The sequence below is a fragment of the Cryobacterium aureum genome (genome assembly GCF_002954245.1).
Classification (GTDB): Bacteria; Actinomycetota; Actinomycetes; order Actinomycetales; family Microbacteriaceae; genus Cryobacterium; species Cryobacterium aureum.
This window is the reverse complement of the sequence record NZ_PPTG01000009.1, coordinates 1-459,679: the sequence shown is the minus strand read 5'-3', so window position 1 is coordinate 459,679 and position 459,679 is coordinate 1. Positions and strand designations below refer to the sequence as shown.

417 protein-coding genes, 2 tRNA genes and 9 pseudogenes (1 of these 428 cut by a window edge) are annotated in these 459,679 nt (G+C 64.7%); 254 read left to right on the top strand and 174 right to left on the bottom strand.

Annotation, left to right across the window (positions count from 1 at the left end; genetic code table 11):
- The 3 genes in view from CJ028_RS05120 to CJ028_RS05110 are tightly spaced (at most 7 nt apart) and all read right to left on the bottom strand, a layout consistent with a single transcriptional unit that may run on beyond the window.
- Positions 1-1,087 carry the 5' portion of a class I adenylate-forming enzyme family protein gene (locus CJ028_RS05120; RefSeq protein ID WP_105034174.1) on the bottom strand. The gene continues 446 nt to the left of window position 1, outside the view, so only the first 1,087 of its 1,533 coding nucleotides appear in the window; the start codon lies at positions 1,085-1,087; the stop codon falls past the left edge of the window.
- A complete protein-coding gene (locus CJ028_RS05115) occupies positions 1,084-2,643 on the bottom strand; it encodes a class I adenylate-forming enzyme family protein (protein ID WP_105034173.1) in 1,560 nt (519 codons plus the stop codon). The genes CJ028_RS05120 and CJ028_RS05115 overlap by 4 nt, the downstream gene beginning before the upstream one ends.
- Positions 2,644-2,650: 7 nt before the next feature.
- Positions 2,651-3,499: an enoyl-CoA hydratase/isomerase family protein gene (locus CJ028_RS05110; RefSeq protein WP_105034172.1), complete on the bottom strand. Its 849-nt coding sequence runs from the start codon at positions 3,497-3,499 to the stop codon at positions 2,651-2,653.
- A gap of 155 nt (positions 3,500-3,654) precedes the next feature.
- Here CJ028_RS05110 and CJ028_RS05105 point away from each other — a divergent pair, with 155 nt between their 5' ends.
- The 6 genes from CJ028_RS05105 to CJ028_RS05080 all read left to right on the top strand — a co-directional run bounded on the left by CJ028_RS05105 (position 3,655) and on the right by CJ028_RS05080 (position 9,123).
- Positions 3,655-4,470: an enoyl-CoA hydratase/isomerase family protein gene (locus CJ028_RS05105; RefSeq protein WP_105034171.1), complete on the top strand. Its 816-nt coding sequence runs from the start codon at positions 3,655-3,657 to the stop codon at positions 4,468-4,470.
- Positions 4,467-5,120, top strand: coding sequence for a carboxymuconolactone decarboxylase family protein (locus tag CJ028_RS05100; protein ID WP_105034170.1), 654 nt, complete (start codon positions 4,467-4,469; stop codon positions 5,118-5,120). The genes CJ028_RS05105 and CJ028_RS05100 overlap by 4 nt, the downstream gene beginning before the upstream one ends.
- Before the next feature lie 201 nt (positions 5,121-5,321).
- Positions 5,322-5,783 (top strand): MaoC/PaaZ C-terminal domain-containing protein, encoded by a 462-nt coding sequence (locus tag CJ028_RS05095; protein WP_105034169.1) that lies wholly within the window; start codon positions 5,322-5,324, stop codon positions 5,781-5,783.
- Between the two features lie 107 nt (positions 5,784-5,890).
- The gene (locus CJ028_RS05090; protein ID WP_205683939.1) at positions 5,891-7,579 is read left to right on the top strand and encodes a class I adenylate-forming enzyme family protein; all 1,689 of its coding nucleotides are present in this window, start codon (positions 5,891-5,893) and stop codon (positions 7,577-7,579) included.
- 31 nt (positions 7,580-7,610) lie between these two features.
- Positions 7,611-8,672 (top strand): MBL fold metallo-hydrolase, encoded by a 1,062-nt coding sequence (locus CJ028_RS05085; RefSeq protein WP_105034168.1) that lies wholly within the window; start codon positions 7,611-7,613, stop codon positions 8,670-8,672.
- A 193-nt stretch (positions 8,673-8,865) separates the two neighbouring features.
- Positions 8,866-9,123, top strand: coding sequence for an FAD-dependent oxidoreductase (locus CJ028_RS05080; protein WP_105034167.1), 258 nt, complete (start codon positions 8,866-8,868; stop codon positions 9,121-9,123).
- 139 nt (positions 9,124-9,262) lie between these two features.
- Here CJ028_RS05080 and CJ028_RS05070 read toward each other — a convergent pair whose 3' ends face one another.
- Together CJ028_RS05070 and CJ028_RS05065 are read right to left on the bottom strand one after the other, a co-directional pair.
- The gene (locus tag CJ028_RS05070; RefSeq protein WP_105034166.1) at positions 9,263-10,042 is read right to left on the bottom strand and encodes an SDR family NAD(P)-dependent oxidoreductase; all 780 of its coding nucleotides are present in this window, start codon (positions 10,040-10,042) and stop codon (positions 9,263-9,265) included.
- 87 nt (positions 10,043-10,129) lie between these two features.
- A complete protein-coding gene (locus CJ028_RS05065; RefSeq protein ID WP_105034165.1) occupies positions 10,130-11,299 on the bottom strand; it encodes an LLM class flavin-dependent oxidoreductase in 1,170 nt (389 codons plus the stop codon).
- Between the two features lie 300 nt (positions 11,300-11,599).
- Between CJ028_RS05065 and CJ028_RS05060 the strand changes: the two genes are divergently transcribed.
- From CJ028_RS05060 to CJ028_RS05040, 4 genes are all read left to right on the top strand, one after another.
- Complete coding sequence (locus CJ028_RS05060) at positions 11,600-12,124, top strand: nuclear transport factor 2 family protein (protein WP_205683938.1); 525 nt, start codon at positions 11,600-11,602, stop codon at positions 12,122-12,124.
- A 302-nt stretch (positions 12,125-12,426) separates the two neighbouring features.
- Positions 12,427-12,837 (top strand): AMP-binding protein, encoded by a 411-nt coding sequence (locus CJ028_RS05050; protein ID WP_105034163.1) that lies wholly within the window; start codon positions 12,427-12,429, stop codon positions 12,835-12,837.
- A gap of 214 nt (positions 12,838-13,051) precedes the next feature.
- Positions 13,052-13,465, top strand: a complete 414-nt coding sequence (locus CJ028_RS05045; RefSeq protein WP_105034162.1) for a nuclear transport factor 2 family protein — start codon at positions 13,052-13,054, stop codon at positions 13,463-13,465.
- Between the two features lie 85 nt (positions 13,466-13,550).
- Complete coding sequence (locus tag CJ028_RS05040) at positions 13,551-14,672, top strand: LLM class flavin-dependent oxidoreductase (RefSeq protein ID WP_205683937.1); 1,122 nt, start codon at positions 13,551-13,553, stop codon at positions 14,670-14,672.
- Positions 14,673-14,734: 62 nt separating this feature from the next.
- Here CJ028_RS05040 and CJ028_RS05035 read toward each other — a convergent pair whose 3' ends face one another.
- Positions 14,735-15,925 carry an acetyl-CoA C-acyltransferase gene (locus CJ028_RS05035; protein WP_105034160.1) on the bottom strand — a complete coding sequence of 397 codons (1,191 nt, stop codon included), beginning with the start codon at positions 15,923-15,925 and terminating at the stop codon, positions 14,735-14,737.
- 144 nt (positions 15,926-16,069) lie between these two features.
- Here CJ028_RS05035 and CJ028_RS05030 point away from each other — a divergent pair, with 144 nt between their 5' ends.
- The 8 genes from CJ028_RS05030 (at position 16,070) to CJ028_RS04995 (ending at position 24,371) form a co-directional block, all read left to right on the top strand.
- Positions 16,070-16,852, top strand: coding sequence for an electron transfer flavoprotein subunit beta/FixA family protein (locus CJ028_RS05030; protein ID WP_105034159.1), 783 nt, complete (start codon positions 16,070-16,072; stop codon positions 16,850-16,852).
- Between the two features lie 15 nt (positions 16,853-16,867).
- On the top strand, positions 16,868-17,842 hold the full coding sequence (locus tag CJ028_RS05025) for an electron transfer flavoprotein subunit alpha/FixB family protein (protein WP_105034158.1): 975 nt from the start codon (positions 16,868-16,870) through the stop codon (positions 17,840-17,842).
- Between the two features lie 9 nt (positions 17,843-17,851).
- Positions 17,852-18,757 (top strand): cytochrome b/b6 domain-containing protein, encoded by a 906-nt coding sequence (locus CJ028_RS05020; RefSeq protein WP_105034157.1) that lies wholly within the window; start codon positions 17,852-17,854, stop codon positions 18,755-18,757.
- 132 nt (positions 18,758-18,889) lie between these two features.
- Positions 18,890-20,389, top strand: coding sequence for a CoA-acylating methylmalonate-semialdehyde dehydrogenase (locus CJ028_RS05015; RefSeq protein ID WP_105034236.1), 1,500 nt, complete (start codon positions 18,890-18,892; stop codon positions 20,387-20,389).
- A 1-nt stretch (position 20,390) separates the two neighbouring features.
- Positions 20,391-21,533: an acyl-CoA dehydrogenase family protein gene (locus CJ028_RS05010; protein WP_105034156.1), complete on the top strand. Its 1,143-nt coding sequence runs from the start codon at positions 20,391-20,393 to the stop codon at positions 21,531-21,533.
- Positions 21,530-22,636: an enoyl-CoA hydratase/isomerase family protein gene (locus CJ028_RS05005; RefSeq protein ID WP_105034155.1), complete on the top strand. Its 1,107-nt coding sequence runs from the start codon at positions 21,530-21,532 to the stop codon at positions 22,634-22,636. The genes CJ028_RS05010 and CJ028_RS05005 overlap by 4 nt, the downstream gene beginning before the upstream one ends.
- 23 nt (positions 22,637-22,659) lie before the next feature.
- Positions 22,660-23,598 carry a 3-hydroxyisobutyrate dehydrogenase gene (gene mmsB, locus CJ028_RS05000; protein WP_105034154.1) on the top strand — a complete coding sequence of 313 codons (939 nt, stop codon included), beginning with the start codon at positions 22,660-22,662 and terminating at the stop codon, positions 23,596-23,598.
- Positions 23,595-24,371 (top strand): enoyl-CoA hydratase, encoded by a 777-nt coding sequence (locus CJ028_RS04995; RefSeq protein ID WP_105034153.1) that lies wholly within the window; start codon positions 23,595-23,597, stop codon positions 24,369-24,371. Before mmsB ends, CJ028_RS04995 begins: the two co-directional genes overlap by 4 nt.
- 63 nt (positions 24,372-24,434) lie before the next feature.
- On the opposite strand, the gene CJ028_RS04990 is transcribed toward CJ028_RS04995, so the two are convergent.
- Positions 24,435-24,971, bottom strand: a complete 537-nt coding sequence (locus CJ028_RS04990; RefSeq protein ID WP_240607093.1) for a MarR family winged helix-turn-helix transcriptional regulator — start codon at positions 24,969-24,971, stop codon at positions 24,435-24,437.
- Between the two features lie 72 nt (positions 24,972-25,043).
- Complete coding sequence (locus CJ028_RS04985; protein WP_105034152.1) at positions 25,044-25,754, bottom strand: riboflavin kinase; 711 nt, start codon at positions 25,752-25,754, stop codon at positions 25,044-25,046.
- Positions 25,755-26,038: 284 nt separating this feature from the next.
- Between CJ028_RS04985 and CJ028_RS04980 the strand changes: the two genes are divergently transcribed.
- Both CJ028_RS04980 and CJ028_RS04975 read left to right on the top strand, forming a co-directional pair.
- A complete protein-coding gene (locus CJ028_RS04980; protein ID WP_105034151.1) occupies positions 26,039-27,370 on the top strand; it encodes an MFS transporter in 1,332 nt (443 codons plus the stop codon).
- 130 nt (positions 27,371-27,500) lie between these two features.
- Positions 27,501-28,724, top strand: coding sequence for a flavin reductase (locus CJ028_RS04975; protein ID WP_240607092.1), 1,224 nt, complete (start codon positions 27,501-27,503; stop codon positions 28,722-28,724).
- A 159-nt stretch (positions 28,725-28,883) separates the two neighbouring features.
- Here CJ028_RS04975 and CJ028_RS21320 read toward each other — a convergent pair whose 3' ends face one another.
- The gene (locus CJ028_RS21320; protein WP_240607091.1) at positions 28,884-29,234 is read right to left on the bottom strand and encodes an acyl-CoA-like ligand-binding transcription factor; all 351 of its coding nucleotides are present in this window, start codon (positions 29,232-29,234) and stop codon (positions 28,884-28,886) included.
- A 90-nt stretch (positions 29,235-29,324) separates the two neighbouring features.
- Positions 29,325-29,507: pseudogene (locus tag CJ028_RS21885) on the bottom strand (TetR/AcrR family transcriptional regulator); the annotation flags it as partial.
- A 133-nt stretch (positions 29,508-29,640) separates the two neighbouring features.
- On the opposite strand from CJ028_RS21885, the gene CJ028_RS04965 reads away from it, so the two are divergent.
- Both CJ028_RS04965 and CJ028_RS21145 read left to right on the top strand, forming a co-directional pair.
- Positions 29,641-30,417 (top strand): SDR family NAD(P)-dependent oxidoreductase, encoded by a 777-nt coding sequence (locus tag CJ028_RS04965; RefSeq protein ID WP_105034148.1) that lies wholly within the window; start codon positions 29,641-29,643, stop codon positions 30,415-30,417.
- 85 nt (positions 30,418-30,502) lie between these two features.
- Positions 30,503-31,224: pseudogene (locus tag CJ028_RS21145) on the top strand (SDR family oxidoreductase); the annotation flags it as partial.
- A 111-nt stretch (positions 31,225-31,335) separates the two neighbouring features.
- Here CJ028_RS21145 and CJ028_RS04955 read toward each other — a convergent pair.
- The 6 genes from CJ028_RS04955 to CJ028_RS04930 all read right to left on the bottom strand — a co-directional run bounded on the left by CJ028_RS04955 (position 31,336) and on the right by CJ028_RS04930 (position 37,342).
- A complete protein-coding gene (locus CJ028_RS04955; RefSeq protein ID WP_105034147.1) occupies positions 31,336-31,917 on the bottom strand; it encodes a hypothetical protein in 582 nt (193 codons plus the stop codon).
- A 7-nt stretch (positions 31,918-31,924) separates the two neighbouring features.
- Positions 31,925-32,359 carry a single-stranded DNA-binding protein gene (locus CJ028_RS04950; RefSeq protein WP_105034146.1) on the bottom strand — a complete coding sequence of 145 codons (435 nt, stop codon included), beginning with the start codon at positions 32,357-32,359 and terminating at the stop codon, positions 31,925-31,927.
- 197 nt (positions 32,360-32,556) lie between these two features.
- Positions 32,557-34,368 carry a type IV secretory system conjugative DNA transfer family protein gene (locus tag CJ028_RS04945; RefSeq protein WP_105034145.1) on the bottom strand — a complete coding sequence of 604 codons (1,812 nt, stop codon included), beginning with the start codon at positions 34,366-34,368 and terminating at the stop codon, positions 32,557-32,559.
- A gap of 4 nt (positions 34,369-34,372) precedes the next feature.
- Positions 34,373-35,356 carry a DNA-processing protein DprA gene (gene dprA, locus CJ028_RS04940; RefSeq protein WP_105034144.1) on the bottom strand — a complete coding sequence of 328 codons (984 nt, stop codon included), beginning with the start codon at positions 35,354-35,356 and terminating at the stop codon, positions 34,373-34,375.
- Positions 35,357-35,426: 70 nt separating this feature from the next.
- Positions 35,427-36,917, bottom strand: coding sequence for a putative type IV secretion/conjugal transfer ATPase (locus tag CJ028_RS04935; protein WP_105034143.1), 1,491 nt, complete (start codon positions 36,915-36,917; stop codon positions 35,427-35,429).
- 23 nt (positions 36,918-36,940) lie between these two features.
- Positions 36,941-37,342 carry a hypothetical protein gene (locus CJ028_RS04930; protein ID WP_129590386.1) on the bottom strand — a complete coding sequence of 134 codons (402 nt, stop codon included), beginning with the start codon at positions 37,340-37,342 and terminating at the stop codon, positions 36,941-36,943.
- A gap of 274 nt (positions 37,343-37,616) precedes the next feature.
- Here CJ028_RS04930 and CJ028_RS04925 point away from each other — a divergent pair, with 274 nt between their 5' ends.
- Positions 37,617-37,883 (top strand): hypothetical protein, encoded by a 267-nt coding sequence (locus tag CJ028_RS04925; RefSeq protein ID WP_129590385.1) that lies wholly within the window; start codon positions 37,617-37,619, stop codon positions 37,881-37,883.
- 53 nt (positions 37,884-37,936) lie between these two features.
- Here the strand turns inward: CJ028_RS04925 and CJ028_RS04920 are convergent, their stop codons facing one another.
- From CJ028_RS04920 to CJ028_RS04865, 12 genes are all read right to left on the bottom strand, one after another.
- Positions 37,937-39,400 (bottom strand): SCO6880 family protein, encoded by a 1,464-nt coding sequence (locus CJ028_RS04920; protein ID WP_105034140.1) that lies wholly within the window; start codon positions 39,398-39,400, stop codon positions 37,937-37,939.
- Between the two features lie 2 nt (positions 39,401-39,402).
- Positions 39,403-40,764 carry a TrbL/VirB6 family protein gene (locus CJ028_RS04915; RefSeq protein ID WP_105034139.1) on the bottom strand — a complete coding sequence of 454 codons (1,362 nt, stop codon included), beginning with the start codon at positions 40,762-40,764 and terminating at the stop codon, positions 39,403-39,405.
- Between the two features lie 29 nt (positions 40,765-40,793).
- On the bottom strand, positions 40,794-41,063 hold the full coding sequence (locus CJ028_RS04910) for a DUF6112 family protein (protein ID WP_105034138.1): 270 nt from the start codon (positions 41,061-41,063) through the stop codon (positions 40,794-40,796).
- A gap of 377 nt (positions 41,064-41,440) precedes the next feature.
- Positions 41,441-43,210, bottom strand: a complete 1,770-nt coding sequence (locus tag CJ028_RS04905) for a DUF4209 domain-containing protein (RefSeq protein ID WP_105034137.1) — start codon at positions 43,208-43,210, stop codon at positions 41,441-41,443.
- A 158-nt stretch (positions 43,211-43,368) separates the two neighbouring features.
- Positions 43,369-43,896 carry a hypothetical protein gene (locus tag CJ028_RS04900; protein ID WP_105034136.1) on the bottom strand — a complete coding sequence of 176 codons (528 nt, stop codon included), beginning with the start codon at positions 43,894-43,896 and terminating at the stop codon, positions 43,369-43,371.
- 256 nt (positions 43,897-44,152) lie between these two features.
- Positions 44,153-44,419 carry a DUF6112 family protein gene (locus CJ028_RS04895; protein WP_105034135.1) on the bottom strand — a complete coding sequence of 89 codons (267 nt, stop codon included), beginning with the start codon at positions 44,417-44,419 and terminating at the stop codon, positions 44,153-44,155.
- Between the two features lies 1 nt (position 44,420).
- Positions 44,421-45,548, bottom strand: coding sequence for a M23 family metallopeptidase (locus tag CJ028_RS04890; protein ID WP_105034134.1), 1,128 nt, complete (start codon positions 45,546-45,548; stop codon positions 44,421-44,423).
- A gap of 3 nt (positions 45,549-45,551) precedes the next feature.
- The gene (locus CJ028_RS04885; protein WP_105034133.1) at positions 45,552-46,205 is read right to left on the bottom strand and encodes a hypothetical protein; all 654 of its coding nucleotides are present in this window, start codon (positions 46,203-46,205) and stop codon (positions 45,552-45,554) included.
- Between the two features lie 9 nt (positions 46,206-46,214).
- Positions 46,215-47,252 (bottom strand): ParB N-terminal domain-containing protein, encoded by a 1,038-nt coding sequence (locus CJ028_RS04880; RefSeq protein WP_105034132.1) that lies wholly within the window; start codon positions 47,250-47,252, stop codon positions 46,215-46,217.
- A complete protein-coding gene (locus CJ028_RS04875) occupies positions 47,249-48,058 on the bottom strand; it encodes a hypothetical protein (RefSeq protein ID WP_105034234.1) in 810 nt (269 codons plus the stop codon). Before CJ028_RS04875 ends, CJ028_RS04880 begins: the two co-directional genes overlap by 4 nt.
- Positions 48,059-48,114: 56 nt before the next feature.
- Positions 48,115-48,507 (bottom strand): hypothetical protein, encoded by a 393-nt coding sequence (locus CJ028_RS04870; RefSeq protein ID WP_129590384.1) that lies wholly within the window; start codon positions 48,505-48,507, stop codon positions 48,115-48,117.
- A 66-nt stretch (positions 48,508-48,573) separates the two neighbouring features.
- Positions 48,574-49,458, bottom strand: a complete 885-nt coding sequence (locus tag CJ028_RS04865; RefSeq protein ID WP_105034130.1) for a bifunctional DNA primase/polymerase — start codon at positions 49,456-49,458, stop codon at positions 48,574-48,576.
- Between the two features lie 265 nt (positions 49,459-49,723).
- Here CJ028_RS04865 and CJ028_RS04860 point away from each other — a divergent pair, with 265 nt between their 5' ends.
- The 4 genes from CJ028_RS04860 to CJ028_RS04845 are packed head-to-tail and all read left to right on the top strand — an operon-like array spanning position 49,724 to position 52,853.
- Complete coding sequence (locus CJ028_RS04860; protein ID WP_105034129.1) at positions 49,724-50,185, top strand: hypothetical protein; 462 nt, start codon at positions 49,724-49,726, stop codon at positions 50,183-50,185.
- Between the two features lie 15 nt (positions 50,186-50,200).
- Entirely contained in the window at positions 50,201-50,665 is a 465-nt protein-coding gene (locus CJ028_RS04855; protein ID WP_105034128.1) for a hypothetical protein, read from the top strand.
- The gene (locus tag CJ028_RS04850; protein ID WP_105034127.1) at positions 50,662-51,672 is read left to right on the top strand and encodes a DUF6545 domain-containing protein; all 1,011 of its coding nucleotides are present in this window, start codon (positions 50,662-50,664) and stop codon (positions 51,670-51,672) included. Before CJ028_RS04855 ends, CJ028_RS04850 begins: the two co-directional genes overlap by 4 nt.
- Entirely contained in the window at positions 51,672-52,853 is a 1,182-nt protein-coding gene (locus CJ028_RS04845; protein ID WP_105034126.1) for an alpha/beta hydrolase family protein, read from the top strand. The genes CJ028_RS04850 and CJ028_RS04845 overlap by 1 nt, the downstream gene beginning before the upstream one ends.
- A 98-nt stretch (positions 52,854-52,951) precedes the next feature.
- Here the strand turns inward: CJ028_RS04845 and CJ028_RS04840 are convergent, their stop codons facing one another.
- The 6 genes from CJ028_RS04840 to CJ028_RS04815 form a co-directional block, all read right to left on the bottom strand.
- Positions 52,952-53,272, bottom strand: coding sequence for a hypothetical protein (locus CJ028_RS04840; protein WP_105034125.1), 321 nt, complete (start codon positions 53,270-53,272; stop codon positions 52,952-52,954).
- Between the two features lie 400 nt (positions 53,273-53,672).
- Positions 53,673-57,038 (bottom strand): DUF499 family protein, encoded by a 3,366-nt coding sequence (locus tag CJ028_RS04835; RefSeq protein WP_105034124.1) that lies wholly within the window; start codon positions 57,036-57,038, stop codon positions 53,673-53,675.
- Positions 57,038-59,857: a DUF1156 domain-containing protein gene (locus CJ028_RS04830; protein ID WP_105034123.1), complete on the bottom strand. Its 2,820-nt coding sequence runs from the start codon at positions 59,855-59,857 to the stop codon at positions 57,038-57,040. The genes CJ028_RS04835 and CJ028_RS04830 overlap by 1 nt, the downstream gene beginning before the upstream one ends.
- A 75-nt stretch (positions 59,858-59,932) precedes the next feature.
- A complete protein-coding gene (locus CJ028_RS04825) occupies positions 59,933-61,204 on the bottom strand; it encodes a type II toxin-antitoxin system HipA family toxin (RefSeq protein ID WP_161498894.1) in 1,272 nt (423 codons plus the stop codon).
- The gene (locus CJ028_RS04820; protein ID WP_105034121.1) at positions 61,191-61,475 is read right to left on the bottom strand and encodes a helix-turn-helix domain-containing protein; all 285 of its coding nucleotides are present in this window, start codon (positions 61,473-61,475) and stop codon (positions 61,191-61,193) included. The genes CJ028_RS04825 and CJ028_RS04820 overlap by 14 nt, the downstream gene beginning before the upstream one ends.
- A gap of 59 nt (positions 61,476-61,534) precedes the next feature.
- Complete coding sequence (locus CJ028_RS04815) at positions 61,535-64,972, bottom strand: helicase-related protein (protein WP_105034120.1); 3,438 nt, start codon at positions 64,970-64,972, stop codon at positions 61,535-61,537.
- 369 nt (positions 64,973-65,341) lie between these two features.
- On the opposite strand from CJ028_RS04815, the gene CJ028_RS04810 reads away from it, so the two are divergent.
- The 3 genes from CJ028_RS04810 to CJ028_RS21705 are packed head-to-tail and all read left to right on the top strand — an operon-like array spanning position 65,342 to position 65,925.
- Positions 65,342-65,662: a hypothetical protein gene (locus CJ028_RS04810; protein WP_105034119.1), complete on the top strand. Its 321-nt coding sequence runs from the start codon at positions 65,342-65,344 to the stop codon at positions 65,660-65,662.
- Positions 65,649-65,843 (top strand): relaxase domain-containing protein, encoded by a 195-nt coding sequence (locus CJ028_RS22050; RefSeq protein ID WP_129590383.1) that lies wholly within the window; start codon positions 65,649-65,651, stop codon positions 65,841-65,843. The genes CJ028_RS04810 and CJ028_RS22050 overlap by 14 nt, the downstream gene beginning before the upstream one ends.
- Entirely contained in the window at positions 65,791-65,925 is a 135-nt protein-coding gene (locus CJ028_RS21705; RefSeq protein ID WP_276309367.1) for a hypothetical protein, read from the top strand. Before CJ028_RS22050 ends, CJ028_RS21705 begins: the two co-directional genes overlap by 53 nt.
- Positions 65,926-66,213: 288 nt before the next feature.
- On the opposite strand, the gene CJ028_RS21315 is transcribed toward CJ028_RS21705, so the two are convergent.
- On the bottom strand, positions 66,214-66,624 hold the full coding sequence (locus CJ028_RS21315) for a hypothetical protein (RefSeq protein WP_240607089.1): 411 nt from the start codon (positions 66,622-66,624) through the stop codon (positions 66,214-66,216).
- Between the two features lie 60 nt (positions 66,625-66,684).
- On the opposite strand from CJ028_RS21315, the gene CJ028_RS04800 reads away from it, so the two are divergent.
- Positions 66,685-67,455 carry a hypothetical protein gene (locus tag CJ028_RS04800; RefSeq protein ID WP_105034118.1) on the top strand — a complete coding sequence of 257 codons (771 nt, stop codon included), beginning with the start codon at positions 66,685-66,687 and terminating at the stop codon, positions 67,453-67,455.
- Positions 67,448-68,587 (top strand): helix-turn-helix domain-containing protein, encoded by a 1,140-nt coding sequence (locus CJ028_RS04795; protein WP_105034117.1) that lies wholly within the window; start codon positions 67,448-67,450, stop codon positions 68,585-68,587. Before CJ028_RS04800 ends, CJ028_RS04795 begins: the two co-directional genes overlap by 8 nt.
- A 215-nt stretch (positions 68,588-68,802) precedes the next feature.
- Here CJ028_RS04795 and CJ028_RS04790 read toward each other — a convergent pair whose 3' ends face one another.
- A complete protein-coding gene (locus CJ028_RS04790) occupies positions 68,803-69,429 on the bottom strand; it encodes an NPCBM/NEW2 domain-containing protein (RefSeq protein ID WP_161498892.1) in 627 nt (208 codons plus the stop codon).
- 585 nt (positions 69,430-70,014) lie between these two features.
- On the opposite strand from CJ028_RS04790, the gene mobF reads away from it, so the two are divergent.
- The 4 genes from mobF to CJ028_RS04770 all read left to right on the top strand — a co-directional run bounded on the left by mobF (position 70,015) and on the right by CJ028_RS04770 (position 75,628).
- A complete protein-coding gene (gene mobF / locus CJ028_RS04785; protein WP_105034232.1) occupies positions 70,015-73,533 on the top strand; it encodes a MobF family relaxase in 3,519 nt (1,172 codons plus the stop codon).
- A 101-nt stretch (positions 73,534-73,634) separates the two neighbouring features.
- Positions 73,635-74,027 carry a sulfate permease gene (locus CJ028_RS04780; RefSeq protein ID WP_240607088.1) on the top strand — a complete coding sequence of 131 codons (393 nt, stop codon included), beginning with the start codon at positions 73,635-73,637 and terminating at the stop codon, positions 74,025-74,027.
- A gap of 93 nt (positions 74,028-74,120) precedes the next feature.
- Positions 74,121-74,387, top strand: a complete 267-nt coding sequence (locus tag CJ028_RS04775) for a hypothetical protein (protein WP_105034115.1) — start codon at positions 74,121-74,123, stop codon at positions 74,385-74,387.
- 8 nt (positions 74,388-74,395) lie between these two features.
- Positions 74,396-75,628: a hypothetical protein gene (locus CJ028_RS04770; RefSeq protein ID WP_105034114.1), complete on the top strand. Its 1,233-nt coding sequence runs from the start codon at positions 74,396-74,398 to the stop codon at positions 75,626-75,628.
- Positions 75,629-75,701: 73 nt separating this feature from the next.
- On the opposite strand, the gene CJ028_RS20890 is transcribed toward CJ028_RS04770, so the two are convergent.
- Positions 75,702-75,851 carry a hypothetical protein gene (locus tag CJ028_RS20890; protein WP_161498891.1) on the bottom strand — a complete coding sequence of 50 codons (150 nt, stop codon included), beginning with the start codon at positions 75,849-75,851 and terminating at the stop codon, positions 75,702-75,704.
- A 712-nt stretch (positions 75,852-76,563) separates the two neighbouring features.
- On the opposite strand from CJ028_RS20890, the gene CJ028_RS04765 reads away from it, so the two are divergent.
- Complete coding sequence (locus CJ028_RS04765) at positions 76,564-77,628, top strand: protein kinase domain-containing protein (protein ID WP_161498890.1); 1,065 nt, start codon at positions 76,564-76,566, stop codon at positions 77,626-77,628.
- 494 nt (positions 77,629-78,122) lie between these two features.
- Complete coding sequence (locus tag CJ028_RS20885) at positions 78,123-79,157, top strand: hypothetical protein (protein ID WP_205683935.1); 1,035 nt, start codon at positions 78,123-78,125, stop codon at positions 79,155-79,157.
- 212 nt (positions 79,158-79,369) lie between these two features.
- Here CJ028_RS20885 and CJ028_RS04760 read toward each other — a convergent pair whose 3' ends face one another.
- The 3 genes from CJ028_RS04760 to CJ028_RS04750 all read right to left on the bottom strand — a co-directional run bounded on the left by CJ028_RS04760 (position 79,370) and on the right by CJ028_RS04750 (position 81,055).
- Positions 79,370-80,440, bottom strand: coding sequence for a tyrosine-type recombinase/integrase (locus CJ028_RS04760; protein WP_240607087.1), 1,071 nt, complete (start codon positions 80,438-80,440; stop codon positions 79,370-79,372).
- Positions 80,441-80,561: 121 nt separating this feature from the next.
- Complete coding sequence (locus tag CJ028_RS04755) at positions 80,562-80,801, bottom strand: helix-turn-helix domain-containing protein (protein WP_240607086.1); 240 nt, start codon at positions 80,799-80,801, stop codon at positions 80,562-80,564.
- 177 nt (positions 80,802-80,978) lie between these two features.
- Positions 80,979-81,055: transfer RNA gene (locus CJ028_RS04750), tRNA-Pro, on the bottom strand.
- 120 nt (positions 81,056-81,175) lie between these two features.
- Between CJ028_RS04750 and CJ028_RS04745 the strand changes: the two genes are divergently transcribed.
- Positions 81,176-81,676 carry a DUF6328 family protein gene (locus tag CJ028_RS04745; protein WP_105034111.1) on the top strand — a complete coding sequence of 167 codons (501 nt, stop codon included), beginning with the start codon at positions 81,176-81,178 and terminating at the stop codon, positions 81,674-81,676.
- Positions 81,677-81,772: 96 nt separating this feature from the next.
- Here the strand turns inward: CJ028_RS04745 and CJ028_RS04740 are convergent, their stop codons facing one another.
- Positions 81,773-82,780 carry an NYN domain-containing protein gene (locus CJ028_RS04740; RefSeq protein WP_105034110.1) on the bottom strand — a complete coding sequence of 336 codons (1,008 nt, stop codon included), beginning with the start codon at positions 82,778-82,780 and terminating at the stop codon, positions 81,773-81,775.
- Positions 82,781-82,926: 146 nt separating this feature from the next.
- Here CJ028_RS04740 and CJ028_RS04735 point away from each other — a divergent pair, with 146 nt between their 5' ends.
- The 3 genes from CJ028_RS04735 (at position 82,927) to CJ028_RS04725 (ending at position 85,464) form a co-directional block, all read left to right on the top strand.
- Complete coding sequence (locus CJ028_RS04735; RefSeq protein ID WP_105034109.1) at positions 82,927-83,847, top strand: pseudouridine synthase; 921 nt, start codon at positions 82,927-82,929, stop codon at positions 83,845-83,847.
- 74 nt (positions 83,848-83,921) lie between these two features.
- Complete coding sequence (locus CJ028_RS04730) at positions 83,922-84,614, top strand: class I SAM-dependent methyltransferase (protein ID WP_105034108.1); 693 nt, start codon at positions 83,922-83,924, stop codon at positions 84,612-84,614.
- A gap of 94 nt (positions 84,615-84,708) precedes the next feature.
- Positions 84,709-85,464, top strand: a complete 756-nt coding sequence (locus tag CJ028_RS04725) for an MOSC domain-containing protein (protein ID WP_105034107.1) — start codon at positions 84,709-84,711, stop codon at positions 85,462-85,464.
- A gap of 68 nt (positions 85,465-85,532) precedes the next feature.
- Here CJ028_RS04725 and CJ028_RS04720 read toward each other — a convergent pair whose 3' ends face one another.
- Positions 85,533-86,264 carry an SDR family oxidoreductase gene (locus CJ028_RS04720; RefSeq protein ID WP_105034106.1) on the bottom strand — a complete coding sequence of 244 codons (732 nt, stop codon included), beginning with the start codon at positions 86,262-86,264 and terminating at the stop codon, positions 85,533-85,535.
- 297 nt (positions 86,265-86,561) lie between these two features.
- On the opposite strand from CJ028_RS04720, the gene CJ028_RS04715 reads away from it, so the two are divergent.
- Positions 86,562-87,440: a helix-turn-helix transcriptional regulator gene (locus tag CJ028_RS04715; protein ID WP_105034105.1), complete on the top strand. Its 879-nt coding sequence runs from the start codon at positions 86,562-86,564 to the stop codon at positions 87,438-87,440.
- A 4-nt stretch (positions 87,441-87,444) separates the two neighbouring features.
- On the opposite strand, the gene CJ028_RS04710 is transcribed toward CJ028_RS04715, so the two are convergent.
- Both CJ028_RS04710 and CJ028_RS04705 read right to left on the bottom strand, forming a co-directional pair.
- Positions 87,445-88,422 (bottom strand): aldo/keto reductase, encoded by a 978-nt coding sequence (locus CJ028_RS04710; protein ID WP_105034104.1) that lies wholly within the window; start codon positions 88,420-88,422, stop codon positions 87,445-87,447.
- A gap of 110 nt (positions 88,423-88,532) precedes the next feature.
- Complete coding sequence (locus CJ028_RS04705; protein WP_105034103.1) at positions 88,533-89,600, bottom strand: NAD(P)-dependent alcohol dehydrogenase; 1,068 nt, start codon at positions 89,598-89,600, stop codon at positions 88,533-88,535.
- A 311-nt stretch (positions 89,601-89,911) separates the two neighbouring features.
- On the opposite strand from CJ028_RS04705, the gene CJ028_RS04700 reads away from it, so the two are divergent.
- The 7 genes from CJ028_RS04700 to arfB all read left to right on the top strand — a co-directional run bounded on the left by CJ028_RS04700 (position 89,912) and on the right by arfB (position 96,363).
- Positions 89,912-90,940 carry a LacI family DNA-binding transcriptional regulator gene (locus CJ028_RS04700; protein ID WP_105034102.1) on the top strand — a complete coding sequence of 343 codons (1,029 nt, stop codon included), beginning with the start codon at positions 89,912-89,914 and terminating at the stop codon, positions 90,938-90,940.
- Position 90,941: 1 nt separating this feature from the next.
- The gene (locus CJ028_RS04695) at positions 90,942-92,456 is read left to right on the top strand and encodes a sugar ABC transporter ATP-binding protein (RefSeq protein ID WP_105034101.1); all 1,515 of its coding nucleotides are present in this window, start codon (positions 90,942-90,944) and stop codon (positions 92,454-92,456) included.
- Positions 92,457-92,466: 10 nt separating this feature from the next.
- The gene (locus CJ028_RS04690; protein ID WP_105034100.1) at positions 92,467-93,438 is read left to right on the top strand and encodes an ABC transporter permease; all 972 of its coding nucleotides are present in this window, start codon (positions 92,467-92,469) and stop codon (positions 93,436-93,438) included.
- A gap of 89 nt (positions 93,439-93,527) precedes the next feature.
- Positions 93,528-94,439, top strand: a complete 912-nt coding sequence (locus CJ028_RS04685; protein ID WP_240607085.1) for a substrate-binding domain-containing protein — start codon at positions 93,528-93,530, stop codon at positions 94,437-94,439.
- Positions 94,436-95,398: a ribokinase gene (locus tag CJ028_RS04680; protein ID WP_105034098.1), complete on the top strand. Its 963-nt coding sequence runs from the start codon at positions 94,436-94,438 to the stop codon at positions 95,396-95,398. Before CJ028_RS04685 ends, CJ028_RS04680 begins: the two co-directional genes overlap by 4 nt.
- Positions 95,395-95,778, top strand: a complete 384-nt coding sequence (gene rbsD / locus CJ028_RS04675; protein WP_105034097.1) for a D-ribose pyranase — start codon at positions 95,395-95,397, stop codon at positions 95,776-95,778. The genes CJ028_RS04680 and rbsD overlap by 4 nt, the downstream gene beginning before the upstream one ends.
- A gap of 162 nt (positions 95,779-95,940) precedes the next feature.
- On the top strand, positions 95,941-96,363 hold the full coding sequence (gene arfB / locus CJ028_RS04670; RefSeq protein WP_105034096.1) for an alternative ribosome rescue aminoacyl-tRNA hydrolase ArfB: 423 nt from the start codon (positions 95,941-95,943) through the stop codon (positions 96,361-96,363).
- Positions 96,364-96,398: 35 nt separating this feature from the next.
- Here the strand turns inward: arfB and CJ028_RS04665 are convergent, their stop codons facing one another.
- From CJ028_RS04665 to CJ028_RS04650, 4 genes and pseudogenes are all read right to left on the bottom strand, one after another.
- Positions 96,399-98,267 carry an FAD-binding monooxygenase gene (locus CJ028_RS04665; RefSeq protein ID WP_105034095.1) on the bottom strand — a complete coding sequence of 623 codons (1,869 nt, stop codon included), beginning with the start codon at positions 98,265-98,267 and terminating at the stop codon, positions 96,399-96,401.
- A 475-nt stretch (positions 98,268-98,742) separates the two neighbouring features.
- Positions 98,743-99,630 (bottom strand): 1,4-dihydroxy-2-naphthoyl-CoA synthase, encoded by an 888-nt coding sequence (locus tag CJ028_RS04660; protein ID WP_092339566.1) that lies wholly within the window; start codon positions 99,628-99,630, stop codon positions 98,743-98,745.
- 9 nt (positions 99,631-99,639) lie between these two features.
- Positions 99,640-99,975, bottom strand: a complete 336-nt coding sequence (locus CJ028_RS04655) for an NAD-binding protein (RefSeq protein WP_105034093.1) — start codon at positions 99,973-99,975, stop codon at positions 99,640-99,642.
- Between the two features lie 66 nt (positions 99,976-100,041).
- Positions 100,042-100,350, bottom strand: a pseudogene (locus CJ028_RS04650) (acyl-CoA dehydrogenase family protein); the annotation flags it as partial.
- On the opposite strand from CJ028_RS04650, the gene CJ028_RS04645 reads away from it, so the two are divergent.
- The 4 genes from CJ028_RS04645 (at position 100,328) to CJ028_RS04630 (ending at position 108,162) form a co-directional block, all read left to right on the top strand.
- A complete protein-coding gene (locus tag CJ028_RS04645) occupies positions 100,328-100,606 on the top strand; it encodes a MarR family winged helix-turn-helix transcriptional regulator (RefSeq protein WP_105034091.1) in 279 nt (92 codons plus the stop codon). The pseudogene CJ028_RS04650 and the gene CJ028_RS04645 overlap by 23 nt on opposite strands.
- A gap of 273 nt (positions 100,607-100,879) precedes the next feature.
- Positions 100,880-107,488 carry an Ig-like domain repeat protein gene (locus tag CJ028_RS04640; protein WP_105034090.1) on the top strand — a complete coding sequence of 2,203 codons (6,609 nt, stop codon included), beginning with the start codon at positions 100,880-100,882 and terminating at the stop codon, positions 107,486-107,488.
- A 1-nt stretch (position 107,489) separates the two neighbouring features.
- Entirely contained in the window at positions 107,490-107,714 is a 225-nt protein-coding gene (locus tag CJ028_RS04635; RefSeq protein ID WP_105034089.1) for a hypothetical protein, read from the top strand.
- A gap of 169 nt (positions 107,715-107,883) precedes the next feature.
- A complete protein-coding gene (locus tag CJ028_RS04630; protein ID WP_105034088.1) occupies positions 107,884-108,162 on the top strand; it encodes a cupin domain-containing protein in 279 nt (92 codons plus the stop codon).
- Positions 108,163-108,170: 8 nt separating this feature from the next.
- Here CJ028_RS04630 and CJ028_RS04625 read toward each other — a convergent pair whose 3' ends face one another.
- From CJ028_RS04625 to CJ028_RS04615, 3 genes are all read right to left on the bottom strand, one after another.
- The gene (locus CJ028_RS04625; protein WP_105034087.1) at positions 108,171-108,323 is read right to left on the bottom strand and encodes a helix-turn-helix domain-containing protein; all 153 of its coding nucleotides are present in this window, start codon (positions 108,321-108,323) and stop codon (positions 108,171-108,173) included.
- Between the two features lie 113 nt (positions 108,324-108,436).
- The gene (locus CJ028_RS21700; RefSeq protein ID WP_276309366.1) at positions 108,437-108,568 is read right to left on the bottom strand and encodes a hypothetical protein; all 132 of its coding nucleotides are present in this window, start codon (positions 108,566-108,568) and stop codon (positions 108,437-108,439) included.
- A gap of 239 nt (positions 108,569-108,807) precedes the next feature.
- Positions 108,808-110,274 carry a helix-turn-helix domain-containing protein gene (locus tag CJ028_RS04615; protein ID WP_105034086.1) on the bottom strand — a complete coding sequence of 489 codons (1,467 nt, stop codon included), beginning with the start codon at positions 110,272-110,274 and terminating at the stop codon, positions 108,808-108,810.
- Between the two features lie 98 nt (positions 110,275-110,372).
- Here CJ028_RS04615 and pxpA point away from each other — a divergent pair, with 98 nt between their 5' ends.
- The 5 genes from pxpA (at position 110,373) to CJ028_RS04590 (ending at position 114,701) form a co-directional block, all read left to right on the top strand.
- The gene (gene pxpA / locus CJ028_RS04610) at positions 110,373-111,110 is read left to right on the top strand and encodes a 5-oxoprolinase subunit PxpA (RefSeq protein WP_105034085.1); all 738 of its coding nucleotides are present in this window, start codon (positions 110,373-110,375) and stop codon (positions 111,108-111,110) included.
- Between the two features lie 69 nt (positions 111,111-111,179).
- A complete protein-coding gene (locus CJ028_RS04605; protein WP_105034084.1) occupies positions 111,180-111,416 on the top strand; it encodes an acetyl-CoA carboxylase in 237 nt (78 codons plus the stop codon).
- Between the two features lie 69 nt (positions 111,417-111,485).
- Positions 111,486-112,856, top strand: a complete 1,371-nt coding sequence (locus CJ028_RS04600) for an acetyl-CoA carboxylase biotin carboxylase subunit (RefSeq protein WP_105034083.1) — start codon at positions 111,486-111,488, stop codon at positions 112,854-112,856.
- Positions 112,853-113,746: a 5-oxoprolinase subunit B family protein gene (locus CJ028_RS04595; protein ID WP_105034082.1), complete on the top strand. Its 894-nt coding sequence runs from the start codon at positions 112,853-112,855 to the stop codon at positions 113,744-113,746. Before CJ028_RS04600 ends, CJ028_RS04595 begins: the two co-directional genes overlap by 4 nt.
- The gene (locus CJ028_RS04590) at positions 113,736-114,701 is read left to right on the top strand and encodes a 5-oxoprolinase subunit C family protein (RefSeq protein ID WP_105034081.1); all 966 of its coding nucleotides are present in this window, start codon (positions 113,736-113,738) and stop codon (positions 114,699-114,701) included. Before CJ028_RS04595 ends, CJ028_RS04590 begins: the two co-directional genes overlap by 11 nt.
- Before the next feature lie 180 nt (positions 114,702-114,881).
- On the opposite strand, the gene CJ028_RS04585 is transcribed toward CJ028_RS04590, so the two are convergent.
- Together CJ028_RS04585 and CJ028_RS04580 are read right to left on the bottom strand one after the other, a co-directional pair.
- Positions 114,882-116,432: an HNH endonuclease signature motif containing protein gene (locus tag CJ028_RS04585; protein ID WP_439099028.1), complete on the bottom strand. Its 1,551-nt coding sequence runs from the start codon at positions 116,430-116,432 to the stop codon at positions 114,882-114,884.
- A 548-nt stretch (positions 116,433-116,980) separates the two neighbouring features.
- On the bottom strand, positions 116,981-117,496 hold the full coding sequence (locus CJ028_RS04580) for an FBP domain-containing protein (protein WP_439099026.1): 516 nt from the start codon (positions 117,494-117,496) through the stop codon (positions 116,981-116,983).
- Between the two features lie 99 nt (positions 117,497-117,595).
- Between CJ028_RS04580 and CJ028_RS04575 the strand changes: the two genes are divergently transcribed.
- Positions 117,596-118,567 carry an NAD(P)-dependent alcohol dehydrogenase gene (locus CJ028_RS04575; protein WP_105034078.1) on the top strand — a complete coding sequence of 324 codons (972 nt, stop codon included), beginning with the start codon at positions 117,596-117,598 and terminating at the stop codon, positions 118,565-118,567.
- Here the strand turns inward: CJ028_RS04575 and CJ028_RS04570 are convergent.
- A complete protein-coding gene (locus CJ028_RS04570; protein WP_105034077.1) occupies positions 118,545-119,129 on the bottom strand; it encodes a CGNR zinc finger domain-containing protein in 585 nt (194 codons plus the stop codon). The genes CJ028_RS04575 and CJ028_RS04570 overlap by 23 nt on opposite strands.
- An 85-nt stretch (positions 119,130-119,214) precedes the next feature.
- Between CJ028_RS04570 and CJ028_RS04565 the strand changes: the two genes are divergently transcribed.
- Positions 119,215-120,243, top strand: coding sequence for an EamA family transporter (locus CJ028_RS04565; protein WP_105034076.1), 1,029 nt, complete (start codon positions 119,215-119,217; stop codon positions 120,241-120,243).
- Between the two features lie 257 nt (positions 120,244-120,500).
- A complete protein-coding gene (locus tag CJ028_RS04560) occupies positions 120,501-121,154 on the top strand; it encodes an IMPACT family protein (RefSeq protein ID WP_105034075.1) in 654 nt (217 codons plus the stop codon).
- A 2-nt stretch (positions 121,155-121,156) separates the two neighbouring features.
- On the opposite strand, the pseudogene CJ028_RS21305 reads toward CJ028_RS04560, so the two are convergent.
- The 4 genes and pseudogenes from CJ028_RS21305 to CJ028_RS04540 form a co-directional block, all read right to left on the bottom strand.
- A pseudogene (locus CJ028_RS21305) lies at positions 121,157-121,291 on the bottom strand (manganese catalase family protein); the annotation flags it as partial.
- Between the two features lie 53 nt (positions 121,292-121,344).
- Complete coding sequence (locus CJ028_RS04550; protein WP_105034074.1) at positions 121,345-121,983, bottom strand: hypothetical protein; 639 nt, start codon at positions 121,981-121,983, stop codon at positions 121,345-121,347.
- Between the two features lie 40 nt (positions 121,984-122,023).
- Positions 122,024-122,680 carry a response regulator gene (locus CJ028_RS04545; protein WP_105034073.1) on the bottom strand — a complete coding sequence of 219 codons (657 nt, stop codon included), beginning with the start codon at positions 122,678-122,680 and terminating at the stop codon, positions 122,024-122,026.
- On the bottom strand, positions 122,671-123,951 hold the full coding sequence (locus CJ028_RS04540) for a sensor histidine kinase (protein WP_105034072.1): 1,281 nt from the start codon (positions 123,949-123,951) through the stop codon (positions 122,671-122,673). The genes CJ028_RS04545 and CJ028_RS04540 overlap by 10 nt, the downstream gene beginning before the upstream one ends.
- A 127-nt stretch (positions 123,952-124,078) precedes the next feature.
- Between CJ028_RS04540 and CJ028_RS04535 the strand changes: the two genes are divergently transcribed.
- The 4 genes from CJ028_RS04535 to CJ028_RS04520 all read left to right on the top strand — a co-directional run bounded on the left by CJ028_RS04535 (position 124,079) and on the right by CJ028_RS04520 (position 127,661).
- Positions 124,079-124,975, top strand: coding sequence for an ABC transporter ATP-binding protein (locus CJ028_RS04535; RefSeq protein WP_105034071.1), 897 nt, complete (start codon positions 124,079-124,081; stop codon positions 124,973-124,975).
- Complete coding sequence (locus tag CJ028_RS04530; RefSeq protein ID WP_105034070.1) at positions 124,972-125,763, top strand: ABC transporter permease; 792 nt, start codon at positions 124,972-124,974, stop codon at positions 125,761-125,763. Before CJ028_RS04535 ends, CJ028_RS04530 begins: the two co-directional genes overlap by 4 nt.
- An 80-nt stretch (positions 125,764-125,843) precedes the next feature.
- A complete protein-coding gene (locus CJ028_RS04525) occupies positions 125,844-126,473 on the top strand; it encodes a DnaJ family domain-containing protein (protein ID WP_240607084.1) in 630 nt (209 codons plus the stop codon).
- A 156-nt stretch (positions 126,474-126,629) separates the two neighbouring features.
- Positions 126,630-127,661: an NADPH:quinone reductase gene (locus CJ028_RS04520; protein WP_105034069.1), complete on the top strand. Its 1,032-nt coding sequence runs from the start codon at positions 126,630-126,632 to the stop codon at positions 127,659-127,661.
- A gap of 167 nt (positions 127,662-127,828) precedes the next feature.
- Here CJ028_RS04520 and CJ028_RS04515 read toward each other — a convergent pair whose 3' ends face one another.
- Positions 127,829-129,706 (bottom strand): DEAD/DEAH box helicase, encoded by a 1,878-nt coding sequence (locus tag CJ028_RS04515; RefSeq protein WP_105034068.1) that lies wholly within the window; start codon positions 129,704-129,706, stop codon positions 127,829-127,831.
- 277 nt (positions 129,707-129,983) lie between these two features.
- Here CJ028_RS04515 and CJ028_RS04510 point away from each other — a divergent pair, with 277 nt between their 5' ends.
- Complete coding sequence (locus tag CJ028_RS04510; RefSeq protein ID WP_240607083.1) at positions 129,984-130,301, top strand: VOC family protein; 318 nt, start codon at positions 129,984-129,986, stop codon at positions 130,299-130,301.
- Here the strand turns inward: CJ028_RS04510 and CJ028_RS04505 are convergent.
- Complete coding sequence (locus CJ028_RS04505; RefSeq protein ID WP_105034067.1) at positions 130,298-131,074, bottom strand: alpha/beta fold hydrolase; 777 nt, start codon at positions 131,072-131,074, stop codon at positions 130,298-130,300. The genes CJ028_RS04510 and CJ028_RS04505 overlap by 4 nt on opposite strands.
- 374 nt (positions 131,075-131,448) lie before the next feature.
- Between CJ028_RS04505 and CJ028_RS21140 the strand changes: the two genes are divergently transcribed.
- The gene (locus CJ028_RS21140) at positions 131,449-132,198 is read left to right on the top strand and encodes an aggregation-promoting factor C-terminal-like domain-containing protein (RefSeq protein ID WP_205683934.1); all 750 of its coding nucleotides are present in this window, start codon (positions 131,449-131,451) and stop codon (positions 132,196-132,198) included.
- A gap of 142 nt (positions 132,199-132,340) precedes the next feature.
- Here CJ028_RS21140 and CJ028_RS04495 read toward each other — a convergent pair whose 3' ends face one another.
- The gene (locus CJ028_RS04495; protein ID WP_105034066.1) at positions 132,341-132,973 is read right to left on the bottom strand and encodes a hypothetical protein; all 633 of its coding nucleotides are present in this window, start codon (positions 132,971-132,973) and stop codon (positions 132,341-132,343) included.
- 131 nt (positions 132,974-133,104) lie between these two features.
- Here CJ028_RS04495 and CJ028_RS04490 point away from each other — a divergent pair, with 131 nt between their 5' ends.
- Complete coding sequence (locus tag CJ028_RS04490) at positions 133,105-133,506, top strand: ankyrin repeat domain-containing protein (protein WP_205683933.1); 402 nt, start codon at positions 133,105-133,107, stop codon at positions 133,504-133,506.
- 55 nt (positions 133,507-133,561) lie between these two features.
- Here the strand turns inward: CJ028_RS04490 and CJ028_RS04485 are convergent, their stop codons facing one another.
- The 3 genes from CJ028_RS04485 to CJ028_RS04475 all read right to left on the bottom strand — a co-directional run bounded on the left by CJ028_RS04485 (position 133,562) and on the right by CJ028_RS04475 (position 136,135).
- The gene (locus tag CJ028_RS04485) at positions 133,562-134,104 is read right to left on the bottom strand and encodes a hypothetical protein (RefSeq protein WP_105034065.1); all 543 of its coding nucleotides are present in this window, start codon (positions 134,102-134,104) and stop codon (positions 133,562-133,564) included.
- 245 nt (positions 134,105-134,349) lie between these two features.
- A complete protein-coding gene (locus CJ028_RS04480; RefSeq protein ID WP_105034064.1) occupies positions 134,350-135,210 on the bottom strand; it encodes a 3-methyladenine DNA glycosylase in 861 nt (286 codons plus the stop codon).
- 37 nt (positions 135,211-135,247) lie between these two features.
- Positions 135,248-136,135 carry a dihydrodipicolinate synthase family protein gene (locus CJ028_RS04475; protein WP_105034063.1) on the bottom strand — a complete coding sequence of 296 codons (888 nt, stop codon included), beginning with the start codon at positions 136,133-136,135 and terminating at the stop codon, positions 135,248-135,250.
- A 179-nt stretch (positions 136,136-136,314) separates the two neighbouring features.
- Between CJ028_RS04475 and CJ028_RS04470 the strand changes: the two genes are divergently transcribed.
- Positions 136,315-137,313, top strand: a complete 999-nt coding sequence (locus tag CJ028_RS04470) for an LLM class flavin-dependent oxidoreductase (RefSeq protein ID WP_105034062.1) — start codon at positions 136,315-136,317, stop codon at positions 137,311-137,313.
- A 20-nt stretch (positions 137,314-137,333) separates the two neighbouring features.
- Positions 137,334-137,702 carry an MmcQ/YjbR family DNA-binding protein gene (locus tag CJ028_RS04465; RefSeq protein WP_105034061.1) on the top strand — a complete coding sequence of 123 codons (369 nt, stop codon included), beginning with the start codon at positions 137,334-137,336 and terminating at the stop codon, positions 137,700-137,702.
- Between the two features lie 75 nt (positions 137,703-137,777).
- Here CJ028_RS04465 and CJ028_RS04460 read toward each other — a convergent pair whose 3' ends face one another.
- Both CJ028_RS04460 and CJ028_RS04455 read right to left on the bottom strand, forming a co-directional pair.
- Positions 137,778-138,440 (bottom strand): histidine phosphatase family protein, encoded by a 663-nt coding sequence (locus CJ028_RS04460; RefSeq protein ID WP_105034060.1) that lies wholly within the window; start codon positions 138,438-138,440, stop codon positions 137,778-137,780.
- 63 nt (positions 138,441-138,503) lie between these two features.
- Complete coding sequence (locus tag CJ028_RS04455) at positions 138,504-138,797, bottom strand: putative quinol monooxygenase (protein WP_105034059.1); 294 nt, start codon at positions 138,795-138,797, stop codon at positions 138,504-138,506.
- A 232-nt stretch (positions 138,798-139,029) separates the two neighbouring features.
- Between CJ028_RS04455 and CJ028_RS04450 the strand changes: the two genes are divergently transcribed.
- On the top strand, positions 139,030-139,356 hold the full coding sequence (locus tag CJ028_RS04450) for an antibiotic biosynthesis monooxygenase family protein (protein WP_105034058.1): 327 nt from the start codon (positions 139,030-139,032) through the stop codon (positions 139,354-139,356).
- A gap of 57 nt (positions 139,357-139,413) precedes the next feature.
- Here CJ028_RS04450 and CJ028_RS04445 read toward each other — a convergent pair whose 3' ends face one another.
- The 3 genes from CJ028_RS04445 to CJ028_RS04435 are packed head-to-tail and all read right to left on the bottom strand — an operon-like array spanning position 139,414 to position 141,355.
- Positions 139,414-139,851: a hypothetical protein gene (locus tag CJ028_RS04445; RefSeq protein ID WP_105034057.1), complete on the bottom strand. Its 438-nt coding sequence runs from the start codon at positions 139,849-139,851 to the stop codon at positions 139,414-139,416.
- Complete coding sequence (locus CJ028_RS04440) at positions 139,848-140,861, bottom strand: DUF6545 domain-containing protein (RefSeq protein WP_105034056.1); 1,014 nt, start codon at positions 140,859-140,861, stop codon at positions 139,848-139,850. The genes CJ028_RS04445 and CJ028_RS04440 overlap by 4 nt, the downstream gene beginning before the upstream one ends.
- A complete protein-coding gene (locus CJ028_RS04435) occupies positions 140,861-141,355 on the bottom strand; it encodes a hypothetical protein (protein ID WP_105034055.1) in 495 nt (164 codons plus the stop codon). Before CJ028_RS04435 ends, CJ028_RS04440 begins: the two co-directional genes overlap by 1 nt.
- A gap of 372 nt (positions 141,356-141,727) precedes the next feature.
- Between CJ028_RS04435 and CJ028_RS04430 the strand changes: the two genes are divergently transcribed.
- Entirely contained in the window at positions 141,728-142,156 is a 429-nt protein-coding gene (locus CJ028_RS04430) for a hypothetical protein (RefSeq protein ID WP_105034054.1), read from the top strand.
- Between the two features lie 53 nt (positions 142,157-142,209).
- The gene (metH, locus tag CJ028_RS04425) at positions 142,210-145,839 is read left to right on the top strand and encodes a methionine synthase (RefSeq protein WP_105034053.1); all 3,630 of its coding nucleotides are present in this window, start codon (positions 142,210-142,212) and stop codon (positions 145,837-145,839) included.
- A 43-nt stretch (positions 145,840-145,882) separates the two neighbouring features.
- Here metH and CJ028_RS04420 read toward each other — a convergent pair whose 3' ends face one another.
- From CJ028_RS04420 to CJ028_RS04385, 8 genes are all read right to left on the bottom strand, one after another.
- On the bottom strand, positions 145,883-146,509 hold the full coding sequence (locus tag CJ028_RS04420) for a maleylpyruvate isomerase family mycothiol-dependent enzyme (RefSeq protein WP_105034052.1): 627 nt from the start codon (positions 146,507-146,509) through the stop codon (positions 145,883-145,885).
- A gap of 12 nt (positions 146,510-146,521) precedes the next feature.
- Positions 146,522-147,538: an acyltransferase family protein gene (locus CJ028_RS04415; RefSeq protein ID WP_161498886.1), complete on the bottom strand. Its 1,017-nt coding sequence runs from the start codon at positions 147,536-147,538 to the stop codon at positions 146,522-146,524.
- 203 nt (positions 147,539-147,741) lie between these two features.
- A complete protein-coding gene (locus tag CJ028_RS04410) occupies positions 147,742-149,436 on the bottom strand; it encodes an HNH endonuclease signature motif containing protein (RefSeq protein ID WP_105034050.1) in 1,695 nt (564 codons plus the stop codon).
- An 80-nt stretch (positions 149,437-149,516) separates the two neighbouring features.
- Complete coding sequence (locus CJ028_RS04405; protein ID WP_105034049.1) at positions 149,517-150,365, bottom strand: ECF transporter S component; 849 nt, start codon at positions 150,363-150,365, stop codon at positions 149,517-149,519.
- Positions 150,362-152,425, bottom strand: coding sequence for an ATP-binding cassette domain-containing protein (locus CJ028_RS04400; RefSeq protein ID WP_105034048.1), 2,064 nt, complete (start codon positions 152,423-152,425; stop codon positions 150,362-150,364). Before CJ028_RS04400 ends, CJ028_RS04405 begins: the two co-directional genes overlap by 4 nt.
- The gene (locus CJ028_RS04395) at positions 152,425-153,009 is read right to left on the bottom strand and encodes a hypothetical protein (protein WP_105034047.1); all 585 of its coding nucleotides are present in this window, start codon (positions 153,007-153,009) and stop codon (positions 152,425-152,427) included. The genes CJ028_RS04400 and CJ028_RS04395 overlap by 1 nt, the downstream gene beginning before the upstream one ends.
- Positions 153,010-153,029: 20 nt before the next feature.
- Complete coding sequence (locus CJ028_RS04390) at positions 153,030-154,397, bottom strand: O-acetylhomoserine aminocarboxypropyltransferase/cysteine synthase family protein (protein WP_105034046.1); 1,368 nt, start codon at positions 154,395-154,397, stop codon at positions 153,030-153,032.
- Between the two features lie 68 nt (positions 154,398-154,465).
- Positions 154,466-155,650, bottom strand: a complete 1,185-nt coding sequence (locus CJ028_RS04385; protein WP_105034228.1) for a MalY/PatB family protein — start codon at positions 155,648-155,650, stop codon at positions 154,466-154,468.
- A 129-nt stretch (positions 155,651-155,779) separates the two neighbouring features.
- Between CJ028_RS04385 and CJ028_RS04380 the strand changes: the two genes are divergently transcribed.
- Entirely contained in the window at positions 155,780-156,592 is an 813-nt protein-coding gene (locus CJ028_RS04380; protein ID WP_105034045.1) for a DMT family transporter, read from the top strand.
- On the opposite strand, the gene CJ028_RS22045 is transcribed toward CJ028_RS04380, so the two are convergent.
- The 6 genes from CJ028_RS22045 to ccsB all read right to left on the bottom strand — a co-directional run bounded on the left by CJ028_RS22045 (position 156,567) and on the right by ccsB (position 163,010).
- Positions 156,567-157,151, bottom strand: coding sequence for a YkvA family protein (locus CJ028_RS22045; RefSeq protein ID WP_105034044.1), 585 nt, complete (start codon positions 157,149-157,151; stop codon positions 156,567-156,569). The genes CJ028_RS04380 and CJ028_RS22045 overlap by 26 nt on opposite strands.
- A gap of 481 nt (positions 157,152-157,632) precedes the next feature.
- Positions 157,633-157,863: a hypothetical protein gene (locus CJ028_RS04370; protein WP_105034043.1), complete on the bottom strand. Its 231-nt coding sequence runs from the start codon at positions 157,861-157,863 to the stop codon at positions 157,633-157,635.
- Between the two features lie 126 nt (positions 157,864-157,989).
- A complete protein-coding gene (locus CJ028_RS04365; protein WP_105034042.1) occupies positions 157,990-158,772 on the bottom strand; it encodes an ABC transporter ATP-binding protein in 783 nt (260 codons plus the stop codon).
- A gap of 40 nt (positions 158,773-158,812) precedes the next feature.
- Entirely contained in the window at positions 158,813-161,194 is a 2,382-nt protein-coding gene (locus CJ028_RS04360) for an ABC transporter permease (RefSeq protein WP_105034041.1), read from the bottom strand.
- A 566-nt stretch (positions 161,195-161,760) separates the two neighbouring features.
- A complete protein-coding gene (locus CJ028_RS20600) occupies positions 161,761-161,964 on the bottom strand; it encodes a DMT family transporter (RefSeq protein ID WP_129590379.1) in 204 nt (67 codons plus the stop codon).
- Positions 161,965-161,981: 17 nt separating this feature from the next.
- Positions 161,982-163,010 (bottom strand): c-type cytochrome biogenesis protein CcsB, encoded by a 1,029-nt coding sequence (gene ccsB / locus CJ028_RS04350; protein ID WP_205683932.1) that lies wholly within the window; start codon positions 163,008-163,010, stop codon positions 161,982-161,984.
- Positions 163,011-163,499: 489 nt separating this feature from the next.
- Here ccsB and CJ028_RS04345 point away from each other — a divergent pair, with 489 nt between their 5' ends.
- Positions 163,500-163,910, top strand: coding sequence for an SDR family oxidoreductase (locus tag CJ028_RS04345; RefSeq protein WP_105034040.1), 411 nt, complete (start codon positions 163,500-163,502; stop codon positions 163,908-163,910).
- 154 nt (positions 163,911-164,064) lie between these two features.
- Here CJ028_RS04345 and CJ028_RS04340 read toward each other — a convergent pair whose 3' ends face one another.
- The 5 genes from CJ028_RS04340 to CJ028_RS04320 form a co-directional block, all read right to left on the bottom strand.
- A complete protein-coding gene (locus tag CJ028_RS04340) occupies positions 164,065-164,733 on the bottom strand; it encodes a DUF4166 domain-containing protein (protein ID WP_105034039.1) in 669 nt (222 codons plus the stop codon).
- Positions 164,730-165,338, bottom strand: coding sequence for an SRPBCC family protein (locus CJ028_RS04335; protein WP_105034038.1), 609 nt, complete (start codon positions 165,336-165,338; stop codon positions 164,730-164,732). The genes CJ028_RS04340 and CJ028_RS04335 overlap by 4 nt, the downstream gene beginning before the upstream one ends.
- Before the next feature lie 364 nt (positions 165,339-165,702).
- Positions 165,703-166,065 (bottom strand): ArsR/SmtB family transcription factor, encoded by a 363-nt coding sequence (locus CJ028_RS04330; protein ID WP_105034037.1) that lies wholly within the window; start codon positions 166,063-166,065, stop codon positions 165,703-165,705.
- Positions 166,062-166,532 carry an SRPBCC domain-containing protein gene (locus tag CJ028_RS04325; RefSeq protein ID WP_240607082.1) on the bottom strand — a complete coding sequence of 157 codons (471 nt, stop codon included), beginning with the start codon at positions 166,530-166,532 and terminating at the stop codon, positions 166,062-166,064. The genes CJ028_RS04330 and CJ028_RS04325 overlap by 4 nt, the downstream gene beginning before the upstream one ends.
- A 239-nt stretch (positions 166,533-166,771) precedes the next feature.
- On the bottom strand, positions 166,772-167,617 hold the full coding sequence (locus CJ028_RS04320; RefSeq protein ID WP_105034035.1) for an alpha/beta hydrolase family protein: 846 nt from the start codon (positions 167,615-167,617) through the stop codon (positions 166,772-166,774).
- Positions 167,618-167,826: 209 nt separating this feature from the next.
- Here CJ028_RS04320 and CJ028_RS04315 point away from each other — a divergent pair, with 209 nt between their 5' ends.
- Positions 167,827-168,048 (top strand): hypothetical protein, encoded by a 222-nt coding sequence (locus CJ028_RS04315; RefSeq protein ID WP_105034034.1) that lies wholly within the window; start codon positions 167,827-167,829, stop codon positions 168,046-168,048.
- A gap of 50 nt (positions 168,049-168,098) precedes the next feature.
- Here CJ028_RS04315 and CJ028_RS04310 read toward each other — a convergent pair whose 3' ends face one another.
- The 3 genes from CJ028_RS04310 to CJ028_RS04300 all read right to left on the bottom strand — a co-directional run bounded on the left by CJ028_RS04310 (position 168,099) and on the right by CJ028_RS04300 (position 170,856).
- Positions 168,099-168,563 (bottom strand): MarR family winged helix-turn-helix transcriptional regulator, encoded by a 465-nt coding sequence (locus CJ028_RS04310; RefSeq protein ID WP_105034033.1) that lies wholly within the window; start codon positions 168,561-168,563, stop codon positions 168,099-168,101.
- Positions 168,560-169,213 (bottom strand): alpha/beta fold hydrolase, encoded by a 654-nt coding sequence (locus CJ028_RS04305; protein ID WP_240607081.1) that lies wholly within the window; start codon positions 169,211-169,213, stop codon positions 168,560-168,562. Before CJ028_RS04305 ends, CJ028_RS04310 begins: the two co-directional genes overlap by 4 nt.
- Positions 169,214-169,446: 233 nt before the next feature.
- Entirely contained in the window at positions 169,447-170,856 is a 1,410-nt protein-coding gene (locus tag CJ028_RS04300; RefSeq protein ID WP_105034032.1) for an aminotransferase-like domain-containing protein, read from the bottom strand.
- Between the two features lie 28 nt (positions 170,857-170,884).
- Here CJ028_RS04300 and CJ028_RS04295 point away from each other — a divergent pair, with 28 nt between their 5' ends.
- Together CJ028_RS04295 and pip are read left to right on the top strand one after the other, a co-directional pair.
- The gene (locus CJ028_RS04295) at positions 170,885-171,820 is read left to right on the top strand and encodes a DMT family transporter (protein WP_240607080.1); all 936 of its coding nucleotides are present in this window, start codon (positions 170,885-170,887) and stop codon (positions 171,818-171,820) included.
- A gap of 234 nt (positions 171,821-172,054) precedes the next feature.
- Positions 172,055-173,014: a prolyl aminopeptidase gene (gene pip / locus CJ028_RS04290; RefSeq protein ID WP_105034030.1), complete on the top strand. Its 960-nt coding sequence runs from the start codon at positions 172,055-172,057 to the stop codon at positions 173,012-173,014.
- 341 nt (positions 173,015-173,355) lie between these two features.
- On the opposite strand, the gene CJ028_RS20590 is transcribed toward pip, so the two are convergent.
- The 7 genes from CJ028_RS20590 to CJ028_RS04255 all read right to left on the bottom strand — a co-directional run bounded on the left by CJ028_RS20590 (position 173,356) and on the right by CJ028_RS04255 (position 179,890).
- On the bottom strand, positions 173,356-173,601 hold the full coding sequence (locus CJ028_RS20590; RefSeq protein WP_129590377.1) for a hypothetical protein: 246 nt from the start codon (positions 173,599-173,601) through the stop codon (positions 173,356-173,358).
- Between the two features lie 341 nt (positions 173,602-173,942).
- A complete protein-coding gene (locus CJ028_RS04280; protein ID WP_105034028.1) occupies positions 173,943-174,659 on the bottom strand; it encodes a hypothetical protein in 717 nt (238 codons plus the stop codon).
- A gap of 320 nt (positions 174,660-174,979) precedes the next feature.
- Complete coding sequence (locus CJ028_RS04275) at positions 174,980-176,263, bottom strand: LCP family protein (RefSeq protein WP_105034027.1); 1,284 nt, start codon at positions 176,261-176,263, stop codon at positions 174,980-174,982.
- A gap of 368 nt (positions 176,264-176,631) precedes the next feature.
- Positions 176,632-177,078: a GNAT family N-acetyltransferase gene (locus CJ028_RS04270; protein WP_105034026.1), complete on the bottom strand. Its 447-nt coding sequence runs from the start codon at positions 177,076-177,078 to the stop codon at positions 176,632-176,634.
- 188 nt (positions 177,079-177,266) lie between these two features.
- The gene (locus CJ028_RS04265; protein ID WP_240607079.1) at positions 177,267-178,124 is read right to left on the bottom strand and encodes a VanW family protein; all 858 of its coding nucleotides are present in this window, start codon (positions 178,122-178,124) and stop codon (positions 177,267-177,269) included.
- A 256-nt stretch (positions 178,125-178,380) separates the two neighbouring features.
- Complete coding sequence (locus tag CJ028_RS04260) at positions 178,381-179,112, bottom strand: Type 1 glutamine amidotransferase-like domain-containing protein (protein WP_105034025.1); 732 nt, start codon at positions 179,110-179,112, stop codon at positions 178,381-178,383.
- A 166-nt stretch (positions 179,113-179,278) separates the two neighbouring features.
- Positions 179,279-179,890, bottom strand: a complete 612-nt coding sequence (locus CJ028_RS04255; protein ID WP_105034024.1) for a GrpB family protein — start codon at positions 179,888-179,890, stop codon at positions 179,279-179,281.
- A 66-nt stretch (positions 179,891-179,956) separates the two neighbouring features.
- Between CJ028_RS04255 and CJ028_RS04250 the strand changes: the two genes are divergently transcribed.
- Positions 179,957-180,484 carry a hypothetical protein gene (locus CJ028_RS04250; protein ID WP_205683930.1) on the top strand — a complete coding sequence of 176 codons (528 nt, stop codon included), beginning with the start codon at positions 179,957-179,959 and terminating at the stop codon, positions 180,482-180,484.
- A 191-nt stretch (positions 180,485-180,675) separates the two neighbouring features.
- Here CJ028_RS04250 and CJ028_RS04245 read toward each other — a convergent pair whose 3' ends face one another.
- The 5 genes from CJ028_RS04245 to CJ028_RS04225 form a co-directional block, all read right to left on the bottom strand.
- Entirely contained in the window at positions 180,676-181,173 is a 498-nt protein-coding gene (locus tag CJ028_RS04245; protein WP_105034022.1) for a hypothetical protein, read from the bottom strand.
- Positions 181,174-181,252: 79 nt separating this feature from the next.
- On the bottom strand, positions 181,253-181,774 hold the full coding sequence (locus tag CJ028_RS04240; protein WP_105034021.1) for an RNA polymerase sigma factor: 522 nt from the start codon (positions 181,772-181,774) through the stop codon (positions 181,253-181,255).
- Positions 181,771-182,526 (bottom strand): hypothetical protein, encoded by a 756-nt coding sequence (locus tag CJ028_RS04235; RefSeq protein ID WP_105034020.1) that lies wholly within the window; start codon positions 182,524-182,526, stop codon positions 181,771-181,773. Before CJ028_RS04235 ends, CJ028_RS04240 begins: the two co-directional genes overlap by 4 nt.
- A 131-nt stretch (positions 182,527-182,657) precedes the next feature.
- Positions 182,658-183,467 (bottom strand): aminoglycoside 6-adenylyltransferase, encoded by an 810-nt coding sequence (locus CJ028_RS04230; protein WP_105034019.1) that lies wholly within the window; start codon positions 183,465-183,467, stop codon positions 182,658-182,660.
- A 115-nt stretch (positions 183,468-183,582) separates the two neighbouring features.
- Positions 183,583-184,224 (bottom strand): hypothetical protein, encoded by a 642-nt coding sequence (locus CJ028_RS04225; RefSeq protein WP_105034018.1) that lies wholly within the window; start codon positions 184,222-184,224, stop codon positions 183,583-183,585.
- Between the two features lie 674 nt (positions 184,225-184,898).
- Between CJ028_RS04225 and CJ028_RS04220 the strand changes: the two genes are divergently transcribed.
- The 7 genes from CJ028_RS04220 (at position 184,899) to CJ028_RS04190 (ending at position 197,422) form a co-directional block, all read left to right on the top strand.
- On the top strand, positions 184,899-187,124 hold the full coding sequence (locus tag CJ028_RS04220) for a UvrD-helicase domain-containing protein (protein WP_105034017.1): 2,226 nt from the start codon (positions 184,899-184,901) through the stop codon (positions 187,122-187,124).
- A 192-nt stretch (positions 187,125-187,316) separates the two neighbouring features.
- Entirely contained in the window at positions 187,317-188,870 is a 1,554-nt protein-coding gene (locus tag CJ028_RS04215) for an HNH endonuclease signature motif containing protein (RefSeq protein ID WP_129590376.1), read from the top strand.
- A gap of 61 nt (positions 188,871-188,931) precedes the next feature.
- Positions 188,932-191,028 carry a S9 family peptidase gene (locus CJ028_RS04210; protein WP_105034015.1) on the top strand — a complete coding sequence of 699 codons (2,097 nt, stop codon included), beginning with the start codon at positions 188,932-188,934 and terminating at the stop codon, positions 191,026-191,028.
- Between the two features lie 59 nt (positions 191,029-191,087).
- Positions 191,088-192,608: a DUF3375 family protein gene (locus CJ028_RS04205; RefSeq protein ID WP_161498885.1), complete on the top strand. Its 1,521-nt coding sequence runs from the start codon at positions 191,088-191,090 to the stop codon at positions 192,606-192,608.
- Complete coding sequence (locus tag CJ028_RS04200) at positions 192,601-193,281, top strand: DUF4194 domain-containing protein (RefSeq protein WP_105034013.1); 681 nt, start codon at positions 192,601-192,603, stop codon at positions 193,279-193,281. Before CJ028_RS04205 ends, CJ028_RS04200 begins: the two co-directional genes overlap by 8 nt.
- The gene (locus CJ028_RS04195; protein WP_105034012.1) at positions 193,278-196,640 is read left to right on the top strand and encodes an ATP-binding protein; all 3,363 of its coding nucleotides are present in this window, start codon (positions 193,278-193,280) and stop codon (positions 196,638-196,640) included. Before CJ028_RS04200 ends, CJ028_RS04195 begins: the two co-directional genes overlap by 4 nt.
- A gap of 164 nt (positions 196,641-196,804) precedes the next feature.
- Positions 196,805-197,422 (top strand): hypothetical protein, encoded by a 618-nt coding sequence (locus CJ028_RS04190; protein ID WP_105034011.1) that lies wholly within the window; start codon positions 196,805-196,807, stop codon positions 197,420-197,422.
- Positions 197,423-197,471: 49 nt separating this feature from the next.
- On the opposite strand, the gene CJ028_RS21135 is transcribed toward CJ028_RS04190, so the two are convergent.
- Both CJ028_RS21135 and CJ028_RS22130 read right to left on the bottom strand, forming a co-directional pair.
- Positions 197,472-197,663: a hypothetical protein gene (locus tag CJ028_RS21135; RefSeq protein WP_205683929.1), complete on the bottom strand. Its 192-nt coding sequence runs from the start codon at positions 197,661-197,663 to the stop codon at positions 197,472-197,474.
- Between the two features lie 162 nt (positions 197,664-197,825).
- The gene (locus CJ028_RS22130) at positions 197,826-197,996 is read right to left on the bottom strand and encodes a DUF8730 family Cys-rich protein (RefSeq protein ID WP_500681172.1); all 171 of its coding nucleotides are present in this window, start codon (positions 197,994-197,996) and stop codon (positions 197,826-197,828) included.
- A gap of 159 nt (positions 197,997-198,155) precedes the next feature.
- Between CJ028_RS22130 and CJ028_RS04180 the strand changes: the two genes are divergently transcribed.
- Positions 198,156-200,450: an FdhF/YdeP family oxidoreductase gene (locus CJ028_RS04180; protein WP_105034010.1), complete on the top strand. Its 2,295-nt coding sequence runs from the start codon at positions 198,156-198,158 to the stop codon at positions 200,448-200,450.
- 83 nt (positions 200,451-200,533) lie between these two features.
- Here CJ028_RS04180 and CJ028_RS04175 read toward each other — a convergent pair whose 3' ends face one another.
- From CJ028_RS04175 to CJ028_RS04165, 3 genes are all read right to left on the bottom strand, one after another.
- The gene (locus tag CJ028_RS04175; RefSeq protein ID WP_105034009.1) at positions 200,534-200,851 is read right to left on the bottom strand and encodes a DUF6457 domain-containing protein; all 318 of its coding nucleotides are present in this window, start codon (positions 200,849-200,851) and stop codon (positions 200,534-200,536) included.
- A 94-nt stretch (positions 200,852-200,945) separates the two neighbouring features.
- Positions 200,946-201,434, bottom strand: coding sequence for a DUF427 domain-containing protein (locus CJ028_RS04170; RefSeq protein ID WP_105034008.1), 489 nt, complete (start codon positions 201,432-201,434; stop codon positions 200,946-200,948).
- Positions 201,427-202,731, bottom strand: a complete 1,305-nt coding sequence (locus CJ028_RS04165; protein ID WP_105034007.1) for an MFS transporter — start codon at positions 202,729-202,731, stop codon at positions 201,427-201,429. Before CJ028_RS04165 ends, CJ028_RS04170 begins: the two co-directional genes overlap by 8 nt.
- A 368-nt stretch (positions 202,732-203,099) precedes the next feature.
- On the opposite strand from CJ028_RS04165, the gene CJ028_RS04160 reads away from it, so the two are divergent.
- Positions 203,100-203,933 carry an aldo/keto reductase gene (locus CJ028_RS04160; protein ID WP_105034006.1) on the top strand — a complete coding sequence of 278 codons (834 nt, stop codon included), beginning with the start codon at positions 203,100-203,102 and terminating at the stop codon, positions 203,931-203,933.
- A 59-nt stretch (positions 203,934-203,992) separates the two neighbouring features.
- The gene (ligD, locus tag CJ028_RS04155) at positions 203,993-205,015 is read left to right on the top strand and encodes a non-homologous end-joining DNA ligase (protein ID WP_105034224.1); all 1,023 of its coding nucleotides are present in this window, start codon (positions 203,993-203,995) and stop codon (positions 205,013-205,015) included.
- Positions 205,016-205,041: 26 nt separating this feature from the next.
- Here the strand turns inward: ligD and CJ028_RS04150 are convergent, their stop codons facing one another.
- Complete coding sequence (locus CJ028_RS04150; protein ID WP_105034005.1) at positions 205,042-206,043, bottom strand: glutathione S-transferase family protein; 1,002 nt, start codon at positions 206,041-206,043, stop codon at positions 205,042-205,044.
- A 24-nt stretch (positions 206,044-206,067) separates the two neighbouring features.
- On the bottom strand, positions 206,068-206,382 hold the full coding sequence (locus CJ028_RS04145; protein WP_105034004.1) for a hypothetical protein: 315 nt from the start codon (positions 206,380-206,382) through the stop codon (positions 206,068-206,070).
- A gap of 123 nt (positions 206,383-206,505) precedes the next feature.
- Between CJ028_RS04145 and CJ028_RS04140 the strand changes: the two genes are divergently transcribed.
- Positions 206,506-206,922 (top strand): VOC family protein, encoded by a 417-nt coding sequence (locus CJ028_RS04140; protein WP_105034003.1) that lies wholly within the window; start codon positions 206,506-206,508, stop codon positions 206,920-206,922.
- 48 nt (positions 206,923-206,970) lie between these two features.
- Positions 206,971-207,774, top strand: a complete 804-nt coding sequence (locus CJ028_RS04135; protein WP_105034002.1) for a DUF1206 domain-containing protein — start codon at positions 206,971-206,973, stop codon at positions 207,772-207,774.
- A 33-nt stretch (positions 207,775-207,807) separates the two neighbouring features.
- Here the strand turns inward: CJ028_RS04135 and CJ028_RS21695 are convergent.
- Together CJ028_RS21695 and CJ028_RS04120 are read right to left on the bottom strand one after the other, a co-directional pair.
- A pseudogene (locus CJ028_RS21695) lies at positions 207,808-208,248 on the bottom strand (phosphatase PAP2 family protein); the annotation flags it as partial.
- 584 nt (positions 208,249-208,832) lie between these two features.
- Positions 208,833-211,319 (bottom strand): ATP-dependent DNA ligase, encoded by a 2,487-nt coding sequence (locus tag CJ028_RS04120; protein WP_105034001.1) that lies wholly within the window; start codon positions 211,317-211,319, stop codon positions 208,833-208,835.
- A 71-nt stretch (positions 211,320-211,390) separates the two neighbouring features.
- Here CJ028_RS04120 and ku point away from each other — a divergent pair, with 71 nt between their 5' ends.
- A complete protein-coding gene (gene ku / locus CJ028_RS04115) occupies positions 211,391-212,224 on the top strand; it encodes a non-homologous end joining protein Ku (RefSeq protein ID WP_105034000.1) in 834 nt (277 codons plus the stop codon).
- A 67-nt stretch (positions 212,225-212,291) separates the two neighbouring features.
- On the opposite strand, the gene CJ028_RS04110 is transcribed toward ku, so the two are convergent.
- From CJ028_RS04110 to CJ028_RS04100, 3 genes are read right to left on the bottom strand one after another with little or no spacing between them, the layout of a single operon-like run.
- Positions 212,292-213,134: a carbon-nitrogen hydrolase family protein gene (locus CJ028_RS04110; protein ID WP_240607078.1), complete on the bottom strand. Its 843-nt coding sequence runs from the start codon at positions 213,132-213,134 to the stop codon at positions 212,292-212,294.
- 25 nt (positions 213,135-213,159) lie between these two features.
- Positions 213,160-214,524, bottom strand: coding sequence for an APC family permease (locus tag CJ028_RS04105; protein ID WP_105033999.1), 1,365 nt, complete (start codon positions 214,522-214,524; stop codon positions 213,160-213,162).
- A 1-nt stretch (position 214,525) separates the two neighbouring features.
- On the bottom strand, positions 214,526-215,428 hold the full coding sequence (locus CJ028_RS04100) for a carbon-nitrogen hydrolase family protein (protein WP_105033998.1): 903 nt from the start codon (positions 215,426-215,428) through the stop codon (positions 214,526-214,528).
- Between the two features lie 116 nt (positions 215,429-215,544).
- On the opposite strand from CJ028_RS04100, the gene CJ028_RS04095 reads away from it, so the two are divergent.
- Positions 215,545-216,300, top strand: a complete 756-nt coding sequence (locus CJ028_RS04095) for a FadR/GntR family transcriptional regulator (protein ID WP_105033997.1) — start codon at positions 215,545-215,547, stop codon at positions 216,298-216,300.
- Between the two features lie 219 nt (positions 216,301-216,519).
- On the opposite strand, the gene CJ028_RS04085 is transcribed toward CJ028_RS04095, so the two are convergent.
- Complete coding sequence (locus tag CJ028_RS04085) at positions 216,520-218,001, bottom strand: maltokinase N-terminal cap-like domain-containing protein (RefSeq protein ID WP_105033996.1); 1,482 nt, start codon at positions 217,999-218,001, stop codon at positions 216,520-216,522.
- Positions 218,002-218,270: 269 nt separating this feature from the next.
- On the opposite strand from CJ028_RS04085, the gene CJ028_RS04080 reads away from it, so the two are divergent.
- Positions 218,271-218,951 (top strand): GntR family transcriptional regulator, encoded by a 681-nt coding sequence (locus CJ028_RS04080; protein WP_105034222.1) that lies wholly within the window; start codon positions 218,271-218,273, stop codon positions 218,949-218,951.
- A 40-nt stretch (positions 218,952-218,991) separates the two neighbouring features.
- Here the strand turns inward: CJ028_RS04080 and CJ028_RS04075 are convergent, their stop codons facing one another.
- From CJ028_RS04075 to CJ028_RS04050, 6 genes are all read right to left on the bottom strand, one after another.
- Positions 218,992-220,224, bottom strand: coding sequence for a M20 family metallopeptidase (locus CJ028_RS04075; protein WP_105034221.1), 1,233 nt, complete (start codon positions 220,222-220,224; stop codon positions 218,992-218,994).
- A 24-nt stretch (positions 220,225-220,248) separates the two neighbouring features.
- Positions 220,249-221,445 carry an aminotransferase-like domain-containing protein gene (locus CJ028_RS04070; protein WP_240607077.1) on the bottom strand — a complete coding sequence of 399 codons (1,197 nt, stop codon included), beginning with the start codon at positions 221,443-221,445 and terminating at the stop codon, positions 220,249-220,251.
- Positions 221,446-221,500: 55 nt separating this feature from the next.
- Entirely contained in the window at positions 221,501-222,673 is a 1,173-nt protein-coding gene (locus tag CJ028_RS04065) for a M24 family metallopeptidase (RefSeq protein ID WP_105033994.1), read from the bottom strand.
- 79 nt (positions 222,674-222,752) lie between these two features.
- On the bottom strand, positions 222,753-224,237 hold the full coding sequence (locus tag CJ028_RS04060) for an NAD-dependent succinate-semialdehyde dehydrogenase (RefSeq protein WP_105033993.1): 1,485 nt from the start codon (positions 224,235-224,237) through the stop codon (positions 222,753-222,755).
- The gene (locus CJ028_RS04055; RefSeq protein ID WP_105033992.1) at positions 224,234-227,191 is read right to left on the bottom strand and encodes an FAD-binding and (Fe-S)-binding domain-containing protein; all 2,958 of its coding nucleotides are present in this window, start codon (positions 227,189-227,191) and stop codon (positions 224,234-224,236) included. Before CJ028_RS04055 ends, CJ028_RS04060 begins: the two co-directional genes overlap by 4 nt.
- A 34-nt stretch (positions 227,192-227,225) precedes the next feature.
- Positions 227,226-228,512 (bottom strand): aspartate aminotransferase family protein, encoded by a 1,287-nt coding sequence (locus tag CJ028_RS04050; RefSeq protein ID WP_105033991.1) that lies wholly within the window; start codon positions 228,510-228,512, stop codon positions 227,226-227,228.
- 133 nt (positions 228,513-228,645) lie between these two features.
- Between CJ028_RS04050 and CJ028_RS04045 the strand changes: the two genes are divergently transcribed.
- From CJ028_RS04045 to CJ028_RS04020, 6 genes are all read left to right on the top strand, one after another.
- Complete coding sequence (locus CJ028_RS04045) at positions 228,646-229,638, top strand: D-2-hydroxyacid dehydrogenase (protein WP_105033990.1); 993 nt, start codon at positions 228,646-228,648, stop codon at positions 229,636-229,638.
- A gap of 171 nt (positions 229,639-229,809) precedes the next feature.
- Positions 229,810-230,703, top strand: coding sequence for an ectoine/hydroxyectoine ABC transporter substrate-binding protein EhuB (ehuB, locus tag CJ028_RS04040; RefSeq protein WP_105033989.1), 894 nt, complete (start codon positions 229,810-229,812; stop codon positions 230,701-230,703).
- A 113-nt stretch (positions 230,704-230,816) separates the two neighbouring features.
- On the top strand, positions 230,817-231,527 hold the full coding sequence (gene ehuC, locus CJ028_RS04035) for an ectoine/hydroxyectoine ABC transporter permease subunit EhuC (RefSeq protein WP_105033988.1): 711 nt from the start codon (positions 230,817-230,819) through the stop codon (positions 231,525-231,527).
- Entirely contained in the window at positions 231,524-232,180 is a 657-nt protein-coding gene (gene ehuD / locus CJ028_RS04030; protein WP_105033987.1) for an ectoine/hydroxyectoine ABC transporter permease subunit EhuD, read from the top strand. The genes ehuC and ehuD overlap by 4 nt, the downstream gene beginning before the upstream one ends.
- On the top strand, positions 232,164-233,048 hold the full coding sequence (gene ehuA / locus CJ028_RS04025; protein WP_105033986.1) for an ectoine/hydroxyectoine ABC transporter ATP-binding protein EhuA: 885 nt from the start codon (positions 232,164-232,166) through the stop codon (positions 233,046-233,048). The genes ehuD and ehuA overlap by 17 nt, the downstream gene beginning before the upstream one ends.
- Positions 233,048-233,854, top strand: a complete 807-nt coding sequence (locus tag CJ028_RS04020) for a maleate cis-trans isomerase family protein (protein WP_161498884.1) — start codon at positions 233,048-233,050, stop codon at positions 233,852-233,854. Before ehuA ends, CJ028_RS04020 begins: the two co-directional genes overlap by 1 nt.
- Positions 233,855-233,954: 100 nt before the next feature.
- Here the strand turns inward: CJ028_RS04020 and CJ028_RS04015 are convergent, their stop codons facing one another.
- Complete coding sequence (locus tag CJ028_RS04015; RefSeq protein WP_105033985.1) at positions 233,955-234,689, bottom strand: maleate cis-trans isomerase family protein; 735 nt, start codon at positions 234,687-234,689, stop codon at positions 233,955-233,957.
- 149 nt (positions 234,690-234,838) lie between these two features.
- Here CJ028_RS04015 and CJ028_RS04010 point away from each other — a divergent pair, with 149 nt between their 5' ends.
- On the top strand, positions 234,839-236,242 hold the full coding sequence (locus CJ028_RS04010) for an amidase (protein ID WP_105033984.1): 1,404 nt from the start codon (positions 234,839-234,841) through the stop codon (positions 236,240-236,242).
- Between the two features lie 8 nt (positions 236,243-236,250).
- Positions 236,251-236,754: a DUF3830 family protein gene (locus CJ028_RS04005; protein ID WP_105033983.1), complete on the top strand. Its 504-nt coding sequence runs from the start codon at positions 236,251-236,253 to the stop codon at positions 236,752-236,754.
- Between the two features lie 63 nt (positions 236,755-236,817).
- Here the strand turns inward: CJ028_RS04005 and CJ028_RS04000 are convergent.
- A pseudogene (locus tag CJ028_RS04000) lies at positions 236,818-237,375 on the bottom strand (FAD-binding protein); the annotation flags it as partial.
- Between the two features lie 137 nt (positions 237,376-237,512).
- Positions 237,513-237,746: pseudogene (locus tag CJ028_RS21880) on the bottom strand (IclR family transcriptional regulator domain-containing protein); the annotation flags it as partial.
- A 324-nt stretch (positions 237,747-238,070) separates the two neighbouring features.
- Here CJ028_RS21880 and CJ028_RS03990 point away from each other — a divergent pair.
- The gene (locus CJ028_RS03990) at positions 238,071-239,891 is read left to right on the top strand and encodes an HNH endonuclease signature motif containing protein (RefSeq protein WP_105033980.1); all 1,821 of its coding nucleotides are present in this window, start codon (positions 238,071-238,073) and stop codon (positions 239,889-239,891) included.
- A gap of 637 nt (positions 239,892-240,528) precedes the next feature.
- Positions 240,529-241,077 (top strand): DUF1003 domain-containing protein, encoded by a 549-nt coding sequence (locus tag CJ028_RS03985; RefSeq protein WP_338064124.1) that lies wholly within the window; start codon positions 240,529-240,531, stop codon positions 241,075-241,077.
- Between the two features lie 16 nt (positions 241,078-241,093).
- On the opposite strand, the gene CJ028_RS03980 is transcribed toward CJ028_RS03985, so the two are convergent.
- Both CJ028_RS03980 and CJ028_RS03975 read right to left on the bottom strand, forming a co-directional pair.
- A complete protein-coding gene (locus CJ028_RS03980) occupies positions 241,094-241,594 on the bottom strand; it encodes a GNAT family N-acetyltransferase (protein WP_105033979.1) in 501 nt (166 codons plus the stop codon).
- A 41-nt stretch (positions 241,595-241,635) separates the two neighbouring features.
- A complete protein-coding gene (locus tag CJ028_RS03975; protein ID WP_105033978.1) occupies positions 241,636-242,610 on the bottom strand; it encodes an ornithine cyclodeaminase family protein in 975 nt (324 codons plus the stop codon).
- 99 nt (positions 242,611-242,709) lie between these two features.
- On the opposite strand from CJ028_RS03975, the gene CJ028_RS03970 reads away from it, so the two are divergent.
- From CJ028_RS03970 to pflA, 3 genes are all read left to right on the top strand, one after another.
- Positions 242,710-244,431, top strand: a complete 1,722-nt coding sequence (locus CJ028_RS03970; protein ID WP_105033977.1) for an AMP-binding protein — start codon at positions 242,710-242,712, stop codon at positions 244,429-244,431.
- A 68-nt stretch (positions 244,432-244,499) separates the two neighbouring features.
- A complete protein-coding gene (gene pflB, locus CJ028_RS03965) occupies positions 244,500-246,764 on the top strand; it encodes a formate C-acetyltransferase (RefSeq protein WP_105033976.1) in 2,265 nt (754 codons plus the stop codon).
- Between the two features lie 7 nt (positions 246,765-246,771).
- Positions 246,772-247,563, top strand: coding sequence for a pyruvate formate-lyase-activating protein (gene pflA / locus CJ028_RS03960; RefSeq protein WP_105033975.1), 792 nt, complete (start codon positions 246,772-246,774; stop codon positions 247,561-247,563).
- Positions 247,564-247,569: 6 nt separating this feature from the next.
- Here pflA and CJ028_RS03955 read toward each other — a convergent pair whose 3' ends face one another.
- Genes CJ028_RS03955 through CJ028_RS03945 form a run of 3 tightly spaced genes read right to left on the bottom strand, consistent with a single transcriptional unit; the run spans position 247,570 to position 249,317 of the window.
- A complete protein-coding gene (locus tag CJ028_RS03955; protein ID WP_240607076.1) occupies positions 247,570-248,421 on the bottom strand; it encodes a TIGR00645 family protein in 852 nt (283 codons plus the stop codon).
- 54 nt (positions 248,422-248,475) lie between these two features.
- Positions 248,476-248,802: an AfsR/SARP family transcriptional regulator gene (locus CJ028_RS03950; protein WP_105033973.1), complete on the bottom strand. Its 327-nt coding sequence runs from the start codon at positions 248,800-248,802 to the stop codon at positions 248,476-248,478.
- Positions 248,799-249,317: an AfsR/SARP family transcriptional regulator gene (locus tag CJ028_RS03945; RefSeq protein WP_129590375.1), complete on the bottom strand. Its 519-nt coding sequence runs from the start codon at positions 249,315-249,317 to the stop codon at positions 248,799-248,801. Before CJ028_RS03945 ends, CJ028_RS03950 begins: the two co-directional genes overlap by 4 nt.
- A 165-nt stretch (positions 249,318-249,482) precedes the next feature.
- Here CJ028_RS03945 and CJ028_RS03940 point away from each other — a divergent pair, with 165 nt between their 5' ends.
- Complete coding sequence (locus CJ028_RS03940) at positions 249,483-250,307, top strand: caspase family protein (RefSeq protein ID WP_105033971.1); 825 nt, start codon at positions 249,483-249,485, stop codon at positions 250,305-250,307.
- Here the strand turns inward: CJ028_RS03940 and CJ028_RS03935 are convergent.
- A complete protein-coding gene (locus CJ028_RS03935) occupies positions 250,240-251,853 on the bottom strand; it encodes a gluzincin family metallopeptidase (RefSeq protein WP_105033970.1) in 1,614 nt (537 codons plus the stop codon). The genes CJ028_RS03940 and CJ028_RS03935 overlap by 68 nt on opposite strands.
- A gap of 150 nt (positions 251,854-252,003) precedes the next feature.
- Between CJ028_RS03935 and CJ028_RS03930 the strand changes: the two genes are divergently transcribed.
- Both CJ028_RS03930 and CJ028_RS21690 read left to right on the top strand, forming a co-directional pair.
- Entirely contained in the window at positions 252,004-254,304 is a 2,301-nt protein-coding gene (locus CJ028_RS03930) for a caspase family protein (RefSeq protein WP_105033969.1), read from the top strand.
- A 389-nt stretch (positions 254,305-254,693) separates the two neighbouring features.
- The gene (locus CJ028_RS21690) at positions 254,694-256,379 is read left to right on the top strand and encodes a flotillin family protein (RefSeq protein ID WP_105033968.1); all 1,686 of its coding nucleotides are present in this window, start codon (positions 254,694-254,696) and stop codon (positions 256,377-256,379) included.
- 61 nt (positions 256,380-256,440) lie between these two features.
- On the opposite strand, the gene CJ028_RS03920 is transcribed toward CJ028_RS21690, so the two are convergent.
- Positions 256,441-256,962, bottom strand: a complete 522-nt coding sequence (locus tag CJ028_RS03920) for a PKD domain-containing protein (protein WP_129590374.1) — start codon at positions 256,960-256,962, stop codon at positions 256,441-256,443.
- Positions 256,963-257,324: 362 nt separating this feature from the next.
- Positions 257,325-257,891 (bottom strand): hypothetical protein, encoded by a 567-nt coding sequence (locus CJ028_RS03915; protein WP_129590373.1) that lies wholly within the window; start codon positions 257,889-257,891, stop codon positions 257,325-257,327.
- A 371-nt stretch (positions 257,892-258,262) separates the two neighbouring features.
- Here CJ028_RS03915 and CJ028_RS03910 point away from each other — a divergent pair, with 371 nt between their 5' ends.
- Together CJ028_RS03910 and CJ028_RS03905 are read left to right on the top strand one after the other, a co-directional pair.
- Positions 258,263-260,200, top strand: coding sequence for a DUF222 domain-containing protein (locus tag CJ028_RS03910; RefSeq protein ID WP_105033965.1), 1,938 nt, complete (start codon positions 258,263-258,265; stop codon positions 260,198-260,200).
- A 33-nt stretch (positions 260,201-260,233) separates the two neighbouring features.
- Positions 260,234-261,961: a YhgE/Pip family protein gene (locus tag CJ028_RS03905; protein WP_105033964.1), complete on the top strand. Its 1,728-nt coding sequence runs from the start codon at positions 260,234-260,236 to the stop codon at positions 261,959-261,961.
- A gap of 3 nt (positions 261,962-261,964) precedes the next feature.
- Here CJ028_RS03905 and CJ028_RS03900 read toward each other — a convergent pair whose 3' ends face one another.
- Positions 261,965-263,044 carry a carboxylate-amine ligase gene (locus tag CJ028_RS03900; protein ID WP_276309368.1) on the bottom strand — a complete coding sequence of 360 codons (1,080 nt, stop codon included), beginning with the start codon at positions 263,042-263,044 and terminating at the stop codon, positions 261,965-261,967.
- Between the two features lie 199 nt (positions 263,045-263,243).
- On the opposite strand from CJ028_RS03900, the gene CJ028_RS03895 reads away from it, so the two are divergent.
- Entirely contained in the window at positions 263,244-265,484 is a 2,241-nt protein-coding gene (locus CJ028_RS03895; protein WP_129590372.1) for a transglycosylase domain-containing protein, read from the top strand.
- Between the two features lie 30 nt (positions 265,485-265,514).
- On the opposite strand, the gene CJ028_RS03890 is transcribed toward CJ028_RS03895, so the two are convergent.
- Positions 265,515-269,024: a DNA polymerase III subunit alpha gene (locus CJ028_RS03890; RefSeq protein WP_105033961.1), complete on the bottom strand. Its 3,510-nt coding sequence runs from the start codon at positions 269,022-269,024 to the stop codon at positions 265,515-265,517.
- Positions 269,021-269,293, bottom strand: a complete 273-nt coding sequence (locus CJ028_RS03885; RefSeq protein ID WP_105033960.1) for a hypothetical protein — start codon at positions 269,291-269,293, stop codon at positions 269,021-269,023. The genes CJ028_RS03890 and CJ028_RS03885 overlap by 4 nt, the downstream gene beginning before the upstream one ends.
- A 223-nt stretch (positions 269,294-269,516) precedes the next feature.
- Here CJ028_RS03885 and CJ028_RS03880 point away from each other — a divergent pair, with 223 nt between their 5' ends.
- The 7 genes from CJ028_RS03880 (at position 269,517) to fdhD (ending at position 279,102) form a co-directional block, all read left to right on the top strand.
- Positions 269,517-270,641, top strand: a complete 1,125-nt coding sequence (locus CJ028_RS03880) for a CdaR family transcriptional regulator (protein ID WP_161498882.1) — start codon at positions 269,517-269,519, stop codon at positions 270,639-270,641.
- A 75-nt stretch (positions 270,642-270,716) separates the two neighbouring features.
- A complete protein-coding gene (locus CJ028_RS03875; protein WP_105033958.1) occupies positions 270,717-271,898 on the top strand; it encodes a glycerate kinase in 1,182 nt (393 codons plus the stop codon).
- 18 nt (positions 271,899-271,916) lie between these two features.
- Positions 271,917-273,275, top strand: coding sequence for a GntP family permease (locus tag CJ028_RS03870; protein WP_105033957.1), 1,359 nt, complete (start codon positions 271,917-271,919; stop codon positions 273,273-273,275).
- 108 nt (positions 273,276-273,383) lie between these two features.
- The gene (locus tag CJ028_RS03865; protein WP_105033956.1) at positions 273,384-275,489 is read left to right on the top strand and encodes a PhoX family protein; all 2,106 of its coding nucleotides are present in this window, start codon (positions 273,384-273,386) and stop codon (positions 275,487-275,489) included.
- 181 nt (positions 275,490-275,670) lie between these two features.
- Positions 275,671-276,888, top strand: a complete 1,218-nt coding sequence (gene fdhA / locus CJ028_RS03860) for a formaldehyde dehydrogenase, glutathione-independent (RefSeq protein WP_105033955.1) — start codon at positions 275,671-275,673, stop codon at positions 276,886-276,888.
- An 82-nt stretch (positions 276,889-276,970) separates the two neighbouring features.
- Complete coding sequence (gene moaA / locus CJ028_RS03855) at positions 276,971-278,089, top strand: GTP 3',8-cyclase MoaA (protein ID WP_105033954.1); 1,119 nt, start codon at positions 276,971-276,973, stop codon at positions 278,087-278,089.
- Between the two features lie 161 nt (positions 278,090-278,250).
- Complete coding sequence (gene fdhD, locus CJ028_RS03850) at positions 278,251-279,102, top strand: formate dehydrogenase accessory sulfurtransferase FdhD (protein ID WP_105033953.1); 852 nt, start codon at positions 278,251-278,253, stop codon at positions 279,100-279,102.
- Positions 279,103-279,108: 6 nt separating this feature from the next.
- Here fdhD and CJ028_RS03845 read toward each other — a convergent pair whose 3' ends face one another.
- Complete coding sequence (locus tag CJ028_RS03845) at positions 279,109-281,409, bottom strand: FdhF/YdeP family oxidoreductase (RefSeq protein ID WP_105033952.1); 2,301 nt, start codon at positions 281,407-281,409, stop codon at positions 279,109-279,111.
- 207 nt (positions 281,410-281,616) lie between these two features.
- Between CJ028_RS03845 and CJ028_RS03840 the strand changes: the two genes are divergently transcribed.
- The 4 genes from CJ028_RS03840 (at position 281,617) to CJ028_RS03830 (ending at position 287,025) form a co-directional block, all read left to right on the top strand.
- Positions 281,617-283,011, top strand: coding sequence for an OFA family MFS transporter (locus CJ028_RS03840; protein WP_105033951.1), 1,395 nt, complete (start codon positions 281,617-281,619; stop codon positions 283,009-283,011).
- Positions 283,008-283,109 carry an MFS transporter small subunit gene (locus CJ028_RS22040; protein WP_439099025.1) on the top strand — a complete coding sequence of 34 codons (102 nt, stop codon included), beginning with the start codon at positions 283,008-283,010 and terminating at the stop codon, positions 283,107-283,109. Before CJ028_RS03840 ends, CJ028_RS22040 begins: the two co-directional genes overlap by 4 nt.
- 293 nt (positions 283,110-283,402) lie before the next feature.
- Complete coding sequence (locus CJ028_RS03835) at positions 283,403-285,715, top strand: glycosyltransferase (protein WP_105033950.1); 2,313 nt, start codon at positions 283,403-283,405, stop codon at positions 285,713-285,715.
- Positions 285,712-287,025: a glycosyltransferase gene (locus CJ028_RS03830; RefSeq protein ID WP_105033949.1), complete on the top strand. Its 1,314-nt coding sequence runs from the start codon at positions 285,712-285,714 to the stop codon at positions 287,023-287,025. Before CJ028_RS03835 ends, CJ028_RS03830 begins: the two co-directional genes overlap by 4 nt.
- Before the next feature lie 48 nt (positions 287,026-287,073).
- On the opposite strand, the gene CJ028_RS03825 is transcribed toward CJ028_RS03830, so the two are convergent.
- Positions 287,074-287,826 (bottom strand): nucleotidyltransferase family protein, encoded by a 753-nt coding sequence (locus CJ028_RS03825; protein WP_240607075.1) that lies wholly within the window; start codon positions 287,824-287,826, stop codon positions 287,074-287,076.
- 777 nt (positions 287,827-288,603) lie between these two features.
- Here CJ028_RS03825 and CJ028_RS03820 point away from each other — a divergent pair.
- Positions 288,604-288,801 carry a hypothetical protein gene (locus CJ028_RS03820; protein ID WP_205683928.1) on the top strand — a complete coding sequence of 66 codons (198 nt, stop codon included), beginning with the start codon at positions 288,604-288,606 and terminating at the stop codon, positions 288,799-288,801.
- A 284-nt stretch (positions 288,802-289,085) separates the two neighbouring features.
- On the opposite strand, the gene CJ028_RS03815 is transcribed toward CJ028_RS03820, so the two are convergent.
- The 4 genes from CJ028_RS03815 to clpS form a co-directional block, all read right to left on the bottom strand.
- On the bottom strand, positions 289,086-291,905 hold the full coding sequence (locus CJ028_RS03815) for a molybdopterin-dependent oxidoreductase (RefSeq protein WP_105033948.1): 2,820 nt from the start codon (positions 291,903-291,905) through the stop codon (positions 289,086-289,088).
- A complete protein-coding gene (locus CJ028_RS03810) occupies positions 291,902-292,738 on the bottom strand; it encodes an FAD binding domain-containing protein (RefSeq protein WP_105033947.1) in 837 nt (278 codons plus the stop codon). The genes CJ028_RS03815 and CJ028_RS03810 overlap by 4 nt, the downstream gene beginning before the upstream one ends.
- 142 nt (positions 292,739-292,880) lie before the next feature.
- Entirely contained in the window at positions 292,881-293,441 is a 561-nt protein-coding gene (locus CJ028_RS03805) for a DUF2017 family protein (protein ID WP_105033946.1), read from the bottom strand.
- The gene (clpS, locus tag CJ028_RS03800; RefSeq protein WP_105033945.1) at positions 293,438-293,722 is read right to left on the bottom strand and encodes an ATP-dependent Clp protease adapter ClpS; all 285 of its coding nucleotides are present in this window, start codon (positions 293,720-293,722) and stop codon (positions 293,438-293,440) included. The genes CJ028_RS03805 and clpS overlap by 4 nt, the downstream gene beginning before the upstream one ends.
- A gap of 109 nt (positions 293,723-293,831) precedes the next feature.
- Here clpS and CJ028_RS03795 point away from each other — a divergent pair, with 109 nt between their 5' ends.
- Positions 293,832-295,172 (top strand): aminotransferase class V-fold PLP-dependent enzyme, encoded by a 1,341-nt coding sequence (locus CJ028_RS03795; RefSeq protein WP_105033944.1) that lies wholly within the window; start codon positions 293,832-293,834, stop codon positions 295,170-295,172.
- Entirely contained in the window at positions 295,169-295,672 is a 504-nt protein-coding gene (sufU, locus tag CJ028_RS03790) for a Fe-S cluster assembly sulfur transfer protein SufU (RefSeq protein WP_105033943.1), read from the top strand. The genes CJ028_RS03795 and sufU overlap by 4 nt, the downstream gene beginning before the upstream one ends.
- Positions 295,673-295,702: 30 nt before the next feature.
- Here sufU and fliW read toward each other — a convergent pair whose 3' ends face one another.
- The 4 genes from fliW to CJ028_RS03770 are packed head-to-tail and all read right to left on the bottom strand — an operon-like array spanning position 295,703 to position 299,015.
- A complete protein-coding gene (fliW, locus tag CJ028_RS03785; protein WP_105033942.1) occupies positions 295,703-296,101 on the bottom strand; it encodes a flagellar assembly protein FliW in 399 nt (132 codons plus the stop codon).
- Positions 296,098-297,039, bottom strand: a complete 942-nt coding sequence (flgL, locus tag CJ028_RS03780) for a flagellar hook-associated protein FlgL (RefSeq protein WP_092339702.1) — start codon at positions 297,037-297,039, stop codon at positions 296,098-296,100. The genes fliW and flgL overlap by 4 nt, the downstream gene beginning before the upstream one ends.
- 3 nt (positions 297,040-297,042) lie before the next feature.
- A complete protein-coding gene (gene flgK / locus CJ028_RS03775) occupies positions 297,043-298,494 on the bottom strand; it encodes a flagellar hook-associated protein FlgK (protein WP_105033941.1) in 1,452 nt (483 codons plus the stop codon).
- Positions 298,495-298,529: 35 nt separating this feature from the next.
- Positions 298,530-299,015, bottom strand: coding sequence for a flagellar protein FlgN (locus CJ028_RS03770; RefSeq protein ID WP_105033940.1), 486 nt, complete (start codon positions 299,013-299,015; stop codon positions 298,530-298,532).
- A 307-nt stretch (positions 299,016-299,322) separates the two neighbouring features.
- On the opposite strand from CJ028_RS03770, the gene CJ028_RS03765 reads away from it, so the two are divergent.
- From CJ028_RS03765 to csrA, 33 genes and pseudogenes are all read left to right on the top strand, one after another.
- A complete protein-coding gene (locus tag CJ028_RS03765; RefSeq protein ID WP_105033939.1) occupies positions 299,323-300,156 on the top strand; it encodes a sigma-70 family RNA polymerase sigma factor in 834 nt (277 codons plus the stop codon).
- A 67-nt stretch (positions 300,157-300,223) separates the two neighbouring features.
- A complete protein-coding gene (locus CJ028_RS03760; protein ID WP_105033938.1) occupies positions 300,224-300,565 on the top strand; it encodes a flagellin in 342 nt (113 codons plus the stop codon).
- A 247-nt stretch (positions 300,566-300,812) separates the two neighbouring features.
- Positions 300,813-301,178, top strand: a pseudogene (locus CJ028_RS20800) (flagellin N-terminal helical domain-containing protein); the annotation flags it as partial.
- 1,263 nt (positions 301,179-302,441) lie between these two features.
- Positions 302,442-302,708: pseudogene (locus tag CJ028_RS21280) on the top strand (flagellin); the annotation flags it as partial.
- A gap of 114 nt (positions 302,709-302,822) precedes the next feature.
- Positions 302,823-304,202, top strand: coding sequence for a flagellar filament capping protein FliD (gene fliD, locus CJ028_RS03750; protein WP_105033936.1), 1,380 nt, complete (start codon positions 302,823-302,825; stop codon positions 304,200-304,202).
- 5 nt (positions 304,203-304,207) lie between these two features.
- On the top strand, positions 304,208-304,636 hold the full coding sequence (fliS, locus tag CJ028_RS03745; RefSeq protein WP_105033935.1) for a flagellar export chaperone FliS: 429 nt from the start codon (positions 304,208-304,210) through the stop codon (positions 304,634-304,636).
- Entirely contained in the window at positions 304,629-304,940 is a 312-nt protein-coding gene (locus CJ028_RS03740; RefSeq protein ID WP_129590371.1) for a hypothetical protein, read from the top strand. Before fliS ends, CJ028_RS03740 begins: the two co-directional genes overlap by 8 nt.
- A 181-nt stretch (positions 304,941-305,121) precedes the next feature.
- Positions 305,122-305,463: a flagellar basal body rod protein FlgB gene (locus tag CJ028_RS03735; RefSeq protein WP_092110173.1), complete on the top strand. Its 342-nt coding sequence runs from the start codon at positions 305,122-305,124 to the stop codon at positions 305,461-305,463.
- Positions 305,460-305,849 carry a flagellar basal body rod protein FlgC gene (locus CJ028_RS03730; RefSeq protein WP_105033933.1) on the top strand — a complete coding sequence of 130 codons (390 nt, stop codon included), beginning with the start codon at positions 305,460-305,462 and terminating at the stop codon, positions 305,847-305,849. The genes CJ028_RS03735 and CJ028_RS03730 overlap by 4 nt, the downstream gene beginning before the upstream one ends.
- A 44-nt stretch (positions 305,850-305,893) precedes the next feature.
- Entirely contained in the window at positions 305,894-306,154 is a 261-nt protein-coding gene (gene fliE / locus CJ028_RS03725) for a flagellar hook-basal body complex protein FliE (protein WP_500681173.1), read from the top strand.
- A complete protein-coding gene (fliF, locus tag CJ028_RS03720; protein WP_105033931.1) occupies positions 306,154-307,770 on the top strand; it encodes a flagellar basal-body MS-ring/collar protein FliF in 1,617 nt (538 codons plus the stop codon). The genes fliE and fliF overlap by 1 nt, the downstream gene beginning before the upstream one ends.
- Complete coding sequence (fliG, locus tag CJ028_RS03715) at positions 307,767-308,783, top strand: flagellar motor switch protein FliG (protein WP_105033930.1); 1,017 nt, start codon at positions 307,767-307,769, stop codon at positions 308,781-308,783. The genes fliF and fliG overlap by 4 nt, the downstream gene beginning before the upstream one ends.
- Complete coding sequence (locus CJ028_RS03710) at positions 308,773-309,390, top strand: FliH/SctL family protein (protein WP_105033929.1); 618 nt, start codon at positions 308,773-308,775, stop codon at positions 309,388-309,390. The genes fliG and CJ028_RS03710 overlap by 11 nt, the downstream gene beginning before the upstream one ends.
- The gene (locus CJ028_RS03705; RefSeq protein WP_105033928.1) at positions 309,387-310,724 is read left to right on the top strand and encodes a FliI/YscN family ATPase; all 1,338 of its coding nucleotides are present in this window, start codon (positions 309,387-309,389) and stop codon (positions 310,722-310,724) included. Before CJ028_RS03710 ends, CJ028_RS03705 begins: the two co-directional genes overlap by 4 nt.
- Positions 310,721-311,170 (top strand): flagellar export protein FliJ, encoded by a 450-nt coding sequence (gene fliJ, locus CJ028_RS03700; protein ID WP_105033927.1) that lies wholly within the window; start codon positions 310,721-310,723, stop codon positions 311,168-311,170. The genes CJ028_RS03705 and fliJ overlap by 4 nt, the downstream gene beginning before the upstream one ends.
- Positions 311,167-311,832: a C40 family peptidase gene (locus CJ028_RS03695; RefSeq protein WP_105033926.1), complete on the top strand. Its 666-nt coding sequence runs from the start codon at positions 311,167-311,169 to the stop codon at positions 311,830-311,832. Before fliJ ends, CJ028_RS03695 begins: the two co-directional genes overlap by 4 nt.
- Positions 311,829-313,241, top strand: a complete 1,413-nt coding sequence (locus tag CJ028_RS03690; protein ID WP_105033925.1) for a flagellar hook-length control protein FliK — start codon at positions 311,829-311,831, stop codon at positions 313,239-313,241. Before CJ028_RS03695 ends, CJ028_RS03690 begins: the two co-directional genes overlap by 4 nt.
- Positions 313,242-313,254: 13 nt before the next feature.
- Complete coding sequence (locus tag CJ028_RS03685) at positions 313,255-313,737, top strand: flagellar hook capping FlgD N-terminal domain-containing protein (RefSeq protein WP_439099024.1); 483 nt, start codon at positions 313,255-313,257, stop codon at positions 313,735-313,737.
- A gap of 63 nt (positions 313,738-313,800) precedes the next feature.
- A complete protein-coding gene (locus CJ028_RS03680; RefSeq protein WP_105033923.1) occupies positions 313,801-315,012 on the top strand; it encodes a flagellar hook protein FlgE in 1,212 nt (403 codons plus the stop codon).
- Positions 315,013-315,130: 118 nt separating this feature from the next.
- Positions 315,131-316,054, top strand: a complete 924-nt coding sequence (locus tag CJ028_RS03675) for a putative endonuclease domain-containing protein (RefSeq protein WP_129590370.1) — start codon at positions 315,131-315,133, stop codon at positions 316,052-316,054.
- A gap of 132 nt (positions 316,055-316,186) precedes the next feature.
- Positions 316,187-316,420, top strand: a complete 234-nt coding sequence (locus tag CJ028_RS03670; protein WP_104090704.1) for a flagellar FlbD family protein — start codon at positions 316,187-316,189, stop codon at positions 316,418-316,420.
- Positions 316,420-317,286, top strand: coding sequence for a motility protein A (locus CJ028_RS03665; RefSeq protein ID WP_105033921.1), 867 nt, complete (start codon positions 316,420-316,422; stop codon positions 317,284-317,286). The genes CJ028_RS03670 and CJ028_RS03665 overlap by 1 nt, the downstream gene beginning before the upstream one ends.
- Positions 317,283-318,140: an OmpA/MotB family protein gene (locus tag CJ028_RS03660; protein ID WP_105033920.1), complete on the top strand. Its 858-nt coding sequence runs from the start codon at positions 317,283-317,285 to the stop codon at positions 318,138-318,140. The genes CJ028_RS03665 and CJ028_RS03660 overlap by 4 nt, the downstream gene beginning before the upstream one ends.
- Positions 318,141-318,212: 72 nt before the next feature.
- The gene (locus CJ028_RS03655; protein WP_240607074.1) at positions 318,213-319,124 is read left to right on the top strand and encodes a flagellar motor switch protein FliM; all 912 of its coding nucleotides are present in this window, start codon (positions 318,213-318,215) and stop codon (positions 319,122-319,124) included.
- A complete protein-coding gene (fliN, locus tag CJ028_RS03650; protein WP_105033918.1) occupies positions 319,121-319,828 on the top strand; it encodes a flagellar motor switch protein FliN in 708 nt (235 codons plus the stop codon). The genes CJ028_RS03655 and fliN overlap by 4 nt, the downstream gene beginning before the upstream one ends.
- Positions 319,829-320,284, top strand: a complete 456-nt coding sequence (gene fliO / locus CJ028_RS03645) for a flagellar biosynthetic protein FliO (protein WP_105033917.1) — start codon at positions 319,829-319,831, stop codon at positions 320,282-320,284.
- A complete protein-coding gene (gene fliP, locus CJ028_RS03640) occupies positions 320,281-321,159 on the top strand; it encodes a flagellar type III secretion system pore protein FliP (RefSeq protein WP_240607073.1) in 879 nt (292 codons plus the stop codon). Before fliO ends, fliP begins: the two co-directional genes overlap by 4 nt.
- Positions 321,156-321,431, top strand: a complete 276-nt coding sequence (fliQ, locus tag CJ028_RS03635; protein WP_105033916.1) for a flagellar biosynthesis protein FliQ — start codon at positions 321,156-321,158, stop codon at positions 321,429-321,431. The genes fliP and fliQ overlap by 4 nt, the downstream gene beginning before the upstream one ends.
- Position 321,432: 1 nt before the next feature.
- A complete protein-coding gene (locus CJ028_RS03630) occupies positions 321,433-322,191 on the top strand; it encodes a flagellar biosynthetic protein FliR (RefSeq protein ID WP_105033915.1) in 759 nt (252 codons plus the stop codon).
- Entirely contained in the window at positions 322,192-323,337 is a 1,146-nt protein-coding gene (locus CJ028_RS03625) for an EscU/YscU/HrcU family type III secretion system export apparatus switch protein (RefSeq protein WP_105033914.1), read from the top strand.
- Positions 323,334-325,385: a flagellar biosynthesis protein FlhA gene (locus CJ028_RS03620; protein WP_105033913.1), complete on the top strand. Its 2,052-nt coding sequence runs from the start codon at positions 323,334-323,336 to the stop codon at positions 325,383-325,385. The genes CJ028_RS03625 and CJ028_RS03620 overlap by 4 nt, the downstream gene beginning before the upstream one ends.
- On the top strand, positions 325,360-326,367 hold the full coding sequence (locus CJ028_RS03615) for a hypothetical protein (protein WP_105033912.1): 1,008 nt from the start codon (positions 325,360-325,362) through the stop codon (positions 326,365-326,367). Before CJ028_RS03620 ends, CJ028_RS03615 begins: the two co-directional genes overlap by 26 nt.
- A 9-nt stretch (positions 326,368-326,376) precedes the next feature.
- Positions 326,377-326,682 carry a carbon storage regulator CsrA gene (gene csrA, locus CJ028_RS03610; protein ID WP_105033911.1) on the top strand — a complete coding sequence of 102 codons (306 nt, stop codon included), beginning with the start codon at positions 326,377-326,379 and terminating at the stop codon, positions 326,680-326,682.
- A gap of 32 nt (positions 326,683-326,714) precedes the next feature.
- Here csrA and CJ028_RS03605 read toward each other — a convergent pair whose 3' ends face one another.
- From CJ028_RS03605 to idi, 8 genes are read right to left on the bottom strand one after another with little or no spacing between them, the layout of a single operon-like run.
- Positions 326,715-327,092 (bottom strand): RNA-binding S4 domain-containing protein, encoded by a 378-nt coding sequence (locus CJ028_RS03605; RefSeq protein WP_105033910.1) that lies wholly within the window; start codon positions 327,090-327,092, stop codon positions 326,715-326,717.
- A gap of 33 nt (positions 327,093-327,125) precedes the next feature.
- Complete coding sequence (locus CJ028_RS03600) at positions 327,126-328,025, bottom strand: prenyltransferase (protein WP_105033909.1); 900 nt, start codon at positions 328,023-328,025, stop codon at positions 327,126-327,128.
- On the bottom strand, positions 328,018-328,338 hold the full coding sequence (locus CJ028_RS03595) for a lycopene cyclase domain-containing protein (RefSeq protein ID WP_105033908.1): 321 nt from the start codon (positions 328,336-328,338) through the stop codon (positions 328,018-328,020). Before CJ028_RS03595 ends, CJ028_RS03600 begins: the two co-directional genes overlap by 8 nt.
- A complete protein-coding gene (locus tag CJ028_RS03590; RefSeq protein WP_105033907.1) occupies positions 328,335-328,658 on the bottom strand; it encodes a lycopene cyclase domain-containing protein in 324 nt (107 codons plus the stop codon). The genes CJ028_RS03595 and CJ028_RS03590 overlap by 4 nt, the downstream gene beginning before the upstream one ends.
- On the bottom strand, positions 328,655-330,325 hold the full coding sequence (gene crtI / locus CJ028_RS03585; protein ID WP_105033906.1) for a phytoene desaturase family protein: 1,671 nt from the start codon (positions 330,323-330,325) through the stop codon (positions 328,655-328,657). The genes CJ028_RS03590 and crtI overlap by 4 nt, the downstream gene beginning before the upstream one ends.
- A complete protein-coding gene (locus CJ028_RS03580; protein WP_105033905.1) occupies positions 330,322-331,230 on the bottom strand; it encodes a phytoene/squalene synthase family protein in 909 nt (302 codons plus the stop codon). The genes crtI and CJ028_RS03580 overlap by 4 nt, the downstream gene beginning before the upstream one ends.
- Positions 331,230-332,276, bottom strand: coding sequence for a polyprenyl synthetase family protein (locus tag CJ028_RS03575; RefSeq protein ID WP_161498881.1), 1,047 nt, complete (start codon positions 332,274-332,276; stop codon positions 331,230-331,232). The genes CJ028_RS03580 and CJ028_RS03575 overlap by 1 nt, the downstream gene beginning before the upstream one ends.
- A complete protein-coding gene (idi, locus tag CJ028_RS03570; RefSeq protein WP_105033903.1) occupies positions 332,269-332,808 on the bottom strand; it encodes an isopentenyl-diphosphate Delta-isomerase in 540 nt (179 codons plus the stop codon). Before idi ends, CJ028_RS03575 begins: the two co-directional genes overlap by 8 nt.
- A 159-nt stretch (positions 332,809-332,967) precedes the next feature.
- Here idi and CJ028_RS03565 point away from each other — a divergent pair, with 159 nt between their 5' ends.
- From CJ028_RS03565 to CJ028_RS03535, 7 genes are all read left to right on the top strand, one after another.
- Positions 332,968-333,447 (top strand): MarR family winged helix-turn-helix transcriptional regulator, encoded by a 480-nt coding sequence (locus CJ028_RS03565; protein WP_161498880.1) that lies wholly within the window; start codon positions 332,968-332,970, stop codon positions 333,445-333,447.
- A complete protein-coding gene (locus tag CJ028_RS03560; RefSeq protein WP_240607072.1) occupies positions 333,444-333,998 on the top strand; it encodes an adenine phosphoribosyltransferase in 555 nt (184 codons plus the stop codon). Before CJ028_RS03565 ends, CJ028_RS03560 begins: the two co-directional genes overlap by 4 nt.
- 56 nt (positions 333,999-334,054) lie before the next feature.
- The gene (locus tag CJ028_RS03555; protein WP_105033901.1) at positions 334,055-334,570 is read left to right on the top strand and encodes an NUDIX domain-containing protein; all 516 of its coding nucleotides are present in this window, start codon (positions 334,055-334,057) and stop codon (positions 334,568-334,570) included.
- Positions 334,571-334,599: 29 nt separating this feature from the next.
- Positions 334,600-335,217 carry a CDP-alcohol phosphatidyltransferase family protein gene (locus CJ028_RS03550; RefSeq protein ID WP_240607071.1) on the top strand — a complete coding sequence of 206 codons (618 nt, stop codon included), beginning with the start codon at positions 334,600-334,602 and terminating at the stop codon, positions 335,215-335,217.
- A 190-nt stretch (positions 335,218-335,407) separates the two neighbouring features.
- Positions 335,408-335,842 carry an FHA domain-containing protein gene (locus CJ028_RS03545; protein WP_105034214.1) on the top strand — a complete coding sequence of 145 codons (435 nt, stop codon included), beginning with the start codon at positions 335,408-335,410 and terminating at the stop codon, positions 335,840-335,842.
- A 29-nt stretch (positions 335,843-335,871) separates the two neighbouring features.
- On the top strand, positions 335,872-336,570 hold the full coding sequence (gene ftsR / locus CJ028_RS03540) for a transcriptional regulator FtsR (protein WP_240607070.1): 699 nt from the start codon (positions 335,872-335,874) through the stop codon (positions 336,568-336,570).
- A 288-nt stretch (positions 336,571-336,858) separates the two neighbouring features.
- Complete coding sequence (locus CJ028_RS03535) at positions 336,859-337,410, top strand: MerR family transcriptional regulator (protein WP_105033900.1); 552 nt, start codon at positions 336,859-336,861, stop codon at positions 337,408-337,410.
- A 133-nt stretch (positions 337,411-337,543) separates the two neighbouring features.
- Here CJ028_RS03535 and CJ028_RS03530 read toward each other — a convergent pair whose 3' ends face one another.
- Positions 337,544-338,356, bottom strand: a complete 813-nt coding sequence (locus CJ028_RS03530; RefSeq protein ID WP_105033899.1) for a ParA family protein — start codon at positions 338,354-338,356, stop codon at positions 337,544-337,546.
- Between the two features lie 78 nt (positions 338,357-338,434).
- Here CJ028_RS03530 and CJ028_RS03525 point away from each other — a divergent pair, with 78 nt between their 5' ends.
- Genes CJ028_RS03525 through CJ028_RS03515 form a run of 3 tightly spaced genes read left to right on the top strand, consistent with a single transcriptional unit; the run spans position 338,435 to position 343,755 of the window.
- The gene (locus CJ028_RS03525; protein ID WP_105033898.1) at positions 338,435-341,839 is read left to right on the top strand and encodes a pyruvate carboxylase; all 3,405 of its coding nucleotides are present in this window, start codon (positions 338,435-338,437) and stop codon (positions 341,837-341,839) included.
- Between the two features lie 36 nt (positions 341,840-341,875).
- Entirely contained in the window at positions 341,876-343,210 is a 1,335-nt protein-coding gene (locus tag CJ028_RS03520) for a MinD/ParA family ATP-binding protein (protein ID WP_240607069.1), read from the top strand.
- Positions 343,211-343,263: 53 nt separating this feature from the next.
- Complete coding sequence (locus CJ028_RS03515; RefSeq protein WP_105033897.1) at positions 343,264-343,755, top strand: peptide deformylase; 492 nt, start codon at positions 343,264-343,266, stop codon at positions 343,753-343,755.
- A gap of 108 nt (positions 343,756-343,863) precedes the next feature.
- Here the strand turns inward: CJ028_RS03515 and CJ028_RS03510 are convergent, their stop codons facing one another.
- Positions 343,864-345,696, bottom strand: coding sequence for an AMP-dependent synthetase/ligase (locus CJ028_RS03510; protein WP_105033896.1), 1,833 nt, complete (start codon positions 345,694-345,696; stop codon positions 343,864-343,866).
- A gap of 174 nt (positions 345,697-345,870) precedes the next feature.
- Between CJ028_RS03510 and CJ028_RS03505 the strand changes: the two genes are divergently transcribed.
- The 3 genes from CJ028_RS03505 (at position 345,871) to CJ028_RS03495 (ending at position 349,093) form a co-directional block, all read left to right on the top strand.
- Positions 345,871-346,815, top strand: coding sequence for an ROK family glucokinase (locus CJ028_RS03505; protein ID WP_105033895.1), 945 nt, complete (start codon positions 345,871-345,873; stop codon positions 346,813-346,815).
- 118 nt (positions 346,816-346,933) lie between these two features.
- A complete protein-coding gene (locus CJ028_RS03500; RefSeq protein WP_105033894.1) occupies positions 346,934-347,623 on the top strand; it encodes a lysophospholipid acyltransferase family protein in 690 nt (229 codons plus the stop codon).
- 99 nt (positions 347,624-347,722) lie between these two features.
- Positions 347,723-349,093, top strand: a complete 1,371-nt coding sequence (locus CJ028_RS03495) for a class II 3-deoxy-7-phosphoheptulonate synthase (protein WP_105033893.1) — start codon at positions 347,723-347,725, stop codon at positions 349,091-349,093.
- 634 nt (positions 349,094-349,727) lie between these two features.
- Here the strand turns inward: CJ028_RS03495 and pknB are convergent.
- Positions 349,728-351,710: a Stk1 family PASTA domain-containing Ser/Thr kinase gene (pknB, locus tag CJ028_RS03490; protein WP_105033892.1), complete on the bottom strand. Its 1,983-nt coding sequence runs from the start codon at positions 351,708-351,710 to the stop codon at positions 349,728-349,730.
- Between the two features lie 82 nt (positions 351,711-351,792).
- Positions 351,793-353,121 carry a lytic transglycosylase gene (locus CJ028_RS03485; protein WP_105033891.1) on the bottom strand — a complete coding sequence of 443 codons (1,329 nt, stop codon included), beginning with the start codon at positions 353,119-353,121 and terminating at the stop codon, positions 351,793-351,795.
- Positions 353,122-353,321: 200 nt separating this feature from the next.
- Between CJ028_RS03485 and CJ028_RS03480 the strand changes: the two genes are divergently transcribed.
- Positions 353,322-353,663 (top strand): Rv2175c family DNA-binding protein, encoded by a 342-nt coding sequence (locus CJ028_RS03480; protein ID WP_105033890.1) that lies wholly within the window; start codon positions 353,322-353,324, stop codon positions 353,661-353,663.
- 77 nt (positions 353,664-353,740) lie between these two features.
- Here CJ028_RS03480 and CJ028_RS03475 read toward each other — a convergent pair whose 3' ends face one another.
- On the bottom strand, positions 353,741-354,919 hold the full coding sequence (locus tag CJ028_RS03475) for a polyprenyl synthetase family protein (RefSeq protein WP_105033889.1): 1,179 nt from the start codon (positions 354,917-354,919) through the stop codon (positions 353,741-353,743).
- A 118-nt stretch (positions 354,920-355,037) separates the two neighbouring features.
- Here CJ028_RS03475 and CJ028_RS03470 point away from each other — a divergent pair, with 118 nt between their 5' ends.
- The 12 genes from CJ028_RS03470 to murC all read left to right on the top strand — a co-directional run bounded on the left by CJ028_RS03470 (position 355,038) and on the right by murC (position 369,161).
- On the top strand, positions 355,038-355,415 hold the full coding sequence (locus tag CJ028_RS03470) for an SCO2097 family morphological protein (RefSeq protein WP_105033888.1): 378 nt from the start codon (positions 355,038-355,040) through the stop codon (positions 355,413-355,415).
- 291 nt (positions 355,416-355,706) lie between these two features.
- Positions 355,707-356,138: a division/cell wall cluster transcriptional repressor MraZ gene (gene mraZ, locus CJ028_RS03465; protein WP_092339873.1), complete on the top strand. Its 432-nt coding sequence runs from the start codon at positions 355,707-355,709 to the stop codon at positions 356,136-356,138.
- 114 nt (positions 356,139-356,252) lie between these two features.
- Positions 356,253-357,209, top strand: coding sequence for a 16S rRNA (cytosine(1402)-N(4))-methyltransferase RsmH (gene rsmH / locus CJ028_RS03460; RefSeq protein ID WP_205683944.1), 957 nt, complete (start codon positions 356,253-356,255; stop codon positions 357,207-357,209).
- Positions 357,206-357,772, top strand: a complete 567-nt coding sequence (gene ftsL / locus CJ028_RS03455; RefSeq protein WP_105033886.1) for a cell division protein FtsL — start codon at positions 357,206-357,208, stop codon at positions 357,770-357,772. The genes rsmH and ftsL overlap by 4 nt, the downstream gene beginning before the upstream one ends.
- 27 nt (positions 357,773-357,799) lie before the next feature.
- Positions 357,800-359,617 carry a peptidoglycan D,D-transpeptidase FtsI family protein gene (locus CJ028_RS03450; RefSeq protein WP_105033885.1) on the top strand — a complete coding sequence of 606 codons (1,818 nt, stop codon included), beginning with the start codon at positions 357,800-357,802 and terminating at the stop codon, positions 359,615-359,617.
- A gap of 15 nt (positions 359,618-359,632) precedes the next feature.
- On the top strand, positions 359,633-361,177 hold the full coding sequence (locus CJ028_RS03445; RefSeq protein WP_105033884.1) for a Mur ligase family protein: 1,545 nt from the start codon (positions 359,633-359,635) through the stop codon (positions 361,175-361,177).
- Positions 361,178-362,587 (top strand): UDP-N-acetylmuramoyl-tripeptide--D-alanyl-D-alanine ligase, encoded by a 1,410-nt coding sequence (locus CJ028_RS03440; RefSeq protein WP_105033883.1) that lies wholly within the window; start codon positions 361,178-361,180, stop codon positions 362,585-362,587.
- Positions 362,584-363,675, top strand: a complete 1,092-nt coding sequence (mraY, locus tag CJ028_RS03435; RefSeq protein ID WP_105033882.1) for a phospho-N-acetylmuramoyl-pentapeptide-transferase — start codon at positions 362,584-362,586, stop codon at positions 363,673-363,675. Before CJ028_RS03440 ends, mraY begins: the two co-directional genes overlap by 4 nt.
- Positions 363,675-365,177, top strand: coding sequence for a UDP-N-acetylmuramoyl-L-alanine--D-glutamate ligase (gene murD / locus CJ028_RS03430; protein ID WP_240607068.1), 1,503 nt, complete (start codon positions 363,675-363,677; stop codon positions 365,175-365,177). The genes mraY and murD overlap by 1 nt, the downstream gene beginning before the upstream one ends.
- Positions 365,178-365,386: 209 nt before the next feature.
- Positions 365,387-366,595 (top strand): putative lipid II flippase FtsW, encoded by a 1,209-nt coding sequence (gene ftsW / locus CJ028_RS03425; RefSeq protein WP_240607067.1) that lies wholly within the window; start codon positions 365,387-365,389, stop codon positions 366,593-366,595.
- On the top strand, positions 366,592-367,665 hold the full coding sequence (locus tag CJ028_RS03420; protein WP_105033880.1) for a UDP-N-acetylglucosamine--N-acetylmuramyl-(pentapeptide) pyrophosphoryl-undecaprenol N-acetylglucosamine transferase: 1,074 nt from the start codon (positions 366,592-366,594) through the stop codon (positions 367,663-367,665). Before ftsW ends, CJ028_RS03420 begins: the two co-directional genes overlap by 4 nt.
- A gap of 74 nt (positions 367,666-367,739) precedes the next feature.
- Positions 367,740-369,161 carry a UDP-N-acetylmuramate--L-alanine ligase gene (gene murC / locus CJ028_RS03415; protein ID WP_105033879.1) on the top strand — a complete coding sequence of 474 codons (1,422 nt, stop codon included), beginning with the start codon at positions 367,740-367,742 and terminating at the stop codon, positions 369,159-369,161.
- On the opposite strand, the gene CJ028_RS03410 is transcribed toward murC, so the two are convergent.
- Positions 369,132-369,743: a hypothetical protein gene (locus tag CJ028_RS03410; RefSeq protein ID WP_129590368.1), complete on the bottom strand. Its 612-nt coding sequence runs from the start codon at positions 369,741-369,743 to the stop codon at positions 369,132-369,134. The two genes, murC and CJ028_RS03410, sit on opposite strands and share 30 nt — an antisense overlap.
- On the opposite strand from CJ028_RS03410, the gene CJ028_RS03405 reads away from it, so the two are divergent.
- The 10 genes from CJ028_RS03405 (at position 369,730) to CJ028_RS03360 (ending at position 380,234) form a co-directional block, all read left to right on the top strand.
- Positions 369,730-370,428: a cell division protein FtsQ/DivIB gene (locus tag CJ028_RS03405; protein ID WP_129590367.1), complete on the top strand. Its 699-nt coding sequence runs from the start codon at positions 369,730-369,732 to the stop codon at positions 370,426-370,428. The genes CJ028_RS03410 and CJ028_RS03405 overlap by 14 nt on opposite strands.
- A 150-nt stretch (positions 370,429-370,578) precedes the next feature.
- On the top strand, positions 370,579-371,790 hold the full coding sequence (ftsZ, locus tag CJ028_RS03400; protein ID WP_105033876.1) for a cell division protein FtsZ: 1,212 nt from the start codon (positions 370,579-370,581) through the stop codon (positions 371,788-371,790).
- Positions 371,791-371,880: 90 nt separating this feature from the next.
- A complete protein-coding gene (locus CJ028_RS03395; RefSeq protein WP_240607066.1) occupies positions 371,881-372,600 on the top strand; it encodes a YggS family pyridoxal phosphate-dependent enzyme in 720 nt (239 codons plus the stop codon).
- Positions 372,601-372,635: 35 nt separating this feature from the next.
- The gene (locus CJ028_RS03390) at positions 372,636-373,169 is read left to right on the top strand and encodes a cell division protein SepF (RefSeq protein ID WP_105033875.1); all 534 of its coding nucleotides are present in this window, start codon (positions 372,636-372,638) and stop codon (positions 373,167-373,169) included.
- 8 nt (positions 373,170-373,177) lie between these two features.
- Positions 373,178-373,480, top strand: a complete 303-nt coding sequence (locus tag CJ028_RS03385) for a YggT family protein (protein ID WP_174776441.1) — start codon at positions 373,178-373,180, stop codon at positions 373,478-373,480.
- Positions 373,481-373,628: 148 nt separating this feature from the next.
- The gene (locus tag CJ028_RS03380; RefSeq protein ID WP_105033874.1) at positions 373,629-374,246 is read left to right on the top strand and encodes a DivIVA domain-containing protein; all 618 of its coding nucleotides are present in this window, start codon (positions 373,629-373,631) and stop codon (positions 374,244-374,246) included.
- Positions 374,236-374,868 (top strand): signal peptidase II, encoded by a 633-nt coding sequence (lspA, locus tag CJ028_RS03375; RefSeq protein WP_105033873.1) that lies wholly within the window; start codon positions 374,236-374,238, stop codon positions 374,866-374,868. The genes CJ028_RS03380 and lspA overlap by 11 nt, the downstream gene beginning before the upstream one ends.
- A complete protein-coding gene (locus CJ028_RS03370; RefSeq protein WP_240607065.1) occupies positions 374,865-375,815 on the top strand; it encodes an RluA family pseudouridine synthase in 951 nt (316 codons plus the stop codon). The genes lspA and CJ028_RS03370 overlap by 4 nt, the downstream gene beginning before the upstream one ends.
- A gap of 111 nt (positions 375,816-375,926) precedes the next feature.
- On the top strand, positions 375,927-379,394 hold the full coding sequence (dnaE, locus tag CJ028_RS03365) for a DNA polymerase III subunit alpha (protein WP_105034208.1): 3,468 nt from the start codon (positions 375,927-375,929) through the stop codon (positions 379,392-379,394).
- Positions 379,395-379,436: 42 nt separating this feature from the next.
- Positions 379,437-380,234 (top strand): lysophospholipid acyltransferase family protein, encoded by a 798-nt coding sequence (locus CJ028_RS03360; RefSeq protein ID WP_105033872.1) that lies wholly within the window; start codon positions 379,437-379,439, stop codon positions 380,232-380,234.
- 7 nt (positions 380,235-380,241) lie between these two features.
- On the opposite strand, the gene CJ028_RS03355 is transcribed toward CJ028_RS03360, so the two are convergent.
- A complete protein-coding gene (locus CJ028_RS03355) occupies positions 380,242-380,763 on the bottom strand; it encodes a flavin reductase family protein (protein WP_240607099.1) in 522 nt (173 codons plus the stop codon).
- Between the two features lie 157 nt (positions 380,764-380,920).
- On the opposite strand from CJ028_RS03355, the gene hisD reads away from it, so the two are divergent.
- The 7 genes from hisD to CJ028_RS03320 all read left to right on the top strand — a co-directional run bounded on the left by hisD (position 380,921) and on the right by CJ028_RS03320 (position 387,804).
- Complete coding sequence (hisD, locus tag CJ028_RS03350) at positions 380,921-382,225, top strand: histidinol dehydrogenase (RefSeq protein WP_105033870.1); 1,305 nt, start codon at positions 380,921-380,923, stop codon at positions 382,223-382,225.
- A 121-nt stretch (positions 382,226-382,346) separates the two neighbouring features.
- Positions 382,347-382,877 (top strand): transcriptional regulator NrdR, encoded by a 531-nt coding sequence (nrdR, locus tag CJ028_RS03345; RefSeq protein ID WP_105033869.1) that lies wholly within the window; start codon positions 382,347-382,349, stop codon positions 382,875-382,877.
- A 6-nt stretch (positions 382,878-382,883) separates the two neighbouring features.
- Complete coding sequence (locus tag CJ028_RS03340; RefSeq protein ID WP_105033868.1) at positions 382,884-383,924, top strand: quinone-dependent dihydroorotate dehydrogenase; 1,041 nt, start codon at positions 382,884-382,886, stop codon at positions 383,922-383,924.
- A gap of 223 nt (positions 383,925-384,147) precedes the next feature.
- Positions 384,148-385,233 carry an ABC transporter substrate-binding protein gene (locus tag CJ028_RS03335; protein ID WP_105033867.1) on the top strand — a complete coding sequence of 362 codons (1,086 nt, stop codon included), beginning with the start codon at positions 384,148-384,150 and terminating at the stop codon, positions 385,231-385,233.
- A gap of 110 nt (positions 385,234-385,343) precedes the next feature.
- Positions 385,344-386,189, top strand: coding sequence for an ABC transporter ATP-binding protein (locus CJ028_RS03330; protein ID WP_439099023.1), 846 nt, complete (start codon positions 385,344-385,346; stop codon positions 386,187-386,189).
- Between the two features lie 20 nt (positions 386,190-386,209).
- Complete coding sequence (locus tag CJ028_RS03325) at positions 386,210-386,998, top strand: ABC transporter permease (RefSeq protein WP_240607064.1); 789 nt, start codon at positions 386,210-386,212, stop codon at positions 386,996-386,998.
- The gene (locus CJ028_RS03320) at positions 386,995-387,804 is read left to right on the top strand and encodes an ABC transporter permease (protein WP_105033865.1); all 810 of its coding nucleotides are present in this window, start codon (positions 386,995-386,997) and stop codon (positions 387,802-387,804) included. The genes CJ028_RS03325 and CJ028_RS03320 overlap by 4 nt, the downstream gene beginning before the upstream one ends.
- Before the next feature lie 37 nt (positions 387,805-387,841).
- Here CJ028_RS03320 and CJ028_RS03315 read toward each other — a convergent pair whose 3' ends face one another.
- Positions 387,842-388,864, bottom strand: coding sequence for an App1 family protein phosphatidate phosphatase (locus tag CJ028_RS03315; protein ID WP_105033864.1), 1,023 nt, complete (start codon positions 388,862-388,864; stop codon positions 387,842-387,844).
- Positions 388,865-389,012: 148 nt separating this feature from the next.
- On the opposite strand from CJ028_RS03315, the gene CJ028_RS03310 reads away from it, so the two are divergent.
- The 5 genes from CJ028_RS03310 to CJ028_RS03290 all read left to right on the top strand — a co-directional run bounded on the left by CJ028_RS03310 (position 389,013) and on the right by CJ028_RS03290 (position 393,146).
- Positions 389,013-389,690: a TetR/AcrR family transcriptional regulator gene (locus CJ028_RS03310; protein WP_105033863.1), complete on the top strand. Its 678-nt coding sequence runs from the start codon at positions 389,013-389,015 to the stop codon at positions 389,688-389,690.
- 178 nt (positions 389,691-389,868) lie between these two features.
- Entirely contained in the window at positions 389,869-390,804 is a 936-nt protein-coding gene (locus CJ028_RS03305) for an ABC transporter ATP-binding protein (RefSeq protein WP_105033862.1), read from the top strand.
- 62 nt (positions 390,805-390,866) lie between these two features.
- The gene (locus CJ028_RS03300) at positions 390,867-391,487 is read left to right on the top strand and encodes an ABC transporter permease (RefSeq protein ID WP_338064123.1); all 621 of its coding nucleotides are present in this window, start codon (positions 390,867-390,869) and stop codon (positions 391,485-391,487) included.
- Positions 391,484-392,239 (top strand): ABC transporter permease, encoded by a 756-nt coding sequence (locus CJ028_RS03295; RefSeq protein ID WP_105033860.1) that lies wholly within the window; start codon positions 391,484-391,486, stop codon positions 392,237-392,239. Before CJ028_RS03300 ends, CJ028_RS03295 begins: the two co-directional genes overlap by 4 nt.
- Positions 392,223-393,146, top strand: coding sequence for an ABC transporter substrate-binding protein (locus CJ028_RS03290; RefSeq protein ID WP_105033859.1), 924 nt, complete (start codon positions 392,223-392,225; stop codon positions 393,144-393,146). Before CJ028_RS03295 ends, CJ028_RS03290 begins: the two co-directional genes overlap by 17 nt.
- 11 nt (positions 393,147-393,157) lie before the next feature.
- Here CJ028_RS03290 and CJ028_RS03285 read toward each other — a convergent pair whose 3' ends face one another.
- Entirely contained in the window at positions 393,158-394,153 is a 996-nt protein-coding gene (locus CJ028_RS03285; RefSeq protein WP_240607063.1) for a M56 family metallopeptidase, read from the bottom strand.
- A gap of 25 nt (positions 394,154-394,178) precedes the next feature.
- A complete protein-coding gene (locus tag CJ028_RS03280) occupies positions 394,179-394,565 on the bottom strand; it encodes a BlaI/MecI/CopY family transcriptional regulator (protein ID WP_105034206.1) in 387 nt (128 codons plus the stop codon).
- Between the two features lie 132 nt (positions 394,566-394,697).
- Between CJ028_RS03280 and CJ028_RS03275 the strand changes: the two genes are divergently transcribed.
- The 4 genes from CJ028_RS03275 to cydC are packed head-to-tail and all read left to right on the top strand — an operon-like array spanning position 394,698 to position 400,541.
- Entirely contained in the window at positions 394,698-396,110 is a 1,413-nt protein-coding gene (locus tag CJ028_RS03275; protein ID WP_105033857.1) for a cytochrome ubiquinol oxidase subunit I, read from the top strand.
- A gap of 21 nt (positions 396,111-396,131) precedes the next feature.
- On the top strand, positions 396,132-397,136 hold the full coding sequence (gene cydB, locus CJ028_RS03270; protein ID WP_105033856.1) for a cytochrome d ubiquinol oxidase subunit II: 1,005 nt from the start codon (positions 396,132-396,134) through the stop codon (positions 397,134-397,136).
- Between the two features lie 35 nt (positions 397,137-397,171).
- Positions 397,172-398,848: a thiol reductant ABC exporter subunit CydD gene (cydD, locus tag CJ028_RS03265; RefSeq protein ID WP_105033855.1), complete on the top strand. Its 1,677-nt coding sequence runs from the start codon at positions 397,172-397,174 to the stop codon at positions 398,846-398,848.
- Positions 398,841-400,541, top strand: coding sequence for a thiol reductant ABC exporter subunit CydC (cydC, locus tag CJ028_RS03260; RefSeq protein ID WP_105033854.1), 1,701 nt, complete (start codon positions 398,841-398,843; stop codon positions 400,539-400,541). The genes cydD and cydC overlap by 8 nt, the downstream gene beginning before the upstream one ends.
- A gap of 3 nt (positions 400,542-400,544) precedes the next feature.
- Here the strand turns inward: cydC and CJ028_RS03255 are convergent, their stop codons facing one another.
- Positions 400,545-401,180, bottom strand: coding sequence for a DedA family protein (locus CJ028_RS03255; protein WP_105033853.1), 636 nt, complete (start codon positions 401,178-401,180; stop codon positions 400,545-400,547).
- A gap of 86 nt (positions 401,181-401,266) precedes the next feature.
- Between CJ028_RS03255 and CJ028_RS03250 the strand changes: the two genes are divergently transcribed.
- The 5 genes from CJ028_RS03250 to holA all read left to right on the top strand — a co-directional run bounded on the left by CJ028_RS03250 (position 401,267) and on the right by holA (position 409,795).
- Entirely contained in the window at positions 401,267-402,745 is a 1,479-nt protein-coding gene (locus CJ028_RS03250; protein ID WP_105033852.1) for an anthranilate synthase component I family protein, read from the top strand.
- A 94-nt stretch (positions 402,746-402,839) separates the two neighbouring features.
- A complete protein-coding gene (leuS, locus tag CJ028_RS03245; protein WP_439099022.1) occupies positions 402,840-405,425 on the top strand; it encodes a leucine--tRNA ligase in 2,586 nt (861 codons plus the stop codon).
- Between the two features lie 133 nt (positions 405,426-405,558).
- Positions 405,559-406,272, top strand: coding sequence for a helix-hairpin-helix domain-containing protein (locus CJ028_RS03240; RefSeq protein ID WP_105033850.1), 714 nt, complete (start codon positions 405,559-405,561; stop codon positions 406,270-406,272).
- The gene (locus tag CJ028_RS03235) at positions 406,269-408,701 is read left to right on the top strand and encodes a ComEC/Rec2 family competence protein (protein WP_105033849.1); all 2,433 of its coding nucleotides are present in this window, start codon (positions 406,269-406,271) and stop codon (positions 408,699-408,701) included. The genes CJ028_RS03240 and CJ028_RS03235 overlap by 4 nt, the downstream gene beginning before the upstream one ends.
- 38 nt (positions 408,702-408,739) lie before the next feature.
- Complete coding sequence (gene holA, locus CJ028_RS03230) at positions 408,740-409,795, top strand: DNA polymerase III subunit delta (protein WP_129590366.1); 1,056 nt, start codon at positions 408,740-408,742, stop codon at positions 409,793-409,795.
- Between the two features lie 30 nt (positions 409,796-409,825).
- Here the strand turns inward: holA and CJ028_RS03225 are convergent, their stop codons facing one another.
- The 4 genes from CJ028_RS03225 to CJ028_RS03210 all read right to left on the bottom strand — a co-directional run bounded on the left by CJ028_RS03225 (position 409,826) and on the right by CJ028_RS03210 (position 412,992).
- Positions 409,826-410,455 carry a hypothetical protein gene (locus CJ028_RS03225; RefSeq protein WP_105033848.1) on the bottom strand — a complete coding sequence of 210 codons (630 nt, stop codon included), beginning with the start codon at positions 410,453-410,455 and terminating at the stop codon, positions 409,826-409,828.
- Positions 410,456-410,692: 237 nt separating this feature from the next.
- The gene (rpsT, locus tag CJ028_RS03220) at positions 410,693-410,956 is read right to left on the bottom strand and encodes a 30S ribosomal protein S20 (protein ID WP_092339797.1); all 264 of its coding nucleotides are present in this window, start codon (positions 410,954-410,956) and stop codon (positions 410,693-410,695) included.
- A gap of 218 nt (positions 410,957-411,174) precedes the next feature.
- Positions 411,175-412,203, bottom strand: a complete 1,029-nt coding sequence (locus tag CJ028_RS03215; protein WP_105033847.1) for a S66 family peptidase — start codon at positions 412,201-412,203, stop codon at positions 411,175-411,177.
- A gap of 60 nt (positions 412,204-412,263) precedes the next feature.
- A complete protein-coding gene (locus tag CJ028_RS03210; RefSeq protein WP_105033846.1) occupies positions 412,264-412,992 on the bottom strand; it encodes an alpha/beta fold hydrolase in 729 nt (242 codons plus the stop codon).
- 63 nt (positions 412,993-413,055) lie between these two features.
- On the opposite strand from CJ028_RS03210, the gene CJ028_RS03205 reads away from it, so the two are divergent.
- The 5 genes from CJ028_RS03205 (at position 413,056) to hemW (ending at position 418,629) form a co-directional block, all read left to right on the top strand.
- Positions 413,056-414,279, top strand: coding sequence for an amidohydrolase (locus CJ028_RS03205; RefSeq protein ID WP_105033845.1), 1,224 nt, complete (start codon positions 413,056-413,058; stop codon positions 414,277-414,279).
- Between the two features lie 81 nt (positions 414,280-414,360).
- Positions 414,361-414,738 (top strand): YciI family protein, encoded by a 378-nt coding sequence (locus CJ028_RS03200; protein WP_105033844.1) that lies wholly within the window; start codon positions 414,361-414,363, stop codon positions 414,736-414,738.
- 138 nt (positions 414,739-414,876) lie between these two features.
- Complete coding sequence (lepA, locus tag CJ028_RS03195) at positions 414,877-416,727, top strand: translation elongation factor 4 (protein WP_105033843.1); 1,851 nt, start codon at positions 414,877-414,879, stop codon at positions 416,725-416,727.
- A gap of 5 nt (positions 416,728-416,732) precedes the next feature.
- Complete coding sequence (locus tag CJ028_RS03190) at positions 416,733-417,383, top strand: DUF1990 domain-containing protein (RefSeq protein ID WP_105033842.1); 651 nt, start codon at positions 416,733-416,735, stop codon at positions 417,381-417,383.
- A gap of 22 nt (positions 417,384-417,405) precedes the next feature.
- The gene (gene hemW, locus CJ028_RS03185; protein WP_105033841.1) at positions 417,406-418,629 is read left to right on the top strand and encodes a radical SAM family heme chaperone HemW; all 1,224 of its coding nucleotides are present in this window, start codon (positions 417,406-417,408) and stop codon (positions 418,627-418,629) included.
- Between the two features lie 14 nt (positions 418,630-418,643).
- Here the strand turns inward: hemW and CJ028_RS03180 are convergent, their stop codons facing one another.
- Positions 418,644-419,015, bottom strand: coding sequence for a DUF4870 domain-containing protein (locus CJ028_RS03180; protein WP_240607062.1), 372 nt, complete (start codon positions 419,013-419,015; stop codon positions 418,644-418,646).
- Positions 419,016-419,106: 91 nt separating this feature from the next.
- Positions 419,107-419,589 (bottom strand): DUF4870 domain-containing protein, encoded by a 483-nt coding sequence (locus CJ028_RS03175; protein WP_105033840.1) that lies wholly within the window; start codon positions 419,587-419,589, stop codon positions 419,107-419,109.
- A gap of 239 nt (positions 419,590-419,828) precedes the next feature.
- On the opposite strand from CJ028_RS03175, the gene hrcA reads away from it, so the two are divergent.
- The 8 genes from hrcA (at position 419,829) to era (ending at position 426,981) form a co-directional block, all read left to right on the top strand.
- Positions 419,829-420,848, top strand: coding sequence for a heat-inducible transcriptional repressor HrcA (hrcA, locus tag CJ028_RS03170; RefSeq protein WP_105033839.1), 1,020 nt, complete (start codon positions 419,829-419,831; stop codon positions 420,846-420,848).
- Between the two features lie 69 nt (positions 420,849-420,917).
- On the top strand, positions 420,918-422,024 hold the full coding sequence (gene dnaJ, locus CJ028_RS03165) for a molecular chaperone DnaJ (RefSeq protein WP_105033838.1): 1,107 nt from the start codon (positions 420,918-420,920) through the stop codon (positions 422,022-422,024).
- A 1-nt stretch (position 422,025) separates the two neighbouring features.
- Positions 422,026-422,766, top strand: coding sequence for a 16S rRNA (uracil(1498)-N(3))-methyltransferase (locus CJ028_RS03160; protein ID WP_105033837.1), 741 nt, complete (start codon positions 422,026-422,028; stop codon positions 422,764-422,766).
- Positions 422,767-422,849: 83 nt separating this feature from the next.
- On the top strand, positions 422,850-423,227 hold the full coding sequence (locus tag CJ028_RS03155; protein WP_105033836.1) for an HIT domain-containing protein: 378 nt from the start codon (positions 422,850-422,852) through the stop codon (positions 423,225-423,227).
- Between the two features lie 28 nt (positions 423,228-423,255).
- Entirely contained in the window at positions 423,256-424,269 is a 1,014-nt protein-coding gene (locus CJ028_RS03150) for a PhoH family protein (RefSeq protein WP_105034203.1), read from the top strand.
- The gene (ybeY, locus tag CJ028_RS03145; protein WP_105033835.1) at positions 424,266-424,730 is read left to right on the top strand and encodes an rRNA maturation RNase YbeY; all 465 of its coding nucleotides are present in this window, start codon (positions 424,266-424,268) and stop codon (positions 424,728-424,730) included. The genes CJ028_RS03150 and ybeY overlap by 4 nt, the downstream gene beginning before the upstream one ends.
- Positions 424,730-426,067 carry a hemolysin family protein gene (locus tag CJ028_RS03140; RefSeq protein ID WP_105033834.1) on the top strand — a complete coding sequence of 446 codons (1,338 nt, stop codon included), beginning with the start codon at positions 424,730-424,732 and terminating at the stop codon, positions 426,065-426,067. The genes ybeY and CJ028_RS03140 overlap by 1 nt, the downstream gene beginning before the upstream one ends.
- Positions 426,064-426,981 (top strand): GTPase Era, encoded by a 918-nt coding sequence (gene era, locus CJ028_RS03135; protein ID WP_105033833.1) that lies wholly within the window; start codon positions 426,064-426,066, stop codon positions 426,979-426,981. The genes CJ028_RS03140 and era overlap by 4 nt, the downstream gene beginning before the upstream one ends.
- A gap of 134 nt (positions 426,982-427,115) precedes the next feature.
- On the opposite strand, the gene CJ028_RS03130 is transcribed toward era, so the two are convergent.
- Positions 427,116-428,981, bottom strand: a complete 1,866-nt coding sequence (locus tag CJ028_RS03130; protein ID WP_105033832.1) for an HNH endonuclease signature motif containing protein — start codon at positions 428,979-428,981, stop codon at positions 427,116-427,118.
- 333 nt (positions 428,982-429,314) lie between these two features.
- Between CJ028_RS03130 and CJ028_RS03125 the strand changes: the two genes are divergently transcribed.
- Positions 429,315-429,533, top strand: a complete 219-nt coding sequence (locus tag CJ028_RS03125) for a hypothetical protein (RefSeq protein WP_148666432.1) — start codon at positions 429,315-429,317, stop codon at positions 429,531-429,533.
- 2 nt (positions 429,534-429,535) lie between these two features.
- On the top strand, positions 429,536-430,933 hold the full coding sequence (locus CJ028_RS03120) for an MFS transporter (RefSeq protein ID WP_105033830.1): 1,398 nt from the start codon (positions 429,536-429,538) through the stop codon (positions 430,931-430,933).
- Between the two features lie 25 nt (positions 430,934-430,958).
- On the opposite strand, the gene CJ028_RS03115 is transcribed toward CJ028_RS03120, so the two are convergent.
- Positions 430,959-431,807: a GNAT family N-acetyltransferase gene (locus CJ028_RS03115; protein ID WP_105033829.1), complete on the bottom strand. Its 849-nt coding sequence runs from the start codon at positions 431,805-431,807 to the stop codon at positions 430,959-430,961.
- 22 nt (positions 431,808-431,829) lie between these two features.
- Here CJ028_RS03115 and CJ028_RS03110 point away from each other — a divergent pair, with 22 nt between their 5' ends.
- The 6 genes from CJ028_RS03110 (at position 431,830) to leuA (ending at position 442,436) form a co-directional block, all read left to right on the top strand.
- A complete protein-coding gene (locus CJ028_RS03110) occupies positions 431,830-432,426 on the top strand; it encodes a DUF2975 domain-containing protein (RefSeq protein WP_129590364.1) in 597 nt (198 codons plus the stop codon).
- Positions 432,426-432,674 (top strand): helix-turn-helix domain-containing protein, encoded by a 249-nt coding sequence (locus CJ028_RS03105; RefSeq protein ID WP_105033827.1) that lies wholly within the window; start codon positions 432,426-432,428, stop codon positions 432,672-432,674. Before CJ028_RS03110 ends, CJ028_RS03105 begins: the two co-directional genes overlap by 1 nt.
- Positions 432,671-436,438: an SCO7613 C-terminal domain-containing membrane protein gene (locus tag CJ028_RS03100; RefSeq protein ID WP_105033826.1), complete on the top strand. Its 3,768-nt coding sequence runs from the start codon at positions 432,671-432,673 to the stop codon at positions 436,436-436,438. Before CJ028_RS03105 ends, CJ028_RS03100 begins: the two co-directional genes overlap by 4 nt.
- Before the next feature lie 208 nt (positions 436,439-436,646).
- Positions 436,647-437,960 carry an alpha/beta hydrolase gene (locus CJ028_RS03095; protein WP_105033825.1) on the top strand — a complete coding sequence of 438 codons (1,314 nt, stop codon included), beginning with the start codon at positions 436,647-436,649 and terminating at the stop codon, positions 437,958-437,960.
- A complete protein-coding gene (locus tag CJ028_RS03090) occupies positions 437,957-440,491 on the top strand; it encodes a bifunctional lysylphosphatidylglycerol flippase/synthetase MprF (protein ID WP_105033824.1) in 2,535 nt (844 codons plus the stop codon). The genes CJ028_RS03095 and CJ028_RS03090 overlap by 4 nt, the downstream gene beginning before the upstream one ends.
- A gap of 178 nt (positions 440,492-440,669) precedes the next feature.
- On the top strand, positions 440,670-442,436 hold the full coding sequence (gene leuA, locus CJ028_RS03085; RefSeq protein WP_105033823.1) for a 2-isopropylmalate synthase: 1,767 nt from the start codon (positions 440,670-440,672) through the stop codon (positions 442,434-442,436).
- A gap of 93 nt (positions 442,437-442,529) precedes the next feature.
- On the opposite strand, the gene CJ028_RS03080 is transcribed toward leuA, so the two are convergent.
- A complete protein-coding gene (locus CJ028_RS03080) occupies positions 442,530-443,207 on the bottom strand; it encodes a hypothetical protein (RefSeq protein WP_240607060.1) in 678 nt (225 codons plus the stop codon).
- Between the two features lie 171 nt (positions 443,208-443,378).
- On the opposite strand from CJ028_RS03080, the gene recO reads away from it, so the two are divergent.
- The 15 genes from recO (at position 443,379) to CJ028_RS03005 (ending at position 459,556) form a co-directional block, all read left to right on the top strand.
- Positions 443,379-444,119 (top strand): DNA repair protein RecO, encoded by a 741-nt coding sequence (recO, locus tag CJ028_RS03075; RefSeq protein WP_105033821.1) that lies wholly within the window; start codon positions 443,379-443,381, stop codon positions 444,117-444,119.
- Positions 444,116-444,949, top strand: coding sequence for an isoprenyl transferase (locus CJ028_RS03070; RefSeq protein WP_240607059.1), 834 nt, complete (start codon positions 444,116-444,118; stop codon positions 444,947-444,949). Before recO ends, CJ028_RS03070 begins: the two co-directional genes overlap by 4 nt.
- Before the next feature lie 70 nt (positions 444,950-445,019).
- Positions 445,020-445,724: a DsbA family oxidoreductase gene (locus CJ028_RS03065; protein WP_240607097.1), complete on the top strand. Its 705-nt coding sequence runs from the start codon at positions 445,020-445,022 to the stop codon at positions 445,722-445,724.
- Between the two features lie 279 nt (positions 445,725-446,003).
- Positions 446,004-447,176 (top strand): tRNA dihydrouridine synthase DusB, encoded by a 1,173-nt coding sequence (gene dusB, locus CJ028_RS03060; RefSeq protein WP_105033820.1) that lies wholly within the window; start codon positions 446,004-446,006, stop codon positions 447,174-447,176.
- A complete protein-coding gene (locus CJ028_RS03055) occupies positions 447,169-448,419 on the top strand; it encodes a deoxyguanosinetriphosphate triphosphohydrolase (protein WP_105033819.1) in 1,251 nt (416 codons plus the stop codon). The genes dusB and CJ028_RS03055 overlap by 8 nt, the downstream gene beginning before the upstream one ends.
- Before the next feature lie 138 nt (positions 448,420-448,557).
- Complete coding sequence (gene dnaG / locus CJ028_RS03050) at positions 448,558-450,429, top strand: DNA primase (RefSeq protein ID WP_105033818.1); 1,872 nt, start codon at positions 448,558-448,560, stop codon at positions 450,427-450,429.
- A gap of 217 nt (positions 450,430-450,646) precedes the next feature.
- Complete coding sequence (locus CJ028_RS03045) at positions 450,647-452,281, top strand: ABC transporter substrate-binding protein (protein ID WP_105033817.1); 1,635 nt, start codon at positions 450,647-450,649, stop codon at positions 452,279-452,281.
- Between the two features lie 100 nt (positions 452,282-452,381).
- Complete coding sequence (locus CJ028_RS03040; protein ID WP_105033816.1) at positions 452,382-453,473, top strand: ABC transporter permease; 1,092 nt, start codon at positions 452,382-452,384, stop codon at positions 453,471-453,473.
- Positions 453,474-453,475: 2 nt separating this feature from the next.
- On the top strand, positions 453,476-454,564 hold the full coding sequence (locus CJ028_RS03035) for an ABC transporter permease (protein ID WP_105033815.1): 1,089 nt from the start codon (positions 453,476-453,478) through the stop codon (positions 454,562-454,564).
- Positions 454,564-456,267, top strand: coding sequence for a dipeptide ABC transporter ATP-binding protein (locus tag CJ028_RS03030; protein WP_105033814.1), 1,704 nt, complete (start codon positions 454,564-454,566; stop codon positions 456,265-456,267). Before CJ028_RS03035 ends, CJ028_RS03030 begins: the two co-directional genes overlap by 1 nt.
- 5 nt (positions 456,268-456,272) lie before the next feature.
- Positions 456,273-457,175 carry an ATP-binding cassette domain-containing protein gene (locus CJ028_RS03025; protein ID WP_105033813.1) on the top strand — a complete coding sequence of 301 codons (903 nt, stop codon included), beginning with the start codon at positions 456,273-456,275 and terminating at the stop codon, positions 457,173-457,175.
- Positions 457,176-457,406: 231 nt separating this feature from the next.
- Positions 457,407-457,479 (top strand) — tRNA-Asn (locus CJ028_RS03020).
- Between the two features lie 123 nt (positions 457,480-457,602).
- On the top strand, positions 457,603-458,478 hold the full coding sequence (locus CJ028_RS03015; protein ID WP_105033812.1) for a sensor histidine kinase: 876 nt from the start codon (positions 457,603-457,605) through the stop codon (positions 458,476-458,478).
- Positions 458,475-459,254, top strand: coding sequence for an AzlC family ABC transporter permease (locus CJ028_RS03010; RefSeq protein ID WP_240607058.1), 780 nt, complete (start codon positions 458,475-458,477; stop codon positions 459,252-459,254). Before CJ028_RS03015 ends, CJ028_RS03010 begins: the two co-directional genes overlap by 4 nt.
- Positions 459,251-459,556, top strand: a complete 306-nt coding sequence (locus CJ028_RS03005; protein WP_105033811.1) for an AzlD domain-containing protein — start codon at positions 459,251-459,253, stop codon at positions 459,554-459,556. Before CJ028_RS03010 ends, CJ028_RS03005 begins: the two co-directional genes overlap by 4 nt.
- Positions 459,557-459,679: the final 123 nt, after the last annotated feature.

The following is a 459,679-nucleotide window of genomic DNA, read 5'->3' as shown; positions in this document are numbered from 1 at the left end:
CGCAGATCTCACCCTCCCGTCCGGGAGCAACTGGATCGGACGATCCCGGTTCGCAGGTGCGAACCTCGTTCCCGGGCAGCGGAGCGCCGTGCGTGGTTCTGCGGACGTCCGCCGTCTCCCGGAAGTCGTGCATCGCGAACGCCGTCGCGGTCTCGGTCATCCCGTACATGTTCACACCCTCGTCGAACGGCAGCCCGAGTCGCGTCAACGTGCTCGGATCGATGATGAGGCCGCGGTGCATGCGACGCAGGTCCTCAGCAAAGAAGTCCGGAGAACTGGCGATGGCGTCGAATCCGTCATGCCAGACGTTTCTTGCGGTGCATCGCCTCGAGCGGATGAGCCGGGCGGCGGAGGCGGGTTCGTACCTCGCCTGGGTCACGAGCTCTGCTCCCACGGAAGCCGCAGCGGAAAGCGAGTTGCAGAGTCCACCACTAAAGAACATCGGAAAGTACGAGTAGATACGGCTCGATTCGTCGAGACCCATTCGAGCGGCGATGGCCGCGCCATTCCCACGAACGGTGCCCTGACGAAGAATGACACCCTTCGGTAAGCCGGTACTGCCCGAGGTATAGAGGATCGTAAGATCGGCTTCGTCTGAGCCTGCCGCACCCGCGCGGTCCCAGCGGTCCTCCGAACATTCGAGGCCCATCTCGACGAGTTCCTCGACGGAGCGGAGCGGTCCTCCCCGACTCACATTGAACATCCGCCGGAGGCCGGGACCGACTCCTTCTGCCGCTAGCGCGGCAAATGATTCGAGCTGGGTGCCGAGGAAATTGGAGGTAATGACGAGGTCCGGCGCGGCCGCGGCCAGGATCCGGTGCAGCTCTGGCCCGGTCGCCCAAGTACTGATCGGCACGAAAGTGACGCCGATACGCGCGCAAGCGTAGAGAGCGATGGCGAAGTCTGGCCCGTTCGGAAGTGCCACCGCCACGCGTGCCGGCCGTTCGATTCCCGCACCGAGCAAGCCCTTCGCGAGTCGTTCGCCTCGCTCAGCCCAGTCCCGGTAGGAAAGCTGCTCGGTATCGGTCGTCAGCGCGATGCGCTCGGTGTTGCGCCAGGTGTCCACGATCGAGACGTAGCCGCTCATTCGAGTTCCCGGGCGATAACTCGACCGCTTCCCGTTCTGGGAAAGGAAGTGCGGAGACGGATCTCGTCAGGCACACCGCGCTTGCCGAGAGTGGCGCGACACCAAGCAATGAAGCCCTGTTCGGTGTAGCCGGTATCGGGTATCACGTGGGCGACGACGAGCGCGTCGAGACGGTCGTCCGCCTTGGCCGTGACCGCGACGTCTGTCACGAGCGGGCACGCTTGCAAATCCAGCTCGAGCGCATAGGTGGAGAGATTCTCGCCCCCACGGCGGATGATGTGCATCCGACGTCCACGGAACTGGAACCGGCCGTCCGCCTGCCGAACCATGATGTCGCCGGTGCGCAACCATTCGCCGTCGATGAGCGTTTCGGCGGTTGCCTCCGGGGCGTCGAGGTATCCGAGCATCAGGGTCGAGCCGGGCTTCCCGCGTACCCACAGCTCGCCGGGCTCGCCGTCGTCCACGTCCTCGCCGTCGTCTCCGACGAGTCGAACGCCCGGCACTCCGACTAAGGGACGACCGATGGCGATCCGGTCGTCGGTTTCCCACGGAGAGCCACCGAGCACCCCGGTGACGGATTCGGTCTGGCCGTAGATCTGGCGCATCTCGATGGTGGCGAAGCGGTCATCCCACTCCACCCAGTCGGCCGCAGAGAGCGTCATCCCATACTGGATGAGGCGGAGGCCACCCGAATCGGCCTCACCCGCATCGATCGCCTTCTGGAGGGCAATTCGCAGGGGGGGAGCGACCATCGAGCTCACGGTCGCGCCCGTGGTCCGCGCCGAAGTGAAGTAGCCGCTCGCACTGAAACGCGGCACGATAGCCATCGAGCCCCCGGTGACGAAGGGGGGCGCACACAGGTAGAGCTGCGCATTCGTGTGGAAGAACGGTGAGCAGAGGTAGTGCCGGTCGGAGTCGAGGTACCCGCTGTTCCGCGAGAGGCGCTCCGCCGCCATCACGAAATTCTCCTGGGTCAGCTGCACCCACTTGGGCAGCCCCGAAGTTCCGGATGTGGGGAGCACTGCAGCCACGGATGCTGAAGATCCGGCGGCAGGTTCGGCTCCTAGCCGGCTGAGCCCCTCGATGGAGCCGTATTGCCCGCCGAGCCCCAGGTCGGTTGGGACGATCAGGCGCGCAGCGGATCCCGTCCGCGCTATGGCCTCGGCGGCCTGCGCGGCGTTCGCAGTGCAGGCTATGACGACGGCTGGATTCGTCGCCGCTATCGCGCGTTCGAAGACGAGCACCCCGGATTCGACGTCGATGGCCTGCACGATCGCGTCGTTGGCGAGGATCGCGAGCCACACCGCAACGTTGAGTGGGGAGTTCGGGAGTGCCAGTAGCGCCGCGCGCTGATCTGTCACTCCGACCGCGGCCAGCCGGCGACGAAGTTCTGCGGTGTCGGTGACGAGGCGCTCCCAGGTGGTCGCTCGAAGGATGCTCGGGTCGGCCGGGTTCGGGAGGTCGACGATCACGTCCTCGCCCGAACGGCGATCGGCCCAGTGCTGGGCGAGTGACCAGATGGTCTGACCGGAAGCGGTATTGAATGTGGGGTCCACGGTGAGCCTACGGGTGCGAAAGATCGGTAGTCGGTGGCACGCGGTACGATTCCATCACCGGTTTCAGCCCCTCATCAAGGATCCTCTGGCGGATGGTGAGAACGTCGGGAGCGAGATGGAGGAGGGCGTCGGCATCCGCGACCGCAGCCGCTGCATTGCGCATCCCCATCGCCTCCATCGCCCGGTTGATAGAGAGTTTTTTCATCGCGAGCACGTCGGGTGGCGTGAGCGCCATCCGTGCGGCAAGGCTCCGAACGGCGTCGAGCAGGTGGTCGACGGGAACGGCGTGATTGGCCCAGCCCCATTCGACCGCAGTCCGCCCGTCGATGCTGTTGCCCGGCACGAAGGCAAGTTCCTTCGCCCGTTTCGGACCGACGAGGGGAGCCCACAGTGGCGCGATGTACCCACCCCCGATAGGGATGGTCGGTTCGCCGATCTTGGCGTTCTCGGTGACGATCGTGATGTCCGCGAAGACGCACAGCTGGGTTCCGCCGGCGATGCAGTACCCGTGCACGGCTGCGATGACCGGTTTCGGGTGGTCCCAGATCGCCAGAAAGCGATCGAGGTTGCGCTGCAGACGGCTGCGGTCGGCCACCGGGTCTGCTTGGCGCGGGACGCCGACTTGGCCGAGGTCGTAGCCGGAACAGAAGCCCTTGCCTTCGCCGCGAATGGCAAGGATCGGTCCACCGTTGGTCTTCAAATAATCGAGCGCTTGGGTGAATTCATTCAACATTTCGGTGGACAGTGCGTTTGCGCGGTCCGGACGATTCAGCACGATCCACGACAACGGTCCGTCATGTTCGATGCGGATGTGGTCGAAGTCGACCGGGTTTGTGTCTTCGGGAATGGTAGTCATGGATGTTCCGCCTTTGGAATTCCGCCTCGATGGAAGAAGCCTGTACTCCGCGAGCCTATGAGTCTCTCCCCCGGTCGTCAACTTAACCGTTGACTTAAGGTCGTCCTTCGTGCAAAGTGAGGTGCGCGGTCGGTGTGGCCCGCCAGAGGAGGACTATGACTGCCAGCTATGTGGACATCGCGGTTGATTGCTCCGTTCCTGGAGTGCTGGTCGCGACTCTCAACCGCCCAGATAGGCGCAATGCCCTCACTGACGAGATGTTTGATGACCTCGCGAGGCTCCAGTCCGAGGTCGAGGCGGCGAGCGATGTGCGAGCCGTCATCATCACGGGCGAAGGGCGGGGCTTCTGCGCGGGACTTGATCTGGACATCGCGGCGACACTTCCCGGCCTGTCCGTCGAAGAATTTCTCCTCGCCCAGGAGCGCTGGTCGGCCGCGCTAGTCGGATTCAGCGCCCTGAGCGTGCCGGTGATCTGCGCGATCAATGGTCCGGCCGCGGGGGCGGGATTTGCGTTGGCCCTAGCCTGTGACATCCGGGTCGCGAGCGTCTCCGCGAAATTCAACGCGGCGTTCGTGCGGGTGGGTCTCTCCGCCGGCGATTGCGGCGCCTCCTGGTTCCTACCGCGGATCGTGGGGCTCGGTCGGGCGACTGAGATTATGCTCACCGGCAGGTTTGTGGATTCCGCTGAAGCACTGGCGATCGGGCTGGTATCCGATGTCGTGGCGGATGGTGCTGTGCTCGACCGCGCGCTCGCGACCGCTGCGGCAATCAGCGCCAATAGCCCATTTTCGATGAGAATGAGCAAGCAGGTCATCGTCGCGAACTCCGCTGCGTCCTCTCTGGGCGCGGCAGTGGCGCTCGAGAACCGAACCCAGGTACTTGCGAGCAGGACAGAGGACATGCGAGAGGCGCTCACGGCATTCCGTGAAAAACGCGCTCCGGAGTTCAGCGGGCGCGGGGCTCGAGCGTGAAACAACCGGATGTGCACCAGGCTGATATCGATCGGCAGTCGGCTGCTCTAACGGCCGACCTTCCCGAGGGCGAGCCTCTGGATTCGATGACAGAGACAATGATCGGGCTCGGAATCCGCGCATCGGCGATGTCCCTAGACGTCGACGGAACCCGTGAATACATCGAGCGCGCTCTCTGTGGCGGAGCGACGTCCGCGCAAGTCCAGGAGGTCATCACTCTAGTGTCAGGCACCGGGGTGCACAGCTTTTTCGAAGCGACCCGGATCCTCGACTTGCTGGTGACAGAGCCAGATGGGCCGCCCTGGGATAACGAGCGCCAAAGGCTTTGGGACATGTATGTCGGGGATGGCGGTTACTGGACCACGATGCAGGACGAAATCCCGGGGTTCCTCGCTGCACTGAACCGGATGTCGCCTGAGGCGTTCGAAGCCTTCTTCCTGTATTGCGCGGTGCCGTGGCGTTTGCATAATCTCACGGATCTAACGAAAGAACTCATCTCCGTTGCGGTAGATGCGACGCCGAGCCACCGGTACCTTCCCGGCATGCGCCTCCACCTGCGCAATGCGATCAAGCTCGGAGCGGGCCGCAGTGCGCTCGAACACACCTTGCGCATCGCCGCCGCCGGACCCACGCCGAAGGGAGTGCTTTAGCTGAACCGTGGTTCGGTGAAGAGTGTGCGCACGATGTGAATTTCGATGGTCACAAGACGTTGTTCTACATAAGTGTTGACTGAGCGTCATGCCTCTGTCATCCTGAGGGCTACGATGTGAGAAATCCATGTCGAATTTGGTGGACGACGTGGTCGCCTGAGGTGGTACGCGTCGAAGTCCTGAGGCGAAAGCGAGTTGTTCATGGCTTCACTCAATGCGGTGTTCGCAGGCGACTTGGTCGTCGGTGAGTCGTACCCCATCGGCAGCTATTTGATATCACGTGAGGCGATCCTCGAATTCGCGGGGGAATGGGATCCGCAACCCATTCACATGGATGACGAGATCGCGGCCCGTGGCTTCTACGATGGCATCATCGCCAGTGGGCTGCATACACTCTGCATTTTCCAGAAACTCGCGGTGACGCACGTCTATCGCGATTGGGAGATCATTGCGGGGCGGGGCATCCGGGACCTGCAGTTCCTTAGGCCGGTGCGACCGGAAATGACCCTCACCGGGACCGTAACCATCACTGCGATAGAGCCACGAGATGAGTCCCGCAGTCTCGTTCACAAGTTCGGAGAGCTTTTCAATGACGCCGGAGAACTTGTCTTCACTATGCGAGCGGAGGCCTACATGCGCGTGAGAATCGATCCTACGGGCTAAAAAAATATATCCATTCAACGATCGTGTTGACAAATGGTCGGACGTCCACGTATTTTGGACTACGTCGACGGTTTCGCCAACAGAGTCGCGGCAACTCCACAAAGAAGATGGGACGCAATGATGCGTACGGTATTCGGCATGAGCTCGAAGCGATGAACGTTTTCAGTGACACCGTTCCGATCGGCGACCTGCTCGTCCGCAGTGCGGCGCGGCATCCCGATCGGGTGGCGCTTGCCTTCCCCGACCACGAGCTAACCTACGCGCAACTGCTCGCCGGGTCGGTCCACACAGCCCGCGGACTCTATGCGCTCGGCGTGCGGCGCGGCGACCATGTTGGCCTGCTTATGCCGAATTCACCAGAGTTCCTCGAAGGCTATTTTGCGATCGCTCTTCTTGGCTGCGTCGTGGTGCCACTCAATGCGCGGTTCCGCAGCGCCGAGCTCGGGTATGTGATCGACCATTCCCGCCTGCGAGTGGTGCTCACCACGGACCGGATTTCCGATCGCACCGACTTTCGCGCCATCCTGTCAGAGAGCCTGCCGTCGTTGGCCGGAGCCGTCGCGGGTGCGCCGCTCGATCTTCCCGAGGCGAAGACTCTTTCTCACATCGTGATGCTCCGCGGATCGGACAGTCCTGGATTTGTCGGCCAGGATCGTTTCTTCGCCAGAGCATCCGAGACACCGGCTGAACTCATCGAAGCCATTCGCACGACGGTTCGCGTCAGGGATGTTGCGATGATACTTTACACGTCGGGCACGACCGCGCACCCGAAGGGCTGCCTGATTTCCCACGAAGGGATCAGCCGGGGAAGTATGGGGCGGATGCGCCAGAACGTGCCGCTTGTCGACCACAACGTCTACTGGTGCCCGGGACCGCTGTTCCACATTGCGGCGATGCAGGTGATGATTGGGTCGATCGGCCTCGGAGGGACCTTCGTCTCGGATACCTATTTCGACGGCCCGCGTGCTCTCGAGCAGATCCGGAAACACCGCATCACCTCGCTCTGGCCGTGGTTTCAGGCGATCATGAACGGGCTGACAACCGCCCCGGGATTCATGCCGGATGATCTCGCGAGTGTCACCTCGATCATCCTGATCGGGCCTCCGAGTTTTCTTCGCGGTATCCAAGCTATGCTGCCGCAGGCGATCCACGTCAATGGGTCCGGGATGTCGGAGCTTTCGGGATATTACGCCATGTCTCCCCTCGATGACTCCGCGGAGATGCGGGCGACAACTGGGGGCAAACCGGTGAGTGGCGTCGAGGTGCGTATCATCGACCCGGAGACGGGACTCGACGCCCCCCGCGGAATTATCGGGGAGATCCTTGTGCGCGGATACCTGCTGATGGAGGGGTATTACCGCGATCCGGAGAAGACCGCCGAGGTGATCGACGCGGACGGGTGGCTGCATACGGGGGACCTGTATGTCCAGGACGAACATGAACACATCACGTATGCGGGGCGGCTGAAGGACATGCTCAAGGTTGGGGGCGAGAACGTGCCGGCGATCGAGGTCGAGGCGTTCCTCTGTACCCACCCGTACGTGATGTTGGCGGAGGTCATCGGTCGACCAGACGAACGGTTGGATGAAGTTCCGGTCGCTTTCGTCGAGATTGCCGCGGGGGCAATGGTTACCGAGGATGAGCTCATTGAATATTGCCAGGGGAGGATCGCCAGTTTCAAGGTGCCTCGTTCCATCTTCTTTAAGACCACATCCGAGTGGCCAATGTCGGCCACAAAAGTCAACAAGGTAGCCCTGCGCCGGGAACTGAGCGAACTGGCGCTCCACGACGCATGAGGGACAAGCAGGCCGGTCCCGAGATGAGAAAATGGATGCCATGCTGATCACGGGAGCGGTACAGAAGCAAGCCTGGATGGATCGCACGATGCCTCCGGTCGAGCACGTGCGCGGGGATATCTGGTCGATTCCCGTGGACTTCAGCCAAGCCCCAGTGCGCTATACCTTCGCCTATCTTGTGATGAATGGTGCGGGCCAGAGTCTCCTCATCGATCCGGGTTTTGATAGCGCAAGGGGTCGTTCACAGATTGCAATCGGCCTCGAGCGGGCTGGTATGACAATCGAGTCGATTGTCGGCATCGTCTCTACGCATCTGCATCCCGATCATCTCGGAATGGCCGAGCACATCGCCGGGCAGTCGGGGGCATGGATTGGCATGCATCCGCGTGAGAGTGCGTTGCTCGCCCTCTACGACGACGAAGCATCCGTTACGGAAGTTGACCAGCGCTGGCTGGAGGAGATTGGAGTTCCACCCGAGCGGATGGGGGAGCTCCTCACGCCACCGGCGACCATCCGGTATATGCAGGGGCTTGCGCGTACTACGCTTCCGCTCGAGGACGGCGACTTCTTGCCCCTTCCCGGACGATCCCTTCGGGTCGTGGCGACGCCTGGCCATACTCCGGGACACGTGTGCATCGTGGATGAAGACAATGAGATCGTCTTCAGCGGTGATCACATCCTTCCGCGCATCACTTCCAACGTCGGTCTCACATCCACCGGGACCCGTAGGGGGGCGTTGGCGCAGTACTATTCGTCGCTCGATCGGATGAAACAGTGGCCTGACTTCGAAGTGCTTCCGGCGCACGAATATCGTTTCAGTGGCCTGGCTCACCGAGCCGACGATCTCGCCCGGCATCACCGGGAAAGAGCACAGGAGATCGTTAACGCCGTGGGAAGCAGCGAAGGCTATTCGGTGTACTCGATCGCCCAGCGGATCAGCTGGTCCCGCTCCTGGGAGAGTCTGCACGATGTCAACCTGCGCGCCGCCCTCTCGGAGACGGAGGCGCACGTCGACTTCCTCATTGACGCCGGAAAGCTCGAGATCGGCGGCGGCGAAGTCATGCGTCTGGTGCGCCGCCATGCCGCCGTGTGACCAGTCGATCCTCGAACCTTTAGGAAAGGTGCGGACCGCGTGACGACGGATGCGCGAACCACGCCGTCCATCGGGCCGGCAGGAGGTTCGCCAGTGGACCGGTTGCGGCCACCAATCAACGCTTGTATTGACAGTTTCTATGGGCTGGTCATAGGGTGGCGTCTACCTGCAATGTGGCGAGGATGAGGCGAGTATGACTCAACAGATTTGGGACGTCGAAACAGATGTGATCGTAGTTGGCGCTGGAGCCGCCGGATTCGCGGCGGCGATCACGGCGGCTCGAACCGGCGCTAGCGTGCTCCTGCTGGAGAAGGCCGGAATGCCCGGAGGCACAACGTCGAAGTCTGGCGGGACGATCTGGGTCCCGAATAATTCGTTCATGCGTGCGGCTGGTTTTGAGGATTCCCGCGACGATGCGCTCCGTTATATCAGTTCGGTCTTCCCGAGGTGAAGGCGGGCATCATCGGCGAATCGGGTGTAATGCACCGCGCGATTCGTCAGCTGCCCCGTCACGTCGCGATGGCCCTGATCCTGCCGGGAGCGGAGCATTCGCGCCGATCCCGGCAGGATCTTCGCATGCGCTGGTTCAGTCAGCGTACGGAGATCAGGCCGCCGTCGACGGGAAGCAGCTGACCGGTGATGAATCGTGAATCGTCGCTGGCGAGAAACACGAGCACGGGAGCGAGATCCAGATCCGCGTCTCCAAACCGCCCACCAAGGGGGATCTGTGCCGCCGTCGACACATCGTGGGCGGCCAGTTCCTCGGGGGTGAGGGCGGCTCGAAACTCCGTGTACATCGGGGTGGCGACGTAGGGAAGTACCGCGTTGACGCGAATTCCCGCTGGTCCCCAGTCTCGAGCGACGCTGCGAGTCCAGTTGTGCACCGCTGCCTTGGTCATGCCGTAGGTCGCGTTGTTCGGCTCCGCCGTGAGTCCGGATTCGGAGCCGAAGTTGATGATCGCGCCCCCGCCTCCGGCAGCCATGTGGCGGAAGGCCGCCGAATTCGTGTAGACCGTGCCGTAGACATTGATTCGAAAGATCCGGTCGATCAGGTCGTCCGGGATGTCGTGTACGGCAGCGTGCTTCTGAATGCCCGCGACGTTCACGAGCACGTCGAGACCGCCCAGGTGATCCACGGCCGCATCGATGGTCGCATCGATTCCGGCTCGATCCGACACATCCCCGTGCAGAAATCTGACTGTGCCCGGCCCTGCCTCTGTCGCTTCGGCGGCGACGGATTCTCCGGGTTTCTGATTGAGATCGATCGCCACCACCGCCGCGCCGCTGCGGGCGAAAGCTCGTACCGCTGCTTCGCCGATGCCTCGGGCACCTCCGGTGACGATAATTTTTTTTCCGCGTAAATCCGTCATGACCCTATTGCTTTCCTGTTAAGCACGAACGGGGCGGGTGAATCAACGAATCGCCCGCCCCCGTTCGTGGAAGTGCGTTGTTTGTGACTACGCGAACTCGTGAACTGGGGACTTGGATCCCGCGACCTCGATGTTTGCCATGACCTCTGTGGCGAACAGACGCAGGGATTCGACCCAGGGTGCGGGGTCATCGAGCGCATCGTGCGTGTTGACCGCGATCTGCCCGTAACGAAAGCCGGTCTGTTCGAAGGTGCGCTCGATCTTGGCCATGACGGTCTCGGGGGAGCCGCAGAGCCAGACGTGATCGGCGAGGTAGTCGAGGTCGACATCGTTGATGTCGACCTTCACATCGGCGTCGTCGATGAAGCCCTGCAGGATGCGGTACTTCTTGTACACGGGCATCAGGTACTTGCTCCAGGCGTGGCCCAGTGCTCCGTTCTTGGCCTGTTCCTTCGCCTCTTCGTCGGTCCTGGCAACGAAGACGTCGCGAGCAACCTTGAAGCGGGATCCGTCGGGCACGTCGCCACGCGCTTCGACGGCTGCGGAGTAGACGTCCCACTGCGACCGAAGCAGCGTAGAACCGCCGTAGAACGAAATCGGGGTCCACCCACGCTGACCGGCCAATACGTGAGACGGAGAACCCTTACTGAGGCCCGTGATGGCGATTTCGAGGCCGTCGGCGCCGCCATACGGGGAATGGTCGGCCAGGGCGTGGTACTCCTCACCGTCTTTGAGGTCGAAGGCGTCATGGTGATCCACGGATCCGGCATCGATGCCCGACTCGAGCCACGCGGCCTTGTAGTATTTGCCCTCGTGCGCGAACGGTTGGCGGCGCCAGACCTTGTCCATGACCTCGAGGCCCTCGAGGAGTCGCGGGTGAGCTTCGGAGAGATCGCCCGGCTGGCCCCGGAGAACGGCTTCGTTTTCCCAGGATCCCGCACCGACGCCGAGAAAGTAGCGGTCCTGAAGCAGCTGTGAGGTGTAACCGACCTGCACCGCCAGCGACGAGGGATTGTGCAGCGGCACGATGTGCGCCATCGGCGCGAATCTCATTCGCTCGGTCACCTGCGCGGCCGCGACGATGAGCAGTTCAGGGTTCGGGATGTTCTCCCACGCCTGCATGCCGTGCTCACCGACCATGAAATCACGATAGCCAAAGCTGTCAGCAGCCTTGGCGAGCATCATTGAGTATTCGAAAGTCTCTTTGTCCGTGCGTCCGGGCCGCATATACGGCGTGTGAAAGATTCCGCATTCCATCTGGTCTCTCCTTTGAGATATGCCTTGTCCGCCCGAAATTGACTGCTGTTGTGGGTAAAAATCGTCGGACACAGGTGTCGATGCATTCGAAGGTTAGGCCCGTCTGCGATTGTTTGTCAACGAGTGCGTTGAAAAGTCAACGGAGATGTTGAGAAGATCCGCTCTTTCCTTGACCCCGCACAAATGTTCCTAGTAGCGTTCAGGTGTCGACGCGGATGTTGAAATTGATCCCGGTTGCTGTCGGCCCTTAGCGAGCCGAAGTGCCGAACTTGCGAGGAACTCACCGAAAGGAATCTCGCCGTGACCACCCTGGAATCGACAAGCTTGGAATCCCGCATTCGGCGGCTGGAAGATCGGGGCGAGATCCATGATCTCGCGGTGAGGTATTTTCTTGCGTCCGATTTCGACGATTACGACGCCATCGCCGCGAGCTTCGCCGAAACATCCTCATTCGCCGCGGGCGGGTTTGAGGGTGCCGCTGGCGGGGCAGGAATCGCGAGCATGATCAAGGGTGCGAGAACGGCCTTCGGAACGACGATTCACACCCCGCACTACGTGCTGATCGACTTCCAGGACGAAGACCATGCGACTGGTCTGGTGGGTGCACACTTGGAGATCGCCGTGGGAGGAACGAGCGTGTTCGGCGCCGTGCGCTACGAAGATGAGTACCTGCGCGAGAACGATCGTTGGGTCTTCGCTAAGCGCAATATGCGCACTATCCATGTCGGTGATTGGGCGGACGTACAGACGTCGTTGACGAGCGAGACGCCCGTGCGCTGGCCCGGGGGTGCGCCCGCCGCGTCCAATTACCCACCCACGCATTAGGCCGTCGTTGCCTAACGCGATCAAGTTCGGCGCGGGCCGTACGGCGCTCGAGCGCACCGTGCGCATTGTCGCCGTCGGGCCCCGCACCCCACGGCGTACTCTGACGGTGAGTGAACGTGAAGTCGTTCTACGGTGATTGGTGCCCGGGGCCGCTTTTTCACATTGCCGCAATGCAGGTCATGCTCGGGTCGATCGGGCTCGGCGGCACCTTCGTGTCGGATACCCATTTCGACGGCCCGCGCGCTCTCGAGCTGATTCGTCAACACCGTGTGACCTCGCTCTGGCCATGATTTCAGGCGATCATGAACGGCTTGGGGACCGCTCCGGGATTCAGCCCGGACGATCTCGCGACCGTCACCTCGATCAGCCTGATCGGGCCTGCGAGTTTTCTTCGTGAAGTCCAGGCGATGTTGCCGCAGGCGACCCACGTCAATGGCTCCGGCATGTCGGAGCTCTCGGGTTACTACGCGATGTCCCCTCTCGACGGCTCCGCGGAGATGCGCGCGACGACCGGGGGTAAACCGGTAAGTGGCGTCGAGGTGCGCATCATCGACCCCGAGACCGGGCTCGACAGCCCTCGCGGAACCATCGGAGAGATCTTGGTGCGCGGGTACCTGCTGATGGAGGGGTGCTGCCGCGATCCGGACAAGACCGCCTCCGAGTGGCCCATGTCGGCCACGAAGATCAACAAGGTGGCCTGCGGTGGGAATTGAGCGAAATGGCGCTGAACGACGCGTAAACGGCGCCACCGGATCAGTGCCGAGACTTGAATTTTCAACGTTTCCGTTGACAGGGTCAACGTACCTGTGAAAGGGTTTATACATCGAGGCGCGGGGGCGGTAATACTCCCCGCCGGTGCCTCAGGAGCAGGAGCGGGGGTCCCCGGAACGATGACGTTCTCCCCCGAGGCACGTAAAGGAGCGCGACATGACCATAACCAGGACAACGCCGGAGCAGAACGTGGAGTTGGCCAATCAATTCGCCGCGGTTTTCTCTACGGGAAACGTGGCGGACATTCTGGAACTGCTGCATCCCGACGCCACGTACTGGGTATCAGGTGGCATTGAGGGAATGTCCGGTACCTACACGAAAGCGGCCTTTGGTGAGCTCCTCACCGGCGTCACCTCGGTGTATACCCTCGGGGCGCTGGCGATGACTCCGACCTCCGCGATCGCCCAGGGAGACAAGGTTGCCGTTGAAGCGGAGTCTTTCGCCGAGCTGAACAACGGCCGCGTCTACCAGAACAGCTACCACTTTCTGTTCGAGATGTCCGAAGGCAAGATTCTTCGGGTCAAGGAATACATGGACACCAAGCACGCCTACGACATCTTCTTCGCGTAGCAAGCCGGCTGCGCGCACGCACACGACTTTCACCGAACACCGATTTGCACCAAACTACTTCAACGAAGAGGGCAGAAAAATGGCAATGGAAACTGGTTTGATCTTTCACCCGTACATGCGGCCGGAGCACACGGCTCGAGAGACGTTCGAGTGGGGCGTGCAGAGTGCGATCGCCGCCGACAAGGCGGGCCTGACGTCGATGATGATCTCCGAGCACGCCTCGCAGCAGTGGGAGAACATCCCTAACCCGGAACTCATCATCGCTGCGGCGGCGCTGCAGACGGAACACATCAGATTCGCGCCGATGGCGCACATCCTCCCGCATCAGCACCCGGCCAAGCTGGCCATTCAGATTGGCTGGCTGTCACAGATCCTGCAGGGCCGCTACTTCCTGGGAATCGGCGCGGGGGCCTATCCTCAGTCCTCCTTGATCCACGGGATCAAGAATGGTGCGGACACCGAATTCACCAACACGATGGTGCGTGAGTCGCTCGAGATCATGGAGAAAATCTGGAAGCGGGATCCGTTCTTCTTCGAGGGCAAGTTCTGGAATGCCGGCTACCCGGAGCAGACGGTTTCAGACGATCCAAACGATGAGCAGCACCTGCTCGCGGACTTCAGCCCCTGGGGCGGAGTCGCCCCGGAGATCGCCGTCACCGGATTCAGCGCGAAGTCTCCGTCGATGAAATTCGCCGGGGAGCGGGGATTCCGCCCGATCTCCATCTTCTCTGGGCTGGACGCGCTCAAGACTCACTGGGAGACCTACTCCACCGCAGCGCTCGCCAATGGGCACGTGCCCGACCGGGCCCGCTACCACGTGTCGCAGACCGTCTTCGTGGGCGACACCGACAAGGAAGCCAAGCGCGAGGTCATGGAGGGCCCTATCGGATACTGCTTCGAGCACTACCTGATCCCGATCTGGTTCCGCTTCGGCATGATGGACGGTTTCATCAAGGACGCCGGCGCCGAGCGAGGCGACGTCAACCTTGAGTGGATCGTTGACAACGTCTTCGTGGTCGGCTCGCCCGACACCGTTGTGGACAAGATCAGCACCCTCTTCGAGAAGAGTGGCGGCTGGGGAACGCTGCAGGTCGAATCCCACGACTACTACGACGACCCCGCTCCGTGGTTCCACTCGCTGGAGCTTTTGTCCAAGGAAGTGGCACCGCGCATCAAGCTTCCCGAGAAGGTCGGCGCTACCGCCTAGGCTCGCCCGTCCGCCAAAAAGAGTACACCGTCCGCGAGGGCGGTGTACTCTTTTGGTTTCCGTCAGTCGTTGCGGGGAACGCGAATGATGAGTGCGTCTCCCTGGCCGCCGCCCCCGCAGAGGGCGGCGGCGCCGATGCCGCCGCCGCGACGCTTCAGTTCGAGAGCCAGGGTCAGCACGAGGCGGGCACCACTCATCCCGACGGGATGGCCAAGGGCGATCGATCCTCCGTTGGGATTGACCCGGTCGATGTCGAGCCCCAGCTGCCGAGTCGATGCGAGCGCGACGCCGGCAAATGCCTCGTTGATTTCCACGACATCCAGGTCACCGATCGCGAGCGAACCCGAGCGACGCAGTGCGTCCCGAATCGCACCGGCGGGCTGCAGCAGCAGCGACGCATCGGGGCCGGCGACCGTACCGTAGCTGACGATCTCGGCCAGCCAGTCGAGCCCGCGACGGATTGCTTCGTCCTTGTCCATCACGACGAGGGCGGCGCCGCCGTCGGAGAGCTGAGCCGATGATCCGGCCGTGATCGTTCCGTCAACGGCGAACGCTGGGCGCAGGCCGCTGAGTTTCTCGGCAGTGGCACCCCCGCGCACTCCTTCATCGGTGTCGACGATGGTGTCGCCCGCGCGCGTCGTCACGGTCACGGGTGTGATCTCACCGGCGAAACGACCGGCCGCGATCGCTGCGGCAGCCTTTTGATGGGATGACGCGGAGAATTCGTCCTGTTCGGCGCGGCTGATGTTCAGGGGGGCCTGGTGCTGTTCAGTGGATGCCCCCATGCTCTGCTGTTCGATGCCACAGGTCAGCGCGTCCCGGTCGAGAGCGTCTTCAAGCGCGGTGGGGCCGTGTTTGAAGCCCTTGCGCGCGCCGCGAAGCAGGTAGGGAGCGTTGGTCATCGACTCGAATCCGCCGGCGACCACGATGGTGCTGTACCCGGTGCGAATGGCCTGGTCGGCCTGTGCGAGAGCGGTGAGGCCCGAAAGACAGAGTTTATTGACGGTTGTGGCCGGGACGGACAGCGGGATGCCCCCGCTGATTGCCGCAAGCCTGGCCGGGTTAGCGCCGACGCCGGCCTGCACCACGTTTCCCATGATGACCGCGTCAACCTCGGTAGCGGCGATCCCCGCCCGTTCCAGCGCTGACCGCACGGCAACGCCGCCGAGCTCCGCGGCGGTGAGCGAGCCGAGCGAGCCGAGCAGTTTTCCAATCGGTGTGCGGGCGCCGGCGACGATGACGGAATTCTTCATTTCTTGCTCCAAAGGTGAGAGGTGTCGTAGGTGGATTCTCTAAAAAATATATAACTAAGTCCTAGTAAATGCTAGACCTTCCTAGTATATTACTGAGGAAGCTGTACTTGCTGCCTGGCTCGCCTATATATAAGGAGTGAAAAAGTGAAGATCATTGTTCTCGTGAAGCAGGTGCCGGATACATATGGCGAGCGAACCCTGGACCCAACGACCGGCTGGATCGATCGTGCGGGCAGCGACGCCGTCATCGATGAGATCGACGAGCGCGCGCTCGAAGTGGCGCTGAGCTACAAAGACGCCCACAAGGGCACCGAAGTGGTCGTGCTGTCGATGGGGTCGAAAGCGGTCACGGTGGGCCTGCGTAAGGGGTTGGCCATGGGTGCCGACTCGGCCGTTCACGTTCTGGATGCCGCGCTTGAGGGTGCTGATGCCGGCTGGACCGCTGCCGCGATCGCGGCCGCGCTCACGAGCACCGGATTCGACCTGGTCATCGCGGGCAACGAGTCGACGGATGGCGGTGGCGGCGTTGTGCCCGCCATGGTGGCTGAACACCTGGGCCTTGCGCACATGACATTTCTGGAGTCCGTCGACATCTCCGCTGACCAGGTGGCCGGGGAGCGCGCGACCGGGCAGGGAACTCTGCGCGTGCACGCGTCCCTGCCGGCAGTCATCTCGATCACCGAGAACCTGCCGGAGGCCCGTTTTCCCAACTTCCGAGGCATCATGTCGGCCAAGAAGAAGCCTTTTCGGGTGGCATCGCTCGGCGACCTCGGCATCGACCCGGCCGTCACCTTCGCCGGTGTGGGGCGTTCTGTGGTGCTGCAGGCGACCAAGCGTCCGGCCCGCACCGCGGGCACAAAAATCGTTGATGAGGGAAACGCCGGCGTCGAGCTCGCGGATTTTCTCGTCGCTGGCCACCTGATTTAGGAAAAGGACTCGTCCATGTCGAACATTCTTGCGCTCATCGAAGTTTCCAGTAACGGCGACCTGAGGGACTCGACCTCATCGCTGCTCGCTGCCGCCGCCCGGATTGGCTCTCCGGTCGCCGTCGTGGTCACCACGCCGGGGGCGGGAAGCGCACTCGTCGAACGACTCGGTAATCTCGGAGCCGCTCAGGTGTTCCTGGCCGAGATCGACCAGGGGGGCACGCTGCTGGTCGCGCCGCAGGTCGACGCCCTGGCCGCGGCCGTGTCGACCCTGGCACCCGGAGCAATTCTGACGGTGAATTCGGTCGAAGGCCGTGACGTTGCCGCCCGCCTGGGGGTGCGAATTGGTGCCGGACTCGTGATCGATGCGGTCAACTTGCGCTCCGAGGGCCTGACCATCGTCGCCACTCACTCGGTGTTCGGCGGCGCGTACACGGTCGAATCCACCGTGCAGGGCGGGCCGATGATCGTGACCGTTCGCGAAGGTGTGATCGAAGGGGCAGCGGATGCCGCGGTGCCCGTCGTCACGACCGTGTCGCTGACGAGCGACGCCAGCAACTCGGCCGTGATCGATGAGGTCATTGACGTCGTCGTCGCGTCGACCCGGCCGGGGCTGCGCGGTGCGACCCGGGTCGTGTCCGGAGGCCGAGGGCTCGGCTCGCAGGAGAAGTTTTCACTCGTAGATCAGCTGGCGGATGCGCTCGGCGCCGCCGTAGGGGCCTCCCGTGCGGCGGTCGATGCCGGTTTCGTCGCGCAGGCGTGCCAGGTCGGTCAGACCGGTGTCACCGTCTCGCCGCAGCTCTACGTGGCACTCGGCATCTCGGGCGCCATTCAGCACCGCGCGGGAATGCAAACCGCCAAGACGATCGTGGCCATCAACAAAGACGCGGACGCCCCCATTTTCGACATCGCCGACTTCGGCATCGTCGGGGATGTCTTCACCGTGGTGCCGCAGCTCATCGCGGCGATCGAGTCCCGCGGCAAGAAGTAGGCCACGCCCATGCGCACGAGCAAGTGGTTCAAGCTGGTCTGGATCGTTCCGGCGGTGCTGGTCGGGCTAGCCGCCGTCGTTCTGGTTACGCAGGGGCTGCGGACCTTGCCGGGGGTCCAGTCGTTTCTGGCCGAGTATCCCGGTGAGGCAGCAGTGCCGGCCGGGGCTCCCGTCGGGTTTCCGGCCTGGCTCGCCTGGCAGCACTTTCTGAGCTCGTTCTTCCTGCTGCTGATCATTCGCAGCGGGTGGCAGGTGCGCACGACCACCCGGCCAACGGCGAACTGGACGCGTAACAACACGGGCCTGATGCGAACCAAGAATCCTCCGGCCAAGATCAGCCTGACCCTCTGGTTTCACCTCAGCCTCGACGCGCTCTGGGTGCTCAACGGGCTCGTCTTCTACGTGCTGATCTTCGCGACCGGCCAGTGGCTGCGCCTCGTGCCTATAAGTTGGGACGTATTTCCCAATGCGCTGTCCGCCGGCCTGCAGTATACCTCGCTGAACTGGCCCACCGAAAACGGGTGGATCAACTACAACAGCCTGCAGCTTCTGGCCTACTTCGTCACGGTGTTCATTGCGGCGCCGCTGGCCGTCATTACCGGGCTGCGGCTGTCCGGTGCCTGGCCCAAAAATGCGGTCGCGCTCAACCGGGCCTATCCGTTGGAACTGGCCAGGGCCATCCACTTTCCCGTGATGCTCTACTTCGTCTTCTTCATCGTCGTGCACGTGGCGCTGGTGTTCAGTACCGGCCTGTTGCGCAATCTGAACCACATGTACGGGGGAAGCGACAGCGAGAGCTGGGTCGGTTTCTGGATATTTGCCGTCTCGGTGATCGTCATGGTCGCTGCCTGGTTCGCCGCGCGGCCGCTCTTTCTGCGCTCCATCGCAGCCCTGACGGGATCCGTCACGCGCTGATTCCGCTGCCGACTACCATTTCATTTACTTGTGCTACCTAGTAAATACTTGTACTTCCTAGTATATTGTTCGTGAGCGAGTCACCATAGCGGTGACCGGAAAGCAGGAGATTCGATGGTTCAGGAATTGACGCTGGTTCGAGAATTGACCCACTTCGTCGGCGGAAAGCACATCGAGGGCACCTCCGGTCGCTTCGGCGATGTCTTTGACCCGAGCACGGGAGCCGTGCAGGGACGCGTGCCGCTGGCCTCCCAGGCCGAAGTTGAAGCCGTCATCGCCAATGCAGAAATTGCACAGGTCGAGTGGGCCGCCTGGAACCCCCAGCGCCGCGCCCGCGTGCTATTGCGCTTTCTCGCACTCGTTGAGCGCGACATGGACTCACTCGCCCGGCTGCTCTCCTCCGAGCACGGCAAGACCTTCGAGGATGCGAAGGGTGACATCCAGCGCGGAGTCGAGGTCGTCGAATTTGCTGTGGGCGCTCCGCACCTGCTGAAGGGCGACTACACGACCGGCGCGGGAACCGGAATCGACGTCTACTCGATGCGCCAGCCGCTCGGCGTCGTCGCCGGCATTACGCCCTTCAACTTTCCCGCGATGATTCCGCTGTGGAAGGCCGGCCCCGCCCTCGCGGCCGGTAACGCGTTCATCCTCAAGCCGTCGGAGCGTGACCCATCCGTTCCGCTGGCCCTCGGCGAGCTGTTCATCGAGGCCGGACTGCCCGAGGGGGTGTTCAACGTCGTCAACGGCGACAAGGAAGCCGTCGACACGCTGCTGAATGACGATCGAGTCAAGGCGATCGGCTTCGTGGGGTCGACCCCGATCGCCCAATACATCTACGAGACGGCCGCGGCCCAGGGCAAACGCGCCCAGTGCTTCGGTGGTGCCAAGAACCACATGATCATCATGCCGGACGCAGATCTGGATCAGGTCGCCGATGCCCTCATCGGTGCCGGATATGGTTCAGCGGGGGAGCGCTGCATGGCCATTTCCGTCGCGGTGCCCGTGGGAGAGGCCACGGCTGACGCGCTCGTGGCCAAACTCGTCGAGCGGGTCAGAAGCCTCAAGGTCGGCCCGGCCCTCGACCCAAACTCCGACTACGGCCCCCTCGTGTCGGAGGCCGCCGTGGCGAAGGTCTCCGAGTACATTCAGATCGGCATCGATGAGGGTGCCGAACTGCTCGCCGACGGGCGCGGTTTCGTCGTCGACGGCTTTGAGAACGGTTTCTATCTCGGCCCGACACTCTTCGACCACGTGACCCCGTCGATGAGGATCTACCTGGAAGAGGTCTTCGGCCCGGTGCTCATCGTCACCCGTGCCGAAGATTATGAGGCGGCCCTGCGTCTGCCGTCGGAGCACATGTACGGCAACGGGGTGTCCATCTTCACCCGCGATGGTGACACCGCCCGCGACTTCACGGCCCGCGTCAACACCGGCATGGTCGGAGTGAACGTTCCGATTCCGGTGCCCATCGCGTACCACAGCTTCGGGGGGTGGAAGAAGTCCGGCTTTGGCGATCTGAACCAGTTCGGTACCGATTCGTTCAAGTTCTATACGAAAACCAAGACGGTCACGTCGCGCTGGCCCTCCGGAATCAAAGAGGGCGCGAGCTTCGTCATGCCCCAGATGCACTGACATGTACGACCTTACTGAGGACCAAGAGGCACTCGTCGGCGCCGTACGGGATTTTGCCACCTCCGCGCTGGCCCCCCACGCGATCGAATGGGATCAGACCAAGCACTTTCCGGTGGACGTGTTGCGCGAGGCCGGTGAACTAGGTCTCGGCGGCATCTACGCGCAGGAAGACGTCGGCGGAGCCGGCCTGACCCGCAGCGACGCCGTGCTCATCTTCGAAGAGATTGCCAAGGGTGATACGGCTATTGCGGCGTACATCTCGATCCACAACATGGTGGTCTGGATGATCGACACCTACGGCAACGAGGAGCAGCGCCAGCAGTGGGTTCCCGCCCTCGCCTCGATGGAGCAGCTCGGCAGCTACTGCCTCACCGAGCCGGAGGCCGGATCCGACGCGTCCGCGCTGACGACATCCGCTGTGCGCGACGGCGACGAGTACGTCATCAACGGGGTGAAGCAGTTCATTTCGGGTGCCGGCTCCTCAAGCGTGTACATCGTGATGACACGCACCGGCGGGCCGGGACCGAAGGGCATCAGCGCCATCGTCGTGCCCGACGGCACTCCGGGGCTCTCGTTTGGCCCCAATGAGAAAAAGATGGGCTGGAACGCACAGCCCACCCGCCAGGTGGTGTTCGACAACGTGCGCGTTCCGGTCGCCAACCTGCTCGGCGAGGAGGGAACCGGCTTTCACATCGCCATGAAGGGTCTCAACGGTGGCCGCGTCAATATGGGAGCGTGTTCCCTCGGTGGCGCCCAGTGGGCCCTCGATCAGGCCGTGCGGTATCTCAAAGAGCGCAGGGCCTTCGGCAAACTGCTGGTGGAACAGCAATCGCTGTTGTTCACGCTCGCCGACATGGAGACCGAGCTGCAGGCCGCACGGGGGCTGCTGCGACGCGCCGCCTGGGCCCTCGACACGAACGCCCCCGACGTCGTCTCGCTGTGCGCGATGGCCAAGCGCTTTGCCACGGATGTCAGTTTCACCGCGGCCAACGCCGCGCTGCAACTGCACGGCGGCTACGGGTATCTGGCGGACTACGGCATCGAAAAGGTCGTGCGCGATCTGCGGGTGCACCAGATTCTCGAGGGGTCAAACGAGATCATGCGTCTCATCGTTGGCCGTGCCCTCGTGGATGACGCGGCATGACCGCGCTGGCGCCGGCGGAGCCCGAGGGACACTTCGTGCCAGAGGTGCTTTTCGCCCGCATCGGGCAGGTCGGCCACATCACCCTGAACCGGCCGAGAGCGATCAACGCGCTCACCCACGGCATGGTGACCGCCATCCAGTCGATGCTCGACGACTGGGCCGACGACCCCCAGGTGCGTACCGTGCTGCTGACCGGAAGCGGCGACCGTGGGCTCTGCGCGGGCGGGGACATCCTCTCGCTCTACCGTGACGCCACCACCGGTGACGGCTCGGCCGCTGCTGCCTTCTTTCAGGATGAGTACCGCCTCAACGCCAACATCTCGAGGTATGCGAAGCCCTTTGTAGCGATCATGGACGGACTCGTGCTCGGCGGCGGCATCGGGCTGTCCGCGCACGGTTCGCATCGGGTCGTGACCGAGCACTCGTCGCTCGGAATGCCCGAAACCGGAATCGGTTTCGTGCCGGACGTCGGCGGAACCTGGCTGCTCTCCCATGCGCCGGGCGAGCTGGGCACATTTCTCGCGCTGACGGCCGGTTTTGTGCGGGCGGCAGATGCGATCACGCTCGGTCTGGCCGATTCATTCATCACGTCCGATCGGATTGCGCAGTTCATTGCGCTTCTGGCAACGACGGATGCCGCCCCCGCGATCGCAGCGCTCGCCCAGGCCGCACCCGCCCCGCCGCTCAGGGCTCAGCGGCCTTGGATCGACCACGCCTTCGAGGCCGACAGCGTTGCGGCCATCATCGACCGATTGAACACCCTCGCTACCGACGAGGCGCGGGCAGCGGCGGAGGCGATGGGCGCAAAGTCGCCAACGGCGTTGGCGGTCACGCTCGCTGCGCTGCGCAGCGCCGCGCACCTGCCGAGCCTTGAAGCCGCCCTCGAGCAGGAGTTTCGAGTCTCGGTGCGGGCCCATCGCTCGCACGATTTCTCTGAGGGAGTACGTGCTCAGGTGGTCGACAAGGACCGCCAACCGCGGTGGTCACCACCGACGCTTGACGGCGTGATGCCTGCCACGATCGCTGGCTATTTCTCGCCGCTCGAACAGGGCGAGCCGCACCTCACATTTTCTGATCACGTACCGGGCCCGTCAGTCTTCTGACGGCGCCGAAGAAAAGGACGACGATGAACACCTCCATTGCATTTCTCGGCCTCGGGCACATGGGCTCCCCGATGGCACTCAACCTCGTCACGGCGGGTTACACCGTGACGGGATTTGACCTCAGCCCGGCCGCCGTCGACGCAGCGCGGGCGAGCGGGCTGACCGTGGCCGAGACCGCGGCAGAGGCCGTGACCGGCGCGGATATTGTCATCACCATGTTCCCGGCCGGGCGCCACGTGATCGACGCCTACCGGGGCAGCGCAGAGAACCCTGGCTTTCTGACGATCGCCAAGCCGGGCACCCTCTTCATCGACTCGTCGACGATTGCCGTCGACGACGCCAAGGTCGCCCACGATATGGCTGTCGAAGCCGGTCATCGAAACATCGATGCTCCAGTCTCGGGCGGTGTCGTCGGCGCGACCGCCGGTACCCTCGCGTTCATGGTGGGCGCGCTGGAGGCGGATTTCGCCCTCGCTGAGCCCGTTCTCGCCGCAATGGGTGCCCGCATCGTGCACTGTGGGGCGCCGAGCGCCGGCCAGGCCGCCAAGATCTGCAACAACATGATCCTGGGTGTCTCGATGATCGCCGTCAGCGAGGCCTTCGTGCTCGGGGAGAAGCTGGGCCTGACCCACCAAGCCCTCTTCGACGTCGCGTCGACGGCATCCGGTCAGTGTTGGGCGCTGACCACCAACTGCCCCGTTCCCGGCCCGGTGCCCGCCAGCCCGGCAAACCGTGACTACCAGCCCGGGTTCGCCGGGGCGCTGATGGCCAAAGACCTCGGGCTGGCCCTGGACGCGCTCGAATCGACCGGTGTCGCGGCCGAACTCGGCCCGATCGCGGCCGAGATCTACCGCCGTTTCGCCGATGAGAACGGTGGAGGACAGGACTTTTCGGCGATCATCAAGGACATCCGCCTGCACAGCGATACCAAACCACGTAGCGACGCAAAGGACGCATCATGACCGAGTACGACAACATCCTGGTGGAGCGACGCGGACGCGTCGGCATCATCACGCTCAACCGCCCGAAGGCGCTCAATGCGCTCAACGAGGCCCTCATGCACGAGGTGGTGCAGGTGGCCAAGGCATTCGATGCCGACATGGACATCGGAGCCATCGTGCTCACGGGTTCTGAACGCGCCTTCGCGGCCGGCGCTGACATCACTGAAATGTCGAGCAAGAGCTACCAGGACGCCTACGTTGGCAACATGTTTGCCGGCTGGGACGGCTTCACCTCTGTGCGCACGCCCACGATCGCTGCGGTGTCAGGGTACGCCCTCGGCGGTGGCTGCGAGCTCGCCATGATGTGCGACTTCATCCTGGCGAGCGATACGGCGAAATTCGGCCAGCCCGAGATCAACCTCGGAGTCATTCCCGGTATGGGCGGAACGCAGCGCCTCACCCGGGCGATCGGTAAGGCCAAGGCCATGGAGCTGATTCTGACCGGGCGCATCATGGGCGCCGAGGAGGCCGAGCGCGCCGGGCTGGTCGCTCGCATCGTTCCAGCCGCAGACCTGCTCGACGACGCCATCGCCACCGCGACTCTGATCGCTGGCAAGTCACTCCCCGTCGCGTACGCCGCAAAGGAATCGGTGAATGTCGCCTTCGAGTCAACGCTTGCCGAGGGGGTGCGCTTCGAGCGGCGGGCGATCCACGCCACGTTTGGACTGAGCGATCAGACCGAGGGCATGGCAGCGTTCGTCGAGAAGCGGGAGCCCGTTTTCAGCCACAGCTAACCCTGTGCGTGGTGTCGCACGGCCCTTCAAGGTGCGCGCGGCACCGCGCGGTGGCGCGGTGCCTTACAACGGTTCGGGTTGTACCTGCGGGTCCAGGAAGTCGCCCGCGCTCCGTCGAAAGCGGGCGAGGATGCGGATGAGATTCGTCATGTCGTCCTGCTCCAGACCCAGCTCGGTGAAGACCTCACCGTTGAGGCGGGCGGTCGTCTCGGCAACCAGCTTGCGGCCGGCGTCTTGCAGCACGATCAGGGTGGCCCGGCCATCCGTCGGATGCGCTGTGCGACACACCAGACCGTCGCGTTCCAGCCGGTCGACCGTGTTGGTCACACTCGTGGGGTGAACCTGCAGTCGCGCACTTGCGCTGGCCATCGGCAGCGCTCCGTCGCGGGTGAAGCTCAGAAGGGCCAGCATCTCGTACCGCGCGAATGACAGTCGGTAGGCTTTGAGCGTGGCCTCGACGCGAGCGAGCATGAGTTGCTGAACGCGCATGATCGAGGTCAGTGCTGCCATGCCGTCTGCGGCGTCTGCCCACCCGTGCTCCGCCCACTGGCGACGCGCCTCCGCAATCGGATCGATCGTGAGTGGGGTCGAACTTGACACAGTGCGTCCTTTGATTGAGTTCTTCAAAGATACACGCTCGCTCTTAGCCAGACGGGCTGGGAGATCGTCAGATCAGCTGGGCGCCTCCGAGTCGGATCCGACCGCGAGCAAGGCCTGGCAGTCCGAGTAGGCCCACATCAAATAGTTCAGTGGGATGCCGGACAGCTCCGCTATCCGGTCGTGCGTCACCTCATCCGGCGCCAATACGGCGACCGCATCGCGAACCCGGTTCTCGCGATTCATTCGTCGGCGTTCCTGCACGTGTGCGTAGGAGGCCGGACTTGGGTTCTTGCGGCTGGTCGGCCCGAACCGCCCGCGGCGCACGTCGCCGGGTTGGTAGCTGTTTCCTGCCCAGGCACGGGTCGCGGCGACATCGTCGCGCAGCTGCTGCACGAGTTCCTCTGAATTCGCGAACCGTCGTTGCGGGCGGATGCGCTGCCGGAGGGAGACGATTAGATGCCTCTCATAGAGGTTCCCGGTGAAGTCCAGCAGGAAAGCCTCGAGTAAACGGATGCCCGCACCACCGTAATACGTGGGTCTGCGACCGATCGAGATGGCGGCAGGGTGGCTTTCCAACACCCCGTCAGAGTCGGTCCAGGTCGCCACACCGGCCCAGACGCCATCCGCGAGGCCGAGCTGATCAAGGGCCAGATTGGCCGTGGGAAAGCCGAGGGTGCGTCCACGCTCATCGCCGTGGATGACCCTGCCTTCGACGGTCCAAGTTCTGGCAGGCTCGCGAGAGTCCGTGTGCGGGAGTCGAATTATCGAGGAAGAAATCGTCATTGAGTGCGCCCTCCGGAGACTGTTTTTTCTCGTGCCGTGTCGCCTACGAGTCGTGTTGCTGTGAAGTCTAGGTTCGATCAGTCGGGTCGTCAACTGCAACGTTGACTAATTTCACGGACGAGGGGTGCTTTGAATTTTCCCATTTTCTACACAAGCGTTGACGACATCCGTTCTTCGTGCAACCCTAGAGCGAAGGTGAGGGCTTCTCCCCGCCGACAGCCACCCGACGATGACGTCGCCTCCCATGGCCACGCTTCCGTCTCACGATCGAGAGAGAGTGCTCCATGGCACAAGAATCTGCAGTGCTGTCGCCGACAGTACGGGTCATTGACCTCAAGGCGTCTCGCAGAGCATTGATCGCTGGATCCCTCGGCAACGTGATCGAGTGGTACGAGTACGCGATCTACGGCTTTATGGCCCCGATCATCGCTCCACTCTTCTTTCCGAGTGCCGATCCCACGGCAAGCATCCTCTTGACCTTCATGGTCTTCGCGCTAGCCTTCTTCCTGCGCCCGATCGGTGCGGTCATCTTCGGTCGGCTGACCGACTCGCGCGGCCGCCGCCCGGTCCTGGTCGCCATTATCCTCATCATGTCCATTGCCACCACGGCCATCGGCCTGCTTCCCACAGTTTCGGAAATTGGCATGTGGGCAACGGTAATCCTCGTGCTCTGCCGGATCGCCCAGGGCCTGTCGGGCGGAGGCGAAATGGGTGGAGCCGTGTCGCTCATGATCGAGAACGCCCCCGAGGGAAAACGCGGACTGTATGGGTCCTGGAGCTTCTTCGGTACGTCCATCGGCTACGTTCTCGGTGGCGGCGTGGCGACGTTTCTGGCAGTCACGCTGTCCGCGGAGGATCTGGCCGACTGGGGCTGGCGCATCGGGTTTCTGCTGGCCGCACCGATGGGCATCTCCGCCCTGATCATCCGCCTCAAGGTCGACGAGACCCCCCACTTCAAAGAGGTTCTGGCCCGGCGTGCGGCTGGTGAAACGACCGCGCTGGCGCCGTCTCGCATCCGCTACACCCCCTCGTATCTCATGATCACCGTTGCCGTGCTCGTGGTCTACAACGCACTGGGGAATACTTTCCAGGTGGGCATGCCCACATTTCTCTCCTCGGGTTATGGGATGTCGTTCGTGGAGGCCTATGGGTTGTCACTGGTCACCGGCCTAGTTGGCGCCTGCTCCATGCCCATTTTCGGTGCTCTGTCGGACCGGGTTGGTCGCGCCCCAGTGCTGCTCTTCGGCACAGTGGCCACGCTGGTGCTCTCATACCCCCTGTATCTGCTCATTGGGCTCGGGTTCGTCGGTGGTCTGTTCAGTCTGTTCGTGGCCGGCCTGCTCATCGGCATCATCGGCGGCCCCATGCCGGCCTTTCTGTCGGAGCGTTTTCCCACGCGAGATCGTGCGACAGGCGTTGCCGTGGTCTATGCGGTGGCGGTGGCAATCTTCGGCGGCTCAGCGCCGTACATCATCACCTACATCCTGCTGGTCACCCAGAATCCGCTCGCGGCATCCTTCTACACAATCTTTGTGGCCGCCATCAGTTTGGTCGGACTCATCGCGCTGAAGAGAAGTCAGCATCAGCACGAGCACCTCAAGCCCCTGGAGGATTGATTGACATGACTTCAGTACGACTCCTCCCTGCGTCACCCTTGCTGATTTTCAACGAGAACGTTGACAGGTTGGGCGAGAGAACTTACGCTGACGAGTGTGGCGATATTGCCACCACGATGAGCACGAAGAGGTGATCACGGTGACATCTGCAATTACAGACCAGCCAATGGACGCGCGGCATTTCAGAACCGTGCTCGGCCACTTTCCAACGGGGGTGGTGGCGGTGACTTCACTGAATAGCGACGGGCATCCCGTCGGGATGACCGTGGGATCCTTCACGTCGGTGTCGTTGGACCCGCCTTTGGTGGCCTTTCTGCCCGATAAGCGTTCATCGACCTTTCCCGTGATCCGCGAATCGGGACGCTTTTGCGTCAATATTCTGAGCGCCGCCCAGGAGGGCGTCTGTAGACAGTTGGCTCGTAAACAGGACGAGAAATTCACCTCGATTGACTGGTCGATGTCGCCTGCGATGACACCACGCATTGCGGACAGCATTGGTTGGATCGAGTGTGAGATCGACTCGGTGATCGATGCCGGTGACCATGACGTGGTGATCGGCAAGGTGCTGGCACTGGACGTGCATGTTCTGCACTCGCCCCTGATCTTCTTCCAGGGTGGATATGGCCGATTCGCGTCGACGTCGCTGACCGCTCCCGCCGAGGCCGATCTATTTCATCCGCTGCGAATTGTTGACCAGGCGCGCACAGAAATGGGTGCTGCGGCCAACGAGCTCAACGCCGAAATCTGCGCATCAATTGTGATCGGGGACCAGCTTGTCCTGATCGGAAGCAGTGTTGCGAACAGTCTGGGTACGGCTCCGCACATTCGCCTCGGCCAGCGGATGCCGTTCGCTCCGCCTCTGGCCCTGCCGCTCATCGCGTGGAAGGATGATGCGGCCATTGATACTTGGGTGGCCTCTGCCGGGCCAGGTATCGATAGCACCCTGGTGCGAAACGCCGTGGACCGGGTGCGTTCTCGAGGCTGGTCCCTAGTGCTCAGGAGCGACGAACAGGTGCGGTTCGAGCGCGCTGTGGCGGCCCTGCCCCTCCGCAATGCGACTAGGGAGCAAACGGATGAATTGATGGCCGCGGCCGGGAGCTTGGTTCTCGACGGATACGAGCCGGCCGAACTCGAGGGAAACCAGCAGTACCACGTGCGTGTCATCAGTGCGCCGGTGTTCGACGAGGCGGGCGACGTCGTGTTGCTTCTCAGCGTTTACCAGCTTCCTCGCCTGCTGAGCGGCGATGACGTAAAGCGTTACCTCGACCGGTTGATGCATGCAGCGGCGCAAGTGACGGCGACAATCGGTGGTACAGCTCCCGCGACTATAGAAAGCAAGGTAGTCGCGGCCTGAACTCCTGACCGCTCGATTTTCGACAGTGTTCTGGGGCACCCCCGCACGATACTGTCGCTAGATCGTGCGTCAGGCAGGTTGCAGAGCATCAGCACTCCTTTGCTGATGGTCTGCAACCTAAACAAACGGCGCTCATGGTGCGAATACCTCCAGGATTCTCTATTCGTCAATCCAGGACTGCATGACTCGACAGAGGGGCATGAGGTCGTCGTCGAGCTCGGACATGAGATCGATCGTCGGATTCGCGTGCGTCAGCCAGCGCCTTAACACTGTCAGGAAGGCGCCCTGCACGGCTCCACCGATACTCTGCGGCAGCACATCGCCCACGTCTCGCCCGGTCGATTGGGCAACGTACTCGGCAACCGCCGCGCCCCAGCTGATCCAATGCGCTGAGACCTCGGAACGTAGTTCGGGGGAGGAGTCCAGAATCTGGAACCGGCGCGTCCACAGTCCCTCAACGTCGACGGAATCCCGCAGGTTGTCCACGACGTGGTGCCTGACGACGTCCATTACCGGCCGAAGGTCAGCGTGCGAGGATTCAAAACGCCGCCGAAGGCGTGCCGTGTGCTCATCGAAAGCGGACCAGATGATCTCGGATTTCGAGGAGTAGTAGCGAAAAAAGCTGGTACGGCTGACCCCGCTCGCCGCTGAAATCATCTCAATCGTCGTCTCGGCAAACCCGTGTTCATGAAACAGCTGGACGGCGTGATTTTCGATGGCGGAACGCGATAACACTGCCGGCCGACCGGGTAAACGCCGCTTGATATCTCTCGTGTCGTGCATGTCCCCAACTCTGCCATGCCGGCACTCAGCCTAGTTCCGGTACTAGGTGCCATAATTGGAAGCGGGCGGCTGAAGCGCCTCAGTCCATGCTCGGTTTCGAGCGGGGCGGTTCCATCAATGGAGAGCAAGGACCATGAAACTCACCAACAAACGCATCATCGTGACCGGCGGAGCCCAGGGAATCGGCGGTGCGACCGTGGCCGCTTACGCTGCGGCTGGTGCGATCGTCACCAGCTTCGACCTCAACGAGGAGGCCGGCCAGGCAGTCGCCGCGACTGCCACCGCCGCGGGTCCGGGACGAGTCACCTTTGCCCGCCTCGACATCAGTGATCGGGCATCCGTTGACGCAGCCTTCGACGCCGCAGCGGCCGACATGGGCGGTCTCGACGTGCTCGTGAACGTCGCTGGTATCCAGCGTTTCCAGGACGCCCACGATGTTGACACCGCATTTCTCGAGCTCATCTTTCGTATTAACGTCTTCGGCACCATGTACACCAATGGCGCGGCCTATCGCATGATGAAGCCCGCCGGTGGCGGCGCCATCGTGAACTTCGGCTCCGAGGCCGGCCTGACCGCAGAACCCAACAACGCCGTCTATGGGGCGACCAAGGGCGCCATCCACACTTGGACACGCAGCGTCGCACGCGAGTGGGGACCGGCGGGCGTTCGCGTCAATTCGGTCATGCCCTACATGGTGACCCCGATGTACCAGGCCTTCCGCGATGCGATGACCACGGAAGCCCTCGCCGCCCACGACGCCGAAACGGCAGTGCAGATTCCATTGACCGGTAAATTTGGCGACGCGACCAAGGATCTCGCCCCGGTCATGGTCTTTCTCGCCAGCGACGATTCCCACTTCATCACCGGCCAGATGCTGCCCGTTGACGGCGGCCTCGTTAGCGTCCGCTGACCCGCTCCACCGCAACCTCAAAGGAAGAAGACTCATGAAGCTCGAGAACAAGAGAATCATTGTGACCGGTGGCGCCCAGGGCATCGGTGAGGCGATTGTGCGTGCCATTGCGCGCGAGGGTGCGCAAGTGCACTCGTTCGATTTGAACGCCGAAGCGGGCATCCGCGTTGCCGCCGCGGCCACCGCGACCGGCCCCGGCAGCGTCACCTTCCGGGCCGCTGACATCTCAGACAAGGGGGATGTCGATGCCGCCTTCGAGGAAGCGGTGGCAGATCTCGGCGGCTCGACGTACTCGTGCACGTTGCCGGGCTGCAGCGCAGTGCCGCCGCCGTGGACATCACTCCCAAGCTCTGGGACACGATTTACCGTGTCAACGTCTTGGGCACCATGCTCACCAACCAGGCCGCATACCGGGCGATGAAGCCGGCCGCAACTGGTGCGATCGTGAACTTCGGTTCGATGTCGGGCTTTACCGGGGAGTTGACCAATGCCACCTATGGTTCGTCAAAGGCCGCCGTGCACACATGGACTCGCACCGTCGCGAGGGAATGGGGACCCGACGGCATCCGCGTCAATGCCGTCCTGCCGTACGTCAATACGCCCATGTTCGACAAATACCGTAGCTCGTTGAATTCGGACGAGCTCGCAGCCTATGACGAGCAGATCCGACAGTCAATCCCGTTGGGTGGAAAATTTGGCAACGCCGACACGGACCTTGCTCCGGTGCTGGTGTTTCTCGCCAGCGATGCGTCCCATTTCATCACCGGACAGCTCCTGCCGGTTGACGGAGGCTTCGCGTCCGTGCGCTAAGACTCTGAGTCACCCGGGCAAAGGGGCGCTGTGTTACTTCGGGCGTTGTCGGATGCCATCAATCGTGATCCGGTGGCTCAATTTTCACCGTCGTTTTTGGCTCAATTTTCAACCGTCGTCGACACAGAAAAGATCAGGGCGAGCGCAAATCGTGGCCTCGGCCTCACGCCGTCTTGCGACGTCGTCGACAACGAACTGCACGAAGTCCTCGTCGCGGTCGCCGATGACCACGTCTTCGACCGTGCCGGCCGGCGGTTCTCCCGGCCAAGCGGTCTGCCGAGTAGGCCGGTCGCGTTCCAGCCGCGTACCCGAAACTGCCACCCAGTCGCGGAGCCGCTGGCGGGCATCCGCAAAGTCGCGATGCCAGCCGAGCGGGGCGGAGCCGTGCTGGTCGGGGTCGTAGGCGCCGAGCCAGTGCAGGTGCAGGGCGGAGAGTTCCCAGACGAGTTCGGGGTGCCGGTGCCAGAATGGTGGCACGACGGATGCCGACAGCCCGTAGGTGCGCCGCAGCCAGTTCACCCACCGGTTGAGTTCGATCCATTCGGCCTCAGCGTCGTCGGCGCTGAGCCGGTTCCAGTTGATCGGATGTGGTGGCTCCGGCGTAAGCGGCCCGTCGAGATCGTCCAACGAGCTTTCTCGAAAGGCGTCGTCGTGATCGCCGGATGCCCACTCCGCTAAGGACTCGGCCATCCGTGGTTCACCGCCCCGAGCCGGTGTGTGCCGCTTCCGCTTCGTGTTTTACTTCGGTATCCCGCGCGGTGTCCGAAGAGTCGAGATGGGTACGGTCGACCTGATAGTTGGTGCGAGCGAGATCATGGCCGATCTTCTTGGCAACGAACTCTTCGCGTTGAATGACTTCGCCGTCGCGCTCGACCTGGAAGGTGTGCACATACCCTTCGGCGATAAAGCTGTCACCTTTGGCAAGTCGGTTGAGAGCCCGTTCGGCGGTGGCGCGGTAGGCGACGAGGTCGTGGAACGTCGGCTCGAGCGCGGTAAAGCTGCCGCTGTATTCGTGACGGAAGTGCGGCTGGCCGATGCGCACGTAGAAGCGGGCGTCGCCGTTCTCGGTGACCGACTGCTGCGGGTCGGAAGCGATGAAACCGGACAGTGATTGCTGGATGTGAAATGCCATGGGACTTAACCTCCTGTAATTGGGACAGACCATCGTGGTCCGCGCTCACTAGGAGGTGCGCAGAACACTCCATGCCGCTAGCCTGCCGGATCGGTGAATATTTTCAATTGTCAGAGGGCTCGAGAGGATGCATCAGGTCACCGCCGCTGACAGCATCTGCTTGCGAGGGCGCAGCCTAGCGACCTCGACTTAGATCGTCAGTCCGGATGCTTAGCAGGGTCCGATTCTGGCAGGCCCCGCGTCGGTAACCGCATCAAACCTTCGATTTCCTTGCGATTGCCGCGCAGCTCCTTGGCATCCGAGCGGGCCGTCCACATCTGCAAGCTCGCGATGATCGGCGGGGCCGCGCGGAGCATGATCAGGCCGGTGCCAAACGGGAGGGTGCGGATGGTGTCGGGCGGCATGATCGGTACGCGGCGGATAGAACGTTGCGATGATCGCGACCCGCGATCGCCAATGGTCGTCGAGTCGGTTGATTCGTCGCGGTCACCGATGAGGGTGGAGAGATCGTGCAGGTCACGCGAGTTGGATCCTCCGCCGAGCACGATCTTGACGATGGACGAGTCCCAGATAGTGCCGGCCGCGTTGTCGCTCCACTTCGTGCGCGCCTGCGCGAGTGACTGCAGCACCGGCATCGTGGTGATGCCCGTGCCACCACCCTCCGCCATCAGTGTTGGGAGGGAGGGGAGTGGCGCGAGGTTGCCGATCTCATCGAGCGCAAGCAGCAGGGGCGGGTCGAGCCTTGCACCGGCGCTTCGGGCGGCGATGCGGCGCGCGGTCTCGACGAGGTCCTCGACGAACGCCGAAACGAGTGCGGCCGAGTTGTTCGACCCGGCACCGGTGGCGAGCAAATACAGGGTGCCGTTGCTGCGCAAGAACCCTTCGGGGTCGAACTCCTCACCCTCCGGCGGCGAGACGGCATCCAATACTCGAGGGTCAGCCAAGGCTCCCAGCGACAGGGACACTCCCTGCCAGATGGAGTCGCGCGTGCGCGGGTCGGCTTCGAGCGTGGCCCGGAGCGAGTCGCCCCAGCCGGTGGCCGCCGCGGGGGTACTCAGCAGGATGGATACGGCGTCGTGTGCGGCAGCCGGGTCAAGGGTCCACCGGAAGAGGTCAGCAGGCGAGCAGTGGTCGAGCGCTGCGGCGTGGAGCATTGATTGCAGTGCCGTGCGGGTCTTGGCTTCCCAGAATCCGCCGCCGTCGACGCCGCCCGCGGCCAGTCCGGTTCCGGCGGCGAGTCCGGCCGCGCGGATCATCGCGGTTAGCGGGTCTTCGCAGCCGCGGATCGGCGACCATCGCAGTCCCACCGGTACGCCCGCCGCCAGCTGCTGCGGATCAAAGACCGCGACCGGGCCCATCCGTTGCCGGGCGCGCAGCGTCGTGGTGAGGTTGTCGGGACGCGTCGAAGTTGTCACGACCGGGCCGGGGGCATCGAGGATTGCGTTGATCACGATGTGCGCCCCTTTGCCGGAGCGCGGCGGGCCGATGACGAGGATCGAGTCTTCGACGCTCGCCCAGACTGCGGTATTGCGGGATCGCCCGATTCGATACCCGACATCGCTGGGGCTTGCCTTTGCGAGCGACGGTCGAAGATGCGCGGCGCGCTTCATGATGGCCGAATGCGACGCGGCACGAGATACCTCGGCCCGGGTTGCGATGCCGGCGATGCGGTGCGGATCGATCTTCGCCGTGAGCCCCGCACCTCGAAACACGCGCCACAACCCAATTGCCAAAGCAGATGCCAGCCCCACCAGCAGAATCGCCGTCAGCCAATACGCGAATGCGTTCAATCCCGGCGCCTTCAGTGCTGCCGCTGGGCTACCCGGGTTGAGAAAAACCGCGAGCCCGGTCGCTGGACCGCCAGCCGGTTGCGCAATGCCCGTCGCCCAGGCCGCAACAACACCGGCGGCGCGCAGTAGGAGGGCCAACGCTGCCCCACCGATCAGGAGTCCGATTCCAAGGTTGGACAGCTCGTCGCCGAGAGCGGTCTGCGGTCGCGGGGTGGACATCCGCTTAGAATTTCAGGTCCGGGCCGGTGCGACTGAACCGTCGCGTGGGGGAGTAAGCGAATGTGCGATCGCCGGAGAAGCCGGCGGTGGAGTCCAATAGGTCGGTCACGTCCTGTGCGTCGATGATCAGGTTCGCAAGACCCTCCTGGATCAGTCGGTGGCAGCCGGCGCTCGCCGGGCTCGTCACCGGTCCGGGGACTGCACCGACCGGCCGGCCCAGCGCGTGGGCCTGCCCGGCGACGTTGAGGGAGCCGGATCGATGGCCTGCCTCGACCACGACGGTCGCGCCGGAGAGGGCTGCGAGCATCCGGTTGCGTTGGAGGAAACGCCACCGCGTCGGTGCGGAACCGGGCGGGAGTTCGCTGACGAGCAGGCCGCCGCTTTGTTCGATGCGTTCGAAGAGTTGCTCGTGGCCGGTCGGGTAGAGCCGGTCGAGGCCCGTGGCGAGCACGGCGATCGTCGAGCCGGGGAAGGAGACGGTGGCTGCTCGGTGTGCTGATCCGTCGATGCCGTAGGCGCCGCCGGACACAATCGTGCGGCCCTGCGAGGCGAGTTCTGAGGCCAGCTCCGTCGCCACTTGGCTCCCATACGCCGTCGACGCGCGGGCGCCGACGATGGTGACGCGGCCGGGGAGTGGCGTGGAAAGTTGGCTCGGGTCGCCCTTGAGCCAGAGGGCGATCGGCGCGCTCGTGCCGAGCTGCTGCAATTCGCCGGGCCAGTCGAGGTCCTCGGGAGTGAGCAGGCGCAGGTCGTGGCGTTCCATGTCGGACAAGATCCGGTCGATCTGGCCTGGGTTGATGCGCGGGGCCAGCCGTCGCAGCCAGAGTTCTCCCTCGGCCGGGTCGATGCCGTTGGGCAGTCGATCGCCCGAGGTGATGAGATGCACGGTCTCCGCGGCACTGAGCCGGGCGACAAGTGTTCCCGTGATGGTGTCGCCGGGCTCCGACAGCGCGGCAAGGGTCATGCGTGCTTCACGTTCTTCATCCATGGCCAGGCCTCCTCAATCAAATACAAGGTGCGCAGTTATTGCCCAGAGTGTGAACCCGTGGGTTCCTGGCCTATGCGGTTTCAGAAAACGTGAACTTACGGGAATCTGAGGTCATCCGTGCTGTCGTATCAAAGGCCGCGAGCTCATCAGGATGCAGCTGATGCTGCACGACGAAACTGCGATCCTTCACCCGCCACAACCCCTGACCGGTGCCAAGCGCGGGCAGCAGTTTCTGCTCGGTTCGGCTCAGCCCGAGTGCGCTCGCCGTGGAGCCGAGCTGGTCCGGTTCCTGCCGGTAGACGATTCGCGTCTCGGCGTTGGCCAGCAGCGATGACGCGAGCGCGCGCATGGCGGATCCGGAGTCGCCGACGTTGTCGAGGTCGCTGAGTTTGTGGAAGATGAGCATGTTGGCGATGCCGAAGTGGCGGGCGAGCCGCCACTGGGCATCCATTCGGCGCAGCAGCGCCGGATATGCCATGAGCCGCCACGCCTCGTCGTAGATGACCCAGCGCTGGCCGCCGTCCGGATCGGCGAGGGCGGACTCCATCCAGGCCGACGAGCACGTCATCAGCACCGAGATGAGGGTCGAGTTCTCCGCCACTCGCGACAGGTCGAGCGAGACCATCGGAAGCGAGGGGTCGAAGCGCACGGTGGAGGGTCCGTCGAACAGTCCGGCGAGGTCGCCGGCCACCAGCCGGCGCAGCGCGTGCCCGACAAGGCGGCCGTCGTCCGCGAGGCGGCCTTCGTCGTCCTCGGGGTTGGGGGAGAGGATGCGATCCACCACCATCGGCAGGATAGGCACCTCGGCGCTGCGCACGGCATCGGCCAGGGCAAGGTCGATCGCCGTGTGCTCAAGTGGACTGAGGGCCCGATCGAGCACGGTTTCAGCGAGGGCACCAATCAGATCGCGACGCCGGGCGGCCAGCTGCGCCGACCACTCAGCATCCGAAACGGATGCTGCCCGATGGCCTTCGTCGAGGGGGTTGAGCCGGTTTCGGAGACCGTGCCCGAGGATGATGGCCTTGCCACCGACGGCCTCGGCTACGGCGGTGTGCTCGCCCTTCGGATCGCCCGGAACGTAGACGCGGCGACCGAAAGGGAGTGAGCGGGTGTAGAGCGACTTCGCCAACGACGACTTGCCCGAGCCGACGATGCCGGCCAACACGATGTTGGGAGCGGTGATCATTCCCTGTTGATAAAGCACCCAGGGGTCGTAGACGAAGGATCCGCCCGAGTAGAGGTCCTGCCCGACGAAGACGCCGGCCGAGCCGAGTCCGGCCTCGGCGAGAAAGGGGTAGTGGCCGGACAGCGTTGCCGTGGTGTCTTGGTGTTTGGGCAGCCGGAGCAGGCCGTGCGTTCGCAGTTGCGCGGGGCCAGCTTCGCCACCTTTGGGCAGGTACGCGCCTGATCGTGCTTCGTCCCGCTCGGCGTGCCAGCGGGTGCGGGCGGCGACGGTCTTGGCCTTCTGGGCATCCGCTTCGATTTTCGCGGCCTCTCGCCGGCGGGCTCGACGGTCGCTGCGCAGCTCGCCGCGCGGCTCGACCAACGCGGCCGTGTGCATCCGCTCGGTGACGGCGGTGTCTTTCACAGCGTGACCGTGCGCTCGGCCAAGCGAGTTGAGCGCGGGGCGGCCCAGATGTCGTCGTCCCGACGGGGAGCCGGCCGTGCAGGTCCCGCTTCAGATTCAAGCGGATGCCACCGCAACAGCGAAACGTACCGGTACGTCCTGCTGTAGGTCAGCGCGTACGGAGAGCCGTCATGCTCAATGATGTGGTCGGTGCGGCCGGCCGGGATGTGGTCGTAGACGTACCCATTCTCGAGGGCTGCATCGGTCGTCGGAGCGCCGAAGTCCCGTAGTTGCAGGTAATCGAACGCAGCGGATGCTCCGCTCCGGTCGATCAGGCCGATGACCTCGTCGGCTTGCAGTCCTTGCAGGAAGACGACGCCGATCCATCGGTAATCGCGGCCTCTTGCCTTGTCGAACATGTTGGCTCCCATCGCTTTGCAAGACAGGAGCGCACCAACCACACGATGCCGCACGGGGGATCACACCAGCGGCGCCTACCTGGAATGTCGCGCAGGTGTCGAGGCAGCGGGTCCACTAGAACCAAGTTGCTGGAGACGTGCGTCTGCGAAGATGTTGACAGTTGGGCGGGACTTTCCCTGCTCGGAGTCACAGGCAGCCGCCAAGCTGACAAGTCGACCGCGGAGGAACGCCATAAAGAAGAAGAAGATCAGCAGCGCCACCAAGAAGATCTCGATGGATGCTCAGCAGGCTTGGGATGAGGGGAAGTCCTTCTACGCACCAAGTTTTATTGACTTTGCGGGTAAGGGCGTGGAGCAGATTTTCGAGTCGGCCGATGAACCCTTTCGGATGGCTCAACGTCATGTGGACTGGGAGTCTGCGCTCGAAGGAATTACCGCAATCGGGTGGCAGCTGAACACCTGGTCGGTTCAGCGCCCAGTTTCTGAGAGCCAGCTGAAGATGTCGACCGACCGGGCGTTCGCGCTGTTTGTTCGCAGATGAGAGAACTTCGCGACGTCGAGACGCTAACAGACAAAACCTGAGCATTGAACGTCTCACACGCTCCGACACAACGGCAGCGCCGCCGCAGTGAACGCCTGCGCCTGCTGCCCCACGAGCCGGCGCGTCTCGCACGAAGCCTGGATCGCGGCCTGCTCGATTGACGCCACCGCGGCATCGAGCTCATCAACAGTGCCTGCGGTCACACACACGAGTCCGGTGGTACGCAGCACGCCGTGGCCGGCGGTGAGGTCGGCTTCCTGGTGCAGGAGGTCGTCGTACTCGGCGGTGGCGCCGGCATCCTCTATTTGGCCGATTCGGGTGCGTTGGTGGGCGTCGCTGATCAGTTCGGTCTTCTTCTTGCGCAGGTCGCGCGCGGCCTGGTCGGCGCGCACGGGCAGGTAATGCAGAGACACCGTGCGCAGGATGCCGTTGGTGAAGACCAGCGGTGACAGAAAGCCAGGGAACACCTGCGACCGGGGCCATTCGCTGATCCACAGCACTGCATGAAAGGCACTGTCGGTGCGGAGATGATCCCAGCTTTCGGCCACGGCGACCGGTCCGGCCGTGGCCAGTGAGCGCCCAACCAAAGGATGCCGCTCCAGGTCGTCGCCAACGACGGGATCGTACGCCGTGCGTAGGATCACCGCGAGCTCGTCGGCGGTGAGCCAGCCACCCACGGTGAGGTCCGCTGCGCGAAGCGCCCCGGTCAGGGCGGTCATTTCCTGGCGGAGCACGGTCGCCGAGCCGCGCATCCCGCCGCCCTGCGTGCGCACCTGCCGGGAGGCGGCGCGGAGATCAAGGGACAGCGCGATCGTGGTCGCATGGCGTTCACCGGCAGGCCCGGCGCGCTCGATGAGATCGCGATAGGTATTTGCGGCCCAGCTGTCGTCGTTGGTGCCGTGCCGTTCCCACCATTCGGACAGTCCGGTTCCGGACTCGGGTAGTGTGCGTTCCGACACTTGCAGCCGCGCGATGCGTCCCGACCGGCAGGCGCCGGCCAGTACGCGCCCCCACCCGACTACGCGTCGGTGCTGTTCGTCTGGGTCGAGCAGCGCGAAGGCCGGGTGCGACACCGCCAGGACCGCGGTGAGGGTTTGGGCGTGTGGGTCGTGGATCATGACCGCGCCCGATTCGGGGTCGTTCCACTCGCGTAGCGCGGCCGCGTCGCCCGGCAGCGATAGGGTTCCGACCGGGCGCGGGCGGATGATGCGGCGCCGGTAGGTGAGCTGCTCATGGCCTGACCGCCACAGCCAGCGGGTGACGACCGGCATCCACTCGACGATCTTTCGGCCACCGATCGGGATGCCGGCGATCACCGCCGCAGTACCCCACAGCGGGCTCGTCCAGGCGATGCCGGAGGCGCCGGCCGTGTAGAGGGCGGCGACGATGGTGAGCGTTCCGATCGACAGGGCGATCAGTTGCGGCAGCGACAGACCGAGCATGATCCCACGCTTCGTCAATCTCGAGAACTGCACGGGTGCAAGTCGGTAGTCGGAGCGGTTCGTGTCGGTGACCATGGCTACTGGCCCTTTCCTGGTTGTCCGGCTGCGGGAGCTGGCGGTGAAGCGGATGCCGATGGTCGCGTCGGCGGGGATGCCGACGGAGATGTGCTCGGTGCGGCTCCGCTGCCGGTGGTGTGGGCATCCGCTGTTTGACCGACTGTGTGGCCGATCTTCGGGCCGGCCTGGGCTGCGCCCTTGATGACGGCTGCGGCGACGGAGACTCCCGCGGTGGCTGCCCCTGCTGCGGCACTGGCGCCGGCCGTGCCAGCCTTGGCCGATGCGCCCTTGCTGGCGGCGCCGGAAGCACCCGATCCGCCGCCCGACGACGTGGGCCCAGGGCCTCCGCCGGTTGAGGACGGCGTCGGTGCTGGGCCGCCTTGCGGTGCCTTCCCGTTCGCACCATCCCCCTTGGGCTCCAGGACCTTCTTCGCGTTGTCCATCATCGGTGCCTTCGGAACCGGGACCGGCCGGTTCAGCGCCGACTTCGCCTCCTGCTCGCTGGACATCGCGTGGTACATATCGACCCCCACAAAGTTGAGGAACTTATAGGTGATGTACGGGGCGAAGGCGGCGATGAACATCAAGACGATGCCGGCGATTGGATCGCTGATCGAGGCCAGGTCCGCATCTATCGGAGCGGAGATCTGCGCGACTGCCACCAGGAAGATCACGACGAGCACGAGTTTCGAGAGGATGAGCGCCATCACGAATGCGACCCATTTCGAGAACCAGCCTTTGGCGGCATCCCAGGTCGCGCCGGCGAGGGCGATCGGTCCGAAGACGATTGCCACCAGCAGCAGTGCCTTGCGGATGAGGAGGGAGAACCAGACGATGGCCGCGGCGGTGATCGCGAGCGAGGACAGGAAGATTGTCACGATTGCACCAACCCCGGGGGAGGCGAAGGTGATGGCGGTCAGGCCGCCGCCGAGCAGGGCGATGCGGTCGCCCATGCCCTTCATCGTGTTGCCGCTGGCTTCGACGACCCCGATCGTGAGCTGGTCGGTGATTTCGAGGAGCAGGCCGGTGATGGTGATGATGACGAAGGATCCGAGCACCGATTTGGCGACGCCGATCGCGGCGCGGGAGAGTGCCGTGGGGTCGCGGTGCACGAGGCCGGTCAGAAGCTGTAGGCAGAACAAGATCAGGGTGACGAAGATGGCGACGCCGAAGAGCACGTTGAAGACTGCGATGTAGCCCGGGTCGGTCAGGTCGATGAGCGTCGTCGAATCAAACACGGCCCACACCGACTCAAAGAGCCAGGCGGCGGCGGATCCCATCGTGCTCGCGAGCCAATCGAACGGTGCCGCGACGAGTGCGACGGCGCCCTCGCCGACGGTGTTGCACACGTCGGCGATTACCGGCACGTCGCATACGCTCATTTGCAGCCCCGTTCACGTGGGGATCGGGGTCAGACGGATTGGCCGACGGTCCAGAAGAAGTTGACCAGGGTGACGGCTGAGCCGCAGATGATGGCGGCGCCGCAGGCCACGAGTACGCCCACCTTGCCGCGCGAGGCGAGGTGCGGGTTGGACGAGTTGGCGCCGAACCCCCAGACGATCGCCGCGATAATCAGGGCCAGAACGCTCAGGATGAGCCCAACGGTCATCACCGCCCCGACAATGATGCGCAGCTGTTCGATGCCGGGAAGACCCGTGCCGTTCGGAGTGATGTCGATCATCGCGGGGCTCCCTCAGTCGTTTGATGTTTACGACTGGAAGGAGCGCACCATGACCCCGCGTCCGCCGGGGCGGAGTGGGTTCAAGTTTCGTAGGCCCCATTGCGGCGGCAACTGTGATCGGTATGGAACACGTCTTCGTTTGGAGAGATTCCGCCCGCACGGAGTTCTCGGCGGACCAATCGAAGTTGGGTAGCAGAGGTCGAGCTAGAGCTCCGCGTATTTAACGCGTCGCCGGTGGGGTAACGCGTCGGCGAAATCCGCGACACGCTCTAACGAAGCGGCCATTAGGTCTGATTCCCGTTCCGTTGGGTGGCGATTATCGCAGGGGTCGAGTGCATGTTTGATCTGCGATTCTGCAGTCGTGTGGTACGTGGAGCCTACGACCACACCCACCCAAAGCGTCGCCTCAATCGCAGCCGGGACCAAGTGGTCGGCGCGTGAAGGTCGGATTTGTCGACGCCGATGGGCATCGTGCAGAAGAGTCCTGCTAAGCGAAGCAACAGCGCTGATTGGTTCTCGGAGAATGTCAGAACGAATCCGTGTGCGGAAAGGTTACGGAGGTTCATGCCGGTCGACAGAAGTGTAAGTCGAAGCGCTCGCACCCAGTCCGGGTCCAGATCCTGATTCGCGAGTGTCTCAACGTAGTAGTCCATCGCGGGAAAACGGCCTTGGGATTCGCCGCGCTGCGGGCGATAGAGCGGTGCATCGAGCTTGAGGAGCAGGTCACGTGCGGCTCTCTCTATTAGCGGAATAGACAGTCGAGCCGAGTCGGAGAACCTTCCAGCCCAATGCAAGGTGACAGACTCGGAGAAATGCTCGGCAAGCGTCTCGTCAGCCAAGAAACAATCCATGATCCACGCGGCAATTTGGGGGGCAGGCGGGGGGAAAAAACGGTCGCGAACATAATCCAGCTCGAGTGCGAGAAGGATCGCGGAGACGTCGAGAGCGATTGTCTCAGTCCGGGCGACTTCTTCGACCATAAAATCTACGTCAGTGCGCTCCGGAAGTCCATGCGCACCGTAGACCGTTTGAGAGACCAGTGCCCGTATCGAGCCGGTCGCCGCCCGCTCGGCCGCCTTAATATTGACGGCGTGATCTCCGGATGGGGACTTGCCGGCGAAGAAGACCATCAGCGCATGGTTCCAGCTGCGTGCCCGACGGTATTTCCGCAGATGGGCCCGAAAAGCATTCTTGGGCACTGGGATTTCCACGGCTGCGGTTTTCCACCCCATGGAATCCTGGGTCACGGACTGCATGATTAACACTGCGGCGTCCTTCAGATCAGGTAGCCCGTAGGAGGTTGCCAACTTTTCCGCAGTTTGCGCGTGGTGCATCTTGCGCATCCCGTGATCGTCAGATTCGGCGAACATCAGGTATTGCATTACGTGCCATCGCCGGCTGGCTGCCAGTTCCGTGGGACCCTCCGACAAGCGAAACATCGTCCTGGCGACTTCATCGACAAAGGCTGCCGACGAGTCTCCGAGGGCGATGATCTGGTTGCGCATCGATTCGCGTTCAGCGGGCTCGAACTCACCGCTCCGAGGGGGCGCCGACAGCGCGGCCAAGAGCGTGAGTGCTGGGCCGATCGTCGTTGAGGTGTTACTCAGAGTATCGAGCCGACGGTGCATAGCAGCGCGCACGAGGCCTTCCTCGGCCATGCCGCGCGAGCGAGCGATATAGTTTGCTCGTGCGAGCGATAGCGCGGCCAGGTGACCCAAGTCTTCGCCAAGTTCGGCGAACTGAAGATACAACTCAATTGTCGAAGCGGCGTGTACAGGTGTCGTCTGCACCCGAGCGGTGAAGAGCATATCGGCTATGTGAGCAGCGAGAAGCGGGTTCAACAGGATTGCACCGACCTCGGACCATAGTGTCCACGCACTTGCCGGAGACGCCAACATCGGACGCGTGGCAGTGATCGGCAGCCCCGATTCGACGAGCCTTACTTCACCCGCGCTTTCAAAGTTTTCCTCTAGCTCACACGTGAAGAGGAAATCGGTCTCGATCCGCAGGCCCTCATCCAAGTCCTTGTATGCCTCGTCGCCCCAGAGGCGTTCCCAAACGCTCATGAGGTCATCTTCGGGACGCACATTTCTGTCAAGCAGGGATGCAATTACTTGAACATGCGACGGGTCAAACTCGTAGGCCATAATTCTTCCTCTCGCCCGCTGTCAAGAGCGGAGTGTTGACGACTTTCAGCTGCCGTCGAGTACCTGAAAGCAACTTACCGTCCTACAGCGCCTGGACTGGCAAGGTGCGCAAACGGAGCTGTGCGTCTGCCCACGGACTTTTGAACGGTCTAAGGGCCTCAGCCGATCGCGCGGGAATGAGCGAGATCCGCGCTGAGCCCTTCGATTAGCGTCACGATCGGTGCCGACTGATCGGCGGCATAGCGATTGACGCCACTTTCGACAATCTCAATCGAGTCGGGGAGGCGGGGGTAGGTCAGAACAAGATTGAGCGTTCCGGGCCACTCATTGGAACGGCGATCACGCGTGTCGATCCTCTCGGACGCGCTGAGCTTCATGCCGACCAACGAACCGCGCGGAACTGAGCGAGCGACAGGAACGACATCCGCATTGGGGTCGACGTCGGCGACGACGACGAGGTTATTAGTAAACACGACAATGCGGACATCGGTTTTGGGCACCCCATAGTTACTGTGTGCGTAGATGACTTCCTCATCGGCGACCAGGAGAGCCACGGTGCTGAGGAGCGTTGCGTACCAAGGCTGGTACTTATGCTCTGAGGTGAGGGAGACTGCATCGAAGTTGTAGTTGCTGAGGTGGAGGTCGATCGCCGTAGAGATGTCGAAATGCTTAGACTGCTGAGCCATTGTGAATGCCCTTTCGTTTCCTTCTATGACTATCAGCCACCTCCGACACGACCTCGCGACAGGCGGCTCTGGTGCCCTCTCGCGGCGACTTCGAAGGTTGAAAGCGCACCCAAAGTCGGCCTTGAAACGTTAGGGATACCGGACGTTTAGGGTATTCACCGCTTGCATGAACGTGCTGACCAGTAGCCGTGCGACACCCCGGGCGGCGAAATGGAAATCACTCTGATTTCAGCGCATAGTCGTGGATGATGGTCCGTCACAGCGTGGAGCCGACGTTCAGTAAGAAATTCACCCAACCGACACCGGCGCCCGCGAGGGCCGCAGCCCCACAGCCGACGAGGAGTCCGAGCCGCGCCCGCGTCGCGGTATGAAAGTTGCCGTTTGCCGAGGCGAGCGCCCAAGTGACCCCGCTGATGATCATCATCAGCACCGCGATGATGAGCACGAACGTCAGCAGCGCGCCGACGATGCTTTTCAATTCTGAAGCGCCACCGACGGCGCCGAAGTCGGGGAAGACGTCCATGTCATGCCACCGTTCCGGCTAAGCATCCGCTGGTTGCGGCCGTCAGGTCGGCGGCACCGTGGGCAGTGAGCCAGTCGACCGCATTGACGGCCGGTTGGCGCGACCCGCCCGGGTGGATCTCGAGGTGGAGGTGCGGACCGGTCGACTTGCCGGCTGAACCTACGTCGCCGATGTGCTGGCCAGCGACCACGCTGTCGCCTGCCGTGACGTGCATGCCCTGCTCGTACATGTGGGCGTAGTACGAGGTGACGCGCTGGCCACCAACCGTATGCTCGATCGTGATTAGCCCGCCGTAAGTACCTCGCTGTCCGGCGAAGCTGACCACACCGTCGGCGACCGCGTGGATCGGCGTGCCCAGCGGTGCCGCGAGGTCGCTGCCGGCGTGGAACCGTCGTTGGCCCGTGTAGGGATCGATCCGCCACCCGAAGCTGTCGGTGTTTGTGTAGGTCCCGGCGGGGAGCGGGAACACGACGAGCGAAGTCTCGAGAACCGTTGACGAGGACCGAGTCAGCGCGGTGAGTATCGCTTCCGCGACGGGCTGGAAGTTCTGGTACCGATCCGGGTATGCGCTGACCTCGACCGTCTGTGCAGCCGCGCCTGGGTTAAGCAGCTGCCAGCCATCGATATCGAGCAGGCCCCGCGGGGACCCGGCGTTGGGCCCCGACGATCCACCAAAGAATGCCTGCGCCTGATACTCCGGGTCCATGAGCTCGCCAACCGTTCCCCATCCGGTCAAAGGCCGCATCTGAAACATCCCCAGTGAGTCGTGATCGGAGCCAACCCCGTCATTCGGGTAGCCCGCCGACTCCGGATACGCACTGGTGTTGGCGAGCATCCGCAGCGTCGACTCCGTGAGCGCAGCCATCAACGCCACGACTATGCCCTCGCGCCCGACGCCGGCCGTCTGCCCGCCGATCGTGATGATGGTTCCAGAATGGGTCAGCTGCCGCTTGTCGAGGGTGACCGTTCGGCCATCCAACGTTTGGGCGCTGAGCGAGTCCGGAATGCTGCCAACGACGAGCGACCCGCACGATGGCAAGGTAGGGACCACGAGCGCGGCCACGCCCACCAGAACGACCAGCGGGCTGGCGAGCACAACCACCGCGAGCAGGCCGATGAGCTTGTTCACCGCTCACTCCAAGGGGTGGTCGAGCTTCGAGAGCCGCAGAAACGTGCACGCCTCATCGACCGGGCACACGACGAAGACCGTAAACGACACCTTTCGCTCTGTGCGAATGACCTCGGTGTTCTGCGTTCCTTCGCGATGGCTGGTTCCCACCACAGTGAACGCCGCAGCACCGCGCGGAATCTGCCCGGGTGACGCCTGCGTGAGCGCGGTCGCCCATGCACCGGGTACGGTTATCGACTCGATGTCGAGCCACTGCCGCGTGCCGTACGTGCGCAGTCGCGTCCACATCTCGGAGCCGGGCAGGTAAGTCCGAACATCGGCTGCAACGGCGGGCGCTTCATCGGCATCGGCGACGTCGACCAGCACCTGCGCCCAGTCGGCGAGGCCCGCTTCCTGGCGGGTGTCCCAATTGAACAGGGCGCCCGCAACGCTGCGGGCAAACTCTTCCGGGCTTGTCGTGACAGGCAGCGGCTGCAGTTGTTCGGCCTGGGCTGGCGGTGTCGATAGAGCGGATGCTGCGGGCGCCGGCTGCTCCGGCTGGCTCTCTTTCGCAGGTCCGCGGAGCATTCCATACACGCCGATGATCACGACGATGGCGAGGGCAGCAGCACTGCTGATGATCGTGATGACCAGGCGGTGCCGGTGGATGAATTCCATTGTGGGCTCCTATCTGATGGCGGAAATGGTGGCCGATACCTGTTTGACGGGCAGGTCGCGCAGGGAGCGCATCCGCTCGAAAAATGCGGTGCTGCCGGCGATCGTAGCTTCGAACTGCTCCCACTGGTCGTTGGTGAGTTCGGTCGCGATCTCGGCGTAGTCGTAGCGGAGCCACCATTCGTGCAGGTCGTTCCAGAGAAAGACGAACGAGCGGACGGGCAACTTCGTGTCTGGGGTGGCAACACGCCTGGCCGTCTTGGCCCGTGTGGCTGTCTTTGCGCGAGCGAGCGCTTCACGAGCCAACTGCTCGAGATTGGGTGAATCGCTCTCATCGGTGTGGACCAGCGCGAGACCCACGGGTGCCTCTTGGCGGATGGGCTCCGCGGCATCCGATGACAGCCGGTCAAGTTCGGAGGTTATGCGACAGTGTGCAGCCGCCACCGAGCCGCCGTTCTGAATCAACTCCAGCTCCTCGATCGCGCGACTGCGGAGCGTTTGGTCGAGACTGTCGTCGTGCGCCATCCGCTGGAGCTGGCCGATGCGTTCGAGCGTCGTGTACGAGCGCTTCCCGGTCACGAGGAGCGCGGCCTGTGCCCGGGAGTAGCCATCCAGCGGTGCTGCCACCGTGGCAGCACCGTCCGATCCCGCCCGAGAAGAGCCGAACCGTGTTGCTTCTTGCCGGCGCCGGGCATCCTCAGCGAGAAGCATCTTGACCTCGCGATAGAGCGTGGCCGCTTCGGTCGGGCCGAGGGTCTTGTGGAGTGCGTTGTCGTCTTGCTCGGCGAGCAGCTGGGCCAGTTGGTCTGAGATGCCGGCGCGCACCCAGACATTGAGTTTGCGTACCCCGAGTTGCCGGAGCGCGGCCAGGCGGCGGGCGCCGCACACAAGTGTGCCATCCGGTGTCACCGTGATCGGCTGCAGGAGTCCCTGCCGTTCAATTGAAGCGGCGAGGGCGTCGATGTCGCCCAGATCGTTGCGATGACGCGAACCGATCCGGATGGAGTCGATCGACCGCTCCAACTCGAAGTGACCCAGGGTAGAGGTCATGCGAACACTCGCGGGGCGTTGACGACGATGTCGGCGACGAGGTCATCGTCGCGAAACAGGGAGCGAAGCGGCTCGCCGACGAGCAGACGAAGCAAGATTCCGTGGCCGGCCGCGGTGTGGGCCAGCAGCGGGTTGCCGCAACCAAGGAGCGTTCGGAGCATCGCCATCCAGGCCCGCTGTGAAACGTCGAGGCGCGCGCGGGCAGCGTAGTCGCGGCGCAGAAGCTCGAAAGCGGATTCTCGCGACGTGGCATCGGCGAGCCGGCCGCAGATGTACTCGACGCACGTTCGAGCGTGGTCTGCCGGCCAGTCGAGCAGGGTGAACAACATGATCGCGTCCTCGACTGCAGCCTTCACCTGGACCAGCGGCGCTGTTTCGGTCTGCGCGTCGGCCGGATTGATTCGGAACGCGGGGTGATAGTCGGTGAGGGCGTGCTCGCGGTCGCTGAAGCGTTCGGCGTCGTGGAACGCGGAGGTCTTGGGCCGCCGGGCTTGATGCACCGAGCAGAGCAGTCCCTGGGCGCGTTCCTCAGCGATGCAGGTTACTTGCACGGCTCGGGTGACCATGGCCCACGGGTCGTCGGCACGCAGCGTCGACGGCGCCCGCATCGCGTCATAGGCTGCCGCGGCGGCCTCCCAGGGATCCAGCCGGTGCTTGCGCGCCAACCCGGCGTAGCGCTGGGCGGTGAACTGCATGAGTTCGGCTGCCTCTGGGTCCGTGCGCCAGCTGCCCCCGCCATCCGCTTGAAGTCGGGCGAGCAGCTTGCGCAGGCCTTCGGACTCGCGGAAACCCGTGGTCGTTTTCATCGCGGCACCTCTCGTCGGATCGGTGTGTGTTGTCGTGTTCACCAGCATGCTCATGATCAGCTCCGCTCGAGCCCGTTGCGAGCGATCTGTGGACTCTTGCGCTGTGACCCGAACTCGGAGAGGGGAGGCAACCGGTCGGCCCGATCGCGCATCGCACGAACGGCGGTGACGGGGGCGCGCCGAATCCGCCGGGCCAGTTCGGCTTGATGGTCGATGCCCTGGCCGGCGATGTGCCCGCTGCCCATGCTGAGCAGATCGGAGGCGCGAACCCAGGTGATGCCGGGGCGGGAGGCGGCCGCACTGGCGGGCGTGGCACCCAAGGTGCTGTCCCGCATGCGTGCTGCGAGCCGCGATTTTTCATCGAGTACGGCGTGCAGCGGATGCGCCTCGCCGCCAGTCTCAACGCTGGCTGCGCGGCGTGACTCGTGGAAGTCGTCTACGTCCATCACTTCATCTCCTTCAGATCGATGGTTCAAACAGCAGGAGTGTCAACGCGTTCCGAAAACCGTCGCCACTCACGACATGCAGGGCGCGTCTCCCCGACTGCTTCCGGGAGCGATTCGCTGGCCAAACGGCGCCCCCGGTACGCCTGCCCGACGGCTCGCCGAGCTGATCGTCATGACTATCTCCCTCTCATCGAGGCCAGCGACCTTTGCGTACGGCCCCAGCGCAGCCTCGACATCTGCCGGCCCGTAGCCCGCCTCAACCAGTCGGCAAGCCGCCCAGAACAACCCGCTGTTGCGCTCGCCCTCCTGCAGGTTGCTCACCCATTGCGCGAGCCGGCTCGGCTCTGGCGACCTAGCCGCGGTTGCCCGAGTCCCCATTCGCGGCGGCCGCGGGTCGATGAAGCTGCGGAGCGCGACGGCGTCGACCGGTCGCGAGCCGGTCGCCGACAGCGCATAGAGCCGGTAGCCGACTCGCCCGCGGTCCGTCGCTAGGGTTGAGGGCGGCACGATGACATAGCCGCCGTCCCCACGAAAGTCGATGTGCGCGGCCGCGGCCTGCCAGCAACGCTGAGGCCGGGCCTGGTTCGCGGAAAAATACACGTGCAACCCTCCTGACGGAGTGCGCACTCGGGCAAGGTCACCTTCAACCAGCCCGGCGGAGCTTGCACGCTCGAACGCCGCGAAGCCCGAATCCTTACTCGTCACGTCAATGTCGACAACGTCAATCCCCGACGCGCTGCCCGTCGGCATCCCGATATTCGCGCCCGGCCACCGACCCCACCATCCGCGCAGCTGGTCGAGGTCTCGGCTCGCATCGTGAAACCCAGCCGGCGTAAGCGGATGCTTGCCATCCGTCACGCACGGAAAGACGGGGATTCCCGCCCGCGCGAATGCGATGGCGGCATCCCGCAACTGCAGCCGGCTCGTAGCCTGAAGTACCTCAGCGATGCTCATCAGAGGCTCCGAGTATTTTCACTGACATGTCGATCACCTTCCCGGGGGACTGCCACGCGAGCGTGGGTAGATGCCACAGAGGTGCGCCTCGCCGTGCCGCTGCGGCCGGCGATGTGAATTCATGTTGAGCATGCTCAATTCCATTTCACGGTACGTTTTAGCACCACATTTGAGCATGCGCAACCCTTGCCTTGATCATGCTCAACGAGTAGATTGAGCACTCTCAACGACCTGAGTAATCATCAGTCCGGGAGAGTGAAAGTACATGACGGAAGATACGAGCACGACAGCTGCAGAGGACCTCGCGAAGCGCCTCCGGCTGCTGCTCGACGTCGCCGAGGCGGAGACGGGCAGCGAGCCGACGTTCGCCCAAATCGCCTCGTTTCTCGAGGCGCGCGGCACCAACCTCTCGAGATCGCGCTGGACATACATCGTCAACGGCCACCGGTACGTTCAAGACCCTCCACTTTTCGAAGGCCTGGCGGCGTTCTTCGATGTTGACCCGGCGTTCCTTGCCGGCTCAGCCAGCGCAGTGACTCCAGCCAAGGTAAGTGCTCAACTCGATTTAGTGCGTTCGATGCGTGCCGCCCGCGTGAAATCGTATGCGGCACGCACCCTGGGAGATATTTCCCCCAACGCACTGCAGGCGATTAGCCAATTCCTGGACGCGGAGGTCTCCCAGACTATGCCGCCAGCGCACAAAGCCGAAGGTCAGCATCCGTTCTAAGGAAGGTGAGAGGCGATGACGAACGTAGTGAACGTGTCGACGGCAGTCGACGGACTTGCGCTGGGCGAGACCTTCACGTTCGACGAACTCGTCAGCGCCGTTCAGCGACGCCGGGGACGTCCCCTGCGAATAGTTGAACTGGCGGGCATCACCGGTCGTGACGGCCTGTGCGCCGTTTGCTTCATGAAGGATGGCAAGGATGTCATCCTTCACGCCCACAGCGATTCCGCGCTGCACAGACAGCAATTCGTGCTGCACGAACTTGCGCACATGATCCTGGGCCACGAGTTTGAGGATGCCCCCGACGCTCCCGACGTTCTGCTGCCCGACATTCCGCCGCAGACTCTGCGCCGACTACTCAGGCGCCAAGATCTCAGCACCGACCAGGAAGTGCAAGCGGAGACCCTCGCGGACCACCTCGCCGCTGGGATCAGGGGATCGGCACTGCATAGCTCTCGGTACCTGGAGATCTTCGGATGATTGTCATCCTCGTCGCTGCCCTCATGTGGCTTCTCGTCGCGAGCTTGCTGATCTTGCGGTGGGGTCGTGCCGAGCGCAACATCACGTATGCGGCGCTGACCATCGCGGTCGCAATGACGCTGAACACCGACGAGGCCTATCGGCCACTCGACCGGCTCGCCGGCGGTACCAACCTCGTGACGCTCGTGGCGGATGCAACGCTAATGGTCGGCGTCTTTTGCTTGGGTCGCGGAGTGATGAAGGCCTCCGAGCATCAACCGGGGGCCGTGCGGGTGGCCCTCGGCCCGGTCGCACTCATGGCCGCACTCGTCGCCGTCATCTGTACCTTCCTGCTCATCGACCGCGGCAGCACCACGACCAACTTCATGCTTGAGCTCGGTGCGCAACCCGCCGCCACCGCCTACTCGACGATCCAATTCACCTACTACGCAATCGTCCTCGCAGCGATGGCCGCGCTCGCTGCGCGGCAGCTCCGAAGCAGCGTAGGTGCCCAGCTGTTGCCACCGGCATCCCTGCTCCTTGGAAGCATCTCCGGCGTCGCGCTGAGCGTCGTCGTCATCACCATGGATCTCGCCCATGTCGTCGGCAACCTCAATCTGATGGCCGCCGTCGCCATCGCGTATGAACCCCTGCACCTGCTGACCTTCCTTCTCCTCTGCCTCGGGTTCGCCCTCCAGCCCGCCGCCCGCACTCTGCAGGCGAGATCTCGGGAGCGCAGATCCCGGATGCTCGCCGAAGAGCTTGAGCCGATCTGGGCCAAAGCGACTGCTGCACGGCCGGGAATCCGCCAGAACCAGCGGGTCACGTTCAACGCCGACGAGCCCGACACGCTACTTCATCGTCGAGTCGTCGAGATCCGCGACGCGATGATCGATACGCGGGTGTCCTTTGACGTCAGTGACGAGACGCGGGAACTCATCGAGCGCGCCGAACGGCACTTGCTGGGAGCCGGGTCTATCAACTCGGTGCCCGTCGTTTGGCCAGCCCGAGACGGCCAGCGGCAGTGATGAAAGCGGCTTGGGCGGTGGCCGGAGCGTTGACCGCAAGCTCCGTGGTGCTCGGAGGACTCGGGCTGGTGATCGCAAGAAGGCTAACCGCTCCGGTAAGCGGGCGTAGGTACGACCTCACGATTCGAAGCCTGGACAACTCCGTCGAGCGACCCATTGTCATCCTCGATCGCACGCCGCACACCGCCGCGCCCGGCGACTACTGCCTCATCCTCGAGAACGGCGGCTGGGTTCGCCTGGCGCCCGGAGTCGAGGACCGCGGACCGTGTCTCGTCGGCCGCGAGGTCGTAGGGGAGTCGGGGCCAGCCGTAGCTGCCGGCCAGCGAGCATCCTGGAGCGGCATATATTTCCAGAGCCCAGCCGATGCCGGCCTCCAGTCGACCGATATCGAAATACAAACGGATGTCGGCCCCGCGCCCGCCTGGCTCATCCCGCCCCAAGGCTCCCCGTCGACCACATGGGCGATTCACATCCACGGACTCGGAAGTACGCGCGCCGGAACACTACGTGGCGTGCAAGTTGCCGCCGAGGTCGGGATGACCTCGCTCGTCGTGACATATCGGAACGACGGTGAAGGACCGAGGGTCGGGACTGGCAGATCCGAACTCGGTGCCGCCGAGGTCGATGACGTGCGCTCGGCCGTGCATTACGCCCGTGAGAACGGCGCAAGCAGCGTCATCCTCTTCGGTTGGTCGATGGGCGCGGCCATCGCATTGCAGCTTGCCGCCGATCCAAAGCTTCGTGGCGTCGTCGCCGGGCTCGTGCTCGAGTCGCCGGTGCTCGATTGGGTCTCGACCATCAATGCAAACTGCGCGCGGTCGGGCCTGCCCGCGTGGACCGGCACGTTAGCCGTGCCATGGCTCAGCTCCAGGCCGCTCGTCCGGCTGGTGGGTCTCGCCAACCCCCTCGATCTGCGCAGCTTCGACTGGATTGAGCGCGCCGGCGAGCTGACCGTGCCAACACTCATCCTGCACGGCAGCCTCGACACGTCGTCGCCATTCGGGCTCTCGACCCGGCTCCGAGCCTTTCGTTCGGACATAATCGCAATGGAGGCATTCCACGCAGATCACGCGCTGAGCTGGAACTCGGATCGCTTGCGCTGGAATGGACGACTCTCCGTGTGGCTGGCATCGCAAACGGGATATACGAAGTCGGCGGCTACCCAAGCCTTCAGGTCGTGATCCACGGGGGTAAATGCTAAGGCGTCCCGGATAGGTTCCAAGGAAGACCACCAAGACTGCACTTTCCCCGCGTTTGCGCATTCCGAGGAGATTCGGTGTCAGAGCTTGTCGATCCACGTGTCTTCGTCTCGGTCTGCCCAGGTGTCACCTGTGTTCTTCTTGTGGGCATTCTTGACGCGGCTTCCGAGGAAGTGTAAGAGTGTCCGGGCAGTCGATTCCTGGAGGTCGTGGACAGACCGAATATGCACTCCGGTCAATTCCTCGACGACAGCGAACTGTTCTTGCGCGTTCTTTAGTCCGAGCAGGTCGAACGCATCCCGTATCAGGCGACGTTGGGAGTCGGTCATGGATTTCGGTAGCGGCTCGCCGACGACGTCGGGGCCTCCGCCGTCCCCAAAATCAAATAGCAATTCGCCCATATATCGATTGTCACAGTGAGGAGGCATTGGACAAAATCCGAGTGTCAGCAGTCCCAAATACGTAACCCAAGAATCGAATGCAGGCCTTCAGTGCGCGCCGGAAACGCAGCACGCGTGTCGAGTCGGTCTCGCCAAACCCTTCGATCTGCGCAGCTTCGACTCGATCGCGCGCGCCGACGAGTTGTCCGTGCCGACACTAATCTTTCATGGCACTCGGACGCGTCATCGCCGTTCCCGCTCTCTGCTCGCCTCGGAGCCCTGCGTTCAGGCATCGTCAACCTCGAGCAATTCAAATCCGATCACACGATGAGCTGGAACTCGGATCGCGAGCACTGGAGGGCGAGAAGTCTTGGCGGCGTGCTACGGAGAGACACAGCGTGACGATCCGCGTTCGAGCACGTCAATCACTCTCGAACTCGTTCGTTGTGAACTTCAAGGTGGAGGCATTCTCGCGAATCGTCCGGACCTGCTGCTCGGTAAACCCGTCGGGCGCGATCGCGTCAATCGAGACGTTGAGAGTGAGTTTCACGCCGGGGACGGCGGCTAGGTTCGCGATTACCTCGGCGGCAATCTTCGCGAAGTCGCCGGAGTAACGGTCGCCGCTGATCGGCGCGCTCCCCACGAAGCGACGGGCGGTTTGTTTCGGCGGGGCGACCGGCACCTGAGTCGTGGCGCCCGATCGAGTTGCCGCATCCGCTCCAAATGACGTGGAGGTCGTGCTCAGGTCGTCGTCGGGAATGGCCGGGATCGGCGTTTCAGCTGCCCTCTGGGTCTCGGCGCGCTCAGGCTTCACGATGAGTGTCGCGTCTGTGATGCTTGCGCGACCCGTCTCTCCGGGGAGCCACAGACCCGAGTAGGTGTCCAAATCCGAGTCATAGCTGTCAGCGAGGGCAAATCCCTCGGATTGCCAGAGCAGCGGCTGGTTATCGAGCGCATCCACCAGCACCTCGCGTCCGCGCAGCCGAGGCATATAGGGGTAGTGGGCGTAGAGTCCCCACAATGCACCAACGCTCACGTGCCCATCGGTCCATGCCGCTGGCACCTTCACGTCGAGTGACAGGCGGATCGACCGCGCAGCGTGCTGCGAGCTAAATGCACCTGCGCTACCAAGCTTCTTGGCGACACGATCCGCGAGGGATGGCGACTGCCCGTCGGTCTTGATCTCTTCGATCTCGAAAGGCCCGCCTGGCACGGGCGACGTCGGATTCAGCACCCACTGGTACGTTAGCGGTAGGCGGTCGTCAATCGTGCGGCTAGCCTGATCGCGCTTCTCGCTCGCCTGCGCGAGCTGCTGTGGAGTGAGATTGAGCTCGTTTGATTTCTCGACGATCTCCTTCCACGCCAAGTATGTTCGTGCCGCTTGGTCGAGCTCGGCCAACCGGTCCTCATCCGGCGCCAAGAAGATGACCATGTTGCGATTCGTGCGATTCGCAGTTCCCCGCCGTTCCGTCGCTTGCTGCGCGAACGTGAATGCGGCCGAGCTGGTCGCGCGCCGCTTGTGACTGAACTTGGGGTGAAGGATGATGAGGCGGGCCTGGTCGGTGTCAGGAATGTCGCCAGAGTCAGCGGGACCAACATGCACCCCCGCAAAGTCGCCACGCGAACGTTCCTCGACGCGCAGCCGGCGCACGATCTCCGCCCAAACATCTTCGCGGTGCAGCGCTTCGGCAGCATCTTTGGCACGCCGAGTAATGTTGGCTTCGGTGTCGTACCAGTGCTTTCCGGCGCTCGAGTAGAAGTAGGTCGCACGGTCCCCGAGCTGGGACAAGGCCGAGTGGAAGTTGCCCACGATATCGCCAGGGACTGCTGCGCCCAGGAAGACGCGCGCAGTATCGACGCCCTTGTGCGAGGTGCCAATCGTGGGAGCCGCGCCGAAGAACACCGTGCGGGCCAGCCGCTTCGTGATCGACCGCTGCCCCAGCACTGGCTTCTCGGCGTCGATGCGAGCCGGTTCCGAGTTCGGACCGTCGACGTCTGCGTCGATCACGGCTTTCCATGAGTCCTGAAGGTACTGGGTGAGTTCGGCATTGACGGATGCGACGGAGAGCGGCATCGAGCCGGGCATGATGAGCGGTGCCTGGTCTTCGCCCAGCCACAGAGCATGGATGACTGCATTCATCAATCGCAGCACGCCGCGCGTCCGCTGGAATCGTTCTAGTGACGACCAGTCTTCATATAGACGATCGAACAACTCTGGGTGTAAAGGATAGGTCTGACGGATGCGCGCACCATACTGAGGATCTCGCGCCTCCTTCGGGAATTCACCTGCGTTCTGGCCATAGAAATCAGTGAAGGCCTTTGCCGTCGCGTTGATCTGGGCGAGCGCCGTCGCATCTTCGGTTTCAAACAGTCGCTGCTTCACGATGCGATAGGCTTCGTCGCTCGACGCCGGGCGCCACTGGTCGGCGATGCGGCGCACGACGTTCTGCAGGCGCTTGAGCGCCTCCATGCCGTTACTGCCGCCGACCTCCTCGGCCGCGCCGACGACGTCTTCGCTGTCGTCACCATCGTGCGACGCCGGAATCGAGATCGCGAGCAGCACGCCCGGAGTCGACTTCACCGCTTCGGTGAGCGACTGGGCGAATGTGAACTGCGTGTCGAAGGTTCCGCCCGCGAGATCCTCGCGCCCATAGAGCTGGCGCGCATAGGCAACCCACTCATCGATGAGGATCACAGCCGGCGCGTACTCCGCGAGGAGCTTGTGCATGTCGGCGCCCGGATTGGTACGCGCCTGATCGTGCTCGGCCACTATCGCATAACCGTCGGCACCGCCGAGTTGCCAGGCGAGCTCGCCCCACAATGTGTTGATTCGCGTACCGTCTGGCTTCTCTTCACCCTGTGGCGCAAAGTGGTTACCAACAAGAGCAACTCGGCGTGCGGAAATGCCATCCGATGGGTAGCCGTTGGCCCCAAGCAAATCCTGGGTCTCCTGCGGAAACGCACTGAGCTTCAGCCCGCTAGCGAGGTGCCAAAGGCCCAGCATCGAGTGCGTCTTACCGCCACCGAAGTTGGTTTGCAGGTTGATGACCGGCGATGCATTGGTGTCGCCGGAGAGCCGCTTGACGGTTCGACCGATCAGGTCTCGCAGGCCTTCTGTCAGGTAGGTACGGGCGTAGAACTGCGCCGGGTCAGAGTATTCATCGCTGGTAGATCCGTCGTCCCTCGCCACCTTATAGAGGTCGGCCGCAAACTCGGACGATTGGAAATTGCCGGTGGCGACCTCATCCCGAGGTTTGAGCACATCACGCCATGGTGCAACGCCCGCAGCGCCGGGAACGACAGCCGATGACTTGAGATTCTTCTCGTCTTGCTTGCTCGTGGTGATACGTCGGAGGTTTAGACGGATCTCGTCGACTTGACCTGCGACAGCGGTCGCGCCAACCGCAGCGAGCAGTAGCCGGGCGTAGTCCAGCGCCCGGAGTGCGGAATCGTCGTCGAAACTGCCGTTGTGTGCCCAGGTATCGCGCATTCCCCGCAGCAGGCTCGCATAGGCCTCGTGCTCCCTCGAGAGAACCGCTCGGAATGGATACCATCCCGGTTTCACTCGGCCAGTGATGCCCTCGGTCAGCATGCGAAGCTGAACCTGCGGATCCATCCGGTCATACTTCTTGTCGTTGATGCCCTTTGCCTCATCTGCGAGCTTGACGATCCCCGCCCAATCGCTGTCACCGATTTCCGGCGAGAGCGTCTCCGCGATAAAGGCGTCAAGCGCCGGGGAGAGCAGCTCGAACATGCGCCCGATCCGGTCGCGGTTTGATATGGCCATTATTGGTCCCCCTCAAAATCAAGCGTTACGGACGTGTTCACGCTTGAAACGGGTGGCTCCGCTTGAAGCAGGTCGCCCCACGATGTCGCGATGTCATTGAAACTCTGCGCGTCTTTGCTCCATCCACTTTTCTCCGCGACCTGGAAAACGAGGTAGGCGAGTTCCTTGACCAGATCTAGGTCGACTGCACCATCTGCTCGCTGACTTGCCGTTTGTAGGAATACTCCGGCCGCACTGATGCCAGCTATATCAAGGACTCGGATTGCGTGGTGCAGGGCCTCCCATGCACTCGTTTGGCTATCGGCAATCACGTCGTATTCGGGATCAAGGTCGGAGGGGCGAAAGAGTTGCACTCGTCCAGCGCGAGCGGTGAGAATTCCACTGCGCTCCATGACGGATACCGCGGTCCCGCGGGCTCGAGCAAGGTCTTCGGCATCTCCATAAGCCGCAGATTCGTAACCGTGTCCTCGGTACCATGCAAGTGCGAAGCGAGTGATGGCATCGAAGTCACCCTCCTGCTCAGTCAGGACTTCGTCAAGCATCTCGTTGATGTGTGCCAGCGCAGCGCGAACTGGCATGGCTGATCCGTCTGACTCGATGACGGATGCATATCTGGAGAAAACTGCCATGCCTGGACCGATTGCCGCTTGTGGAAGATCGACCGGCGCAATGCCACCCGATTGCAGATCTCGGAGCGCAGGGGCGAGCTCACGCTTCAGCGCCGCAATGAAGCCACGCCGGTCAGTCGTTGCGGCTCCATCGGGCCGAGGACGTAGGGCAAGCACGACAGAAGATGCAAGTGCATTCGTACCTGACGCGATCATCCGGTTACTCAATTCTGAGCGCATCGGCCAAGTTGCGGTTACGGTCCACCCCGCACGTACCATGCTCCCCAAAATGGTCTCCCAGCCCGTCGATGCTGTCGCACCGTCCTCAGATTCAGATTGTTTGAACGCGTAGTAGACAGTGATCGGGAAATCATTTGTTGCTGCGGCGCGCGCACGTTCAAACACACTCTCGAATCCAGTCTCGAAGAATTCCCGTGCGCCATGTTTCCCGCCGTGCCGAAACGGATTTGCTACAAGTTCCTCCGCTTTAGGCACCAAAATTGTGCCTAACAGAGACGGGTGGATATCGCGGAGAGATCGCCTTAGCCACACGTAGAAGAAGTCGGAGAGATCTGAGTACCCGATGTTGTCGTAGTACGGCGGGTCAGTGGCTATCAGGAATCCGTCGTAAGACCTCGAAGCTGCGTCGGCTTGCTCGGCAACCGCCACGGTCTCCCCGGCAATATCTATCGCTTCGGCGGTCCAACGCACAGCGCCAGCAAAGCTCCCAGTTCCCTCAGCGAACTGGTTGGGCTCGACGTAGTCCCACGTCATTGGGATGGCCTGGCGAGCGAATGTGTTCCGCGTCGACTCTCGACCGATAAACCAAGTCACGATGCTCGATCCGCGGTCCGCGACCTTGGAAACCGCGAATGCCAGGTAAGTCGCGATCGCGTCTGCGTACGCGGCGGCATGGATCCCTCCCTGGTCCAGTGACAGCCCTATCTCCATACCGGCCGAAAGGGCATCGCGCATCACAAGTTCACGCGCCTCGCTTATCAAATCGCTAAATGCAGTGAGTGCGTTCAGCTGACGATTCGTAAAAAGGTCAACCCATTCCGTCATTCCATACGCTTGCACCCGGAAGCTCAGTGCTTTGTCGGGGATCTCTCCCGGCGGAAGGTTCTCGGGTCTTGGTACGTCGGCCGCCGCGACATGAATTCCGTCTGGCGGCAAATAAACGCGTTCCCGATTGCCCTCTGCAACTACAGCCATTAGTTGTGCGCTTAGCCTCCCAGAGCGACCTTCGGCGCGTATATATGCAAGATCAACCGCCGTTCCGCAAGAGACGCAGGTCGCACCGGTTCGCCCGACCGTCCCGACGTCGGTAGCCTTCGGCGCAAATCTTGGATCATTGCCGATCGTAAACTCGACCCGGCCGCCCAGGACAGTAGGGACAATGTAAGCCTCTCTACCCTTCTTATTGCGGAGCCACCACGAACGAACTAATGGCATCTCAATCTTGCAAGCCGGGTTGGGGCAAGTGACAGTGCGCGCCCAAATCCATGCGACGACCAAAGCGTTAGCTCCACCGCCAAGCTTCGCCGATGGATACATGTGCCCAATGCGTTTTTGTGCTTCATCCTTCATCCAAGTCCCGTACCGACGAACATCCTCTGCAAGACCCGTCACGCCTAGCCATGAGTTCTTCTGCTCGACGGCTCCAGGGAATACTGGCGGGCGGCCAACAAACTTTGGCGGGAACTCCACGAGCGCTTTGTTAATGAGCACTGCAACCGGGTTCAGGTCGCTTGCGTACGCCTTGAGACCTAACCGTTGCGCCTCGACTGGGATTGTCCCGCCACCGGCAAATGGGTCCAAGATGGCCGGTGGATTCCCGTTCGTCGAATTTAAGATCTCAGCTCTGATCTCGTCGAAGAGCGCGTTGTCGTTTAGATTGTCCCAATCAACCATCCGAACGATAAGGCCGAAAAGACGCTCGCGCTCGGTTGAGATTCGACTTTGCACCCATTTCTCTACATCACTTTCACCACGCGCATTCGCTTCGGCCCGAAATTCCTCTGCGTGCTCGCTCGGATCATCGACAAGCTGCGAGAAAAGGACCGCACGCGCGGAAGCGTGGGGTCTCCGCGCCCACCACATGTGAAGCGTGGAGGGATGGCCGTGCTTTATAGACTTCTCGCGGGCGGACTGCTTATTGATCGCAGCGAGGGGGATCGCGACCTCGATCAATTTGCGTTTGTAAGCCACTTCAGGGATTCCTTCCGGCCAAGGACGCGACGAGTTTGAGCGCGGTACTTGTGATTAGAGACATCGGATGATGCATCACTTTTTGGGCTTGCTGATCTCGGCGCCGGATCGGAGCCTACTGACGTTCCAGTCGATCCTCTCGGGCATGCCCTGTGATGCGAGTTTGGGCGGTGAGATCGCTCGCACCGCCGATTCAATGGCGGCAAGCGTTTCCTCGACTACCTTCGGCACCAGTTGTCGAGGAAGCACCCCCCACGACAAAGCCTCCCTTGTCAGAGCATCTACGGAGATCCTGCGCTGGTCGAAGATCCCTCCAACGGAGAGTGCGAGATTCCAGTCGATGCGCCTTTCTTGGAAGAGGTTCGGCACAGCGTCATAGATCTCGCTCAGCTGCGTCCCCGTGGCGAGATGAAGGAGCGCGACGTTTTTGGCGTGCGCATCGTTGTTGCCGATTGCGACATGGTAAACGAGTTGACGCAGCCACTGTTCGGCGGCGGGCCCGCCGCCGGGGATTGAACCCAGCAGCTCGCCGATGAGGCGCGCCGAGGGGCGCCCGCTCCTCGATGGCAGCCGGTGGTCTTGGAACTTGGCGTCACCATCGCGCCAGTCAAGTCCGAGCGCCTGTGCGAGATCTTCCTGATGGTGCAGCACGACATTGCCGCCGACCACCTGGCGATCGAAGCGTTCAATTGCCAGATAATTCATCGTGCCTGCCTTGCGCATCGTGCTCTGAAACCGAGACAGGCCGGCGTGACGAGCGAGTTCATGGCTGTAAAACTCGTCGAAGATTGCTTCAGGGCGCGAGTGCAGTTGAGGTTTGAGGATGTGGGTCGAGTGCGCTCTACCGTGGGGTTCAAACCATGCGTCATCGAATTGAGCGACCAGGAGTTTGGGCTGGAATCCAGGCAGCATGGAGCGGCTGTCGTCGCGCGCGCCGAGGTCGTGCTCATCGATGGCTTGTTGGAGCCGAGACGCGACCGCGCGCTCCGGCAATTCATCGTAGTTCGGGTGATAGTTTGTGTGCTCATCGGGGTCGCGGAGCGTGACTGCGCCCGCGATCGAGCCGCCGAATTCGCTCAGAATCCCGTAAAGGTCGTCGGGGTCGATCCCTCGCTTTGCAGCAAGCGCTGTGCGTTGGTTACCCTCTGGCGTGTATCCACCGAGAAAATTTGATGCGAGCTCCGCATCGGGCGCACGCGTGGGTATGAATCCAAAGGACTCGGTCAGGGTCGGAGCCCCTCCTTGGTATGTGCTGTCCCACTCGATCGCGACGCGATGCCGAGCTCGGGGGTCTCTTTGCACAGCGCCAATTCGACGGTCGTGCAGGTAGAGGTCAAGTGTCGACATTGCTCGCCTTGCCATCTTGCGCTTCGTATGTCAACGTCACGGTGATACCCAGCTCGTTTAGGGTTCGGAACAGCCGCGTGATGTAGAGGCTGCCCTTGCCCTTCTCGAGATCGATGAGATAGTCGCGCGAGAAGGCGAGCCGCTCAGCCAGGTCTTCCTGACGTACCGCGTGGCTCTCGCGCACGGCCTTAATGACAGGGCCAATGTCGCGGAACTTTCGCACTTGTACCGTAGGCATGATGGCGTCCTCCGTGTCGGGATAATCCCACATCCAGCAAAGTGGCGATATCCCCACATTAGTGCATGTCGGGATAATCCCACAAGCACAGATCAGAAGGGTTTTCCACCGCGTGCCCACCACTCGGCCCACGCGAGGTTCTGTGAGACGACGTCGAAGTCCGTAAGCCATGCTGGCTCGACGCCTTGGAACGCGTCGCCGACGTAGGAAATCTGATCGTGCTCCGGACCATCCAGACTCACGGAGACGAGGGCGAGTCGATGGTCGTGCTCGGTATTGAGGGCAGTGAGCACCTCGGTACGGGTGATCGTGAACGTGTCCGAACCGATGATGCGAGCCTTGACTTCAATGCGAATACTCGGCTCTCCCGTGCCACGCGACAGGATATCGAAACCGGGGTTGTTGTGCGCCTGCTCCATCGGGGTTCGACCGAGTCTGCGTTCTGCTGCGAGCACAGCATCGACTCCGCGGCGCTCGACGGCTGCAGTATCCCGCGCAAAAGTCTGCGGATCAGAATCTGGGCCAACTTCTGGATCAACGTGTTGAGGCAGAACGAGGGCGATCGCCATGATGCGTGGAGGTACTGGAGCCATTGCGAGCTGCCGTCCTATGAGCGAGAGCCTGATCTGAAGTCGCTTTGCGAGCTCATCTGCTTTGCGGCGAAGGCTGTCACTCGAAACGCGCACCCGCTTGCCAGCTCCCGAGGCCGCGTCTGCCTTGAGCGCATCTGTCTCTAGCCGATTCACCTCGCGAGTGAGTCGGGTGGTCACACGTTCGCGGACGCGCTCGAACTCCCTTGTACGTCGGGTGGTCACCTCCTCGGCAAAAGTCGGTAGCTGTTCCGCGATAATCCAGGACATTGCGTCGCGCTCCCGCTGGCCGAGCCATGCAAGTGCTGCTCCTGTAACCCGCTGATCGGCATTCGCCACCGCGAAGTCGAGATAGGGGGCGGGGCCGGCGTCAGAAACGGTGCCGTCTTCACTGATGAAGGCGTATCCGAACCGCTTGGCAATTGAGTTGTGGTTGGCGTCTTGCACCTCGTTGAGCACGCCCACGAGAAGGACGGGAGCGTCCATCTCTGCGGAGGTCAAGACTGCCCCGCGATCAAGCACGGATCCGAGTCGGTCGACGGCGAGCCTAAGAACAGCGTCGTGCAGTGGATGCCCGGGGGCTAATAGTTCAGCGTGGGGTGTATCGGACTGGTCGATGGTTTTTGGATCGAAGGTGATTCGCTCGTATCGTCGGGAGACGGGCGCGCGGCCGGCGCGGTCACGCACGTCCGCAGGCACGTGTGTGATCTCGAATCGACCGCGTTCCCTGCGTTCTATCCGACCGCCGAGTCGCTCGAATGCCTCTAAGAACGCGTCGCGAATGAAGTGGGGCTGCAGACGTCGGGCCCGCGCGTCCTCCATCTGCGCGCGAAGTGATTCTAGGTCGCTCGCTCCCATTGCCTCGTTGGCCAAGGCCTCGTCATCCATGAGTTCTTTGAGCCCTGCTGCGACACCCGCGTCGATCGTCTCGAACATCTTGGCTCGCACCTCAGGCTGCTCGCCGTAGCGGATTGCTTCGCGCAAAAGCCGAGCAAGGGAGAGTTCGCCGAGAGACGTGCCGAGCACGTTGAAGACCTTGCCGCCGTAGGCAAGGCGTTGCTCTTCGATTTTGTCGAGCAGTCGTTGGAAGACCTCGCCTTCGCGGGTGTCCTCTGCGACGAGGTTCCAGAGCCGACAGACTTCGGTTTGACCGATGCGATGGATTCGGCCGAAGCGCTGTTCGATGCGGTTCGGGTTCCACGGAAGGTCGTAGTTCACCATGAGGTGGGCGGCCTGCAGGTTGAGCCCCTCGCCGGCTGCATCCGTTGCAACAAGTACTTGCACTTCAGGATTGTTCGTGAATTCCGCCGTGATGCGGCGCCGCTCGTGCCGCGCGACACCGCCATGGATTGCGACGACAGCTTCCGCGCGACCGATTAACGATTCGATGCGCCGCTGGAGGTAGTTCAGAGTGTCGCGGTGCTCGGTAAACACGATGAGCTTGTGCGCGGATCCATCATCTTGGGCCAGCACTTGGCTCTCGATGACTCCGCGGAGCTCGCGCCACTTGACGTCTTCTTGGCTGGCGACGACACGACTGGCAATGTCGGTGAGTCGGCGAAGATCGAGTATCTCGGTCGCAAGCTCGGCCGCAGTGCGCGCAGCCGTCGCCGAATCAACGAGTTCATCCTCGGCATCCTCGAGATCGGCAGAGTCGAGTTCATCGACATCCGGATCGTCCTCCACCAGCGCGTCAGGTGCGGCTTTCGTCGGAGGGCCAACGACTCCGGTGAGGAGATCGACGCGAACGCGATCCAGCCGTTCCGTGCGGCGGCGCAGCGATTGGAAGATCGCTTCTGGGCTCGATGCCAGGCGTCGCTGCAGCACCGTGAGTGCAAACCCGACAGTGTTCTTTCGCTTGCCATCGAGCCGATCGGCGAGGTTCATGCCGTGGCGCACGTACTCGGTGACTTCTTCATAAAGGTGCTGCTCAGCGGGCGACAACCTGTAGGAGACTGTCTCGGCTATGCGCTCTGGGAATAGTGGTTTTCCCTCGAATGTCAGGAGGTCTTCTTTAACCATGCGCCGCATGATCCCGTCGACGGTCCCCTGTGCATGCTTCTCACCGGGGCCAGCGAACCTATCTCGGTCCAGTAACGATAGGAAGGTCTGGAAATCCTCATCTTTACCGTTATGCGGCGTGGCCGTCATCAGGAGAAGGTGGCGCGCACGCTCGCTCAACAGTTCGCCGAGCTGGAACCGCTTCGATGCCTTCAACTCGCCCCCGAACCAACTTGCGCTCATCCGGTGCGCCTCATCGACCACGATGAGATCGAACTCGGCCTCCGCGAGCTGGGCTTGCAGAACCTCGTTTCTAGCAAGCTGATCCATTCGTGCGATAAGCAGGGGCTTGCTCTCAAATACGGATCCGCCGGGAACGGCATCTTCGGCACCCGGCGCGAGAATTTCGAAGTCGAGGCCGAACTTCAGCCGAAGCTCGTCCTGCCATTGCTCGACTAATCCACCAGGTGCGACGACCATACATGAGTGAACATCGTCCCGAAGGATGAGCTCCTTTATATAAAGGCCAGCCATGATTGTCTTGCCTGCGCCAGGATCATCCGCGAGCAGGAACCGCAGGGGCGTTCGGGGCAACAATTCCCCGTAGACCGCGCGAATCTGATGCGGCAGCGGCTGGACATCGCTCGTCGCCACGGCAAGCATCGGGTCGTGCAAACCCGCGAGAAGGATGCGCTGAGCTTCCGCTGCGAGCCGGAAGTCCTGAGCATCGGCATCGAAGGGACGACCCTCGTCAAGATGAGGCTCAATGCGGCCCTCGTCCGCGCGATAGAGAATCACGGCGCCGAGCGTCCCAGTGTCATCGCGAAAGGTGACCTCATAGGCGTCGTCGCCGTGAGCGACAACCGCAACGACAGAAACGGGCCGTCCGGGAATCAAGCCCATCAACCGCGTCGTCGGAGTGATGTCCTCGAGGCGCACAGACTTCCTTTCATTGCGTCGGTTACTTGGAACTCACCATACCAATGTCCCCGTTTCTCCTTTCCCGAAACGGAAGCTCGGCCCCGCCAGCCTCAGTGGGCCAGTTTCCACGGAACGTGCGTGAGTAGTGTCTGAAGAATTAGGACTCAGAAGGTTGTCCCACGCCTCTTGCAGATCGAGGCGGACTAGGCATTATCGCTGCAGAAGTCACGGGCCAAGCCGTTGTTGGCCACGACGTTCTCGGGATGGATGTATCGGGTGCCGTGTGGTTGTTGGGCTAGTGACCCACGCTCAGACCGTGTAGCCGCCCAACCTAGGGAACCACGGATAGACGCCTCGATGCGCCGTGGAATGTGGCATCGTTTACCTATGACCAACGCATCGAAATCCATCATCGTCGACGGCCTCGGCGCCTATGCAGTCACGTTCTTTGAGATGGGAGATTCCCGCGAAGTCGCTCGAGGGAAACTTCTCGCGGAGTGGCAACGTTTTGGGGAGCCGGTGGGAGTATTCCATATGGCAGCGAAGGCAATAGGGGAATTTCCGCAACCAGTCTTGGAGTCAGTTGCGGCTTCCGAACGAAAGGGCCTGATTCGGGAGATGCTCGGAGCTCAGTCTCCCGAGCAACAACTTGTGGCGACGCTGCGGGCTCGCGAAGTCCTTGAGAAACTTGGCAATGAATTCGGTTAGGCCTGGTGCCGTGGCGGGCTTTGACTTCACGTTTTCGATTCCGAAGTCGGCGAGCGTACTGTGGCATAGGCCTACGTGGCCACGCACGCACGCGCGCATCGCGGCGCGGCGCGGTGGCGCAGGTGGATGTGACCGGCCTGATCGCGACGGCGTTCGACCATTTCGTGGTAGCCGCCGATGAAGAGTCCATCGCCATGATATTCATGCAAGGCGCTGGAATCGACGCATCGCAACCTAAAGCTTGCGAAACGTCCGGTGATTGAGGATCCTATCCATGCGGATTCGCATAGATAGCAGCTCGTTCAGATGGCGTATCTCGTCGCGTGGTCGGCGAAGGCGCCCGTCGACCGTCACGCGCACAAAGAGCCTGCGCAGAATGACACACGATATACCTGAGTGAACGCGATCCAGCTCGAGTGCCCAAGGACCAAGTGGTCAAACAGCGAAACCCCCGAGTTCGTGTGTGCAGGGGGCTGCACTTGTGTCCATACGCGAGGTGATGACGTTTGTCGAGATGTGCGCCCCCGCATCGGGAGCGCACATCTCACCTCCTACTTCTTGCTGGTGCCGTAGGGGCTCTGGTTCGTCGGCTTCAGCGACACCCCGATGTCCGCAGCGTGCGACTGGACTGCGTTTGGGGTGCGTCCCATGTGAAGTCCGATCACGCGGGTGGGCGTGTTGCCCTTTGCCTCCGTGCGCAGCTTCGCGTTGTCTGTCGGTGTCCAGGGTTTGTTGTGATTCTTCGGCGCGGTCATCATGACCCCTTCGTTTTGGCGAACCGTTTCAGTACATGCCGGCTTAGAATCGAGGGTGTTCTTCCCGGAACTCGCGACCCCGCACGGCACGACCGTGGCGGGGTCGCTGCGTTTTGCCTCGGTTGAGACCTCATAAGAGTACATGATGTGCGCGTTTCTTGCGACAAACTGAAGTTGTTGATGTTGAATCGGTTTCTCAATGAACATTTGAGGTACGATTAGTGCAATCGCCTCCTCTTCTGGTCGGCGCAAACTTGAGGAGTCTCGGTGCACCAATATCCCGACTGGATCATCGACATGCTCGGTAAGGTCCCGCAGAACATCATCGAGTTGATCTCTGTGGGTATCCAGAACGCTCACGGGCGTGGTCGCAGCGCCCAGGACGCCAGCGGGCTGCGACAACTCAATCCGTACGGCAACACGCTGTGGCTGGCCGTGCACGACGAACTCTCCACCAGCATTGGCGCATTGCCGGGTTGTTCGACGTTCAAGCCGGACGGCGCTTCATACTCAGTACCGGTCGTCGGCGAGACGGCGATTTACGCTTATCGGCAAGGATCTAAACTCAGAGGAGACCTCCAAGCTGCCGCGCTGGAGCCCAGAGCGGTTCGCGACGCACTCGTCGCGTTGTCGAACCGGGTGACTGCAGAAGACACGCTCGACTTCGACAGCCTCACTGTTGGGGACGCGTCGTGGGCCACGCCAGAGCTTCGGGCATCACGATCCGCACCCCGGCGAACACTGCTAGTTCCGTTCATTGACAATGCCGATGCCGGCCTCATCGCCGCCGGCCTTGGAGAAGGACGCCTCCAAAGCGGAGGAACCATCGACTGGGCGCACTTCGTCGACCTAGATCTAAACTTGTACCGTTCTGCGCCGCGCGCCGTTGTCGAGGTAACCGAGGAACGCCGCTTTGACAACGCCGTGATCCCCGAGCCCGACATGATGCCTCGTCGACAGCGGACCACCACTCCCGACGAGGAGGGCGAGAAGGCCCGCCAGCAGTCGGACGAGGCCAGGAAGCGGACGAATGGGTAACTCAGTTCCTACGCGCGTTGAGGACGTCGCAGCGCTCTTCGATTCCGCGCGGCTGCGCCAGGCCAGGCGGCTTGCGGTGAAGACAAAGCAGGCGCTGGCTATTGAATTGGGGGTTTCCGCAGCCGCAGTAGGTCAGTGGGAGTCCGGCGTTAATGCACCGCGCCCCGCCGTGCTGGAAGAACTCGCACGCGCCCTTATGGTGCCGGTAGGTTTCTTTGCAAGCGGTCGGCCTCACGCTGCCCTTGACACTGCCGACGCGCATTTCAAGTCCCTACGTGCGACGACCGTAGGCCAGCGCGAAAAGGCCTTGGCGTATACCGAGCAGGTCTGGGAGCTTATGCACGCGCTTGAGAGATGGGTGCAGTTTCCTCCCGTCAATCTGCCGACCCCGCCGCCGATCAATGGTCCCCGCGATCGAGCGGTTCTGCGCGAGGCCGCGGAGTCATTACGCCAACAGTGGGGCATCAAACTTGACGAGCCTTTCCCACACCTCACTCGCACGGCAGAGACAAACGGTATCGTCGTCGTCTTCGCGAGCTTTGCGAATGACGCCGAGGTCAAGCGCATCAGCGCGTTCTCGACGAGCAAGCTCTCGCGGCCGATCGTCGTAACACCGCCGGACAGAATCGACGACGTCTATAGGCATCGCTTCAATCTCGCGCACGAGCTCGGCCACTTCGCCCTTCACCAAGACGAGGTCCACGGCGAAATCGAGATTGAGCGCGAAGCAGACGGATTCGCGGGTGAGTTGCTTCTTCCCGAAAGGGCGATGCGCACCCTTCTGGGAACTCGTGTCGAATGGGATCGGATTGCGCAACTCAGTCAGACGTGGGGCGTGGAGATGAAGGCAATCGTTTATCGCGCGCGTCAGCTTGGCATGCTTTCCGATGCTTCTGCACGCCGTGCATATCAGCGGCTCGAGATGATGCGCAGCGCCGGCATGGTGAAGCCGTCACCGACGGCGCGGTTTGAAGGCGAAATGCCCATCCTGCTGCGGCGCGCTTTCGAATATGCTCAAAACGAGAACGTCACGACTGCATCGCTTGCGGACGAACTCAAATGGAACGAGTCAACCGTGGCGCGATTGGTCGGCACGGGCGACACCCGGCCACAGCTGCGTGCTCTCTTGTAACCACACGCTACGAAGCAGGAAGCCGAACAGTCGACATGAACGCGTAAGTCGAATCGCCGATTTCACGCATCGCCTTCGGCTTCAAATCGCCTGACGCCCTGGTCGCCCTCGCCATGCTCAGCCTTGGCGGTCACAAACCAGTGCTACCGGACGGAACTAACCCACGGAAGAGTCAGGAGAGCACAATAATTCCGGCTGTTCCGCAAATTCCTCAGTCATCGAGAAAGCGTTGGTTCGCCCCAAACAACTAGCCCAGCTCGGCTGCACTGGCCCATGTTGCCTTCCAAAAAGCTAAATTTGAGCCGCAAAGAAAGTACTCCCGCGACCTGGATCGCTGTCGAGTAGCTTTCACCGTGCACAAGGTTGTCACTTTCGAATACGGGGTTGCCGTCTGCAAAGATTTTCGTCTCCGCAACTGCATCAAGGTCGCTGGTGTCATCCAGCCCAACGATTAGGTTCAGTTCGGTCCAGTCCTTGCTCAGGTTATAGACGATGCTGCCGTCCAGGTCGCAGCCACCGAGGTCCTTGAATATGGAGTGGGGCAGCGTCTCTCCGCCTACTTCGCGCACGCCGTTCCCGGCGTATCCTTCCATCGGGTCCAGTTCAGCCAGATACTGCGTGACGGTCCCTCCAACGCTTTCTGGTGGGGGCATTGCTAAGACGTCGGACTCCGGTACGGACGACCTCGCAGCAGGTAGAAGACCAGCCAGCGCAGCCTTTCCCGTCGACGCTGAGTAGAAGCCGGACGCTACCGCGACAACGAGAGCGACAACTAGGCCAGCGATCACCGCACCGAGCACGACGTACCAGAATCCACGCTTTGTAGGTAGCGACTCGGGCATGGGCTCATTATGCCCGTCGGTGGAGCATTTAAGAGGACTTCGGGTAAATCGCCACGACTCATTGTGGCGTGATGGTTTCAGCTGAACCATCGAGACTGCCCGAGCGCACATCACTGGCGCAGCTCGCTCCGGGTTAACGTCTTCGCCGGACAAGCTTGTTTTGAGTCCGTTGCTGCACGGGGCTGTCGATCCCGCCTTGGACCTTTGTCGCCCTGCCCGAGGTCGATGTCACGGCTTCGCGCGGCGCTTGGCGTGATTCCGTCGCGAGTATGCGGCCGCGATCGTCGCCTCAGGAATGCCTTTTCTCAGCCAGTGAGTTGGCGAAGCCGCGTCGGTGCTCCGAACTGTCATAGAGATGCGACCCGCACTCCTGTGCGCGTCTGGGGCTCGCTCTGCTTTCTCGGGGAGGGCGAACGGGTCATATCCGGACAATCCATGCCGATATTGGCAATGGCTGAGGGCTGGAGTCGGCCTGACAACGGAGAATGGAAACGAATGCTCCTCAAACTCTTCCCACCTGATCCGAATCACCACGCTTCCTGGGGATCGAGGACGCGCACCTTCGTGACGACGGAGGTGACCGCGATGACGGTTTCGATGCGGGTGATGAGCGCCGGCGACGGGTACAAGTACCTCCTGCGCACGGTCGCCGCCGGCGACGGCAAACGCCTGTTGTCGACTCCGCTGACTCGCTACTACACCGAGGAAGGCACACCGCCGGGTCGCTGGATGGGCGGCGGACTCCGCGGCCTCGGCGAGGGACTCGTCGTTGATGGCGATGTCGTCACGGAGGCGCAGCTGCAATTACTCATCGGGCTGGGCCGCGACCCGGTCACCGGTGAACCCCTCGGTCGCGCTTACCCGGTGTATAGCGCCGCGGCCGACCACGCCCTGGACGGGAAACACGATGACGGTGGCGGCCTTACCGAACGGGCCGCGGCATCCGCTTTGGAACAGCCGGACGAAAAGCGGCGGCGGGCCGTTGCCGGCTACGACTTCACATTCTCGATTCCGAAGTCGGCGAGCATCCTCTGGGGTGCGGGTGACGCGGCCACGCAGGAGCGCATCCTGCGGGCGCACCATGCGGCGGTGGCCGAGGTGCTGGCGTACATGGAGCGGGAGGTCGCTGCGACGCGCACCGGCACGACAGCGCAGGGCGGCGCCGTCGCGCAGGTCGATGTGACCGGACTGATCGCGACAGCCTTCGACCACTTCGACAGCCGGGCCGGCGACCCGCACCTGCACACGCACGTCGTGATCAGCAACAAGGTGCAGACCGTGCTCGACGGCAAGTGGCGCTCCCTCGACGGCCGGCCGATGCACGAGGCCGTAGTGGCGCTCTCCGAACTGCACGAATCCCTGTTCGCCGACGAGCTCACGCGATCCCTCGGCGTGCAGTGGCAGCGGCGGGAACGGGGGCGAGACCGCCACCCCGCGTGGGCTCTGACCGACGTGCCTGAGGCGCTCGTGGCGGAGTTCTCGACCCGGTCCCGACACATCGATGTCGAGACCGACCGATTGATCGAGGAGTATATGACCAGTCACGGGCGGCGTCCGAGGCCGGTGACGATCATGAAGCTGCGAGCGCAGGCCACGCTCGCCACGCGGCCGGCGAAGCAGGTGCACTCGCTGGCGGACCTCACGGCGGCGTGGCGAGAACGCGCTGCACGCGTGCTCGGGCACGACTTATCGACGGCCGCCGGGACGTCGCCGGTATTGCTGCGAGCGGAGGACCTGCCGCGCCAGGCAGTGGATGCGCTCGGGGTAAGCGTGATGACGGCCGTCAGCGAGAAACGCGCCACCTGGCGGCACTGGAATCTCACGGCCGAGGCCGCGCGCCAGACGATGCCGTATCGGTTCGCGTCGGCATCCGATCGGGAAGCCGTCGTCGGCCTCATAGTGGATGCTGCCGAGCGCGCGTCCCTGCGCCTCACGCCACCCGAGCTCGCAGCGAGCCCTGTGGAGTTTCAACGCGATGATGGGACGTCGGTGTTTCGGCCGAAGCACTCCGTCGTGTTCACTTCGACTGGATTGCTCGATGCCGAGTCTCGGTTGCTCGAGCGAGCTGCGCTTGTGACGGCGCCACGGGTGGCGCTTGGGTCGGCTGCTTCGTCTCGGTTGCCGGGTGGCGGCTGGCTTGCCGATGACCAGCTCGCGGCGCTTTCCTCGGTTGCTGGTTCGGGCCGTGTCATCGATGTGCTCGTAGGACCGGCCGGTGTGGGCAAGACGACGGCGATGAACGCCCTCCGGCGAGCGTGGGAAGCAGCGCACGGAGCTGGCGCCGTGGTTGGGTTGGCGCCTTCGGCCGCCGCCGCGACGGTGCTGGCGACGGATCTCGGTATCGCGACGGAGAACCTGGCGAAGTGGTGGCAGACGCATGTCGACCAGGGGTCGTCGTTTCGGGCCGGTCAGCTCGTGATCATCGACGAGGCATCCCTGGCGGGCACGATGCCGCTCGACCGGGTCACCGCCCTGGCCCTGGATGCGGGCGCGAAGGTGCTGTTGGTCGGCGACTACGCCCAGCTGCAGTCGGTCGACGCGGGCGGAGCGTTCTCGCTGCTCGTGCACGACCGAGCGGATGCGCCCGAGCTCATCGACGTGCACCGCTTCGTGAACGAGTGGGAGAAGAACGCCTCCCTTGGACTACGCCAGGGCCACCCCGACGTGCTCGACCTGTATTCCGCGCATGACCGACTGCGCGATGGCAGCACGGAGGCGATGGCGGATGCTGCCTACGAGGCGTGGCGGGCGGACATCCGCTCGGGAAAGTCGACCGTGCTGATCAGCGACTCGAACGAGGCCGTCGCGGCGCTGAACGTGCGCGCTCGCGCCGAGCTGATTCTGGAGGGTCGGGTCGACGCGCTGCACGAGGTGGCTCTGCACGACGGAACCCGCGCCGCCGTCGGTGACACGGTCATCACCCGGCTCAATGATCGGCGGCTGTATGCGTCGCGCAGCTGGGTGCGCAACGGCGACCGGTGGAATGTGATCGGCGTGCACCGGAACGGCTCGGTCGAGGTGCGGCGGCAGGGTCGGCGGTGGGGGAGCACGGTGCTGCTGCCCGCCTCGTACGTCGCCGAGCATGTCGAGCTGGGCTACGCGGTCACCTCACACCGGGCGCAGGGGATCACGACCGACACGGCGCACGTTGTCGTCGCGCCGAGCATGCCGCGCGAGAATCTGTACGTCGCGATGACGCGGGGTCGCGAGGCGAACACCGCCTACGTCGCCGTCGACCGGCCCGATGTCGCCCACGTGGGGCCGCGGCCGGGTGACGCTGCGGACGTTACGGCGCGCAGCATCCTCTATGGCATTCTGCAGCACGTCGGCGCCGAGCTGTCGGCGCACGAGACTCTGGCGGCGGAGCAGGATGCGTGGGGATCAGTTGCGCAGCTCGCCGCGGAGTACGAGACTCTCGCGGCGGCCGCGCAGCACGACCGGTGGGTGTCGGTGGTGAGCGCGAGCGGTCTCTCTCCGGGTCAGGCTGATGAGGTCATCCACTCGGATGCCTTCGGTCCGTTCACCGCGGAGCTACGGCGAGCCGAGGCGCATTTTGTCGACGTTGCGAGCCTGCTGCCGCGGGTGGTGGCGGCTCGCGGGTTCGAGGACGCGCAGGACATTGCCGCTGTCTTGCAAGCCCGAGTCGTGGCGGTGGTTTCGCGGGATACCGGTGCGGGACGCACGCGTCGGGCGCCGCGGCTCGTCGCCGGGCTAATTCCTCGTGCGCTCGGGCCGATGGATGCCGTCATGCACCAGGCGTTGGTCGAGCGCAGTGACCTGATCGAGTCGCGTGCGAGCGCGGTGCTCGACCAAGCGTTGCTCGCGGGGGAGCCCTGGACTCGAGCGCTTGGCGCTGCGCCGCGGGGGACAGCGGCCGTCGCATGGCACCAAAACGGATGCGCGGTCGCGGCCTACCGGGACCGCTACGGCATCGTCGGTGCTAAGTCGCTCGGTGCACCACCAGAGTCAACGGCTCAGAAGCTCGATGCCGCTCGCGCTCACGCTGCACTCATTGCGGCGCAGCAGCTGGCGGATAGTCAGGCCTACGACCCACGCAGGCCGACTGCCACCGTGGGGCTTCCGCCCGTGGGCATCCAGTTCTAAAGTGTTCTTAGGCAACCTCTTACACGCGCCGTCGCTCGTTGCGATGGTATGACTCGCAGTCCTTTCAGGTTCTTGTTGCCGAACATCTGAAAGGTTGCGCCATGTTTGAATTCATTCTGGCCGCCACGGCTCGCAGCTACTTTTTCTTGCGTCGGTTCATGCCGACCGCCATCGTGATCGACGCGATCAATACCCGGCGCGGCCTGAAGTGGGGTGTGCCCGCGATGCTGCTTGCCGTTCCGTATGCGGTCGCTGCGGAGTTTTGCCGCGCGCAGGTCGAAGCCGGTGGTCCAGGCTGGCTGAACCTTTTCGTGTTGGTCTGTCTTTGGAACACGATCAAGTTTGTTCTGATCGGGCCAATCAGCCTGCTGAAGTTGATCGCAGTGCGCGTCCGGGAAGCGGTGGCGCGGCGTCGGATGGCGCGGGCGCTGCCCGCCGACAAGTTGAGTCGGGAGCGCCTTCTCGACCCGGTGCTTACGTCGAAGAGCAGCTGACCGCTGCGTCTGATTTACCCGCCGGTGCTGCCGGCATACCTAGTGATAGCGGCATGATTGGCTGACACGCATTCGCCCACAGGAGGTTTCACCATGACGATCCGGCAGGAACAGTTCGACGACCTGCTCAGCCGCACCGCGTTGGCTGCGTTGTTCTACTATCCGGAGATCGCCGTCGATGATGATGGCCACAACCTCCAGAACGACATCGCGTACTGCCTGGAGCCCATCGCCGGGATCGCGGACGAGGACGCCGAACGACTCCGGGTCGCGGTCGGGCGTGTGATCACGAATCCGACGGCACATCGCTCTGGACTCCTTGCTCTGGCCATCGAGCTGGCTCCGCCGCCTGCCGAGTAACGCCGATCATGAACGCCCCATCTGAGGAAGGTGCCGCGCCGCGGAAGGCGCTGGCGGAGCATCCGTCTCTTGATGAAGAGGCCGAGAAACGGCACCAGTATGTGGCGGCCAACCGCGACCGGATCCGCGAGCTGAATCGGCTCTGGCGTGCGGAACATCTCGACCGGGCGCGGGAGCTGAATCGCGACTCGATGCGGCGGGCCACCGCGCGCCGACACCGCGAGGCCGAGGTGCGTGCTCGGGGGAGGGAGCGTGCGAAGCGGTGGCGATTGGAGCACCCGGAGCGCAAGCGCGCGTATCAGCAGCGATGGGTGGCGGAGAATCGCGAGAAGGTGCATGAGTACTACAACCGCTATTACGAGGCCCACCGCGACGAGGTGAACGCTCGGGCTGCCGCGCGACGGGATGCGGACCCCGACCGCACGAAGCAGATCACTCGACAATGGGCCGAGCGCAACAAGGAACGCCGTGCTGAGTTGCAGCGCAACCGGCGCAGCAACCCGGAGATCTACCAGTCTGAGCTGGAGGCCAACGCTGCCTCGCGACGGCTGAAACGCAGCCTGAGTCGGGCTGGCCTCCCGCCGAAACTTCTTCACGCGACGACTGCGGCCGAGCGCCGGGCCAACGAGCGCGAAGCCGACGCCTATTTCAATGACCCGTCGCGGTCTGAGCATCTGCGGCAGTTCACCGTGTTCGCCGAGTCGCTGACCGAGCACATGCTCAAGAACGGCGCCCGCATGCGCGAGTTCGCGGAGGCCTATGTATCGTCCAGGGCGCGCATTGGTTTACGACCGGTGTCGGTGGAGGACGTCGTCTACGCCCGAGCCGTCGAGCTAGTGGCAGAGCGGATGCGCCGAGTCGACCTGCTGACCAGCCGCGACGTCGCGGCGGCTGTGCGGAGCACGAAGACTGAGATTCGACGCGCGGAGCGGCAACGGCAGTTCGATGGGCTTGTGAAAGCAATCGTCACGCAGTTACACCGCGACAGTGGGCGATACGGCGTCGAGTCGGCGATGGAAAACAAGGCCAGGGTGCGCCGAGGGAAGCCGCTCGCGCCCGTTGGGGCACTCGTTGTGCAGCTCGCGACTCGGGAGGTCGCTGAGCGCGTCCCGACGAGCAAATTAACGGTCGGCGATGTGCGGAGTGCTGCCGAACTCGCGAAGCTTCATGTCGCGGGATCATTCAACATCGTCCACAAGAACCAGACAGTTGGATTAACCATTCGTCAGTTAGGTTCCTGAAGCTCCTTCCGATCTCTCCCGAGCCACGCGAACAAAGCTTCGGCGGTTAGGGGCTACCGGGGCGACGCTCGAGTCATCCACGGCGTCCTTGGTCTGCCGCGCGGCGAATTCCGTTGATGATGATGATGGCCAGCCCCACCACGATGCCGATGACTCCGAGCACAGGGTTGAATATCGCCACGACCATGCCGCCGAAGAGTAGCGCCACCATCAGCGCGAACATCAGGCTCCGGCTTGCGTGGATTCGTTGGACTTTGCTGTCGCCACAGCGATCACAACGATTTGTTTTTGATCTGTCTTATCGTTCATGCCGTGAGCTTATCGATCTCTACATGGTGCTTCAGCGACACTGGCCTACCGCACTACGGGCGGGAATCTCGATCTATCTAGACACTCCGACCGCATCGGGGGGTCACCGGCCACCGTCCGGGTCCGCCCGAGCCTTGGGACTACCAGCGCGCATCCGGTTCGCAGATTGCGATCGCTCGTCCGAGCGACACAGGAGGCCCGGAGGCCGCCTCGACATCGCGGACTGCCCGGCCCCAGCGGCCGACGCGTAGCAGCAATAGCCTGTGACGACATAACTGCGCCGGTGGCTCAGGGCTCTCATCGGGAGGCTGACAAGACGGGCGAGTGGGTGGCTGTCGGGACCGTTTCACTCAGAGTACTGCGCGGGTAAATGCGACGGAGGAAGGCATCGAGTCCCGTCTCGAAACTCGAGCGCGTGGAACAGCCGCACACAAGAAATCCGAAAAATCCGCTAGTGCAGCGCCAAACGCCCATGCATGTCTGGAAGGGCAGATACGATCGCAGATAGCGACGGATACCGCGAAATGCCTTTGTCGCCAACGTCATTTCTCGGAATCGTATGCCGCGCCTGCCAAATTTCACGGCCGAAGGGTTGAAATCAATTGAGGATTAGCGGAGACCACAACTTGGATCCCAATTACAACGCGCTGAATGCAGCCGTGAACCTCGAGGGCCTCGAACTCGAAGGCGGTTGGAAGGTCGGACCGCTAAATGGGAAGGATCCAAGCGCCATAGGTGGCTTGTTTAGCGTCTCCTACACGGTGACTCGCGCCGATGGTAAGCATGCGTTCCTTAAGGTGATCGATTTGATTCGGGTATTCGGTGATATCGATGCCCTTCAGATGGCCGTCAACGAGTACATCTCAGAGCGCGACCTCTTACTGATGTGTGGCGAACGCCGCCTCTCGCGCGTGGTCACTGCAATGGCTCACGGGCAGCTAAATGTCCCTGGGTTTCTGGTAGGGCAGGTGAATTACATCATTTTCGAGCTGGCTACCAATGATGTGCGAGTTGCTTTGAGTCAATCAAAGACCATTGACGTCGTTTTGAAACTTGAGATGCTTCACGACGTGGCAGTTGGTTTGCAACAGCTCCATCGTCATCGCGTGGCGCATCAGGATCTAAAGCCTTCAAACTTCCTCTTGTTCGCCGACGACGAAACCCGCGGCGCGCACGGGAAAATCGCGGATCTTGGACGTGCATACCGCGATGGTCACCCGTCGATGCACGATTCCTATACCCGGCCGGGGGATCGCGGATACGCCCCGCCAGAACAGCTGTACAACTACGAGTACGGAGACATCGACGTACGACGTTTTGCTGCAGACCTATACCAACTCGGTAACCTCGCGGCCTTCATCTTTGGTGGTGTTACGCTCAATGCCCTCCTTGCATCGGAACTTGCTCCAGAGCACCATTGGGACCAGTTCGGCGACGGTTACGAGGGTGCATTGCCGTATGTGACGGATGCATATGGCCGGGCTCTTTCCCGGCTCCGCGACGAGTTTCCCCGTGAAGTTAACGAATCGCTCGTGCGCATAGTTGAGTATTTGTGCGTTCCTGACGCGCCGCGCCGTGGGCACCCGGCGGCCCGACGGGGGCACGGATCTCCGTTTGCTCTCCAGCGAGTTGTGAGCGAAATAGATTTGCTTGCTCGACGCACTTCAGTGGATTTGGCTCGAACCAGATGACCGTTCAACATGGGAATGACGACGACCGTCAGGTAATCCCGCGGTGGCGAACATTCCGTGCGACGATACAGACCTCTGAACTTGCCTCGCTGCGCGCAAGCGTGAGTGAAAATATCGAGGCGGAGCTAGCGACTCTTCGGGTCTCCTTCGACAGTGATCCCGGTGTTTACACGGCGGCCGACTTGTTCAGCTCACTAATTGCTGATGGACGCCGAGACTCCGAGACTCGGCGATTGGCGGAGTTTATTTCGGGCTCCTCGAACGTTCCCAAGCCCTTGGCATCGTTCCTGACCCGGGTCTGCCGACTGGAACCAGAGTCTTTCGAGTCTGGTCCTGAGCACGTCTTTGATTCAGAACAGTCCCGTCACGACGCCGTACGCCGTGTACGTCGTCTGCGAAGTCTCCTGGATACGGAGCCCAGAAATGCGGTGCGGTGGGTGGACATTGCATTGGCACACGCGACCCTCGGCAATGTCGGTAAGGCGACTCGAGACATGAGGACAGCGCTTTCGCTGGCGCCAGAAAGCCGATTTGTTCTGAGATCAGCGACACGGTTTTATATTCACATCGAAGATCCGGAACAGGCGAATTTCATCCTGCAACGCAGTGAGCGTCTTCGCTCGGACCCCTGGCTCTTGGCCGCTGAACTCTCAACATCGCAACTCGCATTTGGCAAGTTCAACAACGAGCGTGCTGCCCGTGAACTACTCATTTCAGACAATCTAAGTCCCCACTCACTCAGCGAATTGGCTAGCGCGCTTGCTACAAACGAAATTCGAAGTGGACGGGACAGTCGGGCCAAGAAACTATTCGCGATCGCACTCACTGCTCCTACGGAAAATGCGGTTGCGCAAGCGGCATCGGTTGCCGAACATGGTGACATTCAGATTGCGCCTGAGTTGCTGACCATTGAGAGAGGGTTCGAAGCGCGAGCAATTAACAACTCCCGTTCGGGGGCTTGGGATCTGGCTGCCAAAGAGGGGCAAGACTGGCAATTTGATCAGCCTTTTGCGCTCGAACCGGCACTCTTCACCTCATACGCGGCCGCTATCGGCACTGCAAATTTTCAACTCGCCTACGATGTGGCCGTGAACGGGCTGAGGACTCATCCTTACGACGCTATGCTCCACAACAATGCGGCTTTTGCGCTAGGCAACCTAGATCGGCCGGCGGAGGCTCGGGAGCATCTGACGTTCGCGCACGATACAGACGATGACGAGGATTCATATGTACATAGGGCGACGCTGGGATTGATTCTATTTAGAGAAGGCAACCCGACAGGTGGTCGTGAGAAATACCTGAGCGCAATCGAGGCGCTCATCGCCACAAAGAAGGAAATGGCTGCGGTCGCCACTGTTCTTTGGGCGATCGAAGAGAGCCTGGTCCAGTCCGATGTCGCCAAGGAATCGAAAGGGCTGGCTGGGGAGGCGGTTCGCCGCTTCCCCAGCCCGGAAGGCACCGCAGTTCTTGCCAGGCTGAACCGTCTTGATGGCGTTGATTTGCGGGCGTTCCCAGTGTCCGTCAAATAAACCACGCAAGCCGTTTGGCCAGTTGGCCGCAGCGGCAGCAAGGGTTGGGTTTCGTCGAGTCGGCTCGATCGCATCTAGAATCCGGACCAAGACCCGTTCCTCCGATTACGTCGTGGATGTGGTCTTGGATCTAGAAAACTGCTCAGTAGGACTGGCCCGGCGGGACGCTAGTTTGGGCGCCGTATCTGTCTTCAGTCCAGCGTAAACGGCGCCTACCTTTTATCCCGCGCAAACGCCCGATCGAGCAATTCCGCGGTCGCCGGGTTGACCACCTCGCTCCGCCGGATATAGTGCTGCACCGTGATCTTCGTATCCGTGTGCCCGAGCAACTCCGCGGCCAGCTCGACGTTGGCGTTGTCATTGACCGCGGTGGCCACCGTGCGGCGGAACAGGTGCGGCGTCACTCCGGCGATCCCTGCCTCACCAAGAACGCTGCGCAGTTGGCGACGCACGTTCGCGGTGGTAAGCGGGGTTCCGTCGCGAGACTGAAACAGCAGGCCATCGGGGGAGAGGTCGCGAGACATCGCAAGCCGTCGCAGCACCGCGTCCGACGTGAACGTCGGCAGCGCCACCACGCGCCTCGACTTCGCCGTCTTGGGGTGATCCTGCCGAAAGGTCAACTCGCCCTTGCGGCTTATGATCGTGCCGGCGAGACGAATCGATGGGACGACACTCGTGACATCGACGTCGAGCCGACGAATGGCCAGCACCTCTCCGATTCGAGCTGACGTGCCGAGCATGACCTCGACGATCGAGCCGAGCTGTCCGTCTGGACGGGGACCGGAGACGTAGCCCACGCCGCCCTCCCAGTCGGCGATCGCGGTGCGAATTTTGTTGACCTCGGCCGAGGTGAGCGCATCGGGAATATGGGGTTCGCGATGCAGGCGGCCTACGTGGTCCATGGGATTGGTCGGGAGGATCTCGTGCCGCACCGCCAACTCGAGCGCCAGGCGCAGCACGACCCGCGACTGCTTGGCCCGGCTGTAGGAGAGCTTCGCCATCTGCTTGATGAATTGGTCACAGCGCACGACGCCGATCTCGCGCAACGCGAGATATTGAAAGACCGGCAGCACGAGCGTGCGCATGTTGCGCTCATACAGATTGCGGGTGGTCTTCGAGATGCGATCCTCCGCGTCAATGTCGTCCAGCCAGTACGTTACCAAAGCGGTGAACAGGCTGTCTGGAGTCAGGTATCCGTTTGTGGGCTGCACTTGGTTCCTCTCAGCTAGCTTGCCCCTCAACGCGCGTTCGGCCGCCTTGGCGGTGCTGCCGGTGGCCTGCACTTGGCGAGATTGGCCATCCCAATCCCGGTAATGGGTTCGGGCTTCGAACTGGCCCGACGGCCTGATGCGGGTGATGATGTCGCCGAAGGTGCCGATCGTCTGACGTGGCCGCGACATCAGTTCACCGCCGAGCAGGTGTACCGGGCTGCCCCGACGGTTCGCGCTGCTGGGCCATCCAGGCTTGCACGTCGGAGATCGCAAATTTCAGGTGTTTGCCGAACCGGTACGCGGCGGGGCCTTTGCCGTGCACGCGCCAATCGTAGACAGTTGAGACCGGGATGCCGAGGTAGGCCGCCAGCTCGACGACATCCATCAGCGGTTCCAACGAGACGGCGGTTGAATTGTTTTCGTTCGTGTTCATATTCCGTAGGTGCGACCGGCGTACCTAAGCAATCAAAGGGGACCAAATGTGACGTGGTCGCCTCGCACGGCTGAGCCACCAGAAGGCGTTCTCGGAGGGGTTTTTGATGGGTTTTTGATGGGGTGATCAATTGTTTAACCTAAAAAGTCCCGGAAACCCTTGAGTTTCCGGGACTTTTGGTCGGGCTGACAGGATTCGAACCTGCGACCCCTTGACCCCCAGTCAAGTGCGCTACCAAGCTGCGCCACAGCCCGCCGTTCTCCACAACGCGATTTCAACGATCAAAACCTGCGGAAGACAACTGTAAGAGCTTACCGCCAAATAAGGACGCCATTGAACACATCGCTGGCAGCGCGCAGCGCTAGCATCTGGACATGACTGAGACACCGGACGCGGATCCCAACGACGGTCGAGATGAATCGCCCGTTGAGCGCCTCGATCGCAACTGGAACGACACGCTCCAGGAACTCCGAGTCACACAGACCGGTACCCAAATCATCACGGGCTTTCTCTTGACGCTGGCTTTCCAGAACAGATTCACCGACCTCGACCGCGAACAGGTCAGCATCTACCTCGTGCTCGTAGTGCTGGCTACCCTGAGCACGATCCTGGGGTTGGCCCCTGTGAGCCTGCATCGAACCCTGTTTCGTAAGAAGGCCAAGGCCGAGCTGGTTGCCACAGCCCATCGACTCCTCATTGCCACCCTGGGTGTGCTCGGGCTCGTGGTCGCCGGCGTCGTGTTGCTTATCTTCGACGTTGTCATTTCGACCGCCGCCGGTTTCATCGCGGGCGGTGCAACACTCCTCGCGATCATCGCAATCTGGGTGCTCCTCCCGAGAGCCGCCCGCCCCGATCGAACCTCACAACATCGTTGAGCGGATGCTGGGGGAGCTGGGCACAAACCCGCCCGCCTCGCTCGGCCTCGCCATCTAGAAGCGCGGCTATTCGGCAGGCTGCGCGCCCCGCCGGACTTAGCGCCTGCTTTCTGCTTCGGGGCGCAGCCGGATGAGCCGCTGCGGGCCATCCTCTTTCAGCTCGGCCAGGTCGCTGCGCGAGGAGAGAAAGTCGGTGAAAGACCGAAAGCCGAGCGGCTTCTCGTTGAACGAGGGGTCCATGCGGCGCATCTGGTTCTTGATCGTGCCCGTGTTGAGCCACTCGTCGGCGTCACCCTTGGCGTGACCGATCTGCAGCGCACGTACCAGAAGCTCGGTGGCCAGTGTCTGTGGATCAATGTCGTCGCCGGCCTCAGGCTCGTCGAACTGCGCGTCCTCGGTGTGCGAAAACATGGGATTAGTGGCGAAAAGACGGGCCTGAATGGGCGCCGGCTCGGGTGTAATCTCGGCAGCTTCCGGCGCCTTCCTACTGGTCTTGGGTCGCTCCGCAGTGGTCGTGACGGTTGCTTTGCCAATTCCGGGCAGCGAGTCGTAGTCCTCGAACTCGTCGCACGCAGCGGCGAGTGAGGTGCTCGTTGAGCCCGCAACGCCGATGCCGACCACAAAGCGACCCAGCCGCTTCGACTTCTGGGCGAGAGCGATGTAGTCGGAGTCGCCAGCGATGATGATCACGTGGGTCAGGTCAGGCAGTCGAAAGAGGTCTTCGACCACGTCGACGGCCAAACGGATGTCGGCACCGTTCTTGGTTCCGCGGGTGGTCGTGGTGAACAGCTGGGTTAGGTCCACCGCGCGAGACATGAGCTGGCGCTGGTAACTCGCGTTCACGGGCACCGACCAGTCGGCGTAGGCACGGTTCACGACCAGGGTGCCAAACGACGCGGCAAAGTCGATGATGGCGTTGAAATCCACCGTCGCGGAGGCGAGCCGCGCGGCGACCTCGGGGTCGGCATTCGGACTCGACTTATTGAAATCACGGATGCCGTCACGCTGAAAAGCATTGCGCCCGTGCAGCTGCTGATAACGCGAGATGACGATGTTGTCGAAGTCGATATAGAGGCCGACGCGCGCATCGTTCGGTTCGGTCATAGTGAGCTCCTTAGCCACAGGCGGAAGACTCAGTTGCGATCCGGTATCTCCAGTCTGCGCCGCGCGGCGGGGGCAAGGCAACTCGGCTTCCCACTTGCACCAGCAATCGACTGCGGCGAAAGAGCGGGGCCACGTACCATCAGTGCATGCCACCACGTTCTCCGCTCCCGCAACGACACGGGCTCGATGCCGCGTGGGTGTGCACGCCGGAACGGGCGCAGCATCCGCCTTGGCAGACCATGGGAACTTGGCTCGACGAGCGGTTGTCGGAGTTCGTGGACGTGACTGGTTTTCTGGCCGAGGAGCGTTTTGTCTATGCCACCGGCGCCGCAGTCGACGGCCGCGACCCATATCAGCCGTACACCTTTGTGTGGTTCCACCGAGATCTGGCTGAGGAGACGGTTGTTCCGGGGCCCATTCATATGATCTATCGCGACGATCGGATAGTGGTGATCGACAAGCCCGCCTTTCTCTCGTCCATTCCGCGCGGGCGTCACGTCGTGCAGAGCGTGGTGGTGCGTCTGCGTGCGGAGCTGCAGCTCCCTGAGCTCTCCCCGCTGCATCGGCTGGACCGGGTGACGTCGGGGCTGCTGGTTCTGTCGACCGAGCGACGTTGGCGCGGGGCGTATCAGTCGATGTTCCAACGCCACGAAGTGGAAAAGACCTACCGTGCGCTGGCGCCGCTGCTGCCGGGCCTCGACCTGCCCGTGACGGTGCGCAATCACCTCACGACGCGCCGTGGTCGGTGGCAGGCCGAGGTACTGCCGGGCGCGCCGGCCAACGCCGAGTCGTTGATCGAACTCGACTCGGTGATCGACGGCCTGGGCAGCTACCGGCTGACACCCCGCACCGGTCGCACCCACCAATTGCGCATGCACATGCTCGGTTTGGGAATTCCCATCAGCAATGACCCGCTCTACCCCGTCGTGCAGGATGTCGCGCTCGACGATTTCACCCGCCCCCTGCAGTTGCTCGCAAACGAGTTGCGCTTCACCGACCCCATTCACGGGGGAGTACGGAAGTTTGCCAGTCTGCGCACGCTTCCGTTGCGCAGTGAAGTCTCCTAAACGAGCAGTTCCGCGGCCCCCGGTTACCGCCACCAGAATTTGTCGTGAACCCGTGAAAGACGGATGCTTGAACCATGGAGCACACGAACGACACCACACCCGCCGAGACCGACCATGACAACGCGGAGGCGGCATCCGCTGCTCACGCCCCGCGCGATCCCGGCGCGGTCGAGGAATTCTGGGACGAACGCTACTCCGATATGGCACAGCTGTGGAGTGGACAGCCGAACGCGACACTGCTGACCGAGGTGCAGGGATTACCGGCCGGGCGCGCGCTGGACGTCGGCTGCGGCGAAGGAGCGGATGCCCTCTGGCTGACGGAACACGGGTGGCGTGTCACCGCCCTGGACGTGTCGCGGGTAGCACTCGACCGGGCAGCCGCCCAGGCCGCCGTTCGCGGAGTGCAGGTGAACTGGCTACACGCTGGCCTGGTCGAGGCGGCGCTACCGCCGGCGTCCTTCGATCTGGTTTCTGCGCAGTACCCCGCGTTGTTGCGCACCGACGAGAACGTTGCCGAGCACGCGCTGCTCGCGGCGGTCGCCCTCAACGGTGTGCTGCTCTTTGTGCATCACCCCGCTCCGACGGAGGAGGAGGCCGCGGCCCACGGTTTTCATGCCGACGACTATGTGGGCCCGGCCCAGGTCGCTGCGCTGCTGGACGACAACTGGCAGGTTGAGGTCGACGAGACCCGGCCGCGCCATGTAGCGACCGGCGCCGGGTCGCATCACACCCACGACGTTGTCCTGCGGGCTCGACGACTGCGCTGATCGTAGATTGTGGCCGGCGTTCCGCGGCCGCCGCGAAGTTAGTAATTCGGTCAGCCCCGCCCGTGAGCAGTCGGCCGGTAGGGTGATCACTATTATGCAGATTCGCGACATTGGCCTGTCGGCGCTCAAGGGCGGCCCACACACGACGCGCAAAAACGTGCTGCTCGAAGCAGACGGTCCGGTGGGGGACCGGCTCTTCGCGGTCGTTGACCTCGCGAACGGGCGCGTGTTGAAGACCGTTGAGCATCCGTTATTGATCACCTGCCGAGCCCAGTGGCAAGACGGGGTGCTGTCGGTCGACATCGGCGGGCAGCAGATTGCCGCGACACCCGAGTTCAACGATCAAAATGTCACACTCGACTACTGGGGTCGCGCCGTTGGCATGCAGGTGGTTGACGGGCCCTGGGCCCTGGCATTCTCTCGTTTGCTCGGGAAGGATGTCGCTGTGGCACAGATCAACACCCCGGGCGGCGTGGTCTACGGCGACTCCGTCACCATCCTGACGACGAGTTCGCTTCGCCGGCTCGCCGATGAGGCGGCCACGACCGTTGATGCTCGCCGGTTTCGGGCGACGTTCACAATTGACACGGGCGACGCGGCTGCACAGGTTGAAGATTCCTGGGCTGGTCGTGAACTCGACGTGGGGAGCGCGCGTCTGCGCGTGGGCGTCGGCATTCCTCGCTGCGCGGTCATCGATCTGGAGCCCGACACCGGCGCTCGCGGCACGAATCTGTTGAAGACCCTCGCCCGCTTGAACGGGAGTGACATTCCGTTCGGCGTCTACGCCCAGGTCATTCGCCCGGGAAGTGTCGGCTGCGGCGACCAGGTGCGATTACTCCCGGTTAGCTGACGGGAGGCCGGGCTGACAGCGACTCTGTCCGTGGATCGTATCGGCGCCGGCCTCGAAGCTGCAGCAGGTCAGGGGGCGATCTGCTTGACCGGGCGCATGAGAATCTCCTGGATGAGCACATTGGCCGGCTGCGCAAAAGCGAAGACCAGGGCCTGGGCTACGTCTTCGGACTGCATCGCTTCTAGCTGGGTGCGGCGGGTCAGTAGCGCATCGCTGACGTTCTCGCCGAACTCGGTCCAGACAGCGCCCGGTTCGAGAACCGAGACGCGGATGCCCTCCTCGCCAAGTTCCTTGCGCAGGGCATCGTGAAAACCGACGACGGCATACTTCGTCGCGCTGTACACCGACCAGGTGGCTGTGCCGTAGCGTCCACCGACGCTCGAAACGGAGCAGATCATTGCGCCAGCGCGACCGCGCATAAGGGGGATGGCCGCCTGGGTGCAGTTCAGCACGCCATGCAGATTTGCATCGATCATTGACTTCCAGTCAGCGGGGTCGCTGCTTTCAAATGGCGAGCTGATGCCCAGGCCGGCGTTGTTGAAGAGTAGATCCACCCCACCGAAACGACTCTTGATCGTGGCGAACATCGCAGTGACTGCGGCGGCATCCGCGACATCGAGCTGCATAACCGTGGCGGAGTCTCCAAGTTCGGCGGCCAGCTCCTGCAGCCGTTCCACGCGCCGGGCGACCAGGATAACGTGGGCACCCTCTTCGACCAGAAGACGCGCTGCGGCGGCTCCAATTCCGCTGGAGGCTCCCGTGATAACAGCGATTTTTGCGGTCAGATCCTGCATTTTCATGTGTGTGGCTCTCTTGCTCGTGATGAGGCAAGAAAGGCGACCCGGCGCTGATCCATCAGGTTGTGGAAACAGAAGACATGGTGCAGCTATACACCCGACAGACGCTGGAGAACCCAGACTTGCACGAATACTCAATTGTACAGTTGATGACCTCAGCAAGCAGCGCTCGCCGCTGCTCATACGCTGAGCTCCTGATCGACGGCGGGCGGGCCGCCGTGTCGGCATTTTCGGAGCATAAACTCCAGTTGTCGGGCCGCCTCCCAACTTCGACGCGCGGTGGCGGGAGATACTGGAGGGATGGACGACAAAGATACCCTCGCTGATTTTCTGCGCTCGGCCCGGGCCCGACTGACGCCGGCCGATGTCGGCCTGCCGGTAAACCCCCACGCGGCCGCCCGGCGGGTACCCGGACTGCGCCGCGACGAAGTAGCCGGCCTAGCCGGTGTGAGCGTTGATTACTACGCGCGTATGGAACAGGGCCGGGTGACGCAGGCATCCGATGCCGTTGTCAATGCGCTCGCCGGAGTGCTGCACCTGAATGAGGCGGAGCGCAGCTACCTGTTCTCGCTGTTATCCGCCTCGACCGGCGGCCGCATCCAGCAGCGGCGACGCACCCACGCGGTTCGGCCGTCGGTGCGCACCATCATGGATTCCTTCACGACGCAGCCGGCCTTCGTGCTCGGCGTCGGCATGGATGTGCTGGCCATGAATGACCTCGCCAAGCTGCTGCTGAAGGATTTCACGAAGAGCGCGGGACTCGGGCGCAGCATGGCCAGATGGACTTTCCTCGACCCGTCGGCGCGCACGCTGTATCTGGACTGGGAGATCGTGGCGTGCGATGTGGCGGCTATGCTCCGCCACGACGCGCGGTCTCACCCCAACGATCGGGCCCTGAATGAGCTGATCGGTGAGTTGACCGTCAAGAGCGACGAATTTCGCGCGTGGTGGAGTCAGCACCGCGTGTGGGAGTGCACGTTCGGCGTGAAGCGCTTCGTGCACCCGATCGTGGGCCGGATCGACGTGGACTACGAGACCTTCCCGGTTCCGGGCGAACCAGACCAGCAACTCTTCGTTTACAGCACTCAACCGGCGTCGGCCTCAAGCGACGCGCTGCGCATTCTGGCCTCCTGGCGCACAGATCAGACGGATACCGCCGCGCTCGAGTCCTTTCGCTGAAGGTCTAGAATCCTTCGGGCAAACGCGGAACGTACGATGCCTCAAGCCGCGCGCGCTCGTCGGCGCTGAGCTCGAGGTCGAGCGAGGCGATGGCATCGTTTAGGTGCTTCGGCTTCGTGGCGCCCACGATCGGCGCCGTCACGGCGGGGTTGCCCGACACCCAGGCCAAGGCGACCTGCGCTCGCGGCACGCCGTGCTCGGTGGCGATGTCGGCAACAACTGAAGCAACAGCACGATCGCCGTCCTCTGCCTGTGCGTATAAGGTCTGGCCGAACAGGTCCGTCTCGGTGCGGGCGGTCGTTTCGTCCCAGTCCCGAGTGAGCTTTCCACGCGCAAGCGGACTCCACGGGGTGAGGGCGATGCCGGCATCCACTGCGAGGGGGAACATCTCCCGCTCCTCTTCTCGGTTGATCAGGTTGTACTGGCTCTGCATCGACGCGAACGGGGTCCAGCCGTTCACCTGCTGCAGGCGCAGCGCCTTGGCAAATTGCCAGGCAAACATCGAGGAGGCGCCCAGGTAGCGTGCCTTACCCGAGCGCACCACGTCGTGCAGGGCTTCAAGCGTCTCCTCGAGGGGAGTGAATGGGTCGAAACGGTGCACGATGTAGAGGTCCACGTAGTCGAGGTCGAGCCGGCGCAGGCTATTGTCGATTTCCTGCAGCACCGCCTTGCGCGACAGGCCACGCTGGTTGGGACCCTCGCCGACGGGCGCGTAGACCTTGGTCGCTACAACGACCTCGTCCCGGTTCGCGTACTCCTTGAGTGCTCGGCCGAGGATTTCTTCACTCGACCCGGCCGAGTACCCATTCGCGGTGTCGAAGAAGTTGATCCCGGCTTCAACGGCCTGACGGATGAACGGCCGGCTGGTCTCCTCGGTCAGTGTCCAGGCGTGGTTGCCGCGTTCCGGCTCGCCATAACTCATGCACCCCAAGGCGATCGGGGAAACATCCAGGCCGGTGCTGCCGAACTTCACATACTTCATGGGACTCCTTTAATGACGGATGCCCCGGGCCTCCTCAACAGAGTCGGCCCGGGGCAGTTCGTGCCTGGTGTTTATCGACCCGCGGCGTGGACCGCGAGCGTTAAAGCGTCCTACGCGTCGACGCGGGTCTCGTTCGCAAACGTGGCCACGTCGATAACGAAACGGTAGCGCACGTCGCTGCGGATAACACGCTCGTAGGCCTCGTTGACCTGATCAACCGAGATGATCTCAATGTCGGCGCCGATTCCATGGGCGGCACAGAAATCGAGCATTTCCTGGGTCTGGCGGATGCCGCCGATCTTGGATGCGGCGATGGAGCGACGCTGGGAAGCGAGCCAGACCATCTTCACGCTGTCGGGCTCGGTGGGGATTCCGACGTGCACGAGCGTGCCGTTGAGGGCGAGCAGCTTGAGGTAACTCTCCAGTTCGAGGTTTGCGGCCACGGTGTTCACGATGAGGTCGAAGTGGTTCTCGAGCTCGGTGAAGGTGGTCGGGTCGCTGGTGGCGTAGTAGTGATCTGCGCCGAAACGCAGCCCGTCTTCCTTCTTGCTGAGGGTCTGGCTGAGCACGGTGACCTCGGCGCCGAGCGCGTGCGCGATCTTCACACCCATGTGTCCGAGGCCGCCCATTCCGAGGATGGCGACCTTCTTGCCGGGGCCGGCCTTCCAGTTCGTGAGGGGGGAGAAGAGCGTGATGCCGGCGCAGAGCAGGGGAGCGGCCTCGGAGAGCTCGATGCCGTCTGGGATGCCGAGCACGTAGTTCTCGTCGACGACGATGGCGGTGCTATAGCCGCCGTTGGTGGGGGTGCCGTCGTGGTTGCGGTCGTTGTAGGTGCCGACCTCGCCCTTCAGGCAGTACTGCTCCTCGCCGGCGAGGCAGTTAGCGCACTCCCGGCAGGAGTCGACGAAGCAGCCAACGCCGACCCGGTCGCCCACGCGGTAGCGGGTGACGTCGCTGCCGATGGCGGAGACGATGCCTGCGATCTCGTGGCCGGGAACCATCGGGAACAGGCCCACGCCCCACTCGTCGCGAGCCTGGTGGATGTCGGAGTGGCAGATGCCGGCGAACTTGATGTCGATCGCCACGTCGTGGGCGCCGGGAGTGCGCAACTCGATCGTGGTGCGAACGAGGGGCTGGTTGGCAGCGGGGGCGGCGAGGGCAGGAACGGTGGTCGTCATAGAAAAATCTTTCAGTACCGGTGGTGGAATGCGGGGGAACCCCGTGCCGTGGCACGTGTCGACGGTGACATCCGCTCGCACAACGTTACGCGGTGCCACCGACCTGATCGTGGCTGGAACGTGGCACTGTCTGACCTACCCAAGGCATCCGCTGATCGCGCGGGCAGGACAACCGGGCGGGTGCACGTGCGATCCGAAGTAGAAGGCAGTCTTGAGTCCTTCGCCGGGTCGCATTGACACGCGTTCGCTCACTGACCTAATATGGAATCGATTCCATGGAATCGATTCCACGACCACAATGAGGTGAAAATATGGCGGACATCACGATCAAGGACGTAGCCGCGCGCGCTGGCGTTTCTGCGGCCACCGCGTCCCGCGTGCTCTCTGGCAACCCGGCCACCTCTCCCCAGGCGCGGGAGAATGTCGCCGCTGCCGTCATCGAGCTGGACTACCGGCCCAACGCCCAGGCCAGAGCGCTGCGCTCGACCCACAGCGACTCGATCGGCCTGCTGGTGCCGGACGTGCGCAACCCGTTCTTCGCCGACCTCGCCCATACTGTCGAGCAAGAAGCACTCTCCGAGGGCTACGTCACCCTGCTCGGGAATGCCAACGAGCAGAAGGACCAGCAGGACCGGTACCTGGACACGCTCATCTCCCGGCGGGTAGACGGCATCATCGTGGCGCCGCTTGGCGACGGTGGCGGCAGCATCCGTTCCCTGATCGAGCGCGAAATTCCCACAGTCTTCGTGGACCGCACCGTCTACGGCATCGACGTGCCGAGCGTGACCACCGACAGCACAGGAGGCATCCGACAGACCGTCGAACACCTCGCCTCCCTCGGGCACACCAGAATCGGGTACATCTCTGGTCCGCAGGCGACCTCGACCGGCCGCGACCGGTTCGCTGCCTTCACCGCGACCGTGGCCGCCGCCGGTCTCAGCCAGGACCCCGACCTGGTCTACTTCGGTGACTTCCAGGCGGCGAGTGGCTCGGCCGGCCTGCACGCGTTGCTCGGGCTGAACGACCCACCCACGGCACTTCTTGCCGCGGACAGCCTGATGGCCGTCGGCGCTATTGCCATTCTGCACAAGCTGGGTCTGCGCATCGGCACTGACCTCGCGCTGGTCGCTTTCGACGACATCGAATGGTTTGCCCTGCTTAACCCGGCACTCAGCGTCATCTCGCACAGTGTGGAGGACATGGGCCGGATCGCCGTCGAAATGCTGCTCGAGGTCATCGCTGGTAACTCCCCCCAATCGGTGGTGCTGCCCAGCGAACTCGTCGTCCGAGCCTCGTCGTCGTCGCCCATCCTGCCCGCAGCCAGCCGAAGGAAGAACTGACATGACTCAACAACCACTGCTGACCCTGCAGAATGTGGGGAAGGTTTTTGGGCCGGTCACGGTCATTAACGATGTCACGGTCAGTGTCTACCCCGGCCAGGTTCAGGTGTTGCTCGGGGAGAACGGTGCCGGAAAGTCCACGCTGATCAAGATGATGGCGGGTGTCTACCAGCCGGACTCCGGCCACATCGTCGTTGATGGCAAAACGGTCACCCTGCCGAACACCCGAGCGGCCGAGGCGGTGGGCATTGCCACGATCCACCAGGAACTGAACCTCGTTCCTACCATGAGCGTTGCCGAAAACGTCATGCTCGGGCGGATGCCGACCAGGCACGGTCTCGTAGACCGTCGCGCCCTCCGCCAGCAGGCCCGTGCCGCTCTGGCCCTGATCGGGTTGGATATTGATGTCGACGTCCTGGTCGGAGACCTCGGCATTGCCCGGCAGCAGCTGGTCGAGATCGCCAAGGCGCTGAGCATCAACGCACGCATTTTGATCCTCGACGAGCCGACCGCGGCGCTGACGCGCCATGAAACCGAAAATCTGTTCGCCGTCATGGCCGACCTGCGCCAGCGGGGCGTCGGCATGCTGTTTATTAGCCACCACCTCGACGAGATCGCCGAGGTCGGAGACACCGTCACAGTGCTGCGCGATGGCGAATTCATCGGAGAGGTTCCGGCCTCAACATCCGAAGACGAGCTCGTGAAGCTGATGGTCGGCCGCGGTATTGAGGACCAGTTTCCCCGGGTATCCGAAAACCTGAGTCAGGCCGCCGAGGTGCTCACCGTGGAGAATCTCACCTCGACCGGCCTGTTCAGCGACATCAGCTTCACCGTCAAGGCGGGCGAGGTGCTCGGCATCGCTGGCCTGGTCGGCGCCGGACGCACCGAACTTATCCGGGCCATCGCCGGCGCCGACCGGTACACCTCCGGCACGGTCGCCGTGCGCGGCCAAATTTTGCCGAGGGGCAACATCACGGCCGCCATCGCCGCGGGTATCGGGCATGTGCCGGAGGACCGCAAGGGACAGGGGCTGGTGCTCGACGCATCCGTTAATAACAATCTCGGCTACGCCACCCTTGCGTCCACTGCGAAGCTTGGACTGGTCGACTTTGCCGGCCAGCGCAGCCGGGCAACCGCGGTCGCGAAGAGACTGCGCATCCGCATGCACACCATCGATCAACCGATCGGCGCACTCTCCGGTGGGAACCAGCAAAAGGCCGTCTTCGGCCGCTGGATCATCGCCGCCTCCACGATCTTGCTGCTCGACGAGCCAACGCGCGGTGTGGACGTAGGAGCCAAGGTCGAGATCTATGAATTGATGAACACGATCACGGCGGCCGGGGGAGCGATTCTCATGGTCTCTAGCGAGCTGCCCGAGATTCTCGGCATGAGTGACCGCATCCTGGTGATGCGTGACGGCCGCCTCGCCGGCGAGCTCAGCGCCGCCGAGGCCACCCAAGACGCAGTCATGACACTCGCCGCCCGCGATGTCGACGAGACGCACGAACAGAGATAGGGAAGTCATCATGTCCACCACCACCCTGCCGACGCCGCGCCGCGGCGTCGACTACAAGAAGTTTCTCGCCAACAACGGCGCCCTGGTCGGCCTGGTTGTTCTCTGCCTCGCCCTGTTCATCGCAACCCCGGACTTTCTGACCGGGCCGAACCTTCTCAACATCGGTATCCAGGTATCCACCGTGGCCGTACTGGCCTTCGGGATGACCTTTGTCATCGTCGCTGGCGGGATCGACCTGTCCGTCGGCAGCGTGGCGGCCTTATCGGCCATGTCCTCCGGGTGGATGTTCGCCAGTGCTGGTCTCCCCGGTTGGCTCGCCCTCGTGGGCGGTCTGGTAGTCGGAGCACTCGCCGGAGTGATCAACGGTTTGGCGAACGCCTACGGAAAGCTGCCATCCTTCATCGCGACCCTCGCCATGCTCAGCGTTGCCCGCGGACTGACCCTGGTCATCTCCGACGGCCGGCCGATCAAGACCGCGCCGGAGGTCTCCTTTCTCGGCGGAAACCTGGGACCGGTGCCGATGCCGATCGTCATTCTCGTGATCGCTGCCCTGGCCGCGTCCTTTTTGCTCAACCGCACCGTGATCGGCCGTTCGATGTATGCCGTCGGCGGTAACGCAGAAGCTGCCCGGCTCTCGGGTCTGCCGGTCAAACGCATCCTCGTCACCGTGTTTGCTCTGGCCGGACTCTTCGCTGCCCTCGCCGGGCTGCTGCTCGCCGGCCGCCTCGATTCCGCGCAGCCTCAGGCTGCCGCCGGGTATGAACTCGACGCTATCGCGGCCGTCGTTATCGGTGGTGCCTCGCTCTCCGGTGGGCTCGGGCGCATTTCGGGCACCCTCGTGGGCGCCCTGGTTCTGGTCGTTATTCGCAATGGCCTGAACCTGCTCAATGTCACCTCGTTCTGGCAACAGGTCGTGATCGGTCTCGTGATCGCTCTCGCTGTGGGTATCGACGTGCTTCGCCGCAAGACTCGCAATAGCTGACTCACCGGCTTTTCAGCAAAATTTCCCCTCCATCCGCCTCATCCAAAGGAAAACCAATGAAGTCATCCTCGTTCCTCAAAATTGCGGCAGTGACCGCAACAGCCGCCTTGATCCTGGTCGGAACCACTGCCTGTGGGCGTGGCGGCGGCGCTGAGGCCTCCGGCGACAAAATCGTGATGGCCATTTCCACCCTGAACAACCCGTTCTTCGTGGAATTGCGCGACGGAGCAGAGGCTGCAGCCAAGGAAGCCGGAGTGCAGCTGAGTATCGTTGACGCCCAGAACGACTCGGCCACGCAGGCTAACCAGCTCGCGACGGCCGCCTCGAGTGGTGCCAAGGCCGTTATTGTGAATCCGGTGGACTCGGATGCCGCCGTCTCGGCAGTGGATGCCTTGATCACGTCCGGAATCCCGGTCATCGGAGTCGACCGCACCGTTACCGACGTCGACCTGGCATCACTCGTCGCGAGCGATAACGTGGCCGGCGGCCGTCAGGCAGCCGATGAGCTGGCCAAAGCCATGGGCGAAACGGGCACCGTTATCCACCTGCAGGGCGTAGCTGGAACGTCGGCTAGTCGGGAGCGCGGCGCTGGCTTCGACGAGGGCATGCAGGCATACCCCGACATCACCGTGGTCGCCACGCAGACGGCCAACTTCGACCGCGCCGCCGCGCTCGACGTCACGACCAACCTGCTGCAGGCCAACCCGGGCGTCACCGGTATTTTCGCCGAGAATGATGAGATGGCCCTCGGCGCTATCCAGGCGTTGGGAGCACGGGCCGGCTCCGAGGTCGTCGTCGTCGGCTTCGACGGCACGGCCGACGGACTTGCTGCCATCGAGGCTGGCACCCTGGTCGCCACCATCGCCCAGCAGCCGGCCGAACTCGGCAAGCTCGCCATCGAATTCGCCATCAAGGCCATCAAGGGCGAGACGATCGCGAAGACCGTTCCGGTCGAGGTCGTCTCCGTCACCAAGACGAATGTCGGCGACTTCGCCAAGTGAGTCACCTTGCCAGTAGTGCCCTCACCCCACCCGCCAGTACTGCCGCTCCCGGCTTGGTCGTCGTCGTTGGCTCCATCAACGTCGATCAGCTGATCCGCGTTCAGCGCCACCCGAAGCCGGGCGAGACTCTCATTGGAACGTCAATGGAGTACTTACCCGGCGGCAAGGGGGCCAACCAGGCCGTGGCCGCGGCCCAGCTCGGCGCCAGCGTGCGCCTGGTTGGCGCGGTCGGTCGGGATTCGCAGGCCGGCGTCGCCACCGCGATCCTGACCGACGCTGGTGTCGACCAGTCGGCCGTGCGAACGGTCGATGAACCCACCGGGCTGGCCCTGGTCAGCGTGGATGATGACGGCGAAAACACGATTGTGGTCATCCCCGGTGCCAACGCTCTGATGGGTGCCGAGGCCGTTCAGGCCAGCGCGGGCATCATCGCTGCTGCTGCCGTGGTAATTCTCCAGGGTGAGATCCCGCCCGACGGAATCACCCAGGCGGCGCGCCTGGCAACGGGACGCGTGGTGCTGAACCTGGCCCCAGTGATCGAACTGGATGCCGGCACGATCCGGCGCGCCAACCCGCTCGTCGTCAACGAGCACGAGGCTGCCCTCGTGCTCGCGCAACTCGAACCGCACCGCGTTGTCCCATCCGAGGATGCCGAGCTGGTGAGCCGGCTGCTGGAGTCGGGCGTCGCATCCGTTGTGCTGACGCGCGGCGCCAAGGGGGCCATCTGCGCCGACCGGGATGGCACGACCACCGTGGCATCACCGACGGTCGTGGCCGTGGACAGTGCGGGGGCTGGCGATGCATTCGTGGGAGCGCTGAGCGCGCAGCTGGCGGCCGGGTTGAGCCTGCCTGAGTCCGTTCGCCTGGCCGTGCGGGTCGGGGCCTTCGCGGTGCAGAGCCGCGGGACTCAGACTTCGTACCCGACTCTGGTGGACGTGCTGCCGGCGGTGAACGCATGAAAAAGCGCGGCATCCTGAACGCTGAGCTGTCGGGGGCCCTGGCCCGGCTCGGTCACACGGATGTCGTTCTGCTTGCGGATTGTGGCCTGCCGATCCCGCGCGGGGTTCCCGTCATCGACCTCGCTGTAGTGCACGGTATCCCGAGGTTCGAACAAGTTCTCGACGCGCTGCTCGATGAGATGGTGTTCCAGGGATGCGTCGCGGCGGAGGAAGCCAAAACCGCCCCCGCTGGAGCCTGGCTGGCCGAACGATTCAACGAAATCGAGTACATCAGCCACGCGGACTTGAAGGCGTTCTCGGCCACCGCGAAGCTGTTCATTCGCACGGGGGAGGCAACGCCGTTCGCCAATGCGGCGCTGGTCTGCGGAGTCTCGTTCTGACAGCGGCCATCTATTTCGTCGCGGATTCGAATGGCACATTCTCGGGCTGCTGCAGACGATGGTCTGGCTGCTGTTCTGAGCTCGCCCTGGTCCCAGAGCCGCAGCGAAGGGTTGTGATATTTATCGTGCGCGGGGGATCGTGGGGTGTGCAACGCTAGGGGCATGGATCTTGAGGTGTCGGCGGTGCTGACCATTCCCGAGCGCGAACTCGGCTGGCGCTTCTCCCGGTCGTCGGGCCCCGGCGGGCAGCACGTGAATACCTCCGACAGCCGGGTCGAACTGTCCTGGAATATCGCCGAGTCGAGCGTGCTCTCCGACGACGAGCGGATGCTGCTGCTCACCCGCCTCGGGCACCGCCTCGTTTCCGGCGTGGTCACCATCGCCGCCAGCGAGCAGCGCTCCCAGCTGCGCAATCGTGAGATCGCCCTGCGCAAGCTCGCCGACCTGGTGACCGTCGGCCTGGCGGCGGAACCGGCCGCGCGCCGCGCGACCAAACCCACGCGGGGTTCGGCGCGGCGGCACCTCGCCGTCAAACAGCAGCGCTCCGCCACGAAGCAGAACCGCCAGCGGCCGGCGGCCGAGTAGGCCAGCGACCCACCGGCATCCGCTCACAGCGACCGCTACTGCACGAGCAACATCTGCCGAAAGTACGCGGCCAAATCCGCGGTCGCCGTCAGCGGCAGCACGTGGGCGACGTACTGGTCGGGGCGCACGATCACCACGACGCCGTCGCGGTCGAGACCGCGTTGTTCGAAGATGTCGTGCGCGGGGTCGGCGGCGTAGACCTTCTCGTAGTCGATCAGCCCGAATGGGCCGGTCTTCGGCAGGAACGCCGGGTCGACCTGGCCGAGGTCCACCTCGGTGTGCGCCTGCTGGAAGATCACCTTGACGTCGAAGACACTGTCAATGTCGGTGCCGGCCGGAGTGTGGGCGAGCAGCGGCGAATCGGGGGAGGTGCGCATCCACTCGGCCCATGTGGTCAGTGCTTCAGCGGAGGCGTCGGCAAACGCGTACACGCGCCAGCGGCCGTCGGCACGGTGGTGGTGACCCAGCTGCACCGGGTTGGCGTCGCCGACGCGCACGACCGGGGCAGATTTGAAGCGTTTACCGATGGGGAACCCGGCGGCGAGCGCCTGGTGGGTGGCTTCGCCGATCAGCATCGACGGCGGGTACTGCGTCATGAAGCCGGAGGGGAATTCCGCCGTCTGAGTGTAGAAGTCCTCAAGCGGCACCTTCAGGTCCTCGGGTTTCGCGGCCATCAGCGAAGACCACTCCTTGTCGAAGTCGATCAGGTTCTTCGCGATGACCTGGCGTTCGGCGGAATAGGTACTGAGCAGGCTTTCGGGGCTGCGACCTTCGAGCACGTAGGCGAGCTTCCAGCCGAGGTTGAAGCCGTCCTGCATCGAGACGTTCATGCCCTGGCCAGCTTTGGCGCTGTGCGTGTGGCAGGCGTCACCGGTGATGAAGACCCGCGGCGAGCGGAGGCCGATTTCCTCCGGCAGTAGGTCGTCGAAGCGGTCGGTGAGGCGGTGGGCGACCTCGTAGACGCTGTGCCAGGCCACATTTTTCACGTCGAGTGTGTACGGGTGCAGAATCTCGTTCGCTTTGACGATGATCTCGTCGATCGTTGTCGTGCGCACGGCGCCGTTGTCGTCGGCGGCCACTTCGCCGAGGTCGACATACATGCGGAACAGGTAGCCGCCCTCGCGCGGAATGTGCAGAATACTTCCGCTGGCTCCCTGGATAGCGCACTTGGTGCGGATGTCAGGGAAGTCGGTGACGGCCAGCACGTCCATGACGCCCCAGGCGTGGAAGGCGGCGTCGCCGGCCAGCGTGCAGCCGATGGAATCGCGCACGGCGCTGCGGGCACCGTCAGCGCCGACCACGTACTTGGCGTGCACGATGCGCTCCTGGCCGGTCAACTCCCCGCTGGTGTGTCGCAATGTCACGGTGACGGGGTAGTCGCCCTCGTTGGTGTTGGTCAGGCTGAGCATTTCGAAACCAAAGTCCGGCACCATTCGGGTGGGCGAATTGGCCATTACCTCGGCAAAGTAATCCAGCACGCGCGCCTGGTTGACGATGAGGTGCGGAAACTCGCTAATACCGGTGGGGTCATCGATGGCGCGGGCCGTGCGAATGATATTGGCGGGATTGCTGGGGTCTGGCTTCCAGAACGCCATCTCGGTGATGCGGTAGGCCTCGGCGATGATGCGCTCCGCGAAACCGAAGGCCTGAAAGGTTTCGACGCTGCGGGCCTGGATTCCGTCGGCCTGTCCGATCGGAAGACGACCGCCACGGCGCTCCACGATGCGGGTGGTGATGCCCGGAAACTGGGAGAGCTGGGCGGCGGTGATCATGCCGGCTGGGCCCGTTCCCACGATGAGAACGTCGACGTTGTCGGGGAGCTCGTCGGGGCGATCGATGCCGACTCCGGCCGCATCCTGGGTGCGGGGATCGGTGGACACGTATCCGTGGTGGTGAAACTGCACGGCTTCCTCACTTCTCTGTGTGGTTAAAACGAGTGTGGTCTGACGAGTGTGATCACGCTGTTCGATAATAGAACGTCATGTTCTATTATCGCTTCCTAATCATATACGTTCTGAGCGGCTTCGCAATGCGAGAAGTGCGGGTAGCGTGCTGACAGTTGCACCGGCTGACGACCGGCGAGCCGTTGGCGCCCTGGGCGACTCGGTTCGTCTACCCATTCCGCTGGTTCTACAGCGTGCTGAGCGCGGCGGATCACTTTCGAGACTCGACCCTGCACGACGGCAGTGCCCCCGATCCCCGAATCGCGGGAGCGCTTGAGGTGGTGCCTGCCCGTTTTACTGGCAGGTTTGGCGAGTCCCGAAAAACGATAGCCGTGGCCCGGTAGCGCTTTGTGGTCGGGGTAGGCGCTCACGGCGTCGAGCGAATCGAGGTAGTTCGCGAGGGGATTCGTCGCACTGGTCTCGCCTGTTGTGCCGGCTAGAACTGCCAAGGAAAGGGGGACCAGTCGGGTTCGCGGTGTTCGAGGAACGCCTCCTTGCCTTCGACGGCTTCGTCGGTGCCGTAGGCGAGGCGGGTGGCCTCACCGGCGAAGAGTTGTTGGCCGACCAGTCCGTCATCGATGGCGTTGAAGGAGTACTTGAGCATGCGGATCGCGGTCGGTGACTTTGTGAGGATGGTGTTCGCCCAGTCCAGCGCGGTCGTCTCCAGTTCTGCATGCGGAACCACCGCGTTGACAGCGCCCATCTCGTAGGCGCGCTGCGCGTCGTACGGTCGGGCCAGAAAGAACACTTCCCTGGCGAACTTCTGCCCCACGTGCTGGGCGAAGTAGGCGCTGCCGTAACCGCCGTCGAACGACCCGACGTCGGCATCCGTTTGCTTGAACATGCCGTGTTCCTTGCTGGCGATCGACAGGTCGCAGACCGAGTGCAGCGAGTGGCCGCCGCCGGCCGCCCAGCCCGGAATGACCGCAATGACGACCTTCGGCATGAAGCGGATGAGACGCTGCACCTCGAGAATGTGTAACCGACCGGTGCTCACGGTTCCGTCGCGGTACTGGTAGCCGTCGCGGCCGCGGATTCTCTGATCGCCACCCGAGCAGAATGCCCAGCCACCGTCTTTGGGGCTCGGTCCGTTGCCGGTGAGGAGCACGACGCCGATTTTGGTGTTCTGCATGGCGTCATCGAGCACCCGGTAGAGCTCGTCGACCGACTGCGGGCGGAAGGCGTTCCGCACCTCCGGCCGGTTGAAGGCGACGCGGGCGACCCGGCCGGCGTTGTCGTGGTGGTAGGTGATGTCGGCCAGCGCGGAGAAGCCGTCGACGGGCTTCCACAGGGACGGATCGAAAATTTCGGAAACCTGAGTCATGATTTCAGCTTAGGTGTGCTTGGAGTTCGCACGGATCTCGGTGATGATGCCGGAGAAGTCCCGGCCGCCGCCATCCGCGTCGGCGTAGCGGCGATAGATCTGAGCGGCGAGCGGTGCGAGTTCGGCGGCGACCCCGGTGGCTTCGAGGGCGTTCACGGCCAGGCCGAGGTCCTTCGCCATCAACGCTCCGGCAAAGCCAGGCTGGTAGTTGTGGTTGGCCGGGCTGGTCGGCACCGGTCCGGGCACCAGGTCGTAGCCGATGACGGTGTGTCCGGCTGTGACCAGGTTGGCGGCCATCGGGCCGCCCATGTGGCCCAGGCCGATGAAAGCGATTCGGTTGCTCATCTGTTTTTCCTCCTGCAGGGTGTGGTGGTAAGAACTGTGCTCAAACAGTGCGCCAGAACGTGGCGGTCACGAGCCATCCGCCAAGGAACGCCCGACGATGAGGTGCATGATCTCGTTGCTGCCCTCCAGGATCTGGTGCACGCGCAGGTCGCGCACGACTTTCTCGATACCGTATTCGCTCAGGTAGCCGTAGCCGCCGTGCAGCTGGATGGCGCGGTTGGCCACCGAGAACCCGGTGTCCGTGGCGACGCGCTTGGCCATGGCGCACAGCTTCACCCGGTCGGGCGCACCGCGGTCGAGGGCGTCCGCTGCCCGCCAGATCATGGTGCGGGCCGTTTCGAGCTCGGTGTCCATGTCGGCGAGTTCGAACAGCAGGGTCGACCGGCTCGAAACGGCGGGACTCGTGCGCCGAGTGGCTCACCCCACCGATGGACGGGCCACGCTGATCGAGCTCACGCCGCTGGGCCAGACCGGCGTGCTCGCCGCCACTGACGCGCTCAACGCGCGGGTGTTCACGCAGCCGGGGCTGGGTTCCGGCGAGGCTCAGAATCTGATCAGCGTGCTGACCGGCTTTCGCCGTGACGCCGGTGATTTCGTGGACCCCGACGTGGGCGGTCACGGGCGGGACTGACCTTGTCAGCCTGCCCGTTTGAACAAGCATGTTGGCGAGTAAATAGACGCGATCGCCGCCGAGAACGGCCCGGACGCCTACCGGGGGCAGCAGTCGACGGTGCCCGACTTGGGGGTGGCGCGGACTCGAACGGGGGCGGGACGTCGACCGCGAGTGTTAGTACGGTATTACTCGGGGAATCGCGAATAACCAGCTGGGTTGAACGAGTTGTACCCAGCACCGTACAAGCCTGATGCAGGGCAACAGAGGTGCCCGACGTTAGGTTCAACACCCATGCTTGCCACACTCTTTTTCGGCACCAAGGATCGCCTGCGCATCAGCTTGCGGCCGTCGACGCTCGCGCGATCGCTCTTCACTGCCGCGGTCGTCGTTGCGATCATGCCGGTCATCGCTGTGGGCATGTTCCTCCTGGTGAGCCTGGCGACTCCGGCTCTCTCTGCAACTGCGGTCGGCGCCGTTCTGCTCGGCGTGAGCAGCACCGTCGTTCTCTATGGAACCGCCGGCATCCTGTTGCTGTTCGGAGTGTTGCTGGCGAGTTTCGTGCAGGTGGGGGCGCATGCCGATAGCCCGCGCCTGCTGCGACTCTCCTGGGCGCGGGCGATTCGGGCATTCCCCCGTCTCGTCGGTGCAATCGTCGCGCTCTGCGCCACGTTCATCGCTGCCACTGCCTTCTGGCCGATTATCACCCTGGGCATGTTGGTCATCGCCGTGGTGGTCTTCGTGCGCGCGGAACGGGGCGCATCGGTCGCGCCGGTGCGGTCCGGAGTGAAGAGCTTGTGGCGGCGAGTGCCAGCGAAGTCGCGTCGAGCTCTGGTCTGGGCGATACCGCTTGTGCCTGCGCTGGTGTCGCTGGCGTTGCTCGTGGCCGTGCTTCCCGCGAGTCTCGCGGCACCGACTTCGTTCCGCCAGCTGTTCGCGTTGGCGTGGGCGCGCATGCGCACCCTACAGCTGCTGGCCATTACCATCGTGGGCGGGGTCGTCACAGCCGGCGCCAGCCTCGGCGGCGTGTATGGGGCAGTGGCTCTCGATCCCACGAATGGCTTGAACGGAAACGGCCCGTTCCTGGCCTCGCTCGCCGTGCTCATCGGTGCTGTGCTGGTCGTGCAGGTCGTCGTCGGGGCTACCGTCGCAATCTTCACAACGGATGCCACCTCCCGGCTGCCGCGCGCGCGCCCGCGCCTGAGCATCCGCTCGGTTGGTGCACTGATGTCGCGCGGTACGAAACCGGCGATCGGTCGAGTGGCCATGGTCGCGATCACGGCCCTGGTCATCACCATCGCCCCGATGCCCGCCTACGCCGTCGGCGAGGCAGCACCCGGCACATCCAGTACCGGTGAAACGCCGCAACCGGTCGCGCCTGAGTCGACGGCAGCCCAGCGGGTGGCGGTGTCCGATGCCAGTATGCAGTCCGCCGGTACCGAAGCGACCGTTGTCACGGCCACCCTCTACAACCTGCCCGCGGAGCTGGGTGGCTTTCTGGACATTGTTGTGCAGGTTACGGCGCCCAATGCGCCGCAGGGCACCGTCGTGCCGGGGCGAGTGAATGTCTGGGCCGGTGAACAGCTGCTCGGCAACATCGAACAGTCGGCGTATGGCGCGTTCTGGTCGCTCAATACGACCGGCATGACGCCTGGTGATGTGCAGCTGCGCATTGAATACCCCGGCCAGGATGGCTTCGCGCCGTCTGAATCGTTCATTGACATTACCCTGGGCAAAGCCTGGACAAACGTGACGGGCTTCGTTTTCGGCGACGATGAATTGACCTGGGGTGACACTCACACCCACGCCCTCACCATCTGGGCGGCCTACGACGAACCGCGGGTCATGGATACCTTCCTCGTCAGCAATAACCTGGAGACCCTGATCTCGAGCGTGCCCTTCACCATTGTCGACGGGAGGGGCGATGTGCTCGTTGACCTCACGGGCCTTCTACCCGGTGGAACACCCACCTACACCCTGCGTGTTCGGGAAACTGATCACGCGCGGACCGGCTACGTTGGTGACTATTTCACCAAGACGGTCTCTTCTGCGACGACCGCTCTCGCCCTTTCGGCGACCGACCCTTCCGGCGCGGTCACCCAGGGCAAAGTCGGCGAGCCGATGACAATCACCGCAACGGTCGCCTCACCGGCCTCGTCGTCCACGCCGGGTGACGGCACCGTGCGCTTCACTATTCCTTACCAGAACCTCGACCCCGTGGCCGTGAATGATCAGGGCGTAGCAAGCATCACGTTCACCCCGACGAATCGCCAGAGCATCACCTTCTCGGCGGAGTACCTCCCGAACTACACGCGGAAAGCGTACTCCGGGTCATCAGCGACGCTCACGGTGAACCCCGGTGGGGCCGTGACCGGTGCTCCCACAGCTTCGTGGAACGGAAAACTGAACCTCACTGACACGCGCTTGAGCGTTGCCTACCCGTCATCTGGCGACTTCGCCCCACCGACCGGAACGGTCACGATCCTGGACGCCGCCGGCCAAGCGGTAGCGACCACGAGGGGTTGGGGCGAGCCCCAAACGCAGTTCGAGCTGAGTGCGGGGGCGATTACCCTGATCGTGCCCGTCGGTGTGGGAACCCACCAATATTCAGTCTCCTACTCGGGCGACAGCAACTATTCTCCCCGCGCCGATGCACTTCCCGTCGTCGTCGTGACGCCGCCCGTCGTCACCCTGACCGCGCAGACTCCCACCTACTATTCTGAGTCGACCCAGTACCTGATTCAGGTAGCGGATGTCGCGCTCGGGCTCGTGCAGGGCGTCACCATCTACGCGACCGATTCCGACCAGAATCGCACCGTGGTCGGAACGGCCACCTACAGCTCGTCAACCGGCATCGGGTATCTCCGCGCAGTGCTCGCACCTGTCGGGTCGGTAACGCTCACGGCGGAAGTGGTCTTCACCGCGGCCAGTGCTGTGACGTCGGTATCGTCCACGCCGCAGACCATTGTCGTACCGGCACCGTTTGCGCCCGACGTGCAGGTGAGCATCGACTCGTCCACGGTCTGGAGCGCGAGCCGCCGCACCGTCGGCGTGAACGTGCAGGCGCTCTCGGCCGGGCGGTACGTTGACGTTCCGTCGGGCACGGTGGCGGTAATTCGAGATGACCTGGGCGTCCAGGTCGGCACGGTGACCCTCACCGGCTCCGAGCCACGTGGTTGGGTCAATATAGAGCTCACCCGATCGGGTACCACCGGCCTGACCGCCTCGGTGCCGTATGGCCCGTTCGGTGGGATTGCGACCAGTGTTCTGGCGGAACTTCCCGCAGTGGTGAACGGAAACGCCACGACATTTGCCGTGTCGTCCGACACCATCGGCGGCGACGTCAGCATCGATCTCACCGCCACCGTCTGGGGGTCGCCGCTTGATTCCACACGAGCCGTGACGGTCGTTGCTACCTTCGACGGCACGGAGAAAACGGTCACGCTCACGCGCCGGGACACCGAGATTGATCGCGGCTGGCTCGGGACGGTGGTGTTTTTCGACGGCACCGCGACTTTTGCCAGGCCCACTTCCGGGTATCAACCTCTCACGGTGACCAGCGCGGGCAACGGTGCTGATGTCAGCGCGATCGACTACCGCGGCAGTATCTTCATCGGCACGAGCGCCACAGTGTTGACGGTGCCGCCGATCTCCGGTGCAGTCGGCGGTGAGCCGCTGGAGGTGACACCCATCGTGACCGCCGTCGAGGAGGGCGGACCGAACCCGACCGGAACGGTGAGGTTGCTGCTCAAACCGTCCTATGCCACGTGTGAAGCGCCGGTCGAAAGCGGTTGTGTCTTTCCCGGTGACGCGGTACGCGGGGGCACGAACATCCTCTCTGCCAGCTATCTGGGCGACACCTCGAACTCGCCCACGGGCTCGTCCACCGTGTTCTCCGCGCAGGAGCGCACCACCGTACTCGAGGCCACCTTCAGTGTCGCCCCCGACCAGTGGATCGTCGGCGAGTCCGTGACCGCGACCTGGACCACCACCACCTCCGGCCGACCGGCCGTCGGATTAGTCACCGTGGTGGCCGGTGATGCCACGTGCAGCGGAATCGCCCTGAGCGGCAGCTGTTCCTTCGCGGTCGCACCGGACGCAGTGATCGCCTCCGCGACGGGACAGCCGTACTCGGTCATGTTCGACTCTTTCGACGACGCGCCCGATCAGCTGATCACCGGCTTCGCCGTCCCCCGGACCTGTGTCGTCCTGCGGTACTGGGACGCGTCTACGGAGATTGACCTCGACGGAGCAGAGCCCTGCCACACTCAGGGCCAGCTGGGCGTGATTGCCGGGAGCACGGTGAAACTCACCGCCCAACCTCTCCCGACCCACTATGTTTTCGGCCGTTGGCAGGTGAACGGTATTGATGCTGTCACCGAAAAAATCGGTGATTTGTCAGCCTCGACGATCGTGACCCAGTCGGGTTATTATTCGTACACCACCGATTACGCACCCCGGTGTTTCACCCTCACGGTGTCGCCCAACGCAGAAATCGCCACCGGACCCTTGACCCGAGATGACCTCAAGGGCAATTTGCTGGTCTATACCAAGCCGAACTGCTCAAGCCCGGATACTGCGACGGACGCCGATCTGGTCGAATTCGATGCTGGCACACCCCGTTACGCCACTGGCACGATTGTGGAGATACGCGCCGAACCCGCCTACGAGCGAACGACCAGTCAGCCCTATGCCATCGAGACCTTCGATGGTGTTATCCGCGCCGAAACCAATCCTGAATTCGGCACCGTCACAATGGATGCTGACCACACAGTCTCCGCCACGTTCGCCGTTGCGGGGTGCGTGCCGTTTCGACTGCACCAGAGCGCCGGAGGCAGCGCTTCCATCCTGTCGGCAAATCGCCCGGAGTCCAGCCGCGCCCTCAAACCGGCGACGGGAGATTGCACTGACCCGGTCGGCGGCCCCGGATACGTGCGCGGCACATCCGTTGTCATCGAAAGTATTCCCGATCCGGAATACGCCTTCACCAGCCTCGCCTACACTCGCGAAATCCCCACGGACGATCAGCTGACGGCGGCTGCCCTCGCGCAGAAGCCCGAAACGACGGGCTCGACGCGGACCACCGTCATTATCGGTGAAAAGTCGGACAGGCACGTGCGCCCCGTGTTCTCCCATCAGGACTGCGTCAGCGTCATGGTGCGCGTGATCGGTCCGCGGGCGCACGTGACGCGATCCGATAGCGGAGTGAGTCTGCAGGGCGGCAGTGGCGACGAGGAATGCGCTCCACCGCGCACGGTCGCGGCGGAGCAGTTCGACGACTACATCACGGTGGAAACGGTGTATTCCGTGCTGTCCACCTCCGTTCTCGTGGCAACGCCCAAATACGAGTGGTGGCCTCTGCGTACTGATCGGGCCACGATCACGTGGTCGACGAGCTACGGGGCGACGACCGTTCCCTCCCGAAAAATGGCAGGCGGGGGCGAAGTGGCCGATCTCGTCGTGCGCAGTCCGGGTATGGATTACTCCACCTGGGGCCCGATCGTTGCATTGGATCAGTTGCCGAGCACCGACCGGGAGGTGCTCATCACCGCCACCTATGTGTCGCGCGAATGCGCCACGCCGACCGTAGTGAACCCATTCGGCGCGCCGTACCAAATGCGTCTCACGCCGGGACTGACCTCGGTCTGCTCGCTGCCCACCGAAGCCGACCGGTACCAGACCGTCGAGGTGCGGGCGGCGGATTCGGACATCCCCACTCTGAAACCGGTCTTCTCCATCGAGCGGAGCGCAGCCAACAACGACGGTCGCGCCTACCTGCCCAACCCGGCGACGGTGCCCGGTACCCAGACCCTGGCCCTTGAATACTGTGCTCCACTCAACCTCACCGTGACGATGCGAGATGACGCCGGTACCGTGCGCACACTGGGCTCGGCGGAAGCGGCCAGAATTGTCGTGGATGACGGAGGCTGCGCGCCCCTGAATACGCGGCCAGCCAAAACGGTCACGACGTCGCTCACCGTCGAGGCCGCTTACGCGAACTCGATCATTGACACGCCGTCGGTCATGCCTACTTTGGCGGTGGACGCGCGCGGCATCTCGGCACCGACCACGCTGAATCTCCGCGTCAACTGCGTCTCAGTGGATGTCGGCGACCGCACGACCCGCAACACCCCCGCGAACTGCCCGGGTGGTGCCGCCAATCGCTATATCAAGGGAACCGTCGTGCAGTTCACCGGCGAGGTGCACGACGATGAGGGACTCGACGGCTGGAACGGTGTCGATGAGCAGAATGGCGTGACGGCGTGGGTCATCGCAGAAACAGACCGGTACGCGGCAGTAGATATCGACTACCCGAGCGTGTGGGACAAAATCTCCAATGGACTCAGTGGTCTGGCTCAGCGCATCGTCTCGGCCGCCGTCATCGTCGCCACCGGCATCGTGCTGGCGAAAATGATGCTTGCCAAGATGGTCACGGCGGCGCTCAAATCCGTGGGTACCATCGTGGCGATTTCGGGCGGTGGCGATGGCATGCTGAATGCGATGACCAAGGTCGACAATGCGGTGACGGCAGTGATGAACACGGTGGAACTATTCAGTAAATGCATTAATACCTCAGCAGCGGGTACAGGTACGTTGACGGCGCTTCCGAGCAGCACACTGACCGAACCGGGCGCTAATGGCGTCAATGACGCGATTTCGAACACGGAGTCTGCTTTCGACGAGCTGGCCGACAATCTCAACGGCAACGGCAGAAGCGTGGGAGGGACCGCCGCCCAGGTGATCAGTTCGGGGCGCGGCCTCGTGGACCTGTTCGGTAGCAACACGAGCCTCTACGGCCGGGATGCCGGCCAAGCCTGGACCTCGATGGGAACAAGTCTTGGTGGCTGCATGCTCACGGGCCTAGAGGACAACGCTCACCTGCTGCTCAGTCACGAGAGGTAGCTTGCCGGCAAGCGCGGCGGCCGAACCCGGTGTGGTCCCGGCCGCCGGGGTTGAACGTCAGGCCGTACTCGACACCGGGCGTAGTGCGATGGTCATCGAAACCGGATGCGCGGCTCCCGATCTCAAATTCGGCGGTGAGCGCGTCGCCGGTCGCCTCGTGCACCTCGCGTTCGCGTCGGCCCGGCGCGATGCCGGTGCCGCGGCAGTGACCTGGCCTCTGGGCTGAGGCGTGCGGGTAGCCATCCGCTCGAACAGGGTCGATGATTGCTCTGTGAGAACACACGGCATGCGGAGCGGGTCGTGAACTCGACGGCCCGGCGTGTGCAGCGTGTCTACCTCACCCTGATGCTCGGCAACACGCTGTTTCTGCTCGACGCCGAGAGCAAGGGAAACTCATGGCCACCGGTGAGACGCAGATCGACAATGGTATTTTTCGCGTGACCAAGTGGACGATTGAACCCGGAGATGCCATTCCCATGCACGTTCATGAGTATGAATATGCGGTTGTGCCCCTCGTCAGTGAAACCATGCACGTCGTCAACGCCGACGGTTCAGAGATCGTCGCGGAAATTCGTAGCGGGCAGAGCTACACGCGGCCATCCGGTGCCGAACACACCGTCGAGAATCGTGGGTCGCGGGCCATCGAATTCGTCGAGGTTGAAAAACTCGCCTGAAACCCCACCTATTCGGCCTGGTAGTCAATCTGATCCTGCAAGGCCAGGACATCGTCCTGAAAGGCCAGAAAAAGGTTGGCGATGGTGGCGGCGCTGCTGATCGACGTGCCGAGCGATTCCTCGCACTTTCGCAGTCGGTACCGAACCGTGTTGTCATGCACATACCGACCAGTATCGAGGCGGAACCCACGTCAACGACGTGAGCTTTATCCGCCCGATCTTCTCGGGCGGTGGGGTCATCGCTTTCGCCCAGAACAAGGGCCACTGGCATTCACTACGACCGGGCCGGATCGGCCCCGGTCGTGGCGACGGCCGTCGCCGCCGACATCCGCCCGGGGGGAACGGTCGTCAACGCGGGCTGGCCGAACGCCGTGACCGGCTTCTGCTCCGGACCGTACGAAAACATGAACGGTAACTTCGAGATTTGGTCCAAGATCATGCCTGAGCGGGCCTGGCCTGCGCCGGACCTCGCCGGGGTCGGGGCGACGTGGGGTCCGATCCTGACCGCTGTCGTCGCATCCGCTGTGTACGCCGGCTGTGGAACACGACGACGTCGAAGACTGCGCTGGTCGCCACCACCGCCTGATTCGGCCGCACGGAACGGCGTGAGAGTGCTTCGGCGCTGCCACGCTGTTCTGCGTCGGCCTATTGGTCTCCGACATCGACCAGTCGCAGGGCGAACAGACAGGTGGCCTGACCCTCGACCGAATTGAGGTTGAGCAGCAGAAGTGTCTCAATCTTGCGCAGCCGATAGTTGAGCGAGTTTCGGTGGATGAACAGGGCGTTGCAGGTCTTCGACGGCTGCGCGTCGTTGTCGAGATACGTGCGCAGGGTCTCCAATAACGGGCCATCGCGCTTCGAATCGTGTTCCCGAAGCGGCACCAGTAACTTACGAGCCGCTTCTTTCGCTCCGCGCCCGGCGGTCGCGCTGACCACCGCGCTGAGACCCAGCGCGGGAGCGAGGTGCGGGCGGTCGATGCGTCGGACCAGTTGCAGGGAGTGCACCACTGACAGACGCAGCTCGAACAGGCTCAACGTCGCGGTCGTCAGCACGAGGGGTTGCTTATCGTGGATCTGCAGCAGGCGCTCGGCAACGGCGTCGAAGTCTTCGCGCGGATTCTGCGCAAACGCCACGAGTCGATCGGTGAATTCGGTCACCCGAACGGTATGAAACTTCTCGTGAAGCGCCACCCGCAGCTGCCACGACGTCGACGCGAATTCCCCGCTCATATCGGCAACCAGAACGGATGTCGCGACCCGCGGATCCAGCCCGATGTCCTGAAATGCACGACGTACATCGAGGTGTGTTGCCTCTTCCCACGACTCGCAGGCCAGGACGAAGCTTTTGATCTCCTGCTGGCGGCTGGCATCGACACTGACCGAGCGGTTCAGCTGCAACGCGATAATTGAGGCGACCGGGCCGAGGAGGGAGGCTAGGGGGTTGTCGCTGTCCGTCTCCCGAATGGCGAGGCGACACGGGTTGTTGAGCCCCATGGGCAGAGGAATGTTCAACACGCCGGCTTGTGGCTTCGTCCGGATTCCGGACGTCCACGTGGCCAGGGCTGGATACTGAGCGATGACAGTGCCGTAGGCGTCATAAACGGCTAGTGGCGACTGAACGACGTTGTAGACGGTGGCCAACAGGGTGACGATCTCGGCATCCTGATTGGCGAGGCGAGCGCACTCGTCGGCTAGGGTCCAGCCACGATTGACGACAGCCAGTCGCTCGGCTTGCATGACACTTTCGATGAAGCGATCCACCTGCAACGGTGGAACAGCCGCCGGAACCTCCAGCAGGGGGACATCCCGCCGTGTGCACGCGGCAATGAGTCCGGGCGGGAGTACGTGGTGAGCCATCCCCGTCGCAAAGACGATCGCTGAAACGGGCACGTCGACCAGGCGTTCCACGAATGCATCCCAGGTGCGTTCGTCGGAGAAATTCATTCCGATCCCACTCGTGAGCAGTAGTGCAGCGGGATCCAGAAACGGGGTCGGATCCATCAGCTCTGTGGGGGCGCATCCGCTGAGTTCGGTCGCCAGCCGCGTTTCGGATGAGGGGGTTTGCAGCAAGAGTTGCAGTGAACGCTCCAGGAGCAGATCGACTACTCGCATACGAATCCTGTCTTTTCGGGCGATTTGCACAAATATTGTTGCAAGGTTAGTGCATCTGCCCACTGGGCCCGTGCCCGGTGGCACCGTAGCGTGGAGACATGGACGATGGCAACAGCAACTCGAACATCACAATAAACTCCGACCTGGGCGAGTCCCTCGGCATCCACAGCTTCGGCAACGACGAGGCGCTGATGGCGCTGATCGACGTCGCCAACGTTGCCTGTGGCTTTCATGCCGGGGACCCCGATGCGATGGAGACCACCGTCGCGCTCGCCAGTGAGCACGGAGTGCACGTCGGAGCTCACCCGGGATTGCCTGACTTGGTTGGTTTTGGGCGCCGCGAGATGAAACTCACGCCTTCCGAGGCGGAGTCCATCATTCGGTACCAGGTGGGCGCGCTGGTCGGTTTCCTGAACAAGTACGACCTGCCGCTGAACCACATCAAACCGCACGGCTCGCTCTTCGGGATGCTCGCGCGGGACGAGGCACTCATGCAGGGCGCGGTCAACGTTGCCAAGTCGTATGGCGTGCCGATCTTCGGTCTCGCCGGAAGCGCCCACCAAACGGTGGCAGAACGCAACGGCGTTGAATTCGTCGGTGAGCTGTACGTAGATCTCAACTACGACGCGCAGGGCGGCCTCATTATTCTGCGGCGCCCGGAAGACACGGACCCCGAGAAGGCCGCAGCTCGGGTACGTCGTGTGTTGCAGGACGGCAAGGTTCTGGCCACCGACGACACCGTTCTCGACATTCCCTTCTCGACAATCTGCGTTCACTCCGATGCACCGAATTCTCCGGCCGTCGCCCGAGCCGTCGGCCAAGCCCTTGGCCGGTAGCACCGCAGGTCGTACAGTACTCACCCGATGGCGTGGAATCACGCTGACCAGTCCGACGAAAGTGAACTCATGAGCCACCAGATCATCTCCCCCCTTCCCGGCATCTTCTATCGCAAGCCCGGCCCGGGCAAGGAACCCTACGTGAATGAAGGCGACATGATCTCGGCCGGGCAGACGATCGGCCTCGTCGAAATCATGAAGCAGTTCAGCGAGGTCCGCGCCGAGTTTGACGGCGTCCTGGAGAAGTTTGAAATTGACGACTTTGGAGTCGTCAACCCTGGCGATGTGATCGCCATCACGTCCTGATGGATCCAGGGTGTCCCTGGGCACCCGTCATGCCTTTCCAACGTTTCACTCGACTCACTGGAAGACTCAATGCAGAAACTACTCATAGCCAATCGCGGCGAAATCGCCGTTCGAATCATTCGCACCGCGCGAGAAATGGGCATCGTCACCGTCGCTGTCGTCAGCGAAGCGGACAAGACGTCCTTCGCGGCCGACCTTGCTGATGAGGTCATCATTGTCGGTCCTGCTCCGGCCGGACTGAGCTATCTCAATCACGCTGCCGTGCTTAAAGCCGCCCTCGACAGCGGAGCGGACGCCGTGCACCCCGGCTACGGATTCCTTTCGGAGAATGCCGAATTCGCGCGCAAGGTGATTGCCGCCGGGTTGACCTGGGTAGGGCCTTCTCCGGAATCGATCGAACTCATGGGTGATAAGTCGAGAGCGCGCCGTGCCGCGATCGACGCCGGTGTGCCCACCCTGCCCGGTACCGAATCCGCGCTGCAGGCCGGCGACGACATCGACGCCATCGCTGCCAGGATCGGATTCCCGCTCGTCGTCAAGGCATCTGCGGGAGGCGGGGGGCGAGGCATCCGTTTGGTGGAAGACCCGACGCAGCTTCGCGGAACGGTCGACATCGCCCAGGCCGAGGCCCTCGGCGCCTTCAATTCTTCGGACGTGTACTTCGAGAAGTTCGTGACCCGGGCGCGCCACGTCGAGGTGCAGATCCTCGGCGATGGTGAGACCTACCTTCACCTCGGCGATCGCGACTGCTCGATGCAACGCCGGCAACAAAAGATTCTCGAGGAAGCCCCGGCTCCCGGGCTGCCCGATCACGTTCGCGAGCGGATGCGCGACTCCTCCGTGGAGCTTGCCCGCATTGCACACTACGTCGGAGTGGGCACCGTCGAGTTTCTCTACGACCCGACCAGTCACGAAGTTGCATTCATCGAGATGAACACCCGCATTCAAGTTGAACACACCATTACCGAAGCCATCACCGGGATGGATCTGGTTCGTGAACAACTGCGGATTGCCGCGGGGGAGAAGCTCTCCATCACCCAGGACGACGTTCACTTTTTCGGGCATGCCTTGGAATTCCGCATCAACGCGGAAGATCCCGACAACAACTTCATGCCGAGCCCAGGCACGATCAAGACGATGAACCTTCCCGGGGGGGTCGGCGTGCGGTCGGATTTCGGCTTCATCGCCGGCAAGACGGTAGCACCCTTCTACGACTCCCTCCTGGGCAAGATCATTGTCTGGGCACCAACCCGTGACCTGGCCATCGCGCGGTCAGCGCGTGCCTTGAACGAAGCACACATTGACGGAGTCAAGTCGACGATTGGGCTGCTCAGTTCCCTCGTAGCCCTGACCGACTTCGCGCAGGTCAATCACCACACCAAGTACATCGAATCGTTGCTGGACTCAACGATTCCGGACTCAACGGGAGATGCCGAATGACGCAGCAAACCACGGCCCGATATACCTGGGGCGGCGATGAGTTTCTCTTCGTAGAAATCGCTGAGGGCATGTCCCTGGAAGCCAACTTCATCTCGAACAGCATCGCCAATGCCCTCGAGGCTCGCGGACTGGCTGGCATCGTCGACATCTGTCCGGCCAATGCCTCCCTGCTGGTGCGCTTCCATCCGGACCTACTGCCGTGGCAGGACTTGGAGCGGGCCGTGCGCGCGCTTGAAGAAGAGGTGCGAGCATCCACCGAAAAGGTGCTCGACACCCGCATCATTGAAATTCCCGTTTGGTACAACGATCCGTATACCAATGAAACGGGTGCCCGATTTCGCGAGGGATACCACCAGCGTCCGGAGGGTAACGACCTCGACTACGCCGCCGAGGTCAACGGCCTGGCCAACGCCGAGGAATTTATCAAGCGCCACCACGAATCCCCCTGGCTAGTGTCAATGGTGGGCTTCGTCGCCGGCTTGCCCTTTCTCTTTCAGCTGGTGGAACGTGAGAAACAACTTGAGGTGCCAAAATACCTGAGTCCACGCACGGATACTCCCGCCCTGACCGTGGGATACGGCGGCTGCTTCAGCTGTATTTATTCCGTGCAAGGTGCCGGTGGATACCAGATGTTCGGGGTCGCGGCCGCTCCGATCTTTGACCCGTCCCAGGCGTTGGACGATTTCTCCGACTTCATGATTTTCTTTAAACCGGGGGATATTGTGAAATTCAAGCCAATCGACGAAACGGAGTATCGGCGCATCCGCGCCGAGGTCGACGCCGGAACGTTCCGATATCGCCAGGCACCAATTGCGTTCGACCTGGGTGAGGCATTGGCCGACCCAGACGGTTACAAGCTGTCGCTTCTGGAGGCGCTCAATGGCATTTGACATTCTCGAACCCGGCCTCTCCACCACCGTGCAGGACCAGGGACGAATTGGCTACTACCGGTTTGGCATCCCGCAGGGTGGATCGATGGATCAGTATTCGGCGACCCTGGCCAACCGACTCGTCGGCAACACGGCGCGCGAGGCCGTGCTCGAGTGCACCTACATCGGCCCCAAGCTCGTAACCACGTCGGATGCCGTCATCGCCGTGACCGGTGCGCCGGTAGACGTTTTCGTCAACGGAGAACTCGTACCCGAATACGAACGACTCGAGCTGCTCGCCGGCGATGAACTGAAGTTCGGGGTGATCAAGGGTGGAACGAAGTATTTCATCGCTGTGCACGGCGGAATCGATGTTCCCGAGGTGCTCGGTTCTCGTTCGACCTATCCGATCGGAGCGATCGGTGGAGTCGAGGGGCGTGCGCTCGCCGCGGGTGACCTCGTTCCGGTCGGTGCAGCGATCGACAACGGCCTGCCCGTGCTGCAATCTATTGAAGTCGACGACCGTCCGGCCTTCTCCAAGGACGTGACTGTGCGGGTCATGCTCGGCCTGTACGACCACCTCCTCTCTCACGCGGGACTGGACAGCCTGCTGAACAGCGAATGGATCCTGACTCCGGTCGCTGACCGCATGGGACTGCGCTACAGCGGACCCGGCGTCGAATGGAAGGAGCGCGAACAACCGTTTGGTGCCGGTCAAGACCCGTCTAACATCGTGGACGCCGGGTACGCCGTCGGCTCCATCCAGATTCCCGGAGGCACCCAGCCCATCATTCTGCACCGTGACGCCGTGTCCGGCGGGGGCTACGCCATGGTCGCTACGGTCATCTCCGCGGACATGGACCTGGTGGCCCGCTGTTCTCCAGGCACGAAGACCCACTTCGTGGCCGTGACGATGGAGCAGGCGCTCGCTGCACGGAGGGCAAACACTGTCCAAGCCGCCAGGATCTGGTCGTAGCGGCCCACTCCTCAACTGGGCGCAGGTTTGGTAACTGGGCCCATGCTCAATCGGGCAGCGCCACAAGTAGGTATCTCCGAGTGGACGCGCATTCCGGCGGAGTTGGAATCTCATCTGTCCACGATGAGCTTGCTGCGCTGAATTGGCTGCGGTGAACCGGCTGGGTTCGCTACGTCGGTGTTACTTGTTCCAGTTGAGTTTTTCGGTGGGGGTGGCTGCGCGGTTTTGTGCGGCGGGGCGCCAGGTTTGGGTGGGGTCGAAGATGAGGGGTCCGCGGATCCAGGGGCGGCCGTCTCTCATGTCGATGTCCCAGCCGGAGGTGTCGATGCTGGCATGGCCGGCGTTGCAGAGCAGGACGGCGTTGTCGATATCGGTGGGGCCGCCCTGGCGCCACGGGACGACGTGGTGCACTTGGGTGAGATGGGGTGGCATGGTGCAGCCGGGGATGACGCAGCCGCCATCTCGGGCGGCGAGTGCTCGGCGTTGTTGGGCGGTGAAGAAGCGGTTGCTGGTGCCGAGGTGCAGGATCTTTCCGTTGTGGCCAAACAGCACCGGTTGATACCCGCCGGCGCAANGGATCTTTCCGTTGTGGCCAAACAGCACCGGTTGATACCCGCCGGCGCAAATGAGTTCGTCGACTTGGTTGGTGGTGAGGGGGCCGTCGAGGCCATCGATCCAGCCGGCGCCGCGGCCGGCGAGGAGGTCGTTGATGTTGATGTGCACGAGCACGGTGGGGGCGGCTCCGCCCATGGTCGGGGTGCCGGGCTGCCGGGCGGCGGCTGCGAACACAGCGCGGAGGATGCCAGCTTGCTTTTCGCTGCGGGAGCGGGTGTCGTCGGGTTGCTGCGAGCACGGACTCAAGGGGTTGGGTGGGTCGTTATCCTCGACCTCGACCTCGACCTCGGTTTCGGCTTCGGCTTCGACCGTGGTTTCGGTCTCATCGGCGTCGCCATTGCCGTCTGTCTCGCTGGTACTGGAGTCGGCAGGGTCGGTCTGACGAAACTCCACGGTGGCGCGCGATCTGCGTTCGGTGCCAGGAGTAGCTGCGGTGGCGTTGGCTCCGGGGACCGGGTTGGACGCGGCGGCGGACAAGTACGCGTCAAAGACGTTGCCGATGATGGCGCGGTCGAGGGTGGTGAACCAGCCGTTGAGGCTGTAGCCGCCGTTGCTGAGGGTGCCGAAGGTGAGCCAGCTGCGCCGCTCCGGCGGCGTCTCGCCGGGCGCCGTGCCGTCGGGGGCGAGGCGGGCCTTCCACTGGATGCCCTGCTGCCGCAGCCACTCCGGCGCAAACGCGATACCCGCACCGGGCAGCCCCTCGGTTTCGGGGGTGATCGCGCCGGAGCCGCTGGCGACGAGGGAGCGTTCGACCCGGTCGAGGTCTTCCACCAGAACTGAAGAGCGCAGGCCGTCGAGCACCGTGACGATCACCCGGGCCTGCTCGAGACCGAGTTCCCCACCTTGCAGGGCTTCGCCGAGAACGGGGTAGGTGGGAGTGAGGGGGCGACCGAGCAGCATCCGCTGGCCGGCTTTCTCACCGAGCGCTGACCGCTGCCGCACCTCCGAGCGAGACAGCCGGGCCAGGGTGCAGACCAGCTCGACGCCGCTGCGGCAGCCCAGCCGACGGGCCAGCGTCGGCGCACCCAGAGTCGGCGCACCCAGAGCCGTCGCACCCAGAGTCGGCGCTCCCGAACCAGCCTCGCCCGGGCCGGTCGGCGGGGCGCTCCCCGCCATCGGAGACGCAGCAGCAGCAGTACTCGTAGCAGAGGCCTTGGCTGCAGATGACTGAGCAGCGGCCTGGGCAGCGGCAGCATCGAAATATTCGGAGCGGCGCAGCACATCGGTCGTCGAGAGCACCCGGGCCCCGTCGACCACCCGGCCCACACTCTCCAGCGCCAGCAACATGGTCAGCGACTCTTCATCACCGAGCAGCCCGAACGACACCCCACGCAACGCCGCCAACAGAATCTCCCGAGCCTGCTCCACCGCCACAATGACGGGGTGTGAGCTGAACTCACTCGGGTTTTCCATGAACATGGGTGCCATTGCCTCCTTCATGCCAATTCTACCGCGAATCGAACACAAAGTCGATAGAATCTCAGATAGATTCCCAGCAGCAGATATGACCGCCTGATCCGAATTCGTCGACACTGGTGCCACTGCTACGAGACAGGACTTGGTAACAGCTCGTATTTCGTCGCCGCAGCGATTTAGTGCCAACGTGGTGATGTCGAAGTAATGAGCGATTTTTCATCAAGCTCGAAGGACTTCGAAACTCATCACTAGCCGTCCCGCACGTCCTGAAGAAAATTGCGCACGTGCTCGCCCAGCGCTTCAATGCGTTGCTGGCGCGCGGCCTCAACGTCGAAACCGATGTAGGCGACCGAGGGGAGTTTGCGCACGTTCGCCGAACATTCGAAATTGGCGCAGGCGAGAATGCCGATGGTGTCGCCGTTTCGCCCAGCCTGCCCGGCGCGTTTGGTGCTGAAGAACGCCACATCGTTGGGAAGCTGTACGTCATTGCACCAGGAGCACTGCGGTCGGGTTGTCATTTTTCCCTTGCGCTCGCGAAGCAGGAGCCCGACTGGGCTGTCATCGAGGCGGGCGATGACATAACCGATTCCCGGAATCTTGGGGTCGCGCCAGCCGAGATAGTCGAGCTTGTCCCAAGCCAGTGCGGCCAGGTTCGGCGGCAGGGTTACGGCCTTGCGCTCACTCAGGGAAGCGTTGATGAACGCGGCCCGGATATCCGTTTCGGTGAGCGGGAACATGAGAAGCCTTGTCTTTCGGGTGCGCATTTGGGCAGTTTGTCTAGACTACGCTCGCGGTCGCCACCCGTGCAGCGGTGCCCGAGGTCGTTCGGGAGCGATTTTTCGTTCGAGAGTAGGCTGTGCCGCATGAAAGCCGCCGTGTACCGCCATTACGGACCCCCGAGCGTCGTTCACGTCGAGGATGCGTCGCCTCCGGTGCCGCAAGCCGGGGAGCTGCTCGTGCGGGTGGTTGCCAGCACGGTCAACCGCACGGACTGCGGGTTTCTCAGCGGCAAGCCCCACGTGGTGCGGCTGTTCAGCGGACTGCGAGCGCCTCGGGCGACGATTCTGGGCTGCGAATTCGCCGGCGAGATAGTGGGTGTGGGTACCGGCGTCAGCGCTTTCGCGGTCGGACAGCGAGTGTTCGGCTACAACGGTGTGAAATTCGGGGGCCACACTGAGTACCTGACCATCGCCGAGACGGGCCTCGTCGCCGAGATCCCGGCCGGGACGTCGTACGAGCAGGCAGCGCCGACCATCGAGGGCGCCCACTACGCGCTCAACATGATTCGCGCGGCACGGGTCACGGCCGGACAGAATGTGCTGGTCAACGGCGGCACGGGAGGAATCGGGTCGGCCGCCGTGCAGCTGCTGGTGCAGCTCGGCGTCCGTGTCACGGCTGTCTGTGCCACCGCGCACCTGGCCCTGGTGGAATCGCTCGGCGCCGAACGAGTCGTGGATTACCTCCGGGAGGACTTCACCGCGCTCGATAATGAGTTCAACGTGGTGCTCGATGCTGTCGGGAAAAGCTCCTTCGGGCGGTGCCGGCGCGTCCTCGTTCCGGGCGGACTCTATGTTTCCTCGGAACTCGGCACCCTGTGGCAGAACCCGGTTCTGGCACTCACGACGCCGCTGCTGCTGCGCCGGAAGCGGGTGCTATTTCCCATTCCTCGGGACACGCGCGAGGACGCGCTATTCCTGCAAGCGCAAGTCGCAGCGGGTGCGTTTCGGCCGGTGATCGATCGAAGTTACCCGCTCGAGCAGATTCGTGAGGCCTACGAGTACGTGGCGGCCGGCCAGAAGATCGGTAACGTCGTCATTCGCGTGCGCGAGGAGTGACCTCAGGAGTAGCTCCGGCGGCCTGGCGCTCACGGAACGCGATCATGTTCATGCGGTTGCCGCAGCGCACGCTGCAAAAACGCTTGGACCCGTTGCGGGAGAGGTCGAGAACCAGGCCGGTGCAGTCATCCGCTTCGCAGATTCGCAGGCGTCGCATTTCGTCGCTGCGAATCACGTCGATCAGCGCGAGGGCAGCCTCCACACGCATCCGCTCGCCGAGTGGCGCCTCGGGCACGGTCGCGTGCAGGTGCCAGTCCGAGGCATCATGGCGTGCTAGCTGGGGGAGGGCTCTGGCTTCGCGCAGGATGCGGTTGACCTGGATGACCGCATCATCGCGATCGAGGGTCCAGACCCGGCGAAGCAGGGTGCGGGTCTGCCGCACATCGAGGAGTTCGGCGGCGTCCCCGTCGATGCGACCGGTGAACGGAATGGGGGCGAGCATGGCGGTGAGGTCGGCGAGCGTTTCGAGTTCGTCACGGCCACTGCGCGAAGCTCCAGGATCGGTGTCGCCAAGCAGAACCACGAATTCGAGAGCCTCCTCGGTGTCAGGGGCAAAATGCAAGTTGACTCCTTAACAAATCAGTCCTACTGTCAGTGGCATAGGCCAGTTTAGACCATGACGGGCCCGTGTCGTCTGAAGGAGAAGCATGAAGATCTCGTCCCTGCCCGGAGGCCTGATCGTCGCCGCCATTGCTGCCATTTCGTTCGGAACCTCCGGCGCGCTGGTCAAGCCGATGCTCGAGGCCGGCTGGTCACCGACGGCCGCAGTGACTGCCCGCGCGTTAACCGCCGGGCTCGTGCTGCTGCCGCTCGCGCTGTATTCGCTGCGCGGGCGTTGGGCGGCCCTGTGGCTGGGCCGCTGGCGGGTGCTCGGGATGGGGATCGTCGGTGTCGCGTGCACGCAATTGGCCTATTTTGCCGCGCTGCAGACCATTCCGGTTTCGACCGCGCTGCTGATCGAATTTCTCGCACCGCTGATTTTGGTCGGCTTCGTCTGGGTGACGACCAAACGGATGCCGCGCCGCACGGTGCTGCTCGGCTCGGCTCTCGCCGTCGGGGGGCTGCTGCTCGTGATCGGGCCCGGTGCCATTCGGGCCGTCGACCCGGTGGGAGTGCTGTTCGCGTTCGGCGCGGCCATCGCCTGCGCGGTGTTCTTCGTGGTGGCCGCCCGCCCCGCCCGTGGACTACCGCCGATCGCGTTGGCGGCTTTCGGGCTGCTGGTCGGGGGAGGTGTGCTGGGCTTGCTCGGTCTGACCGGCTTGCTCCCCTTCACCGCATCGCTTCGTGATCTGTCGCTGCTCGGCACGCTCGTGCCCTGGTGGGTGCCGCTGCTCGCCCTCGCCGTTATCAGCACCGCGATCGCGTATGTAGCGGGCATCACGGCGGCGGGAATCCTCGGGTCGAGGCTCGCCTCGTTCGTCGGCCTGCTCGAGGTCATCTTCGCGTCGCTGTTCGCCTGGCTGCTGCTGGACGAAGTGCTGGCGCCGCTGCAACTGCTCGGTGGGCTGCTTATTCTGGGCGGCATTGCGGCAGTGGGGGAGGAACGCGTTGAGCTGGCCGCCGAGGCGCTGCCGCCCGACGAGCCGGAACTGCCGCACGTTCACGGCGACACTCACGGCGATGATGACGAGGCCGCTGCCTCCAATGAGACGACGGCCGCGGCATCCGCTCACTGAGCGCTCAACCACCGAAGCCAACGGGGCGGTGACGTCCTCTGTCTCGGCCGCGAGGGCCAAGTACGACCGGTGCGGATGTCGTGCAGAAAGTTCTCGGCGTGGGCTAGGAATCGGTTTCGCGCTAGTGCAGGAGATCGTAACCCACGCGGGCACAATCGCGGCGACATCCGTCGTTGGTGAGGGGACGATGATCACGATTTCGTTGCCCGGCACCGATCCCATTCCGGGCAGCATCAGACATGCGGGAGACTGGACGCATGTCTGATCTCACTCTGCGTGGCGGCGTTGGCAGCCGCGTTGATACCGAGATCGAGATCAAACGGTCCCGGTTCCTCTGCCGTCTAGTGCGAACCGAAACCGAGGATGCCGCGCACGCTGTCGTCGACACAGCCCGCGCGGAGCACTGGAAGGCGCGCCACCACTGCTCGGCGTTCGTGCTCGGGCCGAGCGGCGCTCCTAACCAGATACGACGCTCGAATGATGACGGTGAGCCTTCGGGAACGGCGGGCCGGCCTATGCTCGAGGCACTGGACGGGCGTGGCTTTGTCGATTGCGCGGCTGTTGTCTCGCGCTATTTCGGGGGTACCTTGCTTGGGACCGGCGGCCTCGTGCGTGCTTACTCAGATGCCATGCTGACCGCGATCGACGTGGCGCAGTCCCGCGGGCTCGTCGTGAGGCGTGAACGCCGCCAACTCTTCAGGCTTGCCCTGTCGCACGGGGATGCTGGCCGCATCGAGGCCGAACTGCGCCAGCGGGGCGTTCTCGTGCTCGGTACGGACTACGGACGTGAGGCGGTGCTGCGACTGGCCGATGATGACGCCGAGCGGCTGGCCGCCGTTGTGGCGGGCGTAACTGCCGGAGGCGCCGAACTCGAGTCGGTCGGCCACGAATGGGTCGACGTCGAAGCCTGACCCTGCTCGGTGGCGTCGAGTCGTGTGCCGTCCTTCGACGGAGACATGCCGCGGTAGATCTTGCCAGCCTCTGACTGACCGGCAAGGTCGAAGGTGTATTGCTTGCTTTGCCGGCCCCGGTCGACGAGGCGCTTGAGTAAGAAGGACGATCTGGCACGCGACACGGACAAATAAGCCAGACATTGCCTCGTCAGGCGATCAGCACCGGGGCAGGGTCGTCGATGGTCGGCGGGTTCAGCACGACCTCGAGGGCGTCGGCCCGGCCGAGCGCACCGGGATAGTTGTAGCGAGCGAAGCGCCCGCTGGGATCATTGGGGGTCTGCGGAACGGCGATCGACGAACGGCGAATGATCTCCGCAACGACGTCGGTCACCGCGGCGGGGAGTGTCTGTGCGGTGCGACCGCGCAGGCGAACGGATGCCCGCGGCCCGCCCTCCGCGCCGAACCGCAGCGTGAGCATCCGGGTGTGGGCGCGCTGACGGTCGAACATATCGAGGCGGGCCCAGATGATGTCAGCCAGAGGCACGACTCGGTGACCGGCTCGCAGTTCGCTCGTATCGAAGTTCACCCACGGCTGCGGGTAGCGCAGCCGCTGCACGAGGTAGAGCAGCAGGAACACCGGCACGACAGCTCCGAGGGCCATCAGAAAGCCCCACCAGATCGAGATATCGAGGCTTCGAGCGGTCGTAGTTCCGGCGTTGATCGGCACGATGCCGAGCATGATGCCGTTCAGCGGAGTCACCGCGAAGGTGCCCCACCAACCGGCCCGGTCCAGGCGCAGCCAGCCGGAGGGAACCGTCGCCGGGTTCGGCGCGGTTAATTCGCTCATCTCAATAACATACCATTCGCCCCGCTTTGCGGGGCGGATGTCAGACCAGGCCGGCGTCGTGAACGCAGCGGGCGATGTGCACCCGGTTGGCGGCGTTGAGCTTGGTGAACAGGTGCCCGACGTGCGTCTTGACCGTCGCGACGCCCATGAACAGCTCGGCGGCGATCTCCGCATTTGAGAGCCCGCGCCCGATCGCGATCGCCACTTCGGTTTCGCGTTCGGTCAGCTGGCCGAGCACGGTCTGCGCACGCTGCTGCCGGTCATCCGGGGCACGGATCACGGTCGCGATCAGCTGAGCGGTGACGCTCGGCGACAGCATCGGTTCTCCGCGGGCGACCCGGCGCACCGCTGCGACGAGCTCGGCCGGCGGGGTGTCCTTGAGCAGAAAACCGGTGGCACCGTGCCGCAGTGCAGTGAGCACCATCTCGTCGGTGTCGAACGTGGTCAGCACGATCACCCGGGCCGGGTCGCCGCGCTCCTGCAGGGCGCGGGTGGCCGCCAGCCCGTCCATGAGTGGCATGCGGATGTCCATGAGCACGACATCGGGTGTCGCCCGGCCGATCAGGTCGAGCCCGGCTCGGCCGTCGCCAGCCTCGCCGACGATCTCGATTGCCGGGTCTCCGCCCAGAATGAGCCGCAGGCCGGTGCGCACCAGGGCGTCGTCGTCCACGATCGCGACTCGCACGGTCAGGTCCATGGCAACCATGCTTGCAGAAGAAAAAAGCCGTCCGGTTCGATGCTGTAGCGGATGCGTCCACCGACGAGGTCGGCGCGTTCCTGCAGGCCGATCAGCCCGACGCCGCTTCCGGGCGGGCCGGCGGCATGTTCCCGGGGATCGATCGGATTGCGCACGCCGAGTGTCAGCAGGTCGCCGGAGTGCTCGATCCGAAGGGTGACCGGCTGACCGGGCGCGTGCTTGCGAGCGTTGGTGAACGCTTCCTGCACGGTGCGATAGGCGGTGCGGGAGACCGTTTTCGACAGCCCCTCCGTGGTGGCGTCTGACCAGGCCGAGCCGGAGGCACCCGTCTGGAGGGTTATGGTCGTGCCGGCCTCGCGCGCCTCGGTCAGCAGCGCGGGCAGGTCGGCCAGTGTCGGCTGGGCCGGTTCGGGGTGGCCAGAATCACCGGTCTCCTTTCGGCCGCGCAGTACGCCGAGCACCTCTCGCAGCTCGCTCAGGGCGAGGTGGGCGTTGTCCTGGATGATGCCGGCGGCCTGCGCCGTCTCCTCCCGGGTGAGGTCGGTTCGGAAGGTGAGTGCGCCGGCGTGCAGGGCGACGAGGGAGATACGGTGGGCCAGCACGTCGTGCATTTCGCGGGCGATGCGGGTGCGCTCGGCGCCCCGGGCCGACTCGTCGCGCAGGGTCTGCTCGCGTTCGGCGTTCTCGGCGCGCTCCCGCAGGCTGATCAGCAGGTCCCGGCGCGCGCCAATATAGAAGCCGGTGGCGACGGAGATGGCGTAGATCGCGATCGCCACCGCAATGGACACCCACGGCGCAGGGTACATCGCGATGCCGGACACGCTTGCCCGCACGATGGTCTCGTAGACGAACGTGGCCACGGCCCAGATCCCACCGACGACGACCACGCCGCCCCAGCGGCGCTGGGTGCTTATGGAGATGGCGGCCCAGATGGCCGCGGCGAGCGCGGATGCCGACACGGATGACAATGCGGCTGTGACGACAGCGATCAGCAACGGTCGGCGGCGACGCAGCGGGAGCAGGCACAGTGCGACGACGCCGAGAACCAAGTCCAGGAGAATGAGCCCTCCGAGCGTTGCTTCCGCCAGGTGGGAGTCGGAGGAGGCGCTCGAGTAGTCGGCGATGACCAGGGCCAGAAAGACGATGGCAGTCGCGATGCTCGCGAGGTAGCGCCAGATGCGCGACCAGGGCGCCAGCCGCTGATTGTTCGACGCCGGCACGGGAATGATGCGCGGCTCGTCGGTCAGGGTCGGAGGGGGCCAGGGGATCATTCTCTCAGCGTACGGGTGGGCTGCCGACCCCGCCTCCACCCGGCGTCTGAGTGCCTGCGACTAAAGGGGGAGACGATCGAGACTCCGGGGCGATCCGCCCCGGCGCGGTGGCCGCAACCATGGGGGAATGATCAACGCAGAACACCTCACCAAGCGCTACGGCTCCCGGCTGGCCGTCGACGACGTCTCCTTCAACTGCCGCCCGGGCCGGGTCACCGGCTTCCTCGGCCCGAACGGGGCCGGCAAATCCACCGTACTGCGCATGCTGTGCGCACTCACCACTCCGACCACGGGGCGCAGCCTCGTGCTCGGGCATCCGTTTCGAGAGCTGCACAACCCCGGCCGCCAGGTGGGCGTGCTGCTCGACGCGAGTGCCCAACACGGTGGACGCACCGGCCGGGAAATGCTTTCGGTCTCAGCCCAGCTCATGAGCGTGCCGGCTGGCCGGGTGCAGCAAATCGTCGACCACGTCGGCCTGACCGCGCGTGAAGCGGATGCTCGCACCCGCACCTACTCCCTCGGTATGCGCCAGAGGCTCGGGCTCGCGCACGCTCTGCTCGGTGACCCGCGGGTGCTGATTCTGGACGAGCCGGCTAACGGACTGGATCCGGCCGGCATCCGCTGGATGCGAGGCCTGCTGCGCTCCTTTGCGGATACCGGTGGCACGGTTTTGCTGTCGTCGCACCTCCTGCACGAGGTTGAGGCCATGGCCGACGACCTGGTGATCATCGGTAACGGGCGCATTCTGGCCCAGGGCAGCGCGAACGAGCTGCTGGCCGCCCCGGGCACTCGGGTGCAGAGCCTCGACGACGACGGCCTGCTGGCTGAGCTTCTCGCAGCCGGCCATGCGGCCGACGCGACGGCCGACGGGGTGTCGACCGGGGCATCCGCACCGGAGGTCGGTCGTATCGCGCTTGCCGCCGGCATCGTGCTGACCGACCTGCGGTCCGCCGAAGCCTTCGGGCTGGAAGAACTGTTCTTTGACATGACCGCCCAGCACGGGCGAGAGGAAGTCGCAGCATGAGTACCCTGACCGAACCCGCCCGGCCCATCGTTCCAAGCAGGGTCGAAGCCGCTGGAATCCCGTTCACCCGACTCTGCCTGGTGGAATTTCGCAAACAGATTGATACCCGCGCGGGGATCTGGCTGCTGATAGTCATCGCGCTGGTGAATACCGCGCTCATCGTCCTGACCCTGACCACAGCGCCACCAGTCGCGCTCACCTGGCAGAATCTCACCATCGCGGCGTCGTTCGGGCAGCTGATGCTGCTGCCCCTGGTTGGCGTGATGGCTGCGACGGGCGAATGGTCCCAGCGCACGGCGATGACGACCTTTGCCCTGGAACCGCGGCGAACCCGCGTGAACCTGGCGAAGCTGGCATCCACTGGCGTGCTCGCGCTGATCGTTATGGGGCTGACGCTGATTGTCGGTGCCCTGCTCAACGTCGTCGGTCTGGTCTGGCGCGATGGTGACGGCGACTGGGCGCTGGACTGGGCGGTGCTCGCGGGAACGACCCTGGCCCTGCTGCTCGTCGTGGTGCAGGGGGTCGCGTTCGGGCTGGCATTTCTCAGCACGCCGGTAGCGATCGTCGCCTATCTGGCTCTGCCCACGCTGTGGTCTGTTCTCACGGGCTTTATCGCCGCGCTCGCGGGGCCGGCGCAATGGCTAGACATGAATTTCACCCTGTTCACCCTCTCGGCCGGGGAAATGACGGGGTCGGACTGGCCGCGCCTCGGTGTTTCGGTAGCGGTCTGGGTAGGACTGCCGCTCGCCGCCGGCTTCTGGCGTACCGCGCGCCGCGATGTGGCCTAGCGGTATTTCTCGGGCCGGGGAACGCTTGGCGCGGGCTGGGCTAATGCCGTGGGGCGTGTTTGGCATCTAGGCTGGCAGTCATGACCGGCAAGAAGGACCGCGGTGACGCGCAACCCAGCGACGCCCGACTCAACGTGGCCCGATACCAACTCAAGCGGATGCTGCCGCCCGATCAGGCAGACACCGCCGCGACAGAAGCGAACGAGCCGGAGCAGAACTCCGCCGGGCAATCCATGATGGAAGCCCGCGCCCAGTACGTGGAAATGGCCATTCAGCAGGCCATCCGGCGCGGCGAGTTCGACAACCTGCCCGGGGCCGGCAAGCCGCTGGCGAACCTCGAGCGTGGCTATGACCCGGACTGGTGGATTCGCCAGAAGATCGCGAGCGAGAAGATCACCGGGCTCGGTCCGCCCGCGCTCACCCTGCGCACCGAGAATGCCGAGCTCGACGCCCGGCTGGACAGCGTGCAGTCTGAGGCTGCGGTGACCGAGATTCTCAAAGATTTCAACAGCCGAGTGGTGGCGGCACGACGGCAGTTGCAGGGCGGGCCGCCCGTGGTCACCCCCACTCGCGATGTGGCGGAACAGCTCGCCCTCTGGCGTGAACGCCGCGCCGCGCGGAGCGAGGCGGCCCGGTGGCAGCGCGAGAGTGAGGCCGCGGCGCTCGCCGCTATGCCCTGGCGGGAACGCCGCCGCGCCCGCTCCCGGTGACCGCGGGAGTCGCCTCAACCGTTCTGGCCCAGAAAGTCCGTGATCGCCGCTGCCATTACCGGTGACTGCGTCCAGTGTAGGTAGTTGCTGGATGCCATTTTTAAGCGCGCCCGATCCCCAAGGAAACATTTCGGCACCTCGAGCGTTGGCTCTCACATGAAGACAATTGTGTACAGCGAAACCGGTGACCCGTCCGTGCTCCATCTTGTTGATCGACCGGTGAGCGAACCCGGTTCCGGAGAGGTGCGCGTTCGGATCGTGGTGAGCGCGGTCAACCCCACCGACTGGAAGTCGCGTCGTGGCACCAAATCGGGCGAGGCGCTGGCCTTCACCGACGTGGTCCCGAACCAGGACGGCGCGGGTTTCGTCGATGCAGTCGGCCCTGGTGTGTCGAACCTTGCCGTCGGCGATCGCGTCTGGTTAGCCCTCGCCGCCTACCAGCGGGCGAATGGCGGAACTGCCCAGGAGTACGCGGTGCTTCCGGCCGAACGCGTCTTTTTGCTGCCCGCCCCGGCCACGTTCGACCAGGGAGCCAGCCTCGGCGTGCCGGCCATCACCGCCTACCGGGCCCTGACTGTCGCCGAAGATGGGCCAACGCGCCTGCATCCCGGGGCGCTCGACGGCAAGATCGTGCTCGTCGCGGGAGGGGCCGGCGCCGTCGGCCACGCCGCCATCCAGCTCGCCCGCTGGGCCGGCGCCACCGTGATCACGACCGTGAGTGGGCCAGTCAAGGCGACGCTGGCGACAGCTGCCGGGGCAGACCACGTGCTTACCTACACCGAGTCCGATGTGGCAGCCCAGATTCGACAGCTTGCGCCCGACGGCGTCGACCTGATCGTCGAGGTGGCTCCCGCCCAGAACTCCGAACTCGACCTCGCGGTCATTCGCAATCGCGGATCCATCGCGGTCTACGCCAACAACGGCGGCGACCAGATGGCCCTCGACGTGCGCAAGCACTTCAGCCTCAACGTGCGATACCAGTTCCTACTGCTATACACCGTCGGCATCGAGGTCGTGCAGCAGGCGGCCGCCGCGATCAATGAGGCACTCGTCGACGGCGCATTGCCCGTCGGAGCGGATGCGGGTCTGCCGTTGCACCGCTTCGACCTCGCCGACACAGCGGATGCCCATGCTCTCGTCGAAAGCGGCGTCACCGGCAAGGTGCTGATCGACGTCTCCGCGGGCTGACCCGCGGTGGCTAGATCAGGAAATCCCGGCGCTGTGCGACTTAGCCTGCCCGGGATTGGGCGGTTCGGGCTGCCGGTTCTCCTGAATTAGCCCGGCGACAGTCTGCGTGTGATGCCAGAAGCCCCCTCGCCGCGAACGGTAAGGGGGCTTCTGGCCGGTAGCAGGGTTTAGTACTCGCGGCGCGGAGCGCGCGGCGGACGGTCGCCCTGCTCGGCGGAGCGAGAGGCGCCGCCCTTGTCGGCACGCAATTCGATGAGCTTGCCGCTGATGCGGGTGTTCTCAAGCTTCGAGAACACGTCGCCGGCCAGGTCGGCGGGCAGCTCGACCAGCGAGAACTCCGGCAGAATCTTGATGTGACCGAAGTCGTCGCGGCTCAGGCCACCCTCGTTGGCAAGGGCGCCGACGATCTGACGCGGCTCCACCTTGTGACGCTTTCCGACCTCGATGCGGTACTGCGCCATCGGCTTACCGCTCGAACGCACCGGGCGTTCACTGCGCACCGGACGGTCATCGCGGGCGCCGTAGCTGCCTCGGTCGTCGCGGCTGCCGCCTCGGTCATCGCGACCGAAACGGTCTGAGCGGTCAGGCCGGTCTGAGCGGCCGCCGCGCTCTGGGCGATCGCCGCGCTGCTCCGAGCGCTCAACACGCTCGTCGCGTTCGATACGCTGCTGCGCCCGAACATCCTCGGCGGAAAGCAGCAGGGGAGTCTCTCCCTGCCCGACGACGGCGAGGGCTGCGGCTACGTCAACCTCGGGCACATCGTGGTGGGACACGTAGTGCGCGATGATGTCGCGGAACTTGCTGATGCGGTCGGTCTCGTCGAGCGCCGCCGTGATGGCATCGTCGAAGCGAGTCAGGCGCGTCACGTTGACGTCCTCAACGCTCGGCAGCTGCATCTGGGTGAGCGGCTGGCGGGTGGCCTTCTCGATCGCGGAGAGCAGACGACGCTCGCGCGGCGTGACAAAGCTGATCGCTGCGCCCGAGCGGCCGGCCCGGCCGGTGCGGCCGATGCGGTGCACGTACGACTCGGTGTCGATCGGAATGTCGTAGTTGACCACGTGGCTGATGCGCTCCACGTCGAGGCCGCGAGCAGCGACATCCGTTGCGACGAGAATGTCGAGCTTGCCGCTCTTAAGCTGGTTGATCGTGCGTTCGCGCTGCACCTGCTGCACATCACCGTTGATCGCCATGGCCGAATAACCGCGCGCACGCAGCTTCTCGGCCAGCAACTCGGTCTCGTTCTTGGTGCGGGCGAAGATGATCATGCCCTCGAAGTTCTCCACCTCGAGAATGCGGGTGAGCGCATCGAGCTTCTGCGGGTAGGACACCATCAAATAGCGCTGGGTGGTGTTGGCGCTGGTCGTGGTCTTGCTCTTGACCGTGATCTCTTCGGGATCGTGCAGGTACTTCTTGGAGATGCGGCGAATCTGCGCCGGCATCGTGGCCGAGAACAGCGCGACCTGCTTGTCATCGGGGGTGTCAGCGAGAATGGTCTCGATGTCCTCGACGAAGCCCATGTTCAGCATCTCGTCGGCCTCATCGAGCACCAGGAACTTCAGCTCCGAGAGGTCAAGGGTGCCCTTGGCGAGGTGGTCCATGATACGACCGGGAGTACCCACAACGATGTGCACCCCACGACGCAGCGCCGAAAGCTGCTGGCCGTAACCCTGTCCGCCGTACACCGGCAGCACGTGCACGCCGCGCATGTGGGCGGCATACTTCTCGAACGCCTCACAGACCTGCAGCGCGAGCTCACGCGTTGGCGCGAGCACGAGGGCCTGCGGGTTCTTCTGGGAGAGGTCGAGACGGTTCAGAATCGGCAGCGCAAACGCGGCCGTCTTGCCGGTACCGGTCTGGGCGAGTCCGACAACGTCGCGACCCTCCAGCAGTGGGGGAATAGTGGCGGCCTGAATGGCCGAGGGGGTTTCGTAGCCGACGACTTTGAGCGCCTTAAGCATGGCGTCATTGAGTCCGAGATCGGCGAATGTCTTGGTTGCAGTGGCAGTTTCTGCCTCGTTCTGCGCTGTGGTGTCTGGTGCGGTCATAGTATCAAAGGTAGCCGACGTGGCCGCCCCCGGTGTAAAAGCCGGTCCGGCAACTTTCACGGCGGATTCCCGCGGCCGCAGCATCCGCTTGCGTACTGCGCTGGTAGGCCATGCGTCCGCCCCCGCTGATCCACGCTCAGGGCGGGCTGCAACACTGGTCTCATGGAACAACGCGTGAACTTCATCACCCTGGCCACCAGCGACCTCGAAGCTGTTCGCACTTTCTACCGCGACGGCCTGGGCTGGACTCCACTCATGGACGTTTCCCGGTGAGATCGTGTTCTTCCAGGTTGGACCTGGCCTCATGCTCGGCCTGTTCGACGCTGAGAAGTTCGACGAAGATCTGCAGCGCGAACACACGAGCGTCGGTGCGACCGGTATCACGCTCTCGCACAACCTCGGAAGCCGCGATGAAGTCACTGCGACGATCGCGGCAATGAAAGCCGCCGGTGGTACCGTGCTCAAACCCGCTCAGGACGGCGCCTTCGGAGGTATCTTTCACGGACACGTCGCCGATCCGAACGGCATCATTTGGGAGGTCGCGCACAACCCCGGCTGGCACGTTGACGATGACGGAACCGTGTCGCTGGGCTAAGCCTTCAGGAACTGAATCGCCGCCTCGCGGAACGGCCGCGATGTGGGCGCATTGAAGTGGTTGCGACCGGGGATCTCAAAGAAAGCGCCGTTCGGAGTGGCCTCGGCCAACGACCTGGATGCATCGAGAATGCTGTCCTCACTTCCGGTCGCGAACAACACCGGTTGGCCGGGCGCGTTGGCCGGGCCGGGCTGTGGGCCGCCGCGCATGCCCTCAACCAGGGCGACAAGCGCCGCGAGATCGTTGCCCGGCAGTGCCTTCGCCATCTGGAGGTAGACGCCGGTGAGTCGATCGGCCACTTCGGCACCGTGTTCCAGGTGGGCGCGGGCATCCGCTATCTGAAAACGTTTCAGCGGATCACCGTCGGGAATACCGCCGAGAACCACCTGTGTGATGCGGCCGCCCATTTCGCGGGCAGCCTGCCAGCCGACCCGGGCGCCGAGAGAGTAGCCGATGTAGCGTACCTCGGTGAGCAGGTAGGCGTCGAGCACGGTCTCGACGTCGCCGACGAGCAGTTCCATCGTGTACGCGTCGGGGGAGTGCGGCTTGTCGCTCGCGCCGTGGCCGCGCTGGTCGATGCCGATCACGTGGAAACCGGCGCGCGTCAGGTCGCGCGTCCAGCCGGTGGCATGCCAGTTCGCGATCGCGCTGGAGGCGAAGCCGTGCACCATGAGCACGGTGGGATGGTCGGGGTCGCCCAACTCGTAGGTGGCCAGTTGCACCCCGTCGAGAGACGGGACAAAACGGTGCTCGGGGGCGGTTCGGTGCAACATGCCCCTATCTCACCACGGATGCTGGGCCGCGGGCGGCCACCTGCCCCGCCAGCACGGTATCTCGGGATGGCGACGGCTGCGCTAGCGACCGGCACACCAAACATGAGGAAGTGTTCAGGAAAGCCGTGCATACTGGAAACTTCGCCCCGCGACGCCGCCTGTGGAGTATCGATCCAGAACCGCTAGTGCGACCGCCAGCGATTCGTCCTCTGAAAGCTAGGCCTATTTCTTCTTCAACCACGCCCACCACATCCCTTGAGACCGACGGCAGCCGCCTTCAGGCTACGCGTCGTCGCCGCAGCCGGAAGCGGAGCCGCTTTCTCGTAGCCGGCGCCACCATCGCCATCGCCTCCGTTGTCGGCACAGGCTTCGCGGTGCAGTCCGCTGTCGCAGACCAGAACGCACGCACAGCCGTCATGACGGCGTTGGTCTCCAGCGGTGCTGGCCATGCCGAACAGTTGAAACTCAACACGGAGCGCTTGCGAGACCGTGCCGAACTCGCCTCTGAAACGGCCGTGACGGGGGCCAGCGTCGTAATCGCTGCAGCGCAGGGCAAGACGGATGCCACGGGCCTGTCGGAATCCGTAGCAGCGCTCTCCCATGTCACCCTGCTTGCTCCGGAGCGCATTTTCGAGCTCGTCGACGTAACGACAACCGAAACCGCGAACGTGCAGGCTTCCACGACGGAGGTCGATCGCGTTGCCGCCGAGCAGGCAGCGATTGCCCAGGCTGACGCGGCTGCTGCTGCTGCTGAGGCTGAGGCTGCAGCTGACGCAGCCGTGCCGGCGACACCGGCCCGCCCGTCCGCTCCAGCTGACCCCAGCGCGGCGCAGCAGATCGCCCGTCAACTCATGGCCAGCCAGTACGGCTGGGGTGACGATCAGTTCGGTTGCCTGGTGAGCCTGTGGGACAAAGAATCAGGCTGGAACGTGAACGCCTACAACGCCTCCAGCGGTGCCACCGGCATCCCGCAGGCACTGCCCGGAAACAAGATGGCCACGGCCGGAGCCGACTGGCAGACCAACCCCGCCACCCAGATCACCTGGGGCCTGGGCTACATCGCGAGCCGGTACAGCACACCCTGTGACGCCTGGGACAAGTCCGAAGCGTCCGGCTGGTACTAGAGCGCGAGAGCGGTACGTCATAGCCAGGTGGCTAGGAGGTTTTCGATGTGTCGCGTTCTGGTCAGGCAGGAACCAGAGCTTGACCGCGGCTCGAAGGTGAAGCGGAACCGGCGCCACCGCGGGGCGATCCGCACCGGCGCGCTCAGTTGGCGGGGAGCAGGGCGGACTGCACTATGACGACGTCCTGGCCGTACTGCTCGTCGACGTACGTCTGAATGGTGCCGTCGTCGTAAGGCACGGATACCCACAGGTAACCGTTCCTGGTTTCGGACGAGAGCACCTGCGGTTGATTGAGTGCGGCCTGAATCTCCGTCAGGGTGGCCTCGTCGCTCGCACCAGCGTTCTCCGGGTCCTGGCGTGGGTCGGGTGAACCAATCGGCGAATACAACGACAACGGAATCGGCGGCTGGGTCTGCGTGAAGGCGGTGTCGTCCCAGGTGCCGAACACCGCGTAGGTACCCCACGTCACCGACCCGGCGGTTTCGGAGTACTGCGCCAGGGACCAATCCCAGCCGAGAATCGTCGGACCGCTGCACTGAGGCGGGAACGACTCCATGATCGGGCCCAGGCAGAGCTGCGGCTCGGCGTCGCCCTGCTGCAAGACCGTGCCCTGGCCGACGAGTTCGTCGCTCGTCAGCGTGGTTTGTGGAAAAGCGGCGTACGGCGGAAGGGTTCTCGGAACCTCTGCGCCGGGTACCGCGTCGCCCGCGCATGCGGCCAGCGTGAGGAGGCCAGTGGCGGCGAACGCGGCGAAGACGAACGATCGAGGGCTCATGCTCTGAGTGTGGCATCGACCAGAGAGCGTGGCCAGCGCCGTTGGTGTTGGTCGCCGAATCGTGACATTTTCGCGGTCGCACCGTGGCGCCGGTTACGCTGGGCACATAGAAAAGTGAGCGGGAGCAGTTAGTGGACGAGAACACATCCGGGCTCAGCCCCGAAGTCATCGAGGGCGTTTTCGACCTCGCCCGCGACGGCCTCACCGGCCCAGTGGGCGAAATGATCGACGCCGGAGTGGGCCTCGATGTCGTGAACGCCAGCGGGGACACGCTGCTGATCGTCGCGGCGTACCAGCAGCACGCCGAGACCGTCGGTGAGCTGCTTCGGCGCGGCGCGGACGCATCCGTGGTCAATGCCATGGGTCAGACTGCCATCTCGTGCGCGGTGTTTCGCAACAATGAGACGATTCTGCGGTTGCTGCTCGAAGCGGATGCCGACCCTCGCCTCGGCACTCACAGCGGCGTGGCCATCGCCGACCAGTTCGGACTGCCGCGCATGCGCGAGATCATCGAGTTGTACCCGCGCGACTGAGAAACCAGAAACAGGGCGCCTCCCGAGGGGAGACGCCCTGTTCTTCTCAGTCTGGTTAGCGGCCGAGTCCGAGTCCGAGGTCACCGAGAACGTCGTTGACGATCGAGTCGACCGAGCCGTCGATGTTCTCGACGTCGACGTCGCCGACATCGGTGCCGTTACCGGCGTCAACGGGGGCGTCAACCGGGGCGGTGACGGGTGCCTCGATCGGTGCGACGACGTCGTTGCCGCTTCCGACGGATGCGTCGTTGCCGACCTCGTTACCCGACGCAACATCACCGATGTCGCTGTTGAGCGAGTCCTCCACGAGCGGTCCGTTGACGACTCCGCCGTTGAGGATGCCGCCGACGGAGGTGTCGTTGCCGAGCACGCCGTTGCCGGTCGCCTCGTTGCCCGAAAGGTTGAACAGGTCGCCGATAACGTCAAGGCGGTTCTGCTCAGACGAGCTGTCGGTGCTGGTGCTCGTCGTGGTGCTGTCGCCGTCAAACGCCTGGGCGGGGGCGACAAAGCCTCCAATGATGAGAGCGGATGCTGCGGCGCCGGTAATTCCCAGCGCGGTGATCTTGCGAACGTTCGTGTGCTTCGTATTCGTGTTCATGGGAGCTCCTATTCGTTGTTCTGTTCCGGCCTCGTTGTGTTCTCGGGCCGCACAGATGGTCCGGAGCCGGGACCGTTGTGGTTTGGTCCCCGTGCCCCAAATGGGTGCCGTCGGACAGTTTGGGCGAGCGTCACGCTCGTGGCAACACGTTGAGATCGCCGCAACGAGGGGCATCCGCTCGCCGCGGTAGCACAACCTGAGAAAAGACTGGCAACCGGTGCTCGATGGCAATCGACGGAGCTGCTCTAGACGAGAAGGCCCAGCACACGGTCGCGCAGCACGTTGCTGCGTTCGGTGAAACCACGCTGGCGGCGCACGTACTCGGCCCTGCCTGCGGCAGTCTCGACCGCAACCGGCGCGTAGTCCCAGTCGCTCAGGTCATACGGGGAGGCCTCCATGTCGAGTCGGCGAATGTCGCGGGCGAGTTCGAAGGAGTCGAGCAATACCTCGCCGGGAACCAGCGGGCCGAGCTTGATCACCCACTTGTAGATGTCCATGCCGGCGTGGAGGCAGCCGGGCTGCTCCATCGCCGGCTGATTCTCTCGCGTGGGCGCCAGCTGGTTGAGGGGCAGGGCGGCGGGGGTGAAGAACCGAAACGCGTCGAAATGGCTGCAGCCGATGCGATTTCCGTCGACGACGGCATCGGTGTCAGCCTGGCCGAGCCGGAGGGGCGCCATATGGCGGTGCTCACCCTGCCGGTAGACCATCGCCCATTCGTGCAGGCCGAAACAGCCAAAGTGCGCCGGCCGCTGCCGGGTCGCCGTGAGCAGTGAATCGATGAAGCGGATGACGCGCGCGTTCTTCTCGCAGAAGGCGGCCGTATCCACTTGACTGGCGCAGCCCTCGTTGCGGTACCACTTCCAGCTTGCGCGGGGCTGGTCGGCGGCACCCTGCAGCAGCACACCAGCGCCAGGATGCCAGCGGCGCAATAGGCCGGGACGAAACGGGTAGTACGTGAACAGAAAATCATCGACCGGATGGCTCTGGCCGATTGCCGCGCGCTCGCGGCGGCCGAGAGTGAACGCATCAGCGCGTTCCTCATGGGCTTGCTCGCGGCTTCGCCAGTCGGCGGTCTCGAGCACCCGGGTCAGGTCTGTAAGTTGCACCCAACGACCTTACGCCGTCATCCGTAGGGCCCCGTCCTCAGCCTCCGAGGCCCAGGTCGCGCAGCGTCGCGTTGAGTTCGGTGCGGGCGGCAGGGTCGAGGCCGAGCAGCGGCAGCGGCAGGTTGGGCGAGGCGACGAGACCCAGAGTTTCGGCCGCAGCCGACATGACGCGCAGGCTGCCGTACCGGCGAAAGAGCGCCCAGAGTGGTTCGAGTCGGTCGGAGGCTGTCACGGCCGCTGCGCTGTCGCCGGCCTGGGCGGCACGCGTGATCGCCACGGCGGTCTCGGGAAAAAGCCCGCCAAGCACGCTGTACCACGCGTCAGCACCGCCGAGCAGTCCGCCGGTGGCAAGCCAGTCCCCGGAGACACCGATCGTGACGTGCGCGGGAATCAGACGGCGGAGGGCTGCGATTCTGGTCGGGGCAGCAACGGCAGTCACACCGGGGATCTTGATCGAGCCGATGTTCGGCAGCGCGGCAATGCGACCGTGCAACTCGTCGCTGAACGTCACGTGGGTCGTGCCCGGGTTGTCGTAAACGACGAGTGGAATCTCCAACTCGGCCGTGACGGCCTCGTACAGGCCGAACACTTCGCGGTCGGTCAACGGCTGGTAAGTCATCGGCGCGAGCAGCACCGCGGCAGCGCCGGCTGCCTGCGCATCCGCTGCGTGGTGAAGAACGAGGCGGGTGCGGAGCGCACCGATTCCCACGATGACCGGGATTGAGCCGGCCGCCTCGACCGCCGCCGTGGCCGCCCGGGCACGCTGTTCGCGGCTGAGGTAGGCGTAGCCGCCGGTCGAGCCGAGCGCGCCGATCGAGTCGACGCCAGCCGCGGCGAGCCGGGAGACGAGGCGCACGAAGGCGGGTTCGTCAATACCGTTCTCAGTGGTCGGCGTGAGGGGAAAAGCGCTGAGCCCCGTGAACATGGGTGTGCCCCTTCGTTGGTGCGCCCGTAAGCGGCGCTCCCACCATCTTCCCGCACGGCCGAACGCAGCAGAAGCCAGGCCCGGGCGCAGCGGTCATGGTCGTTCCACTTCAGCGGGGCAATTTCGTGTTCGTCGGCTGAACCGGGTAACGATTTTGGCTCGGCGGTGTTGCCCCCAGTATGACTATTCCGCTCTCCATACTTGATCTCGCTCCGATTGCCCCTGGGCACACCGCTCGGGAAAGCTTCGCGGCCAGTGTCGCGCTCGCCCAGACCGCCGAAAAACACGGGTACGAGCGCGTTTGGTATGCCGAGCACCACAATATGCCCACCATCGGATCGTCGGCGACGAGTATTCTGATCGGCCACGTCGCCGGGCAGACCAGCACCATTCGGCTCGGATCCGGCGGCGTCATGCTGCCCAATCACTCACCGCTCGTGATCGCCGAGCAGTACGGAACCCTCGCGGAACTCTACCCCGACCGCATCGACCTCGGCCTTGGCCGGGCGCCCGGAAGCGATCAGAATACCGCTCGGGCGATGCGCCGCGACCCACGTGCCTCCGACCAGTTTCCGCAGGACGTCATGGAGTTGCAGGCCTACCTGCGCGGGCAGTCGATCGTGCCCGGCGTGCAGGCCATTCCCGGAGCCGGCACCAATGTGCCGCTGTACATTCTCGGATCGTCGTTGTTCGGAGCCGGGCTCGCCGCCGCCCTCGGCCTGCCGTACGCCTTCGCGTCGCATTTCGCGCCCGATGCGCTGCACGAAGCCATCGCGCTTTACCGCCGCGACTTCACGCCGTCGGAGCAGCTTGCAGCGCCGCACCTGATCATTGCCGCCAACGTGATCGCTGCCGACGATAAAGCGGATGCCGTAGCCCAGTTCGAGACGACCCGCCGCACCCGGGTGCGCGGCATGCTCTCCCGCGGACCGGCAACCCCCGAATACGACGACGACCAGATCGACGTCTTCCTGACCACGCCGGAGGGCCGCAATATCGCCAACATGATGCGGTATTCAGCGGTCGGAACCGCCGACGAGGTACGCGTCTACCTCGAGGAATTCGCCGCGGGAACCGGGGCTGACGAGCTCATTCTCGCCCACCAGTCGCCGCTCATCGAGGGCCGCCTGCGCTCGGTTGAGCTCACGGCCGACGCGATGAACCTCGTCGAGGCATAGCTCAGGGGTAGGTTGGCGGCATGACTCCTGACACGCTCGTCGACCTGTGCCTGAGTCTGCCGCAGGCGGTGGAAACCTTTCCGTTCGGCGAGGAGACGAGCGTGTTTAAGACCAGCGGCAACGGCAAGATCTTCGCGCTCTCGGCCCTGGGCGGCGAGCCGTTCACGGTCTCACTCAAGTGTGATCCGGAGGAGAGCCGCGCCCTGCGCGAGGAGTTCCCGGCGTGGATCACCCCCGGATATCACCTCAATAAGAAGCACTGGATCACAGTCGTACTCGACGGCGACGTGCCCGCTGAGCTCGTCGAACAGCTGGTGCGCGACAGCCACGCGCTCGTGCGCCCGCGGGTTCCCCGCGCGCAGAAGCGTCCCAACGTCGCCGAGACGTGAGTGTTAGGCCATTGAATCGTTCAAATCCGCTGGAGACTCACGGGTCGGTGCCCGAAACTCACGGCTCGACCCGCCTCAGGTCTCGCGGAGTGGGTCGCCCAACGGGTCGGCAGCACTGAGGTCGGCCAGGGCCATTCCGCCCACCGGCAGACCGGCCCAGGACAACAGGGTCCAACCCTCCTCCGGGGAACCGGTCAGCTCGACGACACCGGTGTTGTCAAGCTCGTTGTCGCCAGCAAAGGTCGCAGGCACGTTCTGCGCGCGGGCCGCGGTCCAGACGCGAATGGCCGCGCCGTGGCTGAACACCGCGGCGACCTCTGAATCGGCGGCAGCGAGTGCGATGTCGGTGTCGAACCGACGGAAGAAGTCGTGACCGTCGTGCGCGCCCGGCATCCGCTTGGCGAGGTCGCCCGAGCCCCAGGCCACGGCGGTTTCCAGATAGGTGCGCACGGATGCCTGATCGCGCAGCCCCTCGAGCGCGCCGGCTTCGATCTCGTGCAGCCCGGTCGCCACCTGCAGTTCGAGGCCGCGATCGGCGGCGAGCGGATGCGCGGTCAGATGCGTGCGCAGCAGCGTCGACACAAAAATGGCATCGATCGGGTCGGAGCGCAGGGCGTCGGGTATTGCGGCGGCCTGGCGCAGGCCGAGATCGGTCAAACCTGGACCGGGACGAGAAGTGTCGAGGCGTCCGAGAACGTTGCCGGGAGTCTGGCCATGGCGGATCAGGAGTAGTCGCATATCTCTTTCAGCATAGGGAACCCGGCTGGGCAATGGGAGTTGGATGCGCCCACGGCTGCAGCGTCAGATGTCCGTGGCGATCTCGAACTTGGTCAGCACGGGCGGGCCAGACAGGATCGCTCCCAAAGACGATTTACCCGGTCCCGCACGATAGGTGCGATACGCGGTGTCGTGCTCCAGCGATATCCACTTTTCCACGAGAACGAAGTGGGTAGAGTCTTCGGTGTCGACGAGCACATCGACACCGAGGCATCCATCGAAGGCCCGGGTGGCGAGGAGAGTGTCGTGTAACACCGCGGGAGCCTGGGCGAGGGTCTCGGGCTTCACATGAATATCGAGAAAAGCGGTGATGGGCATAGTAGCTCCAAACAGGTGAGGTCGTGGGTCAAAATCGGTTACGACTGGTCGATCGTGTCGGCAGTCCTGCACCGCCTTGACGGATCAAGAGAAAAGTCGCATTTTTCCAGCATAGGGAACTTGGTCCGGCGGGGGAGAAAGCCTGGTCGTGGCGGGCCCTCGACTCGGCCATACAGCGGACAGTGGCAGCATGGAGGAAATACCTTCGAGAGTGCGAACAGAGAGCAGTTTCATGACGATCATCAAAATCAACGCCATCACCGTGCCGAGCGACGGCGGCGACGAGCTCGCCCAACGTTTCGCAGCTCGCGCCGGTGCTGTCGACGACCGCCCCGGTTTCGAGGGGTTCGAGCTGCTCAAACCGACCGATGATCGCCTGACTTGGCTCGTCGTGACGCGCTGGGCCGATGAAGAGTCGTTCCAGGCCTGGTTGAGCTCGCCGTCCTTCGCCCACGGCCACCGCAGCGAGACTCCGAAAGAGGGCGAGCCGAAAGCGCGCCCCGTCGATGTGAGCAGCGAGCTGTGGTCCTACGCGATCGCGGGTGGTACCGCCAACTAAGGCATCGGGGCCAGCGCGATGGTGCCCGGCTCCCCGTGAATGTCGGGCCTGCCCGCACTACGCGGGCGGGCCTGCCTCGGGGGTGTTGTCCTGAAGCAGCTCGGTGATCGACCGGAGGGTCTCGGGAGAGACGTCGCCGAGCATCCGTGCGGCAAAGCTCACCACGCGGGCAACGCGGAGGCTCTTCACGAAGGCGAGTTGCGCGTCGACGCGTTCCGGGAGGTCGCCGCCACCGCCGAGCATGTATTCCGGTGGGATGCGGAAGAACTCGGCAAGGCCGGTCAGAAGCGCGGGATCGGTGACGAGGGGACCGTCGCCGGTGATCATGTAGGCCCAGCGGGCTCGCGAGAGCGTCAGGCCGCGCTCATTCAGTCCCGCCTCGATTTGGCGGTAGGTATACGGGGTGTTGCCCTCGGCTACGACGACATCGAGCAGCAGGTTGAGCTTGCGCGCCAGTTCCAGCTGTGGGCTGACGGAATCCTGCGGCGAGCTCATCGTGTCGGCCCGACGAGGGTGGCGGTCGCTGGCGAACCCACCTGGGTTCGTTGTTCGGCCAGCGCGATTATGGCCAGCTCGGCCGGGGTGACGGCCTGCTCGGGGCGAAGTAGCAGGCTGTCGCGAATCTCGACGTGTCGTCGATACAGGTGCGCGCCAGGTCCACTTACCGTGAGCAGCTGCCGAGGTGAGAGCTGCCGCTCGATGCTGAGGTACGGCGTGTCGCGCAGAAGCCGCTGCCACAGCGGCGTGATGCGCCAGAGCAGCACGCGGTCGCGGTAGTTCTTTCGGCCGGCGGCCAGGGCATCGATGGCCGCCGAGAGTCCGAGGCCGACGACCAGGCTGATGGGAGACAGCAAGAGGGTCAGGGTATAGGCGGTACGCGCCCAGCCGACCAGCAAAAAGTCCGGGTAAAGAACGGCAAGTATGGCACTGATCAGGCTGATGACAGCGTAGGTCAGAACGCCCAGGCAAGCGAGGAGCACGAGGCTCAGTGAGATAGACGTAACTGGGCGGCGCTGCCGCCGCAGGTCCGCCAGACAGGCAAAGGCGAAAGACACCGCAAAGATACCCATCGCGATCCACGTTGTGGCAGCGTACGCGGTAAAATCCCAGCGGGGAATGAATGACGCGGCGATGTCGTCTGTCACGCGCCAGTCGCTTCCAAAGAACAAAATAGCCTGGGCAAGTACGATCGCCGTGGTGATCAGGACAGTGGCACGTTTGCGAGCCCGGGTGAGCCCGCGAGGAGACATGGCCTCTTGCACAATGACGTCGAGTAGCGCGATGGCCACAACGGTGAGAGCGTGGAATATGAAATAAGTCACGTTGCCGTTGCCCAGCAGCGCGTCGACGGGCCTGTACACCGGTTGGGGCATGAGCGTCATTGTCAGCGCGAATACCGCGAGAAACAGCAGGAGCGGTCGGCGGCGTCCACGAATGGCAGACGGCACGCATAGTGCCGCGGCGATCCAAAAAATGGCCGAGAGCGTGAACAGAGCCGTTTGCACTAGAGAACTCGTCCAAATCCGGTTTGGGTGCCGTGGGCAGCCAACGGCCCGTCGTGCAACATCATGAGGGCGAGCTGATCAGCGACGGCCTCGGCCAGGGCCTCCTGCTCGTCAGAGAAGCGGGTGCGAGATAACGCATAGACGATGGCATCCAGGGGAATCAGGGGTGCAAGCAGAGCCACTCGCTCCGCAGACAACAGCTCTTGTTCCTGATTGAGAATCATGTGGCCGAATTCATGATTGATGAACTGTTGTCGGTGCACCGCTGAGGTAGTCGGTGCATGGTGGATCCGCTCAAAACTTTCTCCGGCGACGGCAATCCACAACCCGCAGAGACCGGCCTCGAGTAGGCGCGGAGTCGCGCTCTGCACCACGATCCTTTTACCGCGCACTGTTTCCATGTGCCGGTGCAACAATTCGGCTGTGAGCGGCCGGGGCAGCCCGAGTTCGGCCACCATGATGTGCGCCCGCTTCTGTCGCGACTCGTAGTTCATCGGATGCCCCCTGTTTGCCCAATCAGCCTACCCTTCGCCGGGAACGGCCAGCCACGGCGCGCGCCGCGCCCCTCCAATGGGTTACGATAGACATGTCTAACGTGGGCCTGTGGGGGAAGATCGGCAATGGCATCGCTCGACAATGGCGGCAATGCGGGGGCTCTGATATCGGTGTTGAACACGTGGTACAGGCGGCCATCGCTCGAGTGGGCACGGCGCTCCACGTGGAATTTGCGCAATCGGCGCCCTCGCATCGGGGGCGCCGAGCGGCAGATTTCCGGGGGCGGGTCGCCACGTCGTGTGGTCAGTGGCGTGGTCGCCCTCTGGCTGCGTTCCCGATCACCTCGCCCTAGAGCCCGACCTGACCGTCTCGTGCAGTCGTGGTTGCTCGGCATACTTCCAGCGGGAGTCAGCCCGCGCGTCATCCTCACCTTCGACAGCTGGCACAACGCCCGAACGAGCACGGAAATAACCAGGGATGCCCTCGGAACCGTGACCGTCGCGAACCTGGCTACGGTGCGCGCGGCGCTGAAAATCATGGACGCCGGAAACAGCGTGGTGGTGCAGGTCTGTTCCATTCCTGAGCAATCGGAAGACGCCCTTCCGACGATTAGGGTGTGGGTGTGCAATCGAAACGATGCCAGAGCCATCGATGCTGCAACCCTGGAACAGAACCGACGAGGCATGCGCCCCGTTGAGGCCTCGCGCGCGGCAGCACGATTCGAGACCGGATGGATCGTGACCGGGGAACCCGGCGGAGCACGCCCCACTCGTAAGCGCGCCGAGCGGCGCACACGCTAAGAAACGTTACTTCGGGGCAGAGCAGTGTTCGAGGCCGCCGTTAAGCTGATTCAATGAGCACCGATCAAGAGCCCGAGCGAACGACTGACACCGAAACATCCGTCGCCCGCGCGCGCCCGGCTCGATCCGAGGCCCTGCTGGACGCGGTCAGATCGAGCGTCGTCATCGCTGACGGTGCCATGGGCACCATGCTGCAGGAACACAACCCCACCCTGGACGACTACCAGCAGCTCGAGGGCTGCAACGAGATTCTCAACGTGAGCCGGCCCGACATTATCGCCGCCATCCACGACGTCTACCTCGAAACCGGCATCGACGCCATCGAGACCAACACCTTCGGCGCCAATTGGTCGAACCTCTCCGACTACGGCATCGAAGATCGCATCGAGGAGCTCGCCCGACTCGGCGCCGAGATCGCCCGCGCCAGCGCCGAAAAATTCGAAGCCCGCGACGGCCGGGTGCGCTGGGTACTCGGCTCGATGGGTCCAGGCACCAAGCTGCCGAGCCTCGGGCACACCACCTACGCCAACCTCAAGGCCACCTTTGCCGAGCAGGCACTCGGCCTCATCCGAGGCGGCGCTGACGCGTTCCTGATTGAAACCTCGCAAGACCTGCTGCAGACCAAGAGTGCGGTGAACGGATGCAAGCAGGCCGTCGCCGAGACCGGCATCCGCTTGCCGATTTTCGTCGAGGTGACGGTGGAGACCACCGGAACCATGCTGATGGGCAGCGAGATCGGCGCGGCCCTGACCGCACTGGAGCCGCTCGGAATCGACGCGATCGGCCTGAACTGTGCGACCGGACCGACCGAGATGAGCGAGCACCTGCGTCACCTCTCCAAGTTCTCCCGCGTGCCCGTCATCTGTATGCCCAACGCCGGCCTGCCGCAGCTGACCAAGACCGGCGCGAGCTACCCGCTGACCCCCGACCAGCTGGCCACGGCGCACGAACAGTTCGTGAAGGAGTTCGGGCTGGGCCTGGTCGGCGGATGCTGCGGCACGACTCCCGCACACATGACCGCCGTGGTCGAACGGTTGCGTGGTGTCACGGCGAAACCCCGCACGCTCGAAGCAGATCCCGGGGTCGCGAGCCTGTACCAGCACGTCAGTTTCGACCAGGACAGCGCATTTCTGGCCATCGGGGAGCGCACCAACGCCAACGGCTCGCGGGCTTTTCGCGATGCGATGCTCGCCGAAAACTGGGACGAGTGCGTCGATATCGCCCGCAGTCAGGTGCGTGACGGCGCCCACCTGCTCGACGTCTGCATAGACTACGTCGGTCGCGACGGCGTCGCCGATATGAAGCAGGTCGTCTCCCGACTGGCCAGCGCCTCGACCCTGCCGCTCGTCGTCGACTCGACCGAACCGGCCGTGCTGCAGGCCGGCATGGAACTCATCGGTGGTCGTCCGGTCGTGAATTCGGTCAACTTCGAAGACGGCGAAGGGCCGACCTCACGGTTCGGCCGCATCATGCCGCTGGTCAAGGAGCACGGTGCCGCCGTGATCGCCCTCACCATCGACGAGGAGGGACAGGCCCGCACCGCCGAACGCAAGGTGCGCATCGCCACCCGCCTGGTTGAGACCCTGGTCAACGTGTGGGGTATGCGGGTGGAGGACATCATCGTCGACGCTCTGACCTTTCCGATTGCGACCGGCCAGGAAGAAACCCGCCGCGACGGCATCGAGACCATCGACGCGATCCGCCAGATCAAGGCCAAGTACCCCGGCATCCACACCACGCTCGGCGTCTCGAACGTGTCCTTCGGCCTCAACCCCGCCGCCCGCTCCGTGCTCAACTCGGTCTTCCTGCACGAGGCCACGGAGGCCGGCCTCGACTCCGCCATCGTCAACTCGGCCAAGATCGTGCCGCTCGCCTCTGTACCAGACGACCGGCGCAAGGTGGCTCTCGACCTGGTCTGGGACCGTCGCGAATACGACGCCGAAGGCACCCTCACCTACGACCCGCTTGTGGCCCTGCTCGACCTGTTCGCCGGCGTCGACTCCGCCGCCCTGAAAGACGAGCGAGCCGCCGAGCTCGCCGCCCTGCCGGTGGGTGAACGACTGGAACGCCGTATTATCGACGGCGAGGCCAAGGGCCTCGAGGCTGACCTCGACCTCGCCCGCGCTGGGGGACTGAGCGCCCTCGATATCGTCAACGTGCACCTGCTCGTTGGCATGCAGGTCGTCGGCGCCCGCTTTGGCAGCGGTGAGATGCAGTTGCCGTTCGTGCTGCAGTCGGCGGAGGTAATGAAAGCCGCCGTGGCCCTGCTTGAACCGCACATGGAGAAATCCGAAGCGGCCGGTAAGGGCACGATCGTGCTCGGCACCGTGCGCGGTGATGTGCACGACATCGGCAAGAACCTCGTCGACATCATCCTCACCAACAACGGCTACGACGTGATCAACATCGGTATCAAACAACCGATAGCCGAGTTCATTCGCGTCGCCGAAGAGAACAACGCCGATGTCATCGGGATGAGCGGGCTGCTCGTGAAATCGACCGTGGTGATGAAGGAGAACCTGCTCGAGCTTGAGTCGCGCGGCCTCGCTGGTAAATGGCCGATTCTGCTCGGCGGCGCTGCCCTCACCCGTTCCTACGTCGAAGACGACCTCGACAGCGTCTTCGCCGGGCAGGTGCGCTACGCCCGCGATGCCTTTGAGGGCCTTGCCCTGATGGAACCGCTCGTGGCCATCGCCCGCGGCGCCGACCCTCTGGCGGTGGGTCTGCCGCCGCTGAAGAAACGCATCCACAAGAAAAGCCTGCTCACCCTGACCGAGCCGGAGGAGATGCCCGCCCGCTCCGAGGTGGCGAGCGACAACCCCATTCCGGTGCCGCCGTTCTGGGGTACCCGCATCGTCAAGGGCGTCACCCTGGCCGATTTCTCGGCCTTTCTCGACGAACGCGCCACCTTCATGGGCCAGTGGGGGCTCAAGCCCAGCCGGGCCGAAGACGGCGCAAGCTATCAGGAACTGGTCGATACCGTCGGTCGGCCGCGCCTGCGCTACTGGCTCGACCGCATCCTGGGCGAGGGCATGCTGGACGCCTCGGTGGCCTACGGCTACTTTCCCGTGGTCGCCGAAGGTGACGACATGGTCGTGCTGCACCACGGCGATGACCCCACCGGCTTGGTCGGCCAGGCCGGACTGCTTGCGCCCGACGGTGGCTCGGGGGGCGTGCTCGGCACCGATCGCCTGCGGTTCAACTTTCCCCGGCAGCGCCGCGACAAGCACCTGTGCCTGGCCGACTTCGTGCGCGGGCGTGAGTCTGGCCAAACGGATGTCGTCGCCCTCCAGCTGGTCACCGCCGGCGCGAACGTGGACTCAGTGACGGCCAAGATGTTTGCCGCGAACCAGTACCGCGACTACATGGAACTCAATGGACTGACCATGCAGCTGACCGAGGCCCTTGCCGAGTACTGGCACTCGCGCATCCGCTCGGAATTCGGTGTGGGCGGCGAAGACCCCACCGATATCGCCGGCATGTTCAAGCTGGAGTATCGCGGCGCACGGTTCTCGCTCGGCTACCCGGCCTGCCCGGAGATGGAGGATCGCCGCAAGGTGGTTGAGTTGCTCAAGCCCGAGCGGATGGGCGTCGTATTGTCAGAGGAGCTGCAGCTGCACCCCGAACAGTCAACCGACGCGTTCGTGTTCCACCACCCGGAGGCGAAGTACTTTTCTGTGTAGCTGTACGGCACGTGCTGCACGGCGCAGTGTAGTTAGCCGCTCATCAGGCCAGGCGGGACCGGAACTCGTCAGCACCAGCGCCCGCTAAGTCCTCCGCGGCCGCACGACGACGGGTGAATGCGCTGAGGAGAGCGGCGACACCGCCGCTGACTCCGGGTCCTTCACCCCGCGCCCAGTCGGCGTCGGTGGCTTCGAAGCGCAGCCCGCGCAGGAGTTCGTCACTCACCGAGTGCTTGCCGCTCGTTAGCTCGTTGAGCACCATCCCGCCCGCTTCAGGGGCGATCCGACCGGCCAGGCCGAGCGGTCGACGAACGTCTCCGGCGTGAATGGTCAGGTGGGCCAGTGGGGCTAGTTTTCCCGCGCCGGGGACCGCGAAACCGGCGGCACTGGTCGTAGCGATACAGCGTGTCAGCTCGGCCCCGGTGCGACGGTCGGTCCGAGCCCAGCGGTCGGCGAGCTTGTCGAAGTTGAACCGTGCTTGCGCGAGACCGACAATGAAGCGGCTAAACCTTAGCTCGTATGGCATGAGCAGATGCGCACACAAGTCCCGCACTGTCCACCCTTGGCACAGGCTCGGCGTCTGCCAGGCTGCGTCATCGAGCCCGGCTAGATCCTCAACGAATCGGTCGCGCTCAGCGGTGTAAAGCGCCTCTATGTCTGTCGTTGTCATGGCTCACTGGCCTTACGAAACGTGTGGTGAAGCTAGTGGTCGAGGTGTTCCAGGCTGGAGAGTCGCCGCACGGTGAATTTTGTGCGCCAGGGCACGTTTTTCAACCAAATGCCACGACAGCGCTGCGATGATAGCGGTCACGAGCACGACGATAGCGATGTTCACGAGCCAGGGCAACACTCCGAACTGCTCGATAACGAGCTGCTGAACCAGAAATCCCCATAAATACATCCCGTACGAGAGATCACCGAACCGGCCGGCCCGGCACACTCCGGGAGTCGAGGCACGTCCGGCTGCGATCATGACGAACGGGAGAGCCAGCCAGGCGAGCACGAGCGCCAGGCCAGGAGCGAGCATCGCAGTGATAATCCACAAGGGGACAACGATAATGAGGCCTCGTGGCCTGAGCCAGCGGGTGGCAACCCGGCTGAGAAGCGCGCCGACTGCGAAGAACACCCAGGTCGTTCCGGCCGGCCCCATCCAAACAAGCCCGGGCGCCTCGCCGGGCATGAGGGCCAAGACAACCGCGATGATGCCGAAGACGAGGTAGCCCCAGCACGAGTGCGAACGGAGGAGGAGGCCACTGGCGGCCACGACGAGATAACAGACGAACTCAAGACCGAGGGTCCACAGGACTCCGTTCACGGCGCTCGAGCGATGCCCTGACTCGAAGACACCGGGTAGCTCGTACTGGGCCGTCAGCACGAGATTGAGCAGGTACTGGTAGACCACGTCACTTCGGAAGTACTGCGCTGTCTCGAGCACGGTCACCGATGGACCGATGAGGACGACAGTGACTAGAACCACGACCATGAGAGCGGGAAATATGCGCAAACTTCGATTCACGAGGTACGGCAGCAGCATAGGATTTCTCTGCCAACTCGTTGCAATGAGGTAACCGCTTATGGCAAAAAACGCGTACAGACCCAGACTATGAATCGGAATGCCGGCGACGCGGGGCGCTGCGACGATGCCGGTCAGCGTGAAGGAGTGCCCAACGATTACGGCCAGAGCTGACAAGAGACGCAAGGCATCCAGATTGTTCGTAGTCCTGATAATCGCTCCCGACGATTCGTCCACAAGGCGACTTGGCCCCTGAACGAAGTATGGCAGTGAGCATGCGCCGCCCGTCAGCTCGTCTCAGCACTCAAATTCATGTCGCGATTTTGGGTGCTCATCGAGGCGAACACGGGCTTGGATCCCCAGCAGCTCGAACCGAGGGCCGGTGTGGGTTAGAACGTGGCGGTATTCCAGTCATGTTCCTGGTCGGCGAGGCTGGGATCGGCGAGGCTGGGGTCGGCGAGGTCAGCCCAAACGTCGACCGGCCGTTTCGGGGAGTCTTCTGCTGGGCCGCCTTCGCTGGCGGCGGCGGCGGGGCCCGGGACGAGGCGGGTGGCGGGGTGGGTGGCGTAGTGTTTACCGGCGGGGCTGGTCCAGTGCATAACACCGTCGTTGCTTTGCTGCACGTCCCAGCCGGACTCTGTTTTCAAGCGGTGTCCGCGTTTGCAGAGGTGGGCGAGGTTGTCCCAGCGGGTTTCGCCGTTGTATTGCCAGTCGTGGGTGTGGTCGACTTCGCTGTGGCGGGCTTGTCGGGTGCAGCCGGGGAATCGGCAGGTTCCGTCGCGGATCTCTAGCCATTTCTTCAGGTCGGCGGGGACTTTGTAGCGGGTTTTGCCGACGCTGAGTACGACGCTGGTTTCGGGGTGGATCAGGATGCGGGTGAAGCTTTTCGCGGTGGCGGCGACGCGGCGGGCGGTGGCGGCGTCGATCGGGCCGAATCCGTCGAGGGTTCCGGGCTCTTCGCTCAGACCCATCAGGGTCAGTACCGGCACGGTCACGTTCACCAGGCCTTGTACTCCGGCCCCGAGCCCGGTTTCGGTCACTCCCGTCAACAGGAGGTCAACGGCGACGTCGAGGCGTTGCTGGCCGAGGGTGCGAGTGTCGACGGGTTCTTGCCCGGCGGCGTTGTGCAGGCTGCGGGCGAGGGTGTCGACGCGGTCGTTGATGGTGGCGGCGTCTTCCTGGCTGAGGATCAGCTCCAGGCAGGCCATGCCGTCTTGGGCGGGGATGACGGAGAACCATCGCTCGCTCAGGGCCTTCTTGTGCCGCTTCCCGATCGACTCGGGGTGGGAGAGTTCCCGCACGGTGATCGCCCGCTTCTTCAACTGCCCCACCGTCAGATCTTCCACCCCGGCGAGGGCATCGCCCTCAAACCGGGACCAGGCGTCGCCTGGCAGCGACAGGGCGTTATTGACGATGATTTCCGCGTGGCGGTAGCTGATTGTGCCGTCGGCGAGCTTGGCGCGGGTGGCCGGCAGTTCGTGCTGCAACATCTTGCTCATGCAGAGCAGGTTGCGGGCGGTGTTTTCATGCACGCGGAGCAGGCAGCCGAGTTCGGCGACGAGGCCTTCTGCGGCCGCTTGCTTCTCTGACCAGCGCTGCAATGGCTGGCAGGTCTCCCCGGCGTCTTGCGCTTCTTGCGTCAGCATCGCCCGCGGCAAGGGCCGCCCGGTGACCGCGGTGCTGGCCACCCACCGGGCGACGTCGTCAATCGCGGCCGCCCGCGCCGCATGAGCCCGGTTGATCGCGAGGTCACACTCCCGCACCACGTCAAGCAGCCGCACCTGCTCCACATCAACGGGACGCGCCCGCCAATCTTGCAAGGACGCCGCAACCACATAATCCAGGGCCTTCACCCCAGAGATCGGGATGGTTCTCGCCGAATGTCGCGTTTGCGCGGGCTTTCCCGGCTTGATCTCCGCCGCCGCCATCTCAGTCGCCCACTCCACCCGGGCTGCGGCACGCTCGATCGCCGCGGCGTCAACCGCATCGTTCTCCGCCGCGAGGGCGTCGGACTCGACGCGGTCGGACTCGTGACTCGCGCTCGTAGATTCCGGTTCCGGAGGTGGATCCGCGTTGATCTCCATACCTAATTTATCTCATTTATCGAATACAAAAGCGAGACTCGCTCACGTTCATTCCCGATAAATCTTGTCGAGTCTCGTATTTAAAGACGATGACTCCGTTTTTCGCTCCGGGGGTTCAGTTTCGCCCGCCGCAGGGCGGCGAGCACGGCGGGTCCGACCAGAGCGATACCGACCACGGTCGTGATTGCGCGCACGGTATCCCAGGTGAGGGTCGACGTGACGAGCGAGTAGAGCACGAATGAGGCGAGGTTCTGGCCGGGGCCGACTCCGGCCGTGTAGGAGATGCCGGTGCTGCTTCCCACGGCGAACGGCCAGAACCAGAGGTTCATCATGAGCCCGAACGCGTACGCGGCGACCACGCCGTAGGCGGCCAGTAGAGCGATTTCCCAGCGGAGGCGCCAGCGCTGTGCCGTCGAACTGCGCGCAGGTTCGGTCGGCGGAGACGCTTTTGGCCAATGGGGCAGCAGGCCGGCGCCGGCGCCGACCCAACCGCAGGCGAACATCTGAAACGGGGTCCACGGCCCAAAACCGCCCCAGAGCAGGGAGGACACCGCAATGGTGAGCAGCCCGAGCAGAAAACCGAACCGGGCGCCGTAAACCCGCCCGGCCAGAATCAGCAGCACGAACACCGCCTCGACCCCGCCGACGCCGGTGCCCGCGATACGCACCGCAGCGCCGACGGCCGAGAGCACGCCGAGCAGCGCCACGGTCTTGGCCGTGTACATTTCCCGGTCGAGGGTGAGCGCGAGGGCCACGATGAGCGCCGGAATGAGCGCGAATGCCACGATCGGAACCGCGACCTGGGCATCGGCTGGCACCGCCCCGACGAAGAACGGCCAGGCGAAGGCAGCTGCCGCGAGCACGCTGCCGCCACCGAGAATCCACGATGTCCAGCGGATGCTTCGGCGCGGTCTGGTCAGAACAGTCACGAGAGCACCTCGATCGGGGAACTCAGCCGGCCGGCCTCCATGCGCAGGGTTCGCGTGGCAAGGCCACGCGAAAAGTCATCGTCGTGGGTGGCGAAAAGCACCGCTGAGGTACGGTCGGTGGCCGTCAACAGCGCCGCGCTTACCAGGGCCCGCGCCGCCAGGTCGAGCCCGCGGGTGGGTTCATCGACGAGCAGCAGGGCCGGGCGGGCCGCGAGCTGAATGGCCATCACGAGGCACAGACGTTCGCCGGTGGAGAGGTCGCGCGGATGACGCTCGAGGAGGTGCGCGGCATCCGTTATGGCGTCAAAGCCGAGCAACTGCGCGAACAGCGCCGCGGTGACTGGCTCCCCGTGCTCGGGCCCGGTGCGAGCGGACTGCGCGAGGTGCAGCCTACGATCGGCCCTCCGGCATTCCTCGGCCACCGTGATCGCGAACAGCAAGTCGTCGACGTTCTCGGGCACGAGCGCCACGGACTGACGACGAGTGCGACGCTTGAGGGAGTGGACATCGTGCCCGGCTATGATGACCGTGTCAGCGGCCATGGGCAGCGCGATCGCGCGCAGCAAGCTGCTCTTGCCGGCACCATTGCTGCCGCGCAGGGCGATCACGTCGCCGGCCTGCACTTCGAAGGACACGTCGTCGACGGCGAGATCTGTTCGATGCCGCACGCTCAGCCGACGGATGCTCGCGAGTGGTTTCGCAGGCATGGTTGCGATACTGCGAGTCGCGCCCGGCGCCGCCGCTGCGCGGCCCGAAGCGCTCCCGAATGATGCCGGTATTCTGCCCCACGAGGGCGAATCGGCGGGCTTCGGCACGGGAATCTCGACCAATTTGGGCTGGATTTCGGCGGACGAGAGCTGGTGCACTCGGCTGCGGCGAATCTGGAGCCAGGCATCCGCTATCACGTCGAACTCGCGCGTGTTGTGCTCGGCGATCACGACGCAGACGCCGGCCTCGTGCGCCAGCTGGCCGAGCACGGTGCAGACGCGGTCCCTGGCGGCAGTGTCGAGGTCGGCGAGTGGCTCATCCACGAGTAACAGGATGGGGCTATTAACCAGCGCGGCGGCAATCGCGACGAGGCTCGCTTCGCCGGCCGAGAGCTGGTCGATCGATCGGTCGACCAGGTGAACGATCTGCAGCCGGGCAGCCACTTCGAGTACGCGAGCGTGCACGATGGTCGGGGCGACGTTCCGCACCGCGAGGGCGAATCCGATTTCGTCGTGCACGGATTCGGCGGCGAACCCCAGCCGCACGTTTTGCGCCACGAGCCCGACGAAACCGGCGGTGTCGCGTGGGAGAGTCAGCGCGCGGTCGGCGCCGGCAATGTCGATACGCCCGTGCTGGGTGCCGTCGTAGAAGTGCTGGAACAGTCCGCTCATGCTGTGCAGCAGGCTGGTTTTGCCCGATCCGGTCGCGCCGACTATGACCGTCAGGGTGCCGGGCTCGAGCGTGACGTTGAGCTCGTCGAGGTGCCAGTCTGCGCCGAAATCCAAGCTGGCATCCGCCAGCAGCACGGGTGTCTCGCAGACGCCGGGGATGACGCGGACGGCCGCAAATCCGCGGGTCTCCATTGACGCAGCCAGCGCGAGAGCGCGCTCGATGGTCTGTTCAAAAACGGGTACGAGCAGTGATGCGATCGATCGTTCACCGCGTAGGGCGCGAGCGACCCGCACCCGCCGCACCGACTCCAGCAGTGCCGGAAAGGTGGCCCAGGCGATCACGAGCGAGCGCGAAATTGCCCGCAGCGGTCCGCGGCCAGCGCCGCGGGCAAACAACGCCTGCACATTGACGACGGCGTTGAGAAGGCCGAAGAACACGATCACGGCGGCGACCGGGAGTGCGCTGAGCGCGGCGTTGCCCAGCCCGACCAGGGTGATCGGGCCGAGCAGCGTGATGTGGCTGAACGGTCCGTCGAGCCGCAGCTGGGGAAGGTTCAGCAGCAGCGGGCCCGCGCCGGCGCCTGCGCCGCCGAAGACCACCCGGTAGACGACCCGCAGCAGCACGAAGCCGACCGCGAGTACGGCTGCCGCGCGTAGCGGGGCCAGGCGCAGGCGAAGCACTAGCTGCCGGGCGTCGGCGTTTCGGTACCCGTGGTGTAGACGAGCCCGACGGACTGACCGGGCTCGACCTCGAGCGTGCCGAGGCCCTCCTGGGCGTACTCCCAGTCGGCGTTGGGGGTGGCCTTCACCCAGAGCGCCCAGTACGCGTACGCGGGCGGCATCGAGGCGCAGCTCTCGGTGAACGATTCCTGGCCCTCCACCACGACGGTTTCGTCGGCAGCCGGACGGTCGTTGACGCGGCAGACAATCTGGTCGCCGTACTCCACGCTGCCCGCGGTCGTGACACCGGTTGTGGCCAGGGCCTCGCTCGCGGCAGTCGCCGCGGACGCATCGACGCACTCGGTGACCGAATCGGCATCGAGGGTACCGAAGTCGACGACAACGTTGACGCCGGCGCAGCTCTCGGTTGAGCCTTCCGCTTCAGCGGTAGCGGATGTCGTCGAGCCAGCACCAGCGCCGGAATCGGCGGTGGCGCATCCGCTCAGTGCAGCGAGCAGAACGAGCGCGCCCAGGGCAACAGAGGTGCGGGCCCCCGCACTGCGGGAGAAAATGGACGCAGAAAAAAATGGCGCAGTGAGGTTCATGAATTCAGAATACCTAGCGTTTAGAGGATGCCGGCGACTCGGTCGAGCCCGCCGCGGAGATCGAGCAGAAGGTCGTCCAACGATTCGATGCCGACCGACAGGCGAAGCATTCCGGCGGTGATGCCGAGGCGTGCATTCAGATCGGGGGCAAACGACGCGTGGGTGGTGGTGAGCGGATGCAGCACCATCGAGCGCGTGTCGCCGATACCGGTCATCCGGCTGAATACCCGCAGACCGTTCGTGAACGCTCGGGCACCCTCGGTACCGCCCTTGACGGTGACGGCGAACACCGATCCGGTACGGCCGTTGTAGTACTTTTGCGCGATCTCGTGCAGCGGGCTGCTCGGCAGGCCGGCGTAGTCGACGACCTCCACCTCGGGCTGCTCCTCGAGCCAGTGCGCGATGGCAATGGAGTTGTCGACGTGGCGTTCCATGCGCAAGGAGAGGGTTTCGATGCCCTGGTGCAACAGAAATCCGTTGAACGGCGAGAGCGACGGTCCGACATCGTTCACGACGGCCTCGCGCACATACTGGGCGTAGGCGGCCGGGCCGAAGCGCTCGAGCAGCGACGGCAGGCCCGGGCGCAGCGAGTCGGTGAGCAGCGGGTAGCGGCGAGAGCTCGCCGCCCAGTCGAAGGTGCCGCCGTCGACGATCGCGCCCGACACTCCGGCGCCGTGGCCGCTGAGAAACTTGGTGGTCGAGTGCACGACGATGTCGGCGCCGTGCTCGAACGGACGAATCAGGTATGGCGTGGCCACGGTGTTGTCGACGACGAGCGGAATGCCGTGGCGGCGCGCGACCGCTGCAACGCGGGCAATATCGACGACGTCGTTGCGCGGGTTAGGAATGGTTTCAGTGAAGATCGCCTTGGTTTCCGGCCGAATCACCGCGTCCCAGGCAGCATCGGAATCGGTGTCCCAAACGTAGTCGACCTCGATACCCATGCGGCGAAAGCTCCGGCCGAGCAGAATGCGGGTACCGCCGTAGATGCTCGCGGTCGAGACGATGTGCTCGCCCGATTCGGCCATGGCAAACAGGGCTGCGCTGATCGCGGCCTGTCCGCTCGACACGGCGACGCAGGCGGTGCCGCCCTCCAATGACGCGAGGCGCTGTTCGGCGACCGCGTTGGTGGGGTTGCCCTGCCGAGAGTAGATCGGTTCGCGCGAACCTCCGTTGAACCGAGCAGCTCCGTCGTCGAAGGAGTCGAAAACGTAACCGGCGCTCAGGGTGAGCGGCGGAATGCGCGCGCCGCGGTTCTCATCGGCGTATTCGCCCACGTGCACCTGGCGGGTGTCGAAGCTGAAGCCGTCCCAGTCGGTGATCGGCTCCACGACCACGGTGGCGTCAGAATTCAGTAGCGAAGCGGATGCTGGTGCTGGGGTGGGCATGGAACTTCCTGTTGCGTCGGGCTGTGAGCGGGTCGGGGATTGGAGCGGGGCATCCATTGTTTGGGGCATTAGTCGGCCGTGACCGTGGGGGGAGCGGCGGCTTCCCGCGCGACGAGTGCCGCAATGCGGGCGACGGCCTCGCGCAGGGTGTCGGGCGAGCAAGCTAGGTTGAGGCGGGCGAAGCCCGCTCCGCCGAGCCCGAACGACGCCCCGCTGTTGAGGGCGACGCGCGCATCGTCGAGAATGCGCTGGTACGGATTGTCCCCGAGACCGACGTGGCGAAAATCCATCCAGGCAAGATAGCTGGCGCGCGGCCGGTGATAGATCACGGCGGGCAGGTGTTCGCTGAGCAGTTCAGAAAGCAGCAGATCGTTGGCGACAATTTGATCGATGGCATTGTCGAGCCAGTCGGTACAACCGAACGCAGCGATGTTCGCGTGCAGGCCGAGAATGCTGGTGCGACAGGCGACTTCCTCGGGTAGCCGGCCCAACAGCTCGTTGGTCGCGTCATCGGCCGCGACCACGATGGCGCACTTGAGCCCGGCGATGTTCCAGCCTTTGCTTGCCGAGGTCACGGTGACCGCGCGCGCGCCGGCGGCCAGAGCCAGGGGGGCAAACGGAGTGAAGGTGGCGCCGGGGAAGGTGAGCGGAGCGTGGATCTCATCGGAGATGACGAAGACGTCGTAGCGGGCAGCAAGACGGGCGAGTTCTTCAAGCGTTGCCCTGGCCCAGACGATCCCGTGCGGGTTGTGCGGGTTGCAGAGGAGGAATGCATCGACGCCGGATGCGAAACTGTTTTCCAACGCCGCGAAATCGAACAGCCAGGTGTCACCGTGCTCGATGAGTGGGGTTTCGATGACGGTAGCCAGGGCCTCCTCAACGAGTTCGTAGAACGGCGGGTAGACCGGCGGGGTGATCGCGACGCGACCGCCCGCAGGCACGGCCAGTCTCAGGGCTTCAACGATGCCGACGCTCACGTCGGTCGCGAGGTGCACGTGGCTCGGGTCGACGGTCCAGCCCCAGCGGTCCAGGGCGAAGGCGGCGAAGGCCGGAGCGAGCGGGCCGGGCCCGTCGAGGTAGCCGGTGTCGGAGGCCTGCACGCGTTCCACCAGAGTGGCGACGATGGCCGGTGCCAGTGGATAGTCCATCTCGGCAACAAACAAGGGAAGTACGTCGGCGGGAAACCGAGTCCACTTGATGCTGCTGCGCTCGCGCCGGATATGCTCCAGCGGTGCGACCTTGATGACTGACATGACCACAGCATGTTCCAGCCGCCACGAATTAGCGAACACGTACGTAAACATTCGACACATGAGCGGATGCCCGCAACCCAGTGTTCCTTCGATCATTCATAGAGTCTGCTGCGGCGATCTGGCATTCGAGTGTGGAGCCATCTGACCGCGATCGGAGCGATCATGTGCGTCGCCCCATTCCTTCTATTCTCCTGGGCCGCCCAATACCTGCCGTCGGGGCTATCGAGCATCTACAACGCAACCACCCCGATCGCCACGATGCTCGTAGCACTGGCGATCCTTCCCGACGAACGGCTCACCAAGATCAAGACGGCAGGACTGTTTGTCGCTGCGGGCGGTGTGATCGTGGTCGCGGCCCCATGGGACACCATTGCTGATACAGCCAACGGCATGTTCTTTTGGGCGCAACTAGCCTGCTTGGGTGGGACAACCTGCTACGGCCTCGGCTTCACCTACACACGGAGATTCCTGCGTCACTACGACTATGACGCGGTCACCGTCTCCGCCTCGCAGATCGGAGCCGGAGCGGCAATAATCCTGCTGCTCACGCCGTTTATCGGTATGAGTCCCGTCTCGGTCACGCCCGCTATCGTCGTGAGCGTGGTCGTTCTCGGTGGCATCGGAACCGGTATTGCCTACGTCTGGTACACCAACGTTATCATTGCCTGGGGTGCCACCAGCGCCTCCACCGTCACCTACCTCACCCCGATCACCGGCATCATCCTCGGAACACTGATCCTCGGCGAGACGATTTTCTGGAATCAAATCGTCAGCGGAATCGTCATCATCATTGCCATCCTGGTCGGCCGAGGACGACTCCGACCGCCTCACCACAAACAGCAGAAGATGCCCAAACTCCCCGAGAGACGACCTGCGGTCGCCGCGTTGACCTTATCTGACCCAGAAAGCCAACGCCTCAGGTCCGTCGGTGGTGACACTTAACGGCGCCAGCGCCCGACTGTCGCTTGCGTGCTCGCCAGTACGGTTCGTTCAGCCCGCCATTGTCCTGCGAACTGCGTCCGTATGCGGAACGGCGGGACGACTGCTCGACGGGTTTCGCATCGGTCCGCGAACGAGCATTACGGAGAGGGTTCAAGCCTGACAGTCGGAGCACGGCTGAGAGCCCTTCGGGTGTTCCCGGCCGATGTCGCTTGACCGCATCGCTGCCTGCCCGACGCGTCGCGAATCGTAGAGCGATCGCGACTACGATGGCGTCGTCGGCGTAACCGAGAACGGGTATGAAATCCGGAATGAGGTCGATCGGCGACAGCAGATAGAGAAAAAGTACCGCGAGCCAGATTCGAACCCCGATCGACACGGTTCGATCGGCGGCGAGGCGTTTCAGTAGCCGGGCGACGTCGGGCGCGAGGCGCAGCAGATCACGCAGTGAAGCACCGCCAGGATGCCGGCGTTGCTCGATCCAGAGAACCAGAACAAGGGCCAGCCACAGCATCAGCAATCCGCCGAGCACGCTCAGAACGACGTCCCACCGGGTCGTCATGAGCTGCCCCCGTTCGAACGAAAAATACTGAGGGCCTCGCGAGCCGTGTAATAGACGATGACGTAACCCGCGAGCGGGTCGGCACCCAGACCGCAAGCACGATGAAAGTCACCCCGATCATCCGCAGCGCGCGGAGCCTCCGCGCCTCGCCCGTCCCGGAGAGCTCCCAGAGGGCGACCGTGCTGGCGCCGGTTTCGATCAGACTGTCGAGCCCAAAGCCGACCAGGGCCCCCGAAGCCGCCGCCGCCGTCGCGAGGGAGGCCAGCACGATGACGCCGACGAGGTTCCACCCCAGCACGATCCATTCCAGAGCCTTCCCCCCGCCCAACGAGCATCGCCCCGTGATCGATGGAGGTCATGCACTGATTCTTGCAGTCCACGATCGGATTCGGTTGCTGACAAGACAGCCGCGCTTGCGCTGCAGCCAAACGTCTCGGCCGTCAGAAAAACGACCGCATAGGAGTGCCTCTGCCACATCGCGCTATCTGCCGTGTGAATTGCGAACGCGGGGAAGTGCCCCGCTTTGCGTGGAGGACGTAGGCGGGTCGAACTGCCGCGCCACGACGAAATCCAACAGTGCCACGATCACAGTGGGACCGATGAGAAGTCCGACAGCGACCATGATCACGATCGCCGGATGGCCCACCGACAGATGCGGGCTGGCAACAACGAGCGCACAGTGGCAAATCAGGTAGAGCTCGTGCAGCATCATTCCCCCCCCCCTCACGCACTTCTCTTATCGCTCGCCGTACCCGTTGCGGCCACGGTCACATGTATCCGTAGCCGGAACGCTGAACGGGGCGGATCTGGGCCGGGTCGTGGTGCGGTGGCACGATCCTTAGAAGTCGTGGTCGCGCAGCCAGGAGAGGAGCTCGCCATCACGCCGGGAGGTGTCGGCCTGGTGCCAGGTGCCGAGGTCCAGCTCATCGACGAGGAGGCCGTCGCGCAGATAGACGACGCGGTCGGCGCGGGCAGCGCACGCGGGGTCGTGGGTGACCATCATGATCGTGGTGCCGTCGCGATGCACGCCGGTGAGGGCGTCCAATACGTCGAGGGTCATGCTGCTGTTCAGGGCCCCGGTGGGCTCGTCGGCGAAGAGCACGGCGGGCTTGGTGGCCAGAGCCCGGCAGATCGACGCGCGTTGCAGCTGGCCGCCCGACACCTGGGTGATGCCGTGGTCGGCGACGTGCGCGATGCCGAAGCGCTGGAGCATCGCGTCGACGCGGGCTTCGACTTCCGCGCGTTCTTTGGGCTGTGCCTTGAGCGCGGGCAGCAGGATGTTGTCGCGCAGATTGAAGTTGGACAAGAAATATGCCTGCTGGAAGATGAAACCCATCTTCGTGAGCCGGGTGCGACTCATGTCGCGATCGCTCAGCTCTGTGAGGTCGAGGTCGCCGAGGCGCACGTTACCCGCGGTCGGCCGGTCCATGCCGCTGATGCAGTACAACAGCGTCGATTTTCCAGAGCCCGAGGCACCCATAACGGCGAGGAATTCGCCCTGGCGGACGGCGAGATCGATGCCGTTAAGCACCCGGGTGGGCGGCTCCGTCGAGTGGTAGGACTTCTCGAGGGCGGTCGTGACGAGCGCGGGAGAAGTCGTGGGGGCTTCAGAGAGCGTCATGGGTGATCCATTCGGGGAGTCGTGATTCGGGGTGCGTGGATCATGCGCGCAGCCACGCGCTTGTGTCGCCGCGACGCAGCCGCGACGACACGGCGACGGCACTGATCGTGCCGACGGCGATGAGCAGCAGCGGGTAGGCCACGTAGACGAGCAGCGGGTTCGGGATAAACGCCAGGCTCGAGATGCCGAGACCGGCGAGCGAGATCGCCGCGCCTACAAGAGCCTCGCCAAGGGTCGCGGCGACGACGACGCCGAGCACGGTACCGATCACGACGGCGAGAATCGCCTTGAACCGCAGCTGCGCCGCGAGCTCCGAGCCGGAAAATCCGAGCGCGGAGAGTATGCCGGAGCGGCGCTTCTCGCGGGCGATCCGCAAGGTGAGGTTGAGGGTGGTGATGAGCGCGGCGACCCCGATCGCGAACACGATGGCGAGCACCGCCGCGTTGAAGAAAGCATTAGTGACGTAGCTGAGGGTTTGCGAGACGTACTCGCCCATTGGTACGACGGTCATGGCCGGGAACTGGTCGCCGTAGTTGGTGGCGATCGCGGTGGGGTCCTGCCCTGCGGAGGTGGTGGCGTAGTAGATGTAGCCGGTGACGACGCCGGTCGCGTCGCCCGACATCTTGGCGGTCTGGCCGCCGCTGGTGATGTCCTGATAAATACCGGACACCGTCAGGGGCATCTCGCTCCCGTCACGGCGGACCGTGAACGCCTCGTCGACGTCGACACCGAATCGGTCGGCGTTGAGCACAGACAGCGCGATCTCACCGGTGGAGGGTGGCCCGCCTCGCAGGTACTGGATCGTGTCCCCCGAGTAGTCCCCGACCTCGACGCGCATCGACTCCCATCCCTCGATCCCACGCGTCTCGACGAGTTCGTTCGCGAACCTGCGCACCTGGGCGAGACGGGAGTCGGTGGCGAGGGCCGTCTCCGCTTCCTCCCGCACCTGCTCCAGATCGTCGGAGAATTGCAGGTCGATACGCAGGTCGCTCTCGGGCGCACCCATATAGGTAACGAACTTCGGGCTCTGGAAGGTGGTGAGCAGGTTAGTCGGTAACGTGATGAGAACCACGGCGAGCATGAAGACGAGCGGCAGCAACATCCACTGGCCGACCTCGGTGCGGAGGTCGACGAGTGAGATTCGGCGGCCCAGGTCTCCGCCGCCGTACGAGGCAAACGCCGAGCGGCGGACTCGGCGGGCGAGCCGCTTCGCGCGTCGGGCGGTCTGGTGCTCGTTGAGGGTCGAGCCGTGGACTAGGGCGCTGACGACCTCGATGCGATTGATGATGCGCAGCACGCGGCGGCAGATCGCGATAACGACGAGGAACACCAGCACGAGCGCGGCAATCGGGGCCAAGAAAGTCAGGGCAGTGACGGGGGCGGTGGCGTAACTCGCCTGCATGCCGCTGGTGAGCGCCTGCGACGCAATGACCGCGAGCCCGCCGCCGATGACGCAGGCGATGAGCGTCATCGCGCTGTATTTCGACAGGTACAGACCGGAGATGGTCGAGTTCGGCAGGCCGATCGCCTTCATCGCGCCGATCTGATGAACCTCGTCCTGCAACGTGCCGCGGATCACGAAGCGCACGTTCAGGAGGGCGATGGAGATGAGCAGAAGGCTCACGAACATTAAAGCGATCGCGACCAGGCCATCGCTGATGGCATTGATGATGCGAATCATGTCGCCGGTGACGGCCTGCCCGTTCTTCGGCAACGACTGATCCGACTCATACGCGGCCTGAAAATTGCTCGTCTGTGCCGGGTCGGCGAGCCGGTACTCGACGATGATCTCGGAACTGCCACCGGTTGTGCGTAGTCGCTCAAAATCGGCGTTGGAGACGAGGAACCGCGTCGCGGAGGAGAGCGACGAGGCCATTTGCGAATCGCGCACAAAGCCCCCGATGACGAAGTCCTCGATGCCGACATCGGTGCGGATGCGCAGTTCGTCACCGGCTTGCAGCCCGAAGCGCTGTTGGTAGGCGACCGGCACGAAGGTCTCGCCGTCGGCCGGGTACGCCATGGTGCTGTCGGCGTCGAGGAGGAAGTCGAACGCGGTGTTCTGCGTGACGAAGAGGTTGTCGATGAGGCTCGCCGACAGGGTGCCGGACTCCGTCGTTCCCGGGCGGACCCAGGCGATCGCGGCGCTGTCGTAACCGACCATGTCCTCGATGAGCCAGGAGTCGATCTCCGGATGCGCGGTAGCGAAGGCATCCAGTGCCGCTTCGTCGTAGGCACCCTTATGCATCTGCAGGAAGTGCGGCGGCTTGGCTTGATCGAATAAGGCGTTCACCGAGCCGAGCGTGCGCTCCATTACCATCGCACCGCTGGCCATGAGGAAGGCACTGAGGACGAGGACCACGAGCAGGGAGCTGTTGACGCCGCGGTTCCTGCGCAGGTCGTTGAGCGTGTATTTGACGTACATGTGTTGCGGTGCCTCCCCAAGACAAAATCAAAAATACCATGGACTGGAGCGACACCCGGGTGAGCACCACGTGAGACACGATGTCGAAGACGATGTTGAACAGTTCGACGCCGGTGATAACCAAACCGCCATACGAATGCCCCAAGACAACCGGCGCCACCGGAAGCGCGTCCACGACACTCTGCACAGCCACTGTGTCGTTCGTGAGCGAGCCCCGATGCAGACGCGGAGCGTGCGCACGAAGAACGGCTGTCAGACGGAGTCGCGTCACTGGGCGATCTCGGGGTCCCAGACGGATACGCAGCTGCAATTCTTGCGTGGTACTCCGTTATCCACCTTGCCTCGAATGACTTGCCAGCCGTTTTGCGCGAGTTCGCCCGCTGCATTTCTTCTGGAGGCAGCCTCCTCCTCGGTTTCAGCCCAACCCCTTGGGGGGACAGATGGCATGTCGGCGAAGAGTGGTCAGCGTGATGGTTCGGTCAACGTCATGACGACCATGGGCATTTTCTCGCGGCCCTCGGTGGTGGGTGCTTTGGATATCCACACGACGAGGGCCCCGGCGATGGCTAGGGGTCCATCGCTTGACTAAGAAGGAGAAGGCCAATGAGGGCTCCCATGGCGGGATCGATGCTGAACAAGGTGCCGATGACGCGCGCGGACGTGATGCGAGCCGCGCTGTAGGGGATCACAACGCCAATGGCCGCGGAGAGAGCGAGCAGGCCCCACACGGGCGGCTGTACATTTTCGATCTCGGTGATTCCCCACGGCAAGGTGAGTGCTCATTGCGCTAGGGACCGTCGACCCCTGGAATGCCGCTGTATGAATGAAGTCCGTTGAAGAAGAGGTTTACTACCGTGAAGTTGAACAGAACGGTGCTGAAGCCTATGATCGCAAGCCACGCCGTCCGGGTACCACGCCAGCCCCGGGTCGCTCGGGCATGGATATATCCGGCGAACACGACCCAGACGATAAACGTCCACACTTCCTTCGTGTCCCAACCCCAGTAGCGGCCCCAGGCCTGCTCGGCCCAGATTGAGCCGGCCATGAGGGTAAAGGTCCAGAACATAAAGCCGATGATGATCACCCGGTAGGCACGGGATTCGAGCTTGTCAGCAGTAGGGAGCGTGTCGAGAAAGTGGGCACGTTCCCGCTTTCCCGTCCCGCGCCGCGCCTGGAGCACCTGCATGATCGAAAGGCCAGCCCCGACGGCGAAAAACGCGGTGCCGAGTGAAGCGACAAAGACGTGAATGACTAACCAAGCTGATTGCAACGGCACCGCAAGCGGGACGACGTCCACATAAAAGTTGACCGTCGCTAACCCGAGCAGGATCGCGACGATACCGGTAATGAAGGTACCTAAGAATTGAAGGTCGCGCTTGAAGTTCAAGAGGAGAAACATCCCGGTCATGATGCCGGTGCCGACTAGAGCGAACTCGAACATGTTCGACCACGGCACGTATCCATTCGCGATACCACGAAGAACTGTACTAGTGACGTGCAACATCCATGCGATGACGGTGAGGGCGACTGCGACGCGGCCGAAGCGCGTACCGCGTCGGTCCGGGAGAGTGGGGATGTCAATGTGCTCGAGCACGGCGGTGCCGGGGACGGTCCCATTTGCGGCGGCAAAGACCGGCGGAACTTCGCGCTCGGACGAAGTGAGGCTGTCGCCGTGCACCGTCACATCCTGGGCGGCGAGGGCACGAGCGGATCGGGCCGAAAGGTCGACGGTGAAGGCGACAAATGCGAGCACATAGACGGCGATTGCGGAATAGGTTGCGACGAGCGAAAGGGTCGCAAGCAGATCGGTCATCATGGCTATAACCATACGTCGCTCCATCGGCAGGGCCAGAATCCGAGCGGCAGAATCTGGACCAACACACTCATCAGACACACGACCCGATCAAATTCGTCGCCGTCGAAACCTTTCCCACAACGACTTCTACACGTCCGCCACCCGCCACCACGTGACGACCAAGGCGTGCGCGCCACGGGATGAGGATCAACACCATCTATGTGAAAGGTTTGCTTGAACCACACGACGCAGGTGGTCGCTAACGTTGGATCCAACCTCCAATTTCTTTTGCGGTCACCCGGCCGGAACACATGCCCGCGCCGCTCACGGCACCATCCGGGCTCACTTGTGAATCGAACACGGCTTGTCCTAGTGGCAGGCCGAGCAGGCCTGGCGAGAGAGCTTGGCGACCGTGTCAATCACGGATCTCGCCGGTGGCGTTGACGCGCTCAGCGGCCAGAACCTCAACGAATTCGTTGAAAATATAGACAGGAAAGTTGGTCAGGACATATGAAAATCGCAGTTTTAGGAGCTACCGGAACGGCCGGCACGCGCACGGCGAGTCTGTTTGCGAAGAAGAAAATTTCCGTGCTTGCGGTTTCCCGTTCAACCGGCGTCAATCTCATCACCGGCGAGGGACTGAACGACGCTCTGCGCGGCGTCGATGTGGTGATCGACGTCTCCAATGCCTTCCCGCAGGACGATGCAATGGGACTGCATGAGGCGCTCACCTCAGCGACCCGGAACGTTGTGGAAAATTGCGCCGCTCAAGGAGTGGACCACCTGGTGTTCCTATCCATCGCCGGAGTAGAAGACACCATATTTGATGTTTTTTCCTGCGGCTCCACGAAAACCTCTGACCACATCCGCTGGCGCGTTGACCCAAAACGATATCCGACACGACAGGGCGCATCGCGTTAAACAAACCTTCGCCGGGGCGAGTGCGAATGAGGGCAACGATTGGCACGTGCAGCCACCGGCGCCGCGTCAGCGCAATGGACAGGGCGCCGGGCGCAGCTTCTCGAACCGAAAAATGAACGCAAACTCTGCGATCGCGAGCCGGACTGATGATCGCCTAGACGCGCCGTTCGTGTCGACGGGGCTTGAGGCGCTCTGGAGCGTCGGAAGTTTCAACGAAGTCGCAGGTGAATTCCCCTTCGTAGCCGAACAGGAATCCAAAGACACGGTTTCGCACGTCGAGTCTGATTCGGTAGACGTCCGCTGCGTCGTCGTAGGATTCGTGCAGTTCTGCCCGACCGCTGAACAGCATGGGAAAACGGAACGCGACGGGACCCTCGTAAAAGCGCTGAGCACCCGAACGCAACCGCAGTGACCCGTCCGGCTGGACCGACAGGTCAAGGTCGACTGCCAGATGCTGGTGCGTACCCAAGTAATCAAGGACCTTGCCGCCGCTGAGGACCATAGTCGCGTCGAACCGGCTGGGCTGATCGCGGACCTGGTACTCACGCACGAAGGTGACGGTCTCGCGCCCGTAGGGGTCGAGGTAGGGGTAGTTCCAGATCGTGAACGGTGCGTTTGTGCCGAGATCGGGAATGAGGATATTGCGAATCTTCCCGAGGCGCAGAAATGGAATCGTCCACCATGGCCCTCGGCTGATCTGCAGCATCGTGCCGCGGCCGATGCACGCGTAGCCGGCCTCAAGACCGACTCCGAATCGTCGTTGCAACATCGGATGCAACCGGTCGAAGTCAACGCCAAGGGCCTCGTGAAAAATTGATGTCACGGTGCCTCCAGCGTGTGCAGGGATGTGGGGGCCAGAGCCATGGTGTTGCCGTGCCTGGGTGTCCGCCGACATCGCGCGGCCTTCGGCCGGGTCGGGCGCCAGAACGCGAGGACGGACCGGATCGTCCACCGCTCTGGCGGTGTTCCGGTCTCGACCCAGATTCGTAGGCGGTCAAAGCTCCACGCGGTCATCCATTCGATAATCCGTCGCATGACCAGTCGGTCGATCAGCCGACCCCACCCCGGCTCATAGTCAAAGCCCGTTATGAACGTCGTCCCCTGTGACGTTGAAATGTACCGCCAGTAGCCACGTCCTGCTCGGAGCGGCGAAAGGCGGTCATCCGTAGTAAAACGCAGCGCCGACGTCAGAGTTCCGTCGGGCCGCTGCTTCTCTCCGAGCGACGTGCCAGTCCCCACAATCGTATGAAAGAGCAGCCGACGCTGGTAGATGAAGCGGCTGCCACCGGTCGGAAGCGTCGCGATAGGGGTGATAGTACTGAAACGCAGATCCCACCGTGGATGTTGACCCGGGTCTTGAGTCAGCTGCCACACACGATCAACATCGGCTTTGATCTCAATCTCAACATAGATCGCTTCGCCGCCCATGAACCCAGCTTGCCTCACCGTAGACAAAGGCCCGAATCGCGCGCCTCGAAAAAAAAATAGCCGGTCACAAAAGGTCAGCTGCCGTAACGGGTGCGTTACGGTTGCTTGGATTTCCAGCGAATTTCACCATCCTTCTTCGATGAGGTCGCGTGTAGGCCTTGATTCGCGCCACCTTCATGGAGGGCTGCTGCTCTGGATGAATGTGCGCTGTGAGGCGGTGGACGCCGTCCAAATAGGAGATGAGCCAATATCTGATCAGCGTTCCAACCCCCGTCACGGGCTTCGCCGAGATCGGGAAGTATTGCCGCTTCGAAGAGTTTTTCATATGCGCTGCGTAGTTCTGTCGTGACCATGGGGCCTTCTCTCACGTCTTGTTCTGTCGTCTGGGATCAGCGTCTTGGCCACGCTGGATTGCTTCAGCGATCTGGGTGATCCGCTGTAGCCGTGCGTCCCAGGACGCCCCGACGGTGGAAAGCTGCGCTACCGCGCGAGCGAATTGTGCATCGTTCAACCTGTAACGCGTCTCGCGTCCGATGGGCGTGGCAGAGACCAAGCCCGCACGTTGCAGTACCCCAAGGTGCTTGGCGACGGCCTGACGTGTGACGGGTAATTTGTCGCTGAGGCTGGTTGCCGTGCCATCGCCAGCCGCCAAGAGCATGTCGAGCATGCGCCGCCGGGTCGGGTCCCCGATCGCAGACCACAGGTCATCGTCGATTACAGCCGTCATTGGGCGGCCACCAATTGCCCGAGATAGTCGCGAAGACTGGCAAAGTGCGTATCCCAGCCGACGGAGTGCTCCTTGTATTGCTCCTCGAGAACGGCAGCCTCCCAACCCATTTCGCGGAATCCCACCTCGGTCAGACGAACCACGGTGCCAGTGCCAGACGGCACGAGCTCGAAGGTCACCAGCAACGAGTTCGCAGCGGTCGCGACCTCAGCGTGGGGATAGACCCAACGGAAGGAAAACAATCGAGGCTGTTCAACGTCAACCACGGTGATGGAAGCGACCTCTGCCTCACCTTTGGCCTTGTCGCCCCAAACAAGCTCACCGATGGCACCTGGGACAGGCTCCAGGTCTGCCTCAGCATGCCACCATTCCCGGATGTGCGCGGGGCTGCTGATGACTGCGAAAACCACCTCGGGCGAGGCGTCGATGCGGAACTCGCGTTCGATGCGTCCGTACTCCATTTTCATCCAACCTTCTGCAATGTTTGGTTGCACGTCACTATAACGCCGTGCAGACGACTCCCGCAACCGAAGGTTGCCTGATTGAGCGGAAATGCCGGACGTTATCGACCACGCGAGCGCCCGAAAGAGGTAAAGCGATCGGCGCACCCGAGACGCTAATCGCCGACTGTCGCGCAGTTGCTGTATTGGAACCCCCACGGTACGGGGCGACACGTGGGTGCTTGCCTAAACGCTGGGTGGCGTGCTCAGAGATTGGACGTGAAGAATGTGACCGCTTCGGCTGCGACCCGTGATCGCACACCCGTGGGATCCTCTCGGTCGCCGAGGAAGACGTAATGCCCGATATCCGAGCCAAGACTCTCTCCGTGGGCGTGAGGAATGAGGTCCCGGTAAAGGAGCGCGTTGTCTTCCGGCGGCGTGTTGTCGTCGGCGTCCCCCCAGCGCACCAAAACCGGGGCAGAAATATGCTGTAGTGATTCGGGGATCAGGAGCCTCCCAATCGCGGGCGCCAGAAGGATCCCTGCCCGCACACGCGTGTCGGTCATCGATCGTGCACCGGATTCTACTAACGAGGTCAACTCGGCATCGGAGTACTTGCTCCGTAGCGTTTTAATCAGGTCGGGAAACTCCGGCACATCAGGAGCGGGAATATGTCCCTGGAACATCGCATCCATGATGTGTCCGTCAATCTTGCCGCCGAGCACCGCCGTGACGGTGTAGCCCCCGAACGAGAATCCGGCCGCACCAATGCGCCGAATATCTATGTCACGCTCGTCCACGAGGTGGTCGATGAGGAGGGTGATGTCTCGCGCTCGCTCCCACGCGAACGTGAATCCTTCGACGAGGTACTCGTCGTTGTAGCTGTTACCGGGGTGATCGACCGAAGCTACGAGGAATCCCGCGTCGTTGAGCGGTTTCGCGAGCCAGTCCAGGTCCTCTCCCGCTCCACCCGTGCCGTGCGACAGCACGACGACGGGAGCAGGAGTTGATCCATTCGTCGGCCAAATGCGCGCTTGCAGCGAACGGGGCTCGGCCGGCACCGACCAGCTTGAACGCGAGCGGTCTAGAAGCTGCGTAATCTCGGGGTTCATGCCCGAAGTTTAGTGCGACCGCTTCCGACGCCGTCCGTATAGGGAACCTTCTACGGGACGAGCTCTTTGAGGCGAGGCCGGTTTCGGGCGTACCGCAGGAATTGCTGCCGATGAAGAAAAGGGTTTTGAGTCGATTCCCTAACGCCATCAAAGGGAATGGGCGCAGGATGTAGGTCCCGTGACAGGAGCCTCATCAATAGGATGGGGCCATGGATAACAAGATCACCACGCGTCTTATCCCGGTCGTTTCTGCATTGTCTGTCGCCGCTTTTTTTCTTTTTGCGGCGCTCTGGGTGAACGGCAATTTTCCGTTTCACAATGCGCTGAGCATTGCAATTGTGCTCGGCACGGGCACCTATCTTGCTATGGCCAAGGGATCGTCGCGGAAGGCGAAGTTCGACTTGACCGAAAAGCCCGCACGACTGCAGTAGGGCAACTCCCGATGACGGCTATACGGTATTCGTTCGGTGCATGGTGCCTATCAGCGCGGACCGGCAGCCGCCGAACGCTTCACGACGGCAATGCCGGCCGGGCGTCCGGATACGAACTTGTGCAGCGTGGCGTTGACACTCGCAATTTCCGCAGTGGTCAGCGACTGCTCGATGAAGCCGTGCAGTGTCGCTTCGACTGCCCGAATGCTGATGTCCTTCTCCCGACCGGCATCGGTTAGGGAGAGGATCACCCGCCTCCGGTCGTCGACTGCGGGCATCCGCTCGAGTAGGGTCGCGGCCACCAGGCCATCCACCAACCGGCTGGGGCTCCCGAGCTCACAGACCAGCAGCACTCCGAGGTCGACGAGGGAGAGCGGCCCGTGATCGGCCAGCACGCGAATCACCTCGGCCTGGGACGGTGACACTCCAAGGGGGCGGAGGAGGTCGAGCAGGATACGGTTGCCTTCGCGCTGGGCGGCGAGAACGAGAAATCGGAGCTCTTCGGCGGGATTCACGACGCGACGCTGTGAGCCGACGCGTCGACCGGCTGCAGGCTGTCCATGAAAGCGCGGATCGTGTTGGAGTACAGGGTTGGGTGCGTGAAACGGAACATGTGGCCAGTTCTCGGCAACACAATTTCTGACGACTGACGGATGCCATCCAACAGCTGGCGCGAAGCGTGCACGCCGACCAGTCGGTCATCGGCCGGCGTGAGCACGAGCGTTGGCACCTGTACCAGAGCCAGGTCGTTGAGCAGATTAAATTGTGTAACGGACGTCACTCGAGCGGTGTAGCTCGATCGCGGAGTGTTCTGCACAAACAGGTGTCGGTAGTCGTTGTGCGTGTGCGGCACTTCTGCCGTGGCGTCGAAATGCGAAGCGAGCTGGGAGGCGTGAAACCGGAGCGTGCCGTGCCGATAGAGGGCTCCGTTGGCAAACCGAGACAGCTTGGCCGCGACGCCTTTCCACCTCGGAAGAGGGTTCGCGGCGAACCCTCCGGACAGCACGAGTCCCACGAGGCCCTTTGGCTGGCGGATGGCAAGAGCGAGGCTGATGACGGCGCCGAAGGAATCGCCCACCAAGACGTAGGAGTCGAGGTCGTGAACCTGTTCGGCCAGAAAGTTGGCGTAACCGTCGACATCCTTTAAATCCTCGGGAAGTTGCATGGTGCGAGTCGGAAGACCATCGAAACCGTGAAGGACCTTGAGGTCCCACGGAGCACCCGAAAAGCACGGCACACACACAACTGTCGGCGGCACGGGCATATCGAACTTCGATGATGTGTTTTTGAATGACATGTCATCAATATATAGCGGACGGCGACAACTCGATATCCCGCGGCGGCACCAACTATGCGCGGTGCGCTCGAGGTGACAACGCTCGCGGGCCGCGGGCACGGTCAGTGGTTGAACAAAAGTGCTTGGCCGATGATGCGGGCTCCGTCGGGAAATGCCCCCGGGTTCGGCCCGGAGTAGTTGAGCCTGATGAAGGGGCCGGTGGCCTCGGCCGGGAACCAACTCGAGCCGGCAGCGATCAGTACCCCGGCGGCTTCGCAGTCTGCGACCAGCCGCTCGAGGTTTGTCCCGTCGGGCAGGCGAGCCCACAGGTTGAGACCACCAGCCGGAACCGTGGTTATGTGGGCGTCGGGTGCATGCTCGCGCAGACTCGTCAATAACAGATCTCGCCGTGCCCGCAGTTGCGGGCGAAGATTGCGGAGGTGGGTCTGCCAACCGGGCTGGGTGACGACGTCGAGCACTGCGGCTTGAAGGAGTCCGCTGACGTACATCGATTCGGCGCCGCGGTCGGCGAGAATGCGTTCCTTGGCGGGACCGCGGGCAATAATTGCCGCCACACGAAGGGACGGCGAGACGCTCTTCGTGAGGGATCGCACATAGACGACATGGCCGGCGTCATCGCGCCCGGCGACAGGATGCGGATCGGTATCGATGCCGAAGTCATGGGCCCAATCGTCCTCGACCAAGAAGGCGCCGTGCGCCCGAACGACGTCGAGGATGTGCGTCGTGGTGGTCTCTGACCACTGTGCGCCAGTCGGGTTCGCATAGGTGGGTTGTGCATAGAAGACGCGCGAACCAGTTTCCTGGAACGCCCGAGAGAGCTCGTCGGGATCGGGCCCCTCGGGTCCCGATGGAATCGGGACAACGTCGACCCCGGCTTGAGCCGCAGCCTGGATCGCGCCCCAGTACGTGGGCGATTCCATCAGCAGCGGCGCACCAGTGGTGACCAGAGCACGGAAGATCGTGGCCAGGCCACTTTGACTTCCGGGCAGCACGATGACATCGCTGGACAGGGGAGGAGTGACGCCGACCGGTGTTGCGGAGCCAAGCTCGTGGGCAAACCAGGACTGCAGCTCCGGAAGGCCCGCGACGGGTGAACGCGTCAGCGCCGCCTCGCTTCGGGCCGCGCGAGCCAGCGCTGACCGGACCAACCGCTCCGGCAACAGCTCTCGGTCGGGATACCCGGAATGCAGAGCGATGCTTCCCTGCGGAGCTGCACGTAGCGCAGGGCTCAGCCCGCTGAGGTGACTGTTCGGGGAACGCATAGCTGCGGTCTGCCAGCTGAAGTCGAGCGGACGAGCCGTACGCACCGCGCGAACGAACGTGCCGGAGCCGGGCCGGGTTTCGATCAAGCCCTGCGCCGCGAGAGTGCGCAGGGCTTTCTGCACCGTCACCGGGCTCGCCCCGTACTCGGCGACGAGCATCCGGCTGGTGGGCAGCCGGGCGCCCGGCCCGCGGCCAGCGATCCACTCGCGCAGTGCGGCCACGATCCGAGAACTGCTATCGTTATCCATGTCAGATCATAATAGCGCTATCAACCGGATGCCCGCACCGCTATCACCGTCCCGAGCCGGCCTCGCCTGGGGTCTGCTCGGCGTCGCCGCGTTTTCTTTCACCGTTCCCTTCACCCGCGTCGCCGTCGAGAGCATGTCCCCGCTGTTCATCGGCTCCGGCCGCGCTGTCATCGCTGCCGTGCTTGCCGCGGCCGCCCTGATCATTACCCGGCAACACGTTCCTCGCGGCAACCAGTGGTTTCGCCTCGCCGTCGTCGCGGGCGGCGTCGTCGTCGGGTTTCCCCTCCTTACCTCATTCGCCCTCATGACGGCGTCGGCCAGCCACGGCGCCGTGGTGATTGCGCTCCTCCCTGCAGCGACGGCCGTCATGGCTGTCATCCGGGGAAAAGAGCGACCACCACTGCCGTTCTGGATCATGGCCGCACTCGGGGCACTGGTCGCCGTGGCTTTCGCATCCTTGCAGGGTGGCGGAGGCATCCGCTTGCAATGGTCAGACCTGCTCCTATTCGGTGCCGTCGCGGCCGCCGCCATCGGCTACGCCGAAGGAGGCCTGCTCGCGCGCGAGATCGGATCCTGGCAAACCGTATCGTGGGCCCTCGTTCTGGCCGCGCCCCTCATGGGCGCCCTGACGATAATTGCTATCGTCGACCAGCCACCTACCGGCACGCTCACCCAATGGGCGGCGTTTGCTTACCTCGGAGTGGTGAGCATGTTCCTGGGATTCTTCGCCTGGTACCGCGGACTCGCCATCGGGCCCATGGCCCAGGTCAGCCAGGTGCAACTCACCCAACCCGTCCTCAGCATCCTCTGGGCCGCAGCCATCCTCCACGAAGGGCTCACCTGGCAGACCATCATCGGCGGCATCGCGGTCATCCTCTGCGCCGGCATTGCCATACGAACGCACCGGGGTCGCGTCGCATGGCACGGGAGCGGGAAAATGCCTTCTGGAGGCGGTTATTTCTAGCGACGCAGCGGCAGCACTGTGGGTAGCGGATCCAAATCCCCGAGCCCAGGCGTTCTACCGCAAACATGATTTCATTCCAGACGGAAGTGTCAAGGAAGAATATGGAATCAAGGAGATTCGAATGGTTCGACGGGGACCGAGCGAGCTACCAGAATCTGAAAACGCACCCGATCGCGCCTGAACACTCGCCGCGTTGATAGCTGTCTCTCGCCATGACCGCTGAAGGAGCATGACATGCCTCGATTTCCACCGATTGAGCCGTATGCCACAGGACGAATGGACGTCGGCGACGGCCACCGGGTCTATTGGGAGACCAGCGGCAACCCTGCTGGCACGCCCGTACTCATGCTTCACGGCGGCCCCGGTTCTGGAACCACGCCGGGCGGTCGTCGAAACTGGGATCCAGCCCTCTACCTGATCGTGCAGATAGACCAGCGCAACTGCGGGCAGAGCACCCCGCTCGCAAGCGACCCCGCAGTGAGCCTCGAATTCAACACCACCGAACACTTACTTGCCGACATCGAGCAGTTACGCACCCTGCTGGGAATCACCCGCTGGGTGCTCTGGGGAAGATCCTGGGGCTGCACCCTCGCCCTCACTTACGCCGAGACCTACCCTCAGCACGTGCGTGCCTTGGTGCTGGTCTCCGTCACCATGACCCGGCGCAACGACGTGCACTGGCTGTACCACGAGACCGGCCGCTACCTGCCAGAGCAATGGCAACGCTTCCGCGCGGGAGTCCCCGTCGCCGAGCGCGACGGCGACCTCGTCGCCGCATACGACCGCCTGCTCAACCACAGCGACGACGCCACCGTGCAACACCGGGCAGCGCAGCATTGGTGCGATTGGGAAGACGCCGCCGTCTCGCTCGAACCGGGCTGGGCGCCCAGCCCCCGTTTCACGGACCCGCAGTTCCGGCTACAGTTCGCCCACATCGTGTCGCACTACTTCTCTCATGGGGCCTGGCTTGAGGAAGGCCAACTGCTGCGTAATGCCGACCGTCTCGCCGGAATACCCGGCGTCCTACTGCACGGCCAGCTCGACCTCGGCGGCCCCGTCGATGTGCCTTGGCTGCTGGCGCAGGCCTGGCCCGATGCGACCCTGCGCGTGATTGGTACAAGTGGGCACCAGGGCAATATCGAGACCGCCGAGCGGATGATCGCCGCCGGCCGCCGATTCGCCGACGCGCCCTGAACAATATGGCACGGCCTAAATCAACGCGGCCCGCGTTAAAAGGAGCAACTCCACCGGGAGACCTGGGACCAGTGACCGGTGGCTTCATGTTCAGTTCTGATAAGGGAATCCCAAGGGGAGCGAAAAGTGCCGACGTCAGCGGGCGGCCTCCCTTCCGTCGAGACTGCGGGTCAGTGCGGAAGATCTCCCCAGCGCAGGCCGCCGGCAGCCAAGAGGACATCGCCGCCTGCGCCCGTAAGACGTTCTACGCGGGCGGGGTCGTGCTTGCGGAACCGGGGCGCGGAGCGCACGGCCTCCCGTCGCAATGCGACCGGGTCCGGCCAGATCAGGTTGTTGCAGTATCAGCCGCATCCGCAGGAGTCCCAAACCAGCCGAGCCCCGGCAAGAACCGCGGCCCGGACTTCCTCTGGTTCGAGTGCAAGTCCGTCTGCCTCGTCGAGGGGATGGCCATCGAGATCGTACAACGTGGTGCCGCTGTAATGACCAGGCGTCACGTCGGGCGGTTCGAGGATCTTTGGAGGGGTGGCCTCGACAGCGGCGACGATCTCCGCAAAAGTCGGCCGCTTCGGTCCGCCCTTGTTCCACACAGCGAGATCATTGCACAGACCAGGCAGGTGGGAGACAGGCGCCGCTCACTTCAGTGGCCGCCCGATGTCGATGCTCTGGCTCGCCGCTCTCGGTTGGGAGCCGGTGGTGCGTTGACCGGGTGACATCGCCATCGTTCCAGAGCAGCTGCGCGATGCGCTGCAGCGGCGCCACTTTCAGAAGCCGTCTGCACAATTCTCAGTATCCTTCCACGCTGCCGACTCATAACCGTAAGCTGAACCCTCTACGGGACACCGATCACGTGATTACTGGACACCCTCTATTGCGCATGATTCGCGGTCCTATGGACCGAACCGGCCGCTGATCAGGTCGTGTCGCCTGGTTACTTCGTGGATCGTGTCCAGGGACTCACGCTTTCCAGCTGGACGTTGACGACGCTGGGGCCAGCGAGGAGAGTGCCAACGGCCGTGAAGTCCTGCTGAGGGAGGATGCTGTCGGTCGGATCGATGCCGTTGAACTGTCGCACGCTGACCCGCCCCGAGTTTAAGGACGAGAAAACTTCCGGTTGCTCAGCGCCCGCGTACAAATAGGCGTCGTAGCCGCCGGTGTCGGGCAGTGCGGGAAGCGCCGAAATGGGTGACACGGTAATGGACCAGTCACCCGCGCCGGCCTCAACGCCTATCCAGCCCGCCGGGCCAACAGTGGGGTCCAAGCCATAGGCCACGCTGGCGGAATCGCCCTGGTAATCCGCCGTTCCGGCTTCGTGGAAAATGCCATCCTCCCCATAAACCTGCGCATAGGAGTCCTCATTGGCCCAGTGGCCGGGTGCCCACGTGATTGTGTAGAAGCCAGATTTAGCGTCGTCGGGAAAGACAATTTCATCAGCACCGCTACCGGTCACGGTGAAAGCCTCGAACGTCCCGAATGTCTCGTCCGCCCAGGCCTGAGCAGATTCTTGCGCAGTGGGTTCATCCGTCTGGGCGGGAGTTGAAGTGGCTGACGATGATGAATCGGGTGCGACGGGTTGCTGTGCTTGGCAGCCGGACAAGACAACAGCCGTTGCGGTTGCTGCGGCCAATACGAATGTCACACGTTTCATAGAATCCCCCTTGTTTTTTTGCGCCTTCTCCGCGTTGAGATGACGTCGTCGGCTGCGCCTTGGCGACCCACTGCTTAAGTTTGAGTTTTGCACTGCCCCAGCTCGTTGGACAATTCGACAGGTGCGGTCGCGTGTGCGAGGCATCTGCGTGGGCTTGGCTCTGATGCACGCTCTTCAACCTGCGCCGTAACCGTGGGCTGCGTTTCGGACGGACACAGGGCCCGCGCGAGAAACTGTCTGGCGGGAATCTGATGAGGCCTCCGCCGCATCACGAGAAGCGACGGGTTGCGGTGCCCGAGCGTTGGCAACAGAATGCAAATTCATCTGAGCGCGGTGTCGACCAGGCTGCGGATGTGATCGTAGTCCGGGTCCTGCGGGTCGACGCCATTATCCGGAACCAACTCAACGGAACCCACCGGCAGTTCTCTGGTCTTGCCTGCCAGGTTGGCGAAGTAGCCGAGCATTCCCCGCGGTACGTCGGTCTTAACGACCTGCTGGCCCGCCTCGGCCACACCCTGGAACTTTGTGAGCACATTCGCCGGGTTGAACTGCTTGAGGAGCGCCTCCTGCAAGGTGCGCTGGCGGGCCATGCGGTCATAGTCGCTCGTTCCGTGCCTGGAGCGGGCGTACCAGGTGGCATGGTAGCCGTCCATATGCTGCATGCCCGGCTCGAACCACTCCGCGACACCGCTCAATGCCTCATCGCCGCCGAGCGGAACACGGTCGGTGACAGAGATGTCTACGCCGCCGAGGGAGTCGATCAGGTCAGAGAAGCCTTGCATGTCAATTAGCACGTAGTACTGGATGGTGAGGCCGGTGATTCCACTGGCGGCGTCGCGCATACCTTCAATGCCTGGTTCGCTGTTGTCGGACAAGGCGTTCGGGTACATCTCCGGGGTCTTCAGTGCGACCTCGGTATAGATCGAGTTGAGCATGCAGACATCCACGGCGCAGCGATTCCCGTAGCCGTAGCCGTCCGGGTAGACCGCATGCAATGGCGAGTCTGCCGTAAACGGTACGTCTTCGAGGTCGCGCGGGAGGCCAATGATGTCCGCCTTTCCAGTCGCAGCATCAATGCTGACGACCGACATGCTGTCGGGTCGCATGCCTGTCCGATCGGCACCAGCGTCGCCGCCGAGGAGCAGGATGTTGTAGCGGCCGTCTACGGGCGGCTCCGACGGTCCAGCCGCGAACACCGAGGATAGGAAATCACTGGCCGTGGTAGCCACAGAGGTACCATACCCGGCGATGCCGACCATGGCCGCCAATACAACGGTCGCGAACCCCGCGATAAACGGGCGCGCCTTGGGCCGGGCCTTTACCAAACGCACTAGCCGGATTGTGTCGAACGTTAAGACAACCCACACCACGGCATAGAACACCAGCACGGCGGCGATGATCCACAAACCAATCGAGTTAGTGGCCACAGTGAGCAGCATCTCCGGATTCATCGCATATGCGGCGCCGGTCACTACGACAATGGCGAGGAAACATAGGGTGGCGCGCAGGCCAAACCGGCCAAGGGCCCGGCTGCCGGCAAGCACTTGAGCGGAGCCGGGGATGAAGACATTCAGGACGACGAGCCACCAGGCCCGCCGAGTCATGAACGTTCGGGATCCCGAATTCGGGTACCGGAGCGGACTTCGCGCGTCGCTCACCGCTTCACCTGCACTGCCGTGTACTTCGACTCCACCCGGCCCAGAATGTCGAGAGGTATCGACCAGAGGATGCCGGTCACACCGGCCCGTTCCATGCGTACATCATCGACTCAGCGTAGCGACCCGTTCACGGCGCTCGTCGTGAATCGATTGCTTGTGCCCACAAGGGGGGACGCTCGGCGGCTGCCCTGAAAGGAGAAATGCAACGCGCGCTGGGCGCGGACGAAGTGTCCGTAAGCCGAACCCCCTACGGGACGGTTCCGCGAATGTGCAGTCTCAGGGCTTTGTTTTCCGTGCGCCCGGAAGGGAATCTCTCATAGAGAATCGATGGGCTGGTATCGAAACAAAATGGAATCACGGCGCACGAATCCGGAGGCCTCGTAGAGCCGGATCGCGGATTCTCTGGATGGGCGCGACGTCAGGTCTAGGCTCCGCACTCCCAACGCCTGCGCTCTGGCAATCATCGCGGTCAATAATTCGCAAGCGATCCCTCGGCCACGGGTGAGTTCGTCCACCACAACGTCATCTATGTGACCTCGGACCCCAGTCGGGATTGGAAACGTTACGAGGGTGGCCATTCCTACAACCCGGCCAGCGAGCCGCGCAAGGAAGAGATCGACTGACTCGTTCTCCAGCATCCGATTGAGAATTTCTCTGTCGAACATAGCTGTCTGTGACAGCTGCGGAAGCAATCGGCGAATCTCTTCCGCGACAGCGTCGTCGGCGTGGGTGGCGATCGAAATGGTCAACTTATCTTCCATAGGGAGAGGCTACCTGTGCCGAGCCGGACCGCCGCAGCTGGGTGCCACAGCGGAACCCCCCACGGGACGATGAAAAGTCGGATGTCGGCGCGCTCTCGCTTGAACCTGCAAGGACAAGAGTGCTGTGGCCAGGAGGCAGCGCCGGCCGCACCCCGCTCACGAGGGTTACGCCGAATGCTGGAGCACAATCATGTCCGCTGCTCCTGTAGTGCTAAAAGTTTTGCCCGCTGTTGTTGTGGTCGAATTTCGCCCGTGATCAGGGTCCGGTCGTAGGCCACTCGCGCATCGCTCTCGATCAGTAGCACGCGCTCGAGCTCATTGCCGGTGACCTTTGACCGTGTGCTGCGATAAATGCAGTTGTGCCGGTAGACCTCGCCGTCGTGCTCATAGAAGTAGGCCTCGGTCTCATGGATGTGGAACTTCACGTAAAGTGCCGTCGTTGTGCGCAGTTCGCCCACCAGATACTCCGATGTGGTCGTCACGACGAACTGAAATTCCTGGTCGGTGTCGTTTCGCACTCGGTAGTCGAGATAGTTGAACATCACCGATGTCCCGGTGCCGAATGGGATCTGCCGGTTGAAGTCGGGAAACAGGTCCAGGCTGTCGTGGTGGTGGTGCTCCGTGATGGTGAGTGGGCTGTGCAGCACCATCCAGTGAAGCAAGTTGGTGAATTGGCAGATTCCGCCGCCCAGGCCCGAGGTGGCCCGTCCCGAGCTGATGGTGAGGCCATCTCGGTATCCGCGGCCGGCGGTCGTCGCCCCGATGAGGTGCCAGAACGAGAAGGTCTCACCCGGGCGAATGAGGACGCCGTTGATGTGTGGGGCTGCCAGCGACAGGTTTACGGCCTTGTTCTCCTGCAGCTGGAGGTCGACGTTTCCGAGCGTGCGGCGAATCAGGGAATTGTGGCTATAGAGCAGCATTGGGAGTGGCTCGGCCCGCTGAATAGCGAATCGTACGCGGTGGACCAAATTGCGAATGTGGCGGAGCATAATCATCTTGCGCAGCGAGATTCGATAGGTGAACGGCGAGATATCGCCAAAAAGCATTCGTGCCATCGTGTTCATTCCCCCATGCCGATCGTCGCAGCCGCGAAGGAATAGTGCAACCGGGACGACCGAACGGCAGCGCACCCCTTCAGCGCAAGACCTCGTTCGTTCGTTCGTTCGTCCAGGACGGGCAGCACGGCCGTCCGCACAAGTCCTGGAGAGGGGGCTACGCGAGCCGCCGAGTTGTGCCCGTTCCGCATGGGGAACCCCTTACGGGCGCGGAACCCGTCGGAAAAGGTACCGTCACTGGACGAGATTAATTCGCCCTCCGAATCGAACTTGTGACTTGCCCATCAGATGCTTCGAACGTCCACGCATTGCCACCCCCGACGATCCTGATGCTGGAAGGGTCGTGGAGCGTTGTGACAACCGCCGTGTTCTCGTCAATGGCAACGACCCGATCAGCGAGACCATTGACGACTATGGAAAGCGCCCGACCGAGGGTTCCGGCCTGGGCTGCGTGAACGTCGACCGTGAATGGGACCACGCCGAGGCCAGCCTTCAGCGTTATCTCCGCCAGCCCTTCCGCCCATTCTTCGGTGCAGACTTCTGTTCCATTCATCGTGTACCCCCCAATCAAGGCCACCTTCGGTGCGATCATCGCGCCCGCCGAAAACCCGATGTAGGAAGCTCCTTGTACGATCGCACTCGCGATCGCGTCGATCGATGTCTGGAGAGCATTTAAATAGGCGGGAGTCGGGCCGCCTGCGACAAGGATCGCATCGACGTCATCGAAGCTGGCCGATTCCACCTGTCTGTCACGGCACACCAACACTCGTCGGATTTCGCACGGCATGCGGCTTTCGAGCGGTGCTGTATAGGCCGGCAGAAAGTGCGTCGCGCTTCCTCCCTCGTCAAAGATAACGACGACGATTTTTGGAACTCGGTGTCTCGTCGCTCCTCGTTCAAGTACCTCGTCAACAAACTGGTCAAATATCTCGGAGGAAGTAGCGGTGTCCGGGCCGCCTCCGACAAGGAAGATACTCATGGCTGCCAACTTATCGGTGGCGACACATGCTGGGACGCAAACGAGGAACCCGCGACCGCTAGCTCGTCGTAGGTGAGGAATTCGACCGGAGCCAGCGACCGGAATCGGCTTGGTCACTGCCCGTAAGCCGAACGCTTTGCGGGACGGCGCGTCCCTTTAGTAGTTCCTAAGCCTTGAGTAAACCTGTGGCGATGAACGCTTTACAGTAAATCTCTTTGATGACGAGTTCCTTGCGGGCGTTGTACTGCATGGAATGTTCGCCGGCGGCCCGTGACAAAGCTGCCGCTTCACGCTTGGTATCTGCGTAGAGAACGCGATCATCTGGATTGGCACGAAGCCAGTCGCGGAAGATTCGATGCTTGATTACCTCGGGACTGTCATAGCCAAAGACGTGCAGATGGCAAGCCGGCTCCAAGTGGCGCAGGACGCGATGTCCAAACCACCAAGGTTTCCGAACCCGTAGTTCGAAATCGGCACGTTCAAGTGCCGGAACGTATGACGCCTCATCGTTTGGGTCGGCGACGATCAGGTCAATGTCAATAATCGGTTTGGCGGGGAGGCCCGGAACGGAAGTCGAACCAACATGTTCGATGACCAGCGCGCGCCAGCCCAGAGCATCCTCGATCTCCTTGGCGAGTAATTGGAACTGCCCGGGCCATGCAACACTCCAGTCGACTATGTCGAAATCCAGTGATGGTCCGGCGCCAGAAACATAGGGGGATTGCCCTTCGGGAACAGGTGGTTCGTGAAACGTCACGATGTCGTTCGGGTGTGGCATGGCCCTATTCTCACTGATCCTTTCCGCTTCTGAGCTCTGCACACTCTCCTGGCGGTAAAGCGCTCCGTGATCGGAACGCCAAATGCGACAGCGATTGTCCTTTTGGCATGGGTGCGCCATGGCCCGTCGAACGATTGCGCCTACGATGTGAGCATGAGTGACTGGGGGAAACGTCGCATAGGCGACTTCCTCCTATCCGGCATCGTGTGCGCTGGCTTGGTCAGCTGCTCAAGCACAGCTAGCCTCCCCGCCTCGCTGACCTGCGCTACCCAGTACCGCCCTGATGCGGCGACGATGGCGGGCGCTCTCTCGGAAACTTTGGCTGTTCCACGAGTTGAGGGGTTCGGGCAGGCCGAAGCCCAGACGTTTCCCGCAATGACGCTTGGGGTCACCTTCGTCGGAGACGCACCTGAGGGGCGTGTCGTGAACGTCGTCGTAACCGATACAGCCGGCGAGGTTCTGTTCAGTACCCTGTATCAGTTCACGGACGGGCATGAGTTGCGTACAGACTTTGCAGGCGAGCACGGCTTCACGGGCCTGAACTACGTCTACAGCGATGGCGCGATGCTTCAGTTCAGCTGCTCGGCCGCGTGACCATCGGCACGGTCCAATTCAGGGACGGCCAGCGGACACGAATTGCGTGAACCCAATCACGTTCACGTCTGAGGTGAGATGCCGCGTAAGCGGAACCCCGTACGGGACGATTGCCCCAAAGAGGATTGCCGTACGGAAGCAATGACTATTGTCCCGAAGGACCCTTTGTCCGGTGATCGCGGACGCGCGTCTTAGACGTCAAGTTGACTGAGCTTCACCGCCGTATAGCTATAGACATACTCGTCGATGATTTCCTGAGGGCATTCCCTGTCGACGAGTTGGCTTTCGCCCACACCGGGTACTCCCTCGATTAGCACGCAGCTGTAGAAGGATCTATTTGCGTTGCTGAAACCGCCCTCGTTACCCGTGCCGACAACTAGGAGGTCAACACCCAGGTAGTCAGGGGACTGTTCAAGCGCGTATATGAACGGGGCACCGACACCGCGTAGCTCGTCTGCGGTCAGACCGCGAAGGTCGTGGACCACCGCCGGGTCCAATCGGAACGCCTCATCAGGCGCCAATGTAACGAGCTTGTCGTTGACTGCGGCCCGTATTTCATTGAGGTGACTGGATATGTCAGCGAGGGCCGTCTCTTCAGCTGAGGCGACCTGACATCCGCTCAGTGCTGTTGCGGCGCCGATAAACGCTATGGCCATCAGGCCGAACCGGGTCGTTCTGTTTGTCACCATTTGAGTACCTCATTCCGAGCCTATACGGCTGAGCGGCTCTGCCACATCTGCCTTTGTGTCTGCGGTTGACATATGCGTATTAGACAGGTGCGCTGAGGCGCAAGCGAAGGCTGCGGCGTGCCCTGGAGTATCGGGCCCGGGCCGCTTCTGCCTTGATGCCTAGGGCCGTGGCCGCCTGCGCGATGGTCAGCTTTTCCCAGACCACGAGTGTCACCAGTTCTCGATCGCGTGCGGAAAGCGACGCAAGCGCAGTGATCGCTTCATCGTCACCGGACTCAGAAGCCAGTGGCCGAAACTGCAGCTCTTCGCGCAGTCGAGTCGCCAAGGAGAGCTGTCGCAAACCATTTCTCCGCTGCGCCGCGAGGACGCGGTGGGCGATTCCGTAACTCCACGCACGCCGGTCGCCGTGCTCCGCGGGAAGCCGATTGCTGCGCTGCCAGAGGACCAGCAGGGTCTCTGAGAGGCAATCGGCGGCGTCCTCGTGCGGAACGACGCGGCGGGCGAAATAGCCGAGCAGTTCATCCGCGATCGACCGGATGAAGCTCTCCACGTCGTCAGAAATGGCCTCCGACAGTGCGACCGCCGTGGATTCATAGTTCATCGTTCTCCCCCACCCAGCCTCGTGTCGCAGTTCTGCTCGGTATAAGCAGTCTCCACCAACGTGACGTCGCCGTCGCGCGCTCCCGCAGCAAAGCTCAGGAGGCGATCCGTGACGCCGCCGCCATCACTGGCCACAGTTGTTCGAAAGTTGTCGGTGTCGCTCAGCCAGTCGACGGCGAGTTGCTCGCGCGCAGAATCGGAGGCGTTTTGCGCGGTGAGCCAATCTCCGGTCCACGCGCAGATCGCGAAACCCTCATACGTTTGGGTCAACAAGCCTTCTTGGAAGATTCCTTGTCCTGCGGACTCGGTGTTGAGCCGGTCGAAGATTCCGGACACGTTGGCGATCGCTGCCTCTGCCGGAACTCCATCCGGCAGGGTCAGGTAGTCGGGGTACGCCTCGACCACCACCTGGGGTGCGTCGTCGGCACCGAGCAGGATCCACTCGGTTTCGTCCACCTCGGTACTCGTCTGGGGATCGCCAAACTCGCCGGTGCGCGCGAGCCAGGAGCTTAATGCGGCTGCCGGGACCGCTACCCCCAAGCCAGCCAGGGCAATGAGGCTCCCGGTCCAGATCCACCGACGTCGGGTGAACCCACGCCGCTGCCGGGCAGGTGTCTTTGCCGCCGCCAGCCGATTTTCTGGTGCTTCAAGCGCCACGACCAAGGCCCGCGCGGCTTCCTGCGCCCCAGCATGCGCCGTCAACTGCCCGAGCGCACGAATGCGTGCGTCAACCTCATCCGTCATTTCGTCCATACCTACTCATGTGAGTGAAAGGCCATAACGTGACAAATCGACCGAAACATCTGCCTGAGTCGATATTCTGCAGGAGCTGCCCGTAAGCCGGACGTCGACCGCGACATCCTGCTGTGTCATTTGGGGAACCCCTAGCGGGCATCCGGACGCATGGCGAGGATGACTTCGATCTCGCGGTGGACGCTTTCGTGGTTGAAGGACCGGAAACCAAGGCCGTCCGCGAGACGCCTGCCAAGCCTGGCGAACAAGGCGATCGAAGCGCGCAAAGCCTTGGCAGAGTCCACCGCGTCGAAATGTGCCCAGCACTGTTCAAGCGCTTGCTGCACGTCGGCGTCCATCCATTGCCGCATGCGGGACCCCAGGAAGCGCACGTCGTAGTTAAGTCCGTGCCGCGCGTAATGATCCCACTCGATGAAGGTCAGCAGTGACGCTTTCAGATCTCTGTCTCGAATCTTGCATGACCATGGCTCGTCTCGGACGATTGCCTTCGCGCACATCAGTGCGGCCGCGTACCCCCAGTTCAGTCGCTCCTGAAATGCCGCCTCGTCGGGCAAGGAAGACATCACCGCAGCCACGTGCTGTGAGCCGGAAAGACCGTCTTTGTCCACGAGGAAGGTGAAAGGCCGCTCATGGCGGATCATCGGCAGCGCGTCAGCCCTGATGACGGTCAGGTCCAGCTTGCCCCCGATGTAGTAAACCAAGCGGGCCGGGTGCCAACCGGGGGTTGCCAAGCGTTCGACAACGAGCACCTCCCCAAGTTGATCCCACCAGGAATCGTCTGCGAGGAGCGGTGTCGGGTCCGTGGCGTAGATCTCGATATCGCGATCCGACAGGGGGTGCGTCTCGTGGGCGGCTGCGGACCCAGTCATCACCATCGCGCGCACGTTCTCGCTCTTCTGCGCCCAGGCGATCAGCGTGTCGATTGCGTTGTCGTACTCCACACCTCCAGCTTTCCACAGAGTACGCACCCAGCAGCAGCGGCCGCCCACAAGGGGAACCCCCTGCGCGACGGATCCGCGGCCAATCGGGGCGATTGCCGGGCGCCCAGATTCTGGGTCAGTGGGGGGACCGTAGCTGGTCGCCCGGCTGGAGCGCCGTGCCGGCTGCGCACCCGAGCTCTCCGGGCTGAAGCAGAATCTTGGGCACCTGCAACACCTGCACGCCGTCGACGTCTCGTTTCACGAGCAGGCAGTCGTCCCCATCGCCCATCGCGAAGCCGATGTCGCCGTCGACTACCGTCGCCTCGGGATCGAACGCGACCTGACGCTCACCGGTCGGCTGCGGCATTCGCTTGACGATCTCGGCGACTATGTCGTCAGCGGATGCCGCGGACGGCGCGTTTGTCAGCACCTCGACGACGAGAGCCTCCGCTCCGTCGGGAACAACGTCAACCAAGCGGGTGTCTACCGGAGGGGGGATGCGCTTTGCGTCCGGCGGGCAAGCGATGTCGTGGGCGACCGCTGTGTCGTCGCTCCATTCGCCGGGCTCCTCGGTCGCGACGCCCCAGAAATCGAACTGCGACTCAAAGCAAGCGACGTGCGGCCCTTCGTTCGGGGTGGGCTGTATCGTCGCACGAAACTGCAGCGCTCCAACTGGTTCGCCGTGGATCGCGCCGGGATATGGTTCGTAGCCGATCAACTCGACTACGGTCGATTTCTCGGTGTCGGTGTCAGCCCAGCGGGCATAGTCATCGATCACGTCCGTCCCCTCACGGTAGAGACCCCGAGAGACGTTAGCGACTGCCTTGCGCGCCGACACTTGTGACACCGCGTCCGACGCCGGGACTGCTCCCGCGCAACCAGTGAGCGTGCCGCACACCGCGAGGGACAACCATGCGACGGTGCTCGGACGGTGTCGGTTCGAAACGGAATGGCGCACGTTGTTGATCAAACCACAAGTCGGCCGGATGTTGTTGCGTGGGGGATGGCCCACATCAGCACGGCGTCAAGGCCGAAGGCGAAGTCAAGCGGTGGTAATCATGTCATCGACGGTACCGCGGCTCTCCGCCCGCAAGGGCGACGGTGACCGGGACACTCAAACACGCACGGAGCGCCGCAGGTGATCCGCAGAGTTTCGGGGCCGCATCACTCCCGTAAGCCCTGTCCGATAAAATTCCCGGTCAAGAGGGCTTAACGGTACGGTCCAACAGTTGGACCGGAAGGCCACGCGCCCGTATCCACCAACGAGCAGGATCCCCGGCTCAGAGGGATGTCCTCGTCACTCGCGGCACGACGGCCGAGATGGCGTTCACCGATCAAGGCCGCACCGGAACGAAGCGTGCCTGGCCGAGCCTTCCTGGGCGGCTCAATACACACAGCCAAGCCCACACTGACCGCGACTAAACTAGGGACTTCGGTTTAAGGGGTGCGTGCGTGATCGACCAGGAGCTTGTTCGAGAGCAGGACTATGTTCGGGCGCTGTATGAGCGGCTCGACGCGCTGCAGGAAGAGGCCGAAGGCCAGCTCAAAGCGGTGCGCCGCTTGGACGTCGGCGGTAACCACCAATCCCGCAGCGAACGCGACACCTTCGCGCGCCTCTACGAGGACCGTATCGTGCAATTGCGCGAGGTCGACGACCGACTTGCCTTCGGCCGGCTGGAAACCATGCCCGATGACTCCGGCGACTCGGTCTACCGCTACATCGGCCGGGTCGGTCTGCGCGACGAAGACCACAAGCCGCTGCTGCTGGACTGGCGAGTGCCGCAAGCGAGCGCCTTCTACCAGGCCACCGCCGCCACGCCGCTCGGCGCCAGAGCCCGCCGCCACCTGCTCTCCAAAGGACGCAGCATCATCCGCATCGAAGACGAGATCCTCGACGCGGCCCTGCTTGCCGACCCGTCGGCCGCCACGCACCAGGGCGAGGGTGCCCTGCTCGCAGCGCTCACCGCGCAGCGCACTGGGCACATGTCCGATATCGTCTCGACCATCCAGGCGGAGCAGGACCGCATCATCCGCTCGGAGCTGGCCGGTGTTCTCGTCGTGCAGGGTGGTCCAGGCACCGGCAAGACCGCCGTGGCGCTGCACCGTGCCGCCTACCTGCTCTACACGCACCGGGATCGGCTGCGCGACAGTGGCGTACTCATCATCGGCCCGTCGCGTTCCTTTCTGCAGTACATCGAGGCGGTGCTGCCGTCGCTCGGTGAAACCGGCGTCGTGCTCAACACCGTCGGCCAGCTCTTTCCCGGCATCGAAGCCACCAAAACGGATGCCCCGGCCGTCGCGGCCCTCAAAGGTCAGGCGTTCATGGCCGACCTCATCGCGCGGGCCGTGCATTCACGGCAGCGCACCCCTTCGGCCCCGCAGCAGCTGGTGGTGAACGGCGACCGCATCGTGCTGCAGCCCGAGCTTGTCGCCAATGCGATCGCACGCGCTCGCGGCACCGGTAAGACCCACAACGAGGCCAGAGTCACTTTTGTGAAGACCGCTATCAACGCGCTCTCCCGGGTGTGGCTTGAGCAGTTGCAGAAGCAGGGCCGGTCGATGGACGACACCGACCTGCCGATGCTGCGCGAAGACCTGCGTCTGGCCGATGATGTTCGGGTCGCCCTGAACACCGCCTGGCTGCCGTTGACGCCGCAAAAACTGCTGCAGGACCTCTATGCGCGGCCGCAGTGGCTGGAGGAACTCACCCCCCGCTGGCGGTTCGCGCAGCGCAAACTGCTGGCGCGGCCGCGGGACGCCGAGTTCACGATCGCCGATATTCCGCTGCTCGATGAGGCGGCGGAGCTGCTCGGTGAATATAACGCGGTCGACCAGGCGAAGAAGCGTGCGGTCAAAGAGCAGCGCAAGCGCGACGTGGAGAACGCCGAAACGGCCATTGAGAACATGCAGGTGAAGGGTCTGGTCAACGCGAAGGACCTCGCCGCGCGCAGCGCCGAACTCGACGAACGCGCCACGACCAGTGAGCGTGCGGCGCGAGATCGCAGCTGGACCTTCGGACACGTCGTCATCGACGAAGCGCAGGAACTCTCGCCGATGCAGTGGCGGCTGGTGTTGCGGCGCGGTCCGCGCCGGTCGTTCACGATTGTCGGTGACATCGCGCAGGCGGCGAGCGCCGCGGCATCTGCCAGCTGGAAAGAGGCGTTGCAACCGGTACTTGAAGGCTCGCCGGAGGCCGACCGCTGGCGGCTCGAAGAATTGACCGTGAACTATCGCACGCCGAGTCAGATCGCTACGGCGGCCGAGACTGTCGCGATGTCGCACCGGTTGCCGATTACGCCGTCCCGTACGGTGCGGTCGAGCGAGTGGCCGGTCGAAACGGTAGCGGATGCCGCGGTCGCGGTGCGCCGCGATCTGGCCCTCGGCGCCGGCGGCACCCTCGCCGTGATCGTCGTCGACGCCGCTCTCGACGACCTTGAATCCACCCTGCGCGCTGAATTCGGCGATCTGCTCGGCGTCGGGGCGCTTGGCCTCAGCCGCGAGATTGCGCTGCTCACCCCGCAGGATGCCAAGGGGTTGGAGTTCGACGCGGTCATCGTCGTTGACCCGGCTGCCATTCTCGCGGCCTCCGAGCGTGGAGCCGGCGCGCTCTACGTCGCAATGACCCGGGCGACGCAGCGGCTGTATCTGGTGGGGGACGCGCCGCTCGGTGACGCATAGGCATGGCACCGCTGACCTGCACACGTGGTCAGGGGAGAAGCCGGTCACCGAGTCTTTAAGTCGTCGTGCCAAGCAGCCTGTAGCGATCGTGCATCGTATGTATCTCGCAAAAAACCTCAGATAATTACTGAGATCTTCTCGCGTTTAGGGGCGATTTGGATTATAATTGTGGGTGAAGGAGGCACCGACGCCATGACCCTCACCGCCCCGCCCGCCGCAGCCGGCTCTGTGCCGGAACCCGAGGGTTCCCGGGTTGCGGTCATTGGTCAGGCTGGTGCATTGCTGGGCTCTGTTTTAGACGGAACTCGGTTTGGTCACCTCGATGATGCTGAAGCTGTCGCGGTGCTGGCGGCGTTGGAAGAGCTGGGTCGCAGGGTTGATGGTGCAAGACTACGAGCCACCACCGACATTGGCGTTCGTGCCGAGACCGACCTCGGCAATGGGTCGCTCGCCTACAGAAACGGATGCCGCACCCGGATCGAATTCATCACCCAGCTCGCCGGCATCTCCGGCCGTGAAGCCAAACGGCGCCTGAAACTTGGCGAGACCGTGGTGGAACGCACGCCGCTGGGCCTGCCGGTGCCAGCCCGGTATCCGGTCATCGCCGCAGGCCTCGTCAGTGGCGACCTCGGCATTGAGGCGGCGGAGATCATCGCCACCACGTTGACCGCGCTGCACGGGAAAGTTCTGCAGGACGGCCTTGACCATGTTGAACGTGCCCTGGTCGCCACCGCAACCGGAACGATCACCCCGGAGACGGCCGGACTGCCCGGGGCGGGCATCCGATTCGCGCCCGACCTGCTGCGGGCGCAAGCCCTGGAGTGGCAGGGCCGGCTCGACCCCGACGGCACCGCCCCCAACGACGACATCGTCGAGGCGAAGAGCACGCTCACGTTCGGGCTGCTGCGCAACGGGCTTTACCCGATGCGCGCCGACGTCACCCCCGAACTACGCGGCATCATGGACACCCTCTTCGACACGTACCTGTCGGCCCGGTCGCGCACACCTCGGTTCGAACCCACCGACCCCGCTGACGGCGCTGGCGCTGGCACCGAGTTGGACGGCCTAGATGTCGGCGACTCGAGCGTGGACGGTGAGCGATTCAGCGCCGACCCATTCAGCGGCGACACCCGCTACGACGGCGACCGCCGCACCGCCGGCGAAAAACGCGCCGACATCCTCCGCTCGGTCTTTGAATCCGCCGCGCGAGACCCGAAGACCCCGACCATGGGTGGCGCCGCTCCCACCGTGACGATCCACGTCAACGCCACCGACCTCGACCAGGGCCGCGGAGTCGGCTGGATCGACGGCATCGAAGCCCCCGTATCGTTGCGCCGGGTGAAAGAAGCCATCTGCGCCGGCGGCACCCAAAAAATCGTTGTCGGCACCAACGGCGACATCCTCTACCTCGGCGACAAAATGCGCTGCTTCAGCCCGAAGCAACGAGCCGCGATCGCCGCCCGCGACGAAGGATGCATCATCCCCGGCTGCACCATCCCCGCCCGCTGGTGCGAAGTCCACCACATACAACCCCACCACCAGGGCGGACCAACCACCACCACCAATGGCACCCTGTTGTGCTGGTTCCACCACCACACCATCGACACCAGCGGCTGGAACATCCGCATGACCAACGACAGACCCCAAATACGTGGGCCCCTACTCTGGGACCCCACCCAAACCTGGCGCCCCGCCCACACCCACCGCGCCAACACCCCCAGCCCCGAACCACCCTGGCGCACCTAGCCAAGCCGAGCCAATCATGGTGAGCACGAGGCTGGCCATCCGCATCGGCTAGCCTGCAATCATGACAGCGGAGTCCCACACCACGCCATTTTCCAGCCTCGACGACTACATCGCGTTGCCGCGCGTCGAGGGCCTCGCGCTCTCGCCCGACGGGCAACGGATCGTACTCACGGTCGCCACCCTCACCCGCGATCAGACCAGCTACGAGCGGGCACTCTGGTCGGTGGCTGGCGACGGCGGCGGGATTCCCACTCGCCTGACCCGGTCGGCGAAGGGCGAATCGCAGGCGGCGTTCACGGCCGCCGGTGACGTTCTGTTCGTCTCCGGCCGGCCCGACGCAGCCGCTTCTGAAAAGGACGCCGAGGCCGCCCAGCTCTGGCTGCTGCCCGCAGCCGGCGGTGAAGCCCGCGCCATCACCCGACTCACCGGGGGAGTATCCGGCATCGCCGCCGTGGCGACCGCAGCCCGGTCGCTCGTGATCGCCGCCGACCTGCTGCCGAGTGCCACCGACCTCGAATCGGAAAGCGTCGCACGCAAGGAGCGCACCGACAAGAAGGTCGCGGCCATTCTGCACGAGAGCTACCCGGTGCGTCACTGGGACCACGACCTCGGCCCCGCCGAGCCGCACCTGCTCGCGCTCGACCTCGCTGATCTGCACGACACGATCGCGACTCCCACTATCAAAAGCAAAGCGGATGCCCCCGCTCCCTACCCTGCCGACCTCCCACGTCCCCGAGACTTGACGCCCACCCCCGGCCGCACCATGGACGCCGCCGGCCAGGCCCTGACCCCCGACGGAACCACGCTGATCGTGGCGCTGCAGGTGGCCGAGCAGCGCTCCGGCCGTTACGTACTGGTGTCGATCAACGTGGCGACCGGCACCCAGACCACCCTGTTCGACGAACCGAAAGTCGACTTCGAGTCGCCGGCCGTGAGCCTTGACGGCCGACAGATCGCCTTCGTGCGTTCCGCAGTCAGCACGCCGGAGGGCCCGGCCGACCAGGAAATCTGGGTCGCCGACCTCGACGGTGGAAACCCGCGCCGCCTCGCGTCCAAATGGGACCGCTGGCCGACCAGCCTGGTCTTCGACATACCGACCGACTCCAGCGAGGCTCTCATCGTCACCGCCGATCACAACGGCCGCGGACCCATGTTTCGGATACCGCTCGACGGCGGGGCCCCCGAACAGCTCACCACCGATGACTTCAGCTACACGAATGTGTGTGTCGACGCCAAGACCGGCGACCTCGTAGCGTTGCGCTCCTCGTGGATCGCACCGGCGCATCCGGTGCGCATCAGCCGCTCCGGCTCCGTTACCTCGCTGGCTACACCGGCCGCGCTGCCCGACGTTCCCGGCACGATCACCGAGGTCGAGACTCTCGCCGAGGACGGGGCGCGAGTGCGCGCCTGGCTGCTGCTGCCTGATCGAGCCTCGGCGCAGCATCCGGCCCCGCTGTTGTTGTGGATCCACGGCGGCCCACTGAACAGCTGGAATGCCTGGAGCTGGCGGTGGAGCCCACTGCTCGCCGTGGCCCGCGGCTACGCGGTGTTGTTGCCCGACCCTGCGCTGTCTACCGGCTACGGTCTCGATTTCATCGCGCGCGGCTGGAACGCCTGGGGCGCTAAGCCCTACACCGACCTGCTCGCGATCACCGACGCCGCCGAAGCCCTCCCCGAGATTGACGAGACCCTCACGGCAGCGATGGGGGGATCTTTCGGCGGCTACATGGCCAACTGGGTCGCCGGGCACACCGACCGGTTCCGTGCCATCGTCAGCCACGCGAGTCTCTGGGCGCTCGACCAGTTCAATGGCACGACCGACAACTCCGAGTACTGGCAGAGTATCTTCTCGGCGCAGGGCATGGTCGACAACTCGCCGCACCAGGCGGTGCGCGACATTGTCACGCCGATGCTGGTCATTCACGGCGACCACGACTATCGGGTGCCGATCGGCGAAAGCCTGCGACTGTGGTCGGAACTGGCCGAGCACCACGCCAATGCTGACGGCAGCACCCAGCACAAGTTCCTCTTCTTTCCCGATGAGAACCACTGGGTGTTGAAGCCGCAGCACGCCGTCGTCTGGTATCAGACCGTGTTCGTCTTTCTCGACTTGCACGTGCACGGCACCGACTGGAAGCGGCCGCGCCTGCTCGGCTGAGCGGGTCAGAGGCAACCCGCCCAATCGGTTAAAGTGGAGAGCTGGAGAGGAACCAGCTATTGAGTGATATTGCGAGCGAATTGGCGCGGGTGCGCGTTGCCTTCGACAAACCCACCCTGCGCCTGCTCGACCGCAAATGGGCCCCGTTCGTGCTCGCCGTGTTCAAAACCTCGTTCAGCCGGGACCGCCGCAGCGTAGCGTGCGAGCTGCTGCACACCCAAGTGGATGCCTACCTCGCCGACCTCCGCAGCACCGGCGTCGACGCCCCCGAAAAGACCGGCCGGGCCCTCTGCGTGCAGTGGATGAACGACCTATGGCTGTACCGGGAGATCCGCGACGCCGGCGAGGGGAGTGAGGAGTACTACTCACTCACCAGCCACGCGCTCGAAGCCCTGCTGCTCGTGGACGGTCTCGCCAGCGATCGGGCGCTGATCAGCGAATCCAGGCTCTCGACGATCGTCGACACCGTGCGCCACCGAGCCACAGAGGCAAACCCCGACCGCGAGGAGCGGGTTCGCCGCCTCGACCAGCAGATCGACGAACTGACCAGCGAGCGCGATCGCCTCGCCGACGGCGGCGCTATCGAAGCCGCGTCGAACGAGCAAATGCACGAAGGCTACGCCAACCTCATCGACCTCATTCAGCAGCTGCCGAGCGATTTCAAACGGGTCGAGGAGTCGGTCGCTGCCATGCACCGGCAGATCGTCAGCGACTTTCGCGGCGAGGAACGCCCGATCAGCGAGGTTCTCGACGACTACCTGGCCAAAACGGATGCCCTCATGTCCTCGACCGCTGAGGGTCGCGCCTTCGAGGGCGCGTTCACCCTGCTGCGCAACGACACTCTCATGCAGGGGCTCAAGGCAGATCTGGAGACGATCCTGCTGCATCCCTTCGCTCTCGAACTAAGCCTGAACGAACGTCGCAGCTTCATGAGCACCGTGACACTGCTGCGCAAGGGCATCGATGACGTTCTCACCCAGCGCAAAGGGCTCACGACGACCCTGCGCGAGCACATCGTCAACCACGACGTGGTGAAAGACCGCGAGCTGGAACGAGTGCTGCGGGATATCAACCGCGAACTCGCGACCTGGATGCAGACCGCCGGGCCCCGTTCCACTGTCACCACCGAGCTCATGCCCGGCACCCTGGACGTCGAACATCTGCGGGAGCGGTTCTACGACCCCGTCGCTCATCGGGCCCCGCCCGCGCTGATCGACGTGTCCTCGGCTGCACCGGCTGCGCCGAGCCTGGGCGACCTGCGACAGCAGGGCGGGCCGCTGCTTCAAGAACTGCGCGACGCCCTCGTCGCGGCGTTCGCAGCGGGTTCCGGCGCGGGGGAGGCGGCATCCGTTGGTGGCCTGTTCAACGGGTTCGATGCGAGTCTGCGTCGGCCGGTAGAGATTCTCGGTCTGCTGCAGCTGGCCGCCCAGCTGAGCCAGACCGATTCGGTCGGCCTGGAAAGCTTCGAAACGGTGCGACCGGATGGCTCGGTGCGGCTCTTCGACGTGCCGCGCCGCATTCTGACCGACGACGACACGGCGGTCCTTGCCGCCCAGAATTTGGGATACCAGCATGAATGACGACGTGATGGACGACGTGGCCGACACCGGGATCGACAGCGATCCGCGGAGCCTGTCGCTGTTCGAGGGCGATGAGGGCGGACTCAGCGTGGAGCAGCGGCGCACCCTGGTGCTGCTGCTGAAGCACCGCTATATCTCGGCGGCCCTGCAGCCGGCCGAATGGCAGACGCTGCTCACCTCACAGAGCCTGCTCAAGTCGCGCCTCAATGACGTCTTTCTCGACCTGCAGGTTGACTTGCACTACGAGGTCGCGTTCAAACGGCAGGCGGTCGCCGAGGGCGGCGAGCGGTTTCCCACACTGCTGCACGACGTCGCCTACACCCGTGAAGAGACCATTCTGCTCGTGCTGCTGCGCCAGCGGTTTCGCAGCGAACTGGCCAATGGCCAGGAGATCGTGCTCGTCGACCGGGACAACCTGGTCGAGAACGTCGCGCACTTTCGCCCGGACTACGCCACCGACCTCTCCGGCGACGCCCGCAAGGCATCGGCCGCGGTCGACAGCCTCGCCAAGGCGCGGGTGCTGCTGAAGACCAGTGACCCCGATCGTTTTCGCGTTTCGGCGGTGATCGAGGTGCTCCTGTCGGTTGAACGCCTCGGCGAACTGCTCGACTGGCTGCGCGAAGAAAATTCCGGACCGCTGCAGACCATCGAAACCCTGGAGCCCCTCGTATGAACGATTCCCCGCTGTTCTACATCGACGGCGCCACAGAGGGCACTACGCAGTGGCGGGCTGAATCCATGCAATTGGTTAACTGGGGCGGATTTCACGGCCACCACGCGATCGACTTCAGTGCTTCGTCGACGCTCGTCTCCGGTGCGTCAGGCACCGGCAAGAGCAGCTTGCTCGACGCCTACCTTGCGCTGATGATGCCCTCGGACACCCCGTTCAACGGTGCCTCGAACGATGCCGGTTCCGGTCGTGCCCGTAGCCACGACCAGCGCAACCTGATGACCTACCTGCGTGGCAAGACCGACGCCAACCGGGAAGCGGCAACCGGTGAGCTGACCGACCAGGTGCTGCGCGGCGCGCACGAGGCTACCTGGGGCGCCATCGCCCTGACCTTCATCGACGACAACAAACGCCGGTTCACCGTGCTGCGGGCCTACTTCGTACCGCGTGGCGCCCATAAATTCGCCGACGTCGCCATGAAAATGGCTACGACCGACGGATACCTTGACCTACGCGACCTCGCCTCGTGCGCCGAGAACCGGTTCGACAAGCGCGCCCTCAAGGCCCGCTTCGAGGGCCTCGACGTGTTCGACACCTACGCGGCGTTCGCCCAAACCCTGTACACCCGGCTCGGCATTGGCGCCAACGGCGAGGGCGGCAAAGCCCTGCGACTGCTCGCTCGCATCCAGGCTGGTCAGCAGGTGAAAACGGTCGACGGACTCTACAAGTCGATGGTGCTCGAAGAGCCGGCGACCTTCGCCGCCGCCGACAAAGCCGTCGACCACTTCGAAGACCTCGAACGGTCTTATGGCGCCATGGTCACCGAGGCGCAGAAGGCCCAGGTGCTCGAACGCCTGCCCGACCTGTACCAGGCCTACGAAACGGCCACCGCCAAAGCCGAACTGGTCGACACCTTCGGGGTACACCGGGCAGGGGACACCCCGTTCGTGCTCTGGCAGCTGCTCACCGAGCAGACACTGCTCGAGACCGCCGCCGACACCAACCGGACCGCGCGCCGTGACAACCAGGCCGCCCGGGTAACGGCCCGCGACGCGGAGACCGCGCTCAAGACCCGCGTCTCCGAGCTGCAACAACAGCAGCGCGACAACGGCGGCGACGTGCTCGAACGCCTGCAGACCGAACTCGTGCACCTGGGCGATCAGCACGACGACGTGGTTCGTGAACGTACCGGTTTCGACGATCGGGTGCGAACCCTCACCGCCCCGATCGATTCCGCCGCCGGCTTCGCGGCCGCCCAGCAGAGCGCTTCCCGGTTTGCCGCCGGGTTCGGCGCCGCTGAGACCGCCCTGGAGGCGACTCGCTTGGCACTGCAGCGCGAGGCGTACCCGGTGGAGGAGGGCATCCGCTCCCTCAAGCAGGAGCGTGCGTTTCTGACCGGGCGCGAAAGCCTCGTGCCGCAGGCCCTGCACCAGGCCAGGCTGCTCATCGCCGAGGCTGCCGGTATCGGGGCCGAAGAGTTGCCGTTCGTGGCCGAACTCATCGACCTCGCCGCCGGTGAAGAAGCGTGGCGGCAGGCCGCCGAGGTGACCCTGTCTTCGGTTGTGCGTGTGCTGCTCGTCGACGAGAGGCGGCTCGCCCACCTGAGCGCGGCGATCGACCCGTTGCAGCTGCCGCTGCGCATCCACTTCGAGGGTGTAGCGCAGAAGCCGCACGAGGCGGTCGCCGGCGACGCCCGGTATGTGTCGGGCAAGCTCGACGTGAAGGATTCCCCGTTCAGCAGCTGGGTGCAGGCGCGCCTTCGATCGTCGAACCTCGACGCGCTCTGCGTGGCCAGTCCGTCCGAGCTGGGTGGTGGGGGTGCACGGGTGACCGCGAGCGGGCAGACCCGCAACGGTTCCCGCGGAGCCCATGGCGCGAACACCGGCCAGAAGTCGATCATCGGGTTCTCCAGCCGAGCTCGGCTCGACGAGATTGCGGTGGAGCTGGCGGCGCAGGGACTGGCAGCCGACGCTCACGCGGGGCGGGCATCCGCTGTGACAGCGCAACTGGGTGAGCTGCGGGGCCTCCAGACCGCTCACCAGCACATTCTCGACACCGACTGGTCGGCGATTGACGTCGCTGCGACCGCTCGGCGCATTGCCGACAAGAAGTCCGAATACGAGCGGATGCGCTCCGGCAGCGATATTCTGCGCGCCCTGAGCGACGAGGAGAGTCGCCTCGCCGACGAACTCGACGCTGCCCAGAAACTGAAGCACACCACCGACGGGGTCGGTGCGGTGCTGGGTGAGGAGCAGGGCAGCATCGTCGACGCGCAGGACACGGTGAACGACAGACTCGAGCAGATCGATGACGCGCTCACGCTCTCGGAGGAGCACGCCGCACACCTCGGCGAGCAGTTCGCGCTGGTCACCGATCAGAACGACCTTGCCGCTTTTCCCGGCGGTCTGAAACGACTGCGCGAACGGCTGATCAATCAGTCGGCGCAGGATCGCGACAGTGCCGCGCGCGACCGAGCCACCATGATCGGCATCTTCCAGGCCTACCAGGCCCGCTGGCCCGACCCGAATATCGGTGTCGCACTCGAATCGGTCACGAGCTACACCGATATTCTCGATGCCATCCGCACCCTCGGCCTCTCCGAACGTCGCCAGGAATGGAAACGCCGTCTCTCTTCGTGGAGCGGGCAGGACCTCGTGCCGCTCACCGGCGCGTTCAACACGGCCATCGAAGAGATCGAAGACCGGTTACGGCCAATCAATGAGATCCTCGCGACCCTGCCGTTCGGCGCAAACCGCGACCGCCTGCAGATTTCGCTGCGGCGACTGCACCGCGACGACGCGACCGCGTTCCGTAAGGAGCTCAAGGCGCTCTCCTCCGGCGCGACGGAAGAATTCACCGACGATCAAACGGAGGACCGCTTCACCCGGCTGCAGCAGTTCATGGCTGTGATTCGGCGCTCTGACGGCACCACCACCTCCCAGCGCGATGTGCTGCTCGATGTGCGCCAGCACGTCGAGATCACGGCCGTTCGCGTGACGCAGGACGGCACCCGCGTCAGCACCTACTCGTCCCTCGGCGGAAAAAGCGGTGGCGAGTCGCAGGAGCTCGTGGCTTTCGTGGTCGGCGCAGCCCTGCGCTTTCAGCTCGGCGATGAAAGCCGCACCCGGCCGCGCTTCGCGCCGGTCTTTCTCGACGAGGGTTTCGTCAAATCCGACGCTGAGTTCGCCGGCCGAGCCGTCGCCGCGTGGAAGGGCCTCGGCTTTCAACTCATCGTTGGGGCTCCGCTCGACAAGGTCACCGCGCTTGAACCATCCATGCAGCTCGTGCTGTCGATCACTAAGAACACGACCACCGGTTACTCCTACATCACACCGTTGACGTCGCCGCAAGCCGCGGCTTAGCTGACGAACGGATGCCGCGCCTGCTTCAGCGCAGCGTGCTGTAACGCCGGTGCACCACCCGTTGGCGCACCGGCGTGGGCGTAACATGACTGCGCGTCGGTCGTAGGTTCTTCTGGCTGACCGGACTAAACGCACCGACCGATGCTTGGGATTGGAGCAGAATCGTGACCAGCGTGCGCGGACTTCACCGCAATCCGAGCTTTCGAAATCCTACCTTCCTCTCAACCTGGCTGCTCTGGCTGGTCGGCGCTCTGGCATTTCCGGTTGCCGGTCTGGCCGGTATCGCGGTGGGTGGCCGGCTCAGTAACCCGGTTTCAGCCCTCATCGGCGGAGCGGTCTGTGGCGTAGTCATCGGCCTCGGCCAGGTGCTGGTTAGCCGAAAACGCCTCAACCCGCTGAGCTGGATTCCCCTGACGGCGATCGGCATGGGTGTGGGGCTACTGTTCGGCTCGACCGTTGTCAACTATCGAACGACCCTGGCCGAACTCGCGCTCATGGGAGCGATCACCGGGCTCGTGCTCGGCATTGCTCAGGCCATCGCCCTGCCGCCACGCGCGCGACGACGCTGGCTGTGGGCCCTCGGCGTCGCCGCGCTGTGGGCGCTCGGCTGGACCGTGACGACGCTGGTCGGCGTCAACGTCGAGGCGCAGTTCACGAATTTCGGCGCCATCGGAGCGATAACCGTCACGGCATTGTCCGGACTCCTCCTACATTTTCTGCTGCCGTTTCATCCCCCGTCGGGCGTGTGGTTGCGCTCACACCCCATCACTCCCGCGCAGTAAGGTGCCAAGCGGCCTGCCATGCGTTAGCTGGAGCCCGCAGTGGGGGCGTTCAGCCGTGCTGCAGAACTTTTTCGAGCACCTCAAGTTGCAGGTCGTCGCGCCTGGGCACGCCGAAACGCGTGTCGGAGTGAAAGGGCTTCTGCACACCCGTTCGCTGGTAGCCGCGGTAGGCGTTTGTCACCAAGACCAGTAAGGCCGGAACATCATCGGTCGTTACGCGACGAAAGGTTAGCGTGTCCATTTGATCACAATATCGGGCGCATGAATGCTCATGGCCCGCCCCGATCTCAATCGCGAACTCGAGCTCGATGCGACCGTCAGGTACGCAGCGAGACTGCCGGTGAGCGGTGGGAGTGTCGACCGACGCAGCATTCAGTTTTTTCGAAGCTCAGGTCTACTTTCGCTATCGGTGACGTAGGCCAAGGCGCGCGAAGAAGCCGCCGGTGGACTTCTCCGTCACATGCCCCTCGCAGCGCTGGTTGCCTGGCACACCCTTCATGACCTGGTCGACGTGCTGGCCGCAGCCGGCCCAGGTGGTCTTCTGACAGGTCTTGCATTTGACGGCTCTGCACATGGTTGGTGCCTTTCGTTCGGATTCGATTTCACCTTATACCCATGGGGGTATGAATAAGATTAATCAAGACCTAAGCGGATACGCTCGTTACCGAAGGTGTATCGTGCCAGCGTCGACCGTACGGGCGGCGAAGTGATAATGCGACGAGAGCGGTGCAGCATGAGCAGTGAACCCCCGATCAATGACGTCACAGACGACGACATCGAGGTCACCCACTCCAAAGCCTGGGCCGCCGGCGTACCGGGCGTGCTGCACTCCATGCAGCCAGCGATCACGCAGATGGGCGCTGTGCGGGGAATGCGCGCTCTGCTTTCGATGAACCAAAAAGACGGATTCGACTGTATGAGCTGCGCCTGGCCCGACCCCGGGCACCGCAAGGCCTTTGAGTTCTGCGAGAACGGCGCCAAAGCTGTCACCTGGGAGGCCACCCCGATCACCATTACGACAAGCTTCTGGGCCGAGCATTCCCTCGACGACCTACGAGAAAAGAGTGAATACTGGCTTGGCATGCAGGGTCGGCTGGTCGAACCCGTCTACAAGCCCGCCGGCAGCGACCACTACCGCCCGATCAGTTGGCCCGAGGCCTTTCGGGTGATCGCCGCCAAACTCAAAGGCCTTGACTCGCCCGACCAAGCGGCCTTCTACACCAGTGGCCGCGCTTCCAACGAGGCCGCATTCGCCTACCAGCTGTTCGCGCGAGCGTACGGCACCAACAACCTGCCGGACTGCTCCAATATGTGCCACGAATCCACCGGCTGGGCCATGGGCCAGACTGTCGGCGTTGGCAAGAGCACGGTTAGCTACGATGACTTTGCGAAATCCGACCTGATTATCATCATGGGGCAAAACCCCGGGACCAACCATCCGCGCATGCTGACCGCGCTCGAAGAAGCCAAAGATGCTGGCGCCCAGATCGTCGCCATCAACCCGCTGCCCGAGGCCGGCCTGCGCCGCTACAAGAACCCGCAGCGGGTGCGCGGAGTGATTGGCCATGGCACGGACATCGCAGACCAGTTCCTGCAAATTCGTCTCGGAGGCGACATGGCGCTGCTTCAGGCCGTCTCGAAGCGGGTGCTCGACGCCGAGGACGCGGCCCCAGGGACTGTCCTTGATCAAGCTTTTCTTGACGAACACTGCGACGGGCTGACCGAGCTGCGACAGCATCTCGCCCAACTCGACGAGGGGATGGTGCTGGCTGCAACCGGCCTGCGCGCGGCACAAATCGATGAATTGGCGCAACGCTACCTGGGCGCTGATCGGGTGATCATTACCTGGGCGATGGGGCTGACGCAACAGAAAAAAGGCGTCGAGACCATCAAAGAAGTCATCAACCTGCTGCTGCTGCGCGGCAACATCGGCAAACCCGGCGCCGGTGCCTCACCGATTCGCGGCCACAGCAACGTACAGGGTGACCGCACCATGGGTATCTGGGAGCAGATGCCGCCGGCTTTCCTCGACGCACTGCAAGCCGAATTCGGTTTTGACCCGCCCCGCAAGCACGGCGTTGATTCCGTCGACGGAGTGCGTGCGATGCGCGACGGAAAGATGAAGGTGTGGATCGCGCTCGGCGGCAACTTCGTCGCAGCCATGTCCGACACCGGCATTGCCGAAGCCGCCATGCAACGCACCGAAATGAGCGTACAAATTTCCACGAAATTGAACCGCTCGCACGCCGTCACCGGCGAGGAAGCGCTGATTCTACCGACCCTGGGGCGCACCGAAATTGATGAGCAGGCCAGTGGGGTGCAGTTTGTTTCCGTGGAGGATACGGTTTCTGCGGTGCACCCGTCGTGGGGCAAGCTCACACCGGTCGCGCCAAACCTGCTGTCGGAGGTTGCGATTATTTCGCGTCTGGCCAGCGCAGTGCTCGCCGACTCGGTCGCCGTCGACTGGGCCGGATTCGAGGCCGACTACGACCGCATCCGTGACCACATCGCCCACGTGGTCGCTGGGTGTGAAAACTACAACGAACGCATCCGCCAGGAGGGCGGGTTCATATTGCCGAACGGCCCGCGGGACTCGCGCACCTTTAACACGCCAATCGGCAAGGCCATGCTGACCACGAACACGCTCGAGTACCTCGAAGTGCCGGCCGGTCGTTTGGTGCTGCAGACCCTGCGCAGTCACGACCAGTTCAACACCACCATCTACGGCCTCGACGACCGCTATCGCGGCATCAAGAAGGGTCGGCACGTGGTCTTCATCAATAAGAAAGACCTGATCAACCTCGGTTTCGCCGACGGTGATCTGGTGGACGTGCACAGCGAGTTCAGTGACAACGTCGACCGGGTGTTGCGCGGCTATCGGCTGGTGGCATATCCGACGCCACGCGGCTGCGCCGCCGCGTACTATCCGGAAGCGAATGTGCTCGTGCCGCTCGATAGCGTCGCCGACGGCAGTAACACACCGGTGTCGAAGGCTGTCATCATTCGATTGGAGCGTGCAGCGACCTGATTCTGCACCGGGCGTGGTGCACGGTCGAAGTGGTGCGACGGCGCAGTGTCGTTACGGCGCAGTGTCGTTACTGCGCAGTGACGTTACTGCGCCGTATTCACCCAGCCGGTTTGGTCAGGGCTTTCGTCCTCGGGCTGCTGGCAGACAGTTATCACGATCTCCGCTGCCCGCGCGGTGGCCGCGCGCGACGCCGTCGCCGAGTGGGCTGCCGCCAACCCGGCTGCATAACCGACGACGAACGTCGTTATTGGGGCGGCCATGGGACTGACCGCGTGGGCGGCTTCATCGGCGACATTGAGTATGACGTGGTTGTCCACCTCGAGGTCCAAAATCTGGAGTGCCTGGCTGAGGCGGCGGGTCCACTGCTGGAGAATTTCTTCGTCCACGGCATTGTGGGTCATAGGAGCTCCTTCAGTTGTCGGGTGCGTTTGACGCATGACTGGTCTGAGCGTACCCCCGCAAAGATATTTCGTGCTACGAAATAATGTGAAGGCGCTACCAGCCCGTGGTGCCTGCAGCACCCTTAAACGGGCCCACGATTTTATCGGTGATCCAGCCGCCGTAAAAGTCCCCGTCCTGTGCGCGCACCGTTTCACCGTCGACCGTGCACCGGTCCATCGCCCCCGGATAGATGGCGACCCGGTCGACCAACGATTCGTAACCCGTACTCGGTGTGGGATAACACCAAGCGGCGCGAGGCCGGGAACCAACCGAGAGGTAATCGGCAGCGCCCTTGTACTCGCAGTAGCTGTGGCCAGGGGTCGGGTGAAGCACGCCGGGCGTGAAGGCGCTCCGCGGCAGGTAATACACGGGTGGATGGCTGGTCTCGAGCACCCGCACGACATCCCGCGTGTCGGCGACGGTCACGCCGTCGAGTTCGATGGTGATGTGTTCGTCGGTGTGTTCGACGCGGGGTGGGCGTGGGTAGTCCCAGACGGATTCCTGGCCGGGGTGGATGGGGTCGCGTTTCACTGGCTCAATCATGATCCGATGCTAGGCAGGTAACCTGCGAAGAACTGTCGCCGGTGCACCGATTCGCCGGTCGTAACAGGGCCACGGTGAGAGCGGCGGCCACCGCCATGAGCCCGGCCACCATACCGACGGTTCCGCCCCAGCCCCATCGCACGAAGAACAAGCCTCCCAGCCAGCCGAACAGGCTCGACCCTGCATAGTACGAGAGGTTGTATAACGACGAGGCCTGGGCTCGACCGACCGTGGCCTCGGCACCGGTCCAGCCTGAGGCAACGGCATGGGCGGCAAAGAACCCGGCCGTAGCCAATAGCACGCCCAATAGAACGATCACGAGCAGGGGCGACAGGGTCAGCAGCACTCCCGCGGTCATGCAGACAAGCGCACTGAGCAGAACCGACCAACGGCCGAAGCGGGCGGCAAGGATGCCGGCCTGGGCCGACGACCACGTTCCGGCCAAGTAGGCCACGAAAACGAGACTGATCAGTGCTTGCGGCAGGTTGAACGGGTCGTTGGCGAGTCGAAAACCGAGGTAATTGTAGAGGGCGACGAACCCGCCCATCAGCAGAAACCCCTGGGCATAGAGCGCGAGTAGGCGCGTAGACCTGAGGTTGGTGCGCAGCAGCACGACCAGGCTCAGATCGGTGCCGCGCTCGCGCACACGGCGAGGGACGAAGCTGCGGGGCACAAAGCCGCGGGGTACCGGAATAAGGGTGATGAACAGTACGGCCGACACGGCGCACAGTACGCCGACGGAGAAGACTGCTACGCGCCAGTTGATGAGCTCGGTGACCGGCCCGGCCACGAGACGCCCGATCAACCCACCGATCGACGTGCCGGCCACGTAGGTGCCGGCCGCGCGGGCGGCGTGCCGCGGCTCGATCTCCTCGCTCAGGTAGGCGATCGCGATCGCCGGCACCCCGCCGAGCATCAATCCTTCGATGAAACGGCCGGTGAGCAACAGCGAGAACGTGGGCGCGAACGGCACCAGCAGTCCGAACACCGTCGCAGCGATCACGGCGATCGACATGGCCCGCACCCGACCGAGCCGGTCGGCCACCAGCGACCAGGGAATCACGCCGACGGCCAGGCCGAGCGTGGATGCGGAGATGACGAGGGCGGCATCCGCTGCGCTCACGCCGACATCGTCGGCGATTTGAGCGAGCACAGCCTGCGGCGAGTACAACTGGGCGAAGGTGGCGATACCGGCGAAGAACAGGCCAGCCAGCAGCTTGCGATAGTCGGAGCTGCCGTGTGAGTGCCCGTTCCAGCCAGCGGATGCCGCCGCCCGGGCTGGGTGCGCGGGCGTCATCAGCGGGTGGTCAGAACTGGGGGCACACGTTCAGCGTACGCGTGCCGGGAGCGTCATCAGCAGGTGCACGGGGAATCGGGCTGCAGAGCGGACGTACGAGGGGTCCCGCGCACCCCACAGCGGCACCTTGAAACATTGCGCCAACACTGTGTGCGGGCTGCGAGTGTGCCCCGGCCATTATGCGCACGGAATATCTCCTTCGGTAGGGTGGTTTTGGCCAGGGTGCACGCTGTTAGGTACGTTCACCGTGACAGATTGACGTTCCTACATCGACCGAGCGGCCTCACCGTCGGTGGGTGACATCAGCGATAAAGTCACCGGCGAGACAGATACCGGAGCACTTAAATTTCGAACGAGGAGATAGACCCATGACTGCAGTTCCCAACATCACCCTCAATGACGGCACCACGATTCCCCAGCTCGGATTCGGCACCTTTCAGATCACCCCGGAGACGACCAAGGCGGCAACCCTTGCCGCTCTTGAAGCCGGCTACCGACACATCGACACGGCCGAGATGTACGGCAATGAGAAAGAGGTCGGCGAGGCTATCGCAGAGTCTGCGCTGAACCGGTCCGAGATCTACGTCACGAGCAAGCTCAACAACGGGTATCATGACCGTGCCGACGCTTTGGCCGCTTTCGATCGCACTCTGGATGCCCTCGGCTTCGATTACCTCGACCTGTTCCTCATCCACTGGCCGCTTCCAGCTGTCGGAGACTTCGTCGAGACCTGGAAGGCAATGGAGGAAATGCACCGCTCCGGCCGCGTGCGCACCATTGGCGTGAGCAACTTCCAGCGCGAGCACCTGCAGCGTCTGTTCGACGAGACCGACACCGTACCGGCTGTCAACCAGATCGAGGTGCACCCGTACCTCACGCAGGATGCGCTGCGGGCATTCAACACCGAGCACGGCATTGCGACCGAGGCTTGGTCGCCGCTCGCGCAGGGCGCAGTTCTCTCCGACCCGGTGATTACCGGGATCGCCGACCGCCTCGGTAAGTCCGCCGCTCAGGTCACCCTGCGCTGGCACCTGCAGCGGGGCGATATCGTCTTCCCGAAGTCCGTTACCCGCAGCCGAGTCGACGAAAACTTCGCCCTGTTCGACTTCGTCCTCACTGAAGCGGATATCGCCGCGATCACCGCCCTGAACCGCGACGAGCGCACCGGTCCGAACCCCGACGAGTTCAACTCCATCCCGTAGTTTGTGGTGAGCGTCGGCTGAAGGCTGGCGCTGACAACTAATTTGGCTACAGTGTGCGCATGAGCTCTGATGCGGTGGTTCTGACGGTTGCTGGCCCGAATGGCCCGCGCGATGTGCGCCTGTCCAGCCCGAGCCGGGTGCTCTGGCCCGAACCGGGAATCACTAAACTCGACCTCGCCCACTACCTCATGGAGGTGGGCGAGGCGTTCGTGCGAGTCAACGGCGACCGTCCGGTGTCGCTGCAACGCTTCAGCGGGGGCATCGACGGTGAGCAGTTCTTCTCCAAGAACCCGCCGAAGGGCGCGCCCGACTATGTGCGGTCCGTTCCTGTGGTCTACCCGAGCGGGCGCACGCATCCGCAGCTCGTGATCGATGAACCGGCCGCTGCAGTGTGGGCAGTGCAGATGAATACGATCGTGTTCCACCCGTGGCCGTCCAGGGCCGAACTCTCGGACAATCCCGACGAACTGCGCATCGACCTGGATCCGCAGCCGGGAACAGACTTTGCCGACACCGTGCCCGTCGCCATTGAGTTGAAGAATTTGCTGGCGGAGGCTGGTCTCACCGCATTCGTGAAGACCTCGGGAAATCGTGGGCTGCACGTGTTCGCGCCGATCGAGCCAACCCGGGAATTTCTCGACGTACGGCAGGCGGTCATCGCGGCGGCGCGCGAGCTGGAACGACGGATGCCCACGAAGGTCACCACGAACTGGTGGAAGGAAGAGCGCGGTGAGCGCATCTTCATCGACTACAACCAGGCCAACCGGGACCGAACCATGGCCGGTGCGTACAGCCCCCGGCCGCTGCCGCACGCACCGGTATCCTGTCCGCTGGAATGGAGCGAACTGGCCGCCGCCGACCCGCGTGCGTTCACGATTCTCACCGTTCCGGACCGCCTGCGCGATCAGGGAGACCCGTGGGCGGCGATGCACGAGAAGCCCGGCTCGCTCGACACCCTGCATTCGTGGTGGGAACGCGATCTCGAATCCGGGTTCGGCGAGCTTCCGTTTCCGCCGGACTTTCCCAAGATGCCGGGGGAGCCGCCCCGGGTGCAGCCGAGCCGCGCCCGCCGCCCGGAGTAGTCAGGGCGCTTCGGTCAGACGACCATTCAGTTCAGAATGCGCTCGCCGGGTACGGGCGGCTCGGGCGGGGTACCGGCGCCGAATGGGCGGCCGCCGAGGTCGGCGCGAGTGTGCGGGGCGAGCCAGGCGGCCGCATCCGGTCCCTTGGGCACGATGCCGCTCGGGTTGATGTCCACGTGCGTCACGTAGTAGTGCTTCTTGATCTGCTCGAAGTCGATCGTGTCGCCGAAGCCGGGCGTCTGGAATAGGTCGCGGGCGTAGGCCCAGAGCACCGGCATCTCGCTGAGCTTGTTGCGATTGCACTTGAAATGTCCGTGATAGACCGCGTCGAAACGGGCGAGCGTGGTGAACAAGCGGATGTCGGCCTCGGTAATCGTGTCACCCACGAGATACCGCTGCCCGGCGAGACGCTCCTCGAGCCAGTCCAACCGGGCGAACAGGGCGTCGTAGGCTCGCTCGTAGGATTTCTGGCTCCCGGCGAAACCGCACTTGTAGACGCCGTTGTTCACGTCGTGAAAGATCAGGTTGGCGACCTCGTCGATCTCGGCCCGCAGCGCTTCAGGGTAGAGATCCGGTGCGCCGGCCCGGTGGTACGCCGTCCACTCGGTCTCAAAATCGAGGGTGATCTGCGGGTAGTTGTTGGTGACGACCTTGCCGCTTTGCACATCGACGATCGCCGGTACGGTGATGCCGCGTGGGTAGTCGGGAAAGCGGGCGAAGAACGCCTGCTGCAGGCGTTCGATGCCGAGCACCGGGTCGACTCCATTCGGGTCGAGGTCGAAGGTCCAGCTGTTCTTGTCGTGGGTGGGGCCCGGTAGGCCGAGCGAGATGACGCCCTCCAGGCCGAGCAATCGGCGCACGATCGTGGTGCGGTTCGCCCACGGGCAGGCGCGGGCGGCGACCAGCCGGTAACGGCCGGGCTCGACCGGCCAGCCGTCTCGGGCATCTTGCGTGATGCGGTCCTCGATGTAATTGGTGTCGCGGTTGAAATCTTGGCCGGGCTTGATATAACTGGGGTCGAGGCTCATGGGACCACGCTACGCGACTTGACCCTACAAATGTCCGCCGAGCTCTTCGGCGATTTCGGCGTCGGTGCGCGCGTCGATGATGCCCCACATCATGTGGGTCGGGCCGCTGCTGTCGCTCGGCTCTACCCGCGGCCGGCTGGCCCAGCCGCGGGCGACGGCGGCGGCACCGAGCTGCTCGAGCGAGGCCGCGACGCGGTTCTTTCGAATCTTGCCGGCCAGCACGCTTCCGTCTGGCGCCTGGCGCCAACCCCGTTTGTGGGCGAGCACCCGACCGATCTCTTCGTCGGTCAGCCAGCGTGAAAAGCTGCGGGTGGGCGGATTGATGGCGATCAGCTTCATGCCCGTCACTGTACCCGCAGTCCCCTGACCCGCCCGCTGCCTACAAGGCCAGTGACTCGTGCGAACGACTGATCCGGGCAATAATCACAGGAGCACCCCGACAAACACTAAGGAGAATCAACCATGAGCAGTCGTCTCAACCCGTATCTCGGCTTTCGCGACAACGCCCGCGAAGCAATGGACTTCTACCAGGGCGTTTTCGGGGGCGAGGTCACGCGAACCACATATGGGGAGTTCAACGCCAGCGAGGATCCGGCCGAGCAGGACAAAATCATGCACTCGGAGCTTACGACCACGAACGGATTCTCGCTGATGGCGTCGGACACCCCCAACGGTATGGAGCTTCCAACGAGCAGCAGCGTCACCGTCTCTATCAGCGGCGATGACGAAGCTGAATTGACGGGCTACTGGGAGAAACTGCTCGACGGCGGCACAGCAGTCATGCCGCTGAGCAAGGCACCCTGGGGCGACAGCTTCGGTATGCTGACCGACAAATTCGGTACTTCCTGGATGGTCAATATCGCGGGAACGGCCGCCTAAAAAAGTTTCTGCGTGCGACGGTGTGTGTGCGCCTATGCTGAGGCCGTGATGAATGCATCGGCAACACACATCGCTCGCAACGCGAGCAACAGTTCGGCACTGCAACTGCTGGCACGGCTGGGTTTCGCCGTCAACGGGCTGCTGCACATCCTCATCGGGTCCCTCGCGATTACAGTGGCGGTGGGAGCCGGCAGTGGCTCTGCCGATCAGAGCGGGGCTCTCGCCCAGCTGGCCTCAAACCCCGGTGGCGTGTTTCTGCTGTGGACCGTCGTCGTCGGCATGTTCGCCCTGGGGCTGTGGCTGGTCGTTTCGGCGTTTGTAATGCAGGGCGATCCCAAACGCAAGTGGGCGCGTCGTCTGGCCAATGTTGCCAAAGCCATCGTTTACTTTGCTCTCGGCGCTACCGCGCTGACGTTCGCCCAGGGCGGCTCGTCCAGTTCGGCGGGAAGTACCCAGAGCGCAAGCTCGTCGCTTCTTTCATCACCCGGAGGCGCGATATTGCTGTTTCTTGCGGGAGTGGCCGTGCTCGGCGTCGCGGGCTACTTCATCTATAAGGGTGTTGCGCAGAAGTTTCGCTCAGACCTCGCCGTGCCCGGCGGAACGGCCGGGCGCGCGGTCGTCGTGCTCGGTGTCGTTGGTTACATCTCCAAGGGCGTCGCTCTCGGGGTGGTGGCGATTCTCGTCGGCGTCGCGGCGCTCACCCGTGATGCCAGTAAGTCCACTGGGCTCGATGGGGCCCTCAAGGCGCTCGCGGCCCTGCCGTACGGAACGATCGCGCTGATGCTGATCGCCATCGGCCTGATCGCGTACGGCGTCTACTGTTTCGTTCGGGCCCGGCGCGCGCGGTTGTAGTCCGCGCGCCGCATGACGGGTATCCCAAGCGATCACACCGCCGAGAACCACCAGCGAGATCGATAGTGAGGCGAGGGCGTCCGTCGCCCAGTGGTAGCCGAGGTAGAGGCGGCTGACCGCAGCGAGCGCAATACAGACCAGGGCGATGCTGAATCCGACGATGGCCGCCCGTCGGCTGTACCGCCGGGACACGATCAGGTAGGTCAGCACCAGAACAAAATCGGCCGCGCCGAGAACGTGCCCCGACGGAAACGAGAAGGAGTGGTCCGCGCCGAACAACATGAGTTCAACCGGTGGCCGGCTGCGCGCGATGAGCGGAAGCATGATCTGAGACAGAATGACCCCGGTGAGCATGGCTATGGCGAGCAGGAGCGGTCGCCAGGCGTGTTTGCCCGCGACACCCCAGACCACGGTCAACACCAGCACGATGATCGGCAGTGCCACCGGACCGAAGATGATGGCCAGCGCGATCATGACCGTCGTCAGGGTCGGCGACCGGCCCTCAAGCAGCCACAGGCGCACCGGAGAATCATAGAACGACGACCGGTCGGGTTGCAGCACGTCGATGAGCAGGCAGATAAAAAGCACGAGACCGACGCTCACGAGTGCGATCGCGATCAGGCGCAATCGCCGACGGTCTGCGCCGGAGAGTGGCCGGGCGTCGGCGACGAATTTCTTATAGCGGGTGCGCCACACCGTTGTGGGCCGGGTATCGCTCATGTCGCGTCCTGTCGATAGTGGTGAGGTGCCGGAGAAACGATGGTTCGCGGCTACCGCTGGCCGCGCCGCAGCCGATGTTCGCCGTCGAGTTTTGCGGCCAGTGGCGCCCAGACTACAACGGCAATTCCTGCGCCGAGCAGCCGGGCGCCTATCGGGTCAGTCAACCAATGCGCTCCCAGATAGGTTCGGCTGAGCTCCTGGCCAACGTGTTGGTGGCCCCGAGCGCACCAAGACCGCTGATCGGGGGCCACCAGCGCGTGACGCGCGCGGCACGTGGTGCCGCAGCGTCTTCGGGATGTCGATCACTGACCATGGGGTAATGCTAGATCGTGCCCGCACTATTCGATCGCGATATCGCTCGGTATTTTGTCGGGGCGCCACCCCCGCCAGGACGGCTGGCGCAGCCGACCGGTGGCGGTCCACTCGACGAACTCCACCTCGGCGACGAGGGTGGGGCGCACCCAGACGGCGGTCTGGGCATCCGTTGGGGGAATATCGCTGAACGGTGTGGTCTTGCGCACCAAATTGGTCAGTCTTGAGCGGATGTCGGTCAGGTCGCGTTCCCCAAACCCCGTGCCGACACGGCCGACGTAGCGCAAGCCGCCGTCGGTCGGCACCCCGAGTAGTAGCGATCCGATCGCGCCGCCGCGGTTGCCGCGGCCGGGTCGCCACCCGCCGACGACGACTTCCTGGGTACGAAAGTGCTTGATTTTAACCCAGTCGCGGGAGCGGCGCCCGACCGTGTAACGACCGTCAAACCGCTTGGCCATGACCCCTTCGAGTCCGAGCTGACGGCTGGTCTGGAAGGCTTCCGAGAAGTCGCCGTCGAACCGTGGCGGTACCTGGGTGGAGCCGGTCGCGGTGACCGCAGCCTCCAGCCGGCCCCGGCGTGCGCTGTAGGTGAGCCCGGTGAGGGAGCGACCGTTTAATTCGAGCAGGTCGAAGAGCATGAACTGCACCGGGGCCCGTTTCGAGGCGGCGGCCACCTCCCGTTCGTCGGTAAGTTTCATCCGCGTCTGCAGGAGGCCAAAATCGGGTCGCCCGCGCTTGTCGACTGCCACGATCTCGCCGTCGAGCACCGCAGCATCCGTTTCTACATTCGCCGCCAGAGCGGCGAGCAGGTCGGCCACGAGATCGGGATAGGACGCGGTTACGTCGTGCCCGTTGCGGGTGACCAGGCGAACGCTTTGCTCAGCGAGCGACACGTAGACGAGCGCGCGCATGCCGTCCCACTTCATTTCGAAGGCCCAGCCGTCGTCGCCGAGGTCGGCCTCGGAGCCGGCGGCGGCGAGCATGGGGGAGTAGGCGTGCTTCGGCGGTGCCGGGGCAATGCTCGCCGCCGGTCGGGTGTGTGGGCGAGCGTTCGTGCGGGAGCCGGCGGCGCCGGTGAGCGGCTTCATGCGGTGGATCAGCCAGTTGTTCACCGGTTTGCTGCCGTGGCCGTCGCTCGTGCGAATCAGGGCAAACCGGGCCGAGCCGCCGAGACCGGCGTCGGGTTCACCGTGCAGGGTCACGATCACCTCATCGTCGCGCCATTTTTCGAGTTCGTAGTGGCCGTGATCCCAGATGGATACGTCGCCGGCACCATATTCTCCAATCGGAATATTTCCCTCGAAACTGCCGTATTCGAGCGGATGGTCCTCCACGGCCACGGCGAGCCGGTTGTGGGCGGTCGAATCCGGCACTCCGCGGGGCAGCGCCCAAGAGACGAGTACGCCGTCGTGTTCGAGCCGAAAATCCCAGTGCAGGCTGCGCGCATGGTGTTCCTGAATCACGAAACTCTGCCCGGCCGTTACGACAGCGGATGCCCCGGCGGGAGCAGCCGGAACCGGTTCGGGGGTCTTCGACGCATCCCGTTTCTCGCGATACACCGTGAGCCGGTCCGGTGCGACCAGGGCGGGGGCCGAATCGACCTCGTTCGGGGAGTGCTCGAACGACCCTGCCGTCAGGAGTGCGAGCGGATCCTCGCGGCGTTTCAGGCGGGCGAGCACCTGCTTGTAATCGAGCTGCTCGAGGTCGGACGAGGCCAGCTCCTTCCAGGTACGCGGGGTCGCGACCATCGGGTGGCTCCGCCCCCGCAGCGAATACGGCGTGATGGTGGTCTTCGCTGCGTTGTTCTGGCTCCAGTCCACCAGCACCTTGCCGGGTCGCAGGGTCTTCTTCATATCGCTCACGACGAGGTCTCGGTGGTCGGCTTCGAGGGCTCGCGCCAGTTCGTGCGCCACCGCCGACACCTGGTCGGAGGTGTACGACAGATTGAGGGCCGCATACAAGTGGATGCCCTTGCTCCCGCTGGTCACCGGCATCGGCTCAAGCCCTATGTCCTGCAGAATCGCCCGGGCGAGCCGCGCCACCTCGGCGCATTCGGCGAGGCCGACGCCCTCGCCGGGATCGAGGTCGAGCACGAGCCGATCGGGATTGCGCTGGGTGCCGGTTCGACCGAACTGCCACTGCGGCACGTGAATTTCGAGAGCGCTCATCTGTCCGAGCCAGGTGAGGGTGGCCAGGTCGTTCACCAGCGGGTAGGTGTTCACGTGGTCTTTGTGTTGAATCTCGCGCCGTTTCACCCAGCTTGGCGTCGACGGTTCCAGATTCTTCTGGAAGAACATCGGGCCGGGGGTCTCACTCGTGCCGACGCCGTGCACCCAGCGTTTGCGGGTGGCCGGGCGGTTTGCCGCGTGGCCAATGAGCACGTCGGCGATCGCCGCGTAGTAGGCCAGCACGTCAGCTTTGGTGGTGCCGGTCTCCGGGTACAGCACCTTATCGAGGTGGGTGAGTGAAATGCGGTGCCCCTCAACGGAGACCACCTGGCTGCTGGCGTTCATGGGTCAACTGTGCCGCGGAAACCTCGGGTCTACTAGGCGACGAATGTCTCATTCGGGTGTGTACTGGTCGCATGAGAAGCATCTGGACCGGTGCGATCACCTTCGGGCTCGTCAATGTTCCCGTCAAGGTGTACAGCGCCACCGAAGACCACGACGTGTCGCTGCACCAGGTGCACGATGCCGACGGGGGACGCATCCGCTATCAACGTCGCTGCGAGATCTGCGCCAAGGTCATCCCATACGACCACATCGACAAGGCTTTCGACGACGGCGACCAGACGGTGGTGCTCACCGCGGACGACTTCGCGTCGCTGCCTTCCGAGCACAGCAAGGAAATCGACGTGGTCGAATTCGTGCCGAGCGATCAGATCGACCCGATTATGCTCGACAAGAGCTACTTTCTCGAACCCGACGGCAAATCATCGAAGGCCTACGTACTGCTTCGGCGCACCCTCGAGGCCACTGATCGCACGGCGATTGTGCACTTCGCGCTGCGGCAGAAGACCCGGCTCGGGGCGCTGCGCGTGCACGGCGACGTGCTCATGCTGCAATCCCTGCTCTGGGACGACGAGGTGCGCGAGGCCAAATTCGCCTCCCTTGACGAGCGGGTGAACATCAGTGCCAAGGAGCTCGACATGTCGGCGGCGCTGGTCGAGTCGTTCGCAGCCGATTTCGCACCGGATGCCTTCACCGACGATTACCAGGACGAGTTGCGAGCGCTCATTGAGGCCAAGCTGAAGAGTGGCGATGCCGTGTCGACCGAGGTGACGTTTGGTGAGACGCCGGAGGAGGGCGAGGGTGGCGAAGTGCTCGACCTGATGGAGGCCCTGCGCCGCAGCGTCGAGGCCAGCCGTGACCGGGCCAAGCCCACTGCGAAGTCGAAGCGGGCCCGTTCCGCCTCCTGATCGGGTGGCTTCACGATTCGCGAACACAGTCGGCCGCAGCGTCGCCCCGTTGCCGCGCGCGGGAGGCCTACGGGCGGCGTTGGACCGTGTGGCGACGGTGCTCGAGGGCGGGATTGCGCCGGCGGGCCTGCCGAACCTGGTCGGCGCTCAGGTCGACGGTGACGAGATCGGGCGAGAGGCCCAGCTCGGCGAGCACTCGGCCGGCCGGATCGGCCAACAGGCTGCGCCCGATCGAGATCGGCGGGCACTGCGAGACCGCGCCGACGAAATATGAGTTCTCGATGGCCCGCGCCTGGGCCAGAATGCGCCACTGTTCGGCCTTATCGGCGCCAGGAACCCAGGAGGAGCAGACCAGCACCAGGTCGGCGCCGGCATCGGCCAGCTCGCGGCCGAGCTCGGGAAAACGCAGGTCGTAGCAGGTCATCAGGCCGATGCGCAGCAGCTGGCCCGACCGCCCGGCAACGTCACAGACCACGGGCGAGAGGTCGGTCGCCGGGGCGATCCACTCGGACTCTCGAAAGCCGTAGGAATCGAACAGGTGCATCTTGCGGTACCGGGCTTGCAGTACGCCGTCTGGCGTGAGCACCACGATGGTGTTGTACGGCCGGGGATCATCCTCGTTGGTCTCGACGATTCCCGCAACGACGGTGATGCAAAGCGCAGCCGCCGTCGCCGCGAGGGCGGCCACGAACGGCCCCGTCACCGGTTGCGCCACGGCCGCGAAACTTGCGTCGACCATCTTCTTCTCGTACATGGCGTACTCGGGAAACACGACCAGGTCTGCGCCCTCAGCGGATGCGTGCTGCGCCGCCCGCTGAATCAGCTCCAGGTTGTGGTCTATATCAGTGCCGGAGGCAATCTGGGCGAGGCACACTCTCACGTCAAGCCTCGCCTTCTCGCGTTCGGTCATGCCTGTCTGGTCAGCCTAAACGCCGTCAGCGGGTCTCGCTGACGAGAGCAGCGTCATCCGCTTCGTCGTAGTCGATTTCGGGAGGCTGGCGGCGGAATCCGCGGGTCAGCATGCCGAGCACTACCACCCCGACTGCCAGCCAGGTCAGGCCGAGCACGATGGCGTTCGAGTCGAGCCGGGTGAGCAGGTAGAGCGTGATGAGACCGCCGATCAGCGGAATAACGAAGTAGAACAGGGGATTGAGGTGGTTGCCCTCACGGCGCTGGCGCACGAAATAGAAGACGACGGCGACATTAACCATGGTGAAGGCGACGAACGCACCGAAGTTAATGAACGAGGTCGACGTGGCCACGTCGAGAAAGATGGCGATGAAACCGACCACACCGATGATGACGAGGTTGAACACCGGCGAGCGAAAGCGTTTGCTGACCTCGCCGAAGATGCGGCGCGGGAGCACTCCGTCGCGGCCCATGGCGAACAGGAGCCGGGAGGCGGCAGCCTGCGCTGCCAGGCCGGAGGCAAATTGGGCCATCACGAGCCCGGCCAAAAAGATGGCGCCGAACACGTTGCCACCGATGTGCATGGCAATGTCGAACGCGGCCGAGGACGAGTCAGTGAAGACTCCGCCGGGGCGCACGAGTTGGGTGGTGTACGAGACGAGGATGAAGATGGCACCGCCGATGAGGGCGACCAGCAGGATGGCCCGTGGCACGGTTTTGCGCGGGTTGATGGTCTCCTCGGTGAAGGTGGTGACGGCGTCAAAGCCGAGGAAAGAATATGCGGCGATGGCCGCCCCGGCCGTGATGCCCGCAAAGGTGGACGTGGGGTTGGCGAACGGCGAGGCATCGACGAGGCCGCCAGCGCCCTGGCTGGCCACGATCGAGGCGATCGACAGCGCCACGAAGGCTCCGATCACGAGCACCTGAAAGGCCATGAGCAGAAAATTCGCCTTGTCGGCGACCTTGATGCCGAGAATATTCAGCAGGGTCGTGATCACGACGAATCCGATGATCCAGACCCAGGCCGGAACCCCGGGAAACTGAGCTTCCAGGTAGGCGGCGCCGATGAGCCAGATCACCATGGGCAGAAAGAGGTAGTCGAGCAGCACCGCCCAACCCACCAGAAAGCCGACGCGCGGGTCGACCGTGCGGCGCACGTACGTGTACGCGGAGCCAGCCACCGGGAAGGCGGCGGCCATGCGGCCGTAGCTCGACGCGGTGAACAGCATCGCCACGAGAGCGACGAGGTAGGCGGAGCCGCTCGCGCCGCCGGTCGTCTCGGCGACGACGCCGAAGATGCCGAGCACGATCAGCGGCGTCATGTAGGCCAGCCCGAACAGTACGAGGGAGCGCAGGCCGAGGGTGCGCGCGAGGGTGGGCGTTCCGGTCATGTCAGGAGTCCGTTTCCAGGGGAGTGGCGGGTTGGGGGTTCCAGCGGTGCGGGTCGATGCGTCCGGCATAAAGCGGCAGTTCGACGGGCGCGTCGGTGGGCAGAAACTGCTCCCACATGCGATTGGTGCCGGCGGTGCCGTGCTCGCGTACCCGGGTCACCTGATCGAGATCGAGCGTGTGCACGAGAACGACGGCGTCGTGGCCGGTGGATTCGCCGAGGGTGGCACCCTCCGGGTCGACGATGAGGCTGCGGCCCTGTCCGAGAGGCCCGGCGCAGTTCACGCTCACGGTGAAGGTCTGGTTGACGATGGAATTGGCCCGCGCGAGCACCACTTCCTGGGCGCGGTCTGGCGTGGTGGTCTTCACTACATTGAGCACGACCTCGGCGCCCATCCAAGCCAGGTGGCGGGTCACTTCAGGAAACCAGGCGTCGTAACAGATGGAGAGCCCAAACCGGCCGATGCCGGGGGCGTCGAACACCACGAAACGATCGCCGGGTTCGTAGGGCTCATACGGGCGCCACGGAAAGATCTTGCGATAGCTCGCCACGAGTTCGCCCGTCGGGGAGAACACCACGGCCGTATTGAACAGTTCGCCGCCGGGCCCACGTTCACAGATGCTGCCGGGCACGAGCCAGACGCCGGCCGAGCGGGCAATCGCGCCGAGTCCTGCAATCAGTTCCCCATCCAGCGCCACAGCGGATGCCCGCAGCAGGTCGTTCCGCTGCTCCAGGCCCCCGGCGGCCGATTCAGTACCGAACAGGTGCAGTTCGGGAAACACCACGAATTGAACGCGCGGGTCATTATCGAGAACGCCCCGAACCTCGGCGGCGAAGTCGCCGAGCGGCGCGCCGACTGGGCGGGGCGGGGCCTGGACGGCGGCTATGCGCACTGTGCGTGGCATCGTTTGACTCCTTCGATCTGGACAACCGGGTCTGCAAGAAATAAATTAGATCATAATGATCGCTTTTGTCTAGTCCAATTTCGAACTACGGAATGGACAGTTACTGTGGGTGCGTGATGGTTGAGACAGGAAACACCAAGAGGACGGTAATTGCGCTCGCGAACCCGGCGGTATCTGGCATCACGCGGCTCAGCGCCACCGACACGGTGCGCGCCCGCATCGCCCTCGCCATCGAACTCGGCCTCATGATCGCAGGGGAGCAGCTTCCGTCCGACCCCGACGTGGCTGCCGCGCTCGGGGTGAGTGAGATCACCGCTCGCCGGGCGTTGAAGAGCCTCGCCGATGAGGGTGTGCTCGCCCGCAAACGCGGACGCAACGGGGGGACCTTCGTGGCCGACCCGCGGGCATCCGCTTCGATCGTTTCGATTACCGCCTATCTGGCTGACGCCGCTGACGTGCACCGGCTCATCGACGAGCGGGTGCTGCTTGAGTGCGCGCTCGTGCACCATACGGCGCTGAACATTTCGGCTGGGCAGCTCGACCAGCTCGAGGCCTATGTGGCCGAGGCGGCGGCTGCGCAAAGCTGGAGCGACTATCACGTGGCCGATGAGCGGTTTCATCTCGGGGTGGCCGCGGCCAGCGGGCTGGAGTGGGCGCTGCCGCAATACGGCATCACGTTACACGCGCTCTATCGGTACTTTCTGCCCTACCCGGTGGACTACCTGCACGGTGTCAACGGTGAGCATGCTCGCCTGGTAGTGGCCCTGCGCGAGCATGACCCGGTGGCCGCGGTGGCGGTCATTCGGCAGCACGTGTGGGCGCTGCACGACTCCATGTTCGTGGGACTGGCCGCCGGCGACCCGCGTTCCTGACGCATTGGTACATTGCCGCGCCAACTGTCGGTGAGCGCGCCAGATATAGCTGGGGCGCCCACCGGTAACGGGCGCGGTGAGCGCCCGGCGACTCGCTGCTGCTCGAGGGCGCGGGCACGCACGGCGCCCTGCAGCTGCTCGAACTGCCCATCACCTTTCTCGCCATCACCGCCAAATAAGACCGCGTGGATGGCGTTGCCGCTCGTGGGCGTTTGGCCATCACGAGCGTGCGACCAGCCGTTCGATCGCGGCGAGGGGGATGGGCAGCCAGGTGGGGCGGTTGCGAATCTCGTAGACCGCTTCGTAGAGTGCTTTGTCGAGTTCGAACGCATCGAGAAGCGCGCTCTGCTCGGCCAGCTTGATGCCGGAGCGTTCAGCGTAGCCGTCGAGGAAGGCGTTACGGCAGGCCCTGGCCCACTCGAAAATCGTGGGCAGGGCATCCGTTGTTTCGGCCATTGCCCCCGCCACGTAGGAGAAAGAACGCAGCATGCCCGCAACGTCGCGCAGCGGAATGTCGGGTTGGGCGCGCTCGCGCAGGGTGCGCAGCGGTTCCCCCTCAAAGTCCAGGAGCACCCAGCCACGGCCGTCGACATCGAGCACCTGGCCGAGATGGAAATCACCGTGAATGCGCTGCAGCCGTGGCCATGCTGCCGCCTCGGCCCGGGCGAACACCGCCTCGATGGCATCCCGGTAGGTGGCCAGAACCGGCACTTCGGCCAGAGCCTGCCTGCAGCGCACGCGCATCTTCGTCATTTCGTCTGCGATTACCGTTGGGGTGGCATCCAGGGTCGGAAGGGTGCGGGCGAGGTCGGAGTGCACATCGGCGGTGGCCTGCCCCAGTCGAAACGCGGGGCCCGTGAAGTCGCTGCCGGCGGAAGCGGCGACCAGGGCCGTGCGCCAGGCATCCGGGGCATCGGGCAAGAACTCCTGGGCGAAGGCGAGATGTCCGACGGCACGGCCGCCTGGTTCGGCGGGGTCATCCCACTGGCCGAGGATGGCGCCGAACGGTAGCGGGACCCGCGCTGATCCGGCGCTGGCCAGGGCGGCCTGCACCGTCACATCCGGATTCTCACCGGCGTGAATGATGCGAAACACCTTGCAGATGATTGGCGTCGTCGCGGCTCCCGCAGCGTCAGTGCGCTCTACGATGATCGAGGTATTGGATTGCTCACCGCTGAGTACGCGGCTGGATGCCACTACGGTCTGCGATGGGGCCGCTGAATGCGGTCGCAGGTCGTCGCCGCGCGCGCTGGCGGTGGAACGACCGGTTGCTGGCAGGCTTGAGACCGAGTCACCCTGCAACTCCATGAACGTGAGTACGGCGGCAGCGAAGGCCGGATCGTAGGTCGCGTCGTAGATGAAACGCTCGTGGCCAGATCCGGGTTTTCGCACGGTGATCAAGGCATTGGCCGCATCGGAGAGTTCAGAGACTCGCTCAGTGGTTGGTACCTGGTACAGGGTGAAGCCCAGGCTCGCGGTATCCAACATGAGGTCGACGCGGATGGTCACGCAAGGGTCGAGGGAATCCAGCGAGAAATGGCCGATGCTGCGCAGGGCCGGTACGTGCCCCTTGTTGCCGAACCAGCGCTGCCCCGCGACCCAGGCGTTCACATAGTCGGGCAGCGGGGTGCCCCGATGGGTCGGGGCGAGGTCGGGATTGCTGGAGCTGTGTGCATTCTGGGCGCGGTCTCCATCGATCATGCCGCCAGCGTAGCCTCCCCGCCCGGATTGCGCCCGAGGATACCTACGCGCCGTCACGGCTGACTACCAGCGGACTCTTGCCCGGCGAGGGGGCCGATGCAGAACAGTTCGTCAAGCCCCCAAACGGGATTGCTCGAATCGGACGACATTTTCTCGGTCCTGCGCTAGAATTGTAAACAATTGACAGGCGGTTGAACTGCGGCGCGTCGTCAACAAAACTCTTACTCCGTGCACGTCAGGCACTCACTCAAGAAAGAACCGTGAAGGGCATGCCCCAACGATATTCATTGGAACCCGTCATTCAGGAATCCACCCCGTCGATCATTGCCCGCAAGCTTCGGTACGCGATCGCCCACGGCGAGGTCGCCCCCGGGTCTCAACTGGGCGAAGCCGAACTCGCCCGCGAACTCGGCGTCAGCCGGGGTCCGCTGCGTGAAGCCATGCAGCGGTTGACCCAGGAGGGCTTGCTGGTCAGTATTCGCAACCGGGGCTTGTTCGTCATCGAAATGACGGATGCTGAGATTCGCGACATGTACGTGCTGCGCACGGCCATCGAATCGGCAGCCTGCAAGCTGCTCGTGCGCGCTGATCACGTCGCCGCTGGTCAAGATCTCCTGGCCAAGGTATCCGAGATGGAGAAGGCGGCCGGAACCGGCGACCGCGCCGCCATGAGCGACGCCGACATGGCCTTTCACGAACACCTCGTCGCGTTGAGCGGCAGCCGCAGCCTCGCGCGAATCCACAGCACACTCATGACCGAGACGCGCATGTGCCTAACCGTGCTGCAGGACTCGTATCGGGTCACCGAGGAGTGGATCGCTGAGCATCGCGGCATCGCCGAGGCCGTGCTGGGCGGGGACGGTCCGTTGGCCGAAAGCCGGCTGAGTGACCACGAAGACGACGCGCTGGCGCGACTGACCAGCACACCGGCATCCGTTTCGGTCGGCTGACACTGAGGCCGAAACTGGCGCCGAATCGGCGAACTCGCTGCTACTGCGCGGCCTCGCCGACCAGCCGCAGGCACAGCAGAGCGTAGGCGCGGGAGGCACAGACCAGTTCGGTCACGCTCACCGATTCGTCGATCTGGTGAGCCTGGTGGTTGAGGTCGCCGGGCCCGAATACGATCGTCGGAATGCCGAACTCACGGTCGATGAACCCGCCGTCGCAGGCGGCGCTCCAGCCGCCGATCGGGCTTACACCGCTGCCCGCGTCCGCCGCAGCAGCGACGGCCCGGGTCACGATCGGGCTCTGGGCGTTGGTGCGAAAGCCGGGCATCTCCATGGCCACCTCGAAGGTCACGGTGATGCCGTCACAGTCGATACCCGCCGCAGTGACCTGGGCGGCGAGAGCCGCCACGATCTCCTGCGGGTTTTCGCCCGGCATCAGACGCCGATCGAGCCAGACCCGACAGTTGGCGGCGACCATCGAGGTACCGTCGCCACCGTCAATGCGGCCGACATTCCAGCTGCCCGCACCGAGCAGATCATCCTGGTTCGCCTGAAGCCGTGCGTGGTCGGCCAGAATGATCGCAATGATTTTCGATGCGGCGCTGATGGCATTGCGCCCGTCGGCCGGGCGTCCGGAGTGCGCGGACTTACCCTGCACGGTCAGTTCGATGTAGGCGTCGCCGCGGCAGGCGATGACGGTGTGCAGGTCGGTCGGTTCGGCGACCACGCAGGCGGCGTAGTCACCGATACCGCCGGCGGCTGAGGCGGCCGCGCTCAGGGAGCGGATTCCGAGCCCCAGGTCCTCCTCATCGACCGTGCAGAACAGGGCGACCGGGCCGGCCAGGGTCACGTCGGCTCGTTTGATGGCGGCCAGGGCCAGCACGATGGCGGCCAGGCCGCCCTTCATGTCGGTGGCTCCACGCCCGATCAGTCGGTCGCCGAGTTGCACCGGCACGAAGGGGTCGCGGCTCCAGCCCTCGCCGGCAGGCACGACGTCGGAGTGACCGAGAAATATGAGGCCGGCCGCTGTCCCTCCCGCCAGGGTGGCCACGAGGTTGGGGCGCCCTGGGGCGACCTCGGTCACGGTCGTGCTGAGACCGTGCGCCTCGCAGGCGGCGCGCAGCACGCCCACGGTTTCGTTCTCGGTTCCGCCTGGGTTCTCCCCGGCGGCAGCGATGAGCGCGGAGGCGAGCTCAACGATGCTTCGCTCGGTGACGAGACCGAGTACACGGGCCTCGGTGTCGCTGAGCACGGCTTCAGTGGTCGTTGTGGTCATCATCGGTTCTCAGATTAGGTCGGTCTAGCGCGCGGCGCGGGCATGGTCGAGAGCCCGGGTGAGGCGAATGACGCCTTCCTCGGTGCGCTCGGGGTTGGTCGATGCGAAGCACAGGCGCAGGGCGTCATCGAAGTGGCCGCTCGGCGAGAGCGCCGGCCCGGGAATGAAGGCGACGCCCTCGGCCAGGGCCGTCTCAAACAGCGCTTGGGTGGAGGTGGCGGCATCCGCACCCTGCAGGGTGAGCCAGAGAAAGAAGCCACCCTCGGGATCGGTCATAGTGACTCGATCGCCGAGGTGGCGACGCAGGCTGGATTGCATCGCCTCCTTGCGGGTGCGGTATTCGATGCGCAGAAAATCGAGGTGGGCATCGAGGCTGCCCCGGCGGATGAACTCGGTGAGAATGTGCTGGCCGGGAATGTTGGTGCAGGTATCCATAGTCTGCTTGGCGTTGATGACGAGCTGGCGCACGGCGGGGTCGGTGTCGACCCAGCCCACCCGCAGTCCGGGCGCGAGAATCTTGGAGAAGGTGCGCACCGAGAACAGCAGAGGGTCCTTCGGGCTGAGCGTCTGAAAGTTGGGAATGTCGGTGCCGGCAAAGCGGAGCAGGCCGTAGGGGTCGTCATCGATGATGACGGCGTTCCACTGGTGGGCGAGTTCGATCAGCAGTTCGCGGCGGGCCAGCGACAGGGTGGTGCCGGAGGGGTTCTGAAAGTTGGGAATGACGTAGATGGCCTTGGGTGTGCGACCGGCCCGGGCGACGAGCTCTGGCAGGGCTTCGACGATGAGACCATTCTCGTCGATGGGTGCTTCGAGCAGTTCGGCGCCATAGCTGAGCGCGGTCGCCGATCCGTTGGTGTAGGTGGGGGACTCGACGATCACGAGGTCGCCCGGGTCGACGAAGATCTTGCAGGCCAGGTCGAGGCCCTGCATTCCGCCGGTGGTGATGGTGATGCGGTCGACGCTGGTCGGGTCTGGCGTGGTCGACAGGTAGTCGACGAGGTTCGACAGCAGGCCAGACTCGCCCTCGGTGGCGCCATAGGTGAAGGAGCTGTGATCGAAGCGGCTCGCGGCGATCTCGCGGAACGCCTCGAGGGGTACTGCATCGTCGGCGGGGGAGCCCATGGCGAAGCGCACGATGTCGTGTTCCTGGGCGGCGAGCAGCGAGGTGCTGGAGTCGATCACCGACCCGATCAGGTTTTCGGCACGGCGGGCGAGGGGCATGGTGGAACTTTTCATCGGTTATCGCAGTTCATCGTGCGTTAGCGTTCGGTGGGAGTTAGGAATTGGGGGTAAGAAGGCGCCGGGGAAAGGTGGTGAAGGTCTCCACGCCGGTCGTGGTGACGCGAATGGATTCACTGAGCTCGCAGCCGAAGTTCTCCATCCACATGCCGCCGATCAGGTGGAAGGTCATGTTCTCCTGCAGCACGGTGTCGTCTTCGCTGCGCAGGCTGACGGTGCGTTCGCCCCAGTCCGGCGGATAGGCCAGCCCGATGGAATACCCGATCCGGGAGGGCTTCTCGAGTCCGTAGGCGGCGAGGGTCACGTTCCACGCCTCCGCGAGGTCGCGGGTGCCGACGCCGGGGCGCACCAGGTCGAGCACCGAGCTGAGTCCGTCATTGATGGCGTCGGCGAGCCGGGCGAGCTCGTGGCTCGGCTGTCCGAGCACGATCGTGCGCGCCAGGGGCACGTGATATCGGTGGTGGGCACCGGCCAATTCGACGATCACGGCCTGGCCGGCCTCGAATGGTTGGTCGTTCCAGGTGAGGTGGGGAGTGTCGGCCTCCACGCCGGTGGGGAGCATCGGCACGATCGCGGTGTAGTCCCCGCCGATCTCGGGGGTGCCCGCGATCTGCGCCTGCGAGATGGCAGCGGCGGCGTCGCACTGCCGCACGCCGATCTTCACGTGTTCCACCGCGGCGGTCATGGCCGACTCGGCGACTCGCGCGGCGAGCCTCATCTGCGCGATCTCGGCATCCGTTTTGATGACGCGCACCCAGTTGACCAACTCGATCGCATCGACGAAGGTCCACTCGGGCAGGCCGGTTTCGAGGGCGCGATAGGCCTTGGGGGAGAAGAACTGCGAGTCCATCTCGAGGCCGACCCGGTTCGGTTCGACCAGGCCGCGCTCGCGCAGGGCGTCCGCGACCCAGTCGAAGGGATGCAAGTGCGGGCGGTGCACGAAACTTTCGGGGTAGCCGATCATGTTGCCCGGCGGCAGCCAGGCGGTGCGAAAGGCGCCCTGGGCATCCATCGCGCGCAGAAAGAACAACATGTCGCCCGCCAGCGGAACGAATAACACCTGTGGGGTGTAGAACGACCAGGCGTTGTAGCCGGTGAGGTAGTTCAGGTTGGCCGGGTCGGTCACCAGCAGGCTCGAGAGACCCTGAGCCTCCATACGGCGGCGCACATTGGTGAGGCGTTCGGCATACTCGCTGCTGGTGAAGAGCACGGAACCCCTTACATCGGTATTGCCTATTGTTTACAATCTACAGGGTTGGAGTGCTGGGGGCAAGGCCCTGGGAGGCCCGTCAGCGTGGGATCGCGAGGTACTTGTACTCGAGGTATTCGTCGATGCCGAGCTTGCCGCCCTCGCGGCCGAGACCGGACTGCTTCACCCCGCCGAACGGGGCGAACGGGTTGGACACCATGCCGGTGTTGAGCCCGAGCATGCCCACTTCGAGGTCTTCGCCGAGGCGGAAGGCGCGGTCGATATCGTGGGTGTAGAGATAACCCACGAGGCCCCAAGGCGTGTTGTTGGCGAGTGCCACCGCCTCATCTTCGGTGTCGAAGGGCACCACCGGGGCGACCGGGCCGAAGATCTCGGTGTTCATGAGGAGCGAGTCCGGGCTGACGTTGGCGAGCACGGTGGGCTGGTAGAAATAACCGGCGCCGTCCCCGCGCGACCCACCGACCACAACGGATGCCCCCCGCGCGACCGCGTCATCGACCAGGCCCTGCACTTTCAGCACTGCCTTCTCCTCGATCAGCGGACCGACGTTGACACCGTCCGCAGCGCCATCACCGACGCTGAGCTCGCTCATGCGCTGGGCCAGTTTCGCGGCGAACTCGGTCGCGATGGAGCGGTGCACTAACATGCGGTTCGCGGCGGTGCAGGCCTCGCCCATGTTGCGCATCTTGGCGACCATCGCTCCGTCGACGGCCCGGTCGAGGTCGGCGTCGGCGCAGACGATAAACGGGGCGTTGCCGCCGAGCTCCATCGAGGAGCGCATGACGTTGCGGCTGGCCTGTTCCAGCAGCAGTTTGCCTACGGCGGTGGAGCCGGTGAAGCTCACCTTGCGGGCGATGCCGCTGTTCATCCACGGTTCGACGACGCTGCCGGCCTTCGACGTGGTGACGACGTTGAGCACCCCGGCCGGAAGCCCGGCCTCCACCAGAATGTCGACCAGCGCGAGCGAGGTGAGCGGGGTCAGCTCGGCCGGCTTGAACACGATCGTGCAGCCGGCGGCGATGGCCGGGCCGATCTTGCGGGTGCCCATGGCGAGCGGAAAGTTCCACGGGGTGACGAGCACGCATGGGCCGACCGGTTCGCGGGTGACCAGGATGCGGTGCTTGCCGTCGCCGGTGATGGTGTGGTCGCCCCCAATGCGAACGGCCTCCTCGGAGAACCAGCGAAAGAACTCGGCGGCGTAGGCGACCTCGCCGCGCGCATCGGCGAGCGGCTTGCCCATCTCGGAAGTGATAATGAGCGCGAGTTCTTCCTGCCGCCTCATCAAGAGGTCATAGGCACGGCGCAGAATCTCACTGCGTGAGCGCGGCGAGGTCTTGCCCCAGGCCTTCTGGGCGCGACCGGCCGCCTGGATGGCGAGATCGGCATCCGCTGGGCCGCCGTCGGCGACGTGGGCGAGTACGTTACCGGTGGCGGGATTTTCGACCGCGAAAGTAGCCCCGGAAAGTGCTGGTGTCCAGGAGCCGTCGATGAACAACCCGGTGTTGATCGTGGCGATGATAGTGGCCGCGTCGCGAGCAACCGGGAGCGTTGCGGTGGGGGTCATTTCGTGTCCTTCGGTCGAGTGCTGGCGGTGCGTGCGGGGTCAAGGAGTTGGGCGAGGTGGTGGGTCTGACGATTCGGGTCGAGTTGCTGCACCTGCATGTGGCAGCTGAACCCGTCGGTGAGTACGGCCTGCTGCGGCGGCAGTGCGCGCAGGGCTGGCGCGAGGGCCTGCTCGGCGACGGTCATGCTGAGCTCGTAGTGATCCTTCTCGAAGCCGAAGTTGCCGGCAACGCCGCAGCATCCGGTTGCCTCGCGCACGTCGCGCACGCCGACAGCGGTCAGGGCCGCCTTTTGAGCGTTCGCGCCGAACACCGAGTACTCGTGGCAGTGCGCCTGCACGGTGACGCTGTTCGGGGCCTGCCCGCCGGCCCACTCGGGCTGCCAGCCGGCAGCGGCCAATTCGGTCACGGTGCCGGCGAAGCTGCGGATGCGCTTCGACACGCGGCGGGCGGCGTCGGTGGGCACGAGCTCGGGCAGGTCCTTGCGCAGGGCGGCCGCGCAGCTGGGCTCGAGCACCACAATCGGCCGGTCGGTGCCGTCGTCGAGCGCAGCGGCGGCTTTGGTGAGCAGGCGACGCGCGGTGCCCAGCTGGCCGGTGGAGATCCAGGTGAGGCCGCAGCACACTTCGGCCGAGCATTCCACGGTCTTGCCGGCCGATTGCAGCACGCGCTGGGCTGAACCGGCGACGTCGGGACGAAAACCGCGGGTGAAAGTGTCGACGAAGAGCACCACGTCGGCCGGGGCGGTTGACGTCGTTGGCCCGAGCGTCTGCAGTGTCAGTGTGCGGCGCCAAGCGGATGCCGCGTGGAACCGCGGCAGGCGCCGCTTGGTCGTGACGCCGCCGAGTCGGGCAATGAGCGTGCCGAGCGGGCTGCCGAGCACGAGGTTCACCAGCGGCGCCATCAGCCCGGTCAGTTTGAGCCAGCGCGGCAGCCAGCCGAGGGAGTAATGCGAGATGGGCCGCAGCCGTCCCTCGTAATAGTGGTCGAAGAACTCGGACTTGTAGGTGGCCATGTCGACGCCGGCCGGACAGTCGCTCGAGCAGGCCTTGCACGACAGACACAGGTCGAGGGCCTCGCGCACCTCCTCGGAACGCCACCCTTGCTGAACGGTGTCGGCGCCGCGAATCATGTCTTGGAGCACGCGGGCGCGGCCGCGGGTGGAATCTTTCTCGTCACCGGTGGCCCGGTAGCTCGGGCACATGACCCCGCCGGCGTCGCTCCGGCAGCGGCCGATGCCGACGCAGCTCTGCACGGCGTGACTGAACGGGTCGAGCTCAGAGTGGCCGGTACCGGATCCGTGCTGACCGACCGGGGTGAGATCGAAGCTCGTGCGCCAGGCCCGGTTCGGTACGTCGGTGAGGGCCAGGTGCTCGGTGGTTCGCTCCGGGGCAACGATTGAGCCGGGGTTGAGCAGCTGCTGTGGGTCCCACAGCGCCTTGAACTGGATAAACGCGTCCATAATGACCGGGGAGTACATCAGGGGCAGCAGTGCCGATCGGGAACGCCCGTCGCCGTGCTCGCCCGAGATGGAGCCGCCGTGACGCACCACGAGTTTGGCAGCCGCGCGGGTGAAGTCGTCCATGATCTGACGGCCTTCTGAGCTGCGCAGGTCGAAGGTGAGGCGCACGTGCATGCAGCCGGCGCCGAAGTGCCCGTAGATGACGCCGGTGAGGTCGAACTGTGCCATCAGGTTGCGAAAGTCTTCGAGATAGTCGGCGAGGTTTTCCGGGGCGACGGCGGAGTCTTCCCAGCCGGGCCAGGATTCCCCACCGCTCGCGAGCCGGGCCGACAGCCCGGCGCCGTCTTCACGCACCCGCCAGAGGGAGGCACGTTCGGTGAGGTCTGGCACGGCACGGCCGGAGCGCATCCGCCCATTTTCGCGCAGTCGGGCCAGCAACTTCTCGCCTTCGGCCGCGACGGCGGCCGGGTCGTCGCCGTCGATGTCGACGTAGAGCCAGGCCTTGCCGGCTGGCAGCCCCTGCACCGAATCGGGGCCGCGGCGCGCCTGCATGGTCTGCACGATCGCTTCGTCGATGCCCTCGATGGCGGCGGGGGAGAACGTGAGAATGGTGGGCACGTCACGGGCGGCATCGACGACATCGTCGTAGCCGAGGCTGAGCAGCAGGGCCGCCTGCGGTTGGGGCACGAGCTGCACGGTTGCTGCGACGACGATGGCGCAGGTGCCCTCGCTGCCGACGAGGGCTCGGGCCACGTCAAAGCCGTGCTCGGGCAGCAGGTGCGAGAGGTGGTAGCCCGATACCTGCCGGGCAATCTGGCCGAGTTCGAGCCGAAATTCCGTCAGGTGGTCGGCGGCCAGCTGCCGCAGCCCGGCGGTGAGGGTCGAGGCTTGCGTGACGGCCGCCGCATCCGCTTGATCGGTGGCGTGCAGGCCGGTGCGGGTCGCGGTCAAGCGGATGCCGGCTGTCGTCACCAGATCGAGCGCGAGCACATGGTCGGAGGTGCGCCCGTGCCGCACCGAGTGGTTGCCGCAGGCGTCGTTGCCGATGGCGCCGCCGATGGTGGCGCGGGTGCGACTGGACGGGTCGGGGGCGAAGGTGAGCGTGCCGTTGGACGCAGCCGCGACCTCGCGTTGCAGCGTGGAGAGGATGACGCCGGCGTCGACCACGGCCGTCTGCGCCGCCAGGTCGATGGAGTGAATCGTGTTGAGGTAGCGGGAGAAGTCGAGCACGATGCCCGCCCCGACGGCATTTCCGGCCATCGACGTGCCGCCGCCGCGGCTGACCAGCGGAATCTGGTGCTCGCTGGCAAACCGGGCCACGGTCACGACGTCGGCGACGCTGCGCGGAAAGACCACGGCGACCGGCGAGACTCGATAGTTGCTGGCGTCATAGCTGTATTCACTCAGGCGGCGGGGCGCGACGTCTACCTCGATTCCGCTCTCGCGCAGAGAGCGGAATCTATCGGAAGTGCGCGTGAGCGGCGTCGAGGGCATCGGGCGAGGCTATCGGGTGGGGTTGCGCGGGCGTTCAGGCGGTTGCGCCGGCGGCCTCGAGCGCGGGAACGGCGCCGGAGGCATCGAGGGCTGCCTCAAACGCGGCCAGTCCCTGCTCGATTTCGGCGTCGCTGACAATAAGAGCGGGAATGACGCGCACCACGTTGCCGCGCGTTCCACAGGTCAGTAGCAGCAGATTCTGCTTGATGGCGGCCTGCTGCACGGCGGCAGCAGCCTCGGGGTTCGGCTCCCCGTCGCCGTCGATGAACTCGATACCCTGCATGAGGCCGAGGCCGCGCACGTCGCCGATGACCGGCCGGGTTGCGGCGAGACGTTTGAGGCCGGCCTGCAGCTGCAGGCCGCGCACCCGGGAGTTCTCCACGAGGCCTTCTTCGCGCACCACGTCGAGGGTGGCTACGGCGGCGGCACAGGAGACGGCGTTGCCGCCGTAGGTGCCGCCCTGCGATCCGGGCCAGGCCTTCTTCATGAGGTCGAGGGGAGCAGCGATGGCCGAGAGCGGAAACCCGCTGGCCAGGCCCTTGGCGGTGATAAGAATGTCGGGGGTGATTGTGGAATATTGGTGACCCCAGAATTTGCCGGTGCGGCCGACGCCGGCCTGCACCTCGTCGAGGATCAAAATGATGCCGTGGTGAGTGGCGCGCTCGCGCAGTCCTTCGAGGAACGCTGGCGGGGTGGGCAGGTAACCGCCGTCGCCGAGGGCCGGTTCAATGATGAAGGCAGCCGTGTCGGCCGGGCTCGAGATGGTGGACAGCAGGTAGTCGAGCTCCTTGAGCGCGAAGGTGACGGCGGTCTGTTCATCCCAGCCGTAGCGAAAGGCGTAGGGGAACGGTGAGATGTGCACCCCGCCCATGATCGGCGAGAAGCCGGAGCGAAACTTGGTGCCGGCGGTAGTGAGGCTCGCGGCGGCCACGGTGCGACCGTGGAAGCCGCCGTGGAAGGCGATGATATTGGGCCGGCCGGTAGCCATGCGAGCCTGACGAACGGCCGCCTCGACCGCTTCGGAGCCCGAGTTGAGGTAGAAGACGCTGTCCATACCCACCGGCAGTACCTCGCCGAGTTTGTCGGTTAGCTCGAGCAACGGAGTGTGCATCACCGTGGTGAACTGGGCATGGATGATCTTGCCGGCCTGTTCGCGGGCGGCCGCGACGACGCGCGGGTGGCAGTGACCGGTGCTCGTGACGCCGATGCCACTCGTGAAGTCAAGGTACTTCTCGCCGTCGGTGCCGAAGATGTAGGACCCGATCGCGTGATCGACTACGACGGGTGTGGCTTGCTTGAGGGCGGGGCTGAGAATCGTCATGTGTCCATCATGCGAGTGAATGCACCGATTGTCAACAATCCTTTCAGGATGAACGGATGCAGCGAGCCGACTCGCACGGCTGGCCAGCCGAGCCATTGTTGACAATCATCCGTTTCTGCACTGTGCTGGCAGAATGCAAACGACAATTCCGAACCGCCCGATCATCGTGGTGCTGTGCGAACCGCAGGGCGCCCAGCGGCCAGCCGGAATGGACGCGATCGACGTCGTCGCCGACGTGCGGTACACCGATGCCGCCGGCCTGCCGGACGCCATCGAGCACGCCGAGATCCTGTTGCTCTGGGACTTCTTCTCGACCGCCCTGCGGGACGCCTGGCCTCGTGCCCGGGCCCTGAAATGGGTGCACGTGGCCGCGGCCGGAGTGGACACCGTGCTGTTTGATGAACTCCGCGCCTCCGACGTCGTGCTCACCAACGCCTACGGCTTCTTCGACGGCCCAATCGCCGAATTCGTGCTGGCGAACATTTTCGCCCATGACAAGCAACTGCACGAGAACCGCGCCCTGCAGCACGCTCACGAGTGGAAGCACCGGGAGACCCGGCGCACCGCAGGGAGCACGGCCCTCGTGGTGGGCACCGGCGGGATCGGCCGGCAGATCGCGCGGCTGCTGCGCGCCGTCGGCCTCGAGGTGCGGGGCGCGGGGAGGCGCGCGAGCGAGAATGACCCGGACTTTGGCACCATCGTGTCGTCGGCCGCGCTCGCCGAACACGTTGGCTGGGCCGACAATGTCGTCGTGGTCGCGCCGCTGACGACCGAGACCCGTGGCATGATCGATGCGGGCGTGTTTGAGGCGATGAAGGCATCCGCTCATCTGCTGAGTGTCGGCCGTGGGCCGCTGATCGACGAGGCAGCGCTGCTGCGGGCGCTCGAAACCGGCTCGATCGCGGCGGCCTCGCTCGACGTTTTCGTGACGGAGCCGCTGCCGGTCACGAACCCGCTCTGGGAGGCCCCTGGGGTCACCATCTCGGCCCACATGTCGGGCGATGTTGTGGGGTGGCGCGATGGCCTGGCCGCGCAATTCACCGGCAATGTGACCCGTTGGCTGGCCGCGGAGGCCCTGGTTAATGTCGTCGACAAGAAGCGCGGTTACGTGTCCCGCGCACAGTGATTGCCGACTCGTCTGATGATCACGAAACAAGAACTTTACAATAAGATTGTTGACAATCATCGTGGAGACTGCGTAGCGTCGGCTTAACACGCAGAACTCATTCACCCTGGCGGTTCCCGAGCAAGCCGCCTCTCGGCGCTCTCGGCCAGGGTGACCACGAACGGAGTAATCATGATTGCCACCATCACTCGGCGTAATGTTCTGCAGGGTGCCGGTGTCGCCGCGCTCGGCGCCGTCTTCGCGGTCGTCGCCACCGGCTGCGCCACGGTCACTCCCGCCGGCGAGGCCGTCGACGGCGGCACCGACCTGCTCGCCCTGGCCAAAAAGCAGGGCTACCTGCGTGTTGGCATCGCCAACGAACCGCCGTACACGCAGGTCAACAGTGACGGAACAGTGACGGGCTGCGAGCCCGATGTGCTCAAGGCTGTGTGCAAGCGCCTCGGCATCGACGACGTGCAGGGCATTATCACCCCCTACGAATCCATGATTCCCGGCTTGCAGGCGAACCGCTGGGACGCCGTTGCGGCCGGTCTGTTCATGAAACAGTCCCGCTGCGCCGAGGTGCTCTACTCCGAACCGGTCATCGTCTCGACCGAGTCCTTCGGTGTGCCGATAGGCAACCCCAAGAACATCCTCACCGTGGCTGACGTGCTCGCCGACGGGGGCCTGCGCATCGCCGTGCTGCCCGGAGGCTTTGAAGAGGGCATTCTTAACACCGCCAAGGTGCCGGCCTCTCAGCAGGTCAAGGTCAACGACGGCCGCAGCGGCATCGAAGCCCTCGCCGCCGACCGTGCCGACGCCTTCTTCCTGCCGACCCTGTCGCTGCGGGCGCTCAACGAGACCGACACGAGCTTCGAAGTGACCGAGCAGGTTCCGGATGCCCCGCGCACCGGCTCCGGCGCGGCCTTCCGCACCACAGACACCGCGTTCCACAAGGCCTACAACGTTGAACTCGCCGCGTTCAAGCTGACCCCCGAGTTCAAGGAAATTCTGGACCTCTGGGGCTTCGACGCCGCGGTCGTCGAGGGTGTCACCTCCGACGAACTCTGCCAGACCGAGGGCTAAGCACTTTCGTCGCCCCTTGGCTCGTGCCCGCGGCGGCCGCACGTATTGGATTTTACGTCTTGGGCCGCACGACGCGCCCGCACGAATCACGCCTCGTTGAATTGGAATGAGTGATGTCCGCCATAATCGACTACGCGCCACTGTTGTGGCAGGGACTGATGACGACGATTCTGGTCGCCGTTCTCAGCGGCGCCCTGTGTCTACTGGTCGCCTTCAGCATGGGCCTGGCCCGGTTGTCGCCGCACTGGATCATCCGCTGGCCGGCGGGAGTGTTCGTTGAAGTGTTTCGCGGCACCTCGCTCATCGTGCAGATGTTCTGGTTCTTCTACGCACTGCCTTTCTTTGGTATCCAGCTGCATCCGCTCACCGCAGCGGTGCTCGCCCTCGGCCTCAATGAGGGCGCGTACGCGGCCGAGGTCGTGCGCGGCGCGATCAGTTCCCGGGCCAAGGGCCAGACCGAGGCCGGCATCGCCCTCGGCATGTCGCCCGGGCTGCGCCTCCGCCGAATTCTGATTCCCCAGTCGATCCCGGCCATGCTGCCGCCGTTTGGCAACGTGATGGTCGACCTGCTCAAGAACACCTCGCTGGTGTCGCTCGTCACGGTCACTGATCTCACCTTTCGCGCGCAGATGATTCGCAGCACGACCGGTGAGACCGCCGCAGTCTTCCTGACCATCCTCGTCATGTATTTCCTGCTCTCGGTGCTGCTGACCCTGCTCACGCAGTGGATGGAGAAGCGCTACGCCCTCGACCGGCGGGCGCTTGCGGTGCAGCGCAAGGCGCTGCGCCAGGAGTCACGGGGGGACAAGGTGGGTGCGCTGTGATCTGGGACAACGCCTTCGCAATCTCCATTATCCCGATGTTGCTCAAGGGGCTCTGGGTCACCATTCAGCTCACCCTTCTGGGCACGCTCATCGCCGCGGTGCTGGGGCTGGTGGCCGCGGTCATCCGTCGCCTGAACATTCCGGTGGTGTCGCCGCTCGTCTCGTTCATGGTCATCTTCATTCGGGGTACGCCGCTACTGATCCAGGCCTACGTCGCGTTCTTCGTGCTGCCGATCTACGGCATCAGTTTCAACGCCTTCACGACCGGTGTCGTGATCATTGGTATCAACTACAGCGCCTATATGGCCGAGGTCTATCGCAGCGGAATCCAGGGCGTTTCGGTCGGCCAGTGGGAAGCCGCGACGGCCCTGAGCCTGCCGACCGTACGCACCTGGTGCCGGGTCATTCTGCCGCAGGCCGTACGCACCGTCATTCCCATGCTCGGCAATTACCTCATTCAGATGTTCAAGGACTCGGCCGTACTCTCGGCCATCACCGTGGTCGAACTCATGGCGACCGCGCAGTCCATCGGCACCTCGACCTACCGCTACCTCGAACCGCTCACCATGGCCGGAGCCCTCTTTTTACTGGTCAGCTACCCGGCCTCACGGCTCGTCAACAAATTGGAGCGACGCTATGCACCCAAGCAATGACCCCGGTTCAGCGGATGCCGGCCGCCCCGACGCTCCCCTTCCTGGCGGCCCGCGCACCGACCGCATCACCGGTCTGCCCACCGGATCGGCGCCGATCGTGGCCGGCGGCCCAATCGTGGCGTTCGATAATGTCAGCAAGAACTGGGGCGACAACCAGGTTCTCAAGGCGCTCAACTTCAACGTGAACCCGGGCGAGAAGGTGTCGATCATTGGCCCGTCGGGGTCGGGCAAGACCACGATTCTGCGCATTCTCATGACGCTCGAATCGCCGACCGAGGGGCAGGTGCACGTTGACGGCGATGTGCTGTGGAACGTGAAGCACGGCGACAAGATTCGAGAGACGAAGGTGATGCGCGCCACCCGCCGCAAAATCGGTATGGTCTTTCAGGGCTTCAACCTGTTTCCACACATGACGGCCCTCGAGAACATCATCGAGGCGCCGGTGCATGTCCTCGGCATGAACAAGGCGGAGGCCCGTGATCGGGCCGCCGAATTGCTGCAGCTCGTGGGTCTCGGCGCGCACATGAACCACACCCCGCCGCAGCTCAGCGGCGGCCAGCAGCAGCGCGTCGCCATCGCGCGCGCCCTGGCGATGCGGCCCAAGGTACTCCTGTTCGACGAACCCACCTCGGCCCTCGATCCGGAGCTGATCGGCGAGGTGCTCAACGTCATTCGTAACCTTGCCAACAGCACCGACATGACCATGCTCATGGTCACCCACGAGATGCGCTTCGCCGAGGAGATCAGTGACCGGGTGGTCATGTTCGACCACGGCTCGGCGGTGGAGAGCGGACCGCCGGAGCAGATCTTCAAGAACCCGCAGGAGGAGCGTACCCGTGCCTTCCTCCAGGCCGTACTCAAGCACTGATGGATTTGCCACGCGCTAACGCCGGCGAGATCTTCCGACCGCCGACCCCCGTGTCGCTGTCACCGGGGGTGGCGCCGGGCGATCGCCCGCCCACCGCCGGGCCGTTGCGCCAACGCGGAATAGGCGTCATTTGCCCGTTCGACATGGCACTCGACCGTGAGCTGTGGCGGTGGATGCCGCCCGAAGTTTCGCTGTTCTTCACTCGCACGGTATTCGTCGACGAGCCGGTCAGCGTCGAGCTCGCCCTCGAGGTCAGCGACACGGCCGACATCCTCGCGGCCGCCCTCAACCTGAGCGGTGTTAGCCCGGAAGTCATGGCGTACGCCTGCACCTCGGGCAGTTTCGTCAACGGAGTGGCCGGCTCGGATCGCATCTCGGCTGCGATGGAGCGCGGGGGAGCGCCCCGCGGCATCACGACCTCAGGCGCCCTCGTCGACGCCCTCGACTACCTGGGCGTGCAGCGCCTCGTCGTCGTCACGCCGTATGTCGCCGACCTGGCCTCGCTGCTCGACCGGTACCTGGCCGAGACCGGCCGACTGGTCGTGGCGCAGTCCTCGCTCGGCCTCGGCGAGAACATCTGGCAGGTGCCGTACGCCACCACGATCGAGCTCATTCGGGGCGCCGATGTGCCCGAGGCGGAGGCGATTTTCGTGAGCTGCACCAACCTGCCCACCTACGACATTCTGGCTCCGCTTGAACTGGAGCTCGGCAAGCCCATCATCTCGGCCAACCAGGTCACCGCGTGGGCTGCGCTGCGAGCATTGGGACTGGCTGCGGTCGGGCCGGGGCAGCGCCTGCTCGCGTAGGGCGCCGCATCCGCCTATTTGCGCTCTGTCCCAGGCGGTGCTACCGAAAGACTTCGCGCTCGTCGACACGATGATCGAGATTATCCCTGTCTAGAACTGGCTAAGCCGGGAGCGCCGCAACGTCGCGAAACAGGGTGCCGAGCTCGTCGGTGGGGTGGATTTCGCCGGCCAGGCGCAGTCCCTGCCACACCGTGACCTGGTTGGCCGTGAGCACGGGCTTGCCGAGGGCCGCTTCGAGCTCATTGATCCAGCGAGCGGAGTGCAGGGCGGTGTCGGGAATGAGAATGGCCTGCGCCGCGGGGCTGTCGTTGCTGCGGGCGAGAGCGAGCACGCCGTCGTGGTCGAGCTCACCGGCCAGGGCGGCCGTCTTAATATCGTGGCTGACCAGTTCGAGCACCGTGATTCCGGCATCTCCGAGCAGGCGGGCGAAATGCTGCGCGACATCGTGGGGGTAGGTCGCGGCGACGGCAACCGTGGTGAGACCGAGCGCGCGCACGGCCTCGACGAAGGCGAGCGAGGTCGACGATACCGGCACGCCAATGGCTGCCTCGACCTCGGCGACCTGCTGGTGGGCACCCTCCCAGCCGAAGACGAAGCTGCCAGAGGTGCAGGCCCACATGACCGCGTCAGGAGCGGATGCCTGCAGTGCGGCAGCCCCCTCGAGCAGGCGTTCGCTCTTGCCGAGGTCGAGCAGAGCCTCCACCTCGTGGGCATCGACGCCCACCGAGGTGTGCACGAGCGGAAGCTGGGCGTACCCGCCGAGCACCTCCTCCAGATAGGGGTAGTCGTCTTCGGCTCCGAAGCCGGGGTAAAGCATGCCGACGGTGACGCTCATCTGGATCTCCCTGCGATTTGGTTAATCATCATTGGAATGTAGACAATACTACAAGAATCGACCCAGCTGTGGTAGCTTGATGATTGTCGACAATCGCTCGCGCGGGTCTCTTCAGGCTCGTTCCGCGCTTCCTGAAGGAGCAGCCACTCATGGATTCACTCGAATGGGCCACCGCCACCGAACTGGTCGATGCCTACCGCGCGCGGGAGGTCTCGCCGGTGGAGGTCACGCAGGCCGCCCTCGACGCGATCGAGACCGGCAATACAGCGATCAATGCTTGGTGTCTGGTCGACGCCGAATCTGCCCTCAGCGACGCGCGGACATCCGAAGCGCGCTGGCAAGCGGGAACGCCGCAGGGGCTCGCTGACGGCGTGCCCACCTCGATCAAAGACCTCATGCTCACCCGCGGCTGGCCCACCCTGCGTGGCTCGACGCTGATCACGCCGGGAAGCAATGACTGGACCGAAGACGCGCCCGCGGTCGCCAGGTTGCGGGAGAACGGCGCGGTGCTGCTCGGCAAGGTAACGACCCCGGAATTCGGCTGGAAGGGCGTCACCCATGGCCCGCTTACCGGCGTGACCCGCAATCCCCGGGACCACTCCAAAACCTCGGGCGGGTCGAGCGGCGGCAGCGCGGCCGCGGTCGCCGCCGGTATGGGCGCATGGTCGGTGGGAACGGATGGCGGCGGCTCGGTGCGCATACCGGCCAGCTTCACCGGCGTGGTCGGTCTCAAACCCACCTACGGGGTCATTCCCCTTTATCCAGCCAGCCCGTTCGGAACCCTCGCCCACGCCGGACCGCTCACCCGCTCGGTCGCGGACGCGGCCCTCATGCTGGACGTGCTCGCCGGCCCCGACCCGCGCGACTGGTCGTCGGCCGCAGCGCCGCGCGACTTGTTCAGCGCCGGCCTTGATGGCGGGGTACAAGGAATGCGCATCGCGTTCAGCTCCAACCTCGGCTACGGCACCAATGACCCCGAGGTCGAGGTCGCCGTGCGCACCGCCGTCGCCGTGCTCGCCAGCCTCGGCGCCGAGGTGACCGAGATCGAACTCGGCTGGAGCGACCCGGTCTGGGCCTACCACGTGCTCTGGTTCGCGGGATCGGCCAAGGTGCTCGAACCGTTTGGCGAAGCCGCTCTCGACCAGATCGACCCCGGACTGCGTGCGTCACTCGAGCGCTACCCGAACTTCACGGCGAGCGACTTTCTCGACGCCACCGCGGTGCGCATGAAGCTCGGCCACGACATGGGCGTGCTGCACGAGCAGTACGACGTGCTGCTCACCCCGACCCTGCCGATCACCGCGTTCGAGGCCGGGGTCGATGTTCCGGCCGGCTCGGCCTCACCGGACTGGACCTCGTGGACCCCGTACTCCTACCCGTTCAACCTTACCCAGCAGCCCGCGATCACCGTGCCCTGCGGATTCACGAGCGAGAACCTGCCGGTGGGACTGCAGATCGTCGGGCCGCGTCACGCGGATGCGCGCATTCTGCGGGTCGCCGCCGCCTACGAACAGGCCGCGCAGTGGCCGGCCGGTATTAAACCCAACAGATAAGGACCCCCATGGCTCGCTACATCACCATCACCCTGGAGCAGCGCGGCGTCAGCTGCAAGGCCCTGCTGCTCGACGACGAGGCACCCCGCACGAGCAACGCCGTCTGGGACGCCCTACCCCTCAGCGGCCAGGTCTTTCACGGCAAGTATGCCCGCAATGAGATCTACAACCTGGTACCCGCCTTCGCGCCCGCCGAGCCCGGTGCCGAGAACACGACGATCACCCCGATCCCCGGCGACGTCTGCTACTTCACCTTCTCAGCGAACGATCTGCAGACCCCCTCACACGGCTATGAGGCCGGCGGTGGTCCCAAAGAACTCAGCACCATCGTCGACCTCGCGGTGTTCTACGACCGCAACAACCTGCTCATCAACGGCGACAGCGGCTGGGTTCCCGGCAACGTATTCGCGACCATCATCGAGGGCCTGCCCGAAATGAAGGCCGCCTGCCAAGACGTCTGGATGGGCGGCGCTCGCGGTGAGACCCTCACCTACGCCCGCTTCGAGGAATAGCTAACAGCGCGACAAGCGGATGCGCCGGGAACAGTCGCTCCCGGCGCATCCGCTTGTCTGGTTTCACATCAACGGATGACCGTGATCGGTACGGTGTGCAGCGCAACCGCCCCGAGCTGGTCCGTCATCGCGCAGCCCGGGAACAGCCCCGACCAGGGTGCCGAGGCCGGTCAGCCAGCGCTGCTCGAGGGTGGGAATAAAGCTCGGCTTGAACTTAAACAGCACCACGTGCACGGGGGAGTTGAGCGGGGTCCCGGCGGCGCTGTCCCAGGAATGCAGCGATCGGGCGAGGTCGTTGTAGTTCTGCGATTCGTTGGCGAACCGCTGACCGTGGCGGTTGATCATGATCGAGCCTGGCCCCTGCCGTTCAAAGCGCAGCAGCGTGCCGACCTTCTCGCCGTCGCGCAGGTCACCGGGAATGATCGACATCGGCGCCCACCAGGCTTCGTGGGTGCCGCCGTGGCGGGCACCACCGCGCTGCGCCATTTTTAGGCCGTCACCCGTGTTCGACGGCGGTGAGCAGACGACGTGCAGGCGGCTCTGTAGCAGGCCGCCGGCGAGTTTCTTATCCCGCTCGAACCCGCCGCAGGCCAGCACGACGCCGTCGGTTGCCGTGAACGTGCGACCTTCGACGACGACGACGACGACGACGAAAGCCTCTGGCGGCCGCCGTCGGCCGGCCCCGGTCCCGCTATCGGGGCAGGGGCAGGCGCTGTCGGATCGGCCGCGGACGGTCTGCCCCGAGAGCGCGAGATGCTGCCCGCGGCTGTTTTCAAGGCCGGCACGGTGGCGCGCAGGTCCTCGCTGCCTCGGGGAACGATAACGTTGAGGCCGGCGATGATGGTGTTGCTGCGGTCGAAGACGGGAACGGCGATGCCCGTGGCTGCCGACACGATGATGCCGGTAACGCTCGCGTAGCCGAGCTGTCGAATCTTAGCGAGCAGCCGGCGCAGCGCCGCCGGATCGGTTGGGGTCTGGTCGGTATACCGATCGCGATGCCGCTGCGCGACTGACCACCCACGGGTCGGCGGTCAACATCACCCAGATCGCCGGCCGGCTGCCATCTACGCCTGCTCCTCCGGTCTCGTGCTGCTCGCATATTCGGCGCCCGACTAGCGCACGTCGTCGCCGTCGAGAACGCCCAGGGTGGTGTGTTCCTGCACGACTGTTTGCACGTCCTCCATGAACGGTAACTCAGTGTGCCCGTAGCTCGGTCTGGGAAACGTGAGTGTCAGTGCGAATTCAGGTTCGTACAGAAATCCAAAAGCATGTGAGATTCCCTCGACTTCAGAGGTCGAGCTTGGTACACTTGTTCTATGAGCCAGAGCGGCGACACCCCCCAGCCGGGCTTCGTTGATCCGTTCTTAGCGGCCCACGGTTACTGGCCTTCAACGCCCGAGGAGCGCGCCGAGTTTGATGCGTTCTGGGCGCTGTGCCAGGCAGACTTTCGGGTCGAGATCGCCGAGGGCCTCGGGCAGTTCGCTCCGTACGATGCCGTTGAAGAGATCGATACCGCGCCCGTTAGTCCGGACCCCTTCTTAGTGGATCCTGTCGGCCCAGCGTTCTACCGCCGGGAGATGCGGGCGGGTCCGCCTCTGCCGGCCGGCCTGGACCTGACCGAGGTCTTCGCCGCTGTGCCGCCCGAGCACCGGTTCGATGACGACCTTCGCGAAGAGTTCCTCTACACCGAGTACCTCCGCACCGAGCACGACAGTAACGACGAGCCGGGCCAGCCGATACCGTTCGACAGCAGTCCGGCCGACAGCAGTCCGGGCGACTGCAGTCCGGCCGACGTTTTGAGTCCGTTCCAGCGGCATCAGGCGCAGTTCGTTGACCGGGTGCTTTACTTCGAGAAGGTCATCTCGTGGGCGCAGGCGAGCAAGGCGGAGGTTCTTACCGAGGCGTGGGACTACACCACCAACACCGCCGAGACCGGCCGGCCCCTGTCCGGGCCGGGCCACGAGCACGACTGGGACGCGACGTTCGCCGCGCAGCAGGGCCTCGTGGCGGAGATGGCGTGTGCGTTGCGCATTCCGGGCGGCACCGCCTCCGGGCTCCTGCAGGAGAGCCGGCAACTGGTGGTCGAGCGGCCCGATACTCTCACCGCGCTCCGCGCCGGAGACATTTCCCTCCGCCATGCCCGCCGGGTGATCGAGCAGCTCGGTTCCGTCCCGCAGCCCGCCCGGGCCGAACTGGAAGCGATGTTGCTGCCGCACGCCAAACGCCTCACCGCGACGCAGTTTGACGGCAAAGCCCGCAAGCTCCGGGAACGCTTCCACCCCGACAGCATTACCGTGCGCCGCAGCCGGTGCCTCTCCGATCGCCGGGTACAGTTCTTCCCCGACAAAGACGGCATGGCCACCCTCTGGTTGCGCGCCGCTGGCGACGATCTGCAGGGCATCTATACCCGGGTCACCGACGCCGCCCTCAGCCTGCAAGGCCCCGATGAGCCCCGCACCCTCAGTCAGCTGCGCGCGGATGTCGCCATCGACCTCCTCGCCCAGGGTGTCACCGGCAGCGGCCTCGGTGCGGGACTCACCGCCAACGTCAACATCACTGTGCCGGTGCTCACTCTCCTGGGAAAAAGCGAGGAACCCGGCGAGCTTGAAGGGTACGGGCCGATCGACCCGGAAACCGCCCGCCGCCTCGCCGGCACCGCGACGAGTTTCCTGCGCATCCTCACCCACCCGCACACCGGCATCGTCCTCGACGTCAGCGCCACCCCCTTCCGGGTGCCGGCGAGTCTGAAGAAGTACCTGCGGCTGCGGGATGGAACCTGCCGGTTCCCCGGCTGCAACCGCTCCGCCGGCCACAGCGACCTCGACCACACCATCGACAAACAATTCGGCGGCCCCACCACCGCCACCAACCTGCACTTTCTCTCTCCGGCGCACCACAACCTGAAGCACTTCAGCGATTGGAAGGTCACCGCTGACCCCGATGGAACCCTGCACTGGACCAGCCCCGCTGGCAAGCACTACGCCACCGACCCCGCCACCCGAATCAGCCCCCACCTACAACAAACCGCGCCACCAGCTACAGCACCTCCACCGGCCGCACCATCACCCGAGCCCAACCCGTGGACCTCCGCCTGGGACACCGACAAAGCCGGGAACCCTGACCCCCACCCGTTCTAGTGTTGTCGAGGCCAAGAAGGCCAATCGACGTGGCCTGTCACTCCCCGATCGGAGGAGTGTGGAAGGTATTCGGCCTGAAACCACAACGGCAGACCGGGTTCCAGCTCTCCCACGATCGGAAGTTCGTCTACAACGAACTTCCGACGCAGGACACTGGTCGAACTATCAGGAACGAGCGGTTAGGCCGAAGCGAGCGTGTGCGCCAGGCGCACGGGCTCAACACGAATGCTGGTGCGTTCGCACCCGGTGCACTTGAGAACGTAACGGGGAAGGGTGATGCGCAGTGCCTGCGCGGGGTTGGGTTTCAAGTCGGCCTGAGACTTGCAAAACGGGCAGGTAATTCGCATCGAGGGTTGTCCCTTGGCTTGGTTCTGCGCAAGCGATAACTCGCGTCAGATTGACCATAGGGGGCGATGGCGGTTTTCCGCGCCCCCTTGAACTTCCCCGCAAAGTATGTATACAGAGCAGTTCGTCTGTCCCCGTTTCGACGGACTCTATCGCAGACGATCCGGACTGAGCCCGAATAGCGTTCTCAACGTGGAAAATTTGTGTATACGGAGATTTGTGCGGGCTGTACATTCGCTGCCGTGTGAGCCCCCACGAGAGCGCTTGAAGCCCGCGGACATACACTGTGCCCATGAAAACTGTGTCAACAAATGCCGAGCACGGCACCCCCGGGCTGGCCGCCGTCGAGCCGAGTCCCGCCACGGCGCCGCCCCTCGCGCCGAAGACGGCCAGCGCCCGCCGCACACTCACCGTCACCTGGCACCAGCAGCACAAGAAGACCCTCACCACCGGGGAGCGGGCCGCCGACACCATGCGCAACTCCATGGGCAGCTGGCGATTCGTCGGCGGCTTCGTGCTATTCATGATCCTCTGGGCCGGGGCGAATTCCTTCGCGTCCGGCTGGGATCCCTACCCGTTCATTCTGCTCAACCTGTTTTTGAGCATGCTCGCCGGCTTGCAGGGTGCCATTCTGCTCATCTCGGCCAAGCGACAGGATGCGATCTCGGCGGCCCTGGCCCAGCACGACTTCGACACCAACATCGCCGCCAAGACCGACATCGAAGCGCTGCTCGAGATCAACAATCGTCAGCTCGCCATGATCAGCGACCTGCAGGCTATTCTCGAACGCCTCGACCTGCCGACCCGATCGGCGGGGTCGACGCCCGCGACGAACGACTAGCCGGTCGAACAACCCACTAAGCGGATGCCGCCAGCAGGCTCACGACGACGGTGTCGCCTTTGGTCGACAGCTGGCCGACTTCCACGAAGCCGAGGCGGTCGTGGAAGGCGAGAGAGCCCGGGTTCCGCGGCTCGAGGTTGACCTCGCAGAGAACCTCCGCGAGTAGGTCGCGGCGGGCAGCGCCGAAGATGGCGTCGTAGAGCACCTGGCCGAGGCCCTGCCCGCGATAACCGTCGGCCACAACGATGCGGTCAACGTAGAGAAAATCACTGGACCTCGCCGAGAACCAGCGGTAGTTCTCGCTCTCATATTCCGCCCCGGCGACGAACAGAATGGCGAATCCGAGCACCGTGGTGACATCATCGTCGTCGACAACGGCGACCGCGAGGTGGCTGTGCGAAAAGAGTTCGGCCAGCGCTGGGGCATCCAGCTCATTCACGGCGGGAACCGCCGCATTGTTGAGCGCGAGCAGACGCGGCAGATCGGCAGGGACGAGAGAACGGATCGAGAAGGTCACCCCTCAACGATAGGCCGTGCGCGAGGCCGTGATTGGTTCCTCTACGCCGCCAATTGCTGGCGCGCCCGATAGACCGCCGTCGCGATCACCAGATCTTCCCACGACATACCCGTGCTCTTGAAGATGCGCGGCCGGCCCAGATCTGCCACGACAGTGCCGAGCGCCAGGTTACGAAGCGGTACGAGGTCGCCCGGCTGGATCGCACCATCGATCAGAGCCATGATCACGTCACCGGCCTCCCGCAGCGCCGTCGCCGGGTCTTCGACGATCACCTGGGAGCGGGCGAGGAGCGCGGAGTCGAGCTCGCGGGCATCCGTTTCGTGCGAACCGACCGCGACCACGCAGCAGTCGGCGGGCACCAGGGTTCCATCGAACAGGGGAGTGCGGGCGGTCGTGGCGCACACGATGAGCTGCGCCGCACTGACGTCGGCCGCGATGCCGACCCGGGCTGGCAGGCCGCTAGCGCTCACCCGCGCAGCGAACAGCTCGGCACGGGGCTGGTCGCGGGCGACGATCGTGACCCGGTTAATCGAGCGGATGGCCCGCATCGCCTCGATGTGTCCCCAGGCTTGCGGCCCCGATCCGAACACGACTAGGTGTTCCACGGCGCGAGGCGCCAGGTAATCGGCGGCGGCGGCTGACACTGCTGGGGTACGCAGGGTCGTGATCGCGGCGCCGTCGAGCAGGCAGACCGGGGTGAGGCTCGCGGCATCGAGCAATAGGTAGACGCCCTGGATGCGCTCCCGGCCGAGGGCCGGGTTACCCGGCGCGACTGACGCCACCTTGATTCCCACGAAATCGGGCGCCTCGGTGGGCATGAGGAGCAGTTGGCCGCTTACGACCGGCAGCACCTGCCGGGCGAAATCCTGCGCCGGGTCGAGCCCGCCCAGGAGCGCGTTCTGCACGGCGGTTACGGCCGCTGTGTAGTCAACCTGCTCGAAAATTTCGGCGGCAGAAACCAAGGCAGCCGGCGGGGCCGGCGAAACGATCGGAAGTTGTTCTGCTCGAATTGTCATCCCTCGCAGACTATCGGACCGGTGCGGGCCACCTCGAGCCCTGCCAGAATGGACTGTCGCCGTTTCACTCTGGCGACTCGTTCGAGGAGACGACGGCGTATGACTCACCAGGTGGGCACGAACACCAACACGAGCACCAGCAACTACCGCGCAGCGCGCGATCAGCTTCTGGCCCTGCGCGAGGATCACGCCCGTGCCGCGCAGGAGTTTGAATGGCCCGATGTGGGAGAACACTTCAACTGGGCCACCGACTGGTTCGACGTGCTCGCCCGTGGTAACGACAAGATAGCGCTGTGGATCGTCGAAGAAGACGGCAGTGAGCAGAAGTTCACCTTCGACGAGATGGCCCACCGGTCCGACCAGGTTGCCACCTGGCTCAGCCATCAGGGCGTGCGGCGCGGCGATCACATCATGCTCATGCTCGGTAACCAGCGTGAGATCTGGGAGGCGATGCTCGCCATCATGAAGGTCGGCGCTGTCATCATGCCCACGAGCGCCGTGCTCGCCTCGCACGATTTGACCGACCGGGTGCAACGCGGCGGCGTCACCCACGTCATCGCCAACTCGGCCGATGCGGCCAAATTCGACGACGTTCAAGGTGACTACGGACGAATCGGCGTCGGGGAAGCACGCCCCGGCTGGGCCGACTTCGCCGATGCCTACCTTGTCACGCCAGAGCCCATCGAGACGGTCGTGGCCTCCGCTGACCCGTCCCTGATCTACTTCACCTCCGGCACGACGAGCAAGCCCAAAATGGTGCTGCACTCACAGACCTCCTACCCGGTCGGCCACCTCTCGACCATGTACTGGCTGGGCCTGCGCCCCGGCGACGTACACCTCGCCATCAGCTCACCCGGCTGGGGCAAGCACGCCTGGAGCTGTTTCTTCGCCCCGTGGATCGCCGAGGCCACCGTGTTCGTCTATAACTACTCCAAGTTCGACCCGGCCGCCCTGATTGCGCAGCTGCACCGCGCGAAGGTCAGCACGTTCTGTGCGCCGCCCACGGTCTGGCGCATGCTCATCCAAGCGGATGTCGGCGCTCGCCCCGCGAGCCTGCGCGAGTTGCTCTCGGCCGGAGAACCGCTCAACCCCGAGGTTATCCGGCAGATCGACAATGGCTGGAAACTGACCATCCGCGACGGATTCGGCCAGACCGAAACTACAGCCATCGTCGGAAACGGGCCCGGATCCGTGCTGAAAGCCGGCTCGATGGGCCTGCCCCTGCCCGGCGTCTCGATCAAGCTGCTCGACCCCATCACCGAGCTGCCGGCCGACGAGGGCGAGATCTGCCTCGACCTCTCGCAGAGCCCGGTCAATCTCATGAGCGGCTACCACGGCGAACCCGACCTCACCGCGCACGCCATTCGCGGCGGCTTCTTTCACACCGGCGATGTCGCCAACGTGGATGCCGATGGTTACCTCACCTTCATCGGCCGCACCGACGACGTGTTCAAGTCGAGCGACTACAAGGTCTCACCGTTTGAGGTGGAGAGCGTGCTGCTCGAACACCCGGCAGTCGCCGAGGCCGCCGTCGTTCCAGCACCCGATGCGACCAGGCTGAGCATTCCCAAGGCCTACATTCATCTCGCGCCGGGCTGGGAACCGACGGCCGAGACCGCCGAAGCCGTGCTGCGACACGCCCGCACCGGGCTCCCGGCCTACATGCGGGTGCGGCGGGTGGAGTTCTTTGACCTGCCCAAGACCATCTCGGGCAAGATCCGCCGGGTAGAGCTGCGCGAGCGCGAAGACGACGCGGCCGCGGCCGGTAGCCGATTGCCGGGCGAGTGGCGCGACGACCAGTTTCCGGGGCTCAAGCGCTAACAGCATCCGCTTAAAAAACGGGACTTAGGGCCCGTGACGCGTTCCAGCAGCGTCGATACCGTGGGAGTATGACCCTTCTCGAAGAACCGCGCCGCACGACACACCTCGACACAGGTTGGGCCGGCTTCGTCGGCGGGCTGTGGCAGCACGGCGTCGACGTGCGCGACTTCATCCAGCGCAACTACACCCCGTTCACGGGCGACGCGAGCTTTCTGGCCGGAGCGACCGAGCGCACCCACGCCCTCTGGACGCAGCTGTCGGCGATGTTCCCCCGGGAGCGAGAGCTCGGCGTCTACGACGTCGACGCCACCACCCCGGCGTCGATCACCGCGCACGCGCCCGGCTACATCGACCGGCCGAACGAAATCATCGTGGGACTACAAACGGATGCCCCGCTCAAGCGAGCCATCATGCCCTTCGGCGGCTGGCGCATGGTCGCGACCAGCCTCGAAACCTACGGCTACCCGGTTTCGCCCGAGCTGGAAACCATCTTCACGAAGTACCGCAAGACGCACAACGACGGTGTCTTCGACGTGTATCCGCCCGCCGTCAAACGGGCCAGGCACAGCCACCTCATCACCGGGCTGCCGGATGCCTACGGTCGCGGCCGCATCATCGGCGACTACCGCCGCGTCGCGCTCTACGGCGTGACCGCCCTGATCGCGGCGAAAAAACTCGAACGCGCCGCACTCGACCAGCAAGCGAGCACCGAAGACGTGATTCGTTCCCGCGAGGAGAACGCCGAACAGGTACGCGCCCTGAACGAACTCATTCAGATGGCCGCCGGCTACGGTTTCGACATCGCCAGGCCCGCTACCAGCGCGACCGAAGCGGTGCAGTGGCTCTACTTCGCCTACCTCGGCGCGGTCAAGGAGCAGAACGGTGCCGCCATGTCGTTCGGCCGCAACAGCGCCTTTCTCGACGTCTATCTCGAGCGTGACCTTCAGGCCGGGGTATTGACCGAGAGCCAGGCGCAGGAACTCATTGACGACCTCGTGATCAAGCTGCGCATCGTGCGTTTCCTACGCACCCCGGAATACGACCAGCTGTTCTCGGGCGACCCGACCTGGGTCACCGAATCGCTCGGCGGCATCGGCCTCGACGGCCGCACCCTCGTGGTCAAGACGGCGTTCCGGTTCTTGCAGACCCTGTACAACCTGGGCCCGGCTCCCGAGCCGAACCTCACTGTGCTCTGGAGCGACGGACTTCCGGGCGGGTTCAAACGTTTCTGCGCGCAGGTCTCCATCGACACCTCGGCCATTCAGTACGAGTCAGACGACCTCATTCGTGAGGCCTGGGGTGACGACGCCGCGATCGCCTGCTGCGTATCGCCGATGGGGGTTGGCAAGCAGATGCAGTTCTTCGGCGCCCGGGTCAACGTCGTCAAGGCGCTGCTCTACGCCATCAACGGCGGCCGGGACGAACTGACCGGCGAGCAGATCGCGCCGGTCACCGCCCCGCTGGCCGGCGAGGTTCTCGACTACGACACCGTCTGGATCGCATACCTCGCCAGCCTGGAATGGCTCGCTGAAACCTACGTCGACGCGCTCAACTGCATCCACTACATGCACGACAAGTACGCTTACGAACGCCTCGAAATGGCCCTGCACGACGGCACGATTCTGCGCACGATGGCCTGCGGCATCGCCGGCCTCAGCGTCGCCGCCGACTCTCTCGCAGCGATCAAGTACGCCACCGTGCGTCCGGTGCGCGACGACACCGGTCTCGTCGTGGATTACACGATCGAAGGCGACTACCCGTCGTTCGGCAACGACGACGATCGCGTCGATGAGATCGCGGTCACCATCGTGGAGACGTTCATGGCCATGATCCGTAAGCATCCCACCTACCGGAACGCTGTGCACACCCAGTCGGTGCTCACGATCACCTCGAACGTGGTCTACGGCAAGAAGACCGGCAACACGCCCGACGGACGTCGGGGCGGAGCGCCCTTCGCTCCCGGGGCCAACCCGATGAACGGTCGCGACACCCATGGCATGCTCATTTCCGCCCTGAGCGTCGCGAAGATTCCCTACTCCGAAGCGCAGGATGGAATCTCGCTCACCAACACGGTCGTGCCGACCGGGCTTGGCCACACGCCCGACGAGCAGGTAACCAACCTGGTCGGTCTGATCGACGCGTATACGTTGTCGCACGGTTACCACCTCAATATCAACGTGCTCAACCGCGAAACCCTCGAAGACGCCATGGAACATCCGGAGAACTACCCGCAGCTGACCATCCGGGTGTCGGGTTACGCCGTGAACTTCGTGCGGCTCACCCGGGAGCAGCAGGTCGACGTCATCAGCCGCACCTTCCACACGAGCGTCTGATCAGAACATGGTTGCCGTACAGCTGGGCCGGTCCGAGTTTCACCACGAGCAAGTGGATGCCCACCGCGCTGGCACGGTCGCCAGCGTGCACTCCTGGGAACTGGTCACGGCCGTCGACGGACCTGGCACGCGGCTGACCTACTTTCTCTCCGGCTGCCTGCTGCGTTGCCAGTACTGCCACAATCCGGACACCTGGAAGATGCGCGACGGCGCACTGACGCCGATCGACGATGTGCTCGCCCGCATCCGTCGCTATCGGGGGGTGTTCACTGCGACCGGCGGAGGCTTGACGCTCTCCGGCGGGGAGCCGCTCATGCAACCGGCGTTCGTCGCGCGGGTGTTCGCCGAGTGCCATGAGCTCGGCGTGCACACCACTCTCGACACCTCCGGGTATCTCGGCACGAGTGCTTCGGACGAGTTGCTCGATCACACCGACCTGGTGCTGCTCGACGTGAAGTCCGGCCTGCCGGACACCTACCGCGAGGTCACCGGGCGGGAGCTGGCACCGACGATTGCGTTCGGCGACCGGTTGTGCGCCCGCGGCACGAACGTGTGGGTTCGGCTCGTACTGGTTCCCGGGCTGACCGACGCGGTGGAGAACGTCGACGCGGTTGCCGAGATCGTGGCCCGCTGGCCCAACGTTTCCCGGGTCGAGGTACTGCCGTTCCACCAGATGGGCGAGGACAAATGGGACCGCCTGGCCATCCCGTATCCGCTGCACGGTGTGCAGCCGCCGGATGCCGCCCTGCAGGACAGAGTGCGCGAGCAGTTTCGCGCCCGCGGCCTCACGACCTTCTAATGAGCACTAGTAGCGGGCGAGCAGTTCCGTCTTCTTGGCGAGGAATTCGGCATCCGTTACGACGCCGGCGTCGCGCAGTTGGCCGAGTTGGGTCAGGTGCAGGGCGATGCCGGTGGATGCAGCGGGCGCGAGTTCGCGCCTGATGGGTGCGGCAGTCAGAGCCGCGACCGGCTCCGGGGCGACGGCGGGCCCGTGGCCGGGTGAAGGCGCAAGCGCCGAAGCGGCATGCCCGGCCTGCGACATGCGGTCGATCCAGGCCAGGGCGATCGCCGAAAGAATGAACACCATGTGAATGATGACCTGCCAGAGCACGCCGTCCCAGGTATAGACGTTGCCGGTGATGGTCTCGGTGGGGTTCGAGTCCACTGGGGTACCGCGCGCGGCCAGGTCACCGACTTCGATAAAGGTCTTGAGCAGATGAATCGAGGAGATTCCGACGATGGCCATGGCGAGTTTGACCTTGAGCACGTTGGCGTTGACGTGGGAGAGCCATTCGGGCTGGTCGGGGTGACCCTCCAGACGGATGCGCGACACAAACGTCTCGTAGCCGCCGATGATGACCATGATCAGCAAATTCGCGATCATCACGACGTCGATCAGGCCGAGCACGGACAGCATAATTGCGGCTTCTTCAACGTGAATGCCGCCGTCGTCGCTCGGAACGGTCAGTGACGTCCAGACGTCGCCGCCGAGGTTGATGAGCTCGACCATGAACACGATCACGTAGATGACCTGCGCGATGATCAGGCCGATATAGAGGGGCGCCTGCAGCCAACGGCTGAAGAAGATCATGAGCCCGACGCTGCGCACCCAGCGGGACTGGGGGCGGAAGGGGAGGGGGAGGGCTGTTTCAGTCACCGGTCGATCATAAGTTGGCCCCGAGTGAGAACCTCCTGTGAGCTCAGCTGGGTTTCATCGCCCGAACGAGCAGGCGGGGGCGACGATTGTGGAATCCAGGCCGAGCAGCTCGGCGAAATGGGCCGACGGTTCGACGCCGAGTTCCCGGCCGAGGTGGGCCCGAAAACTGCGGTACACCTGCACCGCCGACGCATAGTTGTCTTCGGCCAAGTGGCAGCGCACGAGCAGGTGCTGGGCGCTTTCGCGCAACGGGTCGACGACCGCCGCCGCCCGCGCCGCTCCCAGGGCGCGGCTGAAACTGCCGGCGACCAGATAGGAGCGGGCCAGGGCTTCCAGCGCATCGACCCGCTGGTTCAGCGGGTGATCCTGCTGGTCGATCACCCATTCCTCATACCAGCCTCATACCAGCCCGGCAACAGGTTGGCTTCCTGCAGCAGATCGCTGGACTCCGGCGGCACCAGACGTGTGCCGGTCAGCGTGATCTCGGTGATCAACTCCCGCACCTCGCGCAGGTCAACGCGCACTGCGGCGTCGAGTCGCAGGGGGTCGGTCGCGCTCAACAGTCGCGGGAGTTCGTGCGAGATGCGGAAGACGCTCGCCCGCAGGTTTCCGGCGGACTGACGTTCGGGGCTGTCCGGCCAGAGCAGAGCGGCGAGCACGTGACGCGGCTGCGTGTGCAGGAGGGCGAGAGCGGCGAGCAGCCGTTGCTGACGTGCGCCGACCTCGACCGACACGCCGTTGTAGCGCAACTGCCAGTAGCCCCGCACGCGAAGATCCCAGCCCGGTGTCGCTGAAAATCCCATGAGTGCTCGATCCGCGAAGGGTACACAGCGGGCCCGCACCAATACGGCGGGTGCTGCTACGCCCAGAATGGCCAGCACCGCCGCGGTTGTCAATGCCGATACCCCCAAAACGGATGCATCGGCGCAGGCTGAATAACGGGTCCGTGCCACCCGAGTAACTCGCCGGTAACGCCCACGCGGTTACCCTCGGTTGTCGCGGAGTGTGCAGCCGTCACCCGCGGCATCCGCTTGTGTCGGCTCTGTCAAATTTGGAACACCATGACTCAATTCGCTCTGTGTGTTGGAATCAATAAGTTCGAGAACCTGCCGACTAATAGCTGGCTGAACGGCTGTGTGAACGATGCCAACGATGTCAGCGCGCTGCTCGGCTCGGCGTTCGGATTTTCCGACGTGAGCATCACGGTGCTGACCGACCAGGCCGCAACCAGGGACGCCGTGTTCGGGACGATGACCGAGGCGCTCGACCGGGCGAACACGCCGGGGGAGCACCTCGATCACATCGTCTTCACCATGTCGAGTCACGGCACGCAACTGCCCGACACGAGCGGCGACGAACCCGACCAGGTCGATGAGGTCTTCGTCACTTATGACCTGCGGCAGAACGGTGCCGCGTGGGATCCGGGCTCGCTCATCGTCGACGATGAGCTGCACGACCTGTTTGCCCGGCTTCCGAAGGGAGTGCTGCTCGATGTGATCCTCGACACCTGTCACAGCGGAAGCGGGCTGCGCGCCATGGACCTGGTGCCCACGGCCGACGACCGGCGCCCCCGGTTCGTACCGCCGCCGACACCGCTCGGCCGGGACGGCGCCGAGGCAGAGGGCGCCGACACCCGCACCCTGCGCGACCTCGTGCGCTCGTCGAGATCCGCGGCGAAACCGGTGCTGTTCGCCGCCTGCCGGGCCGACCAAACGGCTGCCGACGCCAACTTCGAGGGCCGGTACAACGGCGCATTCACGCACTTTCTGCTGGATGCCCTGCAGTCCGGTTCGAGCCGGGGCGAGGTGATCAAGCAGGTCAACGCGAGGCTGCGCGCGCAGGTTTGCGCAGCGGGCGCTGCCGCTCGACGTCGAGGATCGGCTTGAGGGCCGCGAAGCTGAGGCGTCCACCCTCGTCGAACCGCAGCTGCCCGCCGCCGCGAATGAATACCGGCGCCCGGGTGGACAGCCCCAGGCTGCGAGCTTCGGCGGCGCTCAGCTGAAACTCCTGCGTGAAGGTGGCGCCGATCTCCGACACGACGAAGCCGTCGGGGCCGACGCGCAGGGTGGGCCGCACCCGTTCAACGACGATTGGCCGGGTCGGGTCGATCTTCGCCGCCGCGAGCAGGGTGGGGTTCTCCCACAGAAAGCGCACGATCTCCTCCGGATCAGAAGCCAGCGCGGCCAGGCGAACCGGATACCGCAGCCCCACAAAATCCCCGACGCCCGAGAGATCGGTGGCTCCGGGCAGCACGATTCCGGCCTCGGTAAAGGCCGTCACGACGGTGCCGCGATAGTCGAGGTCGTCGTCGGGCACGACCGCCGTGTCGGCGGCGAGAATGCCGCGCAGCAGGTCTTCCCGGGTCACATCGACCGGAGCCATGTAGCCCAGGCTGCGAATGAGCATGCTCAAAACCTGACGCCCGACGGATGCCCCGGCCCGTGCCACCTGGTACAGGCTCGAGCGGCCGCCGGGTAAGTCGAGGCGTTGGAGCCACAGCCGGGCCACCACGCGCAGCAGCACCTGCACGATCGCGCCGCCCCGCAGGCGCGGGTCGGGCAGCGTGCGCCATTCGGCCGCGATGTCATTGCACAGCGACGGCCGAATCGTGCCGCGTTTGAACAGTCCGTCACCGAGTCGAAACAGGTCGCTGCGCAGCAGGTCTTCGTCGAGGGTGGCGAGGTCGAGGTTCTCGGTCTGGGTCAGCAACTGCTCGACCAGGGTTTGGGTGGAGAACACCGAGAGCAGGGCCACGAGGTCGGCGATGGCTTCGTGCAGGGCCAGCTGGTCGGTTTCGGCGTGCGAATCGGCCCATTTCGGCCGGTAGCCGTCGACGATCGCGTGGGTGACCTCGTGCGCCACGAGGTCCCTGAATAGTGCGAGCGGCACGGCCTTCTCGGTGCGCCCGTCGCGCTTGTGCCCGAATCGAATCAGGCCGTCGTTGCGATAGTAACCGGACTCCCGGTAGGAGACCCGGTCATAGGCGCTGATGGTCAGTCGCCCGCCGTTCACCCAGCCCATCCGCCGCCCCAGGGTCGATTCGAACAGCGCCAGAGTGGATGCCGCCACCGCGTACACCTGCTGCGCCAAGAAGCGGCTGTCCTGCAGGAGCTCGGCGAGGTTGTTCGGAGGCTTCTCGTCGACGATCATCCACGGTGGGGTGGGGGATCCGAGGTCGAGGCTGAACGGTTTCTCGCCGGGGCGCCGCACGATGACGTCGAATCGAGCGCTGCGCGGCTCGGGTCCGATGCGCTCGACCGGCACTCGCAGGGTGGTCGTGAGGAGGGCTTGCCGGCCGGCCGCTCCAGCCTTCGTGAAGGGACCCTCGGCGAGCACGGTCAGGCTCACCTGCAGGCCGCTGTGGCCCGGATTGCTCGACACAGTGTCGGTACGGGTCGGCTCGGCACCGGTCGTCTCCGCTCCAGTCGTCATCGCGCGCCCCGCAGCATCCGTTTGTGTCTGCAATATGCAACCGAACCACTGGTCTGTCAAGGCGTGCGCTGCAGTAACACCGCGGTAACGCTCGGGGGCGATAATCGCAGCGCCCGCCCGTCGCCGTCTGCCCGTGAAAGGACCTGAGCCATGCCCGATTCGAGCCCCACGAAGCCGACCGGTCCAACGAAGCGGACCGGTCCAACGAAGCGGCCGCCGCCGTTGCCGCAGAGCGAATTGGACGCGTTGCGGCCGCACGTGGTCAACCTCAGCGGCGGAAAATTCTCGTCGACCGGAGCATTCACGACCACGAAGAAGGACGTCGACGCCATCTTCGCCACGCACCTGCCAGCTTTCGTGGCCGAGCATGGCGGCGTTGTTCCGGTGGTGTTCTACGCCCATGGCGGGCTCGTCGATGAGCAATCCGGGCTGCGAATCGCCCAGACCCAGGTGGACTGGTGGAAATCCAACGGCGTCTATCCAATTCACTTCGTATGGGAGACCAGCCTCGCCGGAGCCATCACGAGCGCGGTCGGCGACTGGGCGCAGGGTCGCCGCGGTTGGCTCGATGAAGCAAAAGACCGGGTGCTCGAACTGGCAGCTAGATTTGGGCAGGGCCCGGCGATTTGGGGGCAGATGAAACGCTCGGCGGAGGCCGCGTCGGCCGGTGACGGCGGCGCCCGCTACGTGGCCGAAGCGCTCGGCGCTTACTGCACGGCCCACCCCGACACGATCAGTGTGCACGCCGTCGGGCACAGCGCCGGATCGATTTTTCACTCCTTCTTCCTGCCTGCAGCGTTGAAGGCGGGCGTGCCGTCCGTGGAAACGCTCACCTTGCTCGCGCCGGCCGTGCGCACCGATGTCTTTGAGAAGCAGATCGTGCCCCTGCTCGGGCACGGCGTGAAATCCCTCGCCATGTTCACGATGACCGAGAAGCTCGAACGCGACGATACCTGCCTCGGTGCCTACGGAAAATCCCTGCTCTACCTCGTGCGCGCCTCATTCGAACCCGAAGAATTCTCGCCCATTCTCGGCCTCGAAGAATGCCTGCGCGCCGACCCCGTGCTGGCTCGGTTGTTCGGCCTTTCCGGTGCAAGCGGGTCGCCTGGAGTGGACGGCGCTGCCGACATCGTCTGGTCGAAGACCACGAGCGGCCCGCTGGCCAGCCGCAGCACGTCGACCAGTCACGGTGGTTTCGACAACGACATCCCCACCATGGACAGCGTGGCCCGCCGGGTCACCGGAAGCTCGCGCATCCAGTCGTTCCCGGTCACCCGCGACCTCGGCGATGAGTTGTGGCCAGCGCCCGCACCGTCAGCGCCCCGACCTGTCGGCACCCGCCAGGCACTCTGTGTGGGCATCAACGCCTATCCGGGCGGCGATGCCCTCTACGGCTGCGTAGCGGATGCCGAGGCCTCGGCCGCCCAATTCGCCACCGTCGGGTTCGCTGTGCGTACCCTGCTCGACGCCGAAGCCACCCGACAGAACATTTTGCTCGGGCTACTCGACCTGGTCGCCAGCAGCGTCGCCGGCGACGTGCTGGTCTTTCAGTACGCCGGGCACGGCACCTACGTCGGCGACCTGGACGGCGACGAGTCCGAGCCTGGCAACGCGGAGACGAAGTACGACGAAGCCCTCTGTCCGATCGACTTTCGCGACGGCAACCTGGTCATCGACGATGATCTGGGGGAGATCTTCGACCAGTTGCCCGACGGCGTCAGCCTCACGGCGTTCTTCGACTCCTGCCATTCCGGCGACGGCCAACGCCGGTTGCAGCTGCAGCCGGTCGATGTCGCCGACCTGAGTGCGGCATCCGCCCCGCACGGCCGTCGGGCGCGGTTCATCATTCCGGATGAGCAGACCAGCAGGAACTATCGGGCCAAACGCGGCACGCCCGCGCGGGCAGGCAAGCGCGCGCTGGCGCGGGAGGTGCTGTTCAGCGCGTGCAAACCCACCGAGGTCGCTTATGAGACCGGCGGGCACGGCGATTTCACCGTGGCGGCGAGCCTGCTCGTGGTGCCTAGTGCCAATCGCCTGACCAACGCGGAATTCTTGGCCAAGGTACGCGAGGCATTCTCCAGTCAGCCGCGGCAGAACCCCGACTTCAACGGCCCCCGCGCGGCGAAATCGAGGGTGTTTCTCGGGCCGCTGGCTGGTGCTGGTGCTGGTGCCAGTTTGGCTGTGGGCGGGGTCGCGGCGGGTCCGGGGTCAGGCTCGCTTTCGGGCATTGGGGCCGGCTCCGCTACGACTCCGGGCGCACTTTCGGCGCTGCTCGACGCGGCTGCCGGCATAGCGCCTGCGGGCGGCGCAGGCGGGATCGAACCGCTTGCGGCATCCGCTGGCCCGGCAGGAGTGGTGGGCAGCGCTGGCTCGAGCGAAACGGATGCCGCGGCGCGCGCCCTCGCGGCCGCCGCATTCCTGCGCGCCGCTGCGGACTTCATCGAAGGGTAGACCGTCGAGCTTCGCGACTGGGAGGCTGCCGTGCGGGGGCCGCGCCGGTGCGCGGGGGCTGCGGCCAGTGGGGTCCGCTGGCCGAGCCGGCGGCGCGGGAGGTACGCCGATTGGCGGGAGTTTGAATATGGCCGGAACTTCGGCGCAGCGCGTCGCGCTGGACCCGCGCCGGTGCGTGGGAGTTGCGCCTCGCAGGCAGCGGCGCAGCTCCCGCGCGCCCGGAAATGGGCGGTTGGGAGGCCGGGATGGGCGCAACGGAAGGCACTGAATGTCGACAACTTTCGCATCCGACGCCGTGGCCTGCGAGACTGGACGCACAGCTCGGCGCGACGGAAACCTGACCGGAGCGCCGAAACGATGTTCGCACCCTTGCGCTTCGGAAGGACCCCATGCTCGATTTTCTGTTCAGCCCGATCCCCGGGATCATTTTCACGATCATTGTCGTCCTACTCATTGGCTTGATCTACGCCAAGACCATCTACAAGAACGCCGGGCCCGATGAGGCCCTCATCATCACCGGCAAGAAGAGCCGTAAGACCATCGTTGATGGCGCCACACTCGAAGAATCCGGCCAGCGCGTCGTGCACGGGCAGGGCGTGTTCATCACCCCCTTCTTCCAGAAGGCGTTCAAAATCAGCCTGCGCAGCCGGGCGATTGAGATCACCGCCGTCGCACAGGACCGCAACGGCATCACTCTCTCGGTCGAAGCCGTCGCCATCGTTAAGGTCGGCGACGACCCGGCCGCGATTCGCGCCGCCGCCCAGCGGTTCCTCGGGCAGGACAAGAACATCGACGGCTTCGCGCAGGAGGTGCTGAGCGGTTCACTGCGATCCTCGATCGGCGCGACCGACGTCATGACCGTCATTCAGAAGCGCGACGAACTCGGTAGCTCGGTGCTCGCCACCGCGCGCGAGTCGCTCGCCAACCAGGGCCTCGATGTCGACTCCTTCGAGATCAAGGGCATCACCGACGAGAACGACTACATTCGCGACATCGGTCGTGCCGAGCAGGCCAAGGTGCGCCGCCAGGCCGAGGTTGCCGAGCACGTCGCCAACCGCGAGTCGCAGGAAGCCCTGATCACCGCCGAGCAGGCCATTGCAGAGGCGCAGAACACTCTCGCCCTGCGCAAGGCCGCGCTGCAGCTCGACACCGACAAGGCCTCCGCCGAGGCGGCCGCGTCCAGGCCTCTCGCCGAGGCCAAGGCCCAGCAGGCCATCGTGCAGGAGCAGGAACTCACTGCCCAGCGCCGCGCCAGCCTGCGTAAGGCCGAGCTCGAGTCCGAGGTCAACGCCATCGCCGACGCGGATGCTTACCGAATTCGGGTGACCGCGATCGCCGCGGCCGAGGCCTCCGTCGCCAAGGCCACCGCCGATCGCGACAGCCGTGTCGCCAACGCCGACGCCACCCGCGCCGAGGGCCAGGCCGAGGCCGATGCCATTCTGGCCCGCGGTACCGCAGAGGCCACGGCCACACGTCTCTCCGCCGAGGCCGTCGCCCAGCAGTCCGAAGCGCTCATTCAGCTGCGCCTGGTTGAGATGCTCCCGCAGATCGCGCACGAACTCGCGGCGCCCATGGGCAACATCGACCAGCTCACCGTCATTTCAACGGATGGTGCCAGCCAACTCTCCAAGAACGTCGCGTCGGGCTTCAGCGAGGTCGACGCCGTACTCGGCTCCACCATGGGAATCGGCATCAAGGACCTGCTCGGCGGGCTGCTCGGCGGAACGGCCGGAGCCGCCCTGCGGAACGCGGCGCCCGCGCACGCTGGCGCATCCGTCTCACCTGTTGCTTCGTCGCGTTTGACCGGTGCCGGCGCCGCGTCGCCCTCAGCGGCACCCTCGCCTTCAGTAGCAGGGCCTTCAGCAGCAGCGCCTTCAGCAGCAGCGTCCTCGCCATCGGTTGGTGCCTCGGCGGCGACTGCTGCCGCAGCTGCACGGTCGGCAGCGGAAGCATCCGTTTCTGATTCGATCAACGGCGTCGACTTCGACGCAGTCGCCAACGAAGCCGCGGCAGCAATCGCCCGTGCCGCAGCGGCTCGCCTCCCCAAGAAGGCTGGGGACCGCCTGCTGCCGTAGCGAACGTGGCCCGCGGTTCCGGCCGGTAACCGGGACCGCGGGAATTGCGTATTGTGGGTTGTCAGCAGCCGGGGCCGTGGGGGTTGGCGTTGCAGTCTTCGGCGACGAGCACCGTGGATTCCTTGGCCACGACGACCGTGAACGGCGCCGACGGTACGGTGACGATTCCTTCGACGGGTCGCCAGCCCTGGTCGCCGAAGCTGTAGTCGGCTCGGTAGTCGACGGTGAGGGTGACCGAGTAGGTGCCCTTGGTTGTGTATTTGTGGCTGGTGGGGGTGGTGGAGAATTCGGCGAGGCCGAGGTCGGCCCAGCTGGCTCCGCCGGTGGGGCTTGACGTGGTGCTTCCGTCGCCGTAGTTCCAGCGGTACCCGATCGGTGTGAACATGACCTGTGCGGGTTCGCCGAGCAGGAGTCCTTCGCCGATTTGAGCGGATGCTCCGGCCCAGAAATTGGCGGCCAGTTCGACGATCGCCCAGCCGCCCGGTTCCATGCCGGTGGGGGCCGGGTAGGCGGGGAAGTTTTGCAGGTCGGAGACGCGCACGATGGTCGAGGGGGAGCAGCCGGCGCATGGGGTACCCGCCACTTGGGGACGCATCAGGGGCAAGTGCGAGTCGTTACCGCACGGAGCCCAAGTCACGCCGAGCATTTTCGGGTCGCCATTCGCGCATACCCTCGGCGCCGGCGTGCCCCACTCGCCGCTAGCGGCGTTGCCCGCCCGACCGCTGGCGGACCCACCCGCTCCGCCGCCTGCGTCCCTGGATCCAACTGTTCCGACTGATACATCTACGCCAGCACCGTTTACGACGCCCTGGGCGGGTTCCTTTTCCCCCGGTGGGTCCACGCTGTGTCCGGTAGTGGCTTCAAGCTTTGTCGCAGGTCCTTGAGCCATTGCCAATGCGGGATTGGGCGCTATCACTGTGAGGGCGATCAGGAATGTTGCGACCGCTAACAGAAGTTTTTTCCGGTCCATAATTCCGATCTCTCTAGAACGAGGCGATTTGCCGTGGAATCCTGAGTCAGAGCCACTTGAAGCGGATGTCGTGAGATGCGATCGGCCGGAACTATCGAGATACCCGCAGCGTCGACAATGTCCGTCGCGGATACGTCGAGACACATGTAAACAACGACGGAACCGTTTTTGAGATTTGCAGACTGAATTGTCATGGAGTCGAAGGCAAGATCGCCGACAAGGTGGACCCCCTTTTCTGTCAATCGCTTGAAAGACGCAATCTCGCCCGGCAGCATTTCAGTAGTCACGAAGGGAGTGATGCGTTGCGGATCAACTCCGCCGTCATGCGAGATCGTGTTGGCTGTACCTTGATATGACGCATAAAACGCGGTCGCGGCTGCCAGGGCCTCGTCGTTCGAGGCGAACACTGGCGGAGTGGCGGTGGCTGCTGCTGGTGCTGCCGTCGCCGCGGCGACTGGCTTTGGGGTGTCGCTGGGAGGCGGCGCGGGGGTGGCTGAGCATCCGCTGAGCGTGCCGGCAGCGAGAAGCACCAGTGCTGTCATGAGCACGGCGTTGTGCAGGGGGCGACGACGCGGTCGGGTTCGCATGCGGTCACCCTAGACCGGATTGTTGCAATCCCGTTTAAGTTATGCACAGGCTGGTGCCGAGGCTCAAATCACGGTACGGGTTGGCCAGAATATGCTCGGGTGGTCGGCTGTGGCGTCGGGTCGACTGTGCAGGGCCCGCGGGCCAGGCGCATGACCGCCGTGCTCGGCATCGCTGCGACGTCTCCGTCGACCAGTGGTAGCCGAGGAAAGACCCGTGACACCCGGCCGTCAAACATTTCGTGGAGGGGTTATTGGCGGATCTCGCCGGTTTAGTGCTTATATGCGTGACATTTCCTCGTGTCGGTGGTTGGGTGTTGGCTTAGATTATGAACAACATGGCGATGGAGCTGACCCGGGTGGTGGCCGCGGTGGCGGCGCTGGGTGGCTCCTGTGCGGAGTTCGCGGGCCTTTCCGATGCGGAGGTGCTGGCGGCGCGTGCTCCGATTGCTGCGTTGCTGCGGTTGAGTAACACGGTGGCGGCGTTGTTGGCGGGCGCGATTGCGGAGCGGTCGCGGCCGCAGCTGGGCCAGTCGGGGTTGGCGGCACGCCATGGGTTTGGTACGCCGGCGCTGATGGTGCAGCATGCCACCGGGTTGAGTCGCGTGGAGGCGGGTCGGCTGCTGGCGGTCGGGGTGTTGATGAGTGAGACCGAAACGGCGGAACGCCACGCGGCCGAGGTCCGGGAAGCGGCGCGGGTCGCGCAGGCCCGGGCGGATGCTGCGGCGCAGGCTGCTGCTGCTGCCGCGGTCGAGGCGGCGGCGGACGCGCAGCGGGCATTCGAGTGGGAGGCGGCGCAGTGGGAGGTGCGGGAGGTCGATCGGGCTGCGGCGTGGGCCGAGTTGTATCCGGGTCTGCCGCTGCCGGAGGGTCCGCCTCGCCCGGTGCTGGTTGACGCCGTGACACTGGTCGTCCCGGTCGCACCGGCGCCGCCTCTGCCCCTGGTGGCGCCGGTGGTGGTGCCGTGGCAGGCGCCGATCGTGCACGCCGTCGCCGCGGGCATCTTCTCGCCGGGCGTTGGCGATGCCCTGCTGCGGGGGCTGGGCACTCTGGATCAGGCGATCACTGCCGAGAAGCTCGCCGCCGCGCTGCGCGTTCTGCTGGTGGAGGCGCCGAGCTTGAACACGGAGCAGGCGTTCAAGCGGGCGCGGCGGATGCGGGATGAGTTGGATGCGGCGGGGATTCTGGCGCGGGAGAAGCAGGCCCGTGATGACACCCGGTGGTCGTTGTGGCAGCGGGCTGATGGCATGGTCACGTTGCATGCGTTGCTGCCGCCGGAGCAGGGCGAGCTGTGGATCGCCACTTACGATGCACTGACCAGTCCGCGGCGGGGTGGGGTGCGGTTCGTAGATCCGGAGCGGGCGGCCTGGGCGCAGAGCGTGAAAGATGATCCGCGTACCGTTGATCAGATCGCTGCGGATTCGTTCACGCAGCTGCTCAAGCTCGGCGCTGAGGCCGATCCGAATACCCTGTTCGGTGGTCGCCGCCCGGTGGTGCAGGTCATCGTCACCGACCACGACCGCCCCACCACCATCCCCGCGCCAGCCATCATCCCCGCGCCCAGCGCGGCGGTACCCAGCGCGACAGCACCCACGCGGCCGGCTACCCGAGCGGATGCTCCGGTCACGGCCACCACGGCCACCATAGCCACGCAGGGTGCCGACACTGCCGACACTGCCGACACTGGCGACACTGGCGAGGCCACCGGGACCGCCAATCGCAGCGCGGCCACGCGGGCCCAGTCGACCGGGACGGCCACGCAGGCCACTCCGAGCAAGCAGCCTTCCCCGGCGGCGCCAAGAACGGGGGTGTTCGGGTATCTCGAGGGTAATCCGGCTCCGGTGTCGGCGGAGACCATCGCCCGACATTTGTGTGACACCGGCTACTTGGGCATTGTGTTCGACCAGGCCGGGCAACCCCTCAATGTGGGACGCGACGAACGGCTCTTCAACCGCGAGCAACGCCGTGCCCTCGCCGCGCGCGACGGCGGATGCCGCTGGCCCGGCTGCGACCAGCCACCGTCTTGGAGTGAAGCTCACCACGTCGAAAATTGGGCTGATCTGGGCTTTTCCAACATCGATCAGGCCATTTTACTGTGCACCCACCACCATCTGTTGCTCCACAATCGGCACTGGCGGGTTCTGTTCCTTGACGGAACATACTGGCTGCAACCTCCGGTCGAGGTTGATCCTGAGCAAACCTTGATTGCACTCCTGAGCAAGAACCCGCTCATGCAGGAGCCCACACTGCTCGACTCACCGCAATAGCATTGCGCGACCGCCAGCGCAGACCGCGGCGCGTTGGGCGTCGGTGGTCTCGACGGGCTCGACCAACGAAATGTTGGCGCCGCGCCGACACGGGTGGGTTGCAGCGGGGGCGAGGCTCCGAAGCAGGCCCGCCTGCGTGTCTATACCGACGATGCCTCGAACTTCATCCTGGGCCAGGTCACGAAATCTGTCACCGCCGCCATTCGCACCGAGCTGTCGACCTCCATCTCGGCGACCTACCTCGACAACGTTTACCTCGGCTTCACCAGCGTGCACGACAGCCTCGCGCTGGCCGCTCGTGGCGCCCGCACCCTCAGCCACGGCGCCACGAGCGCGAGCGACGGGTCGGCGCAGCTCGTCATCGGCCTCGGCACTCTCTCCACCGGCGTCGCCACGCTCGCGAGAGGGGTCTCCCAAGTGGACGCCGGCAGCCACACCCTCGCCACCGGCGCGAGCACCCTGGCCACCGGCTCGTCCAGTTTGGCGAGCGGCGCGGCGCAGGTCGCCAGCGGTTCGTCAGCCCTCGCCGCGGGTGCGGTCACCCTCGACGCGAGCGTGAGCACCCTGCCCACCGCGACCGCCCAGCTGGCGGCGGGAACCCGCGCCGTCTCCACCACTCTCGGCACGATCGCCGCGCTCACTGCGGCGCACCCCGACTGGACGCTGACCCAGCTGAACGCGGCCCTCGCCACCGGCGGCGTCTCGATCGAGTCCCTCGCGGCGGGTGCCGCGACCGTTGCGGCTGGGGGCAACACTCTGAACCAGAGCGCGCCGCCGCTGGTCACTGGAATCGGTACGCTCGCCGACGGCGCCGCGGGTCTCGCTACGGGGGCGTCGAGCGTGCAGGCCGGAGCGCAGTCTGTCTCAAGCGGTGCGGCGTCGCTTTCTGCGGGCGCCGCCTCGCTCGTCATCGGTGCCGACAGCGCGGCGGCCGGTGCCACCACGCTGGCCGCCGGCGCGAAAACAGCCAGCACCGGCGCGAGCACACTCGCCGACGGCCTCGGTCGGCTTGCGACCGGCGCCGATACGCTCAGTACTTCGCTGCAGTCGGGCGTGACCCAGGTGCCAAGCTACACGACAGCGCAGGCCAGCGCCCTCGCTGCGGTGACCTCCCAACCCATCGCCGCTGAGCACGTGCGCGAGAACGCCGTCGGCTTCTACGGCGAGGGAATCGCAGCCTACTTCATTCCGCTCGCGCTCTGGGTGGGCGGAATCGGCATGTACTTTCTGTTCCGTCCGCTGTCGCCCCAGGCCGTCGCATCCACTGCGAGGCCGGTGCGCGTGGCGCTGACCGGCCTCGCCCCCGGGCTGCTGTTCGGTCTGCTGCAGGCCGGCCTGCTGCTCGCTGTGCTGCACGTTCTGGTGGGGCTGGAAGCCGCCAATTTCGCAGCCCTCGCGGCCTTCACCGTCATTGTCGCGCTGGCCTTCACGGCCATTCATCACAGCCTGATCGCCCTGCTCGGCGGTCGCGGACGGTTGGTGGCCCTGCTGCTGTTGATTTTGCAGCTGGCCTCGGCGGGAGGGACTTACCCGGTTCAGACCTCGCCCGGCTTCTTCCAGTGGATCAGCCCGGCCCTGCCGATGACCTACGCGGTCGACGGCGTGCGGCGGCTCATCGCCGAGGGATTCACGAGCGCGATTCTGGTTGACCTTCTTGCCCTGATCGTTTTCGGCATCGGAGCGTTCGCCGTCTCGGTCTTCGCCAGCCGCTCGATGAAGATCTGGTCGATCGCCAAACTGCACCCCTCGCTCAAAATCTGAAGCTCAGTCGTGCGCGGTCAACGCCTGCGTCAGCAGGGCGGCCAGCGCCGGCCGCCCGCCGTTTCTCATGGCGGCACGCTGGCGCTCAGCTCCGGTGCCGAGTCGCCGTACCCGCGCCAGCAGCCCCAGTATTCGTTCGCGATTGCCGACCTCGTCGATGGCGTCGGCGGCGTAGCGTAGCAGCGCGTGCGTCACAGCGGATGCGCTCTCCAGCGTTCCCGACACAGGGTTCAGGAGGGTCGACTCCATGCCCTCGCGGGCAGCGTGCCAGAGGCCGGCATCGAGCAGTTCCGGCGCGATATCGATGGGGGCGACGTCCGCTTCGCCGTCGCGCAGCGCGGTCGTGACGACCGCCCGGGTCAGCGCGGCGAGCAGGAGGGCTGGCGGTGCGTCGAGCTGGGCGTCACAGACCCGAATCTCCACCGTGGGGTGGTCCTCAGCCAGGCGGGCATTCCACCAGACCGTGCACAGGTCGTAGGTGCCGCCAACGCCGACCAACTGGCGAATTCGGCGATCGTAATCGGCGGCATCCGTAAATACCGGCGGGCAGCCGATCGTCGACCATCGGCGCATGTGCACGCTGCGCCAACTGGAGAATCCGGTATCGGTACCGCGCCAGAACGGGGAATTCACGGCCAGCGCGAGCAACGTCGGCAGCCAAACTCGCACCCGGTTGAGTGCCTGCACACCGGCGTCGCGGTTGGGAATTCCGACGTGCACGTGCAGCCCGTTGATGAGGTGATCGGGTACCAACCCTCGAAACTCGGTTTCGACGGTGTGGTAGCGCTCTACATCGGTCACCTCCGGCCAGCCCTCGGTCTGAAACGGCGCGCCGACACCGGCGGCGAGCACACCCCGATTGACAGCGGCGCGGGCCAGCCTCGACCGAAAGGCGAGCAGATCAGCGGATGCCTGTTCAAAGCGATCAAAGACCGGCGTAGGTCGTTCGATCTGCGAAGCGAGAAACTCGTGGCTGATGAATCGGGACACCGGTGAATGGCCGAGGAGCTCGGCATGCACGTCGTCTCCGACGTTCGCCGGCCGTAGGGTTGCCGGCTTCAAAAAGATGAACTCCTCTTCAATGCCGAACGTTCGAATTCCCCACCTCCAGCGCTTTCACCGAATACTACTTGAGAAACCGGTATCAAGCCGATACATTCTCATATTAACCGGTCGGTCACACTGCCGCCCGTATCTGACTAACATGACAATTAATTAGGAACAGATGTGCGGACGTGAGCTCTCGCACTGATCGACTTAGCTGGGGGTAAACGTGGTGCAAGTGACCGAGGTTCCAGCCGGTGCGGCGCAATCTTGGCGGCGTTCTCTGCACGGGGTTCTCGGCGGAATGCTCGGATTCGTTGCGATGAGCGCGGTGGCCGGCATTCTGATCACCGTGTCGGTGACCCCGGTCGTGGCGCTCTCGGGTATTGCCGCTACCAACACCATTTCGGTGTTTGAGAATTTACCGGGTTACGTCAACATCGAGCCTCTCTCGCAGAAGAGCGACATTTTCGCCACCCGCAGTGACGGAACCTTCGAGCTGCTCGCCTCGTTCTACGATCAGAATCGCATCGAGGTGGGCTGGGATGCGATCAGCCAGTTCGCGAAGGATGCCGCGGTGTCGGGGGAAGACCCGCGGTTCTACGAGCACGGCGGGGTCGATCTGCAGGGCACCCTGCGGGCCACGGCCACGACGGTGGCCGGGGGAAACACCCAGGGCGGGTCATCCATCACCCAGCAGTACGTGAAGAACGTGCTCGTGCAGAAGTGCGAGGTGATCACCGACAAGCGTGCGCACGATACCTGCTACACGGCGGCGACCGAGACCACGCCCGACCGCAAGCTCAAAGAAATGCGACTTGCCATCGGGGTCGAGAAAAAGTACAGCAAGCACGACATTCTGCAGCAGTATTTCAATATCACCGGCTTCGGCGGCACCGTCTACGGTATCGAGGCCGCCGCCAACTACTACTTCAACACCATCGCTGCCAACCTCACCCTGCCGCAGGCGGCCAGCCTCGTCGCGATCGTGAACAACCCGGTCAAGTTTCAGCTCGACAAACCCGCGAGCGAAACCAATGGGGCCGCCAACGGTTACGCGGCCAACAAACAACGCCGCGACTACATTCTGCGCGAGATGCTGCGTTACAAGAAGATCACGAATGCCGACTACGATGCCGCCGTGGCGTTACCGGTCGAACCCGTGATAACCGAACCGAGCACGGGCTGCCAAACCGCCGCGGCCAACGCGTTCTTCTGCGACTATGTGACCAAGATTCTGCAGACCGATCCCACCTTTGGTTCTGACGTCGCGACGCGCATGCTCAATTTTCGCCGCGGTGGCTACGACGTCTATACGACCCTCGATCTCGACGTGCAGAACGCGGCCGTGACCACCATGAACCAGCAGGTCCCCAAGGTTTACGCCGGCGGTGACGTGGGCGCGGTGATCACGAGCGTGCAGGTCGGCACCGGCCGGGTGCTCGCCATGACTCAGAACAAGGACTACAGCCAGGACCCGGTGGTGCAGGCGACCGGTGCCAACTACACCGGAATCAACTACGCCACGGATTACGCCGAGGGCGGCTCGAGCGGATTCCAACCCGGATCGACCTACAAGGTTTTCACCCTGGCGGATTGGCTCACGGAAGGTCACTCGCTCAACGAACGTGTCGATTCCCGGCGCAAGGCGAATTGGGGCACCTTTCAAGATAGTTGCCTGGGTCCTCAGAATTACGATAAGGAGAAACCACCCTTCAACCCGCGCAACGACGCCAACGAATCCGGCGCCAACTACAGTGCACTGCAAGCCACCGTCGGCTCAATCAACACCGGCTTCATCGGCATGGCGAAGCGGCTCGACCTCTGCGGCATCCGCAAAACTGCGGAGGCGTTCGGTGTGCACCGGGCCGACGGCAACCCGCTGTCGCAGTCCGCAGCAACCGTGATCGGAACCAATGAGGTTGCACCGCTGACCATGGCCGTCGCCTTCGCCGGCATCGCCAATAAGGGCGTCACCTGTTCGCCGATCGCCATCGACCGCATCGTCGACCGCGGCGGCCTGGAGGTCGCAGTGCCGCCGTCGGTCTGCACGCAATCGGTGGATTCGACGGTCGCCGCCGGCATGGCCTACGCCATGCACCGGGTGATGACCGGTGGCACCGGACAACAATCCAACTCGAATACGAAACCGAATGTGCCGATGATCGGCAAGACCGGAACAACGGATGGCGCCAAAGACACCTGGATGAGCGGCGCAAGCACCAAAGTGGCCACGGTGGTCGCCGTGGTGAGTGTGACGGGAGCGCTCAGTCAGCGGCGGCAGTTCTTTGGGCGGGACCAGATCGCGACGGCGCGGCACCGCATGTGGCCGGTCGTGATGTCGGTCGTCAACGCCAAGTACGGCGGCGACGCCTTCGACGAACTCGCCCCCAAATACATTCCACCGCCCGTGGTCGTGGCGCCACCGGTCGTGACACCGGTCGCTCCGCCGGCCGCACCCGCACCGCCGGGCCAATAGCGCCGGGCCAATAGCGCCGGCAGACACCGGCTAGGCACTCTGCGCCGCAGTGAGCTGGTGCAAGGTGCCGCCGCCCGAAGTCCGATGCGCCGGTGTGCGTATCACCGGATGCGCGGCTAGTTCGGCCGCGTAAGCGGCAGCGCTGGCCGCTTCCTCCGCGGCAGCACGTTCGACGGCGTGCCGCTCCTTCACCTGGCGGGCTACATCGAACAGGTTCCACAGATTCTCCCCGGTCACAGAGACGCCGCGCGCTCCGGACCGCCTGGTGCGCCCGCGCACGAGCATGTAATTGGTCTGGAACACTTGCCCGCCGACCCTCTCTTGCGCGTCGTGAAAGAACACGACGTTCGCGACCGGGCCGGTGCCATCGTCGAGACTGATGAACACCACGCGGCGGCCGCCGCGCATCGGCGGCGTATTCGTGGCTCGCCGCACCCCGGCGAGCAGCACCTCGGTGCCGCCAGGCAGGTTGCCGAGCTCGCTCGCCGGCGTCACCCCCAGCTCCTTGAACAGGGCGTGAAAGCGCTTCATCTGGTGTGACCCGACGGCCAGGTTCAGATCGAGCAACTCCAGATCGGTCTGGGTGCGACCGCGCAGCTCGAGCGAGGTGATGGCGCCGGTTCGCCCACCCGATTCGCGCAGTCCGGAGTAGCGCGGCACCGGCAACTCCACCTCGAAGGCGAGCTGATCGGCACGGATGACCACGGCCGTGCCACGCAGCGACTGGATATGCGCGAGCAGTTCGTGCCGCCGGGTGCGGTCGTAACCGATGAACGTGTCGAGGGCGCCGACCCGGGCGAGCGCCTCGAACGTGCGCCGCCGCGGGTGCACACGGTCACGAAAGTCCTGCAGCGAGCCGAACGGCTGATGCTGTGCAATGCGCGCCCGCTCGCCTTCCGTGCTGCCGACCAGCTCAGGCAGCGCCAAACGGATGCCCTGGCTTCCGTTGGCGAGATCTTCTACGCGGTAGTCCAGCGCGCTGGACTGCACGTCGAGGGGGAGCACCGGCACCCCGAGCACCCGGGCCTCGGCCACGATGAGGTCTTTCGGCCACATGCCGGGGTCGTGGGTGAGCAGCCCGGCCAGGAAGGCGGCCGGGTGGTGTGTTTTCAGCCAGGCCGACTGGTAGGTGGGCAGGGCGAAGGCGGCGCCGTGCGCCTTGGCGAAGCCGAAGCTGCCGAACCCGGCCAACACCGTCCAGACCTGGTCGATGACGGCAACGCTGAACCCGCGCGCAAGCGCCCGTTCGCGCAGGTACTCTTCGATCTCGGGGAGCTGCTCTGGCTTACCCAGGTGCCGGCGAAAGACATCCGCTTTGCCCAGGCCGCAGCCGGTGAGTTCGTCGAACAGCCGCATGACCTGTTCGTGAAAGATCACGACGCCGTTGGTTTCGCGCAGAATCGGCTCGAACCGGGGGTGAATGTAATCGGGCGCGACCTCGCCGTGCCTGGCCTGCAGGTATTTGAGCGGCATATTGTTCTTCATCGGGCCGGGTCGGAACAGTGAAATCTCCACCGTGAGGTCGTTGAAGACCTCGGGTTGCAGCTTGCCGACGAGCTCCATCTGGCCGGGAGATTCGATCTGAAAGATGCCGAGGGTGCGGGTGGAACGAATCAGTTCGAACGTTTTCGCATCGTCGAGCGGCACCCGGTCGAGGTCGATGCTCTCGCCGGTGAGGCGGTGGTGCTCTTCAACGGCGTGCGCCATCGCTGATTGCATGCGCACGCCGAGAATGTCGAGTTTGATCAGGCCCATCGGGTCCATGTCGTGCTTATCGTACTGCGACATGGGCAGGCCCATGCCGCTCGCCTGCACCGGGGTACGGTCGAGCAGGCTCGCGTCGGAGAGGATCACACCGCAGGGGTGCACCGAGATGTGTCGGGGGAGCCGGTCGAGTTTGGCGGTGAGGTCGACCAGCAGATCGAGCTGTTGCGATTCGCGCACCTCGGTGGCCAGGGCCTCGAGTTCGGGTTTCTCCTCGAGGGCGCGGCGAAAGTCGCGGGCGTTGAACCGCCACATCTGCTTGGCGATCACGTTGATCTGCGCGTCGGGCAGGCCGAGGGCCAGGCCGGCATCGCGCACGGCGCCGCGGCCCCGATAGGCGTTGGTCATCGACATGAGCGAGACCCGGTCGCTGCCGAAAGCACGAAAGACCTCGCGGTAGATGTCGTGCCGCCTGGCCGACTCGACGTCGATGTCGATGTCGGGCAGCGTCTGGCGTTCGGGGGAGAGGAAGCGTTCCCAGAGCAGTCCGTTCGCGATGGGTTCGACCGAGGAGGTGCGCAGCGCATAGTTGAGCACCGAGCCGACCCCCGAACCACGGGCCTGGATGCGAATGCCCATGCCGCGAATAATGTCGGCCACGCGCGACACGGTAAGAAAGTAGCTGGCAAAGCCCAGATGTTCGACCGTCTTCATTTCGTGGGCGAGCTGGGCATGGGCCGCTTCGACCGCACGCGAGCCGCTCGCCGAGTACAGGTCGGCGATGCCGCTCGTGGCGCGCCGCCAGAGTTCGGTGACCGGATCGCCGGTGACGCCGATGATGCGCGCCTCCGGCATGCGCGGGCGGCCGAGGCCAATGTCGCTCACCGGGTCGAGGCTGCACCGGTCGGCGAGTTGCTCGGTGTCGCCCAGTAGCCGTTCGAGTGCCCCGTTGTCGTGCAGGCCGGCGTCGACGACCATGCGGGCCACCTGGCGCATCGCTCCGGCCGGTTTGAGCCAGGCCTGGCCGTTCGTTTGGGGGGTTTCGAGCTCGGCGAGCGGCAGCAGAAAACGGGCGGCATCGGCGAGGTCGGCGGTGACCGCTTCGTCGGGGGTGCCGTACCGCACGGCGTTGCTGAGCACCGCCGGCAGCCCGGCGTTCTCGGCGAGGGCGAGCATGCGGGTGGCCGGCGTCACACTGCCGACGGTGCCGCTCTCGGCAAGGTGGCAGACGATCTCGAGCACGACGGCTTGGGCTGGCAGGGCGCGCTGCCAGTGGGCGAGCCGCGCCGCAGCATCTGAATTGTCGCGGCGGCCGATGGCCAGGCCCACGTCGGAATCGGGGCCGAGCAGCACGGTGAGTGAGGCCAGGCCGGCCAGGTCGGCCAGGCGGGCGCGCGAAATGCTCGGGCCCGCAGTTGCGCCGTGGGCAGCGCTGTGCTGGGCGCCGCCGTGCTGTGCAGTGCCGTGGCCGGCAGCACCGTGCTGAAGTGCGTCTCGATCCGTGCTGTGGGCGGCACTGACCGCTCGGCAGAGCGCGGCGTAGCCGCGACCAGCCGAGTGGCCGTGGGCGAGCACGACCACTCGGCCGAGCGGGCGATACTGTTCGTCGTGCACGGCGAGTTCGGCGCCGAGCCCGGGGCGGATTCCGGCGGCCACGCAGGCGCGCACATGTTTGACGGCGCCGTAGAGCCCGTCACGGTCGGTGACGGCCAGAAAATTCGCGCCCTGCGCGGCCGTCTGTTCGGCCAGGGCTTCGGGCAGCGTTACCCCGTAGTGGGTCGAGTAGGCGCTCGCGACGTGCAGGTGGCTGAAAGTCGTCCCCGATCCGGTGCTCATCCCCAGTCCAATGCTAAAGTCCAGGACCCGTCGGTGCCGCGGCGCAGGTCATAGCGGTGCTGTTCTTCACCGCCACGGCTGGCATCGAGCCGCCAGAGTTCGGTGTCGATGCGGGTGGGGGTTCCCTCGTTTTCCCACCACCGGGTGCGTTTGAATACGGCCTGCGGCTGACCGATGACGGTGTGTTCGAACCGATTCCAGATGAACGCGCGCGGGTCGCCGTCGGCGGACAGCTCAACGTCGACCGGTGCGTCAATAATGTGGGGCAAGGTGGGCTCCCTAGGCTCGTGACGGGTGGCTCGGGGCGGGTGATAATGGTAAAAACCTGATGAGCGATGGTTAAAAAAATCCCGCAATGAGTTCGAGCAAAATCTTGTCGAAATCAACTGCTATCGAATATGTCTTCTAGATAAAAGTGTATGTCACTCCACCGACATGCGCCATGGGCGGATGCTCGTGAAACCGTCGGAGCGCCCGATCTACGATGGTCAGATGACCGACGTAATACCGAACGGCAGTGCACCCGGCACCACACAGATCACCCGTGAGCTCGCCCAGCGCCTGGTCGAGCAGGTCGCGCCGAGCCTCGTGCACAACGTCAACATTATGGATGCGAATGGTGTGATCATCGGCTCCCTGGATGCTGCCCGCATCGGCACCCTGCATGACGGCGCCCGGGATGCCGCTGTTCGCGGGGAAGCGGTTCACATCGCTCCCGGCGACGAGCATCCAGGTACCCGTCCGGGCGTGAATATTCCGCTGATCGTCGACGGACAGGTTGTGGCCGTCGTTGGGGTCACCGGAATCCCCGCCGAGGTGCTGCCGGTCGCCCAAGTGCTCGTGCTGACCGTTCAGATGCTGCTCAGCCAGGAGCGGCAGCGCGATAACGCGTCGTGGCGAGAATCCGCGATTCGGGACATCCTCTCGACCCTCGCACGGGGTAACCTCACCGAGAGTCGTCTGATTTCGGGTTTGCGCGGCGTCGATGCAACCCTGCAGCCGCCGTGGAACCTGACCGGAATTCTCGGCGCGAACCAGTCCGTGGCGCTGCTGCGGCACCTGCGCGAGCTCGCAGGGGTCGTGGCCGCCGATATCAATGGCGCCGTCTGGGTGCTCAGCGGATCGTCGACGACGCTGGGTCATGAGCTGTTGCGACAGCGCCTGCAGCGCTCCGGCGAACGGCCTCTGCGCCTTCTGACCGGACGTGTCGGAGCCACCATGCCACAACTCGCGAGCGACGCTGAACGGCTGGGCGCGCTGCTGGCCCGGCCCGGGCTGCTCGAGCTGGTGCGCGCCGACTCCGAGATTCGCCTCGATGCCCTGGGGCTGGAACTGGCGATCGCCGGCCTGCCCACCGCCATGATGGAGGATCTTGCCGAGTCGGTGCTCGCCCCGCTCAGCGCCGCCCTGAAGGAGACGGCGCGGGTGTTTCTGCAGGGAGAACTGTCGATTACCGGCGCGGCGCGGGAGCTTGGTGTGCACCGCAATACCCTCGTGCAACGACTCGATCGCATCGAACTGCTGACCGGCCTCAACATTCGACAGTTTCACCCCGCAGTGCGGATGCGGGTCGCCTTAGCGGCCGACGCCACTCGCTATGTGCATGATGCACAGTAAATAGCGCACGATGTTCCGATAATTATGGTGTGATTCCACCTGAATATGTATCTGATTGTGTTCTAGCCTGAACCAATGCACGATCGCCCGGCGCTGAAGCCGATCACCATAATCATCGCGCCGGACTCGTTCAAGGGAAGCCTCAGCGCGGCCGAAGCCGCCACCGCCATGGCTGAGGGAACCCGCGACGCTGGTCTCGCACTGGGCCGGCCCGACCTTCGCCTCACGCTCTGCCCGATGGCCGACGGTGGCGAGGGAACACTCGATGCCATCGCCGCTGTCTGGGGCGCCCTGCCCCGCACCATGCTCACCGTTGACGCGCTCGGGCGCAGCCGACGGGCTCGCTACGCCACCTCCGCCGACGGCCGCACCGGGCTCATCGAAGCGGCCGAGTCCAACGGTCTGCCGATGGTAGCGGATGCCCCGCCCCAGCCCCAGCGGGCCGACACCTTCGGGGTTGGCCTGCTCGCCCGCGAACTGCTCGATCAGCAGGTCGACGAAATTCTGCTCTGCGTTGGCGGTTCCGCCAGCACCGACGGCGGAACCGGCCTACTCGCCGGGCTCGGCGCGCGATTTTTCGACGCGGCCGGGGCACCGGTCGCGCCCGGCGGCGCCGGCCTGGTCCAGATCGCGTCCATCGATCTGACCGGGCTGCATCCGCGCGCCCGTGAGGTCAGCTGGCGCGTCGCGGTCGACGTGAACAACCCGCTCTGCGGCCCGAACGGCGCAGCCGCCGTGTTCGGTCCGCAAAAGGGCGCGCAGCCGAATGACGTCGCCCTGCTTGACGCAGGCCTGGCCAACCTCGCTGCCGTCGTGCTCGCTGAGACCGGTGAAAACATGCTCGACCGGCCCGGCGCCGGAGCGGCCGGCGGCATGCCGGCCACCCTCGTGCCGCTGCTTCGGGCCGAGCTGGTACCCGGTTCCACCCTGGTAGCGGATGCCGTTGGCCTGGCCGACACGATGGCCCGTGCCGATCTCGTGCTCACCGGTGAAGGCAGCTTCGACTCCCAATCGCTCGGCGGCAAGGTGGCCGTAGCTGTCGCACGTCTGGCGCCGACCGGATGCCCGGTCGTCGTCATCGCCGGGCGGGTCGCGCTGTCGGCGGCTGACACCGCAGCATCCGGTGTCAGCGCCGCATTCTCGATCGCCGGCGGCCCGGCGACCCTCGACGACCTCAAGGCGCATGCCGCAGAACGCGTACGCGAGACCACGGCACACGTCGTCGCCCTTTTTCTTCACGCTCTACCCCGTTCCTGAAATAGAAAGGCCGTCTCAATGCTGAGCATCGCCATCCTGGTAGCTCTCGTCGCCGCCATCGTCTTCGCCACCGCGAAGCTGAGAATCAACCCCTTCCTCGCACTGCTCGCTGCGGCGCTGGTCGGTGGTTTCGCGTTCGGTCTGCCGGTCGATACGATCGCCCCGACCATGACGACGGCCTTTGGCGCCACGCTCGGCAATATCGGTCTGATCATTCTGTTCGGCACCATCATTGGTGTGATCCTGGAGCGCAGCGGCGCCGCCATCGCCATGGCGGAGGCCCTCATTAAAGTGTTGGGCACGCGGTTTCCGACACTGACCATGAGCGTCATCGGCTTCATCGTGTCGATTCCGGTGTTTTGCGACTCCGGATTCGTCATTCTGAACTCGCTCAAGAAGTCGCTCGCCGCCCGCTCCAAGGTGTCGCTCGTGGCCATGACCATCGCCCTGATGACCGGCCTGTACTCCACCCATGTTTTCGTGCCGCCGACCCCCGGACCGCTTGCCGCGGCCGGCAACCTGAACATCATCGACCAGCTCGGTCTAATCATCGGGTTCGGTCTGATCGCCGCCGTGGTTTCGGCACTGGCCGGGCTGCTGTGGGCGAACCGTTTTCTGAAGAAGGACATCGAGCTTATGCCGGAGCCGGCCGGTGAGGAGAGCGAGCAGGACTACGAGAAGATTCGCGCCGCCTATGGCAAACTGCCGAACGCCTTCCTGGCTTTCCTGCCGATTCTCGCTCCGATCCTGCTGATCTGCCTCGCTTCGATTGCCAAGCTGCCCGCCGCACCCTTCGGCGACTCCGGCTTCTTCATCGCCGTCGTTTTTCTCGGCACCCCGGTCATCGCTCTGGCCGTCGGCCTGATCGCCTCGCTGTTTCTGCTGCGCGGTAAGGGCAAGCTCGATGCGTTCGGCGATCGGGTGACCGAGGGCATCCGCATTTCGGCACCCATCCTGCTGATCACCGCCTCGGGCGCCGCCTTCGGAGCCGTGCTTGCCGCCTCCGACCTCACCGACTTCCTGGGCAGTTCCCTGTCGACCCTCGGGCTCGGACTCGCCGTGCCGTTCCTCATCTCGGCCGCGCTGAAGACCGCGCAGGGTTCATCCACGGTAGCGATGGTGACCACCTCGGTGTTGCTGTTGCCCCTGCTGCCGGCTCTCGGTCTCGATTCCGATCTGGGTAAGGTTCTTTCGGTGCTCGCCATCGGCGCCGGAGCCATGGTCATCTCGCATGCCAACGACAGCTTCTTCTGGGTGGTGTCGCAGCTGAGCCGTATCCCGGTCGCGACCGCGTACCGCACGCTCACCCCGGCTACCGCAATTCAGGGTGTCGCTGGTTTCGCCGCCGTCTGGGTGATCGGGCTCATCGTTCTATAACACTGATCGGCACCGAGCGTTCATATTCGGTTCACCGTTTAGTCACCAAACGGCGGGAGGGTGGTTCTGCCCCCAGTTCGGGGTTCACAAACCATGAGGAGTGCCCGCATGTTGAATCGTGAAGCCAAAGATCTCCGTCAGCGCGTCACCGATCGTGACCGGCCGCTGATCCCCCTGCTGCCGATGGATGGCCATACGCTCGGTAAGCGCAGTGCGGTCACCTGTCACCTCAAGTGTGCAGACGCCTGCTTTCACCCGGTGCCCAACGAGAGCAAGAATGACTATTTTCGCGACATCGTCGGAGCGGCCCTGAGCCGCCGCTCGCTGCTCGTGGGCGTGGGCGTCGGCGCCGCAGCGATCGTGCTCGGGTCGGGCCAGACCGCTCCCGCGCTGGCCGCACCGGGCGGTCCGGCGAGCGGTGGCCTCGCGTTCACGCCGATCACGCCTGTTCCGGCCGCCGTCGACGCATTCTCGGTGCCCGCCGGCTACTCCTGGAACCCGATCATCCGCTGGGGGGACCCGCTGTTCGCCGTGACCGATGCGTTCGACCCGGCGCACCAGAGCGCCGCATTGCAAGCTCGTCAGTTCGGCTACAACAACGACTACCTCGACATCCTCGAGGGTCCGGGGCGCAAGGGGCGAGACGGCATCCTCGTCACCAACCACGAATACACCAACGAGAACATCATGTTTCCACCCGCAACGACACCGGCCGAAGCGGATGAGCAGCGTCGCATTGCCATGATGGCCCACGGCATGTCCGTGGTCGCCCTCGAACGTAAGCGCGCCGGCCAACCCTGGACCTACCGGGTGGGCGACCGCCTCAACCGGCGCATCACCGCTAGCACCCCGTTCACCGTCACCGGTCCGGCCGCCGGCAGCGACCTGCTGAAGACCAAGGCCGACCCGACCGGCCGCACCGTGCTCGGCACCCTCGGCAACTGTGCTGGTGGCACCACGCCGTGGGGCACCGTGCTCTCCGGCGAGGAGAATTTCAACGGCTACTTTCGCAGCGAGGGCACCAGCCCGGCGGATGCCCGCTACGGCCTGGCCGACCGCCCTACCGGTCGGCTCTGGGAGCAGATCGACGACCGCTTCGACGCCACCATCGCTGGCAACGAGAATGAGCCGAACAGATTCGGCTGGATCGTGGAGGTCGACCCGGAGGCACCGAACGAGCCCCCGGTCAAGCACACGGCCCTCGGCCGGTTCAAGCACGAGGGCGCCAACGTGATCGTCGGAAAGACCGGCCATGTCGCCGCCTACATGGGCGACGATGAACGCTTCGACTACCTCTACAAGTTCGTCTCCCACGACCGCTTCGACAAGAAGAAGAGCCCGAAGGCGCGCACCCACAACAAGACGCTGCTCACCCGCGGCTCCCTGTACGTCGCCCGGTTCGCCGGCAACTCGCCGGCCGCCGAGATCACCGGCACCGGTCAGCTGCCGGCCGACGGACTCTTCGATGGCACCGGCCAGTGGGTGGCGCTCGTCATCGATGGCGTCTGCCAGGTGCCCGGCTTCACCACGGATGATGCGCTCGTGAATACTCGCCTGGTAGCGGATGCCGTCGGTGCCACCAAAATGGACCGCTGCGAAGACGTCGAGCCGAGCCCGGTGACCGGCAAGGTCTATGTCGCCTGCACCAACAACACCGATCGCGGCTTGCCAGGCAAGGAGGGTGCCACCGAGCCCAACCCCCGGGCGATCAACCGCGACGGTCACATCGTGGAGATCACCGAAACCGGTTCAGACGCCACCTCGGTGACCTTCGACTGGAACCTGCTGCTCGTCTGCGGCAACCCGAAGACCAACACGAGCACCTACTTCGCCGGATTCCCGAGTGACAAGGTGTCGCCAATATCCTGTCCGGACAACGTGGCCTTCGACGCGGAGGGCAACCTGTGGATTTCCACCGACGGTGCACCGAGCACGATCGGATTCTGCGACGGCCTGTTCAAGGTTCCGCTCGATGGGCCCGAGCGCGGGCGAGTGCAGCAGTTTCTCGCGGTGCCGCGGCAGGCGGAGACCTGCGGGCCGGTCATCCGCTCTGAGCAGTCGATGGTCTACGTCGCCGTGCAGCACCCGGGGGAGAACGGCAGCTGGGCCGCCCAGGCCAGCCGATTCCCGGACTACGTTGCGCTGGGGGCGACCGCTTTGGCTGGAGCGTGGGCCGGGCCGCGGCCATCTGTTGTGCAGGTCTGGAAGCCCTGAGTCGCTTCCCGTTCTGGTCGTTCCATAGGCCAGAACGGGGGCCACGAACTGGGAGTTGACCGATTGTAATTTCTGAAATCCGTGGTGAAGTAAAAGGGCTGCAGTCAGAATCGGCAGCGCTCACCCATTGTGGAGAAGGTCCTTCGGCCTGCTCCGCGAAGAAAAACGAGGAAGGTAGTTCATGACGGGGAACAGAGCAGTTGCCTACAAGAGTGCCGGAGTCGTCGAGGTCATTGACATCGACTACCCCACGTTCGAACTCAAAGACGGGCCGGGCGTCAACCCGGCCAACGTCGGTCGGAAGGTGCCCCACGGCGTCATTCTCAAAACAGTAACCACCAATATTTGCGGCTCCGACCAGCACATGGTGCGTGGCCGCACAACCGCACCGGCGAACCTGGTGCTCGGTCACGAAATTACCGGCGAAGTGGTCGAAGCCGGCCCCGACGTGGAATTCATCAAGGTGGGCGACATCGTGTCGGTACCGTTCAACATCAGTTGCGGTCGCTGTCGCAACTGCAAGGAACGCAAGACTGGCATCTGCCTCAACGTCAACCCTGATCGCCCTGGTAGTGCCTACGGCTACGTCGACATGGGCGGTTGGGTGGGAGGCCAGGCCGAATACGTGCTGGTTCCCTACGCCGACTGGAACCTGCTGAAGTTTCCCGACCGGGACCAGGCGCTCGAAAAGATCATGGACCTCACCATGCTGTCCGACATCTTCCCGACCGGATTCCACGGGGCCCACACTGCCGGTGCCGGCGTCGGATCGACCGTCTACGTGGCCGGTGCCGGCCCGGTGGGCCTCGCGGCCGCCGTCTCGGCGCAGCTGCTCGGCGCGGCCGTCGTCATCGTCGGTGACATGAACGCCGAGCGTCTCGCCCAGGCCCGCAGCTTCGGCTGCGAGACCATCGACCTCAGTAAGGGCGAGCCGGGGGAGCAGATCGAACAGATCCTCGGTGTGCCGGAGGTTGACGCCGGTGTCGACGCGGTCGGCTTCGAGGCGCGCGGTCACGGTAAGGACGTCGGCCAGGAGGCTCCGGCCACCGTGCTCAACTCGCTCATGACGGTCACCGCGGCCGGCGGTGCCCTCGGCATTCCGGGCCTCTACGTTACGGGTGACCCGGGGGCCAAGGAAAAGGCGGCCCAAGTGGGCTCGCTGTCGATTCGTTTGGGACTCGGCTGGGCCAAGTCGCTGTCCTTCACCACCGGCCAGTGCCCGGTGATGAAGTACAACCGCCAGCTGATGATGGCAATCCTCCACGACAAGGTACAGATCGCCAAGGCCGTCAACGCCAAGGCGATCAGCCTCGAAGATGCCCCGCGTGGCTACAAGGAGTTCGACGCCGGCGCGGCGACGAAGTACGTGCTGAACCCCAACGGTTACGTCAAGGGCTAACAGCATCAGATATGCGGATGGCCCGCCCGGGAATTCTCGCGGGCGGGCCATTCCGGCGGGGGCGCGGGGTTAGGGTGGAAACATGACCGGCGCCGACCTTGCAGAACCAGCTCCGCGCTTCTATCGGGAGCGCGCGGACATCCCGGTGAACCTCGAAACCCCAACCGGCACCGTGACCGACCGGATGAACCGGCCGCTGCACGACCTGCGTCTGAGCGTCACGGACCGCTGCAACTTTCGCTGCGTGTACTGCATGCCTAAGGAGATCTTCGGGCGGGACTTTGCGTTCATGGAACACGACGAGCTGCTCAGCTTCGAGGAACTCACCCGGCTCGCGCGCATCGCGGTCGCGCACGGAGTCGAGAAGATTCGGCTGACCGGTGGTGAACCACTGCTGCGCAAGGGACTCGAAGATCTCATCGCCCTGCTGGCCGAGCTGCGCACTCCCGACGGTCGCGAGATCGACATCGCGCTCACCACGAACGGGTCGGCGCTGGCCGTGAAGGCGCAGGCGCTCAAGGATGCCGGTCTGAAGCGGGTCACGGTGTCGCTCGACTCGCTCGACGACATCACGTTTCGCACTATGAACGACGTGAAGTTTCCGGTCGCCAAAGTGCTGCACGGTATCGACGTGGCCGAGGCGGTCGGGCTCGGCCCGATCAAGGTCAACATGGTCGTGCAGCGCGGCAAGAACGACCACGACATCGTGGCAATGGCCCGGCATTTCAAGGACACTCCGTACATTCTGCGGTTCATCGAATTCATGGACGTCGGCTCAAGCAACGGCTGGGAGATGGGCGCGGTCGTTCCGTCGAAAGACGTCATCGCGCGCATCCACGCCGAGTTGCCGCTCGAAGAGATCGCCCCGAATTACAGCGGCGAAACTTCCCGCCGCTGGCGCTACCAGGACGGCGGCGGCGAGATCGGCGTCATCTCGAGCGTCACCCAGAACTTCTGCCAGAGCTGCTCCCGGGCCCGCGTGTCGACCGACGGCAAGTTGTTCACCTGCCTGTTCGCCACCGAGGGCCACGACTTGCGGGCGCTCATGCGTGATGGTTGTTCCGACGCCGAGCTCTCCACCGTCATGGCGCACCTTTGGCGCGAGCGCACCGACCGGTACTCGCAGTTGCGCAGCGCGAAGACCAGCGAGCTGCGGGCATCCGGTGCAAAAAAGATTGAAATGAGCTACATCGGCGGCTGAAAGGCGTGGCGGCTGAACGGCGTGGCGGCTGAGATCCAGGACGAAACTGCGGAGATTCCCGCCCTAACTCTTGAATATGGCGCAGTTCGGCCGCCACGAGACGAGAAGTCCGCGGTTATGAATGCCACTCCAACTACGCCGACCCGTGGCAGACTTTCACTATGAACAGAATTACCGCGCGACGCAAAATCACCCGCCTCACCGTCGGCTCCGTGGCCCTCGCCGGGGAAGACCTACTCGCGGTCGAGGAACCGCTCGAGATTCGCGTGAACGGCCGCCGCCTGGCCGTTACGATGCGTACCCCGGGCAACGACATCGACCTCGCGGCCGGATTTCTCGTCTCCGAGGGCGTCATCACCATGGGGGACGACTTCAATACCGCCCGCTACTGTGCCGGCGCGGTCGACGGAGTGAACACCTACAACGTGCTCGACGTCACCCTCGGCGCCGGTGTCGCTCCGCCCGCCCCGAGCCTCGAACGGTCGCTGCTCACCACGAGCTCCTGCGGCCTGTGCGGCAAGGAGAGCATCGACGCCGTGCGCACCAAGTCAACTTTCGCCATTGCGGATGACCCGGTGCAAGTGACTGCCGAATCGCTCACGACTTTTCCCGAGAAACTACGCGCGGGGCAGAACGTGTTCGAGAAGACCGGCGGTATTCACGCGGCCGGACTGTTCGATGCCGCCACCGGCGAACTGCTCGTGCTGCGCGAAGACGTCGGCCGGCACAACGCCGTCGACAAGGTCATCGGCTGGGCGGTGAAAGAGAACAGGCTGCCGCTGACCGGAACCGTGCTCATGGTCTCGAGCAGGGCCAGTTTCGAACTCACCCAGAAAGCCCTGATGGCGGGCATTCCGGTGCTCGCTGCGGTCTCTGCACCCTCGTCACTCGCCGCAGAGTTCGCCGCCGAGGTTGGCATGACCCTGGTCGGCTTCCTCCGAGGCAACTCGATGGTCATCTACGCTGGCGGCGACCGGATCATCGACGCACAGCGTGACGAACAGGCCGCCTAACTCAGCCTAGGCGGCGGCGCCGGCTCGAACGAAGCGCACGGTCATGGCCTTGTAACCGGGAGTGTTCGACTCGCGGGCAACGAGCTCGCGGTGCATGAGCGCGTTCGCCTCCGGAAAATACGCAGCCGCGCATCCCTTCGGCGTGGGATACACCACGAGGCGAAAAGTATCGGCCCGACGCTCAACGCCCTGATACGTGCTGATCACATCGACCATATCGCGGTCGGCGAAGCCCAGCTCCGTGACGTCGTCTTCGTGGATGAGGATGACGCGACGCCCGTTCTTGATGCCGCGGTAGCGGTCGTCGAGCCCGTAGAACGTGGTGTTGTACTGGTCGTGGCTGCGGATGGTCTGCAATATCAAGTGACCCTCCGGCGCCGACAGGTACTCGATCGGGCTCACCGTGAACCGGGCCAGACCAATATCGGTGGCAAAGCTGCGTGTATCGCGCGGCGGGTTGGGCAGCACGAACCCATTCTTCGTCTTGAGCCGGGCATTGAAGTCGTCGAAGCCGGGTACAACGCGGGAGATGTGGTCACGAATGACGTCGTAGTCTTCGGCCATCGCCTTCCAATCGACCGCGTGGTCGTCTCCGAGCGTGGCGTGGGCCATGCGGGCGATGATCACCGGTTCGGCCAGCAGGTGCTCCGACACCGGGTCGAGGCGACCCTGAGTGGTGCGAACGACCGACATGGAGTCCTCCACCGACAGCACCTGACGACCAGACGGATGCTTGTCATCGGTATCTGTACGGCCGAGCGTCGGCAGAATGAGCGACGTCAAACCGTGCATCACGTGCGAGCGATTGGGTTTAGTGGAGACGTGCACGGTGAGACCGACACGCTGCATGGCTTTCTCCAGCAGCTCAGTATCGGAGCAGGCCAGGGCGAAGTTACCCCCCATGGAGACAAACACGTCGACGCGGTCGTGCACGAAGGCATCCACCGTATCGACGGAGTCGAGACCGTGCTCGCGAGGAGAAACGATGCCGAACTCAGCGTCGAGGGCGGCGAGCATGCCCTCCTTCGGCTTCTCCCACACACCCATGGTGCGGTCACCCTGCACGTTGGAGTGGCCGCGTACCGGGCACGCTCCGGCGCCAGGCTTGCCGAAGTTGCCCTGCAGCAGCAGCAGGTTGATGATCTCCTTGAGCGTGTTCACCGAGTGCGGCTGCTGGGTCAGCCCGAGTGCCCAGCAGATGATGGTGGCCTTGCTCGCGATGAGCAGTTGCGCCACCGTCTCGATTGCTGCACGGTCCAGGCCGGTGGCGTTCTTCGTCTCGGCCCAATCGATCACTGAACGAGCCGCGCGATAGGCCTCGATTCCATCGGTGTTCGCTGCGACGAACTCGTGGTCGATGACCGACCCCGGCACACGCGCCTCCTCTTCGAGCAGCAGATGGCCGAGCGCCTGGAAGAGGGCCAGGTCACCCCCGACCTTGATCTGCAGAAACTCGTCGGCCAGATTGGTGCCCTTGCCGACGACGCCCTTCGGAGTCTGCGGATCCATGAAGTTGAACAAGCCAGCTTCGGGCAGCGGGTTGACGGCCACAATCTTGCCGCCGTTGTCCTTGCACTCGGCCAATGCCGAGAGCATGCGCGGGTGGTTGGTACCCGGGTTCTGGCCGACCACCAGAATGAGTTCAGCCTGGTGAATGTCCTCGAGCGAGACCGTGCCTTTTCCGATGCCGATCGTGGGGTTCAGTGCCGATCCAGACGACTCGTGGCACATATTGGAGCAGTCCGGCAGATTATTGGTGCCGATCGACCTAGCGAACAATTGATACATGAACGCCGACTCGTTGGCGGTTCGACCCGAGGTATAGAAGACGGTGCGCTCGGACACGGTGGCGCGAATCTGCTCACCGATGAGCTCGAAGGCGTCATCCCAGGAGATCTGCGAATAGTGCGTATCGCCCGGGCGAATGACAACGGGGTGCGTAATACGGCCTTGGTTGCCGAGCCAGTATTCGGTCTTGGTGGCGAGCTCAGCGATGGAATGCTCTGCCCAGAACTCGGGCGTCACAGTGCGCAGCGTGCTCTCTTCAGCGACGGCCTTTGCTCCGTTTTCGCAGAATTCAGCGGTCTTGCGGTGTCCCTGGGATTCCGGCCACGCGCATCCGGGGCAGTCGGTGCCGTCGCGCTGATTGAGGCGCAATAGGGAACGCGCGGTACGCACGATACCAGCTTGGGCGATACCCCGATCGAGCGCCACCACGACGGCTTCGACGCCCGCCGCGTGGGTCTTGGGCGCGGTGACGACAAGATTATTTTCGTTGATGTCGTCGATAGGTGCTGAACGTGTCATATACCCATCCTGCCCTGCTGAAAAGGGGAATTCCCCCGAATTGCAAAAATGGGCAATGATTTTGGAACAAAATTTCCTCGCGGAATCGTCTAGGATTGCGTCCGCAGACCATTCAACCCATTCGTTTGCGGAGTTCGTTCACGGCCGTCGTGGATAACCGAAACGCACAGCAGAGTCGCTATCGCCTTACGGCAGCAAGGACGCCCCATGAGCTGGCTCGACCGAGACCACACCATCGCCCCACCCGGATTCAACCGGTGGCTGATTCCGCCAGCCGCACTCGCCGTGCACCTCTGCATTGGCCAGGCCTACGCAACGAGCGTCTATAAGACCGCTCTCGTTGCGCACTTCGACGCGAGCCTGGTGCAGATCGGGGTGATCTTCTCGATCGCCATCGTGATGCTCGGCCTGTCGGCGGCCATCATGGGTACCTGGGTTGACACCCAGGGGCCGCGCAAGGCGATGTTCGTCGCCGCCCTGTTCTGGTCGGGAGGATTCCTGATCGGTTCGCTGGGAATCTTCACGAATCAGCTATGGCTGGTCTACGTCGGCTACGGCTTCATCGGTGGTATCGGTCTCGGCATTGGCTACATCTCGCCGGTCTCTACCCTGATCAAGTGGTTCCCGGACCGCCCGGGGCTCGCCACCGGCATGGCCATCATGGGCTTCGGCGGCGGCGCACTCATCGCGAGCCCGGTGTCGACGATGCTGCTCGGTTTCTATGATCCCAATTCCGGCACTGACAACTGGGTGGCGAGCGGTGATGCCGTTGGCAAGCTCTTTCTCACCCTCGCCGTGATCTATCTCGCGTACATGATGTTCGGCGCATTCACGATCAAGGTTCCGGCCGCCGATTGGGTACCCGCTGGATTCGATCCGTCGAAGGTGCGGGCGAAGGCCCTCGTCACGAGCAACCACGTTTCGGCCAAGAATGCCATTAGAACGCGTCAGTTCTGGCTGCTCTGGGTCGTCTTGTTCTGCAACGTCACGGCCGGTATCGGTATTCTTGAGCAGGCCGCACCGATGATTCAGGACTTCTTCCGGCAGAATGACGGCAACTCGCTGGTCTCCGCGACCGTTGCCGGCGGTTTTGTCGGCTTGTTGTCACTGGGCAACATGGGTGGACGTTTCGCGTGGTCGGCTACCTCGGACAAGACCGGGCGTAAGAACATCTACATGATGTATCTCGGCGTCGGCACGGTGTTGTACCTGTTGCTGGCCCTCGTCGGATCCAGCACCACGGTGCTCTACGTTCTTCTGGCCTTCATCATCATCTCGTTCTACGGTGGCGGTTTCTCTACCGCTCCGGCCTACCTGCGCGACCTGTTCGGAACCTTTCAGGTGGGTGCCATCCATGGCCGGCTGCTGACGGCCTGGTCAGCGGCTGGTATTGCCGGTCCGCTCATTGTGAACTCATTCCTGGACGCTCAGGGCGCTCCGGGTGAGTTGACGGCAGCGGCCTATCAGCCGGCCCTGCTCACCATGGTTGGGCTACTCGTTGTCGGCTTTGTAGCGAACCTCTTCGTGCGACCGGTTCACACCGACTTTCACGAACCCGAAAAGCCGCTCGTCGGTGCAAAAGCAAGGAAGGCGCAGGCATGAAGGTTCTGAAAGTCATCGTGGCTTGGGCGCTGGTGGGGATCCCGCTGGCCTTCGGCATTTCTCAGACACTCGCGAAGGTGGCGGCCCTGTTCGGCTAAACCCCGCCTGTGCTGACGTAAACAGATAGAGCCACGCCCCACTCACTGGGGCGTGGCTCTATTTGGCGTATTGCGTGCTCGGCAGGGATCAGGGCAGTATGTCAGCCTCATTCATGCAATGATGGCGAATGGGGAATTAGCTAGCTCAGCTAGCTATTCGTGATTTATGCGCTTTCGTGTTTGGGATCCTCACCGTTTCTCGACCTGGAAGTGTCAAAATCCACCCATGTTCACTCGTGGCAACCCCGAATTGCCACGATTGATCCGCGGAGTTTCACGAAAAGGAGCAGCTAATGGCTACCCACACCGCACTGGACAACCAACGATCCGCCGCAACGCTGCTCGAGGGAATTCGACGCGCCGACGACCTCACCGTGGCAGCCAGCCGCGATGGGGGCGCCAGGGCTGTGCGGCTGCTCGCCCAAGCCGCGACCGATTCAAGCGACCAGCTCACCGCTATCGCCGCCGTGCACGCCCTCGCTCAGGTCTTCGACGACTCTGCCGATGAAGTGCTGGTGGCCCTCCTGTACCACGACTCCGCCTTTCTGCGCGAGCATGCCGCCTGGGCCTTCGGCACCCGGCTGCCGCGCTACGACGCGATCGCCGGGCTGGTCACCCTGGTTCGGCAGGGCGGCTTCTCCGGCATGCTCGCCCAGCGCACCCTGGAACAGTGGGGCTCTTCGGCTGCGGACCAGGTGGCCCTGCTGCTGGAGGGTTCGCTGCTCGGCATCTCTGAAACGGATGCCCGTGCCCGCCTCATCGAGACCATCGGCCTAATTCCCGGCCGCGTTCCCGAACGCCTGCTGCGCCGGGTCGCCACCGACACTGCCGAGAGCCTGAGCGCTCGTGCCGCCGCAATTGCCGGCCTCGGTGACCGTGCCCCGAACGAAGTCGTGCTCGGGTTGCTGAGCGCTCTCTCGCAGGACTACGCAGCTGCCGATGATGCGAGCGAACTCGCGGCCGTTGCCCGGCTGGCCCTGTTCGACCTCACGGTGACGGCCGAACCGCGCCCGAAGTGGAGCCAGGGCGCCACGATCGCACAACTCTTTCTGCACGCGAACATCGACGGCGAACTATCCCAGGTGGGCGCTGGCGACAACGGTGGCATCGCCACCCTGTTGGTGCGTCTCGGTGACGCCCTCGTTGCCGGGCCTGCGGTTCCGCCGGGCGGCGGAGCGGAGAGCGCCGCGGCATCCGCTTTGCGTGCGCCGTTTGTCGGCAGCCATTTCAGCGCCAGCCGCGAAGGCCGAGTGGACCGCGTGATCACCATGTCCCGCGGCACACACGAATCAGCGCTCAACGGCCTGGCCGACGTCGGGGCGTCACGGCGCGGGCACTCCTTCGCGGCGGTCCCATTCGTCGGCGGCGCTGTACCGTCAATCGACGCCTGGCCCCGGCGGGTCGCCGCGCAACGCGGCATTCGCCGAATTCTCCGCTCGGCCGGCACGGTCGACGCGATTCACCTGCGAATGGCCGACGTCGGCAGCCTCGCTGCGGCCACGGTCGCCCGCGAACTTGACATTCCGGTGGTGTTCACCGTGGCACCCGACCCGCACGGGGTGATCGACTCCCTCGAATCGAGCGGCGCACTCACCCGGGCGAACTTTGGCATCGTCGACGCGGTCGAACACTTCTGGTTTCGCGCCCGCCTCGTGCAGCGGCTCGCCGCGGATGCCGCCCACACCGTGCTGTTCCCGCGACCGCAACTGCAGCAGGACATCGAGCGGTTGATCGGCATCGACATCGACACGCACCCGGAACGGCACTCGGTCATTCCCGAGGGCATCGACCTCGCGGTGATCGACCGTTCGCGAACGGATGCTCTCGGCTCGCTCGGCCTGACCGGCGGCAGCCTGCTGGTCTCCCGGGCCGCGCACGCCCAGGCCGCCGTCGAACCGGCCGCCGTCGCCTTCAACCAGCTCGACGGCCTGCTCGGCACCCTCCCCCCAGAGCGGCGTGGCCTGCCCCTACTGATAAGCGTCGGCCGCCTGCACCGGGTCAAGGGCATGGCCGCGCTGGTCGAGGCGTGGAGCGGTGACGCGACGCTGCAGAACCGTTCGAATCTGCTGATTGTGGGTGGCGATTTGGAGCATCCGTCACGGGATGAGGGTGTCGAGCTGCAGCGCATGCAAGCCGCAGTGGCTGGCGTGGCTTCCGCTCGGGGCCTGCTACTGGCCGGACACCGCGCCAACGACACCGTCACGCGCTGGCTCGCCGCCGCCCGCTACGGTCGGCCGGGCCTCGCGGCGCCGTTCGGAGTGTACGTCTGCGCGAGTATGAAAGAGGAGTTCGGCATCGCGCTGCTCGAGGCGATGGCCACCGGGCTCACGGTGGTCGCCCCGAACGGCGGCGGACCGGCCACCTACGTCGAGCACGGCGTGACCGGGTTTCTCGTCGACACCGGTGACGGCGGCGCTGTCGCGCGTTCTATCGCCGATGCCCTGAACCTCGCAGCGGGAGCGAATGGAGGCACCAACGCGTCACGTGCCCGCAACATGGTCGCAAACAATTTCACGATCGAGGCCATGGCGTCAACCCTCACCGAGGTATACCGCAACGTCGCTGTCGCGACCGAGCCGATCGCCTGGGAATTGAGCGCTTCGTGACCCTCCTGATCATCAGCCCCGACTACGCCTCGCACCTGTACCCCCTCGCGACGCTCGGCACCGCGTGGGCCCAGGCCGGCGAACGCGTCGTGGTGGCGAGCGGACCGGCAACGGCCGACATCGTCGCCGAATTCGGGTTCGAACGGGAAAACCTGCAACTGGGCCGCGGCTCCAACCCCGGCACCATCCGGGCCGAACAGCAGCCCGTCGGCGAAGACGATGCCCTGCGCGGATTCTTCGACGCCACCCGCCGCGGCATGGTCGACACCCTGCGCTTTCAGGCCGAGGCCCGTAGTAATGACCTGCTCTACAACCCGGTCGTCATCGCTCGCGAGGTACAGCGCATCGTCGAGCGGGTGCAGCCCGACCAGGTGATTGTCGACCACCTGGCCTTCAGCGCACGGCTTGGTTTGCTAAGCGCTGGCGTGCTGCACGCCGACGTGGTGCTCGGGCATCCGTCGGCCCTGCCTGTGGGCACTGAGGTTTACGGCTACCCGCCGGCCTGGCCCGCCGTGTTCTCACCCGAACCAGCCGAGTTGGTCATGCTCGAGCTGCAGTGCGAGGCCGTGCGCGACTCGTTCACCGCCCAGTGGAACGACGCACTTTGTGAACTCGATCCGTCCGCGGCACCAACCCTCGATGCCTTTCAGGAGTGCGGGGATCTGCTGCTGCTCAACTATCCGGGCGAATTGCACGCGTCGGCGCGCACCGATGAGCTTCCGCCGCACCTGTTTCTTGGCTCGGCGGTACGCGCAGAGGCCGTCGATCCCGAGGTCGAAGCCTGGCTGGCGGCCGATACTCTGCCCGTCGTCTACGTCAGTTTCGGAAGTTTTCTCTCGGTACGCGGTGATGTGCTCGCGCGCGTCGCGGCGGCCTTGGGCGCCCTCCCGGTGCGGGTCGCCATCGCCGTCGGGGCGACCGACCCCGCCGAACTGGGACCCATTCCGCAGTCGTGGCTAGTACGCGGGTTTCTGCCCCAGGTTCGCCTGCTTCAGGAGGCCGCCCTCGCTGTGACGCACGGGGGCAACAATTCGGTCACCGAAGCGATGACGGCTGGCGTGCCGCTCGTCGTACTGCCGTTCTCCACCGATCAGTTTGCCGGTGCGGCCGCGCTCGACGCGGCGGGCTTCGGCACCTCACTGCCCCCCAATACCGCAACCGTTCTCGCGCTGCGCGACTCCTGTGAGCGGATGCTGCGCCTCACCGGCGAGCCGCGAGCCCGCCTCGACGCCCTCGCGGTCTCGCTGACCCTGCAGCCGGGCGCGTCGCGTGCCTACGCGGCACTGAGCCGGGTGTCGGCGCGGGGGTAGCTCAAGCGCCGTCTCGTTGAGCCCACGGTCCGACGATGGGCCCGGAGGTTAGTCGGGCCGGTCGACGTCGGCCCCGGTGCCGAGGTCGCCGCACTCGACGGCTGTGACGTCGTGCGCTCGTAGATAGGGCCGCGCGCCGGTATCGCCAGCGAGACTATCGAGGAGGGGCGCCCAGTGCGTCCGACCGATCACCACGGGATGCCCCGGCTCGCCGGCAAATCGGGCCTGACGCAGTGTGTCGGCCGACGCGGCGGCCGAGCTGGGCGCATCCGTCGTTTCGTTGGTCCTGCCAATCACGCGGGCAACGGTTGCCGCGTTGAGATCGGGCACGTCCACGGGAATGACCGCGACAGCGACGAGGTCGGGTTGTTCCAGGGCGCAGTGCAGGCCGGCGCGCAGGGAGGCCGAGAGCCCTTCGGCCCAGTCGGTGGCCTGCACGATTAGAACGGATGCCATCGGCCGGGCCGCGCTGTGCTGGCGAGCGCCGCGGGCCGCCGCGCTCACGGCTGGCGCCCCAGTGCTTGAGGCCGGATCATCATCACCCGTTGTGAGCAGCGCTGCGGCGTGTGCCCCGCTGGCGCCGAGCACGACGATGACCGGGGAACAACCGGCGGCGACCAGCACGTCGACGGCGCTCTGCAACCAGGACCGGCCAGCGGCATCGTGCACGAGTGCCTTGGGCATGCCATAGCGGGAGCCAGCACCAGCGGCAAGCACGAGTCCGCCGATTCGGGCCGTGCCGGCGGGCAGTGGGATGCTCGCGGGCGGTATGTGCGGAGGCGGCATCTGCATGTCTGCCATCGTAGGGTTCTTGGGCCGTGATTGGCGGAGGGTTCGCGCGCGTGACTCCGCCGAGCCGTGAGTTGCGAGCGCCGAGCCGTGAGCCTCAGCCCCGATTGCGGCGGCATTTTCGGCCCCAAACTCACGGTTCGGCGAGCGGATGCGCACGGCCGCGACAACGTCAGGGTCACGACGGCGCGCACGGGCCGATACACTCGACCAAAGCCCAATCCCTGCTCGGACGGTGCCTCGATGTCCGTTCAGATTGTTCAGCCGCAGCCCCTCACGCCGGCGGTCTCGCAGGCTGGGACCGGCAGCATCCGTTCTGCGCATTATTTGCCGGCCACAATCACTACCGTGCTCTGGAGCCGTCTGCCATGACGTGGGTGTGATCACCGTCGACTCGGGGGAGGACGTGACCATCGACACGATCAGCTCTGAGGGTCGGCACGCTGCCGCTCCGGCCCGCCGGTTTCCGGTAAACACAAGGGAATCCGCGAGTTTTCGGTGGTATTCGGCACAACCCGAAATAAGGCTAGAACGTTGCAGGGGGTCGCAGGTTCAAATCCTGTTAGCCCGGCACCTATGCTCGAATCCGGGCGCTCGCAGCCGTTGCTTTAGGTCGAGCGGTCTCCGGAATGAATCCGTCACCGCCACGTACTTACGCAGGACCACCGTTCAATAGGTGGGAGTCGCCTGTGGCACAGGCTTGTAGCAGCGGTAGCGATGTGCGCGAAACTTGGCTACTCGGGCGTAAAACCGCATACGCTGTAGATGTTACCGACCGAAGGATTCGCCGTGTCTCGCCACTTCGAGGATTCACCTCAGAAGCACATTCCCGGCCCGGACGAGCCGTCCATCCCCGAGCTCGAGGTCGACCAGACCATCGCGCCGCGTCCGGAGGAAGAGATCGCCGACGCCTTGCGGGCGGAACCAGACGTCGAAGATCACCGCGAGCATCGAGTGAAAACACCTCCGGGGTCGGGAGCGAAATAACGCGGATCGGGTTGTCACATTCCGCTGGACTCTGGATGCCAATGTGGGCGAGATCGAGTCCGGAAGGTCGTACTCGTTCGATTTCCAGGCCCACGATGGCAAACGGTCGAAAGTCGAACGCTGGCCCTGGCAAGTCGCGGCCGGCGCGCCCTACGCTGAAGCGAGCGATCTCCTCGACGCCGCACGACGGGCCGCGACCCCGTTGTTGCTGGCGGAGGTGGATGAGGCCCTCGCGGAGCATCCGCGCGCGAGCCGCGCTGTGCGAGCCGCGCGGCGGTATCCGCTCAGCCGTGCAGCAGGCGCCAGATGCGGTCGCGCGACATCGGCAACTCGGTGGGACGGATGCCGATCGCGTCGCGCACCGCATTGGCCAGCGCTGGGGCGACGGGGTTATAGGTCGACTCGCTCATCGACTTCGCGCCGTAGGGCCCGAGCACGTCGTGGCTCTGCGCAAAGTAGACCTCGGTGACCGGCAGATCCACGAGCTGGGGCACGTGGTAGTTGCGCAGCACCCGCGTCGTCACCGCTCCCGCGCCGTCGAGCACGACTTCCTCGAACAGGGCTGTGCCGAGCGCCTGGGCGACCCCGCCCTCGATCTGCCCGCGGCACTGCTCTGGGTTCATGACGAAGCCGGCATCCGCAGCCTGGATCGACTGCAGAATGCGTACCTCGCCGGTGTCGGTATTCACCGCGACCCGAAAGGCCTGCACGTTGAAGGCGAGGGAGCGCAGCGCGCCGTCCTCGCGCCGCGTGGCGGTGAGGTCGACGTCGTTGGCGGCGGCCCAGGCTGCGAGGTCGTCGAGGGAGACGACAGTGCCGGCCGCGCGCAGCCCATCGCGTTCGAGCTGCCAGGTCACGTCGAGCGACCCGCTGCGCGACGCTGCGGCTGCATCGAGCGTCTCGGCCAGCGCGGTCGCCGCAGCGAGCACAGCCTTGCCGGCCACGACCACACCGGCCGAGCCGAACGCACCGGAGTCGTAGCCGGCGGCATCCGTGTCGGAGTGCAGCAGGTCGATGCGGTCCAGGGTGGTGCCGAGCGCCGTCGCGGCGATCTGAGCGTGCACGGTCGTGGTGCCGTTGCCGAATTCAGTGGTGCCGACGCGCACCAGGTAGCGGCCGCCAGACATCAGTTGAACGGATGCCTGCGAGCGGTGACCCCGCGGCGGTGTCGTCGCGATCATCGACGACGCCATGCCGGTGCCGACCTTCCACTGGGGCCCGGTCGGAACGACGGCCCGATTGCCACGCTTCAGCGCAGCCTCGGCCAGGTCGAGGCACTGGTCGAGGCCGTAACTGCCGAAGATCAGGTCGGGGCCTTCCTCGTGGGTGACGACGAGCGGGTCGCCGGGTTGTACTGAGTTCAATCGGCGCAGTGCGAACGGGTCCACGCCGAGTTCGCGGGCCAGTTCGTCGAGGGCGCATTCGATCGCGAAGATGATCTGGCCGAGACCGTAGCCGCGGAAGGCGCCCGACGGGGGATTATTCGTGTAGACGCTCTGGGCATCCACTTGTTTGTTGGGCACGTTGTAGAGCGCGACGGATTCGCTCGCGCCGTGGAATATCACGCCGGGGCCGTGGTTGCCGTAGGCGCCGGTGTCGGCGAGCACGCCGAGTTTCAGGGCGGTGAGGCGGCCATCGGCCGTGGCACCGAGGGTCACGTCGAGCGTCATGGGGTGACGCAGCGGGGCGACGGTGAGCTCGTCGGTACGGGTGAATTCGTACTGCACTGGCCGGCCGGTTTTCAGCACGGCGAGGGTGACGAGGTCTTCGGTGAGCAGCTCCTGCTTGCCGCCGAAGCCGCCGCCGACCCGGGCGGTGAAGACGCGCACCCCGGCCGGGTCGAGGTCGAACAGGCGGCAGATCTCTTTCTGCACCAGAAACGGAACCTGCGAGCTCGTGCGCAGGTTCAGCCGGCCCCGCTCGACCCAGCCGATCGTGGCGTGGGTTTCGAGGTGGGTGTGTGAGATGCGCTGGGTCTGCCAGCGGCCGGAGACCACGACGGTCGCGCTGGCGAGACCGGCCTCGACGTTGCCGTATTCCCCGTGCAACTCGGCGACGAGGTTGCGATCGGGGTCGGCCAGGCGCGACACGACCGGATCTTTGTCGCCGTGCACGAGCGGGGCGCCGGGTTCGAGAGCCAGGCACGGGTCGAAGACGGCTGCGAGCAGCTCGTACTCCACCTCGATCAGTCGGCACGCGGCCTCGGCAATGGCCACCGATTCGGCCACGACGGCCGCGACCCGCTGCCCGCGAAAGCGCAGGGTTTGGTCAAACACCAGGGTGTCGTCTGGGTCGTCGAACCGGCTCTCGTGCCGCGCCGTCGAAAACAGCGTCGCGGGGGAGTCGGCATGGGTGAGCACGCGGTGCACGCCCGGCAGCGCGGCCGCTCTGGTGGCCTCGAGGGAACGGATGCGCGCGTGCGCGTGCGGACTGCCCAGTACAGCGAGGTGAAGCAGCCCGGGGATGGCGACGTCGAGGGTATACGGCTCCTGCCCGCTGACCACGCGCTCGCCGTTGAGTGCCCCGGGGGAGGTGCCGACTGCGCCGGCTCGGCCGGTCGCACGCACCGGCCCGAGCGTGGAGGTTTCTGCGTGTTCGCGTCCCGGCGCGACATGGCAGGAGTCTTCCGGCGGGGTGTGCTGGCCGACGATCGCGTCGGTGATCGAGCGGTATCCGGTGCAGCGGCAGAGGTTGCCCTTCAGCAAGCGGGGCAACTCGTCGACGGTGAGGGCAGCATCCGCTTCGATCGCCGCAGCGGTGACGACCATGCCGGGCGTGCAGAAGCCACACTGAAAGCCCGCCGCGTCGAGGAAACGCTGCTGTACCGGGGCGAGGGCACCGGGCTGACCGAGGCCGGCTGCGGTCGTGATCTGTTTTCCCTCCGCCCGAAACGCCGGGTAGATGCAGGAGTGCACCGGCGTGCCGTCGACCTGCACCGTGCAGGCGCCGCAATCGCCGGTGTCGCAGCCTTTCTTCACCTCGAAGTGCTCGTGCTCGCGCAGCAGGGTGCGCAGGCACTGGCCGGGTGTCGGCGTTGCCTCGACCGGGGTTCCGTTGACCTCGAAGGTGACGGTACCCCGAATCACGGCCTGTTCCAGCGTCATGAGCGGCTTCCCAGACCGGCGAGTTCAGCGCGGATCTCTTCGCCGAGCAGCAGGCCCATGGCACGGCGCCAGTCGGCGGCACCGTGGGCATCCGTGAACCAGCAGTCGATCGCTGCGATATCGCGGGCGAGGTCGGCGGCGGTGGGCACCTGCGGGTAGCGCAACTGCACCGGGCGCAACGTCGCGGCTGTGACCGTGAGCACGAAGGCACCGTCTAGGCCGTCAGTATCAACGTCAAGCCGCCCGGCCAGCACCGCGCCAGACCGCCCGAGCGGCGACAGCGCGATCGTGCGGTACGCCGTTCGCGCCCGCAGCGAGGCCAACGGCACGTGGATGGAGCGCAGCACATCGCCCGGCGCGAGCACATTGGTCATATTGCCGGTGACGAACAATCGGGCCGGCACGACCTCATCGCGCCCGCCGGCCCGCCACACCAGCAGCTTGGCGTCGAGTGCGACCGCGAGGGTGATCATCGGCCCGGCCGGAAGAGAGGTTGCCAGGTTGCCGCCGACCGTCGCGACATTCCATACCTTGAACGAGCCGAACAGGGCTGTACAGCACTGATAGATCAGCGGATGCGCCGCCCACCCCGCCTGCATCGGCAGCCGCGAGAGCTCGGCCAGCGTGCAGGTCGCACCGATCTCGATGCCGGTGTCGGTGATCGTGAGCGCCGGCCAGTCCAGGGTGTGCAGGTCGACGAGGCCCCTGAGGTCGGCGCGCGGGTCGGCGAACAGCTCGGATCCGCCGGCCAGCGGCACCACGGTCGGCCCGAGCGCGCCGAGGTCGCTGCGCTGCCGTGCGGCGATGACGCGTGTCACAGTACTGAGATCCATGAGTCTCCATCGGGTGCGGGGCTGGCGCGAGCGCTGGCCAAAAGAGCCGGGAGCCGTGCGAGCGACCCTGAGCACACGGTGGTGATCAGCAGGCTACCGCACCCGCTGCCCGCCGAAATGACACGGCGATGTCGGGCGGATTTCACACGTCGATCGCGTAGACGAGTTCTTCCTGCAACATGCCGAGCCATTCGTAGAGCTCGCGCAGAAACGGGGTGTCGTCGCCGGAGAGGTGTACGACCCCGTCGGGGGAGATCTGCAGCCGGTCGGCGAGCGTCAGTCGCAGGTCGGTGAGGCTGCGCAGCCAGGCCTGCACGGCGTCGGGGTCGAGACTGATCGTGACCGGCTGGCGATCCTCGCTGTCGTCGCCGGGGGCGGTATCGGTCTCGGGAGTGGCGGCATCCGCTTCGCGCAAATCCAGCGAATTCAGCACGACCTGGGCATTCTGCGCCTTGCGATCGAGCAGCTCGGTCGCCGTGAAACGGCGAAACTCGGAGGCCGCTTCGTCGTCGTCGCGGTAGGCCGCGGGCAGCAGACGGCCGAAGATTCCATCGCTCGCGGCGATCTGCGGGTCGTTGGCACCTGAGTCGAGCATCTCGAGCAGCTGGGTGGTGGCGAGGCGTAGCAGGTCTGCTTCGATCGGTTCGAACCGCGCGAGCAGCGAGCCGGATGGCTGGGTGGTGAACCGCCGTAGGCCGCTCATTCGTCGGCCTTGGCGAGTGTCGCCATCAGGCCGTAGCCGTGCATGGCCTCCACGTGGCGCTCCATGGATTCGCGATTGCCGGTGGCCACGACCGCTCGGCCGTTATTGTGCACCTGCAGCATGAGCCGTTCGGCCTGTTTCGGCGAGACGCCGAAGTAGCTGCGAAAAACGTAGGACACGTAGGACATGAGATTGACCGGGTCGTCCCAGACCAGGGTCACCCACGGCCGGTCGAGTGACACGTCCTCGCGGAGCTCGGTGTGTTCGGTAGTCTGCGTCACCCCTTAAGCCTCACACGCTCCGGCCGGGTTTTCCACCGCGTTCTGACACTCGCGCGTCATACTTGCCCGCGCGGCGTGCGGGTTCGGGGCAAAGGAATATCCTTGGGGTATGACGTCTTTTGCACCATCGTCCGCTCTTTCCTCACCCACCGGCGCCCAGCACCCCGAGGTGGGCCCGTTGACCAACATCGACGTTGAACGCATTCGCAACGACTTTCCGGTGCTGCATCAGCTGGTGAACGGGCATCCGCTCGTCTATCTCGACTCCGGCGCCACCTCGCAGAACCCGATCAGCGTAATGGAAGCCGAGCAGGAATACTACGAACAGCGCAACGCCGCCGTGCACCGCGGCGCACACACGCTCGCCGTTGAGGCGACCGAGGGGTTCGAAGCCGCGCGAGAAAAGGTCGCCACGTTCGTCGGCGCAGAGGCCGACGAAATCGTCTGGACCTCCAACGCCACCGAAGCCATCAACCTGCTGGCCTACAGCTTCTCGAACGCCTCACTCGGCCTCGGCGGCCCGGCCGCACGCCGCTTCAGCCTCGGTGCCGGCGACGAGATCGTGGTCACCGAGATGGAACACCACGCCAACCTCATTCCCTGGCAACAACTCGCGCTCCGCACCGGCGCCACACTGCGCTTCATTCCCGTACTCGATGACGGCACGCTCGACCTGCTGGCCGCAGCGGATGTTGTCGGCCCCCACACGAGACTGCTCGCCTTCACCCACGGCTCCAACGTCACCGGCACCATCAACCCGGTGGCCGAACTCGTGGCCCTGGCCCGCCGCGTCGGTGCGCTGGTCGTGCTCGACGCCTGCCAGACCGTGCCGCACCTTCCCGTGGACGTCAAGGCGCTCGACGTGGACTTCGCCGTCTTCTCGGGCCACAAGATGCTCGGCCCCACGGGCATCGGCGCGCTCTACGGTAAAGCCGAACTGCTCGCCGACATGCCGCCGTTCCTCACCGGCGGGTCGATGATCACGACCGTCGACATGGCTCAAGCTGAGTTTCTCGCTCCGCCGCAGCGCTTCGAGGCCGGCACCCAGCGCATCTCGCAGGCCATCGCCCTGGCCGCGGCCGTCGATTACCTGAGCGAAACCGGCATGCAGAGGGTGCAAGCCTGGGAAGCCCAGCTCGGGCAGCGCCTCGTTGCCGGGCTCGCCGAAATCCCCGGTGTGCGACTGCTCGGCCCCGGTGTCGGCGTGGAGCGGCTCGGGCTCGCCGCCGTGGACGTCGCCGGAGTGCACGCGCACGACGTCGGCCAGTTTCTTGACGATGCCGGCATCGCCGTGCGCGTCGGCCACCACTGTGCCCAGCCCCTGCATCGCCGACTGGGCGTGACAGCCTCGACCAGGGCCAGCACCTACCTCTACAACACGACCGATGAGGTCGACCTGTTTCTGGCCACCCTCGCCGAGGTCGCCCCCTTCTTCGGAGTCAAGCAATGAGTGACTTGCAGCAGCTGTATCAGACGATCATTCTCGAGCACGCCAAAGCCCGGCACGGGGCGGTCGAACTCACGCCACTCGCCGAGGCCGTGGCTCTCGGCGCGGCCGGCGGTCTGCGGGTTGCCGAATCGCACCAGATCAACACGACCTGCGGCGATGAGGTCACCCTGCGTGTCTCACTCGGCGCGGGTGACGCTGGCGACACGACGGATTCCGCTGTGACCGACCTGGTCTGGACCGGCGAGGGCTGCTCGATCTCGCAGGCATCCGCTTCGATCTTGACCGACACCCTGCGCGGCCTCAGCGCAACCTCGGCGCGCGCCCTGCTCGACAACTTTCGGGAAATGCTGCGCTCCCGCGGAAAGATCGAGCCCGACGAGGAGATTCTCGGCGACGCGGCGGCCTTCGGGGGAGTCTCACGCTACCCCGCCCGCGTCAAGTGCGCCATGCTGCCCTGGGTCGCGTTCGAGGCTGCACTCATCGAGGCCGAGTCGCACTAGCAGCGCGCGACAACCTCAAAAAGCTAGACCTCAGTTTTCGCCGCTGCCGAGCTCGGCGTGCAGGGGCCAGTCCTGGTCGTCCAGAATGAGCTGCGCGCAGGCGCCGGTGCGTGCGTTGACCACGATGGGAGCCATCAGGTTCACCGTCGTGGTGCTCTCACCGGGGTTGACGACCACGAGCACGAGGGCGTCGTCGGGCGTCGTCAGCGACAGCGCGATCGACTGCTCGTTCGAAATTGCCGGGGTGTAGTTGGGCAGAAAGATGGCCGCGTCGAGCACGAACAGGCGCGTGGTCGGGTGAGCGGATGCCTGCAGCGAGTAGAGTCCAGCGGCCCCCTCGATCTCGTTGAGCACGAAGTCGGTGAGCGGCGCCAGCCCGGGCGGGGGAGCGACGAAGCTGAGGGTGGGGCTGGTGAGGGTAGTCGTCATGAGAGAAAGTCCATCAGGGTTGGTTGAAGTACACGGGCGGTAACAGCGAGTGCGGCCTGATAGGTCACTTCCTGCAGTTTCAAATCAATGATGACCTGGCCCAGGTCGGCGTCTTCGATGCCGGATCGTTGGGCATCCAGTGTGCCGGTCTTTTCGAGCAGGGTTGACTGGGCGCGTTCCATCTGCACCTGGCGGGCACCCATTTCACTGCGTTGACCGGTCATGATGGCCATCCTTGTGTCGAGTTCCTCAAGGCGAGAGCCCACGTTGACCGCGCTGTTGGTCGAGCGCAGGTCGGCGACAATATTGTCGAGCAATGCGAAAACCGATGACGAGCCGGTGCTTTCGTCATCCTTGCCGAAGATCGTCGCGCCTGCTGCGTCGACCCGCACGGTGCTCGTGGCACTGATGCGCCGTTCGACGCTGCTTGCGCCCGCCGTGTCGCCCGAGTATGCGTAGATCGTCGCTCCGGTGCTGTCGGTGCCCGCTGCGGCAAACGCCATAGCAGCGTCCGAATTGCCGGCAAAGACGCTGCGCCCGAGAAACTTCGTGTTGGCCTGCGAGAGGAGATCGGTTTTGAGTCCGTCGATCTCAATCGCAATGGCCTCTTTGGCCGTCGCTGACAGCGAGCCGGAATTGGCGCCCTGCACGGTGAGGTCCCGTACGCGGTTCATGATGTCCGACACTGACCCGAGCGAGGATTCGATCGTGGTCAGCCAGTCGTTGCCGTTGTCGGCATTGGCGCTGTACTGATCGACTGCACGCATCTCGGCGCGCACTGCCATAGCGGCTGCGGCCGCGGTCGGATCGTCCGAGGAACGGTTGATGGACTTGAGCGTGCTCGCCTGCTCCTGCAGCCGCGCGAGGTGCGTCATGTTCTCCTGCAGGTTGCGCTGGGCAGCGCGCATCTGGGTGTGAGTAGTTACCCGATCGACCATGAGTTACCTCCCGACCAATCCGGTGCGGTTGATGAGCGTGTCGAGCATCTCGTCGACGGCCGTCATCATGCGGGCCGCTCCCTGATAGGCGTGCTGGAACATCAGCAGGTTGACGTTCTCCTCGTCGAGGTCCACCGAGGAGTTGGCGAGCTGCTGGTTGGCAGCGCCCGATGCCGTCGAGCTGGCCAGCGCCGCCGACTGCAGCTCGGTCTGAGTGAGCACGCCGGTCTTCGTGACGAAGTCCGACCAGGTGGTGCTCGGCGATGTGACCGCGCCGTCTACGTCGGTCGCGAATCCGGCGCCGAGCTGCGCGATGGCATCCGCTATGGTGCCGTCGTAGGCGCCCGATTCAGCGGATGCCCGTACCGCCATTTCAGCGGATGATTTCGGCACGATGCGCAGACCCTGTGCGGCGGGTGCACCAACTGCGACGGCGAAGAAGTCCTTGCCGGTCTCATCCGCCTGCGTGTACCCGGTCCGGTAGATGTCGTTGACCTTAGTGGCGAGTTCGTTCGCGAACGTGTTGTACGACGCAGCAGCTTCAGCCAGCGCGCCACCGGATCTACTGATGTTCGCCTCGCCGAGCAACGACAGGGCGCCGGCCATTTCGCCCCGGTCCATCGTCACGGCCGTGTCGGCGTTATCGGCCCACACCAGGTTCACGTCACCGCTGTCCTGCATCACTCGCGGAGAGTCGGCGGTGACCTGCACCTGATGCGCGGTGCCGCCGGAGACGAGTGCGTTGCCGCCCACGAGCACGGTGACGGTGCCGTCGGCCTGCTCGGTGACGCTCGCCCCGGTCAGGGCGGCGATCGTGGTTGTGAGGGTGCTGCGCTGGTCGAGCAGTTCGTTGGCCGTACCGCCCGTGGCGAGGCTCTGGCGAATCTGCACGTTGAGCGCTGCGACCTGGGTGGCCGCGCCGTTGAGTTCCGAGACCATATTGTTCAGGTCGCTGCGCACGTTCGACCACTCGTCGGAGACGGCCTGGTAGCCCTCGGAGATCTGGGTGAGCAGTTCGCCGGCCGTGCCGAGTAGCAGCGCTGCGGGGGCTGCGGTGTCGGTGCCGTTCGACAGGGTCTGCCAGCCGGCCCAGAACTCATCGAGCTTGGCCGAGATGCCGTTTTCGCCGGGTTCGTTGAGCGAGTCTTCGACCGAGGCGAGCGCGTTGGCCCGCACCGCCGTGTAGCCGGCGGTGGCTGCGGTGGCGCGCACGCGGGCATCCAGTTGGGCGCTGGCCAGGCGAGCGATTCCGTCCATGGCAACGCCCTCACCGACGCGGGCGCCCTGGGTGAAGATGCCAGTCGGAGCCGTGGCGCCGAGAGCGGAGGTTGATATGCGCTGGCGCGTGTAGCCCTCCGTGTTGGCGTTGGCAATGTTTTGCCCGACCACGTCGAGTCCCTGACGCGCGGCAACGAGGCCGGTGTACGCGGTGTTCAAGCCACCAAATGTGCTCACCGTGTTCTCCGTTCTTCTCGTTGGGCGTGCATGAGTTATAGGTTGCGGTCGAAAATGCGGGCGGCGGTCACCGGGGCGCCGGTCACTCCGCTGGCATCGTAGGTCTTGGGGTTGGCACTGACCGTGGTCATCGTCTCCTGGGTGGAGCGGGCCGCGGCACGAATGAAACGTTCGTTGGTGTCGCGCAGTTCTTTGATCTGGGTGGTGAGTTCGCCCATGGCCTTCAGGTGTGCGGCAAAGATTTCACCCCAGGGCCCCTCGGGGGCACTGGCGGCGAGTTCACGCAGGGTGGCGTCTTCGGCCGTTCCCCACTGGGTTGCCAGCGCGGCAACCTCTACGGAACGCCCGAGTCCGGCTTCGCGCACGAGGTTCAGAACCTGTTCAACCTCGCGAGTGGCGTGTTGCAGCCAGCGCGACTTGCCGCCCTGCAGCAAGAGCTGTTCCTCTTCAAGTTTGAAGACGAGCAACTCGAGAAGTTCACGTTCTCGCCAGAGCAACGCAGACAATTCGTTGGCGCCCATGACTCCTCCAGCCCACAATTTCACTCGCGCTCAGGGTCACACGGGTGCGTGTGCCCTGGTTCATTCGTTGGCACTATCGGCCGCGAAAACATCGCGGTTAGGCAAAATAGCCCGACTCCTTGCGGAATTGCTCAATCGTGTCCTCTAAAGAGAGGACGCGGCAATGTCTTAAATGGGCGTTGTAGCGCTACCCATTTACCCTTTACTACTAGTAGCTTTGATTTCGCAGGCATTGGGGCCTCTCACGGGAGGCGCAGCAGCCCTTCCGCGCACATTCAAAAATTGGCATGAAACTCGGGGGCCGCACGTGAATCGCACTGACCGCAATGCCCTCGTCGTCGAGAATCTTCCCCTGGTCGGTTACCTCGTTTCGGAGGTCTGGGCCAAGGCCCGACACCTCTCCCGCGACGACCTCGCGTCGGCCGGCGCGGTCGCCCTCATCACTTCAGCGGATGCCTTCAACCCAGCTCTCGGGGTACCCTTCGGAGCCTTCGCTCGCCGCCGCATCATCGGAGCATTCGCCGACGAGATGCGCTCAAGCGACTGGGCCACCCGCTCGGCTCGCCGCCGCATCAAAGAGACCCTGGCCGTGCAGGAGACTCTCGCGGCCGCGCTCGGGCGCACCCCAAACGTGAACGAGATCGCCGATGCCCTCGGTGTCGACCGTGAAACTGCCGCGGCTGGCCTGGCCGACGCGGCCCGCACCCTCTCGGCCCTCGACGACACGACCGCCGAGTTTCTCGTGGCCGACACCGCCATGCCCGAAGAGTCGCTGCTCTCCACGGAACGCCTGGTCTACCTGCGCGCGGCCATCGAGGCCCTTCCGGAAAAGATGCGCGCCATCGTCGAGCAGATCTACTTCGACGACCGCCCGGTCAAGGACATCGCCGCCGAACTCGGCACCACACACTCCGCTGTCTCCCAAATGCGCGCCGAGGCGATTCGCCTCCTGCGCGACGGACTCAACACGCACTACGCCGACGAAATCGAGACCGCGGCTGCGTATCACCCGGAGTCGCGCATTGCTCCGGCTCGCCGCGGCGCCTATCTCGCCCGACTCGCCGACCTCGCGACGGTGGGAATGACCCGCACCGCTCACGACCACCTGCACCTCGACACGGCTGCACGCGCAGCATCCTAACTTTGCACCATACCCCCGCTGGCCCATGGATGGGCCGGCTTAATAACACCTCACGGAAGAAGCCATCATGGGCATGCAGATCAACAACAACACCTCGGCATCAGACGCATACCGCAAGCTCGCGGCCGCACAGATCAGTCTCGCGCAGCCGACCGTGGCGATTTCGAGCGGTCTCGCCTCGACCGAGTCTGTCGTTGCCGCTGACAGTACCGACTTCGAGGGTAAGACCCGTGCCGTCTCCGCCGAGAACACCCTCGCCGCCGCATCGCGCCTGACCAACAGCGCCATGGCCGAGCAGATGGTCGACCTCACCCGGGTGAGCATTCTTGCCCAACCCGTCACCGCGGTCTCCGCCCAGGCCAACCAGTTGAACTCCGACGTTCTGCAGCTGCTCCGCCCCGCCGCGTAGCCGCTGGCGCACTTCGGGCTGAGGGTGCCGCCAGCGCCGCCGCCCCGTGCTGACCGTTATAGAATTGCGCGTCTTGTCCCCAATGGCATTCGCGCTCTTCTGTAGCGGTCATTTCTGGTTTCAGGCGTGTCTTTTCACGAAATCAGTTCGTTCAGATTTCTAACCCGCTATCGCATTTGGTCGATAGGTCATGGTGCTGGCCCATGGATGGACCGGCGTACTTTGACCCAATCACGGAGGAATCATCATGGGCATGCAAGTCAACACCAACATCGCGGCGAACAATGCGTACCGCAACCTTGCAACAACGCAGAACGACCTGTCCAAGTCGCTGGAAAAACTCTCCAGCGGCCTGCGCATCAACCGTGCTTCGGATGACGCAGCTGGTCTTACTATTTCGGAGGGGCTGAAGTCTCAGGTCGGTGGCCTCACGGTCGCTAGCCGCAACGCACAGGACGCGGTCAGCGTTCTTCAGACCGCTGAAGGTTCGCTCAACGAGGTGCAGTCGATTCTGCAGCGTGTACGCGACCTCGCGGTTCAGGCCGGTAACGACTCCAACAACAAAGAATCCCGCGACGCCATTCAGACTGAAGTTACGGCGCTGAGCAAGGAACTTACTCGCATCAGCGAGTCGACCAACTTCAACGGCACGCAGCTGCTCGACGGCACCAAGTCGGCGTTGAGCTTCCAGATCGGCGCCAACGCTGAGGCCAGCAGCCGGATCGAGGTCGACCTCACCAAAGCCGATGTCGGCACGGTTGCCAACGCCATCGGCGGCGGTACGAGCGTCAAGGCAGTCACCACCATCGCCGATGGTGCCGTTCAGCTCAGCGGCGTCGACTTTGACGCCAAGACTGTGACCGGCGACGTCAACATCAAGCAGGCCGGCGGGCTCAGCTTCACAGCGAGCTTCGGTGCGGCCGACAGCAATCGTACGGATGCCGATGTACTCGCCAAGCTGCAGTCCGCTGCAGCCGCGACCGGGGGCAAGTTCACCGTGACGGCGGATGCAACCGACGCCAGCAAATACACAATCCAGTCGAAGGATGCTTCGCTCGCCAGCAGCGCGACGAACGCCATTACCGTATCCACCACAAGCGCCGGCACAGTGTCCACCTCCGGCGTGGCCATCAACAAAGCCACCGTATCCGGCATTGTGACAATTCAGCAGGCCAACGGCGCTTCGATCACCCACGACTTTGGCGGGGCAACTAGCACGCTCACTGATGATCAAATTGTGACTGCGTTCAACAACGACACCAGCAACGTTGGCAAGTTCACGATCAGTAAGGACGGAACAACGGCCGGGTTGTTCACCATCACCTCGGCGAACACGACCCTCACGGACGCGTCGACCGATGGCATCACGGTTTCTGGAAACACGGCTGGTGCGGTGTCGACTACGGGTACCACGATCGATCCAACTGTAATTGCAGCTACAGGCGACGACTTGACGTTTGCTCAGGCCGGCACTGGAGGCAAGACAGCGGGGTACGAACTTGTAACTGGAGACTCCACCGTCGCCACCCTGGTGACTAATTTGAATAATGATGCGGATTTCAAATTGGGCTTTTTGGCCAGCGAAAACACTAGCGGTGAACTGGTTGTTACGTCGCTGGACTCGTCGAAGAACAACGCGACCACGAATGCCATCACTGTGGGCGGGGCAGCTGCAACGAGCAACGTTAGTGCCGTATCCACAGCAGCGCTTACCGCTTTCAGCGCGGCAGGCACTGCAGTGGGCTCTACCGGCCCCGAGGTCCCCTCGACCGGAGTGACCACGGGTACCAACGTCTATGAGCAGGTTTCTACGACGGCCAACGTTACGACCGTTGTAGCGGCCTTGGACTTCTCCTCAGCGGCCAACGCGGCACTGGCGCTCACGGAAATCGACAAGCAGATCACTCAGGTGTCGAGCGCCCGCGCCGAGCTCGGTGCCAACCAGAACCGGTTCGAGAGTGTCATCAAGAACCTGGCCGTGTCGAAAGAGAACCTCACCGCTGCTGGTTCGCGCATTCGCGACACCGACATGGCTGAAGAGATGGTCAAGTACACCCGTGCGAACATCCTCTCGCAGGCTGGTACGGCCATGCTCGCGCAGGCAAACCAGTCCAACTCGGGCGTGCTGCAGCTGCTCCAGTAACACCAGCACAACCCAGATCGCAGGCTGATCTGACCGGGTGGCAGGTGTGGGCCGAACCAGTCCCGCACCTGCCACCCAGCACCACCCGGGTTCGACAACCAGAAAGGGAACCCCATGTCACTCGCTGTCGATGGGCTCGTCAGTGGTCTGGACACCACGTCACTGATCAACTCCCTCATGGAACTCGAGGCCGGGCCGCAAACGCTGCTCAAGGCCAAGGTCACCACCTCCAACACTTTTGTCACCGCACTGCAGGGGCTGAATGCCTCCATTGCCAGTCTCGCAACGCTGGCGACGAAGAACACCGTCGCCAATGCACTCAACCTCTACTCCGCTACGAGCAGTAACTCGAGCATGAGCACCACCGTCTCCACCGGCGCCAGCACCGGCTCCCTCGACGTTGTCGTCGACGCTCTGGCCCAAGCGAAGTCCGGCGTGACAGCCGCCATGACGGAGTTCAGCGGTACCGCGTTCACCGTCGTGGGCAGCGACGGCACGGCCATTGACATTCAAGCCGCCTCTATCTCGCTCGACGACGTCGCGAGTGCCATCAACGCCTCCAGCACTGGCCTCACGGCCACCAAGGTGGCCTCGGGCACCAACGCAGCCGGCGATAAGCAGTACCGCCTGCAGCTGGTCGCCGACGACACCGGGCTCAGTGGAAGCTTCGAACTGTACCAGGGCACGAGCGACGACGTGACCGCGGGAACCGCCACCAACATTCTTGAAGCCACCGGCGCCGCCGTGATCACCGCGGCGCAAGACGCGCAGGTGACACTGTGGGCCGGAACCAACGCCGCGCAGAGCATCACCTCCTCGACCAACACTTTCGCCGACCTGCTGCCCGGCGTGGCTGTGACGGTGTCGAAGGTCTCCGCCGATCCGGTCACCATCACGGTCGCCCGCGACAACGCGGCGGTCAGTGACCTCGCCAAGAATCTCGTCGGCTCGCTGAACACTGTGTTCGCGCTGATCTCAACCAAGTCGGCCGTGGTCAACAGCACCGATACGAGCGGAAACGCCGTCGTCTCGGCTGGAGTATTCAGCGGTGACAGCACGGTGCGCGACGTGAAGCAGCTGATTCTCGACGCTGCGTCATACCCGGTCGAGGGCCGCTCGCCGAGCGAGATCGGCATCAGCATCACCAAAAACGGCACCATGGAATTCCACGCCGACAAGTTCGCGGCCGCCATGAAGGCCGACCCGGAGCACGTCGAAAAGGTGCTGGCCGAGATTTCCTCCCGTGTCGCCGCCGCGGCCACGAGCGCGTCCGACAAGTACGACGGCATGATCACCGGCAAGATCACCGGCCAGGAGAGTCTGGTCAAGAGTCTCGGCACCCAGATCGATAACTGGGACCTGCGCCTTATTTCGCGCCGGTCCACCCTGGAACGCACCTACGCCTCTCTCGAGGTTCAGCTCAGCAACATGAACGCCCAATCCGCCTGGCTCACCGCCCAGGTTGACGGTCTCAACAGCGCGAACGGAAAATGATGACTATGACAATGGGAACCAACGCCCAGCGTTCGCGCTACAACCGCGACGCGGTTCTGTCGGCCACCCCGGTTCGCCTTCTCACCATGCTCTACGACCGCCTGCTGCTCGACCTGAACCGGGCTGAGGCTGCCCAGCAGCGCCAGGACTGGCAGATGGCTTCGGACAATCTGATTCACGCCCAGGCGATCGTGTCGGAGCTGAGTACCTCGCTGAACGTGGACGCCTGGGACGGCGGCGAGGGACTGTTCTCGCTTTATACCTATGTGTCCACCGCCATGGTCAGTGCGAATACGCACCGCGACCCGGCACGCACCCGCGAGTGCATCTCGCTGCTCGAACCGCTGCGGCTCACCTGGCACGAGGCGGCAGAGTTGCTGCCGGCCGCGCCGGTGCCGATCACACGCCTGAGCGGTGAGCTCGGCATTGGCTAATTTGGTCGCCTGGCAAGCCGCGCTCGACGATCTCGAGATTCGGCTGGATGCTGCGGCCCGGTCGATGGCCGATTCGACCAGCGATCGGGCCGCAGCCGGGGGAGAGTGGAGCGTGCCAACGGGGCTCGGGGCTATTCCGGAGGAACTCGCCGCACGAGTTCAGGACCTGCTGCACAACCAGCACAAGCTCATCGGAGAACTCGAAAACGCACGCAATGTCACCCTCAAGCACCTCACCGCGGTTCGGTCGGTGCCGCCGGAACGCGACGCGCGAGCATCCGTTTATTTGGACGTTGCAGGGTAACCACCCCCGTCCGAGGGTAGTAAAACACTGGCGACACGCCGTAGCGCAACAAACTTGGGGAATGTTCTTACGAACTGCTTACGCAACTGTCGGGGTGACCGATAGCAAGGAGTGAGCACGGATTGCTCACCACCGGGCCACGGATTGGCCGTCTTGTCTTTTGTCGACGAAGCGGGTAATCATGCTTGATTCCGTGACCTCCCTGGCCCTCACGAGCGCCCTGGACGGCCTCGCGCTGCGCCAGCGCACCATTGCGAACAACATCGCCAACATCAACACCCCCGACTACCACGCCAAGGTTGTCTCCTTCGAGAACGCCTTGGCCAAATCGGTGGCTGACGGCAATGGTGTTTCGGCGGCCACGACCGAGCGTTCGCTCGATCCGACGCTACTCAACGGCAACAACGTCAACCTCGATACCGAGACCCTCGCCAACATCGACGCGCTGCTGCGCTACCAGTTCGCCGCCAAGGCCGTCGAGGGGCCGGTCTCATCGATTCGCGCCGCGATGAAGACCGCCTGATGGTCGACGCCATCGGCATCGCCGGCAGCGGCATGACGCTGCACCGCAAGTGGCTCGACGCCATCGCCGACAACCTCGCCAACGCCAACACCGTGACCGCCACAACGGATGCTGCCTTTCAGGAACGCTATATTCTCGCCCAGGAAGGCCCAGGCAACGTCGGCGCCAGCACCACAGCAGCCTTCGGCGGCGCCGAGGGAACACTGGTGTACGAGCCGGAGCATCCGCTCGCCGACGTCGACGGTTACGTGCGATACCCCGACATCGACATGGCCGAGCAGATGGGCCACCTCATCATGGCCCAGCGCGGCTACCAGGCCAACGCGGCCGTCGTCGACCGGGCCAAGACCGCCTATGAAGCAGCACTACAGATCGGACGTGGCTGATGCCACTTGGCGCCATCGACGCTACCACCGCCCTCTCGGGGGTCATGGGCAGCTCAGCCACGACCGCCACGCAGCGCAGTGACGGGTCGGGCTTCGGCACCGCCCTCTCAGGCGCCGTCGACAACCTGCAGCAGCTGCAGGGCACCTCCAATACGCTTGCCATTCAGGCCGTCACCGGCGACCTCAATGACATTCACACAGCCACCATCGCGGCCACCCGCGCCCAGGTGACCATGGAACTCGTCGCCGCCGTGCGTAACAAAGGCGTCGACGCGTTCAACGAGATCATGAGGATGCAAGCCTGATGCCCCGGCAAGTCACCAGCGCCTTCAAACGCTTCGGAAACGCGATTCGCGAGTTCACCATTGCCCAGCGCACCGTCGCCATCATCGGCGTCGCCGTGCTCGTACTCGGCATTGCCGCACTCAGCATGTGGGTCACCAAGCCGGCGTTCACGCCCCTGTTCTCGGGTCTCAGCGGCGAAGACGCCAATAGCATCGTCGAGCAGCTGCGCACCGACGGCGTCGAATACGAGCTCGCCGATGGCGGCGCCACGATTTTGGTGCCCGAAGCGAGCGTCTACGACGAACGCATCAAGTCGGCCTCGGCCGGCCTGCCTACTTCCAGCACCGGCGGTTACTCCCTGCTTGACACCATGGGCGTGACCTCGAGCGAGTTTCAGCAGTCGGTCACCTACAAGCGAGCGCTCGAGGGCGAACTGGCCAAGACCATCGGTGCCCTCGACGGGGTCAAGATGGCCTCTGTGCAGCTCGCCATCCCCGAAGAGAGCGTGTTCGTGTCGCAGAAGAACGACCCGACGGCATCCGTTTTCGTGGAAACCCAGAACGGCGTTTCACTCTCGAACGATCAGGTTCAGGCGATTGTGCACCTGACCAGCGCTTCGATCGACGGCATGACCGCCGCCGACGTGGCCGTGGTCGACTCGACCGGTGCGGTGCTCTCCGCCGTCGGCGTCGGGGCCACCGGGGGAGCCGAACAGCAGGCCTCCGACTATGAGACCCGCGTGCGCAGCGCCGTGCAGGCCATGCTTGACAAGGTCGTCGGTGCAGGCAACGCCACCGTCGTCGTCGCCGCCGACATGAGTTACGAATCGGCCGAACGGGTCGAAGAGTCCTTCACGAGCCCGATCGAGACCCCCGCCCTCAACGAATCCGTTGATACAGAGACGTACTCAGGAACTGGAGGCAGCGCCGCCGGCGTGCTCGGCTCCGACACGGCAGCCGTTGCCGACGGCGCCACCGACGGCACGTTCTCGAGCGAGTCGACCACCCGCAACAACGCCGTGAACAAGGTCACCGAGAGCCGCACCATTCCGGCCGGAGCCATCACTCGTCAGACGGTCTCCGTGGCCGTCGATGCCGATGCCGCCGCCAACCTCAACGTGGCCGACATCACCTCCCTCGTCACCTCGGCCGCCGGAATCGACGCCGTGCGTGGTGATGCCGTGACCGTCGAGGTCATGGCCTTCGACACCACGGGCGCCGCTGCGGCTGCCGCAGCGCTCAAAGCGGCAGCGGATGCCGCGGCCGCCGCACAGTTCGCCGAGATTTTGCGGGTGTCGGTGATCACCGCCGGAATCGTCATCACTCTCGTGGTCAGCCTCATTCTCTACGCACGTCGGTCACGTCGCCAGAGCCGGGAATCGGTCGAGATCGGCGATCTGTCCGCAATGCAGAATGCGCTCGGAGAGGCCACTGTCCCGCTCTCCGTGACGTCGTCGGCCGGCTCCTTGTTCCTCGACAACCCGACCGACACCCCCACCAAGATCATTCCAACCGTCAAGTTCGTGCCGACCGACACCGACTTGCGCCGGGCTGAGATCGATTCCCTGGCCGAGACCGATCCACGCAGCACCGCCGAGTTCCTGCGCGGCCTCATGGATGACCGGCAGCGCGTATGAACGAGCCAGGCGCAGCGCTGACCGGCACCCAAAAAGTTGCCGTCGTACTCATGAACATGGATCGCCAGCGCGCAACCGAGGTCATGAAGCAGTTCAGCGACATCGAAGCTGAAGTCATCGCCGGCGAAATCGTGCAGCTGCGCAACGTCGACCCGGCCGTCGCCGAGTCCACGCTCAACGAATTTCATGAAATCACCCTGAAGGGCCGCCGGCTCTCCCGCGGCGGGCACGAATTCGCCATAGGTCTGCTCGAAGCCTCTTTCGGTGCGGAACGCGCGGCCGGTGTCATGAACCGGGTGGCCACCTCCATGGCCGGCAAGGCCTTCGAGTTTCTGGATCCCTCCGAGCCCGGCGATGTACTCAACCTGCTCGACGGCGAGATGCCCCAGACCATTGCACTGGTGTTGGCGCACCTGCGGCGCGACCAGGCATCCGCTATTTTGGCCGGCATGGAACCAGGCCTGCGCACCGACGTCGCCCAGTGCATCGCGACCATGTCGAGCGCGACACCCGAAGCCATTCGGGTCGTTACGGACACGCTCAAGCTGCGCACCGGTAAAATTGTCGCACGCGAGAGCATCGAAGTGGTTGGTGGAATTCAGCCGCTCGTCGACATCATCAACCGAGCGGATGCCGCCACCGAGCGTGCACTTCTGGAAGACCTCGAGGAACGCGACCCGGCCCTGGCCGAAGAGATTCGTTCTCGAATGCTCACCTTTGCCGACATCGTCAAGCTGGAGAGCAGGGACGTACAGCAGGTTCTGCGCGGCATCGACACGACCGTGCTCGCCATGGCTATGAAGGGCACGTCCGATGCCGTCACCGAAGTCATTCGCGCCAACCTCTCCGAGCGCAACCGCGACGTACTCGACGACGAAACCAAGAGCCTCGGACCGGTGCGGATGCGTCAGGTTGAAGACGCCCGTGCCGAAATCGTGCGTGCTATTCGCGACATGGAGGCGCAGGGCAGCATCACCGTGCAACGCGGTGCCGAGGACGAATATGTCAACTGACACCGGGTTTGGTCGCATGGCCTTTCCGCGACTGCGCGACGAGGAACAGGACCGCGCCGACGAGCAGTCGCGCGCCGAGGGCCACGCAGCCGGCTACACCGAGGGGCTGCGGCTGGCGGCTGCGGATGTCGCCCGGCGCGCCGACGAGATCAACGCCGAGCACGCCGAGAACGAGCGCTACGGTCAAGCGCAGGTCGACCACGCGGTTCGTTTGCTCGCTGCCGCCGCCCGCGCACTCGATGAACGAAGCATTCCGCTCATTCAGCAGGCTGAATCCACGCTCGTCACCACGTCCCTGCAACTGGCCGAAGCCATTCTCGGCTGTGAACTCAGCCATACCGAACCGTCTGCCCGCCGCGCTCTGGAACGCGCCCTGCACCAGCCAGACCAGCTCGATCGCAGCGAGGTGCACAGCATTCGCATGCATCCGGAGGACCTCGTGGTGCTGGGGGCGCAGACGCGGGCGCTGGAGAGCATCCGTTTTGTTGGGGATTCCAGGCTCAAGCGTGGTGACGCTATCACCGAGTTCAGTGACGGCTTTCTCGACGCGCGTATCAGCACGGCCTTCGCGCGCGCGAAGGCCGCCCTCGCCGAGGTCGAAGCATGATCACCGCCTGGCGCCCGCGCGCCACGCAGCTCGTGCAGGCACTCGAAGCCGGTCGCCCGGAGCGGGTCGGTATCGTGTCCTCCATTGTTGGTCTGGGCGTAGAGGTGCGCGGCCTGCGCTGCGCGATCGGGGACATTGTCACGCTCGGCGCCCGACCGGGCCAGTCAGGCATCGACGCTGAAGTGGTCGCCACCACGCAGACGGGAATCCGATGCATGCCGCTCGGCCGCATCACCGGTTTGCAGGCCGGTGCCCGCGTGCGATCGGCCGGCTCTCCGCTCCTCGTGCCCACCGGCCGTGGCCTGTTCGGACGCGTCATCGACGGCCGGGGACGCCCCATTGACGGCAAAGGACCGCTCGATTCCGACGGCTTCGTCTCCCTGGAACACGACAGCCCCTCGGCCATGAACCGGGCGCGAATCACGACCCCGCTGCACCTGGGCGTGCGGGTGCTCGACACGCTCACGACGGTTGGCCGCGGTCAGCGCCTGGGCCTGTTTGCCGGCTCCGGCGTTGGAAAGTCGTCCCTGCTGTCCATGATCGCCCGTGGAACGGATGCCCAGGTCTCGGTCATCGCACTGGTGGGGGAGCGTGGGCGTGAGGTTCGCGAGTTTCTCGAGGACGACCTGGGCCCGGAAGGTTTGGCCCGCTCCATCGTCGTCGTGTCGACCTCGGACGAACCCGCGATGATGCGGCTGCGCGCAGCGTTCACCGCCACCCGCATCGCCGAATCGTTTCGCGACCAGGGCGCCGACGTTATGCTCATGATGGACTCGCTCACCCGGGTGGCCATGGCCCAGCGAGAAATCGGGCTGTCGGTCGGCGAACCGCCGGCCACTCGCGGCTACCCGCCCTCGACGTTCTCCGTGCTCGCTCGGCTTCTGGAACGCGCCGGCACCGGTGAAACCGGCTCGATCACCGGAATTTACACCGTGCTCGTCGACGGCGACGACCACAATGAGCCCATCGCCGACGCGGCGCGGTCGATCCTCGACGGTCACGTCGTTCTCGATCGCAAGCTTGCCATCACCGGCCATTTTCCCTCGGTCGATGTGCTGGCCTCCATTTCACGCGTGGCGTCCCGGGTCAACAGTCCGGAACGAAACCAGATCGCGACGATGCTGCGCACGGTCATGGCGGCCCGCCAGGGGGCGCAGGATCTGCTCGACGTCGGCGCTTACCGGCCCGGTACGAACCCCCTGGTCGATGCGGCTGTTGAGAACGGCCCGGCCATCCAATCTTTTCTCCAGCAGCGCATGGACGACCAGACGCCCAGTGAGCAGGCTTGGGCCCAGCTCACCCGGCTGACCCGCGGGTTCGGGGCTGTCGCATGAGCCGCCTCTTTCCGCTGGCCGGACTGCTGCGACTGCGCAAATTGCAGCAGGACCAGGCCGCCCTCGACCTCGCCGAGGCGAATGCCCGCGTGGCCGCGCTGCAGGCAAGGCGCGGTCGAGCCCGCTCGGCCCTCGGCGCCCTCGGCAACACCCCGCAGACCATCGCCGCGCTTAATGCCATGGCCGCGGCCCGTTCGTCGTCGCGCAGCATGCTCGCCGAACTCGACGCCGTGGGGCGTAACCACCAGGAGTCCCTCGATTCCGCTCAGTCCAACTACAACGCTGCCAGGGCGGAGTCGGTCGCGCTCGAGAAACTGCATGACCGGCACGCCGCAGCTCTCCTGGCCGAAGATCTGCACGCGGAGCAGACCGTGCTCGACGAAATTGCCGGAGCCCGCTGGCACCGCAGTCACTCGGTCGGCCTAAACGAGGGGGAGACACCATGACGATGATCGCGGCCATGGGCCGAATCAGCCAGATCCAGGCGACGCTGCAGCAGCTCTCGAACGTATCGACCGAACGGGTCACGACCACGGTCGCAGCGACGACCGCCGCGGCATCCGCTTCGGCTGACAGCTTTGCGGCAACGCTCGCTGCGGCGCTCGGCACCAGCGGAACCACCGGCACCAGCGCGAGCGGCTCGGCGAACGGCACCACCGGTACCGACGTCGTGGCGTCCGCTGAGAAGTATCTCGGCGTGCCCTACGTCTTCGGCGGCGAAGATTCCAGCGGAATGGACTGCTCCGGCCTCGTTCAAACTGTATATGCCGATATTGGAATAGAACTGCCGCGCCTCGTCTCGGGGCAAATGAAGATGGGCACCGAGGTGGGATCTCTCGCCGAAGCCCAGCCGGGCGACCTCATCGTCACCGGCGGCGGAGACCACATTCTCATCTACGCCGGCGACAACAAGGTGATCCACGCGCCGTATCCGGGTCGCACCGTGTGTCTGCGTGAGGCGTACATGACGGATGCCGATATCACCACCATCCGCCGCATCATTCCCACCAACACGCAGGCCACGGGCACCGCCTCCGCCGACATGCTCAGCACCGCCTTCGCCGCTTTCGCAGGGCAGAATTCAACCGTCACGGGAAGCACACTATGACCCTCACCCTCGGCCAATTCCGGCCCGCCGCCGCCCCGGCCGCTGCGCCGACCCAGCGCGAGACCAACTCGGCGTCGCCGGGCGCCGACGCGTTCGGGTCGATCATGGAGAACACGCTCGCCGATCGCGGTTCGGCCGCGTCGACGGCGGGCCCCGCGACTGCGGCCGCAGCGACGGATCAAATGTCAGACCGCCCCCAGGATGCCGAGGCCACGCCGGCCGGTGCCCCCGTGGCTGCGACCGATTCAGCGTCAGCGGATGCCGCGCCCCCGATGGCGTTTCCGTCGGCTCTGACCTGGGCCACCGCCGGTGCTGCCGCTGCGGCCGCTGCGGCCGCAGCAGCCTCGTCGACCGCCGCCGCTGCTGCTCTCGGCCCATCGGGTGACACTCTGGCGATCGCGGCGATCGCCCTGAGCGCATCGGGCGGTTCGGGGGCTGCAACAGCCCCCGTCGTGGTAGCGGCCACGGCCGTACCGAACGCCGCAACGAACGGCGCCGCAGCGACGCCCGCGGCTGATACCGTCGCCGTCCCGCCAGCGACGACGGTCGCAGCGACGGTTGCTGCAGCTATCCCTGGCGCGGCCGTTCGGGCCGCTCAGGGTCGCACCGTCGACACCGGTGCAGCGGCTTCCCGTGCGGCACCGACATCGTCCCCCGAAGCGGATGCCTCGGTGCTGGCTGCCCAGGCCGCCTCGACAACCGCAGATCCCGCGACGCCGACGAGCGCACTCGCACCGGCCGCCGCGCCGACCCGGCCCAGTGCAGCACGAAACGTCGCCGCCCAAACCGGTGCGGCGCAGAACCTCGTCGCGGCCACCGACGGGTCGGCGCGCTCTGCCCTGCCCGACTCGGTGCGACTGAACACCACGAGCACCGAGGCAGTCGTGCCGACGGCATCCGCTCTGCCCAGCGCTGTGCCAACCGCGCTGCCAACCGCGCTGCCGACCACCGCAGCCGCACCGGTTGCAGCGCCGACACCCGCAGCTGCCGTTCCGCTCACCACGCAGATCATGAAGCCGCTATTCTCGCTGACCAGCGCTTCGCCCGGCGAGCATGTGCTGACCATCAGTGTGACGCCCGACAACCTGGGGCCGGTCACGGTGCGAGCACACGTGACCGGGGAGGGTATTCGGGTGGAGTTGTTCGCTCCCACCGACCTGGCCCGCGACGCCCTACGCGTGATCTTGCCCGACCTGCGCCGGGACCTCGCCGGTTCGGGGGTGAACTCGCAGCTCAACCTGTCGAGTGACAGCCATGCCGGGGATTCCGGTGCCCCTCGGCAGCCGCGCTCGGAGGCCGACAGCCACAATCCCAATGGCCGCAGCCCCGCCGAACGAGTACCGGATACTCCGATGGAGAACCGCGCGTCCCGATTCGGGTCCACCCACACCATCGACGTACTGGCCTAGAAGGAGAACAACCGTGACAATCGACGCCCTGGCAGCCAACGCAGCAGCTCCGACCGGAATGTACACGTCCACGACCACGACGCGCACGCCCAACCAGTCCATGGACTCGGAGGTGTTCATGTCACTACTGGTGACCCAGTTGCAAAACCAGGATCCCAGCTCGCCGATGGATACCAACGAGATGATCGCCCAGACCACCCAGCTCGCCATGATGGAGAAGCTCACCGAAATGGCCACCGCGAGCGAGGAGGGTTTCTCCCTGCAGATGCGCACCTCGGCGGCCGCGCTGGTGGGGGAGACGGTCACCTATACCAACGACGATGGCGACGAAATCACCGGGCTCGCTTCGTCCGTCTCGTTCGCAGGCCCGGTGCCCATGGTCACCGTTAACGGGGAACCGGTGGCCCTCGACGTCATCTCCGGCGTGACCAGCGCCGTTAGTGCCGCCGACACGGACGACACACAAGACACCGAGGGGGCGACGACCGCGGCCTGATCCGCGGTTTTTCCTCGACCCACCAACTTCTCCGCATAATCATTTCTTGAAAGGCAGCACCCCATGCTTCGTTCCCTCTACTCCGGCATCTCCGGCCTTCGTTCACACCAGACCATGCTCGACGTGACCGGCAACAACATCGCCAACGTCAACACGACGGCGTTCAAGGCGTCCGCCGCGCAGTTCCAGGACACGCTCTCGCAGCTCACGCAGGCCGCCGGCGGCGCCACGGCCACCACCGGTGGAACCAACCCAGCCCAGGTCGGCCTCGGCGTGCAGGTCGCTGGAATCTCCACGAACTTCGCCCAAGGCTCGTCGCAGTCCACCGGAAAGACTACCGACCTCATGATCTCCGGTGATGGCTTCTTCGTTACCTCGTTGGGCGGTGAAACCCTCTACACCCGCGCCGGTTCTTTCAACTTCGACTCCGCTGGCCGCCTGGTCTCGCCCGACGGCGCGATCGTTCAGGGCTGGGGCGCCGACAACGGCGTCGTCAACGCCGGCGGGGCGACCAGCAACATCACCCTGCCCGTCGGTGCCATCGTTCCGGCCAAGGCCTCACAAGCCGCGACCTTCACGGGAAACCTGCCGTCGGATTCTGCGGTCGGTAGTACGCTCACGCGCACCGTCGATGTCTTCGACGACCTCGGTAACTCCAGCACGATCTCGCTGACCTTCACGCGCACGGGTACACCGGATAACGATGGCTGGACCGTTGGGCAATCCAAGCTGGCGAACGGTACGACGCCGACCCCAGTGCAGCTCACCGCCGAGACCGAAGCAGACGGAACGCCCACGGGCAATTTCATCGCCTCCGGCGCCCTGACTGTCGACGGCATCGATATGGACCTGGCCGCACTCAAGGGCTTCTCCGGCCTCGCCACGGTCGCCGGCAAGACCGACGACGGCAACGAGGCTGGCACGCTCAACAGCTACACACTCGGCGCCGACGGCACCCTCGTGGGCCTGTTCAGCAACGGCCAGCAGCAGGCCATCGGTCGCATCGCCCTGGCCAACTTCGTCAACCCCGGTGGGCTCGAGAAGGCCGGCTCCTCCGCCTACCGCGCCACGTTCAACTCCGGGGCCGCCGAACTCGGTACCCCCGGCGCGGCCGGCATGGGCTCACTCACCAGCGGCGCCCTCGAAATGTCCAACGTCGACCTGTCGCAGGAATTCACGAACCTCATCGTCGCCCAGCGCGGATTCCAAGCCAACGCCCGCATCATCACCACCTCCGACGAGGTCTTGCAGGAGCTCACCAACCTCAAGCGGTAATCGCTCAGTAGACACGTTTGTGGGGTGCTGAACCGTCCGCACCCCACAATTGTGTCGAGTGAACCTTGCCCTGTGCATAACCATCAGCCCCCGGGGCAGAATGCGGCATCCTCGTGGCATGACTGCGCGCAGAATGCTCCCGCCCCATCTCCTGGCCGCCCCCTTCGCCGTGTCCCAGGGCGCCGCGCACGGCTTGTCACCCGGTCGCCTGCGGGCCAGCGACCTCGCCCGCCCGTTCTGGGGCGTGCGCGCACCGGCATCAGCTCACGCCAGCACCCGAGACCTGTGCAACGCCTTCGTGCAACGGATGCCTGCGGGCGCGTTCTTCAGTCACCAAACCGCCGCGCTCCTGTTTGGAGCGCCGCTGCCGCCCCAGCTCGCCACCGCGAAGTCCCTGCACGTCACCGTTCCGCTGCCGGGGCGTGCCCTGCGTGTGAACGGCGTTGCCGGCCATGCCATGGCGGTCGATGACGACGAGCTGTTCGCCTGGTTCGGATTAAGCGTCACGAGCCCGGCGCGCACCTGGTGTGATCTCGCGGAGAGCCTTACCCTGCGGCAGCTCGTAGCGGTTGGGGACTACTTCATCCGCTGGAGGTCACCGCTGGCCTCCATCAACGAACTGGGCCGGGCCGTCGATCGCCACCGGCGCGGAAAGCTGCTCCTTCGCCGTGCCCTCTCGTTGCTCGACGAGCGCAGCGAGTCGTCGCCCGAATCCGAGCTGCGCGTGATCGTGGTGACGAACGGGCTCCCGCAACCTCTCGTCAACGAAAACATCCTTGCCGCATCTGGTCGGTTCCTGTGCCGTGCTGACCTGTTCTTCAAGCAATTCGGCGAGCTCCTCGAATACGAGGGGGACCAGCATCGAACCGACCAGCGGCAGTGGCGCCGCGACCTCACCCGCACAGCCGACATCGAGTCGGAGGGGCTGCACGTCACCAGAGTCAACGCCGACGATCTGCGCCAGGAGTCCCAACTCGTGGCTCGAATCGCGCGCAATCTGGGTCATCGCGGTTGGTGCGGGACACCCCGGCGCGCTTACTAGACGACTTTGCTGGGTGGGCAGTGCCGCGCACCCAACAAAATTGTCTACTGAGCGGACGCCTTACGCCGGTCCACAAGCGGCCGACAGTACACCATGACGCCTCCCTCGAGTCGTTCGAGACAGGATGAGCACATGATCGTACTTACGCGGCTGAACGACAGTCACTTTGCGATTAATCCTGACCTGATCGAACGCATCCACGCGAACCCGGACACCACCCTGGTCATGGTCGACGGTGCCAACTTCATTGTCACCGAGTCCATGGAAGAAGTGATCGAGAAGATCGCGAGCTACCGGGCGCACGTGATCGCGCTTGCGTATGACCCGAGCGCCGGGGACCTGCCACGAGGCCCCAGGAAGCTCTAGTGGATCCCGCAACTCTGATCGGTCTGGTGCTCGCTTTTGGCGCGCTCCTGGCCATGATCACCCTCGAGAATTCGTCGGTCATGTCAATCCTGCTGCCGGCTCCCATGATCCTCGTCTTCGGCGCCACCATCGCGGTCGGGCTCGCTGGTGGCACAATAAAGGATTTCATTTCTGCCTTCAAGGCGCTGCCGGGTGCGTTCCGTGGGAAAACCACGCCGCCGCAGTCCGTTATCGACCAGGTCGTCGGCCTGGCCGAAACCGCTCGAAGTTCCGGCTTGCTCGCCCTCGACCAGGAAGCCGACAACGTCAAGGATCCCTTTCTGCGGGGAGCCCTGCAGAACATCGCCGACGGCACCGACGGTGACGAACTGCGCATGTTGCTCGAAGACGAGATCGCAACCAAGGCACGCTCCAACCGCAATGCGGCCAAATTCTTTACCGGTCTCGGCGGCTACGCCCCCACCGTCGGCATCATTGGCACGGTCGTTTCTCTGACACACGTCCTCGAAAACCTCGACACGCCCGCTACCCTCGGCCCGATGATCGCGGCCGCGTTCGTCGCGACCCTGTGGGGACTGTTGTCGGCCAACTTTATCTGGCTGCCGATCGGCTCCAGGCTGCGCCGCCTGGCCGACCTCGAAGTTGACCGCATGACCCTGGTCATGGAGGGTGCCCTGGCCGTGCAGGCCGGGAGCCAGCCGCGGCTCCTCGGTGAGCGACTGCGGGCCATGGTTCCGGCCGAGCTGTTGCCCAAGGTCGGTGCCAAAGATAAAGGCAGCGCAGCGGATGCCGATGCGCCCGCAGGCAAAACCAAAGCCAAGGGTAAGGGAAAGGGTAAAGACAAAGACCTTCCCGAAGCAGCATGAGTGCGCGCGCCAAGCGGCGCAAAGTGGTCGAAGAAGAGGACGTCCACCCCGACGAGCGGTGGATGGCCTCCTACATGGACATGGTCACCGTGCTGATGTGCATGTTCATCGTGCTGTTCGCCATGTCGACCGTGGACCAGGACAAGTACGAGCAACTCGCTAACTCCCTCGCCACCGGCTTCGGGGCCGTCGATGCCGGCAAAGTAGATACCGCCGAGGGCGTCGTGGTTCCGGCCGACCTTATCGACAACGAGGGCGAATCACCCACGGAAGTCACCCACTCGTCTGAGGCAATTGATCCGGCAGAGGCCACGGCCCAAGCCACCGCGAACGCCGACGCGGCCGAGAAGGAGGTTGCGAAGCTCGATCAACTTGAGGCTGCCGTGACCGCCAATCTGACCGCAGCGGGTGTGGCCGAACTGGTGGAGTTTCACATCACCGACCGTGGCCTAACCCTGGGCCTGGTCGGCAGTGAAACGTTCTTCGCACCGGACAGCGCCCAGCTCACCGCGGCGGCGACGGCGGTGCTGGATGCTGCTGCTCCGGCAATTGTGGCCAGCGGGCAGAAGATATCGGTTGAGGGGCACGCCGACAAACACGGTCAGTCCGCGACGTTCGCCACGGACTGGGAACTGTCCGCGAGCCGGGCCACGCAGGTATTGCGTCGTCTGGTGGAGCAGGGCGGGATTGCCGGAGAGATAATTTCCGCCGTCGCCTTCGGCTCGGCTCAGCCAGCGAACACTGGATCCACCCTCGAAGACATGGCACAGAACCGCCGGGTCGATGTCGTGCTGCTATCGGACCAGTCGGACAGCGTGCGGGCACTCATTCCCGGCGTGGCCGGGGCGGACTAACCCGGAACAGGCGTGGCGCATCCGTTAGCTGAGCCTTCTTACCTTTGGGCTGACTCAGCCGATAGTCCCAACGTGACAGTCCAGGATCGAGTCGACGGCAGTGTGCCCGCGAAAGCGGCGAAGAGCGTTGAGCTGTACGACTTTCGGCGCCCCACCACCCTGGCCCGGGAACACGCCCGTGTCCTGGAACTGGCCTTCGAGACGTTCGCCCGGCAGTGGGGCACCCAGCTGACGGCACGCGTGCGCGTGCTCTGCATGGTCACCTGCGAGCAGGTTCTCATGGCCACCTACGACGAGTATGCGGGCTCTTTGCCGCCGAAAACGGCCATGGTGCTGTGCACGGTCGCCGGTCTCGAAGCCCGGGCGGTCATCCAGTTTCCGACCACGTCGGCACTCACCTGGGTGAACCATATGCTCGGCGGCAACAGCAGCCTTCCCGTGACAGCCGAACGCAATTTCACCCAGATCGAGCTGGCCCTGATTCGCAAGTTGATTTCGGAGAGCCTCGAAGACCTGCGCTATTCCTTCGGACCGCTGCTCGTCGACGAGATGGGGGTCGAGGCGATCCAGTACAACTCGCAGTTTGCCCAGGCGGCCGCAACCGGCGACCTGATGGTGGTCGCGACCTTCGCCATTCGGGTGGAGAAGGTCACCGCGACGGCAACGGTGGCCATTCCTGCTGCGGCGCTGATGCCCCAACTCGGAGAAGCGAACCCGACGAGCACCACGTCGAATGCCGCCGAATTTTTGCAGGCCCAGATCGCGGCCGTACCGGTCGACGTGTCACTCCGGCTGGAGACGGCCCACGTACTGCCCAGTCGCATTCTGACGCTGGCCGTTGGAGATGTTCTGCACATTCCGCATCCCCAGCATCGTCCGCTCAATTTGACCGTTGACTGCCAGCCGCTGGCCCGCGCGGCCGTGGGGGCAAACGGTTCCCGGCTGGCCTGCATCGTCATTGATACCGAGGAGACAGCTCAATGATTTCTACCCGATCCATTCCCGAGGTCGCCGTTGACGCTCTCATCCGCGTGTTGCCGACGTCGGTGCCGCTGCAGGCGGTGCCACACTCCGGGAGTGCAGAACTCACGGCCCGCATTCATGCGGCCGTGGTGGCGTCGTTTGTGGGTACCACTTCCGCTGACCTGGCCGTGGTACTGAGCGACTCGGCCTCACTCGACGCCGCAGCCGGGGCCAACTCGCAGCTCGTCTCCAGCCAGGATGTTCTGCGTCCGGCCCTGGAGAGCGCCTCCGGCGTGCTCGGAATTGGCGTGCTCGGCGACTCAAGGGTCGAAGACGCCTCTGCGCTGTTCGCCGCTGAAGACACCGACGTCTTCGAGCTGAGCGCTGGCGGTGTTGTGACCGGCTGGTTCGCCATTCGAGTGCGTCAGAACGGCGTTGTCGGTGGATCCGGCACAGCCTCCAGCCGCGCCGTCATGGGCAACCTGGGGCGCATCAGCAACGTCGAAATGTCCCTGACGGTCGAGATCGGACGCACCCGCATGTCCGTGCGCGACGTATTGTCACTGAAGCCCGGCGCCGTCATCGAACTGGATCGCTCAGCCGGAGCGCCGGCCGATATTCTGCTGAACGGCCGCCTGATCGCGCACGGTGAAATCGTCGTCGTCGACCAGGACTACGCCGTTCGGATCACCCAGATTCTCGATGTCGCGGATGGCCTGTCGTAAGTGGACACCCTGATTGTTGCGGTGCGCGTCGTTCTGTCCCTGGGCGTCGTTCTCGCACTGCTCTGGTACCTGCAGCGACGCCTGTCACGCGGGGCACGTGCATTGGGCGTCGCCAACCCGGTGACCGTTGTGGGTCGGCAGCCCATCGGGCAGAAGGCATCCGTTGTCGTCGTTGAGGTGGATGGAACCCGCCTCGTTCTCGGCGTGACCGAGCAGGCCGTGACGGTGCTGCACGAAAAATCCCTCGCGGCCGTCTCCGCGTCGACCCTCGACGCCGCCGTTGCAGCGCTCGGCAGCGCCGACGCGAGCGCCGCCTTTGCCCGTTCGCTGGCTGCGGCCGAAGCGGATGACGCCGCACCGGCACCGACGCCGGCCCGGGCCGCGCCGCTGGCCGGGTCGATCCTGTCGCCGTCTACCTGGCGCCAGACCGCGGCACTGCTTCGGCAGGGACGGTGAACACCGCGGCCGACCGGCTGGTACACCGTCAGGCCTCTACCCGTCTCGGCCTACTGATTCTCTTAGGTCTCGTCATCACTGCGGCCCTCGTCTGGCTGAGCGTGAGCGTAGCGCACGCCCTGCCCGTTGACCCGGCCATGCCGGACAGCCCCATCGACCCGACCCTGCCGACCGACCCCACCGACCCGTCCGACCCCGGTGGCGGCGGGCTGAGTGTGGACATCAACGGTCCAGACGGTGCGCCCTCGTCGGCGATCGTGACCCTGTTGGGCATCACCCTGCTGTCGGTCGCCCCGGCGCTGCTGCTCATGATGACGAGCTTCACCAAGATCTTCGTCGTGCTGGCCATGACGCGCAACGCCCTCGCCCTGCCCTCGATCCCGCCGAACCAGGTGCTCGCCGGCCTCGCACTGTTCCTGTCGCTGTTCATCATGGCTCCGGTGTTGACCGACATCAACAACGTGGCCCTGCAGCCCTACCTCGACGGTTCGCTGAACTTCACCGACGCGCTCAATCTGGGTTCGGAACCATTGCGGCAATTTATGCTCGCCAACACACGAGGCGAAGACCTGGCCCTGATGACTCGGGCCGCCGACCAGCCCAACCCGGACAATCCCGCTGATGTGACCCTGCTCACACTCATCCCGGCCTTCATGATCTCTGAGCTGCGCGCCGCCTTCATCATCGGCTTCGTCATCTTCATCCCGTTCCTGGTCATCGACATCGTGGTCTCCGCGGCGCTGATGTCCATGGGCATGATGATGCTGCCGCCCGTCATGATCTCGCTTCCGTTCAAGATTCTGCTGTTCGTGCTCGTCGACGGCTGGGGGCTCATCATCACGAGCCTCATCGGCAGTTATCAGCTGAACACATGAACACCAATGCGGTGCTCGACATCGGCCTGCAGGCGCTCATTCTCGCCGCCAAACTGTCGGCCCCTGTCCTCATCACCGCCCTCGTCGTGGGGTTTGCCATCTCGCTGATGCAGTCGATCACCCAAATTCAGGAAGTCACACTGTCGTTCGTGCCCAAAGCGGTGGCCGTCGCCCTGGCCCTGCTCATCTGCGGCCACTGGATGATCGCCGAATCGGTTGCGTTCACCAATCAGATGTTCGAGAAGATCCCCGCGCTGCTCGGCGGAGGCTGACGTGGAGTTCAACCTCAATTTCGCCTGGATCGAAGCGGTCATGCTGGCCGGGGTGCGCATGGTGGCTTTCCTGGTCATCGCACCGCCGTTCTCCTACCGCGCTTTCCCGGCGCGCATCAAAGCCATGCTCGCCATCGGGCTGGCATTGGCCGTCTCACCGCGGGTCACCGCCAACTACGTCTCGCAGGACACCGCCGGGTTCGTGGGCGCCCTGATTCTGGAGATTCTGGTCGGTGCCACCCTTGGCTTTCTGGTCTTTCTGGTCTTCGCCGCCGTGCAGTCCGCCGGTGGTCTCATCGACATGTTCAGCGGGTTCCAGATGGCGCAGGGCTTCGACCCGCAGTCGATGATCAACGGAGCGCAGTTCACTCGTCTGTTCCACATGACCGCACTGACGTTGATGTTCGCCTCGGGCGCCTACCAACTCGTGCTCGGAGGCCTGTTTCGCAGCTACACCGCCATTCCGCTTGGCTCCGGCATCGACCTGGCCGCGCCAGCGCAGGCCATGATCGCCGGAACCACCCAAATGTTCCTCGCCGCCGTGCAGATCGCCGGCCCCCTACTCGTGGTGCTGTTCTTAGCGGATGCCGGCCTCGGCCTGCTCACGCGGGTCGCCCCCGCGCTCAACGCGTTCGCGCTTGGCTTTCCGTTGAAGATTCTCATCACGCTCAGCCTTGCCGCAACGGTTTTTGTTGCCCTACCGCGCATTGTGTCGTCGCTTACCGGCCAGGCCCTCGATACGCTCATGGGGGTGAAGTAGTTGTCCGAGACCGATTCCGGCGAAAAGACCGAACAAGCCACCCAAAAACGTATGAAGCGGGTGCGCGAAAAGGGCGAACTCTCCAAGTCGCAGGATGTCACCGCCTGGCTCGGCGTGGGCGCGGCCGGACTCATGCTGCCGGCCACCATCGCGGCTGGTGGCGATGCGGGCACCGACCAGATGTATCTCATCGGCACGCTCGCCCGGAATCCGGATCCGAGCGTCGCGGTCGAAGCCCTCGGCAACGGTCTGGCCTCGCTGACCGACATTCTCACGCCGTTTTTTGTCGTGGTGCTCGTGGTCGTGTTGGGCGGAGCGGCGCTGCAGGGCGGCATCCACGTCAAGAAATTCGCCGGAAAGTTCGAGCAGTTCAACCTGGTCACCGGCATGAAACGCGTGTTTGGCACCCAGGCACTCTGGGAAGGCGTGAAGGTGCTGGCCAAGACGGCCGCCGTCGGGTTCGTGCTGTACTCGGTGATTCAGGGACTGATGCCGGTGCTGCTGACCGCGGGGGGGCTGCCGGTCTCTGAACTGCTCGCCGCGGCCGGCGGCGGAACGGCCGGGCTGCTTCAGGCCGCGGTCGCGGCTGGCCTCGTGCTCGCTGCCGCCGACATTTTCGTCATCATGAAACGTAACCGCAAGAAGACCATGATGACGAAGAAAGAGGTCACGGACGAGAACAAGGCTTCAGAGGGCGACCCGCTGATCAAATCGCAGCGCCGCTCCCGCCAGCTGATGATGAGCCGCAACCGAATGATCGCCTCGGTTTCCGATGCCAACGTCGTGCTGGTCAACCCCACGCACGTGGCCGTCGCTCTCATCTACGAGCCGGGCAAATCCGCGCCGCGCGTGGTCGCCAAGGGGGTCGGGCACGTGGCCGCGCGTATTCGCGCGCAGGCCGACACCGACCACGTTCCCATCGTGCAGGACGTGCCGCTCGCGCGGGCGCTGCACGCCGCGTGCGAGATCGGCGACGAGATACCCACGGAACTCTACAACGCCGTGGCCCGGGTGCTCGCGTTCGTCATGGCGCTGAAGAAGCGGGGGAGCACGGCGGGAACCCACACCATGAGCGCACTGACCGCTGCACCGTCCGCCGCTCCCTCATCCTCATCAACACCGCAGACCACCGGAGGCCGTTCGTGAATCGCAATCTCATCAAACTCGCCGTTCCGGTCGGCGTGGTCGGCATCATTCTGCTGCTGGTCGTGCCGATTCCGGCCGGCCTCCTCGATATTCTGATCATCCTGAACATCATGCTGGGCCTGGTCACCCTGCTCACCACCATGTTCGTGAAGAAGCCGCTCGACTTCTCGGTGTTTCCGTCGCTGCTGCTGGTAGCGACCCTGTTTCGACTCGGTCTCAACGTCGCATCCACGCGTCTGGTTTTGGGCGAAGGCTATGCCGGACAGGTGATCGAGGCTTTCGGGCACGTCGCCGTCGGCGGCTCGATCATCATCGGCGCGGTCATCTTTCTGATCCTTGTCGTCATTCAGTTCGTCGTCGTCACCAAGGGTGCCGAGCGCGTGGCCGAGGTCGGCGCCCGATTCACCCTCGACGCCATGCCCGGCAAGCAGATGGCCATCGACGCCGACCTCAACGCCGGCCTGATCACCGACGCCGAGGCGAAGGATCGCCGCGCCGAGGTATCGGCTGAAGCCGACTTCTACGGCGCCATGGACGGCGCATCGAAGTTCGTCAAGGGTGACGCGATCGCCGGCCTGATCATCATCATCATCAACATCATCGGCGGCATCGCGATCGGCATGCTGCAGCGCGGCCTCGAGATTGGCGAGGCGGTCAACACCTACGCCCTGCTGACCATCGGTGACGGCCTCGTCACCCAGATTCCGGCGCTGCTCATGGCGGTCTCCACCGGCATGATCGTCACCCGCTCGAACGCGGAGACCGACATCGGGTCGACGGCATCCGCTCAGCTCACGCAGTCGCGGAACGCCTTGACCATCGCTGGCGCGGCCGCGGTGCTGATGGCGCTGATTCCGGGGATGCCGGTGCTGCCGTTCCTCATCGTGGGGATGGCGCTCATGCTGATCGCCCAACGCATCAAGGCAGGCGAGGCCTCGAAACAAGCGAGCATCGAGGCCACCACAGCATCAGAGAAAAGCGCTCCCAAGACCGACACGACCGAGGATCTGATCGAGCAGATGCGCGTGCACGCGCTGGAGATCATGCTCTCGCCCGATCTGGTCGACCTCGTCTCCGGTGCTTCCGATGACCTGCTCGCCCGGGTACGTGGCCTCCGTCGCAAAATCGCCATGGATCTCGGCGTGGTCGTGCCTCCGGTGCGCACCCGGGACAGCGTCGATCTGCCGTCATCGACCTACGTCATTCGCATCGCCGGGGTCGAATATGGGCGCGGCCTGGCTCCGGCCGGCAAAGTGCTCGCCCTCGGCGACGCCCTCGACACCCTGCCGGGGCAGGTCACGATCGAGCCGGTGTTTGGCCTGGCCGGCAAATGGGTGCCGAGCGAAATGCGGCACAGCGCTGAGATGACCGGAGCCACTGTCATCGACCGGGTCTCGGTCGTGGTCACCCACCTCTCCTCGATCATCACCACGAACGCGGCCCGGCTGCTCACCCGGGAAGACGTGCGGGTACTCACGGATGGCGTCAAGCAGGTCAATCCGTCGGCCGTCGACGATCTCATTCCCGGTCTGCTCTCCCTCGCCGAGGTACAGCGGGTGTTGCAGGGGCTGCTGGTCGAGCAGATTCCGATCAACGACCTGCCGCGCATCTACGAGGCGCTTTCGCTGCGCGCCAAAGCGTCGAACGATGCTGAGGGGCTGGTCGAGGCCTCACGCCAGGCGCTCGGGCCCGCACTGACCGCACAATATCTCGACGGCACACTGCTGCGCGTGATCATGATTGACCCAACGCTCGAACAATCCATGCTCGAGGGGCTGCGACCCTCCGATCAGGGCACGCAGATTCTGATGGAACCGGCGCGCCTGGAGACGGTGCTCGCCTCGGTGCGCAGCTCGGTGGCCAAGGTGGAGGCGAGCGGGCAGACCGCGGTGCTGGTGTGCGCTCCGGCGCTCCGCCCGGCCATCCGCCGCCTCATCTCCACGCAGACCGGCGGCCTGCCGGTATTGTCGTACCAAGAAGTAACATCGGCGAATGTGACCATTGAGACAGTGGGTGTGGTCCGTGGAGCCGAAACGATTTCTGCTTGAGGGTCCGACCCTGCGGGAGTTGCAGGAGCGTGTCGTGGCCGAGCACGGTGCCAACGCCACCATCATCGCCGCCGAACGTGTCACCGTCGGGGGAATCCGCGGATTCTTCGCGCGCCAGCACTACGAGATCACCGTCGAGGTGCTGGAACCGGCCAAGCGTAAGAAGTCGGCGCACGCCGGCCTTGATATCTCGGCCCGGCTGGGCATAGCGGCACTGCTCGACGACGCCGACGAGGCTGAATCCCAACTGCACCCGGCCCAGCCCTCACCGCAGCTGTCGACGACGTCCGACGGGTTCGCCAAGCTCATGGACGAACTCACCTTCGCGACCGGCCGCAGTGTCGTTCCGGATGCCGCACCCGAGCCGATCGCGGAAGCGGCAGCTTCGGCGCAGGCCCCCGTTGCGGCGCCAGCGCCAACGCCCGCCCTCCCGACTCTGGCCCGCCCCCCGGTGCCGGCCCCGCTCACCCGGCCGGGAGACCTGGTCCTGATCGTCGGGCTCGAAGATGACCCGCTCACGATCGCGCGCCTCATGCTGCGCGTGGCCGGCGCGGGGGAGCTGCGCATCGCTGGCACGCTGCTGCAGGACCGCATCTCGCGGGTCGACGACCGGCGGGGCGCCATGCTGGCCAGAGCCCACGGTGTGGATATCGGCCACAGCACCTTCATCGCGTACGGTCTCGAACCCGCGTCCGACGCACTCGCGCGCGCGGCAACGCTCACCGCAATCGGTGCCGATCAGGTCTGGGTGGTCGTCGACGCGAGTCGAAAACCCGAGGACACCATCCGCTGGGTCAATATGGTCGTCACCGCGGTGCAGGTGCACGCTGTGGCTGCGCTCGGCCGCCAATTCACGACGTCGCCGGCCACGGTCGACGACCTGGGACTGCCGGTGGAGTGGATGGACGGGCGGGTCGCTGCGGCGCCGACCGGCCGCCGGGCTGCGCCGCCGCATTCCCGAGCGGGCGAGCGCGAACGGTAGGCTGGAACGATGCTCGTTCTGACACGCAAACCGGGGGAAAAGATCCTCATCGGTGACGATATCGTCATCACCGTGCTCGATGCCCGCGGCGACAGTGTGCGCATCGGGATCGACGCGCCGCGGGGCGTGAAGATTCAGCGCGATGAGGTCGTGCGCGCGGTCAGTGAGGCGAACCTTGCGGCGAGCCACATCGACACCGCCGCCGAAGATCGCATCAAGCGTTCACTCGGGGTTCTCGCCGCGCTGCAATCGGCCCAGTTGAGCCAGGCCCAGGCGACGACACCACCGTTGCCGACCCCGCCTGTGGAGCTTTAAAACCGCACCAGCCATCGCAGCCGCGGCAACTTTCATTCGTTGACGTGGCCGCGCAGTTCGTCGATCTCTCGGCGCTCGCGCTTGGTCGGGCGCCCGGCGCCGCGGTCGCGCATCGGCAGGAGGGCGACCTCTTCGCGTGGCGGCGGCGGGGGAGTCTGGTCGACGTAGCACTCCGCAGCGATCACCGCTCCGACCCGTTTGACTACGAGGCGCGACACGATCAGTACCCGGTCGAAACCGTCGCTCCGCACGCGCACCTCATCACCGATGTGCAGTGCTTGCGCGGCCTTGGCCTTGTCGCCGTTCACCCGAACATGCCCGGCTCGGCAGGCCGTGGTGGCCATCGAACGGGTCTTGAACAGGCGCACGCCCCAGCTCCAACTGTCGACGCGGGCAGACGTAAGCTCCATCTCTTTACTCTAGCCAACAGGTCGTGCCGAGGCTCAGCCGCCCTGCCGCGCCCAGAGGATCAGCAGCATGGTCACGAGAAACCCGGTGAAGAAGTTGAGCCAGAGAAACCGCTTCCAGCCCCGGTTGGCGCTCTCGGACTGTTTGTCACTGACCGACCAGAATGGCAGCGCGGCCAGAAAGTAGGGCACGGCCAGCACCGCGGCGAGCGGTCCGGGCCACGGTGTGGCGAGCATCAGTAGGCCGGCCAGAGCCCAGAAGGTGATCGCGAGCCGCACCGTCGGCCAGGCGCCGAGGGCCGTGGCGATCGACGCGATTCCGGCCTGGCGGTCGGGCTCGACGTCTTGCACGGCACCGAAGGCGTGGCTGGCCATTCCCCACAGAAAGAACGCCGCGAGCAGGGCCAGCAGCCCGAAGTTGACCGCGGCGCCGGCCACGACGAGGCCGTAGACGGCGGGGCTGACGAAGTGGGTGCTTGAGGTGATCGAGTCCAGAATGGGCCGTTCCTTGAACCGCAGCCCGGGCACCGAGTACGCCACCACAGCGAACAGGCTGACAGCCAGAACGACCCAGGAGAGCGGATGCCTCGCCCCGGCCAACCCGACCATCGCCCCGCCCACAATCACACAGCTCAGAACGCCCGCGGCAATCACCGTTCGGTGCAGTGCGGGGTGCAGCAGCGCCCCCTCGGCGCCGCCCTTGCGCGGATTACGCAAATCGGACTCGTAATCAAAGACATCGTTGATGCCGTACATCAGCAGGTTGTACGGAATCAGAAAGAACAGCGTGCCCACGATCAGCAACGCGTCGATGCGCCCCGTCGTCACGACGTAGGCGGCGGCAAAGGGAAAGGCGGTGTTGATCCAGCTGAGCGGCCGCGACGACAGCGCAACCTGCCGCGCCTTCCATCCTGCCGGGCCGAGCTGCTCAGTCATCCGTTCGTCCTAACTTGGTGCCGCCTGAAAGCGCCCACAGGGCCGGAAGCAGAATCGCTGCGGCCAGCGGGTAGGCAAAGTCTTCGATCGGGGCGAGAAGAACGAACAGGCCCGAAATGTGCTCCGGGTCGTAGCTGAACAATCCAGCCCCGATCATCAGGTTATCGAACACCGCCGTCAGCAGCAGAGACAGTATCAGCGCGGCAGCAACGCAGGCGACGAAGCGGGCCGAAATCAACCGGCGCACCAGTGCCACTGCGGCCACGAGCGCGGCGACGGCGAGAAAGGCCGTGTTCAGCAACAGATAGGTCATCGGGCAGCCCGCCGACCCTGAACGAGCCGGGCACCCTGCACCAGATTCATGGTGAGGTAACAGAGAAAGGTGAGAAAAAAGAACTCTTCAAGCGGAAGTTCCGGCGCGAGCTGCACGCCGGTCATGAGCGACGTTTCCCCGCGATAGAAGATGCCGAGGCCGATGCCGGCGAGGTCCCAGCCGAGGAAGAACAGCACACCGATACCGAGCACGAGGGCTGCCCGGCCGGGCGAACGCCAGAAAAACAGGCGAAAGCGCCAGTCCAGCACGACCATGCCCCCGAGCGAGACCAGAAGCGTCAGCAGGTACAGAACACTCACGACTGCGGCGGCCGAGACTCCGCCGGGCTGTCGGAATACCCGGAATACCCCGCGAACCCACCGAATCCACCGAACCCACCGAACCCGCCCGGCTCGACCGGCCGCCCCGGCCGGGCCGGCAGAGGTTCGGCCAGCGGTCCGGTGGTGGTGTCGTGGCGCATCCGCTTGAGCAGAATTTCGGCGCTGATCAGGCACATCGGCAGGCCGATGCCGGGGATGGTGGTACCCCCGGCGTAGTACAGCCCGGAAATCTTCTTCGACCTGTTCGACCCGCGCAGAAAAGCGCTCTGCCGCAGCGTGTGGGCCGGGCCGAGGGCGCCGCCCTTCCAGCTGTTTAGGTCGTCGGCGAAGTCGGCCGGGCCGACCGTACGTCGCACCGTGATGCGGGCGGCGAGGTCGGCGATTCCAGCCCACTGGGCGACCTGCGCGATGGCGGCATCCGCTATCAACTCGATCGTCACTGAACCGGCACCGTTGATTCCACCCGCCCCGAGCGTCACATCGGCCGGAACGGGCACGAGCACGAACAGATTGCTGTCCCCGGCTGGCGCCACCGAGGGATCGGTCGCGCTCGGCATACAGACGTAAAGCGAAGCGGGGGACGGCACCGACGTCTTCCTACCGAAGATCTTGTCGAAATTCTTGCCCCAGTCCGTCGTGAAGAACAGCGAGTGGTGTTGCAGTTGGGGGAGCTCACCGCTTACGCCGAGCATGACCAGCACGGCTCCCGGCCCCGACCGGCGTTTCTGCCACCAGCGCTCGGGATAGGTCTGCAGTGCGGCGGGCAGGAGTTCGGTTTCGGTGTGGTGCAGGTCGGCGGCCGAGACCACGCTGTCAGAATCAAGGCTCACCGGCTGCCCGTCGGAATCCCGGTAGCTGATCCCGGCGACCGTTTTGTCGGCGTTCACCCGAATAGCGGTGACTCGTGCTTGAGTGATCACCCGAACACCTTCGGCCCTGGCGATCGTGGCGATACTGTCGATCAATGTGCTGAAGCCGCCCTGTGGGTAGAGCACCCCGTCGGCAAGGTCGAGATGACTCATCAGGTGGTACATCGACGGCGTCAGGTTGGGCGCCGAACCCAGGAAAACCGCGGGGTACCCGAGAATCTGACGCAGCCGTGGGTCAGTCACGAAGCCGGCGACGAATTTGTCGAGCGGTTGCAGCAACAGGCGGGCCAGCTTCCCGAGCCGCCGAAGCACGTCGGGCACCAGGAACGGGCGGAACGATTCGAAGCTCGAGTACAGAAACCGCTTCACGGCCATGTCATAGGTCTCGGTCGCCGAATCGAGATACCGATCGAGCGCCCGTCCAGCCCCCGGCTGCACCGACTCAAACAAGCGGATGTTCGCCGCCCGGTCGTTGTGAATATCCAACGGATCAGGGTCACCCTCAAAGAGCACCCGGTACCCGGGGTCCAGCTTCACGAGGTCGAGCTGCGCGGCTGCACTCGTGCCGAACAGACGGTAGAAGTGCTCGAATACCTCAGGCATCAGGTACCACGATGGGCCCGTGTCGAAGCGAAATCCTTCGGTCTCCCAGAGGCCGGCCCTACCGCCAAGTTCGGCGCGGGATTCCAGCAGGGTGACGTCGTGGCCTTCCCGGGCAAGCAGGGCGGCGCTGGCCAGACCAGCGATCCCGCCGCCGATCACGATGGTGCGCGTCATCGCTTCCACGCGCCGCGGCCGATAATGGAGTTCAGTGCGATCATCAGCTTTTCTCCGTCCGGCACCCGCACGCGGGAGCGCAATAACTGGTCGGCCGGGGTCGACCGCAGCCGCCGGGACAGCCGGGCAAAGAGCCCCTGCGCGGCGGCGACGGCGCGCCGGCAGCCAGGCGGCAGCAGTGGCAGTACGCCACTGGCAATGGCGAGGTCGGCATCGATGTCGTCGAGGATCACGCTCTTCTGCGCGTCGGTGAGGTGCAGCGGGTCGATCCCCGGAAAATAGTTGCGGCCGAGAATCTCGCGATCACAGGACAGGTCGCGCAGAAAATTGATCTTCTGAAAAGCAGCACCGAGATGGCGAGCTCCGTCTTCCAGCACACTGAGCTCGGAGCTGCTGCGCGGGGACCAGCGCACGAAAGTGCGCAGGCACATGAGCCCGATCACCTCGGCAGAACCGTAGATGTACACGGCGACGCCCTCGGCGCTGAACGGGGTCGGGTCGAGGTCACGGCGCATCGACGCGAAGAAGGGCGCGATCAGGCTGGAATCGATTCCGCACTGCCTGGCCGTGGCGGCGAAGGCATGCACAACGAGATTGGTGCTGTAGCCGCGCACGATCGCGCGCTCGGTTTCGAGTTCGAGTTCGTCGAGCAGCTGCCGCTGTTCGGCGACCGAGACGCCGGCCTCGGTGGCGGCTCCGTCGACGACCTCGTCGGCGATGCGCACGAGGGCATAAATCGTGCGCACCGGAGTGCGCACCCGGGAGTCGAGCAGTCGGGCGGCGAGGCCGAACGACGTGGAATAGTGTCCGATCACCGTCGTCGAACTGGCCTGCGCCGTTTCTGCGTACTTGTTCAGGTTGGTCGCTGTGGCACCGGGCGCCGCCGATGTTCGCAGGGTGACCATCAGCGGGCCCGATTCACGGCGGCCTCGGCCAGCTCGACCAGGGTCGCGCGCAGCTCGGCGGGAATGATTGCCGGGTCGAGCGTGTCGACTGCCAGCCGAGAATGGTCGTAGGCGAGCCCCTCAGCGGCCGCTTTCGCACCGCAGGCACGCAGGTGCTCGCGCGCTCGTTCCGCTTCCTCGTCGCTGAGGTCGATTTTGCCGAGATACGGTTCGAGCAGAGACCAGCTTTCGGTGCTGCCGGCGTGGGCGATCAGCGCGGTCTGTTTGCCCTCGCGCAGGTCGGCGGTGACGCTCTTGCCGGTCTTGACCGGGTCACCGAACACCCCGAGCAGATCGTCGGTGAGCTGAAAAGCCACCCCGACGAAGCGTCCGTAACGCCCGAGCAGCCCAATCGCCGCGGCGGACGCTCCGGCCAGCACGGCCCCCGCCTGCAATGGCGCTTCAAAGGAGTACACCGCGGTTTTGTTCTCCAGGGTGGTGATGACCTCTTCCACGGTGAGCGGATGCTGCGCCGAGCTGTTGGTCACATCGGCCAGCTCCCCGGCCGCCGAGACGAACACCGCCCGGTCGAGCAGGTCGAGCAGCCGCAGCCTGGTGTGCACGTCGACCGGCAGTTTGGCCAGGGCGCGATGCGCCTCACTGAGCGCCAGATCGCCAGCGAGAATAGCGGCGGCCGCAGCCCAGACCCCGGCCTGATCAGCGGCGGCTCCATGGGCCAGCGCGCGGTCGTTGAAGCGTCCGGCGATGTTCGCCACCCCGCGCCTGGCCAGGTCGCGGTCGATGACATCGTCGTGAATCAAAAATGCCGTGTGCAACAGTTCAAAGCTCACGGCAACCGGAGCCACGAGGGCCTGATCGCGTCCGCCGAAACCGGCATAGGCCGCCAGAACCAGGGCAGGGCGAACGCGTTTGCCGCCGCTGCTGGCCTGCTCCAAGGAATCCCACAGGGCTACATAGTGTTCGCCGTAGTCACTCGCGCGCAGCCGCGCCGCGGCGAAAAAGCGGGCCAGCTCGGTTTCGACGCCCGCCGCAACCGTGTCAAGCACGAAAACTATCCAGCTGCTGTACCTGCAACGCCATCCACGGGCTGAACGCCCACGGGGCGTCCGTCACCGCCCGGTACAGGTCCGCTGGTCGGGTCCAGGCATATTCAGCGACTTCGTCGGGGTTCGGCGTGGGCTCCTGTGCGGTCGTGGCCAGGTAGACCGGACAGATCTCGTTTTCGACAATTCCACTGCTGTCAGTGGCACGGTACCGAAACAGGGGGAGTGCGAGGTTAATATCGTCGAGCTCGAGGCTCAGTTCAAAGCCGGCCCGGCGGATGACGGCCTGCGTCAGCGGTTCAGCGGGCAGCGGATGCCCACAGAACAAGTTGGTCCACACCCCAGGCCAGGCCTTCTTGGTCAGCGCGCGACGGGTGACGAGCACGTCGCCGAGCGGGTTGAAGACATAACAGGAGAACGCCAGGTGCAGCACGGTGTCCGATCCGTGCATGCTGTACTTTGGCGCGGTGCCGATGTGATGTCCTTCGTCATCGAGGAGGATTACGTGTTCATCAAGAGCGTTTGAGGTCTGCACGTGGGCTCCCCTTCTCGGTTCAACCTAATCATGATCGGAATAACTAACCAAGTTAGCGAATACTCACGTTACCATGGGGATATGTCCCACGATGAGAGTAACCCGCCAGCACCCGGGACGTACTGGTATGACCCCAGGAACGCTGGAGTTTCTTCGGCGATGGAGGTCCTGCGCGCCGTGCGCCGGTTTCGTGTGGCCGACGCCGCGATGCGCCATCGCGCCCAGGCCGACATGCACGTCAACGAAACCGATCTGATGGCCATCCGTCACCTCATCTCCTGCGAACGCCGAAACCGGGTGGCCAGCCCGAAAGATCTCAGCGAATTCCTGAATATTTCGTCTGCCGCCACCGCGAAGCTACTCTCCAGGCTCCAGGCCTCCGGCCACATTCGCCGCGAAGTGAACCCAGACGACGGCCGGGCACAACGACTGTTCGCGACCGTGTCCTCGCACGACCAAATCCACCAGGCGCTGTCCGGCACGCACGAACTGCTTATGCAGGTCGCCCTTGAACTCACAGCCGACCACCAGGCGGCCGTCGTGCACTTTCTCGACGCCATGAGTGCTATTGCCGTCATGCCACGCCCAGAAATGGCATCCGTCGAAATGCCAGCGGGGCCGCTTAAGATGAATCAGTGACTCAAATCTCCTCTCCTCCTACATCTTCCGTATCGGCCGCATCCCACGTCGAGGCCCTGCTGGCGTCGTACCCCGATTTTCCGCAGCCCGACATCCTGTTCCGCGACCTCAACCCGGTCTTCGCCGATGCCGTGGCCTTTCGCGCGATCATCGACGACCTGGCCGACCAACACCGCGGGCAGTTCGACGCCGTGGCCGGCATCGAGGCGCGCGGCTTCCTGCTGGCCGCCGCCGTGGGATACGCGGCCGGGGCGGCTGTCCTGGCCGTGCGCAAGGGTGGCAAACTGCCCGGTTCGGTGCTGACCGAAGAATACGAGCTGGAATACGGCACGGCACGGCTCGAACTCGAAGTCGGCCAGTTGCCGGCCGGCAGCCGCGTGCTGATCCTGGACGACGTGCTCGCCACGGGTGGCACGATCGCTGCCACGAGCCGTCTCATCGAACGGGCCGGCTATACCCTCACCGGTGTCGGTGTCGTGTTGGAACTCACCGACCTGCACGGTCGCGAGCGTCTGGGCGCCGCGCCGGTACACGCCATCATGTCGGTCTAGGTCGCCTGAGCCAAATTTCGTACGAACCTCAGGGTTGTGTGGGGCATGCTTGGAGCATGACTGAGAGTTCGGGTGTCGACGCAAGCCTCGCACGTGGGTCTGCGATCCCGCCGGGCGGGGCGGGGCGAGACAGTGGCGATGCGTGGGTGCACGCTCCCGATGGGCGCAAATTCTGGGGCCGATTCGGTGCGGCCGGGCTACTCGTGCACCATCCCCACCTCGGAGTGTTGCTGCAGCATCGCGCCGTATGGAGTCATTTCGGCGATACCTGGGGGCTGCCCGGTGGCGCCCGCCACGAAAATGAAAGCGCGATCGACGCTGCCCTGCGCGAAGCCAGGGAGGAGGCCGGCGTTCCAGCCCACCTGGTGCAGGTCAAATTCACTTCCCTGTTCGACCTGGGATTCTGGTCGTACACCACCGTCGTCGTGGAGGCGACCCAGGAATTCGAACCCGTCATCAGTGACCAGGAGAGCATCGCCTTGCGCTGGGTTCCGGCTGATTCGGTTGATCTGCTCGCCCTTCATCCCGGTTTCGCTGCCAGCTGGCCCGCGCTTCGCGGTCAGCTCGATTGAATCTGGCGCCACTCGATAGACTCTTTCTCGTGACGGCGGCAGCGAACGGGGCGGTGAGCGATCGGGTGCTCACCCTGCCCAACGCACTGAGCCTGCTGCGGCTGGTACTGGTGCCGGTTTTTCTGGTGCTCCTCGCGCAGGGAGAGGATGCCTGGGCTCTGGTCGTGCTCAGCATCTCCAGTTTCACCGACTGGCTCGACGGGTTTCTCGCTCGGCGCTGGAACCAAATCACCCGACTCGGCCAGCTGTTGGATCCGGCCGCCGACCGCCTCTATATTTTCGCCGCGCTGATCGGACTCGCCTGGCGTGACCTGGTTCCGTGGTGGATCGTGCTGGTCATCGTGGGCCGCGACGTCTTTTTGGTGGCTCTGGGTGTCATCCTCGCAAATTATGGGTTTGGCCCGTTGCCGGTGCACCACCTGGGCAAGGTAGCGACCTTCTGCCTGTTCTACGCCCTGCCCATGATCATGCTGGGGCAGGCCTTTCCTCAGTTGGAATGGTGGTCGCAGCCGGTCGGCTGGGCGTTCGGCCTGTGGGGCGCATTCTTGTACTGGTGGGCCGGCATCATCTACGCCATTGAAACGATGCGAGTGATTCGCCTGCCAAGGGTCGCCCTGGGTGTATCTTCCGATACGCTGGAAGGATAGGAGTTGCATGATGGTCGATCTATCCGGAAAGAAGAATTCCGAGGAGCAGAACGAGCTCGTGCCCACAGATCAGCCAGAAAACCCGACGACAGGCGAAGCAATGCCCAGCAAGGCGCAGTCCACCCCAGCATCCTCCAACCCAGGCTCGACCGGTGACGAGAAGCCCGGCGAATCGACCACGGTGCACGACATGCTCAGCACTGATACGACAATGAACTTCAGCCAGGAGTTCGCCGCCCAGATCGCGTCGATCGATTCGAACGTCACGGCCGAGGAACAGGAATCCATCGCCGCTCTACCCTCCGGGTCGGCGCTCATGGTCGTTCGTCGTGGACCCAACGCCGGCGCCCGCTTCCTCCTCGACGCCGATCTCACGAGCGTCGGCCGTCACCCCAACGCCGATATCTTTCTCGACGACGTCACGGTCTCGCGCCGACATGCCGAGTTCCTGCGCCACGGTACGGCCTTCACGGTGAAAGATCTCGGCTCGCTCAACGGTACCTACTTCGATGGTGAGCGCATCGAAACTGCCGCTTTGACCGACGGCGCCGAGGTTCAGGTTGGCAAGTTTCGTCTCACCTTCTACGCGTCGCGGCTTGACCTCGTCCGCGCGGCGAGCGAGTAGTGGCGGCAAACTCCGCCCAGGCCCGTTCCGTGTCTGTGTCGGCAGTTCATGGGCAAGCTCCGGGAGCAGCGCCGCTGCTGAGCATCGGCCAGGTCTTGGCACGCCTCACCCCGGAATTCCCCGATCTGACTCCCTCGAAGCTGCGTTTCCTTGAGGAACAGGGCCTCGTCGCCCCGGCCCGCACGGAATCCGGCTATCGCAAGTTCTGCACCAGCGACGTCGATCGCCTGCGACTGATCCTTTCGATGCAGCGCTATCACTACCTGCCGTTGAAGGTCATCCGCGCCTATCTGGACGATCTGGATGCCGGGCTGTCGCCGGTCTTGCCTGGTGGAGCCACCCCCGGACCGTCGATGCTGGGCACGTCGCGTCGTCTCACCCGCGACGAACTGCTGCGCGAAGCCGGAGCATCCGCTACGCTCCTGCACGACGCTGTCTCCGCGTCGATCATTCTGCCCGCCGAACACTACGGCGACAGCGTGCTGCAGGTACTGCGTGCCCTCGTCGAACTGCAACGAAGTGGTATCGAGCCGCGGCACCTGAGAGGCTTTCGCGGAGCTGCCGAACGCGAACTCGGCCTCATCGAAAGTGCGCTCGTGCCGCTCGCTCGGCGCAAAGACGCCTCCAGCCGTGCCAAGGCAGCCGAAATGGCGGTCGAAATCGCCGGGCAACTCGAAGTTATTCGAGGCAGCCTGATTCGCTCCGCACTGGGCCGACTGACCAACTAGGTCGTAGACTGACTCAGGCACAAAGCGACACTGTCGTCGGATTGAACCAGTCGTGTTCTGGTGCGTCCGCCGGCACTCGACCGACACGCCAAACCGGTCACGCGAATGTCAGGCCGCGAAGCACTTCACCTCGGTACCGTAGGTAGAGCGATCCACAGCAGGACGTCGTAGCAACACCAGTATTCCGTTCACATCCGCACCACAGATAATTCCGCAACACAGTGACTCAGGCTCGCTTCATCGCAGCTATCTGTCATGGCACCACGTAACCCCCGAGAGGCAACCCATATGAGTGAGCTCAAGCCTGACGCTGACGCTTCGCGTTACTCGTTAGGACTGCTGTTCACCGATGGCATGCCCGAGCTTGATGAAAACTCCGGCTACCGCGGCGCTGTCGCCGCGCGTGCGGCCGGAATTAGCTACCGTCAGCTGGACTACTGGGCCCGCACCGGCCTCGTCGAGCCGACGGTGCGTGGCGCGGCCGGTTCCGGCTCACAGCGCCTCTACGGCTTTCGCGACATCCTCGTGCTCAAGTTGGTCAAACGTCTGCTCGACACCGGCATCTCCCTGCAGCAGATTCGCACGGCAGTCAACCAGTTGCGCGAGTCCGGCATCAGCGATCTCGCCCAGACCACGCTCATGAGCGACGGCGCGAGCGTCTACCTGTGCACCTCCAATGACGAGGTCATCGATCTGGTCAGCCGCGGCCAGGGCGTCTTCGGCATCGCCGTGGGCAAGGTACTGCGCGAGGTTGAGACCAGCCTGGTCGAACTCGACATGCAGCCGGTCGATCCCGCCGACGAGCTCGCTGCCCGTCGCTCCACCCGCAAAATCTCCTAGCCCCGCCTTTCGGTCCCAGGTGCCCGCCATTCGCGGTACGCGGAACTTGCGCCGCTGCGCGCGAGGCGAAACTGGGGCGCATTGGCGCAAGTCCAGCGCGACGCGCTGCGCTGGACTCTTGGCCAGGCTCGAACTAGACCGCCGGAGCCTCGGCGTACTCGCCGATACGTGCCGTACGCAGCACGCGGTCGAGCAGCTGGTCGAAATAGCCGGCCATTTCGAGCGCACTGTCGCCGGGCCAGATGTGCAGGGGTTTCGCGGCACCCTGCGCCTGCTGCAGCGACGTGCGCTCCGGCAGCTGCGGGCTAAGCACGAGGGGCCCGAACATATCGCGCAACTCTTTGATGCGGAACTGGTGCTCGAGTGAAGCCATACGCGCCCGGTTCACGATGATGCCGAGCGGCTGCAGGCGCGGGCTGAGACCACGACGAATTTCTTCGATCGCGCGCAGGGCACGGTCGGCCGCAGCGACCGAGAACAGGCCGGGCTCTGTGACGACCGCGACGCGGTCGCTCGCCGCCCAGGCGGTGCGCGTGAGGGCGTTGAGCGAGGGCGCACAATCTATAAGTACGAGCTCATAGTCTTTCTCGATGGTCGAGAGCGCTTCTTCAAGTTTCCAGATATCGCGGATGCTCGGGTGCGGGCCATCGAAATTGATCGCCGAGGGACTGCCGATCATGACGTCGATCGTGCCTGGGCGGTTGCGCGTCCAACCGCTGGGGGCAATTGCGGCCCGAACGGTCTTCTCTTTGGGCGAGCCGAGTACATCGGCCACGTTGAGGTGACCGGCCACCTGGATATCCATGCCGGTTGACACATCAGACTGCGGATCAAGATCCACAACGAGTGTTCGCACGCCGCGGGCGAAGGCAGCGGAAGCCAGACCAAGGGTCACAGTGGTCTTGCCGACACCACCCTTAAGGGAACTTACGCTGAGTACGTGCATGAGTAGCAACGTTACCTTCACTAGTGTTAGAGAACCTAACCGTTAGCTGTGCGCCCCGTACGCCCTCGAAAGGCTTGCATGTTTGAGAAAATCCTTGTTGCCAACCGTGGAGAGATCGCGATCCGTGCCATGCGCGCGGCTTACGAGCTCGGAGCCAAGACGGTGGCGGTGTTTCCGTTCGAGGATCGAAACTCATTGCACCGGTTGAAAGCCGACGAGGCGTACCAGATCGGTGAAACCGGACATCCGGTTCGCGCGTATCTCGACGTGAGTGAAATCATCCGGGTGGCCAAGGAATGTGGCGCCGACGCGATCTACCCCGGCTACGGTTTTCTGTCGGAGAACCCGGAGCTCGCGGGTGCGTGCGCCCAGGCCGGCATCACCTTCATCGGCCCCGGCGCCGACGTGCTCGAAATGGCCGGCAACAAGGTCACCGCGAAGGAACACGCCATTGCGGCCGGCGTTCCGGTCTTGAAGTCGACGCAGCCGTCGACCGACGTCGAACTGCTCATCAGCCAGGCCGACGAAATCGGTTTCCCCATCTTCGCCAAGGCCGTAGCCGGCGGCGGCGGGCGCGGCATGCGCCGCGTCGCCAAGAAGAGCGAGCTGCGCGGAGCCCTCGAAGAAGCGATGCGCGAGGCGAACAGCGCTTTCGGCGACGCCACCATGTTTCTCGAGGCCGCAGTGCTGCGCCCCCGGCACATCGAGGTGCAGATTTTAGCGGATGCCTCCGGCGAGACCGTGCACCTGTTCGAGCGCGACTGCTCCGTGCAGCGTCGCCACCAGAAAGTCATCGAGATCGCTCCGGCGCCAAACCTGAGCGATGAGATTCGGGTGCAGCTGTACGCCGACGCGATCAAGTTCGCCCGCTCGATCGGCTACGTCAACGCCGGCACCGTGGAGTTCCTGCTCGACACCGTCGGCGAACGTGCCGGCCAGCACGTGTTCATCGAGATGAACCCGCGCATCCAGGTGGAACACACCGTGACCGAAGAGGTCACGGATGTCGACCTCGTGCAGGCGCAGATCCGCATCGCGGCGGGGGAGACCCTGGCCGAGATCGGTCTCACGCAGGGCGAGATCCGCCTGCGCGGCGCCGCCCTGCAGTGCCGCATCACCACCGAAGACCCCGCGGCCGGGTTCCGCCCCGACACCGGCAAGATCACCACGTACCGGTCACCCGGTGGCGCCGGCATCCGCTTGGATGGTGGCACTGTCAACACGGGCGCGCAGATCAGCCCGCACTTCGACTCGATGCTCGCCAAGCTCACCTGCCGTGGCCGCGACTACGCTGCTGCCGTGGTTCGGTCCAAGCGGGCGCTGGCCGAGTTCCGCATCCGCGGCGTCTCCACCAACATTTCGTTCCTGCAGGCGGTGCTCGACGATCCCGATTTCGCGGCCGGCGACCTGAGTACCTCGTTCATTGATGAGCGCCCGGAACTGCTGCGCGGCCGCGAATCCAAGGACCGCGGCACCAAAATCCTCAACTGGCTGGCCGAGGTCACCGTCAACCAGCCCAACGGCGTGCCGCCGACCACGGTGCACCCGCGCGACAAGCTGCCGCAGCTCGATATCACGAGCCCGGCGCCCGACGGCTCCCGCCAGAAGCTGCAACTGCTCGGCCCGACCAAGTTCGCTGCCGATCTTCGCGCCCAGACCGCTCTGGCCGTTACCGACACGACGTTTCGGGATGCCCACCAGTCGCTGCTGGCGACGCGGGTGCGCACCAAAGACCTCGTGGCCGTGGCTCCGTATGTGGCGCGGCTGACCCCGCAGCTGCTCTCGGTCGAGGCCTGGGGTGGCGCCACCTACGACGTGGCGCTGCGCTTTCTCGGCGAAGACCCGTGGGAACGCCTCGCCGCTCTACGCGAAGCGCTGCCGAACATCAACCTGCAGATGCTGCTGCGCGGCCGCAACACCGTCGGCTACACCCCGTACCCGACCGAGGTGACCGACGCGTTCGTGCGTGAGGCCACCGACACCGGCGTGGACATCTTCCGCATCTTCGATGCCCTGAACGACGTGTCGCAGATGCGACCGGCCATCGACGCGGTGCTGAACACCGGTACCGCGCTGGCCGAGGTGGCGCTCTGCTACACCGGCGATCTGCTCGACCCGGCCGAGAACCTCTACACCCTCGACTACTACCTGCGCCTGGCCGACCAGATCGTCGAAAGCGGTGCCCACGTGATCGGCATCAAGGACATGGCCGGGCTGCTCCGGCCGAGCGCCGCCGAAAAGCTCGTGGCGGCGTTCCGGGAACGCTTCGACCTGCCCGTGCACGTGCACACCCACGACACCCCTGGCGGCCAGCTCGCCACACTGCTCGCCGCCGCGCGGGCCGGCGCGGACGCGGTGGATGTCGCCTCCGCTCCGATGGCCGGCACGACCAGCCAGCCGTCGGCATCCTCTCTCGTCGCCGCGCTCGCCCACACCGAACGCGACACCGGCATTTCCCTCACAGCCACGACCGACCTCGAACCATATTGGGAGGCCGTTCGTACCCTGTATGGGCCGTTCGAATCGGGCCTGTCCGCACCGACCGGCCGGGTGTACTCGCATGAGATCCCGGGCGGGCAACTGTCGAACCTGCGCACCCAGGCCGTCGCCCTTGGCCTGGCCGACCACTTCGAACTGATCGAAGACATGTACACCGCCGCGAACACCATCCTCGGTCGGGTTCCCAAGGTCACGCCCTCCTCGAAGGTGGTCGGCGACCTCGCTCTCTACCTCGCCGCTGTGAAGGCCGATCCGGCTGACTTCGAGCAGAATCCGGGCAACTACGACGTGCCCGACTCCGTGATCGGCTTCATGGCCGGAGAGCTCGGCGACCTGCCCGGCGGCTGGCCAGAGCCGTTCCGTACCAAGGTGCTCGCTGGACGTAACGTGCGCGTCGGCGTCACCGAGATCACCGCGGGGGAGCGCATCGCCCTCGGCGCTACGAGTGCTGAGCGTCGCGCCATGCTCAACCAGCTGCTGTTCCCCGCGCCGACCCGTCAATTCGAACAGGTCAAGGAGACCTACGGTGACGTGTCCGTCATCGACACCGTCGACTACCTCTACGGCCTGCAGCAGGGCCAGGAGCACGCAGTCGAAATCGCCAAGGGCGTGCGGCTCTACGTGGGCCTCGAAGCCATCGGCGAAGCCGACGACAAGGGCATGCGCACCGTGATGACCATCCTCAACGGTCAGCTGCGGCCGGTGTTCGTGCGCGACACGAGCATCACCGTGCAGACCAAAATCGCCGAGAAAGCGGATGCCAACCAGCCAGGCCAGATCGCAGCCCCCTTTTCCGGGGTGGTCACCCTGCAGGTCGAGGAAGGCGCCCACGTTGAAGCCGGCCAAAGCGTCGCCTCGATTGAAGCCATGAAAATGGAAGCTGCGATCACTTCACCCATCGCCGGAACCATCGAACGCGTCGCCATCCCGCTCACCCAGCAGGTCGATGCTGGCGATCTGCTGGTGGTCGTGCGTCCACGCTAAGATTAGGGCCGTTATCGACCAGTTGAGGATGTACCCGTGCCAGACAAACGCACTGACGACCAGACCGCGCCCGCGCGTCCGGTGTCTGCCGCCAAACGAACCCGTGAAGAGCGCGACGATTATCACAGTGAGTTGCCGCCGCACACGATCGACAACCTCGCTGCGTCCCTGCCCGAGAGCCTGAGCGTTCCGATCGAGGTACCGGCCGGGCCCCGCCGCTCGGTGCCTGCCGTGGGCCGGTCGGCCGGGGGTACCGGCCTCGACACGACCCGGATCGTGTCCACCGCGGCCACCCACACCGTTGAAATCTCGACGCCGGCGCCGGCCCGTTCAGCCGGGGCCAGCTCGGCCATCGAATCACTCTCCCGAGCGGATGCCGCCTCCTCCGTTCGGCGCGACCGCATCCGTACCGAAAACACCACGGCCCCCGAGTCGGCGGCAATGCTCACCTCCGACCGCCTGCTCGCGGTCAACCGCAAGACCCGCAAGGCGCCGCAGGGTGCCTGGCCCGAATTCGTCTATGCGCTCACCCTGCACCTGGTCAACCTGGGCGACTCCGCCAAGGTACAGGCCTACAAGGAAATGGATGAGCGCATTCGCCGCCAGTTCGAGGGCGGCACGCGGTTCGTTCCGATCCTCACCCGCAAGGGCGGCGTCGGTAAGACCACCGTGACAACCCTGCTCGGCATGGCCCTGGCCGATGCCCGCGACGACCGCATCATCGCCATCGACGCCAACCCCGACCGTGGCACCCTGTCCGAACGCGTCAGCAAGCAGACCCGCTCGACCGTGCGCGACGTCGTCTCGAAGGCCGCGTCCATCGGTAACTTCACCGACTTTTCCGCCTTGGTCTCCCGCGACGAGACCCGCCTCGACATTCTCGCCTCCGACACCGACCCGTTGCTCTCCGAGGCGTTCGACGAGAACGACTACAACGTCGTTGCCGATCTCGCTGCCCGCTACTACTCGATCGCGCTCACCGACTGCGGTACTGGCATCGTGCACTCGGTCATGCGGGCCACCCTGCAGCGCGCAGACTCTATCGTGATCGTCTCCGGCGGCAGTGTCGACGAGGCCCGTCTGGCCTCCGAGACCCTCACCTGGCTCGAGGCCAACGGATACGGCGACCTGGTGCGAAATGCGATCGTCGCGCTCAACACGGCAACCCAGGGCACGAACCTGGTTCGGCTTGAAGAGATCGAGTCGCACTTTCGTTCCCGGGTGCGCGAGATCGTGCGCATCCCCTACGACCCGCAGCTCGCCGCCGGCAGCGTCGTGTCGTACAAAGACCTCAAGCCGATCACTCGGCTGGCCGCACGCACCCTCGCCGAACTCGTGGTTGAGGGGCTGCCCACCGACCGCAACCTGTAGCGCAGCGCGCTCGTTCGACTTTCACACCACCCGCCATACCGAGGAGTCTCCCCGTGCCCGAACGCCAGATTCGTCTCTTCGGAGATCCGGTACTGAAGACTGTCTCCGACCCCATCACCGGGATCGACGACCGGGTACGCGGCCTCGTGCAGGACCTGGTCGACAGCGTGCGCCTGCCCGGGCGGGCCGGCGTCGCTGCCTCGCAGATCGGCGTCAACCTGCGCGCGTTTAGCTACAACGTCGACGGTGTGATCGGTTATATCCTCAACCCCACCGTTGTCGAGCTCTCCGGCGAACCCGACCTGGTCGACGAGGGCTGCCTCTCCGTCCCCGGCCTCTGGTACCCCACCAAGCGCTACCCGTTCGCCCGCGTCACCGGCATCGACCTCGACGGCAACCCCATCGAACTCTCCGGCACCGGCATCATGGCCCAAGCCCTGCAGCACGAAACCGATCACCTCGACGGTTTTCTCTACATCGACCGCCTCGACACAGGTAACCGCAAGGCCGCGATGAAGGAAATCCGAGAATCCACCTGGTTCTGAAAGCTCCCAGAAGACCCCAATGTCTGCGCGGGGAGCGGAATGCTTTTCCCGGACCCGACCGCCACAGTGCCCGACCCCCAATAAATGTGAGTCGGGCTGAAGCCCAAATTAATCGCGCAGCGAAATACCCTCAGTCGCCGGCGCATTCGAATACATCGCCTCAATCTCGCCGGCGAAGTCCCGCAGGATGATATTGCGCTTGATGCTCATTTTCGGGGTCAGATGCCCGCTGTCTTCGGTGAACTCAATAGCGAGCACCGAGAATTTGCGAATCGACTCCGCTCGCGACACCCCCTCGTTGGCATGGTCAACCGCGCGCTGAATTTCGGCGAGGACGGCTTTATTGACGGATGCCTGCGCGAGCGTCATGCCGGCGTCCTCGTCGTTATTGTTGAGCCAGACCGGCAACATGTCGGGGTCAAGCGTGATGAGGGCGGCGATGAACGGCTTCTGATCGCCGACGACGACGACCTGGCTGATCAGCGGATTCGCGCGAATGGGGTCTTCGAGCGCGGCCGGAGCCACGTTCTTGCCGCCGGCCGTGACGATGATCTCCTTCTTACGTCCGGTGATGGTGAGGTAGCCGTCGGCATCGAAGTCGCCGATGTCGCCGGTCTTCAGCCAGCCGTCGTCAAACGTGTCTGCGGTGGCCTGTGGGTTATTCCAGTACTCCTTGAAGATGTTGACGCCCTTGATCTCAATCTCGCCGTCGTCCATGACCCGCACCGAGACGCCGGGCAGTGGGGGGCCGACGGTCCCGATCTTGGCTCGCGTGGCCAGACCCACATTGGCGGGGGCGGTCGTTTCGGTGAGGCCGTAGCCCTCCAGAATGACGATGCCCAGGCTCTTGAAGAAGTGTCCGAGGTGGGCGCCGAGCGGAGCGGAACCGGAGACCGCCCAGACGACCTTGCCGCCCATGGCGGCGCGCAGTTTGCTGTAAACCAGCTTGTCAAAGAGTGCGAACTTGATCTTCAGCCCGAGCGGAATCGTGTTTCCGGCCTGCACCAGCTTGGAATGCTCGACCGCGACGTTGGCGGCCGCATCGAAGATTTTGCCCTTGCCCCCGGCGACGGCCTTCTGCTGGGCCGAGTTGTAGACCTTTTCGAAGACCCGCGGCACTGCGAGTAGAAAGGTCGGCTGAAAGCTGCCCAGCGCGGCCAGGAGCGTTTTGGTGTCGGCCTGGTGCCCGACGCGCACTCCAGCGTGCACGCACAATACTGAAATGAACCGGGCGAAGACGTGGGCGGTGGTGATGAACAGCAGGGTCGAGGCGCCCTCGGGGTGAACCAGTACTTCCTTGAGCGCGATCGCAGCATTGCGGCTGGTCTCGAGGAAGTTCGCGTGGGTGAGCACGCAGCCCTTGGGCTTGCCGGTTGATCCGGAGGTGTAGATGAGGGTGGCCATGTCGTCGCCGACGGCGAGGTTGCGGCGACGTTCGATCTCAGCGTCCGTCACGTCGACGCCCCCGGCCACGAGCTTGTCGAGGTCGCCCAGGTCGATCTGCCAGACCGAGGTAATGGAAGTCAGTTCCGGATGCACCTCGTCGAAGCGCGCGAAATGGTCGGCGGTTTCGACGATGACCGACATGGCGCCGGAGTCGCTGAGGTTCCACTGCACCTGGCTGGGTGAGCTGGTCTCATAGACCGGTACTAGAACTGCTCCGGCGAACCAGACGGCGAAGTCGATCAGGGTCCACTCGTAGCGGGTCTTGCAGATGAGCCCGATCTTGTCGCCGGGTTCGATGCCGGCGGCGACGAAGCCCTTGGCCAGCGCCACCACCTGGGTGTGGAACTCGCGAGTCGTCACGGGCAGCCACTGGCCGCCGCGCGGCAGCGAAAACAGTACGAGTTCGGGAGTCGCGGCGAGGCGATCCATGAGCAGGTCGGTGATGTTGGCGCCAGGATCGGCGGGAACGACGGCGGGCATATCAAACTGTTTCACGGCAACTCCTTTGGTACCGGCTGAACGTGCCAACTGCCCGAACGCCTAAGAATTCTGCGTTGAGCGGGTGTTTCGTCCAGCGGCAAACTGGTTTACTACACTCTAGAGGGTGTCATCGGCAGCCGCCCGGTGCCGCGAGCCAACATCCCGATCGACCCGAACGAAAGGTGCCCCGTGCACGCCATAGGTATCGATATCGGGGGCACCAAAATCGCCGGTGCGCTGGTCGACGAGACGGGCGCCATCATCCGCTCTGATCGGCAGCCGACCACACCGGGCAACCCGACGGAGATCGAAGACACCGTCGTCGCCATGATTCTGGCGCTGTCCGAGGGCGAAGACGTCGTCGCGGCGGGGGTCGCCGCTGCCGGGTTCATCGACGCCGCGCAGTCCACCGTGTACTACGCGCCGAATATCAGCTGGCGTAATGAGCCGTTCCGCGACAAGCTCGAGGCGCGGCTGGACCTGCCCATCATTATCGAAAACGATGCCAACGCGGCCGGCTGGGCCGAGTTTCGGTTCGGTGCCGGTCGGCCGTACACCGACATGGTCACCCTGACCGTCGGCACCGGAGTCGGCGGAGCGATCGTGACGGGCAATGCTCTGTTCCGCGGCGGATTCGGTGCCGGCGCGGAGCTTGGCCACCTGCGCGTCGTGCCGGACGGGCTGCCCTGCGGCTGTGGCGCCCACGGCTGCCTCGAACAGTATGGTTCCGGTCGGGCGCTGCTGCGCATCGCCAACGATTTCGCGGATGCCGGCGGCATCGGTCTCGGTCTGGCCGCCGCCCGGGAGCGGCGCGGTAAATTGACCGGCAAGGAGGTTGGACGCCTGATCCAGGACGGTGACGGCGGCGCCCTCGCGGCCCTGCGCCAGCTCGGCGGCGCCCTCGGGCAGGCGTGCGCGAGCCTCGGCGCCGTGCTCGACCCGCAGGTATTCGTGTTCGGCGGGGGAGTGGCCGCTGCCGGCGATCTGCTGCTCGATCCGATTCGCGCGGCCTACCTCGACTACCTGCCGGCCCGCGGCTACCACCCGGAAGCGGAGTTCGCCATCGCCCAGCTGGTGAACGATGCCGGCGTGGTCGGCGCAGCCGATCTGGCCCGGCTGCACGCGGTGCGCTGATCGCTCGGAGGTGCTCGACCGATGTGCGCAAGCGGATGCCGCGAGACAGCCGCCCGCGGCATCCGCTTTGGCTGCGGCAGGCGGACTAAGCTTTTCGAAGTTGGATAAAGGAGTGCGAATGTTCTATTGGATCATGAAGAACATCGTCATCGGCCCGCTGTTGCTCTCGCTGTTTCGACCGTGGATCGTCGGCCTGGAGAACATTCCCAAGACTGGCCCGGTCATTTTGGCCAGCAATCACCTGTCGTTCATCGACTCGGTTTTTCTGCCGCTCGTGGTTCCGCGCCGTGTGGCGTTTCTGGCCAAGAGCGACTATTTCACCGGCAAGGGCCTGAAGGGCTGGGCGACCCGGCAGTTTCTCACCGCCGCCGGACAGCTTCCGATCGACCGGTCGGGCGGTAAAGCCTCGGAGGATTCGCTCAACACCGGCCTGCGGGTGCTCGGTGAGGGTCGCATCCTCGGCATATATCCGGAGGGCACTCGCAGTCCGGACGCTCGCCTGTATCGCGGTCGCACCGGAGTGGCCCGCATGGTGCTGGAATCGGGCGTGACGGTTATTCCGGTGGCCATGATCGACACCGAAAAAGCCATGCCGACCGGCACCAGGATTCCGCAGGTGCGCCGGATCGGCATTGTGATCGGCACACCGCTCGACTTCACCCGCTTTGAGGGCATGGAAGGCGACCGGTTCGTGCTGCGCAGTGTCACGGACGAGCTCATGTACGAACTGCAGCGACTCAGCACGCAGGAGTACGTCGACGTCTACGCCTCCTCGGTCAAAGAAAAGCGGGCCAGCCTTTCGCGCTAGGCTGAAAGAAGTGCTGTCTGCGCTTTGCGCGCGGGGGCACCTCATCCATTTCGGACGGTCCGCGTTGAACGGTCCAGAACAGAAAACAGGAACTATCCCGTGGTAGACCCCACCGAGCCCATTGTTGCCGCAGAAGCCTCTGTCATCACGGGTCTGGACCACTGGCGTACTCTGCCGATCAAGCAGCAGCCGACCTGGCCCGACGCGGCCAAGGTGGCGGCGGCATCCGCTGAACTGGCGACCCAGCCGCCGCTGGTCTTTGCCGGTGAGGTCGACATTCTGCGCGACCGGCTGGCACAGGCCGCCGGCGGAGCGGGTTTTCTGCTGCAGGGCGGCGACTGCGCCGAGACGTTCAGCGGTGCCACGGCCGATCAGATTCGCAACCGGGTCAAGACCGTGCTGCAGATGGCCGTCGTGCTCACCTACGGTGCGTCGATGCCGGTGATCAAAATGGGGCGCATGGCCGGCCAGTTCGCCAAGCCCCGCTCGAGCAACTTCGAAACCCGCGGTGACGTGACGCTGCCGGCGTACCGCGGCGACATCGTCAACGGTTACCCGTTCACCTCCGAGTCGCGCGAAGCCGACCCGGACCGGTTGGTCAAGGCGTACCACACGTCGGCGTCGACCCTCAATCTGATTCGCGCGTTCACGCAGGGTGGCTTCGCCGACCTGCGCCAGGTGCATAGCTGGAATCAGGGCTTTGCCGCCAACCCGGCCAACCAGCAGTACGAGAAGGTGGCCAAGGAGATCGACCGTGCGATCAAGTTCATGATCGCCTGCGGCGCCGACTTCGAGGCGATGCGCCGCACCGAGTTCTACACCAGCCACGAGGGCCTGCTGATGGACTACGAGCGCCCGATGACCCGCATCGACTCCCGCACGGGAACGCCGTACAACACCTCGGCCCACTTCATCTGGATCGGGGAGCGCACGCGTGACCTCGATGGCGCCCACGTGGACTTCCTGTCGCGGGTGCGCAATCCGATTGGTGTCAAGCTCGGCCCGACCACCTCGGCTGACGACATGCTGCGTCTGGTCGACAAGCTCGACCCGAACCGCGAACCCGGCCGCCTGACCTTCATTACCCGCATGGGTGCCGGCAAGATCCGGGACGCCCTGCCGCCGCTGCTTGAAGCCATCAAGGCAAGCGAGGCGACACCGCTCTGGGTCACCGACCCGATGCACGGCAACGGGGTCACTACGCCGACCGGCTACAAGACGCGTCGGTTCGATGACGTCGTCGACGAGGTCAAGGGTTTTTTCGAGGCGCACCGCGCTGTCGGCACGCACCCGGGTGGAATCCACGTCGAGCTCACCGGTGACGACGTCACCGAGTGCCTCGGCGGCTCGGAGCACATCGACGAGGCAGCCCTGGCGACCCGCTACGAGTCGCTCTGCGACCCGCGCCTGAACCACATGCAGTCCCTCGAGCTGGCCTTCCTGGTGGCCGAGGAGCTGGCCGCCCGCTAGCCCTTTCTGGACGGGGCCTGGGCCCCGTCCCCGGGCCCAGTTTATAAACTGGGCCCGGGTTTATAAGGTGGGCCCGGTGAGCGGATGGCGTGGGTTGTGCGGTGTTTCGGTGGTCTTGTGCGAAAAGCGTGCGCAAGACCGCCGAAACACCGCAAAACTCGCAACCCCGCGAATAACCCGCCTCCGCCGCTCTCATGATGGCTGCGGTCGTGTTGCGCGGGACCTGCGCCGGTGCGCGGGTGTCGCGGCCTGGCCAGAACTCCAGCGCAACGCGACGCGCGCGACCCGCGCCAGTGCGCGGGAGTTGCGCCTCGCGCGTAGCGGCGCACTTCCCGCGCCACCTGGAGTCGGTGGAGGGCCCACGAGGCGGCGATAGGATGCCGCCCCGCGACCATTCGCACCCCGATTGTCCGCACCCCCGACACGAAGCCCGGCGGCAGGTCGGGGCCGTGTGGTCGCGTATCTGGCTGCTTTTCGCACTGGCGCCGGCCCGCTGCCTACGCAAGGGTGTCTGCGGTGGCCCTAGACGCCGATCAGGCCCACGCGCCAATCCCCTTGTGCGGTCCGGGCCCGGAGCGTGGGCCCAGTTTCTCGTTCGGGCCCGGGTTCATAGGGTGGTCGCGGACGAGCCGGACTACCCGAACGGGTTGGTTGGCTTGAGCGATATCGTGCTGCCCTTAGCCAATGTCGTGCCGGCCGCTGGATCCGTCGATGCGACTTGAATGAGCGACGAGTAGATCGGTGCATCCGCTCCGACGTTGTACTTCAACTCGAAGCCAAGGGCGATCAGGGCAGCCTTGCCGTCACTCCAGGACATCCCCACAACGTTGGGCACAGTAACCGGCTCCGGACCCTTCGAAATCACCAGGGTAATCGTGGCACCCGCTCGAATGATTCCTTCGGGTACCTGCGACGTGACTACGTCGCCTTCGGCCACGGTGTCATTGTAGGTCTCCTCGCCGGAGACCACGAGCAGGTTCTTGCCGACCAGGATGTCGGTGGCCTCGGCAAACGTCTTGCCGTCGACGTTCGGAATGGTCCCGAGCGAAACGACCAGGTTCACGGTCAGTCCTTCGAAGTAGTTGCCGCCGGCCGAGACATCAGCGCCGTCGGACTCCTTGCTCGCCGATACCACGGTGCCCTCGGGCACGTCGCCGTTGAAGATCGGGTCAACACCGCCGACGACGGCGTTCAAATCGGTGATCAGAGCGGATGCCGCAGCTTGTGTCGTACCCGCCAAGGCGGGCAAGGTGATGGGCTGCAAGCCCTGGGAGACGATGACCGTGACCGTGCTGTCCTGCGGTACGCGGCTGCCGGCATCCGGATCGGTGCCGATGACGAGCCCCTCGGCGATGGTGGCGCTGAAGGCACCGCCCCGCTCGGGTTTGAGGCCGAGCTCGGTCAGCTTCGCGGACGCAGCCTCGGGAGAGGCCGAGGCGAAGTCGGGCACGGACACGTCTGACCCCGGGCCGGAGCCGAAATACCAGCCGGTTCCGCCGAGGGCGGCGGCGAGCAGAATCACCAGGGCGAACAGCCAGAACCCGCGACGCTTGCGCTTGTCGGCCTTCTTACCGAGCAGGTCGCCGCTGTCCGGCGGACCGACCGGGCCGGTACCGGCCGGGTGAATGCCCAGCAGGGTCGCGGCTGGAGGTTTTGTGGGAGCGAGCTTGGCGCCGAGAACCTGGGTTTCGGCATCCGCCACCGTATTGGCGCCGGTGCGCAGGCCGGCTGGCAGCACCATGGTCGACTGCAGAGCCAATTCCTGGGTGCCGCCGCGCACGAGCGCGCTGACATCGTGCAGCTGGTCGAGCATGACCCGGGCGTCACGGGGACGGTCCTCCGGGTCGCGAGCGGTGGCCCAGAGCACGAGTTCATCGAGCTCGCGGGGAACCGAGGCGACCTTGCTGCTCGGCGTCGGAACGGTGTCGTTAGCGTGCTGGTAGGCGATCTGCATCGGAGCTTCGCCGACGTAGGGCTGCTCGCCGGTGAGCATCTCGAAGGTCATGATGCCGAGTGCATAGATGTCGCTGCGGGCGTCGGCGATGCCGCGGGTGACGAGTTCGGGGGAGAGGTAGGCGATGGTGCCGAGCAGGGCCTGGCCGGTCGCGGTGTTGTTGTTGACCGCGCGCGCCAGTCCGAAGTCGCTGATCTTGATGCGGCCGTCGTCGGCAAGCAGTACGTTCTCGGGTTTGACGTCGCGGTGTACAATGCCGGCCTTGTGCGCGGCGGCGAGCCCGCTCAACACGGCTTCGAGAATATCGAGGGTCTGCTCCGGGGTGAGCCGGCCGTAATCCTTGAGCAGGTCGCGCAGGGTGATGCCGGGAAGATATTCCATGACGAGGTAGGCCATGTCGGCGTCCTGACCCTGGTCGAAGACATTCACGACGTTGGGATGAGCGAGTCGGGCGGCCGAGCGCGCCTCCTGGATGAACCGAATCTTGAAGGCGCTGTCGTCGGCGAGATGCCCGTGCATGATCTTGATCGCTACCCGGCGCTCGAGGCGCAGATCGGTGGCGAGGTAAACCGTGGCCATGCCCCCGCGCGCAATGCGCGAGCGCACTTGATACCGGCCGTCAATAAGACGGCCGATCATCGGGTCGGTCGAGGGAACGCTCACTCCTTGATTCTACGGAATTCGGCGACGGCACCACTGCACGGCGCGCAGGGGCACGGCATGTGGGTCGGGCCGGGCCGCCCGGCTAGCCGAGCTGGCTGAGCCAGGCCTGCGCCGACGTTTCCCACTTGGCGTAATAGTCGGGGTAGGCCGAGATCTGCACGGCCTGGGCGGCCTGGGTCACGGTCATCGACTCCCAGCCCGCGATGTCGAGCAGACCGCGGGTCACATTCGGGTTCGGGTTGGAGGCGCCGCCGAAGAAGGCGAGACTGGCCCGCACCGGGTCCATCACCTGCTCCGGGGTGCCCCAGCCGGCACTTGGCCGCTGCTGGAACAGCCCGAGGGAGTCCCTGTCGCCGTAATCAACGTTGCGCAGCCCCGATTCCTGGGCGGCCGCGGCCAACGCCACGACGAGACCGGCGCGGCTCACGCCGGCACCCTGTCCGACCGACACAATCGTCTGGGCGTTCTGTCGCATTTCCTCCGACATGGGCGTGACTACACCGGCTGTCGCTACCGGTACAGTCACCGCAACGGATGCCGGCACTACCGTGATCGGCAGGGTCAAGACCTGTCCGGGGTAGATGATGCTCGACCAGCCGAGGCCATTGGCGTCGAGCATGGCCTGCACGCTCACTCCGGCCGCGTTCGCCACGGCGGTGATGGTCTCGCCGGAGGCGATGGTGTGGGTGACGGCTGCGGCGATCTCGGCGACCGGTGCGACGTACGCGGCCGGTTCCATCGCTGCAGCCGCAGCCAGCACAAGGACCTGGCCGGGGTGGATGACACTGGCCCCGGTCAGGCCGTTGGCGCCCAGAACGTCAGCGGTCTTCAGCCCGTGGGCGGCAGCAATACCGCTGATGGTGTCGCCGCTCTGCACCGAGTAGCTGCTGGCGGATACCGCCGGCGCGGCCACGAGTGCAACCGGCGCCGCCGCCTGGGTCAGGGTCAAAACCTGACCCGGAAAGATCAGCGCCCGGGAATCGAGACCGTTGCCCGCCAGCACGGCCGCCGTCGACAGGCCGAACCGGGCGGCGATGCCGCTGACGGTGTCGCCGTCAACAACGGAATATTGAGTCGGCGCAACCTGCACGGCTGTTGCAACCGAGGTCACCGCCAGTACGGGAGTGGTCTCGGCCAGCTTCGACTTGAGCGGCTTCTTGGCCAGGGCCTGAGCCTGGGCGGGAGCCGAGAGGTTGAGGCCGATTGCGAGCGTGCTGACGAGCACGATCGGCACGGTCAGCAAGGCCGGGCGGGACCGCAGGTCAGCCAGCTTCTTGGCCTGTCGCTTCGGTGCAGCGTCAGGGCGAGCGTCGGCCCCAGAAAAGGCCACGTCGGCCGTTTCGGGAACGGTCGCGTTTCGTGCGGCGGATGCCGCGGCATCCGTCGTCTTCGTTTTCACCTTGGTCGACATGGTGCTCCGTTCATTGTGCGCACGCGCGCCATCCGTACAGCAAGTTCGTACAGCATCGCCTCGAATGCGGCAATCCCCACTGCGAGGTTTTCACAATTATGAGGGGGAGTCAATCGGCCGGCTGACATGAAAGTGCCGCCTCACGAGGAAAAAGTTCATGGAGGTTTTGCCGCGGACCCGAATCATGGGAAGCTAAAAGAGTGAGTGATCTGTCTTCAGAGCCCGAGTGGCTTACTATTCCTGCCCTAGTCAACCTGCTCGGAATGAGCCAGAGCCGTGTGCGGCACCTGATCGACGACAAGTACCTGCTGGCTATCCGGCGGGACAACGTTGTGTCGGTTCCTTCCCTCTTTCTGCGTGACGGCGCTCCCGTTCCTGAACTTCGCGGCACGCTGTTCGTACTGGCCGACGACGGCTTCACCGACATGCAGGCCATGACCTGGCTGCTCGAGGTCGACGACAGCCTTGGCGTCCCCCCGATCGAAGCTCTTCGCGCTGGCCGCAAGGCCGAGGTGCGTCGGGTCGCCCAGGCCCTCGCCTAGCCACGCGCACGCCCAGCCAGGCATTCGCCTAACCGGGCACGCGCCCAAACCGGTCGAACCGCCCGCCGAAACGCTCCTCAGAACGCCCGGTGCGTGACCCGATCGGTCAGATCCAGCAGCTTCTGCCGGGCCATGGCGCTGATTGGCGCGGTTGCGAGAGCCCCGAGGGCCTCAGCTACCTGGGCTTCGATGAGCGCCTCGACCCGGTCGACGGCGCCACTGGCTGTGATGAGCTGCTGCAAGCCACGAATCTGGGCGGCATCGAGCGTAGGATCGCCGAGCTGGGCGTCGAGCAATGCTCGGTCGGCGTCGCTCAGGCGTTCCCGCGCCAGCGCGATCAACACCGTGCGCTTACCTTCGGTGAGGTCGTCGCCGCTCGGCTTGCCGGTCACGGCGGAGTCGCCGAACACGCCGAGCAAATCGTCGCGCAGCTGGTAGGCCATGCCGAGCGGCAAGCCGAATGCACGCAGCGAGTTCAGCTGGGCGGCGGAGGCTCCGGCCAGGGCCGCCCCGATCACGAGCGGGGCCTGAACGCTGTACTTGGCCGACTTGTAGACGATCACGCGCAGAGCCCGATCGAGCAACTCGCCTTCCGGCTGGGCCAGCCAGGCGCGCTCCTCGAGAATGTCCAGGTACTGCCCGGCCGTGACCTCGGTGCGCATGAAGTTGAATTCGAGCCTGGCCCGCCGTGCCGAAGCCCGATCGGCCAGTTCGTCGAGCCCCTCGTCGAGCAGCTCATCGCTCCAACCCAGTAGCAGATCGCCGAGGAGAATGGCCGACGCCCGGCCGTAGGAGGCGCTGTCCCCAGCCCAGCCCTCACGCTCGTGCAAACTTTCGAACAGTTTGTGGGCACTCGGAGCCCCGCGACGGGTGTCGGAATTGTCGATGATGTCGTCGTGCACGAGCGCCGCGGCGTGAAAAATCTCCAGCGCGCTGGCTGCCGACACCACCGCAGCCAGTCCGGCTGCGGCGGGCGTGCGGGCAGCGGATGCCGCGGCCGCGTCATCCGCGCCGACTGACGGCTGGCCGGCCTCTGGCTGGCCCACTTCTGGGCCGGAATCCGGCGGCAGAACGCTCTGCGCACCCCAGTAACAAAACTGGGCTCGAAACCGCTTCCCACCGCTGAGAAACTGCCGTGAGTAGTCGATTAGGGGAGTCAAATCGGAGCTGATCAGGGTCACAATTGGTTCGCGGGACATGAGGAACTCGTCGATGCGAGATTGAACCAAGTCGACCAGGCGTTTGCTTTCAGGCACCCGTATAGCCTAGCCATCCCGGCGGGGCTAGAATTAGGTAATTCGACCCGGCAATTCAATTCTGGCCGGTTCGATCTTGTCTACCCACCCGCTCGATCCCGTAACTGGAGGGAATGAGATGCCGCTTTCGGAACAGGAGCAGCGGCTCCTGGAAGAGATGGAGCGCAGCCTCTATCACAATGATGCCGACTTTGTCGCCAGTGTTGGAGTGTCGAGGCTTCGCCCGAACTATCGTTCCATTGCGATCGGCGTATTGCTCGCCGTCGTCGGTATTGTCGCCCTCATCACGGGTGTCGCCATTGCGCAGTTGTGGCTCGGCATTCTCGGCTTCATCGTCATGTTCGGGGGTGTTCTCATCGCCGTGACGCCCGGCAAGGCAATTCATTCAGTGCCCGGACCATCGTCACCCGGTCGCCGCCCGGCACCGGCCAAGTCCAATCAGGGCTTCATGGAGCGACTGAACGATCGGTGGGACCGTCGCCAGGACGGTCAGTAGTTCTACTAACCCCCCAGCCCTCCACCGGGCACCCATAAGTCCATAAAACGAAGTTCATAAATCGCAGTTCTGAAGGGCCGATCATCTGATCGGCCCTTTTTTATGCCCAAAAATGGCCCCAGAACATCCGTTCTGACAAATATTGCTCCATCTCCCTCCACGACGTATTCCCAATGATTCTGGGGCAGTTTGGCGATATATTCAGAAAATAGACGCAAAAACCTAGGTCAGTGGTTGAAGGTGGAGTAAAGTGGAGCCACACCTGAATCTGGCCGGAAGAAAGGGGTGAGCGTGTTCCTTGGCACCTACGCCCCCCGGCTCGACGAAAAAGGGCGCATTATTCTTCCCGCGAAGTTTCGGGAAGAACTCTCCACCGGTGTGGTCATGACGCGGGGGCAGGAACACTGCATCTACGTGTTCAGCACCCGCGAATTCGAAACCCTGCACGACAAGATCCGCCAGGCACCGGTCACGAGCAAGCAGGCTCGCGACTATCTCCGGGTGTTCCTGTCGGGCGCGAGCTCGGAGACCCCGGACAAACAAAACCGCGTCACCATCCCCGGCAACCTCCGCAGCTATGCGGGGCTTGACCGAGAACTGACCGTCATCGGTGCTGGCAGCCGAGTCGAGATTTGGGACAGCGAAGCGTGGGCCACATACCTCGCCGAGCAGGAAACCTCGTACGCCAACACGACGGAGGAGGTGATTCCGGGACTCTTCTAGCCCCTGGTACCTGACTCCCAGCCGTTTTTGCCCTGACACACTTCCCCGGTGCCAGGACGAAATGGAGGGGAATCAGGCCTCATGGACTAGCCCGGCATTATGGCCAGCAATGAAATCCCCAGCGATGAAATCCACACCCCGGTACTGCTCGAACGCTGCGTCGAGCTGCTCGCTCCGGCTCTCACGAAGCCCGGCGCCGTGCTCGTCGACGCCACACTCGGCATGGGCGGCCACGCCGAAGCGATCCTGTCACGCTTCCCCGAGCTGACCCTGGTCGGCCTCGACCGCGACACCGAGGCTCTGGCCATCGCTGAGGAACGTCTTAAGGGTTTCGCAGGCCGGGTCCACCTCGTGCACACCGTCTATGACGGCATCGGGGAAGCCCTCGACGGCCTCGGTATCAGCGAGGTCGCCGGCGTACTGTTCGACCTCGGAGTCTCCAGCCTGCAGATAGACCGCGTCGAACGCGGCTTCTCCTACTCCAAGGATGCCCCGCTCGACATGCGCATGGACGGCACCGGTGGCCTGACCGCCGAGAGTATCCTCGCCGATTACAGCGAACGCGATCTCAAGCGCATCTTCCAGGACTACGGCGAGGAGAAACTCTCCGCCCGGTATGCCAAAGCCATCGTCGAAGCCCGTGAAACGGCACCCTTCGTGCGGTCGGCGCAGCTGGTCGACGTGATCACCAAGGCCACCCCGGTCGCCATCCAGCGCCAGGGCCACCCGGCCAAGCGCGTGTTCCAGGCGCTGCGCATCGAGGTCAATCAGGAACTGGCCGTGCTCGAACGGGCCATTCCCGCCGCGCTCGACCGCGTACAGGTCGGCGGCCGCATCGTCGTCATGGCCTACCAGTCCCTGGAAGATCGCATCGTCAAGCGGGCACTCGCCGCGGCTTCCGGCTCCACCGCACCGGCCGGACTTCCGGTGGAACTGCCCGAACACAAGCCACTGTTCACCCTCCTGCTCCGCGGTGCCGAACTGGCCTCCGACGAAGAAAAAGCACTCAACCCCCGCGCCACGCCGGTTCGGCTGCGCGCCGCTGAAAGACTGAGAAGGGCCGCCGCATGAGCGACAACCTGGCACGCGTCTCGTTTTCCCTCGAACCCGAACCGTTTGAGACCAGCGCACCGGCACGGCGCGGGTTTCGCTTGGTCGCGCCCACGCCGCGCCGCCGCGCGCGCCCGCGTATCTTCTATGCTCTCACCGCAGTGGTAGGCATGGCCGCCATCATGGTCGCCCAGTTGCTGCTGAGCGTCGGCATCTCCCAGGGCGCGTATGAAATCTCCAGCCTGCAGTCGAGCCGGTCCGAACTCGGCCGCACAGCCGCGAGCGTGAGCGAAGACCTCGTGCGGGTCTCCTCCCCGCAGAGCCTCGCCGCCAACGCCGAGGGCCTCGGCATGGTCAGCAACTCCAACCCCGTATACCTGCGCCTCTCGGACGGCGCTGTTCTGGGCGCTCCGGCTTCGGCGTCGGGCTCGCAGGCCGGAGCGGCCAGCCTCGTTCCCAACGCCCTGCTGAACGGAAGCACCCTGCTGTCGCAGCTTCCGGCAGATCCGGCGGCCGCCGGTGCTGTCGCGATTACGAGCGCCCCGGTAGTTCCTGCGGGACTCGCGGCGCCCACTACCCGATAGTTTCCGTGAGTCGACCATGATGGGCAGATGAGCGTGCGCAATACCCGAAGAAGTAGTGCCCGAAGCAACCCGACCCATTCGCGGTCCAGCCGTCGTCGTACCTTTGTCACCATCCTCGTGCTGTTCGCAGTGATTGCCGTGTTCCTGGTGCGGCTGGTCGATATCCAGGTCGTGCAGGCCGATTCGCTCACCAAGGACTCCGTGGGCAACCGCTCGGTCGGCCAGGTCGTCTACGGTTCCCGCGGCGAGATCCTCGACACCAACGGTGTCGTGCTGGCCGGAACGGTCATGCGTTACAACATCACCATGTCGCCCGTGAACGCGACGCCCTTCGATCGAACCGTCGACGGTAAGGAGGTCGAAATCTCGGTGGCCGACGCCGCCGCCGAAATCGGTGCCGCCACCGGCCAGACCGGCGACGCCATTCTGCTGACCATCTCCACCGCCCTTCAGGCAAATGCCGAGGCCAATTTCGCCTACATCGCCCAGAAAGTCGATGTCGATGTGCTGCGTGCCGTGCAGGAGCTGCACATTCCCTGGACCTACTCCGAGAACAGCCCCAGTCGGGTCTACCCGAACGGCGCCGTCGCCGGCAATATGCTCGGCTATCTCTCGGGAGAGGGCGTGCCGCAGGCCGGCCTCGAATCCGGGGAGGACGCCTGCCTGGCCTCCACCAACGGTAAGGAAACCTACGAAAAGGGCGCCGACGGCGTGCGGATCCCAGGCAGCAGCGTCACGAGCGCCGCCGCCGTCGACGGCGGTGACGTCGTCACCACCATCGACTCCGACCTGGAATGGTTCGTGCAGCAGACCCTCGCGGCGCGAGCGCAGGAAACCGGAGCGGCCTGGGCTAGTGCTGTCGTGCAGGACGCCAAGACCGGCAAGCTCCTCGCCGTTGCCGACTACCCCTCGGTCGACCCGAACAACGTCGGCGGCACCGAGAACCCCGAAGACCGCGGCTCCCGCGCCTTCACCCAATCCTTCGAACCCGGCTCGACCTTCAAAGCGCTGACCGCGGCATCCGTTCTCGATTCCGGCGTCGCCACCCTGGAGACCGGAATCGTCGCGCCGTACCGGTACCTGCCGGCCAACGGCGCCAACATCAATGACAGCCACGCGCACCCGGACCAGCACATGACCATGACCGGCGTGCTGATCGATTCGAGCAACACCGGCATGTCCAAGTTCGGTGAGAAACTCACCGATCAGCAGCGCTACGACTACATGAGGGCGTTTGGCGTTGGCACCCCGACCGAAACCGGCTTTCCGCGCGAAGACGGCGGAATCCTGCACCCGGTCGATGAGTGGGACAACCAGACCAGCTACGCGACCATGTTCGGACAGGGCCTGACCACGACCGCGCTGCAGGTCGCGAGCATCTACCAGACCATCGCCAATGACGGCGTTCGCATGCCGGTGCAGCTGGTCGAGGGCTGCCGGCAGGCCGACGGAACCATGACCAACGTGCCAGATGCCACCGGCACCCGGGTACTGTCCGAGACGGCGGCGAACGAAACCAGCGACGTGCTCGAGATGGTGTACCAGAAGAGCTGGGTGGCGAGCAAGTGGAACATTCCGGGCTATCGCGTCGCCGCCAAGACCGGTACCGCACAGATGCCGGACGGCAAGGGCGGGTACTCCGACGGGTATCTCGTGTCGGTGTCGGGCTTCGCACCGGCCGACGATCCGCAGTATGTCGTCTCGGTCAGCATCGCCGACCCTGTTAAACTGAACACGTCAGCGGCACCGGCTCCGGTCTTCCAGGAGATCATGAGCCAGGTGTTGAAAAAGTACCGGGCAGTTCCCTCCGGCGCGAGCGCGCCTGACCTCCCTTCCACCTGGTAAGAAAGCGAGCCCTGCGTGTCTGAATTGGCGCCGTCGGCTCTCCGTCCCGAGCACCCCGTACCACGGTCGTTGTCGGGATTGGTTGCCGAATTTGATCTGGAACTACGTGGAGACATCGACGGTCTCGAAGTCACCGGAGTGAGCCTGAGCTCGCGCACGGTGCAACCGGGCGACCTCTACGTCGGCGTTCCCGGAGCGCACCTGCACGGCGCCACCTTCGCCGCGGCGGCAGCCGAAGCGGGGGCCGTGGCCATCCTGACCGACGAGGCCGGAGCGCTGCTCGCTGCGGCCAGCGGTCTGCCGGTCTTGCTGACACCGGATGCCCGTGCCGCGCTCGGCGCCGTTGCCGCCTGGATCTACCGCACCGACGACAACCCGGCGACCCTGTTCGCCGTCACCGGCACCAACGGCAAGACCAGCGTCGTCTACCTGCTGTTCGGTATTCTGAACCAACTCGGCGTCGTTTCCGGGCTCACCTCAACAGCTGAGCGTCGCATCGGCGATCTCGCCGTCACGAGTTCCCTGACCACGCCAGAGGCCAGCGAACTGCACGCCCTGTTGGCCCGTATGAATGAGGCCGAGGTACGCGCCGTCGGCATCGAAGTCTCGGCGCAGGCCCTCAGCCGCTACCGGGTTGACGGCCTGGTCTTCGACGTCGCTGCGTTCACCAACCTCAGCCACGACCACCTCGACGACTATCCGTCGATGGATGACTACTTCCAGGCCAAGCTCGAGCTGTTCCAACCCGACCGCTCGCACCGCGGAGTGATCACGGTCGACACCGACTGGGGACGTCGCCTCGCCGATGAATGCCGCATCCCGGTGACGACAATAAGCAACCGGGCCGACGTGGACGCCGACTGGCATATGACCGTGGTCGGCGAAACCGCCACGCACACCGACTTCGTGCTCGAAGGCCACGGCGGGCGTCGCCTGCACACCCGGGTGCCGCTGCTCGGCTGGTACATGGCCGCCAACGCCGCCCTGGCCATCGTCATGCTGGTAGAGAGCGGATTCGACCTCGGCGCGATCCAACACACGCTGAACCGTGACGGCGGCATCGTCGCTTTCATCCCCGGGCGTGCAGAGCGCATTTCCGGCGACCGGGGCCCCCTCGTCTACATCGACTACGGTCACAGTCCCGATGCGTTCCTGAATACGCTCGCGGCGCTGCGCAAATTCACCCCAGGCAAACTGATTATGCTATTCGGCGCCGACGGTGACCGCGACACCACGAAACGCGCCGATATGGGTCGGATCGCCGCCCAGGGCAGCGATATCGTGGTCGTGACCGACTTTCACCCGCGGTTTGAAGACGCCGCGAGCATCCGGGCCGTCCTGCTGCAAGCAGCGCGCGAAGCCGTGCCAGACGGCGAGTTCTACGAGGTGGCCAACCCCCGTGCGGCATTCCGCACGGCGTTGTCACTCGCACACGAAGGAGACACCATTCTGTACGCCGGCCCAGGCCACGAGGACTACCACGAGGTACAAGGCGTGAAACTGCCGTATTCGGCCAGGGACGATTCTCGCCAGGCGCTGCGCGACGCTGGGTGGCTGTAAATGATCGCCCTCTCCCTGGCCGATATCAGCCAGGCCGTCGACGGTGCATTGCACCTGTCCGGACCGGCCACGGCCGCCGACCTGATCGACGCATCGGTGCAGACCGACTCCCGCCTGATCGAACCCGGCTCCATCTTCGTGGCCAAGCCCGGTGCCGTCACCGACGGGCACCTCTTCGCTCCGGCGGCCGCCGCACAGGGTGCCGCAGTGCTGATCGTTGAGCGGCGGCTTGACCTGCCGGTCAGCCAGATCGTCGTCGCTGACGCCGTCGCCGCTCTCGGCGCCCTCGCGTCCACGGTCGTCGCCCGAGTGCGCGCTGACGGAGCGCTCAAGGTCGTGGCGGTTACGGGTTCCAACGGCAAGACCACCACCAAGAACCTGCTGCGCAGCATGCTCGAACGGGTCGGCCCGACCGTCGCCCCGCGCGGCTCCTTCAACAACCAGGTCGGCGCGCCGATGACGATGCTCGAGGTGACCGCCGATACCCGGTTTCTGGTGATCGAGATGGGTGCCAGCAGCGAGGGTGCCATTGCTCACCTTGTGCGCCTGGCCCGCCCCGACGTGGGTATTGTGCTGACCATCGGCCTCGCCCACGCCGGCGAGTTCGGCGACCTCGACGCCACCGTGCGCGCCAAATCCGAGATGGTCACCCACCTTCTTCCAACGGATGTCGCGGTGCTGAACGCCGACGACCCGCGCGTCGCGCAGATGGCCGGGGTGACCCCCGCCCGCGTCGTTCGCTTCGGTGAATATGGCCAGGTGGACGTGCGCGCGAGCGACCTGCATTCCGGTCGCACCGGAACCACTTTCACCCTGCACCTGGCGAGCGGGCAGAGCGCCCCGGTCGCCTTCCCGGTGCTCGGTGAACACCATGTCATGAACGCCCTCGCTGCGGCCGCGGCTGCGGAGGTGCTCGGCGTGTCGCTGAGCGACATCGTCACCGCTCTCGAGGCCACCACCAGGGCCGAACGCTGGCGCATGGAGGTGCTCGGCGGCAAGGACGACGTCACCGTCATCAACGACGCCTACAACGCGAGCCCCGACTCGATGAGCGCAGCGCTCAAGACGCTCGCCCAGATTGGCATTCCCGGACGCCGCACGATCGCGGTGCTCGGAGAGATGGCCGAACTCGGTGAACTCGCCGGTGAGGAGCACGATCGCATCGGACTGCTCGCCGTGCGCCTGAACATCTCCCAGATGATCGTGGTCGGACCTGCCGCCCGCCGCATGCACATCAGCACCATCAACGAGGGATCGTGGGACGGCGAGTCGGCGTATGTCGACACGCCGGACGAAGCCTTCGAACTCGTGCGCACCAGCGTGAATCCGGGGGACACCGTGCTCGTGAAGTCATCCAATTCCGCAGGTCTGCGATTCCTCGGCGATCGACTGGGAGACTTGTTCTCGTGAGAGTCCTTCTGCTGTCCGGAGCGTTTTCGCTCGCGTTCACCCTGTTTCTGACCCCGCTGTTCATTCGATTGTTCAAGAAGTTCGGCTGGGGCCAGTTCATTCGCGACGACGGCCCCAAGAGCCACCACGCCAAGCGCGGCACAGCCACCATGGGTGGCATCATCATTATTCTGGGCGTATTGATCAGCTATTTTGCTGCCATGCTGATCGAACAGCGACCATTCACCCCGTCACCGTTGCTCGTTCTGTTCATGATGGTGGGCCTCGGCCTGGTCGGATTTCTCGACGATTTTCTAAAGACCCGCAACCAGCGCAGCCTCGGGCTCGGCGGCTGGTCCAAGGTGCTCGGGCAGGTCATCGTGGCCGGCGCCTTCGGTGTGCTTTCTCTGCAATTCGTCGACCGTAACGGCCAGACTCCCGCCTCGACCAGCATCTCGTTCATTCGCGACCTGCCGCTGGACTTCATGAAACTGGGCACGTTCATCGGCATCGCCGTGTTCCTGCTCTGGATCTGCCTGATCGTGGCCGCGACCTCGAACGGTGTCAACGTCGCCGACGGCCTCGATGGCCTCGCCACCGGGGCATCCATTTTCGCCATTGGGTCTTTTGTGGTGATCGGCTTCTGGCAGTCCAACCAGAGCTGCTTCGGGGGAGCGGATGCCACTGACCAGTACAAGTGTTACCTCGGGCCTGACTCCTTCGACCTCGCCATCGTTTCGGCGACCATCGTCGGCGGCCTGATCGGGTTTCTCTGGTGGAACACCTCACCGGCCAAGATCTTCCTCGGCGACACCGGCTCGCTCGCCCTCGGCGGCGCCCTGGCCGCCCTCGCCATTCTCAGCCGCACCGAACTGCTCCTCGTTCTCATCGGCGGCCTGTTCGTGATGGAAGCCGGATCGGTGATCGTGCAGCGTGCCTACTTCAAAATCACCCATGGAAAACGCATCTTCCTGATGAGTCCGATCCACCACCATTTCGAACTGAAAGGCTGGGCCGAAGTCACGGTGGTCGTGCGGTTCTGGATCATCGGCGGCCTGCTCGTCGCCGCCGGCGTGGGCTCGTTCTACCTCGAGTGGCTGTCGCGCTAGTGAGTAGCGACGCTGATCGCCTGAACGAACTCACCAGCTGGCACGCCGACTGGAAAGGCCTGCGCGTGGCCGTGCTCGGCCTCGGTGTGACCGGTTTCGCCGCCGCCGACACCCTCGCCGAGCTCGGCGTCGACGTACTCGTGCTGGCCTCGCCCGGACCCGACGAACGATTCGACCTGCTCACGGTGCTCGGTGTTCCCTTCGTACAGGCGGACCTGCGCGAGGTACCGGCGGAACTCGCGGCACAGCATCCGCAATTGATCATCGTCTCGCCCGGCTTCCACCCAGATCACCCCCTGCTGGCCTGGGCCCACGAAAACGGCGTGCCGGTCTGGGGCGACATTGAGCTGGCCTGGCGGCTGCGCGACAAGGTCGGCTCGCCGGCCGAGTGGATGCTCGTGACCGGCACCAACGGCAAAACCACCACCGTGCAGCTCACCGCTACCATGCTCGCTGCCCACGGCAGCCGCGTCGCCCCCTGCGGCAATATCGGTGTGCCGGTGCTCGACGCCATTCGCGATCCCGCCGGTTGGGACGTGCTCGTCGTTGAACTCTCGAGCTACCAGCTGCACCACCTGCCGCAGAGCGGTCCGGGCGCCCTGGCGCCGTGGGCCAGCCTCTGCCTGAACGTGGCCGACGACCACCTGGACTGGCACGGCTCGGCCGAGGCGTATCGCGCCGCCAAGGCCAAGGTCTACCTGAACACCGCGGTCGCCTGCGTCTACAACACAGCGGATGCCGCGACCCTCGCCATGGTGCAGGACGCCGACGTGCAGGACGGCGCCCGTGCCATCGGATTCGGGCTCGGCGTGCCCGGACCAAGCGAATTGGGCATCGTCGACGGTATCGTCTGCGACCGCGCGTTCCTCGAGGACCGGTTCGAACGTGCCCTGGAACTGACCACAGTGCCGCACCTGGTCGAGGCCGGCCTCGGCGCCCCGCACGTGATCATGGACGTGCTGGCCGCGAGCGCCCTCGCCCGGTCGTACGGCGTGGCGCCAGCGACCATTCACACGGCACTGGAAACCTTCCACCTCGACGCCCACCGCATTGAAACGGTCGCCATCGGCGACGGCGTGGAGTGGGTCGACGATTCCAAGGCCACCAACCCGCACGCCGCCGATGCCTCCCTGGCCGCGTACGAGTCGGTGGTTTGGCTGGTGGGCGGGCTGCTCAAGGGCGTGGATATCGACCAGCTCGTGCAAAAGCACGTCGGCCGGTTGCGCGGCGCGATCATCATCGGCGTCGATCGCCTGGCATTACGCCAGGCATTCGCGCGACACGCCCCCGACCTGACCGTGTTCGAGATCGACCCAGACGACACTGTATCGAACGGCACCGAACTAGTGATGACGCGGGCGGTGCGGCTGGCCGCCGAACTCGCTCGCGCGGGTGACACGGTGCTGCTGGCACCGGCCGCCGCATCGATGGACCAATTCGAGAGCTATGCCGAACGCGGCCGGCTCTTCAATCAGGCAGTACACGACTTTTTGGGCAGGTGACGCGGATGGTACAGGTGCCGCGCAACCCCGCCTCCCGCACCCGGCCGACCACGCAGGCGCAGCGCATGTCCCCGGAGCCAGTTTCCGATTCACGGCCTGCCTCCGGTACCCGATCCGGGTCCGGACCACGATCCGGCGCCGGTTCACGACCCGCGTCCGGTCTCCGTGCCGCTGCGGGGCGGACGTCGCGGGCACCCGAGAAGGCGACGGTGGCAGACGAGCCGAGCGGGCCCCAGGTTCGAATCAACCTCGGGCGGGTATTCAAGTCTGAGGGCGGTAACTACTTTCTGCTGCTCGGCACCACCCTGTTCCTGGTCATCTTCGGCCTCGTCATGGTGCTGTCCTCGTCGTCGGTGGACTCCTTTCTGGCCGACATGGGCTTCTTCGGCGGATTGCTGCGGCAGGGCATGTTCGCGCTGATCGGTATTCCGCTCATGCTCGTGGTCAGCCGCCTGCCGCTCGCCTTTTGGCGGCGCGTGGCCTGGCCGTCGCTGCTGATCACCTGTTTTCTGCAGTTTCTGGTCGTGGCGACCGGGCTCGGCCGCGGCACCGGCGGTAACACCAACTGGCTGAACATCTTCGGGATCCAGTTCCAGCCGTCCGAGGGCATCAAGGTGGCCCTGGTCATCTGGCTTGGGGTGATCCTGTCGAAGAAGCAGCACCAGCTCGACGACTGGAAGCACGTATTCATCCCGGTGTTCGGCGTCGGCGGCAGCGCGGTGCTGCTGGTCATGATCGGCGGTGATCTCGGCACGGTGATGATCATGGCCGGCATCCTGTTCGGCGCCCTGTTCTTTGCCGGCGTCAAACTGCGCCTGCTCGCCGTGCCGCTGCTGGTCGGCGTTGGCGCAGCGGTCGTGCTGGCCATCGCGAGCCCCAATCGGCTGACTCGCATCACGAGCTTTCTCAACGAGGGCTGCACCGAACTGGTCGGGGAGATTTCCCAAAGCTGCTGGCAACCGCTGCACGGCACCTGGGCGCTGGCCAACGGCGGGGTCTTCGGGGTGGGCCTCGGCAACTCCAAAGCCAAATGGTCCTGGCTGCCGGCCGCCGACAACGACTACATCTTCGCCATCATCGGCGAAGAACTCGGCCTGATCGGCTGTGTCGTCGTGCTCGGCATGTTTATTCTGCTGGCCTTCGCCTTTTTGCGCATCATGCGCACGGCCACGACCGTGCAGGCCAAGGTCTCTACCGCCGCCGCCATGGTCTGGATCATCGGCCAGGCCTTCGTCAACATCGGCGTAGTGCTCGGAGTGTTCCCCGTGTTGGGCGTACCGCTGCCGCTGATCTCGGCCGGTGGCACCGCTCTGCTCACCACTCTGGTGGCGATCGGCATCGTGCTCTCTTTCGCGCGCGGCGACCGCTCGAGCGAACCCCAGAATGATTTCGACTCCATCGAGGCTGACCGGGCATGACCACGTACCTTTTAGCGGGCGGCGGAACCGCCGGCCACGTCAACCCCCTGCTCGCCGTCGCCGACCGCATCCGTCTTCTTGAAGCGGATGCCACGGTGCTGGTTCTCGGAACCGCTGAGGGTCTCGAGGCGCGCCTGGTGCCCGAGCGCGGCTACGAACTCATCGTCGTTCCCCGGGTGCCGTTTCCGCGCCGCCCGAATCGGGCCGCCCTGCGCTTTCTGCCGCGCTTCAACGCTGCCGTGCGAACGGTGACCGACGTCATCCGCTCGCGCCACGTGGATGTCGTCGTCGGGTTCGGCGGCTACGTGTCGACGCCGGCCTACCTCGCCGCCCGGCGTGCCGGGGTTTCGATCGTCATTCACGAGGCCAACGCCAGGCCCGGACTGGCCAATAAGCTCGGCGCCCGCCTGACCCGGCACGTCGGCGTCGCTTTCGCCGGCACAAAGATTCGGCACGCTCGGTTCGTGGGCATGCCGCTGCGTCCCGAAATCGAAGAACTCGACCGCGTGGCTGGCCGGCCAGAGGCGCTGGAGTACTTTGGCCTCGCCCCGGATCGCCCCGTGTTGCTCGTCACCGGCGGGTCGCTCGGAGCCCGCACACTGAATGCCGCGATGATCGCCTCGGCAGCCGCACTCGTCGCTGCGGGCTGGCAGGTGCTGCACATCACCGGGTCGAAGGCCGAGGTCACCGACCCCGAGCTGCCGGGCTACCACCTTCTCGCCTACTGCGACCGTATGGATCTCGCCCTCGCCGTGGCTGATTTCGCCGTGACCCGCGCGGGCGCTGCCACGGTGAGCGAACTGTGTGCGCTCGGCATTCCGGCCGTCTACGTGCCGTATGCGGTCGGCAACGGTGAACAGCGTTTCAACGCCGCGCCCGTGCTGGCAGCGGGAGGGGGCGTGTTGATCGCTGACGCGGACTTCGTTCCGGCCTTCGTTCAGGGCGAGCTGGTGACCCTGTTGGGTGACCGGGCGCGGCGGGGCAAGATGGCGCGGGGGGCGGCATCCGTTGGTGCGCGCGACGGAACCGCTCGGATGGTCGACCTGATTCACGAGGCGCTCACGACCTGAACGTCGGTCGGCACGCGTAACGTAGTGCCCGCACAAACTGTTTCATTAGCTTCAAACGAGAAGAGCGCACCACCGTGATCAAACCAGACCTCACTCTGACCATTCCCGACGACCTCGGACGTGTGCACTTCGTGGGCATCGGCGGATCCGGCATGAGCGGCATCGCACGCCTGTTCCTGAACCGGGGCTACACCGTCACGGGCTCCGACGCGAAGAACTCGCCCAACGTCGAGGCCCTGCGCGATCTCGGTGCGACCGTGTTCATCGGGCACGATGCGTCCAACGTTGGCGCCGCCGACACGCTCGTCGTCACCGGTGCCCTGTGGCAGGACAACCCCGAGTATGTGCTCGCGAACGAACGCGGCCTCCCGGTGCTGCACCGCGCGCAGGCCCTCGCCTGGCTCATTCGAGCGCACCGGCTCGTCTCGGTGGCCGGCGCGCACGGCAAGACGACCTCGACCGGCATGATCGTCACCGGGCTGCTCGGCCTCGGCACAGACCCGAGCTTCGTCAACGGCGGCGTGATCGAATCGCTCGGGGTCAGCTCCGCGAGCGGCGCCGACGACCTGTTCGTGGTCGAGGCCGACGAATCCGACGGCTCCTTTCTGCTGTACCACACGGCCGTTGCGCTGGTCACGAACGTCGACCCCGACCACCTCGACCACTACGGGTCGCTCGAAGCGTTCGAGGCGGCCTTCGTCGAGTTCAGCAGCAAGGCTTCAGAGTTGGTCGTCATCTCCTCCGATGACGTCGGCGCCGTGCGGGTCACGGCCGCCATCACCGCTGGACTCAGCGCAGCGGATGCCGCCGCCCGCGTGGTCACCTTCGGCGAGCACCCCGATTCCACCGTTCGCGTGCACTCCATCACTACCACCGGGCCGGTCAGCTTCAGTGTCTCCTGGCAGGGCCAGGATTACAGCGCCACCCTGCGCGTCCCAGGCAAGCACAACGCCATCAACGCGGCCGGCGCTTTCGCCGTTCTGGTCGGACTCGGCTTCGACCCGTCGGCCAGCCTGGACGCGATCGCTGGCTTCGGCGGCACCCAGCGCCGGTTCGAACTGCACGGCACCGTCGGCGGTGTCAGCGTCTATGACGACTACGCCCACCACCCGACCGAGGTAGCCGCCGCCCTTGCCGCGGCCCGCACCGTGGTCGGCGCGGGCCGCATCATCGCGGTGCACCAGCCGCACCTGTACAGCCGCACCCGCCTGTTCGCTCAGGAATTCGCCGAGACCCTCGAAAACTTCGCCGACCAGACCATCGTGCTCGGCGTCTACGGTGCCCGCGAAGACCCGGAGCCCGGCGTCACCGGCGCGCTCGTCTCCGAACGGTTCCGCGACCCGTCCCACGTGGCCTACGTGCCCGACTGGCAGGATGCTGCCGATTATCTCGCCAGCATCGCGCGTGACGGCGACTTCGTCGTGACGCTCGGCTGCGGCGATGTGAACCGCATCGTGCCCCAGCTGCTAGCCTCGCTCGAAAAAGTACGCGGATGAGGCGGCGGTGAGGCGGCCGGCCGGATTCGACCGACCGGCCAAGCCTGACAGGGCCCGCCCGGCCGCTGCGTCCCCGGCCGCTGCGTCCCCGGCCGCTCCGTCCTCGACCGCGAAATCGCAGCGCGCCAAGCCGACAGTGGAGGCACGGACAGAATCGGACGCCCCAACGCCCGCGACAACGCCGGCACCGGAGCCAGCGCGATCGGCGCAGAAGCGGGCTTCAGCGCCGCAGAAACGGCCGTCCGAGCCGACGAAGCCGAAGGCCACGCGGGGCGGCCTGGCCGCAGCGCTCACACGCGCGCCGAAACCGTTCGATCCCTCCGACACGACGACGGAACCGATCGTTCTGGCCGGGGGAGGGGCATCCGCTACGCCGAACACTGTCAAACCGACGCCGAGCACAGCGCCTGCTGGCAGAACCCCTGCCGCCTCTGCGCCCTCGTTGGCCCGGGCAAGCACGAAGTCAGGACCGGCCGAGGAGCCCTCCGGCGGCACGGCTGGCGCCCGCGCGGCCCGGTCGGTGCTGCGGGCGGCCCAGCGCGCCCGCAAACGCTTCGAACGCGCCGAGGTGCGACGGTTCACGGGGCGCACCCGGCGGCGGCGCACCGCGTGGATTGTCGGCGTCGGATCGATTCTGCTCGCCTTCGCGCTCATCATCGGAGCCGCCTACTCACCGCTGATGGCCCTGCGCACGATTGAGGTCGTCGGCACCAGCCGGATTCCGGCAGCGGACGTATCGGCGGCCCTCGCCGATCAGGTCGGTATTCCGCTGCCGCTCATCGACAGCGCCAGGGTCAAGGGCGAACTGTCCAAGTTCACGCTCATCCAGAGCTATGTCACAGAGAGTCGCCCGCCCGGCACGCTCGTGGTGCGCATCGTCGAGCGGGTGCCGGTGGGCGTGCTGACGGGCCCGACCGGATTCGACCTGGTCGATGCCGCCGGAGTCGTCATCGAGACGACGCCGGAACGCAGCGCAGGCTACCCTCTGATTGACGCGCCGGACGGCATCGACAGCGCCGGGTTCAAAGCGGCCGCCGCGGTGCTCGCCGTGCTGCCGGAAAGCATCCGGACCCAACTGGATTCGGTGACCGCCGTCACCACGGACGACGTGACCCTGAGCCTGCTCGGCGGCGAACGCGTGGTCTGGGGTAGTCCGGAGAAATCCGAGTACAAGGCGGTCGTGCTGGCGGCCTTGTTGGTGGGCCACCCGGCCGGCACGGTCAACGAGTACGACGTCTCGTCGCCTGACAGCGCCGTGCTGCGCTAGTTCGCGACGGATTCGGCGAGTTCTTCGCGACACGCGGGCGCGCCTCCCCATCCATGCGTCGCCCGCGCATACTTTCGTAAACAGGAATTGCATACTCAGCATAACTTTAAACTTCGACTAGAGGTTTAAGGTTCCACCCGGAGGCCGGACGTGTCAAACAATCAAAATTATCTAGCCGTCATCAAGGTTGTCGGCATCGGCGGTGGCGGCGTCAACGCCGTTAACCGCATGATCGAACTTGGCCTCCGCGGTGTCGAGTTCATCGCCATCAATACGGATGCCCAGGCTCTGCTCATGAGCGACGCCGACGTCAAGCTCGACGTTGGTCGTGACCTCACCCGTGGTCTCGGTGCCGGCGCTGACCCCGAGGTGGGTCGCCGCGCCGCCGAGGACCACGCCGAAGAGATCGAGGAAGCCCTCGCCGGGGCCGACATGGTCTTCGTCACCGCCGGCGAAGGTGGCGGTACCGGAACCGGTGGCGCCCCCGTCGTCGCCCGCATTGCCAAGTCGATCGGTGCCCTCACCATTGGTGTGGTCACCAAGCCGTTCGGCTTCGAGGGTAAGCGCCGCCAGGCCCAGGCCGAGACCGGCGTCGCCTCGCTCAAGAACGAGGTCGACACCCTCATCGTCGTGCCCAACGATCGCCTGCTCGAAATCAGTGACCGCGGCATCAGCATGCTCGAGGCCTTCGCGACCGCCGACCAGGTACTCCTGGCCGGCGTGCAGGGCATCACCGACCTGATCACCACCCCCGGCCTGATCAACCTCGACTTCGCCGACGTCAAGTCGGTCATGCAGGGCGCCGGCTCGGCCCTCATGGGAATCGGCTCGGCTCGCGGCGCCGACCGTGCCATCAAGGCGGCAGAATTGGCCGTGGCGTCACCCCTGCTCGAGGCCTCGATCGACGGCGCGCACGGCGTGCTCCTGTCGATCCAGGGCGGCTCCAACCTCGGTATTTTCGAGATCAACGACGCGGCCCGCCTCGTGCAGGAAGCCGTGCACCCCGAAGCCAACATCATCTTCGGTGCCGTCATCGACGACACCCTCGGTGACGAGGTGCGGGTCACCGTCATCGCCGCCGGTTTCGACGGCGGCGAGCCCGGCGCCAAGGCGGTCGAGGTCCGGCGTGCCGATCTCGTCGCCGCCGGCATCGCGGCCGGTGCCGGAACGGCTGCGGCCGGAGGGGCAGCATCCGCTGAAAGCGCCACCGGAACCCGTGCAACCGATTCGGGCAGCTACAGCGACGGCGAGCTCGCGGCCTCGGTCTGGGGCGGCTCTGATGCCGGCAACGGTGTGACCGTGGCCGACCCGGCCTTTGAAGAAGAGGCCGACGACCTCGACATCCCCGACTTCCTTAAATAGGGCGCGTTTGCAGTAGTCCCGGGCCGACGGCCAGAATGTCGACCCGGGGCGCACTGCATTAATCGCACGTAACGAACCGAGCAGCATGAAATGGCACTTCCTGACGCGGCGGCCGCCGAACCGGCATCGAGCATGACGCAACCGAGCGATCTGGCCTCCCGCCTGCAGACCGTGCGCGGCGGCGTCGCCGATGCCGCACGTGCGGCTGGCCGTGACCCGGCCGACATCACCACGATCGCTATCACCAAGTTTCACCCGGTCTCGCTGATCGAAGAGCTCTACGCTCTAGGCGTTCGCAACCTGGGGGAGAACCGGCACCAGGAGGCACAGGCCAAGGCCGCAGAGCTCGCCGGCCAAGACCTCGTCTGGCACTTCGTCGGTCAAATTCAGGGCAAAAAGGCGCGCCAGGTGCGGGCCTACGCCAACGTCATCCACTCGATTGATCGAGAGTCCCTCGTGACCGCGCTGGGCTCGGAAGATTCTAGCGTCGACTGTTTTATTCAGGTGAATCTCACGGATGACGCGGCTCGCGGCGGCGTGGATCCCGCCAACCTGACGGCCCTCGTTGACAACGTTCTGGCCACGCCAGGACTGCGCCTGCTCGGCCTGATGGCCGTGGCGCCACTCGGCGTTGAACCGCGCCGAGCCTTCGCCCACGTGCGCGAGCTCAGCGAGCGGTTGCGCGGCCAGGCGCCGGCAGCCACTGCTTTGTCCATGGGCATGAGCCAGGACTACGCGGCGGCGGTGCTCGAAGGGGCGACACACCTAAGAATTGGCACGGCAATCACCGGCAATCGCCCGGTGCTCTAATAATCTCGAAGTAGCAAACCAACACGGAGGTCGACATGTCCAACCCGCTCAAGAAAACCATGGTCTACCTGGGTCTGGCAGACGAAGAGCTGGAGTACCAGGCACCCGCCGGTACCTCCAACAACGGTCCGTCGAACAACGGCGCCACGAACCATGTCAGTGCCGTTCCCGCACGCGGACACGACACTGCGCCGCACTCCAACGCGGCCCAGAACTCTGCCGGTCGTGCACCGGTGACCCCCCTGCGTAAGACTTCGACCCCCCAGAATGTGGCTGCGTCTGAAATGAATGAGATTCTCACGGTTCACCCCCGCGCCTACAAGGACGCCCAGGCCATCGCCGAATCCTTCCGCGAAGGAATTCCGGTCATCATCAACTTGTCGCAGATGAGCGACGGCGATGCACGCCGCCTCATCGACTTCGCCAGCGGCCTGTCACAGGGCTTGTACGGCAAGATCGAGCGCGTCACCGCCAAGGTCTTTCTCTTGTCGCCGTCCCACGTTGTCGTTTCCGGCGACAGCACCACCGAAGAGGGCGCTGAAGACAGCTCCTTCTTCGCGCAAGGCTAGACTTAAGTGTGACTGGTCTATCAATTCTGGGGAATCTTCTCTATTTCGTGTTCTTCATGTACTTCCTCGTGCTTTGGGGCCGATTCATCATTGACCTCGTGCGCGGTGTCAACCGGGCCTGGCGACCGCAAGGCTTCCTGCTCGTGCTGGTCGAACTCGTCTACACGCTGACCGATCCGCCGGTACGTTTCTTCCGTCGCCTGGTCCCGCCGCTTCGCATCGGGCCCATCGCTTTGGATTTCGGCTTCACGTTGACGATGCTTTGCTGCATCGTCGGCATGACCGTGGCAGGAATAATACAACGCGCCTAGTGAGGCATGTATCCTTGTCGGATGACTGGTTCGCCGTGAGCCCGTACTCGCTCGTCGGCAGCCCGTAGTCAATAAAATACTTGAGCCGCTCATCGGCTCGAGTCAGTCAAATGTTCACAATAAATACAAGTTTTGAGGGTGGAAAGCCATGGCGCTAACTCCGGAAGATGTAGTCAACAAAAGGTTCCAGTCGACCAAGTTTCGTGAGGGATACGACCAGGACGAGGTCGATGACTTTCTCGACGAGGTCGTCGTCGAACTGCGTCGCCTGACCAAGGAGAACGAGGAACTGCGCGGTCAGGTCGGCTCTGACGCTGCCCCGGCAGCCGAGTCTGCTCCGGTCGCCGCCGTCGTTGCAGAGCCCGTCGTCGTCGAACCCGTGGCCGCTCCGGTTGCCGCTGCCGCACCGATCGACGAGACGGCCGGCACGACCAACCTGCTGCAGCTGGCTCGGCGCCTGCACGAAGAGCACGTCAAGGAGGGCGCTGAGAAGCGCGACGCCCTGATCGCCGAAGGCCACGCCACCGCAGCACGCGTTATCGCCGAAGCCGAGACCCAGCAGCGCGTTCAGCTGCAGAAGCTCGACCAAGAGCGCTCAACGCTCGAAGTCAAAATCGATGAGTTGCGCACCTTCGAGCGCGAGTACCGTCTGAAGCTCAAGAGCTACATCGAGGGTCAACTGCACGACCTCGACGCGACCTCGGTCGGCTCCACGGCCGACGCCGGCAACGCGCCGAAGCCCAGCTTCCAGGGCTTTGGAGCCTAGGGCCCGAACGAAGAAGCGTTCGCGAGCGCTTATCGTTCTAGCCCTCGTCGCGCTCGGCGTTTACGCCCTCGATCAAGTCAGCAAGTACCTCGTCGTTGCTTCGATGACCGAGGGTTCCGTGATCCGGGTTCTGAATGATGTGCTGCAACTGCACTTCGTTCGGAACCCGGGTGCGGCGTTCTCCCTCGCGAGCGGCTCCACCTGGATCTTCTCGATCATCGCCGCCGCCGTTGTGGTTTTCATCGCCTGGTTTGCCCGGCGCATCCACTCATTCGCCTGGGGTCTCGTCTTCGGACTGCTGCTCGGCGGAGTGCTGGGCAATCTGACCGATCGGCTGCTGCGCGAACCCGGCTTCGGGGTCGGGCACGTCGTCGACTTTATCTCCACACCGTGGCTGCTTCCGGCGATCTACAACGTCGCCGATATGGCCATCGTGAGCAGCATGGTGATCTTCATGATCCTGACCATTCGCGGCATCGGCCTCGACGGAAACAAGGTCGTGGCCGTTGGCAAGACCGCCACTTCAACACTGAAACAAACGGATGCTGTGACCCCCGATACCACCCCCAGCGACACCGTTGCCCCCACCCGCGAACGGCCGGCCCCCGAGGTCCGGCCGTGACCGGCTCCCCGGGGCTGTCCAACTCCCCGGAGCGGCGATCGTTGCCCCTGCCGGACGGCCTGGAAGGCGTGCGCGTCGACGCCGGCTTGGCCAAGCTGTTCGGGTTCTCACGCAGCTTCGCCGCCGAGGTGTCTGAGGCCGGCGGCGTCGTGCTCGACGGAACGGTGGTGGGCAAGTCCGACCGTTTGCGGGCCGGCAGCTGGATCGAGGTGACGTGGCAGCCCAAGCAGCCCCTGCGCATTATCCCCATCGCCGTTCCCGACCTCACCGTCGTGCACGACGATGAGAGCATCATCGTCATCAACAAGCCGGCCGGTGTGGCCGCGCATGCGAGCGTCGGCTGGACCGGACCGACCGTTCCCGGCGCCCTCTTGGCCGCGGGCTTCCGCATCGCGACCTCCGGTGCCGCCGAACGGGCCGGCATCGTGCACCGCCTCGACGTGGGCACGAGCGGTCTCATGGTCGTCGCCAAATCGGAGACGGCCTATGTCGCACTCAAGAAGGCGTTCCACGACCGCGAGGTCGAGAAGATTTACCACACGGTCGTGCAGGGCCACCCCGATCCGCTCACTGGCACCATCGACGCTCCGATCGGCCGCCACCCGCGGTCGGACTGGAAGTTCGCGGTCATGGCCGACGGCAAGCCTTCTATCACCCACTACGAGACGCTGGAAGCCTTCCCATACGGTTCCCTGCTCGAGGTGCACCTGGAGACCGGGCGCACCCACCAGATCCGCGTACACATGACCGCCCAACGGCATCCCTGCGTCGGCGACGCCATGTATGGCGCCGATCCGTCGATCACCGCCCGGCTCGGACTGACCCGCCAGTGGCTGCACGCCACACAGCTGGCATTCACCCACCCGGACAGTCACGAGTGGGTCACCTACAACGCCGACTACCCGGCCGACCTCACGCATGCCCTCGCGGTGCTGCGCGGAGACTGACCGAGGCCGACTCGTCCCTTACCGTTTCACCAACTCGTCGGAGTCCTTGTGAGTAACCCGGTCAGTGCCACTGACAATTTCGTCCACCTGCACGTACACAGCGAATACTCCATGCTCGACGGCGCCGCCCGGGTGAAACCCCTGATCAACGCCGCCGTCGAGCAGGGGATGCCGGCGGTGGCGATCACCGACCACGGCAACGTGTTCGGGGCGTTCGACTTCTGGAAGAGCGCAACCGACGCCGGCATCAAGCCCATCATCGGCACAGAGGCCTACATCACCCCCGGCACCGATCGTCGGGACAAGACCCGGGTGCGCTGGGGTACGAGCGGTCAAAACCGGGATGACGTCGGTGGTGCCGGCTCGTACACCCACATGACGCTGCTCTCCGAAAACACCGAGGGCATGCACAACCTGTTCCGGCTCTCGTCGAAGGCCAGCCTCGAGGGCTACTACTTCAAGCCCCGCATGGACCGTGAGCTGCTCAGCCAGTTCTCCAAGGGCCTGATCGGCACCACCGGCTGCGTCGGTGGGGAAGTGCAGACCCGCCTGCGCCTCGGCCAGTACGAGGAAGCCAAGAAGGCCGCCGGCGATTTTCAGGACATCTTCGGCAAGGAAAACTTCTTCTGCGAGATCATGGATCACGGCATCGACATTGAACGCCGCACCATGACCGACCTGCTCAAGCTCGCCAAGGAGCTCGACCTGCCCCTGCTGGCCAGCAACGACCTGCACTACACGCACGCGCACGATGCGACCGCCCATGCCGCGCTGCTCTGCGTGCAGTCGGCGTCGACGCTCGACGACCCCAACCGGTTCAAGTTCGACTCCAACGAGTTCTACCTCAAAACGGCCGCGCAAATGCGGCACCTGTTTCGGGACCACCCCGAGTCCTGCGACAACACTCTGCTTATCGCCGAGCGTTGCGAGGTGGAATTCAACACCAAAGCCAACTACATGCCCCGCTTTCCGTGCCCGGAGGGCGAGAACGAGGAAAGCTGGTTCATCAAGGAGAACGAGATCGGGCTGGCCAAACGGTACCCGAAGGGCATCCCGGCAGACGTGCGCAAGCGTGCCGACTACGAAATCGGCATCATCGTACAGATGGGGTTCCCCGGCTACTTTCTCGTCGTCGCCGACTTCATCATGTGGTCCAAGCAGCAGGGCATCCGCGTCGGTCCCGGCCGTGGCTCGGGCGCCGGCTCGATGGTGGCCTACGCCATGGGCATCACCGACCTCGACCCGCTCGTGCACGGCCTCATCTTCGAGCGGTTCCTCAACCCTGACCGCGTCTCCATGCCCGACTTCGACGTCGACTTCGATGAGCGTCGCCGCGGTGAAGTCATCAAGTACGTCACCGAGAAGTACGGCGAGGAACGCGTCGCCCAAATTGTCACCTACGGCACCATCAAGGCCAAGCAGGCCCTGAAAGACGCCTCTCGGGTGCTCGGCTTCCCATTCGGCATGGGCGACAAGCTGACCAAAGCCATGCCGCCGGCCATCATGGGCAAGGACGTGCCACTCACCGGCATGTTCGACAAGGACCACCCGCGGTACCGTGAAGCGGCCGACTTTCGTGCGGTGATCGAGAGCGACCCCGAAGCCCGCACCGTGTTCGACACCGCGCTCGGCCTGGAAAACCTCAAGCGCCAGTGGGGTGTGCACGCCGCCGGCGTCATCATGTCGAGCGACCCTTTGATCGACATCATCCCGATCATGAAACGTGAAGCGGATGGTCAGGTCGTCACGCAATTCGACTACCCGGCCTCCGAAGCCCTCGGACTGATCAAGATGGACTTCCTGGGGCTGCGCAACCTCACCATCATCGACGACACCCTCGACAACATCGCCGTGAACCGCGGGCACCGACCCATACTCGAAGACCTCGGTCTTGAAGACCCGGCCGCCTACGAACTGCTCGCCCGCGGCGACACGCTCGGTGTGTTCCAGCTCGACGGCGGTCCCATGCGGGCCCTGCTGCGGTTGATGAAACCCGACAACTTCGAAGACATTTCGGCCGTCATCGCCCTCTACCGGCCCGGCCCCATGGGCGCTAACTCGCACACCAACTATGCGCTGCGGAAGACCGGTGTGCAGGAGATCATCCCGATCCACAAGGAGCTCGAAGAGCCCCTTAAGGATGTCATCGGCACCACCTACGGCCTGATCGTGTACCAGGAGCAGGTCATGTCGATCGCGCAGGTGCTCGCCGGCTTCACGCTCGGTGAAGCCGACCTGCTGCGCCGCGCCATGGGTAAGAAAAAGAAGTCGGAGCTGGACAAGCAGTTCGAGGGCTTCTCGAAGGGCATGCAGGACCGCGGCTATTCAATGGATGCCGTCACCACGGTCTGGAATATCCTCCTGCCGTTCTCCGACTACGCCTTCAACAAGGCTCACTCGGCCGCGTACGGCGTGCTCTCCTACTGGACCGCATACCTCAAGGCTGTCTACCCGGCCGAGTACATGGCGGCCCTGCTCACGAGCGTCGGCGACTCCCGCGACAAGCTCGCGCTGTATCTCAACGAGTGCCGCCGCATGGGAATCCAGGTGCTGGCGCCCGACGTGAACGAGTCGATCGGGTTCTTCGCGGCCGTGGGCACCGACATCCGTTTTGGTTTGGGTGCTGTGCGAAACGTGGGCTTCAATGTGGTCGAGGCCATTCGCGGCGCGCGCGAGGAGAAAGGGCGCTTCGAGTCGTTCCACGATTTTCTGCGCAAGGTTCCGCTGCCGGTCGCCAACAAGCGCACGATTGAATCGCTGGTCAAGGCCGGGGCATTCGACTCGCTCGGCGCGACTCGGCGCGGCATGGTCGAGATTCACGAGTCGGCCGTCGAGTCGGCCGTCAAGATCAAGCGTGAAGAGAGCAACGGCAATATTGGGTTCGACTTTGACAGCCTGTTCGACGAGCCACAGGAAACCGAGCAGGTGCCAGACCGCCCCGAATGGAGCAAAAAAGAAAAGCTCGCCTACGAACGCGACATGCTCGGATTGTATGTGTCCGACCATCCGCTCGCCGGGTTGGAAATTCCGCTCGCCAAGCACGCCAGTACCACGATCGCCGACCTGATCGCGTCTGAGTCGACCGAGGACGGCGACACGGTGACCGTGGCCGGCCTGATCACGAGCGTGCAGCATCGTATCGCCAAGAAATCGGGCAACCAGTACGGCATGATTCAGGTCGAGGACTTCGGCGGTGAAATCACGGCGATGTTCATGGGCAAGGCCTACCTCGAGTTCGCGCCCGAGCTGATCAGCGACTCGGTCGTGGTGGTGCGCGGCCGGGTGAGCCTGCGCGATGACGGCATGAACCTGCACGCCTTCAGCGTGTTCCAGCCGGAGCTCGGCCAGGGCTCAGATCAAAGCATGGTCTCGATCACGGTGGGGGAGACCCGCGCGAACACCGACACCGTGAGTGCGCTCGGTGAGATTCTCAAACGCCACGCCGGCGACGCCGAGGTGCGGCTGAAGCTGGTCAAGGGTGATGTGGCCCGGGTGTTTGAGCTGCCGCACCGGGTGAAGGTGAGCGCCGACCTGTTCGGCGAGCTCAAGAGCATTCTCGGCCCGAATTGCCTCACCTGATCTGTGGCGCTTACTGACAGGATGCCAGCCTAGGCTGGCAGCATGCACAAGCCAGAGCCGATCTACCAGGCCGCCATCGGAGCGGGGCGAGCCCTGTTCGGTCTGCTTCGGGTGCGCCGCACTGTCACCGGGCTCGAACAGTTGCCGGCCACCGGCGGAGCGGTGCTGGCGATCACCCACTTCGGCTACCTGGACTTCGCCCTGGTCGAGTGGGTGACCTGGCTGCACAACCGCCGCCATATCCGGTTCATGGCCAAGAAGGGCGCCTTCGACCAGAAGCTGGTCGGGTCGCTGCTGCGCGGCATGAAGCACATCTCGGTCGACATGCAAAGCGGCGGCGCGGCTTACGCCGAGGCCGTCGACGCCGTGCGCGACGGTGAACTGCTCGGAGTCTTTCCCGAGGGCGGCGTCAATGCCTCGTTCACCGTGCGCGAGCTCAAGACCGGTGCGGTGCGCATGGCGCTGGCCGCGAACGTGCCGATCATTCCGGTCGCCGTGTGGGGCGGGCATCGGCTGATGACCAAAAACCATCGTTCGACCCTGCGGGAGCGGATCGGCGTGCCGGTCAGCATCCGCTTTGGGAAGCCCTTTTCCGCGGATGCCGTAGACACCGTCGACGACGACGTCGCGGTTGCCACCGTGCGGCTCCACGACACCCTGCAGGCCTTGGTCGACGCGGTGCAGGCGGAGTACTCGGTGCCCGGTGCCGGACAGTGGTGGCAGCCGGCGCACCTCGGTGGAACAGCGCCGACTCCGGTTGAGGCTGCAGTCGCTGAAGCTGAGCGCCGTCGCCGCAAGGCCGCCGAAAAGCACGCAGCTGAGAAGCAGCCACGCACCTAAACCAGGCCTAGACGGTGGCGCCCGGAACCCGATAGGTGCGCTCGTGGTACAGCAGGGCTTCGTCGTCGGTGCCCATGCCGCCGCCCTCGATCTGCACGACCACGACGGCGTTGTTGTGCACCGGAACGCGCTCGACGATGCGGCCGATCATCCAGCTGGTGACGCCGACCAGCACCGGAAGCCCGTACGGGCCCGGTCGCCAGTGATCGCCGACGAAACGTTCGTCGTGCGGGCCGGCGAGCTTTTCTGCCACGCCACGGTTGTGGGCACCCAGCATGTGGATAACCACGCGGTCGGCAGCGGCGATCGCCGCCCACGAGCTCGCCGAGCGGGCCATATTGAACGTGGCGAGTGGCGGCACTGCGGAGAGTGATGCCAGGGAGGTGGCCGTGAAGCCCACCGGGCTGCCGTCGGGCGCGAGCGTCGTGATCGCAGCGACGCCGGCTGCATGACGGCGGAACGCGTGTTTGAACGCGGCGAGGTCGTCGGGCGCATTGGGGTCGGCGGCCAGCGGAGGCCCGGAGGGCAAAGCCACGGGCGGGTCAGCCGCGGGCTGATTGGTCTCAGGCCGAGTAATTACCGGGGGTTCAACGTTGCTTTGCATACTCAACCAACAATCTATTTCAGCCTTAGCCTATTCCCGCGCACTGATTGTTACGCCTCATGGACGGATAGGCTGGGCCACGATGATTCAGACTATTGACCTTCGCGGAAGCGAGCCGACACCGGCCGCGCTCCTGGCCTCCGTTCCACGCGCCCTGACCAGCGTTGCCGCGGCCGCCGATATCGCGGCCGAGCTGATCGCTGACGTGCGGGAGCGCGGCGGGGCTGCCCTGCTTGACCAGGCTGAACGCCTCGACCGGGTGCGCCCGGGCCAGGTGCGAGTTCCGGCCAGCCACATTGCCGACGCGGTCGCCGGGCTTGATGCGACCGTGCGCACCGCGATCACCGAGACCATTCGCCGGGTGCGCCTGGCCAGTGCCGCGCAGGTGCCGCCGCACGCAACGACCACGATCGAGGCCGGAGCCACCGTCACGCAGCGCTGGCAGCCGGTGAACCGGGTCGGCCTCTATGTTCCCGGCGGCAAGGCTGTCTACCCTTCAAGTGTGGTGATGAATGTCGTGCCCGCTCAGGTTTCGGGGGTTCGGTCAATCGCCCTCGCTTCGCCGCCGCAGAGCCACTTCGACGGTCGCGTGCACCCGACCATCCTCGCCGTCGCCGGCCTGCTCGGTGTTGACGAGATCTACGCGATGGGCGGCGCCGGCGCTATCGGCGCCCTCGCCTACGGCGTGGAAGACATCGGACTCGCGCCAGTGCAGATCGTCACCGGCCCCGGCAACGTCTACGTCGCCGCTGCCAAACGACTCATTCGCGGCCAGGCCGGCATCGATTCAGAGGCCGGACCCACCGACATTCTCGTCATAGCGGATGCCGCCGCCGACCCCATGCTCGTCGCCGCCGACCTGGTCAGCCAGGCCGAGCACGACGAACTCGCCGCCGCCGTGCTGGTGACCGATTCGCCCGAACTCGCCGATGCCGTGGCGGCGCGCCTTGCCGTGCTGGCGGCATCCACTACCCACAGCGACCGGGTGACCGCCTCGCTCGGCGGTCGCCAATCTGCCATCGTTCTCGTCGATAATCTGCACGTCGCGGCTGGGTTCAGCAACGCCTTCGCACCGGAACACCTAGAGATTCAGACGAGCGATCCCGACGCCGTGCTGGCCGAAATTGAGAATGCCGGGGCAATCTTTCTCGGTCCGTATTCGCCGGTGAGCCTCGGCGACTACGTCGCCGGCTCCAACCACGTTTTGCCCACCGGGGGAGCAGCCCGGTTCTCTTCCGGCCTCGGCGCCTACACGTTCCTCAGGCCGCAGCAGGTCGTGCGCTACAGCCGCGAAGCGCTCGAAGCTGTCACCGGTCACATCCGCGCGCTCTCCAATGCCGAGGCGCTGCCAGCCCATGGCGACGCGGTGACGGCTCGCTTTAGCTGAGTCACGTTTGGCGAGAGCGGGAATTTTGTTGCTTCAGCCCACCCGAAGCAGCAAAGTTCCCGCTCTCGCGGAAGACACGCGGAATTGTCTTGCAGGGGTAGAGCGGTAGGCTGGGGGCACAATGTTCTGCCCGTTCTGTCGCCACCCCGATTCCCGAGTCGTCGACTCGCGCACGAGCGACGACGGGCTTTCGATTCGCCGCCGCCGGCAGTGCCCGGAATGCGGCCGCCGCTTCAGCACCACCGAGACCGCGAGTCTCAACATCATCAAGCGCAGCGGCGTGGTGGAGCCGTTCAGCCGCGAGAAGATCGTCTCCGGTGTGCGCAAAGCCTGCCAGGGACGGCCAGTCACCGACTCCGACCTCGCCATGCTGGCTCAGAAGGTCGAAGAAACCATTCGCCAGACCGGTGCCTCGCAGGTCGACGCCAACGACATCGGCCTGGCTATTCTGCCGCCGCTGCGTGACCTCGATGAGGTCGCCTACCTGCGCTTCGCCAGCGTCTACCAGGGCTTCGACTCCCTCGACGACTTCGAGAGCGCCATCACGCAGCTGCGCACCGAGCACTCGGCGCGCTCACACGCGCGCGGTGCCGCAACGGATGCCGCGGACGCGCCGGATAGCACCGCTCCCACCAGTTCCACTAAACCGTAGGGCTCGATGTATCCGCTGCTATTCAAGTACGTGCTTACCCGCATGGATCCCGAGCGCGCCCACCACCTCGCTTTCATCGTGATCCGGATGCTGCCGACGCTCGGTATCGGGCGCCTCGTGCACCGGTTCACGCGTCCGCGCACCGACCTCGGCGTGAACACCCTCGGCCTGCACTTCGACTCCCCGTTCGGTGTGGCCGCCGGATTCGACAAGGACGGCGAGGCCGTTATCGGCCTCGGCCAGCTCGGCTTCGGCCACGTCGAGGTCGGCACCCTCACCGCCCTCGCCCAGCCCGGCAACCCGAAACCCCGCCTGTTTCGACTCGTGGCCGACCGCGCAGTGATCAACCGCATGGGCTTCAACAACCACGGCGCCGCCGCGGCCGTAGCGCGACTGAACCGGGTGCGGGCCGTCGCCGGCCGTCCAGTGCTCGGCATTAACATCGGTAAAAGCCGCGCCACCGCCGTCGAGAACGCGACGGCCGACTATCTGCGAAGCGCCGAGACGCTCGCCGCCCTCGCCGACTATCTCGTGGTCAACGTGAGCTCACCCAACACGCCGGGACTGCGCGGACTCCAGGAACTTGACCAGCTCGCCCCGCTGCTGACCGCGGTCAAGGGTGCCGCCGGTGCCACCCCGCTGCTGGTCAAGATCGCGCCCGACCTGGGCGATGCCGAAGTCGCCCGCATCGCCGCCCTCGCCGTGGAACTCGGTCTCGACGGCATCATCGCCACCAACACCACGATCGCTCGCACCGGTCTGAAAACGGATGCCGTCACGATCGCAGCTGCAGGAGCCGGCGGCCTGTCCGGTGCACCACTGCACGCCCGGTCCCTGGCTATTCTCAAGCAGATTCGCGCCGTCGTCCCGGCCGATTTCTGCGTTATTTCCGTCGGCGGAGTGGACACTGCCGCCCAGGTCGCCGAGCGTCTCGCAGCCGGAGCCACCCTCGTGCAGGGCTACACCGGGTTCCTTTACCGCGGTCCGCTGTGGGCACGCCAGATCAACCGCGGGCTTGACCGCATCCTCGCACCCTCCCACCGGTGATGATCTGGTCCAGGCCTATCGGGCATCGCATCCACCCAGCGGAGGAAATCCTCCCTTTCTCGACTTCTCCTTGAAACAGGGTCGAACTGGGATCGATATATGACACCCGTACACTCCACTTCCGGGCTATTTGCGCGCCCCGCAAGCATTCGCAACCCGCGTTTCAGTAACCACAGCAGCTGTATCCCCACAGCGCCCTTGCACCCTCGAGAGGAATCCCGCAATGACACCATCCAGAGGATTATTTAGTCATCGATCGGCCCCCCGGGTGGTGCGCGGCGCTGCGGTGGCTGCCGTGTTAGCGCTCTCCCTGGCCGCGTGCGCGGGCAACGACGCGGAAGTGGCCGGCACGGACGGCGCGGCGGCATCGTTCGGCGACGCGAGTATTCAGTTCAGCTGGATCAAGAACGCCGAATTCATGGGTGAGTACCTCGCCGACGAGAACGGCTACTTCACCGACGCCGGGTTCGACCAGGTCGACATGATCGAGGGCCCTGCCTCTATCGAAGCCGCCGTCATCTCCGGCAACGCCGACATGGGCATCGGCAACGCGATCTCGACCGGAACCATCATCGCCAACGAGGGCGCGCCGCTGAAGATCATCGGCGCCACCTACCAGAAGAACCCCTTCACCATTCTTTCTCTCGCCGACAAGGGCAACATCGCCACTCTCGACGATTTGAAGGGCAAGACCATCGGCGTGCAGGCCAGCAACCTGAGCCTCTGGGAGGCCTTCCTCGAGATCAACGATATCGACGAGGACTCGCTGACCACCCTTCCGGTGCAGTACGACCCGACCCCGATGTTCAACGGTGAGGTCGACGGCTGGTTCTCCTACCTCACCAACGAATCCATCGACGCCGAGCTGCTCGGACTCGACCCCGTCAACCTGCCGCTGGCTGACTTCGGCCTGCCCTTCGTGGCCGAGACCCTGACGGTCACCGACGACGCGATCGAGAACGACCGCGAGAAGCTCAAGGCCCTGCTCGTGGCGGAGATTCGCGGCTGGACCGACGCGATCAACGACCCGGAGGCCGCTGCAAAACTCACGGTCGATACCTACGGGCCGACCTTCGATCTCACGATTGAGAAGGAAACCCGGCAGGCCGAAATTCAGTCCCTTGACCTTGTCGTGAGCGCCGAAACCCTCGCCAACGGTCTGTTCACGATCAGCGACGCGTTGCAACAGCAGAGCATCGACACCCTCGCGGCGACCGGCCTGACGATCACGGCCAGCCAGTTGTTCGACCTGAGCCTGCTTGACGAGGTTTACGCCGAGAACCCCGGCCTGCTCGCCTACAGCGACTAGCAGCAATGGGCATCCGCCGACACGAGAAAGCGGATGCCCACGCGGAACGTAAAATAGTTATCGGACCCCGAGGAATCACCCGGCTCTGCCATCGCTAAGGAGCGAACCACGTGAGTAGTACTGATGCCGGAGTTCGTAACTCGGTGACGAATACGGTTGTCGGTGGCGATGCTGCCGGCACCGGCCTGCACATCTCCGAGTTGCACAAGGTTTTCGCTGTCGGGCGTAAAGAAGTCGTCGCCCTGGACAACGCCAACCTGCACACCGACAAGGGCAGTTTTCTCTCACTGCTCGGGCCCTCCGGCTGCGGTAAATCGACCATCCTGCGCATCCTGGCCGGCCTGGAACAGCCCACGAGCGGCACGGCCAGGGTCGACGGCAAGACCCCGCAGCAACTTCGGCAGGGGCACCAGCTCGGCATTGCCTTCCAAGATTCCGCACTTCTGCCCTGGCGCAGCGTGCGCTCGAACATTCGGCTTCCGTTCGAGGTCGCCCGCATTCCCGTCGACGACGCCTACATCGATGAACTGATCGCCCTGGTCGGCCTGCAGGGCTTCGAGAAAGCCAAACCGGCGCAGCTCTCCGGCGGCATGAAACAGCGCGTGTCGATCGCAAGGTCGCTCGTGCTCAAGCCCTCGGTACTGCTGCTTGACGAACCCTTCGGGGCCCTCGACGACATGACCAGGCAACGGCTCAACCTGGAGCTACTGCGCATCTGGACGCAGAAGCCCGCCACGACGCTCATGGTCACCCACGGCATCGCCGAGGCCATCTTCCTCTCCGACCACGTCGCGGTCATGAGTTCCCGCCCTGGTCGGGTCAAGGAAGTTATCGATGTTGACCTTCCACGCCCCCGGCTGCCCGAGATGATGCGTTCGCCCGAGTTCCACGCACTGCACGACCGCGCCTCCGACCTGCTGTTTAGCGATGCGGCCGTGGCGGGCGACGACCGGTGATCCGCGGTCCACGACGCGCCTTGCCCGCCTGGGCGACCGGCCTGATCGGGGCCGCGATCGTCCTGGCCCTGTGGTGGATCGGAGCCGACACGGTGCTCGCCGAGGTCGGCTCCATGCCCGATGGTGCGGTGCCGACCCCGCTGGATGTGGTGGTGCAGCTCGTCAACGACGGCCCGGCGTTCTATCTGCCGCACGTCAGCGTCACCGTGCTCGAAGCGCTCATCGGCTTCGCCTGGGGCAACGGGCTCGCCCTGGCCCTCGCGGCGCTCGTGCTGCTGCTGCCGCGCATCGAGAAGATCGCAATGCAGGTAGCCGTGATCACCTACTGCATTCCAATCGTCGCCATCGGGCCGATCGCGTACATCGTGATCGGAGCGCCCGGCGCGGGCGACCCGGCCGGAACGGCGGTCTTTCTCGCCGCCATGTCGGTGTTCTTCACGACGGTCATTGGTTCACTCGTCGGCCTCAAGGCAGCGGATGCCGCTAGCCTCGACCTCATCACGGTCTACGGCGGCAGCAACTTCACGCAGCTCCGAAAGGTGCGTCTGATCGCCGGACTCCCCAGTGTCCTGACCGCGCTGCAGATTGCGGCCCCGGCCGCGTTCATCGGAGCCATTCTGGGGGAGTATCTCGGCGGGGTCAGTCGGGGGCTGGGTATCGCCATGCTCGTGGCCGGATCAACGGCCAATGTCGACCGGGTCTGGAGCCTCGCGCTCGTCGCCGGGGTCACTGCGGGTCTCGGGTACGCAATCTTCGCAGTCATCCTGCGTTTTGCGACGCCGTGGACGACCGGACGGAGCAGCCAATGAGCTTTGCCCGGGTAGCGCTCACGACGGTGTCGCGCGGTCTGCTGACCGGACTCATCACGCTGGTTCTGGTTCTGCTCGCCTGGCAGGGGCTGCTCCTGCTGCTAAACATTTCGCCGTTCCTGGCCAAGGGGCCCTTCGACGTATGGACCTGGCTGGTAACCGTACCCGAAGCCGCCGACAATCGGGCCCACATCCTCGGCAACCTCGTGGTAACCCTCAGTGACGCTTTCCTTGGATTTGTGGCCGGTCTCACGTGCGCCCTGCTTCTCGCCGTTCTGTTCACGCTTTCGCGCGGGATCGAGCACGCCCTCATGCCCATCGCCCTGCTACTGCGCTCGGTGCCGCTCGTGGCCCTCGTACCGATCATCAGCCTGATCACCGGGCGCGGTCTCACGACGGCCGTGGTAATGGGCGCCATCGTCGTGTTGTTTCCGGCGCTCGTGAATATCGCCTTCGGGCTGCGGTCAACCTCGCCTCAGATCAGCGATGTGATTACCGTGTACGGCGGCAGCGCTTTCACGACCCTGCGCAAGGTGGCGTTACCGAGTTCATTGCCGTCCTTCTTCGCTGCGGTGAAGATCTCGGTGCCTGGGGCCATCACGGGCGCGCTGCTGGCGGAATGGCTCACGACCGGTCAGGGGCTCGGCAACTCGATCGTCGCCGCCGTGGCCAAGGTGGCGAACTCCGAGGTGTGGGCATCCGTCGTGGTGATCACGATCGTCTCCCTGGTCCTCTACGGCCTCGCGCAAGTGGTCGAGAACCTCGTGCTGCGCCGCATGAGCATGGAGCAGAGCGCCGCGAGCTGACGTTTCCCGGCGCGGTGCCGGTCGGGCTACAGCGAGGCTAGAGCAGACCGTGCTCGGCGAGCTGATTGGCCAGGCTCGAGCCGTCCGGGCCGTAAACCCAGGGCGCCTCGGGGCCGCCCTCGATCAGCACGGCATCGCGGGAGCGCCCGCCGGCGAGCACCGCTTCGCTCGGGGACAACTGGCGGATGGCCACGGCCGCGACGCTGCCCGGATAGTCGCGCTGAAAGTCGCTGTAGATGGCTTCATCGTGCTGGCCGTCGTCGCCGATCAGAATCCAGCGCATCGCGGGAAACTGCTCGGCGAGCCGGCGCAGGTTGTCTCGTTTGTGGGCACTACCGCTGCGGAACCAGCGGTCGTGCGTTGGTCCCCAGTCGGTCAGCAGCAGTGCCCCGGCCGGGTACAGGTTGCGGGACAGAAAACGCGACAGGGTGGGGGCTACGTTCCAGGCACCGGTCGACAGATAGATGACCGGGGCGCCGGGGGTGAAAGAGGCCAGGCGCTCCAGGAACACGGCCATACCCGGGGTTGGGACCCGCGCGTGCTCGTCGAGCACAAACGTGTTCCAGGCGGCCAGCAGCGGGCGGGGGAGCGTGGTGACCATCACGGTGTCGTCGACGTCGGAGACGACGCCGACACCGACCGTGGGCGCCACGATGAAGATCGGGGCTTCGACGACGACCGAGGATTCGGTGTGTAGTCGGGCAACGTGCCAGCCCGCGGGCAGCGACACCGGAACCACGGTGTCGACGACCCCGCCGCGATCGGCCTGCACGCAATGCGTCTGCCCGTCGATTTCAATCATGACGGTCACGTCGTTCACGGGCACGCTCGTGAAGCTGCGCCAGCCTCGAATGCCGGCGTCAAGGCCATCCGCTCGGGGGCGTTTCGCACGCTTGTCGGGCTTGTCGGGCTTGGCCAGAAGTACTCGGCAGAGGATGCGTACCCAGGCGGTCGAGCCATAACCGGTGTAAGGAATGACAGTGGGTAGATAGCCGCGGCGACGGGCGGAACGCTCACGACGGTCGTGCAGCCAGTCTTCGATCCGGGCCGCACGGTGCATGATTCGCTCGGGACTTGGCGCACGTGGCGTGGCGTCTGGGGACTCTGGCACTCCTTCATTCTGCCATGTTCGCTGTGCATCCCCCGATCAAGCCTGTGTAAAAAGGGTTTTACCCCGTAGGATGGTGACTTATCTTCAAGGGGGATAAATGTCGCTTGGTGGCCTATTGGGTGAAGAGACCGGTGCAGCACTTCAGCAAGTGCGCACCGAGCCGATTCAGCAGCGCAGCGCTGCACGTCTGTCCGGTTTGCTCGATGCGGCCGCCGCCGTTGTGGACGAGGTCGGTTTCGACCGCATCACGACCGCGATGATCGCCGAACGGGCTGGTGCCTCTATTGGCACGGTGTATCGCTACTATCCAGACCGGGTGGCCGTTTTGCACGCCCTGCACGAGCGCGCCGTTGTGCGTTTTCGGCAGCGGGTCGTCGACGAGCTCGGAGCCAGCACCCTCACCTCCTGGTGGGACGCCGTGGATTGCGTCGTGACGGCCTTTGTTGGCCTCTACCGATCCGAGCCTGGCTTTCGCATCGTGAACTTCGACGACCGCGATGGCGCTCCCGCCGTCGACGCCGTAGCGGATGCCGATTTCTTCGCCCGCCGCCTCGCTGACGTGCTCGTCAACGAGTTCGATCTGCCGGCCGGCGATGACCTGATCTTTCGACTCGAAGTCGCCGTCGAGATGGCCGACGCGCTGCTCGCCCGCGCCTTCCACACCGATCCGCTCGGTGACGAGCGTTTCATCGCCGAGTGCCGCCTGGTGCTGCGTGACTACCTCGATCGTTTCTATAGCCCGCAAGCGCTGAACCTGCTGGCAACCGCGTCCTAAAGGGCGTCACGAGCCGGGCGACCCACGGGGTCGCCCGGCTTTTTTGGGTTTGGGGGCTTCGCGTGTTCGCTGTTGGATAAATCTTTCTGCGCAATCTGTTTTGCCTGTCGCCGCGAATAGTGATTGGGTTAGCATCTGCTTTGTGTTGACCCGATGATGCGAGGAGCGAGCCACCAGGATGATTGAATTCCACTCGGTGACCAAACGGTTCCCCGACGGCACCCTCGCCGTCGACGATTTCAGCCTCATTCTGCCCTCGCACAAGACCACCGTTTTCGTTGGAACGTCGGGGTCGGGAAAAACGACCCTGCTGCGAATGATCAACCGTATGGTTGATCCGACCAGCGGGTCCATCGAGATCGACGGAGCCGATATCGCTACCCTCGAGCCGGTCAAACTGCGGCGCGGGATCGGCTACGTCATGCAGAATTCAGGGCTGCTACCCCACCGCAGGGTGATCGACAACGTGGCCACGGTGCCCATGCTGCGCGGAATGCCCAAGAAGAAGGCCCGAGATGAAGCACTGCAACTGCTCGATACGGTAGGACTGGACCGTTCGCTCGCCAACCGGTATCCCAGCCAGCTCTCCGGTGGTCAGCAGCAACGCGTCGGCGTGGCCCGAGGGCTCGCTGTCAATCCCAATATTCTGCTGATGGACGAGCCGTTCGGTGCGGTGGACCCGATCGTGCGCGCCGAACTTCAGCAGGAGCTGCTGCGGCTGCAGCAGGAACTCGGCAAGACCGTGGTCTTCGTCACTCACGATATTGACGAAGCCTTTCTGCTTGGCGATCGTGTGGTCATCCTGCGCACCGGCGGCAAGGTGGCCCAGGTCGGGTCGCCCGCCGACATTCTGGCCAATCCAATTGACGAGTTCGTGGCAACGTTTGTCGGCGCCGATCGCGGCAAGCGAGCTCTGCACGTCGAGAACTATGGGGATGGCGACGTCGTGGTCGACGAAACCGGGCGTCTCGCCGGTGTTCTCGTGGGCGAACGCTCGACGGCCGCATCCCCGGCGGCCGGCGCAGTGTCGGCCGGCACCGTGTCGGCCAGCGAAAAGTCAAAGGCCGGTCTTCGCGCACCGGGTGCTTCGGCGCAGGGTGGGGACTCGCAGTGACCTGGGTCTGGTCGAATCTGGACCTCATTTGGGATCGCACGTTCGATCACCTCATTCTTAGCGTGCCTTCGATCATCCTGAGTTTCATCATCGCCCTGCCGTTCGGGTGGCTGGCACACCGGTATCGGGCGAGCCGCGCGGTCATTCTGACCACGGTCGGATTGCTCTACGCGATTCCGTCGTTGCCGTTGTTCATCGTGCTGCCCTTTATCGTGGGTACCAGCATCCGTTCGCCGCTGAACCTGATCATCGCGCTGACGCTCTACGGGGTGGCGCTGATGGTGCGCGTAGTAGCGGATGGTCTCGGTTCTGTCGACCGCGACGTGCAGCAGTCCGCGACCGCCGTTGGATTTTCCGGCTGGACGTCATTTTGGCAGGTTGAGCTGCCACTGGCCGGGCCCGTGCTGCTGGCCGGTTTGCGCGTCGTAGCGGTCAGCACGGTGAGCCTGGCCACGGTCGGCGCGGTGATCGGCGCTCCGAGCCTCGGCAGCCTGTTCACCGACGGGTTTCAACGGGGAATCCAGGCGGAGATCATCGCGGGTACCCTTGCTACCGTGCTGCTTGCTCTGGCCCTCGACGCAATACTCGTTCTGATTGGACGGGTGCTGATGCCGTGGACACGGCGCAGCGCGGTCGGCGGAGCTTCCCGACCAGGTGCCGTCGCGCGGGAGGTCTCCACATGAGCTTCCTGACCGAAACCCTGGCCTGGCTGGTCGATCCCGCGAACTGGGTTGGCGCCGGAGGGATACCTACCCGCCTCGCCCAGCACCTGCTATTCACCCTCGTGACCCTGCTCGTCGCCGCGCTGATTGCCGTACCGATCGGCTTTCTGATTGGTCATACCGGTCGCGGCCGCGGGCTGGCCGTTGCACTCTCGGGCGCCTTCCGGGCCATACCCACCCTCGGCTTGCTCACCCTGGTCGGCCTGTGGGTGGGAATCGGGCTCAACGCTCCCTACGTGGCGCTGACCGTGCTCGCCATTCCGCCCATCCTCGCCGGTGCCTATACCGGGTTTGAGGCCATCGATCGCAAGATTATCGATGCTGCGCGAGCGGTGGGCATGTCAGAGGCCCAGATCGTTCAGAAGGTCGAGCTGCCGCTCGGGCTGCCCCTGCTCATCGGCGGCTTTCGCTCGGCGACCCTGCAGGTGGTGGCGACGGCGACCCTGGCCGCCTACATCGCCGATTTCGGCCTGGGCCGTTACCTCTTCGAGGGCTTGCGAATCCGCGACTACGGCGAGATGCTCGGCGGATCGATCCTGGTGATCCTGCTCGCCATCGTGTCGGAGGGCGTCTTCGCTCTCGTGCAAAAATTGGTCGTGCCCCGCGGCGTCACAGCGGGGCTCCCCACAGATATCCGTGACGGGTCATCCCGATCCCGCCCGGTGATGGAACCCACCATCAAGGAAGGAAACAGTCATGTTCACAGCAAATAGAGGCCGACTCACGCTCATCGGCGTGGTCGCGGTTGGGGCCGTCGTAGCCCTTGCAGGGTGTGCGTCGGGGGACCCCCTGGCGGAACCATCGAGTAGCGCCGGAAGCTCCACCATCGTGGTCGGATCGCAGGCGTACTACTCCAACGAGATCATCGCGGAGATCTACTCCCAAGCCTTGGAATCCGGCGGTTTCACCGTTGACCGACAGTTCCAGATCGGCCAGCGCGAGGTTTACCTGCCCGACATCGAGGCCGGCAAGATCGACGTCTTCCCCGAATATACTGGGGACCTGCTGCAGGCGCTGGACAAGACCGCCGCCGGCGGCACGAGCGACGAGACCTATGAGCAACTCCAAGCCGCCCTGCCCGACAACCTCCGGGTACTCGACCAGGCCGGAGCATCCGACCAGAACTCGTGGACGGTCACCGCCGACTTCGCGACCAAGTACAACCTCACCGACATCGCCTCGCTCATCAACGTCACCGTGCCGATCACCGTCGGTGGCAACTCCGAACTGGAAACCCGCCCCTACGGACCGACCGCCCTCAAGGAGAAGTACGGGATCGAGACCGCTGGATTTAAGCCCGTAGAGGATGGTGGAGGCCCGCTCACGGTCAAGGCGCTCGAGGACGGCGATATCCAGCTGGCCAACATCTACACCGCGAGTCCGGCCTTCGAATCGGGCAACCTCGTTGTGCTGGAGGACCCCGACGCACTGTTCTTGCCCTCCAACGTCGTGCCCGTCGTCTCCGACAAGATCGATGACACTGCGGCAGCGATCCTCAACAAGGTCAGCGCGGCTCTCACGGAGGACACGCTGGTCCAGTTGAACTCGCAGAGCGTCAACGACCAACTGTCGGCCGACAAGATCGCGACCGCCTGGCTGACTAAGGAAAAGCTGGTCTAGTTGCTTCTGCTCTAGGCAGCGAACAGAATGAGCGCCGGCCCGGCCAGGAGCACCGCTGACACGGTGAGTGCTCCGGTCGTGGCCGCGTAGCCCAGCGGCACGGTCGGATTCATCAGCCGCGCCACTCTCGGCATGACTTGGTGCGCCGGATGCTCGGGCTCAGCCGGTTGCGCTCTGCCAGAGCGCGCTCTGCCAGGCAGCGAAGGGGATGCGACCGCAGCATCCGCTTCGCTGCCTGGTGGGGGAATAGCGCCGGCTAGGGTGAAGCCGACGAGCGCGATCGCGCGGGCCAGGGTGTGGTCGTCAACTATGCGGCGGGCATGATCGTCGGCGAGCATCTCGACCAGCAGGGCGACCGCGTTTTCGGCGCGGTTGGCGATGGGAAACCAGGGCAGGGCGCTGTGCCAGCTCTTGAACGCGAGCAGCACCAGGTGGTGCTGTTGCACGAGGTGCGCCTGCTCGTGCGCGATCACCGCACGCACCTGATCGGCGTCGAGTAGCCGGAGCAGGCCATTCGAGAGGACCGTCGCCGAATGCCCGGCCCCGGGCAGGCAGTACGCGACCGGTGCCGGATGGTCGATGACGCGCATTCCGGGCTGACCGTTCAGAGGGTCGCTGAGGAGGGCGATGAGGGCGTGGTGACGCCGGCGCTGCCGCTCGGCCCGCACGAAGGTCGCAAGCAGATTGAGCAGCAGGTGCGTGCCGAGCAGAATGGCCGCGCCGAGCGCGAGCACATGGGTGAAACTCGTGCCGGCGGGGAGGATGCCTGCTCGCAGATCGCCGCCCAGGGCGGCGATGCTCTGCGGCAGTGCGTCGCCGAACGGAACGAGGCCGTAGACGAGCAGCGATCCAATCATGGACATGCCGCCGGACAATGCAATAGCTTGCCAGAGTACGAGTGCTACAGCTGGAGAACGCGCCGGCCAGGCCGAGCGGGCGAGCACGAGCGGTACCGGCCAGGCGAGCAGTACGGCGATGGCGCCGAGCAGGGCGGCGGCGGTAATCACGGGAATTGGTGAGTCGGCAGGCAGGTCAGGCGGTGTGCCTGGGCGTGACGCCGAGCAGCTGCCGCAGGGTCTCGGCCTCCTGTGGGGTGACATCGCCTATGAACCGGGCCAGCGCCGCCTGGCGGTCGGGGACCTGGCCAAGCACCTCGTGCATCAGACCAGCAGTGTGTGCGGCGCGAGTCATGACAGCGGTGTAGCCGTGCGGGCGAACGCTGCGGTCACGAGCGACGAAGCCCTTTGTTTCGAGCCGGGACAGTACGGTCAAAACGGTCGTCGTCGCCAGCTGCTTCGTGGGGGTACCCGACACATTTGGACGAGTTAGAGAGTCCTTGAGTTCATTGGCTGTCAGCGGGGTCGAAGAGTCCCACAGGACGTCCATCATCAGTCTCTCGAGTACACCCAGCGATCCCATGCTCTTCATAGTACGCCGCTAAATGCATACTTCTACGAATCGTAGAAAAACTAATTTCTACACAGTGTAGAAGTGTAATCTTCTACACGGCGTAGAAAAGTGCGTGCTTGGAACAAAAATGCTGGAGGGCATATGAACGACTGGTTGGATCCTTTACTCCTCGCACGTTGGCAGTTCGGTCTCACCACCATGTACCACTTTCTTTTCGTGCCACTCACCATTGGCCTGGCTCTCACCGTCGCGATCTTCCAGACGGCGTGGGTGCGTACGGATAAGGCGCGATATCTGCAGCTGACACACTTCTTCGGCAAGATCTTTCTGATCAATGTCGCCATGGGCGTGGTGACCGGAATCGTTCAGGAATTTCAGTTCGGTATGAACTGGTCGGACTACTCGCGTTTCGTCGGTGACGTCTTCGGCGCTCCGCTCGCCTTTGAGGGAATTCTCGCGTTCTTTCTCGAGGCGACCTTCATCGGGCTATGGATCTTCGGCTGGGACAAGCTCCCCAAAAAAGTTCACCTGGCCACGATTTGGCTGACCGTTGTTGGCTCCATCACGTCGGCGTATTTCATTCTTGCCGCGAATGCGTTCATGCAAAACCCGATCGCGTACACCATCAACGAGGAGAAGGGGCGTGCCGAACTCACGAGCATCTGGGAACTGCTCACGAACCCGATTGCTCTCGCCGCGTTCCCGCACACGATCTTCGCCTGCTTCATGGTGTCTGGCGGACTCATCATCTCGGTGGCCGCCTGGCACCTCTATCGCAACCAGCACCTCGACACGATGCGACCCGCACTTAAGTTCGGTCTCTGGATGATGGTCATCGCCGGAGTGCTCACCACCCTCGCGGGTGACCAGCTGGGCTTGGTCATGGTCGACGCCCAGCCGATGAAAATGGCAGCGGCCGAGGCGCTCTATCACACGGCGACGGGCGCCAATGCGAGTTTCTCCGTCTTCACGCTCGGCACGCCGGACGGCGTACACGAGCTGTTCTCCGTGCGTATTCCCTACCTGCTCTCCTTTCTCTCGACCCACACCTTTGACGGCACGGTCGAGGGCATCAACAACCTGCAGTCGCAGTACGTCACCCTGTACGGCCCCGGCGACTACACCCCGACCATCTGGGTCACCTACTGGGCGTTCCGCTGGATGATCGGCCTCGGTCTCGCGCACATGCTCGTCGCCGTCGTCGGCCTGTGGCTGACCCGCAAGGGGCGTAGCCCGAAGCGCACCTGGGTGTGGAAGGTCGCGATTTGGAGCTTCCCCTTCTCGCTGCTCGCGATGAGCGTCGGCTGGGTGTTCACCGAAATGGGCCGTCAGCCCTGGCTCGTGTTCGGACTCATGCGCACCGCAGACGGCGTCTCGCCCGGCGTGACCGGCATCGAGATTCTGATCTCACTGATCGTCTTCACCCTGCTCTACGGAATCCTCGCGGTGGTCGAGTTCAAACTCATCCTCAAGGCCGTTCGGAAGGGCCCGGACGATGCTCCGGCTCAGGGCGCCGAATCCGGCGTCGTCCAGCAATCTGTCACGGTCTACTAGAACGGTTAGCGGGAATACACAATGGATCTCACCATTCTCTGGTTCTGGATCATCGCTGTCATGTTCATCGGGTACTTCGTGCTCGATGGCTTCGACTTCGGGGTCGGAATGTCCCTGCCATTTCTCGGCAAGGACGACACCGATCGCCGCGTTCTCATCAACACCATCGGTCCGGTCTGGGACCTCAACGAAACCTGGGTCATCGTCGCCGGCGCCTCGCTGTTCGCAGCGTTCCCCGAGTGGTACGCGACCATGTTCAGCGGCTTCTACCTGGCCCTGCTGCTCATTCTCGTTGCACTGATCCTGCGCGGTGTGTCATTCGAGTACCGCCACCAGCGCCCCGAGTCCACCTGGAAGAAGTGGTTCGACGGCATGATCATCGTCGGCTCGGCCGTTCCGGCGCTGCTCTGGGGCGTCGCCTTCGCCAACGTCGTGCGCGGCGTCAAGCTCGACGCCAACCACGACTACATCGGCACGTTCTTTGACCTCTTGAACCCCTACGCCCTGCTCGGCGGCGTCACCACGCTGCTGCTGTTCTTCGTGCACGGGGTTGTCTTCGTCTCGCTCAAGACCGAGGGCGACATTCGGGTCAGGGCGCGAAAGCTCGCCACCAAGGCCGGCATCGTGACGATCGTGGTCGCGGCGACCTTCCTGGTCTGGACGACTTTTGCGTACGGCACCGTGGCATCCGCTGTCTTCGCAGCCCTGGCCGCAGTCGCGCTGATCGCCTCCTTCCTGGCTAACCTGCACGGTGCCGAACGGCTCGCCTTCGGCCTGATGGCCGCAACCATCGGTCTCGCCGTACTCACCCTGTTCGCCTCGCTGTTTCCCGACGTCATGCCGGCCAGCAACGACGCGACCAACAGCCTGACCATCGCGAACGCCTCCTCGTCGACGTACACGCTCGGCGTGATGAGCTGGACCGCACTGATCGGGATGCCCGTCATTCTGCTCTATCAGGGCTGGACCTACTGGGTGTTCCGCAAGCGCATCGGCCGGGCGCAGATTGAGGTCGCCGCACACTAGCTCGCCGTCGATAGACCCTGTGGCAGACTGAGCCAGTGCGTCCCCTCGATCCTCGTCTTCTTCGTTACGCCCACGCAGCACGCCGATTCCTTCTGATCGGCGCGCTGCTGGGCTTCGCGCAAACCCTCGTCGTCATAGCGTTCGCCTGGTTGCTGACCCGGGCGATCACGCTCACCGTCGCGGGCGAGCCGCTCAGCACGATCATGCCGACCCTGGCCGCCCTCGCCGGGGTCGTTGTGCTGCGCTCGGTGCTCATCTGGCTGCTAGAAGTTGCGGCCAACCGCGGCGCCGCCCAGGTGAAGAGCCAGCTGCGGGCCCGCGTCATGGTGAAGCTCGCCGAACGCGGTCCGGACTGGGTCGCCTCCCAGCAGAGCGCGCGCCTGTCGACCGTCGTCACGACCGGTCTCGACGCGCTCGACAACTACTTCGCCCGCTACCTGCCGCAACTGTTGCTGACCATGATCGCTACACCCATTCTGATCGCGGTCATTGCCTGGCAGGACCTCGCGAGCGGCCTCACGGTCATCATTGTGATTCCGCTGATTCCCATCTTCATGATTCTCATCGGCAAGGTCACCCAGTCGGTGCAGCAGGAACAGTGGCAGGCGCTGCAGCGCCTCTCCACCGGATTTCTCGACGTGGTCGGTGGCCTCGGCACCCTCAAGATCTACGGTCGGGAGCGACGCCAGTTCGACCGAATCAGGTCGATCACCGAGGAATATCGCACCCGCACCATGACGGTACTGCGCGTCTCGTTCCTCAGTGGCTTCGTGCTCGAACTCGCCGCCAGCCTCTCGGTCGCCCTCATCGCGGTGTCGATCGGCCTGCGGCTCATCGATGGAGCCCTGCTGCTCGGCGTCGGCCTGTTCGTGCTGCTGCTCGCCCCTGAGGCGTTCCTGCCGCTGCGTCAGGTGGGCGCCCAATTTCACGCCGCCGCCGACGGGCTCGCCGCCGCCGAAGAGCTGTTCGCCATTCTCGACGACGACTCCATCGCGACGGTCCCGGCTGTTTCGACAGCGGATGCCGCGGCTGGCGCTAATCTCGGAGCACCCGTCGCGGATCAACTCGGCTCCGCAGCCGGCTCCCTTCGGTTAGCGGGTTTCACCGTGCGGCGCGGCGACACTGTGGTGATCGACCAGCTGCACGCGGAATTTTCTCCCGGCGAGCTGAGCGTGTTGCGCGGAGTCAGCGGAGTCGGCAAATCGACCCTCGTCGCCGCCCTGCTCGGTTTCGTTCCCTATGTCGGTGCCCTCACGCTCGGCGGCGTGGCCGTCGCGCCCGGCGCGAGCCGACCCTGGCTGGCCTGGGCCGGCCAGCAACCGGGACTGGTCCGCGGAACGGTGGCCGAGAATGTGGCGCTGGGAGCGGCATCCGCGCAACCAGCGACGATCATGCAGGCCCTCGACTGGGCGGGAGCCGCCGACGTGGCACCCGTCACCGTTCTCGGTGTGAACGGTGACGGTCTCTCCGGCGGCCAGGCGCAACGCGTCGCCGCGGCTCGCGCCATTTACCGTGCGATCGCGACCGATTGCCACGTGCTGATCCTGGACGAACCGAGCTCAGCGCTCGACTCCGAAGCTGAGGCCGGTCTGCTAGCCGGCCTCCGCCACCTGGCCGACCAGGGACGCGTCGTGATCGTCGTCAGTCACCGGCCGGCCGTCATTGCTGCCGCAGACCACGTGCTCGACCTGCAGGAGCTGATCCATGTCTGACGTCACCTCGGCTAGCCGCAACGTTTTGCGCCTCGCCCAGCCGCGTCCGCGCTGGTTTGCCCCTGGGCTGCTGGCCGGAATCGGGAGCGCCGTCATGGCCGTGGCACTGCTGGCCTGCTCGGCCTGGCTGATCACCGCCGCGGCTGAAATGCCGTCCCTCGCGATTTTGGGCATGGCCATCGTCGGGGTGCGCGCCTTCGCCATCTTTCGCTCCGTGCTGCGTTACCTGGAGCGGCTGACCAGCCACGATGCCGCGTTCCGGCAGCTGGCCGAACTGCGGCTGGGCATCTTTCGCCGCATCGTTCCGGTGGCACCGGCTGGCCTTGCGAGCACCGGTCGCGGCGACCTGCTCACCCGCCTGGTACGTGACGTCGACGACCTGCAGGACCTCCCGCTGCGGGTCGTGCAGCCCCTGCTGGTGGCGGGCGTGACCGCGGGACTCAGCGTGATCGGCATCTGGCTGATCGTGCCGATGGCCGGCCTCACCCTGCTCGTCTGCCTGCTGCTGGCCGGACTGCTCGGAACCGTCTTCTCCGGCAGCCTGACCGCCCGGGCCGACCGCGAGCTCGCCCCGCTCCGTGGTGCCCTCGCCGATGAAGTGCTCGAAATCGTTTTGAACCTCGACGTGCTCACCGCGTTCGACGCCCTCACCCCGCGTCTGGCGCACCTCGCGCGCACCGATGAGCGCCTGCGGCTGGCCGCCCTGCGCCGGTCGGTCGGGGTGGGCGTGCAGTCCGCAGTCGTGGCCCTGTGCGCCGGTGTGGCAACGCTCAGCGCGCTCTACTTCGGCATCCCAGCCCTCGAGAGCGGCGGCGGGCTGCTCAGCCCGGAACTTCTCGTACCAACGCTCGTGGTCGCCGTGCTCGTGCCGATGGCCGTGTTTGAGGTATTCGGCATGATTCCGCTCGCGATCGGGGCCTGGCGTCAGGTACGGGTCAGTGCGCGGCGCGTCGCCGACGTCGTTCCGCAGGCGGTGCCCGCCGAAATTCCCGTCGACGGCGTGAAGCCGCAGGAGCTCTTTTCTCCCGACCACGCTGTCGGTCCGGTCGTGCTGGAACTGACCGACCTCGGCGCGCGGTGGCCCGACCAGGTCGAACCCGCTGTGGCCGGCGTAACCCTGCGACTCGCGCCGGGGGACTGCGTGCACCTTGCCGGACCGAGCGGCGCAGGCAAGACCACCCTCGCCCAGACCCTCGTGCGCTTTCTCGACTACACCGGTTCCTACCGGCTGAACGGGGTCGAGGCACGGTTGCTCGCTCAGACCGAGGTACGACGAGTGGTCGGACTGTGCGAGCAGCGCCCCTGGTTATTTGACGACAGCATCCGCCAGAATTTACTGTTCGCCCGCGACACTGCCACCGATGCCGACCTCGAGGCCGTGCTGGCCCGCGTCGGGCTGGCCGAGTGGGCGGCAAAGCGCGGCGGCCTCGACGCCCGAGTGGGCGAGCGCGGCGTGCTCGTCTCCGGCGGCCAGGCCCAGCGCATTGCCCTGGCGCGGGCCCTGCTCGCCGATTTTCCGGTGCTCATCGTCGACGAACCCACCGCCAACGTGGACAGTGCCGGGGCGGATGCCCTCGTGCGCGACATCCTGACGGCCGCCGCCGACGCGCACCGCGCCGTGCTGCTCATCTCGCACACCCCCGTGCCGGACGAGCTCGTAACCCTACGGGTGACTCTGTCGGCGCGCAGGTGACTTTCAGTCCATATGACGAAGTTCGCGGCGGTGCAGCCACTTCTTGATCAGGAACACCGCGAGCACGAACAGGGCGATCACGCCGACGAACAGATAACCGGCGGAGTGAAGTTGGTCGCTGAGCTCGCGGTAGCCACCGGCCGCTGCCGCCCCGACGCTAACGTAAGCGACCGACCAGATGATGCAGGCCGGAACGGTCCAGGCCATGAAGGTGCGATACCGCATGTGGCTCATGCCGACCGTGACCGGAATGAGTGAGTGGAGCACCGGCAGAAATCGGGAGATGAACACGGCGACACCGCCGCGCCGGTCGAGGTAATTCTCGGCGCGAATCCAGTTGCGTTCTCCGATGCGTCGGCCGAGTCGGCTCGCGCGGATGAACGGTCCGAAGTGATGTCCGAGGGCAAAGCCGATGCTCTCCCCGGCCAGGGCACCGACGATGATGGCGAGCACGAGAGTCACGAACTCGACCGGGCCGGCCACCGCCGTACTCGCGACAATCACGATGGTGTCGCCGGGTACCACGAGCCCGACCAGCACCGAGGTCTCCAGCAGCATGCCCAAAAAGGCCAGAAGCGTTCGAATGACCGGGTCGACGCCGGAGACGGTGTCGAGGATCCACGTGAGGATGTCGTTCATTTCGCCAGCCTACGTGCTCGGCGCGATTCAACAAGTCGCCCTGGCCGCCGCCGGGCGTGGGCGCCGCGCAAAGCTAGGCTGTTCTGGTGACCGGCACCGTGCAGAGCAAACTCCTGACTGGCTGGACGGACCCCGCCACGGCATTCGCGGCCCTCTACTCCGACGCCCCCCACGCCTTCTGGCTCGATGCCGGCCCTGGCGCGCGCACCGGCGTCAGCTACCTCGGCGCAGCCTCGCCCCGCTCCCGATTCGTCACCGCGTCGGTGACCGAGGGAACAGTCACCTCCATTGTCCCAGCGGATGCTACGCCGCCGGTCGTCACCCAGGAGACCGTTTTCGAGTTCCTACGCCGCGACCTGGCCGGTGCCGAGACCTCGTCGAGAGCCAGTGCTGCTCCACCCGACGGGTTCGATCTGGGCTGGGTCGGCTGGCTCGGCTACGAACTCGGCGCGCACACCGTCGGTACGCCCATGCACGAATCGCGCTACCCGGATGCCGCCCTGCTGGAGATCGACCGGCTGATCCGGTTCGACCACGACGTGCGTACCGTGACGCTCGTGGCGAGCACGAGCACGAGCACGAGCACGAGCACGAGCACGAGCACGAGCACGGGCACGGGCAGGGGCGCGTCCGATTCGAGCGCGGTCGTGACCGAGTGGTTCGACCAGACCACCGCCGCACTGGCAGCGGCCCCGCGGGTACCGGCCCGCGCGGCCGCGCCGCGGGCATCCGCTTCACCGCGCTGGCGGCACGACGAAACCGAGTACGCCGCGCTGATCGAGACATGTTTGGCGGCCATCCACGACGGCGACGCCTATCAGTTGTGCCTGACCAATGAGATTCGGGTGCCGGGCCAGTGGCACCCAATCGACACCTACGGCGTGTTGCGCGCCGGCAGCCCCAGCCACCATGGTGGCATGCTGCGCTTTGGTGACGTGGCGCTGCTCAGTGCGAGCCCGGAGCAGTTTCTGCACGTGGGGCGCGATCGACGCGTGCGTACCAAGCCGATCAAGGGCACCAGTCCACGCTCGAACAAGCCCGCCGAAGACGAGCGCCTCAAAGTCGAACTGGCCAGCAGCGACAAGGAACGCGCTGAAAACCTGATGATCGTCGATCTCATGCGAAACGACCTCGGACGCATCGCCGAGCTCGGCACCGTGGCGGTGTCCAGCCTGCTCGCGGTGGAGAGCTACCCGCACGTGCACCAGCTGGTCAGTACCATCGAAGCGCTTCTGGCACCGGGCGTCACGGTGATCGACGCCATCGAAGCGTGTTTTCCGGCCGGCTCCATGACGGGCGCACCGAAGCGGAGCGCGATGACCATTCTGGACTCGCTGGAGACAGGGCCTCGGGGCGTCTATTCCGGGGCATTCGGCTACATCGGGCACGGCGGCGTCGCCGACCTGGCCATCGTTATCCGCAGTATCGTGCTCGATTCGCGTGGTGCCGGCATCGGCACGGGCGGCGGAATCACCGCCCTCTCCAACGCCGCTGACGAGATCGAAGAAACTCGAATCAAGGCGGCCGCGCTGCTCGCGAGCCTCGGCGTCGCCTGGCCCGAGTAATCTAGACCTTGTACACGTGCGCTTTGTCGCGCGTGCGCCCGAGCGAATGCTCCCGCATCGATCATGTTCAACCCCTGCAATGAATGAGAGTCACGTGGCACACGAGCACGAAAGCGTACGCATTGACGCGCGCGATGAGAGCGACGAAGAAGTGTACGACTTCGCGGCGATCCAGGCGAAGTGGCAACCCATCTGGGAGGAGCTGGCCCCGTTCACGACGAGCGGCGAGGGTGACACCCGCCCGCGCAAATTCGTGCTCGACATGTTCCCCTACCCCTCGGGCGACCTGCACATGGGCCACGCCGAGGTGTATGCGCTCGGCGACGTCGTAGCCCGCTACTGGCGCCACCAGGGCTTCAACGTGCTGCACCCGATCGGCTGGGACTCCTTCGGGCTGCCAGCCGAAAACGCCGCCATCAAGCGGGGCATCGACCCGCGCGGCTGGACCTACGACAACATCGCTCAGCAGAAGAAGAGCATGAAGCTCTACGCAACCAGTTTTGACTGGGACCGCGAACTGCACACGAGCGACCCCGAATATTACAAATGGACCCAGTGGCTGTTTCTGCAGCTGTACAAGAAGGGGCTCGCCTACCGTAAGGACAGCTGGGTCAACTGGGACCCGATCGACCAGACCGTGCTCGCCAACGAGCAGGTATTGGCCGACGGCACAAGCGACCGCAGCGGCGCCGTCGTGGTCAAGAAGAAACTCACCCAGTGGTATTTTAAGATCACCGACTACGCCGACCGCTTGCTGGACGACCTCAACCAGCTCGAGGGTACCTGGCCGGCCAAGGTGCTCAACATGCAGCGCAACTGGATCGGGCGCTCCATCGGAGCGGATGTCGACTTCCAGGTCGAGGACCGCACGGAGCGCATAACCGTGTTCACGACCCGTCCGGACACCCTGTTCGGCGCGACGTTCATGGTCGTCGCGCCAGATTCTGACCTCGCAGCTGAACTCGTCGCTGAGGCAACGCCCGAGGTGCAGGAGGCGTTCCAGGAATACCTCGTGCAGGTACAACGCAGCACCGAGATCGAGCGTCAGGCCACCGATAGGCCCAAGACCGGCGTGTTCATCGGTCGCTACGCGATCAACCCGGTCAACGGCGAACGCCTGCCCATCTGGGCCGCCGACTACGTACTCGCCGACTACGGCACCGGCGCGATCATGGCCGTGCCAGCCCACGACCAGCGCGACCTCGACTTCGCCCGCGCCTTCGACCTGCCCGTGCGGGTCGTCGTCGATACCAACTCCCCAGCCACCGGCATGATCCCGGTGATCACCCCGGGCATGCTCGACGGTACAGAAGAGCTGCCTGAGCTCGACCCGCTCAGCACCGGCATCGCGCTGGCTGGCGAGGGCCGCCTGATTAATTCGGGCCCCCTCAATGGTCTGAGCAAAATCACTGCCATCAAGCGCATCATCGAGCAACTGGCCGCCGACGGACTCGGCCGCTCCGCGAAGAACTATCGCCTGCGCGACTGGCTCGTCTCCCGCCAGCGTTACTGGGGCGCTCCAATCCCGATCATCCACGGCGCCGACGGCACCGAGATCCCGGTACCCGAAGACCAGCTGCCGGTGTTGCTGCCGCCCGCAGAGGGCCTCGACCTCAAGCCCAGGGGAACCTCTCCGCTCGGCGGAGCGACCGACTGGGTCAACGTACCGAACCCGATTGACGGCACTCCGGCGAGACGCGACGCCGACACCCTCGACACCTTCGTCGACAGCTCCTGGTACTTCCTGCGGTTCTTGAACCCGAAGGACGACACCAAGGCCTTCGACCCGAAGGAGGCCGAGAAGTGGGCGCCAGTCGACCAGTACGTCGGCGGTGTCGAGCACGCCATCCTGCACCTGCTCTACGCGCGCTTCATCACGAAGTTTCTGTTCGATGAGGGCTATGTGAGCTTCACCGAGCCCTTCACCGCGCTGCTCAACCAGGGAATGGTCATTCTCGACGGTGCCAAGATGAGCAAGAGCCGCGGCAACCTGGTCTACTTCACCGAGGAAATCGAACGCCATGGCGTCGATGCCGTACGCCTCACAATGGCCTTCGCCGGCCCGCCCGAAGACGACATTGACTGGGCTGACGTGTCCCCGGTCGGCTCGGCCAAGTTCCTCGCCCGCGCCTGGCGCGTCGCCCGCGACGTAACCAGCGCCCCCGACGTGGAGTGGAAGACCGGCGACCTCGCCCTGCGCCGCGTCACCCACCGCTTCCTCTCCGATGCGCCCGGCCTGGTCGAATCGTTCAAGTTCAACGTGGTCGTCGCTCGCCTGATGGAACTGGTCAACGCCACCCGCAAGGTCATCGATACCGGGGCCGGCCCGGCGGATGCCGCCGTGCGCGAAGCCGCCGAGGCCACCGCCATGGCACTGAACCTGTTCGCGCCCTACGCCGCTGAGGACATGTGGGCGCACCTCGGCTACGAGCCGTGCATCGCCCTCGTGCCGTGGCGCAAGGCCGAGCAGACCCTGCTCGTGCAGGAATCGGTGACGGCGGTCGTACAGGTGGACGGCAAGATGCGCACCCTGCTCGAAGTCTCGCCGAAAATCTCTAGCGAAGACCTCGAGAAGATGGCGAGGGACGCCGCCGCGGTCATCCGCTCGATCGGTGATCGCGAGATCGTCAAGGTGATCGTGCGGGTGCCGAAGCTGGTCTCGTTCGTCACGCGCCCGTAGCGCAGGAGAAGGCCCCGACCGATCCCGTGAGGGATCGGTCGGGGCCTTCTCCACAGGGCCACCCCTGGCCGGGCTGTGCACAGATCGGTTGACCGGCGGCAAGCGGATGCTCCGCGTGGCCTAGCCTGCCAGCATGCTGCCCGACCGTTCTCCCCTCGATCTGGAGCGCCTCGCTCCCACCGTCCGCGGTCGACCCCGCCTCCGCGTCGGCGTTGGCGCGGCCGTCGTGTTGTTGCTGCTCGCCCTCGTGGTGGCCGTCATCGTGTCGGCCATCGGCCAGCAGGCCGGTCAGCGCACGGTCGGCGCGGGATCGGTGTCGATACCGTCTGGTTCGACCTCAACCTTTCTGCCACTCGACGAGGGGGCGACTCCGGCGCCAGGCCAAGCAGACCAAAGCGCCATCATCTTCGTGCACATCCTCGGAGCCGTGGCCAAGCCCGGCCTGTTTCAGCTGCACGATGGTGCCAGGGTCATGGATGCGATTGCCGCTGCCGGTGGATTGACCGCCGAAGCCGATCCGGCCGGAGTGAACCTGGCCCGCATCGTGACCGATGGCGAGCAGTTCTACGTTCCCCGGCAGGGTGAGATTCCGCCGGCGCTCCCCGCAGTGGTCGGTGGAACTGGCGGTGGTACCGGAGGGAGCGGTGCTTCAGCGGCCAAGGTGAACCTCAACACGGCCACCGTGGCCGACTTGGATTCCCTGCCCCGCATCGGTCCCACCATGGCGCAGCGCATCATCGAGTACCGCACGAAGAACGGCCGGTTCACCAGCGTCGACGGGCTCCGTGACGTCACCGGGATCGGCGATAAAACCTTCGAGGCGCTCAAAGACCTCATTACGATATGAGCCTCGACCTGCGGCTGGCGGTTCCGGCCCTCGCCGTATGGCTGACGGCTGGCCTCCTGGTGGGAACTCCGGAGGCGGGCGGGGTTGTTGCCGTAGCGCTGTGGCTGATGGCCGGTGGCTGTACCGGTCTGCTGGTGGCGAGCCGGATGCCGCGGCGCGGCCAGTTGCCTGCGACGCCCCGCGGTGGACGGTGGCAGAAGTTCGGTGGCAGCGTGGTGCTCTGCTGTGCCGGAGCGGCGCTCGTGGCCACCGCAGTCGGAGTCTGGGCGCCGGTGCGACTGCCGTCCGAGGTGCGTGACGCTGCCGAAACGCACGCGCCGATCACGGCCACCATCACCGTCTGGTCGGTTCCGGTTCCGGCCAAGGCCTTCATCGGCAGCGGGCCCTCGGGGCGGGTGCGCTATAAGGCCACTCTCACGCAGCTCGAGCGCCGGGGCGAGACAGCGCAGCTCTCGAGCCCGGTCGTGGTGTTCGCCGCAGCGGCGCGGCGCGGCACCGAACCAGAAATCGGTTCCAGCCTCGTGGTGCGCGGCACGCTGCGCACGACCGAACCGGGAGATGCCACGGTCGCCCTGCTGTTTGTGAACGAAACGCCGCGTGATGTGGCCTCACCCCCGTGGTGGCTGCAGTGGGCCAACGACTTGCGGGCCCGGTTCAAGACGGCGGCGACGGGCCTCTCCGGCGACGGAGGAGACCTGCTGCCCGGTCTGGCCATCGGAGACACGAGCGCGGTCAGCCCCGGCCTTGATGCCGCGATGAAGACCAGCTCGCTCAGCCACCTGACCGCGGTGTCCGGAGCTAACTGTGCCATCGTCATCGCTTCGATCATGCTGCTTGGCGGCTATCTCCGGCTGCGTCGTTCGTGGCGCATCGCGCTCTCGCTGCTGACCCTGCTCGGCTTTACCGTTCTGGTCACGCCGGAGCCCAGCGTGTTGCGCTCGGCGGTCATGGCCACCGTCACCCTGGTCTCCATCGGTGCCGGCCGACCCGGTCGAGGCCTGCCAACCCTGTTGGTCGTTGTCATCGCCCTGTTGGTGAGTGATCCGTGGCTGGCCCGCAACTACGGTTTCGCACTTTCTGTGCTCGCGACGGCCGGGCTTTTGCTACTCGCCGGTCCCCTCGCACGCGTTCTGGCCCAGTGGATGCCGACCGCTCTCGCCGCGATGATCGCCATTCCACTGGCCGCCCAACTCGCGTGCCAACCCGTGCTGATCCTGCTGAACCCGAGTCTGCCGCTGTATGGGGTTCCCGCCAACATTCTCGCCGGTCCGGCCGCGCCAATCGCGACGGTGGTCGGGCTGATCGCCTGCCTGATGTTACCGCTCCTGCCGGGAGTGGCAGCAGGCCTGCTCGCCCTGGCCTGGCTACCGTCGGCCTGGATCGCCGCGGTCGCCCAGGCGGTGTCGACGCTGCCCGGTACCCGGTTGCCCTGGCCCGGCGGCGCCCCCGGCGTACTGCTGCTCGTGGCCGTTACGCTGCTCACCCTCGTGGTCGTGCTGCGTGGCCCGGCCGCCAGACCGGCCCGCTGGCCCGCAGCGGTGTTCGCCGTGCTGCTCATCGGCCTCGGCGGTTACGCGGGGTCGCTCATCGGAACCGGAATCGGCCGTGTCGTCTCCTTCCCGCCCGACTGGCAGATCGCCGCCTGCAACATCGGCCAGGGAGACGCCGTCGTCGTGCGCGACGGGGATCAGTACGGCCTCGTCGACGTCGGGCCAGACCCGACATTGCTCTCCGCCTGCCTCGCCACCCTCGGCATCACCCGCATCAACCTGCTCGTGCTCACCCACTACGACCTCGATCACATCGGTGGAGTCGACGCCGTGATCGGCCGGGTGGACGCCGCGCTGGTCGGCATGCCCGAAAACGCTCAGGATGCGAGCCTGCACGAGCGACTCGCCGCCGGCGGTGCCACCGTTCGGCAGGCGGCACGCGGCGATTCCGGAACGCTCGGCGGCCTCACCTGGAACATACTCTGGCCCATCCGGGGAGCGACGACGATGCAGGTGGGCAACCCGGGAAGTGTCACGATCCTGTTCGACGGACGGGGCATCCGTTCAATCTTTCTCGGCGACCTCGGTCAGGAGTCACAGGATGCCCTGCGTCGCGTATCACCGACCGGTCGGGTCGACGTGGTGAAGGTCGCACACCACGGCTCGGCCGATCAAAGCCCGGAACTATACGCAGAGCTGCGGGCGCGGGTGGGGCTGATCTCGGTAGGGGTGAAGAACACCTATGGACATCCGACCGCCAAGCTGCTGAATATTCTCGCTGCGGTGGGCACGTTGTCGGTACGCACCGACCGGGAGGGGATGGCCGTGGTCGCTCCGGGGCCGGGCGGCACGCTCGTGCTCTGGACGGAGAAAGTCGCCGACCGTGGTCCGCCGGCGATCCCGACGTCAACTGCTGGGAGCGTCGGTGGCGCGGGATAGGCTTGAGCGACAGCCGCACGAACCCCAAGGAGAGCGCTTTGGCCGCACGACCCGCCACGACCGGTTCCCGGGCCGGCAAGGCAGCCCCGGCCCGAACGAATAAGGGCACCGTCATTCCCCAGTTGGGCTGGCACCAAGTGCGTCCGGCGCCGATCGTGCTCGTCTCCGGAACCGAAACGTTCCTCGCTGAGCGGGCCATCCGCCAGCTGCGCGACTTTCTCAAACTGGAAGATCCCAGCCTGGAAATCAGCGACGTGCAGGCCGACAGCTATGCGCCCGGTGAGCTGCTCACCCTCGCGAGCCCGTCCCTGTTCGGCGAGCCCCGCCTGATTCGCGTCAGCAACGTCGAGAAATGCAGCGACACCTTTCTGGCCGAAGCACTCGACTACCTGGAGAACCCGGCCGAAGACACCTATGTCGTGCTACGGCACGGCGGGGGAGTGCGCGGCAAGAAGCTGCTCGACACCATTCGCAGCGGACTCGGCGGCGCAATCGAAATCGTCTGCCCCGAGCTGAAAAAAGACACCGAGAAATACGAGTTCGCCACCAACGAGTTCAAGGCGGCGGGCAAGCGCGTCACGGTCAGCGCCCTGCGCCAGCTCGTCGCGGCCTTCTCCGACAACCTGGCCGAACTCTCTGCTGCCTGCCAGCAGCTCATCTCGGATGCCACCAGCGAGGTCACCGAGACCACGGTCGACCGGTATTACGGCGGACGGGTCGAGACTAACGCGTTCAAGGTCGCCGACTGGGCCATTGCCGGCCGCAACGGGGAGGCGCTGATCACCCTGCGGCACGCGCTCAGCTCCGGGGCGGATCCGGTGCCGATCGTCGCGGCGTTCGCCATGAAGATTCGCACCATGGCCAAGGTGTTCGGGGCTAGGGGCGGGTCGGCCCAGCTCGGCGCTCAGTTCGGCCTCGCCCCGTGGCAGGTGGAACGCGCGCAAAAAGACCTGCGCGGCTGGAGCGACGAGGGCCTCGCTCGCTGCATCCTCATGCTGGCCGAAACGGATGCCGCGGTGAAGGGTGCCGGGCGCGACCCGGTCTTCGCCCTCGAACGTCTGATCGGCGTCATCGCCCGTCGCGGCGAGCAGTAAAGCCGGACGCCCGACGTCTGCTGCCGCCCGTCAGTGGTCGCCGGCGTCCGCGACCGTGATGGTGGATCGGTTCAGGTAGAGCCACACTCCATGCTGAAAACTCGGGTTGCCACAGACTCGGCTGGCCACCCACAGCGGTAGCAGGGTTGACGAACTCGCCAGATCGGTCGGCTTGACCAGCGCTTCGAACGAGGACGGCAGGTTCGGGCAGTATTCCAACTGCACCCGGCCGGTGATCTCGGAGAACTGCACCGAGACCGGCCGTTCGGCCGGCGGTGCCAGAACGCGCAGCGCTCCGAGTCCGGCAATCGCCAGCACTGCGGCGATAGCGAACAGCGCTCCGAACCCCGACAGCGATCGGATACGACGAAGGGTTCGCGTCGACCGGTCAGCCTCCGGATCGGCGATGGTCGAGGGCGCGGCGGCCACCGCTGCCGAGAGGTAGAACGTGATTCCAATGAGTAGAAGTACGATCGAGGCCAGCGCGAGCAGTAGTTGATTACGCGCTGCGCCGGAAACCCCGTCGCCCGTGTTGAACGCCAGCCACACGGCAACGGCGAGGGCGGCGGTGCTGAGCAGCGCGGCAAGAAAACGAGCGTGCGCGCGTCGATGCGGGCTGCTGCTGTCGGAGATGGCACTGGAAGGTGGGGTGCTCTTCACCGCGTCAGTCTAGTGGGGTCGCGCGCCGTGTCACGCCACCGCGAATGGGACAATTCGGGGCCGCACGAACGAACAGCCGTCGCCGGTCGGGTCCGGATGGGCACGGGTGGAACCAGCCTGGCTTGGAGAATGCAGAAAGCCCCCGCCGTGATGGCGAGGGCAATCTGCGCGACGAGGGGCGACATCCGCTCTTGCGAGCCGACGCGGTTACCGACGCGCGGGTGGAGCCAGAACGGATCAGACGAGTGCGGAAACAGCCTTCGCGATGGCCGACTTCTTGTTCGCAGCCTGGTTCTGGTGGATGACACCCTTGCTGACGGCCTTGTCGAGCTTCTTGGAAGCAAAGGCGAGACCGACGACGGCCTTGTCCTTGTCGCCAGCGGCAATCGCGGTGCGAGTCGCGCGAATCGCGGACTTGAACTCGCTCTTGACGGCCTTGTTGCGCTCCTGGGCCTTCTTGTTGGTGCCAATTCGCTTGATCTGCGACTTGATATTTGCCACGTTTTTTACGCTTTCGTTAGATTTTGTATGGACAGCCGCTCAGCGGGTAGAGGGCGCTCGAACGACGAAAATCGTGCGGGGTGGGACCCAACACGCAAGCCAACCAGTAACGCTACCAGCAATCGCCCCGACCCCCAAACCGGCTGCGCTTCGTTGAGCGGATGCCGGAGCCCCACCCAACGCCGCGCGTCCACCGGCGGTCACGCGGGAAGCGGACGCTACCGCAACGTTTGCTGCAGATACTGCTCAGACTCCGTGAACACCAGCCGGCCCAGTGCACCGTTGACGATGGGTAGTTGCGGCGGAACATGCCCGCACTCGACGTTTCCGATGATGGGCACAGCGAGCGTACCCAGGGCGTCCAGCACGGCCTCCGACTGCGTCAACGTGGGGGAGTCCTTCGCTCCGGTTCGGCCCACGAGCACGGCGGCCGCTCCGTCGAAGAAGCCGGCCAGGCGCATCCCGTGCAGATAGCGGCAGATATCGGTCGCCTCGTCCCCGGCGGCCTCGATGTAGACGAGGGTGGCGGCATCCGTTTCATCGCGCAGGCGGCTGGTGTCGGCGTAGCGCGTTCCGGCGAGGTTGGCCATCGTCTCGATACAGCCGCCGATCAATCGTCCGGTGGCGTCCACTGGCCTGGTGCCATCGTCCAAACGCTTCCACGCACCGTGTCCGTTCCAGGAGTGCTCGGTGACGTCGGGGTGGGCCGACCAGTCGTCCCAGTCATTCAGGCGGTGCACATCCGGAGACGATTGGCGAAAGGACGCGCCAGCGGGCTGCTGCGCGATCTCGAGCCAGTGCACCAGGGACGCAGGTGTGGCATACGGCGTATCCATGAGGTTGCTGCCGTGAATTGTTGCCATTCCGGTGAGGAGCGTGATCGGAGTGAGCAGCGTGGAGATGTCGGAATAGCCGACAATCCAGGTCGGATCAGCGGCGACGATGGCGTCGAAATCCAGATGCGCGATGAGATCGATCGCCGTCTCGCCGCCCCACGGCGGCACGATAGCGCGCACGCGCGGATCCAGGAGCATGTGCGTGAACTCGGCGGCGCGCTGTTGCACCGGCGCACTGATGTGGGTCGCGCCGTCCATGCATTTTCCGACTTCAACCGTGAATCCCTGGTCTTTCAACCCCTCGATCGCGAAGTCCAGCCGCGCCCGATGCCGCTCGGTGACACCGCTCGAGGGCGAGGTCACTCCGATCAGGTCGCCAGCAACGAGTGGTCGGGGATAGCGGATGTCCATCACTCGATAGTCGCAGGTCGGCCTGCCACAAGTCCACCTCTGCGAGCGGATGCCGCAGCCTCAGCTCGCCCGCGACACCTGCTCGGCGACCCGAAGCAGGATCGCCGTGAACCGCTCGGGCTGGGCCAGGCTCGACAGGTGCGTCGCCCCCGGCACGACGACGACCTCGCCGTTGCGGCAGGCCGCGAGAAAACGCCGCTCATTCAGCCGAAAATGATCGAGCGCTCCATTGACCAACCAGATCGGCCCCGGATATGCCGCCAGGCTGGCCAGGGGAGTCAGCGTCGAGGTCGCGCGCAGCCCGGCATCCATCACGTCGAGTGCCGCGCCGCCGGCGAGCACATCGCGGGCGCCCGCCGCAGGCAGAAGCCGGCGCGCCATGGTCTCGTGCAGCCATAATCCACGATCGGGCAGGCGGTGGATCACCCGCGCCAGCAGTCGATACCCCTCCAGCAGCACGCCCTTCGGAACGGCGCTGCAGCCGGCGGCGACGAGTCCGGCCACCCGGTCTGGATGCCGGGCGGCGTAGGCCACGGCGTAGTAACCGCCCAGCGAGAGGCCTACGAGTAGCACCCGGCCGCCGAGGGCGTCCACTCCGTCGTCGATGGCGGCGAGCGCGGCCGACACCGTGAACGGCTCCTTCAGGCGTTGCCCGTGACCGGGGAGGTCGATCGCCAGCACGTGATACCCGGCGGCCCGCAGCTTCTGCTCCTGAAAACGCCACATCGTCGCCGACGCCCGAATGCCGTGCACGAGCAGAACCGGCACACGGGCCGCGGGAGTCTCCATGCCGTGAGCCTAGCCAGCCGCGGCGGGAACGCCCCGATCAGGCACCCTGTTTAGGGTAGAACCATGCCGACTCCACCCACGTCCACCCTGACCGCCATCATCAACGCCCACGTCGTACCCGTATTCGGCGACACCATCCCGAACGGCATGGTGCTGCTCGAAAGCGGCAAGATCAGCGCGATCGGCGCCGACCTGACCGTTCCGCCCGAAGCGCGCATCATTGATGCGACCGGCAAGTGGGTGCTTCCCGGCTTCATCGAAGCGCACGGGCACGTGGGCATCCACGAAGAGGCAAACGGATGGGCCGGCAACGACACCAACGAAATGACCGGCCCGAATATGGCCGCGGTTCGCGCCATCGACGCCATCAACATCGACGACGAGGGTTTTCGCGATGCGCTCTCCGGCGGAGTCACCACGATCGTGGTCAAGCCCGGCTCCGGCAACCCGATCGGCGGCCAGTCCGTCGCGATCAAGAGCTGGGGCGGGCGCACCATCGACGAGCAGGTCATCAGCGACTCGGTGAGCATCAAGAGCGCGCTCGGCGAGAACCCGAAGCGGGTCTACGGGGACAAGTTGCAGACCCCCAGCACCCGTCTCGGCGTGAGCCTGGTTATTCGCCAGGCCTTCGTCGATGCGCAGAACTACGTCGAGGCCCGCGATGCTGCAGCCGAGAAGGGCGACACCTTTACCCGCGACCTCGGTAAGGAAGCCCTCGCGCGGGTGCTCTCCGGCGAGCTGGTCTGGGACCAACACGTGCACCGCCACGACGACATGGCCACGGCCATCCGTTTGGCCGAAGAATTCGGCTATCGCCTCGTGATCAATCACGGCACCGAGGGCCACAAGCTCGCCGACGTGCTCGCCGAGAAGAACATTCCGGTCATCTTCGGACCGATGCTCACCGCGCGCACCAAGGTGGAACTGCGCGATCGCGCCATCGGAAACCTCGCCGTACTCGCCGCCGCCGGAGTGCGTGTCGCTATCACGACCGACCACCCCGTCGTTCCGGTGAACTTTCTCGTGCACCAGGCCTCCCTTGCCGTCAAGGAGGGGCTGCCGGTGCAGACAGCGCTCGAGGCCCTCACTGTCAACCCGGCCGTCATCCTCGGGCTGGACAGCAGGGTCGGCTCCCTGAGCGTGGGCCTCGACGCCGACATCGTCATCTGGTCTGGCGACCCGCTCGACCTCGGTTCGCGCGCCGAACTGGTACTCATCGACGGCGTCGAGGTGTACCGCTACAGCGACGGTTTCGGCCAGGTCGTCGAGCGCGCACACCGCTCCTGAGTTCTTTCGCCCGGGTGTCGATCCCGCCCTGTCTCGATCGTCATGTCGGTGTCATTATCAAGTAGCGGAAGGGATACCACCATGCAGTACTCATTGCTCGTCATGACCCGGGAAGCCGGCGACGCCGAGGTTGACGAAGCGGCCAGGGAGTGGGGGCGTAAGGCATTCGACGCCTACGCGAAATCACTCGATGCCGCTGGCGTGCTGGTCTCCGCCGACATTCTGCAGGAGGTCGCCGTCGCGACCACCATCTCCGTACGGGACGGCGAACTCAAAGTGCAGAACGGCCCGTTCGCCGTCGCCTTGGAACGCCTCAACGGCACCTTCGTGTTCGAGGTGCCCGACCTCGACGCCGCCATCAGCTGGGCGAGGCAGTGCCCCGCTGCCCTGTATGGCGCCGTCGAGATTCGCCCGTCGGCGGTCAACTTCCGGGACGGAGAATGGCGGGCCCCGGCCTGACCAGCAAAACGGATGCCCGGGCGTGGGCCGAGCAGGTGGCCCGCGCTCCGTCGGAGCTCCGCGCCGAGCCTATGACGGCCACGATGCGAACCTGCCCGGACGGTACAACCCGGCCGAGCATGGAAGAATGGACGAACTATGTCACCGAGAGCCCTTCACGCGCTGGAACCGGCCGCCACCGCCCCCGAGTTCATCCGCAACTTCTGCATCATTGCCCACATCGACCACGGCAAGTCGACGCTCGCCGACCGGATGCTGCAGATCACCGGCGTCGTCGACGAACGGTCCATGCGGGCCCAGTACCTGGACCGCATGGACATCGAGCGTGAACGCGGCATCACCATCAAAAGCCAGGCCGTGCGCATGCCGTGGGAGCTGGACGGCGTCACCTACGCGCTGAACATGATCGACACCCCCGGGCACGTCGACTTCACCTACGAGGTCTCCCGCAGCCTCGCCGCTTGCGAGGGCGCCATTTTGCTGGTCGACGCGGCCCAGGGCATCGAAGCCCAGACCCTCGCGAACCTCTACCTCGCCCTCGAAAACGACCTCACGATCATTCCGGTGCTCAACAAGATCGACCTGCCGGCCGCCGACCCCGAGAAGTACGCCCGCGAACTGGCGAGCCTCATCGGCGGCCGCCCCGAAGATGTGCTGCGCGTCTCCGGCAAGACCGGTGCCGGGGTGCAGGAGCTGCTCGACCTCGCCACGACGATGATCCCGGCCCCGAAGGGCAACCCGGATGCCGCCGCCCGCGCGATGATCTTCGACTCGGTCTACGACAGCTACCGCGGCGTCGTCACCTACGTGCGCATGATCGACGGGCACTTGAAGGCCCACGAAAAAATCCAGATGATGTCGACCAAGGCGACCCACGAGATCCTCGAGATCGGTGTCATCTCACCGGAACCGGTGGAGAGCAAGGGCCTCAAGGTCGGCGAAGTCGGTTACCTGATCACCGGCGTGAAAGACGTGCGCCAGTCCAAGGTCGGCGACACCATCACGACCGCCGTACGCCCCGCCACCGACGCCCTGCCCGGCTACGACGAACCCCAGCCCATGGTCTTCTCCGGCCTGTACCCGATCGACGGCAGCGACTACCCGGCGCTGCGCGAGGCGCTGGACAAACTCAAGCTGTCTGACGCCAGTCTCGGCTACGAGCCGGAGACATCCGTCGCCCTCGGTTTCGGTTTTCGCTGCGGCTTCCTCGGTCTGCTGCACCTCGAGATCATCACCGAACGCCTCGAACGTGAATTCAACATCGACCTCATCACGACCGCGCCGAGCGTGCCATACGAGGTCACCACCGACGACAAGCGCACCATCACGGTCACCAATCCGAGCGAATATCCCACCGGCAAGATCGCCAAGGTACTCGAACCCATGGTGAAGGCCGCCATCCTCGCGCCGAAAGACTACGTCGGCGTCATCATGGAGCTCTGCCAGAGCCGCCGCGGCACCCTGCTCGGCATGGAATACCTCGGCGAAGACCGGGTCGAGATTCGTTACTCGATGCCGCTCGGCGAGATCGTGTTCGACTTCTTCGACATGCTCAAGGGCCGCACCGCCGGCTATGCCTCGCTCGACTACGAGCCCTCCGGCGAGCAGGAAGCCGACCTGGTCAAGGTCGACATTCTGTTGCAGGGCGAGCAGGTCGATGCGTTTTCCGCCATCGTGCACCGCGACAAGGCCTATGCCTACGGCGCGCTGATGACCGGGCGCCTGCGCAAACTGATTCCGCGCCAGCAGTTCGAGGTGCCCATCCAGGCCGCGATCGGCGCCCACATCATCGCCCGCGAGAGCATCTCGGCGATGCGTAAAGACGTGCTCGCCAAGTGCTACGGCGGTGACATCTCGCGCAAGCGTAAGCTGCTCGAGAAGCAGAAAGAAGGCAAGAAGCGCATGAAGATGGTCGGCCGGGTCGAGGTGCCACAGGAGGCGTTCATCGCAGCGCTGTCGGGGGACATCGAGACGAAAGACAAGAAGTAAAGCGGATGCGCAGGGCCACCTTCACCGATGCCGCCGTCAGCTACGCTGCCATCGGCGGCACGCTCGCGCCCGACCTGATGAGCTATCCGCCCAAGGGCTACCGCCCGATGGAGCAGAGCGTGAAGCTCGGCAGCTCCCAGGAACGATTTGAAGCCGCGACCAAGCTGCTGATGACCTGGGGAATCCAGCGTGGCAGCGGCATGGAGGTGACCGACCTCGAAAACGGCACCGGCGTGCAGTACACGCCGGTGACCTTCCAACCCGACGGCACCCCGGCGGCCGGCCAGCAGCATCCGGTCAACGAGGCGACCTTTGCCGATGACGGCACCCCGTACATCGCCAACGGCATGACGGCGACGCTCAGGATGCGGGTCGGGCCGATCGGCGTGACCGCGCCGGTACGCGTCGTCTATGTGATCGACGAGGTCTCCCGCATCGGGTTCGCCTATGGCACCATGGCTGGCCACCCGGAAAGCGGCGAGGAATCCTTCATCGTCGAACGCCGAGATGATGACTCGGTCTGGCTGACCATCCGCTCCTTCTCGCGGGCCAGCACCTGGTATTACCGCCTGGCCTGGCCGGTGCTGCGCTTTCAGCAGGCAAAATTCACCAAGCGGTACCTGCGGGCTTTGCACCCCGTCGGCGCGATTAAATAACAAACGTACTGGAGCACTACCCATGGCCGGACCCCACCCCGTCGGCGACCCCGCACCCGACGACGGCCTCCTTCCCGCGTCGGCGGCCGTTGACTCCGCCAGTCGCGATTTCGGCGTCTACCTGCACGTGCCGTTCTGCCGGGTGCGCTGCGGCTACTGCGACTTCAATACCTACACGGCTACGGAACTGCGCGGCGTCAAGCAGAGCGATTACGCCAGCCAAGCCGTGCTCGAAGTTGAGGCGGCCGGCCGCATCCTCACCGCATCGGGCGTTCCTGAACGCTCCGTTGCCACCGTGTTCTTCGGGGGAGGGACCCCCACGCTGCTGCCGGTGACCGACCTCGCGAAGATGCTCAGCGCCGTGCGCGACCAGTGGGGCCTTGAGAGCGGCGCCGAAGTCACCACCGAAGCCAACCCTGACTCGGTCGATGCTGCCTATCTCGGCGCCCTCGCCGATGCCGGATTCACCCGGGTCTCGTTCGGAATGCAGTCAGCGGTGCCGCACGTGCTTGCCACCCTCGAACGCACCCACGACCCCGAGCGGGTGCCGCTGGTCGTGGAATGGGCCCGCGCCGCCGGGCTCGATGTGAGCCTCGACCTCATCTACGGCACACCGGGGGAGTCGCTCGCCGACTGGCGCGCCAGCCTGGAGCAGGCCCTCAGCCTGCAGCCAGACCACCTGAGTGCCTATTCGCTCATCGTCGAAGACGGCACCAAGCTGGCTCGGCAGATTCGTCGCGGCGAGATCGCCCCGACCGACGACGACCAGCAGGCCGACTTCTACGAACTGGCCGACGAACTGCTCGCCGCCGCCGGGTATGAGTGGTACGAGGTCAGCAACTGGGCCACGAGCAACGCACACCGTTCCCGTCACAACCTCGCCTACTGGACCGGCCAGGACTGGTGGGGCGTCGGCCCGGGCGCGCACAGCCACGTCGGCGGTGTTCGCTGGTGGAACGTCAAGCATCCGGCGGCCTATTCCGAGCGGATGCTCGGCGGCCGCTCCCCGGCGGCCGGTCGCGAAACGCTCGACGCGCCCACCCGTGAGCTCGAGCGTATCCTGTTGCAGAGCCGCATCCGCACCGGAATTCCGGTCGCGTCGCTGTCGGCGACGGGCCGGATCGAAGTAGCCGGACTCATCGCCGACGAACTCATCAACGCCAAAGCCGCCCTCGCCGGGACCATCGAACTGACCCTGCGCGGACGGCTGCTGGCCGACGCCGTGGTGCGGCGGCTGACCGACTAAAGCTGAGCGTCTAGCTAGCTGACGAACTTGATCGTGAGCGGGTAGCTGTAGCCCTCGCCACGGTTGGCCGCCAGCGCCGCCAGAATCATGAACACGAGAGCGACGATCGCCAGCGGTGCATACAGAATGCTGCCGAAACCGAGCGTGACGATGGTGATGGGAATCAGCACGGCCGCATAGATATACAGCGAGATCTGAAAGTTCAGCGCGGTCGCGGTGTGCGCGCGAATGAACGGTCCGCGATCTCGCAGCACGAGGTAGCCGATGAGTGCCGGCACAAAACTGAAGATGATCCCGCCGATGTGAATCAGCGTCGCCCACAACTTCTCGTCGGCCGGGCTCATCGGGGTGGCTGGGGTGGACTGGTACGGATTCTGCTCAGACATGCGGGCCTCCTGCTGTACGGCCGGTCACTGGCACGGCGGTGCCAGTGACCTCCAGACTAATCGTCCCGCCGCCTAATTGAGCGGCTCCGCACTACTTGATCAGGCGCAGCGCGAACGGGTACCGGTAGTTCTGGCCGTCCTTGGCCTTCACAAACCCGAGAATCGACAAGATCACCCCGGCCAACCAGACCAGCCAGCCCAGGCCGGCGAGCAGTCCGCCGATTCCGAAGGTGACCAGGGCGAGGAATGTCGACACCACGATGATCGCGACATAAGCGATCAGCAGGGTGATCTGAAAGTTCAGTGCCTCCTTCGCCTCGGTGTTGGTGAACCGCCCGCGGTCCTTGAAAACCAGCCAGATGATCAGCGACGGCAGAATGCTCAGGATGCCGCCGAGGTGCGCTAGCGAAGCCCACTGGCGATCATCGGCTTCCGAGAGCGGGGCCGCCACGACCGGGGTGGCGTAGGGACTCGCGCCGGGCTGGCTGTTCGGCGGTTGGCCATACTGTGGCTGGCCGACGTTGGGCTCACGGTAGTTGGAATCACCGGGAGGTTGCGCCTGTGGATCGCTCATAATCGTGCCTTTCGCTCAAAGAGGTGGGAGCGTATAGCGGTAATTAAACGCTCACTTCGGGGTACTGGCAATGGGTGTACTCAGCCGGAACCCGGGCGGTCGCGATAGGATTAGCAGTCAGTGGATGCGAGTGCCAACGACGTGCGGGCAAACCTGCGTTCCAGCGTGCCCACCGGGACGCGAGGCGAGCGGCATCCGCTCGCCGAAGCTGTACCTCAAGAATCAGGAAGGCGGGCGCAATGGTTTCCGACCGTGGCCTCGATGTGTTGCGCGTGATTGTGCAGGACTACGTTGCCTCTCGCGAACCCGTCGGCTCCAAATCCATCGTGGACCGGCACTCCTTCGGCGTCTCAGCCGCCACCATTCGCAATGACATGGCCCTGCTCGAAGAAGAAGAACTGATCGCGGCGCCGCACACCTCCTCCGGTCGTATTCCCACCGACAAGGGCTACCGCGTTTTCGTCGACCACCTCGCCGACCTGCGCCCGCTCACGCCGGCCCAACGCCAGGCCATCGAGACGTTCCTCGGCCACTCCGCTGACCTCGACGAGGTGCTCGTGCGCAGCGTGCGGCTGCTCTCACAGCTCACCCACCAGGTCGCGCTCGTGCAGTACCCCTCGTTGTCGCGGGCCAAGGTGCGGCACATCGAGTTCGTGCCGCTGACCGAGACCCGCATTCTGTCGGTGCTGATCACCGATTCCGGCGGCGTGGAACAGCGCGTGATCGACCTGCCGCGTGCGCTCGACGAGCAGACGCTCGGCGAGGTGCGCGCCCGTCTCAATGTCGCCGTCGTCGGGCTCGGCATGGCCGAGGCATCCGCTGCCCTCACCGGGAGTGTCTGGCCTGGGTCGCCAGCGCTGCAGCCGATCGTGGATCTCATTACGAGCACCCTCGCCGACCAGGTTGGTTCCAACCGGCAGGACAAGCTGGTCATGGCCGGCGCGGCGAACCTGGTGCGTACCGAGGAGGACTTCTCCGGCAGCATCTATCCGGTGCTCGAGGCCATCGAAGAGCAGGTGGTGCTCTTGCGCCTGTTCGGCGAGATGGAGACCGACCAGCACGGCGTGTCGGTGAGTATCGGCCGCGAGAATGCGGCCTTCGGCCTGCCAGAGGCGAGCGTGCTGACCAGTGGCTACACGGCCAACGGCAACCTGGCCCGCCTCGGCGTGCTCGGGCCGACCCGCATGGACTATTCCAACAACATGGCGGCGGTGCGCGCCGTCGCCCGCTACCTTTCTCGCCTGCTCGGCGAGACCTAAGACTTTCGCCGCCCGCGCGGCATTGACCACTAATCAGATTAATCATAGAAAACTCAAGGAGAGCCACCTTTGGCTGACCACTACGAAGCGCTGGGCGTTGACCGCGACGCAACCACAGATCAAATCAAGAAGGCGTACCGTCGCCTGGCCCGCGAACTGCACCCCGACGTGAACCCCGGCGCGGAGGCGTCGGAACGGTTCAAGAGCATCACCCACGCCTACGACGTGCTCAGTGACGCCAAACAGCGCCAGAAGTACGACCAGGGCGGCGGTCAGAACGGCGGCTTCGACGGGCAGAACTTCGGCAACTTCGGCGACATCTTCGAGACCTTCTTCGGTGGGGGAGGCGGCAGCAGCCGCGGCCCGCGCTCCCGCCGCGAACGCGGCCAGGACGCCCTGATTCGGGTCGAACTCGACCTCGACGAGGTCATTTTCGGCACGCACCGCGACCTCGAGGTCGACACCGCGATCGTCTGCGACACCTGTAAGGGATCCTGCTGCGCCCCCGGCACGTCACCGATCACCTGCGACATTTGCCACGGAACCGGCAGTATCCAGCGGGCCGTGCGTTCCCTGCTCGGCAACGTCATGACGTCGAGCCCGTGCGGTTCCTGCCGCGGCTACGGCACCATCATCGCTACCCCGTGCATGACCTGCTCCGGCCAGGGCCGCGTTCGCGCCCGCCGCACGGTTCCGGTCGACATCCCGGCCGGCGTCGACACCGGCCTGCGCCTGCAGATGCCTGGCAGCGGCGAGGCCGGCCCGGCCGCCGGCCCGAACGGTGACCTCTACCTCGAGATGAAGGTTCGCCATCACGACGTGTTCAGCCGAGACGGTGACGACCTGATGTGCGCGCTCGATGTGCCGATGACCAGTGCCATTCTCGGCACGAGCGTCACAGTGAAGGCCCTCGACGGTGACATCGAGGTGGAGATTCGCCCCGGTTCGCAGAGCTCAGAGGTGCTCACCATCAAGGACCGCGGTATCACCAAGCTGCGCGGCAGCGGTCGTGGCGACCTCAAGATTGGCATTCACGTTCTCACGCCAACCAAACTCGACCACAAGGAACGCGACCTGATCGAACAGTTCGCCGCCCGGTATTCGGCCCCCGCACCCACCCTGAGCCAGTACCAGCAGGGTTTGTTCGCCAAGCTGCGCGACCGATTCCTCGGCTAAAGTGGCACATTTCTACCTGCAGGAAACGCTCCGGGCGGAAGAGTGCCGCCCGGGGCAGGTCGTGACCGTTGACGGCGCCGAGGCGCGGCACGCAGTCACGGTGAGCCGGGTTCGCCCAGGGGACCGGCTCCGCCTGGGTAATGGGGCCGGGTTGCTGCTGGAGGGAGCGGTGCTCACGGCGGAGGCTATGGTGTTGACCCTGCGCGTGGATGACGCGAGCGAGACGGCGGCGGCGACGCCGCGCATCCGCTTGGTGCAGGCCCTGGCCAAGGGCGACCGTGACGAGCTGGCTATTCAGGCCGCCACCGAACTCGGCGTCGACGGTGTCATTCCGTGGGCCGCCGCGCGGTCCATCACCAAGTGGGAGGGCCCGAAGATCGCCAAGGGTCACGAACGCTGGACCAGCATCGTGCGCGAGGCCAGCAAGCAATCCATTCGGGCCTGGCTGCCGGGCGTCGCGCCGCTCGCCAGTACCAAGCAACTGGCCGTGCTAGCTGCCACCACGCGGATGCTGCTGCTCGACCCGGCCGCTTCCGGACGCCTCACCGAGGTGGCCGCGCCCACCGACGACCGCGACATTCTGCTCGTCGTCGGACCAGAGGGCGGCATTTCCCCGGCAGAACTGCTGCTGCTGGAGCAGGCCGGAGCCAGAGCGGTGCGCCTCGGCGACACCGTGCTGCGTACGTCAACCGCCGGACCAGCCGCCCTCGCCATCCTCAACGCGACGCTCGGCCGCTGGTAGCGCCTAGCGTTGGTAGTGCCTGGCGTTGGTAGTGCCTGGCGTTGGTAGTGCCTGGCGCTGGCAGCGCCGCTTAAGATAGAGGCATGTCTTCTTCCGGTTCCCAGCCGTCCATTTTCAGCCGCATCGTCGCGCGTGAGATTCCAGCGACGATCGTCGCCGAAACCGAGCACATCATCGCGTTCCTCGACATCGCCCCGAAAGCTCCGGTGCATGTCGTCGTCACCACCAAAGACCCCCAGTATCAGAACGTGGCCCAGCTCGCCGCCGGAAACCCGGCCCTGCTCTCCGAACTCGTGGCCGTGGCCGCGCAGATCGCAGCGGAGCGCACCAACGGGCAGTTCCGTCTCGTCTTCAACACCGGAGCCGCCGCAGGCCAGACGGTCTTCCACGTGCACGCCCACGTTCTGGGCAGCCCGGAACTGACCGACTCGCTGGGGGAGGACTCGCTTGGCAAACTCTGAACTGCGCTTCACCGTTGACGGTGTCGCCATGGTGCGCCTGCTCGGCCCTGAAGACCGCTACCTGAGCACCATCGAGGCTGCGTACCCGAACGTTGACGTGCACGTGCGCGGCAACGACGTCACCCTCGACGGTTCGACGGACGACGTGCAAGCCGTGCGCCGGCTGATCGAGGAACTGCAACTGGCCCTTCGCACCGGCCACGACCTCGGCGAGACCGAGGTCGCCACCTCGGCACGGATGCTCGCCGCCGACAGCTCCGTCAGCCCCTCCGCCCAGCTCGGCGCCCCCATCCTCACGGCGCGGAACAAGAGTATTCGGGCTAAATCGATCGGCCAGAAGGACTACGTCGACGCCATCGACGAGAACACCATCGTGTTCGGCATTGGCCCGGCCGGAACCGGAAAAACCTACCTCGCCATGGCCAAGGCCGTGCGCGCCCTGCAGAACAAGGAGGTCGAGCGCATCATTTTGACGCGTCCGGCCGTCGAGGCCGGCGAACGGCTCGGCTTTCTGCCCGGCACCCTCACCGACAAGATCGACCCCTACCTTCGGCCGCTCTATGACGCGCTCGGTGAGATGCTGGACCCAGAACTCATTCCCAAGCTGCTCGCCGCCGGCACTATCGAGGTCGCGCCGCTCGCTTACATGCGCGGTCGCACCCTCAACGCGAGCTTCGTCGTGCTCGACGAAGCCCAGAACACCACGCCGGAACAGATGAAGATGTTCCTGACCCGCCTCGGCTTCGGGTCAAAGATGGTCATTACCGGCGACGTCACCCAGATCGACCTGCCGGCAGGCACGAGCGGTCTCAAGCTGGTCACCCGCGTGCTCGACGGGATCGACGACATCCACTTTGCTTATTTGACCAGCGCCGACGTCGTGCGCCACTCTCTCGTCGGGCGCATCGTCGACGCCTACACGGAATACGACGAAAAGAAGCAGGCCCTTCGCCAGGAGAGCGCCGAAGCGCGTGAATTTATTAATCGCGGCCCCCAGCGTGCCGGCGCCGCAGGTCGCAACCCGAAACGGAGTTCCAGTTGAGCATCGAAATCAACAACGAGTCGGCCATCCCGGTCGATGAGGCCACGATTGCGCGCCTCGCTGCCTTCGCGCTCGACACCATGCACGTGCACGCCGACGCCGAACTCGCCATCGTGCTCGTCGATGAGGGTGCCATGGAGCAACTGCACGTGCAGTGGATGGACGAGCCCGGCCCCACCGACGTGCTGAGCTTTCCAATGGATGAACTTCGCCCCGGAACCGAGGAGCAGGAGACCCCGCCTGGTCTGCTCGGCGATATCGTGCTCTGCCCGCAGGTCGCCAAGGAACAGGCTGAAACCGCCGGCCATAGTACCCTCGACGAACTGCTGCTGCTGACCACTCATGGCGTGCTGCACCTGCTCGGCTTCGACCACGCCGAACCCGACGAAGAAAAGGAGATGTTTGGCATTCAACGCGACATTCTTATCGGCTTCGCCATGCAGGAACGACAACGCCACTGATGCTCATTGCGTGGTTCATTTATGCGGCGATCATCCTGGTGGTGTTCGCCGGGCTCATGGCCGCCGTTGACGCCGCGATCACGACCCAGTCCCGGGCCGACATTGCGAGCCTGGTGCAGAATCATCGCGCTAAGCGGTCGCTCCAGGCCATCGCCGACGACACTGGCGCGCACCTGAACGCGATCAACTTCATTCGTATTACCGCCGAGACGACGGCCGCTGTGCTGGTGACGCTGGTCTTCGCCACCACCATCAACGCCCTCTGGCTGGCCCTACTGCTCTCCGCGCTCATCATGACCTCGGTCTCGTTCGTGTTAGTCGGTGCGAGCCCGCGCAGCGTCGGCCGCGCGCATCCGGTCAACTTGCTGACCGCGACCGCGCTGCTCGTACACGTCGCTCGGGTGCTGCTCGGACCCGTAGCCAACGCCCTCGTCGCCCTCGGTAACCGGGTCACGCCCGGGCGCACCAAACTCGCCACCTTCACGTCTGAAGACCAGCTGCTCAGCATGGTCGACGAGGCCACCGAGCTCGACGTGATCGAGGAAGACGACCGCGAGCTCATCCACTCCATCTTCGAATTCAGTGAGACGGTCGTGCGCGAGGTCATGATTCCGCGCACCGACATGATCACGATCGACGCCGACGCGACCATCGACGCGGCCATGGGCCTGTTCCTCCGCAGTGGCACCTCCCGCGTGCCCGTACTCGACGGTGAGGTCGACGACGTCGCCGGCATCCTGTACCTGCGCGACGTGGCACGGCTGGTGTTCGAGCGGCCGATCAACGCCCTGCAGCTCACCGTGGCCGACCTGGCCAGGCCGGCCGTCTTCGTGCCCGAGTCGAAGAAGGCCGACGACATGCTGCGGCAGATGCAGCTCGAGTCCAACCACCTCGCCATGGTCGTCGACGAGTACGGCGGAATCGCCGGACTGGTCACCCTCGAAGACCTGATCGAGGAACTCGTCGGCGATATCTCCGACGAGTACGACCGCGACGTGGTCGAGGTCGAAGACCTCGGCGACGGGCAATTTCGGGTGAGCGCCCGCTTACCGGTCGACGAGCTGGGCGAGCTGTTCGACCTCGAACTCGACGACGATGATGTCGACTCAGTGGGTGGTCTGCTGGCCAAAGCCCTCGGACGGTTGCCCGTGGCCGGGTCGGTCGCCTCGGTGAGCGGGTTGAACCTCACCGCAGAGCGCACCGAAGGCCGCCGCAAGCGCATCAGCACGGTGCTGGTGGAGCGCGATGCGGCCCTGATCGATGCACAGACCGCATTCCTCACGGTACCGACGAGTACCCCAAAAACAGTGTCAGATGATGAAGGAGAACGGTCATGACCGCAGCAATCGAGGCGCACCCCGCCGACTACCGGGCGGGATTCGTCTCGTTTGTCGGACGCCCCAACGTGGGCAAATCAACGCTGACGAACGCGCTGGTGGGGGAGAAGGTCGCGATCACCTCCTCGAAGCCGCAAACCACCCGCCGAGCCATTCGCGGCATCGTGCACCAGAAAAACGGCCAGCTTATTTTGGTGGATACCCCCGGCATCCACCGCCCGCGCACCCTGCTCGGTGAGCGCCTCAACAGCCTCGTCACCGCCACCCTGGCCGGCGTCGACGTGATCGGCCTGTGCATTCCGGCCAACGAGCCGATCGGCCCGGGCGACAAGTTCATCAACGAACAACTGGATGCCTTTCCGCGCGCCAAAAAGGTCGCCATCGTCACCAAGATCGATGCGTCTTCCAAAACTAACGTTGCCAACCAGCTGCTGGCAGTTTCACAGTTGCGGGACTGGGAGGCGATTGTGCCGATCTCCTCGACCAGCCGCATCCAGCTCGACACCCTGGCCACCGAGCTGCTGCGCCTGCTGCCGCACGCTGATGCCCCGCTCTATCCGGCCGATGCCGTCACCGACGAGACCCTCGAGTCGCGCATTTCGGAGTTCATTCGCGAGGCGGCCCTCGAGGGAGTCACCGACGAGCTGCCGCACTCCATCGCCGTGACCATCGACGACATCATCGAGCGCGATGACCAAGAACTGGTCGAGATCTACGCCAACCTGTTTGTCGAGCGCGACAGCCAGAAGGGCATCATCATCGGCAAGTCCGGCAGCCGGCTCAAGGATGTCGGCACCCGCGCCCGCAAGCAGATCGAACCGCTCGTCGGCAAGCGCGTGTTCCTGTCACTTCGGGTCAAGATCGCCAAGGAATGGCAGCGCGACCCGAAGCAGCTCGGTCGTCTCGGCTTCTAACAGCTCTTCGGTAGCCGTCAGTACCGCGCTGGTCGAGGCGCGAGGAACGAGGAACGAGACCGCACCCACCCGCGTCATGCCCGGCTGGCAGCGGCACCAGTGGCAGGATGCCGGGCACCGGACACCGTGAAAGTTCAGTTTCGGTCGTCGTGCGGACGGCCGGGTGTGGGGTCGTCTCCGTCCCGTTGGTCGAGCTGGTCGAGACCGCCATCCCGTGACGGGTGGCTGTCTGCGGTGTCTGCCCCGGGGGGCGTCGGTAGAAGCTGGTCGAGCGGGAGGTGTTCGGCCATGAGTGGATTCTTGCTGGGTAGGGCGATCAGCGTTTGTTCGGGGTCGATTTCGATCGGGGGTTGTAGCCAGTACTGGTCGTTCTGGAGGTGGATCGTCCAGTGTCGGTTGTGCAGCAGCATGTGATGGTGTGCACACAGTGAGATGGCGAAATTGATGTTGGAAGTCCCCTGATCAGACCACATTTTTATATGGTGAGCTTCTGTCCACGATGGTGGTTGGTCGCAGCCGGGCCAGCGGCATCCGCCGTCGCGCGCGGCGAGGGCTCGGCGTTGTTCACGGTTGAAGAGACGTTCGTCTCGTCCGACGTTGAGGGGTTGCCCGGACTGACTGAACAGGATTCCGAGGTAGCCGGTGTCGCAGAGGTGCCGGTCGATCGTCTCCGCGGACACCGGAGCGGGGTTACCCTCGAGGTAGCCGAAGGCTGATGTGGCGCTTCGGCTCCCGGAAGTGCCGCTCTGCGTCGTGCCGCTTTCCGTGGTTTCAGCCGCAGGGGCCGGGCCAGTGCGGGCCGGGCCAGCTATCGAGCCGGCTGTCGGGCTGGCTGTCGGTGCCGCTGTTGTGTCGGCTGCTGGGTCAGCAATGGTGGTGGGGCGGTCGGGTTCGGTGACGATGATCTGCACGACCGGGCGGCGTCCGCCGAACATGGTGTTCGGGTCGGCGTCGGCGCCGAGTTTGAGCAGTTGGGTGAAGGAATCCGCGGCGATTTGGTCGAGGGTGCGCGGGTCGTCCTTGACGCGCTGTGCCCAAGCGGCGCGTTCGGGGTCGACGAACCGCACTCCGCCGCGCCGCGGGCTGGTCAGGGCGTCGTAGGTTGCCATCCACATTTCGCCCTGCTCGGGTGCCAACAGGGCGTGCAGGGTCACCATGCCGTCGGCTCGCCGCCACAACGACCAGGTAGTGTCGTCGCGGGCCTGCTTTTCCCTGGCCTTGATGCCTGCGGCGTCGAGGTCGTCGCGCATTCGCCGCGCCCGCTTGTAGGCCTGCTCGGTGTGCATGCCTGGTACCTCGACCAGCAACACTCGGAGAGCGGCGGCGAGTTTCTCGGCGGTGATGGCCTGATCCAGTGTGCCCAGACCTCGCAGCAGGGCGTCGCCGACGCCGGGCGAGAATGTGCCGGCGGTGACAGCGTGCAGAATCGGTGCCTGCCACGGCACCACCACCGGCTCCACCGGACCCACGGTTGCCATGGGTAGTACCGGGCGGGGCGCGGCCACGGGCAGTGGCGGCAAGTCGGGGTGCAGCGTCGCCCACGCCGCCGCGCGCTCCGCCTCTCGAACGGCGTCCAGCTCGGCGGCGCGCTCGGCGTCCGCGAGGGCGTCGGCGGTCGCCTGCGCGACCCGCTCGGCTTCCCGAACGGCTTCTTCCGCCCGTCGTTCCGCGGTTTCGGTTTCGTTCATGAGGACGCCGACGGCCAGCAGTCGGCCGGCCTCCATACGGCTCAGTCCGGTGGCGTCTTGCACCATCAGCGTCGGGGTGCTAAACCCGTGCCGGGCGGCCAGGCCCGACTGGCCCAACTCCGGGCGGGACCGGTGCGCGATCGTGCCGGCCAGAAGGGCCGCCGCCGTGTTGCTCAGTCGCAGGAGGTCGGCGATCGGACCGCGAGCGGCGAGTACCTGCGCATCTGTCAGAGTGCTGAACTGAGCGCTGGAACTACCGAGCGCGGCGACGGCCGCTACTGCCCGGGTGAGCTCCATCGCCATGATGTTCATGATTCAACTCAACACCCGACCACCGACATTCCCGAGGAAAAATCACGCCTATATGCCCGAAATCGACCGAATCCGGCAAAGAATACCCAAAGAAATGTTTTGAGAACCGGCACGTCCCCGGAGAGGGCCGTGCTGGAAGCTCCCGCACCGGCCTGCTGCATGAAAGTACGCACCCGAGATCGCTATTGCACGGTCGTCCGTGACACGTTGAGACGGCGGGCGACGTCCGGGTTGCAGTAGCCTGCGAGGGCGGGCACGATCGATCTGGGGGGGATAAACGTGATGGCACGGAAGCCTTTCGGCGATATGTCGCCCGTCACGTATCGAAGCCCATTGCGCAAGATGCTCATGCTGCGTCAGCTGAGAAATCTGCTGCATTGGGTGCAATCCGCCGCTGATTCGGACGGCCCGCTTCCAGTGCTGATCGATGGACACCAGGCGCGGAATGCGCTTGAGCGCGTACTGCTGAGCGAGAACGATTCGCGAGCGGCCTACGACCGCGAGTTGATTGCGCTCGAAATTCGGTCTGCGCGGCCTCGAGCGGCGCAGTAGGCATGCCGGTCCCCGGTGATCGAAATGGTCCACCTGGGCGGAGCGCCGTCCGCGCTGGCCTCTTAGCTGCGGCGCTCCTGGCGTTGGAGCTCGTGGCAGGCATGCAGGCCTACCTTCTGAATACGGTCATGCCCGTCATCGGGACCGACCTCGACGCGAAGGACTTCTACGGAGTAATCGTCGGATCGGCGCAGATCGCCATGTTCCTGACGATGCCCCTCGGCCCCTATCTGCTGCAGCGCTTCCGAGTGGATCAGCTGCTTCTGCACCTGAGTTGGCTTACGGTCATCGGCAGCATCATCAGTGCGTTGGCTCCTACCGTGGGCGTATTTGTGATTGGTCGGGTCGCCTCCGGTCTTGGCGCCGGAGCGTTGGCAACGGTGTCGTTGGCGGCGATCGTATCGGTCCTGCCCGCGGGTTGGCGGCGGGCGGTGCTGGCCGGCTACAACGTCATGTGGGTGCTCGCCTCGCTAGCCGGGCCCCTGTACGCCGCGTGGGTGACGTCTGTGTCGAGCTGGCGATGGGCGCTCGTTCTCTACCTTCCGCTCTTAATTGCGGCTCGAATCGTCGCAGCACGGCAGCTGAGGGGGTCGATGCAGTCCGGTGGCGATCGGGAGCGGCTGACGCTCGGATCCGCCTTCGTGCTGGCTGGGGGAGTGGCGTTGCCATCCCTCGTTGGCCTGCGGGGCCTGCCCGTGTCCGGTGGGATCGTCGTGGGAGTTGTCGGCGTTGCGGCGGTGGTTGTGGCTGCACGTCGGCTGCTCCCGTCGGGGACGCTTTGCGCGCGAGTCGGGCGTCCGGCCGCGCTTGCGACCATGGGACTCCTGACCGGCGTGTACTTCGGCGCCCAGGCGATCATGTCGATCATTGTTCAAGATCTGCTACACGGCACAACCGGGCAGGCTGCGCTCGTTCTCGCCGGCAGTGGGATGGGGTGGGCATTTGCGGGGCTCGCCGCGAGCCGATGGCCATCGCGGAGCCCGCGAGCGTACGTGCGCCGCGCGGCGGTCGGCGGCTCCCTCATCGGCACCGGCCTGCTCGTCACGGCAGTCGCGCTGCTCGTCGATGGCACGGCGCCGCGTGTCACGGTTGTGTTGGTTGGATGGTCGATCGCTGGTGTCGGAATGGGGTTGACCTACCTCGACACCCTGAACAAGATCGTGGATGTGCCGCAGCACGTGGACGGCGTCTCAGTGCCGCGCGCCGCCACGGCGATGATCCTGGTCGAGGCTATTGCAACAGCGGTGGCCGCCACGTTGGCGAGCGCTGTCGTCGGGCGAACCGTCGCGCAGAGCGGAGGCACGGACCCGGCCGTGGTCGTTTTGGTGTTGACCGTCATGGGCGCGGCTTCGGTGGTCTGGCTTGCTCGCCGCGCTGTGGCGACCGACGCAGCACCCTGATCGCGAGTTCGTCGCAGCCGCGATCCTATCCACGCGTTGCTGACGGCTCTGCCGGCGACCAGGAGCCTCTTACTTCGTCGCTGGTCGTACTTTTCACGCGCCAGGCCGTGCGTTCGACGATGGTGAATCCCAATCTGGCCAGGTTTCGAACGCTCGGTGATCTGGGAGCCGCGGTGGACGCAGCCAGTGGACAGCCGAAAGCTCTTGCGACGCGGATTCGGTGCCCGAGGAGGGCGCTTTGGGCTCCAGCGCCTCGTGCTGCCGGGAGTGTGGACGCCCCGCCGAGCACCGCGACGGCACTTTGCACGGACATGGCCGCAGCGGCGAGGGGCTCGCCGTTACGGAAAGGGATGAATGCTCGAACCATCGGAAGGGCGTGTTCCGTTCGGATCAGCGATCGCACGTTGTCCGTTGCCGCGTACCCAGCGTCGAGTAGGTCCGCGAAGAGTGCTGCATCCGGGGCGGAAGAGACTTCGCGTATCTCCCACTGGTTCCGGTCCGCGCCGTCCGGGCGGATTGCTCCCACACGCAGGACGGCAATGGGACGCACGGGGGCGAGCTCGTAACCCTGGTCGAGCATCCGGTCGTTGAGCGTCTGCGACGGCGATGTTGCGATGATGGTTATTTGGTGTCGGTTCGCGAATCGGTTCAGAACCTCAGGCAGGTGCTCGACGGAATGTTCGTTCAGGCCCTCGACAGTGTTGAGAAATCCGTATTGATCGGCCGTTGCGATGCTCGCCCGCAGGCCGCCCAGGCGGAATGATTCGAACGCGCCCGGTAACCCTCCGGCCGCCGCCGCATCCAGGGCTAACGACTTACGCTCGAAAACAGCCAGCTCAGCGTCGTGAACAGGGTCCTCGACGGTATCCGGCATCTCTGAAGCCTAGGGGCTGTGCGTGCGCACGCTGTCCCGGCGGCGAATTTCGGTCGCGGAGTATGCCCGTGCTCGTGTCGCTCGCAAGAATGTGTGTATATTGTTTATCGATAGATTAACACCGATAAACGATAGGATTCACATGCATCGCTCGGCGATCGTCACCCTGAAAACACTCATCTTCGTGCTGATCGCACTGCTTCTGGCGTGCCAGGTCTTCGTTATCCCCGCGGTCGCGCAGCAGATGGTCGAAAAATCCCCCCAACTCGCCTATCTCCAGGCGCCCGGGATCGTTGTCACCGTGGGGTTCGTGGTCTGCGTGCAGGTCGCGCTCGTCTGCGTCTGGCGCCTGCTGTCGCTGGTGCGGGCATCCATTCTCTTCAGAGACAATTCGTTCACGTATGTCAACATCGTCCTCGGCATAGTCGGCTTAGCGACCCTCCTCATTCTCGGATCGTTCATCACCCTGGCGGTCGTTGGTGTTGCATCGCCTTCTGTCATCATGCTGTGCTCGCTCGGAATCGTCGTCGGCTCGGGACTCACGTTGATGATCGTGGTGATGCGAGGGCTCCTCCGGCAGGCTTCCCAACTTGAACGCGACCTGGCGGAAGTGGTCTGATGCCCATCGTGATCAACCTCGACGTCGAACTCGCCAAGAAGAAGATGTCCGTGGCCGACTTCGCTGCCGCGATCGACATCACCCCGGCGAATGTCTCCGTGCTCAAAAACGGCCGGGCGAAGGCCGTGCGCTTCTCCACCCTCGACGCCATCTGCCGCGTGCTCGAATGCCAGCCCGGCGACATTTTTAGGTGGGTGCCCGAAGATACGGCCGCCACGGAAGCAAAGAGCACGGTGACGGGGGCATGAGCATGCCACGCACTGTGAAGTCCTGGAACGACGTCGCAATTCGACACTTGCTCGACCGCAAGTCGTGCCCGGTCTGCGGGATCCCGCTGCCCTATAGCCCGTGCCGCAACTGCGGCGCCGAACTGGTTGGCGATCTGGCCGCCGAGCTCTGGGCCACCTCGGAGGTGGCTGCCGCGGCGCTCGTTGCACGGCAAGAGGCGCTCGTTCGCGTCGCGGTCCCCACTCCGGCGACCGAAGCCAACGTGGTAGTGCCGAAAGAGAGTGTACAGCGGATGCGTGCGCGACCCGACGCGAGCGCGGCGATCACGGCCGGACCGCGATCGAGCGCGACGGTGCAGTCCGTGCTGGCCATCGCTGGCGCTGGACTGTTCGCCGTCTCCGCGGTCGTCTTCACCTTCTTCAACCCCGACCTCAAAGATCACGCCCTGCGCAGCGTGATCGTCGGGCTGATCACCATCTTCTTCCTTGGCGGCGCGTGGCTGCTGGCCCGCCACAAGCTGCAATTCTCGGCCGAAGCCGTCGGCGGCCTCGGGATGGTCTTCGTCGCCCTCGACGTCTACGCGTTCTCGGAACTGGCGCCCAGCGGAGTTAGCCCGTGGGTGCTCGCCGCCGCCGGAACACTCGTCAGCGGCGGCGTCATGGTCAGGGTGTCGACGCTCGCGCGCATTCGCGGCTGGCTCTGGATCTCGCTCGCCGGGCTCACTCTCGCTCCGGCGATGCTGGGCTACGCGGGGCAAACCACCCTGTTGGCGACCCTGGGTCACCTCGGAGTGGCGTTCGCGGCGCTCGCCTTAATCGGAACCACACCCGCTCTGGCGCAGCGGTTTGATGGGCGCCTCCGGTTCGAACGGATGACGCTCGCGGCGATTCAGATCGTCGCGACCGGCATCCTGCTGGCCCAGCTCGGGTTCATCGAGTTCACCACCACAACCGAATACTGGCTGACGATCACCGCCGTGCTGACCGGAGTTACCGTGCTCGCCCTGCTCGCGACCCGGCAGATCGCCACGATTTTCTGGAGCGCCGCCACCGGTGCTGCCGCGATGGCCGCCGCCGTCAGCTTGCCGTTCGCACTCGACCTCGGCGCGCACGGCGCGCACGAGTGGTACCAGGCCGTCGCCCCTGCAGCAGGGGCCGCCGCACTTCTCCTTCTCCAGGCGTGTGCTCCGAGAGCGCGCGCCCTCGACCAGCGAGCAGTCCTGGGAGGTGCATTCGCCATTGCCGGTGTGAGTGTGTTTCCGGCCGTTCTCCTCGCCGTGCTCATCGGGGCTGTGACGGTGCTCACATCCCTCAGCGGCTCAGACAGCGGCGCGAGCGACCTCATGCCCCCGCACGGTTTTCTCGCCGTTGTGCTCGGCCTGGGCGCCATGTCCGCCGGACTCGGCGCATTCTCAGCAATAACCAGGCGCCGTAGCGCCCGCAGAACGGATGCCGCTGCGCTCGATAGCGCTTCCCCCAAGTTGGCAGCGTGCACCGGCTCGATTGCGATCTGGCTCGCCGCCCTGGCCGGGCTAGTGTTTGCCTGTCAGCCCATCTTGCCGCTCTGGTCGCGCATCGCGGTAGCCCTGGGCTTGGCCGTGCTGGCCAGCCGTGCGCTCGTCGCCGTTCCGCGCCTGCGGAATGCCTCCCTGATGATGCGGGCACCACTCGTGCTGGGCGTCCATTTCGCGGTGTTGCTGGCCATCGTCTGCTCGGTGGCCGATGATGGTGTCACCGTCTGGGCTGGCATCGCTATCGTCGCCACCATTGCGGTTGTCACGCAAACAGTGCCCACCACGATGCGGTTTCTGCACGTCGGCGCTGGATACGCCTACGCGCTGGTCATCTTCGCGATTGCTCTCGACCAGCTGGGCTTTGGCACCATCGCCGTGCTCTGCCTCACGACATCGCTTGGCTCGATCGGTGCGATTGCCGCGACCTTCCTCCGAATGGTTGGGCCTCCGGCGTGGTACGCGATCCTGGTTGTGACGTCGGTACCGTTCATGATCGGCGTTGCGCAGGTTCTCTTCGAGCGCAGCGGCTGGACAGCTCTCTCGACCGCCCTCATCTTTCTGTTGGCACTAACCCTGCTGAATACTCGACGCGCAGGCCTCGGCATTGTGCTCCGCACGATCGCGGCCGGCCTGCTCGTTCCCGCACTCGCCGTCGTGGTGATTTGCCTCGGCGCGCAGGTGCTCCCCGGCAGCGCGTCTCCGGTGACACTGCCGGTGATCGCGGCCATTGTCGCCATCGTGCTTCCCAGCACCGTCCGGATCGGCAGGATGCTGAGCCAGCGGGGGATTGCTGCTCGGGACGCCGCAGCTGCCCGAATCGCGATTGAGGCCTCCACACTTCTGACCGCGGCGATCGCGGTCGTGCTGGCACTCGTGCGCGTCGCTGCCGGGCTGCCGACGACCTTCATCGTGCTAGTCATCCTCGGGCTCGGCGCGGCAGCAACAGCATTCTGGGCCAAGCGCCCCTACGGCTGGTGGGTCGCCGCCGCCTCATTCACCGGCGCACTCTGGTGTCTGTGGGCCCTCGCCGGAATCAGCGCGCTCGAACCATACCTGCTGCCGCCGGCCCTGGCCGCAGCGCTTGTCGGCCTGATCCTCACGGCACGCGGTTCCCGCGCGGTGCCGCTCTACGCGATGGGTCTCGTGGTGGCCATCGCACCGATCCTGGTGATTCTGGCGGTCTCCGGCACCGGAACAGCCGCGCTGGCCGCGTGGCGTGGCTATGGACTCATCGCCGCCGCCTGGCTCTTGCTCGGCCTCGGAGTACTGCTCGGCTGGGGCCGGGGCTGGTCCGCCAGTGCCGGACTGCTCCGAGTGCTGCAGGTGCCAACCCTGGGTGTGGCGATAGCCGCCGGGGCTGCCGGTGCCATCCAGGGCGTGAGATTCGGGCTGGGTGCCGACACCATCATGGCCGGCGGGGTGCCTCTCGTGCTGGTCTGCTTCGGAATCGGGCTGGCGGGCGCGCTGCCTGCTACCCTCGCGGCGCGCGCGATCCGCTCGAGCGCCACCGAAGGGTCACGGCTTGCCCGCACTCGTTGGTTGTATGCGCCGCCCGCCGTGTACGTCGCGGTCGCCAGTTGGAGCGCGATCGAGCGCGATTGGTTCACGATCTGGATGATGTGGTCACTCATGCTCGCGTACCTAGTGACCGTCGTCGTCATCGCCTGGCACCTGCGCACCCACTCGACCAGCCTGCCACCGGTCTGGTTCATCGTTGCGATCGCCTTCGTTACCTCGATTGTGGCGTGGAGTCCACGAGATCTGCGGGTCGAGTGGTTCTCGTTGCCCCTTGGCATCTTCCTGCTGGCGGCTGGCGCCATGGTCATGCACGGTGCTCGAATGCCCGTCGCTAGCATCCATCCAGACACCGACCGCACCCGTGCCATTGCAATCAACACCTGGCCGATGGGCTGGACCGGTTCGTGGCCCCTTCTCGCCCCCGGCATCGTGACCCTGCTGCTGGCGTCGGTCACGGCGACCTTCACCGACCCACAGACCTGGCGGGCGATCCTCGTGATCATCATCGCGCTCGTCGCCATTCTGATCGGGTCGAGTCGGCGGCTCGCGGCCCCGTTCCTGATCGGAATCATCGTGCTTCCGCTTGAGAACGTTCTCGTCTTCCTGGTGCAGATCGGTCGGGGGATCGAGTCAATGCCGTGGTGGATCACCTTGGCCGTCGTCGGTGCCGTGCTTCTCATCATTGCCGTCACGTATGAGCGCCGAGCGGGTGAAGAGAACAGCATCACCGATCGGCTGCGAGACTTGCGCTAACAGTTGGTTGGGCGACGCTCAGCCAGCAACCGAGGGCCGACTGTTGGGGAGTCGCCGCGCCTGTCCCGCGACCGACGGGCCCGGCATCCGCTCAACGGTTGAGTGTTGACTGTCAGCCAGCTTTGATTTTTCCGAGCGCTGGCTGAAAACTCAGCGGTGCCCGTCCACGAACGTGCCCGTGGTGCCAGAGTAGGCGCGGAGGCTCTGGATGAACTCGCTGCTCTCGGGCATCAACCCGCTCGATCTCAACCTCATCGACGCACCCCTCCTCGCGGTACTCTACGGCGTCACCGGCCTTGCACTGCTGCTCGTCTTACTCGGCCCGACCGGCGTGCGTCGAGCCGTCATGACCGTCATCGGTGCCGTCGTCGGGGCTGCCGCTGCTTGGCTGCTGGCCTGGCTGGTCAGCGACATCTGGGATCCCTGGGGCGTGTCACTGTCGATCGGAACCCGGCTCTGGACAGTAACCCTGGGGGCCGGCATCGCCGTTGTGCTGCTGAACCTGCGCGGCCAGGTTCGGTGGCGACGTGTCGTCTCGATTTGCGCTCTGCCCCTCTGCCTGCTCAGCGCGGCGGCCGGAATCAACGCCGATATCGGCCAATTCCCGACACTGCGAGTGGCTCTCGGGCTGGTGGGCTACCAGCCGCTCGATCAGGCGCTGGCGACGGCGCGGAGCGAAGCGCAATCGGCCAGCACCGATTCCCCGACCGGAATCGTCGGCACCGTGACCATACCGGCCACGGTCTCCGGGTTCGCCGCACGCTCTGCCTTGGTCTATCTGCCGTCCGCAGCGACGGGAAACAATCCACCGGCACTGCCCGTGGTCGAGATGCTGTCCGGCCAACCCGGCAGCCCGAGCGACGTGTTCACGGCCGGTGGCCTCGCCGGCATTCTCGACCGGTATGCCCAGGCGCATTCGGGCCTCGCGCCCATCGTCGTGGTCCCAGACCAGCTCGGCGCGCCGGACAGAAATCCGATGTGCGTGGACTCGAAACTGGGCAACGCGGCCAGCTACCTCACCGTCGATGTTCCCAACTGGATCCATGCGCACCTGCACGTGGTCGCCCAGCCCGCGGGCTGGACCATCGCCGGATTCTCCCAGGGCGGCACCTGTTCGATTCAACTGGGCGCGGCGCATCCGCAGCTGTACGGAACGATTTTCGACATCTCGGGAGAGCTCGTTCCCAGCAACGGAAGCGAGGCGCACACGGTGGCAACCGGTTTCAACGGTAGTGCCGCTTCGTACGCCGCCGCAGCACCGTCCGCAATTCTCGCCGCCCACGCACCCTATGCCGATCTTGCCGCTATCTTCGTGGTCGGTGACGGCGACATGCGCTTTCTGCCGGAGGTGCACGCGGTAGTGGATGCTGCAGAGCGCGCCGGCGTCGACAGTCGCCTGTTCGAATCGTCCGGAACAGCCCACGACTGGCACACCGTCGACTACGCCTGGACCACGGCCCTGCCCATCATCGCTGCCCGCACAGGGCTGCTCGCACCGCACGTGGTGGCGATGAAACGATGACCGGCGAACGGATCGCGCACGAACCGGCCAAGCGCTTCCGGGCACCGGAGACCAAAGTCCCGGCGTTCTACCGACTGGGTTCGCAGCGGCCGTTCGCGGTCGCCTTCGCGGTCGTCCTCCTGCTCGTCGCGCTGGTCAGCGGGGTGATTTCGGGGCCGTCGCGGGGCATCCGTCTCTTTTTCGGCACCGGCTACGAGTCGGTCATCGACCGGGGACATTGGTGGTCGCCGCTCACCTCGGTGTTCTTCGTTGACAACGGTGCCGAATTGTTGGTGGCGCTGGCCGGTGCGCTGGTTCTGCTGGGATTCGCTGAACGGCTGATGGGAACCCGGCGCACCATCATCGCCTTTCTGGTGACGTCGATTCTCGGTGCCGGAATCGGCCTCGGCGCCCAGTACCTCGGCGTGGCCGGCGGCGAAATGTGGTCGCGCGGCGTGAGCGAGTTGTGGGCGATCGACCCGTTCGCCCCCATGTTCGGCAGTGCCCTGGCGGCCAGCTACTTCGCCGGGCCGCTTTGGCGGCGTCGCATCCGGGTTCTCGGACTGTCGACGGTGCTCGTGCTCATGCTCTATTCCGGCCAGCCCTCCGACGTCTACCGGCTGCTGGCCGCCGTTGTCGGTCTCGGCGTCGGCTGGCTGTGGCGCCCGCCGCTGCGGGTCACGTCGTGGCGGCGCAGTTCCGACCACGAAACTCGCACCCTGCTGGCCGCCATCGTCGGTATGGTTGCGGTCGGTCCGGTCGTCACCATCTTCTCCGGCGCCCGGTTCGGTCTGCTTGCACCGCTCGGCCTGCTGCTCACCCAGGAGGTTCCGACGGCCGGGGAGGTTGTCGACCGCTGTCTGCTGGGGGACGTGACCCGGCAGTGCGTGCAGGATCTCAGCCTCGAACGCATCGGCGGGGCCGGCCCGGTGCTGGTCAGCCTGCTGCCGTTGCTCACCCTCGTCGTTGCTGCCTTCGGCTTGGCCCGCGGCCGCCGGTTCGCCGCGTGGCTGGGAATAACCATCAACACCGGGCTGGCCCTGCTCGCCGCCTGGTATTACGGGCTGCTGCCGATCTCCGGGCAGGCCTACGTCTGGCAGTGGCAATCTGGCCGGTACTGGGAAGTCACGCTCATCCTCATGGTGTCGGTGCTCGTGCCGCTCGCCGTTGCCCTCGTCATCCTCGGCCATCTGCGTCGCTTTCCGGTGGTTTCCCGCACCGGCGTGCGGCGCCGGTTTGTGCTCGTCACGGCCGGAAGCCTCGCCGCCCTCTCCGCGTTCTATATCGGCGTCGGCTGGCTGCTCCGCGACCATTTTCGGCCAGCCGTCACCCTGCTCGACCTGCTCGCGGACGTGCCGGAGCGCTTCATTCCGGTCGGGTTTCTGCGCCTCGAGCGAGTGTCTTTTCTTCCAACGGACCCGCTCGCCACCGCCCTGTACGACGGTGTCGGCGCTGCATTCTGGATCGTCGTGTTCGTAGGCGCGATTGTCTGCCTGCGGAGCGCGTCGGTCGGCCCGACCGCCGACGCTCCGGGCAGGCTGCGCACCCTGCTCGCCGACCACGGCGGCGGATCCCTCGGGTTCATGACCACCTGGACCGGTAATTCCCTCTGGTTCACCGCGAGTGGGCGCACGGCGATCGCCTATCGCGTGGTCAACGGCATCGCCATCACCACGTCGGAACCGGTCGGACCGCCGTCCGAGGCCGCTGAGGCCGTCGCTCTTTTCGCCCGCATGTGCGACGACCACGGCTGGGTGCCGGTGTTCTACAGCCTGCACGCGAGCTGGCACCCGGTTTTCAACGCGATGGGGTGGCACACCATGCAGGTGGGGGAGGAGACACTGCTCAATCCGAGCAGCTGGAGCACCACCGGAAAAAAGTGGCAGGACATCCGCTCGTCCATCAACCGGGCCGACCGGGCCGGGGTGCGGGCGGTCTGGACCAGCTACCGGGCGCTGTCGCTGGCCCAGGCGGCGCAAATCGCCGAAATCTCTGAGCAGTGGGTGCAAGAGAAGGAACTCCCCGAACTGGGGTTCACCCTCGGCGGCCTCGATGAATTGCGCGACCCGATGGTGCGGCTCATGCTCGCCGTCGACGATAGAGACCGCGTGCACGCCGTGACCAGTTGGCTGCCGACCTGCCGCGACGGCGAAATTGTCGGCTACACACTCGACTTCATGCGACGCCGGCCGGACAGTATCAACGGGGTGATGGAATTTCTGATCGCCCAAACGGCAGAGTGGATGCAGCAGAGCACGCAGATCGAGTTTCTCAGCCTGTCCATAGCGCCGCTCGCCCCGGCTGCCGGGCCCAGGCCGGGGGGAGTGGCCGATCGACTGCTCGAATACCTCGGGCGCACGCTCGAACCGGTCTACGGGTTTCGGTCGCTGCTCGCGTTCAAACGTAAGTTTCAGCCGGAATTCGCCCCCGTCTTCATGGCCTTTCCCGACCCGGTTGCGCTGCCAGAGATCGGGCTCGCCCTGGCCCGGGCCTATCTGCCGAGCCTGTCGATGCGGGAGGTCGTGACCTTGATGCGCGGGCTTGGCCAATAGCATCCGCTGAACGAGGCGTGGAAACAAACGGGAGTCTCAGCGCTCCCAAACGGTGCTAGCCTGAAAATGTGTTGAACGGTGCGCTCCTCCTTAGCTGCCGCGACGAGTCCTAATCTAAAGGCCTCCCTCGTCGCGGCGTTCGTCGTTGGCTGTACGACACCCACGAGGAAACAGGACCATGAAGAACAATCAGACCGCATCCACCCTGCCGATCCACCGCTACCGCCCGTATCACGAGCAGTTCGCCGTTGACCTGCCCGACCGTACCTGGCCGAGTAAGCACATCACGGTTGCCCCGCGCTGGTGTGCGGTCGACCTGCGTGACGGCAACCAGTCGCTCATCGACCCGATGAGTCCCGAGCGCAAGCGCATCATGTTCGATCTGCTCGTGCGCATGGGCTACAAGGAAATCGAGGTGGGCTTTCCCTCGGCGAGCCAGACCGACTTCGACTTCGTGCGCAGCCTCATCGACGAGAACGCCATTCCCGACGACGTCACCATCCAGGTGCTCACCCAAGCGCGCGAGCACCTGATCAAGCGCACCTACGAGTCGATCGCCGGAGCCAAGCAGGCCATCGTGCACTTCTACAACTCCACGAGCATCCTGCAGCGCGAGGTTGTCTTTCGCGAAGAGAAGCAGGGCATTGTCGACCTGGCCCTGTTCGGAGCGCGCCTGTGCAAGCAGATGGAATCGACCATTCCCGGCACGACCATCTACTACGAATACTCCCCGGAGAGCTTCACCGGCACCGAGCTCGACTTCGCCGTCGACATCACCAACCAGGTCATTGAGATTCTGGCCCCCACCCCGGAGCGCAAGGTCATCATCAACCTGCCGGCCACCGTCGAGATGGCCACACCCAACGTGTACGCCGACTCCATCGAGTGGATGGGCCGTCACCTGACCCAACGCGAGAACATCCTCATCTCGTTGCACCCGCACAACGACCGCGGAACCGCCATCGCCGCCGCCGAACTCGGATACCTGGCCGGCGCCGACCGCATCGAAGGCTGCCTGTTCGGCAACGGTGAGCGCACCGGCAATGTCGACCTCGTCGCCCTCGGCGTCAACCTGTTCACGCAGGGAATCGACCCGCAGATCGACTTCAGCAACATCGACGAGATCAAGCGCACCGCCGAGTACTGCAACCAGTTGCCGGTACCCGAACGCAACCCGTGGGCCGGTGACCTGGTCTTCACCGCGTTCAGCGGCTCGCACCAGGACGCCATCAAAAAAGGCTTCGAAGCGATGGATGCCGATGCAGCCAAGCAGGGCTGCACCGTCAACGACCTGGTCTGGGCCGTTCCCTACCTGCCGATCGACCCCAAGGATCTCGGCCGCAGCTACGAGGCCGTGATTCGGGTCAACTCACAGTCAGGCAAGGGCGGCGTTGCGTACCTGCTGAAGACCGACCATGCGCTCGACCTGCCGCGTAAGCTGCAGATCGAATTCTCCGGCGTCGTGCAGGCCAAGACCGACGCCGAGGGCTGCGAGGTTACGAGCGAGCAGATCTGGGACATCTTCAACGATGAGTACCTGCCGGCCGCAATCAAGTTCCCCGATTCCAAGTGGGGTCGGTTCGAACTGCACTCCACCCGTACATCGAGCGACCTGACCGGCACCGTCGACCTCGCGGTTGAATTGCGCGACGGCGACACCGTGGCGCCGGCGACCGGGTCCGGCAACGGCCCGATCAACGCGTTCCTCGGCGTGATGGCCGAGCGCGGCATCGCCATCACGCTCTACGACTACGTCGAGCACGCACTCTCGGCCGGCGGCGACGCCCAGGCCGCCGCGTATGTCGAGCTCGATGTGAACGGCAAGCGCTACTGGGGCGTCGGCATCGACGCGGACATCTCCACCGCCTCGCTCAAGTCGGTCGTGTCAGCGGTCAACCGCGGCATCCGGGCCGAGGTCAGCGATCTGGAGCTGGCTGCCGTTTAGCGGCGTCCGCTCGCAGACACACGAAAGCCCAGTCCCGTCAGTGCGGGTCTGGGCTTTCGTTGCACCATCCGGGTGCGGTCGGTAAGCCGGTGATCAGGCCAGCGTGGGCAGATACACCGTTCGGTCCAGGCTGCGCGTTCCCAGCAGCACCCTGCAATCGTTGATCGCGTGGTCGAGCAGGGTATACAGCCGGGCGTCCGGGTCGGCAATGCAGGCCTCACCGATACCCTGCACCGCAACGCGAATGATCGTGTCGGCGGTGCGCGGAGTGAACTTGGTGTGCGACCAGGAACGCACGCTGCCGATAAAGTCACGCGCCCAGCGTTCGGCATCCGGTGCTTCATCGAGAGCGGCCCGAATGAGCGGGCGCACCCGCTCAGCCAGAGCCGGATCAAGAACGGATGTGTTCCGCTCGCAGGTCAGCACGCCCACCGCGAGCGCGCGCTGGCGTTCCAGGCTCGCCACCGGGAGCGCTTCGCACCCGGCACGCAGAGCGACGGCAACTTCAACCCGCTTATCGGACCCGGTTAGGCCGATCACCGATGGAATCAGTAGCGCCAGCCGCGACCGGGCGTCGTCGGAACTGCAGTCGTTGACCATGCGGGCCAGGGAGGCGAGCACCGGATGGGTGCAGGCGGGGTGGTCACTCCAGGACTCGCCAGCGAGGTAGGAGGCGAATTCCATGAAGCATCCGCCGCCCTTTGGAGTGCGGTGTTTGCCGCGTGACAGCACGGGCATTATGTCGGGCAGACTGCCCTGGACTGGTTTCATGAAAAACCTCCATACCATGGGGACTACGTGCCCTTAAGTGTCCCCCCGTCCGGCCCGAAAGACCAGAGCCAGGACCGACTAGTGACAGAATTTCAACCCTGAAGAGATATCCGTTTTGCGGGGGAGGCCAGCCATGACGGAATCTGCAGCGGTGGGGTGGGATAATTGCCTGTGCCTGTCTACCGAGATGAAGCCGTCGTGCTGCGCACCCACAAGCTGGGTGAAGCCGACCGTATTGTCACCCTGCTCACCCGAGCGCACGGCAAGGTGCGCGCTGTCGCCAAGGGCGTGCGGCGCACCGGCTCAAAATTCGGTGCCCGGCTCGAACCGTTCATGGTCGCCGACGTGCAGCTCTATGAGGGTCGCAGCCTCGACATCATCACGCAGGCCGAGTCGCTCGGCTCCTATGGAGCCCTGATCACCGCCGACTACGGCAGCTACACCGCCGCGAGCGTCATGGTCGAAACTGCTGACAAACTCACCGAATCCGAGGGCTCGCTGCAGCAATACCTACTGCTGGTCGGCGCCCTGCGGTCGCTGTCCCGCCAGGAACACGGCTCCCACCTCACCCTCAACTCCTATCTGCTCCGCGCGGTGTCGATGGCCGGCTGGGCTCCGAGCTTTCAGGACTGCGCCCGCTGCGGCGTGGTTGGCGCTCTGGGCGAGGGTGGACAACACAGCGCCTTGGTCGTGCAGATGGGCGGCCTCGTCTGCGATGCCTGCGCCCCGCCCGGGTCCCCGCGGCTCGACGCCGCGACGATCGGCCTGCTCAGCGCGCTGCTCACCGGCGACTGGGAACATGCCGCCGCCACCCCGGAACGCACCCAAAGCCAGGCGGCTGGCGTCGTGGCCGCCTACACGCAGTGGCACCTGGGCCGCGGGCTACGCTCTCTGGAACACGTCGCCCGATGATGGCGAGTCTGTTCGGGTTCAAGGGTGCCACGCCCGTGCCGTTCACACACCGCGACGCCGTACCGTTCAAACCACTCGACTGGACCGGGCTGTATCCGCCCGAGCTGCCCCGCAAGGTCGTGCCCGAGCACGTCGCCGTCGTCATGGACGGCAACGGCCGCTGGGCTAACGGTCAGGGCCTCACCCGCATCGAGGGACACAAAGCCGGCGAGGCCGCCCTGCTCGACGTCGTAGCCGGGGCCATCCAGATCGGCGTCAAACACCTCAGCGTCTACGCCTTCTCCACCGAAAACTGGAAGCGTTCGCCCGACGAGGTGCGCTTTCTGATGGGCTTCAACCGCGACGTCCTGCACCGCCGCCGCGATCAGCTCAACGAGTGGGGCGTGCGTATTCGATGGGCCGGGCGCAAACCGAAGCTGTGGGCATCCGTTATTAACGAACTGCAATTCGCGGAGAAGCTCACCGCCGGCAACGACGTGCTCACCCTCACCATGTGCGTCAACTACGGCGGGCGCACCGAAATAGCGGATGCCGTGCGCGCGCTGGCCGAGGACGTCGCCGCCGGCAGGCTGAAGCCGTCGGGAATCACCGAGAAGGCCATCGCGAAGCGGCTGTACGTGCCCGAACTACCCGACGTGGACCTGTTCGTGCGCAGTTCGGGCGAGCAACGCACGAGCAATTTTCTGCTCTGGCAGAGCGCATACGCCGAGATGGTTTTTCTCGACAGGCTGTGGCCGGACTTCACCCGGGTCGACCTCTGGCACGCGGTCGAGCTGTATGCCTCCCGCAACCGGCGCTACGGCGGCGCGGTCGACACTCCAACGGTCTGAGCAGCGACTGTGAATATACCGAAGGGGGAATACGCAGCAGCGGGGTCCCGTTGGCCCGAGTGTGACTGACATTAGTACGACCGAAGCGACTGAATCCACGACGACCGCACTGACCAGCGACTTCCCGGTCAAGGTCGACATCTGGTCCGATGTGCAGTGCCCTTGGTGCTACATCGGTAAACGTAAGTTTGAAGCCGGCGCCGCCGAGTTTGCTGGAAGCGTAGACGTGGAGTATCACAGTTACGAGCTGTCACCCGATACCCCGGTCGACTTCGACGGCACCCCGTCCGATTATCTGAGCCAGAAAAAGGGTATGACGCCCGGGCAAGTGGCCGAGATGCTTGAACGTGTTACCGGCATCGCTGAGAGCGTTGGCCTGCACTACGACTACGATTCGGTGCACCAGACCAATACGGTCATCGCGCACGAACTGCTGCACTATGCCAAGGCACACGATCGCCAGCTCGATATGAAGGAACGCCTGCTGAAGGCATACTTCGTTGAGGGGCTCCATGTTGGCCGGATCGAGGACCTGGCCGACCTGGCCGCAGAAATCGGTCTTGATCGTGCCGACGTCGTGCGGGCACTGACCGCGAATGAGTTCCTGGCGGACGTCAAAGCTGACGTGGCGCTGGCCAATGAATACGGCATCCAGGGAGTTCCGTTTTTCGTAATCGAAGGCAAGTATGGCATCTCTGGCGCGCAGGATCCTGCTACTTTTACCCAGGCTCTCAACCAGATACTCACCGAAAGATCAGAGGAGAAAATCGCATGAGCGACACCAACACCACTGCTACCGTCCCGCCGGTGTACACCGACGCAGCCGGTCGACCCACAATCCAACTCCGAGGGCTTACCGAGGCGACAACGGATGATGCCGCCGGCTCATGCTGTGGTGGCGGCTGCTGTAGCTAATCCAAGGTCTCATTCCACGAAAGCGCAGCTGTCGCACGGCCCACCAGACGCGGCCCGGCAGCTGCGCTTTTGTGCGCCGCCTGGGCTGCCGTCTCGGCGGATTCGCGGATCCCTCGCTTTCTGGGAGAATTGACGCAACATGACTTCACGCATTCCCACCGTCGACCCGTTGGCGTTGATCAAGCCCCTGACGATCGGCCCGCTCACGCTCGACGTGCCCGTGGTGCTCGCACCGATGGCCGGCATCACCAACACGGCGTTCCGCCGGCTCTGCCGCGAATACGGCGCCGGACTCTTCGTGAGCGAGATGATCACCTCCCGGGCGCTCGTGGAGCGCAACACCGAGACGATGCGGCTGATCACCCACCACGAGAGCGAAACCACCCGCTCCATTCAGCTGTACGGTGTCGACCCGAAGACGGTCTCCGAAGCCGTGACCATGCTCGTGGCCGAAGACCGCGCCGATCACATCGACCTCAATTTCGGCTGCCCGGTACCCAAGGTCACCCGCAAGGGCGGGGGAGCTGCCCTGCCCTGGAAGATCGGCTTGTTCCGCCAGATCGTCGAAGCCGCCGTCACGGCGGCCGGCCCGATTCCGGTGACCGTGAAAATGCGCAAGGGCATCGACGCCGATCACCTCACCTACATCGAGGCCGGCAAGGCCGCCGCCGGAGCCGGCGTCTCCTCCATCGCCCTGCACGGGCGAACGGCCGCCGAGTTCTACTCAGGCCACGCCGACTGGTCGGCCATCGAACAGCTCAAGAACGCGATCAGCGACGTGCCGGTGCTCGGAAACGGCGATATCTGGTCAGCCGACGACGCCCTGCGCATGGTGCGCGAGACCGGCTGCGACGGCGTCGTCGTCGGGCGCGGGTGCCTCGGCCGTCCGTGGCTGTTCGGCGACCTCGACGCGGCGTTCCGCGGGCAGCAGCGGAAGGCCGAGCCGGGTCTCGGCCAGGTCATCAACGCGTTCCGTCGCCATGCCGAACTGCTCACCGAGTACTTCGACAGCGAAGACCGGGCCTGCCGCGACATTCGCAAGCACGTCGCCTGGTACTTCAAGGGCTACCCGGTGGGCGGTGACCTGCGTGCGAGCCTCGCGATGGTGCAGTCCCTCGCGCAGCTCGACGACCTGCTCGGCACCCTCGACGCCTCGCTGCCGTATCCGGGCGCTGATGTTGAGGGGCCGCGGGGCCGAGCGGGAACGCCGAAGAAACCGTCGCTGCCCGAGCACTGGCTCGAGTCGCAGGATCTCATGGGTGCACAACGATTGAATTTGACCGAGGGCGAAGGGGACACCAGCGGTGGCTAACAAAACCGGGTACAGCGAGACCGACGAGGCCCGTTGGTTTCCCGAAGAGCACTACTCGCGGCGCAGCGATTTCGCCCGCGACCGCGCGCGCTTATTGCACTCCAGCGCCCTGCGCCGGCTCGCAGCCAAGACGCAGGTGCTCAGCCCAACGGCCGGGCTCGACTTTGCCCGCAATCGACTGACGCACTCGCTCGAGGTCGCCCAGGTGGGGCGGGAGATTGCCTCGCGCCTGAACGTCGACCCCGACATCGTCGATACCGCCTGCCTGGCGCATGACATCGGGCATCCGCCGTTCGGCCATAACGGCGAGAAAGCGCTGAGCCTCTGGTCGGAGGACATCGGCGGATTCGAGGGTAACGCCCAGACTCTGCGCCTGCTCACCCGGCTGGAGCCCAAGGTGTTCGGCCCCGACGGTCACAGCTACGGCCTCAACCTCACCCGGGCCAGCCTCGACGCCAGCTGCAAGTACCCCTGGCCGGAAGGTTCCTCGGTCTACGACCCGAGCGGGCGGGCCAAGTTTGGGTTCTATCAGGACGACATGGCCGCGTTCGAGTGGCTGCGCGAAGGAGCACCCGACCGTCAGCTCTGCATCGAAGCGCAGGTGATGGACCTCTCCGACGACATCGCGTACAGCGTGCACGACTTCGAAGACGCAATCGTCAACGGCTACGTCGACGTCGCAGCCCTCAGCAGCCGCACCGACCACGACGAGCTGCTCGCCACCATGTCGGAGTGGGTCGGCGACGAAACCAGTGCCGACGACCTCGCGACGGCTTTCAACCGGCTCGACTCGCTCGATGCCTGGATGGACTCGTGGACGGCCGGGCGCCGCGACCAGGGCCACCTCAAGAACCTCACGAGCCAGCTGATCGGCCGGTTCAGCGGGGCCGCGGTGCACGCCACCAAGGAGGCGCACCCCGGCGCGAAGATGCTGCGCTTCGGGGCCAGCGTGTCTGTGCCCCGCGAGATCCAGGCCGAAATCGCGGTGCTCAAGGGCATCGTTGCCGCCTTCGTCATGACCCGCAACACGCGCAAGCCCATCTACGTGCAGCAGCGTCAGGTGCTCACCCTGCTCGCCCAAACCCTGCACGACTCCGGCGACGAACACCTCGACCCCGGTTTCAGCGAGGACTGGCACGCTGCCGCCGACGACGCGGCCCGCAAACGCGTCATCGTCGACCAGGTAGCGAGCCTGACCGATCAATCCGCCCTGGCCTGGTACGAGCGCCTGGTGCAGGGCTAGCCACCCCGCCCGCCCCACTTCTCTGGACGGGGCCTGGGCCCGGACCATGGGCCCAGTTTATAGACTGGGCCCATGGTCCGAACATGGGCCCGGGGGCCGCGCGACGAAGCCCATCGCTTCGGACGATAGAATTTAGGCATGGCTGGACTGATTCGACAAAGTGACATCGAAGAGGTCAAAGCCCGAACCAACATCGCCGACATCGTCGGCGACTACGTCACGTTGAAGTCCGCTGGCGTGGGCTCCATGAAGGGCCTCTGCCCCTTTCACGACGAGCGTAGCCCCAGCTTTCACGTGCGGCCGCAGGTCGGTTTCTACCACTGCTTCGGCTGTGGTGAGAGTGGTGACGTCTACTCTTTTCTGCAAAAAATGGACCACGTCAGTTTCAGCGAGGCCGTTGAACGCCTCGCCGGGCGAGTCGGCCTCGATCTGCACTATGAAGACGGATCCGGCGCAGCTCCCGACCATGGCAATCGCGCCCGTCTGCTCGCGGCCAACCAGGCGGCATCCGATTTTTTCATTGAACAGCTCGGCAGCGCGGGTGCCGAGGTTGGCCGCGCATTCCTTGGTCAGCGGGGATTCGACGCCAATGCCGCAACTCGATTCGGGGTTGGGTTCGCCCCGAAAAGTTGGGACGAACTGACTAACCATCTGCGAGGTCGCGGCTTCACAACCGAAGAACTCACGCTTTCCGGCCTGGTCTCGAGCCGCGAGGGGTCCAGTGGCATCTACGACCGCTTTCGCGGCCGCCTGGTCTGGCCGATTCGCGACATCACCGGGCAGACCATCGGCTTCGGCGCCCGCAAACTTCTCGACGACGACAAGGGCCCCAAATACCTCAACACCCCGGAGTCGCCGGTGTACCACAAGGCCCAAGTGCTCTACGGGCTCGACCTGGCTAAACGCGACATCTCCCGCAGCCACCAGGTCGTCGTGGTCGAAGGATATACCGACGTCATGGCCTGCCATCTGGCCGGCATCACCACCGCCGTCGCTACCTGCGGCACCTCCTTCGGCGTCGACCACATCAAGGTGCTGCGCCGGGTGCTCGGCGATGACTCGGGCGTCGGCGAAGTCGTCTTCACCTTCGACCCGGACGCCGCCGGTCAGAAGGCCGCCATGCGCGCCTTCAGCGAGGAGCAACGCTTCTCCGCCCAGACCTATGTGGCCGTCGGGCCGGAAGGCCTCGACCCCTGCGACCTGCGCCTGCAGCGCGGTGACGATGCCGTCCGTCGCCTGGTCGACTCGAAGAAACCCATGTTCGAGTTCATGATTCGACAGATTCTCGCGCAATACAACCTCGACACCGTTGAGGGCCGAACGGCCGCCCTGCGCGCCGCAGCCCCCGTCGTCGGCGAGATTCGCGACCCGGTGCTGCGCCCCGGCTACACCCGTGAACTGGCCCGCATGCTCGGCGTCGACATGGGCGATGTCGCCAAGGCGGTGACGAACGCCCAGTCCGGCGCCCGCGCCTCGGCGAGCGGAGGCCCGAATGCGCCGCGCCACAGCGGCGGGGTCGAAGTCATGCCGGAACGACCATTCTCGCTGGTCGAACTGCCCACTGACCCGGTCACCCGGCTCGAACGCGACGGCCTCATGGCCATGCTGCAGCGACCCACCCTGATCGGCCGGGATATTCTTGACAGCGCGGTGCAGACATCCTTTGCAAACACCTCGCTCGCGGTCGTGCGTGATGCGATTGCCGCGAGCCTTCCGCACTTCGAAGCGGCAGACTGGCTCGATCGGATTGTCACCGAGGTGCCGGACGGTTTCAAGAACCTCGTGCAGGAACTCGCTATGGCGAACCTTCCGGAGCGCACCGAGAAAGACGTCGCGCGCTACGTGCGCGACATCACGATCGTGCTCATCGACAAGGACCTGCTTCGGCTCAAGGCCGAATTGCTTGGTCGACTTCAACGAGCGGATGCGAGTGACGCCGCGATGTATCGCACCCTCCAGCGCGAACTCGTGCGGGTCGAGGCCGAGCGCCGCGCCCTCCGCGACGAATAGCATTCCCACCGGTGCGCACACTTATCACCAACTTCTGAGCACTGAATTCCCAAATGCAACACATGAGCCGGACTTTGTTGCAGATCTGTAAAGAAGCTGCGGCTGATCGTGGTTCTCTGCGAATTCTGTGCTAATTCTTACCTAACAGCAATGTACGGCTGCGCCCTTTTTTGGGTGCTCCTGGGCATGAGACTTCTACAGGAAGAGGACGACGGATATGATATCCGCATTCACTAACGGCAAGCGCGCTCTCGTTGCCACGACCGGACTCGCGGTCGCCGCACTGGTTCTGTCCGGCTGCGCATCCGGCGGTAACACCGCCCCGGCGGCCTCAGGCGGCCCGATCACGATAGGCACGACGGACAAGGTAACCACGCTCGACCCGGCGGGCTCCTATGACAATGGCTCCTTTTCGGTGCAGACCCAGGTCTTCCCTTTCCTCATGAGCAGCCAATTCGGAACGGCGGATGTCGAACCCGACATCGCGGTCAGCGCCGACTTCACAACGCCCACGGAATACACCGTTGTCCTCAAGCCCGACCTCAAGTGGGCCAATGGCAACGCCCTCACCGCCTCTGACGTCAAGTTCAGCTTCGACCGCCAGCTCGCGATCGCGTCCGATGTCGGCCCGTCGTCGCTGCTCTACAACCTCGACAGCACTGCTGCCGTGGATGACACCACGGTTGTCTTCACGCTCAAGGCCGGGAACGACCAGATCTTCCCGCAAATTCTGTCCAGCCCTGCTGGAGTCATCGTGGATGAAGATTCCTTCTCCGCAACGGAGGTCACGTCCGATGATGACATCGTTGCCGCTGAGGCGTTCGCCGGCCAGTACGTGCTGACAAGCTACGACTTCAACAACCTGCTCTCCTATAAGGCGTACGAGGGCTACGAAGGCCTGCTCGGCGCTGCCAAGACAGATGTCATCCGCGTCAAGTACTACACCGACGCCTCGAACCTGAAGCTTGACGTGCAGGAAGGCAACATCGATGTCGCGTGGCGCAGCCTCTCCGCGACCGACATTGACGACCTGCGCGGCAACGACGCGGTCAAGGTCGTTGACGGCCCCGGTGGAGAAATTCGCTACATCACCTTCAACTTCAACACGCAGCCCTTCGGTACGACGACCGCTGACGCCGACCCGGCCAAGGCCCTCGCCGTTCGTGCGGCAGTCGCCGATGTTGTTGATCGCGCTGAGCTCGCCGATCAGGTCTACAAGGGCACATACACCCCGTTGTACTCCTACGTTCCCGCTGGAATGACCGGTGCAACCGAGTCGCTCAAGGGTCTCTACGGAGACGGCGAGGGCGGTCCGGACGTTGATAAGGCCAAGGCCGACCTCGCCGCAGCCGGCGTGAACACGCCGATCGCACTTAACCTGCAGTACAACGCCGACCACTACGGCCCCGGCTCGAGCGACGAATACGCGCTGATCAAGGACCAGCTGGATGCCTCCGGCCTGTTCACCGTCAGCCTGCAGTCGACTGAGTGGGTACAGTACTCCAAGGACCGAGTCGCCGACGTGTATCCCGCTTACCAGCTCGGCTGGTTCCCGGACTACTCCGACGCTGACAACTACCTGGCGCCGTTCTTCGCCGAGGGCAACTTCCTGAAGAACCACTACGACGACGCCGACGTTACTGCCCTGATCAAGAAGCAGGCCGTCACCACCGACGCCGCGGAGCGTACCGCGCTCATCGAAGAAATCCAGGACAAGGTTGCGGCTGCGCTCTCGACCGTGCCGCTGCTCCAGGGCTCTCAGGTTGCCATCACCGGAACAGACATCACCGGAACCGGAGACACACTTGATGCGTCCTTCAAGTTCCGTTACGGCGCGCTGGCCAAGGGCTAGACCGTACAGCGACTAGAATTTTCTCTAGTTTGATCACCGGGGGTGTTCAGCGACACGATCGCTGGATGCCCCCGATTCTTTTTGCAATTGTGAGGTAGGAATGACCACTGTGGCGATGAAGCCGCCCGTACCGGCGGCCGGGCGTAGTCCCAAGAAGAAATCCAGCCCGGGCGGTGGAATAGGCCGTTACCTTCTCATCCGCTTCCTCCTCATCTTCCCCACCATCTTCATCCTGGTGTCGATGGTGTTCTGGCTCATGCGTACGACCGGAGACCCGATCACCGCCGCCCTCGGCGGCAAGCTCGGCCCGGATCAACTCGCCGTACTCATCCACGAGGCCGGCTACGACCGACCGATCATTATTCAGTACTTCGAATACCTCGGCCAGGTCTTCACTGGCAACTTCGGAACGACCATCAGCACGAATCGTCCCGTTTCTGAAGTGCTGTTGACCTACGGATCCGCGACGGCCGAGCTCGTGTTCTACGCGCTCATCGTGGCCTTCATCGTCGGGATCCCGCTCGGCATGGTCGCCGCGTACTGGCGCGACAAGGCGCCGGACGCCTTCCTGCGTGTCTTCGCAATCCTCTGCTACGCCACCCCGGTATTCTTCGCCGGGCTTCTGCTCAAGCTCATCTTCGCGGTTTGGCTCAAGGTGCTACCAGTCGCCGGCCGAGCCACTGTCGGTTCCGAATTGCAGATGCAATTTCTTCCGGACAAGACCGGTATCTATTTGATCGACGCAGTCACGACGGGCGATCCCGCCGTACTGGGTGACGTTCTGCTACACGCGGTGCTTCCCGCGTTGGCTCTCGGACTCCTGACCGCCGGAGTGTTCCTGCGACTCGTGCGCACCAACGTCATTGGAACGCTGGGCACGGACTACGTCAACGCTGCTCGCTCCCGGGGAGTCAACGAATTCCGCCTGGTCAGCAAGCACGCTTATCGACCGGCGCTGATTCCGATCATCACCGTCATCGGATTGCAGGTGGCACTGTTGCTGGGTGGGGCCGTGCTGACCGAAACCACCTTCGAATGGAAGGGCCTGGGCTTCATGCTCATCGAATTTATCAAGGCCCGTGACTTCGTAGCGGTGCAGGGAATTGTTGCTTTGCTCGCCGTGATCGTGGCACTGTCCAACTTCATCGTGGACATCATCGCCGCGCTCATCGACCCGCGAGTGAGGTACTGACCATGACAACGCTCACTGAAACCACCCACGCCCCGAAGGCTCCGCTGTGGACACGACTGCCCGTTGTGCACCAGCTCCGGCAGAGCGTTGGGCTGCAACGAGGCATGCTCGTTGCCGGCCTCGTGATCACTGGAATTTTCATCCTGACCGCGATCTTTGCCCCGCTCCTGGCGCCCTACGGCTTTAGCCAGCTTCGCGATGAGGACGGAACCTTCGGTGCCCAGCAATCACCCGGCGGCGCTCACCTCCTCGGTACCACCGTCGGTGGCTACGACGTGCTCTCGCGCGTCATCTGGGGGTCGCAGACCGCGATCACCGTGATGATCGTCGCCGTCGTGCTCTCGATTTTCGCCGGAGTGGCCCTCGGCCTCGTCTCCGGCTACTTCGGCGGTTGGCTCGACCGAATTCTCGTCGTCGTCTGCGACGCCGTCTACGCCTTCCCGGCGCTGCTGCTCGCAATCGTCATGGGCATCGTCATCTCCGGCGGTCGCTCCGACCTCTTCGGCGGCATCCTCGCCGCGTCGATCTCAATCACCGTGGTGTTCATTCCGCAGTACTTTCGGGTGATTCGCGCTGAGACAGTGCGCATCAAGGCCGAGGCCTACGTGGAGTCGGCCCGCGTTCTCGGAGCCAGCAACGGACGCATCATGTTCCGTCACGTACTGCGCAATGCCACCCGTACCCTGCCCCTGATCTTCACTCTCAATGCCTCTGAGGCACTCTTAACCCTCGCGGGACTGGGCTTCATCGGCTTCGGCATCGAACCGTCGTCGGCTGCCGAGTGGGGCTATGACCTGAACAAGTCGCTGTCCGACGTCACCAGCGGCATCTGGTGGACCAGCCTGTTCCCGGGATTGGCGATCGTGCTCGTGGTTCTCGGCATCACGCTTGTGGGTGAAAGCCTCAACGACCTTGCCGACCCGCGCCTGCGCAGTCGACGTGCCCCCGGCAAAACCGCCGGCGTCGTCGCCGCAACGAGCGTCGTTGCCGGTGGAACTCTCTCCGCCGGCCCCGGAGGAATCGAGGGGCTTGAACCCGACGCTCCAGCCGTCAACCCGCACCCGCACGACGACCCATTCGAGGCCAAATAATGAGCGCTCAGTCCCTTCCCGACGTCGTTCGCATCGACAACCTCAATGTCACGTTTGCAACCGACGGCGGTGCCGTCAAAGCAGTCGACGGGGTGACCTTGCGGGTCGCTCCCGGTGAGATTCTGGCCATCGTGGGGGAGAGCGGCAGCGGCAAGAGCGTTACGGCCAAGACCATCCTCGGGCTGCTGCCAGAGACGGCAACCGCGCACGGTGCCGTCGTCCTCAGCAGCAAGGACGGGGCCGATTCAAACGACGTTCTCGCCGTGAGTAAGCAGAGGCTGCGCCAACTGCGGGGGACTGATGTCTCCATGGTGTTTCAGGAGCCGTCTACTGCCCTGAACCCCGTGTTCACCGTCGGTTGGCAGATCGCCGAGGGAATTCGCGCTCACGGTGAGTTCAGCCGCAAGGAAGCCCGCGCCAAGGCCATTGAGATTCTCGGCCGAGTGGGAATCCCCGACCCGGAAAGCCGCGTCGACTACTACCCGCACCAGTTCTCCGGCGGCCAGAAGCAGCGTGTGGTCATCGCTATGGCGCTCGTGCTCGACCCCGGGCTGATCGTGGCCGACGAACCGACCACCGCGCTCGATGTGACCGTGCAGGCTGAGATCCTCGACCTGCTGCGTCGCTGCCGCGATGAATTCGGCACCGCCATCGTACTGATCACCCACAACATGGGCGTCGTCGCGGATCTCGCGGACCGCGTCGTCGTCATGTACGAGGGCAAGGTCGTGGAGGAGGCGCCCGTTCACGAACTCTTCTCCGCACCACGACACGACTACACCAAGCGCCTGCTCGGCTCGGTGCCCCACGTCGGCCAGGGCACGGCACGGGCCACCGCGCGGCTCGAAGCCCGCGAGACAACCTGGGCCGAGTCGACGCCGGTCGTTGTGGCCGACGGACTGAAAATCCAGTACCCGGGCCGGTTGGGAAAACCGGGTTTCACCGCCGTCGACGGCGTGAGTTTCGTCATCCGTTCTGGCGAAGTGCTCGGTCTGGTCGGCGAGAGCGGATCGGGCAAGACCACCATTGGCCGTGCCATGGCCGGCCTCACTCGGGTGACCGATGGTTCCCTCAGTGTGCTCGGTCACGAAATGAACGGGTTCAAGGAACGCGCCTTCAAGAAGGTGCGCAGCGACATCGGCTTTGTCTTTCAGGACCCGGCGTCGAGCTTCAACCCGCTGCTCACGATCGCGGAGTGTGTGGCCGAACCGCTCGTCGTGCACGGGCGTGCCGCGAACCCCGGGGCGGCCCGCAAGCGGGTCAACGAACTGCTCGAGGCGGTGCAGCTGCCGCAAGCCTACGGTGATCGTTACCCGCACGAGCTCAGCGGTGGCCAGCGCCAGCGGGCGAGTCTCGCCCGCGGTCTCGCGCTGGAACCGAGTCTGCTGATCGCGGATGAGCCAACCAGTGCGCTCGACGTGTCGGTGCAGGCGAAGGTGCTCGAGCTCTTCGCCGAGCTGCAGAAGGAGTTTGGCTTCGCGGCGCTGTTCATCAGCCACGACCTCGCCGTCGTCGACATTCTGGCCGACCGCATTGCCGTGCTGTACAAGGGAAAACTGGTCGAGGAGGGTACCGGTGCCGAGGTGCTCGGTGCCCCGAAGGATGCCTACACCCAGCGCCTACTCGCCTCGCTGCCGGTGCCCGATCCGGCCGCACAGGCATTGCGCAGGGACGAACTCCGCATCCTGCGCGCGGCCGGATAGACCGCATGAGGCATGGCGCGGCATCCGTTTCCCCAATCCAAACCAGCGATCTGACCATCGAATACCCGCCACACGGTGCCAGCCCGGCGTTTGTCGCGGTGCACGGGTTCACCCTGCGCATCGCGCCAGGTGAGGTGGTAGGGCTGCTCGGCGAAAGCGGCTCCGGCAAAAGCACCCTGGCCAGGGTGCTAGCCGGTGACGCTTTTGTGAGCGACGCCACCGGCATCCGTCCGCAGATTACCGGGGGAGAGGCGACGGTACTCGGGTTCGGCCTGCGCCGAATCAGCAAGCGCAAGCTGGCCCGGCTCACGTTCGGGGTTGGGCTGTTGGCTCAGGATGCTGCCGATACCCTGCCGTCGACCATGACGGTGGCTGAGATCGTCGCCGAGCCGGTACTCGAACGCGATCGACGATTCAACCGTCGCGCCCTCGGTGCCCAGGTGGCCACCATGATCGACGCCGTGCGCCTGCCCCTGACCGTTCTGGGTCAATACCCATACGAGCTCTCCAGCGGTCAGCGACAGCGTGTGGCGCTGGCCCGTGCGCTCGTGTTCGGTCCGGCCTTGTTAATCGCTGACGAGCCCACAGCGGGCGTTGACGTATTGGTGCGCGACGCGGTCATCGACCTGATCAGCGAATTGCAGCAGGAACGGTCTTTTTCGGCGCTCGTCATCAGCCACGACCTGGCCGTGCTGCAACGGGTAGCCAACCGCATCGGCGTCATGCACCAGGGCGTTCTGGTCGGCCTCGGCACCATAGACGACGTCTTTCGAGACCCCTGGCACCCGTATGTGCGCGGACTCGCCACCGCCTTGCAACATCCCGCCGATACGGCCCGGGTCACTGACGCGGCCAGCGTCGACGCCGACGACAGCAGCGATGAAACGGATGCCGCAGCCGCGCGCTGATCGCAGGTCGCGACCGATCGCATCCGCTTCGAAGCGCAATCGGTCGCAGTCGGGCCGACACGCCCGACCGGGTCTTGGCGCATCAGACTGCTCAATTGTTGCCCGCGGCCCACTTTTCGGGGGCTGCGGGGGTGTTGAGCTGGTAAATCGGGCGAGTCAGGGCCGATGGACAGTCGTCGTGGTTTGGGACAGCCAAGAAACCTTGGTAAAGTAGCAACGCTGTTCAAGCATTCCTCGATAGCTCAATTGGCAGAGCAGCGCACTGTTAATGCGCAGGTTCTTGGTTCGAGTCCAAGTCGGGGAGCGAAAGGCCACTCAGGGCTCCACCCCGGGTGGCCTTTTTTGTCGGTTCGTTTTGTTCCGACAAAAAAGGTACTTCCCAATTTCTACAGTGCGCCGGGCTTGGCACACGAGACGGCGGTCAGCAGTGGATTTTTCGCAACTTCTGGTACCAGCACTCGGCGTACTCTCCGGGGCGCTGCTCGTGCTGTGGACCATCTCACTGCTACGCTCCCGCCGCGTGCTGTTCGACCGCAACGCCGCCGAGCGCGTGCGCATCGAGCTGGAGCTTTCCCTCGCCGAGCAACAGGGCCGTCTCGCCATCATCCGCGAGCTGCAGGATGGCGCAGTGCTCACCATCGCCCGCCTCATCACCCGCGCCGAGGGCGCGCGATATACCGCCGAGAGCGACCCCTCGACGGCAGTACGCGCCGCCACCGCCCTTGTCGATGACGGCCGGGTAGCCCTCGCCGACATGCGCCGGGTATTGACGATCGTGCGTGAAGGCGAAACCGTCGGTGCGCTCCAGCCCGGCCCGCAGTCGACCCGTGACCTGTTTCGCGTGATGCGCGACGCCGGGCTCGTGGTGAGCTTCATCGAATCGGGTGAACGATTCCCGCTCAAGGCCGGCGCCGAGCTCGCCATCTTCCGCATTCTGCAGAGCGCCCTCTCCAACGCGCTCAAGCATGGCGGCGTCGGTACCGAAGCGCGCGTGTCGTTCACCTGGACCCGCGACGGCCTGCAGCTGCTCGTCGACGATGACGGTATCCGAGCCGCAGCCCGCCGGGACGGCAAGGAAACCGGCGAACAGGCCGCGCGCACTCCGTACACGATCGAGGACGACCTCAAGGCCCTCAGCGAGAGCATTGCCGGCCCCGGCATCACGCAGATGCGCGAGCGCGCCCAGCTGTTCGGTGGCGTGTTCAACGCTGGAACGGTTCCCGGGCTGGGGTTCTCGGTGTCGGCCGTGTTCCCGTCGCTGCGCTTTCACAACGGCGTGCACGGCGTCGACCTTTCCCGGTGACCCCGGCGCCCATCACGGTGCCGGCAACCCCTACCGACGACGAAACAAGCGCGCAACGGCTGGCCATCCGTGAAGGTCTCGCCGTGGGGCTCGCCACCGCCGCCTACGGGGTGTCGTTCGGTGCACTGTCGGTTGCCGCCGGACTGGACATCTGGCAGACCAGCTTCATCAGCATCGTCATGTTCTCCGGGGGTTCCCAATTTGCGCTCGTCGGTGTGATCGCCGCCGGCGGCGTCGCGGTCGGGCCGGCTGCCATCGCGAGCGCAGCACTGCTCGGTGTGCGCAACGGCATCTATGGCATGCGCACCGCCCCGATCGTGGGCAGCGGGATCTGGAAACGCCTGGCCGCCGGCTGGATCACCATTGACGAATCCACCGCGGTCGCCCTCGCCCAGCCCACCCCCAGCAGCCGCCGCATCGGCTTCTGGGTCACCGGCTTGGCCGTCTTCATCGGCTGGAACATCACCACGCTCGTCGGCGCACTGATCGGCGACGCCCTCGGCGATACCCGGGCCTATGGTCTCGATGCCGCCGCCGCAGCAGCGTTCGTTGGTCTGCTCTGGCCTCGCCTCAAGCGGATGCAGGCGGTCGCGGTGGCCATCGCGGCTGCGGTTGTCGCAGCAACGCTCACGCCCGTGCTCATGCCGGGGCTGCCCGTGCTGGTCGCCGCCCTCGTGGCGGTGGTGGTCGGTGTGTTCAACTGGCTGGGCGGACCGGCCCTGCCGGGCGGGGCATCCGCTCGCCGACCGACCGGCAGAACGAGGTCGCGCGCGTGACGCTGTGGCAGATCATCATTGCGGCGTCGATCGCCGTCCTCGCGCTCAAGTTGGCGGGCTACCTCGTGCCTCCGGCCCTCTTGCAGAAGCCCACCCCCTCGCGCATCGCCGACCTGCTGACCGTAGCCCTGCTGGCTGCGCTGATCGCCGTACAGACGCTCGGCAGCGGGCAGGCGCTCACCGTGGATGCCCGCATTCCCGCCGTCATTGTGGCGGCGGGGTTGTTCGCGATCAAGACGCCGTTCATCGTCGTCGTGATCGTGGCGGCGCTGGTGGCCGCGGGGCTGCGCGCGCTGACCTAGCTGTACTGCCCAGGCAGGTTGGTTGAGTAAATGTGACGACACGCTGTAGTCATTGAACGTGGGTGAGGACCTCCGGTTGTGTAGTGGAGCTGTCAAAGGCCAACCACTTCAGACCAGGAGGTC

What these genes read in the sequence shown, in the direction of transcription:
- CJ028_RS05110 (WP_105034172.1), bottom strand. Translation starts at nt 3,499, where the DNA reads ATGACTACCATTCCCGAAGACACAAACCCGGTCGACTTCGACCACATC.
- CJ028_RS05105 (WP_105034171.1), top strand. Translation starts at nt 3,655, where the DNA reads ATGACTGCCAGCTATGTGGACATCGCGGTTGATTGCTCCGTTCCTGGA.
- CJ028_RS05095 (WP_105034169.1), top strand. Translation starts at nt 5,322, where the DNA reads ATGGCTTCACTCAATGCGGTGTTCGCAGGCGACTTGGTCGTCGGTGAG.
- CJ028_RS05090 (WP_205683939.1), top strand. Translation starts at nt 5,891, where the DNA reads ATGGGACGCAATGATGCGTACGGTATTCGGCATGAGCTCGAAGCGATG.
- CJ028_RS05085 (WP_105034168.1), top strand. Translation starts at nt 7,611, where the DNA reads ATGGATGCCATGCTGATCACGGGAGCGGTACAGAAGCAAGCCTGGATG.
- CJ028_RS05080 (WP_105034167.1), top strand. Translation starts at nt 8,866, where the DNA reads ATGACTCAACAGATTTGGGACGTCGAAACAGATGTGATCGTAGTTGGC.
- CJ028_RS05070 (WP_105034166.1), bottom strand. Translation starts at nt 10,042, where the DNA reads ATGACGGATTTACGCGGAAAAAAAATTATCGTCACCGGAGGTGCCCGA.
- CJ028_RS05065 (WP_105034165.1), bottom strand. Translation starts at nt 11,299, where the DNA reads ATGGAATGCGGAATCTTTCACACGCCGTATATGCGGCCCGGACGCACG.
- CJ028_RS05050 (WP_105034163.1), top strand. Translation starts at nt 12,427, where the DNA reads ATGAACGGCTTGGGGACCGCTCCGGGATTCAGCCCGGACGATCTCGCG.
- CJ028_RS05045 (WP_105034162.1), top strand. Translation starts at nt 13,052, where the DNA reads ATGACCATAACCAGGACAACGCCGGAGCAGAACGTGGAGTTGGCCAAT.
- CJ028_RS05040 (WP_205683937.1), top strand. Translation starts at nt 13,551, where the DNA reads ATGGAAACTGGTTTGATCTTTCACCCGTACATGCGGCCGGAGCACACG.
- CJ028_RS05035 (WP_105034160.1), bottom strand. Translation starts at nt 15,925, where the DNA reads ATGAAGAATTCCGTCATCGTCGCCGGCGCCCGCACACCGATTGGAAAA.
- CJ028_RS05025 (WP_105034158.1), top strand. Translation starts at nt 16,868, where the DNA reads ATGTCGAACATTCTTGCGCTCATCGAAGTTTCCAGTAACGGCGACCTG.
- CJ028_RS05020 (WP_105034157.1), top strand. Translation starts at nt 17,852, where the DNA reads ATGCGCACGAGCAAGTGGTTCAAGCTGGTCTGGATCGTTCCGGCGGTG.
- CJ028_RS05010 (WP_105034156.1), top strand. Translation starts at nt 20,391, where the DNA reads ATGTACGACCTTACTGAGGACCAAGAGGCACTCGTCGGCGCCGTACGG.
- CJ028_RS05005 (WP_105034155.1), top strand. Translation starts at nt 21,530, where the DNA reads ATGACCGCGCTGGCGCCGGCGGAGCCCGAGGGACACTTCGTGCCAGAG.
- mmsB (WP_105034154.1), top strand. Translation starts at nt 22,660, where the DNA reads ATGAACACCTCCATTGCATTTCTCGGCCTCGGGCACATGGGCTCCCCG.
- CJ028_RS04995 (WP_105034153.1), top strand. Translation starts at nt 23,595, where the DNA reads ATGACCGAGTACGACAACATCCTGGTGGAGCGACGCGGACGCGTCGGC.
- CJ028_RS04985 (WP_105034152.1), bottom strand. Translation starts at nt 25,754, where the DNA reads ATGACGATTTCTTCCTCGATAATTCGACTCCCGCACACGGACTCTCGC.
- CJ028_RS04980 (WP_105034151.1), top strand. Translation starts at nt 26,039, where the DNA reads ATGGCACAAGAATCTGCAGTGCTGTCGCCGACAGTACGGGTCATTGAC.
- CJ028_RS21320 (WP_240607091.1), bottom strand. Translation starts at nt 29,234, where the DNA reads ATGGACGTCGTCAGGCACCACGTCGTGGACAACCTGCGGGATTCCGTC.
- CJ028_RS04965 (WP_105034148.1), top strand. Translation starts at nt 29,641, where the DNA reads ATGAAACTCACCAACAAACGCATCATCGTGACCGGCGGAGCCCAGGGA.
- CJ028_RS04955 (WP_105034147.1), bottom strand. Translation starts at nt 31,917, where the DNA reads ATGGCCGAGTCCTTAGCGGAGTGGGCATCCGGCGATCACGACGACGCC.
- CJ028_RS04950 (WP_105034146.1), bottom strand. Translation starts at nt 32,359, where the DNA reads ATGGCATTTCACATCCAGCAATCACTGTCCGGTTTCATCGCTTCCGAC.
- CJ028_RS04945 (WP_105034145.1), bottom strand. Translation starts at nt 34,368, where the DNA reads ATGTCCACCCCGCGACCGCAGACCGCTCTCGGCGACGAGCTGTCCAAC.
- dprA (WP_105034144.1), bottom strand. Translation starts at nt 35,356, where the DNA reads ATGGATGAAGAACGTGAAGCACGCATGACCCTTGCCGCGCTGTCGGAG.
- CJ028_RS04935 (WP_105034143.1), bottom strand. Translation starts at nt 36,917, where the DNA reads ATGCACACGGCCGCGTTGGTCGAGCCGCGCGGCGAGCTGCGCAGCGAC.
- CJ028_RS04930 (WP_129590386.1), bottom strand. Translation starts at nt 37,342, where the DNA reads ATGTTCGACAAGGCAAGAGGCCGCGATTACCGATGGATCGGCGTCGTC.
- CJ028_RS04925 (WP_129590385.1), top strand. Translation starts at nt 37,617, where the DNA reads ATGGATGCTCAGCAGGCTTGGGATGAGGGGAAGTCCTTCTACGCACCA.
- CJ028_RS04920 (WP_105034140.1), bottom strand. Translation starts at nt 39,400, where the DNA reads ATGGTCACCGACACGAACCGCTCCGACTACCGACTTGCACCCGTGCAG.
- CJ028_RS04915 (WP_105034139.1), bottom strand. Translation starts at nt 40,764, where the DNA reads ATGAGCGTATGCGACGTGCCGGTAATCGCCGACGTGTGCAACACCGTC.
- CJ028_RS04910 (WP_105034138.1), bottom strand. Translation starts at nt 41,063, where the DNA reads ATGATCGACATCACTCCGAACGGCACGGGTCTTCCCGGCATCGAACAG.
- CJ028_RS04905 (WP_105034137.1), bottom strand. Translation starts at nt 43,210, where the DNA reads ATGGCCTACGAGTTTGACCCGTCGCATGTTCAAGTAATTGCATCCCTG.
- CJ028_RS04900 (WP_105034136.1), bottom strand. Translation starts at nt 43,896, where the DNA reads ATGGCTCAGCAGTCTAAGCATTTCGACATCTCTACGGCGATCGACCTC.
- CJ028_RS04895 (WP_105034135.1), bottom strand. Translation starts at nt 44,419, where the DNA reads ATGGACGTCTTCCCCGACTTCGGCGCCGTCGGTGGCGCTTCAGAATTG.
- CJ028_RS04885 (WP_105034133.1), bottom strand. Translation starts at nt 46,205, where the DNA reads ATGGAATTCATCCACCGGCACCGCCTGGTCATCACGATCATCAGCAGT.
- CJ028_RS04880 (WP_105034132.1), bottom strand. Translation starts at nt 47,252, where the DNA reads ATGACCTCTACCCTGGGTCACTTCGAGTTGGAGCGGTCGATCGACTCC.
- CJ028_RS04875 (WP_105034234.1), bottom strand. Translation starts at nt 48,058, where the DNA reads ATGAAAACGACCACGGGTTTCCGCGAGTCCGAAGGCCTGCGCAAGCTG.
- CJ028_RS04865 (WP_105034130.1), bottom strand. Translation starts at nt 49,458, where the DNA reads ATGAGCATCGCTGAGGTACTTCAGGCTACGAGCCGGCTGCAGTTGCGG.
- CJ028_RS04860 (WP_105034129.1), top strand. Translation starts at nt 49,724, where the DNA reads ATGACGGAAGATACGAGCACGACAGCTGCAGAGGACCTCGCGAAGCGC.
- CJ028_RS04855 (WP_105034128.1), top strand. Translation starts at nt 50,201, where the DNA reads ATGACGAACGTAGTGAACGTGTCGACGGCAGTCGACGGACTTGCGCTG.
- CJ028_RS04850 (WP_105034127.1), top strand. Translation starts at nt 50,662, where the DNA reads ATGATTGTCATCCTCGTCGCTGCCCTCATGTGGCTTCTCGTCGCGAGC.
- CJ028_RS04845 (WP_105034126.1), top strand. Translation starts at nt 51,672, where the DNA reads ATGAAAGCGGCTTGGGCGGTGGCCGGAGCGTTGACCGCAAGCTCCGTG.
- CJ028_RS04840 (WP_105034125.1), bottom strand. Translation starts at nt 53,272, where the DNA reads ATGGGCGAATTGCTATTTGATTTTGGGGACGGCGGAGGCCCCGACGTC.
- CJ028_RS04835 (WP_105034124.1), bottom strand. Translation starts at nt 57,038, where the DNA reads ATGGCCATATCAAACCGCGACCGGATCGGGCGCATGTTCGAGCTGCTC.
- CJ028_RS04825 (WP_161498894.1), bottom strand. Translation starts at nt 61,204, where the DNA reads ATGTCGACACTTGACCTCTACCTGCACGACCGTCGAATTGGCGCTGTG.
- CJ028_RS04820 (WP_105034121.1), bottom strand. Translation starts at nt 61,475, where the DNA reads ATGTGGGATTATCCCGACACGGAGGACGCCATCATGCCTACGGTACAA.
- CJ028_RS04810 (WP_105034119.1), top strand. Translation starts at nt 65,342, where the DNA reads ATGACCAACGCATCGAAATCCATCATCGTCGACGGCCTCGGCGCCTAT.
- CJ028_RS22050 (WP_129590383.1), top strand. Translation starts at nt 65,649, where the DNA reads ATGAATTCGGTTAGGCCTGGTGCCGTGGCGGGCTTTGACTTCACGTTT.
- CJ028_RS21315 (WP_240607089.1), bottom strand. Translation starts at nt 66,624, where the DNA reads ATGTTCATTGAGAAACCGATTCAACATCAACAACTTCAGTTTGTCGCA.
- CJ028_RS04795 (WP_105034117.1), top strand. Translation starts at nt 67,448, where the DNA reads ATGGGTAACTCAGTTCCTACGCGCGTTGAGGACGTCGCAGCGCTCTTC.
- CJ028_RS04790 (WP_161498892.1), bottom strand. Translation starts at nt 69,429, where the DNA reads ATGCCCGAGTCGCTACCTACAAAGCGTGGATTCTGGTACGTCGTGCTC.
- mobF (WP_105034232.1), top strand. Translation starts at nt 70,015, where the DNA reads ATGACGGTTTCGATGCGGGTGATGAGCGCCGGCGACGGGTACAAGTAC.
- CJ028_RS04780 (WP_240607088.1), top strand. Translation starts at nt 73,635, where the DNA reads ATGTTTGAATTCATTCTGGCCGCCACGGCTCGCAGCTACTTTTTCTTG.
- CJ028_RS04775 (WP_105034115.1), top strand. Translation starts at nt 74,121, where the DNA reads ATGACGATCCGGCAGGAACAGTTCGACGACCTGCTCAGCCGCACCGCG.
- CJ028_RS04770 (WP_105034114.1), top strand. Translation starts at nt 74,396, where the DNA reads ATGAACGCCCCATCTGAGGAAGGTGCCGCGCCGCGGAAGGCGCTGGCG.
- CJ028_RS20890 (WP_161498891.1), bottom strand. Translation starts at nt 75,851, where the DNA reads ATGTTCGCGCTGATGGTGGCGCTACTCTTCGGCGGCATGGTCGTGGCG.
- CJ028_RS20885 (WP_205683935.1), top strand. Translation starts at nt 78,123, where the DNA reads ATGAGGACAGCGCTTTCGCTGGCGCCAGAAAGCCGATTTGTTCTGAGA.
- CJ028_RS04755 (WP_240607086.1), bottom strand. Translation starts at nt 80,801, where the DNA reads ATGAACACGAACGAAAACAATTCAACCGCCGTCTCGTTGGAACCGCTG.
- CJ028_RS04745 (WP_105034111.1), top strand. Translation starts at nt 81,176, where the DNA reads ATGACTGAGACACCGGACGCGGATCCCAACGACGGTCGAGATGAATCG.
- CJ028_RS04740 (WP_105034110.1), bottom strand. Translation starts at nt 82,780, where the DNA reads ATGACCGAACCGAACGATGCGCGCGTCGGCCTCTATATCGACTTCGAC.
- CJ028_RS04735 (WP_105034109.1), top strand. Translation starts at nt 82,927, where the DNA reads ATGCCACCACGTTCTCCGCTCCCGCAACGACACGGGCTCGATGCCGCG.
- CJ028_RS04730 (WP_105034108.1), top strand. Translation starts at nt 83,922, where the DNA reads ATGGAGCACACGAACGACACCACACCCGCCGAGACCGACCATGACAAC.
- CJ028_RS04725 (WP_105034107.1), top strand. Translation starts at nt 84,709, where the DNA reads ATGCAGATTCGCGACATTGGCCTGTCGGCGCTCAAGGGCGGCCCACAC.
- CJ028_RS04720 (WP_105034106.1), bottom strand. Translation starts at nt 86,264, where the DNA reads ATGAAAATGCAGGATCTGACCGCAAAAATCGCTGTTATCACGGGAGCC.
- CJ028_RS04715 (WP_105034105.1), top strand. Translation starts at nt 86,562, where the DNA reads ATGGACGACAAAGATACCCTCGCTGATTTTCTGCGCTCGGCCCGGGCC.
- CJ028_RS04710 (WP_105034104.1), bottom strand. Translation starts at nt 88,422, where the DNA reads ATGAAGTATGTGAAGTTCGGCAGCACCGGCCTGGATGTTTCCCCGATC.
- CJ028_RS04705 (WP_105034103.1), bottom strand. Translation starts at nt 89,600, where the DNA reads ATGACGACCACCGTTCCTGCCCTCGCCGCCCCCGCTGCCAACCAGCCC.
- CJ028_RS04700 (WP_105034102.1), top strand. Translation starts at nt 89,912, where the DNA reads ATGGCGGACATCACGATCAAGGACGTAGCCGCGCGCGCTGGCGTTTCT.
- CJ028_RS04695 (WP_105034101.1), top strand. Translation starts at nt 90,942, where the DNA reads ATGACTCAACAACCACTGCTGACCCTGCAGAATGTGGGGAAGGTTTTT.
- CJ028_RS04690 (WP_105034100.1), top strand. Translation starts at nt 92,467, where the DNA reads ATGTCCACCACCACCCTGCCGACGCCGCGCCGCGGCGTCGACTACAAG.
- rbsD (WP_105034097.1), top strand. Translation starts at nt 95,395, where the DNA reads ATGAAAAAGCGCGGCATCCTGAACGCTGAGCTGTCGGGGGCCCTGGCC.
- arfB (WP_105034096.1), top strand. Translation starts at nt 95,941, where the DNA reads ATGGATCTTGAGGTGTCGGCGGTGCTGACCATTCCCGAGCGCGAACTC.
- CJ028_RS04660 (WP_092339566.1), bottom strand. Translation starts at nt 99,630, where the DNA reads ATGACTCAGGTTTCCGAAATTTTCGATCCGTCCCTGTGGAAGCCCGTC.
- CJ028_RS04655 (WP_105034093.1), bottom strand. Translation starts at nt 99,975, where the DNA reads ATGAGCAACCGAATCGCTTTCATCGGCCTGGGCCACATGGGCGGCCCG.
- CJ028_RS04645 (WP_105034091.1), top strand. Translation starts at nt 100,328, where the DNA reads ATGTCGGCGAGTTCGAACAGCAGGGTCGACCGGCTCGAAACGGCGGGA.
- CJ028_RS04640 (WP_105034090.1), top strand. Translation starts at nt 100,880, where the DNA reads ATGCTTGCCACACTCTTTTTCGGCACCAAGGATCGCCTGCGCATCAGC.
- CJ028_RS04630 (WP_105034088.1), top strand. Translation starts at nt 107,884, where the DNA reads ATGGCCACCGGTGAGACGCAGATCGACAATGGTATTTTTCGCGTGACC.
- CJ028_RS21700 (WP_276309366.1), bottom strand. Translation starts at nt 108,568, where the DNA reads ATGTTTTCGTACGGTCCGGAGCAGAAGCCGGTCACGGCGTTCGGCCAG.
- CJ028_RS04615 (WP_105034086.1), bottom strand. Translation starts at nt 110,274, where the DNA reads ATGCGAGTAGTCGATCTGCTCCTGGAGCGTTCACTGCAACTCTTGCTG.
- pxpA (WP_105034085.1), top strand. Translation starts at nt 110,373, where the DNA reads ATGGACGATGGCAACAGCAACTCGAACATCACAATAAACTCCGACCTG.
- CJ028_RS04605 (WP_105034084.1), top strand. Translation starts at nt 111,180, where the DNA reads ATGAGCCACCAGATCATCTCCCCCCTTCCCGGCATCTTCTATCGCAAG.
- CJ028_RS04600 (WP_105034083.1), top strand. Translation starts at nt 111,486, where the DNA reads ATGCAGAAACTACTCATAGCCAATCGCGGCGAAATCGCCGTTCGAATC.
- CJ028_RS04595 (WP_105034082.1), top strand. Translation starts at nt 112,853, where the DNA reads ATGACGCAGCAAACCACGGCCCGATATACCTGGGGCGGCGATGAGTTT.
- CJ028_RS04590 (WP_105034081.1), top strand. Translation starts at nt 113,736, where the DNA reads ATGGCATTTGACATTCTCGAACCCGGCCTCTCCACCACCGTGCAGGAC.
- CJ028_RS04580 (WP_439099026.1), bottom strand. Translation starts at nt 117,496, where the DNA reads ATGCGCACCCGAAAGACAAGGCTTCTCATGTTCCCGCTCACCGAAACG.
- CJ028_RS04575 (WP_105034078.1), top strand. Translation starts at nt 117,596, where the DNA reads ATGAAAGCCGCCGTGTACCGCCATTACGGACCCCCGAGCGTCGTTCAC.
- CJ028_RS04565 (WP_105034076.1), top strand. Translation starts at nt 119,215, where the DNA reads ATGAAGATCTCGTCCCTGCCCGGAGGCCTGATCGTCGCCGCCATTGCT.
- CJ028_RS04560 (WP_105034075.1), top strand. Translation starts at nt 120,501, where the DNA reads ATGTCTGATCTCACTCTGCGTGGCGGCGTTGGCAGCCGCGTTGATACC.
- CJ028_RS04550 (WP_105034074.1), bottom strand. Translation starts at nt 121,983, where the DNA reads ATGAGCGAATTAACCGCGCCGAACCCGGCGACGGTTCCCTCCGGCTGG.
- CJ028_RS04545 (WP_105034073.1), bottom strand. Translation starts at nt 122,680, where the DNA reads ATGGACCTGACCGTGCGAGTCGCGATCGTGGACGACGACGCCCTGGTG.
- CJ028_RS04540 (WP_105034072.1), bottom strand. Translation starts at nt 123,951, where the DNA reads ATGATCCCCTGGCCCCCTCCGACCCTGACCGACGAGCCGCGCATCATT.
- CJ028_RS04535 (WP_105034071.1), top strand. Translation starts at nt 124,079, where the DNA reads ATGATCAACGCAGAACACCTCACCAAGCGCTACGGCTCCCGGCTGGCC.
- CJ028_RS04530 (WP_105034070.1), top strand. Translation starts at nt 124,972, where the DNA reads ATGAGTACCCTGACCGAACCCGCCCGGCCCATCGTTCCAAGCAGGGTC.
- CJ028_RS04525 (WP_240607084.1), top strand. Translation starts at nt 125,844, where the DNA reads ATGACCGGCAAGAAGGACCGCGGTGACGCGCAACCCAGCGACGCCCGA.
- CJ028_RS04520 (WP_105034069.1), top strand. Translation starts at nt 126,630, where the DNA reads ATGAAGACAATTGTGTACAGCGAAACCGGTGACCCGTCCGTGCTCCAT.
- CJ028_RS04515 (WP_105034068.1), bottom strand. Translation starts at nt 129,706, where the DNA reads ATGACCGCACCAGACACCACAGCGCAGAACGAGGCAGAAACTGCCACT.
- CJ028_RS04505 (WP_105034067.1), bottom strand. Translation starts at nt 131,074, where the DNA reads ATGTTGCACCGAACCGCCCCCGAGCACCGTTTTGTCCCGTCTCTCGAC.
- CJ028_RS04495 (WP_105034066.1), bottom strand. Translation starts at nt 132,973, where the DNA reads ATGAGCCCTCGATCGTTCGTCTTCGCCGCGTTCGCCGCCACTGGCCTC.
- CJ028_RS04485 (WP_105034065.1), bottom strand. Translation starts at nt 134,104, where the DNA reads ATGAACACGAATACGAAGCACACGAACGTTCGCAAGATCACCGCGCTG.
- CJ028_RS04475 (WP_105034063.1), bottom strand. Translation starts at nt 136,135, where the DNA reads ATGTTCACGGGGCTCAGCGCTTTTCCCCTCACGCCGACCACTGAGAAC.
- CJ028_RS04470 (WP_105034062.1), top strand. Translation starts at nt 136,315, where the DNA reads ATGACTATTCCGCTCTCCATACTTGATCTCGCTCCGATTGCCCCTGGG.
- CJ028_RS04465 (WP_105034061.1), top strand. Translation starts at nt 137,334, where the DNA reads ATGACTCCTGACACGCTCGTCGACCTGTGCCTGAGTCTGCCGCAGGCG.
- CJ028_RS04460 (WP_105034060.1), bottom strand. Translation starts at nt 138,440, where the DNA reads ATGCGACTACTCCTGATCCGCCATGGCCAGACTCCCGGCAACGTTCTC.
- CJ028_RS04455 (WP_105034059.1), bottom strand. Translation starts at nt 138,797, where the DNA reads ATGCCCATCACCGCTTTTCTCGATATTCATGTGAAGCCCGAGACCCTC.
- CJ028_RS04450 (WP_105034058.1), top strand. Translation starts at nt 139,030, where the DNA reads ATGACGATCATCAAAATCAACGCCATCACCGTGCCGAGCGACGGCGGC.
- CJ028_RS04445 (WP_105034057.1), bottom strand. Translation starts at nt 139,851, where the DNA reads ATGAGCTCGCCGCAGGATTCCGTCAGCCCACAGCTGGAACTGGCGCGC.
- CJ028_RS04435 (WP_105034055.1), bottom strand. Translation starts at nt 141,355, where the DNA reads ATGAACTACGAGTCGCGACAGAAGCGGGCGCACATCATGGTGGCCGAA.
- metH (WP_105034053.1), top strand. Translation starts at nt 142,210, where the DNA reads ATGAGCACCGATCAAGAGCCCGAGCGAACGACTGACACCGAAACATCC.
- CJ028_RS04420 (WP_105034052.1), bottom strand. Translation starts at nt 146,509, where the DNA reads ATGACAACGACAGACATAGAGGCGCTTTACACCGCTGAGCGCGACCGA.
- CJ028_RS04410 (WP_105034050.1), bottom strand. Translation starts at nt 149,436, where the DNA reads ATGGAGATCAACGCGGATCCACCTCCGGAACCGGAATCTACGAGCGCG.
- CJ028_RS04395 (WP_105034047.1), bottom strand. Translation starts at nt 153,009, where the DNA reads ATGAACCTCACTGCGCCATTTTTTTCTGCGTCCATTTTCTCCCGCAGT.
- CJ028_RS04390 (WP_105034046.1), bottom strand. Translation starts at nt 154,397, where the DNA reads ATGCCCACCCCAGCACCAGCATCCGCTTCGCTACTGAATTCTGACGCC.
- CJ028_RS04385 (WP_105034228.1), bottom strand. Translation starts at nt 155,650, where the DNA reads ATGTCAGTCATCAAGGTCGCACCGCTGGAGCATATCCGGCGCGAGCGC.
- CJ028_RS22045 (WP_105034044.1), bottom strand. Translation starts at nt 157,151, where the DNA reads ATGACGACCCGGTGGGACGTCGTTCTGAGCGTGCTCGGCGGATTGCTG.
- CJ028_RS04370 (WP_105034043.1), bottom strand. Translation starts at nt 157,863, where the DNA reads ATGATGCTGCACGAGCTCTACCTGATTTGCCACTGTGCGCTCGTTGTT.
- CJ028_RS04365 (WP_105034042.1), bottom strand. Translation starts at nt 158,772, where the DNA reads ATGACGCTCTCTGAAGCCCCCACGACTTCTCCCGCGCTCGTCACGACC.
- CJ028_RS04360 (WP_105034041.1), bottom strand. Translation starts at nt 161,194, where the DNA reads ATGTACGTCAAATACACGCTCAACGACCTGCGCAGGAACCGCGGCGTC.
- ccsB (WP_205683932.1), bottom strand. Translation starts at nt 163,010, where the DNA reads ATGATGACCGATCTGCTTGCGACCCTTTCGCTCGTCGCAACCTATTCC.
- CJ028_RS04345 (WP_105034040.1), top strand. Translation starts at nt 163,500, where the DNA reads ATGAAAATCGCAGTTTTAGGAGCTACCGGAACGGCCGGCACGCGCACG.
- CJ028_RS04335 (WP_105034038.1), bottom strand. Translation starts at nt 165,338, where the DNA reads ATGGGCGGCGAAGCGATCTATGTTGAGATTGAGATCAAAGCCGATGTT.
- CJ028_RS04330 (WP_105034037.1), bottom strand. Translation starts at nt 166,065, where the DNA reads ATGACGGCTGTAATCGACGATGACCTGTGGTCTGCGATCGGGGACCCG.
- CJ028_RS04325 (WP_240607082.1), bottom strand. Translation starts at nt 166,532, where the DNA reads ATGAAAATGGAGTACGGACGCATCGAACGCGAGTTCCGCATCGACGCC.
- CJ028_RS04320 (WP_105034035.1), bottom strand. Translation starts at nt 167,617, where the DNA reads ATGAACCCCGAGATTACGCAGCTTCTAGACCGCTCGCGTTCAAGCTGG.
- CJ028_RS04315 (WP_105034034.1), top strand. Translation starts at nt 167,827, where the DNA reads ATGGATAACAAGATCACCACGCGTCTTATCCCGGTCGTTTCTGCATTG.
- CJ028_RS04305 (WP_240607081.1), bottom strand. Translation starts at nt 169,213, where the DNA reads ATGCAACTTCCCGAGGATTTAAAGGATGTCGACGGTTACGCCAACTTT.
- CJ028_RS04300 (WP_105034032.1), bottom strand. Translation starts at nt 170,856, where the DNA reads ATGGATAACGATAGCAGTTCTCGGATCGTGGCCGCACTGCGCGAGTGG.
- CJ028_RS04295 (WP_240607080.1), top strand. Translation starts at nt 170,885, where the DNA reads ATGCCCGCACCGCTATCACCGTCCCGAGCCGGCCTCGCCTGGGGTCTG.
- pip (WP_105034030.1), top strand. Translation starts at nt 172,055, where the DNA reads ATGCCTCGATTTCCACCGATTGAGCCGTATGCCACAGGACGAATGGAC.
- CJ028_RS04280 (WP_105034028.1), bottom strand. Translation starts at nt 174,659, where the DNA reads ATGAAACGTGTGACATTCGTATTGGCCGCAGCAACCGCAACGGCTGTT.
- CJ028_RS04275 (WP_105034027.1), bottom strand. Translation starts at nt 176,263, where the DNA reads ATGACTCGGCGGGCCTGGTGGCTCGTCGTCCTGAATGTCTTCATCCCC.
- CJ028_RS04270 (WP_105034026.1), bottom strand. Translation starts at nt 177,078, where the DNA reads ATGGAAGATAAGTTGACCATTTCGATCGCCACCCACGCCGACGACGCT.
- CJ028_RS04265 (WP_240607079.1), bottom strand. Translation starts at nt 178,124, where the DNA reads ATGCTTTTTGGCGATATCTCGCCGTTCACCTATCGAATCTCGCTGCGC.
- CJ028_RS04260 (WP_105034025.1), bottom strand. Translation starts at nt 179,112, where the DNA reads ATGAGTATCTTCCTTGTCGGAGGCGGCCCGGACACCGCTACTTCCTCC.
- CJ028_RS04255 (WP_105034024.1), bottom strand. Translation starts at nt 179,890, where the DNA reads ATGCCACACCCGAACGACATCGTGACGTTTCACGAACCACCTGTTCCC.
- CJ028_RS04245 (WP_105034022.1), bottom strand. Translation starts at nt 181,173, where the DNA reads ATGGTGACAAACAGAACGACCCGGTTCGGCCTGATGGCCATAGCGTTT.
- CJ028_RS04240 (WP_105034021.1), bottom strand. Translation starts at nt 181,774, where the DNA reads ATGAACTATGAATCCACGGCGGTCGCACTGTCGGAGGCCATTTCTGAC.
- CJ028_RS04235 (WP_105034020.1), bottom strand. Translation starts at nt 182,526, where the DNA reads ATGGACGAAATGACGGATGAGGTTGACGCACGCATTCGTGCGCTCGGG.
- CJ028_RS04215 (WP_129590376.1), top strand. Translation starts at nt 187,317, where the DNA reads ATGACCCTCACCGCCCCGCCCGCCGCAGCCGGCTCTGTGCCGGAACCC.
- CJ028_RS04210 (WP_105034015.1), top strand. Translation starts at nt 188,932, where the DNA reads ATGACAGCGGAGTCCCACACCACGCCATTTTCCAGCCTCGACGACTAC.
- CJ028_RS04200 (WP_105034013.1), top strand. Translation starts at nt 192,601, where the DNA reads ATGAATGACGACGTGATGGACGACGTGGCCGACACCGGGATCGACAGC.
- CJ028_RS04195 (WP_105034012.1), top strand. Translation starts at nt 193,278, where the DNA reads ATGAACGATTCCCCGCTGTTCTACATCGACGGCGCCACAGAGGGCACT.
- CJ028_RS21135 (WP_205683929.1), bottom strand. Translation starts at nt 197,663, where the DNA reads ATGGACACGCTAACCTTTCGTCGCGTAACGACCGATGATGTTCCGGCC.
- CJ028_RS22130 (WP_500681172.1), bottom strand. Translation starts at nt 197,996, where the DNA reads ATGTGCAGAGCCGTCAAATGCAAGACCTGTCAGAAGACCACCTGGGCC.
- CJ028_RS04180 (WP_105034010.1), top strand. Translation starts at nt 198,156, where the DNA reads ATGAGCAGTGAACCCCCGATCAATGACGTCACAGACGACGACATCGAG.
- CJ028_RS04175 (WP_105034009.1), bottom strand. Translation starts at nt 200,851, where the DNA reads ATGACCCACAATGCCGTGGACGAAGAAATTCTCCAGCAGTGGACCCGC.
- CJ028_RS04170 (WP_105034008.1), bottom strand. Translation starts at nt 201,434, where the DNA reads ATGATTGAGCCAGTGAAACGCGACCCCATCCACCCCGGCCAGGAATCC.
- CJ028_RS04165 (WP_105034007.1), bottom strand. Translation starts at nt 202,731, where the DNA reads ATGACGCCCGCGCACCCAGCCCGGGCGGCGGCATCCGCTGGCTGGAAC.
- CJ028_RS04160 (WP_105034006.1), top strand. Translation starts at nt 203,100, where the DNA reads ATGACTGCAGTTCCCAACATCACCCTCAATGACGGCACCACGATTCCC.
- ligD (WP_105034224.1), top strand. Translation starts at nt 203,993, where the DNA reads ATGAGCTCTGATGCGGTGGTTCTGACGGTTGCTGGCCCGAATGGCCCG.
- CJ028_RS04150 (WP_105034005.1), bottom strand. Translation starts at nt 206,043, where the DNA reads ATGAGCCTCGACCCCAGTTATATCAAGCCCGGCCAAGATTTCAACCGC.
- CJ028_RS04145 (WP_105034004.1), bottom strand. Translation starts at nt 206,382, where the DNA reads ATGAAGCTGATCGCCATCAATCCGCCCACCCGCAGCTTTTCACGCTGG.
- CJ028_RS04140 (WP_105034003.1), top strand. Translation starts at nt 206,506, where the DNA reads ATGAGCAGTCGTCTCAACCCGTATCTCGGCTTTCGCGACAACGCCCGC.
- CJ028_RS04135 (WP_105034002.1), top strand. Translation starts at nt 206,971, where the DNA reads ATGAATGCATCGGCAACACACATCGCTCGCAACGCGAGCAACAGTTCG.
- CJ028_RS04120 (WP_105034001.1), bottom strand. Translation starts at nt 211,319, where the DNA reads ATGAACGCCAGCAGCCAGGTGGTCTCCGTTGAGGGGCACCGCATTTCA.
- ku (WP_105034000.1), top strand. Translation starts at nt 211,391, where the DNA reads ATGAGAAGCATCTGGACCGGTGCGATCACCTTCGGGCTCGTCAATGTT.
- CJ028_RS04110 (WP_240607078.1), bottom strand. Translation starts at nt 213,134, where the DNA reads ATGACCGAACGCGAGAAGGCGAGGCTTGACGTGAGAGTGTGCCTCGCC.
- CJ028_RS04105 (WP_105033999.1), bottom strand. Translation starts at nt 214,524, where the DNA reads ATGACCGGAACGCCCACCCTCGCGCGCACCCTCGGCCTGCGCTCCCTC.
- CJ028_RS04100 (WP_105033998.1), bottom strand. Translation starts at nt 215,428, where the DNA reads ATGCCACGCACAGTGCGCATAGCCGCCGTCCAGGCCCCGCCCCGCCCA.
- CJ028_RS04095 (WP_105033997.1), top strand. Translation starts at nt 215,545, where the DNA reads ATGGTTGAGACAGGAAACACCAAGAGGACGGTAATTGCGCTCGCGAAC.
- CJ028_RS04085 (WP_105033996.1), bottom strand. Translation starts at nt 218,001, where the DNA reads ATGATCGATGGAGACCGCGCCCAGAATGCACACAGCTCCAGCAATCCC.
- CJ028_RS04080 (WP_105034222.1), top strand. Translation starts at nt 218,271, where the DNA reads ATGCCCCAACGATATTCATTGGAACCCGTCATTCAGGAATCCACCCCG.
- CJ028_RS04075 (WP_105034221.1), bottom strand. Translation starts at nt 220,224, where the DNA reads ATGACCACAACGACCACTGAAGCCGTGCTCAGCGACACCGAGGCCCGT.
- CJ028_RS04070 (WP_240607077.1), bottom strand. Translation starts at nt 221,445, where the DNA reads ATGCCCCTCGCCCGCCGTGCCGAAAACCTGATCGGGTCGGTGATCGAC.
- CJ028_RS04060 (WP_105033993.1), bottom strand. Translation starts at nt 224,237, where the DNA reads ATGACCCCCACCGCAACGCTCCCGGTTGCTCGCGACGCGGCCACTATC.
- CJ028_RS04055 (WP_105033992.1), bottom strand. Translation starts at nt 227,191, where the DNA reads ATGCCCTCGACGCCGCTCACGCGCACTTCCGATAGATTCCGCTCTCTG.
- CJ028_RS04050 (WP_105033991.1), bottom strand. Translation starts at nt 228,512, where the DNA reads ATGACGATTCTCAGCCCCGCCCTCAAGCAAGCCACACCCGTCGTAGTC.
- CJ028_RS04045 (WP_105033990.1), top strand. Translation starts at nt 228,646, where the DNA reads ATGCAAACGACAATTCCGAACCGCCCGATCATCGTGGTGCTGTGCGAA.
- ehuB (WP_105033989.1), top strand. Translation starts at nt 229,810, where the DNA reads ATGATTGCCACCATCACTCGGCGTAATGTTCTGCAGGGTGCCGGTGTC.
- ehuC (WP_105033988.1), top strand. Translation starts at nt 230,817, where the DNA reads ATGTCCGCCATAATCGACTACGCGCCACTGTTGTGGCAGGGACTGATG.
- ehuA (WP_105033986.1), top strand. Translation starts at nt 232,164, where the DNA reads ATGCACCCAAGCAATGACCCCGGTTCAGCGGATGCCGGCCGCCCCGAC.
- CJ028_RS04020 (WP_161498884.1), top strand. Translation starts at nt 233,048, where the DNA reads ATGGATTTGCCACGCGCTAACGCCGGCGAGATCTTCCGACCGCCGACC.
- CJ028_RS04015 (WP_105033985.1), bottom strand. Translation starts at nt 234,689, where the DNA reads ATGAGCGTCACCGTCGGCATGCTTTACCCCGGCTTCGGAGCCGAAGAC.
- CJ028_RS04010 (WP_105033984.1), top strand. Translation starts at nt 234,839, where the DNA reads ATGGATTCACTCGAATGGGCCACCGCCACCGAACTGGTCGATGCCTAC.
- CJ028_RS04005 (WP_105033983.1), top strand. Translation starts at nt 236,251, where the DNA reads ATGGCTCGCTACATCACCATCACCCTGGAGCAGCGCGGCGTCAGCTGC.
- CJ028_RS03990 (WP_105033980.1), top strand. Translation starts at nt 238,071, where the DNA reads ATGAGCCAGAGCGGCGACACCCCCCAGCCGGGCTTCGTTGATCCGTTC.
- CJ028_RS03985 (WP_338064124.1), top strand. Translation starts at nt 240,529, where the DNA reads ATGAAAACTGTGTCAACAAATGCCGAGCACGGCACCCCCGGGCTGGCC.
- CJ028_RS03975 (WP_105033978.1), bottom strand. Translation starts at nt 242,610, where the DNA reads ATGACAATTCGAGCAGAACAACTTCCGATCGTTTCGCCGGCCCCGCCG.
- CJ028_RS03970 (WP_105033977.1), top strand. Translation starts at nt 242,710, where the DNA reads ATGACTCACCAGGTGGGCACGAACACCAACACGAGCACCAGCAACTAC.
- pflB (WP_105033976.1), top strand. Translation starts at nt 244,500, where the DNA reads ATGACCCTTCTCGAAGAACCGCGCCGCACGACACACCTCGACACAGGT.
- pflA (WP_105033975.1), top strand. Translation starts at nt 246,772, where the DNA reads ATGGTTGCCGTACAGCTGGGCCGGTCCGAGTTTCACCACGAGCAAGTG.
- CJ028_RS03940 (WP_105033971.1), top strand. Translation starts at nt 249,483, where the DNA reads ATGACTCAATTCGCTCTGTGTGTTGGAATCAATAAGTTCGAGAACCTG.
- CJ028_RS03935 (WP_105033970.1), bottom strand. Translation starts at nt 251,853, where the DNA reads ATGACGACTGGAGCGGAGACGACCGGTGCCGAGCCGACCCGTACCGAC.
- CJ028_RS03930 (WP_105033969.1), top strand. Translation starts at nt 252,004, where the DNA reads ATGCCCGATTCGAGCCCCACGAAGCCGACCGGTCCAACGAAGCGGACC.
- CJ028_RS21690 (WP_105033968.1), top strand. Translation starts at nt 254,694, where the DNA reads ATGCTCGATTTTCTGTTCAGCCCGATCCCCGGGATCATTTTCACGATC.
- CJ028_RS03915 (WP_129590373.1), bottom strand. Translation starts at nt 257,891, where the DNA reads ATGACAGCACTGGTGCTTCTCGCTGCCGGCACGCTCAGCGGATGCTCA.
- CJ028_RS03910 (WP_105033965.1), top strand. Translation starts at nt 258,263, where the DNA reads ATGAACAACATGGCGATGGAGCTGACCCGGGTGGTGGCCGCGGTGGCG.
- CJ028_RS03890 (WP_105033961.1), bottom strand. Translation starts at nt 269,024, where the DNA reads ATGAGCACCGGATCGGGGACGACTTTCAGCCACCTGCACGTCGCGAGC.
- CJ028_RS03880 (WP_161498882.1), top strand. Translation starts at nt 269,517, where the DNA reads ATGACCGACGTAATACCGAACGGCAGTGCACCCGGCACCACACAGATC.
- CJ028_RS03875 (WP_105033958.1), top strand. Translation starts at nt 270,717, where the DNA reads ATGCACGATCGCCCGGCGCTGAAGCCGATCACCATAATCATCGCGCCG.
- CJ028_RS03870 (WP_105033957.1), top strand. Translation starts at nt 271,917, where the DNA reads ATGCTGAGCATCGCCATCCTGGTAGCTCTCGTCGCCGCCATCGTCTTC.
- CJ028_RS03865 (WP_105033956.1), top strand. Translation starts at nt 273,384, where the DNA reads ATGTTGAATCGTGAAGCCAAAGATCTCCGTCAGCGCGTCACCGATCGT.
- fdhA (WP_105033955.1), top strand. Translation starts at nt 275,671, where the DNA reads ATGACGGGGAACAGAGCAGTTGCCTACAAGAGTGCCGGAGTCGTCGAG.
- moaA (WP_105033954.1), top strand. Translation starts at nt 276,971, where the DNA reads ATGACCGGCGCCGACCTTGCAGAACCAGCTCCGCGCTTCTATCGGGAG.
- fdhD (WP_105033953.1), top strand. Translation starts at nt 278,251, where the DNA reads ATGAACAGAATTACCGCGCGACGCAAAATCACCCGCCTCACCGTCGGC.
- CJ028_RS03845 (WP_105033952.1), bottom strand. Translation starts at nt 281,409, where the DNA reads ATGACACGTTCAGCACCTATCGACGACATCAACGAAAATAATCTTGTC.
- CJ028_RS03840 (WP_105033951.1), top strand. Translation starts at nt 281,617, where the DNA reads ATGAGCTGGCTCGACCGAGACCACACCATCGCCCCACCCGGATTCAAC.
- CJ028_RS22040 (WP_439099025.1), top strand. Translation starts at nt 283,008, where the DNA reads ATGAAGGTTCTGAAAGTCATCGTGGCTTGGGCGCTGGTGGGGATCCCG.
- CJ028_RS03835 (WP_105033950.1), top strand. Translation starts at nt 283,403, where the DNA reads ATGGCTACCCACACCGCACTGGACAACCAACGATCCGCCGCAACGCTG.
- CJ028_RS03825 (WP_240607075.1), bottom strand. Translation starts at nt 287,826, where the DNA reads ATGGCAGACATGCAGATGCCGCCTCCGCACATACCGCCCGCGAGCATC.
- CJ028_RS03815 (WP_105033948.1), bottom strand. Translation starts at nt 291,905, where the DNA reads ATGACGCTGGAACAGGCCGTGATTCGGGGTACCGTCACCTTCGAGGTC.
- CJ028_RS03810 (WP_105033947.1), bottom strand. Translation starts at nt 292,738, where the DNA reads ATGGATCTCAGTACTGTGACACGCGTCATCGCCGCACGGCAGCGCAGC.
- CJ028_RS03805 (WP_105033946.1), bottom strand. Translation starts at nt 293,441, where the DNA reads ATGAGCGGCCTACGGCGGTTCACCACCCAGCCATCCGGCTCGCTGCTC.
- CJ028_RS03795 (WP_105033944.1), top strand. Translation starts at nt 293,832, where the DNA reads ATGACGTCTTTTGCACCATCGTCCGCTCTTTCCTCACCCACCGGCGCC.
- sufU (WP_105033943.1), top strand. Translation starts at nt 295,169, where the DNA reads ATGAGTGACTTGCAGCAGCTGTATCAGACGATCATTCTCGAGCACGCC.
- fliW (WP_105033942.1), bottom strand. Translation starts at nt 296,101, where the DNA reads ATGACGACTACCCTCACCAGCCCCACCCTCAGCTTCGTCGCTCCCCCG.
- flgL (WP_092339702.1), bottom strand. Translation starts at nt 297,039, where the DNA reads ATGGTCGATCGGGTAACTACTCACACCCAGATGCGCGCTGCCCAGCGC.
- CJ028_RS03770 (WP_105033940.1), bottom strand. Translation starts at nt 299,015, where the DNA reads ATGGGCGCCAACGAATTGTCTGCGTTGCTCTGGCGAGAACGTGAACTT.
- CJ028_RS03760 (WP_105033938.1), top strand. Translation starts at nt 300,224, where the DNA reads ATGGGCATGCAGATCAACAACAACACCTCGGCATCAGACGCATACCGC.
- fliD (WP_105033936.1), top strand. Translation starts at nt 302,823, where the DNA reads ATGTCACTCGCTGTCGATGGGCTCGTCAGTGGTCTGGACACCACGTCA.
- fliS (WP_105033935.1), top strand. Translation starts at nt 304,208, where the DNA reads ATGACAATGGGAACCAACGCCCAGCGTTCGCGCTACAACCGCGACGCG.
- CJ028_RS03735 (WP_092110173.1), top strand. Translation starts at nt 305,122, where the DNA reads ATGCTTGATTCCGTGACCTCCCTGGCCCTCACGAGCGCCCTGGACGGC.
- fliE (WP_500681173.1), top strand. Translation starts at nt 305,894, where the DNA reads ATGGGCAGCTCAGCCACGACCGCCACGCAGCGCAGTGACGGGTCGGGC.
- fliF (WP_105033931.1), top strand. Translation starts at nt 306,154, where the DNA reads ATGCCCCGGCAAGTCACCAGCGCCTTCAAACGCTTCGGAAACGCGATT.
- fliG (WP_105033930.1), top strand. Translation starts at nt 307,767, where the DNA reads ATGAACGAGCCAGGCGCAGCGCTGACCGGCACCCAAAAAGTTGCCGTC.
- CJ028_RS03710 (WP_105033929.1), top strand. Translation starts at nt 308,773, where the DNA reads ATGTCAACTGACACCGGGTTTGGTCGCATGGCCTTTCCGCGACTGCGC.
- CJ028_RS03705 (WP_105033928.1), top strand. Translation starts at nt 309,387, where the DNA reads ATGATCACCGCCTGGCGCCCGCGCGCCACGCAGCTCGTGCAGGCACTC.
- fliJ (WP_105033927.1), top strand. Translation starts at nt 310,721, where the DNA reads ATGAGCCGCCTCTTTCCGCTGGCCGGACTGCTGCGACTGCGCAAATTG.
- CJ028_RS03695 (WP_105033926.1), top strand. Translation starts at nt 311,167, where the DNA reads ATGACGATGATCGCGGCCATGGGCCGAATCAGCCAGATCCAGGCGACG.
- CJ028_RS03690 (WP_105033925.1), top strand. Translation starts at nt 311,829, where the DNA reads ATGACCCTCACCCTCGGCCAATTCCGGCCCGCCGCCGCCCCGGCCGCT.
- CJ028_RS03680 (WP_105033923.1), top strand. Translation starts at nt 313,801, where the DNA reads ATGCTTCGTTCCCTCTACTCCGGCATCTCCGGCCTTCGTTCACACCAG.
- CJ028_RS03675 (WP_129590370.1), top strand. Translation starts at nt 315,131, where the DNA reads ATGACTGCGCGCAGAATGCTCCCGCCCCATCTCCTGGCCGCCCCCTTC.
- CJ028_RS03670 (WP_104090704.1), top strand. Translation starts at nt 316,187, where the DNA reads ATGATCGTACTTACGCGGCTGAACGACAGTCACTTTGCGATTAATCCT.
- CJ028_RS03660 (WP_105033920.1), top strand. Translation starts at nt 317,283, where the DNA reads ATGAGTGCGCGCGCCAAGCGGCGCAAAGTGGTCGAAGAAGAGGACGTC.
- fliN (WP_105033918.1), top strand. Translation starts at nt 319,121, where the DNA reads ATGATTTCTACCCGATCCATTCCCGAGGTCGCCGTTGACGCTCTCATC.
- fliQ (WP_105033916.1), top strand. Translation starts at nt 321,156, where the DNA reads ATGAACACCAATGCGGTGCTCGACATCGGCCTGCAGGCGCTCATTCTC.
- csrA (WP_105033911.1), top strand. Translation starts at nt 326,377, where the DNA reads ATGCTCGTTCTGACACGCAAACCGGGGGAAAAGATCCTCATCGGTGAC.
- CJ028_RS03605 (WP_105033910.1), bottom strand. Translation starts at nt 327,092, where the DNA reads ATGGAGCTTACGTCTGCCCGCGTCGACAGTTGGAGCTGGGGCGTGCGC.
- CJ028_RS03600 (WP_105033909.1), bottom strand. Translation starts at nt 328,025, where the DNA reads ATGACTGAGCAGCTCGGCCCGGCAGGATGGAAGGCGCGGCAGGTTGCG.
- CJ028_RS03595 (WP_105033908.1), bottom strand. Translation starts at nt 328,338, where the DNA reads ATGACCTATCTGTTGCTGAACACGGCCTTTCTCGCCGTCGCCGCGCTC.
- crtI (WP_105033906.1), bottom strand. Translation starts at nt 330,325, where the DNA reads ATGACGCGCACCATCGTGATCGGCGGCGGGATCGCTGGTCTGGCCAGC.
- CJ028_RS03580 (WP_105033905.1), bottom strand. Translation starts at nt 331,230, where the DNA reads ATGGTCACCCTGCGAACATCGGCGGCGCCCGGTGCCACAGCGACCAAC.
- CJ028_RS03565 (WP_161498880.1), top strand. Translation starts at nt 332,968, where the DNA reads ATGGAGGTCCTGCGCGCCGTGCGCCGGTTTCGTGTGGCCGACGCCGCG.
- CJ028_RS03555 (WP_105033901.1), top strand. Translation starts at nt 334,055, where the DNA reads ATGACTGAGAGTTCGGGTGTCGACGCAAGCCTCGCACGTGGGTCTGCG.
- CJ028_RS03545 (WP_105034214.1), top strand. Translation starts at nt 335,408, where the DNA reads ATGCTCAGCACTGATACGACAATGAACTTCAGCCAGGAGTTCGCCGCC.
- CJ028_RS03535 (WP_105033900.1), top strand. Translation starts at nt 336,859, where the DNA reads ATGAGTGAGCTCAAGCCTGACGCTGACGCTTCGCGTTACTCGTTAGGA.
- CJ028_RS03530 (WP_105033899.1), bottom strand. Translation starts at nt 338,356, where the DNA reads ATGCACGTACTCAGCGTAAGTTCCCTTAAGGGTGGTGTCGGCAAGACC.
- CJ028_RS03525 (WP_105033898.1), top strand. Translation starts at nt 338,435, where the DNA reads ATGTTTGAGAAAATCCTTGTTGCCAACCGTGGAGAGATCGCGATCCGT.
- CJ028_RS03500 (WP_105033894.1), top strand. Translation starts at nt 346,934, where the DNA reads ATGTTCTATTGGATCATGAAGAACATCGTCATCGGCCCGCTGTTGCTC.
- CJ028_RS03485 (WP_105033891.1), bottom strand. Translation starts at nt 353,121, where the DNA reads ATGTCGACCAAGGTGAAAACGAAGACGACGGATGCCGCGGCATCCGCC.
- CJ028_RS03470 (WP_105033888.1), top strand. Translation starts at nt 355,038, where the DNA reads ATGCCGCTTTCGGAACAGGAGCAGCGGCTCCTGGAAGAGATGGAGCGC.
- ftsL (WP_105033886.1), top strand. Translation starts at nt 357,206, where the DNA reads ATGAGCGACAACCTGGCACGCGTCTCGTTTTCCCTCGAACCCGAACCG.
- CJ028_RS03450 (WP_105033885.1), top strand. Translation starts at nt 357,800, where the DNA reads ATGAGCGTGCGCAATACCCGAAGAAGTAGTGCCCGAAGCAACCCGACC.
- CJ028_RS03440 (WP_105033883.1), top strand. Translation starts at nt 361,178, where the DNA reads ATGATCGCCCTCTCCCTGGCCGATATCAGCCAGGCCGTCGACGGTGCA.
- CJ028_RS03420 (WP_105033880.1), top strand. Translation starts at nt 366,592, where the DNA reads ATGACCACGTACCTTTTAGCGGGCGGCGGAACCGCCGGCCACGTCAAC.
- CJ028_RS03395 (WP_240607066.1), top strand. Translation starts at nt 371,881, where the DNA reads ATGGCACTTCCTGACGCGGCGGCCGCCGAACCGGCATCGAGCATGACG.
- CJ028_RS03390 (WP_105033875.1), top strand. Translation starts at nt 372,636, where the DNA reads ATGTCCAACCCGCTCAAGAAAACCATGGTCTACCTGGGTCTGGCAGAC.
- CJ028_RS03380 (WP_105033874.1), top strand. Translation starts at nt 373,629, where the DNA reads ATGGCGCTAACTCCGGAAGATGTAGTCAACAAAAGGTTCCAGTCGACC.
- dnaE (WP_105034208.1), top strand. Translation starts at nt 375,927, where the DNA reads ATGCTCGACGGCGCCGCCCGGGTGAAACCCCTGATCAACGCCGCCGTC.
- CJ028_RS03360 (WP_105033872.1), top strand. Translation starts at nt 379,437, where the DNA reads ATGCACAAGCCAGAGCCGATCTACCAGGCCGCCATCGGAGCGGGGCGA.
- hisD (WP_105033870.1), top strand. Translation starts at nt 380,921, where the DNA reads ATGATTCAGACTATTGACCTTCGCGGAAGCGAGCCGACACCGGCCGCG.
- nrdR (WP_105033869.1), top strand. Translation starts at nt 382,347, where the DNA reads ATGTTCTGCCCGTTCTGTCGCCACCCCGATTCCCGAGTCGTCGACTCG.
- CJ028_RS03340 (WP_105033868.1), top strand. Translation starts at nt 382,884, where the DNA reads ATGTATCCGCTGCTATTCAAGTACGTGCTTACCCGCATGGATCCCGAG.
- CJ028_RS03335 (WP_105033867.1), top strand. Translation starts at nt 384,148, where the DNA reads ATGACACCATCCAGAGGATTATTTAGTCATCGATCGGCCCCCCGGGTG.
- CJ028_RS03320 (WP_105033865.1), top strand. Translation starts at nt 386,995, where the DNA reads ATGAGCTTTGCCCGGGTAGCGCTCACGACGGTGTCGCGCGGTCTGCTG.
- CJ028_RS03315 (WP_105033864.1), bottom strand. Translation starts at nt 388,864, where the DNA reads ATGCACCGTGCGGCCCGGATCGAAGACTGGCTGCACGACCGTCGTGAG.
- CJ028_RS03310 (WP_105033863.1), top strand. Translation starts at nt 389,013, where the DNA reads ATGTCGCTTGGTGGCCTATTGGGTGAAGAGACCGGTGCAGCACTTCAG.
- CJ028_RS03305 (WP_105033862.1), top strand. Translation starts at nt 389,869, where the DNA reads ATGATTGAATTCCACTCGGTGACCAAACGGTTCCCCGACGGCACCCTC.
- CJ028_RS03295 (WP_105033860.1), top strand. Translation starts at nt 391,484, where the DNA reads ATGAGCTTCCTGACCGAAACCCTGGCCTGGCTGGTCGATCCCGCGAAC.
- CJ028_RS03290 (WP_105033859.1), top strand. Translation starts at nt 392,223, where the DNA reads ATGTTCACAGCAAATAGAGGCCGACTCACGCTCATCGGCGTGGTCGCG.
- CJ028_RS03280 (WP_105034206.1), bottom strand. Translation starts at nt 394,565, where the DNA reads ATGGGATCGCTGGGTGTACTCGAGAGACTGATGATGGACGTCCTGTGG.
- CJ028_RS03275 (WP_105033857.1), top strand. Translation starts at nt 394,698, where the DNA reads ATGAACGACTGGTTGGATCCTTTACTCCTCGCACGTTGGCAGTTCGGT.
- cydB (WP_105033856.1), top strand. Translation starts at nt 396,132, where the DNA reads ATGGATCTCACCATTCTCTGGTTCTGGATCATCGCTGTCATGTTCATC.
- cydC (WP_105033854.1), top strand. Translation starts at nt 398,841, where the DNA reads ATGTCTGACGTCACCTCGGCTAGCCGCAACGTTTTGCGCCTCGCCCAG.
- CJ028_RS03255 (WP_105033853.1), bottom strand. Translation starts at nt 401,180, where the DNA reads ATGAACGACATCCTCACGTGGATCCTCGACACCGTCTCCGGCGTCGAC.
- CJ028_RS03240 (WP_105033850.1), top strand. Translation starts at nt 405,559, where the DNA reads ATGCTGCCCGACCGTTCTCCCCTCGATCTGGAGCGCCTCGCTCCCACC.
- CJ028_RS03235 (WP_105033849.1), top strand. Translation starts at nt 406,269, where the DNA reads ATGAGCCTCGACCTGCGGCTGGCGGTTCCGGCCCTCGCCGTATGGCTG.
- CJ028_RS03215 (WP_105033847.1), bottom strand. Translation starts at nt 412,203, where the DNA reads ATGGACATCCGCTATCCCCGACCACTCGTTGCTGGCGACCTGATCGGA.
- CJ028_RS03210 (WP_105033846.1), bottom strand. Translation starts at nt 412,992, where the DNA reads ATGGAGACTCCCGCGGCCCGTGTGCCGGTTCTGCTCGTGCACGGCATT.
- CJ028_RS03205 (WP_105033845.1), top strand. Translation starts at nt 413,056, where the DNA reads ATGCCGACTCCACCCACGTCCACCCTGACCGCCATCATCAACGCCCAC.
- CJ028_RS03200 (WP_105033844.1), top strand. Translation starts at nt 414,361, where the DNA reads ATGCAGTACTCATTGCTCGTCATGACCCGGGAAGCCGGCGACGCCGAG.
- lepA (WP_105033843.1), top strand. Translation starts at nt 414,877, where the DNA reads ATGTCACCGAGAGCCCTTCACGCGCTGGAACCGGCCGCCACCGCCCCC.
- CJ028_RS03190 (WP_105033842.1), top strand. Translation starts at nt 416,733, where the DNA reads ATGCGCAGGGCCACCTTCACCGATGCCGCCGTCAGCTACGCTGCCATC.
- hemW (WP_105033841.1), top strand. Translation starts at nt 417,406, where the DNA reads ATGGCCGGACCCCACCCCGTCGGCGACCCCGCACCCGACGACGGCCTC.
- CJ028_RS03180 (WP_240607062.1), bottom strand. Translation starts at nt 419,015, where the DNA reads ATGTCTGAGCAGAATCCGTACCAGTCCACCCCAGCCACCCCGATGAGC.
- CJ028_RS03175 (WP_105033840.1), bottom strand. Translation starts at nt 419,589, where the DNA reads ATGAGCGATCCACAGGCGCAACCTCCCGGTGATTCCAACTACCGTGAG.
- hrcA (WP_105033839.1), top strand. Translation starts at nt 419,829, where the DNA reads ATGGTTTCCGACCGTGGCCTCGATGTGTTGCGCGTGATTGTGCAGGAC.
- CJ028_RS03155 (WP_105033836.1), top strand. Translation starts at nt 422,850, where the DNA reads ATGTCTTCTTCCGGTTCCCAGCCGTCCATTTTCAGCCGCATCGTCGCG.
- CJ028_RS03150 (WP_105034203.1), top strand. Translation starts at nt 423,256, where the DNA reads ATGGTGCGCCTGCTCGGCCCTGAAGACCGCTACCTGAGCACCATCGAG.
- CJ028_RS03140 (WP_105033834.1), top strand. Translation starts at nt 424,730, where the DNA reads ATGCTCATTGCGTGGTTCATTTATGCGGCGATCATCCTGGTGGTGTTC.
- era (WP_105033833.1), top strand. Translation starts at nt 426,064, where the DNA reads ATGACCGCAGCAATCGAGGCGCACCCCGCCGACTACCGGGCGGGATTC.
- CJ028_RS03130 (WP_105033832.1), bottom strand. Translation starts at nt 428,981, where the DNA reads ATGAACATCATGGCGATGGAGCTCACCCGGGCAGTAGCGGCCGTCGCC.
- CJ028_RS03120 (WP_105033830.1), top strand. Translation starts at nt 429,536, where the DNA reads ATGCCGGTCCCCGGTGATCGAAATGGTCCACCTGGGCGGAGCGCCGTC.
- CJ028_RS03115 (WP_105033829.1), bottom strand. Translation starts at nt 431,807, where the DNA reads ATGCCGGATACCGTCGAGGACCCTGTTCACGACGCTGAGCTGGCTGTT.
- CJ028_RS03105 (WP_105033827.1), top strand. Translation starts at nt 432,426, where the DNA reads ATGCCCATCGTGATCAACCTCGACGTCGAACTCGCCAAGAAGAAGATG.
- CJ028_RS03100 (WP_105033826.1), top strand. Translation starts at nt 432,671, where the DNA reads ATGAGCATGCCACGCACTGTGAAGTCCTGGAACGACGTCGCAATTCGA.
- CJ028_RS03095 (WP_105033825.1), top strand. Translation starts at nt 436,647, where the DNA reads ATGAACTCGCTGCTCTCGGGCATCAACCCGCTCGATCTCAACCTCATC.
- CJ028_RS03090 (WP_105033824.1), top strand. Translation starts at nt 437,957, where the DNA reads ATGACCGGCGAACGGATCGCGCACGAACCGGCCAAGCGCTTCCGGGCA.
- leuA (WP_105033823.1), top strand. Translation starts at nt 440,670, where the DNA reads ATGAAGAACAATCAGACCGCATCCACCCTGCCGATCCACCGCTACCGC.
- CJ028_RS03080 (WP_240607060.1), bottom strand. Translation starts at nt 443,207, where the DNA reads ATGAAACCAGTCCAGGGCAGTCTGCCCGACATAATGCCCGTGCTGTCA.
- CJ028_RS03070 (WP_240607059.1), top strand. Translation starts at nt 444,116, where the DNA reads ATGATGGCGAGTCTGTTCGGGTTCAAGGGTGCCACGCCCGTGCCGTTC.
- dusB (WP_105033820.1), top strand. Translation starts at nt 446,004, where the DNA reads ATGACTTCACGCATTCCCACCGTCGACCCGTTGGCGTTGATCAAGCCC.
- dnaG (WP_105033818.1), top strand. Translation starts at nt 448,558, where the DNA reads ATGGCTGGACTGATTCGACAAAGTGACATCGAAGAGGTCAAAGCCCGA.
- CJ028_RS03045 (WP_105033817.1), top strand. Translation starts at nt 450,647, where the DNA reads ATGATATCCGCATTCACTAACGGCAAGCGCGCTCTCGTTGCCACGACC.
- CJ028_RS03040 (WP_105033816.1), top strand. Translation starts at nt 452,382, where the DNA reads ATGACCACTGTGGCGATGAAGCCGCCCGTACCGGCGGCCGGGCGTAGT.
- CJ028_RS03035 (WP_105033815.1), top strand. Translation starts at nt 453,476, where the DNA reads ATGACAACGCTCACTGAAACCACCCACGCCCCGAAGGCTCCGCTGTGG.
- CJ028_RS03030 (WP_105033814.1), top strand. Translation starts at nt 454,564, where the DNA reads ATGAGCGCTCAGTCCCTTCCCGACGTCGTTCGCATCGACAACCTCAAT.
- CJ028_RS03025 (WP_105033813.1), top strand. Translation starts at nt 456,273, where the DNA reads ATGAGGCATGGCGCGGCATCCGTTTCCCCAATCCAAACCAGCGATCTG.